Origin of the sequence: Streptomyces sp. NBC_00386, from assembly GCF_036063235.1 — a bacterium.
Lineage (GTDB): Bacteria > Actinomycetota > Actinomycetes > Streptomycetales > Streptomycetaceae > Streptomyces.
In genome coordinates this window covers 1,198,604-1,659,976 of the sequence record NZ_CP107950.1, presented here as the reverse complement: position 1 = coordinate 1,659,976, position 461,373 = coordinate 1,198,604, and the positions used below count along the sequence as shown (strand labels likewise).

The following is a 461,373-nucleotide window of genomic DNA, read 5'->3' as shown; positions in this document are numbered from 1 at the left end:
GTCAGCTGTGGGGCCGGCGGCACTTCATCCTCGCCTTCTCGCAGGCGAAGCTCACCTCCCAGTACAGCCAGGCCAAACTGGGCCAGCTCTGGCAGGTGGTGACGCCGCTGCTCAACGCGTTCGTGTACTACCTGATCTTCGGGCTGATCCTGAAGGCCGACCGCGGTATGTCGCACGACGTGTACATCCCGTTCCTGGTGACCGGCGTCTTCGTCTTCACCTTCACGCAGAGCTCGATCATGGCGGGTGTCCGGGCGATCTCGGGCAACCTGGGACTGGTGCGCGCGCTGCACTTCCCGCGTGCCTCGCTGCCGGTCTCGTTCGCCCTCCAGCAGCTCCAGCAGCTGCTCTTCTCGATGGTCGTGCTGTTCATCGTGGTGATCGGCTTCGGCAGCTACCCGGGCCTGTCCTGGCTGCTGATCGTCCCGGTACTGATCCTCCAATTCCTGTTCAACACCGGCCTCGCCCTGATCGTGGCGCGGATGGGCGCGAAGACCCCCGACCTCGCCCAGCTCATGCCGTTCCTCCTGCGCACCTGGATGTACGCCTCCGGTGTCATGTTCTCCATCAGCACCATGCTGGCCGGCCGCCCCGAATGGATCGCCCGCGCGCTCCAGGCGAACCCGGCCGCCGTCTACATGGACCTGATGCGCTTCGCGCTCATCGACGGCTACGGCTCCTCCAACCTGCCGCCGCACGTGTGGGCCATCGCCGTCTTCTGGGCCGTGGTCACCGCCGTCGGCGGGTTCGTCTACTTCTGGAAGGCTGAAGAGAGGTACGGCCGTGGCTGAGCTCGAAAAGAGGTCGCACATCCCGACCGTCATCGCGGACGAACTGCACATCGTCTACCGCGTGAACGGCGCCAAGACAGGCAAGGGCAGCGCCACGTCCGCCCTCAGCCGCATCATCAAGCGCGGCGAGGAGCGCGGTGTCCGCAAGGTGCACGCCGTCAAGGGTGTCTCCTTCACCGCGTACCGGGGCGAGGCCATCGGCCTGATCGGTTCGAACGGCTCCGGCAAGTCCACGCTGCTGCGGGCCATCGCCGGTCTGCTTCCCGCGGAGAAGGGCAAGGTCTTCACCGACGGCCAGCCCTCGCTGCTCGGCGTGAACGCGGCCCTGATGAACGACCTGACCGGCGAGCGGAACGTCATCCTGGGCGGTCTCGCCATGGGCATGTCCCGTGATGAGGTCAGGGAGCGTTACCAGGAGATCGTCGACTTCTCGGGCATCAACGAGAAGGGCGACTTCATCACCCTGCCGATGCGGACGTACTCCTCCGGCATGGCGGCCCGGCTGCGCTTCTCGATCGCGGCGGCCAAGGACCACGACGTGCTGATGATCGACGAGGCCCTCGCGACCGGTGACCGCTCCTTCCAGAAGCGGTCCGAGGCGCGCATCCGTGAGCTGCGCAAGAGCGCGGGCACGGTGTTCCTGGTCAGCCACAACAACAAGTCGATCCGCGACACCTGCGACCGCGTGCTGTGGCTGGAGCGCGGCGAGCTGCGCATGGACGGCCCGACCGCGGACGTCCTCAAGGAGTACGAGAAGTTCACGGGCAAGTAGCCCGATTCGCCCACGACAGGACCCGGGCCCCGCCGGAACTCTCCGGCGGGGCCCTGCGTCTGCAAAGGAAACGCCAACTCCCGTCGGCGCGAGGAATCTTGACGCCAATCGGTGTGTTGTTGTGATGTGCAGGACACCCCGGCGGAGTGTGCCGCGTTGTACAACGTAAGCTGTACCGGTGCTGAAACGCGTCAAGTAGGGCGATAATACGCGACACCTGGCACCGTCACGCCGAGCGGATCTTCGGGCGGCGTGTCCGAAATGGGCAGTGTTGGGTCGGCAGTGTAGAACGGGAGATGTGACGGCAATGGCTACGGTGACTCTCCAGCTCCGCGATGCGTGTGCCGTCCTCGCGCCGGGCGGCGAGCGGTGACCCAAGCCGGGACGGTCCGCACCGGCGATCCGGAGCGCGGCACCCTCGACAAAGCCGCGGACGAGAACTTCCCCGTGGCCCCGTTCTTCCTGCCCAGGGTCTGGCGCGACGACCTGATGGCCGTCTACGGCTTCGCCCGCCTCGTGGACGACATCGGTGACGGCGATCTCGCCCCCGGCGGCGCCGACGCCCGCCTCCTCGGCGTGCCGGCCGCGGACGCCGACGACCGTCTGGTCCTGCTCGACGCACTCGAAGCCGATCTTCACCGCGTGTTCGACTCGACCCCGAGCCACCCCCTGCTGCGCAGGCTGCAGCCCACGGTCCGCCGCGCGCGTCTGACCCCCGAGCCCTTCCTCGGCCTGATCGCGGCCAACCGCCAGGACCAGCTCGTCAAGCGGTACGAGACCTACGACGATCTGCTCGCCTACTGCGAACTGTCCGCGAACCCCGTCGGCCGTCTGGTCCTCTCCGTCACCGGAACGTCCACGCCCGAGCGGATCCGCCGCTCCGACGCGGTGTGCACGGCGCTCCAGATCGTCGAGCACCTCCAGGACGTGGCCGAGGACCTCGGCCGCGACCGCGTCTACCTGCCCGCCGAGGACATGAAGCGCTTTCACGTCGTCGAAGCGGATCTCGCCGTCCCCACAGCAGGCGCATCGGTGCGAGCACTGGTTGCATACGAAGCAGAACGCGCCTCGAACCTCCTGAATGAAGGCACCCCCCTCGTGGGTAGCGTCCACGGCAGGCTGAAACTGCTGCTCGCGGGGTTCGTCGCGGGGGGGAAGGCGGCGATCGGCGCGATCGCCGCCGCCGAATACGACGTACTTCCCGGCCCGCCCAAGCCCGGCAAGCTCCAGCTGCTGCGCGAGGTGGGAGTGACTCTGCGAGGAGAGGGGTGATCCGGACCGTGGAGTCGGAACAGCACGTGTCCGCACCGGTACTCGCCGCGTACAGCTACTGCGAGGCGGTGACCGGTCAGCAGGCCCGTAATTTCGCGTACGGCATCAGGCTTCTGCCGACGTCCAAGCGCCGCGCGATGTCGGCGCTCTACGCGTTCTCCCGGCGCGTCGACGACATCGGCGACGGCACGCTGGCGCTGGACGTGAAGGCTGCGCGCCTGGAGGAGACCCGGGCGCTGCTCGCCCGCGTCCGGGCGGGCGACGTCGCCGAGGACGACACCGACCCGGTCGCGGTCGCCCTCAGCCACACCGCCGGGTACTTCCCGGTGCCCCTCGGGGGCCTGGACGAGCTCATCGACGGCGTGCTGATGGACGTACGCGGTGAGACGTACGAGACCTGGGACGACCTGAAGGTCTACTGCCGGTGCGTGGCCGGAGCGATCGGGCGGCTCTCGCTCGGGGTCTTCGGCACCGAACCGGGGGCGCGTGGTGCGGAGCGCGCGCCGGAGTACGCCGACACGCTCGGGCTCGCGCTCCAGCTCACGAACATCCTGCGGGACGTCCGCGAGGACGCCGAGGGCGGGCGCACGTATCTGCCCGCCGACGACCTGGCCAAGTTCGGCTGCTCGGCCGGGTTCGCCGGGCCGACTCCACCGCCGGGCTCGGACTTCGCGGGTCTCGTGCACTTCGAGGTGCGGCGGGCCCGTGCCCTCTTCGCGGAGGGTTACCGGCTGCTGCCCATGCTGGACCGGCGCAGCGGCGCCTGCGTCGCGGCCATGGCGGGCATCTACCGGCGTCTTCTCGACCGCATCGAGCGCGAGCCGGAGGCCGTGCTGCGCGGCCGGGTGTCCCTGCCGGGACGCGAGAAGGCGTACGTCGCCGTGCGCGGCCTCTCCGGCCTCGACGCCCGGCACGTCTCCCGCCGTACGGTCCGGAGGCGTGTCTGATGGACACCATGGGCCGCGGTGACGCGGTCGGCGAAAAGCGGCAGGCAACCCTCCGGAGCCGGGTGGCGTCCCTGAGTGCAACGGCCTGCCGTGGAGCGTTCAACCACCCCGGCGCGGCCGCAGGGGAGGGTGCGTCATGAGCGAGGTCGAGGCCACGGACGACTCCGGCCGGACCGCTGCCGTGGTGATCGGCGGAGGACTCGCCGGGATCACCGCCGCGCTCGCGCTGGCCGACGCCGGGCTCCGGGTGACGCTGCTCGAAGGGCGGCCACGCCTCGGCGGTCTCGCGTTCTCCTTCCAGCGCGGCGAACTCACCGTGGACAACGGACAGCATGTCTTCCTGCGCTGCTGCACCGCCTACCGCTGGTTCCTCGACCGCGTCGACGGGACCGCGCTCGCGCCTGTGCAGGATCGTCTCGACGTGCCCGTTCTCGACGCGGAGGCACCGCCGGGACGACGGCTCGGCAGAATCGGCCGCGGCGCGCTGCCCGTACCGCTGCACCTCGCGCGCAGCCTCGCGACCTATCAGCACCTCTCGCTCGCCGAGCGTGCCAAGGTCGGCCGTGCCGCGCTCGCGCTCAAGGGGCTGGACCTCAAGGATCCGGCACTCGACGCGCAGAACTTCGGCGACTGGCTCGCCGGGCACGGTCAGTCGCGACGTGCCGTCGAAGCACTGTGGGACCTCGTGGGGGTCGCCACCCTCAACGCGGTGGCCCAGGACTCCTCGCTCGGGCTCGCCGCGATGGTGTTCAAGACGGGTCTGCTGTCCGACCCGGGCGCGGCCGACATCGGCTGGGCGCGCGTCCCGCTGGGCGAACTGCATGACACCCTGGCCCGCAAGGCGCTCGACTCCGCGGGCGTACGTACCGAGACCCGTACACGCGTCACCTCCGTCTCCCCTTACGAGAACGGCCGTTGGAGCGTTCAGGTTCCCGGCGAGCGCATCGAGGCCGACACCGTTGTCCTCGCCGTACCCCAGCGCGAGGCCCACGACCTTCTGCCCGAGGGAGCGCTCGACGCCCCCGAGCGGCTTCTGGACATCGGCACCGCGCCGATCCTCAACGTCCACGTCGTCTACGACCGCAAGGTCCTCACCGCGCCGTTCTTCGCGGCCCTGGGTTCCCCGGTGCAGTGGGTCTTCGACCGCACCGAGGCGTCCGGACTCCGGGAGGGGCAGTACCTGGCGCTGTCGCAGTCGGCCGCCCAGGACGAGATCGACGAGCCCGTCGCCGTGCTCCGGGAGCGGTATCTGCCGGAGCTGGAGCGGTTGCTGCCCGGTGCGCGCGGCGCCGGGGTGAAGGACTTCTTCGTGACCCGGGAGCGCACCGCGACGTTCGCTCCCGCCCCGGGCGTCGGGCGGCTGCGGCCCGGTGCCCGTACCAAGGCCCCCGGCCTGTACCTGGCCGGAGCGTGGACCGCCACAGGGTGGCCCGCGACCATGGAGAGTGCGGTTCGCAGTGGAGTCGGTGCGGCGGAGGCCGCGCTGGGCGCCCTGGGCCGGCCCCGCGACCACCTCCTCGGACTCTTCGAGGAGGCGGCATGACGCTCGACCGGAGCATGGCAGGCCCCCGCACCCCCGGTTCCGTAACAAGAGGAGAGATTGTGCCCACTGTGCCCCCGGCCGAAACGGCTGCCGACGCGGTGGACGTGACCGCGCTCCTGGAGCGCGGCCGGACCCTGGCCACACCGGTGCTCAAGGCGGCTGTCGACCGGCTGGCGCCGCCCATGGACACCGTCGCCGCCTACCACTTCGGCTGGATCGACGCCGAGGGCAATCCCGCGGACGGCGACGGCGGCAAGGCGGTGCGCCCCGCGCTCGCCGTGCTCTCCGCGCAGGCCGCCGGCGCGGACCCCGAGGTGGGCGTCCCCGGCGCGGTCGCCGTCGAGCTGGTCCACAACTTCTCGCTGCTGCACGACGACCTGATGGACGGCGACGAACAGCGCCGCCACCGCGACACGGTCTGGAAGGTGCACGGCCCCGCCCAGGCGATCCTGGTCGGCGACGCCCTGTTCGCGCTGGCCAACGAGGTCCTGCTGGAGCTCGGCACCGTCGAGGCCGGCCGGGCCACCCGGCGCCTGACCACCGCCACCCGGGCCCTGATCGACGGCCAGGCCCAGGACATCTCCTACGAGCACCGCGACCGCGTCAGCGTCGAGGAGTGCCTGGAGATGGAGGGCAACAAGACCGGTGCCCTGCTGGCCTGCGCCTGTTCCATCGGCGCGGTCCTCGGCGGCGCCGACGACCTCACCGCCGACACGCTGGAGCGCTACGGCTACCACCTCGGCCTGGCCTTCCAGGCCGTCGACGACCTCCTCGGCATCTGGGGCGACCCGGAGGCCACCGGAAAGCAGACCTGGAGCGATCTGCGCCAGCGCAAGAAGTCCCTGCCGGTCGTGGCCGCGCTCGCGGCGAGCGGCCCCGCCTCCGAGCGCCTCGGCGAGCTGCTCGCCGAGGACGCCAAGGCCAGCGACTTCGAGAACTTCTCCGAGGAGGAGTTCGCCGTGCGCGCCGCGCTCATCGAGGAGGCGGGCGGCCGCGAGTGGACCGCCCAGGAGGCGCGCCGCCAGCACGCCATCGCCATCGAGGCGCTGGACGCCGTACCGATGCCCGAGCATGTACGCGCCCAGCTCGTGGCGCTGGCCGACTTCGTCGTCGTGCGGAAGAGATGATCGTTATCGGTCGAATAAACCTCGCGTAGTCGCCGGCCGGTGCCTTCCCCAAGCTTCGAACCTCGTTCGAGCGGGGGGATATCCATCCGAACGAACGCACCGGCCGACGGCGGACCCACAGCAGAGACACACCACTGCACGAAGGGGAAGCCATGACAGCGACGACCGACGGAAGCACCGGGGCCCTGCCGCCCCGCGCTGCCTCGGCCAGCGAAACCCAGTATCAGACCACTCCCGAGGCGGCCGGGACAGTCGAGACCCGAGACGCCGCCACGCGTGCCGTGGAGCGCGCCACGGACTTCCTGCTCGCGCGGCAGGACGCCCAGGGCTGGTGGAAGGGCGACCTCGAGACGAACGTCACCATGGACGCCGAGGACCTGCTGCTCCGTCAGTTCCTGGGAATCCGCGACGAGCCGACCACCCGCGGCGCGGCGCTGTTCATCCGCGGCGAGCAGCGCGAGGACGGCACGTGGGCCTCGTTCTACGGCGGTCCGGGCGAGCTCTCCACCACCATCGAGGCGTACGTCGCCCTGCGGCTGGCCGGGGACGCCCCGGACGAGGCGCACATGGCGAAGGCGGCCGGGTGGATCCGCGAGCGCGGCGGCATCGCCGCGGCCCGTGTCTTCACCCGGATCTGGCTCGCCCTCTTCGGCTGGTGGAAGTGGGACGACCTGCCCGAACTCCCGCCGGAGCTCATCTACTTCCCGAAGTGGATGCCGCTGAACATCTACGACTTCGGGTGCTGGGCGCGGCAGACCATCGTGCCGCTCACCGTCGTCTCGGCGACGCGTCCGGTGCGGCCGGCGCCGTTCCCGCTGGACGAACTGCACACCGACGCGCGCAACCCCAACCCGGTCGGACCGCTCGCCCCCGTGACCAGTTGGGACGGCGCCTTCCAGCGTCTGGACAAGGCGCTGCACCAGTACCGCAGGGTCGCGCCGCGCGCCCTGCGCAGAGCGGCGATGAACGCGGCGGGCCGCTGGATCATCGAGCGCCAGGAGAACGACGGCTGCTGGGGAGGAATCCAGCCGCCCGCGGTCTACTCGGTCATCGCGCTGCATCTGCTCGGCTACGACCTCGAACACCCGGTGATGCGTGAGGGACTGGCCTCGCTAAACCGTTTCGCCGTGTGGCGCGACGACGGCGCGCGGATGATCGAGGCGTGTCAGTCGCCGGTGTGGGACACCTGTCTGGCCACCATCGCGCTGGCCGACGCGGGAGTGCCCGCCGACCACCCGCAGCTCGTCAAGGCCGTGGACTGGATGCTCGGGGAGGAGATCGTCCGGCCCGGCGACTGGTCGGTCAAGCGGCCCCAACTGCCGCCGGGCGGGTGGGCGTTCGAGTTCCACAACGACAACTACCCCGACATCGACGACACCGCGGAGGTCGTCCTCGCGCTGCGCCGCGTCCGGCATCACGACCCGGACCGCGTCGAGAACGCCATCGGACGCGGGGTCCGCTGGAATCTCGGCATGCAGTCCAAGGACGGCGGCTGGGGCGCGTTCGACGTCGACAACACCAGTGCCTTCCCCAACCGGCTGCCGTTCTGCGACTTCGGGGAGGTGATCGACCCGCCCTCCGCGGACGTGACGGCGCACGTGGTGGAGATGCTGGCGGTCGAGGGGCTCACCCATGACCCGCGTACCCGCCGGGGCATCGAGTGGCTGCTCTCCCATCAGGAGCCGAACGGCTCCTGGTTCGGGCGCTGGGGCGTCAACTACGTCTACGGAACAGGGTCCGTGGTCCCGGCGCTCGCGGCCGCCGGGCTGCCCGGCTCGCACCCGGCGATCCGCCGGGCGGTGGCCTGGCTGGAGTCCGTGCAGAACGAGGACGGAGGCTGGGGCGAGGACCTGCGCTCCTACGACGACATCGCCGGATGGAGCGGACGCGGCGCCTCGACCGCCTCGCAGACCGGCTGGGCCCTGCTCGCCCTGCTCGCCGCGGGGGAGCACGACTCCAAGGCCACCGAGCGCGGGGTGGTCTGGCTCGCGGAGACGCAGCTGCCCGACGGCACCTGGGACGAGCCGTACTTCACGGGGACCGGCTTCCCGTGGGACTTCTCGATCAACTACCACCTCTACCGCCACGTCTTCCCGCTCACCGCGCTCGGTCGCTACGTCCACGGAGAGCCCTTCTCCGCGGCCGAGGGGGGCTGATATGGACAGGACGCCCGCCCCGGCCCCGCTTCTGATCGCCTGCGCGCTCGGCATCGAGCACCTCGCCCTGCGCAGTGGCGACCGGAGCGGTGCCGGCGGGCCGGTCACCGTGCTGCGTACCGGCATGGGACCCAGGGCCGCCGACCGGTCGGTCACCCGGGTGCTGTCCGACCCGGTGCTGGCCACGGCGGCCGTGCTCGCCACCGGCTTCTGCGCGGGGCTCGCCCCGGGCATGCACCCCGGTGACCTGGTCGTCGCCGAGGAGACCCGCGACCCGGGCGGCACCACGCCGTGTGTGGGCACCGATCTGCTGGTCAAGGAACTCGCCCGCGCCGTGCCGGGCCGCACCGTCCACACGGGGCCGCTCACCGGCTCCGATCACGTGGTCCGCGGTCACGAGCGCTCCGGTCTGCTCGCGACCGGAGCCATCGCCGTCGACATGGAGTCGGCGGCCACGCTGCTCGGCGCGGTCCGCTCGGGAACCCGTCCCGTTGCGGCCGTCCGGGTGGTCGTGGATGCTCCAGAACATGAACTCGTCCGAATCGGCACGTTTCGCGGTGGAATATCAGCCTTCCGCGTTCTTCGTTCCGTTCTTCCCGCTTTTTTCGAATGGCACCGTTCTTTGTCGCTCCCTCGGAGGTGAGCCGTATGGCCATGCCGCTTCGGCAGTCCATGAAGGTCGCTGCATACCTGTTTGAACAGAAGCTAAGGAAGCGGGACAAGTTCGCCCTGCTCGTCGAGCTGGAACCGCTCTTCGCGTGCAACCTCGCGTGCGAGGGCTGCGGCAAGATCCAGCACCCCGCCGGTGTGCTCAAGCAGCGCATGCCGGTCGCCCAGGCGGTGGGCGCGGTCCTCGAATCCGGTGCGCCGATGGTGTCCATCGCCGGCGGTGAGCCGCTGATGCACCCTCAGATCGACGAGATCGTGCGGCAGTTGGTGGCGAAGAAGAAGTTCGTCTTCCTCTGCACCAACGCGATGCTGCTGCGCAAGAAGATGGACAAGTTCAAGCCCTCGCCGTACTTCGCCTGGGCCGTCCACATCGACGGGCTGCGCGAGCGGCACGACGAGTCCGTCGCGAAGGAAGGTGTCTTCGACGAGGCCGTCGAGGCGATCAAGGAGGCCAAGCGGCGCGGATTCCGCGTCACCACGAACTCGACCTTCTTCAACACCGACACCCCGCAGACCATCATCGAGGTGCTGAACTACCTCAACGACGACCTGAAGGTCGACGAGATGATGCTCTCGCCCGCCTACGCCTACGAGAAGGCCCCCGACCAGGAGCACTTCCTCGGCGTCCAGCAGACCCGGGAGCTGTTCAAGAAGGCCTTCGCGGGCGGCAACCGGCGCCGCTGGAGGCTCAACCAGAGCCCGCTCTTCCTGGACTTCCTGGAGGGCAAGGTCGATTTCCCGTGCACCGCGTGGGCGATCCCGAGCTACTCGCTCTTCGGCTGGCAGAAGCCCTGCTACCTGATGAGCGACGGCTACGTGCAGACGTACAAGCAGCTCCTGGAGGAGACCGACTGGGACTCCTACGGCCGCGGCAAGGACGACCGGTGCGCCAACTGCATGGCGCACTGCGGCTACGAGCCGACGGCGGTCCTGGCCACCATGGGCTCCCTCAAGGAATCCATCCGGGCCGCCCGCGAGACCTTCACGGAAAGCCGCGGGTGACGTCATGACCGCCGTTTCCCTGGGCCTCCCAGAGGTACCGCTCCGGCCGATCGCGGAGCGCCGTGCGACGCGGCGGATCCAGGTCGGACCGGTGGCGGTCGGCGGCGGGGCGCCCGTGTCCGTCCAGTCGATGACCACGACCCGTACCTCGGACATCGGCGCCACACTCCAGCAGATCGCCGAACTGACCGCGTCCGGCTGCCAGATCGTCCGTGTCGCCTGCCCCACGCAGGACGACGCGGACGCGCTCGCGACCATCGCCGAGAAGTCGCAGATCCCGGTGATCGCGGACATCCACTTCCAGCCGAAGTACGTGTTCGCGGCCATCGACGCCGGCTGCGCGGCGGTGCGGGTGAACCCCGGCAACATCAAGCAGTTCGACGACAAGGTGAAGGAGATCGCGCGGGCCGCGAAGGACGCCGGGATCCCGATCCGTATCGGGGTGAACGCCGGCTCCCTCGACCGGCGGCTGCTGGAGAAGTACGGCAAGGCGACGCCCGAGGCGCTCGTGGAGTCGGCGCTGTGGGAGGCGTCGCTCTTCGAGGAGCACGGGTTCCGGGACATCAAGATCTCGGTGAAGCACAACGACCCGGTGGTCATGGTCAACGCCTACCGGCAGCTGGCCGCCCAGTGCGACTACCCGCTGCACCTCGGGGTGACCGAGGCGGGTCCGGCGTTCCAGGGGACCATCAAGTCGGCCGTGGCGTTCGGGGCGCTGCTCTCCGAGGGCATCGGCGACACCATCCGGGTCTCGCTGAGCGCGCCGCCCGCCGAGGAGTGCAAGGTCGGCATCCAGATCCTGGAGTCGCTCGGACTGCGGCAGCGACGGCTGGAGATCGTCTCCTGCCCATCCTGCGGGCGGGCCCAGGTCGACGTGTACAAGCTGGCCGACGAGGTCACGGCCGGCCTGGAGGGCATGGAGGTCCCGCTGCGCGTCGCCGTCATGGGCTGCGTCGTCAACGGTCCCGGCGAGGCACGGGAGGCGGACCTGGGGGTCGCCTCCGGGAACGGCAAGGGGCAGATCTTCGTCAAGGGCGAGGTCATCAAGACCGTCCCCGAGTCGAAGATCGTCGAGACGCTCATCGACGAGGCGATGAAGATCGCCGAGCAGATGGAGAACGACGGCGTCGCGTCCGGGGAACCGGCCGTCACCGTGAGCTGATCAGCACGGACCGAGAGGGGGCCCGACGTGACGATTCTGGAGAACATCCGGGGACCACGCGACCTGAAGGCGCTGTCCGAGGCGGAAATCGGTGAACTGGCCGAAGAGGTGAGGGAGTTCCTGGTGCACGCGGTCGCCAGGACCGGCGGTCACCTCGGACCCAACCTGGGAGTGGTGGAGCTGTCCATCGCCCTCCACCGGGTCTTCGAGTCGCCCTTCGACCGCATCCTGTGGGACACCGGCCATCAGAGCTACGTACACAAACTGCTGACAGGGCGTCAGGACTTCTCCAAGTTGCGCAGCAAGGGCGGCCTGTCCGGCTATCCCTCGCGCGAGGAGTCCGAGCACGACGTCATCGAGAACAGCCACGCCTCGACCGCACTCGGCTGGGCCGACGGGCTCGCCAAGGCCCGCCAGGTGCAGGGCGAGAAGGGCCACGTCGTCGCGGTCATCGGCGACGGCGCGCTGACCGGCGGCATGGCGTGGGAGGCGCTGAACAACATCGCCGCTGCCAAGGACCGGCCGCTGATCATCGTCGTCAACGACAACGAACGCTCGTACGCGCCGACCATCGGCGGCCTCGCGAACCACCTCGCGACCCTGCGGACGACCGACAGCTACGAGCAGGTTCTCGCCTGGGGCAAGAGCGTCCTGCTGCGCACCCCCCTCGTCGGCAACACGATCTACGAGTCGCTGCACGGCGCCAAGAAGGGCTTCAAGGACGCCTTCGCGCCGCAGGGCATGTTCGAGGACCTCGGGCTCAAGTACGTCGGCCCGATCGACGGTCACGACGTGGGGGCCGTCGAGTCCGCGCTGCGCCGGGCCAAACGCTTCCACGGACCCGTCCTCGTCCACTGCCTGACGGAGAAGGGGCGCGGCTACGAACCCGCGCTCGCGCACGAGGAGGACCACTTCCACACGGTCGGCGTGATGGACCCGCTCACCTGCGAGCCCCTCGCCCCGTCCAACGGCCCCTCCTGGACCTCCGTGTTCGGCGAGGAGATCGTCAGGATCGGTGAGGAGCGGGCGGACGTCGTGGCCATCACGGCGGCCATGCTGCATCCGGTCGGGCTCGGGAAGTTCGCCGAGCGGTTCCCCGACCGGGTGTGGGACGTCGGCATCGCCGAGCAGCACGCCACGGTGTCCGCGGCCGGACTCGCGACCGGCGGTCTGCATCCCGTCGTCGCCGTGTACGCGACCTTCCTCAACCGGGCCTTCGATCAACTCCTCATGGACGTCGCGCTGCACCGCTGCGGTGTGACCTTCGTCCTCGACCGGGCCGGGGTCACCGGCGTCGACGGCGCCTCGCACAACGGCATGTGGGACATGTCGATCCTCCAGGTCGTGCCCGGCCTCAGGATCGCCGCTCCGCGCGACGCCGACCAGTTGAAGGCCCAGCTCCGGGAGGCGGTCGCCGTGGACGACGCGCCGACCCTGATCCGCTTCCCGAAGGAGTCCGTCGGTCCGGTGATCCCCGCGGTGGACCATGTGGGCGGGCTCGACGTCCTGCACCGGGGCGAGCGCCCGGAGGTCCTGCTCGTCGCGGTCGGCGTCATGGCCCAGGTCTGTCTCCAGACCGCCGACCTGCTTCAGGCCCGCGGCATCGGCTGCACCGTCGTCGACCCGCGCTGGGTCAAGCCCGTCGACCCGGCGCTGCCCCACCTCGCCGCCGAACACCGGCTCGTCGCCGTCGTCGAGGACAACAGCAGGGCCTCGGGAGTCGGCGCCGCCGTCTCGCTGGCCCTCGGGGACGCCGAAGTCGACGTGCCCGTAAGACGGTTCGGCATCCCCGAGCAGTTCCTCGCGCACGCCAAGCGGTCCGAGGTGCTCGCCGACATCGGGCTCACGCCCGTGGAGATCGCCGGACGGATCAGCGCCGGGCTGGCCATCAGGGACGAGCGGGCCAAGGCCGCGTACGAGCCGATCGAGCCCGCCGACCGGCCGGCCGAGGAAGAGTCGTCCAAGGAGAAACAGGAATGACCGACCCTGCCCAGAAGGGGGAGTTCGACCTCGGAGCGCTCCTCGCCGAGCGCGGAGCCGAGCGCTACGAACTGCACACGAAGTACCTGAACCACCAGCTCCCGCGCATGCTGCACACCATCGGCTTCGACAAGGTCTACGAGCGGGCCGAGGGCGCGCACTTCTGGGACGCCGACGGCAACGACTACCTGGACATGCTCGCCGGGTTCGGGGTGATGGGCCTCGGCCGCCATCACCCCGTCGTCCGGCAGGCGTTGCACGACGTCCTGGACGCCTCGCTCGCCGACCTCACCCGCTTCGACTGCCAGCCGCTGCCGGGCCTGCTCGCGGAGCGGCTGCTCACCCACAGCCCGCACCTGGACCGGGTGTTCTTCGGCAACAGCGGTACGGAGGCGGTCGAGACCGCGCTGAAGTTCGCCCGGTACGCCACCGGCCGACCGCGGATCCTGTACTGCGCGCACGCCTTCCACGGGCTGACCACCGGCTCCCTGTCCGTGAACGGCGAGGACGGCTTCCGCGACGGCTTCGCACCGCTGCTGCCCGACACGGCCGTCCCGCTCGGTGATCTGGACGCCCTGGCAAGGGAGTTGAAGAAGGGCGACGTCGCCGCGCTCATCGTGGAGCCGATCCAGGGGAAGGGCGTCCACGAGTCCCCGCCCGGATACCTGCGAGCCGCCCAGGAACTGCTGCACCGGCACAAGGCACTGCTCATCGCGGACGAGGTGCAGACCGGCCTCGGCCGGACCGGGGACTTCTACGCCTACCAGCAGGAGGAGGGCGTCGAACCGGACCTGGTGTGTGTCGCCAAGGCGCTCTCCGGCGGCTACGTGCCGGTCGGCGCGACCCTCGGAAAGGACTGGATCTTCAAGAAGGTCTACTCCTCCATGGACCGGGTCCTCGTGCACTCGGCGAGCTTCGGTTCCAACGCACAGGCCATGGCGGCGGGGCTCGCGGTGCTCTCCGTGATGGAGAACGAGCAGATCGTCGCCCACGCACGGATCACCGGGGAACTCCTGAAGTCCCGGCTGGCAGCCCTGGTCGACCGCTACGAGCTGCTCAGCGAGGTGCGCGGGCGGGGTCTGATGATCGGCATCGAGTTCGGCCGGCCCGCGTCGCTCAAGCTGCGCGGCCGCTGGAGCATGCTGCAGGCCGCGCGCAAGGGTCTGTTCGCGCAGATGGTCGTCGTGCCGCTGCTCCAGCGGCACCACATCCTCACCCAGGTCTCCGGCGACCACCTTGAGGTGATCAAGCTGATCCCGCCGCTGGTCATCGACGAGCGGGATGTCGACCGGTTCGTGGAGGCCTTCACCGCGGTGATGGAGGACGCGCACAACGGCGGCGGGCTGATGTGGGACTTCGGGAAGACGCTGGTGAAGCAGGCGGTGGCGAACCGCTGAGACCCGGCTGCACCGGCGGTCGCCGTGGAGGCGGTGTGGGTGCGGCCGGGCTCTTTGCCTCTGGGGCAAGAAAATTGCCCCAGAGGTAATTGTTTGGCTCAATGGTCCTATGAGCCCTGCCGACACAGGGGCGGCCGACGAGCCGTCCGCCGAGCTGCACGCCGTGGCGCCCCGGCTCCGCGCCCTGCGCCGCAGCGCCTCCCTCACGCTGGAGGCAGCCGCCCGCGCGGCCGGACTCTCGCCCGCCCATCTCTCCCGGCTGGAGACCGGGCAGCGCCAGCCCTCGTTGCCGATGCTGCTCACGCTGGCCCGTGTCTACGGTACGACGGTCTCGGAACTGCTCGGCGAGGCGGTCCCCGACCGTGACGCGATCGTACGGGCCGCCGACATGGAACCGGCCCCGGCCGGGGGCTGGACCTACTGGCAGGCGGGCTCCGCGGGCCGCGGCATGCAGGCACTGCGCGTGCACGTCCCCTACGGTTCGCAGGGCGACATCGTGCGCGTCCACCCGGGCGAGGAGTGGCTGTACGTGCTCCGGGGGCGGCTCAGTCTGCGCCTCGGGGACACCGCGTACGTCCTCGCGCCGGGGGACAGCGCCCACTTCGACTCGCTGACCCCGCACCGCATCGCCGCCGTCGAGCGCGACGGAGCCGAGCTCCTCTTCGTACACACCCTGCTGCAGAGCCCCGTCGCCGCGCTGTGCCTCGGCCCGGCGACGGGCCACCCCACCTCGGGAGAGACGTCATGACCGAACCCACAGAACGCCGCCGCTCCATGGAGGACAGGTTCCCGCGCGCCCTGTGGGTGCGGCTGATCATCTATGTCGCCGTCGGCCACCTGTTCGCGGCCTTCATCTACCTGCTCTTCACGCTGGGTGCGCAGAACCAGTAGGGAGCCCGGTCCCGGCGGGCGGCTCAGTCCAGGAGCCGCCCGCGCAGGCGCTCCCGCAGCTCCGGCGTCAGTCCCAGGCCCTGCTCCAGATAGACCTCGACGCTGCCCCAGGTCTCCTCGATCGTCTCGAAGGCGGCTGTCAGGTACGCGGCGCGCGCGTCGAACAGCGGGCTGAGCAGTTCCATCACCTCGGGGGAGTAGGCACCGGCCGAGGAGCCGTTGCGGTGCACCTTGTAACGGCGGTGCGTGGCGTTCGACTCCAGGTAGTCGGCCACGATCGCCTCGCGCTCGACACCGAGGGCGAGCAGGGTGACCGCGACGGACAGCCCGGCACGGTCCTTGCCCGCCGCGCAGTGCATCAGCGCGGGCACGCTGTCGTCGGCCAGGGCGTGCAGCACCTGGGAGTGCTCGGCCGTGCGCTCCTTGATGATCGTGCGGTAGGAGTTGATCATCCGGTTCTCGCCCTTGCCGTCGCCGAGGATCGCGCGCAGCTGGTCGAGATCGCCGTCGCGGACCATCTTCCAGAACTCGCTGCCGTCCGCCGGGTCGCTCAGCGGGAGGTTCACGTTCCGCACGCCCGGCAGTTCGACGTCCGGGCCCTCCAGTCTCTGGTCCGCGGCATTACGGAAGTCGAAGATCGTGTGGAGACCCAGAGAGGCGAGGAACGCGGCGTCCTCCTCCGTGGCGTGGGCGAGGTGGCCGCTGCGGAACAGGTGCCCATAACGCACTCGCCGGCCGTCCGCGGTGGGCAGTCCGCCCACGTCGCGGAAGTTGCGCACTCCGCCGAGCTCGGGCTCGGTCGACGGGACCTGCTGCGTCACGGGGGCTCCTCCCATTCGGCCGCCGGCGTCGCCGTGCTGGACTCGGCGCCGCTCGTCGGCAGTTGTACCGGCTCGCGCTCCCGACGATACGACATGGGTTCCTCGGGCAATGAGTTGTCCACAGCCGATGCCTTCCGGACGGAACGCCCTGGAAGCGGCACATCGCGACATCTGATGTCGAATATGCATTCGATTCTTGTGATGGATCGGCCGCGCGCCTCTGGCCGCATCGGCCCCGTGGGGCAATTGACGCGATACGAGGCATTCGCGAGCGTCGTTTTGTGTGCCATTCCGAGCGGGGGTCCGGATGTGCCGGATATCCGTCCGTGCAGCATCTGTCTGTTCTGTCCGAATAAGCACCTTCATGGCAACTGGCCCTGGAATAGGGCATCCTGGGGCGAGTCGCGTGAGGAGCGTCATATTCGTGACGATGCGTTGCCGTCCTCATTACTCAACCTGCCTGGATTTTCAGGTGGGTTGAGAGGTCGGGAAGATCGTCACTCCACGGAGGGTGACGGCGGTTTCCGCATGGATCAAGAACGGCGAGCGCACAGAAACCGCACATAGTTGTCGACGCGCTCTCATGTCGCTTACGTTCTGCCTCAATCCGGACGGACGCCCAATCCTGCCGCCGCCCGGAATCCGCACACTCACCCGTACACGGCAGGAGCGGGGGACCCACAGGTTCCGCGCCTGATCCGGTTCTTTTCCGGAACAGGCTAGGGGTACAGCCGCGCAGCAGCGTGGCCGGGCATCTCCAGCCCGCACCCGACAGCTCACCCCGCAGGCGCCGGAGAGGAATTCGTCATGCCCGCGAAGGGTAAGCACCGCCGTCCCAAGTCCTTGCGTTTCACCCGCTCGATCGCCGTGGCCGGAACCGGTGGCGCCGCACTCGCGCTGCCCCTGATGGGAGCCACCGGCGCCCACGCCGCGACCCCGGCCACCGCCGTCGCGCACCATGTCGAGAAGGCCGCGACCGCCGCTCCCGCGAAGAAGGCCGCCAAGGCCGCCGGGACGAAGACGTACGCGGTGAGGTCCGGCGACTACCTCTCGAAGATCGCCGACGAGCAGAACGTCAGCGGCGGCTGGAAGAAGATCTACGCCGACAACCGCTCCTCCATCGGCGGCGACCCGTCGCTGATCCACCCGGGTCTGAAGCTGTCGCTCGGCAAGAAGGCCGCCGCCCACTCGGCCACGCACTCGGCCACCCGGACGACCACCTCGGCGAAGCCCGCTCAGGCGACCCCGGCCGCCGACCCGGCCCCCTCCGACACCGCTTCCACCACCCCTTCCACCACCCCTTCCACCACCCCTTCCACCGGCACTTCTTCCGGCTACACCCTGCCGGTCGCGAGCAGCTCCGTCGGCACGGGTTACAAGGTGGCGGGCAGCATGTGGTCCAGCGGTTACCACACGGGCGTGGACTTCGTGATCCCGACCGGCACCACGCTCAAGTCCATCGCCGCGGGCACGGTCGTCTCCGCGGGCTGGGGCGGCGCCTACGGCAACCAGGTCGTCATCCAGCACGCCGACGGCAAGTACTCCCAGTACGCCCACATGTCGTCGCTGTCCGTCTCGGCGGGGCAGACCGTGACCGAGGGGCAGCAGATAGGTCTCTCCGGCGCCACGGGCAACGTGACCGGACCGCACCTGCACTTCGAGATCCGCACCACGCCGGACTACGGCTCCGACATCGACCCGGTCGCGTACCTGCGCTCGCACGGTGTCGCCGTGGGCTGACCCCCCCGCCTCCTGCTCCTGACGGCAGGAAGATCTCCGAAGGCCGGACCCCACGATCCCCTGGGTCCGGCCTTCGGTGTGCCCGCGGCAACGGCCTCTGGGCGATCGCTGCTTCAACATCCTTGACGCGAGCCCTATTCCAGAGTTGACCAATGCTTGGCGAGTGGCTTATCTCACCGGCCGTCAACCCTTCCCTACGGTCGCGTAGCTCACATCAAAAGGTGAATCATGCTCCATGTGGCAGACGATTCGAAGAGTGACAACAGATCAGTGATCGGGTCGTACGTGGCGGTGGGGGACAGCTTCACCGAGGGCGTCGGCGACCCTGGGCCCGACGGAGCGTTCGTCGGCTGGGCGGACCGGTTCGCGGTACTTCTCGCGGACCGCAGGCCCGAAGGCGATTTCGGCTACACCAACCTCGCCGTGCGCGGCAAACTGCTCGACCAGATCGTCGAGTCCCAGCTCCAGAGGGCCAAGGAACTCGGCCCGGACCTGGTGTCGTTCTGCGCCGGCGGCAACGACATCATCCGCCCCGGCACCGACCCCGACGAGGTCGCGGAACGCTTCGAGCGCGCGATCATCGACCTCACCTCCGCCGTCGGCACCGTCATGGTGACCACCGGCTTCGACACGCGTGGCGTCCCCGTGCTCAAGCACCTGCGCGGCAAGATCGCCACCTACAACGGACATGTGCGTGCCATCGCGGACCGCTACGGCTGTCCCGTCCTCGACCTCTGGTCCCTGAAGACGATCCAGGACCGCCGGGCCTGGGACGGCGACCGGCTGCACCTCTCTCCCGAGGGGCACACCCGGGTGGCGCTCCGTGCCGGACAGGTACTCGGCCTGGAGGTCCCGGCCGACCCGGACCAGCCCTGGCCGCCCCTCCCGCCGCGCGGCACGCTGGAGATGCGCCGCGACAACATCCAGTGGGCGCGCGAGTACCTCGTCCCGTGGATCGGACGGCGGCTGCGCGGGGAGTCCTCGGGCGATCACGTCGCGGCCAAGGGCGCCCTCTCCCCGGACGACATCAAGATGCGCATCGAGTCGGTCGCCTGAGACGGCACCGGCCCGGTCGGCAGGGCCGGCCGGGCCGGTCGGGACCGGTACACCGGCGCCCGACCGGCCCGGCCCGGTCCCGTTGGCCGCGGCGCCCCGGGCGGGGTGCGGATCAGGAGTACCGGTCGCTCCCGGCGGGATCCGGGACGACCGCCCGCACGGCGGTCCACGCCGGGGAGTGGGCGAAGCGCGGTACGGGGCCGGGACCGGGGACCAGGCCCTAGCGGACCGCCGCCATCAACGCCTCGCGTTCCAGGCCAAGTTCGCGGGCGAGTGCCTCGTCCGCCCATTCCTGGGTCCGCGCCCGTGACACCGCTCCGGAGTACGCCGTCATCTGGACCGCCAGTCCGTCCAGCAGCGCCGTGAGCCTGAGGGCCGCGCTCGTGGGGTCCGGGCAGTGGAACTCGCCGGCGGCCACGCCCTCCGCGATCACCTCGGTCATCGCGGCCTTCCACTGCCGGTCGAGATCACGGGTGACCTCGCGCAGCGCGGGCTCCCGCAGGGCGACCGCCCAGCCCTCGATCCACAGGCGCCAGCCCTTGGCCTGCCCCGTCGGGGCGTACCAGCGCACGGCGGCCCGAAGGCGTCGCAGCGCCGTCGTACGGCGGCCGAGCAGCTTGCGCAGATGGGCGAGGTCGTCCTCGGCGGCGTAGGTGAACGCGGCGGCGACCAGCTTCTCCTTCGTCGAGAAGTGGTACAGCACCAGCGCGTTGCTCACGCCGAGGGTCGAGGCCACGTCGGCGATCCGTACCGCCGCGACGCCTCGCGCCTCGATCTGTTCCACGGCGGCCCGCAACAACTCCTCACGCCGCTCCGCCACGCTCAACCGGACTCTCGCCACGCGGCAACCCTAATCCCTTGCTAACGGCAGTGCTGTAGGAGGTCTCTTCCTTCAGTCTGTTCGAGCAGGATCGCGATGCCTTCGGCAACCCTGGCTCGAGAAGGCCTCTGTGTAGACCGGCGGGCGGTCCTGGTGTTGTGGTGGTGGTGGCGGTCGCGTGGACGTCGGGCGGATGTCTCATGCCTGCCTGGCCTCTGATGCCTCAGCGCAGATCGATAACGCTCGGCGTCTTCGCGCCCGCCGCCACTGCCGACATCTCACTGATTGATCACTCGTTGGTGTTGGTGGTGCGAGCCCATTCCACGGTGACTTCTTGTGATGCCCGAGCCGCTTGAGCTCCTGCATAGACCGAGGCCCGCGGGGTGCGCTGGTGTCACGAACGGCTAGTGAGGTGGCGGACCAGCCTCTGTGCTGAGTCCTGGGATTAGGTCGCTGCGTGGCCCGCTTGCGCTCGTGACCAGCGCAAATGCCTACCTATCGGAAGGGGAGGACCCTTGATTTACTGTGGCATCGACTGGGCAGAACGGACTCACGACGTCGCCCTCGTCAACGAGACTGGCGAATTATTGGCCAAGCGGCACATCACCGACGACGCGGCCGGCTACCAGCTGCTGCTGGACCTGCTCGCCGAATACGGCGACACCGAGGAGAACCCGATCCCGGTGGCCATCGAGACGTCCCGGGGCCTGCTGGTGGCAGTGCTGCGGACGGGCAAGCGGAAAGTGTTCGCGATCAACCCGATGGCCGCCGCCCGCTACCGTGACCGGCACAGCGTCTCCCGCAAGAAGTCCGACCCCGGTGACGCTCTGGTCCTGGCGAACATCCTGCGCACCGACATACACGCCCACCGGCCGCTGCCCGACGACAGCGACCTGGGCCGCGCCATCGCAGTCCTCGCCCGAGCCCAGCAGGATGCGACCTGGAACCGGCAGCAGATCTCCAACCAGCTCCGCTCCCTGCTGCGCGAGTACTATCCGGCCGCCCTGGACGCCTTCGCCACCTGGACCAATGGTCTGTGCCGGCCCGAGGCACGCGAGGTCCTCAAGACCGCCCCGACGCCCACAAGGGCCGTCAAGCTAAGCCGCGCGCAGATCCAGGCTGCGCTCAAGCGGGCCGGCCGCAAACGCGGCATCGAGGCTGAGGCCGACCGCCTCCGCGAGATCTTCCGCGCCGACTGGGCCCACCAGCCGCTCCTGGTCGAGGACGCGCTCGGCAAGCAGATGCTCGCCCTCCTGGTCCAGCTGGAAGCCGCCTGCACCGCCGCCGACGACCTCGCCGCAGCGGTCGAAGAGGCGTTCCCCCGACACCCGGACGCCGAAGTGCTGCTGAGCTTCCCCGGGCTCGGCATTCAGTTGGCCGCCCGGATCCTGGCTGAGATCGGGGACGACCACACCCGCTTCGCCGACGCCCGAGGCTTGAAGGCATACGCCGGTGCCTCGCCCATCACCCGCGCGTCCGGCAAGAAGTCCAGCATCACCCGACGCTGGGTGAAGAACGACCGCCTCAACCACGCCGGCTACCTCTGGGCCTTCGCTTCCCTGCGGCCATCGGCCGGAGCCAACGCCCACTACCGGCGCCGTCGCGAGACCGGAGACTGGCACGCGGCCGCGCAGAGAAACCTCTTCAACCGCATGCTCGGCCAGCTCTACCACTGCCTCCAGGACCACGAGTTGTTCGATGAACAGACCGCCTTCCCCACGGAGCTGACCGCCGCGGCTTGACGGCATAGCAACGTGAGGTGTCTACACAGCCCTTTCGGCGGAAGCCCCGACAGGAGCGGAGGCGGCCCGGGCCGGCTCCGGCCGGCCCCGCCCGCCGTCGGCCGACGAGCTCTCCTCCCGGCAGGGAATCGCCGCCCCCGGCCCGGCGCCGCGTTCCTCAGCGGTACCAGCCGAACCGCTCCGCGATGACCGGCAGCCGGTCGGTGACGATGGCGTGGGCGGCGGCCCGCGGGGTCGTGCCGTCGGCCTCCGCGCGCGCGAGCGTCCGGTCGATCAGGGCGCGCATGGAGCGCCGGGTGTGGGCGAACGCCTCGTCCGCGTCGGCGCCGATGTCGCCGAACAGGGTCCACCACCACCATGCGTTCGTACCGGAGTTGACCACGACGTCGGGCAGGACGGTGATTCCGCGCGCGGCGAGCGACCGCTCCGCGTCCGCCAGGACGGGCATGTTGGCCGCCTCGACGATCCAACGGGCCTTGATCCTCCGCTGGTTCGCCGTGTCGATCGCGTACGAGACCGCGGCGGGCACCAGGACCTCGACATCGGCGGACAGCCAGGCGTCACCGGGGAGTTCGCGGTCGGCCGGGCGCAGTACCGCGCGGTCGACCGTTCCGTACGCGTCCCGTGCCGCGAGCAGTGCCTCGACGTCGAGGCCGTCCGGGTTGGCGATGGTTCCCTTGATGTCGGCGACGGCCACGATCCGGAGTCCCGCGCGCGCGAGGAAGCGCGCGGTGGCCCCGCCCATGGTGCCGAGCCCCTGCACGGCGACCCGTGTGCCCGCGTACGGTGTCCCGGCCCGGTCCAGCGCGGCGAGCACCGACTCGGCGACACCGCAGCCGCCGACCAGTTCGTCGAGACCGATGCCGTCCACCTCGACCGCGAAGGCGTCCGCGAGCCGCTTCCGGGCCGCCGCCTCGTCGTCGAGCAGCGGGTACACGGCCTGGATGGACGAGACGAGGCCGGCCTCCGCGGCGGCCCGGTCGACCAGGTCCTGGCTGAGCCCGAGATCCTCACCGGTGGTCCAGAAGGCCTCGATGTAGGGACGCATGGCGCGCAGATAGCGCACCAGCAGGCCGTACGCCGCCGGGTCCTGGGGATCGCAGTCGATCCCGCCCTTGGCGCCGCCCAGCGGGATGTACCGGCCCTCCGGGTTGTAGTGCAGGGCCTCTTTCATGGTCATGCCGCGGGCGAGCCCGGAGACCTCCTCCAGCGTGCAGCCGGGCCGCATCCGCAGACCGCCGCTGGAGACACCCCGCACGAGCCGGTCGACGACGAGGAATCCCTGACGGCCGGTGACATGGTCCGTCCAGGTGAGCATCATCAGGGGGGCGGCGGTCATGGGGTCTCCTCGGGGACGGCGATCAGGGTGGGGCCGGGGGTGCGCAGCGCCTCGGCGAGCGCGGTGCTCAGCTCGTCCGGGCCGTATGCGTGCGTGCCCTGCCCTCCGTAGGCGCGGGCCAGGGCGGGCAGGTCGACCGGAGCGAGGTCGACGGCCGTGGGGGTGTCGCCCCGGGCGGCCATCTCGTCGCGGATCTCCCCGTAGCCGCCGTTGTCGAACACCACGACGGGCAGCGGGAGGCTGAGCTGTACCGCGGTCGCCAGTTCCTGCACGGTGAACTGGAGGCCGCCGTCGCCGCTGAGTGCCACGACCTCGCGGCCGGGGCACGCCGCCTTGGCTCCGATCGCCGCGGGCAGAGCGTAGCCGAGCGTGCCGTAGCCGGTCGGGTGAAGATAGCGGCCCGCGGGGCCGAGCGGGAGGTGGGGGAGTGCTCCGTAGTAGCAGCACCGGGCGCTGTCCGAGGTGATCACGGCGTCGTCGGCGAGTACGGAACGGACGGCGCGCAGGTAGGGGATCCAGCGGGCGTCGCGTCCGGCGGTCTCGGCGTTCCGCGCGGCCCGCAGGGCCGCCGCCCGCCGGACGGGGTCCTCGACGGGCACGCGCGCGTGCCCGTCGTCGCCGCCGGATCGCTCGACTGCGGCGAGCAGGGCCGTCAGGGAGAGCCGCGCGTCGCCGACGACGGCGAAGTCCGCGGCGAGCCCCGCGTACATCTGGTCCGGGTCCAAATCCACGCGGATCAGCGCGCCGTTCAGGGCGGGCGGCGCGGACCAGAAGTCGGACTCGGCGAGCTCGGTGCCCACGGCGAGCACGGCGTCGCGTTCCGCGAGCCAGTTCCGGACCGCGGGGCTGTGCAGCGACACGCCGACGGCCAGCGGATGGGTCTCCGGGACGATCCCCTTGCCGTTGGCCGTGGTCAGGACGGGAGCGCCGAGCCTCTCGGCGAGGGCCAGGCCCGGGACGGCCGCCCCGCGCGCTCCGCCGCCGAGCACGAGCGCCGGACGGCGGGCCTCGCGCAGCGCCCCGGCGGCCCGCTCCACGGCGAGGGGCGCCGGGGCGAGCGGAACGACGGGAGGGGTGACGCGTACGGGGCCGGTCTCCTCGGCGGCCTCCAGCAGATCGAGGGGGATCTCGATGTGCGCGGGGCGCGGCCGGCCGGTACGGAACAGGGTGAAGGCGCGGGCCACCGCCGCGTCGATCTCGGCGACCGAGGACACGCGGTGGCTGAACGCGGCCACGCCCCGAAGGGCCTCCGTCTGACTGCGCGTCTCGTGCAGCAGGCCGGTCGCGAGCCGGGGGTGGCGCAGGGGCATCCCGGGGGAGACGACGAGCAGCGGCACGCTGTCCGAGTAGGCCTGGCCGACGGCCGCCGCCGCGTTCAGCAGGGCGGGTCCGCTCGTGGTGATCACGACACCGGGACGCCCGGTCGCGCGCGCGTAGCCGTCGGCGGCGTATCCGGCGCCCTGTTCGTGGCGCGTCAGGACGTGCCGGACGCCGTACGCGGACAGATGGCGGTAGATCTCCAGGTTGTGCGTGCCGGGAATGCCGAAGGCCCGGGTCACGGCGTGTGCGGACAGGGCCCGGACGAGGGCTTCGCCGCCGGTGAGCGTCTCACCCATCACAGGCTCCGTACGGCGTACGGGGCGCCCTCGGCCGTGGCCGCTTCGGCGGGGAGGTCGGACACGGTGTCTCCAGACGTGGACGGGTCGGCGTGGTCCTCGCGTCATGGGTACGAGGACCTGTCTACTGAATCGTGAGTCAGTATCGAAACGAGTGCCGGGTCATGTCAACGCACGGGGTCGACGGCGCCGGGAGACACCGCGACGACCGCGTGCGAGGGGCCGGGCCGGCACCGGGGGCACGGCGGCGCCGGGAAAGACCCCGCCGGAGCGGAAGAAGCGGGGGTGCGGCGGGGTTGAGCAGATACGGACCCGGGGTCACGGACGACGCGTTGTGACCGGGGTGACCCGGCGCTGTCAGAGGCGACGACCATAATGAAAGCCTGACCGACTCCATCTGGAGGTATCCGTGACCGGTTTCCGTACCCTGAGCTCCGGGCTCCGCGCGCTGCGGCCCGCCGCCTTCGGCGCGGATCCGGCTGGTGCGCGCATGCGCCGCATCCGCAATTCGCCGAACTTCGCCGACGGGGTCTTCCAGAACCCGGAGACCGCCCGAACCCGCCCCGACGGCTCGATGGTGGAGTTCGCGAAGGTCTACTTCCGCAGTGAGGAGCGCGCCCACCGCTCCCCGGTCGGGACCGTGCCGGTGCACGCGACGACGCTCGCCGACCTGGCCAGGCCCGCCGCGACCGGGCTGCGGCTCACCTGGATGGGGCACTCCAGCGTCCTCGCAGAGATCGACGGCCACCGCGTGCTGTTCGACCCGGTCTGGGGAGAGCGCTGTTCCCCGTTCGCCTTCGCCGGCCCCAAGCGGCTGCACCCGGTTCCCCTGCCGCTCGCCGCGCTCGGCCCGGTCGACGTCGTGGTGATCTCGCACGACCACTACGACCACCTGGACATGCCCACGATCAAGGCGCTGGGCGGCACGGACACGGTGTTCGCCGTGCCGCTCGGTGTCGGTGCCCATCTGGAGCACTGGGGCGTCCCGGCCGACCGGATCCGCGAGCTGGACTGGCACGAGTCGACCAGGGTCGGCGGGATCACCCTGACGGCGACGCCGGCGCGCCATTTCTGCGGGCGCGGCCTGCGCAACACCCAGCACACCCTCTGGGCCTCCTGGGTCGCCGAGGGCGACGAGCACCGGATCTACCACAGCGGCGACACCGGCTACTTCCAGGGCTTCAAGGACATCGGCGCCGCCCACGGCCCGTTCGACGCCACGATGATCCAAATCGGTGCATACAGTGACTTCTGGCCCGATATTCACATGACGCCCCAGGAGGGGATGCGCTCTCACCTGGACCTCCAGGGCGGACAGCCCTCCGGAGTGATGCTGCCGATCCACTGGGGGACGTTCAACCTCTCCACCCACGCCTGGAGCGACCCGGGCGAGGGCACGCTGGCCGCCGCACGTGCGGCCGGGGCGCGTGTCGCGCTGCCCCGTCCCGGAGAGCCCTTCGAGCCGACCGCCGAGACCGTCCCCTCCGAGCCGTGGTGGCGCGGTGTGGCGCGTGCGCCGAAGGGCGGCTGGCCGGTCGTCGAGGAGACCGTCGCCGATACACCGGGTGACATCGCCGACGGCTCGGCAGAAGGCACCGGAGAGCCCGAAACGGTGTCCGCGGGCTGATCCACCGATCTGCGGCGAGGGCCGGGGAGCGCCATGCTCCCCGGCCCTCGCTGTTTGCTTGCGACCGCTTCTGACCAGCTCTGATCGGATCAGGAGCCCGGCGCGAACGTGTGTCCGACGGGGTTATCGGTCAGCCGTGCGATGCCTCATACCAGAGCGGGACGCTACCCAGGGGACTTTGTCAACAGCCCACCGCACCTGATGTGTTGGCGACTACTGTCAGTTGCCGACGGGCGACGCAGGGCCGATTTTTGAGGCTCTCTCGACCGGCACCGCGATGGGGGCACGCCCGAGTCGCGGAACCGCGGGAGCTCCACGCCCCCGACGCATCCAGTACGAGGACGCCGATGTCTCACCTTCGCGCACCGGCCGCACGCGCAGACCGCCGTGAGGGCGGTCGGCACGGCCGACCGGCCGCCCGCGCCACCCTCGCGCCGCCCGAGACGCACCTGCGGCCCCAGCTGCTGCGCCTCGCGGTCCTGCCGCCGACCGCCGTGGCGTTGAGCGCGTGCGCCGCCGTCCTGTTCACCGTCCGCTCCACCGGCGCCCGCCCCGGCCCCGTCCTGTGGGCCGTCCTCGCCGGAGCGGCCGGTGTGGCCCTGGCCGGCATTCTGATCGCCGCCGTGGCCGCCGACCGCGCCGCCGCGTCCGTACGGGAGCGCATAGGAGCCCTGCGCCGCACGAGCGCCCGCACCGAGACCGAACTGCGCGACGTCGTCGAGGGACTGCGCCGCGGCGAGGACCCGCCCGCGCGCAGGAAGCGCCGCCGCCCGCCCGCGGACGCCGACGACTTCGAGCTGCTCGCCGCCGACCTCTCCCGTGCCCACGAGGGCGCCGTCGCGGCCGTCGTGCAGGCCGCGCAGCTCTCCAGCCGGACGGGCGACGACCAGAAGGTCGAGGTGTTCGTCAATCTGGCCCGGCGCCTTCAGTCCCTCGTGCACCGCGAGATCTCCATTCTCGACGAGCTGGAGAACGAGATCGAGGACCCGGACCTCCTCAAAGGGCTCTTCCACGTCGACCACCTGGCCACCCGCATCCGGCGTCACGCCGAGAACCTGGCCGTGCTCGGCGGTGCCGTCTCGCGTCGGCAGTGGAGCAACCCCGTCTCCATGACCGAGGTGCTGCGCTCCGCGATCGCCGAGGTCGAGCAGTACTCGCGGGTCAAGCTGGTGCCCCCGATCGACGGCACCCTGCGCGGCCACGCGGTCGCCGACGTCATCCACCTGCTCGCCGAACTCGTCGAGAACGCCACCCTGTTCTCCGCCCCGCACACCCAGGTGCTGCTGCGCGTCGACCTCGTCACCTCGGGACTGGCCATCGAGGTGGAGGACCGCGGACTCGGCATGCAGGCGGCCGAACAGGACCGGATGAACGCCCTGCTCGCCGACCCCGACCAGGTCAATGTCGCCGGCCTGCTCCAGGACGGGCGCATCGGCCTGTTCGTGGTCTCGCAGCTCGCCCGCCGGCACGGCATCCACGTACGGCTCCAGAACAACATCTACGGCGGTGTCCAGGCCGTACTCGTGGTCCCGCAGGGCTTGTTGGGCCCGGCGCCGGACGCCGTCGAGGACGCGGGCGCGGTACAGGCGCCGCCGAACGGGACGAACGGGGGGCACCGGCCGGCCCTCGGCCCGGGGTCCGCGCACACGCCGCCGGCACAGGTCCCGGTGCTTCCCGCCGGCCGCCCGGCGACCCCCGTGGCGCCACGGCAGTCGTCACGTGAGCCGTCACGTGAGTTGTCACGTGAGCCGTCACCCGGGTCCTTGCCCGAGCCCGTACGAGGGGACCGGACACCTCCGCGTGGCGCGGACGCGCCGGCCGGTGGGCGCGGTGCCAAGCCGCTCCCGGTGCGCGGCGCCCGTACGGAACGGCCCAATCCGGCCGAGGCCGTACCCGGCATCCGTCCCGAGGACAGGCTCACCGCCGCGGAGAGCGCGGCCGCGCCGCCCACACCGCGCACCGGCGTCGTCCGCGGCACCATGGGCAAGCCCAGCCTGCCCAAGCGGCGCGCCCAGGAGCACCTCGCTCCGCAACTGCGCGAAGGGCAGGCGCCCCGCCCGGACACGGACCACCTCGTCGGGCACGACCCGGGCCTCATGGCGGCGTTCCAGCGCGGGATCGGGCTCGCGGAGGCCGCCCACGTGGAGCCGGCGGGCCGGGAACGGCCGGAACCGTCCCGGATCCCGTCGCCGACGTGGCCGGCCGCCCCGGCCGTCTTCCCGGACCGGGCGCGCCTGGAGGAACCGGCCGGGGACAGCGCGGGCCGGGCCCGCGGGGACCTGCCCCCGGGCACCACCGCCGACGGCCGCGACCCCCTGGACGTACCCCTGGAGGACGGCACACCGGCGGCCCACCCGGGCAGGGCGCGCGCGACGCACGCGCCGGCACCGCAAGGAGCCCACGACCTCGCGTCCGGCCACGACCGCACCACCCGGCACGACGGGAGCGCACCGGCCGGATGACCACCCCCACAGCACCCACTCCCACCGCTCCCTCAGACCTTCGTACCTCAAGGAGTCGATCCCCCATGGCGAGCGATGCGCCGACCGGTCACGTATCCGATCTCGACTGGCTGATGAGCGGCCTTGTCCAGCGCGTACCCCACACCACGAGCGCGGTACTGCTCTCCAGCGACGGGCTCGTGAAGTCGGTCCACGGCCTCGACCCGGACAGCGCCGACCACATGGCGGCGCTCGCCTGCGGTCTTTACGCCCTCGGACGCAGTGCGGGTGTGCGGTTCGGGGACGGCGGCGAGGTGCGCCAGGTCGTGGTCGAACTCGACTCGACCCTGCTGTTCGTCTCCACGGCCGGCTCCGGCACCTGTCTCGCCGTGCTCGCGGGCCGCGAGGCCGACGCGGCCGTTCTCGGCTACGAGATGGCGATGCTCGTCAAGAGCGTCCGCCCCTATCTGGTCACCGCGCCCCGGCAGCACGCCGTGGAACCCTCCGCGATGAGGTCTTGAGCGTGGCCGCGGCCGGCGACGGGCCCTGGCTCGATGACGCGGCGGGACGCCTGGTGCGCCCCTACACCGTCAGCGACGGCCGGACCCGGCCGAGCACCGCGCTCGACCTCCTCTCCCAGGTCATGGCCACCGGAGCCACACCCCTCGGCTACCTCGGCCCCGAGCACTGCCAGGCGCTCGAACGCTGCCGGGCACCCGTCTCGGTCGCGGAGGTCGCCGCCCATCTGAAGCTGCCGGCGGCGGTCACCAAGGTGCTGCTGTCGGACCTCGTCGACTGCGGGGCGCTGACCACCAAGCCCCCTCAGTTCCACCACAACCCCACTGACCGGTCCCTTCTGGAGGCAGTGCTCGATGGATTACGACGGCAGCTCTGACCTGTTCCCCACCGCGCTGAAGATCTTGGTGGCGGGAGGGTTCGGGGTCGGCAAGACGACGTTCGTCGGCGCGGTGAGCGAGATCGCGCCGCTCAGTACGGAGGAGCTGCTGACCACGGTCAGCGCCTCGACCGACCGGCTCGACGGGATCGAGAACAAGGTCGAGACGACCGTCGCGATGGACTTCGGCCGCATAACCCTGGATCCGGAACATGTGCTCTATCTGTTCGGCACACCCGGGCAGGAGCGGTTCTGGTTCATGTGGGACGAGCTCTCCGACGGCGCGCTCGGGGCGGTGATCCTCGCCGACACCCGGCGCCTGGAGGACTGCTTCGCGGCCGTCGACTTCTTCGAACAGCGCGGTCTCGCGTTCATCGTCGCGGTCAACGAGTTCGACGGCTCGTACCGCTACGACCCGGCCGAGGTGCGCGCGGCCATCGACCTCGACCCCGAGATCCCCGTCGTCTGCTGCGACGCCCGGATCTCCAGCTCCGGGGTGCAGACCCTGCTCACCCTGGTCCGGCACCTCCTGGCCCACGCGCCCGCCCACACCCCGAGCCATGGAGCCCGTACATGAGTCACGACCCGCCCCGGCCGGCCGGTCGCCTGCTGCTGACACCGCAGGACAAGGACGCCCCGGCCCGGGTGCGACGGCTGCGCAGACTGGGCCTCGGGGAGCGCTCCGAGCCCGCCTTCGACGCCTTCGCGGACCATCTCGCGCGGGTCGCCGCGGCGCCGTACTCGATGGTCAACTTCATCGACGAGCGACAGCAGTTCTTCGCGGGCCTGCACACCCCGGACGGCGGCGCCAGGGGCGCCCGGCTCATGGCCGGTGTGGACGGGAACGAGCTCGAACTGGGCCGCTACATGGCCCGGGACCACGGCTTCTGCCCTCATGTGGTGGTGCGCCGCAAGGCGCTCGTCCTGGAGGACGTCTGCGACTACCCGCGCTTCGCCGGAAACCCGGTCGTCGACGAGTTCGGTGTCCGCTCCTACCTCGGAGCCCCGCTGCTCGACCGCAGCGGCATCGCCCTCGGCACCATCTGTGTCGTGGACATCGAGCCGCGCCCCTGGGGAAGGGCGGGCCTGGAGACGATCAAGGCGATGGCGGCCGAGCTGGCCGGGCAGCTCGAACGGCGGGACGAGGTTCACGGGATCTGACGACGCGCCGGGGCGCGGGTCCGGCCTTGTCGGCAGCCCGGGACCCATCCTGTGACGTATGCCGGGACCCATCCCTGATGTATGTGATGAGCCCCCATGGAACGGGGGTGACGCATGTCCACGTAGTCATGCCTGATGTCACCGTCCCCCACGACGCCTCCTCGCCGCACCGGTCCGCTCCGGCGGCCGGGCGACCGGCCCCGGGACGGGCCGGGAGAACGCGGGCGTGAAGGAAAGCTGGGGCCGCGCTTAAGAAATCCTCGATGGACCCAGGGTGCCGTCGTACGGCAGATTCCTGGGTGAATTCACCCCTCTCCCCGGTGCGGGTCCGCTTCGGCGTGCCCTTTCCCGGGACCTCACGCACAGGAGCCGCACGAGTGAAGGCGCTGGTCAAGGAGAAGGCGGAGCCCGGACTCTGGCTCAAGGACGTCCCGGAGCCGCAGGCGGGCCCCGGTGACGTACTGATCAAGGTTCTCAGGACCGGGATCTGCGGCACCGACCTGCACATCCGCAACTGGGACGGCTGGGCGCAGCAGACCATCAGCACGCCCCTCGTGCTCGGCCACGAGTTCGTCGGCGAGGTCGTCGAGACCGGCCGCGACGTCAGCGACATCAACGTCGGCGACCGCGTCAGCGGAGAGGGCCACCTGGTCTGCGGCAAGTGCCGCAATTGTCTCGCCGGACGCCGTCACCTCTGCCGTGCCACCGTCGGCCTGGGCGTCGGCCGTGACGGCGCGTTCGCCGAGTACGTCGTGCTGCCCGCCACCAACGTGTGGGTCCACCGTGTCCCGGTCGACCTCGACGTCGCCGCGATCTTCGACCCGTTCGGCAACGCCGTCCACACCGCGCTGTCCTTCCCGCTGGTCGGCGAGGACGTCCTGATCACCGGCGCCGGGCCGATCGGCCTGATGGCCGCCGCCGTGGCCCGCCACGCGGGCGCCCGCAACGTCGTCATCACCGACGTCAGCGAGGAGCGCCTGGAACTGGCCCGCAAGATCGGTGTCAGCCTCGCCCTCAACGTCGCGGGCTCGACCATCGCCGACGGACAGCGCACGCTCGGTCTGCGCGAGGGCTTCGACATCGGCCTGGAGATGTCCGGCCGCCCCGAGGCCATGCGCGAGATGATCGCCAACATGACCCACGGCGGTCGGATCGCGATGCTGGGCCTGCCGTCCGAGGAGTTCCCGGTCGACTGGTCCCGGATCGTCACCTCCATGATCACGATCAAGGGCATCTACGGCCGCGAGATGTTCGAGACGTGGTACTCGATGTCGGTCCTCCTGGAGAGCGGCCTCGACCTGATGCCCGTGATCACCGGCCGTTACGGATTCCGGGACTACGAGGAAGCGTTCGACGACGCGGCCGGCGGCCGTGGCGGCAAGGTCATTCTCGACTGGACCCTCTGAGGACTCTAAGGAACTGATGATGTTCGACTCCGTGCGCGACGACCTCCGCACCACCCTCGACGAGATCCGCGCCGCCGGGCTGCACAAGCCCGAGCGGGTCATCGGCACCCCGCAGTCCGCGACCGTCAGTGTCACCTCGGGCGGCCGCCCCGGTGAGGTCCTCAACTTCTGCGCGAACAACTACCTCGGCCTGGCCGACCACCCCGAGGTCGTCGCCGCCGCCCACGAAGCGCTCGACCGCTGGGGCTACGGCATGGCCTCCGTGCGCTTCATCTGCGGTACGCAGGAGGTGCACAAGGAGCTGGAGGCGCGGCTGTCCGCGTTCCTCGGCCAGGAGGACACGATCCTCTACTCCTCCTGCTTCGACGCCAACGGTGGTGTCTTCGAGACCCTCCTCGGCGCCGAGGACGCGGTCATCTCCGACGCCCTCAACCACGCCTCGATCATCGACGGCATCCGGCTGTCCAAGGCGCGCCGCTTCCGGTACGCCAACCGTGACATGGCCGACCTGGAGGCCCAGCTCAAGGAGGCCTCCGACGCGCGCCGCCGCCTGATCGTCACCGACGGCGTCTTCTCGATGGACGGCTATGTCGCCCCCCTGAAGGAGATCTGCGACCTCGCCGACCGCTACGACGCGATGGTCATGGTCGACGACTCGCACGCCGTGGGCTTCGTCGGCCCCGGCGGCCGCGGCACCCCCGAGCTGCACGGGGTCATGGACCGCGTCGACATCATCACCGGCACCCTGGGCAAGGCCCTCGGCGGTGCCTCGGGAGGTTATGTCGCCGCCCGCGCCGAGATCGTCGCCCTGCTGCGCCAGCGTTCCCGCCCGTACCTCTTCTCGAACACGCTCGCCCCGGTGATCGCCGCGGCCTCCCTGAAGGTCCTCGACCTGCTGGAGTCCGCCGACGACCTGCGCGTCCGGCTCGCGGAGAACACCGCGCTGTTCCGCTCCCGGATGACCGAGGAGGGCTTCGACATCCTCCCCGGCGACCACGCGATCGCCCCCGTCATGATCGGTGACGCCTCCGTCGCCGGCCGGATGGCGGAGCTGCTCCTGGAGCGTGGCGTGTACGTGATCGGCTTCTCTTACCCGGTCGTCCCGCAGGACAAGGCCCGTATCCGCGTACAGCTGTCCGCGGGGCACTCCACCGAGGACGTGAACCGGGCCGTGGACGCCTTCGTGGCGGCGCGGGCCGAACTCGACGCCTGACGGCGTCCGCGCCCCTCGCGTCCGGGGCGCACCCCGGTCCGATGGCCGGAAAAGGCGTGTGACCTGAGAGAATCGGTCGCATGATCGAAGCGCGGCGGCTCCACATCCTCCGTGCGGTGGCCGACCACCGCACGGTGACGGCGGCGGCCGCCGCGCTGTATCTCACGCCCTCGGCGGTCTCGCAGCAGCTGACCGCCCTGGAGCAGGAGACGGGCCACCGGCTCGTCGAGCGCGGCGCCAAGGGCGTACGGCTGACCCCCGCCGGCGAGATCCTGCTCGGCCACACCAACGCCGTGCTGGCTCAACTGGAGCGCGCCGAGGCCGAGTTGGCGGCGTACAGCTCGGGCTCCGCCGGCACGGTCACCGTGGCCTCCTTCGCGACCGGCATCGGCCTGGTCGTGGCCCCCGCCCTGGCCCGCCTAGCCGTCACCTCGCCCGGCATCCTCGTCCGTGTCCAGGACGCCGAGGGCGACGCCAGCCTGCCGATGGTGCTCGACCGGCAGGTCGACATCGCGGTGGCCGTCGAGTACCGCGGCGCCCCGGACGCCGACGACCCGCGCCTGACGCACGTCCCGCTCTACGCCGAACCCTTCGACGCGGTCGTCCCCGTCACCCACCGGCTGGCCGACGCCGAGGAGGTGCCCCTCGCCGAGCTGGCCAAGGACCCCTGGATAGGCCCGTACCCCGGCAATCCCTGCCACGACGTGGTCGTCCTGGCCTGCGAGAACGCCGGGTTCCAGCCGCGGCTCGAACACTCCTCCGACGACTTCCGCGCCGTCGTCGCCCTGGCCTCCGCCGACGCGGGCGTGGCCCTCGTCCCCCGCTCCGCCCTGCGCGGCATGGAGCTCACGGGCGTCGTCGTGCGCCCCGTGGACGGGGTCGCCCCCACCCGCCGCGTCTTCGCCGCCGTACGCCGTGGCGCCGAGGGCCATCCGCTGATCCGTCCCGTCCTGGAGGCGCTGGCGCGAGCCGCGACGGTCGACTGACCCTGTCGCCGATTCCCGAATATGGGATAGCATCCCGAATATGGGAAACGAGGACGATGTCGCCGTCGACGTCCGGCTCGGAGCGCGACTGGCCGAGCTGAGGGCCGAACGGGGCTGGACCCTGGGCGAGCTGGCGGAGCGCAGCGGGATCAGCAGATCGACCCTCTCCCGCGCGGAGCGTGCCGAGATCAGCCCCACGGCCTCCCTCCTGAACCGCCTCTGCCATGTGTACGGGCGGACCATGTCGCACCTGCTCAGCGAGGTCGAACGGGAATCGGCGCTCCTGGTCCGCGCCGCCGACCAGACGGTCTGGACGGACCAGGCCTCCGGATTCGTCCGGCGCTCGGTGTCGCCACCGCACTCGGGACTGCGCGGCGAACTGGTCGAGGGACGGCTCACGGCCGGCGCGGACATCGCGTACGACAGGCCTCCCGTGCCCGGCCTGGAGCAGCACATCTGGGTCCTCGACGGACGGCTCGACGTGACCGCGCAGGACACCGAGCACCGCCTCGGCGCCGGTGACTGCCTCCGGCTGCGTGTCTGGGGGCCGACGCGCTTTCGCTGCCCCGGCCCCGAGGACGTGCGGTACGCGCTGGCGGTGGTGCTGCCGTGATCACCGTCGCACGCCTCACCGCGGCCGAACTCCACGAGGAAGCCGATGAGTTGGCGGGCCTGCTCACCGACACCGTGGACGGCGGCGCCTCGGTCGGATTCCTCGCCCCGCTCGGCCGCGCGGAGGCCGTCGCCTGGTGGCGCGAGCGCGCGGACGCGGTCTCGGCCGGGCACCACGCGGTCTGGGTGGCCCACGTCGGCGGCCGGCTGCTCGGCACCGTCGCCCTCGCCTTCCCGGGCAAGCCCAACAGCCGCCATCGCGCCGAACTCGTCAAGCTGATGGTCCACCGGGACGGACGCGGACAGGGCGTGGGCCGGACGCTCCTGGCGACCGCGGAGACGGCGGCGGTGGCCGAGGGCATCACCCTGCTCCATCTCGACACCGAGACCGGAAGCCCCGCCGAGTCGCTGTACCTGTCGGCGGGCTGGACCCGGATCGGGGCGATACCCGACTACGCGGCGACGCCGTCGGGCGAACTCCACCCGACGACCATCTTCTACAAGCGGCTGGAGGCGCTCGCCGACGGCACCTGACGGGTTCTGAGCCGCGTCGGGGGGCACCGGCCCGTCACCTCGTGGAGCGGGACCACCGGTTCCCGGTGGCGCCGCCCGTTCCACCGCTGACGTCGTGCTTCACCGCGTCGATGTCAGTGGCATTGACTACCGTGCGTCTCATGCCGGATGCAGACGACGTACGCCGTATCGCCCTTTCCCTGCCGGACACGACGGAGAAGATCGCCTGGGGCATGCCCACGTTCCGGGTCGCGGGAAAGATGTTCGCCACCCTGCCCGAGGCGGAGACCTCCATCGCCGTGCGCTGTCCGAAGGAGGAGCGCGACGAACTGGTCCTGGCCGAGCCGGGGAAGTTCTGGGTCGCCGACCACGAGGCCGGCTTCGCCTGGGTCCGGGCCCGGCTCGCCGCCCTGGAGGACGACGGTGAACTCCACGCCATCCTCGCCGACTCGTGGCGTCAGGCGGCCCCGCCCCGACTCATCGACGCCCACCCCGAGTTGGGCCTGCCGTCCGCCGACTGAAACGGCCTCTGCGCCGGCGGTGCCCCGTGGCATGATCCGAATCGGGAGTGATCCGCCGACGGACGCGATCCGCAAGCGGCAACGAAGTGCGGGACGGGCGGCTTCGTGGGGGAGCCGTCGGGCCAGGGGGAGGGGCGCGAGCGGGATGGCCATGACGTCATCGGACGGGGAGCCACGGGACAGGGAGCCACAGGACGGGAAGCGGTCCGGAGCGTCGGGCTCGGTCCGGTCCGGGGCCGGCCTCCTCGACGACCGGCGGCCCCGGCCCGTCTGGTCGCGGGACTTCGCCCTGTTCTTCGTCGCGCGGGCCCTCGCCCGGCTCGGGGAGACCATGCTCCCGGTGGCGCTCGCCGCGGGACTGCTGCGGTACGGGTACGGAGTCGGCGCCGTCGGCCTCGCCATGGCAGCCTCCGCCGCACCCTTCGCCGCCCTGGTCGTGTTCGGCGGAGTGATCGCCGACCGGTTCAGCACCCGCAGACTGATGATCGGCGCCGACCTCGTACGGCTCGTCGCCCAGTCGATCGCCGCCGCCCTCTTCTTCGCCGGCCATGTGGTCCTCTGGCAGGTCTGTGTGATCGGCGCGGTCAACGGCGTGGCCGGCGCCGTCTTCCAGCCCGGCGTCGCCAGCACCGTTCCGCGGCTGGCCTCCGACATCCAGGGAGCCAACGGCGCCATCCGGATCGCCGAGTCCGCCGCCCAGCTCGCCGGCCCCGCCCTGGCGGGTCTGCTGGTCGCGTTCGCCTCCGCCGGAGGGGTCTTCGTGGCCCACGCCGGAACCTACGCGCTGAGCGCCCTGTGCCTGCTGCTGCTCCGCCTGCCCGCGGCCGCCCCCGCGAGCAGGACCCACGGCGGCGGCTTCAGGGCCGACCTCGCCGAAGGATGGCGGGAGTTCAGATCCCGTACGTGGATGTGGGCCGTCATCGTCATCTGGTGCGTCTACATGATTTCCGTCTGGGGCCCGACCGTCCCCCTGGTGGCCACCGAGATGGTGCGCGCGCACGGCCCGCGCGCCTACGGCCTGATCAACTCCGCCCTCGGCGCGGGCACGGTCGTCGGCGGGCTCGTCGCCCTGCGCCTGCGTCCGCGCCGCATGCTGCGCGCCGGTTCCCTCGCCCTCCTGGCCTTCGCCTGCTTCCCCGCGTCCGTAGGGGCGGGGTTCGGCGTGGCGGCCGTCTCGGCGTGCGCGATGATCGCCGGAGCGGGTACCTCGTTCTGGGGCGTGATGTGGGCGACCAGTGTGCAGACACAGGTCGCCCCCGACGTCCTCAACCGCATCCACGCCTACGACGTCGCGGGCTCCCTGGCGATGATGCCCGTCGGCCAGGCGCTCGCGGGGCCCGCCGCCGCGGCCCTCGGCGCAGACAACGTCCTGCTCGTGGCGGGCGTCATGTCCCTCGTCGTCTGCGCGGCCCTGCTCTCGGTGCCCGCGGTACGCGACCTGGTACGGGTCGACGGCCCCGTGTCCCGGTCACCGAACGGCACCCCGGTACCGCTCGAACACGCCGTTCGGCCGTCCGGCCCGCACAAAACGGGTGCGCGACCACCGGTGTGAGTGCGGTATTGTTTCCGTGCGCGTCCAGCCAGGGGAAATCCCAGGTCAGACGGGTATCGGGACGTGGCGCAGCTTGGTAGCGCACTTGACTGGGGGTCAAGGGGTCGCAGGTTCAAATCCTGTCGTCCCGACTGGAGACAGTCGTGAAAGAGGGCCGGTTTCGGAGATATCCGAGACCGGCCTTTGATCATTTTTGGGGACCGGTCGGGGACCGGCGTGCTTGACCGGGGTCGGCGGGTCACGACGATCGGGCTCGGCAGCGAGCGTGGTGCGCGGAGCACGCTGAAGTGTGCGGAAAACGCCGCTCCGACGGCCGTGATCTTGTGTGCGTCCGGGTGTAGGTAGCCCTGGGTGGTGATCAGTGGTGTGATGCGGGCAGGGGCGCGGACGCGTCGGCCCGGGTGCTGCGGTGCTCGTGCCGCGCTTCGGGCCGCTGCCGCCGCTCTCGCTGTCACGGCGGGTGCGGACCGGAGTGACGAACCGAGATCACCGAGCGGCCGTCGGTACACCACTCCGGCGGACATGACCCATGAGGCGGCTTCCGCCGCGGCAGAGGGTCTGGACGGTGGCATCGAGTCCTCGGCCTGCCTGGGCCGTCACCGTCGGATCATCGAACGCACGGTACTGGACGTGTGGATTCCCGTCAGCCCTCGACAGGCAGCGCGCCCACGAACGCTGCGAGGTCGGATGCTGTGGGTGGAGTCTGCCCGTGCAGAAACCGTCGGTAATGGTCGGCGACCAAGCGACGCAGGTCAGCCTCGGCCGGTTCGTCACTCGCGAGTTCGAGGGTGACCGTACGAGGCTCACCTGTCATGCGCAACGGCCTGGCCAGAGCGTCGAATCCGCAAGCGTACTCATCAGGCATCTCCCACCATGCCTCAGCGAACGCTCGGTCCTTGAGGACGTACATGTGGAACTCGTCATCGAAGATGATCACGGGACCGATCGGCGTAGTCACGCCTGGAGTATGGCGCACACGGTAAACCGGATCTACTTCGAGCGAGCAGGAACTCCACACTGGTCGCGCCAAATTGAGATGGCGTCATGGAGACGGCGGCCCCCTCATCACAGAGGAAGCGGCCTTGTCGTACCCGGCCACCGTCGTGCGAGGTCGTACGAGGTCGGACAAGGCCACACCCGGTTGCCCGCGTTCGCCGGCTCCCCTCCGGTCGAGGGCGTACGGCTGTCCGGGACGGGCCGGTGGCCGGGAAAAACCCTTGGACCGTGTGGCCATCGTCGCGGGATTATGTAACTTCTTGCCTGCCCATATCCGGACATCGACGCCTTGGGGAACCGGGGTGGAGTGAACCACGGACGGCGCGGCGGGCAGCCGTACGACGACACAGGGCTGTGATGGCATCTCCTGAATCGCGCAAGGCCTTACCGGGCAAGGGCCCGGTCCTCCTCGCACTTCGCTACTACGGAAGGGAGCTTCGCAGGCTCCGGCGGCTGACCGTGCCGGGCATGCTGCTGCCGGCGCTGGGCAACATCGGCATCAGCTACGTCGCGCCGCTCATCGTCGCGAAACTCGTCGGCCGTATCGCCGAGGGCGACAGCGGTGTCTCCGCCGGTGACGCCCTGCCGTACGTCCTCGCCTTCGGCGGCGTCCTGCTCCTCGCGGAAGCGTTCTGGCGCCTCGGTCTGCACTGCCTGAACCGGCTGGACGCTCTCGGCATCGAGCAGCTGTACGTGATCGGCATGGACGAACTGTTCGCCAAGGACGCCTCGTTCTTCCACGACAACTTCGCCGGCTCGCTGACCAAGCGGGTGCTGAGCTTCGCCTCCCGCTTCGAGGAGTTCGTCGACACGATGACGTTCCAGGTCGTGGGCAGCCTCGTGCCGCTCCTCTTCGGATCGGTGGTGCTGTGGCGCTACGAACCGCTGCTCGTCGTCGGACTTCTGGTGATGATCGCCGTGACCGGGGTGTGCGCGGTGCCGCTCATCCGCCGCCGTCAGGCACTCGTCGACGAGCGTGAGGAGGCGATCGCCCGGGTCTCGGGCCATGTCGCCGACAGTCTGATGAACATGGACACCGTGCGGGCCTTCGCCGCCGAGGAGCGCGAGGCGGCGGAGCACCGCTCCCGGGTCGCGCTGTCGCGGCGGCTGACCCTGCGGTCGTGGGACTACGGCAACCTGCGCATCGACACGTTCGTCGCGCCGATGTCCGTCCTGACCAACGCGCTCGGCCTGCTGCTCGCGATCACGCTCGGCGGGGGAGGGCACGGCGTGGAGGCGGTGGTCGTCGCCTTCACGTACTACGCGAACGCGACCCGGATCATGTTCGAGTTCAACCAGATCTACCGGCGTCTGGAGAGCTCGATGACGGAGGCCGCCCAGTTCACCGAACTGCTGATGTCACCGCCGACCGTGCTCGACCCGGTCGTTCCGGAGCCTCTGCGGGCCGGTGACGCCGATGTCCGCTTCGAACAGGTGACCTTCACCCACGGCGGCGCCGAGCCGCTGTTCACCGGCCTCGAACTGGCCGTTCCCAGCGGAGCGAAGATCGGTCTGGTCGGCAGGTCGGGCGGCGGCAAGACCACGCTCACCCGGCTGCTGCTGCGGATGACGGACATCGAGGGCGGCCGCATCCTGATCGGAGGCCAGGACATCAGCAAGCTGCGTCAGGCCGACCTGCGCAGCCTGATCGCGTACGTGCCGCAGGACCCGGCGATGTTCCACCGCTCGCTGCGGGACAACATCGCCTTCGCCCGTCCGGACGCGACCGAGGAGGAGATCCGCCGCGCGGCCGAGGCGGCACACGTCACGGAGTTCGCCGACGCGCTGCCGGACGGTTTCGCGACCATGGTCGGAGAGCGTGGCATCAAACTGTCGGGCGGCCAGCGCCAGCGGGTCGCCCTCGCCCGCGCGATCCTGCGTGACGCGCCGATCCTGCTGCTCGACGAGGCGACCAGCGCCCTGGACTCCGAGAGCGAGATCCTCGTCCAGTCGGCGCTGTGGCGGCTCATGGAGAGGCGGACGGCGCTGGTGGTGGCGCACCGGCTCAGCACGGTCGCCACCATGGACCGGCTCGTCGTCCTCGACCGAGGGAAGATCGTCGAACAGGGCACCCATCGGGAACTGCTCGCGTCGGAAGGCGCCTACGCGAAGCTGTGGCGCCATCAGTCCGGCGGCTTCATCGACGACAGCCCCGCCTCGGCCGACCAGCGCTGAACGCGGGCCGGACCGGGGCGACGCGGGTCAGGCGGGGGCGTCGTGGTGCAGCGGCACCGTCCACTCCAGGACGGTGCCGCTCGGCTCGTTGGCCGTCAGGGTGCAACGGCCGCCCAGCTGCTCGGCGCGGGTGCCGATGTTGCCGAGACCACTGCGGCGGGTGTCGCCGGGGCCGATGCCGCGGCCGTCGTCCGCCACCCGCAGCCGCAGTGTCGTGGCGGTGGCCTCGGCGGTGACCTCCACGGCGGTGGCCCGGGCGTGCCGGGCCACGTTGGACAGGGCCTCGCGCAGCACCGCGACCACGTGTTCCCGCTGCTCGTCGGGCACGTCGGTGTCGAGCAGACCGCTCATGCGCAGGGCGGGGGCGAAGCCCAGTGTCTCGGCCGCGCGGCCCACCTCGGTGACGAGCCGGGTGCGCAGACCGGCGGTGGCGCCGGACCGGTCGCTCTCCCGCAGGGCGTAGATCGTGGAGCGTACGACCTTGATCGTGTCGTCGAGATCGTCCACCACCCGCTGGACGCGTTCGGCCACGTCGGGCCGGTCGGCGAGGCGGTTGAGAACCGACTGGAGGCTGAGCCCGCCGGCGAAGAGCCGCTGGATGGCCAGGTCGTGCAGGTCGCGCGCGATGCGGTCACGGTCGTTGAGGACGAGGAGCTGTTCCGCGTCGCGGCGGTGCTCGGCGATCTCCAGGGCCAGCGCGGCGTGACCCGCGAACCCGGCGATCATCTCGATGGTGGCGTCGGGGAACACGGTGCCGCCCTGCCGGTTCGCGACCTGGAGAACGCCCCGCACCCGCTCCGGGGTGCCGAGCGGAATCACGAACGCCGGGCCGAGGTCGAGGACCGACGCGCTGCCCGTCCCGGTGCGCGGGTCCTCGCTGAGCGACGCACTGACGATTCGCTCGCCGGAGGCGAACACCTTGGCTGCCAGACTCGTCCCGTCCGGCAGGGCCAACCCCCGTACCAGTTCGGCGTCGTGTCCCTCGGCGGACTCGATGACCAGGTCCGTGGTGCCGGTCACCGGCACCGCCAGGGTCACCAGATCCGCGTCGGACAGCTCCCGGACCGTCGCGGTGAACGTGTGCAGGACCTCGACCGGATCGGCGCCCGACAGCAGGGTGCGGGTCAGATCGCTGCTCGCGGCCAGCCAGCGCTCACGGCGCCGGGCGTCGTCGTACAGCCGGGCGTTGTCGATGGCCACACCGGCCGCCGCACCGAGTGTGCGCAGCACCGCCTCGTCCTCGGCGTCGAACTCGGCCCCGCCGTGCTTCTCGGTGAGATACAGGTTGCCGAAGATCTTGTCGCGGACCTGCACGGGGGTGCCGAGGAACGTGGTCATCGGGGGGTGGCCGGGCGGGAAGCCGACGGAGTCCGGGTGGTCGCTCAGCACGGGCAGCCGCAGTGCGTGCGGCTCGCGGATCAGCAGGCCGAGGATGCCTTCTCCCCGGGGGTAGTGGCCGATGCGGGCGATGGTCTCCTCGTCGATGCCCACGGTGATGAACTGCTTGATGCCGCCCTCGTCACCGAGGACGCCGAGCGCCCCGTAGCGGCAGTCGACGAGCTGCACCGCGGATTCCACGATCTGCTGCAGGACCACGTCGAGATCGAGATCGCTGCCGATCGCGAGCACCGCTTCGAGCAGCGTGTGCACCCGGTTCTGGGTGCCGCGCACACGCTGCACCTGCTCCTGGAGGTCCTCCAGCAGGGCGTCCAACCGGAACTGCGGGGCCGGCGGCTCCTCCGGAAGGTGTGCGCTCTGGTCCATATGAGTTCCCCTCACTTACCACCCGTCGAAGCCATGATGCCCGACCGCCCGTGCCCGTGGTCGGGCACCTGTGCGGATCGCGTCGACGGCTTCGGGGGAGAAGGGGAGGAATAGCCGCGAAGGGTTCGCAAGACGGCGTGGGCGGCCCGCCGCGGTGATCAGGAGGACGGTCGCCGGATCCGGACGCACACGGGCTCGTGGTCCCCGGCCCTTGCCGCCCCGGACTCGACACCTGTTGTTCCCAAGGGGGTTCACCGGCAACGCCGACCGGGCGGGCGCCGCCGGTGACGAGCGGGTTCCCGGGGGGCCGTCCGTCCGCCGACCGCCCGCGCGTCCCTCAGCGCCCGGGCGGCCGCTCGTGGTCGATCCGCTGCGCGGGATGCCGCACGGCCGGGTGGGTGTCGTCGGCGCGGAAGGCCAGACGGTTCATGACCCCGACGACACCGTCGACCCGCCACGTCAGCCGGACGGCCTCGAAGATCTCGTCGCGGTGCTCCAGCCGCCCCTCCAGCGTCACCACTCCGTCGCCGACCGAGACGGCCACGGAGTGCGGCGGCAGCGACAGCGCGCGCCCCAGCACCTCGTCGGCGACCTCCCGGCGGATCTCCTCGTCCGTCCGCAGGAAGACCCGCAGCAGGTCGCGCCGGGTCGCGATCCCGATCAGCCGGTCCTCCTCGTCCACCACCGGAAGCCGCTCGACGTGATGACGCTCCATGACCCGGGCGGCATCGGCCACGCGCTGCTCCGGATGCACGGTGATCGCGGGCGTCGACATCAGCTGTTCCACGGTCGTGGCGCGGACGGGCCCGGCGCCGGCGGCCGGCACGTGGCGCGCGGTCCGCTCCGGACGGGGCGACCACGGCAGCGCGCGGCGCAGCGACGGCAGACGCCGGCGCCGCTCCCGGCCGGACCGGGCAGCCTGCAGGCGCAGCAGATCCGTCTCCGAGATCACGCCCACCACCTTGTCGTCGTCGTCCACGACCGGCAGCCCGCTGATCCGGTACCGGTCCAGCAGCCGGGCCACGTCCTTGAAGGACATCTTCCGATGCGCGCCGACGACCTCGCTGGTCATCACCTGCCCGACGATGAGGGTCATCTCGCCATCTCGCTTCCTGCTCGGACGGCTTCCCAGCCTGCCCTCCCGGCGCGCACGGGGGCAGGGGCCGACCGTCCCCGGCCGGGGGCCGGACCGCCCTGGCCGGCAGGTCCAAGGACCCGGCCCCGGACTCTTCGCCCCCGCGCTCCCTAGCGCTTCAGGCCGACCCCGCCGTACAGGGACACCGGCTCGTCGCCGATCGGGGTCTCGTCCTCCGCGAGCCCGGGACGCCAGTCCTTCACCGAGACGACACCGGGCTCGACCAGGTCCAGTCCCTCGAAGAAGCGGCTGACGCCGGCGTGCGAGCGGCCCACCAGGGTGACACCGCCGCGCGCGTACGCCTCGATGCCCTGCCGGACCTCCTCCGGCTCGAAGTCGGCGGTCATCGCGGACAGCGACAGGTAGCTTCCCGGCGCCAGCGCGTCGACCAGGGTCCCGACCAGCTCGTACGCGCCGCCGTCGTCGGCGATGAAGTGCATCAGCGCGATCAGCGACAGGGCCACGGGACGGTCGAGGTCGAGCACGCGTGCAGCCTCGTCGAGGATCTTCAGCGGCTCGCGCACGTCCGCCTGGACGTACTCCGTCATGCCCTCCGGAGTGCCGCGCAGCAGCGCCTCGGCGTGGGCTAGGACGATCGGGTCGTTGTCGACGTACACCACCCGTGCGTCCGGAGCGGAACTCTGGGCGATCTGGTGGAGGTTGGGCTCGGTGGGTATGCCGGTGCCGATGTCCAGGAACTGGCGGATTCCCGCCGTGCGGACGAGGTGCCGGGTGGCCCGTTGCATGAACCAGCGGTTGCTGCGCGCGGCCCGCTTGGCTCCGGGATCACGCGCCGTGATCTGCCGTCCGAGCCGCTCGTCGACCGGATAGTTGTCCTTGCCGCCCAGATACCAGTCGTACACCCGTGCCGGATGCGGCCTGCTGGTGTCGATCCCGTCCGCGGTGGACTCCGTCCCCGTCATACGACAACTCCCCGCTTTCCTGGGTCTGTTCACCCTCGCGGCCTGGGTTCGGCGGGGTGCGCGAGCAGTCTGCCATCCAGGCGAGGGGCGGAGCGGGCGGCCGTCGATCCCCGGCCACCGCCCTGGCCGCCACGACCGCGGAACGATCCCGCACGGGGTCGGGCGTTCGGGGCGGACGGGCGGATACCGGCGGCAGGGCGGATCTTCCCAAGGATCCGCCACGGGGATATAGTCCAAAACTAGCAGTGCTAATTAATGGTTGTGCTCATCAACGTCCGGTGCCCGTCCGCCGGTGTCCGTCAGGAGTCCTGTCGTGCGTCCCGTCCACTTCGCGGCCGCTCGCCGCACGCCCATCGGCAAGCTGCGCGGTGCCCTGTCCTCCGTACGGCCCGACGACCTCGCCGCGGGCGTCATCCGCGCTCTGGTCGCCGAGGTGCCCACACTGGATCCGGCCCGCGTCGACGACGTCTACTGGGGCGCCGCCAACCAGGCCGGCGAGGACAACCGCAATGTCGCCCGGATGGCCGCGCTGCTCGCCGGACTGCCCGACAGCGTGCCCGGCGCCACCGTCAACCGGCTCTGCGCCTCCGGCCTCGAAGCCGTCACGACGGCGGCCCGCGCCATCGCCTCCGGCGAGGCCGACATCGTGCTCGCCGGAGGCTCCGAGTCGATGAGCCGTGCCCCCTTCGTGCTGCCCCGCCCGGACGAGGCACTGCCGCACCGCATCGAGACCGTCGACACCCGGCTCGGCTGGCGGCTGGTCAATCCGGCGATGAAGGACCTGCACGGAGTCCTGTCCATGGGGGAGACCGCGGAGGAGGTCGCCGCGCGGTACGGCGTCTCGCGCGAGCGGCAGGACGCGTTCGCGCTCCGCAGCCACCAGCGTGCCGCGGACGCCCGCAAGAACGGGTACTTCGACGCCGAGCTGCTTACCGTCGAGCGACCCGACGGTGTGGTCGTCGACAGCGACGAATGCGTGCGGGAGGACACCTCGCTCGACAAACTGGCCCGACTCAAGCCGGTGTTCCGCGCCGGCGGCACGGTCACCGCGGGCAACGCCTCGCCGATGAACGACGGCGCCGCGGGTGTGCTGCTCGTCAGCGAGGAGGTCCTGAACGAGCTGGGACTCGAATCGCTCGGACGGTATGTCGCGGGAGCCTCGGCCGGCGTCGATCCCGACGTCATGGGCATCGGCCCGGTACCCGCGACCCGCAAGGCGCTCGGACGCGCCGGCTGGAGCGTCGCCGACATCCAGGAGGCCGAGTTCAATGAGGCGTTCGCCGCCCAGGCCCTCGCCTGCGTGGACGCCCTCGGCATCGACCAGGACCTCGTCAACCCGACCGGCGGCGCCATCGCCCTCGGCCACCCGCTCGGCGCCTCGGGAGCCCGCATCCTCACCACCCTGCTGCACCGCATGCGCCGCACGGGCGCCGAGCGTGGCCTGGCCACGATGTGCGTCGGCGTCGGGCAGGGCACCGCGGTCCTGGTGGAGCGCCACTGACGCCCCGCACCCGGCCGTAGGTTTTGTGCGCGAGGGGCGTCACGGGTCGCCGTACGTCCTCGCGCGCTTGCGCCCGGCCGGTTCCGGGGCGCCGGTACAGCGGCCGGCGGCCCCGGCACACCAGTGACCCGAAAAGAGCCCGGCGGGACCCCCGTCACCTGCACGAGCACCGTGGGCATAGCATCGATCCCCGCATGAACACGATGACGCTCTGGCACATATCCACGGGGGAGTTCGCCGCTCTCGCCGCCGCGGCTCTGCTCGTCGGCTTCTCCAAGACCGCTGTCAGCGGCGCCAACACGGTCAGCCTGGCGGTCTTCGCCGCCGTACTGCCCGCCCGCGCCTCGACGGGCGTCCTGCTGCCCCTGCTGATCGTCGGCGACGTGCTCGCCGTCGCCACCTACCGGCGCCACGCCCACTGGCCGACGCTGTGGCGGCTCTTCCCGGCGGTCGCCGCCGGTGTCGTCCTCGGCACGCTGTTCCTGGTGTGGGCCGACGACGGGGTCGTACGGGCCTCGATCGGCGCGACCCTTCTGCTGATGACCGGGATCACGCTGTGGCGCCGCCGGGCCGCCGTCCAGGACGAGGAACCCGACGCGGTCGTGACCCGCGCGGGCCGCGTCAAGGCGCGTTCCTACGGTGTCCTCGGCGGCTTCACCACCATGGTCGCGAACGCGGGCGGCCCGGTCATGTCGATGTACCTCCTCTCGGCGGGCTTCCGCAAGCTCGGCTTCCTCGGCACCTCCGCCTTCTTCTTCCTGATCGTCAACGTCTCCAAGCTGCCGTTCAGCGCGGGCCTCGGTCTGATCAACGGCCGTTCGCTGCTGCTGGACGCGGCCCTGGCCGTGTTCGTGGTGCCGGGGGCGTTCGTCGGGAAGTGGGCGGTGAAGCGCATCAACCAACTGCTCTTCGAACGCCTGGTGATCGGGGCGACGGTGGTGGGCGGAGTGCAGCTGCTGCTCCGCTGAGCCCGCCTCGCGGGTCCGGTCGGTCCGGTCAGCTTCTGGTGGCCGAGGTCAGTTCCGGTGTGCGGCCCGGCAGACCCTGCGTCAGGTCCTCGACCAGCAGACGCTTGGCGATGGTGTCGACGGCGGCGCGCAGTTCCGTGCCGGACGGGCGGCCGATGTCCTGCTCGACGCGCCCGGCGAGCCATCGGCCCCAGGCCTCGCTGATCACCCGCGCCTCGCGCTCGCCCGCCGCGGTGTGCGAGAACAGCGAGCCGTGCCGGGTCAGATAGCCCTCGTCGACCATGCGCTGGAAGACCGGGACGAGCACCTCGGGAGGCAGATGGCGCCGGGCGGCGATCAGCGCGAGGTTGGCGTGGCCCACCATCCGGGTGAACAGCTCCACCTGCATCACGGCCCAGGCACCCGCCACGTCCAGCCGGGTGTCGGACTCGAAGACGATCCGGCGCGCGGTGTCCATCTCCGTGGTGCCGATGATCTTCGCGACGGAGAACTCCAGCAGCCGCTGGGAGTCCGCGGTGGACGGTGACGCGAAACCCTCGCCCATGTCCGTCGACCCCATGCGCGCGCTGTCGCGCAGTTCCACCTGCTTGAGGAAGAGCGACACGACGAACCCGAGGAGTGCGACCGGGACCGTCCACAGGAACACCGTGTGGATGGTGTCGGCGTACGCGTCGACGATGGGCGCGGCTGCCTCGGGCGGAAGTCTGTGCAGTCCTTCCGGGCTCTGCGCCGCCCTGGCGATGACGGCCGGTCCGGCCGCGCCCGTCTCGGCGGCCGCCCTGACCCCGTCGGCCAGGTTGGGCTTGAGCGCGTTGGTGTAGATCGTGCCGAAGACGGCCGTCCCGAACGAACTCCCCAGCGTACGGAAGAAGGTGACCCCGGACGTCGCGGTGCCGAGGTCGGTGTACTCGACGGTGTTCTGCACGGCGATCGTCAGCACCTGCATGCACAGCCCGATGCCGGTGCCGAGCACGAACATGTACAGGGACTCCAGCCAGGCTCCGGTGCCCGGTCCCATCCGCGACATCAGATACAGCCCGACCGCCATCACCAGGGAGCCGACGATGGGGAAGATCCGGTACTGCCCGGTCTTGCTGACCACGTTGCCGCTGAAGACGGACGCGATGAGCAGCCCCAGGACCATCGGCAGGGTGCGCACGCCGGAGATCGTGGCCGAGTCCCCGTCGACGTACTGCAGATACGTCGGCAGGAACGTCATCGCGCCGAGCATCGCGAACCCCACGATGAAGCTGAGGATCGAGCAGACCGTGAAGACCGGGTTGGAGAACAGCCGCATCGGCAGCATGGGTTCGGGCGCACGCGTCTCCACCAGGCAGAACAGGCCGAGCGCGACCACGCCGCCGACGAAGAGGCCGATGATGGCCGGTGACGTCCAGGCGTACTCGTTGCCGCCCCAACTCGTCGCCAGGATCAGGGCGCTGGCGCCGACCGCGACCAGCGCGATGCCCAGATAGTCGATGACCGGCCGGGTCACCGACTTCACCACGGGGATGGTGCGGGCCGCCGCGATCACCACGACGATCGCGAGGGGCACGTTGATGTAGAACGCCCACCGCCACGACAGATGGTCCGTGAACAGTCCGCCGAGCAGCGGCCCGATGACCGTGGCCACACCGAACACGGCACCGATCGCGCCCTGGTACTTGCCCCGCTCGCGCAGCGGGATGACGTCCGCGATCAGCGCCATGGACGTCACCATCAGACCGCCCGCGCCGATGCCCTGCAACGCCCGCCAGGCGATCAGCAGCGTCATGTTCGTGGCGAGCCCGCACAGGAAGGAACCCGTGATGAAGATGATCGCCGACACCTGGAAGACCACCTTGCGGCCGAACAGGTCGCCGAACTTGCCGACCAGCACGGTCGCCACGGTCTCGGCCAGCAGATACGCGGTCACCACCCACGACATGTGCGCGGCGCCGCCCAGGTCCGACACGATCGTCGGCAGCGCGGTGCCCACGATCGTCTGGTCGAGCGCGGCGAGCAGCATGCCCAGCACGATCGTCGCGAAGACGATGTTGCGGCGGCGGTTGTCCAGCACCGGCGGTCCGGGCGCCCCCGCCGCGGGTGGCGCCGCATCCTCCGTGATCGTCACAATCGCCACCCTCACACCGGTGGGCTCCCCGTGCATGCGGGGCGACCCGCCCGGTGTACGGGCCGGCCGGACGCTCTACCCTCCCGGGTTCCTGCGCAGCAGATAGGTGTCCATGATCCATCCCTTGCGCTCCCGGGCCTCGGCGCGCAACCGCTCGATACGGGGAGCCGCCTCGGCGATCGGACCGGAGGCGAGGATCTCGTCGGGCGTGCCGATGTACGCGCCCCAGTAGATGTCGATGTCCTCGTCCGTGTACTGCCGGAACGTCTGATGGGCGTCGAGCATCACGACCACGTCGTCCACCCCCTCCGGGAAGCCCTCGGCGAGGCGCCGCCCGGTGGTGATCTGCACCGGCCGGGCGACCCGGTTCAGCCCCGTGCGGTGCCGGGCGACGAGCGCCGAGACACTGCTGATCCCGGGCACCACGTCGTACGAGAACGCCACCGCGCCCCGGTCCAGGATCTCCTCCAGGATGCCGAGCGTGCTGTCGTACAGAGCGGGATCGCCCCACACCAGGAACGCGCCGCTCTCGTCCTCGCCCAGTTCCTCGGCGATGAGCTGTTCGTAGATCGCGGCGCGGGCGCTGCGCCAGTCCCCGACGGCCGGCGAGTACGCCGAGCCGCCCGCCGTCCGGTCCCGGTCCGGGTCGCGGGCCTCGACCAGGCGGTACGCCCCCTCGGGTATGTGCGCGTCGAGGATGTCGCGGCGCAACTGGACGAGGTCCGACTTCACCTCGCCCTTGTCCAGGATGAAGAACACGTCCGTGCTCCTCAGCGCCTTGACCGCCTGAAGCGTGAGTTGATCGGGGTCGCCCGCTCCGATGCCGATGACATGAATCTTTCGCACACCGAGAGTCTGCCCCACGCCACTGACAGTGGACGCACCGGCCGGACCCCGGCACCCATGGGCGGGGCGCGCCTTCGTCAGGCGGCCCGGCCGCGCAGCCGTGGCGACACCCGTGCCGGGTCGACCGGTCGGCCGTCGCGTTCCACGACGGCCGCCAACTCCCTTGCCCAGCCGGTGATGTCCGCGAGGTCCAGGCCGTGGGGCCGCGGCCGTCCGGTCGCCGACGTCCACTCCTGGACCCCTCCGGCCCCGCGCCGCAGCAGCCGTGCGCCACCCGTCACGTTGCCTCTGGCCGCGTGGGTGAGCCCCACGGCGAGCTGGGCCAGTCCCCGCCAGAGCCCGCGCTCGTCCGCGGGCCCGGACTTCCAGGCGTCCTCGAAGACCTCGTGCGCGTGGAACGGCCTGCCCGCGTCCAGCAGCGCCTGCGCCTCGGTGACCGTGTCCTCGGGTCGGCGCACGACGCCCTCCGGCGCTCGTTCGACACCGGCCGCGCCGTACGGCAGCGGGCGCCCCAGTCCGTCACGGGGCCGGGCGTTCCGCGCCCGTCCCTCGGCGTCCCGGTCGCGTCCGCCGGCCCGCCGCGTCTCAGATGTCCCGGTCATACGCCGATTGTCGCGCGCCCGCTCCCCCTGCGGAGCAGCCCCCGGCGTGGGGTAAAGTTCTGTTCGCACGATCACGCGGGTCACCGCGGGTGAAGGCACCGGGACGTGGCGCAGCTTGGTAGCGCACTTGACTGGGGGTCAAGGGGTCGCAGGTTCAAATCCTGTCGTCCCGACTTGCTGAAACGCAGGTCGCAGGCCGTTTCCGCCGATGCGGGAACGGCCTTTCCGTTGTTCCGGGATACGGCTGTCCCCTGCTCCGGGGGGCGTGGCTGTCGCCGGATGCGGCCGGCTGCCGCCCATCGAGCCCGGGACTCGACCCCCAGGGTCATCGATGTGACGCAGGTCACTCTCCCGGTGCTTCGGGCCGGGTCTGCGCGATCATGACGCGATGGACGCTCGCTTCCTCGGCATCGCCGAACTGGCCGAAACCCCGTCCGTGGCGGTCGTGGTCGACGTCATGCGTGCCTGCACGGTGGCCGCCTGGGCCTTCGGCCGCGGGGCGGAAAAGATCGTTCTCGCGGAGTCGCTCGCCGAGGCCCTGGCGCTCAAGGCCCGTCACCCGGACTGGGTGGCGCTCAAGGACGGTCCGCCCGCCCCCGGCTTCGACCTCGTCAACTCGCCGGGTCTGCTGCGGTCCGTCGACCTCGGCGGACGGACCGTCGTGCAGAAGACCACGGCGGGGACGGTCGGCGCCCTCGCGGTCAAGGACGCGTCACTGGTGCTGTGCGCCGGCTTCGTGGTGGCGGAGGCGACCGCGCGGATCCTGCGGGCCCGCCGGTGCGACGGCGTCACGTTCGTGGTCACCGGCGAGGACGGCCGCGCCGATGAGGATCTGGCGTGCGCTCAGTACATCGCCGGCAGGGCGGCCGGGGCCGGTACCGACGCGGCCGGGTTCCTCCGCCGTGCCGGCGGGTCCCGCGCCGCCGAAGAGCTGGCGACGGGTGTGCGCCAGGGCGTCCATCCCGATGACGTCGCACTCTGCCTCGAGCTCGACCGGTTCCCGTTCGCCATGGTGGCGGCCTTGGAGGATCCGCTCATGGTCCTGCGGCCCTGCGCTGTGCCCTTCCCGGTCGGGGACGCGCGGATCTGAGCGCCGACGAGGTCCGGGTCCGGATCCCGTTGAGCCGTACCGGCCGATGAAGGGCGCGTCCGACTCCCGTTGAGCAGCCGTACCCGGCCGACGCGGGACGCGGGATGCCAGGCGCTGGGTGCCGTACGCCGGAAGCCCGGTACGCCAAGGGTCGGACGCCAGGCGCAGGGCGCGTCCGGACCGCGCCGGGCGCCGCCTGGACTCATTTCTGACGGTGTGCCGCCTCGGCTGCCCCGGTGCGCGGGATCCTCCCGTCCGGGTCCGCCGCCGTATGCCTCCGGTCCCCCCTTGCCCCCCGAGGCGGATCTCCTCCGTGCGGGCGCCGGTGTTCCCGGCCTTCGGCCCGCCGGTGGTCCCTGGCACCCCGATCCGGTGTCCAGCTCGCGAGATTGCACACAATCAGTCGTGTCTATTCGGGCGAGGTGCGGTTATGGTGCCTGCATAGAGGCAACGAGGCCTCGATCGGCAAACCGAAGTTGTGTACAAGTCGGCGACGGTTGCTCGATGTGCGTGATGTGGGCGAGAGGTGGACATCCCATGGCTGACGACCAGCAGAGCGACCGCCGGCAGGCGGCTGCCCAAGGGCCATTGGCGGGGGTACGGGTCGTCGAGACGGGCTCGCTCATCGCGGGACCGTTCTGCGGACAACTCCTCGGCGACTTCGGGGCCGAAGTGATCAAGGCCGAGGATCCCGGCAACGGCGACCCGATGCGCCAGTGGGGGAGCAACCTCCCGCAGGGCCTCTCCCTGACCTGGCCGATCATCGCCCGCAACAAGAAGTCGATCACCTGCGACCTCCGCAGGCCCGAAGGGCAGCAGTTGCTGCGGGACCTGCTCGCGACGGCCGACGTGTTCATCGAGAACTTCCGGCCGGGCACCCTGGAGCGATGGGGGCTCGGACCCGCGGAACTCGCCGAGCTCAACCCCCGGCTCGTGGTCACCCGGGTCACCGGGTACGGCCAGGACGGTCCCTACTCCCGGCGCGCCGGATTCGGTTCCATCGGCGAGGCGATGGGCGGCCTGCGCCACATCACAGGGGAGCCCGACCGCGCACCCAGCCGCACGGGCATCTCGATCGGCGACTCGCTCGCCGGCACGTTCGCCGCGCTCGGCACCGTGATGGCCCTGTTCTCCCGTGAGCACACCGGGCGGGGTCAGGTCGTCGATTCCGCGATCTACGAGGCCGTACTGGCGATGATGGAGTCGATCCTGCCGGAATGGGAGATCGGCGGATCGCGGCGCGAGCGCACCGGGTCGGTGCTGCCGGGCGTCTCGCCCAGCAACGTTTATCCGACCCGTGACGGCTCGGCCGTCCTCATCGCCGCCAACCGGGACACGGTGTTCAACCGGCTGGCCGAGCTGATGGGCAAGCCGCAGTGGCAGACCGACGAGCGGTTCGGGACGCACGCCGCCCGCGGTGAGCACCAGGCCGAGCTCGACAAGCTGGTGGCCGAGTGGACCCAGGAGCAGGACTCCGAAGCGCTGCTCGACCTGCTGCACGAGAGCGGAGTGCCGGCCGGACTGACCTACACCGCGCAGGACATGTTCGCCGACCCGCACTTCGAGGCCAGGAAGACGATCGTCCGGCTGATGCACGACAAGCTGGGCTCGTTCCCGATGCAGAACGTCGCCCCCAGGCTGTCGGGGACTCCCGGCGCGGTGCAGACGCTCGGCCCGGAACTGGGGCAGCACAACGACGAGGTGTACGGCGGAATCCTCGGCCTCGACACCGCGGCCCGCGCCCTCCTGCACGAGCAGGGCGTCATCTAGCGGTCCGGCCGCGGTTCCCGGGCAACGAGAGGAGACACCCCGTGAGCGTCAGAATCTGTGAAGTGGGTCCGCGTGACGGACTCCAGAACGAACCCGAACACCTGAGCCCGCGACAGCGCGCCGACTTCGTCGACCGGCTGTCCGCCACCGGCATCGGCCGCATCGAGATCGCCAGCTTCGTCAACCCCGCCCGCGTGCCGCAGATGGCCGGGGCGGAAGAGGTCTGCGCCGCGGTGGAACCCGCCGACGGCGTCGGTCTCGCGGCGCTGGTACTCAACAAGCGCGGGTACACGCGACTGGCGGAGACCCGGTGCGTGGAGGCCCGTATGGCCTTCTGCGTCACCGAGACCTTCAACGAGCGCAACCAGGGCCGCACCGTCGAGCAGTCGATCGCGGAGGCGGCCGACATCGTCGCGGCGGCCCACGCGGACGGCCGCCGGGCCAGCGTCACGCTGGCCGCGTCGTTCGGCTGCCCGTTCGAGGGAGCCGTCGATCCCGGCCGGGTGCTGGCCATCGCCGAACGGGTCGCCGCCACCGGCGCCGACGAACTCGTCTTCGCCGACACCATCGGCGTCGGGGTTCCCCGGCAGGTGACCCGGCTGCTCACCGGCGCGGCGGGGCTCGGCATCCCGCTCGGCCTGCATCTGCACAACACGCGCAACACCGGCTACGCCAACGCCTACGCGGGCGTGGAAGCCGGCGTGTCGGTCCTGGACAGTTCCGTAGCGGGCATCGGCGGCTGCCCCTTCGCGCCGAAGGCGACCGGTAACATCGCCACCGAGGACCTCGTCTACCTGCTCGAAGGGCAGGGCGTGGACACCGGCATCGATCTCGACGCGCTGTTGTCCACCGCAGCGTGGATCACGGAGGTCCTCGGCAGGCCGCTGCCGGGACAGCTGCTGCGTGCCGGACGGTTTCCCGCGCCCGCGCGATGACCCTGCGGGACGGTCGGGCGGCGGTGCCCGGTCGCGCCCTGGTTCATGGCGCCGTACCAGGAGCGGAAACGATGACGAAGCCGTCGGTGAGGGTCTACGAGGACCTGCGCAGGAGCATCCTGACCGGATCCCACCCGTCCGGCGCGTGGCTGCGTGAGGAGAACATCGCGACCACCTACGAGGTGAGCCGCACTCCCGTACGCGAGGCGCTGCGCCGGCTGGAGGCCGACGGGCTCATCACCCTGCACCCCAACCGCGGCGCGCAGGTCACCGGATTCGACGCCGCCGATCTCGACGACGTCTTCAGCCTGCGGGCGCTGCTGGAGGGTTACGCCGCGCGACGTGCGGCGGAGCGCGACGCCTCGGAGGCCGAGCGCGAGGAACTGCGCGCGCTGTGCGACGCCATGGACGAGGCGGCGCGCGTCGGGGGCGACGACGCCGACGACCGCATCACCGAGCTCAACATGCGCTTCCACCGCACGCTGCACCGGGCGGCCGGCAACGCGCTGCTCCCCGGGATCCTGTCCGGCGTCATCGAGATCTCCCTCGTGCGGCACACGTTCCACAACTACTCCCCGGAGGAGATGGAGCGCAGTCTGCGCCAGCACCGTGAGCTGGTCGACGCGCTCACCGCCCGGGACGGGATGTGGGCGCAGTCGGTCATGACGGCGCACGTGCTGTCCGCGCGGGCGTCCCTGAGCCGGCACAAGGCCGACCAGTAGTCCGAGGAGCGACCGGGAACGCGCGTCGTTCCCCGGGCCGGCGGGGCGCGCGGGAGCGGTACCCACCGGGCGCGACCGTCCGACGGTGGGCGGTCGCGTCCGGCGCGCCCCGGGAGAGCGCCGGGGCCTGCTCCGGTGTACCGCCCCCAGGGGTGCCGGGGCCTGCTCCGGCATGCCGTCCGAACGGGGGGGCGAGGGCCTGGTCCGACGCGCTGTCCGCAGCCGTTCCGATGTCCGTACGGGCCGTGGACCAGCGGATTCATCCGCCACGTCCCACTCGGGACGAAGCCGTGAGGCGCCTCCCGCGGCAGTAGTGATTCAGGTCTGTACGAACCGGAGGGCGCTGTGCTTACATGCCTGTACCGACCGGACGGTACAACGAGGTACGACGACTGGAGGTGGTCATGAGCGGGCCTCTCGACGGGGTTCGGGTGGTGGAGATCGCCGGGGTCGGCCCCGCTCCGTTCGCCGCGATGCTGCTGGCGGACATGGGCGCCGAGGTGATCCGGGTCGACCGGGTGGACGCCATTGAGCAGTCGCCCGGGATGGACGACCCACGGTTCCGGATCCCCGAGCGCAGCCGCCTCTCCGTGGCCGTGGACCTGAAGTCCCCCGAGGGCGCGGAGATCGTGCTCCGTCTCGCCGGGACCGCCGACGCGATGGTCGAAGGCTTCCGTCCGGGCGTCGCCGAACGGCTCGGCATCGGGCCGGACGAGTGCCGGGCCCGCAACCCGCGCCTGGTGTACGGGCGGATGACCGGCTGGGGGCAGCAGGGCCCGCTCTCGGGCCGTGCCGGCCACGACATCAACTTCATCTCGGTCGCGGGAGCGCTGCACCCCGTCGGTCTCGCCGGGCAGCCGCCGGTACCGCCGGTGAACCTGGTCGGCGAGGGCGGCGGCGGGATGCTGCTGGCCTACGGGATCGTCTGCGCGCTGCTGGAGGCCCGCCTGTCGGGCGCCGGGCAGGTCGTGGACGCGGGCATCGTCGACGGGGCGGCCGTGCTGCTGTCGACGATGCTCGGGATGCGGGCCGCCGGCACCTGGAACACGGAACGCGGCACCAACACGCTCGACTCGGGTGCGCCTTTCTACGGCACCTACCGCTGTGCCGACGGGGAGTACGTGGCCGTCGGAGCCGCCGAGCGGCACTTCTTCGACCGCCTCCTGGAGACGCTCGGCGTCGCCGACGACCCGAGGACGGCCGGAAGCCGGCTGGACCCCGGGCGCTGGGATGCGATGAAGGAGTGCATCGCGGAGGCGTTCGCCGCCAGGTCACGTGCCGAATGGATGGCGGTGTTCGAGGATGTCGACGCCTGCGTCACCCCGGTCCTCTCGCTCGACGAGGTCGCCGGCCACCCGCACAACCGTGCGCGCGGCACGTTCCTGGACATCGAGGGGGTGGTGCATCCCGCCGCCGCCCCCCGCTTCAGCCGCACCCGGACCGCGGCACCGCGTCCCCCCGCCGCCCCGGGCCGGGACTCCGCCGACGTGCTGCGCGCGGCGGGCTACACCCACCAGCAGATCACCGGATTCGTCGAGAGGCGCGTGGTCGTGTGCCAGGACCGCACCGCCGGCTCGGTCATCGACCGCACAGGAGGAAGAACGCCATGCTGATCAGTGACGTGCTGCGTCGCAACGCGATGCGGACACCGGACAAGAACGCGCTCGTCATGGCGGACGGTTCGGGCTCCCGCACCTATGCCGAGCTGTACGAGCGGGCGATGCGCCTCGCGAACGCGCTCCTCGGCATCGCCTCGCGGGGCGACCGGATCGCGATCCTGTCCGAGAACAACCCCGAGTACGTCGAGGCCTACTACGGCGTCCCCGCCGTGGGCATGACGCTGACCATGCTCAACTACCGTCTGCACCCGAAGGAATGGGTGTGGATCCTCAACAACTCCGGTGCCCGGGTCGTCCTGGTCGAGCAGCGCTACCTGGAGGCGCTCGAAGAGCACCGCGGTGATCTGGAGACGGTCGAGCACTTCATCGTGATCGGCGAGTCCCGGCCGGACGCGCGCAGTTACGAGGACCTCGTCGCCGAGGGGCGGCCGACCGAGCCCGAGGTGCGGGTCGACGACGACGAGGTCGCCTGGCTGCTCTACACCAGCGGCACCACCGGATTCCCCAAGGGCGCCCAGCTCACCCACCGCAACATCAACACCGCGCTGATCCAGTCGGTGCTCGCCTACGAGCCCACGCCGGACACCAGCTATCTGAACGCGATGCCGCTGTGCCACGTCGCCGGCTACCTCACGCCGATGCACCAGTTCAACGGCGGCTCCGTGCTGATGATGTCCGGATGGGACCCGGAGCAGTGGATGCGGCTCGTCCAGGAGCACCGGGTCACCAGTGGCGGCTTCGCCCCGACGATGATGTCGATGCTGCTCGCCCACCCCAAGATCGACGAGTACGACCTCAGCAGTCTGGAGTGGATGGGCTACGGCGCCTCCAAGATCCCCGTCGACGTGCTGCGGCGGACGATCGAGCGGTTCGGCCCGATCGTGTACGCGGGTATGGGCATGACCGAGCTGGCCGGGAACATGCTGACCCTCGACAAGGAGGCCCACATCCGGGCCGCCAACGGCGAGGAGCACCTGCTCGACGCGGTCGGCAAGCCGATGGCCCTGGTGGACGTGCGCGTCGTGCGGCCCGACGGCGAGGACTGCGAGGTCGGCGAGGTGGGCGAGATCGTCGTCCAGGGCGACCAGGTCACCGTCGGGTACCACGGCAGTCCCAAGGCGACCGAGGAAGCCTGGGCCGGCGGCTGGTTCCACACCGGTGACCTCGCCCGCAAGGACGAGGAGGGCTTCCTCTACATCGTCGACCGGGCCAAGGACATGATCATCTCCGGTGGCGAGAACGTCTACTCCAGCGAGGTCGAGAACGCCCTCTACGAGCACCCGGCGGTCGCCGAGGCCGCGGTGATCGGCCTTCCGGACCCGGTCTGGGGCGAGAAGGTGGCCGCCGTGGTGGTCCGCAGGGAGGGCCAGGAGGTCTCGGAGGACGACATCGTGGCGCAGTGCCGGAGCCGGCTCGCCTCGTACAAGCAGCCGCGCGCCGTGTTCTTCGCGGACAACCTGCCGAAGACGGTCAGCGGCAAGATCCGCAAGAACGACCTGCGGGACCGGTTCGCCACCGGGGAGTGACCTTCGTACCCCGTGCCGGGGGAGTCGCCTCCGCCGCGAGTGACCACTGGTCCGGGAGCGGCCCGGGGGAGCGCCCTCGGCCGGGCGGCGGAACCAGTGACACGTTCACCAGGAAATTCACCGAAAGGACGGCTGGCATGGAACGAACCGGAGAGTCCGCGGAGCCCGGTCAGGACATACCGCCGGCGCGCGGAGCCCTCTCGCGCCGGTCGCTGATCGGACGGATGACAGCGGTGACCGCGGGCGCCTCGGGCGCCGCGGTGCTCGGCCCGGCGGCCGTGGCGGCGGCCGCCGGCCGGCCGGCCCGACGGCGGAAGCCGAAGGTGACCGTCCTCGCGACCGGGCTGAGGTTCCCCGAGGGGCCCGTCGCGCTCCCGAACGGCGACGTGCTCGTCGTCGAGGTACTGCGCGGGACGCTGACCCGGGTCACCCCGGACGGCACCACCTCGGTGGTGGCCGAGCTGGGCGGCGGTCCCAACGGCGCGGCCCTGGGCCCCGACGGCCGGGTCTACGTCACCAACAACGGTGGCCTGAACGGCTTCGAGGTCGGCGGCTTCACCTTCGCCGGCGGCACACCCGCCGGTTACGTCACCGGCAGCATCCAGGTGGTCGACCTCGCCGACGGGTCGGTGCGCACGCTCTACACCGAGGCCGACGGGCAGCGGCTGCGCGGCCCGAACGACCTGGTCTTCGACGCCCACGGCGGCTTCTACTTCACCGACTACGGCAAGACCGGCACGACCACCGTCGACCGGGGGCGGCTCTTCTACGCCACCGCCGACGGCACGTCGATCCGCAAGGCGGCCGACGGGATGGACGGCCCCAACGGCATCGGGCTCTCGCCGGACGGCAAGCGGCTCTACGTCTCCGAGACCTACACCGCGCGGGTCTGGTGGTGGGAGGTCACGGCCCCCGGAGTCATCAAGGGCGGGCTGTCGCTGGCCGGTTCCGGCGGCGGCAACTTCCTGTACACGGCGCCGGACTACACGAACTTCGACTCGCTCGGCGTCGAGGCCGGGGGGAACGTCTGCGTGGCGTCGATGATCCACGCGGGCATCTCCGTGGTGAGCCCGAAGGGCCATCTCGTGGAATTCGTCGACATCAATGTCGGCGACGACCCCGGAATCACCAATATCTGCTGGGGAGGAAAGCATCTGAGCACCGCGTTCATCACCGCATCCAGCACCGGAAAACTGCTGAAGGTGGAATGGCCGCGGCCGGGCCTGGCACTGAGCTGAAGGCCCGACGGAAAAAAGAGACGACATCGGCTGGACAGAACATCCCGCGAAAGGGAAAGCAAATGAATGTCACCACTCTCGCCACCGGACTGAAGTTCCCCGAGGGGCCCGTCGCGCTCCCGAACGGTGACGTGCTCGTCGTCGAGGTCCTCGGCGGAAAGCTGACCCGGGTCACCCCGGACGGCACCACCTCGGTGGTGGCCGAGCTGGGCGGCGGCCCCAACGGCGCGGCCCTGGGCCCCGACGGCCGGGTCTACGTCACCAACAACGGCGGCATGATGGGCTTCGAGGTCGCCGGCTTCACCTGGGCCGTCGGCATAGCCCCGGACTACGTCACCGGCAGCGTCCAGGCGGTCGACCTCACGGACGGTTCCGTGGAGACGCTCTACACCGAGTGCGACGGGCAGCAGCTGCGCAGCGCCAGCGACCTGGTCTTCGACGCCCACGGCGGCTTCTACTTCACCGACTACGGCAAGAGCGACGGCGTCACGGGCGACAAGGGCCGGCTCTTCTACGCGACCGCCGACGGGACCTCGATCAAGCTGCTCACCGGAGGGATGGACGGCCCGAACGGCATCGGCCTCTCGCCCGACGGCACGCGGCTGTACGTCAACGAGACCTTCACCGCGCGTGTGTGGTGGTGGGAGATCACCGCTCCGGGCGAGATCAAGGGCGGTCTGTCCATGGGCGGCTCCGGCGGCGGCAACTTCCTCTACACCGCGCCCGACTACACCAACTTCGACGGGCTCGGCATCGAGGCCGACGGCAACCTCTGCGTGGCGTCGATGGTCCACACCGGCATCTCCGTGGTCAGCCCGGAGGGCGAACTGGTGGAGTTCGTCGACATCGACGTCGACAACGACCCGGGCCTGACCAACATCTGCTGGGGCGGCGAGGGCCTGCGGACCGCCTACATCACCATGGCCAGCACCGGACAGCTCGTCAAGGTGGACTGGCCGCGCCCCGGTCTGGCCCTCAACTACGGCCCCACCGGCGAGCCGGAGGGCGAGCAGGCATGAGCGCGGGCGTCTCCGCCCTCGCCGACCGGTTCTTCGCCGCGGTCTCCCGTGGGGACCTCGCGGAACTGGACGCGCTGTACAGCCCGGACGTGGCCGTCTGGCACAACTACGACGACGTCGAGCAGACGCGCGAGGAAAGCCTGCGGCTGCTCTCCTGGCTCGCCGCCAAGGCCGGCCCGCTGCGTTATGCGAACGTGCGGCGGACGGTTCTGGACGACGGATTCGTACAGCAGCACGTCGTCGAACTCGGCGGCCGGTGCGAGGGAATTCGTATGCCCGCCATGCTCCGGGTCTTCTGCGACGACCGGCACATTCGACGGATCGAGGAATATGTCGACCCGGGCCCGCTGAACGCGCGCCTGGCGGCCTCCGGCCATTGACGAAAAGCCGGTCCGTATCCGCCCGAGGCGCGGCCGGCGGTGACCCAGCACACCATTGACGGGAACACCTGACCAGATTACTGTACCGATCAGTCGGTACGGGAGATCGGTTCCGAGGCGCCGGATGCCAGAACATCCGGCGCCCCGGACCAAGACGGGAGCGGTAAGTGGAGTCATTCACCCACCTGCGGAAAGGCACGACGCCCCGCAGGATCCACGCGGACCTCGAAGGTCTCAAGGACGACGAGCTCGGCCGTGGCGGGTTCGAGGGCCGCACGGCGCACCTCTACCGACGTCATGACCCCACCCGGTACCGCAGCGTGGGACCGCTCACCGGCGTCGACATCGCCGCGAACGCGCTGACCCCCGCCGACAAGGACGACCCGAGCGGCGCACCGCTGCTGATGTTCAGCAACGCCGACTGCCGGATCTCGCTGAGCATGCGCGCCGAGCCCATGCCGTTCTACGTACGCAACGTCGACGGCGACGAACTGCACTTCGTGCACCAGGGCACCGGAACCTTCGTCACCGAGTTCGGCTCGCTCGCCTACCGGCCCGGCGACTACGTCTACCTCCCCAAGGCGACCACCTACCGCCAGGTCCCCGACGAGGGCGGCAGCTGTGTCCTGGTCGTCGAGGCGGTGGACGAGTTCCGCGTCCCGCCGGCGGGCGTCCTCGGCCGGCACTTCCCGTTCGACAGCGCGCTCGTCGTGGTCCCCGAGGCGGCCGTGGTCGAGGACGACGGACGCGACGAGTACGAGGTGCGGCTGTACCACTCCGGTCAGCAGACCTCGATCTTCTACCCGCACGACCCGTGCGACGCCGAAGGCTGGCGGGGCGACAACTTCCCCTTCACCTTCAACATCGACGACTACAACGTGATCACCTCCGAGAGCGTGCACCTGCCGCCCACCGTGCACCTGTTCATGCAGGCCACCGGCGTGTACGTGATGAACTTCCTGCCCAGGGCCGCCGAGAGCGTGCCGGGGACCGAGCGCTACCCGTGGTACCACCGCAACGTCGACTTCGACGAGATCGCCTTCTTCCACGGAGGCAACGTCTTCGGGGTCGACCTGCCGCCCGGACTCATCTCGCACGCCCCGCAGGGCACGCACCACGGGGCCCCGGAAAAGGCCCGTGAACGCTCCCGGCGCCGCTTCGACCGGGACACCCGGGTCGAATGGAAGATCATCGCCGTCGACACCCGGCGGCGGCTGGTGCCCAGCGAGGCGGTCCTCACCGCGGCGGCCGAAGCGGGCCCCGCAGACCCGGAGATCCAGATATGAGCACGGAAGCCAAGAAGCACGCCTACGACCGCATCCCCTACCTGGTGATGTTCGAGGACACCTCGGCCTACCGCGACACCTACGGCGGACCGAGCGAGATGGTCGCCCTGGAGAGCTACCTCCTGAAGCCGAAGGAGGTCGAGTCCGACACCGTCATCGTGTTCATGCACCCGATCGGCGGCGGCGCCTACCTCCCGATGATGAACGGCCTGGCCCGCGCCGGCCACCACGTCATCTACTGCGGCAGCCGCTACCGGGGCGTCGACAACGCCCTGATCATGGAGAAGGTGGTCCAGGACCTCGGCGCCTGTGTCCGCGACGCCCGCGAGCGCCTCGGCTACGCCAAGGTCGTGCTGGCCGGCTGGAGCGGTGGCGGCTCGCTGTCGCTGTACTACCAGCAGCAGGCGCAGAACCCGACCGTCACGGCCACCCCGGCCGGCGACGGCCCGGACCTGACCCGCTGCGACCTGACCCCGGCCGACGGCATCATGCTGCTCGCGGCCCACGTCAGCAGGCACGGCACCATGACGGAATGGCTGGACGCCTCCGTCCTGGACGAGACCGACCCCGACGTCCGCGACCCCGAACTCGACCTGTACGACCCGAAGAACCCGAACCAGCCGCCGTACACCGCGGAGTTCGTCGAGCGCTACCGGGCCGCGCAGATCGCCCGCAACCGCAGGATCACCGCCTGGGTCAAGACGCAGCTCGCCGAACTGCGTGAATCCGGACGCGAGTTGGAAGAGCGCGGCTTCGTGGTGCACGGCACGATGGCCGACCCGCGCTGGCTCGACCCCGCCGTCGACCCCAGCGACCGCGCCCCGGGCCGCTGCTACCTGGGCGACCCCGAGGTCGTCAACAACGGCCCGGTCGGCCTGGCGCGGTTCAACACGCTGCGCGGCTGGCTCTCCCAGTGGAGCTACGACGACGCCAACGGCGACGGCGTGAAGTGCGCCGCCGACCTGCGCATCCCGGCCCTGGTGATCGGCAACAGCGCCGACGACGCGTGCACCCCGAGCCACACCCGGCGTCTCTTCGACGCGGTCGGCCACCCGGACAAGACCCTGCACGTCGTCAAGGGCGCCACGCACTACTACGCCGGAGCGGACCAGCGTCCCCAGCTGGCCGAAGCCATCGGCGTCATCACCGGCTGGATGGCCGAGCGCGGCTTCGCCCCGTCCGCCTGACCCCCGTCACCCGTGACCGCCGCCATCAGCCCCGTCACCCGTGACCGCCGGCGCCGTCAGCCCCGTACCCCACCGACCGCACACCCCGCGTGTCCCGGTCGTCCCCGAAAAGGTCTCCCATGCCCGAAGCAGTAATCGTCGAGGCGGTCCGCACCGCCTCGGGCAAGCGTCACGGCTCCCTGTCCGGCTGGCACCCCGCGGAGCTCGCCGCGCAGACCCTGATCGCGCTCCAGGAGCGCAGCGGCATCGACCCCGCCGTCATCGATGACGTGATCATGGGCTGCGTCACCCAGAACGGTCCCCAGAGCACCAACGTCGGCCGGACCGCCGTCCTGGCCGCCGGCTGGCCCGAGACCGTGCCCGCCACGACCATCGACCGGCAGTGCGGCTCCTCCCAGCAGGCCGTCCACTTCGCCGCCCAGGCGATCATGGCCGGGACCTGCGACGTGGTCGTCGCGGCCGGCCTGGAGTGCATGTCCACCGTGCCGATGTTCTCCAACGCCCCCGGCGGCGACATCCGCGCCGTCTACGGCGAGGCCGCGCACCAGCGCTACGCCGACCGCGAGGCGTACGGAGCCAGCGGTCTCGTTCCGCAGGGCATCTCCGCGGAACTGGTCGTCGACCGCTGGAAGCTGACCCGCGAGGAACTGGACGCCTACGGTCTGCAGAGCCACCGGCGCGCCGCCGCCGCCCGCGACGAAGGCCGCTTCGACCGGGAGATCGTCCCGGTGCAGCGCAGGGTGCGCGACCGCGAGACCGGCGAGATCACCGAGCCCGGCGACACCCTGCTGGCCGACGAGTGCATCCGCGACACCTCGGCCGAGGCACTGGCCGGCCTCAAGCCCTCCTTCGTCCCCGAGGGGCGCGTGACCGCCGGCAACTCCTCACAGATCGTCGACGGCGCCGCCGCCGTCCTGATCATGAGTGCGGAGAAAGCCCGCGAGCTGGGTCTGCGCCCGCGCGCGGTCATCCGCCACATGGCCGTGACCGGCTCGGACCCGGTGGAGATGCTGACCGGCCCGATCCCGGCGACCCAGCGGGTCCTCGCGCGGTCCGGCATGAGCCTGGACGACATCGACCTCTTCGAGGTCAACGAGGCCTTCGCCTCGGTCGTCCTCGCCTGGCAGCGCGAACTGGGCGCCGACCCGGCCAAGGTCAACGTCAACGGCGGCGGCATCTCGCTGGGCCACCCCCTCGGTGCCTCCGGCGCCAAGCTGATGGTCACCATGCTGCACGAACTGGAGCGCACCGGCGGCCGGTTCGGCCTCCAGACCATGTGCGAGGGCGGCGGCATGGCCAACGCCACGGTCATCGAGAGGCTGTCGTGACCCCGGGGGCCCACGTCATCGACCTGAGCGGCAAGGTCGCCGTGGTGACCGGGGCCTCCAGCGGACTCGGACGCCGGTTCGCCCTGACCCTGGCCGCGGCCGGGGCGACCGTGGTCGCGGCGGCCCGCCGCACCGACCTCCTGGAGTCGCTGGCCGCCGAGGACGACCGGATCGTGGCCCACCGGTGCGACATCACCGACGAGGACGACTGCGCGGCCCTGATCGCCCGCGCCGAGCAGCTCGGCGGCGTGGACATCCTGGTCAACAACGCCGGATGGGCCGACGCGCTGCCCGCATTGGAGCAGCCGGTCGCCTCGTTCCGCAAGACCCTCGACATCGACGTGACCGCGCTGTTCCAGCTCAGCGTGCTCGCCGCGAAGTCCATGACGGAGCGCGGCGGCGGGGCGATCGTCAACATCGCCTCCGTCCTCGGGCTCGTCGCCTCGGCCCCCGTCCCCCAGTCGGCCTACGGCGCCGCCAAGGGGGCCGTCATCAGCCTCACCCGGCATCTGGCCGCCGAATGGGCCCCTTCCGGGGTACGCGTCAACGCCATCGCGCCGGGCTGGTTCCCCAGCGAACTGACCGCCGAGATGCTGGCCGACGAGTCGGCGAGCCGCTGGATCAGGCGCAACACCCCCATGGGCCGCCCCGGGCGGCCCGAAGAGCTCGACGGAGCACTGCTGCTTCTCGCCGGCCCCGGCGGAAGCTTCATCACCGGACAGACCCTCGCGGTCGACGGCGGATGGACCGCACGATGAGAGAGGAGGCACGCGATGGCTGTGCACCGTGATCTGTTCGACGACACCCACGAGGACTTCCGCAGCAGTTTCCGGGCCTTCGTCAAGGCCGAGATCGTCCCGAACCACGAGAAGTGGGAGGCGGCCGGCCGCGTCGACAAGTCCATGTTCCTGGCCGCCGGAGCCCAGGGCTTCCTGGGCATGGCCGTACCGGAGGAGTACGGCGGCCTGGGTGTCGACGACTTCCGCTACAACGTGATCATCTCCGAGGAGCTGCAACGGGCCAACGTCATCGGCTCGGGCATGTGCATCACGCTCCACAACGACATCGTGCTGCCCTACCTGCTCGGCGCGACCAACGAGGAGCAGCGGGCCCGCTGGCTGCCGGGCTTCGTCACCGGCGAGATCATGGGCGCGATCTCGATGACCGAGCCCGGCGCCGGATCCGACCTGGCCTCCGTCCGTACGACCGCGATCCGCGACGGTGACCACTACGTCGTCAACGGTTCCAAGACCTTCGTCACCAACGGCCTCAACTGCGACCTGGTCGTCCTGGCAGCCAAGACCGACCCCGAGGAGCGCCACCGCGGCCTCAGCCTGATCGTCGTGGAGAACGGCACCCCCGGCTTCACCCGGGGACGCCATCTGAAGAAGATCGGACTGCGCAGCCAGGACACCGCGGAGCTGTTCTTCGACGACGCCCGGGTGCCGGCCGCGAACCTGCTCGGCGAGCCGGGGACGGGCTTTCCCACCCTGATGGCGAACCTGGCCCAGGAGCGACTGGCGCTGTCGGTCTCCGCGATCACCGGCGCCCGTGCCGTCCTGGACTGGACGATGGACTACTGCCGGGAGCGGGAGGCCTTCGGACAGCGGCTTTCCTCCTTCCAGAACACCAAGTTCGAGCTGGCCGAGATGCTCACCGCCACCGAGGTCGCCCAGGTCTACGTGGACTACCTCGTCCGCCGTCATCTGGACGGGGTGCTGGACGCCGAGGACGCCGCCAAGGCCAAGTGGTGGACGACCGAACTCCAGCAGGACGTGGTCAACCGCTGTCTCCAACTGCACGGCGGCTACGGCTTCATGGAGGAGTACCCGGTCGCCAGGGCCTTCCTGGACGCACGGGTGCAGACCATCTACGCCGGGACCAACGAGATCATGAAGGAGATCATCGGCCGGTCCATCGACGCACCCGACAAGCGGGCCCGCCGATGAGCGTCGACTGCGTGACGCGGGACGGCGTCGCCACGATCACCCTGAACCGGCCCGGCAAGCTCAACGCCATGACCGACACGATGTGGAGCGCGCTGGAGGCGCTGCTCGCCGAGCTGTCGGCCGATCCCGCCACCCGCGCGGTGGTGGTCACCGGAGCCGAAGGGGCGTTCTGCGGCGGGTCGGACGTCGAGGGACTGCTCGACGACCTCGACGCACTGCCCGACCGGATCAGGGTCTCCAACCGCTGTGTCCTCGCCCTCCACGAAGCCCCGTTCCCCACGATCGCCATGGTCGACGGGATCGCCGCGGGCGCGGGCGTCAACCTCGCCCTGGCCTGCGACTTCGTGGTGGCCAGTGACCGGTCCCGCTTCCTCCAGCTGTTCATCCGGCGCGGACTGTCCCTGGACAGCGGCGGCAGCTGGCTGCTGCCCCGCCTCGTGGGGGAGCGCAGAGCACGCCAACTGGCCTTCCTCGGCGACTCGTTGGACGCGGCCACCGCACTGGACTGGGGAATGATCACCTCCGTGGCGCCGCCGGAGGAACTGACCGCAGAGGTGGACGCCCTCACCGGCCGCCTTCGCAAGCTGTCGCCCTCGGCGCTGGCCGGCACCAAGTCACTGCTCAACAACGCCTGGCGGACCACTCTCGCCGAGGCACTCGAAGCCGAGATCGACAACCAGGTCGCGGTGATCGCCTCTCCCGAGGCACAGGCGGCGATCGCCGCGTTCGTCCGCAAACCCTGACCGGACACCGGCCCGGCACGAGCCCGGCCGCACCCCGCACCGCACACGAACCAAGGAGTCAACGATGGAACTGGCAGGCAGCTCGGCGATCGTCACCGGCGGAGGCTCCGGCCTCGGAGAGGCCACCAGCCGCCTCCTCGCCGCCAAGGGCCTCAAGGTGACCGTCCTCGACCTCGACGAGGTCGGCGGCAAGCGGGTCGCCAACGACATCGGCGGCCGGTTCATCGCCGCGAACGTCACCGACCCCGAGCAGGTCATCGCCGCCGTCGACGCAGCCGTGACCGACGCCCCGCTGCGCGTCGTCGTCAACTGCGCGGGCATCCCGAGCCTCGCCCGCACCGTCGGCAAGGACGGCGAATACGGCTCGGCCCACGACCTCGACGCCTTCCGCAAGGTCGTCGAGGTCAACCTGATCGGCACCTTCAACGTCGTGCGCCTCGCCGCGACCGCGATGTCCCGCAACGAGCCCGACGCCGACGGGGCGCGCGGCTCGATCGTCAACACGACCTCGGTCGCCGCGTTCGACGGCCAGATCGGCCAGGTCGCCTACAGCGCCTCCAAGGGCGGCGTCGTCGGACTCACCCTCCCGCTCGCCCGTGACCTCGGTGTCGTCGGCGTCCGGGTCAACACCATCGCACCCGGACTCATCGAGACACCGATCTACGACACGGTCCCGAACCCAGCCGAGTTCAAGGCCAAGCTCGCCAAGGACGTCGTCTTCCCGCGCCGACTCGGCCAGGCCGACGAATTCGCCAGCCTCGCTTGGGAGTTGCTCTCCAACAGCTACATGAACGGTGAAGTGATCCGGATCGACGGAGGTGTCCGCCTCCCCCCCAAGTGAACGACGCACCGCCCTGCCCGTCCGCTGCTGTCAGGAATGAAGCCCATGAGTATGTCAGGATCACAACTTCGCGCCGCCATGCGGGAGTTCGTCGACGGTGAGGTCATCCCCGCCGAACGGGCCCTGGACGCCGGTGGCGACACCGCCGCCGTCGCGCTCAAGCGCCTGCAGGCGAGCGCCAAGGAAAAGGGCCTGTGGGCGCTGGGCCACCCCGCCGAGATCGGCGGCGGCGGTCTCCCGTTCTACGAGTTCGCGCTGGTCAACGAGATCATCGGCCGCTCCAAGTACGGACAGCTCGCGGCGGGCACGCTGTCGATGCAGGACGCGATCATGCTGCACCGCTTCGCGAGCGAGGAGCAGAAGCGGCGCTGGCTGCTTCCGCTGGTGGCCGGTGACATCACCCCGAGCACCGGAATGACCGAGCCGGAGGTCGCCGGATCGGACCCGACGCTCATCCAGGCCACCGCCCGGCTCGACGGCGACGAATGGGTCATCGACGCCCACAAGTGGTTCACCACCGGCGGCTCCGACGCGGCGTTCACCACGGTCTACGCCCGCACCGAGCCGGACGACGTCAAGGCCCACCAGGCCCTGTCCGCGATCGTCGTGCCCGCCGGCACGCCCGGCTTCGAGGTCGTCCGGGTACTCAAGACCATGGGCTCCACCAGGGGAGACCACTGCGAGATCCGCCTCACCGGGGTCCGCGTCCCCTACGAGAACCTGCTCGGCGAGCGCGGCGGCGGATTCGCCGTCGGCCAGATCCGCCTCGGCCCCGGCCGGATCTTCCACGCCATGCGCTGGCTCGGCCAGGCGCAGCGCGCCTTCGAGCTCATGGTCGAACGCGCCAACACGCGCTACGCCCACGGCTCGCTGCTCTCGCAGAAGGGCGAGATCCAGCGTTACGTCGCGGAGTCCGCGGCCGAGATCCACGCGGCGCGGCTGATGGTCCTGGACGCGGCGAAGCAGTTCGACCGCGACGGACAGGCCCGCATCCAGATCAGCATCGTCAAGTTCTGGGCCGCCCAGATGCTCCACAACGTCATCGACCGGGCGATCCAGGTCCACGGGGCACTCGGCGTCACCGACGACACACCGCTCGAAGGCATGTACCGCGAGGCGCGCTTCGCCCGTATCTACGACGGCCCGGACGAGGTCCACCGGATGGTCGTCGCACGACGACTGCTGGCCGACCCCTCCCGCGCCCCCTGGCTCCAGGGAGACCTCGATGACTGACCAGGAAGAGATCGAGGCACGCCTGAGCGCCGTCTGGGGCGCGCCGGTGACGGCCACCGTCCCCAGCGCCCTGCCCGGCGGCGCCAGCCGGCAGACCATGTGCTTCACCGCCGAGGTCGCGGGCAGTTCCCGCGACCTGGTCCTTCGGCGCGACCTGTCGGGCCAGGCCGGCGCCGAGACGATGGACCTGGAGGCCAAGGTCATGGCCGCGGCCGCCGCGGCCGGGGTACCGGTCCCGGAACTGGTGGACAGCGGGGCCTCGCTCGGCGGCAACCCCTACATCGTGATGAGCCACGTGGAGGGCGAGGTGATCCCCCGCCGCCTGCTGCGCGACGACGCGTACGCCGGGGCGAGGGAGACACTCGCGGCACAGTTCGGCGCCGTCGCCGCGCGCATCCACACGATGGCCCCCGACACCCTCGGCGGGCTCGCCCGGCAGGATCCGATCGCCGCGCTGCGCGCCCTGGCCGAACGCTGGGACACGCCCCGGCCGTCGGTCGAACTCGGTATCCGCTGGCTGGAGGACCACCCCGTGCCCTCCGTCGCCGACACCGTCGTCCACGGAGACCTGCGCAACGGCAACGCCATCGTCGGCCCCGAGGGCATCCGGGCCGTCCTCGACTGGGAACTCGTCCACCGCGGGGACCCGGTCGAGGATCTCGGCTGGCTGTGCGTGAAGGCCTGGCGCTTCGGTTCGGCGCTGCCGGTCGGCGGGTTCGGCACCCGCGCACAGCTCCTCGACGGGTACGAGGAGGTGGCGGGCTGGCGTCCGACCGACGCACAGCTGCACTGGTGGGAGGTCTACAGCACACTGCGCTGGGTGCTGATCTGCCGTCAGCAGGCCGCCGTACACCTCGAAGGCGAACAGGATTCGCTCGAACACGCCGTGATCGGCCGCAGGGTGTGCGAAGCGGAGTTCGACCTGCTGCTCGCGCTCGGGCTGACGCGGACCGAGAAGGCCGAGGACGTACTGACCGCTGTGGACGCGGCGGAGTCCGAAACGGTCGGCACGGGCGCCGCGCCCCACGACGCCCCGGACGCCGACCACCTGCTCGCCGTGGTCGAGCGCACCCTCGCGCGCGGTGAGCTCGGTTCGCAGGGCAGCGGCCGCTACCTCGCCAGGGTCGCGGCCAACGCCCTGCGGATCGCCCGCCGGGAGCTCCTGCTCTCGGCCGAGGTCACCGAGCGGCACCGCGGGCGGCTGGACGGCCTCGGGTTCGCGACGGAGCGGGACCTCGCCGAAGCCCTGCGCTCCGGCGCCGTGACACCTGTGAACCCCCGCGTCGTGGAAGCCGTCGTCGGGACGGTGCGGGACAAACTGCTCGTGGCCAACCCGGCGTATCTCGGCCGGCCGGACGCCCCGGAAGAGGGCTGACAGCGCGGGCCACCGGCGCGCGCGAGCGCGTGCGACGACCCTCGGTAGTCTCTACCTCCCCCGGCACCCTTCTCGAGAATGGCAGGTCAATGGCCCCCAAGTCACCTCAGAAAGCTCGGATCCTGCATGCCGCGGCGGAGCTGTTCGCCGAACACGGCTACCACGGCACCGGGATGGCCCAACTCGAGGCGGCGGTCGGGCTCCAGAGAGGTGCGCTGTACCACCACATCGGGAACAAGGAAGCCCTGCTCTTCGAGATCAGCGCCTCCCAGCTGCGTGTCATGGTCGAGATCGCGCTCGACATCGAGAAGCGCGTCGAGGACCCCGAGGAGCGCTTCAGGGAACTGGCCCGGACGCTGATGGAGAACATCGCCGACCACGTCCTCGAATGGACCGTGCACTACCGGGACTTCACCGCGCTCACGGGCCCGCTCATGGAGTCGGTGCTCGATCTGCGCAAGCAGTACGAGCAGGTGTGGCAGCGCACGCTCAACGCGGGCATCGACGCGGGGGACTTCAAGGCGATGCCCGAGTCCGTGGCGCTGAAGGGAATCCTCGGAATGTTCAACTACTCGTACGTGTGGCTGAAGAAGGACGCCGGACTCCCGCCGCGCGAGATCGCGGACCTCTTCTGCGACACATTCCTGGTCGGCATCCTGCGCTCCGCGCCGCCGACCGGCTGAACACCGCGTCGTCCGAGCGATCGAGCCGGTACGACCGCACCACAAGGAGAACGACATGTCGGACGAAGTCCTGGTCGAACGCCGTGACGGCGTGCAGATCATCACCATCAACCGGCCGCAGGCGAAGAACGCCCTGAACCTGGCCGTCGCCCGTGCCGTCGCGGACGCCGTCGACGAGCTGGACGCCTCCGACGACCTCCGGGTCGGCGTCCTGACCGGAGCCGGCGGGACGTTCTCGGCCGGGATGGACCTCAAGGCCTTCCTCAGGGGCGAGAGCCCGGCGATCGAGGGCCGGGGGCTGGCCGGCATCACCGTCACCCCGCCGAAGAAGCCGCTCATCGGCGCCGTCGAGGGCTGGGCGCTGGCCGGAGGGTTCGAGCTCGTGCTGGCCTGCGACCTGGTGGTCGCCGGCGACACGGCCAGGTTCGGCGTCCCGGAGGTGACCCGCTCCCTGGTGGCGGCCGCCGGCGGCGCACTGCTGCTGCCGCGCCGTATCCCGTACGCGATCGCCATGGAGATGCTGCTCACCGGCGATCCGATCACCGCGCAGCGTGGCGCGGAAATCGGCCTCGTCAACCGCCTGGTGCCCGAGGGCAAGGCGCTGGAGGGCGCGCTGGAGCTGGCCGCGCGGGTGGCGGCGGCCGGACCCCTGGCCGTCGCGGCCACGAAGCGGATCGCCCGCTCCAGCGCGGACTGGACGCTCGCCGAGGGCTGGGAGGAGCAGGAGCGGATCATCGCGCCGGTGTTCGTCTCCGAGGACGCGCGCGAGGGCGCCACCGCGTTCGCGGAGAAGCGCAGCCCGGTGTGGAGCGGCCGCTGAAGGGGCGGTGACCTGTCGCCCGCCCGGACCAGCCCCGGCGTGTCGTGGCCGGTCGCGGGCCGTCCGGCGGCGGGCAGGTCGACGGCCAGGCCGCCGCTCCAGACGGGATCACACCCGTCCCCGATGCCCGCGGGGCGCCGGCGCCCCGCGTCAGGCGATACGTCCGACGTACGCCAGCGCCTGCCGCAGCAGAACGCCGTGACCGCCCGGCATGTCGTCCGTGACCACGGGGGACGCGGCCTCCTCCGGACTGAACCAGACCAGGTCCAGCGCGTCCTGCCGGGGGCGGCAGTCGCCGGTGACCGGCACGATGTACGCCAGGGACACGGCGTGCTGGCGCGGGTCGTGGAACGGTGTGACGCCCAGGGTCGGGAAGTACTCCGCGACGGTGAAGGGCTGCAGGGAGGCCGGGATCCGGGGCAGGGCCACCGGGCCGAGGTCCTTCTCCAGATTGCGCAGCAGGGCGTCCCGGACCCGCTCGTGGTGCAGCACCCGGCCGGAGACGAGGGAGCGGGTGACCGTTCCGTCCGGACCGATGCCGAGCAGGAGCCCGATGTGGGTGACTTCGCCGTTGTCGTCGACGCGCACCGGTACAGCCTCGACGTACAGGATCGGCATGCGGGCGCGGGCCGATTCCAGTTCGTCACGGGACAGCCAGCCGGGCGTGGTTTCGGTCAAGTCAGACATTGCTTGATCATACTTTCCGTGCGTCCGGTGCGGGCGTGATCCTCCAGGTCAACGATGCCCCACGGAAAGGGTCATCGCGCGTACCTCGCCGTCGGTCACGGTGTTTCGGCCCGGTGGCCCGGTGGCCCGGTGGCCCGGTGGCCCGGTGGCCCGGTGGCCGCGGACACGGCGCCGAGGTTCGTCCGCCCGGGGCGGTGGTCTCGTAGCCTGGGCGCGCTCGGCAGGACGACGACCGGCTGGACCACGGGAGCGGCATGGCCAGGGAACGCACCACTTGGATCACCGACGCTGTCGTCGACAGTTTCGCGGGCACGGCCGATCCGAGGCTGCGTGAGCTGCTCGGCGCGCTCACCCGCCATCTGCACGCCTTCGTCCGCGAGAGCCGGCCGACGACCGCGGAATGGGAGAGCGCCATGGCCTTCCTCACGGCGACCGGACACATGTGCACGGACACCCGGCAGGAGTTCATCCTCCTGTCGGACGTGCTCGGCGTCTCCACGCTGGTGGAGACCCTGAACGGCCACGGCGACCCGGGTGCGACGGAGTCGACGGTGCTCGGACCCTTCCACATGACGCGCTCGCCCGCACGGGAACTCGGCGCGGCCATCGACCTGGTGGGCACCGGCGAGCCGTGCGTGGTCAGCGGCCGGGTGCGGTCCCGGGACGGCACGCCGCTGCCGGGCGCCGTCCTCGACGTGTGGCAGGCGGACGACCAGGGCTTCTACGACGTCCAGCGGCCGGACGTGCAGCCACCCGGCAACGGCCGCGGGCTCTTCACCACGGACGCCGAGGGCCGCTTCCGGTTCCGCACCTGTGTACCGAGTCCGTACCCGATCCCCACCGACGGCCCGGTCGGCGCCCTGCTCGGGGCCACCGGCCGTCACTCCTGGCGCCCCGCCCACATCCACTTCATCGCCTCGGCCGAGGGCCACGCCCCCGTCACCACGCACATCTTCGTGGCGGGCAGCCCCTATCTGGACTCGGACGCCGTCTTCGCCGTGAAGCGGAGTCTCGTCCAGGACTTCGCCGAGACCGACGACCCTTCCCTGGCACGGGAGTTCGGTGTCGCGAACCCCTTCCGCCACGCCCGCTTCGACCTCGTCCTGGAGCCGGATTGGCCTTCTTCCCCCGCTTAAGGGCGGGGGATTCCAACGGTCGCCCGCTGGATTTCCTGCTTCATCGACGACTGCCCCGTCCGGGAGGACTCCCGTTGAGGTCTTACACCGCCTCCACAGGCAGACACGGCCGACCCGGCCGCGAGAATGTTCTTCGCCGCGTTCGCGTCGCGGTCGTGCACCGTGCCGCACTCGCACGTCCACTCACGGACGTTCAGCGGCAGCTTCACCCGGATCGTGCCGCAGGCCCCACACAGTTTCGAGCTGGGGAACCAGCGGTCGATCGTAACGAGTTCGCGCCCGTACCAGGCGCACTTGTACTCCAGCATCGTCCTCAGCTCACGCCAGGCAGCGTCCGAGATTGCGCGGGCGAGCCCGTGGTTCTTGACCATGTTGCGGACGGTGAGGTCCTCGATCACGACCGTTTGGTTCTCACGGACGAGACGAGTGGTCAGCTTGTGCAGGTGGTCGCGGCGCCGGTCGGCGATCCGGGCGTGGACCTTGGCGACCTTGCGGCGCGCCTTCTCCCGGTTGGCGGAGTCCTTCGTCTTGCGGGACAGTTCCCGCTGGGCCTTGGCGAGGCGGGCGCGGTCACGGCGTTCGTGCCGGGGGTTGGTGATCTTCTCCCCGGTGGACAGGGTCACCAGGGAGGTTATCCCCGCGTCGATTCCGACCGCCCTGGTGGTAGCCGGTGCCGGGGGGATCGTGTCGTCGCAGAGCAGCGACACGAACCAGCGTCCGGCCGCGTCCTGGGACACGGTCACCGTGGACGGCGTCGCGCCGTCGGGGAGCGGCCTCGACCACACGATGTCCAGGGGCTCGCTCATCTTGGCGAGCGTGAGCCGGCCGTCACGGTAGCGAAATGCCGAGCTGGTGTATTCGGCGGAGCGGCGGGACTTCTTGCGCGACTTGAACCGGGGGTACTTCGCCCGTCCCTCGAAGAAGCTCGTGAACGCCGCTTGAAGGTGCCGCAGGCACTGTTGCAGGGGCACCGAGGAGACTTCGGTGAGGTAGGTGAGTTCTTCGGTCTTCTTCCACCGGGTGAGCATCGCCGAGGTCGCGTTGTAGTTGACCCTCTCCCGTCGCTGGTATCACGCGGCGGTACGGGCTTCGAGTGCCAGGTTGTAGACCTTGCGAACGCATCCGAAGGTGCGCGACAGCTCCGCCGCCTGCGCGTCCGTCGGATAGAAGCGGTACTTGAACGCACGCTTCGCGTGAGTGGTCACAGTCCACAAGCTACCGCAGCAGATTGTGACCGCGTGCGGACTTTGGGTGGTGAATGGCGATCCGTCCTGTCGGTGGATGATCCTTCCCCGCCTGGCTCCGCCGGGGTTCGATTTCTCCCTGGTCCGACGGCCGGGGTACTCGCGACGGAGGCCCGATGACCACACCGCTCGACTTCACCTACGAGACCCGGCCCGCCCGGGTCGTCTTCCGGCCCGGCGCCTCGGTGACCGCGACACCGAAAGAGGCCGCGCGGCTCGCGCTGCACCGGGTCCTCGTGGTGTGCGGCGGCCGGGGCGCCGACGCCGCGCACGCGGTGGCGGACGCGCTCGGCGACAGCTGCGCGGGGGTGCACGCCGGCGCCCGGATGCACGTACCCGTGGAGGTCGCCGACGAGGCCGTCGAGGTGGCGCGGGCGGCGGGCGCCGACGGGTGTGTCGCCGTCGGCGGCGGATCCGCGATCGGCCTCGGCAAGGCGATCGCGCTGCGTACCGGCCTGCCGCTGATCGCCGTGCCCTCCACCTACTCGGGCTCCGAGATGACGTCCGTGTGGGGCCTGACCGAGCAGGGGGTCAAACGCACCGGACGCGACCCCCGCGTACAGCCGCGCTGCGTCGTCTACGACCCCGATCTCACCCTCGGCCTCCCGGTCCCGCTCTCGGTGACCAGCGGTGTCAACGCCCTCGCGCACGCGGTCGAGGCGCTGTACGCCCCCGACGCCTCCCCGCTGGTCTCCCTGATGGCGGAGGAGGGCGTACGGGCGATGGCCGGCGCCCTTCCCGGCGTGGCCGCGGACCCCGCCGATCCACAGGCCCGCGCCCAGGCCCTCTACGGCGCCTGGCTCTGCGGTTCCTGCCTCGGCGCGACGACCATGGGGCTGCACCACAAGCTGGCCCACGTCCTCGGCGGCACCTTCGGCCTGCCGCACGCCGAGACCCACACCGTGCTCCTCCCGTACACCCTCGCCCACAACGCGGCCGCCGCGCCGGAAGCGGTCGCCGTCCTGGCGCGGGCCATGGACACCGACGACGTCCCCCGGGCCCTCCGGGACCTCGCGGGAGGCCTCGGCGCTCCCCGTACGCTGGCCGAAATCGGCCTGAGGGAAGCCGACTTGGCCCGCGCGGCGACCCAGGTCGCCGCGGAGTCGTACCCCAACCCCCGCGAGGTCACCGCGAGCGGAGTTCTGGGACTGCTGACGGCCGCGTACGAGGGGTGGGAGCCGCGGAGCGAGGACTCCTGAGGGCGACGGGGCCGGGTCCGTCGACTCGGCCCCGTCCGGGCGCCGTTCGCGAAGCGGCACGCCTGCCCGCCTCTTGGTCCGTCGCGCTGGACGCGGAAGCTCGCCAATGGACCACCGGGCAGACGATGCTCCTGTTCCCCGGTGGCAACCAGGCAGCGGATAAAGGAAGTTGAGGCCAAAAGGAGTCGGGTGACCTCCAACAGGCCGCCCCACCCTCCCCATTGGTAGATCCTTCATCGCTCTGACACCCGCGACCTCTGGTGTTTTTCGCGCCTGCCCGGAAGGCTGATCTGGGCATGCCAAGACGACCGCCTGGTCTGCCCTGCCCCCACGCCGCGGTCGATCTGGAGGAAGCAGTGACAAGAAGCTCGCGGACCCGCAGGGTCTCGTTCGTCCTCGGCAGTGCCGTCGCGCTGGTCGTCGCCTTCGCGGGCAGTGCCCTCGCCGACCCGCCCACGGCCTTGCCCGGGAACGCGGACGCGCTGGAGTCGACGTTCCAGCCGGCCTTCGACTACGACACCGACGGCTGCTACCCCACGCCCGCCATCGGCCCGGACGGCACGATCAACCCCGGCCTCAACCCCTCCGGGGCCCTGAACGGCCACTGTCGCGACTCCTGGGACCTGGACAACACCAACGGGTACTCCCGCGAGAAGTGCAACAACGGCTGGTGCGCCATCATCTACGGCCTCTACATGGAGAAGGACCAGGCCGTCGTCGGCAGCGGCCTCGGCGGGCACCGCAACGACTGGGAGCACGTCGTGGTGTGGGTCCAGGACAACGAGGCCAAGTACGTCTCCACGTCGGCCCACGGCAACTTCAACATCTACACCCGGGACCAGATCCGCTGGGACGGAACACACCCCAAGGTCGTCTACCACAAGGACGGCATCGGCACGCACTGCTTCCGGCCCGCGAACACCAACGACGAGCCGCCGGAGAACCACCACCACACCTGGCAGTTCCCGACCCTGGTCGGCTGGAACGGCTACCCCGCCGGACTGCGCGACAAGCTGAGCGCCTACGACTTCGGCAGCGCCTCGTTCGGCCTCAAGGACGGCAACTTCAACTCCCACCTGTCCAAGGCCAAGCCGGCCGGCATCGCGTTCGACCCCAACGCCTGACTGGTGGCCCGGTGGTGGGTGACGCGTTCCCGGCGTCGCCCACCACCGGCCGGTTCCCGCACGGTTCCTAGGAGTTGAGAAGCCTCTCCTGGTGGCGCGGCGGCCGGCCCGCGTGCCACGGCAGCACCTCCCCGAACCGCACCAGTTCGCCGTACTGCGCCGGATCGGCCTTCTCGCGCAGCAGCAGATCGAGGATCGCGACGGCGGCCTGCGCCGGGGTCTGTGCCTGGCTGAAGTCGGTGAACCACGGGCGTGACAGCGGGGTGTCCACGAGCCCCGGGCAGACGGCCGCGACCAGGGTGCCGCGCGCCAGGTCGGCGTCCCGGCGCTCGGCCGCGACCGCCCGCACGGCGGCGACCTGGGCCACCTTGGACGGTACGTTGATCCACTGGGGCCAGCCGAGTTCCCGCTCGGTGCCCGCGTGCACGGCGGCCCGCCAGGACTCGACCGCCGCCTCCACCTCGTCGAGCGAGGAGCCGTCGAACAGCGCATGCAGCCGGGAGTCGAGATGACCCAGCGTGCCCAGCGAACTGGCCACGACGACCAGCCGCCCACCGGGGCGCAGTACGGGGCCGAAGGAGCGCAGCACCGCGTGCGCGCCCCCGTTGGCGACATCGATGAAGGCGTCGGCCTGCTCGGACTGCGACCGGTCCGGCGTCAGCATGGCGCTCGCGTTGGACACCACGATGTCCACCCCGCCGTGGCGCGCGCCGAGTTCGGCCGCCAGTTCCCGAACGGCCCGCGCGTCGGTGACGTCGAGGACGCGGCCCTCGACCCGGCTCACGGTGGCCGCGGACGCGTCGACCCGCGCGACGGCGTCGGCGACCCGGTGGGCGTCGCGTCCGGTGAGCAGGACCAGGTCGTCGCGGGCCATCCGGGCGGCGAGCCCTTCGACGAGCGCGAAGCCGAGCCCCTGATTGGCTCCGGTGACAAGAGCGATGCGTGCGTTGGTCATGCCCACCACGCTAGGAACACCTCGGGCATGCGTCCAACGAAACCTGCTCAGGTCTGGTATGCGTCATCGTCATGGACTTCACCGACGTATCGCTGGTCGCCCTGCGCGTCTTCCGTGAGGTGGCCGAGCGGGGCACGCTCACCGCGGCGGCCGGCGCGCTCGGCTACACCCAGTCCGCCGTGTCCCGGCAGATCGCCTCGCTCGAACGGGCCGCACGGGCACCGCTGTTGGAGCGGCGCAGGGACGGCGTGCGGCTGACCGCGGCCGGACACGTCGTACTGCGCCGGGCCGTGACGGTTCTCGACCAGATCGACGCGACGGCACGGGAACTCGCCGGGCTGCCCGCCGAGGCCGGGACCGTCCGTCTCGGCTGGTTCGCGAGCGCGGGCGCCGTCCTGCTGCCCCGTGCCGTCGCCGCACTGCGCCGCAGCCACCCGGCGATCACCGTGACCACCCGGGAGGGCAGCACCCCCGCGCTGGTCCGTGCGCTGCGGGCCGGCACCCTGGACATGGCCCTGCTCGCCTCGGCGCCGCCCTTCCGCCCCCTGGACGGCGAGTCGCCCGCACTGACCGTGCGGACGCTCGGCGAACGCAGTCTGCGGCTCGCGGTGCCGGCCACCCATCCGCTCGCCGCCGCCGACTCCGTCGACATCGCCGAGTTGCGGGGGCAGCGCTGGATCGCCGGTTCGTCCGTCGGCGACGAGCGGCTGATGGGCGTCTGGCCGGGACTGGACGAGCGTCCTGTGATCACCCACACCGCCCGTGACTGGCTGGCCAAACTGCACCTGGTGGCCGCGGGCTGCGGTCTGACCACCGTTCCCGCCTCGCTGGCCCCCGCGGCGCCGGCCGGTGTACGGATCCTGTCCGTGCGGGGCGGCCCCGAGGAGCGGCGCCGCCTCGTCCTCGCCCGCCTTCCGCACCCCCTGCCGGAGCCCGCCGCCCGGCTGGCCGACGCACTCCGGGCGGCCGCGGCCGACTTGGACGATCCGGCCTGACGGCGATCCCTCCCGTCTCGCAGGGCGCCCCATCCCGCCCCCTACGGCGACTCCGCCCGCATACGGAGACCCCGCCTGCGCTGCGACGATGACAATGCGTGCGCGGTCATCCACCGACGTGCGGTAGGGTTCGGATGCGCGAACACGCGGGACACCGCGCGTAAGACGCATCGGGACGTGGCGCAGCTTGGTAGCGCACTTGACTGGGGGTCAAGGGGTCGCAGGTTCAAATCCTGTCGTCCCGACTGGAGACAGTCGCAGGTGAGGGCCGGTTTCGGAGGTATCCGAAACCGGCCCTTGACCATTTTTTGGGGACCGGTTGGGGACCGGCGTACTTGACCGGGGTCAGCGGGTCACGACGATCGGGATCGGTGGCGAGCGTGGTGCGCGCAGCACGCTGAAGTGTGCGGAGAGCGCCGCCCCGGCGGCCGTGATCTTGTGTACGCCTGGGTGTAGGTGGCGCTGGGTGGTGGTCGGTGACCCGTGGCCGGCGATCCTGCGGAGGACGTGTACTTGGACTCCGGCGTCGGCGAACCAGGTCAGTCCGGTGTGCCGGAGGTCGTGGCGGCGCAGGTGCTCGTGGCCGAGCTTGGTGACCACGTCGGCCCAGTGGGTGGCGTCGCGCAGGACGGCGGTGGAGATGCGTCCGCCGCGTGGGCCGGTGAACAGGCGGGCGTCGGAATCGGGGTCGGCGGACAGGGCGCCTGCCACCTCCGCGACCGGTTCCGGCAAGCCGTCGACGAAGGCGACCTGCCCCCAGACACCGATCCCGGACTGCTCGCTCGCTACATCATGACCGTAGAGAACAGCATCGCCGTCCAAGCAGTCGGCGGTACCACCTGTGACAACCCGCAGCAGGTGGCCGACACGGCTCTGCGGAACCGGCCGCCCGTCTGAGGGAGCGCGTGCAGTCGGACGGCCGCGCTGCTCCGCGACCAGGATGTGCGTCACCCGGCCCGCTCCCGGCCCGGTACCGCGGCCAGCAGGCCGCGCGTGTAGGGGTGGGCGGGCGCGCGGAACAGGTCGTCGGCCGGGGCGCTCTCCACCACCCGTCCGGCCCGCATGACCACCACATGGTGCGCGATCTGCCGTACGACGGCCAGGTCGTGCGAGACGAACAGGTACGCCACGCCGGTGTCGGCCTGCAGTTGCGCGAGCAGCCGCAGTATCTGTGCCTGGACCGAGACGTCGAGGGCCGAGACCGGCTCGTCGCACACCACCAGGTCCGGCGAGAGCGCCAGCGCGCGGGCGATCGCCACCCGCTGACGCTGGCCGCCGGACAGTTCGGCGGGCCTGCGCCGCAGCGCCGACGCGGGCAGCGCCACCCGGTCCAACAGCCCGGCCACGCGGGCCGCCCGACCGGCCCTGTCGCCCACCCGGAAGGCGCGCAGGGGTTCACCGACGATGTCACCGACCGTCAGACGCGGGTCCAGGGAGCCGTAGGGGTTCTGGTACACGAACTGGACGCGGCGGCGCAGCGTACGCAGCCGGGCGCCCCGGGCGTCGGTGAGGTCCTCGCCGTCCAGGAGGATCCGGCCCGCGGTCGGGGGCGTCAGACGCAGGATCAGCCGGGCCGTCGTGGACTTGCCGGAGCCTGACTCGCCGACCAGGGCGACCGTCTCGCCGCGATGCACGGTGATGCCGACGTCGTCGACCGCGCGCAGGGTGCGCTCGCCGCCCGCTGAGCGGGGGAGCGGGAAGTCCTTGGTGAGGTGCTCGGCCTCCAGGATCGGGGGTCGGTCGCGGGCTGGCGGCGGGGCGATCGGCGGGGCGTCCAACCGCGGTGCGCTGTGTAGGAGATGGCGCGTGTAGGGGGCGTTCGGGGCGTCGAACAGGCGGGCGACCGGTGCGCATTCGACGATCACGCCCTCGGACATGACGGCGATCCGGGCCGCCCGGTCGGCGGCGACGCCCAGATCGTGGGTGACGAGCAGGACGGCGGTGCCGGACGTGCGGGCGAGCGTCTGGAGGTGGTCGAGGATGCCTTTCTGCACGGTGACGTCCAGGGCGCTGGTGGGCTCGTCGGCGATGATCAGCCGTGGTTCACCCGCCAGGGCGACGGCGATCAGCGCGCGCTGCCGCATCCCACCGGACAGCTCGTGCGGGTAGCGGTCGGCCTGGGTGTGCGGGTCGGGCAGCCCGGCTCGGGCGAGCAGTTCCAGGGTCCGCTCGCGCGCGGCGCGCCGGGTGGCCAGGCGGTGGATGCGCAGGACCTCGGCGACCTGGGGGCCGATGCGCTGGACCGGGTTGAGGGAGACGGCCGGGTCCTGCGGGACCAGTCCGATGCGGGTTCCGCGGACGGCCCGCAGTTTCTTCTCGGACAGGGTGGCGAGATCCTGTCCCGAGAACAGGATCTGGCCGGCGTCGATCCTGCCGCCGGGAGGCAGCAGACCGGTGACCGCGTGCGCGGTGGTGCTCTTGCCGGACCCGGACTCCCCGACGAGGGCGACGATCTCGCCCGGCGCGATGTCGAGGTCGACGCCGCGTACGGCGTGCACGGGGCCGCTCCGGGTGGAGTAGGAGACGTGCAGGCCGCGCAGGGACAGCAGCGGGGTCGGTGTCATCGCTGGGCCGCCCATTCGCCGTCCAGCGCGCGGGAGATGCGGTTGACCGCGAGGACGAGGGCCGCGACGGTCAGGCCCGCGAGCGTCGCCACCCACCAGGCGTCGGCCAGGTAGTCGCGGCCGTCGGCGATCAGCGTGCCCCACTCGGGGACAGGGGGCGGTGCACCGAAGCCGAGGAAGCTCAGGGCCGACACCGACAGCACGGCTGTGCCCAGGTCGAGGGTCGCCAGGACCAGCACGGGTCCCACCGCGTTGGGCAGGACGTGCCGGCCCAGGACGGCGTACCAGCGGGAGCCGGACAGGCGGGCCGCCTCCACGTACGCGGTGTGCCGCACCCTCAGCACTTCGGCCCGCATGACCCGAGCGAAGCCCGCGATGCCGGCGAGACCGACGGCGAGTGCCACGTGGACCGTGCCCCGGCCGAGCGCGGTCAGCACCGCCAGCGACAGGAACAGGCCGGGGACGGCGAGGAGGACGTCCACGAGCCGCATCAAGGCGGCCTCGATCCAGCCGCCCGCGAAACCCGCCACGAGTCCGAGGCCGCCGCCCACCAGGAAGGCCACGGCCACGGCGATCAGGGTGGCCTTGAGCGACAGCGCCGCGCCGTGCACCACCCGCGCGTACATGTCGCGGCCCAGCTGGTCGGTGCCGAACCAGTGTCGCGCGCCCGGTGGTCGGAGGATCTCGGTGGCGGTGCCCCGCAGCGGGTCGCGGTCGGTGAACAGGCCGGGCCAGAACGCGGCGAGCAGGACGGCGGCCACGAGCAGCAGCGAGAGGACGAGACCGGGGCGGCGCAGCAGGAAGCGCAGCAGACGGCCACGGGTGCGGCGGGGGACCGCGGGCGATGCCGGGGTCGCGGGGCCCGGGAGATCCGTTCCGGCCTGCGGGTCGGTGGTCAGCGCCTCGGTCACGCGGGGCTCCTTCGGCCGGATGTCACGATGCGGTGGTCGAGCAGCGGATACGCCAGGTCGACCAGGAAGTTGATGAGGACGAAGACCAGCGCGCCGAACACCACCACGCCCTGCACCACCGGAATGTCCTGCACGGTCACCGCCTGCGTGGTGATCCGCCCGAGGCCGTTGCGGGAGAAGACGTTCTCCACGACGACGGCGTTGGCCGTCAGCTGCCCGGCGAGAAGGCCGACCACGGTGAGGGCGGGCAGCGAGGCGTTGCGCAGGGCGTGCCGCAGCTGCACCCGGGCACGGCCCGCTCCCTTGGCCCGCGCGGTCTGCACGTACGGCTCGTCGAGCACGGCGAGCAGGCTCTTGGACAGTACCTGTGCCACCAGCACCGAGGCCGGCAGCGCCAGCGTCACCGCGGGCAACACCAGCCCGGCGGCCGTGTCGTCGCCGAACGCCGGGAAGAGCCGCAGGCGGAAGGAGAACAGCTGGACGAGCATCAGACCGACCCAGAAGGCGGGCAGGGAGATGCCGACCGCCGGGAGCGACAGCAGCAGTTGCCGCAGCCAGCGCCGCCGGGTGGCGGTCGCCGCCAGCGCCAGTGTGCCGCCGAGCAGAACGGCCAGCGGCAGGGCGACGGCGGTCAGTTGCAGTGTCGCGGGCAGCGCGTCGGCGATGGTGTCGGCCACCGGACGCCCGGTGGCGACGGAATCGCCCAACTCTCCGTGCAGGGCCTGCCCGAGAGAGGCCGCGTACCGCACGAGGAGCGGCCGGTCGAAGCCGTACTCCGCGCGCAGCTCGGCCAGCCGCTCGGGGGTGACCTGGGTGGAGTTCAGCCCGGCGCCGGCCATCGCGGCGACCGGGTCGCCCGGCAGGAGGTCGAGCAGCAGGAAGGCCAGCGTGTAGGCCGCCCACAGCACACCGGCCGCCTGCACGAGCCGCCACAGCACATACCGTCGCATCATCGTCCCTCGCACTCGCCGCAGTCGGCCGTCAGCTCTTCCAGGTGTCGTGCAGCCGTACGCCGCCCGATGCCCCGGGAGTCAGGTCGTGGACGCGTTCGGAGACGCCGAACAGTGCCTCCTGATCCACGATGGGCAGGACGTATGCGTTTTGTACGACCAACTGCTGGGCACGGGCGACCAGTTCGTCTCGCCCGGCGGTGTCGGTGGTGGCCGCCTGCCGGTCGAGGACGGTGTCGAGTTCGCCCGCGGGCAGGCGGTAGGAGTTGACCTGGTGTGTCGAGTAGAGGGTCCGTAGCGCGTCGGGGTCGGCCCGGGTGAGGTCGCCGCCCCAGAGGGCGTCGTAGTCTCCGGTGTTCAGGGTCTGGGGGAACTGGGTGACCTGGAGCTGCTTGATCACCAGCTCGATGCCGACGTCCTTGAGCTGCTGCTGGACGAGCTCGAGCGCGGACTGGTAGGCGCCGGCGTTGCTGAAGGTCACCACGGTCAGGCTCAGTTTCGTCCCGCCCTTGCGGTGGATCCCGTCCTTGCCCTTGGTCCAACCGGCCTCGGCCAACAGGGACGTGGCCTTCTTCCGGTCGAAGGCGAGTTCCTCGGACAGGTCGGTGTAGCCGGGGGTGGTGCGGGACAGGACGCTGGCGGCGGGCCGGGTGCCGCCGGGGAAGACGGCCGAGGCGATCTCCGCGCGGTTGATCGCGGCCTGCGCCGCCTGCCGTACGCGGGCGTCGCGGGTGAGTGGACGCGCGTTGTTGAAGCCGAGGTTGAACACCACGCCGGGGTTGGCCCGCCGCACGACGCGGGCGTCTCCGCGGCGCAGCACGCCCTCGTCCTGGCGGCGCACCCCGCCGATCGCGTCGACCTGTCCGGAGCCGAGGCTGCCGGCCCGTACTCCGGACTCGGCGACCACGGTGAACTTCACGGCGTCGAGGTAGGCCTCGCCCTTCTTCTTCCAGGCGGTTGAGCCCCACCTGTACCCCTTGCGCTTCTTCAGCGTGAGGGACTCGTTCTGCCGGTACGCGGCGACGGTGAAGGGACCGGAGCCGTGCACGCCGTCGGCGCAGCGCTGTGCGGGGGTGCGTGCGATGTCGGCGGGGGAGACCAGGCCGAGCCCCGGAGTGGACGTGGCCTGGAGGAACTGGGCGTTGGGCTGGTCGAAGGTGACCTTGGCGGTCAGTTCGTCGACGACCTGCGTACCGCGGTAGCCGTTGAGGTAGCCCTGCGCCAGGATCGCGAGGCCGCCCAGCTTTCCGATCGCGTCGAAGTTCTTCTTGACCGCCTCGGCGTCGACGGGTTTGCCGTCGCTGAACGTCGTCCCGGAGCGCAGATGGAAGGTGAAGGACTTGGCGCCGTCTCCCACCTCCCAACTACGGGCCAGCCACGGCACGATGCGGCCCGAGGAGGGATCCTGGTCGGTGAGGGAGTCGACGGTCTGGCGCAGCGCGTAGAGGGTGTCGCTGCTGCCGACCTGCTGCGGGTCGAGGCATCCGGCGTCGGTGGCGACGGCGAAGGACAGCGTGCCGCCGGACACGGGTGAGCCGTTGTCCGCGTCCGAACTGCCCGAGGCGGCGCCCCCACAGGCGCTCGAGGTCGCGACGAGGGTGAGCATCAGGGCGAGCGACGAGGCCGAGCGGGACGGACTCGGGCGATCCTTGTTCACGGGTGGTGTCTCCTGCGGAAATCGAGCCGGGGAAGGGCGGGGAAGGCGCGCGGCGGGCGAGGGTCCTGGGAGCCGTGTGGGGGAGCGGCCCGCCGGGGGCGTTGTCGCGCCGACGCCGGACAGTTACGGAATTCAGGCGGTGGGACACACCGCGCTGTTCACACGCTGCAGATCGATGTGGCGGCGCGACGACAGCAAGGTCTCGGCCGGGGTGGGCACAGCGTCGAACGCGGTGGCACGAACGGAGGAAAGCGCGACGTGCATGGCTGCTTTCCTCCCCCTGTGCGGACCGGGCCGTGGTGAAACCCGATAACGGGCGTACCGTAACCAGGTGCGGCAAGGGCCGTCAATGGCCTGTTTCGGTGGGTGGGAAAGTCCGTGGCATCATGAACGGAAAACCGACCAGCGGCCGGAAAGGAAAGCCATGGCCTCCCCGAACGACGATATCCTGGCCACCATCGAGGCGGAGCGGGAGATCTACCGGACCTTTTACAAGTTCTTCCGGCTGGTGGACACGGGCCGGTACGAGCAGCTCGTGGACGTTTTCACCAAGGACGCGCTGATCGAGTACGACGTGATGCCCGGCCCGATCCAGCGCTTCCACGGGCGGGACGAGTTCGCGACCTTCATGTCCGCCGGTCGGGCCTTCCGGCGTGAGCCCACGGTCGCGCATGTCCTGGGGCAGACGCTGATCGAGTGGACCGACGGCATGCCTCACCTGCAGGCTTACGCCACGGTGTGGCACTGGAGCGCCACCCGCACGGCTGACGGGCGGCACCGTCCGGCGGACTGGACCGTGGTCGGGCTGGTGGAGGACGACTTCGAGCTGGAGGCCGGCCGCTGGCTGATCAGCCGCCGCCATGTGGCGCCGGTCGCGGGACTCGTCGCGGCTGGCACCGGGCCGGCGTGACGGAATACCGGCGGATTTGTTCGGGAACATCGGTGACGTTTGTTCCGGTACATCGGTGACATTGTTCGGAGACGTGAGTGACGTGTATTCAGATACATCGGTGACAGTTATTCGCGCACACCGGTGACGCTTATTCGGACACATCGGTGACATGCGTGCGAGTACGTCGACGACGGCTGTACGGCGACATCGGTGACGCTTTTACGGAGCGGTTCGCCCTTTCTTCTTGAGGTGCGGAATTAGGGCGTCCGTTTCCGGTCCCCCTGTGGCGACCTTCACGTTTCAACAGCTGGCGTCCGGGCCAAGGGCCGGGCATTCCGGCGCCCAGGATGACGGTCGAACATTCATTTGACATAGCAGCAATGTTCGCCGTGTACGGTCGAATCGGTCTTGCCGAGAGCCTGTCCTCTCCGATGCTGTGCCCTACCCGAGCCCACCCCGAGCCCGACCAGGTGCCCCGGACAACGCCGTCCGGACGTGAGCCCGGCGGGACCCCCCACGAGCCGGTGATCGCCCCGCGCGCCACTGTCCATCGCGACCCCGGCCCCGCCCGCACCCCGGCGAGGCCCGGGCGTCCCGGCCCCGTCGCATCAGCGCTCCATCAGCATTCCGATACGGACTGACACGGCCCCGGCGGACCTCCACCATGCCGAGCCGAGGGGAAGATGATGACCGAGACGGCACATGCGACCGGCCGGCCGGGGAGCGGTACGGGGCCCTTCCGGGAGGGTTCCGCCGTCCACATCCCCGGACGCCTGGACGCGGAAGACGACGAGCGGATACCGCCCGACGAGGTCTGCCTGTCGCTGCACAGCCTCGAACTGGCCAACCTGGGGGTACGCCGCGCCCTCGTCCACGAGCAGGTCGAGACGATCCTGGGCACCCGGGAAAAACGCGGCCACCCGTACTGCATGTGGCTGGCGATCCTGACCCTGCTGTACACCGGAGACCTGGTCTCCGCCCACTCCGAGTGCCGCCAGCTGGCCATGGACGCCCGTTGGCTGGGCTCCCCGCGGCACGAGCAACTGCTGACACTGATGCGGGCGCGCGTCAGCCTGCTGGCGGGCGACGGCGTCAAGTCCGCGGCCCTGCTCCGCGAGGCCCTGGCCCGGGGTCTGCCGAAGGCCCTTACCCGGCTCGCCGCCGCCTGGCTGGTCGAGGCCCACGTCCTCGAAGGTGACACGGGCGCTGCCCACAAGGTGCTCCTCGCGCACGAACTGGCAGGCCGGCTCGACCCGAACCTGCCCGACGTGGCGTACGTCCTGAACGCCCGCGGAGCGCTGCACATGGCGACCGGCCGGTTCCAGCCGGCGCTCGACGACTTCATCTACTGCGGACGCGTCCTGATCGCACAGAGCGTGTCCAACCCGGCCGTCGTTCCCTGGCGTTCACGGGCCGCCTTCGCCGCGCTCGCCACCCGGCGCCACGACCTGGCGCTCGCGCTGGCCACCGACGAGCTGACCGCGGCACGCACCTGGGGCGCCCCCCGCGGCATCGGTCTCGCCCTGCACGCCGTGGCCGTCGTCGGCCGGGACGACTCCTCGGTGGCCCTGCTGGAGGAGGCGGTGGAACTCCTGGGCCTGGCGCATGCGCGCGGTGAGCTCGTCCACGCCCTCCACGACCTCGCCGTCCTACAGGTCGAACGCGGCGATCCCACCGGGGCCCGCGCACGGCTGGAAGCGGCGTGCGCGGTCGCCCGGGACAGCCGCAACGGCCTGTGGCGCGACCGGTTGAGGGCCGCCCTGGAACGCCGCGACCTGCCCGACCTGACCGGTCAGGAACTGCGCATCAGCGAACTGGCCCGCGCCGGATACAGCAACCGTCAGATCGCGGAAACCCTCTTCCTCGCTGTGCGCACGGTGGAGTTCCACCTGTCGAGCGTCTACCGGAAACTCGGTGTCTCCGGCCGGCGGGAACTGCATTCCGCGCTCGGGGTCCCACCCTCGTAACCGTCGAACCGCACCATGACGCGCCGTCCTCCTGCCGGAGGGCGGCGCGTTCGCATTCCCGCGGGACCGCAATACCACCACAAGGAACCCTACGGTCCGACCGTAGGTTCCTCCGGCTCCCCTTGTACCGGAATACACGAAGCTGCCAAGGTCGAATGGCAGCACAGTCCAGCCGATTCCCCCTGACGGAAAGGGCCTCTTCGTCCATGCCGCAGCAGACGGAACTCGCGGATCTCGTGAAATCACTCGTCGAGCGAGTGCAGGCGCTCGAAGACGTACGAGAACTGCACAGCCTGCGCGCCGAGTTGCCGCGCCGCATCAACGACGGGCACTGGGACCGGGTCGGAGAATTGTTCTCCGCCGACGCGCACCTCGACTACCAGCACCTCGGCCAGGCCGCCGGACGGCCCGCGATCCAGGAGTACTTCTCCTCGCTGCCCGGCCTCATCCAGCAGGACAAGCCCGGCTCGCGACTGCTCGTCAAACAGTTCGTGCACGGCCATGACGTGCAGGTTTCCGGCGACGGGGCTACCGGGGTCAGCTTCTTCGAGGAGAGGGTCGTCTTCGACGACGAGAGTGCGATGGTGGCTGGCAAGTTCAGCGACACCTACGTGCGCGAGGAGGGCCGGTGGCTCTTCTCCCGTATTGAACTGAACCTGTACTGGGTCCTTCCGCACCACGAGGGTCTCGTCCGCAAAATACCGTCCGTGACGGGATGAGGTGAATCACCGTGCTGCAGAAGAACACGACGAAGCGTCTCGGCTACTGGCTCCTGCATCTGCACCGACTCTTCGACGAGGCGACCGGCCGGGCCCTCGCCGAGGAGAAACTTGACCGGCGGCAGTGGCAGGTGCTGCACGCCATCAGTATCGGCGTCGACAAAGTGACCGACATCGACGCCGCGTTCGCCCCATTTCTGGCGGTGGACGGCGGAACTTCCTATCAGCTCGTCGTCGATGAATTCGTGGAACGGGGCTGGGTCCTGGTGACCGGGGAAACCGTCACACTCACCGAACCGGGAAACGCGGCGCACGAACGCGCGGAAACACTCGTCAACGCGCACGCCGTACAGTCGCTCTCCGGAATTTCCGAGGATGAATTCCTGGCCGCCAATGACGTTCTGGTCCGCATCGCCGCCAATCTCGAAAGCGAATAGCGGGGCGTGCCGTGTCCCTGACCCGAAGCCGCCACCGCCGGAGGACCTGATGCCGCATCCCACCGCACCGACCCGCGACGAACTCGTCGACGCCGCCGCCAAGCTGGTACCCCTGCTGCGCTCACGGGCGTTGTGGATCGACGAGCACCGGCGGCTGCCGCAGGACGTCGTCACGGCGATCGAGGACTCCGGCCTGCTGCGCATGCAGGTCCCCGCGCAGTACGGCGGACACGAGTCGGACGCCCGCACCTTCGTGGACGTGCTCGCCGAGATCGGCAAAGGCAACAGCTCCGTCGCCTTCTGCCTCTCCGTCTACGCCGCGCTGGGCTGGATGACCGCCCTGTGGCCCGACGAGGCGCTCGACGAGGTGTTCGCCGACCCCCACGTCCGCGTCAGCGGCACCACCGCGGCCACCGGTACCGCCCGGCGAACCAAGGGCGGTTACGTCCTCAACGGCACCTGGCGGTTCAACAGCGGGGTCCTGCACAGCCAGTGGAAGATCAACGTGGCCCTGCCCGAGGACCCGGCCGCCGAGCCCGTTCCCCTCTTCTGCCTCACCCCGGTCGCCGATCTGCGGATCGAGGACGACTGGCACACCATCGGACTCCAGGGCTCCGGCAGCGTCACCACCGTCGCCGAGGACCTCTTCGTCCCCGAGCACCGCGTGATCACCGGCGTCGACTTCTACCAGAACGTCTCCAAGTCACGGATCAACGGCCCCAAGCCGCACTACCGGGTGCCTGTCCTCGTCACCACCAACGCGATCCAGAGCGGCCAGCTCATCGGCGCGGCGAGGTACGCGCTGGCGAGTTTCCTCGAACGGCTCCCGGGCCGCCCGTTGACGTACACCGACTACCCCAGCCAGCGCGAGGCACCGCTCACCCACCTCCAGGTCGGCGAGGCGGCACTGCTCATCGAGGACGCCGAACTGCGCGCCCGCCGCTTCACCGGCCTCATCGCCGCGAAGACCGGCCGGGACGAGCCGTGGACCACCGAGGAGCGGGTCTCCTCCCGGGTGCAGATCGGCTGGATCGCCCGCCAGTGCAAGGCCGCGGTCGACATCCTCGCGGCGGCGAGCGGCGGTTCGTCGATCCACCGGGACGTGCCGATCACCCGGATCCAGCGGGACCTCCACGCGGCCTCCCTGCACGCCATGATCACACCCGGCGTCAACGTCGAGCTGTACGGCAGGTCCCTGTGCGGCCTGGAGCCCAACACGGCCTACCTCTGAACCGGCCCGGTGACGCATCACCTCCGTGTCGCGCCCGGTGACGCGTCACCGCCAAGCGCACCCGGTGGCGCCCAGCCCGCACCCGGCACGGCCCACCTCCGATCGCCCGCCGCACCGCCCACCTCCGAGGGGAGACACGCATGGACGCCTCCGTCATCGTCGTCGGTGCCGGACCCGCCGGACTCATGCTGGCCGGAGAACTGCGCCTGGCCGGCGTCGACGTCCTCGTCCTCGACCGCCTGGCCCACCGCACCGGCGAGTCCCGCGGCATCGGGTTCACCATCCGCACGATGGAGCTCTTCGACCAGCGCGGCCTGCTGCCCCGCTTCGGAGACATCGAGACCAGCGCCGCCGGCCACTTCGGCGGACTGCCGCTCGACCTCACCGTCCTCGGCGCCGCGCACGGCGCCGCCCGCACCGTCCCGCAGTCCCGAACCGAGGCCGTGCTCGAGTCCTGGGCACGCGAGCTGGGCGCCGAGATCCGGCGCGGCCAGGAGGTCACCGGGCTCACCGAGGACGCCGACGGCGTGGACGTCGGCGTCGAGGGAGCCGAACACGCCCTGCGGGCACGGTACGTCGTCGGCGCCGACGGCGGCCGCAGCACGGTACGCGGGCTCGCCGGCTTCGACTTCCCCGGCACGCCCGCGACGACCGAGCTGTACCTCGCCGACGTGCGCGGGGTGGACCTCCCGCCCAAGATGACCGCCGACCCGTTCGCGGGAGGCCTGGTGATGGTCGCCCACCTGCCCGACGACATCACCCGCATCATCGCCGCCGAACGCGGCACACCCCCCGTCCGGCGCACCGCGCCACCGGAGTTCAGCGAGGTCGCGGACGTCTTCAAGCGGCTGACCGACACCGACATCTCCACCGCCGAACCGGTGTGGGTCAGCGCCTTCACCGACGCCGCCCGCCAGGTGACGCGCTACCGGCGCGGACGCGTCCTGCTCACGGGGGACGCCGCCCACGTCCACCTCCCGGCCGGCGGGCAGGGCATGAACACCTCCGTCCAGGACTCCGTCAACCTCGGCTGGAAACTGGCCGCCGTGGCGCGGGGCACGGCACCCGAAGGCCTGCTGGACACCTACCACGAGGAGCGCCACCCCGTCGGCCGCCGGCTGCTGGCCAACACCCGCGCGCAGAGCCTGCTCATCCTCGGCGGCGAGGAGGTGAGCCCCGTCCGGGAGATCCTCACCGAACTCCTGGACCACACCGAGGTGGCCCGCCACCTCGCCGGCCGGGTCAGCGGTCTCGACATCCGCTACGACGTCGGCGGCGGCCCGCACCCGCTGCTGGGCGCCCGACTGCCCGAACTGACCCTGGACCGCGGGGCCCGGCGTACCACCAGCACCGAACTGCTGCGCTTCGGACGGGGGGTGCTGCTGGACCTCGCCGGCAACGCCACGCTCCGCCGTCGTGCCGACGGCTGGAGGGACCGCGTCGACATCGTCACCGCCACCGCGCACGGGATCCCCGACGACAGCCCCCTGAGCACCACCTCGGCCGCGCTGGTGCGGCCCGACGGGCACCTCGCCTGGGCCGCGCCCGGCAGCCACCACGACCTGCGGACGGCGCTGGAGCGCTGGTTCGGTCCGGCCCGCTGAGCCGGCACCGCCACCAAGAGACAGAAGGAGAACGATGCATAGCACACTGATCGTGGCCAGGATGGCGCCCGCCTCGGCCGAACACGTCGCCGGGCTCTTCGACGCCTTCGACCGAACCGCCATGCCCGGCCGCATGGGCACCCGGCGCCGGCAGCTCTTCGCATACCGGGGGCTCTACTTCCACCTGCAGGACTTCGACGCCGACGACGGGGCCGGACGCATCGAGGGGGCCAAGTCCGACCCGCGGTTCGTCGCGATCAGCGAGGACCTCAAGCCGCACATCGAGGCCTACGATCCGGCGACCTGGCGCTCGCCCGCGGACGCCATGGCCCGTCGCTTCTACGAGTGGAGGGCCTGATGGCCGGCACGTCCCCCAGGCGCGTGGTCATCACCGGCGTCGGAGTCACCGCGCCGGGCGGGCAGGGCGCCAAGGCGTTCTGGGACCTGCTCACCGACGGCCGCACCGCCACCCGCCGTATCTCCTTCTTCGATCCCGCGCCGTTCCGCTCACAGGTGGCCGCCGAGGTCGACTTCGACCCCGAACTGTCCGGCCTCACCCCGCAGGAGATCCGGCGCATGGACCGGGCCGCGCAGTTCGCCGTCATCACCGCCCGCGAGGCCGTCGCGGACAGCGGCCTGGCCTTCGAGGCGATCGACCCCCGCCGCACCGGCGTCACCATCGGCAGCGCGGTCGGTGCCACCATGGGCCTGGACCAGGAATACCGCACGGTCTCCGACGGCGGTCGCCTGGACCTGGTGGACCACACCTACGCCGTACCGCATCTGTACAACTACATGGTGCCGAGCTCCTTCGCGACGGAGGTCGCGTGGGCGGTCGGCGCAGAGGGCCCGGCCACGGTCGTCTCGACCGGCTGCACCTCGGGCCTGGACGCCGTCGGCTACGCCGCCGATCTGGTGCGCGAGGGCACGGTGGACGTGATGGTCGCGGGCGCCACCGACGCGCCCATCTCACCCATCACCGTCGCCTGCTTCGACGCGATCAAGGCGACGACCCCGCGCAACGACGACCCCGAACACGCCTCGCGCCCCTTCGACGCCAGCCGCAACGGCTTCGTCCTGGGAGAGGGGTCCGCGGTGTTCGTCCTGGAGGAACTGGAGCGGGCCCGGGCGCGCGGCGCGCGGATCTATGCCGAGGTCGCCGGGTTCGCCACCCGCTCCAACGCCTTCCACATGACGGGCCTGCGCCCCGACGGCAAGGAGATGGCGGAGGCGATCCGGGTCGCGCTCGACGAGGCCCGGCTGAACCCGCAGGACATCGACTACATCAACGCGCACGGGTCCGGCACCAAGCAGAACGACCGGCACGAGACCGCCGCGTTCAAGCGCAGCCTCGGCGACCACGCCTACCGCACCCCGGTCAGCTCCATCAAGTCGATGGTCGGGCACTCGCTGGGCGCCATCGGTTCGATCGAGATCGCCGCCTCCGTTCTCGCCATGGTCCACGACGTCGTCCCGCCGACCGCGAACCTGCACGCGCGCGACCCCGAGTGCGACCTGGACTACGTCCCGCTGACCGCCCGGGACCAGCTCACGGACTCCGTCCTGTCGGTGGGCAGCGGCTTCGGCGGGTTCCAGAGCGCGATCGTGCTGACCGACCCCGAGCGGACGCACCGATGAGCCGGCGCACGCTCGTCACCGGCCTCGGCGTGATCGCGCCCACCGGACTCGGTGTCGAGGAGTACTGGGCGGCCACGCTCGCCGGACGGAGGGCGATCCGCCGGATCACCCGCTTCGACCCGACGCCGTACCCCTCCCGGCTGGCCGGCGAGATCACCGGCTTCGACGCCGCCGCACACCTGCCCGGCCGGCTGCTGCCGCAGACCGACCGCATGACCCGGCTCGCGCTGGTCGCCGCCGACTGGGCGTTCGCGGACGCCGGCGTCGTCCCGGCCGACCTGCCGGACTACGACGTCGGTGTGATCACCGCGAGCCACTCCGGCGGCTTCGAGTTCGGCCAGAACGAGCTGCGGGCGCTGTGGAGCAAGGGGGGCCAGCACGTCAGCGCCTACCAGTCGTTCGCCTGGTTCTATGCCGTCAACAGCGGACAGATCTCGATCCGCGGCGGACTGCGCGGCCCCAGCAGCGTCATCGTCAGCGACCAGGCAGGCGGCCTCGACGCCCTCGCCCAGGCGCGCCGGCAGATCCGCAAGGGCACCTCGGTGGTGGTGTCCGGCGCGGTCGACGCCTCGATCTGCCCCTGGGGCTGGGTGGCACAGCTGACCAGCGGCCGGCTCAGCACCGCCGCCGACCCCGAGCACGCCTATCTGCCCTTCGACGACCGTGCCGCGGGCCACGTACCCGGCGAGGGCGGTGCGCTGCTCGTCCTGGAGGCCGAGGAACACGCCCGCGCACGTGGTGCGACCCGGGTGTACGGCGAGATCGCCGGCCACGCCTCCACCGTCGACCCGCGCCCCGGCAGCGACCGCACCCCCACCCTCCAGCACGCCATCGAACTCGCCCTCGGCGACGCCCGGCTGGATCCCGGCGACATCGACGTGGTCTTCGCCGACGCCGCCGCCGTGCCCGAACTGGACCGGACCGAGGCCGAGGCCATCACCAAGGTGTTCGGTGTCCGCGGTGTGCCGGTCACCGCGCCGAAGACGACGACGGGCCGGCTCTACTCCGGTGCCGCCCCGCTCGACCTGGCCGCCGCGCTGCTGTCGATCCGCGACGGCGTGATCCCACCGACCACCGGCTCCGTTCCGTCGGCCGCCTACGACATCGACCTGGTGACCGGCGCCCCCCGCCCGGCCCGGCTGCGCGGCGCCCTCGTCCTCGCTCGCGGCCACGGCGGATTCAACTCCGCCCTCGTCGTACGGGCCGCCGACGCCCCCACTCCCTGACGAAAGGCCCGACATGGCCGACACGGAATTCACCCTGTCCGACCTTCGGACGATCCTCCTCGAGGCCGCCGGCGCCGACGACGGCGTCGACCTCGACGGCGACATCGCCGACTCCGACTTCCAGGACCTCGGCTACGAGTCGCTCGCCCTGCTGGAGACCGCCGGGCGCATCGAGCGCAGATACGGCATCAGCCTCGACGAGGAGGCCTTCGACAACGCCCGCACCCCGCGTGTGCTCATCGACCTCGTCAACACCCATCTGTCGGCCGCCGACGCCGTCCGGCCGTGACGCCGGCCGCTCCGAAAGGACGCGAACGCATGACCGAGAACAGCAGGGTCGCCCTGGTCACGGGCGCCACCAGTGGCATCGGCCTCGCCTCGGCGCGGCTGCTGGCCGAGCAGGGCCACCGGGTCTTCCTGTTCGCCCGGGACGCGACGGCGGTCACCGAGACCGTCAAGTCCCTCCAGAACGACGGCCTCGACGTCGACGGCACCACCGGCGACGTGCGCTCCCAGGAGCAGATCGCCGCAGTGGTACGGGCCGCGGTGACCCGGTACGGCCCGATCGACATCCTCGTCAACAACGCCGGCCGCAGCGGCGGCGGAGTCACCGCGGACATCGCCGACGACCTGTGGGACGACGTCCTCGCCACCAACCTCACCAGCGTGTTCCTGGTGACCCGCGAGGTCCTCAACTCCGGCGGCATGCGCCACAAGAAGCGCGGCCGGATCATCAACATCGCCTCCACCGCAGGCAAGCAGGGCGTCGTGCTGGGTGCCCCCTACTCGGCCTCCAAGCACGGCGTGGTCGGCTTCACCAAGGCCCTCGGCAACGAACTCGCCCCCACCGGCATCACCGTCAACGCCGTCTGCCCCGGCTACGTCGAGACACCGATGGCCCAGCGGGTGCGCGCCGGGTACGCCGCCGCCTACGACACCACAGAGGACGCCATCCGCGAGAAGTTCCAGGCCAAGATCCCGCTCGGCCGCTACTCCACCCCCGAGGAAGTGGCCGGACTCGTCGGCTACCTGGCCTCCGACACCGCCGCCTCCATCACCGCGCAGGCCCTCAACGTCTGCGGCGGCCTCGGGAACTTCTGACCGGCCCCACCACCCCTGCGACGAAAGAGAGTTCACGATGACCGTCCGCGAGGTCGAGCACGCGATCACCGTGCACGCCCCGGCCGCCGATGTCTACCGGCTGCTCGCCGAGGTGGAGAACTGGCCGCGCCTCTTCCCGCCCTCGGTGTACGTCGAGTACCTGGAGAGGGAGGGCGGCCAGGAGCGCATCCGGATCTGGGCGACCGCCAACGGCGAGGCCAAGAACTGGACCTCCCGGCGCGACCTGGACCCCGAGGCGCTGCGCATCACCTTCCGCCAGGAGGTCTCCGCCCCGCCGGTCGCCGAGATGAGCGGCACCTGGATCGCCGAACCGCGCGGCGAGCGGGAGACCCGTCTGCGGCTGCTGCACTCCTACCGGGCCGTCGACGACGACCCCGAGGGACTGGCCTGGATCGACGAGGCCGTGGACCGCAACAGCCGTGAGGAACTGCCCGGGGTGAAGGCCGGCCTGGAGGAGGCCACCCGCACCGCGGAGCTGACCCTTTCCTTCGAGGACTCCGTCCAGGTCGACGGCTCCGCCAAGGACCTCTACGACTTCGTCAACGAGGCCGACCGCTGGACCGAGCGGCTGCCGCACGTCAGCACGGTCGACCTCACCGAAGACACCCCGGGCCTTCAGGTGCTGCGCATGGACACTCGGGCCGTGGACGGATCCACGCACACCACGGAGTCCGTGCGGGTGTGCTTCCCGCACCACCGCATCGCCTACAAGCAGACCACGCTGCCCGCCCTGATGTCCCTGCACACCGGGTACTGGGAGTTCCGCACCGACGAGGACGGAACCGTCACCGCCACCTCCCAGCACACCGTCGTCCTCCAGCCGGACAACATCACCAAGGTCCTCGGACCCGACGCCGACGTCCCCGAGGCCCGCACGTTCGTCCGCGACGCGCTCGGTGCCAACAGCCGGGCCACCCTGGACCACGCCAAGCGGTACGCGGAAGCCCGCCGTTGACCAGGACCGTGGCCGTCGTCGGAGCGGGCCCCGTCGGACTGCTCCTCGCCGGCGACCTGCGGACGCGGGGTGTGCCGACCGTGGTGCTGGAGCAGCGCACCGAACCGATGACCGAGTCACGGGCCTCCACCCTGCACACCCGCACCATGGATCTGCTCGAAGAGCGCGGCATCCTCGACCGGCTCGGCGCGCTCCCGGACGGCGGCCCCGGCCACTTCGGCGGCCTGCGCCTGGACCTGCGTGCGGCCGATCCCGCACACCGCCACGCCGGCCAGTGGAAGTGCCCGCAGACCCGGCTCGAAGCGGTGCTGCGGGAACGGGCCGTGGCACTCGGCGCGGACCTGCGGCGCGGCAGGCGCCTGGTCGCCCTGCGCGACCGCGGCACCGACGTGCTCGTCGAGACCGTCGGCACCGACGGCGACCATGAGCAGCTGACCTGCGCCTATGTCGTCGGTTGCGACGGCGGCGACAGCACCGTCCGCCACCTGACACCCTTCGAATTCGCGGGCGGCGACGCCCGGCGCGAGATGCTGCGAGCGGATGTCCGCGGACTCGACATCCCCGACCGTCGCTTCGAACGCCACCCGCGCGGCCTTGCCACCGCGCACCGCTGGCCCGACGGCAGCACCCGCGTCATGGTGCACGTCTTCGGCACCGCCCCCGTACCGCGCGCGGAAGCACCGGGCTACGACGAGGTCGTCGCCGCCTGGGCGGAGGTGACCGGCGAGGACATCGGCCACGGCGAGCCGCTGTGGCTGAACGCCTTCGACGACACCCGGCGCCAGGCCACCCGCTATCGCCGGGGCCGGGTACTGCTCGCCGGCGACGCCGCCCACGTCCAGATGCCCGTGGGCGGACAGGCCCTCAACCTCGGCCTGCAGGACGCGGCCGAACTGGGTGCCCGGCTCGCCTCCCGTGACCTCGACACCTACGACCGGATCCGGCGTCCGGCCGGCACCCGCACCCTGACCGACATCCAGGCCCAGTCGTACCTGCTGCTCGGCGGGCTGGAGGTAGAGCCTTTGCGTCAACTCTTCGCCGATCTAGTTGAGTTGGGGCCGGTGCGCCGTCACCTGGCCCGACGGATCAGCGGCCTCGCCCCGCCGCCCCCGCTTCCCGCGCCCGAGACGACACCGAAGGACAGGAGTTCCACCATGAGCAGGCTCACGCACAGGACGGCGCTGGTGACCGGTTCCAGCCGGGGCATCGGCCGCGCCGTCGCCCGCCGTCTCGCCGAGGAGGGCGCGCTGGTCGCCGTCCACTACGCCACCGGTGAGGACGCGGCACGGGAGACGGTCGAGTCGATCGAGGGCGACGGCGGCCGCGCCTTCGCCGTCCGCGCCGAACTCGGCGTCCCCGGGGACGTGCACGAACTGTTCCTCGGCGTCGAGCAGGGGCTGAAGGAGCGCACCGGCGAGGCCGCGCTGGACATCGTGGTCAACAACGCGGGCGTCACCACCCCGGCCGGCGTGCAGCCGGAGGACGTCACCCCCGAGGAGTTCGACCGGCTCTTCGCGGTCAACGCCAAGGCACCCTTCTTCGTCGTGCAGCGCGCGCTGCCACTGCTGCGCGAAGGCGGCCGGATCATCAACATCTCCTCCGGCCTCACCCGGTTCGCCAGCCCCGACCAGGTCGCCTACGCCATGACCAAGGGCGCGATCGAGCAGCTCTCGCTGCACTTCGCCCGGCACCTCGCGCCGCGCGGCATCACCGTCAACAGCGTGGCGCCCGGCATCACCGACAACGGCAGCCCGCTGTTCGACATCCCCGAGGCGGTGGAGCAGATGGCGCAGCTGTCGGCGTTCAAGAGGGTCGGCGAGGCCGTGGACGTGGCGGACGTGGTGACGTTCCTGGCGTCCTCCGAGGCCCGCTGGATCACCGGCGCCTTCATCGACGCCAGCGGCGGCACGCTGCTCGGCTGACCGCCCGGCCCGCCCACGGAAGGATCCGACCACCGATGACGACCGCGCCGTACCCCCGCTCCCATGACCTGGTGGACGACCCGGGCGTGCCCGGCGATCTGCGCTCCCTCGTGGCCCGGGTGTTCACCACGCCTCTGGGCCGCCTGCCCGCCGCCGGACGCACCGAGCCCGTACGCCCGCCCCTGTTGCGAACGGAGACCTGACGATGGACGTCGGACTTCTCTTCGACCTGCGCAACCCCCAAGCGTGGCACCGGCCGTGGGCCGACCACTACGCCCGCTCGCTGGAGTACTGCGAGGAGGCCGACCGGCGGGGCGCGGGCGGCGTGTGGTTCACCGAGCACCATCTCTTCGAGGACGGCTATCTGTCGCAGCCCCTGACCTTCGCGGCGGCCGCGGCCGCCCGCACCCGGCGTGTCCGCATCGGTACCGCCGTCGTGCTGCCCAACCTGCACAAGCCGGCCCAGCTCGCCGAGGACGCCGCGCTCGTCGACCTCATCAGCGGCGGCCGCCTGGAGGTCGGCTTCGGCGCCGGCTACCGGATCCCCGAGTACCGCCTGTTCGACGCCGACTACGGCCGCCGCTTCCGCCAGGTCGAGACCAACATCCGCGAGGTGCGCCGGCTGTGGGAGGAGGGCGGGATCACCCCGGGACCGCTGCAGTCGCCGGTACCGCTGTGGGGCGGCTTCTACGGACCGCGCGGCGCCCGCATCGCGGGCCGGCTCGGCATCGGGCTGCTGCACATCAACCACCAGATGTACGGCCCCTACCGCGAGGGCCTGATCGAGGGCGGTCACGACCCGGAACTCGCCCGGGTGTCGGACCTGCTTCCCGTCATCCTGGCCGACGACCCCGAGGCCGCCTGGCCGCGCGTCGCCCCGCACCTCGCCCACCAGATGAACACCTACCAGCAGGGCTCGCTGGAGGGCACCGACCTGCCAGGCCCGCCGCTGCTCAAGGCCGAGGACTTCCCCCAGCCGCCGGCCGCGGACGGCTCCTGGTCCCTGCTGGAGATCCTCACACCGGAGGACGCCGCCACCCGCATCCACGAGCGGATCCGCGGTCTGCCCGTGCGGCACCTGATCTTCTGGGCGAGCATCGCGGGCATGCCGGACGATCTCGTGGTCCGCAACATCGAACTGATCAGCGAGCGGCTGCCCGTCCTGCTCGCCGAACGGGCCGCCGCCGAGGCCGCACCGGCCGGGGCGCCCGTCCATGGCTGAGCCGCTCCTCGCGTCCCCGCCCGTCGCCCCGGGCGACAAGCGGCTGCTGTTCGTGCTCTCCGGCAACATGGTCCTCGACGCGATCGAGGTGTCCGTGGTGCTCGTCGCCCTGCCGTCGATCGCCGCCGACCTGGAGTTGTCGATCTGGGCCGCGCAGTGGCTGCTGACCGGCTTCGCGGCCGGCTTCGCGGCAGTCCTGCTGCTCGGTCCGCGGCTCACGGCCCGCTGGGGGCTGCGCCGCTGCTATCTCGCCGCCCTGCTCGTCTTCGCCGCCGCCTCGGTGGTGGGCGGGCTGAGCGAGTCCTTGTGGGTCCTGATCGCCGCACGCCTGGTCAAGGGCGGCTGCGCCGCGCTCACCGCGCCCGCGGGCCTCGCACTGATCGCCGCCACCTTCCCCGACGGACCGCCGCTGCGCCGGGCGGTGTCGGTCTACTCGCTGTTCGGCGCCGCCGGCTTCACCCTCGGCCTCCTGCTGTCCGGCCTGCTCACCCCCGTGAGCTGGCACTGGACGTTCCTCTTCCCCGCCCCCGTCGCCCTCGGCCTGCTCGGCTGGGGCCTGAAGGTCGTCCCGCGCACCGAGCGCCGCGGCCCGCCCCGGTTCGACCCGCACGTCCTGCGCGACGGCGCCCTGGTCCGCTCCACGCTCGGCGCGGCGACGCTCAATGGCACCTACGTCGCCCTGCTGCTCCTGGTCACCTTCCACGCGGCGGACCGGTTCGGCTGGCGTCCCTGGCAACTGGCGCTGGCCCTGCTGCCCGCCTGCGTCCCGCTCGCGGTCGCCGTCCCGTTCGCCGGACGCCTGACCGCCCGGTTCGGCACCGCGGGCTCCATCGCCGCCGGGGCCGTCGCCGCCCTCGCCGGACAGCTGCTGCTCCTGCTGCGCCCGTTGCCGCGGTCGTACGCCGTGGGGGTGCTGCCGACGCTGCTGCTGGTGGGCGCCGCGTTCGTGCTGTCGTTCGCCGCGCTGAACCTCCAGGCCACTCACGGCCTCACCCCCGAGGCGCGCGCCGCGGCCGTGCCCGTCTACCAGACCGGCGTCCAACTCGGCGGTGTCCTGATGCTGCCGCTGGTCGCCGCCCTGCTCACCCACGCCACCGGCCACCGGCCCGCGCTGCTCGCCATCGCGCTCGCCGGAGCGGTGGGCGTGCTCGTCTCACTCACCGGCTTGCGCAGCCGATCCGCCAAGGGAGTCCCGTCATGAGTGAACAACCGTCCACCGCGCCGCCGTTGCACGTCGCCGTCATCATCGGCAGCGTCCGTGACGGCCGGTTCGGGCCCACTGTCGCCCGCTGGTTCGCCGGCCAGGCGGAGCAACGCGGCGACCTCACCGTGGAGTTGGTCGACCTCGTCGACTTCCCCCTGCCGCTGGAGAAGGCGACCCCCGGTGAGGCGCCCGACGAGGCGACCGCGATCCTGCGGCATCGGCTGGCCGACCGGCTCGGACGCGCCGACGCGTTCGTCGTCGTCACACCCGAGTACAACAACACCATTCCCGCCGCCCTGAAGAACGCCATCGACTGGATCTTCGACGAATGGGCGGCCAAACCGGTCGGCTTCGTCTCCTACGGCGGCATGAGCGGCGGCCTGTGGGCCGTCTCCCACCTGCGCCACGTCTTCACCGAGCTGCACGCCGTGCCGCTGCGCGAGCAGTTGATCTTCCACCAGGTGTGGAACCGGTTCGACGGGGACGCCCCCAGGGACGCCGAGGACAGCGAGGTGGCGGCCAAGACGCTGCTCAGCCGTCTGGTGTGGTGGGGCGAGGCCCTGCGCACCGCCCGCGCCGTCCGCCCCTACCAGCGCTGACCCGCGCCCATGGCTTTCGACAGAAGGGTTCACCCGTGACCAGCCCGCACAACCGGCCCCTGCGGTTCGGCCTCGTCGTGTTCACCCCCGCCACCCGGGCCGAGTGGGTGGCCAAGGCGCGCCGGGCGGAGAGCCTCGGCTACGACGTCGTCTCCGTCTCCGACCACCTCGGCATGCCCGCACCGCTGGCGACGCTCGCCCTGGTCGCCGAGGCCACCGAGCGCATCAGGATCGGCACCCTCGTGCTCAACACCGTCTTCTACCGGCCGACGGTCCTGGCCCGGGACATCGCGACCCTCGACCACTACGCGGGCGGCCGGGTCGAGATCGGCCTCGGAGCGGGCTACGACAAGGCGCAGTTCGACCGGGCGGGCCTGCCCTGGATTCCGGCCGGCGAACGCGTCGACCACCTCGAACGCACCGTGCGGGAACTGCGCAAGGTCCTCGCCGACCCGCAGACGGTTCCGCCGCCGGCCCAGCCGAAAGGTCCTCCGATCCTCATCGCCGGGCGCGGCCCGCGCGTGCTGCGCCTGGCCGCGGAGCATGCCGACATCGTCGGCTTCACCGGCACCGCGCCGGTACGCGACGGCGACGGACTGCGCCTGGGCGGCCCCGAGGAGATCACCCGGCGGATCGCGGACGTACATACCCTGCTCGGCGAACGTGCCCGGGACGTGGAGTTGAACGTTCCCATCCACCGCGTGTTGCCCTCGACGGCGTCCGGCGCGGTCACCGACGTGTGGCAGAACGAACTGGACCTCGACGCCGGCCGGCTCGCCGAGCTGCCCTCCTTCCTGATCGGCTCGCCCAAGGAGTGCGCCGAGCAGCTGCTGGAGCGGCGTGAGAGGTACGGGCTGAGCTACTTCAGCGTGCTGGAGCCGGAGATGGAGGCGTTCGCCGAGATCATCGAGGAGCTGCGATGAACGCGTCCCACGCGAGCGGCGGGCTGGAGATCGCGGTCGACGAGGACCGGTGCGTGGCCGCCGGGCACTGCGTCGTCGCCGCCCCGGAGATCTTCGACCAGCGGGAGGAGGACGGTGTCGTCGTCCTCCTCGACCCCAGGCCGTCCGCCGCGGCCCACGACATCGCCCACGAGGCGGCACTGCTGTGCCCCGCCGCGGTCATCCGCGTGGTGCGGACACCGTCGTGACCACGGACGTGGTGATCGTCGGCGCGTCGGCGGGCGGTCTCACGGTGGCGGAGGGCCTGCGCCGGCGCGGGTTCACCGGTTCGCTCGCCCTCGTCGACGCCGAACCGGAACTCCCCTACGACCGACCGTCGTTGTCCAAGCACATCCTCGACGGCCGCTGGCCGGCCGAGCGCGCTCGGCTGCGCACCCCGGCCGAGCTCGACGCGCTGGACGTCGACGCGCGTCTGGGCACTGCCGCAGTCGCCCTCGACGTACCGGGACACCGCGTCACCCTGCGCGACGGCCAGGTACTCGGCTACCGCACCCTCGTGGTGGCCACCGGCCTGCAGGCCAAGCATCTGCCGGGCGGTTCGGACCTTGCCGGGGTGCACACCCTGCGGACCCTCGGTGACAGCGAACGGCTGCGCGCCGACCTGCTGACCGCCCGCCAGGTCGTGGTCGTCGGCGCTGGGGTGCTGGGCTGCGAGATCGCGGCCACCGCCCGCGGCCTGGGGCGCGAGGTGACCGTGGTGGAGCCGGCCGCCGGGCCCATGCTGCGCCTGCTCGGCCCGCAACTCGGCGCGGAAATCGCCCGGTTGCACGTCGAGCACGGCGTGCGTCTGCTCACCTCGACCGTGGTGACCGGCCTGGTCGGAGATGCAGGCCGGGTCGTCGGCGTGCGCACCGGGCCCGGCACGGTGCTGAGCGCCGACGTCGTCGTGGTCGCGGTCGGCCAACGGCCCGCCACGGACTGGCTGGCCGACAGCGCGCTCGCCCTCGACGACGGCGTGGTCTGCGACGCCCGCTGCCGCGCGGCCACCGACGTGTACGCGGTCGGCGATGTCGCCCGCTTCGGCTCCGGCGGTGCGGGCGGCGCGCGCGGGGTGCGTCTGGAGAACCGTACGAACGCCACCGAACAGGGTCTGTTCGTGGCAGCCCAGATCCTCGGTGCCGTCGGCGACGCCTACCGGCCCATGCCGTACGTCTGGTCCGATCAGTTCGGGACACGGATCCAGGTCCACGGGTCGGTGCCTGTCGGGGCCGTGGTGCGGGTCGTCGAGGGCTCCGTCCCGGACCGCGCGTTCGTCGCCCATGTCAAGGCCGAGGGCCGGCTCGTCGGCGTCGTGGGATGGAACAGCCCCGGCCGCGTCCGCACCGCGCGAGCCCTGCTCACCGCTTTTGAAACCGTGCCTTCCCCTCGTTGACAGGAGAGTCATGACCGCCGCCGCGCCCATGCCCCACAACCGGCGTCCCGACCGCTGCCCGTTCCGTCCCCACCCGGTGCTCGAACGATTGCGCGACGACCCCGAACTGCCGCGGGTACGCACGTCCAACCCGCAACTGGGGGAGTTCGACGCCGTGCTGGTGACCCGGCCCGACGAGGTGCGTCAGGTGCTCGCCGACCCGCGCTACGAGGCCGGTTTCGCCTTCGACCGCACCGGCCCGCGCACCGTGATGAACCAGCCCGGCATCCTGCTCAACTACGACGGCGACGAGCACACCCACTACCGGCGCATGCTCTCCGGGGCGTTCACCGTCAAACGGGTGCGCTCCCTGGCACCCGCGATCCGGCGTGTCGTCGACGACCGCCTCGACGCCCTCGAACAGGCCGGTCCCGGCGCCGACCTGATCGAGAGGTTCGCGGGGCCGGTGCCGCTGCTCGTCATCTGCGAACTGCTCGGTGTCCCCGTCGAGGACCGTGACGGCATCCAGCGTCGCAGTGCCATCGGTACCGACGTCGCCAACTCGCTCCAGACCCAGTTGGAGAACTTCGCCGCGATGGCCGCCTACATGGGGGACCTGGTACGCCGTCAGCGCGCCGAGCCCGGTGACGACATCCTCGGTGACCTGATCCGCAGGCACGGCGGCGAGCTCAGCGACGACGAGCTGATCGGCATGGGCAACAGCATCCTGGTCGCCGGCCACGAGACCGTGTCCAGCATGATCGGGCTGAGCACGCTGGCGCTGCTGCGGGACCCCGATCAGCTCGCCGTCGTCCGCGACGACGAGAGCGCCGCGACCGGTGCCGTCGAGGAACTGCTGCGGCTGCTGGCGGTGGCCCCGCCCCTGGTCCGCCAGGCCGACAGCGACCTCGAACTCGGGGGGCGGCCGGTCAAGGCGGGGGAGCGGGTCCTGCTCTCGACACTCGCCGCCCACCACGACACCGGCTTGGTGGCCGACGAGCCCGGCCGGCTCGACGTGCGGCGCAAGACGGTGGCCCATCTGGCGTTCGGGTTCGGCGCCCACCAGTGCATCGGGCAGCAACTCGCCCGACTGGAACTGCAGATCGCGCTGCCGGCCCTGCTGCGCCGCCTGCCCGGACTGCGTCTCGCCGTGGACTTCGACGCCGTCGAGTACCGCGACGACGCTCTGGTCTTCGGGGTGGCCCGGCTGCCGGTGACCTGGTAGCGGACGACCGTACGACGGGGGGCGGGGCGTCCCTGGGGATGCCCCGCCCACCGTGTGTTCCTCAGCCGGTCACCTTCTCGGGCAGCCGCCCGCGCCGGCGCAGGATGGCGTGCACGGTGGACACGGCCGGTACACCGACCACGGCGCGCCGCACCAGTTCGTTGTGGATGCGGCGGGCTCCCCACCGCGGCTGCGCGTCGCGGATCTGCACGACGAGCGACTCGATCTCACCCGCCGTACGGGCCGGGGAGTTCTTGGGCCGCCGTGAGCGCGGTGCGAGCCCGTCGGCTCCCTCGGTGCGGAAACGGGCGAGGTAGACGTAGAACGTCTTGCGGGAGATGCCGTGGCGGCGACAGACCTCCGCCACGGTCAGCCGGTCGCGCTCCGGAGCCAGCAGGATGTCGATCCACTGCTCGGACAAGGCCATCACCTCTTTCACGACTTCCGTTCCTCCAAGATCAGTTGACGTTCTCCTGGGACCCGGCGCGCACGGCGGGCCGTTCCGCCTCCGCCTCCGGCTCCACGGCCGGCTGCTCCGCGGTCGCGACGACGCGTCCGGGGATGAACAGACTGGCGACGAGCATGACGAGCAGTCCCACCGCCACGGCGAGGTAGGCGAGGTGGAAACCGGACCGGGGATCGTCACCGGCGTTCTGCATCAGCAGCGCGACCACCGCGATGCCGATCGACGCGCCCAACTGGTTCAGCATGTAGAGCACGGAGCTGCCCTGCGGGACGAGATGTCCGGGCAGTGTCCGGTAGACCGATCCGATCACCGGCGCCCCGGCCGAACCGGTGCCGATGCCCAGGGTGAACGCGGCCAGCAGCGGCCAGAGTTCGCCGGTCTGCGCGTCGAAACGGCTGAACGCCAGCGAGCTGAGCAGCGCGACGGCCGCGCCGGTGAGGGCCAGGTTGCGCGAGCCCCACCGGTCGGACAGTCGCCCGGCGAGCGGCATTACCAGCGCGGAGCCCACGCCGAAGGGCGCCAGCCGCAGCCCGGACTCGAACACGCCGTAGCCGCGCACCTGTTGGTAGTAGAGCGGGATCACGAAGATGCTCGCGAAGGTGGCGAGCCCCAGCACGGCCGCCGCGACGACGCTCGCGGTGAAGCTGCGCCGGGTGAACAGCCGCAGGTCGATCAGCGGCGGCGTCCGGCGGGCGCGCAGCGCGTGAGCGGCGTACCCTGCGAGCAGGGCGACGGCGAGGGCCAGCGGCAGCAGCACCTGCCAGGTGGCGAAGGAGCCGCGCTGGGCCACCTCCGACAGCGCGAGCACACCGGAGGCGACGCCGGGGCCGATCAGCGCGACGCCCAGGATGTCGAGCCGGTCGACGGTACCGCGAGCCTCCGGCGATTCGGCCGGCAGGGTACGCCGGGCCAGGACGAAGGCGACGACCACGATCGGCACGTTGACGAAGAACATCCATCGCCAGTCGAGGCCTTGCAGGATGACCCCGCCGACGATCGGCCCGAGCACGGGCCCGGTGGAGCCGACGATGCCCATCACGCCCATCACTCGTCCGACCTGCGTGGGGCCGGCCGCACGGGCGAGCAGCGTGAGCATCAGCGGATCGAGGATCCCGGCGCCGACGCCCTGCACGACGCGGAAGAGGATCAGGCTGTCGATGTCCCAGGCGAGCCCCGAGGCGATCGAGCCGGCCATGAAGAGCACCAGGCCGGACAGCCACAGCCGCCTGCCGCCGACCCGCTCCACGGCCCACGCGGTGACGGGGATGGTGACGGTGAGCGCCAGCAGATAGCCGGTCGAGACCCAGCCGGTGGTGCTCAGTGAGGCGTCGAAGCGGGTGGAGAGAGTGTCTACGGCCACGGCGGTCATGGAGCCGTCGAGGATGCCCATGATCCCGCCGATGAGGATCACGCCGATCAACCGCCGTAAGGCCGGGTCGAGTTTGTCTTCCTGAGGGGTGGTCATCTCGTCTCCCGACGGAGTCGCTGCAACTGAACCTGCGGGTTCAATAATGAACCGGCGAGTTCAATTTACCAATCTCATCGGGATAGAAACATGCTGGTTCAGGAGACTGAAACAGTTGGTACAGTTCCGGCCCTCGCCGGATACGCTGGGCGCATGGCATCAGCAGCGGCAACGGCAGCACGGACGGCCCCGCGCGGGCGCATCGACAAGCGGCAGGCCATCCTCGACGCGGCCTTCGACGTCTTCGCCGAGCACGGCTATGTCCAGGCGCTGGTGCAGGAGATCGCCGAGCGGGCGGGTGTGGCCAAGCCGACGGTCTACAACCACTTCACCGACAAGGAGACCCTCTTCAGGGCCACCCTCACGGCCGCCGCGCACGCCGTCATGGACGGCAACATCGCCGTCCTGGACCGCATGCGCACACCCGGGGACGACCTGCGGGTGACGCTCGACGGCGTCGCCTACCAACTCGTCCGCTCCTGTTGCGACCGCCGCTCCCGCTCCTTGCGCTGGCTGACCTACGCCCAGGTGGCCCGTTTCCCCGACCTCATCACGGTGGTCCAGGGCTGTACGTCCGTGCGCATCGCCGAGGCGATGGCCGACCGGCTCGCCCGGCTCACCCTCTCCGGGCACCTGCGCCCCTGTGACCCCGCCCTGGCGGCCGAGCAACTGCTCGCCCTCATCACCGGCCCGCTCGAGACCCGCTCCCGGCTGGGCACCCGCAAAGTGACCATGGCCGAGATGCGCGCGCTGGCCGAGGCTGCCGTCGACACCTTCCTGCGGGCCTACGCCGCCGACTGACCCTCGGCGCCGGGCCAGGAACTCCTCGGTGAGCGCGTGCAGCCGGCGCGCGGCCGATGCATCGAAGTCCGCGGTACGCACGTCCGGATCCCGCCCACGCCGAACATGCGCCCGCTGATGCCGTTCCGTATCGACGACGTCAGTCCCGCCAGCGGCTGGCGAGTGGCACTCAGCACACAGTTCTGCGCCTACGCCGATAGTCAGGCAGCAGCACTGCTGGACGACCTCGCTGACGGCGGCACCGGAATCGTGCAGACAGCGTCGGTGCTGGCGGATAAACTCTTCCACGCGTTCGGAATCGCCGAAGCGACACCCATCACCCGGGACGTCCACGTCGCCGCCTTGGTGTCTGTGCTCTGGGGACCAGTTGGGGACCGCACGGTGTCCGCGCACTTGAACGGCACACACGTCAACGCACGTCATGCACCCTGACTTCGTGTTGCGTATGTGGGTAAAAGGGGTAAGCCGCATTTCTGGGGGTCAAGGGGTCGCAGGTTCAAATCCTGTCGTCCCGACTGTTGAAGTCGTGGCCGGAGGCCGTATCGGAATTCCGATACGGCCTCCGGCTGTTTTCCGTGCACCGTGGGGACGGCTGCCGGCCGACGCGCCGGGCGATGTCCCCGGACGGCCCGGAAGGGGCAGGTCAGACCTGGTCCAGCAGGGCCACCAGAGCCTTCCGCAGGGTCGTCCGGGGGTCCTTGGACGGTCCCTCGGACCGCCAGGCGACGAAGCCGTCGGGGCGGACCAGCACCGCGCCGTCCGCCCCGACACCGTGGGCCTCCGCCCAGGTGATGTCGCCCGCGGGGACCAGGTCCGCCTCGGGCCCGCCGCCGATCCGGTACGAGTCGAGGGGGACGGAGAGCTGCCGGGCCGTGTCCTTCGCCGCCGCGTGCCAGCCGCCGGCGCCCTCCGCCGAGCTCAGCAGCACCATGGAACGCTCGTACAGATCGAGCGTGGAGATCCGGGCGCCCGCGCGGGTCAGCCACATGTGCGGCGCCCTGCTCCCCGGCTCGCCCGTCAGCCGTACGCCCTCGGGCACGACGGGAGCTGCCGGATCGGCACCCAGGACCGCGCCCCTCGGGTAGCGGTAGGCGAGCGCCACATTGAGGATCCCGCCCTTCCTGCCGCCGGGGCCGCCCTGCCCGCCCTGCCCGCCCGCTCCGGGCTCGGGGGTGTAGCCGGGGTGGCTGTGCTCCACCGAACGCGACGAGGCGCGCGCGCTCGTCGCCTCCGCGACCGGCCGGCGCTCGGCGTCGTAGGACTTCAGCAGCCCCGGGCCGGCCCACCCGGCCAGCACGGCGGACAGCTTCCAGGCGAGGTTGTGGGCGTCCTGGATACCGGTGTTGGAGCCGAACGCCCCGGTCGGGGACATCTCGTGGGCCGAGTCACCGGCGAGGAACACCCGTCCCTGCGCGTACCGTTCGGCGACCCGCTCGGCCGCGTGCCAGGCCGCACGGCCGGTGATCTCCACGTCGAGATCCGGCACGCCGACGGCCCGCCGGATGTGCTCCACACAGCGCTCGTCGGTGAACTCCTCCAGCGTTTCCCCGTGTTCGGGGTGCCAGGGAGCGTGGAAGACCCAGTGCTCCTTGTTGTCGACGGGCAGCAGAGCACCGTCGGCCGCCGGATCGGTCAGATAGCAGACGATGAACCGGCGGTCGCCGACCACCTCCGCGAGGCCCCGCGAGGTGAACGTGAGGCTCACGTTGTGGAACAGGTCGCCCGGCCCGGTCCTGCCGATGCGCAGCGTGTCGCGGATGGGGCTGCGCGGACCGTCCGCCGCGACGAGATAGTCCGCGCGGATCGTCGTGTGCTCGCCGGTCTCCCGGCTCTTGACCTTCGCCGTCACTCCTTCGGAGTCCTGCTCGAACGACATCAGCTCCGTCGAGAACCGCAGGTCGCCGCCCAGTTCCCGGGCACTCTTCAGCAGCACCGGTTCGAGGTCGTTCTGGCTGCACAGGCACCACGCTCCCGGGCTGAAGCGGGCCAGCCCGCCGCCGGGGTCGATCTCCTTGAACAGCCACTCCCCGGCGTCGCCCACCAGGGTCGGAGTCTGGAGGATGCCGTGGTTGTCGGCGAGGACCGACGCCGCCTCCTCGATGCGCCGCTGCACCCCGGCCACCCGGAAGATCTCCATGGTGCGCACGTTGTTGCCGCGCCCCCGCGGGTGCATCGACGTACCCGCGTGACGCTCGACCAGGATGTGCGGCACCCCGAGGCGCCCCAGGAACAGCGAGGTCGAGAGGCCCACCAGCGAGCCGCCCACGATGAGGACGGGCGTATGGAGACCGTTCTCGCCGGCCTCTTCGAATCGGTTCATCGATTGCCTCCAGCGCCGCCTGGGACGCGAGTCAGGGATGGGATGCAGATTCCATGCCCGGTGCGGGCCGGTTCGCACGGCAGGGGCACCCGGATGGCGCGCGGTTCACTCGCCTGACCCGCGGGGCTCGCGGAGTACCGGACACGCGGCAACGATCAGCTCATGGCGGCCCCGGCGTTTCGGATACCGCGGTCGTTCCTGACTTCCGTGACGAAAAGGAGAGGTGTGCCGCAATGCCCAACTCGGCACGTATCGCGCAGTCGGCCTTCGACGGCTCGAAGCTTCGGGTGATCCTGCTGCTCGACCTGTACGAAGGCGCCCAGCAGCAGTTCCTCGACGCCTACGAACTCATGCGCAACCAGGTCGCCTCGGTCCCCGGTCACATCAGTGACCAGCTCTGCCAGTCGATCGAGAACCCCTCGCAGTGGCTCATCACCAGCGAGTGGGAGAGCGCCCCGCCCTTCCTCGCCTGGGTGAACAGCGAGGAGCACGTCGAAACCGTCCGGCCCATGCACAGCTGCGTCCGGGACACCCGGTCGATGCGCTACAGCATCCTCCGCGAGACCAGCCCCACAGAGCCGCTCGCCCCGGAGCCGGCCAGGTCGGCCCTGCAGGTCGAGGCCCGCGAGGGCAACGGAGTCGCGCGCCACGCCCTCACCTTCACCGTCAAGCCCGGATCCGAGTCGAAGGTCGCGGAGATCCTGGCCGGGTACGAGTCGCCCCAGGCCCAGGTAGACGACACCACCCGGCTGCGCCGCACCTCGCTGTTCATGCACGGCAACCGCGTCGTGCGGGCCGTGGAGGTAGAGGGCGACCTCCTCGCGGCACTGCGCCACGTGTCGCGCCAGCCCGAGGTGCGGGCGGTCGAGGAGGCCATCAATCCCTACCTGGAGCAGGACCGGGACCTGAGCGACCCCGACTCGGCGCGGGTCTTCTTCACCCGTGCGGCGCTCCCCGCCGTGCACCACGTGGTCTCCGGCCGCGAGGAACCCGCGAAGGTCACCCGGCACGCCCTGTTCTACCCGGCCCGCAAGGGCTGCGGAATGGAACTGGCCCGGCTGCTCGCCCACCAGGACGAGGCCGCGGCCGACGACCCGGCGAGCCCGGTGTACAGCAGCACCGTCTTCCAGCGCGACGACATCGTGGTGCGGCTCATCGACATCACCGGCGACCTCGACCTCGACCCCGTCGCCTCCCTGGGCCTCAAGGGCGCCAAGAAGGCCGCCGAACTGGAGCGCCTCCTCGACGGCCCCGCGATCGGCGTCGAAGGCTCCCTGGAGACGGAACGCAACATCAACCGCCTCCTGTCGCACGCCGACATGCTGCCCGTCACCGACCGGAGCTCGGGGCCCTCCTGACGGACCACCGCAGCCCGCGTACCCGGACGTCATCAGACGTCCTCGCCACACCCGGAGGTTCAAGCATGATCAAGCACCATCCACGCATCGTGGACCTGAGCGAGACGGAACCCAACCGCAGGCGCGGAGGAGACATCCGGGCCCTGCTCACGCCCGCCACGGCGGGGTCCACCAGCGGCTTCATGGGCCTGGCGATCATCCAGCCCGGCGAGCGCATCGGCGAGCACTACCACCCGTACTCCGAGGAGTTCGTGTACGTGGTCAGCGGCGCCCTCGAGGTGGACCTGGACGGTGAGGCGTTCGCGCTCAGGCCCGACCAGGGCCTGCTGATCCCGATCGACATGCGGCACCGCTTCCGCAACGTCGGCGACGAGGAGGCCCGCATGGTCTTCCACCTCGGCCCGCTCGCCCCGCGACCGAGCCTCGGCCATGTCGACACGGAGGCCACCGACGACACCGTGCCGAGCCCCGAGTTCATGACCGCCGTACCCAACCTGTCCGCGCCGGACCACGGACAGCCGTCCGAACGAAGCGGGGCCATAAAGTGACCCGCCGGGTGGCCGTCACCGGCATCGGTGTGGTCGCTCCGGGAGGCACCGGGACAAAGGCGTTCTGGGACCTCCTCGAAGGCGGCCGCACCGCGACCCGTGGCATAACGCTCTTCGACCCGGTGGGCCTGCGCTCGCGCATAGCCGCCGAATGCGACTTCGACCCGCTCGCGCACGGCCTGGACCCCGATCTGGTCGAACACACCGACCGGTACATCCAGTTCGCCGTGGTCGCGGCCGGAGAGGCCGTCCGCGACTCCGGCCTCGACACGGACCAGGAAGACCCCTGGCGCGTCGGAGTCTCCCTGGGCAGCGCCGTCGGCGGCACCACCCGCCTGGAACACGACTACGTCCAGGTCAGCGAGCGGGGCCGGCGGTGGGACGTGGACCACCGGGCGGCCGACCCGAAACTGCACCTCGCGTTCGCGCCCAGCACCCTCGCCTCGGTCGTCGCCGAACAGTTCGGGGCGCAGGGACCGGTGCAGACAGTCTCCACCGGCTGCACCTCCGGGCTCGACGCCGTCGGATACGCCTTCCACACCATCGAGGAAGGCCAGGCCGACGTCCTGATAGCCGGGGCGTCCGACTCGCCGATATCCCCGATCACGATGGCCTGCTTCGACGCCATCAAGGCCACGTCGCCCGACAACGACGACGCCGCGCACGCCTCCCGGCCCTTCGACGCCAACCGCAACGGCTTCGTCATGGGCGAGGGCGCGGCCGTACTGGTCCTGGAGGAGTACGAGCACGCCAGGGCGCGCGGCGCGCACATCTACTGCGAGATCGGCGGCTACGCCACCTACGGCAACGCCTACCACATGACCGGTCTGACCAGCGAGGGCCTGGAGATGTCCCGGGCCATCGACAGCACGCTCGACCAGGCCCGCCTCGACCCCACCCTCATCGACTATGTCAACGCGCACGGCTCCGGCACCCGGCAGAACGACCGGCACGAGACCGCCGCGGTCAAACGGTCCCTGGGCGAACACGCCCACCGGACACCGATGAGCTCCATCAAGTCCATGGTGGGCCACTCGCTGGGCGCGATCGGCGCGATCGAGGTCGTCGCCTGCGTCCTCGCCCTGAAGCACCAGGTGGTGCCGCCCACGGCGAACTACGAAACCCCCGACCCCGAGTGCGACCTGGACTACGTGCCGCGCACCGCACGCCCGCGGAAGCTCAGGAATGTGCTCTCCGTCGGCAGCGGGTTCGGCGGATTCCAGTCCGCGGTGCTCCTGACCGGGCCGGCTGGGAGGACACGATGAGCACTCAGCGCCCCGGGCACGCGGCCGTCACCGGCATCGGTGTCATCGCGCCCAACGGACTGCGCGCCGACGCCTACTGGAAGTCCGTCAGGGAAGGCCTCGGCTTCCTGGACCGGATCACCCGCGAGGGATGCGGACACCTGCCGCTGCGCGTCGCGGGTGAGGTCCGGGCCTTCGACGCCGCGGACCTCATCGAGGAGCGTTTCCTCGTCCAGACCGACCGCTTCAGCCACTTCGCGATGGCCGCGACCGTCCTCGCCATCGACGACGCGGGCCTCGGAGCGGTCGGCCCCGAGGACGCCTACGACATCGGCGTGGTCACCGCCGCCGGATCGGGCGGCGGCGAGTTCGGCCAGCGTGAACTGCAGAAACTGTGGGGCCAGGGCTCCAAGTTCGTCGGCCCCTACCAGTCCATCGCCTGGTTCTACGCGGCCAGCACCGGCCAGATCTCCATCCGCGGCGGATTCAAGGGGCCGTGCGGAGTCGTCGCGAGCGACGAGGCCGGGGGACTGGACGCCATCGCGCACGCCGCCCGTGGTGTACGGCGCGGCACGGGCGTGATGGTCGTCGGCGCCGCGGAGGCGCCGCTCGCCCCGTACTCGATGGTCTGCCAGCTCGGCTACCCCGAGCTCAGTACCGTCGAGGACCCCGCTCGCGCCTACCGTCCCTTCACCGAGGGAGCCTGCGGCTTCGTGCCCGCGGAAGGCGGCGCCATGCTCGTCGTGGAGGACGAGCGGCGTGCGCGCGAGCGGGGAGCGGAGGTCCGGGCCCTGGTGGCCGGGCACGCGGCCACGTTCACCGGGGCCTCCCAGTGGGAGCGGTCCCGCGAAGGACTCGCCCACGCGATCCGGGGCGCCCTCGCCGAGGCCGGCATCGCCCCGGAGGAGATCGACGTCGTCTTCGCCGACGCTCTCGGCGTCCCGGCCGCGGACCGCGCCGAAGCCCTGGCCATCGCCGACGCCCTGGGGGCGCACGGCACCCGGGTACCCGTCACGGCGCCCAAGACGGGAATCGGACGGGCCTACTGCGGGGCACCCCTGCTGGACACCGCGGCCGCGGTCCTCGCGATGGAGCACGGCCAGATCCCTCCCACCCCCAACGTGTTCGACATCTGCCACGACCTCGACCTGGTGACGTCGAACGCCCGACCCGCCGAACTGCGCACGGCCCTGGTCCTCAGCAGGGGACTCATGGGGTCCAACTCGGCCCTGGTCGTACGGCGCGGCGGCGACCACGCCCGGTAGCCCGGGCCGCACGTGAGGAGAACAACCACATGATCACCACCGAAGTGACCGTCGACGAACTGGCCGCCCTCATGAAGAAGGCCGCCGGGATCACCGTCGACCCCCACGAACTCGCGCAGTCCCTCGACGCGCCGTTCGGCACCCTCGGACTCGACTCGCTCGCCCTGCTCGGCATCGTCGGCGAACTGGAGAACCGGTACAGCCGGCCCCTGCCCCCCGACGCGGAGCGATGCAAGACCCCGCGGGCGTTCCTCGCTCTCATCAACGACACCCTCAAGGCTGGAGCCTGAAGTGGCTGGACACACCGACAACAGCGTCGTCATCGACGCCCCCCTCGACCTCGTGTGGGACATCACGAACGACATCGAGAACTGGCCGCGGCTCTTCAGCGAGTACGCGTCCCTCGAGATCCTGACCCGGGACGGCGACACGACCACCTTCCGCCTCACCATGCACCCGGACGACAACGGCAAGGTGTGGAGCTGGGTCTCGCAGAGAACCGTCGACCGTGCCGGGCGGACCGTCCGGGCGCGCCGCGTCGAGACGGGACCGTTCGCGCACATGAACATCCGGTGGGAGTACGAGGAGACCCCGGCCGGTACGCACATGCGCTGGGTGCAGGACTTCGCGATGAAGCCCGACGCCCCCGTCGACGACGCCTGGATGACGGACAACATCAACCGCAACTCCGTCACGCAGATGGCCCTCATCCGGGACCGGATCGAGCAGGTCGCCCGTGAGCGCCGCAGCCCCGCGGCCATGCCCCGCTGACCACCGAACCGGCACAGGAAGGACACCCGATGCACCACGCCCTGATCGTCGCCCGTATGGCGCCCGACTCGGCTCCGGCGATCTCCGACGTGTTCGCCGCCTCCGACCGGGGTGAGCTCCCGCACCTCATCGGGGTCAACCGGCGCAGCCTCTTCCAGTTCGGTGACGTGTACCTGCACCTCATCGAATCCGAACGGGACCCGGGGCCCGCCATCGCCAAGGTGGCCGGGCACCCCGAGTTCCGGAGCGTCAGCGAGGAACTGTCGGCGTACGTCAGCGCGTACGACCCGCAGACCTGGCGCAGCCCCAAGGACGCCATGGCGCGCTGCTTCTACCGCTGGGAGCGCGACACCGCCTCCTGATCGGCACCGTGACACAACCCGAGGCCGCCGGCTCCGCGACGAAGCGGAACCGGCGGCCTCGGGTTTTCCTCCGTGCGTCGCCCGGTCAGCCCGGGACGGTGCACTCGAAGGCGTGCAGATAGGGGTTCACCGGGCGGATCTCGCCGATGACCAGGCCCGCCGCCGTGAGCCGGTCGACCATGCTCTGCCGGGTGTGCTTGGCACCGCCGACGTTGAGGAGCAGCAGCAGGTCCATGGCCGTCGTGAACCGCATCGACGGGGTGTCGTCCACGAGGTTCTCGATGACGACGACGCGGGCGCCGGGCCGGGCGGCCGCACGGACGTTCGCGAGCGCCCTGCGGGTGCTCTCGTCGTCCCACTCCAGGATGTTCTTGATGATGTACACGTCCGCCTGGACCGGGATGGCCTCGCGGCAGTCCCCGGCCACGATCCGCACCCGGTCGGACAGCGCCCCGCCGTTCCGCAGGCGCGGGTCGGCGTTCTCCACCACGCCCGGCAGGTCGAGCAGGGTGCCGTGCATCCCGGGGTGCTTCTCCAGCAGACTGGCCACGACGTGACCCTGGCCGCCTCCGATGTCGGCGACCGACTTCACGCCCCGCAGGTCGAGCAGCTTCGCGACGTCCTGGGCGGACTGCGAACTGGACGTCGTCATGGCCCGGTTGAAGACGTGCGCGGACTCGGGGGCGTCTTCGTTGAGGTACTCGAAGAACTCCTTGTCGTACACCTCCTCGAAGACGTTGCGGCCGGAGCGGACCGCCTCGTCGAGCTTCGGCCAGACGTTCCACGTCCACGGCTCGGTGCACCACAGGGCGATGTAGCGCAGGCTGTCCGGGGCGTCCTCGCGCAGCAGCCGGGACATCCGCGTGTGCTCGAACGTGCCGTCCGGGCGCTCCGCGAAGACGCCCTGGCAGGACAGGGCGCGCAGCAGCCGGCGCAGGGTCCCCGGCTGGGTCTTCACCGCGGCGGCCAGGTCCTCCGCACTCATGGGCGTGTCGTCCAGGGCGTCCGCCACACCCAGCCGCGCCGCGGCGCGTACGGCGGCGGCGCGGGCCGCTCCGAAGACGAGTTCCCGCAGCTGCATGGACGGCGGGGGACTCTGATCCACAGTTGTCATTCGTGCCTCGTTTCTGTGTCGTGCCCCACTCAGCACATTCCGGCGGGCTCGGAGACCTTGCAGGTGTTGCTCCGGAACGTGTTGCCCTTGCCGGTGGTGTCGCGGTTGGCGAGGTCGGAGGGACCGTTGCGCAGGACCACGTTGTCGCGCACCTCGTTGCGCTCGCTGAGCGCGCCCACGAAGCTCTTGAACAGCACGATGCCGCCCGACAGCGGGGAGGTGCCCACGTTGTCCTCGACCCGGTTGTGCGTCACGCGGGTGTCCTCGGCGCCGGTGAGGACGATTCCCGAGCCCTGGAGGGCGGGCAGCCGCGGGGTCTTGGGGCAGGACTTGTTGTTGGCGTGGATGTAGTTCCCGCGGACGGACAGGTTCCCGACGCGCGGCTTGTTCTCGTCGCCCACGACGAACACCGCGGTGCAGTTGCCGGTGGCCTCGTTGCGGGCGACGGTCAGGTTCCGCAGCCGCCGCACCGTGATGCCGATCCGGTTGCCGCTCAGCAGGTTGTGGGCGACCACCGTTCCCTGCGTGTCGCGGGCTCCCTCCTCGGTGGTGACCGTGTTGGAGAGGAACAGGCCGGCGTCGCCGTTGTCCTTGGCGGTGTTGCGGACGAACCTGGTCCGGACGGACCTCTCCTCGGCGAGACCCCACTGGCCGTTCTTCTCGGCGGTCACCCCGCGCACCGTCAGCCCGTCGGTCCCGGAGGCCCACAGACCCTGCTTGGAGAAGCCCCTGACGGTCAATGAGGCGACGGTGACGTCGCGCAGGCGCTTGCTGTCGGTCCCGGTCACACAGATGCCGTTGCCCGCCTTGGCGCAGGCGTCGGTGGCGGCGGTGTTCGGCACGATGACGGTGGACCTGGCGCTAGCGCCGCGCAGGGTCACGTCCCGCACCGTGATGGTGACGCTCTCGTGATAGGTGCCGGGGGCGACGACGACGGTGTCGCCCGCTCGTGCCGAGTTCACGGCCTTCTGGATGGATTCACCCTGGCGTACCAGGTGCACTGAGGGGTGGTCGGCGGGCAGGGCTGCGCCCACTCCCGATGCCACGACCACAGCCGTGCACGCGAGGTAGGCCATCTGTTGTCTGGTCATGGGCCGAAGCTATGAACGGGCGTTCCGGCCCGCCACCGGTGATCGCCCAGGTGGCCTTCTCCGTCACCGTGACGCGCCGGGAGACCTCACGCCGCCGCCCCGGCCGGAGGATCCGGCCGGGGCGGCGGGTGCGGAGCCGAGCCCGCGAGGTGGTGCGTGGGTGACGCGTGGATCAGGCGAGGTTCGCCAGCGTCTCGTTCCAGGTGGCGGACGGGCGCATGATCTTCGCGGCCTTGGCGGGGTCGGGCTGGTAGTAGCCGCCGATGTCGGCCGGGTTGCCCTGGACCGCGTTCAGCTCGCCGACGATCGTCTGCTCCTGCGCGGCCAGCGTCTCGGCGAGCTGGGCGAACGCCTTGGCGAGGTCCGCGTCGTCGCTCTGGCGCGCCAGCTCCTGCGCCCAGTACAGGGACAGGTAGAAGTGGCTGCCGCGGTTGTCGATGCCGCCGACGCGACGGGTCGGGGACTTGTCCTCTTCGAGGAAGGTCGCCGTGGCGCGGTCGAGGGTGTCGGCGAGGACCTGGGCGCGGGCGTTGCCGGTGGTCTTCGCGAACTGCTCGAGGGACGGTACGAGGGCGAAGAACTCGCCGAGGGAGTCCCAGCGCAGGTAGTCCTCCTTGACGAGCTGCTGGACGTGCTTCGGCGCGGAGCCGCCGGCGCCCGTCTCGAACAGGCCGCCGCCCGCCATCAGCGGGACGACCGACAGCATCTTGGCGCTGGTGCCCAGCTCCAGGATCGGGAACAGGTCGGTCAGGTAGTCACGCAGCACGTTGCCGGTGACCGAGATGGTGTCCTCGCCGCGGCGGATGCGCTCCACCGACAGCTTGGTGGCCTCGACCGGGGCCAGGACGCGGATGTCCAGACCCTCGGTGTCGTGCTCCGTCAGGTACTCGTCGACCTTGGCGATCAGGTTGGCGTCGTGGGCGCGGGTCTCGTCCAGCCAGAACACGGCCGGGTCGCCGGTGGCGCGGGCGCGGGTGACGGCGAGCTTCACCCAGTCCCTGATCGGCGCGTCCTTGGTCTGGCAGGCGCGGAAGATGTCGCCGGCGGAGACCGCCTGCTCCAGCACCGCGTCGCCGGCCGCGTCGACGAGGCGGACCGTGCCGGTGACCGGGATCTCGAAGGTCTTGTCGTGGCTGCCGTACTCCTCGGCCTTCTGCGCCATGAGGCCGACGTTCGGGACGGAGCCCATGGTCGACGGGTCGTAGGCGCCGTTGGCGCGGCAGTCCTCGATCACGGCCTGGTAGACGCCGGAGTAGGAGGAGTCCGGCAGGACCGCGAGGGTGTCGGCCTCCTGGCCGTCCGGGCCCCACATGTGGCCGGAGGTACGAATCATGGCCGGCATCGAGGCGTCGACGATGACGTCGGACGGCACGTGCAGGTTGGTGATGCCCTTGTCGGAGTCGACCATCGCGAGGGTCGGGCCCTCGGCGAGCTCGGCGTCGAAGGACGCCTTGATCTCGGCACCCTCGGGGAGGGCCTCCAGGCCCTTGTAGATGCCGCCGAGACCGTCGTTCGGGGTCAGACCGGCGGCGGCGAGCGTCTCGCCGTGCGCCGCGAACGTCTTCGGGAAGAAGGCGCGCACGACGTGACCGAAGACGATCGGGTCGGAGACCTTCATCATCGTGGCCTTGAGGTGCACCGAGAACAGGACGCCCTCGGCCTTGGCGCGGGCGATCTGCTCGGTGAGGAACTCGCGCAGCGGCGCGACGTGCATGACGGACGCGTCCACGACCTCGCCGGCCTGCACGGGCACGGACTCGCGGAGCACGGTGGTGGAACCGTCGTCGCCGACCAGCTCGATGCGCAGCGCGCCGGCCTCGGAGATCACCACGGACTTCTCGGTGGAGCGGAAGTCGTCGACGCCCATGGTGGCGACGTTCGTCTTCGACTCGGGCGACCACGCGCCCATGCGGTGCGGGTGGGCCTTGGCGTAGTTCTTGACCGACGCGGGGGCGCGGCGGTCGGAGTTGCCCTCGCGCAGCACCGGGTTCACGGCGCTGCCCTTGACCTTGTCGTACCGGGCGCGGATGTCGCGCTCCTCGTCCGACTTCGGGTCGTCCGGGTAGTCCGGAAGCGCGTAGCCCTGAGCCTGAAGCTCGGCGACGGCGGCCTTGAGCTGGGGGATCGACGCCGAGATGTTCGGCAGCTTGATGATGTTCGCGCCGGGCGTCTTCGCCAGCTCACCGAGCTCGGACAGGGCGTCCGCGATGCGCTGGTCCTCCTGGAGGAACTCCGGGAAGAGGGCGATGATGCGCCCGGCAAGCGAGATGTCACGGGTCTCCACAGTGACACCCGCCTGAGAGGCGTACGCCTGGACCACCGGCAGGAACGAATACGTCGCCAGGGCCGGGGCCTCGTCAGTGTGCGTGTAAATGATGGTCGAGTCAGTCACCGGGTGCTCCGCTCCACGTCTGCAACATTGCTCGACATCAAGATATCTCGTGAGCGCCCCCGGCTCGACAGCGGTCCGTCCCGCGTCGGGCCGGGCGTGGTGGAAATCCGCCGTCCGCACCCGGCCGGGTCCGCCGGCACGACGACCACGGGCATCCACCCCCTCCCGCGTACCGCGACTGTGAACGCCCGGTGTGAAGTGAACGCGGGAATCGGCGTTCGAAGGCAACCGGACGGCCCGCCCGTGCGTACTGGTGTGTGATCGGTAATTGATCTTGCGGCGGACCTTTTGCCTTCTGCCGCCCGAACGAAAGCGAACCATGAGATATCGCACCAGAGTGACGGCCCCCGCGGCCGCGCTGCTCGGTACGGCGGCCGCGCTCGCCGCCGCCCCCACCGCCTCGGCGCGGCCCCAGGCCTTAAGGCCGGACCAGGGCACCCCGGGCGCGGAGACCCTCGGTGACTCCGTCTACCCGGCCCTCGGCAACGACGGCTACCGCGTCGAGGCGTACCACCTCGACTTCTCGTACGACGCCACGACCCGCCTGGTCGACGCCAAGGCGACCCTGAGGATCAAGGCGACCCAGGACCTCTCGCGCTTCTCGCTCGACGCGCTCGGCCTGGACGTGCGCGCGGTGAAGGTCGGAGGCGTGGCCGCCGGCTTCGAGCAGGTGGACGAGAAGCTGCGGATCACTCCGGTGCGGATCCTGCCGAAGTCCTGCGCCGTCGCGGTCTGTGTCGAGTACGGCGCCGACCCGGCCAGGACGCTGGCGTACACCGCCTGGGTTCCCACCCCCGACGGCTTCGCCATCTGCCCCCAGCCCAACGCGGCGCACACGGTCTTCCCGTGCAACGACCACCCGACGGACAAGGCGGACTTCAGCTTCCGCATCACCGTGCCGAACACCCTGCGCGGTGTCGCGAACGGCTCGCTGACCGGCACGGAGCAGCTCGACGGCGACCGGACCGCGTACACGTACCGTTCGGCCGACCCGATAGCCACCGAGCTGGTGCAGATCACCGTCGGCGACTACGTCGTCAAGGAACGGCAGGGCCCGCACGGGCTGGGGCTGCGGGACGTCGTCCCGACGGCGCGCGCCGCCGCGCTGGAGCCGGCGCTCGCGCTCACCCCGGGCCTCGTGGAATGGCTGGAACAGCGCCTCGGTGCCTACCCGTTCGAGACGTACGGGCTGCTGCCCTGCAACTCCGACGCCGCGAACGCCTTCGACTTCACGGGCCTGGAGACCCAGACCCTGACGCTCTACAAGCCGAACTTCCTGCTCCAGGAGGAGAAGAAGATCGGCTCGCACATGATGCACGAGCTGGTGCACTCCTACTTCGGCAACAGCGTCAGCCCCGCCAACTGGGCCGACCTGTGGCTGAACGAGGGCCACGCGGACTTCTACGGGCTGCTCTACCGCTACGAGCGCGGCTGGGCCGACTCGCTCGGTCTGATCACCATGGAAGCCCGGATGAAGGACACGTACGCCAGGGGCGACCAGTGGCGTCAGTCCTCGGGGCCCGTCGCCGCGCCGAACGCCGTCAACCTGTTCGACAACCAGCGCTACCTGGGCGGAGTCCTGGTCCTGTACGCGCTGCGCGAGCTCGTCGGCGAGGACGTCTTCAACCGCATCGAGCGCACGTTCCTCGATCGGTACCGCAACCGCGCGGCGACCACCGCCGACTACGTCGCGGTCGCCACCGAGATCTCCGGACAGGACCAGTCGGGCTTCCTGAACGACTGGCTGTACGGGACGAAGACACCGCGCATGCCGAACCACCCGGACTGGACGGTCACCCCGGTCGTGTCGAGCCTGGTCGCGCCGCGCAACCGCGTGCCCGGCCACTACCCGGACTCGACCGCCACGCTCTGACCGGGCGGGCGAACGGCCGGGGGCCGGGCGGAAGTCTCCGCCCGGCCCCCGGCCCCGTCTCAGGGCCGCTTCGAGGCAGCCTCGCGCTGATGCGGTATGGCGGTCTCCAGGAAGCCCGTCCCGCCGGACTGGAGCGCGACCGTGCGGGCGGGCGACGGAATCCGGATGCCCTCGTCCCGGTAGCGCTTGTGCAGGGCCTTGATGAACTCGTGCTTGATCCGGTACTGGTCACTGAACTCGCCCACGGCCAGGATCACGGTGAGACCGATGCGCGAGTCGCCGAAGGTGTGGAAACGCACGGCGGGTTCGTGTTCCGGGACGGCGCCGTCGATCCCGGTCATCACCTCGGCGACGACCTCGTTCGTGACCCGCTCGACGTGGTCGAGGTCGCTGTCGTAGCCGACGCCGACCTGCACCAGGAGTGTCATCTGCTGCTCGGGCCGGGTGAAGTTGGTCATGTTGGTGCCCGAGAGCTGGGCGTTGGGGATGATGACCAGGTTGTTGGAGAGCTGACGGACGGTGGTGTTGCGCCAGTTGATGTCGACGACGTACCCCTCCTCCCCGCTGCTCAGCCGGATGTAGTCGCCCGGCTGGATCGTCTTCGAGGCGAGGATGTGCACGCCCGCGAAGAGGTTGGCGAGGGTGTCCTGGAGCGCGAGGGCGACGGCCAGACCGCCCACGCCCAGGGCCGTCAGCAGGGGAGCGATCGAGATCCCCAGGGTCTGGAGGACGATCAGGAAGCCGATCGCCAGCACCACGACCCGGGTGATGTTGACGAAGATGGTGGCCGAACCGGCGACGCCCGAGCGGGACTGCGTCACCGACCGGACCAGGCCGGTGATCAGCCGGGCCGCGGTGACCGTCGTGACGAGGATGAGCAGCACGGTCAGCGACCGGTTGACGGTGCGGCCGACCGGCGCGGTCAGCGGAAGCACCGCGGCCGCGGCGGCGATGCCTCCGGCCACCGCCGACCACGGTACGACGGTGCGCAGGGCGTCGACCATGACGTCGTCGCCGCTCCAGCGGGTGCGCTCGGCGTGCTTGCCCAGCCAGCGCAGCAGCATCCGCAGCAGGAACGCCGTCAGCAGCCCGGCCGCCACGGCTATTCCGGCGATCATCAGGTCGTCCAGGGTGACGGAGCGCTTCATCGGTGACCTCCTCGGGGACCGTGACCGGGGTGAGGGCCCGCGGGCCGAATGTGCTGTGTAGTCACTTGCCACCTGCTCGAATCCGGGAACGCGCGATCATGCCCGGACGTCTGTTCGTCTTCGCCCGGGGAGACCGCTCATCCTGCCGCATCCGGCTGCCCCTCCGTCACCAGCCCTGCGAGGGGCCGCCCTTGACACCCTGCGGTCCCACCTCGGCCGACCGCCCGGCCGCCCACGACAGAGCAGGGCTCCGCCCCGGCTGCAGAGTCCGACGCACCGGCGCCCGCACCGGCGCCCCACCGGGTGTCACAGTTCGTCGAACGTGCCGTGCCGCCCCGCGCCGGACGCGAAACGGGCCGCGCCCTCCATGCTCTCCTCCAGTACGCCCATGCCGTGACGGAGTTCGGTCCGCATGGCCTCCTTCTCGATCAGGCCCTCCTGGTCGAGGACCGAGGCCCGGTCACTGCGCAGACAGGACTGCGGGAAGCCGGCGATCTCGGCGGCCAGCCGCTCGGCCTCGGCGCGGGCCCGGCCGGCCGGGACGAGACGGTTGGCGAGCCCCATCTCGTACGCCTCCCGGGCGCCGACCGGACGGCCGGTGAGGATCATGTCCATCGCACGGCTCATGCCGATGAGCCGCGGCAGCCGTACCGTGCCCCCGTCGATCAGCGGCACGCCCCAGCGGCGGCAGAACACCCCGAAGACGGCGTCCTCCTCGGCCACCCGCAGGTCGCACCAGAGCGCCAGCTCCAGACCGCCGGCCACGGCGTGCCCCGCGACCGCCGCGATCACCGGCTTGGTCAGGCGCAGCCGGGTGGGACCCATCGGCCCGTCACCGTCCTCGGCGACCTCGTTCCCCCGCTCGGTGCCGACGGCCTTGAGGTCCGCGCCCGCGCAGAACGTGCCGCCCTCGCCCCAGAGCACGGCGACGCGCGCCGTCTCGTCGGCCTCGAACTTGCGGAAGGCGTCCGCGAGTTCGGCGGCGGTCGGCCCGTCCACCGCGTTGCGGGCCGCGGGCCGGGAGAGGACGACGGTGGTGACGTGACCCTGACGTTCGCTACGGACCGGCATCGCGCCGTCCCCTTTCGGCGGCCGGCGCGCCACACCGCACGCCGTGGTTACTCCTCGGTATCACAGCACGCGGCGCACCGCACGGCCCAGGAGGCGGAAAGGCTCTCGTCCCCTGGCGTCAGATCACCTTCCAGCGGACCAGCGCCCCGAGCGTGAGCGCCCCCGGCAGCAGCGGCACCCACACCGTGATGATCCGGTACGCCAGCACCACCGCGGTCGCCACGGCCACCGGGCCGCCCGCCGCGACCAGGGTCACGACCAGCGCGGCCTCCACCGAACCGAGCCCCCCGGGTGTCGGCACCATCGCGACCGCGATCGTCGCCGCCAGGTAGGCGATCATCATGTGCGTGGGTGACACCGGGAGGCCCAGCGCCCGTCCCACCGAGGCCAGCCCGGCGGCCTGGAGCAGCGGGAACGCGAGCGAGCCGCCCCACAGGGCGAAGGCGCGCGAGGGCCGGGTGTGCACCGAGCGGGCCTCCCCGAAAGCGGTGCGCAGGAAGGAGAGGACGGCCGTGCGCAGCCGTCGTACGAGAACGAGCACCGCCAGCGCGGCGCACAGGGCCACGACGACGCCGAGCAGCAGCGGTCCGATCGCACCCTCCGGTATCAGACCGTCGACCCGGATCGCACCGGGGAACGCGATCAGCAGGCCGAGCAGCAGGGCCAGCCGGGCGACCGCCTCGGCCAGCAGATACAGCGCGAGCGCGGCCGAGGAGCGGGCGAGCGGCACCCCGCACACCGTCATGAACCGCAGATTGACCGCCCCGGCGCCCAGCCCCGTCGGCAGCAGGTGGTTCGCGGCGCCCGCGGCGAACTGCGTGGCGAGCAGCCGGCGGGCGGGCAGCCGTTCCATGACCGCGCCCTGCCGGGTCACGGCCGCGGCCACCCAGGTCAGACAGGTCGCGGCGGCCGCGGCGACGAGCCAGGGCCACTCGGCCGACCGCAGATGGCCGAAACCCTCGACGAGCACGGACCGGTGGCGCACGGCCACCACGAGGACCAGCGCGAGCGGGAGCAGGCACAGGACCGGCCGGACGGCAGGCCGCAGGGTGAGGCGGCGGGGGAGCCGGGGCAGCGCCCGGGGAAGTCGTACGGCTGTCACATCCGGAGAGGTTTTCCCTGCCGCACCAACGTGAGGTTGCGGGCGCGGGGACGGCGGCTGACGTGCCGGGCAAGCCGCGGGAGGGGTGGCCCCCGGGTGCCCGGTGCCGACCCTGGTGTTCACCTCGACGCCCACCGCGGCACCGATTCCGGTACCCCGCACGGCGCTCCGCACGGTGTCCACCGCGGTGTCCGCCCTGGTCCCGAGCGCGGTGCCGCCCTCGGCGTCCGCGGAGCCACCCTCGGCGTCCGCGGGGGCCCACCCGAGCGAGTGGGCCCGCCCGGATCCGTTGACCTCAACAAAGCTTGAGGTCCTACTGTCTCTCTTATGAGTATGGAGACCACAGCCTGGACACAGTTGCACAGTGTCATGAACGCCCAACAGGAGCGTCGTCCCTTCGACCGTGCGACCCTGCGCCGCATCGCCGCCTTCGCCCGCCCGCACCGCCGTCGTATCGCGCAGTTCGTCCTCCTCAGTGTGGTGACCGCGCTGCTGGCCGTCGCGACGCCGGTGCTCGCGGGGCACGTCGTGGACACCATCGTGGCCCACGGGGACGAGAGCACCGTCATCCGTCTTTCCGTGCTCATCGCCGTCATCGCGCTCGCCGAGGCGGCGTTCGGGATTCTGGGCCGCTGGCTCTCGTCGAGGCTCGGCGAGGGACTCATCCTCGATCTGCGGACGGCTGTCTTCGATCATGTGCAGCGCATGCCGGTCGCGTTCTTCACACGTACACGTACGGGCGCGCTCGTCAGTCGACTCAACAACGACGTGATCGGCGCCCAGCGCGCCTTCAGCAACACCTTGTCCGGCGTCGTCGGCAATCTGGTGACCCTGCTGCTCACCCTGGTCGTGATGCTCACCCTGTCCTGGCAGATCACCCTGCTCGCGCTGGTCCTGCTGCCGGTGTTCGTGCTCCCCGCCCGCCGGATGGGCAGCCGCATGGCCAAGCTCCAGCGGGAGGCAGCGGACCTCAACGCCGCCATGGGCACCCGGATGACCGAACGCTTCTCCGCGCCCGGCGCCACCCTCGTCAAGCTCTTCGGGCGGCCCGGGGAGGAGTCCGCCGAGTTCGCGGCGCGGGCCCGGCGGGTGCGGGACATCGGGGTGCGTACGGCGATGGCCCAGTCCGCCTTCATCACCGCCCTGACCCTGGTGTCCGCTCTGGCGCTCGCCCTCGTCTACGGGCTCGGCGGCTGGTTCGCCCTGCAGGGCACCCTGGAGCCGGGTGCCGTCGTCTCACTGGCACTGCTGCTCACCCGTCTGTACGCGCCGCTCACCTCGCTGGCCGGGGCGCGCGTCGAGGTCATGAGCGCCCTGGTCAGCTTCGAGCGCGTCTTCGAGGTGCTCGACCTGAAGCCGCTCATCGAGGAGAAGCCGGAGCCCCGCACGCTCCCGGACGAGCCCGCGGCCGTCGAGTTCGAGGACGTCCGCTTCGCCTACCCGTCCGCCGACAAGGTCTCCCTCGCCTCCCTGGAGGAGGTCGCCGCCCTCGACACCCGGGGCGGCGACGAGGTCCTGCACGGCATCTCCTTCCGCGCCGAACCCGGCCAGACCGTCGCGCTCGTCGGCTCCTCGGGCGCCGGCAAGTCGACCATCGCGCAACTGCTGCCGCGGCTGTACGACACCGACGCCGGCACCGTACGCATCGGCGGGGTCGACGTCCGCGAGCTCAGCGCCGCGTCGATGCGCGCGACCCTCGGCATGGTCACCCAGGACGGGCACCTCTTCCACGACTCGGTCCGCGAGAACCTGCTCCTCGCCCGGCCGGCCGCGACCGAGGACGAGCTGTGGGACGTGCTGCGCCGGGCCCGTCTCGAGGAGCTCGTACGGTCGCTGCCCGACGGCCTCGACACCGTGGTCGGCGAGCGCGGTTACCGGCTCTCCGGCGGCGAGCGCCAGCGCATGACCATCGCCCGGCTGCTGCTCGCCCGCCAGCGGGTCGTCATCCTGGACGAGGCCACCGCCCATCTCGACAACACCTCGGAGGCGGCCGTCCAGGAGGCGCTCACCGAGGCACTGGAGGGGCGCACCGCCGTCGTGATCGCGCACCGGCTGTCGACGGTACGGGCCGCCGACCTGATCCTGGTCGTCGAGGCTGGCCGGATCGTCGAGCGGGGCACCCATGAGGCCCTGCTCGCGGCGGACGGGCGCTACGCGGAGCTGTACCGGACACAGTTCAGGACCGGCAGGCACGACGAGCCGCGGATCCCGGCCACGGCGGACGCGACGCCCTAGGGACGAACGGGCGACGCGAACGCCGTGGCCACCTGATCCCCCGGCCCCCCGGGGCTCCGGTCAGGTGGTGAACCGGTGGCTGCCGGAGCCCACGCGGTACACCGAACAGCCGTCCTCCGTGCGCAGGAAGGCCGCGCCGGTGTGCGAGACCGTGTCCGGGCCGCTCGCGGGGATCCACACCTCGGCCGTGGTGTTGGCGGGCACGGCGCAGGTGAGGTCGAAGCCGTCGGAGCGCTGCCGCCACCGGGTGGAGACCGGGCCGTACAGGGAGGTGAACGTGGCCCGCGCGGAGGTGACGCCGCCGCCCGGACGGGGGCGGACGACGGTCTCCCGGTAGCCGGGCCGGCCCGGGGAGATGCCGGCGATGTTGGCGTACATCCACTCACCCACCGAGCCGTAGGCGTAGTGGTTGAAGGAGTTCATGTCCGGGGTCTGGAAGCTGCCGTCGGGCCGGACGGAGTCCCAGCGTTCCCACATCGTGGTGGAGCCCTTGTCGATCTGATAGCCCCAGCTCGGGAAGGAGCGCTGCAGGAGCAGCCGGTAGGCGACATCGGTGTGACCGGTGTCCGTGAGGACGGGCAGCAGCCGGGGTGTGCCGAGGAAGCCCGTCGACAGATGCCAGTCCTTCGCGCGGATCAGGTCGACGAGGCGCCCGGCCGCCGCCGTGCGCAGGGCGTCCGGAACCAGGTTCATCGACAGGGCGAGCACGTACGCCGTCTGCGTGTCGCCCCTCACCCTCCCGTCCGCGCCGACATAGGCGTTCCGGAACGCCTCGCGGACGCGCTCGAAGAGACCGGCCCAGGGCGCGGCGTCCTCGCCGAGCACCGTGGCCATCCGGGCCGCGAGGTCGGCGCTGTGCGCGAAGTACGCGGTGGCGACGACGTCCTTGGGCGTCTCGTCCGAGACGTTCAGCCAGTCGCCGTACCCGTCCGCGGGCCGCAGCAGGCCGTGGCTGTGGCGCTCCAGGTAGCCCAGCCACGCCTGGACGGACGGCCAGGCGTCGGCCAGGACCTGCCGGTCCCCGTAGGCCTCGTACAGCGACCAGGGGACGGTGACCCCCGCGTCGCCCCAGCCCGCGACTCCGTTGCCGACCGTCCCGACCATGGGCGCCACGTCCGTGAACGCGCCCTCGGCGGTCTGGCCGTCGCGCAGGTCCACGAGCCACTTGGCCAGGAAGCGCGCCGACTCCATCGTGTAGGCGGCCGTGGGGGCGAAGACGTTGATGTCACCGGTCCAGCCCAGCCGCTCGTCGCGGGCGGGCGTGTCCGTCGGGACGGAGAGGAAGTTGCCCCGCTGGCCCCAAGTGATGTTGCTGTGCAACTGGTTGAGCATCGGGACGTCGGTCTCGAAGTCGAGGGTGAAGGGTGCCGACGTATGCATGACGCGGCCCGTCACGGCCGCGGCGGAGGGAGTGCCGGGGAACCCGATGACCTCGACATAACGGAACCCGTGGAAGGTGAAGCGCGGTTCGTACGTCTCCTCGCCGCCGCCCTTGAGGGTGTACGTGTCGGTCGCCGCCGCCGAGCGCAGGTTCGCGGTGTAGAGGGTGCCGTCCGGGTTCAGGACCTCGGCGTGACGCATCCGCACGGTCGTCCCGGCCTCGCCCGAGACGCGCAGCCGGACCGAGCCGACCATGTTCTGGCCCAGGTCGAAGACGTACACGCCCGGGGCCGGTTCGGTCACCTTCTCGGCCGGCCGCTCACCGGCCACGCGCACCGGGCCGTCGAGCTGCGCGACGATCCGGCGGGGCGCGCCCTCGCCCGCGGCACGGACGGCGAGCCAGGTCCGGTCGTCGAAACCGGGTGAGGTCCAGCCGTCGGTCTCCCCGCGCGCGTCGTACGTCTCACCGCTCAGCAGGTCGGCCGCGACGATCGGTCCGGCCGCGGCCCGCCAGTCGGTGCCCGACGTGACACGCTCACTCGTCCCGTCCGCGTACTCGATCTCCAACTGCGCCAGCAGCGCGGGGCGTTCACCGTACTGGTGGGGTCCGAACATGCCGACGTTCCCGGCGTACCAGCCCGGTGCCACGAAGGCGCCGAGGGCATTGGCCCCGGGCCGCAGGAGGGAGGTGACGTCGTAGGTCTGGTACTGGACGCGTTCGCGGTAGTCGGTCCAGCCGGGGGCGAGCTGGTCGCGGCCCACCCGGTGGCCGTTGAGGTGGGTCTCGTACAGGCCGAGAGCCGTGGCGTACAGGCGCGCGCGGGCCACCCGCCTGCCGGGCAGCGTGAACTCGTGGCGCAGCTGGTTCGCGGCGAAGCGCGCCGGAACGACCCTGCCCCAGGGGCCCGCGCCCCACGCGGCGGCCACTCGCGCCGCGGGCCAGCCGCTGTCGTCGAAGCCGTCGCCGCGCCAGTCGCCGGAGGGCTTCGTGTCCGTGGTCCTCCAGGACGCGTCGGTGACGGTCCGCCGCTCACCGGAGGCGGTGCTCACGGCGAGAACGGCGACCAGACCGGCGGGCCCCACCGTCGCGTTGGCCGCCTCGACCGCGAGGACGTTCCGTCCGGGACGCAGCCGTCCGAGGACGTCGACGACGGCCGGACGGCGCCAGTCCTCGTACTCGGTCGCCAGGTCGGTGCGGGTCACCTCGGTGCCGTTGACCGAGAGCGAGAAAACGTTGTCAGCGCTGATGGCGATCCGCGCGGCCGTGACGTCGTCGGGGAGTTCGACGACCCGCCGGAACCACCGGGTGGCCGCCGGAGCGCTGCTCGCCGGATCCCCCTCGGGGAACCAGATCCAGGCGCTGCCTTCGAGGGAGGGCGCGTCCGTGAGGGCGGGGGGAGCCGAGACCCACTGCGCCGACCAGGGCGTGTCCATGAGACCGGTCTCCCACCAGGACGGCGCGCTCCAGCCGGAGGCCGCGCCGTCGGCGTCCCAGACCCGCACGGACCAGAAGTAGCGCGTGCGCGGGGCGAGCCGAGGACCGGCGTACGGGACGAGGACGGACTGTTCGGACGCCACCTTCCCGCTGTCCCAGACGTCGGGAGAGGACAGGCCCGCCACGCTGGAGGCGACCCGGATCCGGTATGCGCTCTGCCGGGTCCCCGGCTCGTCCGAGACCATCGGCCAGCTCAGCCGGGGGTGCTGTGTGTCGAGCCCCAGGGGGTGCTCGACGTACTCGACGGTCGGAGCGGTGACGCGCGGGGCTGCGCGCCGGGCGCGCGGTCCGCGCCGCGCGGGTGCCGACGAGGGCGCGGCCGAGGCCGGTCCCGCTCCGGCGGCCGTTGCCGCGACGACACCCGCCGCGCCGGCCGCGCCGGCCAGGATGTTCCTCCTGCTGATCAACTGGGGCCCCTCACCTAGGAGTTGTGAATCGTTTCACGGCGGTGAAGGTAGGGGCGGGGGAGGTGATGGTCAACAAGTGCGGCGGTATTTTCCGGAAATCGGCCATGCTTATTCGTGTCATCAGGCGAATCGGCTGGTTCGCGTGCTCGAACATTGAACGGTTTCAATTGATCGGAGGGGGGTGGCTGCCGCCGTGTGCGGCCGACTGGAGGGGGCGTGTCCCTGCGGCGGCCGGCGGCCGGCGGTCTGCTCCTCGCCCGCGTGCGCGCGGGTGCTGCCCCTGGGCCGGGCGCCGGGCCGGAAGGTCGCAGAATGCTCCGGCGCTGCCCGGCGCCGAGTGCCCACCGTGTGGTCGCGTGGTGATGGTCACGAACACATCGGAGCCTCGCCGCGCTGCTATAGTCATTTCCGATCGATCTCGATCGCAGGATTGTTACTCCCTACGGACGCCACCGGCGTCCGGTCCGAGGGAGGCAAGGCCTGGGTGGCGCCTCGTGCGCGACCCGGGCCTTTTTTGTTGCCACGGTCCGGGCGTGAGAGATCGCGGACCGATGCAGGATCGCGACAACCAGGGATGCAGTGACGCAGCATGAACACACCAACATCCGAAATGCTGGCGGAGAAGATCCTCCGCGGCGTCGGCGGCCCCGAGAACATCGAGAGCCTCACGCACTGCGCGACGCGGCTGCGCTTCCAGCTCCATGACGGTGGCAAGGCCGACCAGGCCGCGCTCGACGCCCTCGACGGCGTCATGGGCACCGTGCCGCAGTCCGGCGACCGCTTCCAGATCGTGATCGGCGGAGCCGTCGCGGGCGTCTACTCCGACATCATGAACCTGCCGTCGATGAGCGGCGGCGGCACGCCCCGCCCGCAGTCCGACGCCGAGGTCAAGGCCGAGATCCGCGCCAAGGGCCGCGGCCGCTTCGCCTGGCTCGACAACTTCTTCGAGTACCTCTCGGACTCGTTCCGCCCGCTCCTGGGCGTGCTGCTCGGCGCCTCGCTGATCATCGCGATCGCCTCCATGCTCGACGCCTTCGGCATCGTCGACTTCCGGTCCGCGGACAAGTCCGCGACCTGGGTCTTCGTCGACTCGATGTGGCGCTCGGTGCTGTACTTCCTGCCGATCATGGTCGCCTACAACGCGGCCAAGAAGCTGAAGATCGACCCGTGGGTGGGCGCCACGGTGATGGCCGCGGTGATGACCCCGAACTTCACGGGCATGATCGGGTCCAAGACCCCCGGCGTCACCACCACGACCAACGCGACCCTGGGCACCTCGGAGTCCGTGGCGCACGTCTTCGGGCTGCCGATGCAGCTCAACGACTACGGCGGCCAGGTGTTCGTACCGCTGCTGATGGTCGCCCTGCTCGCCCTGGTCTACAAGGGCCTGAAGCGCGTCTTCCCCGAGAACGTGCAGATGGTCTTCGTACCGTTCTTCAGCATGCTGATCATGATCCCGATGACCGCCTTCCTCATCGGTCCCATGGGGATCTGGGCCGGCAACGGCCTCGGCACGGGTCTGTCCTGGCTGAACGGCAACGCCCCGATCGTCTTCGCCATCGTCATCCCGCTGCTGTACCCCTTCCTGGTGCCGCTGGGTCTGCACTGGCCGCTGAACGCGCTCATGCTCGTGAACATCAACACCCTCGGGTACGACTTCATCCAGGGCCCCATGGGCGCGTGGAACTTCGCCTGCTTCGGCGCGACCGCCGGTGTCCTGCTGCTGTCGATCCGTCACCGTGAGAAGGACATGCGCCAGACCGCCACCGGCGCCCTGGCCGCGGGTCTGCTCGGCGGAATCTCCGAGCCGTCGCTGTACGGCATCCACCTGCGCTTCAAGAGGATCTACCCGCGCATGCTCGCCGGGTGCCTCGTGGGCGGCCTGATCGTGGGCATCCTGGGCGGCGTGGACACCAAGGCCTTCGCCTTCACCTCCCTGCTGACCATCCCGGTCTTCGACCCGATGATCAAGTACATCATCGCGATCTCGGCGGCCTTCTTCACCTCGATGGCGCTCGTGTACTTCTCCGACTACCGCACCAAGGAGGAGCGCGCCCAGGTCAACGACGAGCGCGACGCGGCCGAGGCCGCCGCCAAGGGCGAGGTCGCCGTCCCCGCCCAGACCGTGCCGGCCGAGGAGCGTGAGCTCGTCGCCGTCGGCGCCGCGCCCGCCGCCACCAGTGGTTCGGCTTCCGCGGGCTCCGTCGCGGCCGACGTTCCCGCCGCCCGCAAGGGCCTCGAACTCGCGGCGCCCGTCGCGGGCCGTGTGATCGGCCTCGGCGAGGTCGAGGACCCGGTCTTCGCCTCCCGCGCGCTCGGCGAGGGCGTGGGCATCGAACCGGCCGACGGCCACGTCGTCGCCCCGGTCGACGGCGAGCTGATCACCGTCGCCGGAACAGGACACGCCTTCGGCATCCGCACCACCGACGGCACCGAGGTGCTCGTCCACATCGGCATCGACACGGTGAAGATGAACGGGAAGGGCTTCGACGTACGCGTCGAGGCGGGCCGGAAGGTCTCCACAGGCGACCTGCTCGCCGAGGTCGACCTCGGCGCCGTGCGCGCCGCGGGGTATTCGACCGTCACCCTGATGACCGTCCTCAACACCGCGGACATGGCCTCGGTCGAGCCGCACACAGGGCAGGACGTCACCGCGGGCGCCCCTGTGGTGACCGTGCGGCGGTGATCATCCGCCACTGATCCGGTCCGGCGCGTGCACGCTCCCCGAGAGGGGACGCGTGCACGCGCCGGACCGGTTCGGGAGAGGATGGAAAACGGACGGAAAGGAGGGCCGACGGTGAAGGCTCTGCGTGTCCTGAACAACAACGTGGTCCTCGCGAGCGACGAGAAGGACCAGCCGGTCATCCTCACCGGGCGCGGCATCGGCTTCAGCTCCCACCAGGGCAAGCCCGTCGACCCCGCGCTGATCGAGCGTGTCTTCGTCCCGGCCGACGACCGCGGCTCCGGCCCCGCCGCCGATCCCCACCATCTGGCCGAGGCCCTCGCCCTCATCAGCGAGGAGGTCCTGGAGGCCGTCGTGACCGCCCTCGGCGATGTCGGCATCGAGGGGCGCGAGTCCACCCGCCCCACTCTCGCCATCGCCGTCGCCGACCACATCGCCGGCGCGCTGGACCGGGCCGCGCGGGGCATCGTCATCGAGTACCCGCTGCGCGCCGAGGTGCAGACCCTGTACGCCACCGAGTACGCCCAGGCGCAGCTTCTGCTCCAGGCCGTCAACGAGCACGTGAGCCCGCGACTGGATGCCTCCGAGGCGACCCCGCTCGCGCTGCACCTGGTCAACGCGGGCTTCGTCTCGGGCGACCTGTCCTTCACGTACACGATGACCGGGGTCATCCAGCAGATGCTCGCCGTCATACGGGAGCGGTACGGGATCGACGTCTCCCACGAGGCCATGAGCGTGGCGCGGTTCATCACCCACGTGCGCTACCTCTTCGTACGGATCCAGCAGCACCGGCAGCTCACGGGCCACGAGTCCACGATCGGGAAGGGCATTCGCCAGTACTACCCCGAGGCGACCCGCACCGCGCAGCAGCTGGCGACGATCGTCGAGCTGCGTCTGGGACGGCGTCTGAGCGAGGACGAGGTCTCCTACCTGGCGCTCCACGTGGCCCGCATGACGATGGAGGCCGACGCCACCGCCGCGTGAGACCACGAGACGGAGCGGACGTGCGGTCCCGCGCACCTCCGCCGCTCGGCGGGGGAGCCCCCGGCGCCCTCAGCGCCGCCCGCGCGGTCCCGTCGTCGATCCGGTGCCTCAGCCGGTCGAGGAGCGCGGCTCCGTGGCGCAGCGTGCGCGCTCGACCGGGCGACGCACGCCCGTGTCGGGTTTTCTGCGCGCGAGTCCTTCCCCCGGCCTGCCGCTCTCCGCCTCATCTTGTATCGCATGTTTGACACAAGATTTCTTCTACGGCATCTTGTACTCGCCGCTTGGTACAAGATGATCCGAGGAGATCTCTCCATGCTCGACGACGCCCCGCTCCAGAGTCGCTTCCTCGATCACGCGGACCACTACGCCCGCTGGTCCGGCCTGGCCATCGGCATCATCGCCGCACAGGGGCTGTCCACACTGGGGGACATCGAGTTCGAGCAGCGCGTCGTGTTCTGCATCACGGCCTTCGGCCTGTGCGCGGTGGCAGGCGTCCTTCTCGCCGATGCGCTGACCCTGGTCCCCCAGGATGCGGTACGCACCGCGAGTCTCGCCCCGCGCCTGGTCAGAGACCATGTGCCACCGCGCATGGGCCCCCTGATCGCCCTTCAGGGGCTCTCGCTCACCGTGCTACTGGCGATCGCGGCCGTCACGGCCTCCGTGGACTCCGACCGCATCTTCACCACGGGGAAGGTCGTCGCCGTCACCTGCAACGGGATGCGGGCGTCCCTGGGCCCCTGGCCCGGCCTGTACTACAGCCTTCCGATCTTCGGCGCACTCGCCATAGCCACTCCCACCTGCGTGTGGGCCCTGCGCCGCATCGCCCACGGACCGGGCATGGAGCAGCAGCGTCGCGACCGCGCGTGGGCGGTGACCGGGGCCTGGGGCCTGCTGGTGTCGAGCCAGCAGCTGTACGCCGTGCTGATGCTCTCCGTCTCGCTGACGGAGACGGGCTGCCCCGGTGCGATGGGCGCGCTCACCTTCTGGGTGTTCTACCCGCTGGCCCTGCTGAACCTGTTCACCGTCGTCTGGTCCCTGGTCACCTTGGTGGCACCCCGGGCCGTCAACGACCACGCGGCGGAGGAGTCACCCGACCATGCATGAGCCCGTCGTCCGCGTCGACACCACCAGCCAGGTGCCGCCGTACGCGCAGATCCGCGCCCAGCTCGGCGCGCTGATCCTCACCGGCCGGCTGGCCGAGGGCGACCGGCTGCCGACCGTGCGCCAGCTGGCCACGGACCTCGGCCTCGCACCGGGCACCGTGGCCCGCGCCTACCGTGAGCTGGAGGCCGCCGAGCTGATCCGCACCCGCCGCGGGGCGGGCTCCCGGGTCGCGGCACCCCCGGCCGGCCCGTCCCGCCCCGACGCCTCCCAACTCACGACCCTCGCACGCGACTTCATCTCCTCCGCCCGCGCGCTGGGAGCCGACACCGAGGCCATCCTGGCCGCAGTCCGCGACGCCTTGGGGCCGGACCGTCCCTGACGGTCTTGTGCGCGGTCGGCTGTGGGCACGCCGGGGTGTGGGTACGTCGAGGCGTGGACGCCGGCCGGCCTGTGCCCCGTCAGGCGCCCAGCGGTATTTCTATGTCCGCTCCCCGTCGGCGCCACCGGTGTTCTGCGTCTCGGCTCCGGCTCGGCGGGCGGCTTCGGTCAGTGTTTCCAGGGCGGTCAGGTGTGCGGTGAGCGCCGTGCGGCCGGTAGGGGTGAGGGCGAGCCAGGTGCGGGGCCGCTTGCCGAAGTAGCCCTTGCGGACGTTCACGTAGCCGGCCTTCTCCAGTGCGGCGACCGTCTTGCTCAGTGCGGAATCGGTGACCCCGCAGTAGTCGCGCACCGTGCTGAACTCGGCCTCGGCGCAACCGGAGAGGAACGCGGCCACCGTCAGCCGGGTGGGGTGGTGGATCTCCTTGTCCAGGCCGGGCGGACCCGCGCTGGTCACGACGCCTCCCGGGCGCCGGCACGCGCATGGTAGGCCTGCATCCAGGAGACCGCGCCGGCCACCACGCCGAATCCGGTGAACGCTCCGGCGCCACCGAAGAGGAGGGCCCCCGCCAGGCCCGCGGCGAAGGGGATCAAGGGCAGGACCCACGCGTGCCACGCGGTCCCGCGCTCGCGCCGGGCGAACCACGGCGCGACTCCCGAGGCGCGCTGCACCCTCCAGGTCACCACGAGGAAGGCGCCCGCGCAGAGCAGCGCGGCCGCGAGGATCCAGCCCTGCCACCGGGGCCACACCGACGCCAGGCCGAAGCCGCTCATGGCCGCGGCGAGCAGCAGGCCGTGGGCGGCGGGATACCAGGCCGGCACCGACCGCGCCGACTCCCGTGCCGCGTTCTCGGCGGCCCGCGCGGCGCGCAGTGCCGCGGCGGCGGACTCGGCGCCGGGCCCCGTCGCTCCTGAGGTGCTCATGGGTTCTCCAGCTTCCGTGCGACGGGTGCGCTTACACATGCCAGACTGGCATCTACTTTCCAATCTGGCAAGTAGTTTCCGTCTTGGCGTGTCCAGGCGTACGGGAGCCCCACCGGAACGGATCCGACGTGGCTCTCGTCAGCGCAAGTACGCAGGTGAACACCGCCCCGCCGGGTCGGCGACCGCGCGCCGACGGTCACAGTGGGGAGCCCGGGGACGGCTTGCTCAGCGGGTCCACGCCGGGTTCCGGGCGCGTGATGACCGACTCCCCGCCTGTCCGCCCACGGCTTTCGGAGCCGTACACGGGTCAGTCCCGGCGGGCCACCAGGCGGTAGGCGTTGGACACGCCGAGCCGGTGCGCGAGCGGGCGGACCGCGAACCGGTCCAGCAGCGTGGCCAGGACCAGGGCAGGGATCCCCGCGACGAGCAGGGCCGTACGTCCGGCCCGCCGCAGCGCGCCCGGCGGCCTCGGCAGCCAGGGCGCGTCCTCGCGCGGAACGGCGTGGTCCAGCGCCAGCCAGACGGCGGCGAGCAGGTCCACCGGATCGTGCGGCTCGGCATGCTGCTGCGCCACCACCGTGAACCCCAGATCCGCCAGTCGGTGGCGCAGATTGGCGACCGGCACGAAGTGCAGGTGCTGCGGCTGGAGCCAGGGCAGCCACCAGCGGCCCAGCAGTCGGGCGTAGCGGCTCTCGGGGTCAGGGACCTCGATGAGCAGATGGCCGCCGGGCCGCACCGCCTGCCACGCGGCCCTCAGTTCACGGTCGGGGTCGGTGCTGTGCTCCAGGTAGTGGAACATGCTCACCACGTCGTAGCGGGCGGCGAGTTCCGGTGCCAGGTCGGGGAATGCGCCGCGGTAGCCGTGCTCCACCCGGCCCTCGCGGGCGGCGAGTTCGACGCCGTCCGTGAAGTCGAGACCGTCGAACGCCGTGCCGGGCAGCACCTCTCGGGCGGTCGCGCAGAAGTGGCCGTGCCCGGTGCCCACGTCGAGCCAGGTCTTCGGGACGGAGTCGTACGGCAGTATCGACTCGGCGCGGTCGCGGTACATCCCGGCGCGGCCGCCGAAGGTGTCGCCGAGTCTCTTCTCGCCGAGCCCGTCGTAGAAGTCGCGGTAGTAGAACTCCAGCCCGGCCTCGCTCAGCCGGGGGTTCTGGAAGACGTGCCCGCAGGCGTCGCACCGGTCGAGGACGAACCGGCCCGGCTTGTGCTGGAGCAGGTCGGTGGTGCGCAGACGGGTGGTCAGCAGACCGGAGCCGCACCAGGGGCAGGTGGTGCGCGGCGGCTCGAAGAAGCGGCCCGTGCCCTCGGCCAGATCGGCCAGGTAGCCGGGGCGCAGCCCGGCCACCCGCTCGGCACGGCTGGGCTCCCTGACCGGTTCCCTGACGTCCTGACCGGCCGGCTGCTCGGGGGCCTGTCCGGCCGGTTCCCTGGAGTCCTGTCCCGCCGGTTCGCCGGCGGCGTCCTGCCCGGGCGGCTGCTTTGCGGCTTGCCCGGTCGGTCGATCCGTCTGATCACTCATCGGTACTCCCAGGCGAGTTGTTCGAGGCTGTCAGCCGCCGCCGTTGCACCGCCGGCGGCGCGGAACGCGGTACCGATCCGCTCGGCGGCCGCGCGGTGCCCGGGTTCGTGCAGTACGGCGTCGAGCGCGGCGCCCAGCTTGGCGGCGGTCACCCGGCCGAACCTGACCCGGACGCCCGCCCCCGCGTCCACCACCTGCCCGGCCACCACCGGCTGGTCGTCGCGGATGGGCGCCACCACGAGCGGAACCCCGTGCCACAGCGCCTCGCACACGGTGTTGTGACCGGCATGGCAGACCACGGCGTCGACCCTTTCGAGGAGGGCGAGTTGGGGTACAGCGGGCAGGACCAGCAGGTCCTTGTCGTGGTGGCCGGGCGAGGGTTGATCGTCGTACGGAGCCCTGGTGCCGTACGGAGCACCGCTGCCGTCCGGGGACGGGATGTCGCCCCGTGGCGAGGCGGCGTCCGCGCCCAGGGTGTTCCCCGGGTCGACGACGACCCCCTGCACCCGGTCGGCCCGTGCGCGCAGGGCCTCCCGGCAGACGGCGAGGAAGCGCCCGCCGGCGTCCGCGTTCGCGGTGCCCAGAGTCACCAGCACCGTGGCCCGGCCGGGGTCGAGCCAGTCCCAGGGGAAGCCGGCCGTGACCGGTCTGGCCGTGATCGAGGGGCCGACCCAGCGGATCGGGCCGCCCCGCGCGGCGGCCGGCGGACCGGCCAGCTCCACCGTGCTGAACGCCAGCACCAGATGCGGCGAGAACCGCGGATCGGTGTCGCCCGCCGGATCCCCGACGGACCCGCGCAGGCCCGCCAGGCGCTCCGCCAGCCACTCCGTGACCCTCGGCAGCCCGGCCAGCGGGTCGGCGAACTCGGCCGAGGTGGTCGCCGACGTGGCCCACGGCAGCCCCGCCCGCTCGGCGACCAGTCCACCCGAGAACGCCTGCTGGTCGGCGACGACCACGTCCGGACGGAACGTCTCGACCGCCGCCCGCACCCCCGGCGCCATGGCCTCGGCCAGCGGCAGCAGATACCGCTCCCACAGGAACTTCAGCGCCTCCGGCCCCCGCAGGTCGGGAGGCCGCCGCGCCTCGCCCACCCCCGGTACCGGCCCGGCGCACGGGAACACCGGGGCCCGGTCACCCGCGAGGCGTCCCACGAGACCGGGGTCGGCGCAGGCCCACGCCACCCGGTGCCCGCGCGCGAGCAGCAGGTCGGCGACCCCGACGGCCGGGTTGATGTGCCCGACCAACGGCGGTACCACGAACAGGAATCCGCTCACCGGGCCTCGGCCCCCACGCTCCGGGCCGCCGAAGTCCCCTGCATCAAGGCCGCCGAAGTCCCCTGGATCAGAGCCAGGATGTGACCGCCCACGGTCCCGGCCGCCTCCACCAGAACCGAGTGCTCGTGCCCCGGGATCACCACCGTCCGGCAGTCCGGCAGCAACGACCCCAACCAGGGCGCGAGTTCGGCGAGGTCGGAGTCACCCCCGTACACGCCGAGCACGGGACGGCGCATCGCGGCGATCTGATCGTCCGTCAGGACGCGGCTGGCCGGGATGTCCTGTCCGAGGGTGGTGTCCCGGGCGAGCCGGGCCGCGCCCCGGGCCAGCCGGGCCGTGTTGTGGCCACGGTTCGCCGTGATCCACGCGAGGGCATCGAGCTCGTTGTGCGCCAGTTGGGCCACCACCCGGTCGAGGATGCCGCCGAGCTTCGACGCCCAGGCGGCGGTGGCCGGTTCGGACTCGATCAGGGACACGCTGGCCACACGCTCCGGGTGGCGGGCCGCGAAGCCGAAGGCGATCGTCCCGCCGTAGGAGTTGCCGACCAGGTGCACCGGTCCGGTCACCGCCAGCCGGTCCAGCAGCGCCCGGAGGTCGTCGATGTTGTGGTCCAGGGTGTAGCCGTCGGGCGGGCGTTCGCTGCGGCCGTGGCCCCGCAGGTCGTACATGACGACGTCGAGGCCGGCCGCCGCGAAGGCGGGCGCCACGGTGAAGTAGTAGCTGGCCAGGCTGTCGGTGAGCAGACCGTGGACCAGTACCGCGGTCGCGGTGGCCGCCCGGCCGTCCCGGGGGCCGATCCGCTGTACGTGCAACCGGAGTCCACCGGTGTCGACCATCGCCATGCGTCAGCTCGCCTCCGCCGCCTTCAGGCTGGTCACGACGTAGGCGACGAGCTGCCCCACGGTGAGCCCGATGATCTCGTCGAACTCCATCCCGGCCAGGAACTCGGCGAAGTTGACCCGCCCGCCGTACCGCTCCTCCAGCAGCCCCGACAGCGTCACCAGGTCGATGCTCTCCAGTTCCAGATCGCGGTTGAACGTGGTCGCCATGCCGATCTCGACGTCGTCGAGGCCGTACTCGTCCTCCAGGAGCCGGGCGAGCAGTCCGGCGATGTCGGCGAGGACCAGGTCCGCGTCGGCGGGGCGTGGGGCGGCGTCCGCGGGGTGGGGGGTGGCTTTCATGGGGCGTACTCCTCCTCGTGGGGGTGTCCCGTCAGTCCGATCGGTTCTGTGGTCCAGGCCACGACATAGGTCCGTTCGGTCAGTCCGGGCGGGTTCGCGGCGGGCGCGCACCGCACCGCGTAGGCGCGTTCCAGGCGTCCGGAGACGATCAGCTCGTCCCCGGCCGGTGCCGCCTCCAGCACGGCGAAGTCGCGCGGCCGGCCGCCGAAGCCGGTGCCCTCCGCCTTGGCGACCGCCTCCTTGGCGGCCCAGAACCGGGTGAACCACAGTGCCTCGGTAGCGGTATGGGTAGCGGTACCGGTACCGCCGCCGGTGGCACACAGCGTGCGCAGCAGCCGCAGTTCGTCCGCGCCGAGCGCCGTCGCCATCGCCTGCGGGTCGCGGGCCGTGACCTCCTCGATGTCGATGCCAGGACCGGGAGCGGGCGTGTGCGGCCGTACGATCGCCACGCCCGCCTCGGCGCGGTGGGCGAGGGAGACGTCCAGCGGGGGCAGTTCCCGGCCGTGCACCCCGGTGACGTACGGGCGGCCCATGCTGTCGTTGCGCACCCGCAGCTCCGCGGGAAACACCGGGCCCTCGCCGTGGTCCCACAACCATTGCCGTACGGCGTCCTTGACCGCGATCCGGCCCAGCAACCACTGCCGCCGGCCGCGCGGCGCGTGCCCGGCGTACTCCGAACGCTCCTGTCCGCCCAGCGAGTTGCGCATGATCAGGTCGCGCGACGCCAGATCCGGCCACCGTTCGTGCACCAGTGACCAGCCGCCCGGACGGGCCTCGGACAGGGTGTTGCGCCCGGGGAAGCGCTCCACCGGCCGGGTGTGCGGATCGTTGTCGAACCTGCGGTCCTGCCAGCCGCGCAACTCCGCCCACACCGCACCCGCCACCGAGAGCTGTACGTCGGCCTCCAGCACGGTGTCGGTGAGCGAGGTGATCCGCACCAGACACGCCACCTTCGTCCCCGGGGCAGGGTGCGGGCCGTGGAAGCGCATCTCCCGCATCCCGACCGGGAACACGACGGTCCGCTCGGAGCGGGTCGCCATGATCCAGTAGCCGAGGATCTGGCCGACGTTGTCCAGCAGGGCGCCGGGCGCCGTCGGGGTGGTGATGATCCCGCGGATGTGCCGCTCGCCGAGCGCGGTGAGTTCGGTGACTCCCTGGAACGCCGGGCCGTGGAACATCCAGCGCTCGCCGTACAGTTGCGCCGCGGTGTGGAGGGGCGCGCGTTCGCTCGCGAGGTCGGTCCGCCAACGGGCGGGCGGCGGGGCCGGGTAGCCGGTGGCGAGTTCGACGGTGGCGCGGGCCCGGGGACCGAAGGACACGGCCAGGCGGTCCGGTGCCACCGGCTCGACCGTGACCTGTACGTCGACGGCGGGGGTGGCCGTCAGCCACTCCTCGAACCGGGCGCCGTGCACGGCGACCGGCACCTTGCCCGGCGCCGCCCGCCGGGCCGCGTCCATCAGGTGGTGCACGATCGTGGTCGCCGGGACGACCGGCCAGCGGTCGGCCATGTCCGGCCAGCCGGCCCGCTGGGGGAAGAAGCAGTGGTCGAGCAGGTACGGCATGGTCTCCGGGGAGACGCGGACGACGGAGGTTCGTACGAGGGTGCCCGTCGTCGCGTCGCCGACCGCCGTTCGCGTCTCGGCGAGGGGTCTGGAAGCCGGAACGGAGACGGGGGCAGAGACGGGCACGGGCACGGGGACAGCGGCGGGGTCGGGGGGAGGAGGCGTGGCGGTGGCGGCCGGCCGGCGGGCGGGCCGCGCGGTGATGAGCGCTGCCGCTGTGTCCGCGGTTTCCCGCAGCAGGGCGTCCAGTTCGGCGGCGCCGGGGAACCGGTCGGTGAGCCCACGCAGCGCACCCGGCGCGTACCGGGCGGGGGTGCCCGGAGCGGGGACGGCCGCTCCCAACTCGGCGCGCAGCTCAGCCAGTTCCGGGCCGTCCAGCGAGATCAGCGCGCCGTCCAGGTCGAGTCGCACGGGGGGCCGCGAAGACAGCGCGCCGCCGTCGGCGGATCCGGATCCGGCTCCTGAAGTGGTCTCCGTACGGGGCCCGGTGGGCAGGGCGGGGGCGACGGCTGCCCCCGCCGTCCACAGCGCGGCCGCCACCCGGCGCAACTGGGCGAGGCCGGTGTGTCGGGGGGAGTTGGCGGCCACGGTCAGATGGTCGCGGTCGCCGAGGGTGTCGCCCACGAGCGACCCGAGCTGCCCGGGGCCCACCTGGACGAAGGCCCGGTGCCCCGCCGCGTACAGGGCCTCGGTCAACTGCCGGAAGCGCACGGGTTCCAGCAGGTGCCGGACGAACAGATCGCGTACCTCCGCCTCCCGTTCGGGGAACGGCGCCGCGGTCGTCCCCGACCACACCGGGACGGTCGCCGGATGCAGCCGGAACCGCCGCGCCGCCTGTCTGATCGGCCCGAGGTAGGGCGCCAGCATCGGCGTGTGGAAGCCGGACCGGAACGGCAGTACCTGGCCGAGCACACCGCGGGCCCGGAACGACCGGACGAAGTCCTCGACTGCGCCGTCCGGCCCGCACACCATCGACTGGCCCGGCGCGTTGTCATGGGAGAGCACCAGGCCGGCGCCCGCGAACTCCTCTTCCAGGGCGGCCAGTACACGCTCCGCGGGCGCGCCGACGGCACCGAACGCGAGACCCGGCACCGTCACCGTGTCCGGATCGAAGCCCGCCATGAAGGCGTCGACCTCGTCCCCGGAGTACAGCCCGGCCACCGTCATCGCGGTCCACTCGCCGACGCTGTGCCCGGCGACCGCGTCCGGCACGACACCCAGGCGACGCAGCGCCGCGTCGAGCAGGCGTCCGACGGCCACCACACCGAGGCCGTGCCGGCCCACGTCGCCGACGGGGTCGCCCTCGTGCGCCGCCTGGGGCAGTCCGAAGTGCGCGGCCACGTCGTCGACGCGCGCGGAGAACTCGCTCTCCAGACCGGGGAAGACGAAGACGAGCTTGCCGTGCCCGGGACCGAGCAGGGGGCCGGGCCGGAACCAGACGTCGCCCCGGCCGTGCCAGGCGCGGCCCCGGCCGACCGCCCGGCGGGCCAGGGCCAGCCGTTTCGCGGTCGGGTCGACGATGCCCAGCCGGGCCCGGCCCGCGGCCGGATGGGGAAGAGCGGGGTCGAGTCCGGCGGCGCGTACCGCGGCGTCGTCGGTGTCCAGCAGGGCGGCGAGCGGTTCCGGACCGTCCGCGGCGAGCAGCAGGACCCGCTCGGGCTCGGCGACCCGCACGGCCGGGCGCCCGGTTGCCGGAGCGGGCGCCGTCGTGACGGGCGCCGGTGCCTCCTCCAGCACCACGTGGGCGTTGATCCCGCCGAAACCGAAGGCGTTCACGGCGGCCCGGCGCACCGGGTGGCCGGGCGAGATCTCCCAGGGGACGGCCTTCTCCAGCGTACGGAAGCGGGTCGCGGCCAGTGCCGGATGCGGGTCGTCGCAGTGCAGGGTCGGCAGCAGCGTCGCGTGGTGCACCGCGAGGGCGGCCTTGACCAGTCCGGCCACCCCGGCGGCGGGCATGGTGTGCCCGATCATCGACTTCACCGAGCCGATCACCGCGCGCTCTCCGCCGGATCTTTCGGCCGGGCCGAACACCGCTCTGAGCGTGGCCAGTTCGGCCGCGTCGCCGGCCGGGGTCGCGGTGCCGTGTGCCTCCAGCAGGCCGACCGAGCCGGGCGCGGCCGGGTCGAGTCCGGCGGCGAGCCATGCCTGCCGCACGGCATTCGCCTGACCGCCGGGATCGGGGTTGACCAGGCCGGCGGCCCGGCCGTCGCTCGCCACCCCGGTGCCCCGGATCACCGCGTAGATCCGGTCGCCGTCGCGCCGGGCGTCGGCCAGCCGCTTCAGTACGACGACCCCGGTGCCCTCGCCGACGAGGAGGCCGTCGGCGTCCCGGTGGAAGGGGCGGATGCGCTCGCTGGGGGAGAGGGCGCGCAGTTGGGAGAAGACGCTCCACAGGGTGATGTCGTGGCAGTGGTGGACGCCTCCGGCGAGCATCAGGTCGCAGCGCTCCGAGGAGAGTTCGCTCACCGCCTGGTCGACCGCGACCAGCGAGGAGGCGCAGGCGGCGTCCACGGTGTAGGCGGGGCCGCGCAGGTCGAGCCGGTTGGCCACCCGGGAGGCGGCCAGGTTGGGCACCAGGCCGATCGCCGACTCGGGGCTGTCGGGGCCGAGACGGTCGGTGAACGCCGTTCGTACACGGCGCAATTGACTGTCCGTCAGCTCCGGTAACAGCTCGCCCAGGGTGCGCACCAGTTGCCCGGCCGTGCGCACCCGCTGGTCGAGCCGGACCAGGCCCGGGGTGAGGTAGCCGCCCCGGCCGAGAACGACGCCGACGCGCCGCCGGTCGGGAAGCCGGTCCGGGCCGCCCGCGTCCGCGAGGGCCGCGGCGGCCACGTGCAGCGCGATGAGCTGGTCGGGCTCGGTGCCGGCCACCGAGTTCGGCATGATCCCGAACCGGGTCACCTCCACCTCGGCCAGCGCGTCCACGAACCCGCCCCGGCGGCAGTACACCTGGTCGGCGACGGCCGGTGCGGACGCGGTGCCGGGGCGGTAGTACCCGGCGTCCCAACGCCCTTGCGGCACCTCTCCGATCGCGTCCACGCCGTCCCGCAGGTTGAGCCAGTACGCCTCCAGATCCCGGGCCCCCGGCATCAGCACCGCCATGCCGACGATGGCGACCGGAACCTGTCGCCGCGTCACCGGCTCTCCCGCCGCACCCGCCGTCCGATCCTGCTCCTGGCCCGTCACGGAATCCTTCGCCCGGTGCGTCACCGGACTCGCCCCGGGATCCGTCACCGAACCCGCCGAGGGATCCGTCACCGGACCCCTCACCAGCCCGAGGCGGTGTAGACGACGGCGGTGACCGACGGGTCGCCCCAGGCGAGTTCACGCAGCAGGGCCGCGGTGCCCTCCTCGGGGTCGATCAGGCCGATGCCCCGGCGGCCGTAGGCGCGGGCCAGCTCCGGTCCGACCATGCCGCCGTGCCGGGCGGCGGGCGCCCAGGGTCCCCAGTGCACGGTCAGCGCCCGGTGCCCGGTGCGGGCGGCCCAGGCCGAGCCGAGGGTCTGGAGCGCGTCGTTGGCCGCCGCGTAGTCCGCCTGGCCCCGGTTGCCGAGGACGCCGGAGATGCTGCCGAACAGCACACTGAACGCCGGTCCGTCGGGCAGTTCCTCCAGTGCGGTGAGCAGGGCGTCGGCGCCGGTCGCCTTCGTGCCGTAGACCCGCTGGAAGGACTCGGGGGTCTTCTCGGCGATGATCCGGTCCTCGATCACCCCGGCCGCGTAGACGACCCCGTCGAGGCGGCCGTGCTCGGCGTGGATGTCCTTCACCGCCTGGAGCACCGCCTCCGGCTCCCGGAAGTCGACGCAGCGGTAGCGGACTTCGCTTCCGAGCGCCCTGAGCTCCGCCAGCGTCGCGGTGATCTCCCGCTGGGCGAGGAGGAGTTCGGCGGCCTGGTTGATCGCCGCCGGTCTCGTCCCGCCGCGGGCGGCGAGGGCCGTGCGCAGTTCGGCCGGGGTACGGGCGGCGGCCGTGTCCGGGTCCTCCGGGCCGTCCGGCGCGGGCGTCCTGCCGAGCAGTTCGAGCCGGCACCGGCCGGCGGCGGCGATGGCCGCGGCGCACTGCGCGGTGATGCCGCGTGCCCCGCCTGCCAGCAGGACCACCGCGTCCCGGTCCAGGCCGAGCGCGGCGGCTTCGGCCGCACCGGCACCGGCCGGGCCCGCGCCGGTGCCGCCGAGGATCCCCAGCGGTGACTCGACGAGCTCCAGGCCGAACCGGCCCTCCGGCCGGCGCAGGACGACCGGGGCGAGGTCGGACGCGCACAGCTCGTCGACCAGCGCGTCCGCGAGCAGCAGCGCGTCCGCGGCGGTCAGCGTGTCCGTGACGGCCGACGTGGTCACCACCTCCACCGTCCGCGCGACCGTCGCCGGGTACTCGCGCGCCACGGTGCGGAAGAGGCCGCGCAGCCCCGCGGCCGCCGTGTCCGGCGTGTCCCCGCCCACGGCCCGCAGGGCCAGCAGCCGGCGCGGTTCCAGGGCGAGGGCGGCCTTCAGGACGGGGAACGCGTCCGGAAGCACCGGCGCGCCACCCGTGACGAGGTAAAGGACCCCGTCCACCCGGCCGTCTTCCGGGGTGAGCAGATGCTCCCGGTCGCGTACGACGACGTCGGCGCCGTACGAGGTGAGCCGGGCGCCGATCTCGGGGGCGTCGCCGAGGACGGCCCACCGCGTCCCGGACAGTACGGCCGCCGGATCCGCGGCTCCATCCTCCTGCCCGAGGGGCACCGGCCGCAGCAGGTACCGCTTGGGCGCCTCGCCGCTCACCGTCGCGGCGTTCACCGCATCGCCGTTCACCGCTTGGCCGTTCACAGCTTCGCTGGTCGCCGCGCGCACGGTCTCGACCGTCCCGGACACCTCCGGTGCCTCGATTGTCCCGGACGCCTCAGCCGGCTCGGCAGCCGCAGAGGTCTCGGCCGTGTCGGCCGCCGGGATCGCCCCGGCGTCCTCGGCGGGAGGCGTGGTCGGCTCGGCGGGGCCGGAGAGCCGCGCGGTCAGCCAGTCGGTCACCGCGGCGGCCGTCCGTGCCTTCGCGAGATCCTCCAACTCGGCGTCGTCGAGACCGGTGAGGTCGGCGCCGTCCCCGGCGCCGAGGCGCCGGGCCAGTTCGCCGGCTATCTCGGCCCGCTTGATGGAGTCGATGCTGAGGTCGGCCTCCAGGTCGAGATCGGGCTCGATCATGTCGAGGGGATAGCCGGTCCGCTCGCTGATGATCTCCAGGACCACCTGCTGGACGTCGACGTCCTGAACCGGCGCCGACCCGGTGGGGGATGCCTGGTCGGCCGGCGACTCCGTGGCCCGGAGTGGTGGTGACATCGGCGGCTCCGCCTGGGGCGCGGCGGCCGTCGTGTCCCGCGGTGACGGCGGGGCGACGGGCGCGGGTGGCGCGGCCGTCCGTTCCCCGGCCACCGCTCCGAGGTAGGTCATCAGCACGTCACGCTGGGCGGCGACCATCTCGCGGCTGGTGCGCAGGAATTCGGTGATCAGCGCGTCCTGGGCGTCCTGGCGGTCCTGGTAGTACATGTCGTTGCTGTCGTTGCTGTCGTTGCTGCCGTGCATGCCGTGGCGGCCGTCCCGGTCGGACGGGACCGCGTGCGGGGGGTTCGTCGGCACAGTCGTCTCCACGACTCGTCGGGCCGGTGCGAGCGCACCGGGAAGGAGGTCTCCGGCGGCGGTGCGTACCAACTGTCCGTCGACCGTCCAGCCGGGCCGCTTCGGCACCGGCGTGCGCACCGCGTCGACGGCGTCGCGGCCCCGCAGCAGCCAGCCGGTGCGCACCGGCAGCCCGGCGACGGCCAGTCGGGCCAGGGCGTCCAGCCAGCCGCGCAGGCCGCTGTCCGGGCGCGGCTCACAGGCGGCCGTCCGGTGCGGCCGGTCGCCGAGGATCTGTCCGACCAGCCCGGTCAGCACGGATCCGGGGCCGGCCTCGACGAAGATCCGCGCGCCCGCCTCGTACATCGCCTCGATCTGCTCGACGAACCCGACCGGGGCGCCGATCTGCGCGGCGAGTCCGGCCCGTACCGCGTCGGGGTCGGCGGCGTACGGCGTCGCGGTGCGGTTGGCCCACACCGGGAACTCCGGCGCGCGCACCGGACGGGCCGCGAGCGCCTCGGCGAACCGGGCGCCCGCACCGGCCACCAGAGGGCTGTGGAAGGCGCAGGCCACGGGGATGCGCCGGGCGTCGTACCCGGCCTCGCGCAGCAGACGCACGGCGTCCGTGACGTCGTCGGCCGGGCCGGATATCACCGTCTGGCGGGGCGAGTTGCGGTTGGCGACGACCACGGCGGCCGGGGCCTCCACAGCCCGAAGGGCTCCCACGACCTCCGCCGCGCCGGCCGTGACCGCGGCCATGGTCCCCGGGTCCGCTCCGCGGTCCGCCCCGGCGGCCGCGAGGATGGCCGCCGCCCGTTCGGAGCTGAGCGCGAGCAGCGTCTCGGGGCTCAGGGCGCCCGCCGCGCTCAGGGCGACCAGTTCGCCGTAACTGTGCCCGGCGGCCATGTCGGGCCGCACCCCGGCCGTGGTGAGCAGGGCGTGGGCGGCGAGTCCGGTGATGCCGAGCGCGGGCTGTGCGGCCCGGGTGTCGGTGAGCGCCGCCCGCTGCCGCTCGCGTGCGCCGTCGTCGAAGGCGGCGGGCGGGTACAGCCGGCCGGCGTGGTCGGCGCCGAGTTCGAGATAGTGGCGCAGCTCGGGGAAGGCGACGAACAGGTCGGCGAGCATTCCGGGGCGCTGGCTGCCCTGACCGGGAAAGAGAAAGGCGACCTTGCCCTCGGCCGGGCCTTGGGCGAGATGGACGCCGTGCGCGGGATCGTGTTCCCCGGCCAGCGCCTGGCGCAGCCGCCCGGTCAGTTCGTCCACGTCCGCAGCCACGACCGCCACCCGCGCCGGATCCGGACAGACATCGGCCCGGCGGGCCGCGCTCAGGGCCAGGTCGCGCAGCCGCCACGGCCGGCCGTCGGCCTCGGCGGCCCCGAGCAACTCCTTGACGGCCCGGTGTGCCGCCGCCGTGTCCCGGCCCCGGAACACGAACAGTTCGGCGGGCCATTCGTCCAGCGCCTGCGCGGGTGCCGCGCCGTCCGCGTACGCGCCGAGCACCACATGGAAGTTGGTGCCACCGAAGCCGAACGCACTGACACCGGCGAGCCGTTGCGGGGCCGGAGCCGCCCAGGGCCGGGCCCGGGCATGGAAGACGAACGGGCTGCTCTCCTCGTCCCAGGCGGCGTTGGGGTGCTCCAGATGCAAGGTGGGCGGCCGGACGCCGGTGTACAGCGCCAGGGTCGCCTTGATCAACCCGGCCAGCCCGGCGGCACACTTGGTGTGTCCTATCTGCGACTTGACCGAACCGAGCACACAGCTCCCCGGCTTGGCCCCTGCCTTGCCGAACACCTCGCCCAGGACGGTCAGTTCGGTGCGGTCGCCGACCACGGTCCCGGTGCCGTGCGCCTCGACGAGACCGACGTCCGCCGGTGAGACACCCGCGTTGCGGTAGGCCCGCTCCAGCGCCGAGCGCTGCCCCTCGGGGCGGGGCGCGGTCAGGCCCAGGGAGCGGCCGTCGCTGGAACTGCCGAGGCCCTTGATCACTCCGTAGATCCGGTCGCCGTCCCGTTCGGCGTCCGCGAGCCGCTTCAGGACGACGCAGGCGACGCCCTCGCCGAGTGCGATGCCGTCCGCCGAGCCGTCGAAGGAGCGGGAGCGCCCGGTGGGGGAGAGCGCGTGCACCGAGGAGAACAGGACGTAGTCGTTGATGCCGTTGTGCAGGTCGGCGCCGCCGCACAGCACCACATCGCTGGTGCCGCCGGTGAGTTCCTTGCAGGCCACGTCCACCGCGGCCAACGAGGAGGCGCAGGCGGCGTCGACGGTGAAGTTGGCGCCGCCGAGGTCCAGCCGGTTGGCGATCCGGCCGGAGATCACATTGGCGAGCATGCCGGGGAAGGAGTCCTCGGTCAGCCGGGGCAACTGGCCGTCGAGGCCTTCGGGGACGCGCCCGTGGTACGACGGGAGCACGGCGCGCAGCGTGGCCGCGTTGGACAGGTCGCTGCCCGCCTCCGCGCCGAACACCACCGAGGTACGGGAACGGTCGAACTCCCGTCCTCCGTCGCCGTATCCGGCGTCCTCCAGGGCGCGCCGGGCGGCCTCCAGGGACAGCAGCTGGACCGGCTCGATGCTGCCGAGCGACGCCGGCGGGATGCCGTAGCGCAGCGGGTCGAAGGGGATACGGGGCAGGAAGCCGCCCCACTTGGAGGGGACGGCACCGCCGGAGGGGGCGGCTCCGTCGTCGCCCTGCCCGTAGTGCACGGCCGGGTCCCAGCGCTCGGGCGGGACCTCACCGACCGCGTCCCGGCCGCCGACGACGTTCGCCCAGAAGGTGGGGAGGTCGGGCGCCTGCGGGAACATACAGGCCATCCCGACGACCGCGATGTCCAACGGAGGGGGCACCACCGGCTCCCGGGTCCCGGACCCGCCCGGCCGCTCGCCCAGCCGGTCGCGCAGCCCCGCCGCCCGCCGCGTGAGGAAGCCGGCGGCCCCGGAGGTCACCGACTCGTGCAGCGCCGCGACGGTGGTGGTGGCCGAGCGCAGCACGGCCACCTCCCCGGCCATGAACATGCCGTCGGTGAGCTGGCGCGCCTCGCCGACAGACCTGAGCGCCCCGCTGCCGTCCCGTTCCACGCCCTTGCTCGCGAGGCGCAGCCGCCCGATGTTGAGCTGCTCCAGTTCCTCCCAGATCCGCCGGTCGGCCGCGCCCGCGGACCGCAGCCGACCCTCGTGCTCGCGGTACCCGTCGGTGAACGAGCTCGGCAGGCAGCGGGTGGCGTGGCCGGGGGCGGTCTCCAGGAGTGTGGTCCGCTCGGCGGCCCGCACCTGGCGCTGGAAGAGCGGCTGGATCGCGCCGCGCGCGACCGCCTCCTCGGTGAACAGGTACGCGGTGCCCATGAGGACCCCGACGGCGGCCCCGCGCGAGGTCAGCGGGGCCGCGAGCGCGGCGACCATCGCCGCCGAGCGCTCGTCGTGGACACCTCCGGCGAAGAACACCTCCAGCGCCTCCGCGGTGTTCCCGCCGTACCCGTCGCCCGCATCCTCGCCGCCGCCCTTACCGCCCGTGTCATTCCTGCCGTTCCTGCCGCTCTTGTCGGCCGCGTCGTCCAGGAAGTCCTCCAGGACCGCGAGTTGCGCCTCCCAGAGCGGGAAACTGCCGCGCGGACCGACGTGCCCGCCGCACTCGGAACCCTCGAACACGAACCGGCGGGCCCCGGCCTCCAGGAACTGCCGTAACAGCCCCGGCGAGGGCACGTGCAGGAAGGTGCGGATCCCGTCCCGCTCCAGCGCCTGTGCCTGGGAAGGCCGCCCGCCCGCGATGACGGCGTGCGTCGGCCGCAGCTCCCGTACCGCCTCCAACTGGGCGGCACGCACCTCCTCCGGCGCGAAGCCGAGCACGCCGACGCCCCAGGGCCGCCCGGCCATGGCGGCCCGGGTCTCGGTCAGCATCGCCCGGGTGCGCGCGCCGTCCGCCAGCGCCAGCGCCAGAAACGGCAGCGCGCCGTCCTCGGCGACCGCCGCCGCGAACTCGGCGCGGTCGCTGACCCGGGTCATCGGTCCCTGCGCGACGGGCAGCCGGGTGCCGAGTGCCCGGCTCATCGGGGAGCCCGTGCCCAGTGCCCCGGCGGCCGTGTCGTCGCGTACGACGTCGCGCACCGCGTCCGTCAGAGCGCGCACCGTCCCACGTACATCCCCCCAGCGCCGCGCGAACCGGGCGGCGAGGAAGCCGTCCTGACCCACCGGCAGCAACTGGGTACGAGGATCCTGTGCGCCCAGTGCCGCCGCCACCGTCTCCGGGTCGGTCCCGGCGATGCGCGGCGCGTCCGGGCCCCGCCGGAGCAGCACCCGGTGACCCGCCAGCACCGTCGTCTCCGAACCGTCCAGGGGCCGCAGTTGGGCCGCGGCAGCCTCCGGCAGGGAGGACTCGGCCAGCAGCGCGAGCTGGCTGTCCAGCACCACCCCGGCCGCCCCGCCGGCCATCGCTGCCGCCGCCGTCCGGGGGCCGATTCCGCCACAGGCCCAGACCGGGAGCGGCACGTCGGGCGCGGCGAGCAGCCGCTGGAGCAGGACGAAGGTGCTCAACTCCCCGACCCGGCCGCCGCATTCGCTGCCGCGGGCGATCAGCCCGTACGCCCCGGCGAGCACCGCGGCCCGCGCCCCGTCGAGGTCCGTGACCTCGACCAGCACACGGTGGTCGGCGGTCAGGTCGCCGGCCTGCCACGGCGCGTCGACCGCGAGGACCACCGTGTCCGGCCGACCGGCGTCACCGGTCCCCGGCGCGAGGTCGGCGGGGTCCAGCCGGCAGCGGGCGCCGATCCGCACCCCGAACGGGCCCGGTGCCAGGCGGTGCAGGCGTTCCAGCGCGTCACGGGATCTTCGGTCCCCGTCGCCCAGGTCGAGAACGCCGAGCCCGCCGGCCCGGCACACCGCCGCGGCGAGCCGGGCGTCGGGTTCGCCGAACGGGGTGATGCCGATGATCATGTCCTCGGAACGCACAGCAGACGTCATGATTCTCCGAATCAAGCTGAGACTGCATGGTGGGGGATGCGGTACGACAACGATGGCGGCGCGTCGGATTCCAGCGGGACCTGCGGAAACCCGGGAACATCGGTCTATTGAGCCTGCTCGAAACGCGTTGAAAGGTAGCCCTGTTGTTACTGGCTGGTCAATGTTGAACCAGTGGGACGGTGTACGGGCGCATTGATTCGGTCAACCGTGGACGCCGGAAGAGGTGCCGGGATTCGGGGCAATTCCTTGATGGTGGCGTCTCGTTCACTCCCCTCACACATCATCGAAACGCCAATAGGTGAATGAGGAACTTTCTCTGGTGCGGCATGTCCGAATCGAGGCGCACTTTCCCTTCGGGTGGTGGACACGGGAAATTCCATGTGTCGATCTTGAAGTGGCCGGGAAGGGTGCGTGCCGGGCGTCTTACGGGCCTCGTACGGCCACGGCACGCGGCGCAGCCGGCCATGGGCCAGAGCTCCGCACCGGAGCCTCGCTTTGTCGGCAGCCCGGCCCAGGACAGTGCGGCACCCGGGTGAGTTGCTCACTGGGAGCCACACCGCCCATGCATGATCAGTTGGAGCGGACGCTGTCACCCTCGGTGTGCACGTCGGGCCCTCCACCTCGTACGGGTTCCACGCCGGGCGGTGGGACGGGGCGGCACCAAATGGTCATCACCACATCGTGGTTCAGCGAGTCGTCGACGTTGCGATGCAGGGCGAGATCGACGATGCGATCGTCGGCGGGCCTGTAGGGGCGGCCCGGATCCGGTATGCCGAGCAGCGGCCCCAGAGCGTCGATCGCGGGCTTCCAGAGAGTCGACCAGTTGCGTCTGGCGGACAGACGGAAGCAGAGCACGAGGTGCAGCGGCCCGTCCGGATACGGCTCCGGCTGTGCCGCCCGGCATGCCTGATGGATGGTCTCCTTCCACGCGGGCGAGGTGGCGGACACGCTGGTGCGTACGGAAAGCAGGGGTGGCATGGCGGCGCGGCCGGGGTCCGCCGGCGCGGCCGGTCCGATGGCGATCGTGGAGGAGGCGGCATGGCGTTTGCGGGCGAAGACGGCGTCGAAGCGGCCGGCCCCGAATGTGCGCGCCAGGGGGAAGAGATAGTTGTCGAGGTCGTGACCGCCGCGGGTGAGCACGATGTGGTCGCCGAGACCCACGTCGAGCGCCAGGGCCAGGCGGGTGGCGTCCGCGGCGGCAGCGGGACCGACCAGGGCCGTGACGGAGTCCAGGTGGGCGCGCAGACGCTGTTGACTCGGGTGTCCGGTCGCGTCCCAGCTCTCCAGGACGGGCGGCCGCGCCAGCCGGACGGGCGTGACAGCGGGTGGCGAGAACAGTGTGGGCACGCGGTCCAGTGTTCCAGTGTCCCTGCGGCGGCTGGACGGGGACGGCGGCGGGGCCTCACCCGAGCCTGTCGCCTCGCCGCGGACTTCATTGCCCCGCCCGGACAGCGGCCGCCGTTCAGTGCTCGGCGCAGCAGCAGAACGAACCGCGGCACGTGTAGCACCGTGGACGCCCGATGCACCGGCACGACTGCCCGCAGTTCACGGACTCGGTGTGCCACTTCACCTCGTCCGGGTTGCTCAAGTCGTACGCGGCGCGGCAGTCCCGGCAGGCAACCCACCCGGGCTGGAGGTCTTCACCACCTGACTTCGGGGGCGGCGCCACGGCCGACTGCGACTCGAGGCCCCGCCCCGGGGCCGCGGTCTCGTCCTCGAAGAGCCGAAACGCCTCCGAGTCGCTCCACTGGTCGGACATGGCCACATCCTCCCAGACGGCCGCCGTCCCGACGCCGTGCCGTCGTCGATCCACCACCCATCGCTCGGACTTCGGACCCTAGGACAGGTGGAGGTCGATGCCCTCGACGGCGGAGATCGAGCCGCTTTCGTCGATCGTGACGCGGACGAACGGACGCTGGGTCAAGTCGTCGTCCCATCCCAAGCCGCCGTGGTCGTCGGCCCCCGCGAGGCCGGCCGGGGTGATGGACATCCGCTTGTCGGAGGGCTCCAGCCAGTACCAGGCGGAGAAGCCCTCGGCCAGGGGCCGCAGTTGCAATTTCTTCACTTCCGGGTCGTCCACCGGGTACAGGTAACCGGTTCCTTCCGGCGGCACGGTGCTCGTGCAGTCGGCATCGCTCGGCGGGCACAGAACGGCGCGGTGGTATGCCACCGTGTGCCCGCCCCTGGTCCCGGAGATCGAGTCGAGCAGCGCGAGTTCGGTGCGCGGCCGAGGCGCGTCGGCCGCGGCTGTTGCCTCGGCGGTGGCGCCGGCGGTTGCTGCGGTGGCGGTGGCTTCGGGTATCGAGGACGAGGGCGCCGACGCGGTCGGCCTCGCGCCGCCCTTCGCGTCCCCCGACGCCCCGCCTCCCATCGCGGGCCCACATGCAGAGGTCAGGAGGGCGATGACGGCGGCGGGTCCGGCCAGGAGAGTTCTACGCATGACGCTTTCCGGGAGTGAAGGGGCATCCGGCGACTGCCGACATAGCAGCAAGAGTAGGATTGCAAGATCAAATACACCATTCCTTCACCTTCGTGATGTGGATCACCACAAACTGCCGAACCTGGCCCCATCATGCGAGGTCATCGAGGCGAACGGCCGGGCCGGCGAGCGGGAGCGCCCGCCGTGCCGGGGCTCGACGCAGATCACCGGGTCGGCGCTGGGGTCGCAGTTCTCGGACTCCCTCGGTGGATCGGCGCACATGCGTCGCGTCCCAGGGGCGTCGACACGCGGCGTCCCAAGTCGCAGGTCACGTCGGTGAGATGACAGCGGGACGCTTCCCTGGCCCCTTTGTACACTGCTCGGCGCTGGCCGACTGCATACGGTTGCGTGGGGCGTCGACCGGAGTCGACGTCCGTGTTTCCGGATTCCGGGGGAGTCCAGAAACGCAATCGACCGAAAGGGAAAACAGGGGGAACAGGCATGCGTGTCAAGCGCATTGCTCAAACCGTAGGAGCGATGACGCTCGCACCGCTCCTCGTGCTGGCCACGAGCGTGGCGGCTCACGCCGACTCGGACGTTCACTGGACCCACAAGCCGGACAACAAGTGCCTGGAGCCGGGCTGCAACTGGGCAGGCGCGCCGGACGACGTCGCGGTCCATAGCTGTCACAACACCGTCGCCTTCTGGCGCGACGTGCACCAGAGAGACGGAAGCTCCGTCTACACGCACGAGCGCAACGACGGAAACGTCCACCGACTCTGGTCGTGACGGACTGAGGGTCTGACCGCCCGACATCCCGCGCGTCCCATGGGGTGAGACGGGCCCTGGTGACCAGAGCCCGTCCACGTCTTCGTCGGCGAGGACAGTCCCTCGCCGGGCGCCCACATGGGGTCCCAGGCGCCCGGGGTCGCGTACCGGCCCGCAAGGCTGATCCGCCGGCCGGCGCGGACCTGCTCAGCGCTGAAGCCCTCCACGCCGCAGGCTTCCGCGAACTTGTGCAGGTCGAAGTCGGGATCCTTGTGACCGAGCACCTGCGCGACGACGAGCATGGCGTTGGCACGGACCTTGTTCGCCTGCTCGCGGGTAGGACCTCGCTGGCGCCGATCGGTGCTCCGCCGGTGCCCGGCCCGGTCCGCCCGGTACGGGGTGTCCGACCAGTCGTGGTTGTTGATCTCGACCGCGAACTCCAGTGCCAGGCGGTCCAGAGCCATGGGGCTCCCCTTTCGTGAGCCGGCCGCCCGGTCGCGGCGACTACGTCGAGCTTGGCGCACGCTGCCTCGTCCGGGAGTCCTCCCGCCCGGCCGTGAGTGACGCGAATCTCGGTGCGGCTCGGGGCGCCGGTCCCTAGCCTGGTCACGCCTCTCGGCCGCGGACGAAGTCGACGACTCGTGCGGAGACCTCCGGACCCGACGGGCGAACCGTGAGCCGGCTCGGTGAGCGGTCGGCGCAAGTCCCTCGACGACGGACGCGCGTTGGCCGCAGAGAGAGCCGTTGTAGGCTGAGAACCGCCCTTGACCTGCACCAAGTGGGCAGGGAGCTGACCTTCCGGAGTTGCCTCATGCTGCGCACCATGGTCAAGTCCAAGATCTAGCGTCTGAGCGTTTCCCCAGGTCAGAGACCTGATTTCTGACCTCGGGTCAGCAAATGGTCAGCTTCAGGCCGGACGGTGTCCGGCTTGCTGAGCTGCATCGCGGCAGGGACCTGCTGCCGCGCCCTGCGCCCTGCCTGGAAGGGTTGATACGTGGCTCGACAGCTCGATCGTGGGATCGGGCCGCTCTTCAAGGAATGCGGATGTTCCAGGCCGACCCGCTGCCTGCACCCGTACACGATTCGGTTCAAGGACGCTCTCGGCAAGTAGCGTGAAGAGGCCAGTTACGGCATGCAGAATGGCGCGATCGAGCGCTTGGCGCAGGGCTACGGAGAGAGAAAGAAGACGGCGCCATCGATTGCCGAGGGCCGCGGCGAACGGCAGGCGGGTGGTTCGGGCGCGGATCTTCTCCTACGACGGTGGGGGCGGCAGTGCCGCCAGGTCGCGTACGACGGCCGGGTTGCGGTGGGTGAGGAAGGTGTCCAGCGCTCCTTCGGAGGCGGATCCGTCGAGGGCCAGGACCGGTTCGCGGCGCACCGTGGCGAGCAGGAACCCGAGCACCATCGTGGTCGTGGCGCGGCCGCTGTAGTGGTAGGCGCCGATCAGGGCCAGGCGTTTGCTGTGCGGCAGGGGTTCCCGCAGCCGCACCACCCGGGTTTCGGCTTCGCGGCGGGCGGCGCCGAAGCGCGGGAGGCGCAGTGCGGGGGGTGCTCCGCCGGTGACTGCGGGCGGTGGTGTGAGCGGCACGGGCTCAGCCGGGCTCTCCTGGACTGCCGGTGGCCGTGGGCCGCCCAGTTGGATACGGGTGCGGGCGACGTACCGGGCGAGCATCTCGGCGATCTCGCTCGCCGCGGGGCGCCGCTTCATCGGGACCGATACAGGAGTTCAGAGCCGAGGTGGCGTTCTCACGGCGGCCGGGGCCGGCATGCGCTGGATAACGCGGACGGCGACGCTCTCTACGGCGTGCCCGTCGTGTTGTTCTCGGTCTAATCGGCCTTTGAGGGTGTCGCTGACCGACTCGAACAGATGGCGGATGCTGAGCATCGGCTCGTCCGGCCGCAGGATCTCCTTCTTCCCCGACGGGCGCAGCAGCGTGATGCCCTGTTCGGACAGTGACAGCTTGAAGCCCTTTGAGGCAGAGCCCTTGTCGCTGATCAGCAGGAGGCCGGTCGCTCGCGCATCAGATCGGCATCGACCTCCAGCATCGCGGTGGGTACCTCGCGCTCACCGAGCTTCGCACCCGTCAGCACTCACAGCATCGGCATCCCGGCGCGTGCGGAGCATCGGACAGGACCGCCAGGAAGGGATTGCCGTCAGCGTCCGCGAGGGCGCCGGGAGATCACCTGGGGGAGGTCGCCGGCCTTCCAGTAGCCGTCGAGAATCTTGAGCAGGCGCTCGGGGTCGCGGAAGATCTCTGGGACGCGGTCGCCGTATTCGTCGAGGAGAGGGTCGCTCTCCACCATCTTGCGGCCGGCGCCGACGAAGGACGACGAGTAGGCGTGGCAGTTGCCGCACCAGAGGTAGGTGATCCACGCGGGTTCGGTCCGGCCCAGCTTCTCGCGGAAGTACAGGCGCATGGTGACATGGCCGCAGGTCGGACAGGTGCGCTCGGCCACGGGAAGGTGCAGTTGGGCGCCGAGCGCCTCACGATGCTGCTGGTCGTAGGGGCGGGGCATGGGACCGGGACCTCTCTGGAAAATTCGGGGCGGCCGTCGAGCGGGTCGGCCGCGGTGGGAGGTGATCCCACCGCGGCCGACCCGGCGGCGATTCAGCGCACTGACGCGGAGTCACGTGGCGGTCCGGCCAGGTGTCAGCCGCTGCCGGAGATCTCGCGCCACATCGTCCGACCGAAGTACCTCGGCGTCTCCTCGGTTCCCGTGTCGCCGAGAAACCGCGTGCGTTTCTGACGGCAGGTCTCGTGGAGCAGCTGCTGAGCCGGCCTCCGGTGGCACTACGCCATTTCCCGTCGGGCCAGCGCCTTCGGACCTCGGACCGCACGGCATCGATGAACTCGACAGGCGGTCCGTAGAGGTGGTCGACGATGTAGTGGATGATCAGGTTCGGGGCGACGTAGAGCGCTCCGTCGTCCGAGACGGCCCTGATCTCGGCGTGGCCGAGGCGGTAGTCGACATTCGCCCGCGCGGAGGTCACCGAGTGTTCGGTGTACTCCTGGCACAGCGTGCACGAGTGCCAGCCCTGGCTCCTGCGCTGTCGTAGTGAACCGAGATCGATGATGTCCGCGAGGTCTTCCTCGGAAACCTCGTCGATGTTGTAGTCGAAGCCGTCCTCCAGCCAGCCGATGGTGAGGCCCTCGGGCTCTTCGTATTCGATGAAGTCGTAGAGCGAGAAATCCGCGTAGTAGGTCATGTCGCTTCTCGGGTGAGGCGCCGGGCGCCGCGGCGAAGCCGCGTGGCCGCGTTCGGCGCGGCGCCCGTCCGGGTCACCTCGGTGCTGGACTGCTCGGCACATTGTCACGTCAGTTCTCGTCTTCGACGATGGACCAGCCCTTTGCCGTCATGCGGCTTCGCAGGTCCTCGATCCCTCGTCGTGAAGGCTTGTTGCCTGTGCGGGCATCGGCCGCCTCGTTTCGGGCGACATGTGGATCCAGGCCGAAGGCCGCGTGCACGGCCACTCCCAGATTCCTCTCCGACAGCACGTCGGAAAGGATCACCAGGAGGGGGTGGTAGTCATCGTCGTCCACCCCGTCGGGAAAGACCTCGACGAGTTCTCGCACGACCTCCGCCAACTCGGGGTTGTCCTCCAACATCATTACCCCTTCCGGGAACTCGGCGGATGGGCAATAACGTCGGGGACGACCCGGACCTGCCCCAGCAGGTTTGAAACCATGCCCGCTTCATCGGGACCGGTCCACCCGGAGCTCACGCACCGGTTTGGCATCGGCCTCCAGCATCGCGGCCGGCACCTCACGCTCGCCGAGCTTCGCTCCCGCCGGCACGCACAGCATGCGCGTCCCGGCGGGTGCGGAGCGTCGGGCAGCACCACCAGGAAAGGATCGCCGCCAGCCGTCAGCGTCCGCGGGGGCGCCGGGAGACCACTTGGGGGAGGCTGCCGGCTTTCCAGTAGCCGTCGAGGATCTTGAGGAGTCGTTCGGGGTCGTTGAAGACCTCAGAGATCCGGTCGCCGTATTCCGCGAGGAGAGGGTCGTTTTCGACCATCTCGCGGCGGGCGTTCGTGAACGACGACGAGTAGGCGTGGCAATTGCCGCACCACAGGTAGTTGATCCATGACGGATCGGTCCGGCCGTACTCCTCGTGGTGATAGTTGCGCAGCCCGACATGGCCGCAGACCGGGCAGGTCCGCTCCGTCACCGGAAGGTGCAGTTGCGCGAAGAGCGCCTCACGATGGTGTTCGTCGTAGGGGCGGAGCATTCAGGAGACCTTTCTGAGGTATACGGGGGACCCGGTCTGCCGCAGCGGGACAGCCTCCCACCGCGGCAGACGGACGATATGCCGGGACGACCGATATGGCGCCGGGCCGACCGGCTGGTCAAGGCATCATCGGCCTCTTGATATCTTGCGCCACATCATCTGGCCGAACGCCTCGGCATTTTTCTCGGTTCCGGTGTCCCCGAAGTTGGCCATGCGGTTCTGGTGGTAGGTCTCGTGGAAGAACGTCACCACGGCCTCCTTCATGTTTCGCAGGCCCAAGTTCGAGATCTCGATGATCGGCAGACCGTTCCGGCCAAGATGGGGGCGGTCGCTGTACTTGGGCGAGGGTCCCAAGGAGTGTGGGCTGTTTCCCTCGGCCAGACGACCGGTGTTGAGATCGATGATCTTCTCTTTGTGGACGACATCGTACTTGTCCCACTCGGAGCGGTAACCGGCCCGGGACAGATACTGCTTGAGCCTGCCGAGGCTCACCACCGTCCCCTGCGGGTAGTAGTCCGGCTTCTTGTCGGGCTTGCTGCGATAGGCGTTGCCTTGCTCGGGCTCCGGACTCGGCTCGTTCCCGCTCCGGGCGGGGGACTTGCCACTGCCTCCCGGTTCCTTGCCGCCCTTGCCCGTGCCCGCTTTCGGCGTTGACGGTGCGTCACTGTTCTTGGGCGTCGTGGGCGCGGGGTCGGCCGGAGTGGTGGTGGGAAGGTCTCCCGAGAGCAGCCTCTTGACCGCTCCGACGAGGTCCTCGCCGTCCGCCATCGCGAGCCTGACCGCCTTGACGGCCTTGACTCCACCACTGACCAGCTTGTAGGCGCCGTAGCCGTCGACGGCGAGCGTGCCGACCACGCCGGTCCACTGACCGGCGACATACGATTTCGACCCGGTGTCGACGCCGAAGAGGTTGGCCAGCGGGTGGTCGTCGACGTAACCGGTGTGGCCGAGCTGGATCGGGGTCTCGTTCGAGTAGCCCGTCCAGCTGTTGAACAACTGGTTGTCGCCGTTGGCGACGCCGGCGAACCCGTTCCAGCCGTCGGAGAGCTTGTTGACACTCCACTGCCACGGGTCTCCGACGAAACTGTCGCCCACACCGCAGAAGAAGCCGCCGATCGAGCTGCCCCAACCGGAGAACCAGGACAGGCCGTTGGGGTCGCTACCGGAAACGGGGTTGTCGGCCCCGTAGCCATAGCCGCCCATCTGGTTCGGGTCGCCGCTCTCGAAGAGCGGGTCGACCGACAGGAAGCGGCCGGTGACCGGGTCGTAGTTGCGTACTCCGAGGAGGTTCAGGCCGGAGGTGGCGTCGGCCGGCTTGCCCAGGTAGCCGTGGTTGTCGGCCCATCCGGTGGGCGCGGGACCGCGCGGGTTGCCGTAGGGGTCGAAGGCGCGCCGCGTGATGGCCAGGGTGCCGCCGTCCACCTGGAGTTGGGCGGTTCCCTGCGGGGTGGTCGGCTGGTAACTGATGCCGCCCTTGCTGGAGCGGACCGTCACCGTGCCGTCAGGGGCGCAGTAGTAGCGCAGTCCGGTGACGGCTTTGGTGGTGGTGTCGAGGCTGAGTTGTTCGATGCCGCCGAAGAGGTAGAGCGTGTTGTTGCCCGGCCCGCGCTGGATCAGCAACTGGCCGTCGGCGTCGTAGAGGTAGCCCGTCTTCTTGCCGTCGGTGGTGGTGGCGGAGGTCAGACCCTCCTCGTTGTACTCGATCCCCTGACTGCCCGGGCGGGCTCCGGTGGTGGTCCGGGTCTTCGTGTTGCCCGCGTCGTCGTACTCCGGGGTCAGCACGGAGGTGCCGGTGGCGGGGTTGCGGGTGGTGACGGTGGACACCGCGTTGGGCCGCTTGGCGGGAGCCGTGCCGGCGCCCGGGTAGGCGAGCGTCTGGGTGGTGTCCTTGGCCGCGTCGCCGGTCACATCGTGCGCGACCTGCTGGGTGCGGTCACCGAGCTGGTTGAACTGCCAGTCGGTCCAGTACGGGGCCGGTCCGCCGATGGTCGCTGAGGACGGGGACGAGGTGGCGCACCGGGCGAGCTGGCCCGCGATGGGCTTGGTGAGGCCCTTGGTGTCCGTCCAGGCCGTGGTCAGCCGGTCCTGTGCGTCGTAGGTGAAGCACTGGGTGTCGGCGGTCCGGTCCGCGCCGCCGCTTGAGTGGATGTCGGAGACCGCGGTGATGTTGCCGGCCTGGTCGTAGCCGTAGGTGGTGTCGGAGATCGGGTTGGCGGTGTTGGTCTGCAGGGTGACCCGGTTGGTGGCGAGCCTGCCCGTCGCCTGGTCGTAGGTCTGCGCGGTGCGCAGCTGCTTCGACGGGGTGCCGACGGTGGTCTGGAGTACCTCCCCGAGCGGGCTGTAGTTGACCGTGGCGACGTACGGTCGGCTGGGCGAGCCCATGCTGACCAGGCCGCCTTCGAGGTTGTAGCCGTAGCCGACGGTCTCGGCGGGAAGGCCTCCGTCGGCGCCGTACGTGGTCGCCGCCGTCAGACCGACGGTCTCGGTGTAGGAAGCCTTGGCGGTGTAGGTGCCCGCCAGCGCGCCCTCGGTGGCCGGGATCACGGTCGAGGTGCTGGCCGGCTGCCCGACCGCGTTGTACGAATCGATCTTCTGGACGTAGGCACTGCCGTTCTTGCCGCCGACGTAACGGGTGGACGTAACGGGCAGGCCTTTGCCGAGCTCGTCGTAGGTCCACTCAGCCAGCAGCTTGGACGGATCCGTCGTGCCGTCGCCCGAGTACTCGGCCTTCCGGCGGCCCAGCAGGTCGTGAGTGAACGACAAGGTTTGTTTGCGGGCGTCGGTCGTGCGGTCCAGCCGCCCGAGCGCGTCATAGTGCGAGGTGGACGTGCCGGTGCCCGGGTCGGTCCGGGAGACCACGCGGCCCTGCAGGTCGTAGTCGTAGGACCATGCGTTGCCCACCGAATCCTTGACGGTGTCGACCTGTCCCGCGGGCGTGTAGGTGTAGCGGGTGGTGATGTCCGCGGCCGCAGCCTTGTCGGCGGTCCCGGTCGACCAGAGCACGGTGTTCGACGCGTCGTACACCGCGACGTTGTCGTCGGACTGCACCTTCAGGTAGCCGCCGGTGTGGCCCGACGTCTTACTGGACCACAGGGCGGTCTTGCCGGTGGCGTCCATGACCGCGAAGTTGCCGTCGGTCTGCATGACGGCGTACGCGCCCGGCTTGCCGGCCGTGTCGGACGACCACAGCACCTTGTCGCCGGCCAACGCGGTCAGCACCAGGTTGCCGTCGGCCTGCATGGCCAGTCGGACACCGGCGGAGACCAGCGAGGTGCCCGAGGCCAGTTTGCCGCCACCGGCGAGCTTGCGGTCCGGTGTGGCGTCGCGCACCACCGTGGAGGTGGTCCGGCCGAGGGCGTCGGTGTAGGTCGAGGTGGCCTTGCCGCCCTGCGGCGGCGTGCTGTCGACCCGGTCGACGCCCCGGTAGTCCGTCGAGGACTGGAACAGGGTGCTGGCGAAGGAGACCATCGTGTTGGTGACCGGCCTGCCCTGCCCGTCGTACGACGTGCGTGTCACCGAAGGGCCGGTGCGGTTGGTCTCCGTCCACATCGTGCTGCCTGGGGCGTGATCCGCGTCGGAGTACGCCGCGATGGCGGAGACGGCCCAGCCGTGCGAGTCGTAGTAGGTCGAGGAGATGAGCCGTCCGGCCGAGTTGTCTGCCGGGGTCGACTGGGTCTGGCGGGGCTGCAGCGTGCCGTCGTAGATGGTGACGGAGGTGCTGTAGGAGCCGTCCTCACGCAGGCCCTTGGTGGTGACCGAGGACGGGGTGGGGTTGTCGCCCGCGCCATGGACGTCGTAGCTGTACGTCCGGTCCGGGCTCTCACTGTCCTTGTCCCGGCCGGGGGACCAGACCTTCTCCCGTCGCCCGAGCGCGTCGTAGGTCGCGTCGGTGACCTGCTTGTTGGCGTCCACCGCGTGGGTGACCGAGCCGCGGCCCGGTGAGACCGTGCTGGTGGACGTCCACTTCAGCGGGTTCGTCGTGGACAGGGTGGTCGGCAGGATGCCCGAGGTGGGCTCGTACGACGTGGTCGTCGTGTTGCCCGCCGCGTCGGTGCTGCTTGCGACCCGGCCGTACTTGTCGTACGACATGCCGCCGAGCGTCTGGTACTTCGGGTCACCGCTAGCGTCGTACGACGTGACCGACTGGGTCGCGGTCACCAGGCCGAGCGAGTCACCGTTCTGGCCGAGCTTGCCCAGGGTGCCGACCTTGTCGACCGAACCGTCCCCGTCGTAGAAGATCCGCTTGTCGGAGAGGGCCGTGTCCTTGCCGGGTGCGGTGCCGCAGGATCCGGCGACGCTGATGGTCTCCTTGGGGTAGACCAGCATCATCGGGTTGTCGGCGGGCGCGTCGGCGTAGGTCGTGGTGGTGCAGGTCTCCTGCTTGGGCTTGGAGACGTCGCCCTCGTCGTCGACCTTCCAGATCCGCCCCTTGTCGTCGAAGGTCGTGCTGGTGCGGGTGGTCCGCCAGGTGCCGTCGGAGAGCAGGCCCATCGTGCGGGACGAGGTCGCCGATATCTGACGTGCCGTCATGTCCGGCAGGGTGGAGAGCTTGTCAGGCTTGGGGTCCTCGGACGTCCATGCCGTGCGGTCCCGGGAGGCGGTGACCTTGGATGTGGGCGGGGTGGTGAGGGTGCGGCCCACGACGGTGCCACCGGCCTTGGTGTAGGCCAGAGCCTGGTAGGGGGTACCTGCCAGCCAGGGGCTGTCGGTGATCTCCTCGTCCAGGGCGTTCTTGACCTTGACGCTGCGCCTGGACCCGTCGGACTTGTAGTCGCCGTCCATACCCTGGAGGTAGGAGACGGTGTTCTGGGTGATGGGGTCCGGTGCCGCGCCGGTGGTGGTGGTGACGGTGCGGAAGCCCCGGAAGTCGTTCCACGTCCGGTGCTTGTCGTCGGTCAGGTCCGAGTCGTCCCGGTGCCAGGCCGCGCCACCGCTGTAGGTGTAGTTGGTGACCTTGGCCGAGGAGCCCGCCTTGGTGCGGTCGCTGTCGGTGACCTGCGCGACGAGCGTCTTGTGGAACCAGTCCTTGATGGGCTCCATGCCGCCCGGGGTGTTCCAGAACACCGGGAAGCAGGCCATCGTGTTGCTGTCGGCCGAGTCCGGCATGTCCTTCTTCTCCCGCGAGCACTCCGGCGCGCGGTAGGTGACCGCGACCGACTCGCCGGTCTCGGTCTGCACGCTGGAGATCCGCGGGTGGAACAGCGGCGGGGCGGCCGGGGTCAGTCCGTCCACTCGGTTGTCCATCTCGATGCCGGCGAAGGTGACCGGGTCGAGGGCGATGGGCTTGTCACCGCCGGCCGAGGTGTCCTTGCCGGTGTGGACGATGGACGACAGCCACATCACCGACTGCAGCGAGCCGGTGCTCTTGGGGTCCTGGGTGTTGCCGGTGACCGGGTCGTAGGTGCCGCCCGCGTCCGAGAACACGTGCTTGAGGTCGTAGCTGTCGACGTCCTGCCAGCCGGAGGCGGTGCGGACCGAGGTGTCGACACCCTTGAGCCGGTACGTGGACCAGAAGGTCGGGCCGCTGATCAGGCAGACGCCGTCGGTGTCGTCGTCCTTGACCTTGCTCTTCCAGTCGGACTCACAGTGCAGGTCGTACGGGGTGTCCGGCCAGTCCTTCGCGGTTTTGGAGGAGAGGTTGTCCGCCTTGCAGACCGTGTCGGAGGTGGTGCAGCGCTGCGCGGTGCGGAAGACCACCTTGGCGGCCGGATCTCGGCCCGCCCTGGCGTCGGCGAGCTGGTAGCCGTACGAGATCTGGGTGAGGTGACCGCCGCGGACGTACTTGGTGATCTTGCCGCCCTTGTCGTCCTCGGCGACCTGGCCGTAGCCCATGTTGTAGTAGTTGGACTCGGTCGCCCAGTCGTAGCGCTGCACGTTGCCGTGCGGGTCGACGACGAAGTCCAGGTTGAACCGGTAGCCGACCGGCTTGTCGCACTGCGAGTCGTCGCCCTTGTCCGCGTCGTGGCAGGGATCACCCGACTTGGGGTGGTAGACCGGCACGCCCCAGGCGCTGTCGGTGGCGCTGTCGTCGGTGGTGCCGGGGGCGTGGTTCAGGCCCAGGTAGTAGGCGGTGCCGTCGGTCGTGGTGACCTTGAAGTACTCGCCGTCCCAAAGGCCGTTGGTCGCTCCGGTGAGCCGCTGGATCCGGGTGCCGTCGTCGGCCTGGAGGTGGTACTCGCCGTCCGAGTCACGGACCAGCCGGCCGTTGTGGGTGCCCAGCTGGATGGTGGCGTTCCAGCCGCCCCAGCACTCGTCACCGGAGTCCTTGATGCCCTGGTCCTTGCAGCTCTTGTAGGAGCGTTCGATGAACCCGGGGCTGTAGGACCAGCCGTCGCCGACCCAGGAGGACTGGGAGTTGCGGGCCGAGGTCTCGCCGTCGACCGACTGGGAGTCGTAGGACAGGCCGACGTTGGGTGCCTCACCGCCGAGGGAGGGTGGCACTGTGATCGGGTAGTTGTACGTGAAGGCGCCCGAGGCCGAGGAGGACCAGGCGCCCGAGGCGGACAGCGAGGTGGCGCCGAAGTCGCCCTGCGAACCGCTGCCGCCCGCCACCGCCGCGACCGCCACGCCCGAGGAGGCCAGGGAGGTACGGGAGGTACGGGCGGAGGGAACGGCGAGATGGCCGTTCGGCTTGGTGGCGGTTCCAGTGGGCACGGCGACGGTGCCGGTGATCTTCCGCGCCCGCGGATCGTTGACCGACTCCAGTGGCGTGCGGCTACGGCAGGACGCGATCCGAGGAGTCGTCAGGGCGCAGGCCGGCATGGCCACCAGGCGCAGCCGGGACGCCCAGCCACCGCCGTACGCCTGCTCGACGGCGCCGTAGTCCACCGAGACGGAGACGCCGCCGGCGCCTGAGCGGTGGTCGGCGCGCGACAGGCCGACCAGTAGACCGTCGACACCGGCCTTCTTCGCCTTTCCCCGGTCAGCAAGTCGCACCCGGATCGCACGGGCCGGCTCCACCGGCGCGCTCCGGCCGACGAGTGCGCGGGCGCGTCCACCGATCGCCGACGGTGCGGCTGGCGACAACGAGACGGGCAGCGAGGCGGCCTTCACCTTGCCACCCGCTGCGGCCGCGACGCGGCTGCGTACCGGGGGCGCCTGGCCGAGGTCGACGGTCGTGGTGCCGCCGACGGGCCACTTCGGGGCCCTCACCTCGTGATGGGCGAGCTTGTGGGCGCCGGGCGGCGGGGTGGGTTCCTCGAGGCCTGAGCTGTCCGCGGGATGTCCCGGGACCTGCGGCTGCTCGGGCAGCGGATCAGCCGCCCAGACCTCGTCCTTGTACTGGTAGCCGCCGACCACGACGTCGGCGACGGCCGGCTGAACGGCCAGTGAGAAGGCGGCGGTCGTGGCGACCCAGAGGGTCGCCCGCCTCAACCAGGCCCGTTTTTGGGCACCTTGGATTCCGCGCGGTCTTGCGCGCATGTGTGATCCCCCATGAGAAGAAGTCCAGAAGCCGTATTGCAGTGGTCAACTGACGGCCTATCTGGTCAGATTGGAACCGTATTGCCATGCCATGCGTGCAGCAATACCCTTTCTCACCGGTCGCATTGATCACAGCCCTCACACAGGCCCCTCATGGGAGCTTCACAGCAGGGTGCGATGCGAAGAATCACCGCAATTCCGACACGCGACGGCCCTCGGGGGGACGCGCCCTGTGAGAAGGACCACAGCGGCGCGCCGGGGGGCGTCGCCCACGCTCCTCGAAAGGGCGATTCATGGGGGAGTTCATCCGCGTCCGGAGTCATCCGGCGCGTAATCTGACACGCCGTCTGGCGCTGTCAGCGGCCGTCACCGGCCTGCTGCTCGGCGCAGTCGGCCCGGTCTCGGCGGCAGGCCCGCCCCCGTCGGCGGCCGCCGACGGCACGGACAGTTCGCCGCTGGCGACCGCCAGCGCCGAGGCAGCCAGGACCGGACAGTCGCTCACCGTCGACCAGTTGACCACTGAGACCTCGGAGACCGTCGCCAACGCGGACGGCACTTTCACCCTCACCACCCACCTGCAACCTGCCCGCGTCCGCAAGGATGGTGAATGGGCAGACGTCGACGCCGGTCTGGCCCGGAACCCCGATGGCACGTTCTCCACCAAAGCCACCCCGTCGGCGCTGACCCTCTCCGGCGGCGGCGACGGGCCGCTGGCCACCCTCGTCGACGAGGCCGGGCACCGGTTGTCGTACACCCTCCCGTTCCGCCTGCCGGCCCCGGTCGTCAGCGGTGACAGTGCCCAGTACAGCGACGTGCTGCCGGGAGTGGACCTCAAGGTGAGAACCACCGACCAGGGTGGCTTCCACGAGGTCCTGATCATCCATGACGCCAAGGCCGCCGCCGACCCCGCTCTCGCCTCACTCCGGCTGACCACCGGGACGAGCGAGGGCATGGCCGTGAGCGCCGACCGGGACGGTCAGGTGACCGCCACCGCGTCGGACGGCGCCGCACTGTTCAGCTCACCCACCCCGATGATGTGGGACTCGTCCAGCGCACAGGTCCCCGCCGCGGCTCCGAAGAAGGGGGTCCGAGGCTCCGCCCGCGCTGGGGACGCCCCGGTGGCGGACGGTGCCACGGGTGAGACCGCCTCGACCGCGGAACAGCCGGGCAGCGGCGCACAGGTGAAGCCGATCGGCGTGACCAGCGAATCGGGCGCGCTCACCCTCACCCCGGATGCGAACCTGCTCGGCGGCAAGGACACGGTCTGGCCGCTCTACATCGACCCGTACACGAGCCCGATCACGAGCAAGAAGAGCCACTTCGTCACGGTCAAGGAGGGCTGCCCCTCCCAGAGCCCGTACGACGACGCACAGGACAATGGCGAGGGGGTCGGCTACGAGCACTGGCGGGAATGCTTCGGCCTCAACCGCGCGTACTACGAGCTCAATACCGGCAACCTCACCAAGTCGATGGTGATCTCCAAGTCCGTCGTACACCTCACATCGACCTACGGCGCCTCCTTCGACTGCGACAACGAGACGGGCGTGCGCCTCGCGACGGTGTCGGGAATCAGCAAGAACACCGACTGGGACCACCAGCCGAAGCTCGCCGGCGACGGCTACATCGGTGGTACGCAGAAGGTCAAGAGCTCCAACATGAGCCAGCACTGCGGCGACCACGACGTCAACTTCGACGTCACGGGCCAGATCAAGAAGCTGGCGGGCAAGGACGACAGCTGGACCTTCGGTCTGTGGGGCAACGAGTCCAAGTCATCCAGCAACTACGACTTCGTGCGGTTCGCGACCAACCCGTACCTGACCACGGTGTTCGACATCGCGCCCTCGGAGCCGGACCGTCTGGGCACCACACCGGCCACCATCAATCCCGCGAGCAACGGCTGCGACGGCGCGGCCGACGGCTGGATCGGCGAGTCCGGGCTCGCCGGCGACACCTCCGACATCACGCTGAACGCGCACCTGAACACCGACATGAGCGGGGTCAACCTGCGCGCCCGGTACGAGGTGTGGGACACCAAGACCGCGGACGACGACGGCAGCTCCACCGGCAAGAGCAAGCCGGTCAGCGGCTGGGTCAGCGACGGTGGCACCACCCGGGTCAACATCGGCTTCAAGGTGGCGGACGGGCACCAGTACGGCTGGCACGTCAGGGCCGACGACGACACGCTGATGAGCGGCTGGTCGCCGAACTGCTACTTCAAGATCGACCTCAGCGCGCCGAGCGTTCCCTCCTTCACCGACTCCACGGTCTTCCCGCCGCTCGGCGCCGACAAGGCGCCCACCGGTCACGCCGGCGACGAGGGCGTCAAGATCAAGGTGACCGCGAACGACCCCACGCCCACCGGCTGCACCCGGGGCAGCTGCGTCAGCAGCGGCATCGACCGGTTCGAGTACTCGTTGGACGCCAACATCCCCGGCAGCGGCGCCGCCAAGGTGGACGCCGTCGCCGGGAGTGGCGGCACCGCCACTGCGGAGGTCCCGCTCGTACTGAGCGCCGCCCAGTGGGGCGCGCACACGCTCTACGTCCGGGCGGTCGACAACGCGGGCAACACCCAGGGCACTGTGGGGCAGTACAGCTTCTTCGCCCCCTGGAACTCGAAGACCAAGGTCATCGCCGGTGACCTCGACGGCGACGCCGTCCCCGACCTGGCCGCACCCACCACCGACGGGGACCTGGTCCTGGTCCGCGGCAACGCCGATCCGGCCGCCCCGCCCACCACGGTGTCGACCGAGGCCCAGAGCCCTGACGGCACCGGATGGGACAACTACCTCGTCGCTCACCGTGGCACCGCGACCGGCACCAACGTGGACGACCTGTTCGCCTTCGACAAGACGACCCACGAGCTGTACCTCTACGCCAACGACGCGGTCACCCCCGGCGGAACAGCCGGGCACTTCACCCTGACCCAGAACGTCGTTCCGATCCGCAACTCCGACTCCTGCCCCGCGAAGGGCTCGGACGGCACCTGGAACAACGTCACGCAGATCCTGGCGCCCGGCAAACTGGCCCAGTTCGCGGACGTTCCCGACCTGATCACCGTGGACAAGGGCGAACTCTGGTACTACCCCGGCACCTTCCAGGCCGGCTGCAACCTCGGCCAGGGCGTGAAGATCGGCACGGGCGACTGGTCCGACACCACGCTGCTCGCCCCCGGCACCGTCGGCAGCGTCCCGACCCTGTGGGCCCGCGACAACACCACCGGCGCGATCAGCAGCTTCCCGCTGACCTTCGCCGCAGGCGTCCCGACCGCCAAGCTGACCGCTCCGCGGCACGCTCCGCTGGTCTCCGGCGTACTCGACACCAACAACAAGAACCTGTGCCTGGACATCGCCGGCTCCCGCACCGCCAACGGAACCCCGGCGCAGATGTACACCTGTAACGGCAGCGACGCCCAGAATTTTTCCCTCGGCACCGACCACACCGTGCACGCGCTGGGCAAGTGCCTGGACGTCGTGAAGGGCGACACCGACAACGGCACCCTGGTACAGCTCTACCAGTGCAACAACACCGGCTCCCAGGAATGGGTCCCCGGCCCCTACCCGGGCACGCTCAAGAACCCGCAGTCCGGCCGCTGCCTGGCTGACCCCTCCAGTAACCGCAACCCGCGTACCCAGGTCGTCATCTGGGACTGCAAGAACATCGCCGACCAGAAGTGGGCCGCAGCCAACGGCAATGTGCTGCCCGCCGCCCAGCCAGTGCTTCCGGTCGGCATCGGCGAGCAGGACTACCCGACCGCCGCCTCTCCGGGCGACGTGCAGGGCACCGGCTTCCCCGCGCTGTACGCCGCCTCCAGGTCGGGCCGGATGATCGAGTACCCGGGTGTCGCGGCCGAAGGCGGACTGGCACAGTTCACCGCCCCGGTGAGCATCGGGCACGTCCACCGGCCCGCCGACTGGTGGAAGCTGGACGGCGCGGCGGACAACGTCCGCCCGGCCAACGGCCTCACCTTCAACAGCGGCGCCACCGTGACCGCCGATGCCGCACGAGGCAGCGCGCTCGCTCTCAACGGCAGCACCGGCTACGCGGCCACCTCGGGCCCCGTGCTCGACACCAGCCGCAGCTACACCGTCTCGGCCTGGGCCAACCTGAGCAGCCTGACCGCGAACTCCACCTTCGTCTCGCAGTCCGGCACCAGCGCCAACGGCCTCCAGCTGTACTACTCCAGTGGCGCGCACGCCTTCGCCTTCGGTCACGCCCACGCGGACGACACCGGGGGCGAGTTCACCAGCGCTTACGGGCCGACCGCGGGGGCGCAGAGCCCGAAGATCAACGCATGGTTCCACCTGGTGGGCGTCTTCGACGCCGACACGCAGCAACTGCGCCTCTACGTGAATGGTGACCTGGCGGATACCGCCGCCTACGGCGGGACGGTCTGGAACGCGACGGGACCGTTGCAGATCGGGCGTCGCCTCTACAAGGGCACCTACGGGGAGTACACCGACGGCAAGGTTGCCGACGTTCAGCTCTTCACCGAGGCCCTCACCCCGGGCGGCGTCGCCTCACTCGATCGGAACCGCCCGGTTCCGACCCAGCTGGGCTGAGTCCCGGGCGCCGTACACGGCGGTCCGCCCACCCCGGTGAGGGGTGGGCGGACCGCCGGGCGTGTGCCCTGGTGGCTCGCCTTGACGACGAGTCCCAGGACGACACCCCAGTGGTCCCGCAGGCGAGGCTGCACCCACGCAGTGGCCAGGTGGCTGCTGCTCGCCCTGCGCCCGTGATCTCTGTCCCCTCTCCATGCCCCCTGATATGGCGCCTGCCGATTAGGGGGCTTCTGGCAGCGGCTCCTGGTCCTGCGGTGCTGAGAGGGCGCCGCGCACCGGCCACGCGGCGTCAGCCATGCCGCCGGGTCTGCATGATTTGTACCTCCTCACTCAAAGCGCCGCGCAAATCCCTGACGGCGGTGGCCACAAGACCCTGGACTCACAGCAGGCCCCAGCGCGCGCGGATGGCGGACCACGCACGTCCAGACCGATCCGCTCAGCGGCCGGTTCCGCGTCACCGATCCGGACACCGGCGAGGAGTGCGAGGTCGACGTCCTCAAGGAGGCGTTCTGGGACCCGCCTGCCCAGACCCCCTACGGCCCCGTTCTTTCCCTCGACGACGCGGACGACGCAGCACGTCGTAGGGGAGGAGCGGCCAGGGGCACTAGGCCTTGCTCCACCCGGTTGTGCTGGAATACGAGTCCAGCAGGTCCACCACGAAGACCAGGGTCGAGCCCGGCGGGATCAACGGCGAGGGCGACTGATTGCCGTATCCGAGACGCGGGGGCACGATGATCTCGCGCCGACCGCCGACCTTCATCCCCCTCACTCCCCGGTCCCAGCCCTTGATGACCTTGCCGCTGCCCAGGGTGAACTTGAACGGCTGGTCCCGGTCCCAGGAGGCATCGAACTCCTTCCCGGACTCGAAAGTCACCCCGACATAGTGGACCCTGACCACCATGCCCGGCTTGACCTCGACCCCGTCACCGACGACCAGGTCCCGGATGGCCAGCTCGGTAGGAGCGTCACCCTCTGGAACGTCGACCTCGGGCTTCGTCAGTTCACTCATTGCAGCCTCATCACTTTCCGTCGGAAGCCGTCGGACCAGCCAGACACATGGACACTCCATGCAGCAGATGGTCACGCTACCGAGAGTGCCGGTCCGCGCCTTCTCTTCTCGACCATGGCCCTGAGCCCAGGTGATACCGACGCTTGGGATGGCCCCAGCACGCCTGCTCACCGCGGCGACACCGAGTGAGTCCATCTCTCGGTCCCGCTCCAAGCTCGCACTCGTCTACGGGCAGGGGGCGAACCGACTCCGGGCGGACCGTGTGCTGCTGATCCCAACTCGCCTGACGAGATGTCAGGTAAGTCGGCATCCGCTCAGCATCAGTCCCGCACGGTTCTTCGTATATGGCCGAGTCGGTGGTCCCGCGGCAGCCGGGTCGGCCGAGGGAGCGGATCCTCTCTCGGCCGACTCCACGACCGTTGTACCCAGCCACCTCTGAAAGGCCGATCCATGATCCGCCGTTACGACCAACAACACCGCGAGACACTCGGCGCCCAATTGCACCTGCCCCTGACCGAACGGACCTGCCCGATCTGCGGCCAAGTCGCGATGCGGGACTACCACCACGAGAATTACGGCCGGACCGAACCGTCATGGTTCAACTACCTGTGGTGCGGCAACTGCCACGCGTACTCATCGTCCTTCACCGCGGCCGAACGCAAAATGGTCGAGAGCGACCCGCTCCTGGCGGAATTCGGCGACCGGGCCTCCGAGGTCTTCGACGACCCCGAACGACTCCTCACCATCCTCGACGGCTACTGGAAGGCCGGCAGTCTCCCCCAGGTGGTCTCCCGCCGCCCCCGCGCACGCTGATGGAACATCGCAAGGCAGGGGGAGGTCAGGCAGGTCCTTCTATCGCGCTCGGTGCGTGAGGTGATGGAGCGATACGAAGGAGGACGCGGAGCCATGAGAACGGCGGCCGAAACGGCCGGGTCGGAGGTCTGCCAGTAGCTGTAGATGTCGGCCATCAGGTCACGAGAGAACAGCCATCGGCGTGACGCGGCCAGCTTTGGGCTGCCGGGACACCGTCCGGCGAAGGCTTCCTGACGGTTGCGAGGGATCTGACCGGGCGCCGAGGGGCGCAGAGCTGCGTCCGCGGCCGAAGTCCGGCCAGGGACTATGCCGGCACTCCCTGCTCCAGGCCCACTGCAAGGCGGTCGGCCGTCCAAGTCGGAGCGTACGCGGGATGGCGTACAGGTATCTCCTCCGCGGTTGCGCCGGCTGACGGGTCCCACAGCCGCGCGGTGCGGTCGGTGCCTGCGGACGCCAGCAGCACGCGACCGCCAAAGCCCACGGCCGTCAGCGCGTTGGCCGCCGTTTCGTGCCCGGTCGTCCCGGCCACGACGGCCCCCGTCCGAGGGTCCCAGACCGTCACCGTGCCCTCCGCGGTGGCGTGCCCGTTCGCCGGGACGGCACACAGGGCGTACGCGTCGGTGGTGAAGCAGCCGGACGCAGCCTGCCAGGTCTCGTCTGTGCGAGGGTCCACAGCAAGGATCTTGCTCTCTTCTCTTGCCGCAACGGGACGTGATGGGGATCTCGGTGCAGTTCGGGGCGTCCGTCCGTACTCTGGTCGCGCTTGTGGGTCGTGGGTGAAGCGGAAGATCATGGAGGGGTATTCGTCATTCACTGGCGACCTGTCAGTCAACTCAGCAACCGGTCAGCGTCACTCCCATGATGAGTCGCGGGCGTCAGCCGTGGAGGGAGTCGCTGTAGGCTGAGTAAACAGCCCTTGACCTGCATAAAGCAGGCAGGGAGCCGAATTCTGGGAGCTCTGGATGCTGCGCACCATGTTCAAGTCCAAGATCCACCGTGCCACGGTCACCCAGGCCGACCTGCACTACGTCGGATCCGTCACCATCGACGCCGATCTGCTCGACGCCGCCGATCTGCTGCCCGGCGAGCTCGTCCACATCGTCGACATCACCAACGGCGCCCGCCTGGAGACGTACGTCATCGAGGGGGAGCGCGGGTCCGGTGTCGTCGGGATCAACGGAGCGGCTGCCCATCTCGTGCACCCCGGTGACCTGGTGATCATCATCAGTTACGCTCAGGTCACCGACGCCGAGGCGCGGGCGCTGCGGCCGAGCGTCGTGCACGTGGACCGCGACAACCGCATCGTGTCCCTCGGCGCCGACCCGTCCGAGCCGGTACCGGGCTCGGACCAGCAGCGCAGCCCGCAGGCCGTCACCGTCTGAGCGACGGCGCGGCGGTATCGCAGGACCCGAGGACCCAGGACCCGAGGAGTGCCCGTGAGCGACATCGAGATCCGCGACGACCGGCCGGCCGGCCGCCTTGAGGCGTTCGCCGACGGCCAAGTGGTCGGCCACATCGAGTACTTCGTCCTGGAGGAGCCCGCGCGGGCCCTCGTTCCGGTGCACACCATCGTGGAACCGGAGCACGAGGGTCAGGGCATCGCCGGCTCCCTCGCCCGCGAGCTGTACGGCATCGCCGCGCGCGAGGGCGTCGTCGTCGCGCCGCTCTGCCCTTACGTCGTGAAGTGGGCGGAGCGGCACCCCGAGGAGGCTCCGGCGGCCGCCCCGGAACTGCTGACGGCCGCGATGGAGTGGCTCGGGGCGCATCCGGGACGCTTCTGATGGTTCAGGCCCAGACCCAGACCCAGGCCCAGACCCAGGCCCAGACCCAGGCCCAGGCCCAGGCCCCGGACGGCACCCCCGTGCCGGCACCGTTCCCGCCCGGGTATGGGCCGCTCGCCCTGCTGCACACATCGGCGACGCACGTCCCCGTCTTCGACGCGCTGCGCGACGCGGACCATCCGGGCCTGGAACTGCGCCACCTCGTCGACGAGGAACTGCTCGCGAGGGCTCGGCGCGAAGGGCCCGAAGCGGTGGCCGACGACGTACGTGCGCTGTTGGCCGGCGCCGTCGCCGACGGTGCCCGGGTCGTCCTGTGCACCTGCTCGACCATCGGCGCGGTCGCCGAACGGACCGACGCCGGGGTGCCCGTGCTCCGCGTGGACCGCCCGATGGCCGCCGCCGCGGTCGCCACGGGCTCCCGGGTCGTCGTCCTGGCGACGGTGGCGAGCACCCTGGAGCCGACCGTCGCCCTGGTCGAGGAGGAGGCGCGCCGCGCCGGCCGTCCCGTCGAGGCCCGTACGGCCCTGGTCGACGACGCGTGGGCACTGTTCGAGGCCGGTGACACGGACGGCTGCGCCCGCGCGGTGGCGGTCGCCGCCGACGCGGTCACCGACGCCGACGTGATCGTCCTGGCCCAGGCGTCCATGACCACGGCCGAGGGACTCGCCACCACCTCGGTGCCGGTGCTGTCGAGCCCCCGCCCCGGACTCGCCGCCGCGGCGGACGCGGCCCGCCGGGTGCACGCGGCCGGGTAGGGAAGAGGGCGGCGCGGATCGAGGCGCCGGCATGCCGGGTGTCGACCGCGCGCTCGGGGAGGTTGGCCAGCGGCCGTCGTCCGGCGGGCGGCCTCGATCATCCCCCGGCGTTCGCTTCATCGGCGTGGGGCGGTCTTGGCCGCCCACCGGCGTTCACGTTGTCGGCGCGGGGCGGCCTCGGTCGTCCACCGACGTCCGTCCCCGTCGGCGCGCCCCGGCTTGAGCCGTCCAGGCGGCCTTCCCCGCGCGACGGGGTGAGTGGGGGCTCGGGCGCTGGGTACGCGGGAGACAAGTCCAGAGGGCCGACGTACCGACTGGCTGGAGGACCGCCATGACGCAGCCGTATCCCGACCCCGTGCCGCCGGCACCCACGCCCGGACCGAGCCCCGAGCCCCCGGGGCCGTCCCCCTTCCCGGACCCGGTGCCGATTCCGGGCGGCCCCGACCCCGCGCCGGGGCCGAAACCCGGACCGCCCCCCGTGCCGAAACCCGGCCCCACCCCGGTACCGAACCCGGATGGGCCCGATCCCGTACCCTCCCCGTCCCCGATCCCGAAGCCGCCGGGCCCCGATCCGGTACCGGAACCCCAGCCCCGGCCGGGACCGCTGACCTGACACCCCCAGCGGGCCGACCGGCCCCCCGGTCACCGGGGTCTTGAGTGATGTCAATACACTCCCGCGCGTGAACGACATACGGTGCACGCAGTGCGGTGTTGTGGGGCTGGAGCCGGGCTTCGTCGAGGATTCCGGGCAGGGCGCTCGCGGGTTCGCGCGGTGGGTGGAGGGCGCTCTTCAGCGGGGCCCACTGGGCGGCGCCAGACTGATGGGCCGACCGCGTTGGCAGATAGACGCCTTCCGCTGCCCCAACTGCGCGCACCTGGAACTCTTCGCCGCTCAGCGCAGCTAGCCGCACGCAGGCACGCAGGCACGCAGGCACGTTGAGTGCGCCGAAGCCGTCACGCATCCCGTTCCGGGAACGTGACGGCTTCGGCCAAGCGGCGTGTCCGGGGCGCCCGGTGACAGCCTGCGGGGCGACCGCTACGCCTCGACCTCCGACCGGTCGCCGCCCCACAGCGTGTGGAACGACCCCTCGCGGTCCGTCCGGCGGTAGGTGTGCGCTCCGAAGAAGTCCCGCTGCCCCTGGGTGAGAGCGGCCGGCAGGCGCTCGGCGCGCAGGGCGTCGTAGTACGCGAGGGCCGCCGAGAAGCCGGGCGTGGGCACGCCCTGGCGGGTCGCGGCGACGAGGACCTCGCGCCAGTCGTCCTGGGCCGCCGCGATCTCCTGGGCGAACGTCGCGTCCGACAACAGGCTCGGCAGGTCGGGGCGGGTGTCGTAGGCGGCGCGGATACGGTCGAGGAAGGCCGCCCGGATGATGCAGCCGCCGCGCCAGATCGAGGCGACGGAACCGAGGTCGATGTTCCAGTCGTACTCGTCGCTGCCCGCGGTGATCTCGTGGAACCCCTGCGTGTACGAGACGATCTTCGACGCGTACAGGGCCTGCTCGACCCGGTCCGCGAAGGCCGCCGCCTCGGACTCGTCGAGTCGCTGAGCCGTCGGACCGGCGAGTCCGCGCGAGGCCTCGCGCAGGCCGGCGTGCCCGGAGAGCGAGCGGGCGAAGACCGCCTCGGCGATACCCGACACCGGCACGCCCAGGTCCAGCGCGATCTGCACGGTCCAGCGGCCCGTGCCCTTCTGCTCGGCCCGGTCCTGGACCACGTCCACGAACGGCTTGCCCGTCGCCGCGTCCACGTGCGACAGCACCTCGGCGGTGATCTCGATCAGATACGAGTCGAGCCGGCCGGTGTTCCACGTGCGGAAGATGTCGGCGATCTGCGCGGGGGAGTACCCGGCGACGTCGCGGAGCAGTTGGTAGGCCTCGCCGATGAGCTGCATGTCGGCGTACTCGATGCCGTTGTGGACCATCTTCACGAAGTGCCCGGCGCCGTCCGGACCCACATGCGTGACGCACGGCGACCCGTCCGAGGCCTTCGCGGAGATCTTCTCCAGCATCGGGCCGAGCGAGGCGTACGACTCGACCGAGCCGCCCGGCATGATGCTCGGCCCGTTCAGCGCGCCCTCCTCGCCACCGGACACGCCCGTGCCGACGAAGTGGATGCCCTGCTCGCGCAGCGCGCGCTCACGGCGCCGGGTGTCCGCGAAATGCGCGTTGCCCCCATCGATGATCATGTCGCCGGGCTCCAGGAGCGGGGCGAACTCCTGGATCACCGCGTCCGTCGGCTCGCCCGCCTTCACCATGATCACCAGGCGTCGGGGCCGCTCCAGCGCCGCCACGAACTCCTTCGCTGTCTCGGCCGCCACGAACGTGCCCTCGTGGCCGAACTCCTCCACCAGCGCGTTCGTCTTCGCCACGGTGCGGTTGTGCACGGCGACCGCGTACCCGTTGCGCGCGAAGTTGCGGGCGAGGTTGCGCCCCATGACCGCGAGACCCGTGACGCCGATCTGGGCTGAAGTGCTCATTTGGTTGGCTCCTAAGAAGTGCGGTAAGTCCGTTGGCCGCTACGGGAAACATCCCGGCACCGGTGCTGGCGGGCGTGCTCGTCCGTGCTGCTGGCCAGTATTGCCCCAGGCCATCCTGACGTGTCGTAGGTGCCTCCGCAGGGGAACATCCCGGCATCGCGAGGGCGGATTTCGGACAGTACGCGCGGCATGGGCCGCGGGCGGCGGGCGTGTCCGGCCGCGCGGGCGCGGTGCCCGCTTCCGCGCGGCCAGGTCCGATGAACGGGCCGGACACCCGTCGCCGTACGCAGGAACCCGAGGTCGGCGGGCCGAGGAGCGGTGGGCAATGGACCCCCGTACGGCGTCGGCCAGATCACCCACCGTGCCGAGGGCGTCCTGTCCGACGACGGCCCGGGATCCGGTCAACCGCCTTCTCGGAGCGACCGGTTGCCGCCTTGTCCCGGCCTGTTCCCAGCGCTTACTTTTGCCGCTCCTGACGCATGTCTAGGGGGGCTCCCTCATGGCCGTACGCGGCCGGCACCGCCGGTATCAGCCGAACAGGATCAACCGCGCCTCACTCACCGTCACGGCGGGCGGTGCCGGGATCGCGCTCCCGCTGGTCGGGGCCGGAGTGGCCCACGCGGCCGACGTCGGGACCTGGAACAAGGTGGCCGCCTGCGAGTCCAGCGGCAACTGGAGCATCAACACCGGCAACGGCTATTTCGGCGGACTGCAGTTCACCCAGTCCACCTGGGAGGCGTACGGCGGCAAGGCATTCGCCCGGCGCGCGGACCGGGCCACGAAGGACCAGCAGATAGCCGTGGCCGAGAAGGTGCTGAAGGGGCAGGGGCCCGGCGCGTGGCCGGTGTGCTCGGTCCGTGCGGGGCTGACCCGAGGGGGCGCGGCCCCCGACATCAGCCCGGCGGGGACCGCGCCGCGGACGGCGAAGCAGCGGTCGGTGCGGGACGTGAAGCCGCAGACCACGCCGCAGTCGCAGGCGGGGACCGCCGAGATGTACACCGTCGTGCACGGCGACACGCTCTCGGGCATCGCCGGCTCCCGGCACGTCCAGGGCGGCTGGGAGGGGCTGTACGCCGCGAACCGTACGACCGTCGGCTCCGACCCGGACCTGATCCTGCCGGGCCAGCGGCTCACCCTGAGCGGCAGGACCCAGGCCCCCGCGCACACCCGGCCCGCTCCGGCGAAGAGCCCGTCGAAGACGCACACCGGGACACCCGCGAAGAAGGCGCCCGCGAAGAAGACCTCGGCCGACAGGACGTCCCCGCACACGACGACCCCCGTCAGGTCCGGGACGCACGGGCTCGTCGCCCCGGTGCACGCGGCGACCGGCACGGCCTACCACGCCACCGGTTCCCACTGGTCGAAGGGCTACCACACGGGCGTTGACTTCCCCGTGCCGACCGGCACCTCCGTCGCGGCGGTCGCCGCCGGGCATGTGGTCAGCTCGGGCTGGGGCGGATCGTTCGGCTACCAGGTGGTGATCCGGCACGCCGACGGCCGCTACACGCAGTACGGCCACCTCTCGGCGATCTCCGTGAAGAGCGGGCAGGGCGTGGTGGCCGGGCAGCGCATCGGCCGCTCGGGGTCCACGGGCAACAGCACGGGCCCGCATCTGCACTTCGAGGTGCGGACCGGGCCCGGCTTCGGTTCGGACATCGACCCGTTGGCGTATCTCCGGGCCGGAGGCGTCAGGATCTGACTCGGGTGCGGTGGTGGCTGACGAACGGGATCGGCACGTACGGCACACCGAACATGACGGTCAGGTAGGGCACCTCGTCCCGGGCCTCCGGGTGACCCGCCGCGACGACCTCCATCGTCGGCACGGCGGCCTTGCCCGGAGCCGGTACGAGCGCGCCCGCCCCCGCGGGCCGCAGAGCAGCAGGGAACACGCCGTCGCCGCCCGCCCCCGCAGCCTGCGGCACGCTTCCGGCATCCGCCCGCGCGGCGTGTGCGTGTGCCACGCTCCCGGCACCCGGCTGCCTTCCGGCACCCGGCTGCGCAGCCGGTACGAACCCGTCCGCGCCCTCGGGGGAATCGGTGGGTTCGGGCAGGCCGGCCAGCAGTTCCGCCACGGCCGCCTCGGCGGCCGTGAGAGCGCCGAGGCCGCCGACGGCCGGGACCGCGGGCTCCGCGAGGCGCGGCCGCGATACGGCCGGCCCGGGGAGCCGCGGCCCGGACGCGGCCGTGAGGGCCACCGGAGCCGGGACGGAGGTGGGCGCGTGCGGCGCGTCGGCCCGCTGCCCGGCGTCCGCGTCCGCCTCCGGCACGGCCGCGGGCTGCGGGACGGCTACGGGCTGCGGAACGGTCACGGACTCCATGACGGCCGCGCGTTCCATGACGGCTGCGGGTTCTGGGACAGTTGCGGGCTCCCGGACGGAGGGCGCGGTTCGCTCGCCGCTGCCGATCCGCTCGATGGTGAGCAGGATCAGACCGCCCGCCGCGACGACACCGCAGCCCAGGGCGAGCACGGTGCCGACGGTGCCGTACCGGAAGGTCTCGCCGAACATCGTGATGCCGACCGCGGCAGCCACGACCGGGTTCACCACCGTCAGCGTGGCCAGCGGCGCCTCCAGGCCCGCACCTCGGTAGGAGGCCTGCGAGATCAGCATGCCGGCCGTCGCGAAGGCACCGATGGCCGCGAGGCTCGACATGTCGGCGAGCGACACGTGCCGCGACCAGTCGACCGCGACGGTCTTGGTGAACACGGAGGACATGCTGAAGGCGATGCCCGCCGCGACCGCCAGCAGCACACTGCGCACGGCCGGGTGCCGGTGCGCCGCGCGCCCCGCCACCATCAGGGCCGCGACCGCGCCGCCCGACACCATGCCCAGCGCCAGGCGCTGGGCATGGCTCAGGGACTGCGCGTCGGACGCGCCGACCAGGGACAGCAGGCCCGCGAGACCCACGGTGGCCATGATCGCGCCGCGCCAGGCGGCGGCTCCCGCCCTGCGGCCGACGAACAGGGCCGCCATCGGAAGCGCGAAGACGATGGTCAGCGCGCCGAGCGGCTGTACGAGGCTCAGCGGGCCGAAGGCGAGGGCGACCACGTGCAGCAGCCCGCCCAGGCCGGTCAGCGCGACGGCCGCCCACCAGCCCGGCCTGCGCAACGGAGCGTAGGTCTGGCCGGGAGAGGTCACCGCGACCCGCTCCTGGATGATCGCGCCGCCCGCGTACGCGACGGCTGAGACGAACGAGAGCACCACGGACAAAGCGAGGGCACTCATGAGTCCCTCCTCTGCGAACGGCGCGGAGCTGCGGCCCGGCGCGACGAACGGTCGGCTTCCATGCAAACAACGATGCCGTGCGATTTAGTTCTCGTCGTCGTCCCTGAGCAGTCATTGGGTCCTACTGCCGATGGAGTACGAATCGCCCGGTGTCCTCCCCAGGGTGGGCGACACCACGGCCCGATCCACTGGTGGTTACCCCTAGGGGGCTTGGTACTACTGCTCTTCGTGGACCTCGACCCCGAACTCAAGGCGCTCGACGCGCTCGGCGGATTCTTCGTACTACGCACCGGCGTACCGCCGCGCGGCACCCTGCCCACCCTCGCGAGCGCCTGGACGGACCCGCGATCCGGAACGGGCGGGGAGGTTTACGGAGATCCGGTAACTTTTCGCGTCCGGAAAGTCGCGCAGAGTATCCGGGCGCCCGAACCGCGGGTCGCGGTCTCGGTGGCGCAGCAGGGTCTCGCGGCCCGCTTCTGGTCCATCGCCCTCGGCGCGGCCGCGCTCTGCGGCCGGGTGCCCGACCTCGATCCGGAACTGCTGAGCTGGGACCCGGACGCCAGTGCTCCCGACGACCTCTGGCTGCGCGAGGTCCGCTTCCGGCCCGTGGCCGATCTCGACGCGGTCGTGCGCGCCGGGCTCCTCGTACCGCTGAGCGCGGCCCTGCGCTCACGCCATCGCGTCTCACCGGCCCTGCTGTGGGGCAACGCGGGCTCGGCCCTGGCCGGGACCGTCCGCCAGCTGGACCGCTGGGCACGCGCACACGGACGCCCGGACGTGGGCGAGCGGGCGAGGACGCTGGCCGGCGGGCTCTTCGCGCACCCCGACCTCTCCGGCACCCTCGACCCGGAGAAGCTGCGCCGCCGCAGCTGCTGTCTGTACTACCGGGTGCCCGGCGGCGGAGTCTGCGGGGACTGCTGCTTCGAGCGCCCACCGCGCTCCGCGCCCGGCCGGACCTGACACGGGCCGGCAGGCCGGCTCCGGCGCGGGCGGCCCGGTCGGACCTGACGCGGGCGGCCCGGCGGGACCCGGCGCGGGCGTGCGTCTCGCGGTCTTCCGTATCGGCTTCAACTGAGTGACCATGAGGGGCACCAGCCGGCTAGGACGGGAGTTCTGTGTGCGCGTGGGACTGCTGACCCGGGAGTTTCCGCCGGACGTCTACGGCGGTGCGGGCGTCCATGTCGAGTTCCTCGCAAGGGAGTTACGCGCCCTCACCGAACTCGACGTGCACTGCTGGGGCGAGGGCGGCACCGGCGGAGTCGTCCGTCACCGGCCCTGGTCCGCGCTCGACGGCGCCAACGACGCCCTGCGCACCTTCTCCGTGGACCTCTCCATCGCCGCCGCGCTCGAAGGCCGCGATCTCGTCCACTCCCACACCTGGTACGCCAACCTCGCGGGACACTTCGGAAAGCTCCTGCACGGCATTCCGCACGTGATGACCGCCCACTCCCTCGAACCGCTGCGCCCCTGGAAGGCCGAGCAGCTCGGCGGCGGCTACGCCCTCTCCAGCTGGGCCGAGCGCACCGCCATCGAGGCCGCCGACGCCGTGATCGCGGTCTCCGGTGCCATGCGCGACGACATCCTCGGCTGTTACCCGGGCCTGGACCCGGCGAGGGTGCGCGTCGTGCACAACGGCATCGACACCGCCCTCTACCGGCCCGACCGCGGCACCGACGTCCTGGAGCGGATCGGCCTGGACACCGCTCGCCCGTACGTCCTGTTCGTCGGCCGTATCACCCGGCAGAAGGGTGTGCCCCATCTGCTGCGCGCGGTACGGGACATCGACCCGGCCGCCCAGGTGGTGCTGTGCGCGGGCGCCCCCGACACCCCGGAGATCGACCGTGAGTTCCGCGATCTGTACCGGGAGTTGAGCGCCGTGCGGGACGGCGTGCACTGGATCCCGCAGATGCTGCCGCGGCCCGATGTCATCCAACTCCTCACCCACGCGGCCGTGTTCGCGTGTCCTTCGGTGTACGAGCCGCTCGGCATCGTCAATCTGGAGGCGATGGCCTGCGGGACGGCGGTGGTGGCCTCGCGGGTCGGCGGCATTCCCGAGGTGGTCGAGCACGGCGAGACGGGCCTTCTCGTGCCGCTCCAGGACGACTTCGAGGCGGGACTCGCGGCGGCTCTGGACTCCGTGCTCGCCGACCCCGGCACGGCCCGGCGGATGGGTGAGGCCGGACGGCGGCGCGCGGTGGACGAGTTCGGCTGGGACGCGGTGGCCCGCAGGACCGTCCGGTTGTACGAGGAAGTCCTCAAAGCGGGGTAACCGTTCGGACAGGCGAACTTCAGGAACGCGGGGCGGGTCCGGACGGCCGGGCGCGGCCCGATCGGGCGTAAGCGTAGAGGGGCGGCGGCATGCGGCGCGGTGGGCCTTCGGTGCTGGGGATCGTACTGGCGGGCGGTGAGGGCAAGCGGCTGATGCCGCTCACCGCGGACCGGGCGAAACCGGCGGTGACCTTCGGCGGTACGTACCGCCTCGTGGACTTCGTCCTCTCCAATCTCGTCAACGCCGACATCCTGCGCATCTGCGTGCTCACGCAGTACAAGTCGCACTCGCTGGACCGGCACATCACCACCACCTGGCGGATGTCGAGCCTGCTCGGCAACTATGTGACCCCGGTACCGGCCCAGCAGCGGCTCGGGCCCCGCTGGTATCTCGGCAGCGCGGACGCGATCCTCCAGTCGCTCAACCTGATCCACGACGAACAGCCCGAGTACGTCGCGGTGTTCGGCGCCGACCACGTCTACCGGATGGATCCCCGGCAGATGCTCGCCCAGCACATCGAGGGCGGCGCGGGGGTGACGGTGGCCGGAATACGGGTGCCGCGCTCGGAGTCGTCGTCCTTCGGCGTCATCACCCCCGGTTCCGACGGCCAGAGCGTGCGGGGCTTCCTGGAGAAGCCCGCCGACCCGCCGGGCCTCGCGGACGACCCCGGGTGCGTCTTCGCCTCGATGGGCAACTACATCTTCACCACCAAGGCCTTGATCGAGGCGCTCCAGCGGGACGCCGAGGACGACAGCTCCGTGCACGACATGGGCGGTTCGATCCTGCCCGCGCTCACCGGCCGGGGCGAGGCACAGCTCTACGACTTCAGCGACAACCACGTACCCGGCGAGACCACCCGCGACCAGGGCTACTGGCGCGACGTGGGCACCCTCGACGCCTACTACGACGCCCACATGGACCTGATCGCCGAGCGTCCCGCGTTCAATCTGTTCAACCGGAGCTGGCCCCTCTACACCAGCTCGGGGCAGCTCTCGCCGGCGCGTTTCAACGCCGGCGGCATCGCCAGCGAGTCCATCATCAGCGCGGGGTGCCTGATCCGCGGGCAGGTGACGCGGTCGGTGCTGTCGCCGGGTGTGGTCGTCGATCCCGGAGCGGTGGTGCAGGGATCGGTCCTGCACGACAACGTCAAGGTCGGGCGGGGCGCCGTGGTGCGCGGCGCGGTGCTCGACAAGAACGTCGAGGTACCGCCGGGCGCGACGATCGGCGTCAACCCGGAGCGCGACTCCGACCTCTACACGGTCTCCAAGGCCGGCGTGATCGCCCTGGGCAAGGGCCAGCACGTGCCCTGACCGGCTTCACGGACCTCGCGAGAGGCCGCACGGGCCTCAGGAGCCCGAGCATGGCCCCCGCGAGGCCGCACGACGTCTCGGGGCCCTTGCGGGCGGACGGACGGACGGTCCCGGGACAGCGTGCGCCGCACCGCGCGCCCGGTCCACGGCGACTTCCGGCCGTTGTCGGACCCCGCTTGTCATGTCCCTGGACGGGCCGCGGAATCCCGTGCTGTCATGCCAACTGCCGTCGATGACAACGTTGTACAACCCTGACAACGATGTCATCGTGCGGGGCGGTCCAGGATGCGCCGCGCCCCGACGCGACGCGTCACGCCGGATCCCTCCGGTTGCCCGGAAAGCGGGTCCCCCGCCCCGACCATGCATGAGGACAACGATGTCGATCACCAACCGGAGGTCTCCCGCATGAGATGGACCCGGCGCCTGCGCCTGTGCACGGCGGGACTGGTGACAGCCTCCGCGCTGTTCGCCCTGCCCACCGCACAGGCCGCCGAGCCGCGCGACGGCCAACTCACCGACCTGGTCAATCCGTTCATCGGCACCCAGAACGAGGGCAACACCTATCCCGGCGCCGCCGTGCCCTTCGGCATGGTGCAGTTCTCCCCGGACACCGGCCACAACACCGGCTACGACCACTCCCAGAACCACATCCGCGGCTTCTCCCTCGTCCACCTCTCGGGTGTCGGCTGCGGCCTCGGCGGCGACCTGCCCGTCCTGCCCACGACGGGGGACATCACCCGGACGGACGACGCGCAGTACGCGGCGGAGTTCGGCCACGACACCGAGGAGGCGCACCCCGGCTTCTACCGGGCGGACCTGAAGTCCGGGATCGGGGCCGAGCTGACGGCCACCGCGCGCACCGGCGTGCAGCGCTACACCTTCCCGGCCACCGGCAAGGCCAACGTGCTGCTGAACGCGGGCCAGTCGCTGCACCGGACGGCCGCGACCAAGGTCGAGATCCTGGACGACCGGACCGTCCGCACGGCGATCACCGGCAGCGGCTTCTGCCAGGGGACCGGGCCGTACACGGTGTACACGATCACCCGCTTCGACCGGCCGTTCACCACCTCGGGCACCTGGAACGGCGACACCGTCACCGAGGGCTCCAAGGAGACGGCCGGCACGACCGGGCGCACCGGGGCCTTCGTGCGCTTCGACACCACCGGGGACCGCACGGTCGAGGCGACCACCGCGCTGTCGTACGTGGACGCCCGCGGTGCGGCCGTCAACCTCCGTTCGGAGGGCGGCCGTTCCTTCGACACGGTCCGCGCGGCCGCCCGCCGCGCCTGGGAGGAGCGGCTCGACGACGTCCGGGCCGAGGGCGGCGCCGACACCCTGCGCCGCACCTTCTACTCGTCGCTCTACCGTTCGTTCCTCGCGCCCAACATCGGCAGTGACGCCGACGGCCGCTACACCGGCTGGGACCAGCGGATCCACCGGGCCAAGGGTTTCACGTACTACCAGAACTGGTCGCTGTGGGACACCTACCGCACCCAGTCGCAGCTGCTCGCCCTGCTGGCGCCGCGCGAGGCGCGGGACATGGCGATCTCCGTCCTCAGGATCGACGAGGAGAGCGGCTGGCTGCCCAAGTGGGGCTACGGCACGGTCGAGACGAACATCATGACCGGCGACCCGGTCACCCCGTTCCTCACCAACGCCTACCAGCAGGGCCTGCTCAAGGGGTACGAGGAGCGGGTGTACCGCGCGCTGAAGAAGAACGCCGACGGTGTGCCGCCCGCCGACTCGCCGGCGGTGGGCCGCGAGGCCAACAGGGAGTACATCGCGAACGGCTTCGCCCCCTACGTCAAGGGCCGCCCGCACGCCAAGCCCGGCGACTCGGACTACGACCACGGCGCCTCCACGACCCTGGAGTACGCCCTGTCGGACGCGGTGCTCGGTGCGATGGCACGGGACCTGGGCCATGACGAGGACGCGGCGCGCTACCTGGCGCGCTCCCAGAACTACCGCGCGATCCACGATCCGTCGACCGGCTTCTTCCGCGCCAGGGACGCCTCCGGGGCCTTCACCGGACCCGCCGACCCGGCCCAGAGCGTCGGATTCCACGAGGGCACGTCCTGGCAGTATCAGTGGCTCGTGCCGCAGGACCTGCCGGGCATGGTCGACCTGATCGGCGGCAAGCAGGCCGCCAACGACCGGCTCGACGCGTTCTTCGCCTACGGGCAGTTGCTGAAGGACCCCGCGAAGACCGCCCGCGAGGTCTGGGTCAACGGCCCGTACGCCTACTACAACGCCGACAAGTACAACCCGCAGAACGAGCCCGACCTGATCGCCCCGTACACCTACCTGTCCACCGGGCAGCCCTGGAAGACGACCGACGTCGTGCACGCGGCGCTGACCCTGTTCACCGACGCGCCGACCGGCATGACAGGCAACGACGACCTCGGCACGATGTCCGCCTGGAACGTCCTGTCGTCCATCGGGATCTTCCCGGTGCAGCCCGGCTACGACACCTGGGGTCTGTCCACGCCCGTCTTCGAGCGGGTCGACCTCACCCTCGACCGGCGCTACTACCCGCGCGGCGCCCTGACGGTCACGGCGCCGGGCGCCTCGGACACCGACCGGTACATCCGGTCGGCCCGCCTCGACGGCTCGTCGTACGGTCGTACGTACCTGACGACCGGCACGCTGAAGAGCATCCGGTCCCTCGGCTTCACGGTCGGTCCGGAGCCGTCCGAGTGGGGAACGGCCGCCTCGGCGGCACCTCCGGTCCTGAAATGACGTCCCACCCGTCCTGAGGCGGGCCGGTCCCGCCCCTCGTCCGAGGGGCGGGACTTAATCCGCTGTTAACTGTGCGTAACTTGATCGTACTTGACCGTAATCACCAGTCCGGGTTTGACTGCAAGTTCACCCGTCGTCGACGCGAGAGCAAGCCCTTGATCTCCGACCTCCTCGCACCACTCGACCTGGCGTTCTGGAACATCGAGTCCGACCGGCACCCGATGCACCTCGGAGCCCTGGGTGTCTTCGCCGCGCACTCGCCCACCGCCGGCGCCCACGCGGCGGACCTGCTCGCGGCCCGCGCCGCCGCGGTCCCGGGGCTGCGCATGCGCATCCGCGACGTGTGGCAGCCCACCGCACCCCTCGCCTTCGGCGGCGCGGCCCGCGAGCCCGCGCCCGACTTCGAGCCGCTGGACCACGTCCTGCTGCACAAGCCGGCCGCCGACTTCCACTCCGAGGCCGGCCGGCTCATGGAACGTCCGCTGGAGCGCGGCCGTCCCCCCTGGGAGGCGCACGTGCTGCCCGGCGAGGACGGCACGTCCTTCGCGGTGCTCTTCAAATTCCATCACGCGCTCGCCGACGGGCTCAGGGCGCTGATGCTGGCCGCCGCCATCATGGACCCGATGGACCTGCCGGAACCCCGCCCGCGTCCCGCCGAGCCGCCCCGGGGGCTCTTCCCGGACGTCCGCAAGCTGCCGGGTCTGGTCCGCGGCACCCTCTCGGACGTGGGCCGCGCCCTCGACATCGGGACCTCGGTGGCCCGCGCCACACTCGGTGCGCAGTCCTCGCCCGCCCTCACCTCGTCGCCCACCGGCACCCGGCGCACCGCCGGGGTGGTCATCGACCTCGACGACGTGCACATCGTCCGCAAGACCGTCGGCGGCACCGTCAACGACGTCCTGATCGCCGTCGTCGCGGGCGCCCTGCGCCGCTGGCTCGACGAGCGCGGCGACGGCAGCGAGGGCGTCTCCCCGCGCGCCCTGATCCCCGTCTCCCGGCGCCGGCCGCGCACCGCGCAGCCGCAGGGCAACCGGCTCTCGGGCTATCTGATACGGCTTCCCGTCGACGACCCGGACCCGCTCGGCCGGCTGCGTGCCGTACGGACGGCGATGGACCGGAACAAGGACGCCGGACCCAACAGGGGCGCGGGAGCCGTCGCGCTGCTCGCCGACCACGTGCCCCCGCTCGGGCACCGGCTCGGCGGCCCGGTCGTGGGCCAGGCCGCACGCCTGCTGTTCGACATCCTCGTCACCAGCGTGCCGCTGCCCAGCCTCGGGCTGAAGCTCGGCGGCTGCCCGCTCACCGAGGTCTATCCGTTCGCCCCGTTGGCCCGTGGCCAGGCCCTCGCGGTGGCCGTCTCGACCTACCGGGGCAAGGTCCACTACGGGCTGGTGGCCGACGCCGAGGCCGTTCCCGACCTCGATCTGCTGGCCCGTTCCCTGGCCGAGGAGGTGCGCGTACTGATCACCGCCTGCACGCCATGATCACAACGGGTTTGGTGCCGCGCGCGATTGGTCCGTAAAATTCCGCCTTCGAAAGCGAGCGCGGTTTCGAACGCGGCGCACAACCCGAGGAACGGCAGCAGCGATGACGGTGACAGAGGACGGCCGGGCGACCCCCGCCGTGGACACGACAGATGTGGCGGACATCGCGTTCGGTCCCGGCATCGACCCCGAGCGGCTGGCCGTCTGTCTCGGCGTGCTCGACGAACTCGAGAAGATCGACGTCGACCACCCCGACGCCATCGCCGTGCGCCGCGCCACCGCCGGCGTCTACCGGACCGTGAAGCAGCGCCGCCGCCAGGAGCGCCGCGCCGCCAAGACGGCCCACGACAAGCAGGTCACCGAGTCCACCGCGACCGGCTCCGCCCAGCGCATCGACGACGAGACCGAGGGCATCCTGCCGTCGTCGGTGACGGAGGAGGGCAGGATCGCGGGGATACTCCAGCGCCCGCGCTCCTGCTACACCTGCAAGACGCGGTACATCGAGGTCGACTACTTCTACCACCAGCTCTGCCAGGACTGCGCCGCCCTGAACCGCTCCCGCCGCGACGCCCGCACCGACCTCACCGGCAAGCGGGCGCTGCTCACCGGCGGCCGTGCCAAGATCGGCATGTACATCGCGCTGCGCCTGCTGCGTGACGGCGCGCACACCACGATCACCACGCGCTTCCCGAACGACGCGGTCCGCCGCTTCAAGGCCATGGACGACTCGGCGGACTGGATCCACCGCCTGGAGGTCGTCGGCATCGACCTGCGCGACCCGGCCCAGGCCGTGGCCCTGGCCGAACGCGTCGCTGAGCAGGGCCCGCTCGACATCCTGATCAACAACGCCACGCAGACCGTGCGCCGGCTGCCGTCCGCCTACGCCGCGCTCGTCGAGGGCGAGAGCGCACCGCTGCCGGCCGGTGAACTGCCCGCCCGCGAGATCATCGGCGCCTTCAACTCCGGAGCGGTCGACGGACTGACCGCGCTGCCCGTCGGCGTCTCCGGTCTCGACGCGCAGAAGGTGGCCGACCTCGCCCTGGTCGCCGGCAACGCCAGTGTGGTCCGCCACCGCGAGGGCACCGCCATCGACGCGGGCGGTCTGCTCCCCGACGTCGTCGACAGCAACACCTGGGTGCAGACCATCGAGCAGATCTCCCCGGTCGAGCTGCTCGAGACCCAGCTCTGCAACTACACGGCGCCGTTCATCCTGATCAGCAAGCTGCGGCCGCAGATGGCCGAAGCCGCCCGCGCGGCCGCCGCGGGGCGCGCCTACGTCGTCAACGTCTCCGCGATGGAGGGCGTGTTCGGCCGCGGCTACAAGGGTGCGGGCCACCCGAACACGAACGCCGCGAAGGCCGCCATGAACATGGTGACCCGCACCAGCGCCCAGGAGATGTTCCAGACCGACGGCATCCTGATGACCTCGGTCGACACCGGCTGGATCACCGACGAGCGCCCGCACTACGACAAGCTGCGCCTGGCCGACGAGGGCTTCCACGCCCCGCTCGACCTCGTCGACGGCGCGGCCCGCGTGTACGACCCGATCGTCCGCGGCGAGCTGGGCGAGGACCTGTACGGCGTCTTCCTGAAGGACTACGCGCCCGGCAAGTGGTAGGACCGCCGGTTACGGCGCGGACCCTCGCCCGTCGGGGGTCCGCGCGCGCAGCCGTTCGTGGACGTCGTGGGCGGGGGAGCCCGGGTAGGCCGCTCTCACCCGCGTCCCCCCGTCGACCAGCAGATCGGCACCGGTGATCCACCCGGCCGCGTCGGAGGCCAGCCAGGTCACGGCGCGGGCGACGTCCTCGGGCTGTCCGATGCGGCCGAGCGGGAGCCCGGCGCCCAGTTCGTCCTCGGAGTCCTCCCAGACGAAGCGAGCCATCTGGGTACGGACGAGGCCGGGGGAGACCGAGTTGACCCGCACCTTCGGGGCCAGCTCGCCGGCCAGCTGCCCGGTCAGATGGAGCAGGGCGGCCTTGCTGGTGCCGTACGCGCCGACCTGGGGGCCGACGTGTCCGGCGCCCTCCGTGCAGACATTGACCACGGTCCCGCCGTGCTCGCCCATCCAGGCCCGCCAGGCGCACTGCACCAGTCGCAGCGGTGCCTCGACGTTCACGGCGAACGCGTCGCGCCAGCGATCGGGGTCGGCGTCCATGAGCGGGCCGTAGGGCTGGTTGGTCGCCGCGTTGTTGACCACGATGTCCAGGCGTCCGAAGGCTCGCAGGGTCACCGCGGTCAGTTCCGTCAGATGCGCTCCGTCGGTGACGGAACCGGCGAGCCCGATGCCGCCGACCTGTCCGGCCGCGCGCCGCACCGCGTCCGGGTCCCGCGCGCTCACGCACACGCGCACCCCCGACGCGGCGAGCGCCTCGGCGACGGCGAGACCGATGCCGCGTGAGGCGCCGGTGACGATGGCGGCCCTGCCCTCCAGACCGTACGGTGACGTCATCCGCGTACCGTCTCATGACGGGCCGTCAGCCGACAGGCCCCGGCGGCGGCCGCTGCCGACGGCCGGGCGCGGCGGGCGCGGGCCGCGCGCCGGCACACCTGTCAGTCCGTGGCTCCCAGCCGCGCGGAACGTTCCGCCACCAGCTCCAGCAGGGTGCGCCAGTCCTCCAGTTCCCCGGCGTACAGGCCGGGGACCTTGCCGGCGTCGTCCGCCTGCCGCAGGGTCACCGCGTCCTCGGCCAGCGGGTCGTGCTCGAACGCGGCCGCCTCGTGCCGGGGCATCGCGCCGCCCGCGGCGTCCGGGGCGAACGTGTTGCGCGGGGACGGCCCGGGGCCCGGCGAGGCGGCCGCCAGATAGCGTCCCGCCGCGACGTGCAGCCGGACGAGACCGGAGACGCGCTCGCCGAGGAGCGGCCGTACCGCGTCGGCGGCCAGGCCGGCGTGCCCGGCGTCGTCGCCCGGCCTGAGCAGATGCCCGATGTCGTGCACCAGGCCCGCGACCTGGAGTTCCTTGTCGCTGGGGTGGCCCCGGCGCAGCAGCGCGGCGGTCTGCAGGGCGTGGTCGTGCAGATCGACGGGGTCGCCCGCGGGTGTTCCCCCGCCCGGATGAAGCCGGGAGCGGGTGAGTTCGGGGATGTCGTGGACGCCCCGGCAGGCGTGCAGCAGGTTCATCAGCTCCTCGACGCTGCGCAGCTCCATGCGTCAGTCCTCCCGCGAGAAAGGCCGTTGCCGTGCGACAGCACAGCATGGCCTCCTTGCGAACCGGCCAACGGGAACTGAACTGCGTGGCGCCTTCGAGCCGGATGCGCGCGGCGTTCGTCGGCCGATGCTGACTCACGCGTGCCCGCGACGTGCCCCGACGCCCCCGTCCAGGGGCGATATTGAGCCGAATGGGTGGTCGCGAAGAGGGCATCATGCTTCAAATCGCCGCAGATCGTGGCCTGATGGGCTCTGGATGACGTGTGACAGTAACCTCACGTTTTCAGCCCCATAGAGCGGGGGCCCGCTCATTTGGTTAGGCTGTAGCCGACGGACAGACTTACTGGGGTCCACCCACACCCACGGTCCGTCCCGGGACAAGCCGGTCACCACGGCCTGCTCTCACACGAGTTACCGGCGCCACCGCGTCCCTAACTGCTTCGACTCATACCCGAGCGGCCGTCAGGCGACCCGAGAGCACCGGGCCCTAACGTCCCGAGGGTGACCCGACACATAAGGAGTGCGCGGTGACACCAGAGAAGACGAATCTCGATCAGGGCCCCAAGGAACGCAGGGAGCACCTCGGCGGTGGGTCCGACACCAAGCTCGGAAGCCTGGACGTGTGGGCCAGGTCCGCCCCGATCCGCCTCGCGGGCTACGAGGACGACCTCGCCGAGCCCCACATCCTGCCCAGCGTCGACTGACCGACGCCAGGAGCCGGCGCGACCGGGCACGGCACGGGAGTGCCGGACCCGCGCGCATGCCGAACAGGAGAAGCCGCGGCCGACGACCGGCCGCGGCTTCGGCATGTGACGCCACCTCCCGGCCAGACGCCAACGCCTCCGGGCCGGACGGCACCACCTTCCGGCCCGGCGACAACGGCCTCCGGCCGGACACCCCACTTCTAGCCGAGCGGAGCCGTACGCCGCCACGGGTGCAGCACCTCGAGCTGCCCGGCCACATCGAGCAGAGCCGCCTCGGAGCCGGGCAGGCCGACGAGCTGGACGGCACAGGGGGCGCCGCCCGGCAGCCTTCCGAACGGAACCGACATCGCGGGCCAGCCGGTGAGGTTCCACGGCGGGGTCATCGGCGAGTAGTTGGTGTTGGCCAGGACGTTGCGCAGCCAGCCCCGCTTGTGCCAGTCGACGGAGGAGGGACTGCGCCGGGCGAGCGCCGGGGTGAGCAGCACGTCGTACTCCGCGAAGAACGCCGCCAGGCGCCCGCGCAGCTGCTCGCGGCGTTCCCCCTTGCGCACACCCGTCACGAAGCGGCGGCCGACCGCGGCGTGCACGCGGGTGCGCCGGGCCAGCCTGCGCGGGTCGAGGTCCTCGGCGTCCACGGCGGTGCCCGCCGTCCAGTGCGCGAGCGAGGTCGTGCTCAGCCAGAGCGGGTACGGCGGGTTCGCGGTCCGCACCCGGTGACCCGCCTCGGCCAGCAGGGCGGCGGCCTCCCGGGCCGCGTTCGTATACGGCCGCGTGACGTGGATTCCGGCCAGCGGGCTGCGCACCGAGACGGCGATCCTGCGGGTGGCGGGCTCCGCGGGCGGGGCCGGCTCCATGTCCGCGAGCAGGGCGAACACCAGCCGCGCGTCCTCGACCGTCGTGGCCAGCGGGCCGTTCTCCGACATGCCGAACCAGTCGCCGTGACCGATCCCGGCGGGGATCACCCCGTGGCCCGGCTTCAGGGTGACCAGACCGCAGTTGGCGGCGGGGATGCGCAGCGAGCCCATGCCGTCGTTGCCGAGCGCGATCGGCACCATCGCGGCGGCGACCGCCGCGGCGCTGCCGCCCGAGGAGCCGCCCGCCGTGCGGGACAGGTCCCAGGGGTTGCGGGCATTGCCGTACACGCCCTCCGTGGTGCCGAAGACGCAGAGTTCGGGCACGTTCGTCAGGCCCACCACGACGGCGCCCGCCGCCCGCAGCCGGGCCACGGTGACGTGATCCTCGTCGGCGGGCGTGTCCGGGGTCGCGGCGGAACCGTTGCGGGTCTGCTCGCCGCGCACCGCGAGGTTGTCCTTCACCGCCACCGGCACACCCGCCAGGGGGAGCCGGCCCAGATCCCTGGTGGCCAGCTCGTCGGCCTCCGCGAGGGCGGCCCCGGCGCGGACCGTACGGAAGGCGCCGACGCGCCCGTCGAGGCGTTCGATCCGCGCGAGGTGTTCGGCCACCACCTCGCGGGGGGTGACCCTCTTCTCGCGTACGGCTGCGGCGATCTCGGTGGCCGTCCGGCCGGGCCAGGTGGTCACGGGTGCTCCTCACTCGTTTCGTACTGGTGAGTAGTTACGGGAGCACTCTGCCCGCAGTCCGGGCGCCGCGTCGAGGGTCCGGGCCCCCGGCCTTCGGGCCGAAGCGCGTCCGACGCTGTACGCGGACGGGTACCGGGGGAGATCCTCAGGACCGAGCATTCCTCCGCACCCGGCCATGGACCCCCGCCGCCGACGGAAAGGCCCGCCGTGCCCCCGACCTCCGCCCGCGTCGTCGCGGTCGACACCCACGACATCCGCTTCCCCACCTCGCGCGCGTTCGACGGCTCGGACGCGATGAACCCGGACCCCGACTACTCGGCCGCGTACGTCGTGCTGCGCACCGACGCCTCCGACGGAGCCGAGGGGCACGGCTTCGCCTTCACCATCGGGCGGGGCAACGACGTACAGGTCGCCGCGATCGACGCGCTGCGAGGACACGTCCTCGGACGGTCCCTCGACGAGCTGTGCGCCGATCCAGGCTCCCTCTCCCGGGACCTGGTCGGCGACAGCCAACTGCGCTGGCTCGGACCCGAGAAGGGCGTGATGCACATGGCGATCGGCGCCGTCGTCAACGCCGTGTGGGATCTGGCCGCACGACGCGCGCACCGGCCGCTGTGGCAACTGCTCGCGGAGGCCGATCCCGAATGGCTCGTCGGCCAGGTCGACTTCCGCTACATCACGGACGCGCTGACCCCCGAGGAAGCGCTGGAACTGCTGCGCCGGGGCAGGGAAGGCGCCGAGGAGCGCTCCGCGGCCCTGCGCGCACACGGTTTCCCCGCCTACACCACCTCACCCGGCTGGCTCGGCTACAGCGACGAGAAGCTGACCCGCCTGGCCGTCGAGGCCGTCGCCGGGGGCTTCCGGCAGATCAAGCTGAAGGTGGGCGCGGACCTGGAGGACGACCTGCGCCGCTGCCGCGCCGCCCGTGCCGCGGTGGGCCCGGACATCCGTATCGCCGTCGACGCCAACCAGCGCTGGAACGTGGACGAGGCGATCACCTGGACCAAGGCGCTCGCCGAGTGCGGGCCCTACTGGATAGAGGAGCCGACCAGTCCCGACGACATCCTCGGCCATGCCGCCGTGCGCGCGGCGGTGGCCCCCGTCAAGGTCGCCACCGGCGAACACGCCCACAACCGCGTCGTCTTCAAGCAGCTGCTCCAGGCGGGTTCCCTCGACATCCTCCAGATCGACGCCGCCCGGGTCGGTGGAGTCAACGAGAACCTCGCCATCCTGCTCCTCGCCGCCAAGTTCGGAGTCCCGGTCTGCCCGCACGCCGGAGGTGTGGGCCTGTGCGAACTCGTCCAGCACCTCGCGATGTTCGACTTCGTCGCCCTGTCCGGCACCACCGAGGACCGCGTCATCGAGTACGTCGGCCATCTGCACGAGCACTTCACCGAGCCGGTGGTGATCCGCGACGGTCACTACACCGCGCCCACCGCGCCGGGCTTCTCCGCCGCGATGCGGCCCGAGTCCGTCACGGAGTTCACCTATCCCGGCGGCACCTTCTGGACCGCCGACCTCGCCCGGCGGACCGCCGACGACCCGAAGGGAAAAGCCGTATGACGGACTCTCAGGACTTCGACGGACTCAAGGCACTGGTGACCGGGGGTGCTTCGGGGATCGGCCGGGCGGCCGCCGGTCTCCTCGCGGCCCGCGGCGCCCGGGTCGCCGTCCTGGACCTCGATCCGTCGGCCGTCGAGAAGCCCCTGACCGGCTACCGCGCCGACGTCACCGACGACGCCTCCCTGCGGGCAGCCGTCGCCGCCGCGGTCACGGACCTGGGCGGGCTCGACATCCTGGTCAACAACGCGGGCGTCGGCGCCCGCGGCACCGTCGAGGACAACGACGACGTGGAATGGCACCGGGTCCTGGACGTCAATCTCCTCGGCGTCGTGCGGACGACCCGCGCCGCACTTCCCCACCTGCGGGAGTCCGCGCACGCGGCCATCGTGAACACCTGCTCGGTCGCGGCCACGGCGGGACTGCCCCAGCGGGCGCTGTACTCGGCGTCCAAGGGTGCCGTCCTCGCTCTGACCCTGGCCATGGCGGCCGACCACGTCGACGAAGGCATCCGCGTCAACTGCGTCAACCCGGGCACGGTGGACACCCCTTGGGTCGGCCGGCTCCTGGACGCCGCTGCCGACCCGGCCGCCGAGCGCGCCGCGCTGGAGGCCCGCCAGCCCACCGGCCGTCTGGTGTCGGCACCGGAAGTCGCGGGCGCCATCGCCTACTTGGCGAGCCCGCTGTCCGGCTCCACCACCGGCACCGCCCTCGCGGTGGACGGCGGGATGCAGGGCCTGCGGCCGCGCCAGGCGGTCCGGTGAACTCCCTCGGCGCCGACGGCTTCCCCGTCAGCGCGCTGTCCTTCGGCGCCGCCGGTATCGGCAACCTGTACACCGAGGTCACCGACGAGCAGGCGTACGACGCGGTCGACGCCGCCTGGACGAGTGGCATCCGCTACTTCGACACCGCCCCGCACTACGGCCTCGGCCTCTCCGAACGGCGCCTGGGCGCGGCCTTGCGCGACCGGCCCCGCGCCGAGTACACCGTCTCGACCAAGGTGGGCCGCCTCCTGGAGCCCGTGGACGCGGGCGGCGACGATCTGGCCGACGGCTTCGCGGTGCCCGCCACACACCGCCGCGTATGGGACTTCAGCGCCGACGGCGTACGACGGAGCCTGGACGCCAGCCTCGAACGGCTCGGCCTGGACCGCGTGGATATCGTCTACCTCCACGACCCCGACGACCATGCCGAGCAGGCCTTCCGCGAGGGCTACCCCGCGCTGGAGGAACTGCGCTCGCAGGGTGTGGTCGGCGCGATCGGCGCGGGCATGAACCAGACGGAGATGCTCACCCGGTTCGTCCGCGAGACGGACGTCGACGTGGTGCTGTGCGCGGGCCGCTACACCCTCCTGGACCACGGCGCGCTCACCGGACTGCTGCCCGCCGCCCAGGACCGCGGCACCTCCGTCGTCATCGGCGGCACCTTCAACTCCGGCCTGCTGGCGGACCCGCGCCCGGGAGCGACGTACAACTACGCCGTGGCGCCCGACGAGTTGCTCGACCGTGCCCTGCGCCTGAAGGAGATCGCGGGACGCCACGGCACCAGCCTGCGCGCCGCCGCCCTGGCCTTCCCGACCGCCCACCCGGCGGTGGCGAGCGTCCTGGCCGGGGCCCGCTCGGCAGCCGAGGTCCGTGACTGCGCCGAGCGGTTCGCGGCGCCGGTACCCGCGGACTTCTGGCGCGAACTGCGCACGGAGGGCCTGCTCCCCGCCACCGCACCCGTGCCCGAACGGGAGACCCGCGTCCACCGCGCCTGATCCCGGTCCGTCGGCGGCGTCAGCCAAGGGCAGCGCCGCCGAGGTCGAGCACCAGCCGGTTCCCCCAGTCGTTGGTGAAGGCGGCGCTCATGCCCTCGTAGCGCACTTCGACGAACGGGTTGGAGAGGAACATCACGGCGATCCACCGCAACGAGCGGTCGGTGTCCAGACGGGCGAGATAACCGATGTTGCCCGTCCCGCCACCCCCACCGGACATCCACCCCGATCCGTTCGGCAGCGGGTTCTCGAAGCACGTGTCCACCCCGTCGACGCCGTGTTCCTGAAGAGCCCGGGCCACATCGATCGGTCCTCCGACACGGAAGGGAATCGGCTGCCCGGCATCCGGGTGGTAAGCCCCCGGACCCTCGACATGGAGCTCCACGCCCGTGTCGTCCGGCCGGTACAGCCCGTCGCGGAGCGGCATCTCCCCGGCCTTCCAAAGCCCTTCGACGATTCCCGCCACTCCCATGACCCACTCCATCGCTCACGCACAGTTCGGATCGCGGCCTCCGGCGCGCCGGCCACCGGCTCACTCACCGCCTATGATCACCGATCGCCGCGGAACCAGACGGCTAGTACGGAACCCGTCGCTCGGCGGCGCCCTCCAGTCGGGTCGGCGGGAGGAAGTCGCGCACGTAGGTGCGGTGCCAGCACGCGCCCGTCTCGCGGAGCTCGTGCCACGTCGTGTACCGGTAGCGGAAGAGGCGGGCGCGAATGTAGCGGGGCGGGGCGTCGGCGGGGAACGGGGAGCGGCGGAGGAGTCGCAGGGTGTCACGGTCGTTCTCCAGCAGCCGCTCCACGAGAGCCGAGAACCAGGTGCCGGCGTAGCCGGGAGAGAGCGCCACGAACCACATCAGCCAGTCGAGCCGCAGATGGTACGGAGCGAACTGGCGCGGCCAGTACCGCGGATCGCCGGGCTTGCCCTTGAACTCGTACTCCCGCCAGTCCGCGTCCTCGCGCGGCACCTCGTCCGCGGTGCCCTCGACGATCACCTCGTGACGCACCCGGCTGACGCTGCCGAACGCCCCGTAGGTGTTCACCAGGTGGAGCGGGTCGAAGGAGCGGTTCATGACCTGGCGCCGGGAGACCATATTGCGTGCCGGACGGTAGCCGAGGGCCAGCAGAGCGGCGGCCACCACCAGCACGACCACCTCGTACCAGAGCGGCGGGGCGGCGACATGCGGCGCGGTGGTGGGCAGTTCGGTCACGCTCAGGGCGAGCACGATCGTCGTCCAGTTCAGCCAGGCGAAGTTGCCGGAGAGGACCAGCCACAACTGGGTCAGGATCATCAGCGAGGCCGCCGCCGTCGCGACCGGCTGCGGAGTGAACAGCAGCACGGGGAGAACGAGTTGGGTGAAGTGGTTCGCGGCCACCTCGATCCGGTGGAACGGCCTGGGCAGATGGTGGAAGAACCAGCTCAGCGGACCCGGCATCGGCTGGGTCTCGTGGTGGTAGTAGAGGCAGGTCAGGTTCCGCCAGCAGGCGTCGCCCCGCATCTTGATCAGCCCCGCGCCGAACTCCACCCGGAACAGCACCCAGCGCATGAGGAACAGCACGACGACCGGTGGCGCCACCTCGTCGTTGCCGAGGAACACCGCGAGGAAGCCCACCTCCAGCAGCAGCGACTCCCAGCCGAACGAGTACCAGGTCTGGCCGACGTTGACGACCGACAGGTACAGGGCCCACGGGACGAGCCACAGCAGCATCGCCCCCCAGAGCGGCAGATACCCGTCGAGCCCGGCGGCCAGCGCCGCCGACACCGCGCAGCCCGTCCAGCACCAGGCGGCGAAGAAGCGGTCCGAGTAGCGCCAGTGGAAGACACTCGGCGCGTCCCGGAACGCGACGTGCCGCACGAAGCGGGGTACCGGCAGCATCCCGCGCTCCCCGGTCAGCGCACGGAACTGCAGGGCCGCGCCCAGGAACGCGACCAGATACAGCACGGCCAGCCCCCGCTGGAACACCAGCCGGCTCAGCCAGTAGTCGGGTGCGACGAACCACTCCATGGCGGGTGCTCCTCTCCCCTCCATTGTGACGCTGGGTGACCGATTTCCGCTTGCGTGCGCCAAGAGAGTGACGCAGACAATGAGGCACCAACTGCCCGGGACGGACGGGAGAGACGTGGTGCACATACCCACCAGGACCTTTGTCACGACCTGCGCGCTCGCGGCGGCACTCCTTGTCGTCGCGGGCTGTGGCGGCGGGGGCACGGCGCCGAACGGATCCACCGGCGGCGAGGTGCTCCTCCAGCCCCTCGCGGTCCAGGGGCCCGACCCCTTCACGGCGCCCACCGACACCGCCCCCGCGCCCCCGCCGCCCGTCACCCGAACGCCGCAACCGTCGCCCACCGGCACCCGGGGGGCGCGCACCGTCTCGGGCGCCACCCCGGGCCTGTACGGCGGCACCCGCAACGCCGGCAGCTGCGATGTCGCCCGGCAGATCAGGTTCCTCGCCGCCGACCGGGCCAGGGCCCGCGTCTTCGCCGAACTCTCCGGGATCTCCCCGGAGTCCGTCCCGGACTATCTGCGCCGGCTCACCCCGGTCGTGCTCCGCGCCGACACCGGCGTCACGGACCACGGATTCGCCGCGGGGCAGGCCACCGGCTTCCAGGCCGTCCTCCAGGCCGGCACGGCCGTCCTCGTCGACGACCGGGGCGTACCCCGGGTCCGCTGCGCCTGCGGCAACCCGCTGGGCCGGCCCACCGAGGCCGACGGGAACCCGGACACCCGGGGCAGGCCCTGGAGCGGGTACCGGCCCGCCCAGGTCGTGACGGTGACGCCGGCGCCCGCCGTCATCACCGACATCACGATCGTCGACGTCGCCGACCACACCTGGATCGAGCGGCCGGTCGGGTACGAGGGCCACCGGCATGACCACGCCGTACCGCCGCCCGAGAACCCGGACCCGCTGCCGCACGACTCCGCCACCGCGCACGAGCCCTCCGCCGGCACCTCGCCGGGCGGCCGGAGCCCGTCCCCCGACGCCTCCGCGTCCGACTGCCCCACGCCGACCGCGACGGTGACGGTGACGCCGACACCGGGGACCGGGGAGGGCACCCCGGACGAGAGCACCGGGCCGGGCACCGCGCCCACCGCGGTGCCGACGGACGGCGCCGCCATGGACGTGGCCGGGCCGGGCCGCTCCGCGCGCCCGAGCGCCGAGCCCTCGCGCTGCCCCTCGGCCACCGTCACTGCGGCGCCGACGACGGCGCCCGCGACCACCGCGGCCCCCTCGGACGACGCCACGGCTCCGCCGACCGGCCCGGCCGACCCCGGCCGCTCCGGCTCACCGGAGCCCCCGGCACCGCGGGAACCGTCCGACGAGCCGGGCACCCCCACCGAGGACACCGACCCGGACAGCCCCGAGGCACCCGACGGCGGGCTGATCCCCGACGGGCCGACCGGTCCGGACAGCGTCTTCGACGTCTCGGCCGACACTCCCGGCAGGTGAACACCCTCGCGTCCGGGGGGCCTGGAACCAGGCCCCCCAGAAGTCGAACAATCGGGCAAATACTGGCATGGTGGCCCCATGGTTGATCGGGGAGCGAGCGCCCTGTCACTCCCGGACGACTGGCCCGCCCACCCGGATCCGATCCTGGCGCTCAACCGCATGGGCAGCTTCGACTGGGACCTGGACACCGGTCTGATGCAGATGGACGCCCAGGCCCACGAGATCTTCGACATGCGCCCGGACGAATACGACGGGCAGCCCGCCACCCTGGGCATCCGTGTCCCGCCGGCCGAGTCGCGGCGGCTCGACACGATGGTCTCCCACGCCCTCAAGGACGGCAGCGAGAACTACGGCGCCTACTTCCGTATCCGCCGCCGCGACGGAGCCGTGCGCTGGACCCACACCCAGGGCTACATCCGCCGCGACGACAACGGCCGGCCGCGCCGCATCATCGGCATCGTCCGTGACGCCACGGCCGAGCTCGACGAGAGCGCGGCACGCCGTGAACAGGCCGCCCAGAACGAGGTACGGCGCCAGCAGACCAGCGTCGTCCAGCTCACCACGGCCGCGCTGGCCCACGCCGTCACCGTGCAGGACGTCATCGACGTGCTCCAGGACACCCACGGCCTCACCCACCTCGGGGCGGCCAGCCTGGTCATGGGCCTGGTGGAGTCCGGCCGCATCCGCATGGTCGCCACCGGCCCCGAGCACAGCTACGTCCCCGGCACCCGGGTCACGCGCCTGGACGCGCAGTACCCGATGAACGAGGTCGTACGGACCCTCGCGCCGCACTTCATCGAGTCGCCCGAGGAGTTCGCCGAGTCGTACCCGCTCCTGTGGCCGAACATCACCGGCCTGAAGATCACCTCGGCCGCCTATCTGCCGCTCATCGTGCAGGCCCGCCCCATCGGCGCGATCGGCCTGCTCTACAACGACCGGCACGGGTTCTCGGAGGACGAGCGCAACGTCCTCGTCGCGCTCGGCAGCAGCATCGCCCAGAGCCTCCAGCGGGCCATGTTCTTCGAGCAGGAGAAGGACCTCGCCCAGGGCCTCCAGCAGGCCATGCTGCCGCGCTCCATCCCCAGCGTGAGCGGCGCCGACATCGCCGTCCGCTACCGTTCCGCCTCGCTCGGCCGCGACATCGGCGGCGACTGGTACGACCTGATCCCGCTGCCCGGCGGACGCGTCGGCGCCGTCATCGGCGACGTCCAGGGCCACGACACGCACGCCGCCGCCGTCATGGGCCAGCTCCGCATCGTCCTGCGCGCCTACGCCGCCGAGGGCCACACCCCGGCCACCGTGATGGCCCGTGCCTCGGTCTTCCTCCACGAACTCGACACCGACCGCTTCGCGACCTGCCTGTACGCCGAGATCGACCTGTCCACCGGAGTGACCCAGCTCGTCCGGGCCGGCCACATCGACCCGCTCGTCCGCTCCACCGACCGGACCTGCCGGCGGCTGCCCCTCGAAGGCGGCCTGCCGCTCGGCCTGTCCGCCGAGTTCGGACGCCTCGAATACCCGGTCTCCACCATCGAGCTCGACCCCGGCCACACCCTGCTGCTGTGCACCGACGGACTCGTCGAGGAGCCGGGTGTCGACCTCGACGACGGCATGCGCATCCTCGGCGAACTCATCCGCAGCGGCCCGGAGGACGTCAGCGACCTCGCCGACCGGCTCATCGACATGGCCGAGGACCGCGGCGGCGACGACGACGTCGCACTGCTGCTCCTGCGCCGCCACGGTCTGATCGACCAGCGTTCGGGCGGACGCCTCCAGCAGCATGTGGCGCCCGGCGACCCGGAGGCACTCAGCGAGGCCCGCCACATGATCCGGGCCGCCGTCCGCGCGTGGGGAGCCCGGGACCGGGCCGACGAGATCGAGCTGGTCGCCGACGAACTGATCACCAACGCCCTCATGCACACCGAGGGCGCGGCCATCGTCACCCTGCGGGTCCTGGCCGGATCCGAACGAAGACTGCGCGTCGAGGTCGAGGACTCCTCCAGCGCGCTGCCGCGCCGCCGCGAGGCGGGCGAGTCCGGTGTCTCGGGCCGCGGACTGCTGCTCGTCGACCGCCTCACCGACGTGTGGGGTGTCGAGGCGCGCGGTGGCGGCAAGGTCGTGTGGTGCGAGTTCATGGTCCGGGAGCGCACCTGACGCCCGGCGTCGTCCGGTCCCTGGCGTCGTCGGCGCCGGATGGCACCCTGGACACATGCCGGAACTGCCCGAGGTCGAAGCGCTCAAGGGTTTCCTGGCCGAGCGTCTCGTCGGCCGCCGCGTCGTGCGCGTGCTGCCCGTCGCCGTCAGCGTCCTGAAGACGTACGACCCTCCCGTCTCCGCCCTGGAGGGGCGCGAGGTCACGGCCGTCCGCCGGTTCGGCAAGTTCCTGGACATCGGCACGGACGGCCCGCACCTCGTCACGCATCTGGCCCGTGCGGGCCGGCTGCACTGGAAGGACACGCTCCCCGACGGCCCGCCCCGGCCCGGCAAGGGGCCGCTCGCGCTGCGTGTCGCGCTGGAGACCGGCGAGGGCTTCGACCTCACCGAGGCGGGCACCCGGAAGCGGCTCGCCGTGTACGTCGTCGAGGACCCGGAGCGGATTCCCGGCGTGGCCCGGCTCGGCCCGGACCCGCTCGCCGACGACTTCGACGAGAAGCGGTTCGCCGGGCTGCTCCAGGGCGAGCGGCGCCGGCTCAAGGGCGCGCTCCGCGACCAGAGCCTGATCGCGGGCGTGGGCAACGCCTACAGCGACGAGATCCTGCACGCCGCCCGGATGTCCCCCTTCAAGATCGCCTCCTCCCTGACCCCCGAGGAGACGGGGCGGCTGTACGAGGCGCTGCGCGGCACGCTCGCCGAGGCGGTGGAGCGCTCCCACGGGCCGGCCGCCGGACGGTTGAAGCCGGAGAAGAAGAGCGGTCTGCGCGTGCACGGGCGGACGGGGGAGCACTGTCCTGTGTGCGGTGACACCGTCCGCGAGGTCTCCTTCAGCGATTCCTCGCTGCAGTACTGCCCGACCTGCCAGACGGGCGGCAAGCCGCTGGCGGACCGGCGGATGTCCCGGCTGCTCAAGTAGACGGACCGTGCGGGTGGTCCCTCGGTGTCCCGGGCGGTGAAACGGGTTTTGCTCAGGGGGAGTTGAGCGTCACGAGGTGGTCGCCGTCCGCCGTGCGCACCTCGAACTTGCGGATCTCGTCGGTCCGCATCGACGAGCCGCCCTGCATCGTGAGAGGGGCCTCGTGGTCCGCGGGCTCCATCCAACTCGTCACCGACTGCTCCGAGCCGTCCTTGCCGATGGCGACGAGCTCGCAGGAGCGGGGACCCTTGACGTCCTTGACCTGGACCTCGATGTCGCTGCCCCAGAGCCGCTCGCGGGTCGTCACCTGGGCCCAGACGCCGGTCTCGGCGTCGGTCCTGGCCATCCGGCTCGACGGGGGGCCGGCCGCGACGGGCGGGCCCGAGGGGGAGTCCTGGCCGACGACGAGCGCGAGCGCGGGTCCGCCCGTCGCGAGGACCACGGAGGCGGCCAGGGCGAACAGGAGGCGCCGGCGCCGGGCCCGGTTGCGGGTGGCCACCTCGCCGAGCAGCCGGTCCAGGAGCCGCGGCCCGGGGGCGGCGAAAGGGTGGACGCTGCGCGGCGTCGACCGCCGGTACAGCATCAACTGCCGTGTGGCGGGGCGGTACTCGCTGACGAACGCCGTGCACTGAGCGCACTCCACGAGGTGGTCCTCGAAGCGGAAGGCTTCCGCCTCGCCGAGCACGCCGAGCGCATAGGCGCCGACGTCGCGATGCCGTTCCAGGGACCTCATACCGAATACCGAATCCTCGTGGCGTTGGTGCGGACTGTGAGTGGTGTTGCTGTTGCCCACGGGTACGCATCAGACCGTCGAATCACTCAAGACTCGTCAGGAATCGGGGTCAAGACGTTCGGAGCCGGGGCGCTCGCGGATTGGTGCGAGCGCCGGAGAATTGTTCCCGGCGCGGTCGCGGCCGCCACCGGAAGTGATTCCGGTGCGGTCGCGACCGCCCTCAGAAGAGGTGGATGGCCAGATGCCCGAGCGGCAGCCCCAGCCGCCAGGCCGCCGTCCAGACCTTGGGACCGTCGTCCTCACCAGGCACGGAGCCGCCGCCGGGCACCGCGTCCAGGTCCGGAGCGAGCAGTTCCGTCTCCTCCAGCCACCGCCAGGCCGCGGACGCCAGCTCCAGATCGGGATCGGGCCCGGCGCATCCGGTGGACTCGGCCGCGCGCAGCGCCAGGTGCTCGCGCACCCAGGTGTGCCAGGGCTGGTCGTACGCCGTGAGCGAAAGCCAGGTCTCCAACTGGGTGATGACCCGGATCCCGGAGAGTTCGCCGCCGCTGTCGGACAGGAAGATCGTCAGCGCGAGGGCGTCGCGCCCGGCGCGGAACTCGAAGGAGGTGGGCGGCATCAGGTCGCCCGTCCGCAGCAGTTCGTCGGCGATGTACTCGGCGTACAACCAGGCCATGGGGACGGTGAGTTCGCCCCCACCGGTGCCGTCCGTGCTCTCTTGCCCTCTGTGCAGCATCCCTTCCTGCCTTCCTCCGGTGCGTGCGCGTCGCCCGACCCCGGGCCCCAGTCCGGAAAACGGATGAGGCAAGCTGATTGCTCAACCATGGTCCTCGGCAAGGCGCTTTACGGAGGTTTGACTAAGCCTTCGGTTTCACCGCAGGTCGGCCGCGTATCCCGGAAGAACCCGGCGCAGGGCGCGCAGCGCGTAGTACGCGCGGGACTTCACCGTACCGGGCGGAATCCCGAGCGCCGCGGCGGCCTCCGCCACACTGGCCCCCTGGAAGTACACCAGCACCAGGACTTCACGGTGTTCGGGAGTGAGTGTCTTCACAGCCTCTCGCACATCGAGTGTCGCCGCCGAGCGTTCGGCGTGATCGGCGCAGACCCGCGCGTTGTCGAGGATCGCGTCACCGACCTCCGGAGGCCGTGCCTGCCGGGCCCGCCGCGCGTCGATGGCCAGCCTCCGTCCCACGGTCAGCAGCCAGGGCCGTACGGAGTCGAAGTCGTCGGCGCGCAGGGCCTCGGGATGCTGCCAGGCCCGGACGAACGTCTCCTGCACCAGGTCCTCGGCGCGCTGGCGGTCGCCGTCGGACAGGCGCAGCAGCAGGGCGAAGAGGGGGCGGCCGTGCTCGCGTTGCAGCGCGGCCAGCTCGTGCTCGGCGGTCGTCCTGGGGGCGATGGTGGTGGTTCCGGCCGTCATGGCGTGTATGCCAGCGCCCCGGGCCCCGCGCGGACAGACCGGGGACACGGTTGTGCGGTGGGCGGTCGAAGCGGTCGGCGAACGGTGCGCCGAACGGTCGGCCGAGGTGGAGCCGTGGATTCCGGGACTGCCGCGTTCGTGCCGCCGTTCGCCCCGGGGGGGCATGCCCGGTGACGCCGAACGGGTGAGCCGCGGTGGTGTCTCCTTGACCGCGGGCGACCCGTATACGTGGATGCATATCCATTAGTAGGGAAATGCGACCGCATGGGGCCCGGCATGATCACACGCGCGCGACAGATCCAGCTGGCCCTCGCGGCCGCCCTCATCGCGGCCGCGGTGACCAGTCAGGCCCACGAAACGGCCGCGCGGCACCCCGGCGGGCGGCCCGGACCCCCCGCCGCCCGCGGCTTCACCCTCGTCGCCGCCGGCGACGTCCTGCCGGACAGCTCGGTCCTCGAACGGGCCGGCTCCGACGCGGGAGGCACCGGATACGACTTCCGGCCCATGCTCGCCGGCGTCCAACCCCTCGTCTCCCGGGCCGACCTGGCGATCTGTCACATGCGGACCGTGCACGACACCGAAGGCGACCCCGCCGGCTCGTACGTCTTCAAGACCCCTCCCCAGGTGGCCGGGGGGCTCGCCGCCACGGGGTACGACTCCTGTTCCACCGCCTCCAGCCACACGCTGGACGACGGCGCCGACGGCGTCCGGCGCACCCTGGACGCGCTGGACCGGGCGGGCGTGCGGCACGCGGGATCGGCCCGCGGAGAGCGGGAGGCGAGCGCCGTCACCCTGATGCGGGCGGGCGGCGCCCGCGTCGCGCATCTCGCGTACACCGACGACACCGACGGGCATCCGCTGCCGCAGGGACAGCCCTGGGCGGTCGGCCTGACCGACCCCGCCCGGATCGTCGCGGACGCCCGGGCCGCCCGGAGAGCCGGTGCCGACGTGGTCGTCGTCTCCCTCGACTGGGGAACCGAATGGCAGGACGGGCCGGACGAGCGCCAACTGCGGCTGAGCAGACAGCTCACCGCCTCCCGCACCGGCGGCCGGCCCGACATCGACCTGATCCTCGGCACCCGCTCCCACGTCCCGCAGGCGTACGAGAAGGTCAACGGCACCTGGGTCGTCTACGGCACGGGCGACCAGATCGCCGGCGAGATGTACAACGACCGGGGCGTCCAGGACCCGCGCGGCAACGAGAGCACCCTCGGCCGCTTCACCTTCTCCCCGCCCGCGCGGCGCTCACAGCGATGGGAGGTGACGAAGGCCGAGTTCGTCCCGCTGGCCTTCGACCTCGACGCCGGCCGGGTCGTCGACCTGGACGCGGCACTGGAGCGGGGCGCCACCGTCGGCGCCGTACGCGACCGGATCCGCGACGTCGTCCTCGGCAGGGGCGCGGGCCGGTCCGGCCTCGTCATGGCCGAATGACGCGGGACCGCACCGACCGGCACGGCACCTCCACGGCGACCGCCCCACGGCACTACCGCCGCACCGCCTACGGCACGACCGTGACCGGCCAGCGGCCCGCCTTCACCAGCCGGACCGCCACCGAACCGACGATCCGGTGCCCGGACTGCTCGGAGGCCCCGACCACCACGGCGTCCGCCTTCAGCTCGTCCGCGGCGGTGACCAGGCCGTTGTAGGGGTCGCCGCGGAACGTGTGGAACTCCCAGCGCACATCGAATATGTCCTTCACCCGCTCGGCGGCGTCGCGGATGTACTGCACCAGATCCTCGGCGATCTCGTCCGTCGTCTCCGCGACCGGCACCCCGAGCGCCGCTCCCGCCGCCATCACCGGCTTGACGTAGACCACCGCCAGCAGCGCCCGCTGCCGCCGCGCCAGACCACCGGCGTACGCCGCGGCGCGCAACGAGGAGTCGGAGCCGTCCACACCGACGACGATGACCTTGGGACCGTCCGTCCCGCGCTCGAACCGATGCGCGTGCTGCTCTTCCGTCACGGCTGCGAGGCTATCGGAACCCGCGGATCCGCCTGCCCCGGGGGCGCCGCCGAGATCCGCTCGACGGGCGGGGCGCCGCCGCTCTTCCTACAGTCGGATCCATGAGTGCCACCGTGGAGGCCCGCCCACCGAAGACCGCCAGCGGCCCGGCACGGCCGCCCGGGACCGGCTTCCTCAGCAAGGTGCCCGAGGGCTTCGCGGCCTTCTTCGTCGCCATCGGTCTGCTCTGCACCCTGCTCGCCTTCATACCCCCGCTGCGCGCACTGCTGCGCCCGGTCGTGCGCTTCCTCGACCTTCTGGTCATCCCGGTCAGCGCCAACCTCGCGTACGCCGTCTTCCTCTTCCTGCTCGCCGCCGCGACGGCCGCCCGCAAGAAGATCGCCTGGTGGCTCGTGGTCGTCTACCTCGGCCTGCTCGTCCTGACCGACATCCTCGGGATCGCCGCCGGCCTGTACGCCGCCTCGATCCCCTCGCTGATCGTCTGCGGACTCCTGCTCGCCCTGCTGATCGTGGCCCGCCGGGAGTTCTACGCCGACTCGCGGCGCGCCGCCGTACGACGGGCCCTGCTCGTCCTGGCCGCCGGGCTCGTCGTGGCGATCCTGCTCGGCTGGGGCCTGGTCGAACTGTTCCCCGGCACTCTGGCGGAGGGCCAGCGGCTGCTGTGGGCCGCGAACCGGGTCTGCGGCGGACTCGTCTCCGGGCGCTCGTTCGACGGCCGTCCGCCGCGCTGGCTGTTCTTCGTGCTCGGCCTGTTCGGCGCTCTGGCCCTGCTCAACGCGGCCGCCACGCTCTTCCGCTCCCAGCGCCTGGTCGCGGCCCTGCACGGCGACGAGGAGTCCCGGATCCGCGCCCTGCTCCAGGTGTACGGAGGCGGCGACTCCCTCGGCTACTTCGCCACCCGCCGCGACAAGGCCGTCGTCTTCTCGCCCAGCGGCAAGGCGGCCGTCACCTACCGCGTCGAGGCCGGAGTGTGCCTCGCCAGCGGTGACCCCGTCGGCGACCGGGAGGCCTGGCCGCACGCGATCGCCGCCTGGCTGGACATCGCCCGCCGCTACGCCTGGGCCCCCGCCGCGATGGGCGCGTCCGAGGAGGGCGCCAAGGCGTTCGCGCGCTCCGGGCTCGGTGCCCTCCAGCTCGGCGACGAGGCGATCCTGCACGTCGCCGGCTTCGACCTCTCCGGCCGCGACATGCGCGTCACCCGGCAGGCCGTCAACCGCGTCAAACGCACCGGCGCCACCTGCCGGGTCCGCCGGCACTCCACCCTGACCGACAGCGAGATGGAGGAGATCGTCAGCCGGGCGGACGCCTGGCGCGACACCGAGACCGAGCGCGGCTTCTCGATGGCCCTCGACCGGCTCGGCGACCCCGAGGACGGCGACTGTCTGCTCGTCGAGGCGATGGGGTCCGACGGCAAGCTCCTCGCGCTGCTCTCCTTCGTGCCCTGGGGCCGCGACGGCATCTCCCTCGACCTCATGCGCCGCGACCGCAGCGCGCCCAACGGCGTCATGGAGTTCATGGTCGCGGAGGTGTGCGCGGCCGCCGGCAAGTTCGGGGTCCGGCGCATCTCCCTCAACTTCGCCGTGTTCCGCTCCGTGTTCGAGGAGGGCGCCCGCATCGGCGCCGGCCCGGTGCTCAGACTCTGGCGCAGACTGCTGCTGTTCTTCTCCCGCTGGTGGCAGCTGGAAGCCCTGTACCGCTCCAACGCCAAGTACCACCCGGAGTGGTACCCGCGCTTCATCTGCTACGGCGACACCGGCGCCCTCGCCCGCATCGGCATGGCCTCCGCCATCGCCGAGGGCTTCGTCTCCGTGCCCTCGCTGCGCAGTCTGTGGGGCAAGGGGCATCCGAAGGGCGGACCCGCACCCGCGACGACCGCGGGACTGCCGTCGCTGGCGGCCCTCGGCCTCGACGCGGACGGCGGGGCCGCGAGCGAGGATCCCACCACCGGGCTGCCCGACCAGGTCCGCGTGCGGTACCGCAAACTCGACCGGCTGCGCGCCGAGGGCACCGACCCCTACCCGGTCGGCATCCCGCCGCGCACCCATGTCCTGGCCGACGTCCGCGGCGGCGAGGACGTGACCGTCGCCGGACGCGTGATGCTCGTACGCGACTTCGGCGGCCTCCTCTTCGCCGTGCTGCGCGACTGGTCGGGGGACCTCCAGATCGCCCTCACCCGCAAGGAGTCGGGCGCCGCGCTCGACCGCTTCCGGCGGGTGATCGACATCGGCGACCACATCAGCGCCGACGGTCTCGCGGGCGCCAGCGACTCCGGCGAGCCGACGGTCTTCGTCACCTCCTGGCGGCTCACCGCCAAATGCCTGCACCCGCTGCCCGACAAGCGCAAGGGCCTCGCCGACCCCGAGGCGAAGGTCCGCCGCCGCTATCTCGACCTGGTGTCCAGCCCCGCGGCCCGCGACGTCGTCCGCGCCCGCTCCACCGCCGTCCAGGCGCTGCGCCAGGGGCTGCTCGACCGCGGCTACCTGGAGGTCGAGACCCCGATGCTCCAGCAGATCCACGGCGGAGCCAACGCCCGGCCCTTCACCACCCACATCAACGCCTACGACCTGAACCTCTATCTGCGCATCGCGCCCGAGCTCTACCTCAAACGGCTGTGCGTCGGCGGCATGGAGAAGGTGTTCGAGATGGGCCGCACCTTCCGCAACGAGGGTGTCTCCTACAAGCACAACCCCGAGTTCACGATGCTGGAGGCGTACCAGGCCTTCGCCGACTACGACGTGATGCTCGACCTCGTCCGCGAGCTGATCCAGGGCGCCGCCACCGCCGCGTTCGGCACACCGGTCGCCCGCAAGGACGGTGTCGAGTACGACATCTCCGGGAACTGGCCCGTCAAGACGGTGTACGGAGCGGTCTCCGAGGCGCTGGGGGACGAGATCGACGCCGACACGAGCCTGGAGAGGCTGCTGCGGCTGTGCGACCGCGCGGGCGTGCCGTACACGGCGGACGACGGACGCGGTGACGTCGTCCTGGAGATGTACGAACGTCTCGTCGAGGAGAAGACCGGGCTCCCCACGTTCTACAAGGACTTCCCGACCGACGTCTCCCCCCTCACCCGGCAGCACCGCACCGACCCGCGGCTCGCGGAACGCTGGGACCTCGTCGCGTTCGGCACGGAACTGGGCACCGCCTACTCGGAGTTGACCGACCCTGTCGAGCAGCGCCGCCGGCTCACCGAGCAGTCCCTGCTGGCCGCCGGGGGAGACCCCGAGGCGATGGAGCTCGACGAGGACTTCCTGGACGCGCTGGAGTACGCCATGCCGCCCACCGGCGGGCTCGGCATCGGAGTCGACCGGCTGGTCATGTTCCTGACCGGCCTGACGATCCGTGAGACGCTGCCGTTCCCGCTGGTGCGCCGCCGCTGAATGCTCCAGGCGGGTGCATTCACGCGGCCCTACGGGTGTTGCCCGGCGTGGCGAGCCCTCCGCCGGGTGACTGATTGGTCATGAAAAAGGATCAGCTGATTACCCGGCGCCGGGCGTTGATCGCCGGCGCCGCCGTCCTGGGGGCGGCCGGAGCGGCGGGCACGGCCCGTGTCCTGACCGCCGGCCAGGCCGCGGAGCCGGCACGTGGTCTGCCGCTCTCCGGTCCGCAGGCGAACCGGGCCCTCAAGCCCTCCGCCTACCGCCTCCAGCCCCTCGCCGGGTACGGTGCCCCGCCGCACGGCACGCAGCTGCGGACCCTCGTCCGGCACGAGCCCTTCATCCGCGTGTCCGGGCGCGGCCGCTCCATGGTGCTGACCTTCGACGACGGCCCCGACCCGAAGTACACCCCCGAGATCCTGCGGACCCTGCGCGAGTACGACGTGCACGCCATGTTCTTCGTGTGCGGGCTGATGGCCGCCGACAACAAGGACCTGTTGGGCGAGATGGCCGACGACGGTCACCTCGTCGGCAATCACACGTGGAGCCATCCGCTGCTCACCAAGCTCTCGCGCTCCGCGATCCGCTCCGAGATGGAGCGCACCAGCGAGGTCATCGACGAGGCCTGTGGTGAGCCGCCGTCCTGGTTCCGCGCGCCGTACGGGGAGTGGAACCGGGCGGCCTACCAGATCGGGGCCGAACTCGGCATGGAGCCGATGTCCTGGACGATCGACACGAACGACTGGGCGAGGCCGGGGACCCGCGCGATCGTCGGCACGGTCCAGAAGGAGGCCGCCCCGGGTGTCGTCGTCCTCTCGCACGACGCGGGCGGCGACCGCTCACAGAGCGTGCAGGCGCTGCGCACCTACCTCCCGCGCCTGCTGGACGCCGGCTACCACATGACGGTGCCGCGCCGTAAGTACGCCTAGAACCGAAAAGGGCCCCGCGCACCGTGTGTCGCGGGGCTTTCGGCCGGGCCGGCCGGCGGGAGGCGGAACGCCTCGCCGACCGGCTTTTCGCACGCCCGGTCCGGGAACGCTCAGCGCACCTCGGAAAGGCGCGCGAAAACGACCACGTTCCCGTCGTATCCGTGCTGCTTGGAGAAGCCGCCGCCGCACGTGATGACGCGCAATTCGGGGGTTCCCTTGCTGTTGTACACACGGTCGCCGGGGAAATTGCTCTTCGCGAAGACCTCGATGCCGTAGATCTCGAACACCGCGGTCTTCCCGTCCTTGCGCAGGACCTCGACCTTGTTCCCCTTCTTGAGCGCCCCGAGCCCGTAGAAGACGGCGGGGCCACGCATGTTGTCGACATGGCCCACGATCACGGCCGTGCCCTTCTCTCCGGGCGAGACCGCTCCGGTGAACCATCCGGCGAGATTCGCGTCGTCGGGCGGTGGCGCGTCGACCCAGCCGTCCACGTCCAGGCCCACCGGCATCACCGGGGCGTCGACGCGGATGGCCGGGATCCGCACCCGGTCGGCCACGGAGTACGGCAGCGCGTCGGGCGCCTTCGAGAACGTGCCGCCCGGTGTGCGGCTGTCCGCCGCGGCCGCCGAGGCCGGTTGCGGGGGGCCCACGTCGAACTCGCCGGAACCGTTCCGAATGAGTGCGAGGCCGGTCAGCAGAACAAGCGCTATGACGCCCCAAGGAGCGCGCTTCCTCTGCCGCTCCTCCTCTTCGGCCAACTCGGACGCAGACATTCGCAATCCCCTCTCGACGCGGCCGTCGCCTCGTCATCCGCGCATATGAGCACGCTAATGGCAGCAAGGCCGCCCGGCGACGGGGCGCGGGCGAACGGGTGGCCGAAGGAAAGCCTCGTGCGCCATCCGAGTTGCCGTGACCAGGAATTTTCTGACAGTCCGTGACCTGCGGCAATATCCGATTGTGTGGAATTCCTTCGGCGTGTCCTCTCACCAGGACGGACCATTCCCGAAATGCGGCCGCGTGCACGGCATCTGAGGGTCTGACTGGGAGGCGCTTTCTCGCCGATCCACCGGGGACGGTTCCCGGGGCGCCCCCGCGGAGGATCACATGCGTACTACTCGTGCCCTGGCGGTGTCCGCCGCCGCGGTCGCCGCCGTGGGGCTCGCCGCCCCGATGGCCGCGGCGTGGAACACGCCCAGCAACATTGTCGCGATGCCCAGCGTCATCGCCCGTGGCGGCCAGCTCACCGTGACCGTCGACGGGTGCCCGAGGGGAGGCACGATGACCTCTCCCGCTTTCCGCCAGGCGAGACTCTCGCCGCTCCTGGGCAGCCGCAACGAGTCGTCCAGCGGTACGGCCACCATCAACCAGGACGCCGCTCCCGGCTCGTACGACATCACCGTCAACTGCGACGGGACGGGCCCGCTGACCCGCCCGGCCGCCTTCACCGTCATCGGCGGTGTGCGCGGCGGCCTCGGCGGCAGCAGCACCACCGGTGCCACGCCCACCGACATGGCGATCGGCGGCGGTCTGGTGGCCGCGACGGTCGTCGGCGGCGGGGTGTTCTGGATGCGGCGCAGGTCGGAGCGGCACATCTGACCGTTCCGCCGGCGAGCGGCCGGTCCCGCCCCCGGAGGCCGGCCGTCCGCCGCACATGACAGCCTTTCGCTCCGGACCCGCCCGACCGGGTCCGGGGTGAAGGGCTGTGCCGTTTCGTCAGGTCTCGTCGGAGGGGGTGCGCCGGCGGGACAGGTACCAGGCGGCGCCGACGGAACCGGCGATGAGCGCGGTGCCCATCCCGATCTGCTTCAGGTCGAAGCCGCCGACACTGCCGCCGACGCCGGCCCGGACGCCCCGCTGGAGGGGCACCGGGGTCGGAGTGACCGGCGACCGGCCGCCGGTGATCGTGAGACCGGTGCTGCCGCTCGCTCCGCCGCACGAGAACGTCACGTCGTACACGGCCCCGGGTCTGGCGTCCCAGTCGACCATGGCGGTGGCCGAGGACTGCCCCGGCGGGATGGTGACGGTGTCGAAGACCCCGGAGGTGACCGTGGCGGTTCCCCTGCACCCGCCGTCCCGCTTCAGGAGCAGCGACACCTGGCCACCGGCGGCGACGGTCGAGGGCTGCACGCTGAAGGCGAACGGGGTGATCGGGGTGAGTCCGTGGTCCCCGTCGCCGGCGGACGCGACGGGTGCGGCGAAGGTCAGAGCGGTCATGCCCAGCAGTGCGGCCGAAGCGACGCGTATCGCGCGCATGGTGAGCCTCCAGGTCCCCGAGGAGCCTTGCTGCGGACCTTTTCCGCCTGCGCCAGAAATGCACCTCGATGATCGGAACGGTAGGAAAGGGCGAACAGGGGCGCGATCCCAGTAGCGCGAACGGGGCAATTGCATGGGCCGTTCGAGGGATGGCGTGCGTGCGGACGGGGGACGCGCACGGCGTGGCGCCCGCCCCCCTTCCACGGAAGGTCCCCAGGGGGCGCGTCACCCGGGGAGTTGTGGGAACAGCGCCGTGAAGGGCTCCGTCGACGCCGTGATCCCGCGGCTGTAGGGCGCGTCGAAGTCCCAGATCAGGAACAGCAGGAACGCGATCAGGGCGGAGAACAGTCCGGCCAGGATCAGTTCCCGGGCGGTGCGCCGGATCTGGAGCGCGAAGATCATCCCGACCGTGACCACGGCGCCGGTGATCAGCCCGAACCACACCACCCCCGGCATGGTCGCCCCCGTGGAGTCGGCGCGGGCGCTGCGCGCGGTGTCGGCCGCCGTCACCTGGTCGAGGAGCGGCTGGTAGGCCTGCGCCTCGAAGTCCGACTTCGGCTGGTAGTCGGTGACGTCGTGCCGGACCCGGTCGAGGAGCCGGCCGCCCTCCGGGGTCACCCGGCCCTGCTCGGCCATGGCCTTCCACTCGGTGGTGACCACGTAGTGGACGTACGCGTCGACGTCACCGCGGATCCGGTCGCGGACGTCGGGCGGGTAGACCCGGACCCGTTCGGAGATCTCGTGCAGGGCCTGCGCCTCGCTCTGCACCTGGTTCTGGGCGCCGCCGCGGGCCTCCCAGACACCGGCGATGGCCAGTCCGAGGACGATGGCGTACACCACGCCGATCATCATCGTCATGTACTCGATGACGTCCGGAGTCTCGGTGGGGTCCTCGTCCTCACGGGCCCTGCGATGGCGTACGAGGGTCACGGCGAGGACCACCAGGCACGCGGCCGCCATCGCGAGGGTGAGAACAAGCCAATCCGACAAAGTGTGCCTCCAGGGGTCAGCGCGGGCGCAGCGCGGCGACGGCGAGCACCGCGGGCGCGGTGATGAGCAGGGTGAACGAGACCAGTGACGGACCGCCGCGGGGCGCGTGCTTGTGCGGCGGGGTGCGGTACGCCGGATAACCGACCGGCGCCGGAGCGGGACGCGCGCTCGGTGTCGGTGCGGGTTTCGGCGTGGGTCTCGGTGCCACGACCGGAGCGGGCCGCGGCGGCACGGGTTTCGGCCTCGGTGCCGGTGGAGGCGGCGGTGGGGGCGGAGGCGGTGGAGGTGCGGGCTTCGGAGCGTGGGTGGGCGGAGGCGGTGGGGCCGGCTTCGGTGTCGGCTTGGGCTTCGGCGGCGGAGGGGGCTCGGGGACCGGCGGGGTCGGCGTGGGCGTCGGCGGGCAGGGCGGGGTCGGGGCGGGGGTCGGGACCGGACACCTGACGGTGTGGCCGACGACGGCGACCGCCCCGTCGCCCGCCACGGCCACCGCGGTGATCCCGTCGCCGTCCGGGCCCGTCGAGGCGTACGCGCAGGCGTCGGCCGTGGCCGTTCCGCTCGGCGCGCCGACGAGGAGCCAGGTGAGCGCCGTCAGCGCCAGTACCCGTATGACGAGGGCGGATCGATTCCGCTGGGGTGCGTGCACGACCAAGATCATGGGGCGCGAGGGGCCGGGTCACGCCGAAGTGTCCTGGATTGGCCACGAATTGGGTACCTCCGGCCCCCGGTGCCTTGACGCGCATGGCCGGGAATCATGGGCATCTATCGAACGTGTGAGCTATCCACGTCGACCGCCGCACAGTCTTCCGAAAGAAATTTGAGGCCCGTTTGAACACTCCTGCACCTCCCGCCCGTACCTAGGGCCATGCGCGGCGCTGCAGGGCGCTGCAACACTTATGCGAACAGCGGGAGTTACCAATGAAGACCTCCTGGCGGAGCGCCTCACTCGTAGCGTCAGCTGCGGCCGTGCTGGCGCTCACGACGGCGTGTGGTCAGGAAAATGGCACTTCGACGGGTGCCCAGAACGTGGGTGCCACCTCGGCGGCGGGCGGTTACGGGACCAGCACCACCGCCGGTGCCGATGCCGGCAACGGCTACGGAGCCGATTCCAAGGAGAGCGCGGCCGCGAAGCCGGAGGCCGCGGGTGCGCTGGCCGTGGCCGAGAGCGTCAAGCTCGGCAAGGTGCTGACCGACGGCTCCGGATTCACCCTTTACCGCTTCGACAAGGACACCGCCGAGCCGCCGAAGTCGAGTTGTGACGGTGCCTGCGCGACCGCCTGGCCGCCCGTGCCCGCCGAGGGCGCCGAAGCCGCCACGGGTGTGGACAAGGCACTGCTCGGCGAGGTCACCCGGACCGACGGCACGAAGCAGCTGACCATAGGCGGCTGGCCCATGTACCGGTACGCCAAGGACACCAAGGCCGGTGACACCAACGGCCAGAACGTGGGCGGAACTTGGTTCGCCTCGGCGCCCGACGGCAAGAAGGCCACCCTGGCCTCCCTCCCCGGTCTGTCGGTCCGCAAGGACCCGAAGCTCGGCGACATCGTCGTCGACAAGAACGGTATGACCGTCTACCGCTTCATGAAGGACCAGGCCTGGCCCGTCTCGAAGTCGGCCTGTGCCGGCGCCTGCCTGGAGAAGTGGCCCGCGGTCGCCCCGGTCTCCGAGGACGACACCAAGGGCGTCAAGAAGAAGGGCCTGATGCCCTTCACGCGCCCCGACGGCGTGAAGCAGATGACGGTCAACTGCTGGCCGATCTACACCTTCTCCGGTGACAGTGCTCCCGGTGAAACCAACGGTCAGGGAGTGGGCGGCACCTGGTACGCCGTCTCGCCCGACGGAAAGCCGGTCGGCGCGGCCGAGTAGGGCGTCAACACCCCACGGTTGACCGGCTCGCCCGAACGAAACGCGCCGCCCAGGGTCCGCCCCCTCCACCGGAGGGGGCGGACCCTTGTGCTCCCCGGCGCGGGCGAAGCATTCCGGCCGTCGCCGGAACGTGAAAGATCCGGTCGGCGGCCCGGATGTGAAAGAACGCCGCGGCCCGGCAGGGGACTTGGCCACGCTTCGTGACCCCGCCGAGCTTTTTGGAATGCTTCGGAACGATTTCGCGGGGGCGGTGAGTGGCGTTCGCGGTATACGTTCGCAGATGCCAATTCGGCACGTGCCTGAGGCAGTGACCGGGAACGGACGGTCAATTTCCGGTTTGACTCGCTCCTTTGGCGGGCGATCAGTAGCCTCTGCTCGAACACCGGATCGTCCGTGCCGTCGCCTACGCCTTGGAGAGATAGATGGAGCGTCCCGCCTGGGCCCCTCGCAGCATTGACATCTCAGTGCCGAGCGTGTCCCGGATATACGACTACTACCTGGGCGGTTCGCACAACTTCGAGGTCGACCGGGAAGCGGCGCGCAAGGCGATGGAGTTCATGCCGGGCCTCCCCAAGGTCATGCAGGCGAACCGGGCGTTCATGCGCCGGGCGGTCCGCTACGCGGCCGGCGAGGGCATCGACCAGTTCCTCGACATCGGTTCCGGCATCCCCACGTTCGGCAACGTCCACGAGATCGCCCAGGCCGCCCGCCCCGGCGCGCGGGTCGTCTACGTCGACCACGACCCGGTTGCCGTCGCACACAGCCAGGCCGTGCTGCGGGACAACGAGGACGCGGACGTCGTCGCCGCGGACCTCCTCAAGCCCCAGGAAATCCTGGCGAGTCACCCGGTTCAGCGGCTGATCGACCTGAACCGGCCGGTCGCGCTGCTTCTCGTTGCCATACTTCACTTCGTGGAAGACGCGGACGACCCGTACCGGGCGGTGGCCGAACTGCGCGACGTCCTCGCGCCGGGAAGCATGCTCGTCGTCACGCATGCCTCGTTCGAGGGCATTCCGCTCTCACGGGAGCAGGCCGAGGGCACGGTCGACGTGTACAAGGACATCCGCAACCCGCTGATCATGCGCACGCGCGAGGAGATCGCGCGGTTCTTCGAGGGGTACGACATGGTGGAACCCGGACTGGTGCTGATGCCGGACTGGCGGCCCGACACGGCATCCGAGGACGAGGATCCCTATTCCTTCTCCGGGTTCGGCGGCGTGGGACGCACGGCGTGAGCGCCGAGCCGGACGGGCCGGAGGACAGACTGCGCCGTTTCGCGACGATCTGGAGCCGGGCGGTCTTCCCCGTCACCTCCACCTCGCTGACCCGGCCGGAGTTCGAGGAACAACTGCTGCCGCTCGCGAGGCGGCTGAGCGAGGCCCTGCGGGCCAGGACCTTCGAGGCGGCCGAGGGACGCGCCGTCGGCGCCGCACTCGTCGCCGCACACTGCACCGACCCCGAGGCTCTCAGCCGGGCCCTCGACTGCGTCGACGCCTACCTGGTGCTCTACTGCGGCGAGGACGGGCCCAAGGAAGCGCTGCGCACCCGCTCCGCACGGCTCCAGCACGCCATCGCCGCCGGGTACGCCGAGGCGCTTAGGGAGCGGACCCTCGCCGAACAACAGGCCATCTCACAGGCGGCGTTGACCGCGCGCAGTGCCGTCGCCGAGGCGCTGCACGACAGTGAGGCCCGCTTCCGCGCGGTGTTCGAGGGCGCGGCCATAGGCATCGGCATCGCCGACCTCGAAGGCAACATCCTCCAGGTCAACGGAGCCCTGCTGCGCATGTTCGGCGGCTCGGAGCAGACCATGCGGGGGCGCCGGGTCTTCGAATGGACGCACGCCGAGGACGGTCCTCAGGTGTGGCGGCTGTACGAGGAGCTGGTGCGCGGTGAACGCGAGCACTACCACGTCGAGAAGGCGTTCTACCGCCCCGACGGCACCGCCCTGTGGACCAACCTGACGGTCTCACTCCTGCGTGACGCGGACGGCGCACCCCAGTACCAGCTCGCGCTGATGGAGGACACCACCGAGCGGCGGCTGCTCAATCTGCGGCTGCGCTACGAGGCCACCCACGACGCGCTGACCGGACTGCCCAACCGGACCCTGTTCTTCGAGCGTCTGGAGAAGGCGCTGGCCGCGGGGGAGGGACAGCGCTTCGGGCTCTGCTACCTCGACCTCGACGGCTTCAAGACCATCAACGACAGCCTCGGGCACGCGGCCGGCGACCGGCTGCTCGTCGAGGTCGCCGACCGCCTCCAGTCCTGCGCGACGGCCCCCGGCGAGATGGTCGCCCGGCTGGGCGGCGACGAGTTCGTGGCCCTCACCACCGGCCCGGACACCGAGCGCGAGGTCGACGAACTGGCCGGACGCATCATGAACGCGCTCGTCACCCCGATCAGCGTCGACGGCCGTGACCTGACCGTGCGGGGCAGCGTCGGCGTCGTCGAGGGCCCCGCCGGGGAGCGCGGCGCCGCCGAGGTGCTGCGCAGCGCCGACATCACGATGTACCGGGCCAAGTCCGCGGGCGGCAACCGCTTCGAGCTGGCGGACCCCGAGGCCGACGCCCGCGCCATCACCCGCAACGGGCTCACCACCGCGCTCCCGGCCGCCCTGGACCGGGGCGAGTTCTTCATCGAGTACCAGCCGCTGGTGCACCTCGGCGACGGCAGTGTGCGGGGCGCGGAGGCGCTGGTGCGCTGGCTGCACCCGCAGCACGGCGTCCTCGGACCCGACCGCTTCATCCCCCTCGCCGAGCACACCGGACTGATCGTGCCGCTCGGCCGCTGGGTCCTGGAGCAGTCGGTGCGCCAGGCCCGCACCTGGCAGGAACGGCACTCCGCCGCCGGCCCGCTGCGTGTCAACGTCAATCTCTCGCCGTGCCAGCTGACCCATCCCGGCCTGGTCCAGGACACGGTCGACATCCTGGAGCGTGAGGGTCTCGACGCCCGGGCGCTGTGCCTGGAGGTCACCGAGTCCGCGCTGATCGGCGCGGACGACGATCTGCTCAAGCCGTTGCGCAGGCTCGCCGAGATGGGCGTCGACATCGCGCTCGACGACTTCGGCACCGGCTACTCGAACCTGGCCAACCTCCGTCGTCTGCCGGTCAGCATCCTCAAGCTGGACCGGTCCTTCACCCAGGGGATGCAGCAGTTCCCGGCGGATCCGGTCGACCTGAAGATCGTCGAGGGCATCGTCTCCCTCGCCCACAGTCTCGACCTGGCGGTCACGGTCGAGGGCGTGGAGACCGGCGCGCAGGCCGAACAGCTGCGGATACTGGGCTGTGACACGGCCCAGGGCTGGTACTACGCCCGTCCGGGGCCACCGGAGCGGCTGCACGAGCTGGCGCTGGTCGACGCGGTCGGCTGAGCGCCTCCGCGCGGCGCGGCCTCCGGGAACGGGGACGCGCCGCGCGGAGGCGCCGGAACACGGGACGGCACCGCGTCCCGGGTCCGTCGCCGTCCTCCGCCCTCACCGGGCCGCGGCGGCCCACGGGACGCCTCGCGCCTTCGGCCGTCCCTGTGCCTCACTGGCAGGAGGTACCTCTTACCGATGGAGCTGAGACGGATGAGCACCGAACTTCAGGGCAGGACGGCCGTCGTCACCGGAGCCAGCAAGGGCATCGGACTCGCGGTCACGGAGGCGCTTGCCGGCGCGGGCGCGACGGTGATCGCCGGCTCCCGCGGCACCTCGGCGGGCCTCGACGCCCTGGCCGGGAAGGGGAACGTGACCTGGGTGCCGGTCGACCTCGCCGAACCCGAGGCCGCCGGAAGGCTCGTCGAGGCGGCGGGCGGGCGCGTCGACGTCCTGGTCAACAACGTGGGTACGGCCCCCGCCCGCACCGGTGGCTTCCTGTCGGTCACCGAGGAGGACTGGCGGCGCACCGTCGACCTGAACCTGCTCGCGGCCGTACGGGTCACCCGTGCGGCCCTGCCGTCGATGCTGGCCGCCGGTGAGGGCTCGGTCGTGACGATCGCCTCGGTGAACGCCACGCTGCCCGACCCCCTGGTCATCGACTACAGCGCGGGCAAGGCCGCCCTGGTCGCGTTCTCCAAGGCACTGTCCAAGGAGGTCGGCCCGAAGGGCATCCGCGTCAACACGGTGAGCCCCGGTCCGGTGAAGACCGACCTGTGGCTCGGTGGCGGGGGAGTGGCCGCCACGGTCTCGGCCGCCGCCGGGCTCACCCCTGACGACGTGGTCGCCCAGGCTTCCGGCCAGAGCGTCACCGGCCGCTTCTCCGAGCCGTCGGAGGTGGCCGACCTCGTCCTCTTCCTCGCCGGGGACCGCGCGCGCAACATCACCGGCAGCGACTTCGTCATCGACGGCGGCCTCATCCCGACCTGGTGAGCCCGGGGCGGCCCGCCGTCAGCGTTCCAGCAGCATCCGCTGGAGTTCCCGGGCCGCCCGGGGCGGTGCCACATCGCTGCGGTGCGCCAGCGCGATGGTCCGCTCGAGTCCGGGCGGGGCCAACGGTGTCACCCGCAGCCCCGGCCCGGACCGCGCGGCCACCATGCGCGGTACGACGGCCACGCCGAGGCCCGCCCGGACGAAGCCGAGCACCGCGTCCATCTCGCCGCCCTCGACCGCGAAGTCGGGCTCGAAGCCCTCGGCGCGACAAGCGGCGACGGTCAGTTCCCGCAGGTCGTAGCCGTGCCGGAACATCACAAGACGCTCGCCTTCCAGATCGGCGACCCGCACCGTGCCCCGGCCGCCGCCACCGCCGGGCGCCGGGGCCTCCGGTGACGACACCACCACCAGGTCCTCGCGCAGCAGCTCCACCGTGGTCAGCGCGGGGGACGGGGTGGGCAGCGGCAGGACGACCAGGGCGAGGTCGAGGGCGCCGCGCGCGAGTTCCCGTACGAGATCGTGTGAGCCGCCCTCCTCGATCAGCAGCCGGATGCCCGGATAGCGGTCGTGGAAGGCGCGCAGCACGTCGGGAAGCAGACCGGTGCACAGACTCGGGGTCGCGCCGAGCCGCACCCGGCCGCTGCGCAGCTGCGCCAGCTCCTGCACCTCGTGCCGGGCCGTGTCCGCGTCGGCGAGGATGCGCCGGGCGAGCGGCAGCAGCGCCTCGCCCGCGTCGGTCAGCGTGATGTTCCCGCGCGCCCGCAGGAACAGATCGGCCCCCAACTCCCGCTCCAGCGACTTGATCTGCTGCGACAGCGAGGGCTGCGCGACATGCACCAGTTCGGCGGCCCGGGTGAAGTGCCGGGTCTCCGCGACGGCCACGAAGTACTGGAGCTGGTGGAACTGCACCCTTCGACGATAGCTCAGGTCTATGGAAACCAGCCGCTTCATGTCTTGGACCGATCGGTTCACCGCGGCCTACCGTCTCTTCCCATGGCTCTGGCAACGCGGACGGACCGACGGCCGTCCATGGCACGCACCGTGTGGGACAGCTCCGTCGGCAAGAAGACCGTGATGGCCGTCAGCGGCCTGATCATGCTGCTCTACCTGGTCGCCCACATGATCGGGAACCTGAAGATCTACTTCGGCGCGGGCGAGTTCAACCACTACGCCCACTGGCTGCGCACCGTCGGCGAACCCTTCATGCACTACGAGTGGACCCTGTGGCTCGTCCGCGTGGTGCTGGTCGTCGCCGTGGTCGCGCACGCCACGTCCGCGTACCAGCTCAGCCGCCGTGACATCCGGGCCCGGCCGAGCAAGTACGTGCACAGGAAGCGCGGCGCGAGCTACGCCACCCGCACGATGCGCTGGGGCGGGATCATCCTCGGCCTGTTCATCGTCTGGCACCTCCTCGACCTGACCACCGGCACCGTGCACTCCGGCGGATTCCAGGAGGGCCACCCCTACCAGAACGTCGTGGACACCTTCTCCACCTGGTACGGCAATGTCATCTACATCGTCGCGATGCTCGCGCTCGGCCTGCACATCCGGCACGGCTTCTGGAGCGCCGCCCAGACCCTCGGGGCAGGCAGCCGCACCCGCGACCGAGCCCTGAAGACCGTCGCCGACGTCCTCGCGCTGCTGCTCACGGCGGGCTTCATCGCCGTACCCGTGGGCGTCATGACCGGAGTGGTGAGCTGAAATGACCGCTGAATACGCCCACTTCACGACCGGGGAGCCGGTCGCCGACACCAAGGCGCCGGCCGGCCCGGTCGAAGAGCGCTGGGACAGGCGCCGGTTCGAGGCCAAGCTGGTCAACCCGGCCAACCGCCGCAAGCACACCGTGATCGTCGTCGGCACCGGCCTCGCGGGCGGCTCCGCGGGCGCCACCCTCGCCGAACAGGGCTACCACGTCGTCCAGTTCTGCTATCAGGACTCCCCGCGCCGGGCCCACTCGATCGCCGCGCAGGGCGGCATCAACGCCGCGAAGAACTACCGCAACGACGGCGACTCCGTGCACCGGCTCTTCTACGACACCGTCAAGGGTGGCGACTTCAGGGCGCGCGAGTCCAACGTCCGCCGCCTGGCGCAGATCTCGGTCGAGATCATCGACCAGTGCGTCGCCCAGGGGGTGCCGTTCGCGCGCGAGTACGGTGGCCTGCTCGACACCCGCTCCTTCGGCGGCGTCCAGGTCTCCCGCACCTTCTACGCCCGCGGCCAGACCGGCCAGCAGCTCCTGCTCGGCGCCTACCAGGCGCTGTCCCGGCAGATCGCCGCCGGCAACATCGAGATGCACCCGCGCACCGAGATGCTGGACCTGATCGTGGTCGACGGGAAGGCCCGTGGCATCGTCGCCCGCGACCTGGTCAGCGGCCGGATCGACACCTACTTCGCGGACGCCGTCGTCCTGGCGAGCGGCGGCTACGGCAACGTCTTCTACCTCTCGACGAACGCCATGAACTCCAACGCCACCGCGATCTGGCGGGCCCACCGGCGCGGCGCGTACTTCGCCAACCCGTGCTTCACCCAGATCCACCCCACCTGCATCCCGCGCACCGGCGACCACCAGTCCAAGCTCACGCTGATGAGCGAGTCGCTGCGCAACGACGGCCGTATCTGGGTCCCCAAGGCGCACGGCGACACCCGCCCGCCGAACGAGATCCCCGAGGACGAGCGCGACTACTACCTGGAGCGCATCTACCCCTCCTTCGGCAACCTCGTGCCCCGCGACATCGCCTCCCGCGCCGCCAAGAACGTCTGCGACGAGGGCAGGGGAGTGGGCCCCGGCGGCCAGGGCGTCTACCTCGACTTCGCGGACGCCGTCCGGCGGATGGGCCGAAAGGCGGTCGAGGAGAAGTACGGCAACCTCTTCGACATGTACGCCCGGATCACCGCCGAGGACCCGTACACCGTGCCCATGCGGATCTACCCCGCCGTGCACTACACGATGGGCGGACTGTGGGTCGACTACGACCTCCAGACCACCGTCCCCGGCCTGTTCGCCATCGGCGAGGCCAACTTCTCCGACCACGGCGCGAACCGGCTCGGCGCCTCCGCCCTCATGCAGGGACTCGCCGACGGCTACTTCGTCCTGCCGTCGACCATCAACGACTACCTCGCCCGCAACCCGCACCGCTCCACCGACGACGAGCTGAACGACGAACACCCCGCCGTCCAGGAGGTGCTGGCCGACACCGAGGACCGGCTGCGGCTCCTGCTCGCCGTCGACGGCGACCGCACCCCCGACTCCTTCCACCGCGAACTCGGCGAACTCATGTGGGAGTTCTGCGGGATGGCCCGCACGGAGAGCGGCCTGCGCAAGGCCCTGGAGCGCATCCCCCAGATCCGCGAGGAGTTCTGGCGGCGCATCAAGGTGCCCGGCACCGGCGAGGAGTTCAACCAGTCGCTGGAGAAGGCCAACCGGATCGTCGACTACCTGGAACTCGCCGAGCTGATGTGCCTCGACGCGCTGCACCGCGCCGAGTCCTGCGGCGGCCACTTCCGCGAGGAGTCCCAGACCCCCGACGGCGAGGCGGCCCGCCGGGACGAGGAGTTCTCGTACGCGGCCGCCTGGGAGTTCACCGAGACCGGCGCCGCGCCCGTCCTGCACAAGGAAGACCTGGTCTTCGAGTACGTCCACCCCACCCAGCGGAGCTACGCATGAAGCTCACCCTGCGCGTCTGGCGGCAGAAGAACGCCGACGCCGACGGAGCGATGTCCACGTACGAGGTGGACGGCATCTCGTCCGACATGTCCTTCCTGGAGATGCTCGACACCCTCAACGAGGACCTCATCCTCGCGGGCGACGACCCCGTCGCCTTCGACCACGACTGCCGCGAGGGCATCTGCGGCGCGTGCAGCCTGGTCATCAACGGCGACGCCCACGGACCCGAGCGCACCACCACCTGCCAGCTCCACATGCGCTCCTTCCGCGACGGCGACACGATCGACGTCGAGCCGTGGCGGGCCGCTGCCTTCCCGGTCGTCAAGGACCTCGTCGTCGACCGCTCCGCCTTCGACCGGATCATCCAGGCCGGCGGCTACATCACCGCCCCGACCGGCGCCGCGCCCGAGGCGCACGCCACTCCCGTCCCCAAGCCCGACGCCGACTTCGCCTTCGAGCACGCGGAGTGCATCGGCTGCGGTGCCTGCGTGGCGGCCTGCCCGAACGGCGCCGCGATGCTGTTCACCTCGGCCAAGATCAACCACCTGAACGTGCTGCCGCAGGGCGCCCCCGAGCGGGAGACCCGGGTGCTCGACATGGTGGGGCAGATGGACGAGGAGGGCTTCGGCGGGTGCACCCTCACCGGGGAGTGCGCCACCGCCTGCCCGAAGGGCATCCCGCTGTTCTCCATCACCGGCATGAACAAGGAGTGGCTGCGCGCCACCCGCAAGGCGGGCAAGCGTTAGGCACAAAGTCGTTCGCCGTACGGTGCGGACGGGCGGGACCGGGTGTGGTGCTCATACCCGGTCCCGTCTCGCTTTTCCGGGGCACCCCTGTCATTCAACATCCTCACATCCGCCCTCCTGGCAGTGGTCACGCGTACGCCAACCGGCGTCGGAAGAACAGGAGCGCGCAGACCGTTCGGATCCGGCCTGCCTCCCCCAAGCTCTCAATTCCGTTCGAGCAGGGGGTACCCCCTCCGCCGAACCGGCCCGTGACCAGGAGAGTGCCATGACCGGCGTTTCCACCCTCGACAGCCCGCCCCAGCCCGTCGCCCCCACCCGCTACACCGTCACCCTGGCCCGCGACGAGGCCGATGTCCGGGCCGCGCAGCGCCTGCGCCACGACGTCTTCGCCGGGGAGATGGGCGCCCTCCTGAACACCCCGCAGCCCGGCCTCGACATCGATGCCTTCGACGCGTACTGCGACCACCTGCTGGTCCGCGACACGGAGACGGACCAGGTCGTCGGCACCTACCGGCTGCTGCCGCCCGAGCGCGCCGCGATCGCCGGACGGCTCTACTCGGAGAGCGAGTTCGACCTCGGACCGCTGGCCGGAATCCGCTCCGGGCTGGTCGAGGTCGGCCGCTCCTGCGTCCACCCCGACCACCGCGACGGCGCGGTCATCGGCCTGATCTGGGCCGGGATAGCCCGCTACATGATCGACGGCGGCCACGAATGGCTCGCCGGCTGCTGCTCCATACCGCTCGCCGACGGTGGCGCCCTCGCCGCGGGCACCTGGGACCGGGTGGTGGCCAAGCACCTCGCGCCCGAGGAGTTCCGGGTCCGCCCGCTGCTGCCCTGGAGCGCGAAGGGCGTCACCCGGCCCGCGCGCACCGAACTGCCCCCGCTGCTGCGCGGCTATCTGCGCCTCGGTGCCTGGGTGTGCGGCGAGCCCGCGCACGACACGGACTTCGGGGTCGCCGACATGTACGTGCTGCTGTCGATGAGCCGGGTCAACCCGCGCTACCTCCGCCACTTCCTCTCGCTCGTCCCCGCCTGATGAACACGGCCCGCACCGGAGCGCCGCGTCTCACCGCCCTCCGCCGTCCCCGGTTCGGCGGAGGGCAGGGAGCGGCGCTGCTCCCCGGAACCGCCCCGGCGCCGCGGCCGGCCACCGGTACCGTCCCCGCGCCGCGGCCGGCCGTCGGTCCGGCACTCGCGCCGCCGCCGGCCACCGGTCCCGTCCCCGCGCCGCGGCGGCCGGCCGCCGGTCCCGTCCGGGCAGCCAGTGCCTGGCTGCCCACCGCACCCTGCTCGCCGCGCGACTGCGTGGAGTCCGCGCGGCCCTGGACGGGCGTGCCCCGCGCCGCCCTGCGGCTGGCCACGCTGCTGGCCGTGGTCGTCCTCGGGGTCGCCCTGATCCCGCTGATCGGCCTGTTGCGGGACCAGTCGCGCCAGAGGTGGATCCGCCGCTGGTGCCTGGCCGTGGTGCACACGGCCGGGGTCCGCACGCGGATCACCGGAACCGCCCGGCCCGTCGGCGGGACGCTGATCGTGTCCAACCACATCTCGTGGCTGGACATCCCGCTGCTGGCCGCCGTCCGCCCGGCACGGATGGTCGCCAAGACCGAGGTGCGCGACTGGCCCGTGGCGGGCGCGCTGGCGGCCCGCGGCGGCACGCTCTTCATCGACCGTGACCGGCTGCGCGCCCTGCCCGGCACGGTGGAGCGGATCGCCGCGACCCTGCGCGGCGGCTCGGCCGTCGCCGCGTTCCCCGAGGGCAGCACCTGGTGCGGCCGGGCCCACGGCCGCTACCGCAGGGCCCTGTTCCAGGCCGCGCTCGACGCCGGAGTGCCGGTCCAGCCGGTGCGGATCCGGTACCGGTTCGCCGACGGGGCGGCGAGCACCGCGCCCGCGTTCGTCGGCGAGGACTCGCTGCTCGCCTCGCTGTGGCGCGTGGTGTCGGCGCGCGGCCTGGTGGCCGAGGTGAGCCTGCGGCCCCCGTTCCCGGCGGGCAGCCACCCCGACCGCCGGTCCCTGGCCGAGGCGGCACAGGCCTCAGCGGGCGCTCCCGGCTCAGGCCCCGGGGCGCATCTCTGAGAGCGGGTTCGTGTTCCGGGGGCGGGCCCCTGAGATCCAGGGGTTCCGCCACCGGAGCCGCCCGAGCACACGGGCGGGGCGGAACGAGGCCACCGGAGGGCATCGGTGCCGCGCTGGGGAGCGCGTGGCTCAGCCGTCCCGCATCCGACGGCGGTACGTGGTGATCGCGGTCAGCGCGAAGACCAGCGGCAGGCCGAGCCCCAGCACCACGAGCGGCTGCAGCACCGACCCCAGCCAGCCGGGCATGTCCACGAAGAGCGGCAGCAGCATCAGCACCGTCAGCGGGACGAATGCCATCATCGAGATGGCGAAGCCGTTCAGCATCGCGCCGCGGCGGGCGTTGTGCCGGTCGACGCGGGCGGCGGCCTCGGGGACGGGCGCCCAGTCCTCGCCGCGGAGTTCCTCCCAGGCCTCCAGCAGTACCGCGACCTCGCGCTCCACGTTCACGTGCAGTTCGTCGAGGAAGGGCAGCAGCACCTTCTTGCCGTCCCGGCCGAAGGCATAGACCTGCACATCGGGTGCGTTCTCATGCAACGCCGCGCCAGGATTCAGCTCGGCCCTGATGTCCTGGATGTCCTCCCAGGCCAGCCGGCGCCGCCTGAACATGGCGCGTACATGGATCGCCTTGAGGTCCGCCGTGGTGGAACAGCGCAGGGTGGCGCGGAAGAGCCAGCCCATGAGCGCCACCCACGCGACGAGGAAGGGGTACGTGAAGGAGGTGGGCAGATCGTCCGCGTTCAGCAGGGTCAGCGCCACGCTCACCGTGCCCGTCGCGATCACCCAGAGGAGCAGACGCATCCGGGACCGCTTCAACCGGTACTCGCGAGGCAGTCTCTCGTACCCCATGCCCACTGCCCCGCTCCCCCCTGCCCAGCCCTTTTCCGACACCATGGTGTCGCCCCAACTCCCTTGTGTCGAGGGAAATTTGGGGCCTCGCGGTACGGGTCGATCAGGCCCTAGCGGCGCCCGCCGAGTGCTCGGGCGAGGTAGGGCGCCGTCCGGCCGGTCGCCGCGGCCACCCGCTCGGGTGGACCGGCGGCCACGATCCGGCCCCCCTCGTCACCCCCGCCCGGGCCCAGGTCGATGACCCAGTCGGCGCCCGCCACCACCGTCATGTCGTGCTCCACCACCACGACGGTGTGACCGGCGTCCACGAGCCCGTGCAACTGGCCCGTCAGCACCTCGACATCGGCAGGATGCAGTCCCGTCGTCGGCTCGTCGAGGAGATAGAAGGTGTGCCCCCGGCGGATCCGCTGCAACTCGCTCGCCAGCTTGATGCGCTGGGCCTCGCCGCCCGACAGCTCCGTGGCGGGCTGGCCGAGCCGCACGTAGCCGAGGCCCACGTCGAGCAGGGTGCCGAGGCTGCGCGTGACGGCCGGGGCGTCCGTGTCGGCGAAGAACCGCGCCGCCGCCTCGACCGTGAGATCCAGGACCTGCGCGATGTTCCGTCCCCGGTACGTCACTTCGAGGGTCTCGGGGTTGTAGCGCGCGCCGCCGCAGTCCGGGCACGGGGCGTAGGTGCTGGGCAGGAACAGCAGCTCCACACTGACGAAGCCCTCGCCCTGACAGGTCTCGCAGCGCCCTCCGGCCACGTTGAAGGAGAACCGTCCCGCGCCGTAGCCGCGCGCCGTGGCCTCCTTCGTCCCGGCGAACACCTTGCGCACGACGTCGAACAGCCCGGTGTAGGTGGCGAGATTGGAGCGGGGCGTACGGCCGATGGGTCTCTGGTCGACACCGACCAGCCGTCCGACGCCCGCCAGGTCCTCGGTCAACTCGCCGATCAGTGTGGACTTCCCGGAGCCGGAGACCCCGGTGACCGCGGTGAACACACCGAGCGGGAACTCGGCGGTGACCCCGCGCAGATTGTGCCGGGTCACCGGACCGACCGACACCCCTCCCCGGGGCGTGCGCACCGGGCGCGCCGGTGCGGGGGAGCGGTCGAAGAGGAAGCGTGCCGTCGCGGACTCCGGCACACCCTCCAGCGCGGCGACCGGTCCGCTGTGCAGGACCCGTCCGCCGTGCTCGCCGGCCCGCGGGCCCACGTCGACCAGCCAGTCCGCGCCGCGCACGACATCGAAGTGGTGCTCCACGACGAACACCGAGTTGCCCGCCGCCTTCAGCCGCTCCAGCACGGTGAGCAGAGCCTCCGTGTCCGCCGGGTGCAGCCCGGCGGACGGCTCGTCGAGGACGTACACCACACCGAACAGCCCGGAGCGCAACTGCGTCGCCAGGCGCAGCCGTTGCAGTTCCCCCGCCGAGAGGGTGGGGGTGGCCCGGTCGAGGCTGAGGTAGCCGAGTCCGAGCTCCATGACGGGCGCGATACGGGAGGCGAGGTCCTCGGTCAGGACGCGGGCGGTCTCGGAGTCGGCCGTGAGGGACTTCGCGAGATCGACCAGCGGCAGCGCGGCCAGCTCGGCGATGGTGCGCCCCGCGAACGTCACCGCCAGCGCCTCGGGCCGCAGCCTGCCGCCGCCGCACACCGGGCAGGGGGCGGCGGCGAGGAATCGCTCCGCCTTGGCCCGCAGGGTGGCGCTCTTCGTGTCGGAGAAGGTCTTCATGACATAGCGCCGGGCGCTCATGTACGTGCCCTGGTAGGGGCGTTGGATCCGTTCGGCCTCGCGCACCGGATGCACGGTGACCACCGGCTGCTCGTCCGTGAACAGGATCCACTCCCGCTCCTCGGCGGGCAGTTCGCGCCAGGGCCGGTCCACGTCGTGGCCGAGCGTGTCGAGGATGTCCCGCAGGTTCTTGCCCTGCCAGGCCCCCGGCCAGGCGGCGATCGCGCCCTCGCGGATCGACAGCTCCGGATCGGGGACCAGCAACTCCTCCGTCGTACGGTGGACCCGGCCGAGGCCATGGCACTCGGGGCACGCCCCCGCGGCCGTGTTCGGCGAGAACGCGTCCGAGTCGAGTCGCTCGGCGCCCGCCGGATACCGGCCCGCGCGCGAGAACAGCATCCGCAGCGAGTTGGACAGATTGGTGACCGTGCCCACGGAGGACCGGGAGGTCGGCGCCGACCTGCGCTGCTGGAGGGACACCGCCGGCGGCAGCCCCGTGATCTCCCCGACCTTCGGTGCCCCCACCTGATGGATCAGCCGCCGGGCGTAGGGGGCGACCGACTCGAAGTACCGCCGCTGCGCCTCCGCGTAGATCGTGCCGAAGGCCAGCGACGACTTCCCGGAGCCCGACACCCCGGTGAACACCACGAGGAGGTCCCGCGGGATGTCGACGTCGACACCCCGCAGATTGTGCTCCCGGGCGCCGCGGACGCGGACGTACGAGTCGTGGGGGCGGCCGTCGGGGCTGGGCATCGGCGGGACTCCTGGGGGCGGCCCGGGGCGCGGTCCGGTGGGCCGCGGCCCGGCCGTCGGGGCAGAGGGCAGGGGCAGGGGCAGGGCAAACCCCACGATTCTAGGCCGTGCCCGGTCCCGCTACCCGGGCGCGACGGGTGGGACCCGGAAGGCCGTCCGACCGGACGCCCGGCGGGGACCCGCCTACGCCGGTCATGACGGCGGGCACGGACGCGCCCGCGCCGGTCAGGACGGCACGTCCTCCAGGTCCAGGAGCTGTCGCTTGCGCTCCAGGCCCCCGGCGTAGCCGGTGAGCGCCCCGCTCGCGCCGATCACGCGGTGACAGGGGCGGACGATCAGCAGCGGGTTCGCCCCGATCGCCGTACCGACGGCACGGACCGCGGCCCTGGACGCGCCGATCCGCGCGGTGACCTCCCCGTAGCTGACCGTGGTGCCGTACGGGATGGTCTCCAGGGCCTTCCAGACGCGCCGCTGGAAGTCGCTGCCGCTCGTCACGTACTCGATGTCGAAGGCGGTCAGCCGGCCGTCGAAGTACGAGCTCAGCTGGGAGACGATCTCCCGGAAGGCGTCCGCGTCCTCCTGCCAGCCGGTCTGGACGACCGCGCCGTACTTCTGGTCCGGCACGGACAGCGCGGCGAGCGCGGTGCCGCCCTTGGCGGTGGCCGACTCCTCACCCACCAGCAGCAGTCGGCCGAGCGGGCTGTCCATGGTCGTGTAGACCGTCATCGGTCGGTCCTTTCCGAGTTCTCACGGCGTGTTCACCCTCAACAGTGCGCCCTGCGCGGCCTCGCGTCCGGCGGGATTCGGACAGAGCGCTGAGCGGGTGCTCCGGCGACGCCGTGCGGACGGGTTCTCCCGCCCGCTGGGGTCGCGCCGGGGCCGGTGCGGGCACACGATCGAAGTCGACCACTCCGCACGGCCCAGGAGTCCCCATGGTCTGGATCCCGCAGATCCCCGACCTCGTCGACCGGCTCGGCGCCGCCGAGCTCGCCGACGCCCTGCGCGACCCGGCGACGGCCACCGTACCCGTCGCCCTCGACGACCCGGAGGCCGGCCGGATCAGCGGTGTCGCCGTCCTGGCGGCCTGGCTGGCCGTGCAGGACACCTGGAGGGCGGAACGGAAGGCGGAGATCGAGGAGGTCGCCACCACGTTCGGCGAGCGGCGGGCCGTGGGGGAGTGGGTCGTCCATCTGGAGGGCGCGGAGGGCGAGCGCGTCGGGCTGCCCGTGGCCGCCGTGGTGGACCTCGCCTCCGCGCTGCCGGTGCGGGTCCACCACTCCCGGCTGCCGCTGCTCGGCCGGCACGTCGTGCGCCGCCCCATGACGCCGCCCGATCCGTCGGCGCGCGTCTCCGACGTGGTGGGCGCCTACCTGGCCGCCCTCGGCGCGGGGGACACCGCGGCCGTCGTCGCCGCGTTCGCGCCGGACGGGTCCTTCCGGGGGCCGGCCGCCGACGCGCGCCGGTACACGGGGACCAAGGAGCTGACCGAGCTCCATGACGCCTTCTTCTCCGCGTGCGGCGGCATCCCGCTCACCCTGTGCACCGTGACCGAGGACGGCACCCGCACCGCCTTCGAGTACGTCGTCGACCGCTGGGGCGGCGCCGCTCTGCCGCCGCAGCCGGGCCTCGCGGTCTGCACCCGGGGCGGCGATGGCCTGATCGCGTCGGCGCGGGTGTACGACGATGTGGAAGCACCCGTGGAGTAGGGCTGTCGGGCGTCCCCGGCGGGCAGGGATGTGTCCTCGGATCTCCCCGCCCCACCCCCACCGGCAGCGAGAGCAGGAGTGAGCATGCGGTACGTGAAGCTCGGTTCGACGGGTCTGGACGTCTCCCGGATCTGCCTTGGCTGCATGAGCTTCGGCCTGCCCGACCGGGGCGTCCACGAGTGGACCCTCGACGAGGAGGCCTCGCGCCCCTTGATCCGCCAGGCGCTGGAGGCCGGGATCACCTTCTTCGACACGGCGAACGTGTACTCGGACGGCACCAGTGAGGAGATCGTCGGACGGGCGCTCGGCGAGTTCGCGCGCCGCGACGAGATCGTCATCGCCAGCAAGGTCAACGGCGCGATGCACGAGGGCCCCAACGGCCGTGGCCTGTCCCGCAAGGCGATCATGACGGAGATCGACAACAGTCTGCGCCGCCTCGGCACCGACTACATCGACCTCTACCAGATCCACCGATTCGACCGCCACACCCCCGTCGAGGAGACGATGGAGGCGCTGCACGACGTGGTCAAGGCGGGCAAGGTCCGTTACCTCGGGGCGAGTTCGATGTACGCGTGGGAGTTCTCCAAGGCCCAGTACACGGCCACGCTGCACGGCTGGACCAGATTCGTGTCCATGCAGAACCACTACAACCTCCTCTACCGCGAGGAGGAGCGCGAGATGCTGCCGCTCTGCGCCGACCAGGGTGTCGGCGTCCTGCCGTGGAGCCCGCTGGCCCGAGGCCGCCTCACCCGTGACTGGGACACGTCCACCGAACGCAGCCGAGGCGACCGGTTCGGCCGGAACCTGTACCAGGACGGCGACCGCGGGATCGTCGACGCGGTCGCGCGCGTCGCCGCCGGGCGCGGGGTGCCGCGCGCCACGGTCGCGCTCGCCTGGCTGCTGACGCGCCCCACCGTGACCGCGCCCATCGTCGGCGCCGGCAGGGCGGCGCACATCGAGGACGCGGTCGCCGCGCTCGACCTGGAGCTCTCGGACAAGGAGACCGAGGAGCTGGAACAGCCGTACACACCCCGGGCGATCAGCGGTCACTGACGCGTACGAGCCGCCGCGGCGCCGACCGCCCCCGAGCCGGCGACGCCCCGGGCACCGCGACCGGGCCGGCCGTCGCAGGGCGCTCGTCGCCGTGGCCCGGCGTGCCCACGACGGCCGGCACCGGGCGGACCAGGAATTCCGTGCGGAAAGGTGCTCGGATGAGCGCATGAGAGCGCTCCCATTGTGGAGACTTCGGGACGGAAGGTCGGGCTGCCGGGTTTCCGAATTTCTTTTGGCGCGAGCTCGCTGACATTTGGTCAATATTCGCGGCCCTGCCGCATTAAGTGAAAATCCGGGATCGCTTGTTCCCGCTCGCCGCCCTGTGCAAAGGTGGGCGTTGTCGGCGTGCAGACAATATTGGGTTCGTTCTGCACGCGTGCGGCGCGCCCGCTTCCCCTCGCCCGAAAGGGCTGTCAGGGGCGGTCGTTCGCGACGTCACCCCCTGGGTAGGCCCTCCGGTTCCGACGGGCGGTCCACATACCCATTGGTATGGACAATTGCTGTGCTGCCTTTGGAAGGAAAGCGGACGTGAATGACGGAACGCTGTCTCATTCGTCTGACCCCGACCGCTTGTTCGAGGTGTCGGATGAACGGCTCGCTGCCGAGCTGAAGAGGCAGGGTGGCGCGCCCGGGAACTATCCCGTCGGGGAACTCCTGGACCGGCACTGGGAGGCGGTGTTCTCTTACGCGCGGCTGTGCACCGGCGGCGTACGGCCCGCGGGAATGCTCACCACCGCCTCATTCACGCGGATGTTCGGGGATTCGCTGCACCAGGCCGGGCCGAGCGCCGCATGGCGACCCCAACTGCTCGTCACCGTCCGCCGCATAGCGGCCGAGTGGCTCATGGACCAGCGGCGTGAACTGCTCGCTCCGGAACTTCTGGCCGAAGCGGACCGGGAGGACCGCGTGGACCGTGCGGCGGCCCGACTGCTTCCGCCGGAGGACAGGCGGCTCATCTCCCGCGCGTTCCAGCGGCTGCCCGAGCCGGCCCGCTGCCTGTTGTGGCACGGAGAGGTGGAGGCCGAACAACCGGAGGTACCCGCGGCCCTGTTGGGGATCTTCCCCGAGGACGCGGTCACCGAACTGGAGCGGGCCAGAGAACGCCTGCGCCAGGGCTGTCTGGAGATCCACCACGAACTCGCCCCCAGTCAGGAGTGCCGCCGCTACCACCGCATGCTCGACGTCTCCTTCCGCCGCGGCGGTAGCGACCTCGACCCCGACCTGCGGAACCACATGGACGAATGCGGCCACTGCCGGTACGCGGCCGACCAGTTGAGCCGGTTCAACGGCGAACTCGCCGTCCCGCTCGCCGAGGCGGTGCTCGGCTGGGGCGCGCGCGCCTATCTGGCCTCCCGGCAGGCGCGGGCCGCGGCGGCCACGGAGGCGGTCCAGGAACAGGAGGGCGACGGTACCGGCCAGTTCTACGCGGATGGAACGACCGGCGCCGGAAGCGGCCCGGCCTTCACCGGCGGAGCCACGGGTGCCACCGGCGGCCCGGCCGCCGGGACCGCCGAGATCGTCGAGTTCCAGCCCGACGCCGACGACGTACGCCCTCCGGGCCTTCCTCCGCGAACCCCGCCGGACGCCCTTCGGTACAGCGACACCCCGCCCACGGCCCACGAGAGGGCCACCCCGCGGTCGGCGACCCCGTCCGGACAGGACGCCCCCGGACCCGGCGAAGGCAGGCGCGCCTCCCGCCGCCGGGGCGCGACCCGTACCGGCGACGGAACCCGCGCCTCCCGCCGGGCCGCGGGGCGCAAGGCGGCCCGGCGCGCGCCCGGCCGCCGCAACGTCGCCGTCGCCGTGCTGACCCTCAGCGCACTCGTCGCGGTTCCGCTGGTCCTGTGGGCGTCCGACGCGGACCCGGACGGCCGGCACGACACGACCGACGGCGGCCGCACGTCGGCGGCACCGAGCCGGGAAACGAACCCGTCGTGGGCCCGGAACGGAGAGAAGAAGGACGGGACCGTGCGCGGCCGACTGCGCAACGCCGCGACCGACCGGTGCGTCGGTTTCGCCGGAACGACGCCCGCGAGCGGTGCCGAGGCCCGGCTCGTCCCGTGCTCCTCGGAGTCGGCGACGGAGTGGTCGTACGTGGCGGACGGGCTGCTGCGCGACGCGGCCCACCCGAACCTGTGTCTCGACTCCCACCTCGCCTACTCCGTCCAACTGGCCCCCTGTACAGGCGCGTCGCAGCCCGGCGGCAAGAACATCCGCTACGACTTCACCCTCCAGGGCATGCTCGTGCCGCGCTGGAACCAGGACCTGGCCCTCGTTCCCGCGTCGGCCGAGGGGGAGTCCGACCTCGTCCTCAAACTCCGCAAGGACGAACCGATCCAGCGCTGGACGCTCGACACCTCCTCGCCCTCGCTCCAGCTGGAGGTCGTCAACTGGGACTCCACGAAGGGTGACGCGAAGGGCTCCGCCACCGGCAGGCCCTCCACGTCCGCGACGGCACCCGTCAGTCCCCGGACGCCCACCGCGACGGCCGCGACCCCGTCACAGGCCACTCCGTCCGCGGAGCCGTCCGACAGCACCTGCGCCTCCGCGTCCGCCCTCTGCCCGGGGGACGGTCCGGGCGGCTCGCCCCGGGACGGCGGATACGGCACGGGCTCCGGTTCCGGGGGCTTCGGATCGTTCGGCGGCGGGGGTGAGGGCGGCCGCCGATGACGTGACGGGCTCCGGCGGCAGCCTGCCCTCGGGCCGTCAGGAGGACGCCGTGCCGGTCGCCTCGCCGGCGCAGATGCCGCCGCCGGCGAAGTCACCGGCCTCGGCACGGCCGTCGTGGGGCTACGGTCAGGGGGCGGTCCCGGGGCTGAGGACGGTCAGGCGGACCGATGACGCGTTGCCGGACACGGGCACCGTGCCCTGCGTCCACGCCACCGTGAGCGAGTCCAGCTCGTCGGGCGGCGTGACGATCAGCGAGGCGGGAGTCGCCGTGTCCGCCCCGCTGATCTCCGGGTTGGAGAAGGTCAGGCCCGACCACGCGCTGTGCCCGGGCGCGAGCGCGACCGTCGTCGGCGTGCCCGGGGACCGCTGGGGGTCGGGTCCGAGCTGCTTGCCGGAGGCGTCGACGAAGGCCGCGCCGGGGTAGCCGCGCACCGTGCAGGTGCGCCCGGACTTGTTCGTCAGGACGATCGGGAAGTTCTCCTGCCCCGCTCCGGGGTCGTTGCGGCCGACGGAGGCGCGCAGCTCCGAGGTGTGGCACCGCCCGCCGCCACCGGCGCTCCCCGAGGTGGCCGTGGCCGAGGCGGACCCGCTCCCCGTCCCGGTTCCCGCCTTCTTCGACGGGGAACTCGTGGCCGGGCTGGCCGCCGCGGTGGAACCCGCCTTCGTGCTCGTGTCGCCGGAAGCGGGTCCGGCCGTACCGGGAAGCGTCTTCGGGGAACTCTGCGGGGAGCCGTTGTTGCAGGCGGTCAGCAGGCTCAGCAGGGCGGCACCCGCGAGCAGCGCCACCCTCCGGGCTGTGGGTGAAACGCGGTGCGCGGACACCGTGCCGGGCCGGTCCGGGGCCGCCACCGTGCGCGGGAAGGTCGACATGTCACCACTCCTTGCGAATCTCCGTACGAGGCCATCGCACCTGTGCGGGGCGCGTCGCGCCCCTTCACTCCTCTTGGATGCGTCCGGGGACCGAAAAGTTCGCGGGATCGCCGACGGGTTCCGGCGGGACCGTCTGCCCATGATCAGGCCTTGAGGCGTACGGAGGCTATGACGCCGTCGGCCGTGTCGTCGTCGCCGCTCTCCTGGCGGATCTGGACGTACACCTGGGGCTGCCCGCCGCCCGGCGAGGTCAGCGCGGCCTCGGTGAGACGGCCGTCCTTGCCGGGACAGCCGTCCCAGGTCCGTATCAGCCCGTGCCAGCGCGCGCCGGAATAGGCGTGGCTTCCGGCGTAGTGGCATCCCGGGTGCGCGATGGCGCGGACCTCGCCGGTCACGTCGCCGCGTGCGCTGAGTCCGACGAAGGCTCCGTCGACGCCGGCGCGGAGGTCCGGCCAGCGCGCCAGGCGGTTCGCGACGACGAGGCCGGGTTCCGTGCCGTCCTCGAGACCCAGCGACCGCGGATTCCACCCGGAGTCGCGTACCTGCCCGCCCCAGCCTGCCGGCACCTCCACCGTGATCCGGCCCGTGCTGTCCTCGACCGCGAGGGTGCTCGCCGCGGACCCGTTCGTCAGCAGTACGGCGGTGACGCCGGCGGCGCAGGCCACGGCGGCACCGGCCAGCGCGAAGAGCGTGGTGCGCCGGCTTCGCCGGGACGCGGGGGCACCTCCGGCCGCGACCTCCCCGGCCAGCCGTTCGAGCTCCGCCGCGAAGACGGCGGCGCTCGGCCAGCGCCGCTCCCGGTCCGGTTCCATGGCGCGCAGCAGTGCCCGTCCGACGTCCGGACCGAGGCCCGTACGGAGCCGGTCGGGGCGTTCGACCTTGCCGGGCGGGCCCGGAACCGAACCGGTGACGAGGTGGTGGCCGAGGGCACCCAGGCTGTACACGTCGGCCCGCGCGTCGATCCCGGATCCGGGCCGGACCTGCTCGGGCGGGGTGTAGCCGGCCGAGCCCGCCGCGAGGGTGAGTCCGGAGGCCTGGGCCAGGCTCTTGGCGAGCCCGAGATCGGCCAGCAGCACCCGGTCGGCTCCGCCGGGCGTGGTGCGCAGCAGCACGTTGGAGGGCTTGATGTCGCGGTGCACGATCCCGGCCGCGTGCAGCGCGGCAGCGCCCCGCGCCGCGAGCGCCGTCAGGCGCAACGCCTCGGCGACCGGCAGCGGACCGGCCTCGATCCGCTCGGCGAGGGTGCCCCCGTCGGCGTACTCCATGACGAAGTAGGGCCTGCCGTCAGGGAGTTCACCGATGTCGTAGACCTGTACGACCCGGCTGGAGTCGGCCTTGCGCAACAGTCGCGCCTCGGTGAGGAAGCGCTCCCGGACGTCCAGGCGGTCGACCCAGTTCTCGGTGAGAACCTTGACCGCGACGGCCGCGTCGAGAACGTCGTCACGGGCGAGCCAGACCACGCCGAAACCACCGGCGCCCAGGCGCCGTTCGAGGCGGTAACGGCCGATCCGCTCCAGCGGGTGCATACGACTATCATGCCTGGCCTCTGACCGGCACCGAGGGGAGCGCCAGGTGGGCGAGGCGGCGGAGACCGAGGAGCTCGCGCTGCGGGCGGCGGCCGGGGACCGGGCGGCACTCGACGTCCTGTTGCGGCAGGTCCGGCCCGAGGTCGTGCGGCGCTGCGGGCGCTTTCTGCCCTGCCGCGAGGACGCCGAGGAGGCGGCCCAGGACGTCCTGCTCCAAGTCGCCCGGAACATCACGGCGTTCGAGGGGCGCAGCCGGTTCGGCACCTGGCTGCACACGGTCGTCGCCAACTGCGCCCGACAGAAGTACCGCGAGCTGAAGCGGCGTGCCGCCGAGCGGCCGGAGGCCATCGACGCGGCCCGGTACGTCGATCCGCGGACGACCAGTGTCATCGCGGGTTCCCGGGTCGACCTCCTGGAGGCGCTGGAGCGCCTGGAGCGCGAACACCCGCATCTGGTGGAGCCGTTGGTCTACCGGGACATCTGCCAACTCGAGTACGCGGAGGCAGCCGAGCGCGTCGGCGTTCCGCTCGGCACGCTCAAGTCCCGTCTGCACGAGGCACGCAGAAGGGTCAGGCCCTGGCTGTCGGACGCTTCCTGACCGGGTGACGGGGTGCCCGGGTGACGGCGTGACAGGGTGCCCGGGCGACGGGGTGATTCGGATGGCCGGCGGCCGGTGGCACCGGGTTCCCGCCGGGTCCGGGAACCCGGCGGGAACGATCTGGTGCCTGCCGTCCGGTCAGCGCTGGGTGTAGATGAAGCCGATCTTGTCGACCTCGTCCCCGGCGCGGCCGTGGAAGCCGGCGATCTGCCGGCCGCTCGGCGCGGTGCGGGTCACGCAGTCCGACGTCGTCGTGCCTCCGGACAGGGTGCGGCCGAGGCTGGTGGTGAACTTCACCGAGAATATGCGGGTATGACTGTCCTTCACTCCCTCGCAGAGCTGCACGGAAGTGACGTACTCGCCGCTGCCGAGGGTCAGCGAGGCGCTGGTACCGCCCGTGCCGCCGTGGGTGAGTGTGGTGCCGTCGCTCAGTGTCAGTCCCATCCGGTCGATCCGTGCGCCGCTGCCGAGGGACACGACGGACGCGCGGGCGCCGGCCGGCACCCGGGCGATGTCGTTGAAGTAGTCGCCGTGCGGCCCGCCGAACTGGTCGCTGAGCTGGAAGCCGCTGTTGCGTGACCAGGTGAACGACGCGGTGATCGGGTCGTGGTCGGAGAGCATCAGGCCGTCGGAGGTCAGGAAGCGTGTGTGCTCGTTGTGGTAGTTCGTGGCGTCGAGCGTGACGAGCTTGCTGCCACGGTAGAGGATCTTGTCGACGACCTCGCAGGTGTCGGGCACGGTGGTGCCGCTCTGGTCGCAGACGAGGGCGTCGCTTCCCTTGGCCGGCGGGGTGCCGCCGCGGACGAGCTGGACCCAGGCGTCCGCCAGCCCGTTGGCGGCGGCGAACTCCGCGATGGTGTCGCCGGAGCGGGTGTAGCGGGTGTTCGTGTCGCCCATGACGACGACGGCGTTGCCCGGGGAATGGGAGCCGATGAAGGCGGTGAGCTGGTTGAGATTGTCGGCGCGGGAGGCGAGATCGCCGTCATTGGTGCCCGCGTTGGTGTGCACGTTGTAGAAGTCGACGTAGACACCCTCGGCCAGGCGCTCCCGCATGAACGTGAAGCCCTTGGGCGTGAGGCAGTCGCCGGAGTCGATCTGACAGGAGTTCCAGCCGACCCGCTCGAAGTCGTCGGTGTCGTACGAGATCTTCGAGAGGGTGTTGAGACCGCTGCCGATGCCCGCGCCGCCGCTGGTGGGGGTGCGGTAGGCGTGCGCGGTGTCGGACGCGTACAGCGCCGCGTGGTAGTTGAAGTCCTCCTCGACGTGGACGATGTCGTAGGGGGCGACGAGTCCGCCGATCGCCGTGGTCGCGGCCTGGCGGGGTGTCGGCGCGCTGGAGATGCCTTCGGGCAGCCCGGCGACGTTGTAGCTGAGCACGCTGAAGGTGCCGGAGTCGGCGGCCGTGGCGGGGGACGCGGCCGCGGTGAGTCCGCCGAGCGCGGCGGCTGCCGCGGCGGCACCGGCGAGAAGTCTGCGGAGAGGGGACATCGGGGGTGTCTCCAGGGGACGAAGGGACGTCAAGAACCGACCGAGAAGGTGGCGTCGGCCTTGTCGGTGGAGGTGGAGATCGGATCGATGCGCAGCACATAGTTTGCGTGCCTGAGGTAACGGCTCGGGTTGTTGTGGGAGCGGAACGACGACCACGAGGTGTCGGCCAGGCCCGCGGTCCGGTGGAACGTGGCGTCCTGGGCGAACGTCGTGGTCCCGTCGTCGACGTCGAGCGTCATCTGGTAGTTGCTGTGGCGCAGGTAGCGCGTCGGGTAGTTGACCGAGCGGAACGAGACGCCCGCCGTGTCGGCGAGTCCGGGAACGAGCGTCCACTGCGAGTCCGTGTACGGGTCGAAGGGGTACTCGTCGATCCGGCCTACGTAGTTGGAGTGCCGGACGTAACGCGCCGGATAGTTGTAGGACTTGAGCCGGTTCCAGGCGGGGGCACCCCACTTGGCGAGGAGGCTGTCGTACTCCGTCGTGGTGATCGGCTGGATGCTCGCGTGCTTGGAGTTCAGCGGCTGTGTGTAGAGCCGCTGGTCGACCGCCGTCCAGGTGCCGCTCGCGAGGTCGGCCGACTGCCAGGCGTAGAAGACCCCGTTGGGCGTGTAGGTGTCTCCCCAGAGGAACCAAGTTCCGGTCGACTGGGACCTGACGAGGATCGGGGCCTCGGTGCCGCCGTGGGCGACCGGTGTGCTGAACACGGTGAAGCTGCCGGGGTTCAGGGACGTCGACCTGGCGCCCACCAGCGTCTGGTCCTTCTTGAAATAGAGGTAGTTCACTCCGCCGACGCCCACGGCCAGGTCACCGTCGATCACGTCGTAGCCGGGGTCGAAGAAGACCTGTGGGGCCGACGCCGTGACGAAGTCGGACGTGTAGTTGACCATGATGACGTTGTGGCCGCTGGAGTCGACCGCGGAGTAGATGATCCCGTACTGCCCCCGCCCCGCGTCCCAGTAGGCCTCGGGTGCCCAGCTGTGGGTGGCCATGTCGTGCAGTTTCAGGCGCCGGTAGCCGCTGAAGGACCGCAGATCGGCGGAGTCCCAGACATGGATGTACTGGCTCTGCAGACTCCAGTCGGTGCCCTTGAGGTCGGTGGCGAGCACCACGAACGTGTCGTCCTGTCTGCGCAGGACGAACGGATCGCGCAGACCGCCGGTGCCGCCGGACGGGGTGACGACGGGCTTGTTCTGGTTCAGCGGTGTCCACTGCAGCGAGTCGGCGCTGACGGCCAGATGCAGGCCGTAGTCCGCTCCGTCGCCGTTCGGGGACTCGGTGAAGTACCCCATCACGTAGGCGGTCCCGGCCGCGGCGCGGGCCGGGGCGCCGAGGGCGAAAGCGGCGGTGAGGCCGGCCATAGCCCCGAGGGCGACCCGCCGGGAGGGCTGAAGGGGCCTGTCGTTCATGCCGGTCTCCTCGGTGTTCGTGCGAGGCGCCGCGACACACCCGGGCCGAGGGCCCGGTGGCTCGGTGGTGTGTACGCGGACGCCGTCGGCAGGCGGAAGCCGGTCACGCCGTCCGGCTCGGGACGTCGACGGAACCGACTCGGTTCGAGATACCGAATGCTGTGCGACATGCTGTGCGAGGCATTACGGTAAGGGCTTGCCCGGTGGTGTGAACAGGGCTTGGAGAGACGGAAGTTGAGCGTGTTCACGCCGCTTCGCGCTCCCGGGGCGGGGTGTTGTGGCCGGCTCGTTGTCGGAGTCGCTGTCTAGGCTGGTCCGCGTGAAGGATCAGAGCAGCAGACCACTCGCCGTGTTCGACCTCGACGGCACCCTCGCGGACACCGCGCACCGGCAGCGGTTCCTGGAGCGCTCGCCGCGGGACTGGGCAGGGTTCTTCGCGGCGGCGTCCGAGGATCCGCCGCTCGCGGAGGGCGTCGAGCTCGCGCTGAGCAGCGCGCGGGAGTGCGAGGTGGTCTATCTGACCGGCCGTCCCGAGCGGTGCCGGCGGGCGACCGTGGAGTGGCTGGCGGAGCACGGCCTGCCGGAGGGGCGCATCTGGATGCGGCGCAACGACGACCGCAGGCCCGCCCGCCGCACCAAGCTGGAGATCCTTCGCCGGCTGGCCCGTGACCGGGAGGTCCGCGTCCTCGTCGACGACGACGAGTTCGTGTGCGAGGAGGCGGAGCGGGCCGGCTTCACGGTCGTACGGGCACGGTGGGCCGCCGCGTCGGCGGCACTGAAGGACGCGCAGGAGCGGGAGGGGCGGACCTGAGGGTCTCGGCGGGTCCGGTGGACCCGTGGGACGCGGGTCGGGTCAGTCGGCGTCCTCCAGCCGGAAACCGAGCTTCAGACCGACCTGGTAGTGCTCGATCCGCCCGTTCTCGATCTGGCCCCTGACCTGCGTTACCTCGAACCAGTCGAGGTTGCGCAGGGTCTGCGAGGCCCGGGTGACCCCATTGCGAATGGCCTGGTCGACGCCTTCGTGGGAGGTCCCGACGATCTCGGTGACCCGGTAGGTGTGCTCGGACATGCGGCTGCTCCTCTCCGCCGTGGCGGGAGTGCCAGGCGTGATTCCACGGTGCCCCACCGGGTGGCGCTCCGCGAGACGGCGGGGTGTCCCGGGTGATGCGGGGGCGTCCGGGACCGGCGGGGACCGTACGGCGTGGGCGGTGTCCGGGGTCGGCTCCGGGGGCCGGCCGGGCCCGTACGCCGTGACCGATCACGTCGGTCTCTCCCGCGTCCGCGCGACCACCGGGGGCGGATCCGGCCTCGGGCCGCGGTGTGCTTGGGTTGGGCCCTGCGACCGCCCCGCGGCCGCGCTGCCCACGCCTCACCCCGCGGAAGGGAACCGGACGTCGTGCACGTACTGATCCTGGGTGGTACGACCGAGGCCCGACGTCTCGCCGAGAGTCTGGCGCCGGGGACGCCTGCCGGCCTCAGGGTGACGAGCTCGCTGGCCGGACGCGTGGGAGCGCCCAGGCTGCCGCCCGGCGAGGTGCGCATCGGCGGCTTCGGCGGTGCGGAAGGGCTGGCGCGGTGGCTGGGCGAGCACGCGGTGGACGCGGTCGTCGACGCCACGCATCCGTTCGCCGGAACCATCAGTTCCAACGCGGCCGCGGCGGCGGCCGCCACCGGTGTTCCCCTGCTCGTCCTGCGGCGCCCCGGCTGGGTGCCGGTCGCGGGCGACGTCTGGCACGAGACAGGGTCCTTGGAGGAGGCCGCCGGACTCCTGCCCTCACTGGGCCGCAGGGTGTTCCTCACCACGGGCCGGCTGGGTCTTGCGGCCTTCGCGGCTCTGGAGGACCTGTGGTTCCTCGTACGCTCCGTGGACGCGCCGCAGGCTCCGGCTCCGGCCCGTATGGAGGTGCTGCTCGACCGGGGCCCCTTCACACTCGGGGGAGAACGGGAACTGCTCCGGCGCCACGCCATCGACGTCGTGGTGACGAAGGACAGCGGCGGACAGGCCACCGCGCCGAAACTGACCGCGGCCCGTGAGGCGGGACTGCCCGTGGTCGTGGTCCGCAGACCACCGGTGCCGCCCGGGGTCCCGATCGTGCCCGCCCCGGAGGCGGCCGCCGCCTGGATCACAGCACGGCTCCACCGAGGCGGCACGCTCCCGGATCCCGGCTGACCTCCACGGATCGCTGAGATCACCGCCCTGCGCCTGAGTCCGGTCAAGTCTTGTTCATGCGGTAATGGCTTCGCCGGTCAAGGAACTGAATGAAGTCGCCCCGTACACCCCGGGAGTGGAAAATCTCTGCACCCCCGGGAGATGACGGCCGGATGGCGCGGGGCGACGGACGACGTCCCGCGCTCGCTGCCGGTCCAGGATGCGCACGCCGCTCGGCGCATTGCGCTCGCACTGGTTCCAATCGAACTCGAGGTCCACGAGCCGGTTGAGTCGCAGCCGTCGGGAGGCGTGGGGACGAAGCGAACCGCCCCGGACGGACCGGAACATCCGGCTTGCCCAGGGCGGCTCAGTCAGCGGTCGGTCGTGGCAACTGCAGAGGTTCGCCGATGGAGAATCCCGTCAGCGGAGGAGCCTCTTGCGCGCCCGAAGAAACCCGATCACCCCGCCGACAACGACCAGGTACACGGTCAGTGGTCCGTCGTTCAGGATGAGTCCGGGCATGGCGATGACGGCCACGATCAGGAGCCATCCGCATCCGGCCATCCCGATGTCCGCTGAATCAGGACGGCGCCCTTCGTCGTCCACCCGTTCCCCATTCGCTGGCTGGTACCTGATCGGCACGTTATTTGGACAACTGGCCTGCGTAGCACCACTGTTTGAAACCGTACGCGGCCCTGCCGACCGGCCCAACCGGCCAACCCACATGCCGATTAGGCGTACTCCTCCCGCCGCAACCGCCGTTGCCTGCGCAGACGGCAGATCAAGCGCACCATCCCCGAGCCGAAGAACCAGCAGGCCAACCGCAAACGCCGCGGCAGCAAGGGCGGACGGCCCGCCGGCTTCGACAAGACGATCTGCAAGCGCAGGAACGAAGTCGAACGGACCGTCTTGGCGCTCAAAGAACTCCCGCGCCGTGGCCACCAGGTTCGACAAGCGCGCCTATGTGTTCCACGGCACCGTCACCCTCGCCTCGATCAGGCTCCGCTCGTGACCCGCACGACAGGTCTCAGACGCCGGTCCGCCCGTCGACGAGCTCACGCACGACGTCGAGGTGGCCGTTGTGGCGGGACGTCTCCTCGATGAGGTGGAGGATCACCCAGCGGAGATCGACGTGGCGGCCGTCGCTGATGGGACGCTTGGCCGTTGAGTTCAGCTCGTGGTCGGACACCAGGCGACGGTAGCGGGCACTCTGCTCCTCGTACTCGGCGAGAAGCTGGGGCAGCGGGATGTCGACTGCTGTCCGCATCTCAGGGTCGGGATCGTCGTCGGTCGCCTCGGTGAGCGGTCCCGCAGGTTCCTCGCCCAGGAACATCACTTGGAACCAGTGGTACTCGACCCACCGCAGATGGCTGATCAGGCCGCACAACGTCATCAGCGGTGAACTCGGGAGTGGGGCCTTGCGGGCGTCTTCGGCGGACACGCCCTCACACTTGGCTCGCGCGGTGTCACGGGCGTAGTCCAGGAAGGTGGCCAGCTGCGTACGCTCGTCCCACGAGGGAGGCGTGTCGGTTCGTTGAAGCATCAGGGGAGTTTCCCGCAGCTCGGAACGGGTGTCGACTCAATTGATCGGAAGCACCGTCAAGTGCCACAGCACCGGCTGTGTTCAGGGAGAGCCCGGCAAGATCCGCCGGCCAGGCCCTGAGCGGGGCTCTGGCGGCAAGAGGCCCTCAAGCCGGCAACGCGTTGAACGCCCGCCGGCCGTCTCGGGGTCGTCGGAGGGTGCTCGACGACGACCAACGCTGGCAACCGTCGCCAGTCAAGCCGCAGGTCGCAGCGTGGGTCGATCGCACGGCCGCAGGTCGGAGACCCGGCCCTTCACTTCTTCCTGTCCTGCGTCCCGGACCGGGCCGTCTCATTCATCCGGCCGGCTGCATCCACCCCAGCTGAAGCAAGAGCCCCGATGCCGTGTCCCAACCGTGCCCAATGGGACGGTGACATCGCTGCCACGACGGTCTTCGAGACCGCTCACGGGCCCCGCAGGGACTCCGGCACCGGCGGGGTATTCTCCCCGACGGAGGGGTGCCATGACTTCGTTGATCGTGCTGGCCTGCGGGTGCTTGATGGCGTTCCTGGGGGCGTTGACCTTGAACGGTCGGCTGGGAGCGCATCACAGCGATCCCCGGAAGGCCGGTTGGGGCTTCGTCCTGATGGGTTCCGCTTTTGTCCTGGACGGACTGCCGAGACTGGTCGGATGGTCCTACGCGGTGGGCTCGGACCTCGCCGGCGTAGCCATGATTCTCATCGTGCTCGGCGGCGTGCTTCAGGTCCTCGGCGGACCCAAGCTACGGGCAACCCGACTCCTGACACCACTGGCTGACACCAACAAGCCCGAACCGCACCGGGCAACAGCGAACGTCAGCGGTTGGCCGGCCGAGGAAGAGCAGGACCCGTCCCTTGGCGATGACGACCCACGACGGACCTGACAAGGCTGCGGCAGCGAGGTGAAGGCTGCTCGCCGGCCGCGATTCCTGTGCCGTGCAAGCGGCTGCCCCACCTGCGTATTCGGTTGTTCATGCAGGGCTGAACCTGCAACGGTCACCGACATGGACGTGGTTCTGGCGCCGAGGTCGGTGAGCTGGGCCCGCTGTGCTGTGCCGACTGCTGAGCCGCTGGAAAATGGCTGACCCGCGACGACAACACGGCTTACGTTTCGAGCGGGGAGACCAGCGCGTAGTGGCGAACGGCTGTGAACACCTTTGGCTCGGGAAGGTTCAGCGCCGCCATGGCGGCCGAGGCGGTTTCGTGGCGTTCCCCGTTGACCCGGATCTCGGTCTGCATCGCGCCGGGCCGGCCGCCGTAGAAGACCTTGACCCCGTTGAAGTACGGCGATTCCAGGTCTGCGGTGAAGGTGTCCGCGATGCGGTGCAGCACGTTCGCGTCAAGCAGCGCAGTCTGCAAGCGCCGGTTCTCGGCGCCGTCGAGCCCGAAGGCGACCGTGCCGGAGATGATCGAGTGCCGGCCCGGAACGCCGCGCTCGTGATCGGGTCCCGCGTGGCCCGCGAAGCGTGAGCGTGGGTCGAGGAGCTCGAGCATGCACGCGCCCGCCGTCTGCACCCACACGTCGGCCGCCTTGCGGAGATCGCCGGACATCGCCACGACACAGTCTGTGAAGCAAGGGACGTCCGGCTGGAGGCTTACGTCGGGCAGGGCGACGAGGTCGTAGTGGCGGCCGCCCCCGTGGTGGGGCGGAGCCACGCCCACCGCCCAGCCGTTCGGGCTGCTCAGCGAATTGCCCTTGAGTTCGGCGCCCCGCGTGACACCCGGCGCGTACTCCTCGAGGCTCGCCTTCACGAGGGCTAGGAACTCGAGGTCGGACAGGCGCTCTTCAGACTGCTGGGCTTTGCGCGCACGACGTCGTATCCAGGACATGCTGTGGATAGTAACTGCGTGACGACGCAGACGAACGGCAGCGGACGTGCTCGGACACCCATGAGCCGTCGCAGCAGGTGAGGACCGCAACAGCTCAGGGTCCTGGTCCTGTCCAAGTGCCTCCCGACGGAGCAGTTGCCCAGACCTCCAAGCCGTCAGTGGCAAGGTGACCTCGACGGCGCCTGGACCTCTCGGTCACTCCACCTCGCTCGCGATCGCGTTGATCGCGGCGGCTGCGATGGCGCTGCCGCCGCGGCGGCCCCGTACGACCAAGTGGTCGAGGCCGGAGGGGTGTTCGTTCAGAGCCTGCTTCGACTCGGCGGCGCCGACGAAGCCGACGGGCACGCCGATGACCGCGGCGGGGCGCGGCGCGCCCTCCTCGATCATCTCCAAGAGGCGGAACAGCGCGGTGGGAGCGTTGCCGACGGCCACCACGGCGCCGTCCAGGCGGTCGCGCCACAGCTCCAGGGCGGCCGCGCTGCGCGTGGTGCCCAGTTCCGCCGCCAGGTCCGGCACCGACGGGTCGGAGAGCGTACAGATCACGTCGTTGTCCGCGGGCAGCCGTTTGCGCGTGATCCCGCTCGCGACCATGGAGACGTCACACAGGACGGGCGCGCCCGAACGCAGGGCTTCGCGGGCGCGGGCCACCACGTGGGGCGTGTAGGCGAGGTCGCGGACGAGGTCCACCATGCCGCACGCGTGGATCATCCGGACCGCGACCTGGCTGACATCGGCGGGCAGGGCCGCGAGATCCGCTTCCGCGCGGATGGTGGCAAAGGACTCGCGGTAGATGGCCGCGCCGTCCTTCTCGTACTCGAACACTGTCTTCTCGCTCATCCGTCGACGTCGTTCCGGGCTTGTGCCCGGGCCCGGGCACGAGACCGGCCGGCCGGAGGACGCGGGCATGGGCGCGAGCATACCGATCACGACCCGAACAGCGATTCCGTCGAGGCTGGGCAGGTCGGAACGGGCGGCCGGTTCATGGTCGGAAGACGAGTTGTGGCCCGGGCCCGGGCCCGGGCCGGGGCCGGCGGCCCCGGCCCCGTTGTGCGGCCTGGGCCGGGCGGTCCCCCGGGACCTGCCGACCGGGGATCCGGGCCCGGCCGTGGTCGACGTGGGAGCCGGTTCCGTTCCGGGAAGGCGCGGCCTTACGGCGAGTTCTCCACCGCCTCGCTCAGCGACAGCGCGAACCGGCCCTCCGCGTCCGTCCACCAGTGGGACAGAGCGAAGCCCGCCGTGGCCAGTTCACCGCGGACACCGTCCTGGCGGAACTTCGCCGAGATCTCGGTGCGGATCTCCTCGTCTTCCGTGAGGTGGACCGCCAGATCCAGTGCCGGGACCTTCACGGTCTGCGTGACGCGCGACCGCAGCCGCATCTCGATCCACTCGTTCTCGGGGTCCCAGAGCGCCACGTGATCGAACGCGTCGAGGTCGAAGTCGGCACCGAGTTCGCGGTTGACGACGCTCAGCACGTTCTTGTTGAACGCCGCCGTGACCCCGGCCGCGTCGTCGTAGGCGGTGACGAGCACCGACGCGTCCTTGACCAGGTCGGTGCCGAGCAGCAGGGTGTCGCCGGGCGACAGCAGTGACCGTACGGACGCCAGGAACGTCGCGCGCTCGGCGGGGAGCAGATTGCCGATCGTGCCGCCGAGGAAGGCCACGAGCCGCGGCCCGGGGGTGTCCGGGAGCGTGAGGCCGCCGGTGAAGTCGGCGATCATCGCGTGGACGTTCAGGCCGGGCCGCTCGGCGATCAGCGCGTGACCGGCCTGGGTGAGCGCGCTCTCGCTGACGTCCACGGGCACGTACGTGTGCAGGTCCGGCATCGCGTCGAGCAGATGGCGGGTCTTCTCCGAAGATCCCGAACCCAGCTCGACGAGCGTGCGCGCACCGCTCGCCGCGGCGATCTCGGCGGCCCGCGTCAGCAGGATCTCGCGTTCCGCGCGCGTCGGGTAGTACTCGGGGAGTTCGGTGATCTTCTCGAACAACGCGCTGCCGTGGGCGTCGTAGAACCACTTCGGCGGCAGGGTCTTGGGCAGGTGACCGAGGCCGAGCAGGACATCGGCGCGCAGTGCCGCGTCCGTGGCGTCCTCGGGAAGGGTGCGGGTCAACAGGAACGGACTCACGTACGGGGCTCCTTGTGCTGTGCGGATGCCATGTCGTCGCTCATGTCCTTGAGCGGGGTGAGCAGCACCTCGGTGCGGTTCGCGGTGAGAAGGGTGTGGTCGGGGACCTCCCGCCACAGCGGGTCGTCGTCGTACGGCTCGGAGGCCACGACAGTGCGGCGGCCGGTCTCGGTCAGGTACCAGAGGGTGTCGCCCCAGGCGGTCGCGGTGATCGTCTCGCCGTTGGTGAGCAGCAGGTTGAGCCGGGACCCGGGGGCCGCCTCGGCGACCTCCAGGACGGTGTCGGCCAGCGCCTGGCCCTCCTCGTCGCCGGCGAGCAGCCGGCGCAGGACCAGGGCCCACACGAACGCCGAGTCGCACCGGGCCTCCAGCGACAGCAACTCGGCCGGAGGCAGGCCCGCCACGAGCGGGGCGAGCGTGTCGGGCCAGCCGCGGACGGCGCCGTTGTGGCTGAACAGCCAGGGGCCCGCGGTGTACGGCGCCGCCGCGGCCTCCCCGTCCGCGCCCGCCACGGTCGCGTCCCGCACCGCGGCGAGCAGCGCCCGCGTCCCGATCACCCGGGCCAGGTCCGCGAACGACTGGTCGCCCCAGATCGGACCGGCGCGCCGGTAGCGGGCCGGTGCCGGGTCCCCCTCGGCGTACCAACCCACCCCGAAACCATCGGCGTTGACGGTCCCATAGCGCTGGAGCCGGGGCGCCCACGACTGCCGGTACAGGCTGTGCTCCGGTGTCACGAGGAGCGCGCCGAGCCTCTCCTCGCCTCCCAGGAACGCCAGATGACGGCACATCAGACGTCCTCGTCGCGAGCCGTGCGGAACCCGCAGAAGATCTGCCGCCGGATCGGATAGTCCCAGTTGCGGAACGTGCCCCGGCAGGCCACCTTGTCCACCGCGAACGAACCGCCGCGCAGCACCTTGTACTCAGGGCCGAAGAACACCTCCGAGTACTCCCGGTAGGGGAACGCGACGAACCCGGGGTAGGGCTCCAGATCGCTCGACGTCCACTCCCACACATCGCCGATCAACTGCCGTACGCCGAGCGGCGAGGCGCCCGCCGGATAGCTGCCCGCCGGGGCCGGGCGCAGATGGCGCTGGCCCAGATTGGCGTGGACCGGCGAGGGGTCCTCGTCGCCCCACGGGTAGCGCCTGGAGCGGCCGGACACCGGGTCGTGACGGGCCGCCTTCTCCCACTCGGACTCGGTGGGCAGCCGCCGCCCCGCCCAGCGCGCGTACGCGTCGGCCTCGTACCAGCACACGTGCAGCACCGGCTCCTGTGGCGGCACGGCCTCCGTCACCCCGAAACGGCGCCGCAGCCACTGCCCGCCCTCGCGCCGCCAGAACAGCGGCGCCTCGATGCCGTGCGCGCGGATGTGGTCCCAGCCCGCGGGAGTCCACCAGCGCTCCTCGCCGTAGCCGCCGTCCTCGATGAAGGCCTGGTAGGCGGCGTTGGTGACCGGAGTGGTGTCGATGAAGAACGACGGGACCGTGCGCCGGTGCGCGGGGCGCTCGTTGTCGAGCGCCCACGGTTCGGTGGAGGTGCCCATCACGAACGGGCCCCCGGGCACCAGGACTTCGGCGGGCCCGTTGAACGGCGCGGCGGGCTCGGGGTCGGGTGCCGTGAGGGCGACGGGCCCCCGGCGGAGCTGATGGGTGATCAGCATGGTCTCGTCGTGCTGCTGTTCGTGCTGCGCGATCATGCCGAACGCGAAGCCCGACTCGGTCAGCCGGGTGCCCTCGAACGAGGCGCTCTCCAGGACGTCCAGAGCCCGGCCGCGCACCTCGGCCGCGTACGTACGGGCTTCGGCGGGCGGCAGCAGCGGCAGCGAGGGCCGTTCGGAGCGTGCGTGCTCGAACGCGTCGTAGAGCCCGTCTATCTCGGGCCGCATCGCCTCACGCCCGGCGACCGCCCGCAGCAGCCACAGTTCCTCCTGGTTGCCGATGTGCGCGAGGTCCCAGACGAGCGGGGACATCAACGGCGAGTGCTGCGCGGTCAGATCGGGGTCCTCCACGCAGGAGGTGAGCAGGGCGGTGCGGTCGCGGGCGGTGGTGAGCGCGTCCAGCGCGCGCTGCCGGAGCGAATCCGGATCCGTGCGCGGACCGGGAGCGGTCGTGTCGGAAGCGGTCGTGCCGGTCATGTGTTCATGTCCTTCCCGTCGGACAGACCCTGTGGGCGGGCGGCGGGGCGCCGCCCGGACCGGCCGTCGTGGTGTGAGGCGGCCGCGCCGACCAGGTCGTCGGCGGGGCAGCGGCCCCGGGCCACGTAGCGGTCGGTGAACTCGGCCACCGCGTCGAGCACTTCGGTGGTGGCACCGAGCCGGGGCAGTGCCTCGTACGCGGCCGCGAAGCAGACCGCCGCGGCCTCGCGCAGCTCCGGATCGGCGAGGCCGAACCGCGCCGCGTCCTGCCACAGCGGGTTGCGCGGCGCCGGTGCCGGACCGGCGCGCTCCGCGAGCGGCTTGACGGTCCGGTAGGCGACCTCGGCGGCGTCCGGGTCGTCGAACAGCGCCGCCGTCACCGCGAGCGGCACGATCCAGCCGTCCTCGCCCGGCTGCGCGTCGATCATGCGGAGCTCCAGATGACCGCGCGGCCGGACCGGTGGGAACAGCGTGGTCATGTGGTAGGCGAGGTCCGCCCGGTCCGGTGGCGCGGCGGACCGCGTCCAGTCCCGGAAACTGAGCGCCTCCGGGACCTCCCAGGGACCCTCGGGCGCCCGTACGCACATCACCGGCGCGTCCAGCACACGCCGTGCCCAGGCCGCACGGGGATCGCCGTCCAGGGGCGGTGCGTCGGTGCGTCCGGGGTCCATCGACGCCCACAGCGACTGGCGGGTGGACCGCCAGCCCGTGTGCCGTCCGCGGGCCATCGGCGAGTGGGCGAACGCGGCCACCAGGACCGCGCCGAGCTGATGGGCCAGCCACCAGCGGCGCCCGTGCCCGAGTGGGCCCGGCTCCTCGTACCCGGCGTCCACGCACACCTGGACCGATGCCGACGTGCACATCATGGCGCGGCCCTCGGGACCCGCGCGGTCGAGATACCGCTCCATGGCGTCGTACCTGGGCTCATGGAGATAGCGGCTCGGGGGGTTCCAGGGATCCTGGCCGAAACCGCTGAGGCCGAGGCCCGCCTCGCGCAAGGTGGCGCGTACGGCGTCCAGGTCGGCCGAGACGGATCCCACGCACTCCATCAGGGAGCCGGCGGGGGCGGAGCTGAGCTCCAGCTGTCCACCGGGTTCGACGGTGAGCGCCGAACGCAGGGGCAGGGTCCGCAGCGCCGCATAGGCCGCTTCGAGTCTTTCGGGTGCTACGCGGAGCCGGGGCCCGCGCAGCTCGTGGACGAGCCATTCCACCTCGACACCGAGGAGGCGGGGCGGACCGGTCTTGAAGCAGATGCCACGGACCAGTGCCTCCACCTCGGCCTCGGTGACATGGGAGCGTCGTCGCTCCGTACAGTCACTCACCGAATCGGACATGTCGGGATCCTCCTGAGATTCCACCATGCCGCCGGCCCGGAGTCTGGTGGGCCGGACCGACAATGACCGTTCCACCCAAGACCCTCTCGGCGGTTCGCACAAGGGTGCAAATCATTTCTTTGGGGACTGGGAAGCACTCTTGTGCGGGGCCGCGAAACTCTGTTGCGCCGCACGACCAGCATCGCTCACGATGCGTTCATGGGCACGACGGGGGAGCGTAAGCAGGCCGCGCCCGTGGCGCGTACGGGGGTGGCGCCATGAGCGCGCGCCTGCGTGCGATCGCCCGGGAGACCGAGGAGATCGTGGCGGCCGGCGGCTACCGCGGTCCCTCAGGGGACGCGGTGTCCGTCGCCGCCGCGGTCGAGGCGGCACGGGCCGGGACACTGCTGCACGGACCGGAACCGGTGGAGATACCGTCGGTGACGCCGGTCGTGACCTCGTTCGAGGTCACCGGCGAGAGCAGTCTGGAGGCGGCCCGCCGGCTGGTCTCCGGGGGTGGGGACCCGGTCGCCGTGCTGAACTTCTCCTCGGCGCGCAATCCCGGCGGCGGCTATCTGAACGGCGCGCAGGCCCAGGAAGAGGCCCTGTGCCGCGCCTCCGCGCTGTACACCTGTCTGCTGCGGGCCCGGGGTTTCTACGACCATCACCGCGCCCACCGTGACGCGTTCTACACGGACCGTGTCATTCACTCACCCGGCGTACCGGTGTTCCGGGACGACCGCGGCCGGCTCCTCGACGAGCCGTTCCCGGCCGGTTTCCTGACCGCGGCGGCCCCGAACGCCGGAGTCGTCCTGCGGACCGCCCCGGGGCGGGCGGCCGACCTGCCGGGCGCGCTGGCGATCCGTGCCGAGCGTGTCCTGGAGACGGCCGCCGCCCACGGCTACCGCCGCCTGGTCCTCGGAGCATGGGGCTGCGGGGTCTTCCGGAACGACCCCGAGCAGGTGGCGCGGGCCTTCCGCGGAGTGCTGACCGGAGGCCGCCTGGAGGGGTACTTCGACCAGGTGGTGTTCGGCATCCTGGACCGCACACCGGGCCGGACCACACGCCAGGCGTTCGACCGGGTGTTCGCATCCGAGCTCCTGGGAGCGTGAGGGCCCGCCTTCACCCCCGCCCCGGGGCCCCAGCCCCCAGGTTGAGGGCCTGAGCCCGGTGCCCGCGACGGCTGTGCGGCTGCCCCCTGCCCGGCACCCCGGCCCGAGGGCCCGAGCCTCGCCACCGCCCGGCGGCCCGTGCCGCCCGGTCGGCCGGGCCTGCTCGCTCGGCGTCCCCCGGAGTTCGCGGCCCGCGCCTCCGCGCCCCGCGGAGACGGAACCCCAGCATCCGGCGGAGGCGCCGCCCCGGCACCCGGCGGAACCCCGCATCCGGCGGAGTGGGAGCCCCGGCGCCCGGTGTCCCGTGTCGCCGGCAAGGGGCGGGGTTCAGCGCCAGCCGTACCGCTCCCGCAGCCGGTGGACCACGGAATTGAAACGCATCCGGTCCAGCGCGCACGCCTCCCGCCGCATCCCGTCCTCGTGCAGTCGCAGCACGCGGTCCACGTTCACCCAGGAGTCCCGCCCGGTCCGGTCCCACGGACCGCTGCCGATCGCCACCCACTCCCGGTCGCCGACGTGCGCCTTGCTGGAGAGCTGGACGGCGAGCAGCGTGCCCGCGGCCTCCCGGGCCACGACCAGCACCGGGCGGTCCTTGCCCCGGCCGTCGTTCTCCTCGAAGGGCACCCACGTCCAGACGATCTCACCGGGATCGGGGTCGCCGTCGTGGGCGGGGGAGTACTCGGTCTTCACGGGGCCGACCTCGCGGGGCTCGGCCTCGGCGGTCGCGGAGGGGCCGTAGCGGCCGGGGACGTCTTCTTCGGTGTCATCGGTAAAGGCAGTCACGCGGGCCACCGTAGAACGTGCGTGCCAGGTCGCGGCGGGCGGGTCCGGAGCCGGACGGCTCCGCGCACACCGGAGGGCGTGGGCCGACTCCCCGCACGTCTCCTGCCGTACGGCGCCCGGCGCGCCGGTGGAACGGCGCCGGGCGTACGGGGGCTGTGGCCCAACTCCCGTACGCCCGGACCCTACTGACCGGAACCGCTGGTGCCTGTGCGCCTCAGCGCGCCGGCCTCACCCCTCGTCCTTCTCCACGGGCACCTTCTCGCTGACCGGAGCCGCGACCCCGTTGAGTTCCGCCGTCGAGTGCTTGGCCGGGCTTCCCTCCGGGTTCATCGAGGCGAGCAACTGGCGTGCCAGGCCCAGGCCGGTACCGCCCATGGTGAGCGCCTTGGCGAACAGGTCCGACATGCCGTCGGCGCCGTTGAGCAGCACCATGTGATCCACGTTGCCGAACGCGCTCGCGCCCGCCTGGACGATCTCCGGCCAGTTTTCGGCGAGTTGCTGCGCGACGACCGCTTCCTGGTTCTCGGCGAGCGCGGCGGCGCGGGCCTGGATGGCCTCCGCCTCCGCCAGACCCTGGGCCCGGGTCGCCTCGGCCGCCGCGAGGCCCTTGGCCTGCGAGGCCGCGGCCTCGGCCTCACCGGTGGCACGGGTCGCCGTCGCGGCGGCCGCACCCCGAGCCTTGGTCGCCTCGGCCTCGGCGTTGGCGGCCGTCTTGACCCGGGTCGCCTCCGCCGCGGCGGCGAGTTCGGTCTCCCTGGCCTTGGCCTGCGCCGCCGAGATCCGCGCGTCACGCTCGGCCTCGGCCCGTGCCCGGATCTCGTACGCCCGGGCGTCCGCCGGCTTGCGGACGTCCGCCTGGAGCTGCTGCTCGCGGCGGTGCGCCTCCAGTTCGGCGACGCGTGTCTCCTGGACGACGACATCCTGCTGAGCGGCGGCCGCTGCGAGTGGGCCGGCCATCTGGGCCGTCGCCGCCGCCTTGTCCCGCTCGGCCTGGTAACCGGCCTGCTGGATCTCGCTGTCCCGGGTCGCCTCCGACATCCGGGCCGCGGCCTTCTGCTCGGCCTCGGTGGCGAGACGGTTCGCCTCCGCCTGCGCGATGCGCGCGTCCCGCTGCACGGCGGCGGCGTGCGGCATCGCGAGGTTCTTGATGTATCCGGTCGGGTCCTCGATCTCGTGGATCTGCAGCGAGTCGACGATCAGACCGAGCTTCTCCATCTCCGTGCCGCAAGCGGCCCGGGTCTGACCGGTCAGCTTCTCCCGGTCGCGGATCATGTCCTCGACGGTCAACCCGCCGACGATGGACCGCAGATGACCGGCGAACACGTTGTGCACCCGCTCGGCCATCATCTTCTGCTGGTCGAGGAAACGACGCCCCGCGTTGGCGATCGACACGAAGTCGTCGCCCACCTTGAAGATGACCACGCCCCGCACCTTCAGCGGAATGCCCTGGGTGGTCACGCAGTCCACGTGCAGCTCGGTCTCGTTGAGGTCGAGCGAGATCTTCCGCACCGCCTGCACACCGGGGAGTACCAGCGTGCCGCGCCCCGTCACGATGCGGAATCCCATGCCTTCCTCGAGACCTTCGGTCCGATGCTTCGAACCGGAGATGATCAGCGCTTCGTTGGGCTCCGCGACACGCCACATGAGCTTGAAGACCACAACGATGAAGACCAGTGCGAGGACAACCGCCCCCGCCACGACGCCGACAACCATCGGCATACGCCCCCTTTTGATGGTGCCCTTTCGGCACCGAACGAACGGGAGTGTGCTCCTCGCCGACACGGGAATACAGAGGTGCGCGAATCCTTGTTGCGTTCTTGACGCATACGGTTCTCACCTGGGACGAGAGCAGCTCAACTGTCGTACGGAAGAAGCGAGTTCGCTGACCGTTCGGGCGCCGTTCGACAGACTCCGCGGGGTCACCGGTGCCGCCGCGGGCCGCAGCGGAGCGCTCTCAGCCGTCGTACGCGGCCGAGACGTACACCGTGCGCGGCGGCAGGTACTCCACCACCATCACCACCGTGCCCCGCTCGATACGGTCCTGCGGCGCGGCCGGGTACGCGAGGAAGTGCTCGGCGCCGCCGCGCACCTTGACGATCACCTCGCCGACGAGCCCGGGTCCGACCGTGCCGGTGACCCGTCCCATCAAACCGACCATCGAGGCATCGTCCATGGGCACAGGGTAGAGCCGGAACTCGCCTATGCGGCCGGGGAGTCCGCGACGGCTTCGTACGGAGGCCACGATTCGTGCCAGCGCAGGTCCGCCTCCAGTTGCGCGGCCAGCGACACCAGCAGTGGCTCGCTGTCCGCCGGGCCGAGCAACTGCGCGCCGACCGGGAGGCCTTCGCCGACGAAGCCCGCGGGGACGTTGACGCCGGGCCAGCCGAGGATGTTCCACGGCCAGGCGTAGGGACAGGCCGCGATCATGGCGCGGTCGGTGCGCAGACCGCTCAGTCCGAGCATCGCGCCGACGGGCGGCGGGGGAGCGGCGGTCGTCGGCGCGAGCACCACGTCGTAGGTGTCGAACAGCGCGCCGACGCGCCGTTGCAGCGTGGCCTCGGCCCGGCGGGCCGCCCGCAGCGGCGCGCCGCCGAGCAGCCGGCCGAGGCGTGCCGCGCCGTGGGTGCGCCGGTCGAGCAGCTCGGGGAACGGCACGTCGCGCACGTGTTCCGCGATGCCGGCCGTGGCGCGCGGGATGAAGGTGAGCCCGATCTGCCCGTAGCGCGGATCGGCCTCCTCCACCGTGTGCCCGAGCGCGGCGAGCCGCTCCGCGAGGGCGAGGACCTTCGCCCGTACGGCGGGGTCGAGCCGCGCGGGCAGCGCGGTGAAGGGCGGTTTCAGGGACAGCGCGATACGCAGCCGGCCCGGGTCGCGGCCCACGGCGTCGTGGACGCGCAGCGCGGCGGGCCGGTGCAGATCGCCCGCGTGGCTGCCGCTCGCCGCGTCCAGCAGCAGGGCCGCGTCCGCGACCGTGCGGGCGAGCGTGCCGTTGACCGTGATGCCGTGGAAGGACTCCGGGCGCGGCCAGGTCGAGATCCGGCCGCGCTGCGGTTTGATGCCGACCAGATGGGTCCAGGCTGCCGGGATGCGCACGGAGCCCGCCCCGTCCGAGCCCAGCGCCGCGGGCACCAGGCCGGCGGCCACGGCGGCCGCGGAGCCCCCGGACGAGCCGCCCGGAGTGTGCCCGTGGTGCCAGGGATTGCGGGTCGCGCCGAAGGCGGGGCCCTCGGTGAACGGCCACTGGCCCAGCTCGCAGGTGTTGGTCTTGCCGACCACGACGGCCCCGGCCAGACGCAGCCGGCGGACCGCCTCGCCGTCCTCGGACACCGGCGGGAACTCCCCCGGGCAGCCGAACGCGGTCGGCTGGCCCGCCACGTCCATGTCGTCCTTGACCGCGACCGGCACTCCGAGCAGCGGCCTCCGCCCGCCCGCGGCGAGCTCCGCGTCCGCCGCGTCGGCCTCCGCGAGCGCGGTCTCGGCGCGCACCAGCCGGAAGGCGTTCACCGTGGACCGGGCCGCCTCGATCCGGGCGAGCGCCCGCTCGACCAGCTCGCGCGAACTCACCTCGCCCGCGGCCAGCGCACGTGCGCTCTCCGTCAGTCCTGGGGCACGGTCGGGAGTCATCCCGGTCACCTCCGAAGCGATCGTCTACCGAACGGTAACCTCTGGGTCGGCGCGGCGGTACTGGGCAGTCAACCTCCTTTACGGAGGCGGGAGTTCCGTAAAATGGGGGGGCGATCGGGTGCCCCGGCGCGAGGCGGTGTCCGGGCCCTCTGCAAGGATGCGTCGCGTCATGGTGCAGATACCGAAGCAGCCCGCCGTCCAGCCGGCGCCCGCACGACGACCCGTACCGACCAGTGCCGACGTGGCACGCCTCGCCGGTGTCTCGCGCGCGACCGTCTCGTACGTCCTGAACAACACCAGCGCCGTCCGGATCAGCGACCCCACCCGGCGCCGGGTCCGCGAGGCCGCGGAGGAACTCGGGTACGTTCCGCACGCGGCCGCCCGCAGTCTGCGCGCCGGACACAGCCGCATGGTCCTGATGCCCGCCCCGACCGCCCCCGTGGGCCCGCTCTACCACCAGTTCTTCGCCGAACTCCAGTCCGCGCTCGGCCGGCTCGACTACACCGTCGTGCAGTACGGCAGCGTCGGGCTGCACGGCGACGAGGCCGCCCGCGCCTGGGCCGAGCTGCGCCCGGTCGCCGTCCTGGTGCCCGGCAGCGGCCTGGGCCCGCCGGGTGTGGCGGTCCTCAAGCGGGCCGGAGCCCGCGCCGTGGTCACCCTGGGCCCCGAACGGGTCGAGGGAGCCCACGCCCTGCTCATGAACCACGACCGGGTCGGCCACTGTGCGGGTGTCCATCTGCTGTCCGGCGGCCGCCGCCGCATCGGCGTCGTGATGCCCGAGGAGAGCGGCCTGGAGATCTTCTCCAGGCCCCGCCTCGACGGTGTCCGGCGGGCCGTGAGCGGCACGGAGGCGACGGTCACCGAGCTGCCGCTGGCCTACGAGGAGGAGGCCGCTGCCCGCCTCGCGGCGCGCTGGCGTTCCCTCGGCCTCGACGCCGTCTTCGGGTACAACGACGAGTACGCGATGCTCCTCATGCGCGCCCTTCAGGACGAGGGCGTCGCCGTGCCGGACGAGACCGCCGTCGTCGGCGCCGACGACCTCATGCTCGGCCGGCTGCTCCGGCCCCGGCTGAGCACCGTGCACCTCGACCTGCCCTCCGGCCGCGACCTCGCCGAACTGGTCGACCGCGCGGTCCGCGAACCGGGCGCCGAACCGGAGACGCACGAGGTGCTGGGCGCACGAGTGGTGCACCGCGCGTCGAGCTGAGAGAGGCTGGTGCCGCAGCAGGCAGGTCCGCCGTCTCGTGGCACCGAGCCTGTTCGCCCGGGCCCGTGCGCGACGGGGCCGGTCCCCGCGCCGGAGCCCGGCCCCGGCGGCATCGGACACCGGAGGCGCGTCATGCGGACCACGGTCGGCGTCATCGGCGCGGGCCCGGCGGGACTTCTGCTGGCCCGGCTGCTGCACCGGACGGGGATCGACTGTGTCGTCCTGGAGAGCAGGACGCGCGCGTACGTCGAGCGGCGCCAGCGGGCCGGCATGCTGGAGCAGGGCACGGTCGACGCCCTGCGCGCGTGCGGAGCGGGCGAGCGGCTGGACGCCGAGGGTCTGGTCCACCACGGGATCGAGCTGCGCTTCGAGGGCGAGCGCCATCACCTCGACTTCCCCGGGCTCACGGGCGGCCGGACCGTCACGATCTACGCCCAGACGGAGATCGTGAAGGATCTTGTCGCTCTCCAGCTCGTGGACGGGCCACCCCTGTTGTTCGAGGCGGAGGCGCTCGCCGTGGAGGGGCCGGAGAGCGCCTCGCCCGTCGTGCGGTTCGTGCGGGAGGGGCGCGAGCGGACGCTGCGCTGCGACTGGGTGGTGGGCTGCGACGGCGGCCACGGCGTCGCGCGCGCCGCGTTCCCGGCCGGTACGGGCCGCACGTACGCGCACGACTACCCGTACTCCTGGCTCGGCATCCTCGCCGATGTGCCGCCCTCCTGCGAGGAGTTGGTCTACGCCCGGGGCGCCACCGGCTTCGCCCTGCACAGCATGCGCTCCCCGTCGGTGTCCCGGCTGTACCTCCAGGTCCCGAACGGGACCGACGCCGACGACTGGCCCGACGAGCGCGTCTGGGACGAACTGGCCGCGCGCTTCGCGGTCGACAGGGACTGGCGGCTCGAACGTGGTCCCGTCACCGCCAAGTCGGTCACTCCCATGCGCAGTTGGGTCCACGAGCCGATGCGCCACGGACGGCTGTTCCTGGCCGGGGACGCCGCCCACATCGTGCCGCCGACCGGCGCCAAGGGGCTCAACCTCGCGGTGGCGGACGTACGGGTCCTGGCGCGCGCGTTCGCCGCGCTGCACCGCACGGGATCGACGGAACTCCTGGACCGGTACTCGCAGATAGCTCTCGAACGTGTGTGGCAGGCCACGCGCTTCTCGTACGACATGACTACGATGTTGCACGCTCAACCAAATGGGGATGCCTTCGACGACCGGATGCAGCTCGCGCGACTGCGCCGGATCACGGCATCCCGTTCCGCCGCCGCCGAACTGGCCGCGAACTACACGGGACTTCCGCTCGGCCCGAGCCGTACGGGCCCGCCGAGTCCCGCCGGTGATCAGTGAACGATCGGAGAGCCGATATGCCCCTGCTCGACCCCACGACCTGGCAGTCCCGCCCGCTCTCGGGCGATGAGCACACCGTCACCGAACCCGCCACCGGCGAGAGCCTCGCCGCCGTCACGCTCGCCGGCGCCGAGGACGTCGCGACGGCCGCGCGGACCGCCCGCGCCGCCCAGACCGAGTGGGCCAGGGCCCCGCACTTCGTCCGCGCCGCCGTCCTGCGCCGTGCGGGCGACCTCTTCGCGGCGCACGCCGACGAGCTGCGCGACTGGATCGTGCGGGAGTCCGGCTCCATCCCGGGCAAGGCGGACTTCGAGCTGCACGTCGCCGCCCAGGAGTGCTACGAGGCGGCCGCACTCGCCTCGCGCCCGACGGGCCAGATCCTGCCCTCGGAGGCGCCGCGCCTGTCGTACACGCGCCGCGTCCCGGCAGGCGTCGTGGGCGTGATCGCGCCCTTCAACGCACCGCTGATCCTCTCGATCCGCTCGGTGGCTCCGGCGCTCGCGCTCGGCAACGGCGTCGTCCTGAAGCCGGACCCGCGCACGGCCGTGTGCGGCGGCCTCGCGCTCGGAGCCGTCTTCGCCGAGGCGGGGCTGCCGGACGGGCTGCTCCAGGTCCTTCCCGGCGGCCCCGAGACCGGCCGTGCCCTGGTCGCCGACCCCCTGGTCCCGGTCATCTCCTTCACCGGCTCGACCGCCGCGGGACGCGCGGTCGGTGAGGCGGCGGGACGTCATCTCAAGCGCGCGCACCTGGAGTTGGGCGGGAACTCCGCCCTGGTCGTCCTGGCGGACGCCGACATCGAAGCGGTCATCTCCACGGCGGCCTGGGGCTCGTTCTTCCACCAGGGCCAGATCTGCATGACGACCGGCCGCCACCTGGTCCACGCCTCGCTCTACGAGGAGTACGTCGAACGGCTCGCCGCGAAGGCCGACTCGCTGGCCGTCGGCGACCCGCACCGCGAACAGGTCCACCTCGGACCGATCATCGACGACGCCCAACTCGCCAAGATCCACGGCCTGGTGGAGTCCAGTACGGCGAACGGCGCGAAGCTCGCGGCGGGCGGCACGTACGACCGGCTCTTCTACCGGCCCACCGTGCTCGCCGGAGTCGACGACACGACCCCGGCATACGCGGAGGAGGTCTTCGGCCCGGTCGCGCCGGTCCGCTCCTTCACCACCCTCGACGAGGCGGCGGCCCTGGCCTCCGCCGGACCGTACGGCCTCTCCCTGGGCATCGTCACCCGGGACACCGCACGCGGCCTGGACCTCGCCGAGCGCATCCCGACGGGCATCGCCCACATCAACGACCAGACCGTCAACGACGAGGCCGTCGCGCCCTTCGGCGGAACCGCCGCCTCCGGCACCGGCGCCCGCTTCGGCGGCGAGGCCAACCTGGACGCCTTCACCGACCTGCGATGGACGACGGTGCGCGGGGACGTGGCGGGTTATCCCTTCTAGGGCCGAGGAGACCGAGGGGGCTGCGGCCGGGCGCACGCACCCGGTCCCGGCCATCGCACCCGGTCCCCGGCCCACCGGGGGCCTGCCTACTCGGTGTCCCCGGCCTGCCCGGCGTTCTCGGCCTGCTGGGCAGCGACCGACCTGCGCACCTCGTCCATGTCCATCTTCCGGGCCCACCCGATGGCGTCGTCCAGGGCCGGGGCGGGCAGCGCCCCGGGCCGGGCGAAGATGGCGACCTGGTCGCGCACGATCATCAGGGTCGGGATGGACTGGATGTCGAACGCGGCCGCGAGCTCCGGCTGCGCCTCCGTGTCGACCTTGGCGAAGACCAGGTCGGGGTTGGCCTCGGCGGCCTTCTCGTAGACCGGGGCGAACTGACGGCACGGCCCGCACCACTCGGCCCAGAAGTCGATCAGGACGAACCCGTTGTCCGTGACCGTCTGGTCGAAGTTCTCCTTGGTGAGCTCAACGGTGCTGCTCATTCCATTTCCCTCTTCCTCACGTCCGGGTCATGCCGGTCAGCACAACGCAACCCACCTGGGGCCTATTCCGGGGCCGTACCCGTGTGGCCACGGCGCACACCAGCAACCAGACTGGCCCCATGACGGAAACGGAATCCATCGCGTACGACGTCGTGGTGCTCGGTGCCGGACCCGTGGGGGAGAACGTCGCCGACCGCGCACGCGCAGCCGGCCTCTCCACCGCGGTCGTGGAGAGCGAACTGGTCGGCGGCGAGTGCTCGTACTGGGCGTGCATGCCCAGCAAGGCCCTCCTGCGCCCGGTGATCGCCCGCGCGGACGCCCGCCGCGTACCCGGCCTCGCCGCCGCCGTACAAGGCCCCCTCGACGCCTCCGCGGTGCTCGCCCACCGCGACTGGTTCACCTCCGACTGGAAGGACGACGGCCAGCTCTCCTGGCTGGACGGCATCGGAGCCGACTTCCACCGCGGACACGGCCGGCTCGCCGGACCGCGTACCGTGACGGTCGACGGACCCGACGGCGAACGCCGTGTGCTGACCGCCCGCCACGCGGTCGCGGTCTGCACCGGCACCCGCGCCCAGCTCCCCGACCTGCCGGGCCTAGCCCAGGTCAAACCATGGACGAGCCGCGAGGCCACCAGCGCGCACGCCGTGCCCGGACGGCTGATCGTGGTGGGCGGCGGTGTCGTCGCCGCCGAGATGGCCACGGCCTGGCAGGCGCTCGGCTCCCAGGTCACCCTTCTGGTCCGCGGCAAGGGCCTGCTGCCCCGCATGGAGCCCTTCGCCGGGGAACTGGTCGCCGAGGCACTGACCGAGGCGGGCGCGGACGTGCGCACCGGTACCTCGGTGACCGCCGTCTCGCGCGAGGGTTCGACGGTGGTCGCCCTCACGGACACCGGCGACCGCATCGAGGCCGACGAGATCCTCTTCGCGACCGGCCGCGCGCCCCGCACCGACGACATCGGCCTCGACACCGTCGGCCTGGAGCCGGGTGAATGGATCGAGGTCGACGACAGTCTCCGGGTCATCGGCAGCGCATGGCTGTACGCGGTCGGCGACGTCAACCACCGCGCGCTGCTCACCCATCAGGGCAAGTACCAGGCCCGGATCGCGGGTGCCGCCATCGCCGCCCGTGCCGCGGGAGTGCCCCTGCTGGAGACGGACCCCTGGGGCGCGCACTCCGCCACCGCCGACCACGCGTCCGTCCCGCAGTGCGTCTTCACCGACCCGGAGGCCGCGGCCGTGGGCCTCTCCCTGGCCGAGGCGGAGCAGGCCGGTCACCGGGTCCGGGCCGTGGACGTCGACATGGCCTCGGTGGCCGGTGCCGGACTGTACGCGGACGGCTACCGGGGCAGGGCCCGCATGGTCGTCGACCTCGACCGCGAGATCGTCCTCGGTCTCACCCTGGTCGGCCCCGGCGTCGGCGAACTCATCCACTCCGCGACCATCGCCGTCGTCGGCCAGGTCCCGGTCGAGCGCCTGTGGCACGCCGTCCCGTCCTACCCGACGGTCAGCGAGGTCTGGCTGAGGCTCCTGGAGGCGTACCGGGACGCGTGAGCCGGGCGTGGCACACGGGCGGCCGCGCCGTGCGGCGTGCCGCCCGTGTGCCGCCGTACGGCCGGCGCGTCAGGCCAGGGACACCAGTTCCCGGTACTCCTCGCTCCACAGGTCCTCGTTCGCGTCCGGGAGCAGCAGCACCCGGTCCGGGCGCAGGGCGTCGATGGCTCCCTCGTCGTGGGTGACCATGACGAGCGCGCCCGGACACGTGGCCACCGCCGCCAGGACCTCGGCGCGGGAGGCGGGGTCCAGGTTGTTGGTGGGCTCGTCCAGGAGGAGCACGTTCGCGCCCGAGTGGACGAGCCCCGCCAGGGCGAGCCTGGTCTTCTCTCCGCCGGAGAGGACACCGACCCGCTTGCCGGCGTCGTCGCCCGTGAACAGGAACGAGCCGAGCACCCCCCGTACCTCCCCGTCGCCGAGGTGCGGCGCGGCGGCGGCGAGATGGTCCCGGACCGTTCCGGCGGGGTCCAGCGTGTCGTGCTCCTGCGCGAAGTAGCCGAGACGCAGCCCGTGTCCGCGTACAACCCGTCCGCTGTCCGGGCTCTCGTGCCCGGCGAGCAGCCGCAGCAGTGTGGTCTTGCCCGAGCCGTTCGGGCCGAGGATCACCAGCCGGCTGCCCCGGTCGACGGCGAGGTCGACGCCGTCGAGGACGCGCAGATCGCCGTACGACTTGGTCAGCGCGACCGCGCCGAGTGGCACGCGTCCGCACGGGGCCGGTTCGGGCAGCCGGATCCTGGCGACCTTCTCCGCCCGCCGGACCGGTTCCAGTCCGGCGAGCAGGCGGTCGGCGCGGCGGTCCATGTTCCTGGCGGCCACGGCCGTCGCCACGTGCGCGCGCATCTTGTCGGCCTGCGCGTGCAGCGCCGCCGCCTTGCGTTCGGCGTTGGCGCGCTCCCGGGTCCGGCGTCGCTCGTCGGCGTCGCGCCGGGTGAGGTAGGTCGCCCAGCCGGTGTTGTGGACGTCGAGCGTGGCGCGGTGCGGGTCCAGGTGGAAGACGCGGTTGACCACGTCGGCCAGCAGGGAGGTGTCGTGACTGATGAGAACGAGCCCTGTCTGACGGCTCGCCAGGAACCCGCGCAGCCAGGCGATCGAGTCGGCGTCCAGATGGTTCGTCGGCTCGTCGAGGAGCAGGGTGCCGTCGTCCGCGAACAGGATGCGGGCGAGTTCGACCCGTCGTCGCTGCCCGCCGGACAGGGTGCCGATGGGCTGGTCCATCACCCGGGCCGGCAGACCGAGTCCGGCGGCGACCCGGGCCGCCTCGGCCTCGGCCGCGTACCCGCCGCGCGCCTGGAACTCGGCCTCGGCGCGCGCGTAGGCGTTCATCGCACGGTCGGATCCGTCGGCCATCGCGGTCTCGGCCGCCCGCAGGGCTCGTACGGCACGGTCGAGGCCCCGGGCCGACAGGATCCGCGCGGTCACCGTGACCGCGGGGTCCGCCGCGGCCGGGTCCTGGGCGAGGTGACCGACCGCCCCGGTACGGGAGACGGAACCGGCGGCGGGACGCCGCAGCCCCGCGAGGGTGCTCAGGAGGGTGGTCTTGCCGGAACCGTTACGGCCGACCAGGCCGATGCGGTCGCCGGGGGAGACGGTGAAGGAGATGCCGGAAAGCAGCAGACGCGCGCCGACGCGCACATCGACACCGCGAACGGTGATCATGGGAAAACGCTCCAGAAGTCAATCGGCTCAAGGACACACGGGTGGCGTGGAAGCGGGTCCTGGAGCTAAGAGACGCGGGGCGTAGACATGCCCGCAGGCTAGCCGAGCCGGAACCGGGGCGCCTGCGATTTTCCGCCGGGAGGCCCGGCGCGGCACCGATGGGGGCGGTGCGGTGCGGTGGCGAGCGTCTGGCGGGGGAATCCGGCCGTCAGCTCGGCAGATGAAGCGACGGTCTGATGGTGACGTCCGAAGCCGGACGTGGAGCCGATGGCTGGGCCCGGACCCCGCGGACCGGCCGTGATGCCCGGAGCCGCCGGGGCCGGGCCGGCATCAGTCCGGCAGGGTGAAGCCCAGAACGTCGGCCGCCCGCTCCGGCGTCGGCTGGGACCAGAGTTCCGCCGCCGCCTGGTTCGAGGACAGCGAGCGCAGCTCCGCGCGGTCGAGGTAGAGCGTGCCGTCCAAGTGGTCCGTCTCGTGCTGGACGATGCGTGCGGGCCAGCCGCCGAACACCTCGTCGACCGCTCGCCCGTGTTCGTCGAGCGCCGTCAGCCGCACCTCGGTGTGCCGGGCCACCACGGCCTGCCAGCCCGGCACGCTCAGACAGCCCTCGAAGAACGCCGCCCGGCCCGGACCGATCCCCTCGTACGTGGGATTGACCAGCACCCGGAACGGCTGCGGCTCCCGCCCGCGGACGAGGCGCACCTCGTCCGAGACCGGCGCCGGGTCCTCGATGACGGCGATCCGCAGCGGCACGCCGACCTGCGGCGCGGCGAGACCGACCCCCGGCGCCGCGTGCATCGTTGCGCGCAGGGCGGCCACGAACCGGGCCAGCAGCGCCGGGTCAAGCTGCCCGTCGAACGGCTCCGTGCCCCGGCGCAATACGGGGTCACCGGCCGCGACGATCGGCAACGGACCCTCGTGGCCGAGGAGTTCCTCGACCATGTCGCTCAGGGTGATGCGCGGGGCGCTGCGGTCTCGTTCGGATGCCATCGCGCCAGGATGCCAAGCCGGACCGAGGTGATCGAGGCGGCACGGGGGGAGCCCCGCGACTTTCCTCGTGTGGCTCCGGTCACGTGCCGGCCCGGCTGCTCGCCCGAGCGCTCGTCCGTCCTCCCGCGCGGCACGCGGAAGGGCGTGCCGTCCCGGCCGTCCGCCCGCACGGCACGCGGGAAGGCCGGTCACCGAGGCGACCGGCCTTCCCACGTGGAACCCCGCACCCGCGACCGCCGGGCCGGATCGGATCCGGATCCGATCCGGATCCGATCCGGATCAGGCTTGTCCGAAGTCGCCTCCGAGCGCGGACGCGATCCGCAGGTGCGACGCGGCCTCGTCGGGGCGGCCGAGGCGCTGGAGTGTGCGCCCCAGCATCAGCCGGGCGTAGTGCTCGACCGGATCGAGCTCCACGAGGGTGCGCAACTCGGCTTCGGCGCGGCGCAGTTGGGCCGAGTGGTAGTAGGAACGCGCCAGCAGCAGCCGGGGTCCTGTCTGCTCCGGCACCTCCTCGACCAGTCCGTCCAGCACGCGTGCCGCCGCGGAGTAGTCCTTGGCCTCGAAGAACATCCGCGCCCGCTCCCAGCGCTCCGCGGCCGTCCCGTGGTCGTAGTACGTCGTGTCCACCACTGACCTCCTTCGACGGGCCACAACCGTGCCAGTTGGTTGAATATTCCACGAGCTTGTGGGGGTCCGAGGTGGCGGCTCCGGGATTCCCGGCAGTGGTCCGGCCGTTACGCGTCGGCGAGTTCCGCGTTGGCCCGCTCCGTCACGAGGGCCAGTACACGCCCGGCGGTGGCCAGGTCCTCGGCCGGGATACCGGCGTACACCCGGGCCGCGATGGCGTCGCCCGCGCTGCGGATCGACGCGAACAGCTCCCGGCCGCCGTCCGTCAGGGACACCTGTCCGGGCGCCTGCTCCTCCAAGAGCCCCAGTGCCGTCAGTTCCTCGACGGTCCGCCGGGCCGCCGACTCCTCGATCTTCAGGCCGCCGGTGAGCCGGTCCACGACCCGCGCCCGCTCGACGGTCCCGCCGTTGTCGGACGCGGCCCGCAGGGCCACCGACTGCTCGAAGGTGGTGCCGCTGCGGGTCAGTACCCGCTCCAGGGCGGCCCGGCCCGCGTAGTGGGCGAGGCCGATGACCTGGCCGTTGACAGGGGGAACAGAGGTGGTCATGACTACTCCTCGGGTGAGAACTCTTCGGAGAACGGTGGAGCCACGCCGGAACGCGGCCCGGCTCCGGTGTGCGGATCGAGCGGTACGTCGAGCAGGGCGGCCAGCTCGCGGCTGAACGCCCGCGTGCGTTCGCCGCCGAGGCCGCCCAGTGGTTCGAGAAGCTGCTCCAGAAGGCCCTGGACCACGGTGATGGCGTGGAGGGCGATCTCGCGCCCGTCGTCGGTGAGGGTCAGCCGTACCGCCCGGGGGTCCGCCGGATCCCGGGTGCGGTCGAGTCGGCCGGCCGTCTCCAGGGCGCGGGCCAGCTTCGAGACGTAGAGCGGTTCGAGTCCGGTGTGGTCGGCGAGCTCGCGCTGACTGGGCCGCCGCCCGCCCCGGTTGAGGCTGTACAGCGACGCGATCAGCGAGTACTGCGCGTGCGTCAGGCCCAGCGGGCCCACCGCCCGGTCCACGGCGACGCGCCACTTCATCGACAGGCGCCAGACGAGGAAACCGGGGGTCGCGTTCTCGGAGACCGACTTCGCTGTACTCATGCAAGAAACAGTACATGGCTATTATGTCCATGGCTACTATATGTACGAACCTCGTCTTCGACCCCCGAACGGCCCGGTCGTGGCGTACGGACCCGGTGGCCGGACTCCCGGGGCGCCGCGCCGGTTCTGAGCCAAGTGCCCCTCGATGGGCGTATCGATGGCCTGACGAGCGGCCCCCGACGGGTCTAGGTTGTGGGCCATGAGCAATCTTGATCGGGAGGCGGTTCCCGCCGCCTGCGGCGGCCGCGGGTTTGTGGTGGCCGAGCCGGTGCGCGAACTCCTCAGCCCCCGCCGGGTCAAGCTCGGCGAGTCGACCGAGGTCCGCCGTCTGCTGCCCAATCTGGGTCGGCGCATGGTCGGCGCGTGGTGCTTCGTCGATCACTACGGGCCCGACGACATCGCCGACGAGCCCGGCATGCAGGTCCCGCCGCACCCGCACATGGGCCTGCAGACCGTCAGCTGGCTGCACGAGGGCGAGGTGCTGCACCGCGACTCCACGGGCAGCCTCCAGACGATCCGCCCGCGCGAACTCGGCCTCATGACCTCGGGCCGCGCCATCAGCCATTCCGAGGAGAGCCCCCGCGCGCACTCCCGTCTGCTGCACGGCGCGCAGCTCTGGGTCGCACTGCCGGACAGCCACCGCCACACCGACCCGCACTTCGAGCACCACGCCGAGCTGCCCGTCGTCACCGCCCCCGGCCTGCGGGCCACACTCCTGCTGGGCACGCTCGACGGCACGGCCTCGCCCGGTACGACGTACACGCCGATCGTCGGCGCCGACCTGGCCCTCGCGAGCGGCGCGGACGTCCGCCTGCCGCTGGAGCCCGACTTCGAGTACGCCGTCCTCGTGATGTCCGGCGAGGCCCGGGTCGACGGCGTGCCGGTGGTCCCGGGCTCCATGCTCTACCTCGGCTGCGGCCGTACGGAACTTCCGCTGCGCGCCACGACGGACGCGGGCCTCATGCTCCTGGGCGGCGAGCCGTTCGAGGAGGAGCTGATCATGTGGTGGAACTTCATCGGGCGCACCCAGGCCGACATCGAACAGGCCCGCGAGGACTGGGCCAAGGGTGCACGCTTCGGTGAGGTGAAGGGGTACGACGGCGCGCCGCTGTCCGCCCCGGAACTTCCCCCGGTCGCGCTGAAGCCACGGGGGCGCGTGCGCTGAGCCGCGATGGTACGACCACGGCGCGGATCGCCGACGCTCGCGGCACCTCTCATCTCGCCGATATCCTCCGCCCGCCCGGTCTCCGGGCGGGCGGAAGCGTTCGGCAGGTGCATGGATTCGTCAGATCCACGGAGTCGTCGGACTCGCGGAGCCGTCAGATCCGCGGATTCGTCAGTCCTTGATCTCGCAGATGGGGGCGCCGGAGGTGACGGAGGCGCCGACCTGTGCGCTGAGGCCCTTGACGGTGCCGGAGCGGTGCGCGTTCAGGGGCTGTTCCATCTTCATGGCTTCCAGGACGACGATCAGGTCGCCTTCCTTGACCTCCTGGCCCTCCTCGACGGCCACCTTGACGATGGTGCCCTGCATCGGGGAGGCGAGGGTGTCGCCGGAGGCGGCCGGGCCGGACTTCTTGGCGGCCCGGCGCTTGGGCTTGGCGCCGGCGGCCAGACCGGTGCGGGCCAGCGACATGCCCAGCGAGACGGGCAGCGAGACCTCCAGGCGCTTGCCGCCGACCTCGACGACCACCGTCTCGCGGCCGGGCTCGTCGTCGCTCTCGGTGTCGGCCGGGGCGGTGAACGGCTTGATCTCGTTGACGAACTCGGTCTCGATCCACCGGGTGTGGACGGTGAACGGGTCGCTGGAGCCGGTCAGCTCGGGGGCGAAGGCGGGGTCGGTGACCACCGCGCGGTGGAAGGGGATCGCGGTCGCCATGCCCTCGATCTGGAACTCGGCCAGCGCGCGGGCGGCCCGCTGCAGGGCCTGCTTGCGGGTGGCGCCGGTGACGATCAGCTTGGCGAGCAGTGAGTCCCAGGCCGGGCCGATCACGGAGCCGGACTCCACGCCCGCGTCCAGACGCACCCCGGGGCCGGACGGCGCGGCGAAGGCGGTGACGGTGCCGGGGGCGGGCAGGAAGCCCCGGCCCGGGTCCTCGCCGTTGATACGGAACTCGATGGAGTGCCCGCGCAGTTCGGGATCGCCGTAGCCCAGTTCCTCGCCGTCGGCGATGCGGAACATCTCCCGGACCAGGTCGATGCCGGCGACCTCCTCGGTGACCGGGTGCTCGACCTGCAGACGGGTGTTGACCTCCAGGAAGGAGATCGTGCCGTCCATGCCGACCAGGAACTCCACCGTGCCGGCGCCGACGTAGCCGGCCTCCTTCAGGATCGCCTTGGACGACGCGTACAGCTCGGCCACCTGCGCATCCGACAGGAACGGCGCGGGGGCCTCCTCGACCAGCTTCTGGTGGCGGCGCTGCAGCGAACAGTCACGGGTGGAGACCACGACCACGTTGCCGTGACTGTCGGCCAGACACTGCGTCTCCACATGGCGGGGCTTGTCGAGGTAGCGCTCCACGAAGCACTCACCGCGCCCGAAGGCCGCGACCGCCTCACGCACCGCCGACTCGTACAGCTCCGGCACCTCCTGCAGCGTCCGGGCCACCTTCAGACCACGCCCGCCACCACCGAAGGCGGCCTTGATCGCGATCGGCAGACCGTGCTCCTCGGCGAACGCCACCACCTCCTCCGCACCCGCCACCGGGTCCGGGGTACCGGCCACCAGCGGCGCGCCCGCGCGCTGCGCGATGTGCCGGGCGGCGACCTTGTCACCCAGGTCCCGGATCGCCTGCGGCGGCGGGCCGATCCAGATCAGCCCGGCGTCGAGGACGGCCTGGGCGAAGTCCGCGTTCTCCGAGAGAAAGCCGTAACCCGGATGGACGGCATCCGCGCCCGAGTCCTTGGCGGCCTGCAGCACCTTGGCGAAGTCCAGGTAACTGGAGGCCGGAGTGTCACCGCCCAGCGCGAACGCCTCGTCCGCCGCACGGACATGCAGAGCGTCCCGGTCCGGTTCCGCATACACGGCAACGCTCGCGATCCCGGCATCCCGACATGCTCGGGCCACGCGGACAGCGATTTCGCCACGGTTGGCGATGAGGATCTTCCTCAGCATGCGGGCTCCAGGGTGTTCTGGTCGTGCTGATGCGGGGTGTTCATGGTGTCTCCGTTCGGATGATCAGCGATGACGCGCCGAGGCTCGCCAGCCGTCGGGTCCGGGGGGATGCGGAGTGCGCAGTCGATGCTCCGGTGAGGCCCAGCCGTCGGGGCGGCGGGCGACGGGGGCGGCGGCCGCCGGGCGGCTGACCGCCAGGGCCGCGACCAGGGCGGCCAGCTCCTCGGGCGAGGGAGCGCCGGCCTTGATCACCAGCCGCGGGCTCGATCCGGGTGTGGCCGCCGTGGCGGGGGCGCCGTCCACGGCGGAACTCGTCGTGGCCGTCACAGCGGGATGTTTCCGTGCTTCTTGGGGGGCAGTGATGCGCGTTTGGTGTGGAGCTGGCGCAGGCCGCGGACGAGGTGGGCGCGGGTCTGGGAGGGCATGATGACGGCGTCGATGTAGCCGCGTTCGGCCGCGGTGTAGGGGTTGAGGAGGGTGTCCTCGTATTCCTGGATGAGGCGGGCGCGGGTGGTGTCCTGGTCCTCGGCGGCGGCGATGGTGCGGCGGTGCAGGATGTTGACGGCGCCCTGGGCGCCCATGACGGCGATCTGGGCGGTGGGCCAGGCGAGGTTGAGGTCGGCGCCCAGGTGTTTGGAGCCCATGACGTCGTAGGCGCCGCCGAAGGCCTTGCGGGTGATGATGGTGATCAGCGGGACGGTGGCCTCGGCGTAGGCGTAGATCAGTTTGGCGCCGCGGCGGATGATGCCGGTGTGTTCCTGGTCGACGCCGGGCAGGAAGCCGGGCACGTCCACGAAGGTCAGCACGGGCACGTTGAAGGCGTCGCAGGTGCGCACGAAGCGGGCGGCCTTCTCGCTGGCGTCGATGTCCAGGCAGCCGGCGAACTGCATCGGCTGGTTGGCGACGATGCCCACCGGGTGGCCCTCGACGCGGCCGAAGCCGGTGAGGATGTTGGGGGCGAACAGTGCCTGGGTCTCGAAGAACTCGGCGTCGTCCAGGACGTGTTCGATGACGGTGTGCATGTCGTAGGGCTGGTTCGCGCTGTCCGGCACGATGGCATCGAGCTCGCGGTCCTCGTCGGTGAGGGCGAGGTCGGCCTCCTCGGGGAACACCGGGGGTTCGCTGAGGTTGTTGGACGGCAGGTAGGACAGCAGCTGCTTGACGTACTCGATGGCGTCTTTTTCGTCGCCGGCCATGTGGTGGGCCACGCCGGAGACGGCGTTGTGGGTGCGGGCGCCGCCCAGTTCCTCGAAGCCGACGTCCTCGCCGGTGACCGTCTTGATGACGTCGGGGCCGGTGATGAACATGTGCGAGGTCTGGTCGACCATGACGGTGAAGTCGGTGATGGCCGGGGAGTAGACCGCGCCGCCCGCGCAGGGGCCGACGACCAGGCTGATCTGCGGGATGACGCCGGAGGCGTGGGTGTTGCGGCGGAAGATCTCGCCGTACATGCCCAGCGCGCTGACGCCCTCCTGGATCCGGGCGCCGCCGGAGTCGTTGATGCCGATGACCGGGCAGCCGGTCTTGAGCGCGAAGTCCATCACCTTCATGATCTTCTGGCCGAAGACCTCGCCGAGCGCGCCGCCGAACACGGTGAAGTCCTGGGAGAACACCGCGACCGGCCGGCCGTCGACGGTGCCGTAGCCGGTGACCACACCGTCGCCGTAGGGGCGGTTGTGCTCCAGGCCGAAGTCGGTCGAGCGGTGCCGCGCGAACTCGTCGAACTCGACGAAGGAAGCGTCGTCCATCAGCAGTTCGATGCGCTCACGAGCCGTCAACTTGCCCTTGGCGTGCTGCTTCTCGACGGCGCGCTCCGAGCCGGCGTGCGTCGCTTCCTGGATGCGGCGCTGCAGATCCGCGAGCTTGCCCGCGGTGGTGTGGATGTCGATGTCGTTCATGACGCGTGATGTTTCCCGTTCGTCAGAAGGTTTCGAGGGGGACGTGGACACCCCAGGTGTCGCGCGGGCCGTGGGAGACCTCGCCGCCCGTGGCGCGCGGTTTCAGCGCGTCACGCATCGGCGGCAGGACGTTGCCGGTGTCCGCTCCGTCGGCGCCGAGTCGCCGTGGAGCGGCTGTACCGGCAGGTCGCCCGGCACGGGCCACGGAACTCACACTGCACCTCCTCGGTACTCAATCTCTGATCGACGGTACGCAGTACCATTCAGGAAGGCAAGTGGCCTCCGAAGGCCGAGACGGGGAAAGATGGGCGATCATGAGCAAGCCATCCGCGCGGTCCCGACTCGCAGACTCCGCCTTCGCGCTCTTCGACGAGCGCGGATACGAGCAGACGACCGTCGACGACATCGCCGAACGCGCCGGACTGGGACGCACGACGTTCTTCCGGCACTACCGGTCCAAGGAAGACGTGATCTTCCCCGACCACGACCGGCTCCTCGACCTGATCAGGGACAGGCTGGCGACCTCGAGTCACAGCACCGCCCTGGTCGCCGTCTCCGACGCGGTCCGCCTGGTTCTGCTGCACTACCTCGACGAAGGCGATCTCGCGCGCCGGCGGTACGTGCTCACCAGCAAGGTGGCCGCCCTCCGCGACCGCGAGATCGCCAGTGTGGCGCGCTACCAGCGGCTGTTCCGTGAGTTCATCGGGGACTGGATGGGCGACGAGGCCAAGTCGGCGTCACTCAGGGCCGAACTCATGTCGGCCGCGGTGGTCGCGGCCCACAACCACGTGCTCCGCCGCTGGCTCCGCGGGGAGACCACGGATCCGGTCGGCGAGGTGGACGAGGCGATGCGTGACGTGCTCGCGCTCTTCCCGACGGGCGGCTCGCCGACGGGCGGAGCCGGCACCACGGTCGTCGCCTTCCGCACCGGGCAGGACATCGACGCCCTGCTTCCCTCGCTGAGGCGACTTGTCGAGGGCGGCGCCGAATACTGAGAGCCGCCCTGTCGGGGGAGACGCGATGAGTCGCCGCGTGCCAGGTGCCTTGCGGTGGGGTCTGTCGCACGATCGGGTGACATCTTGACCTGCCCCACCGTTTGGGCTCCAGTCTCGGTGACTACTGATTCCCAATGAGGTTGTCAAGCTGGGTTGGTGACTTGCTGTGAGTGTGTCAGCCCAGTGGGATGGGGCTCTGTGGTGCGGTGATTTCGAAGGTTCGGCCGTCGCGTATGAGTGCCCACAGGACGTTCAGGCGACGGCGTGCGAGCGCGATGATGGCCTGTTTGTGGTTCTTCCCCTCGGCCTTCTTGCGTTCGTAGAAGGCCTTCGAGGTGGGGCAGCATCGGGCAGCGACCATAGAGGACATGTAGAAGACCCGCAGCAGCCGCCGGCAGTAACGCCGTGGCCGCCGCATGTTGCCGCTGATCCGCCCCGAGTCCTTCGGGACGGGGGCCAGGCCTGCGACGCCGGCGAGCCGGTCGGAGGTGCCGTAGATGCTCATGTCGCCGCCGGTGTGGGCGATGAACTCGGCGCCGAGGACGGGGCCGATGCCGGGCATGCTCAGGATGACCCCGGCGTGTGGGTGGTCGCGAAACCGGCCCTCGATCAGGGCGTCGGTCTCAGCGATCTCCTCATCGAGGGCCATCACCTCCCTGGCCAGCTTGGCCACCACGGCGGCGGCCAGCTTCTCCCCGGGAACGGCAGTGTGCTGGGCTTCGGCGGCCTCGACCGCGGTGGCCGCGACGAGGGTGAAGTTGCGGACCTTGCGGTTTTTCAGCCAGACCGCGAGCCGGTTCCTGCCGATCCGGCGCAGAGCGCCGGGAGTCTGGTAGCCGGTCAGCAGCACCAGAGATCCCTTGGAAGTGCTGTAGTCGAAGGCCCGCTCCAAGGCCGGGAAGTACTCCAGCATCTGGGCCCGCAGCCGGTTGATCGCCCTCGTGCGGTCGGCGGCCAGGTCCAGGCGGCGCGACGTGAGGATGCGCAGGTCGACGGCGATGTCGTCACCACGGTGCATGCTCTGGAGGTCCCGGCGCATGCGGGCCTGGTCCGCGATGACGAAGGCGTCCTTCGCGTCCGTCTTCCCGTCGCCCCGGTAGGACCCGGAGGCGTGGTGGACGGTGCGGCCAGGGATGTAGAGGACTCTCTGCCCGTTGTCGGTGAGCAGGGCGATCATCAGCGCGGCCCCGCCGGCGTTGAGGTCGATCGCCCAGGTCACTGGCTCGCCCTCACTCAACGCGAGAACATCTGCGATCAGCTGGAGCAGTGCGTTCTCGTCGTTGGCGACCCGCCTCGAGAGCCTCCGCTTCCCGCTGGTGTCGATCACCGTGCAGTGATGCTCGGCTTTGCCCGCGTCCGTTCCGGCCCACAGTTCGGGCACGGCCACCTCCGAAGTCGTTCCTGTACTGGTCCCAACAGACGACCTCGCCAACGTGTCCTTACCAAGCGATCTTCGCGCGCATCCCAATCAGTGGCCGAGTCGTCGCGGGGCACCGGGCGGCCAATCAGTAGAAGCCACACGTGCGGCATGACCTTGACAGCCACACCCAGTGCCCCAGGGCCTTCCGATCCTACGAGTGAGCGGAATCGACCCAACAACAACGTAAGGACCTTCAAAGCGTGGTGTCGTAGGGGCTGAGGTCTCCTGATCCCTGCGGTATGCCGACTGCATGAGGTACGCACAAGGGGGCGGGCTGACCGACGAACGGCGGTCCTTTCGCGAGAAGTTGCGCTTGGAGGCGGCCGAGCGGTTCAGACAGGGTGACGAGAACAACGTCATCGCTCACGACCTGCGGGTCAGCGTCCGGTCGGTACAGCGTTGGCGCAAGACCTGGTCGCGGGACGGCCTCAAAGGGTCCGGCATCGTTGTCGCTGCTCAGCGATGAACTGTTCGCCGTGCTGGAGCGTGAGCTGGCCAAGGGACCGGTGGCACACGGCTGGCCGGACCAGACCTGGACCCTGTCACGGATCAAGACGCTGATCGGGCGCCGCTTCCACAAGAGCTACACCGTGCAGGGAGTAGCCGCCCTGCTCAAGCGGCACGGCTGGACCTGCCAGGTTCCTGCCCGGCGTGCGATCGAGCGGGACGAGGACCTGGTGGCCGGCTGGGTGAAGGAGACCTGGCCCCAGGTGGAAGGACCGTGGCGGTGCTCGACGCCTGGCTCGTCTTCGAGGACGAAGCCGGATTCTCGATGACGCCGCCGACCACCCGCACCTGGTCCCGCCGCGGCCACACCCCCGTGGTCCGCGTCCGGGGCCGCTCGCGCCGCCGCTTATCGGTGGCCGCCCTGGCCTGCTACAAACCCGGCGAACGGCCCCGGCTGATCTACCGGACCTGCCCGGACGCCCGGCCCGACGGGCGCAAGAGCTTCTCCTGGAAGGACTACCGCGACCTGATCCAGACCGCGCACCAGCAGCTCGGCGGCCCGATCGTGCTGGTCTGGGACAACTTGAACACCCACCTGGCGGCCGGGATGCGCCGCTGCATCGCCGACCGCGACTGGCTCACCGTCTACCAACTCCCGCCCTATGCACCCGACCTCAACCCGGTCGAGGGCATCTGGTCCGTCCTGCGACGCACCACCGTGGCCAACCGTGTCTTCGCCGACCCTGAGGACCTGATCACCGCTGTCCGGCGCGGCTTACGCCAGCTCCAGTACCGCCACGACGTGCTCGACGGCTGCCTCACCGGCACCGGACTCCGGCACCAGCCACCATGACGACATCACGCATTCAAGGTCAATAGGACCGACACGCTCAGCCAGTAGCCTGCGACCGGCAGCTCTTCGACCTTGGAGGCTTCGTGGCTCATACCGCTCTCACCGCACCGGATCGGCTGTGGTCGGCCCAGGAGGTCTTGTTGCGTCCCAGCCCGGTGCCGGCGGCGGCCGGGGTCTACGGGTGGTACTTCGAACAAGCTCCCTGTGCAGACCTCGATGCCGGGAGCCTGCTCTACGTCGGTATAGCTCCGCGATACATGGCGAACCGGACCAGCACGCAGAACCTGCGCAAGCGCGTGCGGTATCACTACCGAGGCAACGCGGCCGGATCCACGCTTCGCCTCACGCTCGGTTGCCTACTCGGGATCGAGCTGCGTCGAGTGGGCAGGAGCGGGACGCGCATGACCTTCGGCAAGGCCGGGGAAGCCGCACTCAGTCAGTGGATGGCGGAGAACGCTCGAGTGTGCTGGATCGAGCACGACGAACCGTGGACCTTGGAGTCGGAGCTCATCTCTCAACTCGACCTGCCGCTGAACCTCGACCAGAACCGCCACAACGCGTTCCATGGCCGCCTCAAGGAACTGAGATCTCAAGCGCGGCAACGAGCCCGAGAGTTGGCCGTCAGCGCATAGACCGTCCGTCCGTCGGTCTGACATCACCAACTGACATCAACGACGGCGAACGATGGCGCACGGCGGTGGCTGTAGCCGGATCCGCGAGCGACCAGCAGGCCCCGTTCCGGCACGCCGAACCGCACCGCGATCGAACTTACAAGGCGGTGCTCACCAGGCTCCGGCGCCAGCGTGCCAAGTAGGGTCCAGGCGTGACTACTTCTCCTGAGCACGTCGACAACAGAGAAGACCTGGCAGCCTTCGTTCGTTCCCTGCATCGCAGCCATGGCGAGGACGGAAGCTCATGGGAGAACCCCGACCTTCCGAGCTTCCTGAAGGCATTGGCGGCATGGATCGACGACGCGGGCGGCTGGTACAGCAACACCGGCCGCGAGTTGCCGGCCAGCGGTGACTGGAGGTTCTTCGCACGGGCTTTGCGAGCGGCGACCATCTACGAGTAGTCCGGGCCGTGTCGAATACGTGTCGAAGCCGGGTGGCAAGCCCTCGTCGGCGCGGGTAATTGCCCAGTTCAGGGCCCGATTGCGGACGTACGGGCAAAGCGCCTTCTAAACACCCGCCCTGCTGGCAGTCGTGGCTACTTGGCAGTCATAACCCCGCCCGCTGCGGCATCCTTCCCACCCGCTCCACAGGGCAAGCCGGTCAAGATGCCACCCGATCGTGCGGCAGACCCGGTCTCCAAACGCAGGTCCAGGTACCTGCGTGTCAGTTCCTCGAGCTCATCGCTGTCAAGACGCGCCCCCGCGCTCACGGCATCGCGCATCATTCGCACTGCCCGACTGCATTCCTCAGCCGGGCGAACAACGGAGCGCGGCGCGAGAATCTCCAACTCATGGCGTGATCCGTAGCAGTGGGTGTAGGCCGACCGCGTCAGCCGGTACCGCTCGCCCGCATCAAGGCCGGGAGTGGCGGCAATGAGCGTTTTCCAACCTCATACTGATGCGTGGTGAAGGACGAGGACGGCCTTCACCACGTTGGTGATGCGGTTGGTGCTGCAGCGGAGCTTCCGCAGGAGGCGCCAGCCCTTGAGGGTGGCCATGGCCCGCTCGCCGAGGCAGCGGATCTTGGCGTGGGTGGTGTTGTGGCGGCGTTTCCATCGCTTGAGGCGGCGGCCCCGGAACGGGACTCGGACGGTTCCGCCGGCGCCTTGATACGCCTTGTCTGCCCAGCACTTGAGTCCGGCATCGGCGAGGGCTTCGATGATGCCGTGCTGTCGTGCGGCGGTCAGGTCGTGAGTCGAGCCGGGCAGCGCCGGTGAGGCCCAGAGCAGCCGTCCGAACGGATCAGTGAGGACCTGGACGTTCATGCCGTGGCGTTTGTGTTTCCCGGAGTAGTACGGGTGTCGGCGGCGATGCGGTCGATCGGGAGCAGGGTGCCGTCGAGGATGGCGAACGCCTTCGCCCGGATCGTCCTCATCGCCTCGGCCAGGGACGGGGCGAGGGCGGACAGGGCCTCGACGGCTTCACGTATGTAGCGGTAGACGGTCGCGATCCCGATGCCGAACCCGGCGGCGAGCTGGGCGTAGGTGTCACCGCATCGCAAGTGGGCCAGGGCGAGCAGGGCCTGACGTGCCGCGGGAAGGCGCCGCCAGCGTGTCCCGATCTCCTGCCGCCTGGCTGCGAGTTGCCCGGTCAGGAACCGCAAGGTGCGGCTGGACAGATCAATCGAGGACGGGTAGACAAGCACGCGAAGCTCCTGGCAGACACGGGTGATCTTGGTCGAGAACCCGTCTACCAGGAGCTTCGTCGTTGCGCAGGACCGTCCAACTCCCGGTCAGCAACGCCAGCTTGGAAAAGGCTCAATACCCACGCCTCCCTTCATGGTGGTAGCACGAACCTCAGCCGACGACAGTCAGCCACGATGGTGGGTGCGCTGACCGACCCGGCGCGCGTGTGTCTCGCTGCACCCCCGCTGGCTCAGCCACGCTATCTGTCCCGGCGACGAGAGCAAGCCATGCCAGCCAGCACGTATCGGGTGCACCCCTTGGCTCCCCTGGTGCGGCCGGTTACCTGGTCGGAGCGGATGCCGACCTGGTCAGCGAAGAGCGCCTCGCCGCCCTCGGCCTTCGCTCGCGCGCGGATCGTCGGCCACGTCTCCTCCCGTCCTCCCGCCAGACGCGGACCGCTTCGGCATCCTGCTCGACGGCCCGCTTGTCCGGCCGCTGGAACGTCAGGTCCCAGCGGCGCTGCGACAACTGCCGTGCGTCCCCCAACAGTTCACTCACGCAGGGAACAATTACCCCTTGTGCCGTTGGCGGTCCCGCGCTACTCTCCAGCTGTCAATTGGATCAATAGGGGGAAACTCATGCGGATGCCTCGTTTCGCGAAGCGTGCAGTAATGGCGGCGATAGCGACTGGGGGGATGGTGGTGTTTGCCGCGACTCCGGCGCAAGCAAGTGCAGATCTTACCGTCCATATTAAGCCATGCGATGTCTGCGCCACTGACGGGTACGGGTGGTTTAAGGCGGATCCGGACGGGAGTCTGCCCGGTGACGCGCTGAAAGCCTGCGACCTGAACGCCGATGGGTATGCCATAACGGCGTGGCTGTACAATCGAGACACCGGAAATCTCATTCGCTCCGTCAGCACTGCCGGTCACGCTTCTAACTATTGTACGACTTGGAAAACCGGTAACATTACGGAGCAAACCCCGGTCTGGCTCAAGGTCTGCACGACCGTGGGCTCGAGGGAAGTCCAATGTAACTCTGACAATGGGTGGGCTTGACGGCATTTTCGCCGCTGCGATCCGCCCGGGCACGTATTCACCCATTCGTTTAGCCTCGAAGTTTCGTGACGGTCCGCCGCCGGAGTCGGTGGACCGTTTTCGTGCTGCGGGCTGAGGCTGAGCAGAACGAGGACCCGAGTGTCGTCTCGGGAGGGCGCCGGGTTCCATAGCTCCGGGTGTTGAGGTGCTGGTGTAGGGGCCACCTTTGCTGGCGATATCTACAGCATCGGCAGGGTGATCGCTTGGGCTCTCACTGGGCAAGAGTCGAGGGCCAATCTGCCGTTGCTTCCCCCGGACCCCGGTCCTTGGCGCAACATAGTAAAGCGAACGACCAATCAAGAACCCATGCTGCGGCCTCAGAGCATTCTTGATCTAATGTCCCTGATAGCGGGAGAGTTTGCCGAGGAGTCGGTGGATCCGATAACCCATGCTACCTCGTTGATCGAGGCTGCAAATAAGGGCGACAAGAATGCTACTGACACCCTTCTTGCTCACCTCACGGATCACACTGAGGACTATGCCCTGTACGTCGAGGTGTTGATTCAACTTGACGCGAGCCAAGCCGGTCGAGCCCTGGCGCGGGACGTGCCTTAAGCTCACGTTATCCTACGTGCATTGGCTAGCCACGTTGATGGAGATGGCATTCGAAGAGTGCAGTTCAGCGAAGCCGCAGCAGTAGTGATGTGGCTCTGTGAGGTCGCCTCCTATGCTTCGAAGCGACGTCATTGGGATCTTCTTGAGGATGCTACAGATACCATGTGTATTTGGGATGCCGCGTGGGACCAGTGGTCCGCACAAAAGAAGGTCAGATCGTGGTTGGAGTCGCTGAGTGGGGAATCAGCAGTCGCTGTCGCTTCTGTATTGCGCCAGCACGGGGAGTTCGCGCGCCATTTCAGTGAGCCTTTTCCAAGCTGGCGTTGCTGACCGGGAGTTGGACGGTCCTGCGCAACGACGAAGCTCCTGGTAGACGGGTTCTCGACCAAGATCACCCGTGTCTGCCAGGAGCTTCGCGTGCTTGTCTACCCGTCCTCGATTGATCTGTCCAGCCGCACCTTGCGGTTCCTGACCGGGCAACTCGCAGCCAGGCGGCAGGAGATCGGGACACGCTGGCGGCGCCTTCCCGCGGCACGTCAGGCCCTGCTCGCCCTGGCCCACTTGCGATGCGGTGACACCTACGCCCAGCTCGCCGCCGGGTTCGGCATCGGGATCGCGACCGTCTACCGCTACATACGTGAAGCCGTCGAGGCCCTGTCCGCCCTCGCCCCGTCCCTGGCCGAGGCGATGAGGACGATCCGGGCGAAGGCGTTCGTCATCCTCGACGGCACCCTGCTCCCGATCGACCGCATCGCCGCCGACACCCGTACTACTCCGGGAAACACAAACGCCACGGCATGAACGTCCAGGTCCTCACTGATCCGTTCGGACGGCTGCTCTGGGCCTCACCGGCGCTGCCCGGCTCGACTCACGACCTGACCGCCGCACGACAGCACGGCATCATCGAAGCCCTCGCCGATGCCGGACTCAAGTGCTGGGCAGACAAGGCGTATCAAGGCGCCGGCGGAACCGTCCGAGTCCCGTTCCGGGGCCGCCGCCTCAAGCGATGGAAACGCCGCCACAACACCACCCACGCCAAGATCCGCTGCCTCGGCGAGCGGGCCATGGCCACCCTCAAGGGCTGGCGCCTCCTGCGGAAGCTCCGCTGCAGCACCAACCGCATCACCAACGTGGTGAAGGCCGTCCTCGTCCTTCACCACGCATCAGTATGAGGTTGGAAAACGCTCCATTTCTCGTGGACATCGAGGGGTCCGGCAGGGCGTTGACCTGCTGTGGTGGGGGCTGTGGTCGGGGGTGGGAAACCGTGGTCGGGGAGGTACCGGAATGTGATGCACCTGGTGGTCGATTCCGTGGTCGGGGTGGTCGTGTCTACGATGTAGAGCGTGATGCGGACGTCTTCAGGTGAGGGCAATTGAGCCTCCCGTAGTTGCGGTGGATCTGGTACCACCGCAAGCACAGAACCAGCTGGTCTTGAACCTGGCGCCGTGCGGTCAGGAGCCTCTGCGTGGGTAAGTCGTTCTCCATGGCGCGCAGATGACGTCGAGCCGTGAACAGGATCAGACACCGCACTGCGCAGACCGTTGCGCAGTTGCAGCCGCCTTCTTGTTGCGCAGCGTGTTTGCGCAGCCTGCCTGCGCAGTGCGCACCGGGAAGGGAAAGCTGCGTAGTCGTTTGCGGATGTTGTCGACGTGCTGTGGTGGCATTCGTTCCAGCCTGCGGTTGGCTGTGCGGCAGAGTTGCGTAGTCGGGCTCGCGCGTGGAAGCGCAGAGATGAGCCGGCGGAGGGCTTGACCATGGGGGAGGACCATCCTGTGGTTCGTCCGCTTGACCATCGAGGGGCAGGACCGTGGCGGACGGCGCTGCGGTGGGACTGCGCAGCAAGGGATCTGTGGCCTACCGCCTGCGCAATCCGAGGAGCGCATGCGCTGGTCCGCGGGGAATGGAACGGCCGCACCCGCCGGCTTCCCCGACCGCGACTTGCTTGTGGGTGATCGGGTCCTGCATCGGATGTCGCGGGATGGGCACGGGACTCGGGCGGTGTCCGACTGGTGGCGTCGACCGTCCTGCACTCGTGAGCTTGAGTCGCGCCCCGGGACTGAGACACCGCCCGGAGCGCGGCCGCTCCAGTACGCGCGGGTGACAATCAGCGCCGCGCGTTCGCGCTGCCTCGACAGCAGTCGGGCGAGATCCGCCGCATCCTCGGGATCCCAGCCCGAGGGAGGAGCGGGATGACTTCCGCCAGGGGTTCTCGCGTATCTCCCCTCTATCCAGCGGTTCGGTCGATCACCGCACATGCGGGAAGAGCGTCCCCAGATCCGCGCGGACCTGGCTGAGTTCGTCCCGGACGTCGATCAGAGCAGTACACCGATGCCACGGCCCGGCGGAGTTGCCGTTCGAACCGCACCGCAGGTACGCCTCGCGGCACCATCTCTTGCCCCAACTCTTGCCACATCTCCTGCGAGATCTCTTACGACTTCTCTTGCGCGAGGATTGCCCACATCACGGAATCCGTGCAGGTCACCTCCTCCGTGAGGCCGTGGTCGGGGCTCTGACATCCCCATTGCGACCGCTTTGCCCCTGGCTGCGTGAAGGAGAAGGAAGGGCGGGAGAGCGGCGTGGACGCGGCCGGGGAACAGGCGTGCTCACGGGTGTTGCGGGCCGGGCGGATCCGTGGGCTCCGGCCGCCTGGTCATGTGACAAACGCGTGGTGAGGGTTGATGTGGGTGCGAGGTGCGGGAGGAAAGACCGAAGTCCAAGTGGTGGTCTGGAAGAAGGACAGCGACGGGTGAAGCTGACTCACTGTTGATCCGCGGGCGTGGTGGTTGGTGGCTGACTGAAGCCGTGGGAAGGCTCTCACGACTCTGCATCGGTCCAACTTGCCGATCTACTTGCCCGTGCTGCGGGAGCCATGGAGAAGCACAGCACAGACAACGCAGCAGAGGCTGGCGCAATGCTGCGTCCGATCATCCTGGCGCTGAGCGAACCGACTTCGCTCCCGCCCACCGACGATCGGGAATCTCTCCTCAGCGACGCCAGCAGGACGTTCTTCTCGAGGTACTCATGGGGCCACGGGTGGCTTCGTGGACGCTTCCGGTTCCGGGCGGGAGAGGTGACGCCATGGATGCGGCGGGCCCGGTCGCGCGACACCGTTCGGGTGCCGCGTATGCGACCGGGCTCGCGCGACGGGGAGGGAGGAGAGTGCGGCGCGCAGTCCTGTGTGTCTTGTCGGGTCAGACGGTCGGGACCGCGCCCACCGAGTCGTCCTGGACATCGCGCCGGGACAGGGCCAGGTAGGCGACGAGGCCGACGATCGCGACGGTCCAGGCGGCGGTGACCGGGCCGAGGCCGAGCGCGAGACCGCCGCGCGCGTGGCCGAGTGCCATCCAGTCGGCGACCGACGCCCCGAGCGGGCGCGTGATGACGTACGCGGTCCAGAAGGCGGCGACCGCGTTCAAGGAGCCCCGGCGGTGCGCGATCGCCGGGACCGCGATGGCGACCGCGTACAGGACGGCCGAGCCCAGGTAGCCGAGGCCGACGGTGGCGGAGAGGTCCCCGGCCGCGGTGCCGAGCGCGAAGGTGGCGAGAACGGTGGCCCAGTAGAAGACCTCGCGGCGGCGGGTGCGGATGCTGTGGATGGAGAGCGTGCGCTCGCTGCCGTACCAGACGGCGAACACGGCGCCCAGCGCGGCCAGGAAGAGCGGCGTGGAGATCACGTACGGAACGCCGAGGCCGACGTGGAGGACATCCGCGGCCATCGTGCCGAACACGCTGACCATGACGATCGCCGTCCAGTAGACCCAGGCCACGTAACGGCGTACGGCGAACTGGAGCGCCAGCGAGGCCGCGAGAGCCAGCCCGCCGAGCCCCACGGCGGGCACGGGCCCGAGCCGCTGGGCCAGGAAGTCGGAGGCGGTCTCACCCATTCCGGTGGTCAGCACCTTGATCACCCAGAAGTACAACGTGACTTCCGGGACCTTGCTCGCCAGGACGGCGGCGGGCGGGACGGCTGGAGAGGGGCGGGTGAGGTTGAGGTGCTCGGTGCTCATGCGCCGCACGATGACACGCCCGGCAGTCCCTGCCACAGGGGTCTTTGCCATGGCTTGGACGCTTCCGGAGCAGGACTTGCCAGGAGTCACGACGAGCCTGAACACAACCTGAACGGCCCGACGGAGTGCCTGGTCAGCCCCATGATCCCGGTGATACGAAAGGAGGTCGCGCGGGGTTCGCCGCCCCCCCGGCGCGGCTCGTCCGTCACGCTTCCCCGACCAGCACCACCTCCAGCGTGCGCGGACCGTGCACCCCCTCCACCCGGTCCAGTTCGATGTCACTGGTGGCGGACGGGCCCGAGATCCAGGTCAATGGGCGTGTCGGGTCCAGGCGTTCCATGGCCTGGGGGACGGAGGCCACCACCTGGTCGGGGACCCGGACGACACAGATGTGGTGGTCTGGGATCAGGGTGATCCGGCGGCGGCCCTGGTCCGCGCCGCCGTCGAGGACGATCGTGCCGGTCTCGGCGACGGCGAGGGCGCAGCCGGTCACCACGCTCTCCACCTCGTCGAGTTCACGGGGCGTGCTCACGGCACGGTCGTGGACCTGAGTCGGATCCGCCGCCGACATCCACGCGGGTGGGAGCCCGGGCGGCACGAGCACGGACCGGGATCCGCGTGCGGCGAGCAACCGCTTTACGACGTAGGGCAGTTCGTCCTCGGTGGCGCGGTGCACGATCGCCCGGTAGTCCGCGAGGTTCTCCGCGAGCAGGTCCACCGTCTCCGAGAGGCTCCGCGAACCGTGCTCGCGCAGATATCTCCGGTCGACGGCCTGCTCGTACCGGAGGTCCTTCCCAGGCTGTTCAGGTACGGGGGGAGTGTCGTCCCGGGGGACGTCCGCGAGGGCCCGCCGCACCCGGCCGAGGATCAGATCCCTGCTGCTCACTTCGTCGTGTCCTTTCCGCCGCGCGTACGCTGCCACCACTCGCGGAACGACTCCGCCGGGACCGCGGGCAGATCACGGGTCCCGCTCCACGCCCGGCCGGGGCCCGGCAGGGTCCGCGGGTGGAAGCGGCGGGTCCGGGACGCCAGCCGCTGCCCGGCGCCCAGCGCGCCGGGGTGACTGAACGCCCAGCGCGCCGCCCGCATCGCCGCCCGCTCGGCGGCGTGTCCCTTGGCCGGCTTCAGTACGACCGTGTTGCCGTCCCGGGTCGCCCGCCCGCCCTGCGCGATCCGTTCCCGCAGGTGGACGAGGACTTCCGGGATGTCGATCGCGACCGGACAGACGTCGTAGCAGGCGCCGCACAGCGAGGAGGCGTACGGCAGGGAGGCGTCGATCTCGCTCGCGGTGCCCCGGAGCTGCGGACTGAGGATCGCGCCGATCGGGCCGGGGTAGACCGAGCCGTAGGCGTGGCCGCCCGCCCGCTCGTACACCGGGCAGACGTTGAGACACGCCGAGCAGCGGATGCAGCGCAGCGCCTGGCGTCCGACCTCGTCGGCGAGCGTGTCGGTGCGGCCGTTGTCCAGCAGGACCAGATGGAAGGCCCGCGGGCCGTCCCCGTCCGTCGTGCCCGTCCACATCGAGGTGTACGGGTTCATGCGCTCGGCCGTCGAGGAGCGCGGCAGGGTCTGGAGGAACACCTCCAGGTCCCGCCAGGTCGGAACGATCTTCTCGATGCCGACGACCGAGATCAGGGTCTCGGGGAGCGTCAGGCACATCCGGCCGTTGCCCTCCGACTCCACGACGACCAGGGTGCCGGTCTCGGCGACCATGAAGTTGGCGCCGGAGACGCCGACTTTGGCGCGCAGGAACTTCTCGCGCAGATGCAGGCGCGCCGCCTCGGCCAGTTCGGCGGGCGTGTCGGTGAGTCCCTCGGGTGCCGCCCGGCCCCAGGCACCCATCTCGCGGACGAAGATGTCACGGATCTCGCCGCGGTTGCGGTGGATCGCCGGGACGAGGATGTGCGACGGCCGGTCCTTGCCCAACTGCACGATGAGTTCGGCGAGATCGGTCTCGTACGCGTGGATGCCCGCGGCCTCCAGCGCCTCGTTGAGCCCGATCTCCTGCGTGGCCATCGACTTGACCTTGACGACCTCGCGCTCGCCGGTCGCCTTCACCAGTTCCGTGACGATCCGGTTGGCCTCCTCGGCGTCGGCGGCCCAGTGCACGACTCCACCGGCCGCGGTCACCGACTCCTCCAACCGCACCAGATAGCCGTCGAGATGGCGGAGCGTGTGATCCTTGATCCGCTTGCCGGCCTCGCGCAGTTCCGCCCAGTCGGAGACCTCGGCGACGGCCTTGGCGCGCTTGGTGCGGATGGTGTGGGTGGCGTGGCGCAGATTGCCGCGCAGGGTCGGGTTGTTGACGGCCTCGTGCGCCGCCTTCGGGAAGGCCGGCATGCCCACGAACGTTCCGCTCATGCGCTCGGCTCCTCTGTCGTCCTCGTGTTCTCGCCGACTTCCGGGCCCGCGTCCTTGCCCGCGCCTTTGCCTGTTTCCGTGCCCGCTTCCGTGCTCGCCAGGATCTCCGCGATGTGCACGGGCCGCATCCCCGTCCTCAGGCGGCCCATCGTGCCGCCGATGTGCATCAGACACGAGTTGTCCGCGGCGCACAGCACCTCGGCGCCCGTCGACTCGGCGTTGCGCACCTTGTCGGCGCCCATCGCCGCGGAGACGTCGGAGTTCTTGAGGGCGAAGGTGCCGCCGAAGCCGCAGCACTCCTCGGCGCCGGGCAGCTCCCGCAGCTCAAGTCCCCTGACAGCCCTGAGCAGTCGGAGCGGCCGGTCGCCGAGCCCCAGACCGCGCAGCCCGTGACAGGTGGGGTGATAGGTCACGGTGTGCGGGTAGTACGCGCCGACGTCCGTCACACCGAGGACGTCGACCAGGAACTCGGTGAGCTCGTACGTCCTCGGCACGACCGGGGCCAGTGTCCTGGCCAGGGTGTCGCCGCGTCCTTCCGCGCGGGCCCGTTCGCCCATCCGCGGATACAGCTCCCGCACCATCGCCCCGCACGACCCGGACGGCGTCACGATCGCCTCGTACTCCCCGAACACCTCGGCGAAACGCCGGGCGAGCGGCTCGGCCTCATGGCGGTAGCCGGTGTTGTAGTGCGCCTGGCCGCAACAGGTCTGCCCCATCGGGAAATCGACGTCGACACCCAGCCGGGTCAGCAGGTCCACGACGGCGCGGCCGGTGTCCGGATACAGCGTGTCGTTGACACAGGTCAGGAACAGGGCGACGCGCATCGCGGCTCCTCGGGGTCGGTCGTGGACGGTTGCAGGGTACGCGGCGGTGTCCGCTTCATGGGCGTTTCACCCTCGGTGCCTCACGGTGTGCCGAGCCTCGCCTCGGCCGCGCGCCAGGCCGCCGTGTCGCCCCGTGGCTCGTAGCGGCGCAGCGGCTGGGTGCGCGCCACCAGCTCGCGCATCTCGGCACGGTCGCCGACCTGTCCGTGTGCCCGCGCCTGGACGAGGACGTTGCCGAGCGCGGCCGCCTCCGCCGGGCCCGCCACGACCGGCAGCCCGCAGGCGTCGGCGGTGAGCCGGCACAGCAGCTCGTTGCGGGTGCCGCCGCCGACGATGTGCACGACGTCGACCGGATGTCCGGCGAGGGACTGCGCCTGCTCGATCGCCCGGCGGTGCGCGAGCGCGAGGGAGTCGAGGATGCAGCGGGTGATCTCGGCGCGGGACTCGGGCACCGGCTGCCCCGAGGCCCGGCAGGCGTCCGCGATCCGCGACGGCATCCGGCCCGGCGCGAGGAACGCCGCGTCGCCCGCGTCCACGACGGACCGCAGCGGCGCCACCTGGGCGGCGGCCGCGAGGAGTTCACCCAGATCGGGGTCGCCCCACTCCCGTACGCACTCCTGGAGAAGCCACAGGCCCATGATGTTGCGCAGATAGCGGACCGTGCCGTCCAGGCCCAGTTCGTTGGTGAAGTTGGCGGCACGGCTCGCCTCGGTGAGGACGGGGGCGTCCAGCTCCAGGCCCGCCAGGGACCAGGTGCCGGTGCAGATGTAGGCGAACCGCTCCCCGGTCGCGGGAACGGCGGCCACCGCCGAGGCCGTGTCGTGCGAACCGACCGTCGTCACCGGCACCGGGCCGGCCGTTCCGGTCTCCTCCAGCACGCGCGGCAGCAGGGTCCCGGCCGGGTCGCCGGGACGGCGCAGCGGCGGGAACAGCCGCAGGTCGATGCCGAGTCGTTCCGCCAGGCCGTACGACCAGTCGCGGGTCCTCGGATCGATCAACTGTGTGGTGGAGGCGTTGGTGAGCTCGGTGCCCATCTCACCCGTGAGCCAGTACGCCAGCAGGTCGGGTACGAGCAACAGGTGCTTCGCCGAAGCGAGTTGGGCGGAGGAGCGGGCCGCCGTGAGCTGGTACAGGGTGTTGAAGGGCGCGTACTGGAGCCCCGTGGCCGCGTACAGTTCGGCGGCGGGCACGCTCGCCCACACCTTCTCCGCGACTCCCTCGGTGCGGGCGTCGCGGTAGTGCACCGGGTTGCCGAGCAGTGCTCCGTCGGCGTCCAGCAGGCCGTAGTCCACCGCCCAGCTGTCGATGCCGACGGAGTCGACCCGCCCGGCCGCGCGCAGTCCGTCGAGGACACCCGCGTACAGCCCGAGGATGTCCCAGCGCAGCCCCTCGGGGACGCGGACGGGCCGGTTCGGGAAGCGATGCGCCTCGGTCAGTTCGAGTGTGTCCGGGCCGACGCGGCCGACCATGACGCGCCCGCTGGACGCGCCGAGGTCGACGGCGGCGTAGGCACGCGCCGGGGCGGTGCGCGCGGCGGCGCGCGGTGCGGAGGTGTGCGGGGCGTTCATCGACGTCATCGCAGGAAAGCGGCGGCGACGCCGGCGTCGACCGGGATGTGGAGCCCCGTGGTGTGCGTCAGGTCCCCGCCCGTCAGGGCGAACACGGCGGCCGCGACATGCTCCGGCAGCACCTCCCGCTTGAGGATGGTCCGCTGGGCGTAGAACTCGCCGAGCTTCTCCTCCTCGATGCCGTACGTGGCCGCCCGCTGCGCACCCCAGCCGCCCGCGAAGATGCCCGAGCCGCGCACGACACCGTCCGGGTTGACACCGTTGACCCGGATGCCGTGCGCGCCCAACTCGGCTGCCAAGAGCCGTACTTGGTGGGCCTGGTCGGCCTTCGTCGCGGAGTAGGCGATGTTGTTCGGGCCGGCGAAGACCGCGTTCTTGGAGGCGATGTAGACGATGTCGCCGCCCAGCTTCTGCGCGATCATGACCCGGGCCGCCTCGCGCGAGACGAGGAAGGAGCCGCGCGCCATGATGTCGTGCTGGAGGTCCCAGTCCTTCGCGGTGGTCTCCAGGAGCGGCTTGGAGATGGAGATGCCCGCGTTGTTCACCACCAGGTCGACACCGCCGAAGGCCAGCACCGCGGCCTCGAAGGCCTCGGCGATCCGCTCCTCGGAGGTGACGTCCACGCCGACGGCGACGGCCCTGTCGGGACCGCCCAGTTCGGCGGCGACCCGCTCGGCGCCCTCGGCGTTCAGGTCGGCGACCACCACGCACGCCCCTTCGGCCACCAGCCGCTCGGCGATGGCCCTGCCGATGCCGCTGCCCGCGCCCGTCACCAGGGCGACGCGGGTGGCGAGCGGCTTGGGCTTCGGCATCCGCTGGAGCTTGGCCTCCTCAAGGGCCCAGTACTCGATGCGGAACTTCTCCGACTCCTCGATGGGCGCGTACGCCGAGACGGCCTCGGCACCGCGCATCACGTTGATCGCGTTGACGTAGAACTCGCCCGCCACCCGTGCCGTCTGCTTGTCCTTGCCGAAGGAGAACATGCCGACCCCGGGGACCAGCACGATCGCCGGGTCCGCGCCGCGCATCGCGGGGGAGTCGGGCAGCGCGTGCCGCTCGTAGTAGGCGGCGTACTCCACGCGGTACTCGGCGTGCAGCTCGGCGAGCCGGGAGACCGCTTCGTCGAGGGAGGCGCCCGGCGGAAGGTCGAGCACGAGCGGCCTGACCTTGGTGCGCAGGAAGTGGTCCGGGCACGAGGTCCCGAGGGCCGCGAGCCGTGGGTGCTCGGCGCGGGCGAGGAAGTCGAGCACCTCTTCGGAGTCCGTGAAGTGGCCGACCTGCGGGCGGTCCTGGGAAGCGATGGCCCGGATGTGCGGCGCGAGCGCGGCGGCCCGCTCACGGCGGTCCCGCGCGTCGAGCGCCTCGTACCCCTCGACGACGGGCCCGAACGGCTCCGCCTTTCCCCGGTCGGCGAGGAAGGCCTCGGCGGTGCGGATGATGTGCAGCGAGTTGCGCTCGCACTCCTCGGCGGTGGCACCCCACGCGGTGATGCCGTGGCCGCCCAGGACACAGCCGACGGCCCCCGGGTTGGCCTCCTTGACCGCCGCGATGTCCAGCCCGAGCTGGAAGCCGGGCCGGCGCCACGGAACCCACACCACACGGTCGCCGAAGCACTCGGCGGTCAGCTTCTCCCCGTCGGCCGCGCAGGCGAGCGCGATCCCCGAGTCGGGGTGCAGATGGTCGACGTGCGGGGCGTCGACGAGCCCGTGCATCGCTGTGTCGATCGATGGCGCGGCTCCGCCCTTGCCGTGCAGGCAGTAGTCGAACGCGGCCACCATCTCGTCCTCGCGGTCGACGCCCGGGTACACCTCGGTCATCGCGCGCAGCCGGTCGAGGCGCAGTACCGCGAGTCCGGACTCGGTGAGGGTGCCGAGGTCGCCGCCGGACCCCTTCACCCACATCAGCTCCACGTCACCGCCGGTCACGGGGTCGGTGTCGGTGCCCTTCGCGGAGGCGTTGCCGCCCGCGTAGTTGGTGTTGCGGGGATCGGCGCCGAGCCGGTGCGACCGGGCCAGCAGAGCGGCGGCTTCGGGATGGGGTGCCATGTTCCAGGTCCTTAAGGAGAGGGTGTGGGTGCAATGGGGACGAACCCGAGCAGGAGCGCCCCCTCAGGGGCGCGGGGAACTGCGCGATCAGCCCAGGACGACCCGCGGTCCGCGGAACCATTGCCGTGGGGCAGACGCGGCGCGGGCTCGTGCGGAAGAGGAGGGACGGGCAGTGCCCCGTCAGGGGCGCGGGGAACTGCGCGACCGGCCACGACGATTCCCGCGGCCCGCGGACCACCGAGTGGGGCAGACGCGGCGCGGCGGGCCGTCCCGCCGAGGAACCCGCCCTCGGGAAGCGGCCCCCTGCGCAAGGGGCTAGGTCGTGTCCGCAAAGTCGCGCCTGCCCGGCGACGCCTGGCACGCTCCCCCAAGCTCTTCGAGCAGGGGGCACCCCCACTCGCCGCACCGGGCGAAGACCCAAGTACGTCCAGTACGAGGGCCTTCGCCCGGCACGCCGAGAGCACGCTCCCCCGAGCTCTCGGCTTCGCTCGAGGAGGGGGGACCCCCATGACGCCGCCGGGCCCGCCCTCCGGGCGGACGACGCGACTTTGCGGACACGCCCTAGGCCCCCCACCCCGCCTGGGTCCCCCCGACCCGCTCGGCGGCTATCCGCTCCGCCCACCCGGAGCGGCGGTACGCGGCCACCGGGTCGGGGTCGAGCCCCAGCTCCGAGCGGACCTCGGCGAGCAGCGGACGTACGTCCGTGTTGTACGCGTCCATCAGCACCGCGTTCGCGGCCAGCACGTCACCGGTCCGCTGAGCCTCGGCGAGCGCGGCACCGTCGACGAGGAGCGCCTTGGCCGTGGCCTCCTGCACGTTCATCACGGACCGGATGATCGCCGGGATCTTCGCCTCGATGTTGTGGCACTGGTCGAGCATGAAGGCGACGTCCGGGGTGAAGCCGCCGCCGCGGATCACCTCGTACATGATCCGGAAGAGCTGGAAGGGGTCGGCGGCGCCCACCATCAGGTCGTCGTCGGCGTAGAAGCGGGAGTTGAAGTCGAAGGCGCCGAGCTTGTTCTCGCGCAGCAGCGTGGCGACGATGAACTCGATGTTGGTGCCGGGGGCGTGGTGCCCCGTGTCGACCACGACCTGCGCCTTGGGGCCGAGCTTGAGGCAGTGCGCGTACGCGGTGCCCCAGTCGGGGACGTCCGTCGCGTAGAAGGCGGGCTCGAAGAACTTGTACTCCAGCAGCATCCGCTGGTGGTCGCCGAGCCGCGCGTAGACCTGCGCCAGAGCCTCCGCCAGCCGGTCCTGGCGTGCGCGGAGGTCGTCCTGGCCCGGGTAGTTCGTCCCGTCGGCGAACCACAGCTTCAGGTCCTTCGAACCCGTGGCGTCCATGATGTCGACGCATTCGAGCAGGTGGCCGACGGCCTTGCGGCGCACCGCCGCGTCCGGGTGGCAGACGGAGCCGAGCCGGTAGTCGTCGTCCTGGAAGGTGTTGGAGTTGATCGCGCCGAGCTTCAGGCCGCGCTCCTCGGCGTGCTTGGCGAGCGCCGCGTAGTCGTCGGTCCTGTCCCAGGGGATGTGCAGGGCGACGGTCGGGGCCGCGCCGGTGAACTCGTGCACCTTGGCGGCGTCGTCCAGCTTCTCCTGGGGGGTCCGGGGCACGCCCGGTTGCGCGAACACCTTGAACCGGGTCCCCGAGTTCCCGTACGCCCACGACGGCGTCTCGACGGCCTGGGTCTTGAGAGCGGCCTTCACCGCGGCGAACTCGGTCACTTCGGGACTCCTACGACTTCGAAGGGGACGGCTTGTCCGACGGCTTCCTGAACCGTTCGAGGCGGTGTCCCGGGACGCTTCCCGAAGGACGCTCCGCGGGACGTCCGCCCGTGCTGTTCAGCGGACTTCTGAACGCATCCTCTGAAACGATTCAGAAGCTGAAGCTATGAGCACCCCGAAGGGCTGTCAACCCCTCCGGCGTGGAGCGATTGCCGTGACCCTGTTGTGACACAAGGCAGTCGAAGAATTTCGACACGAACCCATTGACGTGACCTGGGTCGCATGCCTAACGTCCCGGCAACCCAATTGAAACCTTTCACGACGCTGTGGGGGCCGTCCCGCCGGCGTCGTCGAGGAGCCCCTCATGACCCACCCGTCCGACACGGGACCGACCCCGGTGCTGGCGCTGAAGGACATCTCGAAGTCCTTCGGCGCCGTGCGCGCCCTGCGGGACGTGTCCCTGGAACTGTTCCCCGGCGAGGTGCACGCGCTCGCCGGAGAGAACGGCGCGGGCAAGTCGACCCTCATCAAGACGCTCGCCGGCGTGCACCGACCGGAGGCCGGCCAGGTACTGCTGGACGGCGAACCCACCGTCTTCCACGGCCCCGCCGACGCCCGCGACGCGGGCATCGCGGTGATCTACCAGGAGCCCACGCTCTTCCCCGACCTCTCCATCGCCGAGAACATCTTCATGGGCCGTCAGCCCCGACGGGCCCTCGGCCGCATCGACCACAAGGCCACCCGCGCGGCGACCGCGGCCCTCATGAAGCGCCTCGGCGTCGAACTCGACCCCGAGCGCCCGGCGCGCGGACTGTCCATCGCCGACCAGCAGATCGTCGAGATCGCCAAGGCGCTCTCCTTCGACGCCCGCGTCCTGATCATGGACGAGCCGACCGCCGCCCTCACCAGCAGCGAGGTGGCCCGCCTGTTCGGCGTGGTCCGGGCGCTGCGCGAGCAGGGCTCCGCGGTGCTGTTCATCTCGCACCGGCTGGAGGAGATCTTCCAGATCTGCGGGCGCGTCACGACCCTGCGCGACGGAGCCCTGATCTCCAGCGAGCCGCTGGAGGGCATGACGGAGGACGACCTGGTGCGCCGGATGGTCGGCCGTGACCTCGACGAGCTCTACCCCAAGCAGGACGTCGAGGCGGGCGAAGTCGCCCTGAGCGTCCGCCGATTGACCCGGGAAGGCGTCTTCACCGATGTCTCCTTCGACGTCCGGCGCGGCGAGATCGTCGGACTCGCCGGCCTCGTCGGCGCGGGCCGCACCGAGGTCGCGCGCTCCGTGTTCGGCGTGGACCGCTGGGACGCCGGGGAGGTGGAGGTCGACGGCCGCGCGCTGACGAACGGCGCCCCCTCCACCGCCATGGCCGCCGGACTCGCCCTCGTCCCCGAGGACCGGCGCGCCCAGGGCCTGGTGATGAACATGTCCATCGAGCGCAACATCGGCCTGACCGGGTTGCGCACGACGGTCAGGGCGGGCCTGATGGACCGCGGCGCCGAGCGCAGCCGCTCCCTCGACTGGGCGGTCAGGCTCCAGGTCAAGTACGCCCGGATCGCCGACACCGTCGCCACGCTCTCCGGCGGCAACCAGCAGAAGGTCGTCCTCGCCAAGTGGCTGGCCACCGGTCCCAAGGTGCTGATCGTCGACGAGCCCACCCGTGGCATCGACGTCGGCACCAAGGCCGAAGTGCACCGCCTGCTCAGCGAGTTGGCCGCCGACGGGGTGGCCGTCCTGATGATCTCCTCCGATCTGCCCGAGATCCTCGGCATGGCCGACCGCGTGCTCGTGATGCACGAGGGCCGGATCACCGCCGAGATCCCCCGCTCCGAAGCCACCGAGGAATCCGTGATGGCCGCCGCCACCGGGAGGGCCGCCGCATGACAGCCATCGAGAGGGCTGCCCGAATGACCCCGATCATCCCCCGGAGGGCCGCCGCATGACGGTGACCGCGCCCACGCCCGCCCCCGCCACCGAGGTGCCCAGGTCGAGCGGCGCCCGGCTGGTGGACCGCGTCTTCAAGATGCGCGAACTCGCCATCCTGGCCGTCTTCCTGGTGATGATCGCCATCACCCAGACGGGCAACAGCGAGTTCCTGTCCGAGCAGGGCGTCAAGGACCTGCTGCTGAACGCGACCATCCTCGTTCTGGTCGCCACCGGCCAGTCCCTGGTCGTCATCACCCGCAACGTCGACCTGTCGGTCGGCTCGACCCTCGGCATCAGCGCCTTCGCCGCCGGAACCTGTCTGCAGGGCGGCGGCAACCCCGTCGTCGCGGTGTCGCTCGCGGTGCTGCTCGGCGTCGGCTGCGGACTGGTCAACGGCCTGCTCGTCAGCCTCGGCCAGGTGCCCGCCCTCGTCGTCACCCTCGGCACCCTCTACATCATCCGCGGCATCGACTCCATCTGGGTCGGCTCCCGTCAGATCACGGCGGCCGATCTTCCCGGCGGCTTCGTCGACTTCGGCTCCGGCGGCATCTCGGCGGTCCCGTATCTCGCCCTGATCGCCCTGGCCGTCCTGGTGGTCGCCGCGTACTACCTCAAGCACTTCGGCAGCGGCCGCGAGCTCTACGCGCTCGGCTCGAACCCGGAGGCCGCGAGGCTCGCCGGCATCCCGGTCCGGGGGCGCATCCTCACCGCGTACGTCGTCTGCGGCGGACTCGCCGGACTCGCCGGCGCCCTCTATCTCGCCCGGTTCGGCAACGTCGACTCCGGCACGGGCAACGGCTACGAACTCACCGTCGTCAGCGCGGTCGTGGTCGGCGGTGTCGTCTTCACCGGGGGCTCCGGCAGCGTCTACGGAGCCGCGCTCGGCGCCCTGCTGCTCACCTCCATCAACAGCGTCCTGCCCGCCCTCGGCGTCAGCTCCGTCTGGGTGCTCGCCATCAACGGCGTCCTGCTCATCCTCGCCATCGCGGTCGACCGGATCGTCGCGCTGCGCGTGGCCTCCGCACTGAAGAAGAGGAACGCCCGCCATGGCTGACTCCGCTCTCGCGCGCGCCGTCCGCTGGGACACGGTCGTCGGCGCCCTCCTCATCGTCCTGCTGCTCTTCTCCTTCTCATTCGTGGACGGCTTCGGCAACGCCCTCAACCTGTCGTTCCTGATCGGCAACACCCTGCCGATCGCGCTGATCGCCCTGCCCATGACCCTGCTCGTGGTGGCCGGCGAGATCGACCTGTCCGTCGCCTCCACGGCCGGGCTCTCCGGCTCGGTGATGGGCGCCCTGTGGAACCAGGGCATGGCCATCGAGACGATCATCCCGCTCTGTCTGGTGCTCGGCGTGGTGTGCGGGCTCGTCAACGGCCTGCTCGTGACCCGGCTCGGACTGCCCTCGCTCGCCGTCACCATTGGCACGCTCGCCGCCTACCGGGGCATCGCGCAGATCGTCCTCGGCTCCGACGCGGTCACCGACTTCCCCACCCAGTACCAGGACTTCGCGGCCGGACGCATCGGGGACACCTTCGTCCCGCAGGCCCTCCCGCTGTTCCTGGTGCTGCTCGCCGTCGCCGTGGTCGTGCTGCACGCCACCCCCTTCGGCCGCTCCGCGTTCGCGATCGGCGCCAACGAGGAGGCCGCCCGGTTCGCCGGCATCCGGGTCAAGCGGCAGAAGCTGCTGCTGTTCGTCGCGACCGGCTTCCTGGCCTCCCTGACCGGCGTGTTCTGGGCCCTGCACTACGCCAGCGCCCGATACGACAACGCCACCGGGCTCGAACTGTCCGTCGTGGCCGCCGTCCTGCTCGGCGGTATCGACTTCGACGGCGGCAGGGGCACGCTCGGCGGCGCCGTAGCGGGAGTCTTCCTGCTCGGCTCGCTGCAGAACGTGATGAGCCTCCTCAACGTCTCCGCGCAGTCGCAGATCGTCGTCACCGGCGTTCTGCTCGTCGTCTCCGTGCTCGGCCCCCGGGTCGGGCGCCAGATCTCCGTGGCGAGGGCGGGCCGCAGAGCCGCCGCCCCGACTCCGATTCCGTAACCCCGCTCCGCTCACCCTCGTAAAGGAACCCTCACCCATGCGCAAGTCATCGATCCGCCGCACCTGCGCGGCGCTCGCCGCCGTCACCTCCCTCGCCCTGGCCGTCACCGCGTGCGGTGGCACCACCAAGAACGACGTCAAGGACTCGGGCGGCTCCAACGCCGCCGCGGGTGCCAAGGCCGACCCGAACGCGGCCACCAAGAAGGGGCTCACGGTCGGCTTCCTGCCCAAGGCGGTCAACAACCCGTACTTCACCTCCGCGGACAAGGGCGGCGAGAAGGCGCTGACCGAACTGGGCTCGAAGTACAAGGAGGTCGGCACCAACAGCGCCACCGACACCAGCGGCCAGGTGAGTTACGTCAACACGCTCACCCAGCAGCAGGTCGACGCGATGGCGGTCTCCGCGCAGGACCCGGGCGCCCTGTGCACCGCGCTCAAGCAGGCCATGACGAACAAGATCAAGGTCGTCACCTACGACTCCGACACCAAGGCCGACTGCCGCAACGCCTTCGTCTCGCAGGCGAGCGCCGAGGACCTGGGCCGCACCGAGGTGCAGCTGCTCGCGGAGCAGATCGGCTACAAGGGCGAGATCGCGATCCTGTCCGCCGGGCAGACCGCGACGAACCAGAACACCTGGATCGACTTCATGAAGGAGGAGCTGAAGGACCCCAAGTACAAGGACATGAAGCTGGTCAAGGTCGCCTACGGCAACGACGAGGCCCAGCAGTCCTTCCAGCAGACCCAGGGCCTGCTCCAGGAGCACCCCAAGCTCGCCGGGATCATCTCCCCGACCACCGTCGGCATCAAGGCGGCCGCCCAGTACCTGTCCGGCTCCAAGTACAAGGGCAAGGTCAAGCTGACCGGCCTCGGTACCCCCAACGACATGCGCAAGTACGTCAAGAACGGCACCGTCGAGGGCTTCGAGCTGTGGGACCCGGCCAAGCTCGGCGAGCTGGCCGCCCGTACGGCCGTGGCGCTGTCCTCGGGGCAGATCACCGGCAAGGAGGGCGAGACCTTCAAGGCCGGCGACATGGGCTCTTTCACCATCGGCAAGGACGGCGTGATCAGCCTCGGCAAGCCGACCGTCTTCGACGCGAAGAACATCGACCAGTTCAACTTCTGACGGTCCGACCGCCGGTCCGCCGACGTCCTCACGCTCCGGCGTCGTGACGGTCCGTCCGGTCCGGCTCGCAGGCCCCGGAGGGTCATCGATGCAACGTGTGTGCTTCCTGCTGAAGGTCCGTGCGGACCGCCTCGACGAGTACCGCGAGCGGCACGCCGCCGTGTGGCCCGAGATGCTCGACGCCCTCTCGGCCACCGGATGGCACAACTACTCGCTCTTCCTGCGCGAGGACGGCCTGCTGGTCGGCTACCTGGAGACCGAGGACTTCGCGGCCGCGCAGGCCGCCATGGAAGCCACCGACGTCAATGCCCGCTGGCAGACGGAGATGGCGCCGTTCTTCACCGCGCTGGACGGCGCCAGACCCGACGAGGCCATGAGACCCCTCACCGAGGTGTTCCACCTCGCGTGATCGGCCGAGGTGTTCCACCCCGCATGAAACGGGCGAGGTGTTCCCCCTCGCCCGGAACAGCCTGCCCGACTTGCTCGAACAGCCCCGATCCACCCGCCCGCAGTCCGATCGAGGAGCCCGTACATGAGACGACGCACCGTACTGACGACGGCCCTGCTGGGCGCCGTGGCAGGCCCCGTCCTCACCGCGCAGACGGCGCGAGCGGCCGTTCCCGGCCCCTCCGTCACCCAGTCCGGCACTTCCCGACTCGACTCCCAGGCCGTCTACTTCGTCTCCTACGACGGGCTGGTCAACAACAACTCGTTCCAGAAGAACGGCCTGTTGACCTACCGCGGCTACCAGTACGCGGCCTGGTACACCGCCGACCGCAGCGCGGTCGTCGCCCGCCGCGCGCTCGGCGCCACCACCTGGTCCAAGATCACGCTCGGCCACAAGCTCAAGAGCGACGACTCCCACAACGTCATCTCCATGGGAGTCTCCCGGACCGACGGCCGGCTGCACCTGAACATGGACTCGCACAGCGACGGCTTCTTCTACGTCAAATCGGTGGCCGGGCTGCTCGACAGTCCCGCCTCGACGGCCTGGACCTCGGCCGTCCTCGGGGCCGTCCAGACCTCCCTGGACGGCCTCGCGCTCACCACGCAGTTCACCTATCCGCAGTTCGTCGCGACACCGGAGGGCCGCCTCCAGCTCAGCTACCGCGTCGGCGTCTCCGGGAACGGACGCAACGCCCTCGCGGAGTACGACGGTTCGTCCTGGACCGCACTCGGCGAATGGTCCGCCTCCACCGGGACCTACGCCGGCGCGCACGGATCGAGCACCGCCCGCAACATGTACCTGCACGGGATCGACTACGACGTGAACGGCCGGCTGCACTCCTTCTTCACCTGGCGCGAGCAGAACGCCGCCGTGATGTGCAACGCCGGCGGCATCACCAACCACGACACCGGCTATGTCTATTCCACCGACCGGGGCCGCAGTTGGCGCAACGACGCGGGCACTCTCGTCGGCACCACCGGAACCTCGGGCACCGTCGCCGTCACCGACGCCGGACTCGTCGTCGACTCCCTCGACCCTGACCACTCCCTGATGAACCAGGAGAGCCAGGCCACCGACTCGGCAGGGCTGCCGCACGCGATCATCAGCTATGTGCCCGGACGCTTCGGCCAGTGCACCACCAACTACGTGACGGACCGCACCGCCAACGGCCGGGCCTTCCACCTGCGCAAGAACTCCTCGGGCGGCTGGACCAAGACCGAGATCCCGATCGCCCTGAACTCCAGCCAGCGCACCAGACTGGTCCTGGACCGGTACGACAACGCCTACGCGATCCTGCCGTTCGGGCGGATCGCGGCCGCCTCGAAGGCCTCCGGGCACACCGACTGGAAACTCCTGTTCGACGGCGCCGGCCTGAACGCCTTCGGCGAGGTCGTCATCGACGAGACACGCGTCCCACAGGACGGAACGCTGTCCGTGATGTACCAGGAGAAGTCCAGTGGGACCACGCCCTCGGCCCTGCACGTCATCGATTTCCGGCTGCCCTCATGACCGCTGTCCGCGGCCCGCTCGCGGGTAATGTGAGGGTCTGCCCGCCGCTACTCGCTCTTCTCCCGGAGGTTCCCGCCTGATGGCCCAGTCGGTGGGTATCAAGGACGTCGCCCGTGCCGCCGGAGTCTCCGTCGGCACGGTCTCGAACGTGATCAACCGCCCCGACTCGGTGGCCTCCGAGACGAGGGCACGCGTCCTGTCCGCCATCGACCGGCTCGGCTATGTACGCAGCGAGTCCGCTCGCCAGCTCCGGGCCGGGCGCAGCCGGATCATGGGGCTCCTCGTCCTCGACATGGGCAACCCGTTCTTCGTGGACGTCGCCCGGGGCGCCGAGCGCGCCGCGCGGGAGGCCGGACTCGGGGTGATGGTCTGCAACAGCGCCCAGTCCCCGAGCGAGGAGGCCGACTACCTGTCGCTCTTCGCCGAGCAGCGGGTGCGCGGGGTGCTGCTGACGCCGTCCGACGCGAGCGGACGCAACATCGAGGCCTTCCGCCGCAACGGCATCCCCTTCGTCCTGGTCGACCGGGTCGCCGAGGGCACCACCGAGTGCTCGGTCTCGGTCGACGACGTGGCGGGCGGCGCGCTGGCCGTCCGGCACCTCGTGGACGCCGGACACCGCTCGATCGCGTACGTCAGCGGACCGCCCGGACTCAGCCAGGTGAGGGACCGCCGTACGGGCGCTCTGCACGCCCTGCGCGAGGCGGGCCTCGGCCCGGAGAACCTGCGCGAGCTGCCCACCGAGCGCCTCGACGTGGCCGCGGGGCGCGACGCGGGCGCCCGGCTCCTCGGCCTCGCCGAGCGGCCCACCGCCGTCTTCTGCGCCAACGACCTGCTCGCCCTCGGTGTCCTGCAGGCCATGTACGCGGCCGGCGTCGGTGTGCCCGACGACCTCGCGATCGTCGGCTACGACGACATCGAGTTCGCGGCCGCCGCCGCCGTCCCGCTCACCTCCGTGCGCCAGCCGGCCGTGACCATGGGCGCCCTCGCGGCCGAGCTGCTCCTGGAGGAGATCGACGCGGAGGCCACGTCCGCGCCGCACGAGCACCGCCGGGTCGTGCTCCAGCCGGAACTGGTGGTGCGCCACTCCAGCCTGGCGGCGCGCTGATCAGCGGTTCAGTTCCCCGTCACCGGACTGCTGAGTCACTGTTCAGTTCATTTTCCCGATCCCCGGCCGCGGAGCCCGGGCGACATGTGCTCAACTGGGATGCAGCCTGGAATCCGTACGTCTCGGGAGACCTGTTGACCGTCAGCTACCGCCAGCCCGGTGTCGTCCTCACCGACCACCGCTTCACCGTGCCTCTCGACCACGACCGACCGGCGGGCGAGACCATCGAACTGTTCGCCCGCGAGGTCGTCGCGAGCGACAAGGCGCACCAGAATCTGCCGTGGATGGTCTACCTCCAGGGCGGCCCCGGTTTTGGGGCGAATCGTTTCGTCGGCCGTCAGGCCTGGCTCGACCGGGCCCTGAAGGACTTCCGTGTCCTGCTGCTCGACCAGCGCGGCACCGGGCACTCCACGCCCGCCAACCGGCAGACGCTGCCGCTGCGCGGCGGCCCCCGCGAGCAGGCCGATTACCTCGCGCTCTTCCGCGCCGACTCCATCGTCCGGGACTGCGAGGCCATCCGGCCCGGACTCACCGGCGGAGCGCCCTGGACGGTCCTCGGCCAGAGCTTCGGCGGCTTCTGCACCGTGCGCTACCTCTCCAGCGCCCCCGAGGGCCTGAGTGCGGCCGTGATCACCGGCGGCCTGCCCTCCCTCGACGGGCACGCCGACGACGTCTACCGCGCCGCCTACCCGCGTATCGAGCGCAAGGTCGCCGCGCACTACGCGCGCTACCCGCAGGACGTCGAGCGCGCCCGCCGCATCGCGGAGTACCTGCTCCAGCACGAGCCGGTGCTGAGCGGCGGCTACCGCCTGACCGCCGAGGCCTTCCAGTCGCTCGGCATCCTCCTCGGCGGCAGCGACGGCAGCCACCGCCTGCACTACCTCCTGGAGGACGCCTTCGTCCGCACCCCGCAGGGCCCCGCTCTCTCCGACGCCTTCCAGGAGGAGGTCCAGGCGCTTCTGTCGTACGCGGGCCACCCCCTGTACGCGCTCGTCCACGAGGCCTGCTACGCCCAGGGCGGCCGCCCCACCGCCTGGTCCGCCGAGCGGGTGCGCGCCGAGTTCCCCCAGTTCGACGCGGCCAAGACCCTCGCGGACGACGGGCCGCTGCTGTTCACCGGCGAGTCCGTGCACCCCTGGATGTTCGAGAACGACCCCGCGCTGCGCCCGCTGCGCGACACCGCCGAGGAACTGGCCGCCCGGACCGACTGGGCGCCGCTGTACGACCCGGCCCGCCTCGCCGTGAACGAGGTACCGGTCGCGGCGGCGGTCTACCACGACGACATGTACGTCGACACCGGCCACTCCCTGCGCACCGCCCGCGCCGTCCGGGGTCTGCGCACCTGGGTGACCGACGAGTTCGAGCACGACGGAGTACGGGCCGGCGGCCCGCGCGTCCTGGACCGGCTGCTGGCGCTCACGCGCGACGACGTCTGAGCCGCCCGACCTCCTCTAGGATTCTGACGGACTGTCAGAATCCTGAGGGGGTAGGCATGATCGACACCACCCGCACGGACATCCCGGTGGGCGAGGAACGGCTCCGCCTCGACGTCGAGGACGGGATCGGCGTCCTCACCCTGTGCAGGCCGGCGAAACTCAACGCGTGGAGCTGGGAGTCCACGCGCCAACTCGGCCTGGTCGCCGACCGGATCCGCTTCGACCCGTCGGTCCGGGCGGTGCTCCTGCGGGCCGAGGGGCGCGCCTTCTGCGCGGGGATCGACGTGAGTGCCCCCGGCGGCGCGATCACGGGCCGCTCGGGTGCCGAGCGCGCCCGCGCCTATTACGAGGGCATCCGCTGGGCCCATGAGCGCTTCGCGGCCTTCGCGCGGCTGCCGCAGCCCGTCGTCGCGGCCGTCCAGGGCTACTGCCTCGGCTTCGGGTTCGAGCTCGCGCTGATGGCGGACATCAGGATCGCCTCCCACGACGCCGTGTTCGCCCTGCCCGAGGCGCAGTTGGGGATCGCCGTGGACGCCGGCGGGGACCTGCGGATCGCCCGCGAGGCGGGCGCCGGGTGGGCGAAGTTCCTCGCACTGACCGGCAGACGGCTGGACGCGACGACGGCCGAACGCCTGCACCTCGTCCAACTCGTCACGGAAGAAGCCGCGTTGGACGAGACGGCCCGAGCCGTCGCCGCGGAGATCGCGGCGAACGCGCCGCTCGCCGTGCAGGCCGTCAAGCACGACATCGACGCCTACGCCGAGGCCCCGCTGACCGCCGCTCTCGACCGCACCGCCCTGTCGGCCGCGCTCACCCTCACCTCCGACGACGCGGGAGAGGGGTACGCGGCCAAGGGCGCCCACCGCGCGCCCCGCTTCGAGGGCAAGTGACCCACGTGTTTTGATCGGTCACTGTTGTGTACGACGAGACAGGCAGGGGGACCGATGCACGACAGTGAACTTCTCGCGGACAGGTTCGAGGAGCACCGGGGCCGGCTGCGGGCGGTGGCCTACCGGATGCTGGGATCGCTGAGCGAGGCGGAGGATGCCGTCCAGGAGACGTGGCTGAAGCTCGGCCGCACCGACCCGGACGAGATCAGGAACCTGGGCGGCTGGCTGACCACCGTGACCGGCCGGGTGTGCCTGGACATGCTGCGCTCCCGCGCCGCGCGCCGCGAGGACCCGCTCGAACCCTCCGGCACCTTCGTCCCCGACCCGGTCGTCAGCACCCTGGACCGGATCGACCCCGAACAGGAGGTGCTGCTGGCCGACTCGGTCGGGCTCGCCCTCCTGGTCGTCCTGGAGACCCTGGAGCCCGCCGAGCGGCTCGCGTTCGTGCTGCACGACATGTTCGCGGTGCCCTTCGACGACATCGCGCCCGTGGTGGGCCGGAACCCGGCCGCGACCCGTCAGCTCGCCAGCCGGGCACGCCGTCGCGTCAAGGGAGCCGCTCCCGAGCCCGAGCGGGACGTCATCCGGCAGCGGGAGGTCCTTGACGCCTTCCTCGCGGCGTCACGCGACGGGGACTTCGAGGCGCTCGTCGCCGTCCTCGATCCCGATGTCGTGCTGCGCGCCGACGCGGGCGCGCTGGTCGGCGGTGTGACCGTGTCCAAGCTGGTGCGCGGCGCCGAGGCGGTGGCGGGGCAGGCGCTGGCCTTCCGCCGGTTCGCGGCGAGTTCGCGGCTCGTCCGGGTCAACGGGGAGGCGGGTGTCGTCGCGATCGTGGACGGCCGGCCGCAGTCGGTCATGGGTGTCACCGTCGCCGACGGCAGGATCGTCGCGATGTACATCCTGGCCGACCCCGAACGGCTCGCCCGTCTCGATCTCGGTGGGGCGAAGCCGGGGGAGTGACGGTCAGCCGGTGAAGGGACCACGCCCCAGCTGGTCCCGCACCGGCGTGACCGGCGGGGTGACCAGATCCCTGCGCTGCCAGTTGGCGCCGTCGACCACCAGGGTGTGACCGGTGATGAAGCGGGCGTAGGGAGACGCGAGGAAGGTGGCGGCCCAGCCGAGTTCACGGGGTGCGCCGACACGGAGGGCCGGCTGCCGCCGGCCGAGCGCGTCGGACACCCCGTCCCGAGCGTGGCTGTCCCCGTCCCGGCCGTCACGGTCGCCCTCGGCGTCCGCGGCCCGGGCCAGGTTCTCGCGGATGTCCTCCGTCATGTCCTCGTGCGGCATCAGCCCCGGTACCAGACCGTTGACCTGGATGCCGTACGGTCCCCACTCGACGGCCAGGGTCCGCACGAGGCTCTCCACGCCGGCCTTGGCCGCCGCGCTGTGCGCGAAACCGGGGCCGCCGGTCCAGGCGTAGGACGCGCCGACGTCGATGACCGACCCGGGCGTGCCCGCGGCCAGATGCCGTCGCCCGAACTCACGGGTCATCAGAAACGTTCCCGTGAGGGTGATGTCGACGACCGCCTGCCAGGCGTTCGGAGACATGTCCTCGGTGGGGACGGGGAAGTTGGCGGCCGCGTTGTTGACCAGTACGTCGGGCAGCGCGCATCCGTCGAACACCTCGCAGACGCGCTTCGGATCCCGGATGTCACAGACCGCGGACCTGACCCGGGTGCCCAGCTTCGCCAACTCCGCACGGGCGGGGGCCAGATGCCGCTCACGGCGGCTGACGATCAGAAGATCGGCGCCCAGCCGGGCGAACTCCGCCGCGATCGCCCACCCGAGTCCGGTACCGCCACCGGTGACCAGCACCAGCGAGCCGTCGTACGTCCCGGCGGGCAGGGCGCTCGCGCCCATCGGGGGAGGGGCGGGGAGGCCGGGGAGCGCTGTGGAGTCCATGGCGGTCTCGATACCCGGTGCCGCCGCGGAACATCCGGACGGGGAGGGCGAGGAACACCCGGCGCGGGGTCGGGGACGTCAAGTCGGCTCGGTTCAGGGTACGTCCGGGCTGAGTAGGCTGGAGATCATGCACGAGTACGGCAGCACCTCCCCCGACCCACGATCCGAACTGCGAGCCGACTGCGACCGGTGTTTCGGGCTGTGCTGCGTCGCCCTGCCCTTCGCCCGCTCGGCCGACTTCGCGATCGACAAGGGCGCGGGCGAGCCCTGCCCGAATCTGCGGAGCGACTCCCGGTGCGGCATCCACACCCGGCTGCGGCGGACGGGCTTCACGGGCTGCACGGTCTACGACTGCTTCGGCGCCGGGCAGCACGTCTCCCAGGTGATCTTCGGCGGCGAGGACTGGCGCTCGGGGTCCGAGGAGCGCGCCCGGCAGATGTTCGACGTGTTCCCCGTCGTGCGCCACCTCCACGAACTGCTCCGGTACCTGGGCGAGGCCTTGACGCTCCCCGCGGCGCGTCCGGTGCACGACGACATCCGGCGCCTGATCTCCGCGACCGAGCGCCTCAGCCGGCAGACCCCGGAGGAACTGGCCGCGCTGGATGTGGGCCCGCACCGGCAGAAGGCCGGCGAACTGCTCCTGCGGGCCAGCGAACTCATGCGCGCGAGCGCCGGCGGGGCCAGGAAGAAGGACCGGCGCGGTGCGGATCTGATGGGCGCCCGCCTCAAGGGCGCCGACCTGCGCGGTGTGAGCCTGCGCGGGGCGCTGCTCATCGCCGCCGATCTGACCGGGGCGGATCTGCGCGGCGCCGATCTGATCGGCGCAGACCTCCGGGACGCCGACCTCACCGACGCCGATCTGACCGGTGTCCTCTTCCTCACCCAGCCGCAGCTCGACGCGGCCCGCGGCAGCGCCGGCACCCGGCTCCCGGAATCGGTCGGCCGCCCCGGCCACTGGACCGCTCACAGCTGAGGGGAGTTTCCGCGCAGGGGGACCTCCCCGGCCGGGAGCCCGGACGCACCCCCGGGCCGGGAGCTGGGACGCACCCCCCCCCGGGCCGGGAGTCGGGACGGACCCCCGGGCCGGGAGCGCGCGCCTCACTCGGCCGCGCCGGCCAGGGTCGCCGCCCGCCCCGGCACCACCGGCGCGCGCCGTTCGAGGTGCAGGCGCAGCCCCTCCGGCATCAGGGTCAGCCGCTCGGCCACCCGCAGCCGGTAGCCGGGGTCGGACCGCAGGTCGTAGCGGCGCAGCAGCAGTCCGAGGACCAGGGTCGCCTCGTGCAGCGCGAACTGGCGGCCGATACAGGCGCGCGCCCCGGTGCCGAACGGCTTGAAGGTGTGCGCGGGCCGGGCCCGTACCGCCTTCGCGTCGAAGCGGTCCGGGTCGAACTTCTCCGCGTCGGCGCCCCACACCTGCGGGTCGCGGTGCAGCATCGCGGTCAGGACCAGCGCCCACGCCCCCCGCCGCATCGGGTGGATACCGCCGAGCAGGGTGTCGTTGCGGGCCTCGCGCGCGAACGCCGGGGCCGTCGGCCACAGGCGCAGCGACTCGTCGAGGACCCGGCGGACGTAGCGGAGCTTGGCGACCTGCTCGTAGCCCGGCCGGTCCGTGCCGCCCCAGACGCGTTCGACCTCGGCACGCGCGCGGGCGGCGGCCTCCGGGTGCCGGGAGAGGTAGTGCAGGGCGAAGGACAGGGCGCCCGAGGTGGTCTCGTGCCCGGCGATCAGGAAGGTGATGACCTGGCGGCGGATGTTCTCGGGGGTGAGCCGCTCCCCGGTCTCGGGGTGTGCCGTGTCCAGCATGCGGTCGAGCAGGTCGCCCTCGCCGCCGGCCCGGCGGGAGGCGACCACGGCGTCGACCGTCCGGTTGAGGTAGGCCATGTCGGCCGCGTTGCGCCGGGAGGCGCCCCGCAACAGGAGCGGTGCCAGCGGCACCGGGACGACGTTGAGGCGCTGCGCGTAGGTCAGCGTGCCCACCATCGCGTTCACGAAGGGGTGCGGGCGGGAGCGCTCGAAGGAGGCGAAGTCATGGCCGAAGCCGGTCCTGGCGATCGTCTCCAGGGTCAGCTTCGTCATGTCGCCGGGCACGTCCACCGCGCGGCCCGCGGCCTGCTCCCGGTCCCAGTGGTCCGTCAGCCGCTCGGTCACGGCCAGCATCATCGGGTGGTAGCCCTCCATGGCCTCGCGGCTGAAACCGGGGGCGAGGACGTCGTGCGCGAGCTGCCAGTTGGGCTCGTGGTTGTAGGCGGTGAACAGTCCGTCGCCGGCGACGGGACGGAGGTTGGCGACTCCCAGGCCCACGTGTTTCGCGAACCGCGTCTCGTCGGCGAGTTCGGCGGCGAGGTCCGCGCCCCAGACGAAGACGATCTCGTTGCGGAAGGCCCGGCGCCGGAAGATCGGTCCGAGCCGCTTCCCGAACTTCATGGAGTCCTGGAGCGGGGAACGGACGCCGGCGCCGAGCACATCGCCGACCAGGGGGACGCGGCGCGGCGGGTGCGGGATGCGGTGCAGCTCCGGCCAGCCCAGTTCCGCGCTGCGGAACCCCCTGGGCCGTGCCGCCTCCTTCGTCTCCGCCATGACGCCATCTCCCTTGTGACTCGGGCAGGTTGAGTCTGTTGTACGCGAGTTCAATAGCGGTGTTCAGTCTGATCCCGTTGTTGAACCGGCGTCAAGTAAGGTGCGGGCATGACGGGGAAGCAGGGGGAGCGCGGGCGCCGCCGGCTCAGTACCGAGGAGCGCCGGGAACAGTTGCTGTCGGTCGGCGCCCGCCTGTTCTCGGAGAGCCCGTACGACGACGTCTGGATCGAGCAGGTCGCCGAGATCGCGGGAGTCTCGCGCGGACTCCTGTACCACTACTTCCCGACGAAGCGGGACTTCTTCGCCGCCGTGGTCGAGCGCGAGAGCGGGCGGATGCTGCGGATGACCGCGGCGGTGCCCGGTGTCCCGGTGCGTGAGCAGCTCGGCGCGGGTCTGGACACCTTCCTCGGGTACGTGGAGGAGCACGCGCACGGGTTCCGTGCCTTCCACCGTGCCGACGCGGCCGGTGACCAGGCGGTGCGCAGGGTCTACCAGCAGGCGCTGGCCGCGCAGGAGGCGCAGATCCTCTCGGCCCTCGCCGCGGATCCCGAGCTCTGCCGGTCCTGCGAGGACCGTCCCGAACTGCGGATCGCCGTCCGCGGGTGGCTGGCCTTCACCACGGCCGTGTGCCTCGAATGGCTCCGGGGCGCGGACCTGACGCGTGAGCAGGTGCGGGACCTGTGCGCGCGGGCGCTGCTCGGCGCGATCACGCCCTGAGACCCGGTCGGCCCGGTGACCGCGACGCCTCTTTCGGCGGGCGTGGATCCACGGCCGGCCGTTCGGCCGACGAGGCGTGGTTGGCGTACGCCCCGATCTTCGATAGGTTAGGCAAGCCTTACCTAAGGAGGAAGCTGATGGGTGACCGTGACACCTGGACGGCCGCGCCCGCCGCGGCGGAGCACGCCCGTTCGGTGCTCGCCGCGGCCTGGTCCTGCGCGGTGAGCGCCGAGGGCGGCCGGGAGGAGTTCTTCGGCTCGCACTCCGTCACCGCGGAGGGCCGGGTGCTCCTGCGGGTGCCCGAGGACAGCGCGCTGCTCGCCGCGGCCATCTGCTCCCCGCGCGGAGAACCGTCCGCCGTCCTGGAGTTCGCCGATGTCGCACCGGTTCCCGTACGGAACCGGGTCCGGGCCCGGCTCTGGCTCGCCGGCTGGTTCGTCCCCGAGGACGGACAGCTCTCCTTCCGCACCACCCGGGCCGTGCTGCGCCGGCCCGGCGGGACGGTGGTGATCGACCTGGACGAACTGGCCGAGGCCCGGCCCGATCCGCTGGCCCTCGCCGAGGCCCAGCTCCTCACCCATCTCGCCGACGCCCACCCGGACGCCGTCGAGCGGCTCACCCGCCTCGTCGAACCGGACAGTCTGCAGGGCGCCGTGCGCGTCCAGCCCCTCGCGGTCGACCGCCACGGACTCACTCTGCGCGTCGAACGCGCGCGCGGGAACGGCGATGTGCGCCTGCCGTTCCACGCACCCGCCGACGACGTCTCCCAGCTCACGGAGCGCATGCACGTCCTGCTCACCCAGGCGAGCCTCGCCTCCTGCCCCCGTCCCCTACAGCGGCAGCGCACAGACCGCGAGGGGTGAGGCGAACGGCTCACCCGCGCGCCGGAGTTCACCGCTCTCCTGGTCGACCCGGAACACCGTGACCGTGCTCGACCGCTGGTTCGCCGCGAACAGCAGCCGTCCGTCGGGCGAGAACGCGATGTGACGCGGGAAGTCGCCGTCCACGGGCACCGTGTCCAGCAGCCGCAGCCGGGCGCCGTCCGCCTCGATCGCGTACCGCGTCAGGCTGTTGTGGCCCCGGTTGGCGAGAAACGCGAACGAGCCGTTCGGCGTCACCAGGAGCTGGGCCGGGTAACTCGTCCCGCTTCCCGTGCCCGTGGACTGGGGTTCACCCACCGAGAGGCGGCCGGCCGCGGGGTCGTAGCCGCAGACCGTCACCGTGTTGTCGGCCTCGTTGGCGAGATAGGCGTATCCGCCGCCGGGGTGGAACGTGAGATGGCGCGGCCCCGCGCCCGGCCTCGTCCGCGCCCGGGAGACCTCGGTGAGCGTGCCCCGGGTGTCGTCGAGACGGTAGCTGTACACCGTGTCGGTGCCCAGGTCGACGGCGAGCAGGTGCCCGCCGTCCGGAGCCGTGATGAACTGGTGCGCGTGCGGGCCCTGTTGGCCGGGACCGGGAGCCGGGGACGTGTGCGTGACCAGATCGGTGCGCTCGCCGAGCGCGCCGGACGCCTCGATGGGATGCACCGCGACGCTGCCCGAGGCGTAGTTCGCGCTCAGCAGCCAGCGGCCGCTCGGATGCACCGACAGATGACAGGGGCCCGAGCCCCCGGTGGAGCGGCTGCCGAGCACCTCGTTCCCCGGGAGACGGACGGCCGTCACCGCGCCCGCCGTCTGCTCGTCGACCGCGTACAGCGTCCGGCCGTCCGGATGCGCCGCGAGGAAGGACGGGTTGTCGACGCCCGTCACCACGCCGCCGCCGGTGACCGCGCCGGTCGCCGCGTCGTACGCGGCGACACCGATCCCCTTTCCGCCGCCGTCGCCCGAGGTGTAGGTGCCCAGGAACAGCGGACGCGGGCCGGAGGAGGGAGCCGGGGACACGGGGGCGGATGCAGCCGCCGACGCCGAGGGACCGGGCGGCGGCGCCTTCGGGACCGGCGCCGTCTCGGCGGGGTCCGCCCGGGGCGCCGCGCATGCCGGGGCCGCCGCGATCGCGGCGGCCCCCGTCAGAGCGCCGACGAAACGCCGTCTGGTCCAGCCGCCGCCCGCGCCGTGCGACGGCCCTGCACCACTGCTCATGCCTGCACCTCGGGGTGTCGGTTGCCTCGGCCGGAACGGCCACCTTGGCGTGCGACACCCCGGACGTGCAAGAACGGCCCTGCGCGTTGCGCCCCGCGCAACGCCGCGAACTACCAGTCGCCGTCCTCCACGGGCTTGCCCGGCGCGTCACCGAGCGGCTGCACCTGATGGGGCGAGGGCTGCTGCCAGGGCTCGTGGTCGTCACCCAGCCAGTCGCCGACCGGCTGCACCGAACCGAGCTCGTCCGTGGGCGCCAGATCGGTGGCGTCCTGGTCGTAGTAGTCGAACCAGGGAAGCCCCGCGCGGGTGTACGCGGCCCGGTCCACCGGGGACGGCGGCGGCGCCTCGCCGGTGATGCGGCGCCACTCCGGCGGTGTCACGAGGTGGACGAACACGCGTCCGGCCGGCTCCTTCGCCCAGGCCTTCAGCGGCCGGTCGTCGCGGTAGACCTCCTGGCGCATCGAACCGCCGACGCCGAGACCCATCGCCGGGGCGCTGCGCGCACGCGGGGCACCCCCGGGACGCCCGGCTGCGGGAGCGGCGCCCGGCGCGGGCGGCGCGGCCATCATCGGCATGGCCGCGCCCAGCGTCCGGGGCATGCGCAGGCTCTCCTCCGCCCGGCGGCGCTCCGCCTCCCGCCACGCCGCCAGCTCCCCGGCTTCCAGCGGGAACGACTGGAGCTGGACACCGCCCCAGACCTCCTCGCCGGTGACCTGGCCCTCGACCGTCGCGCCCAGCCCCAGCGGCACGGCCACGAACTGGCGGACCGTCCCCTTGCCGGAGTTGATGCCGTCGAGCCACGGTTGCCGGGGGAGCACGACATAGTTCTGCGGGTCACGGGTGAGCCGGGAGGTCCACGGCTTGCCGGACACCGCGCACACCTTGCCGACACCCACCTGCAACGCCGCCGGCTCCGCCGTCCCGGCGAAACTCAGCCACATGGCCTCGCGCAGATATACGGGCAGCATCACGCCGCCGCGCGCCCGCCACTCGGCGGGTACCCGGTCCCCGTAGTCCTCGACGCGCCGGACGGGGAACTCGCCCAGCCCCGGCGGCAACGCGTGCGTGCCCGTCTCGGGCAGGCGCAGCGTCCGTATGAACCGCACCTGCACCCCGCCCGGCAGCCGCAGTGCGTTCCCGTCGATCCGCACGGTGTCCTCGGTCATCCGCCCGCCCCCTCGTTCTCCTGCCGCCGCCGTGCGGCCCACCGCCACGGCTTCGTGCCATTTCCTCTCACGCAACTCCTCACCTAGAACGCCCGGAGACTGAGGAACGGTTCCGGTTCCGACGCGGCAGACGCAGCCGGCGTCGCAGCCGGGTCAGGCGCGGCCGGCGCTCGCGCTGCTCGCGGGTGCAGCGGTCCAGCTCCTCGAACAGGCGGCGGGTGCGGTGCTCGGTGTCCAGCTCGTCGAGGATGCGGGTGACCTCGGTCAGCACGGAGCCGTGAAGCTGCCACTGGCTCGGGTCGCGCCGGACCTCTTCGAGGAACAACTGGGCCAGTTTGTCGCGGGTCGCGGCGGCGGTGGCGAGCTCCGCGCTGAGCCGCTCCTCGGCGGACGCGGCGTTCTGGGTGACGTCGCTGGTCACCAGGACCGCGAAACTGACGATCGCGTCGGCGACCTCGGACAGCAGCTCCCGCAGGACGGCTCCGGCCTGCGGTTCGAACAGGGGCCTGGGTTCGCGCTCCTTGGCCAGGTCGGTGAGGCTGCGCGCGATGACCCGCAGGACCACGGTGCAGATCTCCAGGGTGTCCAGGCCGGTACGCAGCACGACCCGGTGCAGCAGCCCCTCGCGCACCCGCGGGTTGAGCTTCAGGCTGTCCTCGGCCTGCCGCAGGGCCGCGTCCACCACGGCGATGTCGTTGTCGAGCCGGCGGGCCTCGTGCAGCCGCTCGGCCGCCACATGGAAGGGGGTGTGCGCCACGGCGCCCTCGCCGACCCGCAGCATGAGCTGCCGCATCCGGCGTGCCAGGTCCTCGATCTGCTCACCGGCCACGCCCACCCACACGGGGGGCGCGAGCACGAGGTTGCAGGCGAGACCCACCACCGCCCCGATCAGTGTCTCCAGCACGCGGGCCCACGCGGTGCTGCCCACCCGGGTGACACCGAGGACCAGCATGGCGCTGATCGCCACCTCGGGCACGAACTCGCTGACCCGGACCAGATGGCCCACCGCCAGCGAGGCGAGGATGATCAGGCCCAGACTCCACCAGGTCAGGCCCACCAGGCTGCTGAAGCCGATGGCGATGACGACGCCCACCACCACGGAGTTCACCCGCCGGATCGCGGTGGTGATCGTCGAGTACAGGGTGACCTGTACGACCAGCAGCGCGGTCAGGGGCGCGGTCAGCGGCGCGGGCTCGGGGCTGAGATGGATGGCCACCACGTACGCGATCGTCGCGGCGGCCGTCGAACGAAGTGTCTGGACGACCACCGGCTCCCGGCGCCGCTCCACGATCTTCGCGACGGATGTCGTCCACTCACCGCGTGCCTCTTGCATCCTTCGGGCCTTCCCGTTTAACACGGGTACCGAACGTGCCGATTGCGGACCGTACCTGTCCGCAAAGGGTCCTAGATTGAAGGCACCAACCGGGTCGGACCGCATCAGGAGGCACCGAATGAGCGCAATGAGCGACGTCGAGGGCATCGAACTGCTGACGCTGTCGTACGACCGGCTGCGCGCCGTGGTCGCCGGTGTGCCGGAGAGCGCCCGGTCGGCGCCGACGCCGTGCGGCGAGTGGACGGTGGCCCAGGTGCTCAACCACGCCCGGCTCGACCAGCAGGCGTACGGCGCGGCGGTCACCGGCACCGGGTGGCCCGAGCAGGACGCCTTCCATCCCGAGGACGCTCTGGAGGCCGACGTGACGGCGGAGCTCGACAAGGTCCTCGTGGGCGTCGCCGACGTCTACGCGGGGCTGTCCCCCGACGCGGAGGAGGTGGCGACGCCGCTCGGGCCGCTGCCGTTCCGTGTCGCGGCCGCCGCGGCCGCCATGGACGCGGGCGTGCACGCCTGGGACATCGCCGTGGCGACCGGCCAGGCGTCCCCCCTCGACGACGCCCTGGCCGGCGGCATCCGGCTCGCGGCGGACCGGCTGGCCGACCACCTGCGCGACGCGTTCGGCGTGTTCGCCGCCGCGCGCGAGGTCCCGGCGGAGGCCGGCCGGGCCGAGGCGCTGCTCGCCTTCCTGGGCCGGGACCCGCACTGGACGCCTGCCGCCGCCTGACGCGTCCGGGACGGCCCCCGCCCCCTCCGGCGGGACGGGGACGATCCCCGGGCACCCGCGGGAGCGAGGCCGGTGCGGCGGGATCAGCCGTGCAGCTTCGCCAGGAAGGCCGACAGATTGCCGACCGTCCTGGCGATCTGCTGCTCCGTCGTGAGGGTCTCCTCGAAGCGGCTGCCCGACTCCAGGGACTTCTTCCCGCGCACATAGAGCGAACAGGCCAGGTCGGCGCAGATGTAGACGCCCACCGAATTGCCCTCGCGGCCCGCCGCGCCCGCCTTGCGGGCCGTCATCAGCGAGACCCCGCTGCCCGGGTGCGTCGTCAGGCACAGCGAGCACATGCTGCGGTGCAGGAGCCCGCGCCGGGAGGAGGGAAGACGCAGGCAGACGCCGACGAGACCCCCTTCCCGCTCGGTGACGAGGTAGCCGCGATCCGGCGCGCCGGGATCTCGCCATCCGAGGAAGTCCAGGTCGTCCCAAGGGAGTTCGTCGAGACGGCGCGGCGTCGCGAGCCGTTCGGCCTCACCTCGGGAGCAGTTGACGAACGAGTCGCGGATGTTCCGCTCGGTGAGTGATCTCATGGGGGAGTCCTCCTGGGTGCCGACAGTCAAACCTAGGGGTACTAGGTTTTGACCGAAGATACCTAGCTCCATGAGGGGGAGCCAATGGATTTCGCGGAGGGCCGCACGGCACGGAACCGGTGCACGCCACAGGAACTGGCCCTGCGCCATGTCGCGGCACGGTCCTCCGGCCCAGCCCTGGATCCCACGGTGCGGCTGACCCTCAACTTCCATCCGGACCGGCTCGTGCGCGGGGTCCCGATCCTGGAGGCACTGGCCCGGGACGGCGTGTACCGCTCGCAGTTCGTCACGGGCACGAGCAACGGCGGCCTGACCGCGCACCCCGGCGGCGACCGGTGGCGCTGGGAGAGCCGGATCTTCGGCGGGGCCTACGACACCGCGCCCGCCGAGGAGCGCCCGGTCTACGGAGGGCTCGACTTCCGCCGCCAACTCGTCGGCGCGGCACCCCGGTTCGGCTCCTCGCACTTCCGCCTGACCGGCGAGACACTGCGCCGTACCACCTTCTGCTACCCCGACAGCGCGGCCGAACCGTCCGCGTTCGGCGTCGCCGCCGGGATGTCCCTCATCGCCTTGGCCGAGGCGGACGACCGGGACGCCCTCGACGACTACATCGAGGCGCAGGTGCACGGACAGGTCGTGCCGGCCCGGGACGTGGAGGCGCTGGTCCTCGACGCCTCGTACCGCGGCACGCCCGTCGAGACCGCGGCCCGCCGTCTGCCCTGCCCCCTGGCCTGGCACCCCGGATACCGGCTCGGAGTCGAGGAGTTGCGCCTGCACCCCGACTTCCGCGGACCCGAATACGTCGAACTGGGCGCCCGCATCGCCGAGGACGGCCGGCTCGACCCGCGCATCATCGGAGACGCCGCCCGCACCGGCCGCCACGACCTCCAGGACCTGAAGAAGGTCTGCCACTGCCTCGCCCGCTTCGGCGCTCCTCGGGGCGCCGGTACGGCGGAGGGCGACACCCTGGCGGCGAGGACGCCCGGCGCATAGGCGCCGGTCGCCGATTCGGCACGGGTGGCCGCGGCCCGCGTTCGGACGGATCGCGTGTGCGGCTCCGTGACCAGGTGGCAGAGTGGGTCGGCAGGAGAGACGGCCAGGGGGTAGGCATGGACGGCTGGGAGCGGGCGCGGCGGGCTCTCGACAGGGCGGGACTGCGGGCCGGGAGCCTGGCCGAGCGCCGGATTCTGTCCGGCGGCACGTACAACGCGGTCGAGGAGTTGCGGCTCACCGACGGCACCCGCTACGTCCTGAAGGTGCCTCCGCCGGACACCGCCCCCGCTCTGGCGTACGAGCGGCAACTCCTTGTCTCCGAAGCGGAGTTCTACCGTTGGGCTGCCACCGCCGGCGTACCTGCGCCCCGGGCGGTCGGAGATCACCACGACGGCCACCTGCTCATGACGCACTGTCCGGGCGAGCCCTGGGGAGACCTGACCGACGGCGAACGCAGGCCGTTGCGGCGGGAGTTGGGGGGCATGGTGGCCCGGCTGCACGGGGTGACCGGCCCGGGCTTCGGCTATCCCTCCGGTGCGCTCGGCCCGCTTGCCCCCGACTGGCGGACCGCCTTCACCGGGATGTACGAAGCGCTCCTGGACGACGCCCGCCGCTACCGTGCCTGGCTGCCGCGTCCCGCCGGCGAGGTGGCCCGTACCGCGCGGACCGCCTTCGACGCCCTGGGCGAGGTCACCGTCCCCCGCCTCGTCCACTTCGACCTGTGGCGAGGGAACATCCTGGTCGAACGGGCGGAGGCGGGCCCGCGCATCGGCGGTCTGATCGACGGCGAGCGCATGCTCTGGGGCGACCCGCTCGCCGACTTCGTCTCCCTGGCCCTGCTCGGGGACATCCGCCAGGACACCGATTTCCTGACGGGTTATCAAGAGGGCGGGGGAGTGGTCGAGTTCGACGGAGCGACGCGGCAGCGCCTGGCCCTGTACCGCAGTTACCTCTATCTGATCATGCTCATCGAGACCGTCCCCCGCGCCTCCGGCGACGAACGGGTCGCCTGGGTGCGCGCGACGGTGGCCCCGCAGTTCACGGCCGCCCTCGACGAGATCGGCCGGGGCGCGAACACCCCGGCCGATCACGGTTGCTAGCCCCTGCCGCTCGGATCACGCGGCGGGACCCCGGGGCCGGACGGCAGGCCCCGGAGCCGCCCGCGCGCTCGGCGGCCGGCCGTGGCTCAGGCCGCCTTGCTCGCGCCCCCGCGGTGCTCGCGGACGATCTCCGCGTAGCGGTGACCGCTGCCCTTCACCGTCCGTACCTGCGTCTTGTAGTCGACGTGTACCAGTCCGAACCGCTTGTCGTAGCCGTACGCCCACTCGAAGTTGTCCAGCAGCGACCAGGCGAAGTAGCCGGCCAGCGGAACGCCCTTGCGGGCCGCCGAGGCGCAGGCCGCCAGGTGCTGTTCGAGGTACGCGGTGCGCTCCGGGTCGTCGACGGTACCGTCGGGGCGCACGACGTCGGGATAGGCGGAGCCGTTCTCCGTGACGTACAGCTTGCGGGCGCCGTACTCGTTCGTCAGGCGCAGCAGCAGACTCTCGATACCGGCGGCCCCGACCTCCCAGTCCATGCCCGTGACGGGCACGCCGGGCCGACGGACCTGGCGGGCGTACGGGGCAGGCCCGGTCGGGTCGTCGACCACGCTGGACGGGAAGTAGTAGTTCAGCCCCAGCCAGTCCAGCGGCGCGGCCATCGTCTCCAGGTCGCCCGCGACCTCCGGGAGTTCGACCCCGTACACCTCGACCATGTCGGCGGGGAAGCCGCGGCCGTGCACCGGGTCGAGCCACCAGCGGTTGGTGTGCCCGTCCTGCCGCTTCGCCGCCGCGATGTCCTCCGGGCGGTCGGTGGCGGCCTCGATGCTGCCCAGGTTGTTGACGATGCCGATCTGCGCGCCGGGCACGGCCGCGCGGATCGCCTGCGTGGCGAGCCCGTGGCCGAGCAGGAGGTGGTACGAGGCGCGGACGGCGGCCGTGAGGTCGGTCAGGCCCGGGGCCATCCGCCCCTCCAGGTGGCCGATCCAGGCCGAGCACAGCGGCTCGTTGAGGGTGGTCCAGTGCTGGACGCGGTCGCCGAGCCGCTCCGCCACGGCCGACGCGTAGGCGGCGAGGTGGTGCGCGGTGTCCCGGGCCGGCCAGCCGCCCCGGTCCTGGAGCACCTGCGGCAGGTCCCAGTGGTAGAGCGTGACCGAGGGCGTGATGCCCGCCTCCAGCAGGCCGTCGATCAGCGCGTCGTAGTAGTCGAGCCCCTTGGCGTTGACCGCGCCGTCGCCGTCCGGCATCACGCGGGGCCAGGCGACGGACAGCCGGTAGGCGTTGGTGCCGAGCCCGCGCATGATGCCGATGTCCTCGCGCCAGCGGTGGTAGTGATCGCAGGCGACGTCCCCGTCGTCCCCGTTGTCGATCTTGCCGGGAGTGTGCGAGAACGTGTCCCAGATGGAGGCGGAGCGGCCGTCCTCGGCGACGGCACCCTCGATCTGATAGGCCGACGTGGCCGTGCCCCACAAGAAGTCCTCGGGGAGGGCGGCAAGGTCGATGGTCACTGAAGTCCCTTCGTCGTCAATGGTGTCGATGTCCTCGGCGGGGCCGGTCACTTGACGGCTCCCGCCGTGAGGCCGGCGACGAGATAGCGCTGGAGCAGCAGGAAGCCGGCCACCACGGGGACGCTGACGACCAGCGAGGCGGCCATGATCTGGTTCCAGTACACGTCGTTGAGCGTGGAGTAGCCCTGGAGGCCGACGGCGAGCGTGCGGGTGTCGTCGTTGGTCATCACCGACGCGAACAGCACCTCGCCCCAGGCGGTCATGAAGGCGTAGACGGCGACCGCGACGATGCCCGGGATCGCCGCGGGAACGACGACACGGAAGAGCGCCCCGAGCGGCCCGCAGCCGTCCACCAGCGCCGCCTCGTCGAGATCGCGGGGCACCGAGTCGAAGTACCCGATCAGCATCCAGATCGAGAACGGCAGCGAGAAGGTCAGATACGTGAGGATCAGACCCCCGCGCGAGCCGAACAGCGCGATCCCGGTGGCGTTGCCGATGTTGACGTAGAGCAGGAACAGCGGCAGCAGGAACAGGATGCCGGGGAACATCTGGGTGGACAGCACGGTGACCGTGAACACGCGCTTGCCGCGGAAGCTGTAACGGCTGACGGCGTAGGCGGAGAAGACGGCGATCACGACCGAGCAGCCCGTGGCCGCCCCGGCCACGATCAGCGAGTTCACGAAGTACTTCGCCAGCGGCACCGTCGACCAGATGTCGATGTACGGCCGTATCGTCAGTCCGCTCGGCAGCCAGCGGAACTTCCCCGAGACGTCCGCGAGCGGCTTCAGCGAGCTGGAGACCATGACGTAGACGGGCACCAGGACGAAGCCGGTGAGCAGGGTGAGGAAGATCCGCCGGGACCACAGGAAGGACCGCGGGGGAGCCATCGGCGAGCGGTGGGCGGTGGAGGTGCTAGACATCGGCCGTCTTCCTTCCCCGGGAGGTCAGCAGGAGGTAGACGCCTGTCACGACGAGCAGGAAGAGCAGCAGCAGCACGGACATCGCCGAGCCGGTGCCGAAGTTCCACGTCACGAAGGACGCCTGGTAGATGTGGACCGAGATGAGGTCCGCCGCCTCCGGGGCCGTCTTGCCGAACAGGACGAACGGCGTGTTGAAGTCGTTGAACGTCCACAGGAACAGCACCAGCACCAGCACCTGGTTGACCGGCCGCAGCGACGGCAGCGTGATGCGGCGAAGCTGCTGCCACAGACCGGCCCCGTCGAGAGCGGCGGCCTCGTACAGCTCGCCCGGGATGTTCTGCAGGCCCGCCATGACGATCAGGAAGGCGAACGGCCAGCCCTTCCACACGGACACGGTGAGCAGGGCGTAGAAGCTGTTGTCGCCGATCAGCCAGAACGAGGGCTTGTCGGTGAGGTGGAGCTGGTCGTGCAGGACGTGGTTCACCAGGCCGTTGTCGTGCTGGAACATGAACACCCAGGTGATCACGGCCGCGTAGACGGGCAGTGCGTACGGCACCAGGAACAGGGCCCGCAGAATGCCGCGCCCCCGGAAGGTGTCCTGCATGTAGATCGCGGCCGCCGTGCCGATCAGCCAGCACAGGCCGACCGAGAGCAGCGTGAAGCCGATGGTGACGAAGAAGGAGTGCAGCAGCGCCTCGCCGACGGGTTCGTCGAAGTGCACCGACACCGAGTAGTTGTCGAAGCCGGCCCAGGGCGCCGTACCCCAGTCGCGGATGTAGAACTGCGTGAGCTCCTTGAAGCTCATCACGATGCCGATCACCATCGGCACCAGGTGCACCAGGAGTTCGAGCACCAGCGCGGGCAGCAACAGAAGGTAGGGGAGTCCGATGCGCTTGATCCGCCCGGTGCGGCGCGGGCCTCGCGCCGCACCGGGGGAGCTCTTGCGCACCGTCCGCTCGCCGGGTTCGGCGGAAGCGGCGGTCGTGGTGGTCATGACGGTGTCCGCACTCACTTCTTCGGCATCTGCTGCTGGGCCTTCTCGAGCGCCGCCTTCACCGACGCGGTGGTCACCGCGCGGCCGCCGGCGGCGTCGGCGAACAGACCCTTGATGGCCGTACCGACCGCGGTCTCGAACTGGGACTCGTCGGCGACCTGCGGCAGCGCGGCGGCACTCTTGGCCAGGGTGTCCTTGAGAACCGCGTTCGAGGGGGAGTTGAACGCGGTGTCCGTCTGGGCGGTCTTGACCGGCGGGATCGAGGTGTAGGCGCCGTTGAGGATCTTCTGCTCGGCGTCGCTGGTCAGGAACTTCACGAACTTCGTGGCGCCGTCGAGGTTCTTGGTGTTCTTGAACACCGCGAGGTTGATGCCGGCGACCATCGAGTTGACGTTGGTGCCCGTGCCCGGGGTGCCGGACTGCACCGGTACCGGGGCGATGCCGTACGCGTCGTCGGCCATGCCCTGCGACTTGAGGTTGGCGGCCGCGGACTGCCACAGCAGCATCGCGTTCTTGCCCTTGGCGAAGTCGCTCACCGACTGGTTCTGGGCGTACTCGGCGTTGCCCGGGGCGATGATCTTGTCCTTCGCCATCAGGTCGACGTACTGCTTGACCGCGGCGACGACCCCGTCGTTGGTGAAGTCGGCCTTGCCGTCGGCGGTGAAGAAGTCCGCGCCGTGCTGCTTGGCGAAGACGAAGGCGTGGTGGATGTTCTCCGAGGCGTTCGACCCCTCGGCGCCGAGGCCCCACTTGCCGCCCTTGGAGATCTTCTTGCCGTCGGCGACCAGCTCGTCCCAGGTGGCCGGAGGGTTCGCGATCCCGGCGTCGGCGAACATCTGCTTGTTGTAGTAGAGCGCGTACGCCATCGAGTACAGCGGCACCGCGGCGGGGTCCTTGCCCTCGGCGCCCGTCGAGCCGAGCGCGGAGTCGACGAAGCGGTCCTTGCCGCCGATCTTGGCGAAGTTCTTCGCGTCCCAGGGCAGCAGCGCTCCGGTGGCCTGGAGCGAGGCGCTCCAGGTGTTGCCTATGTTGAGCACGTCCGGGCCCTGGCCCGAGGTGGTGGCGGTGAGGATCCGGTTCAGCAGGTCGGACCAGGGCACGACCTCCAGCTTCACCTTGATGCCGGTCTGCTTCTCGAACTTGGCCAGTTCGGGGGCGAGCGTCTTCTTGTCGATCTCGATGCTGGCGCCCTGGTTGGACGCCCAGTACGTGAGTGTCTTCGGCGAGGCGTTGGACCCGCCGCTCGACGAGCCGCCGCCACAGGCGGTCGCGGCGGTCAGCAGGGTGATGGTGACCGCACCGGCGGCCGCGGCTCGGATTCTGCGCATGGCTGCTTCTGTCCCTTTCCCGGAGGGAGCGCATGAGGGACGCCCGGGTTCACTTCCCGAACGATCCTCATGGCTTAATTTAGGACGTGAGTTAAGACCCGGAAGAAAGTCGCGTCAAGGGATCGCACAGGGGTATCTTGCAGTTCGGGCAGGCCGGAAGGGACTTCACATGGCGGGGCGGAACGGACGGACAGTGCGTGACCTGCGACGGGGCAATCGCACCGCCGTACTACAACGGTTGTATTTCGACGGGCCGATGAGCCGCTACGAGCTCGGTCCGGCGACCGGGCTGAGTTCCGGATCCATCAGCAACGTGGTCGCCGAACTCGTGGCCGACGGCCTCGTCGAGGAGGCCGGAAGCGTCGACTCCGACGGCGGCCGGCCCCGCACCCTGCTGCGCGTGGTGCCCGGAAGCGGTCACATGATCGGCGTCGACGTCGGTGAAACCCGCGTCCGCATCGAGCTGTTCGACCTGACTCTCACCGAACTCGCCCGCACCGAACGTCCGTTGCAACGCCAGGGCTACGAGGCCGACCGGCCGCTCAGGGGCCAGGAGTACGACGTCGACGTCATCGTCGGCCACATCCGCGACGGCATCGCCGAGGTCCTGGCCGAGGCGGACATCGCCCCCGAACAGCTCCTCGGCGTCGGCATAGGGGTGCCCGGCATCGTCGCCCGCACCCCCGAGCGTGGCGCGGTCGTGCACGGCCAGACCATCGGCTGGGACGCCGTCCCGCTGGAGTCCCTGCTCCGCTCCGCCTGCGAACTCCCCGACACCGTGCCGTACTTCGCGGACAACGGCGCCCGAACCCTGGGCCAGGCCGAGATGTGGTTCGGGGCCGGACGCGGAGCCCGCAACGCGGTGGTCGTGCTCTTCGGCTCCGGCGTGGGCGCCTCTCTCGTCACCGAGGACGTCGAGAACGGCCGGTCCGTCGAGTGGGGGCATCTGACCGTCCGGGTCAGGGGCCGCCGCTGCCGCTGCGGCGCCCTCGGCTGCCTGGAGGCGTACGCGGGCGCCGAAGCGCTGCTGGACCGCTGGCGCGAGGAGGGCGGGCGGCCCCCGGAGGGCACGGACGAGGAGACCGCGCTCACCGCGATGCTCGCCGCCGCCTACCCGCCCGAGGGCACCGAGCCCGACCGCATCGCACTCGCCGTCCTGGAGGAGACCGCCGAGTACCTGGGCGCCGGTCTCTCCGACCTGATCAACCTCTTCCAGCCCGAACGCATCCTCATCGGCGGCTGGGCCGGCCTCCAGCTCGGCTCCCGCTTCCTGCCCGCCGTCCGCCGGTACGCCTCGTCGTACGCCCTGCGTTATCCCGCTCAGCACGTCACCGTGGACCTCGGGCGCCTCGGCCCCGACGCCGTCACGGTCGGCGCCGCGATCCTCCCGCTGGCCGACTTCTTCGCCCGCGGCGGCCGGCGCGCGGAACCCGCGCCGGCCGGACCGTCCCCCGCCTGGCGCACGGCCCTGGAGGAACGGGCACCGCACTGATTCCCTCCGCAGGCGACCGCGTTCGCATGACCTCCGGGGTAATCGACCCCGTCGCCGCCTCCCGGAAGCATGAAGGGCACACCGACCGCCCTCGTACCACCGGATCCCGGGAGGACCCATGCCGTACTTCGCGAGCCCCGTCGACGGTGCCCGGCTGCACTTCGTCGACTACGGCCCCGCCACCGGCCAGGTGGCCGTCTTCGTCAACAGCTCCTACTTCGGTACGGAGATGTGGGAGTACCAGACGCTGCCGCTCGCGGACGCCGGCTACCGGTGCGTCGGGTTCGACCGGCGCGGGCACGGCCGGTCCGAGGACGTCTGGGGAGGATTCGACCTCGACAGCCTCGCCGACGACGTCGACGGGCTGCTCCGGCACCTCGATCTGCGGGAGGTCACCCTGGTCGGGCACTCCGTCGGGACCGCCGAGATCGTCCGCGCTCTGACCCGGCACGGGGCCGAGCGGGTGGCGGGAGTGGCGCTGGTCGCCGGTATGGCACCGGGCCCCGTGCGGTCCGTGAACCATCCCGAGGGGGTCGACCCGGCACTCGTCGAGGCGGGCAACAAGGTGTTCCGCCACGACCGGGCCGCGTTCTTCGAGGACGGCGCCCACGCGTTCTTCGCCCTCGGCCTCCCCGGCAACGACCTCTCCGAGGCCTACGTGCGATCCATGATCGACCGCTGCCACGGCGCGACCGCGCGGGCCGGGGCCGCCCTCGGCGACCTCGTCGTCACCCTGGACGTCGCACCCGAGCTCGCGAAGCTCGACCTGCCCGCCCTCGTCGTGCACGGGACGCACGACGCGTCGGCGCCGCTGGACCTGACCGGCCGCCGGGCCGCGGAACTGCTGCCCGACAGCACGTTCAAGGTCTACGAGAACGCCGGTCACGGCCTGTTCGCCACGCACCGCGAGCGACTCACCGCAGATCTCCGGGAGTTCATGTCAGGCTCCTGATGCGGCTGATGCCCGCGTGGCTCAGCCGAAGGCGTTCACCCCGGTCAGCTCGGCCGACAACTCCCACAGCCGGGCGGCCTGTTCGGGGTCCGTCGCGTAGGCGCTCACCCCGGTCCGGGTGCCGTCCGCCGGAGCCGGCTCGGCGATGTCGCAGTCCTCGCAGTACACCCCGCCCAGGCCGGCCAGCTGCGGTGAGGTCGCGGCCCACACCTGAGTGGCCGCTCCCTGCCGGGGCGTCTTGAAGCCCTCGGGGTTCAGCGGCGTGCCGTTCTCGTCGATCCAGCCGCGGTCGACCATCTCCTGTTTGGGCAGGTGCCGTTGGAGCGGGGTGAGGATGCCGCCGGGGTGCAGCGAGAAGGCCCGTACGCCGAAGTCCCGTCCTCGTCGGTCGAGTTCCACGGCGAACAGGACGTTCGCCGTCTTCGCCTGCCCGTAGGCCTCCCACTTGTCGTAGCCGGTCCGCCAGTGCACGTCGTCCCAGCGGATACCGGAGTAGTGGTGGCCCGCGGAGGACACGGAGACGACCCGCGCGCCGCCCGGCGCGATCGCCGGCCACAGCCGGTTGACCAGCGCGAAGTGACCGAGGTGATTGGTCGCGAACTGCGCCTCCCAGCCGGGGCCGACCCGCGTCTCCGGGCAGGCCATGATGCCGGCGCTGTCGATGACGATGTCGATGGCGCGGCCCGAGGCGAGGAACCGTTCGGCGAAGGCGCGCACGCTCTCCAGGTCGCCGAGATCCAGTTCGCCGGTCTCTGCGCCGTCGATGTCCGCCAGCGCCTCGCGCGCGGTCGCCGGGCGCCGTGCCGGGACCACGACGTGGGCGCCCGCCTCGGCCAGCGCCCGGGTCGTCTCCAGGCCGAGGCCCGAGTAGCCGCCCGTGACGATCGCGAGCTTGCCGGAAAGGTCGATGTCCCGCAGGACGTCGTCCGCGGTGCTCCGGGCACCGAATCCCGAACCGATCTTGTGCTGTGCAGTGCTCATGCCTCGCACGCTACGAATTCGAGCGGACTCGAAGTCAAGCGGACACGGCCGTTGCGGCGAACGGCCGGCGTCGGCGATGGAAAGACCCCGACCGGACGGGGGAATCTCGGTCGGGGTCGTCTGTGGGGGCACGGACGGCGGTCGCCTCGCGGCGAAAGGCTCCGCAGGGCTTCAGCCGGACGATCGTCCCTGCGGGCAGAGGTGAGGCCCGGGGACACTGTCCCATCCGCACCCACGGTTTGTTCAACGGGTGACTACCTGTGGGTGTTCCCCGGAACGGGGCCGTCAGCGGTGACCTGTGTCACGGTGTCTCACGGGTCCGGGCCCAGGTGAGCAGGTCCTCCAGCGTCCATGTGGTGACGACCCGCTCCGGCGGCACCCCGCACTCCTCGGCCCGCGCGCACCCGTAGATCTGCCAGTCCAGCTGTCCGGGAGCGTGCGCGTCGGTGTCCAGGGAGAACAGGACACCCGCCTCGACCGCCTGGCGCAGCAGCCGGCGCGGCGGATCGAGGCGTTCCGGACGGCTGTTGATCTCGACGGCCGTGCCGGTCTCCGCGCAGGCCGCGAAGACGGCTTCCGCGTCGAACCCGGACTCGGGGCGGCCGCGGCCCGCGATCAGCCGGCCCGTGCAGTGGCCGAGGATGTCCGCGTGCGGATTGCGCACGGCGGCGACCATACGGCGGGTCATCGGCCCCGCTTCCATCCGCAGCTTGGAGTGCACGGACACGACCACCACGTCCAGCAGCTCCAGCAACTCCGGCTCCTGGTCGAGCGATCCGTCGTCGAGGATGTCGCACTCGATGCCGGTGAGCAGCCGGAAGGGCGCCCAGCGTTCGTTGAGGGCGGCGACGACGGCCAGTTGCCCGCGCAGCCGCTCCGGCGACAGGCCGTTCGCCACGGTCAGCCGGGGCGAGTGGTCCGTGAGCACCGCCCACGCGTGGCCGAGCCGTGCCGCGGTGCGCCCCATCTCCTCGATCGGGCTGCCGCCGTCGGACCAGTCGGAGTGCAGATGGCAGTCCCCGCGCAGCAGTTCCCGCAGCCCCGCACCGCCCTCGGCGAGCGGCCCGGTGGCCTCCCGCTCCACCTTCTCCAGGTAGCCCGGCACCTCGCCGGCCAGTGCCTCCCGCACCACCTTCGCGGTCTTCGGGCCGATGCCCTTGAGCGATTCCAGTGTCCCGGTCGCCGCGCGCTCGCGGACCTCGTCGGCCGGCAGCCCGGCGAGCAGGCCCTGCGCGGTACGAAAGGCCCGTACGCGATAGGTGGGCGCCAGACTCCGCTCCAGCAGGAACGCGATCCGGTCCAGGGCCTCGACGGGGTCCATCGGCACTCCTCCCTGCGGTCGCGACGGCCGCCGCACGCTCTCCCCAGCGTTGCCCGGCCGTCGGCGGACCGCACGGCGGACGTCCGGTGCGCGGGTGGTGCCGGGTTTCCGGACGTGCGGGGCGGGATACGTCACCCGACCGGGCGAACGCGTCGATGTCCGCTGCCGCGCCCCTGCCGGGCGGCACGGGCCGGACGCTCCAGGGGCTCCACCGCTGACCAGCGGGAACAGCGGGAATCGCTTTACGCTCTAGTCATGACCGAAAGCGCGAGCCCTTACATCTCCCACCCGCGGATCTTGGTGCTCGGGGTGCAGCCGGGCACGCCGCCGTTCCGGATCATGGAGATCGACGGCGAGATGGTGGGAGAGGCGAAGGCGATCACGGACGTCCTGGAGTACGCGGCCGCGTACGGCATCACGGTCCACGATCTGGACGACCCCGACGTGGTCCGCTGGGTGGGCGGCGACAAACTCACCTGGCATCCCGGCTGACGCGGTTCGGGCCCCGAACCGCGGCGCGGTGCCGCGCCGGGCTCCGGCCCGGCGCGGGGTCACGCGGTCTTCTACGGTGTGGTCAGCCGCCGGTGGCGAAGCCGGGGAAGAGGGTCATCCCGCCGTCGACGAACAGGGTTGTGCCGACCACGTAGTCCATGAGGTCGGAGGTCAGGACCGTCACGGCGGCGGCGATGTCCTCGGGCTCGCCGACCCGTCGGTAGGGGATCAGCGTGAGCAGATCCGCCTCGGCCTCGGGGGTCTCCCAGGCGCTGCGGTTGATCGGGGTCTTGATGGCGCCGGGCGCGACGGCGTTGACCCGGATTCCGTGCGGGCCGAGTTCCTGGGCCAGCGTCTGCATGAGCATGAGGACGCCACCCTTGGACGCGGCGTAGTTCAGGTGACCGGACCACGGGATGATCTGGTGCACGGAACTCATGCAGATGATCTTTCCGGCGGAGCGGGAGATCTCCGGCACGACTCCGCGCCGCAGGAACTCCTTCGTCGCCTCCCTGGCACACAGGAACTGGCCGGTGAGGTTCACGTCGATGACCTTGTGCCACTGCGCGAGGGTCATCTCCGTCACGGACGCGTCCCGTTGCAGGCCGGCGTTGGCCACCAGGATGTCGATCGTGCCGAACTCCTCCAGCATGCGGGCGAACATGCCGACGACCTGACCCTCGTCGGACACGTCCGCCTCGTGGGCGAAGGCCCGCACGCCGAAACCCTGGATCTGCCGGACCACGTCCTCCGCGGCCTCCTGTCCGGCGACGTAGTTGACGACGACGTCGGCGCCCGCCCGGCCGAGCGCGACCGCCGTCGCCAGTCCGATACCGGAGTTGGCCCCGGTCACCAGGGCCTTCTGGCCCCGCAGCAACGGCAGCGCCGCGAGCTGCCCTTTGATGTCCACGCCTGAGGTCACTGCCTTCTCCCGTCGCCCGCCGAACTTCGGCACCGGGCACAACATTCCTCGGCCCTCGGTTCGTACGCGGGCCGAGGGGTCGCCCCACCCGCCCATTCGGGCGGAGATGCCCCTCCAACGGCCCAGCGCGGGCTCGGCCGGGCCTGACCCCGCCTCCTGGGCTCCCGTGGGCGCCCGGGGTCGCCGTCATCCTTCAGGTAGGGCCGTCGGCGCCGTGGCAGGCCCTCCGGCGGCGGGGAACCGGTCGGAGGAGATCCGCTGCCGGAAGACGTGGTAGGTCCAGCCCTGGTAGCAGAGGACGACGGGGAGCAGGACGAGGGCGACCACGGTCATGACCTTGAGCGCGTAGGGGCCGGAAGCGGTGTTGTGGACGGTCAGGTCGTAGGCGCTTCCCGTGCTGGAGACCATGACCCTGGGATAGAGCTCGGTGAAGAGCGACGCCACGGTTCCGGCGATCGCGAAAGCGGTGGCACAGAACGCCCAGCCGTCGTGGCCGCTGCTGATCAGCCAGGCCGCGGCGGCGACGGCCACGACGGTGGCGAGTTCGGCGAGGTTGAGGAGGACGCCGCCGCTCGCGAGGGAGCGCGTCCAGAAGACGTAGGCGAGGACCACCAGACCGGCGGGCAGGACGGTGAGCCGGGCCAGTCGGCGGGCCCTCTCGCGGATGTCCCCGCTGGTCTTCAGCGAGAGGAAGGTCGCGCCGTGCAGGAGGCAGAGCACGGTGAGAGTGATCCCGGTGAAGACGCCGTAGCCGGTGAACAGGTCGGCGAAGGTGCCCGTGTACTCCTGGTCGTGGCCGATGGGCACGCCGTGCAGCAGGCCACCGAGGGCGATGCCGAGCACCAGGGGCACGGTCACGCTGCTCGCGGTCAGCAGGACGGTCCAGTTCCGTCGCCATCGCGCGGTGTCGACGCGGCCGCGGTACTCGATGGCGATGCCGCGGACGATGAGCCCGGCCAGAAGGAGTACCAGCGCGAGGTAGAAGCCGGAGAACAGGGTGGCGTACCAGCCCGGGAAGGCGGCGAACATCGCGGCGCCGGCGGTGACCAGCCAGACCTCGTTGCCGTCCCATACCGGTCCGATGGTGTGCAGTACGGCCTGGCGGCGCGATTCGTCGCGGGAGAGCAGTCCGTGGAGCATGCCGACCCCGAGGTCGAAGCCCTCCAGAACGAAGAAACCCGTCCACAGTACGGTGACGAGGATGAACCAGAGGGTGGTGAATGCCATCGCGGGCCTTCCGGCGGCTCGGGACCTCAGTAGGTCATCTCGGGTGCGGGCTGGTCGTCCTGGTGCAGGGGGCCGGTGCCCTTGCGCGTGTGGCGTGTCATCAGCACGGCGGCGATCACGGCCATCGCGGCGTAGAGGAGGAAGAAGGCCACGATGCTGATGGCGACCTCGGTGGTGCCGACGGAGGAGGAGACCCCGTTCTTCGTCAACTGGATGCCTTGCACGATCCAGGGCTGGCGTCCGTTCTCGGTGAGGAGCCAGCCGGACGTGTTGATGAGGAACGGCAGCACCACGGCCCACACCGCCGCGGTCAGGAACCAGCGTGAGCGCGTGAGCTGTTCGCGCCACAGCAGCCACAGGCCCCACACTCCGAGGAGGAGGGCCAGCGAGGCGAGGTAGGCCATGACGCGCATCGCCCAGTACTGGATGAAGACGTTGGGTACGTAGTCGCCCGGACCGTAGGCCTGCTGGTACTGGCTGTTGACCTCGTTGAGGCCGAGGACCTTGCCGTTCCAGTGGTTGGTGGCCAGCAGGGAGAGCAGGTGCGGGATCTCCAGGATCTTCGTGGGGGTCTGGTCGTCGTTGCCCCCACCGATCTGGAAGAGGGAGAAGGAGCAGGGCTGGCAGGTCTCCCACTGCGCCTCGGCCGCCGCGATCTTCATCGGCTGGTACTTGCCCTCGGTCACGCCGAGTTCGCTGCCGACGAGCATGTTGAACATCAGGGCCGGCACGAGGATGAACAGCGACAGGCGCGCTGACAGCCGGAACCCCGAGACCGCCTCCTTCGCGGCGTCCGGGGCGCCCCCGTCCTGGACCTCGGCCCGGACCTGGGTGCCCTTGTCCTCGGCGCCGCCCTTGTCGCCGCCCTTGCCGTCGCGGAGGACCTTGCGCAGATGCCAGGCGGACACGGAGAGCATGACCATCGAGCCGGTGACCAGCGCGGCCAGCAGTACGTGCAGGTAGCCGCGGAGGAAGACGGGGTTGGTGAACAGGGCCCAGACGTCGTCGAGCTGCGGGCGGCCGGTGGACGGGTCGGTCTTGTAGCCGACCGGGTGCTGCATCCACGAGTTCGCGGCCATGATGAACAGCGCCGACAGCGCGCTGCCGGCCGCCACCGCCCAGATGGTCGCCAGGTGGACGCGCTTGGACAGTTTGTCCCAGCCGAAGATCCACAGGCCGAGGAACGTCGACTCCAGGAAGAACGCGGCGAGGCCTTCCATCGCCAGGGGCGCTCCGAACACGTCACCGACCGTGCGGGAGTAGCCCGACCAGTCCATACCGAACTGGAACTCCTGGACCAGACCGGTCACCACGCCGACGGCGACGTTGATCACCAGCAGGGTCCCGAAGAACCGTGTCAGCCGCAGGTACGCGACCTGCCCTCCTCGGTACCAGGCGGTCTGGAGCAGGGCCGTCAGCAGGCTCAGTCCGATGGTCACCGGGACGAACAGGAAGTGGTAGATCGACGTCATCGCGAACTGCAGCCGCGCCAAGTCCAGCTGGCTCATCTGTCCTCATCCATCGGATCGCACTGCGACGCAGCTGATGCGGCCGCCCAGACAAACACACTGGTTCCCTGGCAGTCGGCAAACCGTGCTCGTGAAAGACCGTGGCCATTCGTTCGGGTGATTCGCGTCGTCGTCACCGTCGTCACCGTCGTGGTCGGCGGCGGCGCCGTCGTCCTGGCCGTCGACGTGCCTGCCCGGCGACGGCGCGGACGTCCCGGGTCACCCGGACGGCTTCGCGGCGGTGCGTGCCGTACGCAGGTGTAGTGGATTGGACCTCGACGTGACTGCCTCATCCCTACGGCCGGTCCGGGTACGGCGTGCTCGGCGGATGCCTTGAAGGCAACCCTCGTCGGCGTCGAGTCGGGCGCCATCGGATTTCAAGAACCCCTGCAGGCGGGGCGCAGGGGCTTCTGGACATGCTTGAAATCCCGCGGCCCCGAGCGGTGGAAGGAGGACGACCGCCATGACCGACGAGGACATCCTCCTGGGCATCGCCCTGACCGTCGCCCTCGCCACGGGCTCGCAGATCCTGGCGAACAAGCTGCGCGTCCCCGCGCTGATCATCCTCCTGCCCGTCGGCTTCACGGCGGGCGCCCTGACCGACGTCATCCATCCCGGGCGCCTCATCGGCCCGGACTTCCCCGCGCTGGTCTCGCTGTCCGTCGCCGTGATCCTCTACGACGCGGGTCTCGGGCTGAACCTGCGCAACCTCACCGGCCGTACTCGCTCGACCGTCGTGCGGCTGCTTGTCATCGGCATCCTGGTCACTTTCCTCGCCGTCGCCGCCATCGGACCGGCCCTGTTCGGCATCCCGCTGCGGGGTGCCGCGATGATCGGCATGATCCTCGTCGTGTCCGGTCCCACCGTCGTCGGCCCGCTGCTCGAGTACGTCCGGCCGACGGACAGGCTGCGGCGCATCCTGATCTGGGAAGGAACGCTGACCGACCCGATCGGCGCCATCCTCGGAGCGGTCGTCTTCCACGCCGTCGCGACCTCCCACCGGGTCGACCTCGGCCGGGGCTACCAGATCGGACAGTTCCTGCTCAGCGTGGGAGTCGGTCTCGTGGGCGGTGCGGTGGGCACCGTCATCCTCTGGCTGACCCTGAACAAACTGCGGCTCGGTGAAACGCTCGGCACCCTCGCCCAGTTGGCGACGGTGATCCTCGTCTCCGCGGGCTGTGACATCGTCCGCGACGACACCGGCCTCATCGCCGCCATCTTCACCGGACTCGCCATCACCAACCTGCGGGGGATGGACATGCCGGCTCGCCGGCCCTTCCTCGAAACACTCGTCCAGATGATCATCGGCCTGCTGTTCATCTCCATCTCCTCCGCGGTCACCCCCGACTCCGTGGTGCCCGTGCTCGTCCCCTCGCTGATCCTGATCGCCGTGCTCGTCCTCCTGGTCCGGCCGCTCATCGCGTACGCCTCCGCCCGTGGTTCCGACCTGACGGTGGGCGAATGGGGCTTCATCGGGTGGATGGCACCGCGCGGCATCGTCGCGGCCTCGACCGCGTCCGCCTTCTCCGCCACCCTCGTGGCGAAGGGGTTGCCCGGCGCGTCCAAGATCCTTCCGATCACCTTCCTCGTGATCGTGGGGACGGTCCTGCTCTACGCCCTGACCGCCGCGCCCGTGGCCCGGAAGCTCGGCGTCGTCCGATCGGCGCGGACACGGCCGCTCCTGGTGGGCGGAGCCCCCTGGGTCATCGGCCTGGGGCAGGCTCTGGAGACTGCCGGACTCGACGTCCTGATGTGGGCCGGACTGGACGAGGAACGCGAGCGGATCGCCGCGGCCGGAATCGAGCTCGCGCACGGGGAGATGCTGGCGACCGCGACCAATCCCCGGGCCCGGCTGGAAGGCGTGACGGCGGTGTTCCTGCTCACCGACGACGACGATTTCAACGCCCTGGCCTCCGTCGTCATCAAGGACAACGTGCAAGGGCCCGTCTACCGGGTGGGGCCACCGAGGGACAGTCACGGCGTGGTCGCCCCGTACACCGGCGGCGACATCCTCTTCGGCCACCCGCTCGTCCGGCACCGCCTGGCGGCCCGCTACGAGCAGGGCGCCCGCTTCCTCGTCCAGCCCGGATCCCAGCCGGTCCCTTCGGACCACGACATCCTGTTCGTGGTCCGGGCCGACGGCCAGTTGGCCCCGGTCACCGGCGCGCAGACGATCACACCTCGGCCGGGCGACACCGCAGTACTGATGGGCTCCGTATGACCTCCTGGGCCACCCGCTTTCGGCTGCGGCAGTACGCCAAGGCGAGTCTGTGGATCGTCCCCCTCTTCGGGCTCGTGCTCGGCGTCGCCCTCGCCCAGGCGACGGCCGCCGTGGACGGCGCGTCCTGGCTGCCGAAGACCTGGGACTACTCCGCGTCGACGGCGAGCAGTGTCCTCAGCTCCGTGGTCGGCGCGATGATCGCGCTGCTCGGGTTCGTCGTCACCATCGGGGTCCTCGTCATCCAGCAGGCCACCGGCACCCTCTCACCGCGCTACATGCGGCTCTGGTACCGCGACCGGTTGCAGAAGGCCGTGCTGGCCACCTTCACCGGCACCTTCGCGTTCGCCTACACACTGCTGCGGAGCATCGAGACCAACTCCGTGCCCAACCTCGGTGTGACCCTGGCCGGTATCGCCGTGTCCGTGAGCCTCCTGCTCCTGCTGATCTACCTCAACCGCTTCACCCACAACCTGCGGCCGGTGGCCATCGCCGACATCGTGGGACGCCTGGGCGAACAGGTCCTCGACCGCATGGCGGCCCATGTACGGAGCACCGCGGCGTCCGACGGGGTCCCACCGGCGGCCGGCCCGGTGGCCCGCATCCGGTCGGAACGCGGCGGTGTCATCCAGGCGTTCGACGCACCCGGCATGGTCTCGCTCGCGGCGCGGCACGACTGCGTGTTCGTGCTGGCCGCGTCGGTCGGTGACTTCGTCCCGCCCAGCGGCACCGTCGTCGAGATCCACGGCGGTGCGCCCGCGCCCGACCCGCGCCTGGTGACCGGCCTCCTCGCCCTCGGTGCGGAGCGGACCATCGAGCAGGACCCGGCCTTCGCCCTGCGCATCCTGGTCGACATCGCCATCCGCGCCCTGTCGCCCGCGGTCAACGACCCCACCACGGCCATCCAGGTGCTGAACCACATCGAGGCGTTCCTGCACGCCGTCGGACGTGCCGGAACCCGCGGTCACTACGTGCTCGCCGACGAGCGCGGCCGGGCACGCGTCGTGGTGCCCGGCCGGCCCTGGGAGAACTACCTGGAGCTCGCCGTCACCGAGATCCGCGACTACGGCGCGACCTCCGTCCAGGTCTGCCGACGGCTCCGGGCCCTCCTCGAAGGTCTCCTCGCGGCGCTGCCGGACACTTGCGGGCCCGCTCTCCGCGCCGAACTCGGCCTCCTCGACGACGCGGTCGAGAGAGAGTTCGCCGACGCACCCCGCCGCGCCGACGCACGGACGGCCGACCCCCAGGGCATCGGGGGACGGAGCCGCCAGGACGCGCCCCCCGATCTCTCCCCGCCCGGCGAGCCCGGCCCGTAGGACGGCCCCGGGGCGTTCCTCGCTCAGCTCAGGCGTTCCGCGATGTGGTCGCCGACCCGAAGGGCGTTGGCGATGGCGGTCAGCGACGGGTTCACCGCGCCGATGCTCGGGAAGAAGCCGGTGTCGACGACGTAGAGGTTGTCGAGATCGTGGGCCTTGCAGTCGACATCGAGGGCCGAAGACCGCGGGTCCGTGCCGAAGCGTACGGTGCCCGCCTGGTGGGCGGTGGCGCCGATCGGCATGCCCTTGTGCAGGTAGAGGCTGTGCGGCAGCAGGTGGTGGGGGTGCATGCCCAGGTGGCCGAGCATCTTCTGGAGTTTGTGCTGAAGGCGCGCCAGCCCTTCGGTGTTGTTCTTCTCGTCCAGGGCGAGGTGGATGTCACCGTCGGCGTCGAGCGTGACCCGGTTGTCGGGGTGAGGAAGATCCTCACCGCAGAGCCAGAAGTCCACCGCGTGATGGGCCAGCACCTCGAAGGGAAGATCCGGCGAGGCCATGCCCGCCCACCGCGGTGCCTCGCCCCGGATCTGGTCGGAGTCCGACTTGCCGAGCATCTGGATTCCGCCCAGCGGATAGTCCCAGTCGTCCGCGCCCAGATACCAGTCGTTCAGGGCGAGGGTCTTCTGGAACTGGGTGTCGTTGGGCTCCTTCGACACCGCCATCAGCGCGAGGTTGTTGTGCCGCATGTAGTGGCGGCCCACCACGCCGGAGCTGTTGGCGAGACCGTCCGGATGGCTGTCGTTGGCCGAACGCAACAGCAGGGCTGCGGAGTTGACGGCGCCACAGGCCACCACCACGATGTCGGCGGAGTACTGCGCGACCGTCCCGTCGGCGAGTTCGGCGATCACCTTGTCGACGCTGCGGCCGGTCGGCCCGGTCTCCAGCTTGCGAACGTTCGCCCCGGTGACCATGGTGACGTTGTCGTGCTCCAGGGCCGGGTCGACACAGATGACCTGGGCGTCGGCCTTGCCCTGCACCAGGCACGGGAAACCGTCGACCCGGTTGCAGCGGATGCACACGCTTCCGTGGGCCGCGCCCCCGTGGTCGTCCTGGGTGAGGTTGACGCCGATCGGCAGGTGGAAGGGGTGCAGACCCTGCTTCTCCAGGTCGTCGCTGAGCTGCTGGATCCGTGGCTCGTGCTGCACGGGCGGATACGCGTACTGGGCACTGACCGGCCCCTCACCCGGGTCCTCGCCGTGCCGGCCGTGCACCAGGTACAGGTGTTCGGCCTGGGTGTAGTAGGGCTCCAGATCCTCGTAACGGAGCGGCCAGGCCGGGGAGATGCCGCCATGGTGACGCAACTCGCCGAAATCCTCGGGGCGCAGACGGAACAGCGCGGCGCCGTAGAACTTGGTGTTGCCGCCCACGTAGTAGTTCACCTCGGGCGGGAACTTCTCACCGTGCTTGTCGTACCAGAATTCCGGCGCGCGGTATTTGCCCTTGACGAAGACCGCGGTGGACTCCCAGTTGTCCCGCTCGCGCGGCAGGTATCCGCCGCGTTCGAGGATCAGGACACGCTTGCCGGAGGGAGCGAGGCGGTGGGCGAGAGTGCCGCCGCCTGCTCCGGTGCCGATGACGATGACGTCGTAGTGCTCGGTTCCTGTCATGGGGGGTGCCTCGGATCATGGGGGGATGGGTGCGGGCAGGCCGGGACCAGCCGGTTCGTGGGCCGTTCGCGGGTCGTTCGTGGTCATGCGTGGGTCAGAGGACGGCGATCGGGTTGACGGGTGAGCCGGTGGCCGCGGGGAGCCGCAGGGGTGCGACGACGCAGAGGAACGACCAGCGGTCGGCCTCCTCGCAGAGCGGCACCAGGTCCTCGAACCGCAGGTAGTCCATGAAGTGCAGCCCGAGGGCGTGGATGCCCAGGACGTGCACGGGGAAGTCCACGCCCTCGGTGAGGCTGGGAGCCGTGTCGTTGTTCCCGTCGCTGCCCAGTACGGCGACCCGGCGCTCAGCCAGGAATTCCATGGCGGCCGGGTGCAGGCCGGCCCGGCTGCGCGAGGCGTCCCATGGTCCTCCCTCCTCACGCCGGCGGCGGTGGCCGACCCGCACGAGGAGGATGTCCCCGGTCCCGACCCGCACGCCCTGGGCGGCCTCGGCGGCTGTGAGGTCGTCGGCGGTGACGTGGTCGCCGGGCTCCAGCCACGGCACGCCCCGCAGCCGCGGGATGTCGAGCAGGACACCACGGCCGACGATTCCGTTGCGAACCAGTTCGACGGACAGAGCCGTGGCGCCCTCCGCCGTCACGGTGCTCGCCGGGACGCCGCCGTACAGCGTGCCGTCGAAGACGACGTGACACAGAGCGTCGAGGTGGCTGTCCGCGTCGCCGTGAACGTTCATGGCGAAGTGGTCGGTGGCGAAGTGCAGCCCTCTGTCCGCGGGTTCGGTCTCGGGGCCGCTGGTGAGCCGGTGGCCGGCCGGGTGCGGATTGTCGGGAGCCACGCCGGTCTCGATCGGGGACGACAAGGAGACCGTCAGGCCGGAGAGGACCTCGGCCGCCGCGGCGAGGACCCGCGCCGGTGTGATGGTGGACAGCGCCCCGCGGCCGCCTGCGGAGGCCGGGGGTCCGGCGGTGTCCGCCTGCTGCCGCAGTCGCGCGTACAGGGCGTCGAAGGCGGCTCGGCTCTGCGGGCGGCCGTCAGGGTTCTGCGCGTCCGGACCCGGTTGCCCGAGTTCCGGCTCAGCCACGTTGCCGCTGCCGGTTGATGGCCTCGTCCAGGGTCGATGCCGCCATGATGAGCGACAGATGGGTGAACGCCTGCGGGAAGTTGCCGAGTTGCTCGCCACTCGGGCCGATCTCCTCGGCGAACAGGCCGACATGGTTGGCGTAGGTATGCATCTTCTCGAAGGTGTAGCGGGCCGGACTGATCCGCCCGGCGCGGGCGAGGGCGTCGACGTAGAGGTAGGTGCAGAGGCTGAAGGTCCCCTCCGAGCCGCGGAGACCGTCGGGGGAGGCGGCCGGGTCGTACCGGTACACGAGACTGTCCGAGACGAGCTTGCGCTCCATGGCGTCCAGGGTGGAGAGCCAGCCGGGGCTCTTCGCGGCGAGAAACCCGACACGCGGGATCAACAGGAGGGAGGCGTCCAGGACGTCTCCGCCGTAGTGCTGCACCAGGGCCTGCTCGGTCTGGCTCCAGCCCTTGTCCATCACCTGTTCGAGGATGCTGTCGCGGGCGTTGCGCCAGCGCGGGATGTCGGCGGGCCGGCTGAGTTCCGTGGCCAGGCGCAGGCCCCGGTCGAAGGCGACCCAGCACATCACCCGGCTGAACGTGAAGTCGCTGCGGCCTCCGCGCGTCTCCCAGACACCTTCGTCCGGACGGTCCCAGTTGTCGGACAGCCAGTCCAGCGTCCGGGCGAGCCCCTTCCAGCCGTGGAAGCCCAGTTCCTCGCTGACATCCATGCCCTCGGCCATCGCGTAGATGGCCTCACCGTAGATGTCGAGCTGCAGCTGGTCCGCGGCGGCGTTGCCGGCGCGTACGGGCCTTGATCCCCGGTACCCCTCCCAGTGGTCGAGGATCTCCTCGGTCAGGTGCGGGTCCCCGTCCACCCGGTACATGATCTGCAGCCGCTCGCCGGGAAGGTCCGCCCGGTCGCGCATCCGCTCGCCCAGCCACTTGGTGAACGCCGACGCCTCCTCGGCGAAGCCGAGGTCGAGCAGGGCGCGCACGGAGAGGGACCCGTCCCTCACCCACGAATACCGGTAGTCCCAGTTGCGCTCACCGCCGACCTGCTCCGGCAGACCCATGGTGGCGGCGGCGACCGGCGCACCCGTCGGGTGGTAGGTCAGAAGTTTGAGCGTGATGGCGGAGCGGTTCACCATCTCGGCCCAGCGCCCCCGGTAGTGGGAGGTGTGCAGCCACTTCTGCCAGAAGTCCACCTCACGCCACAGCGAATCCGTCACGCCGTCGACCGTGAGCGGAGGCGGCGCCTCGCCGTCGACGGCGCACGTCGTGAACACGGCGACGGCCGACTCCCCGACGCCGAGCGTGACCGCGCCTTTCACGTCGTGCCCGTCCCGTGCCAGCGGAAAGGACGTCTGCAGGTGTCCCGCGATCCCGGGCCCCCGGAACACCGCCTCCTGGGCCCGTAGATCCAGTTCGTGGTCGGCCCGGCCGTAGTCGAACCGCGGCCTGCACTCCAGCAGGAACCGCACGGTGCCGCGCACCACGCGAATCACCCGCGTCAGGCTGTGCCGGTCGGTGGGGGTCCGGCTGGTGTTCGCGGGCATCCAGTCGATGACCTCGCCGACGCCCTCCGGCGACATGAACCTCGTGACCAGCACACCGGTGTCCGGGTAGTAGAGCTGTTTGCACGTGACGTCCGAGTGCTCCGGCGCAAGCCGGAAATACCCGCCGCGGTCGTGATCGAGCAGCGAGGCGAAGACACTCGGCGAGTCGAACCTCGGCGAGCAGAACCAGTTCACCACGCCCTCGGAGGACACCAGGGCGGCGGTCTGCAGGTCGCCCACCAGACCGTGGTTGGCGATGGGGGGATAGCGGTCCATGAGCGTCCAATCAAGGAGGTTCCGGCGCGGTCCACTATCTGACAGGCCGTGCGCGGGCGCCTCTCGGCGTCACGGACGGGCGAATCAGGCCATGGACGACGGCCCGCAGTACCCACGAGCCCGGATGCTCCGCGCCGCCTGCCTCCATTTCCGCCGCTCCACGGTGAGGTGGCACTCCCAGTCGGGCCGTACGGGCTACCGGGCGTCAGCCCGTCCGGTCCCCGTCAGGGGCCGATCGGCCCAGGCCAGGGCCGATCGGCCCCTACCAGGGACCTGCGGCCCCTGCACAACGAGCCCATCGGACGCGACGCTTGGATCGGACCCCCGATTCAGGAGGTGGACGTCATGCCCCGCACTGTCGGCGCAGGCCTCGACGGCTCCCTGGAGAGCCTCGCCGCCGCCGAATGGGCCGCCCGTGAGGCGCGGCTGCGCGGACTGCGGTTGAAGCTGGTCCACGTACGGGAACCGGTCCCGGCCCACATGGCCCAGGCGCCGTTGCCGGGCGCCGGGACCCGTCGGCACCGGAGCGGGGGAAGCGAGACGGGGGTGCCCCCGGCCGAAGGCTCGGGGGCGATCCCGCGCGAAGCGGCCGAAGGCCTACGCGTACGTCACCCGGGTGTCGACGTCGTCACGGAGCAGCTCGACGGGCGGCCCGCCGAGGTGCTGCGCGAGGCCGCCGACGACGCCGAGGTCCTCGTACTCGGCAGCCGAGGACTCGACGGCACGGGCGGCTTCATGGTCGGCTCGGCCGGCCTGGCCGTCGTCGCGCACGCCGGACGGCCCGTCGTATGCGTACGCGCCGGAGAGCAGGCCGCGGACGAGCACCTGCCGGTTTCCCCGGGCGTCCCGTCCGCCGCGGCACCCTTCAAGCCTGTCGTCCTCGGCCTCGACAGCACCGGCCCCCACGACGCCCTGATCGGCTTCGCCTTCGAGGCCGCGTTCCTCCGCGCCGCGACCCTGCGCGTGGTGCACGCCTGGAACGAGCCGCCCTACATCGCGTACGGCCTGCCTTCGGACCTGGAGATGAACGCCGCGCTCGCCGCGCAGGAGGCCGACGCCGTGACGGAGGTCCTGCGCCCCTGGCGCGAGAAGTACCCGTCCGTGGAGATCATCGGGGACACCGTGTCCGGAAGGGCGGCCCAGCACCTGTTGGACGCTTCCCGTGAGGCCTCGCTCGTCGTCGTGGGCCGCCGAGTCCGCCGTGCCGTGCTCGGCGCTCACATCGGTCCTGTCACGCACGCCGTGCTGCACCACTCCGCCGCCCCCGTCGCTGTCGTCCCGCACGACTGATCACCATCCGGCACTTTCCGGCGGTGCTGCACCACTCCGCGGCACCGGCCGCGGTCGTCCCGCACGAATGAGTGCCCGGGCCGGGGAAGCGGGCTGGAGCGGTCTTCCTGACCTCCGTCATCGCGGGGTGGGCCGAACGGCCCCTCGGGCGGGGGCGTTCGGCGCCGAGGCCTGTGCTGTCCGGCCCTCGTCCCGGCCACCCCGAACGACAAGTATCGACAGTGCAGGACATTCCGAGCAGCGTGAGGGGAGACCGGCGATGACCACGACGGCGACGACTGGGGGCCGGACGGGTGCGGCATGGCAGGGCTTCGCCGGCACGGCGTGGCGCGAGCGCGTCGACGTGCGTGACTTCATCCAGGCCAACTACACGCCCTACGAGGGAGACGCGTCCTTCCTGACCGGCCCGACGGAGCGCACCCGTGCCGTCTGGGGCACGGTCAGCGCGCTGTTCCCGGAGGAGCGGCGCAGGGGAATCCTCGACGTCGACACCGCGACCCCGTCGACGATCACCTCGCACGCGCCCGGATACATCGACCGCGAGCGGGAGTTGATCGTCGGCCTGCAGACCGACGCGCCGCTGAAGCGCGCCATCATGCCCAACGGTGGTCTGCGGATGGTCGAGAGCGGACTGAAGGCGTACGGCTACGAGCCCGACGAGTTCGTCACCCGCGTCTTCGGGACCTACCGCAAGACCCACAACGACGGCGTCTTCGACGCGTACACCCCCGCGATGCGCGCCGCCCGCAAGGCCGGCATCATCACGGGTCTGCCCGACGCGTACGGCCGCGGCCGGATCATCGGCGACTACCGGCGCGTGGCGCTGTACGGAACGACCCGGCTCGTCGCCGCCAAGCGCGCGGAACGCGCCGGACTCGACGCCGCGCCGTCGACCGAGCACATCATCCGCGACCGCGAGGAACTCGCCGAGCAGATCAAGGCGTTGGATGAGCTGACCCGGATGGCCGCGACGTACGGCTGCGACGTCTCCCGCCCCGCCGCCACTGCCCACGAGGCCATGCAGTGGCTCTACCTGGGCTATCTCGCCGCCGTGAAGGAACAGAACGGCGCGGCGATGTCGCTGGGCCGCACCTCGACCTTCCTGGACGTCTACCTCCAGCGCGACCTGGCCGCGGGCGTCCTCGACGAGACCCTCGCCCAGGAACTGATCGACGACTTCGTGATCAAGCTGCGCATCGTACGGTTCCTGCGCACCCCCGAGTACGACGCCCTGTTCTCCGGTGACCCGACGTGGGTCACGGAATCCATCGGCGGCATCGGCGAGGACGGCCGCCCGCTCGTGACCCGCACCTCCTTCCGCTTCCTGCAGACCCTCTACAACCTGGGTCCGGCCCCCGAACCCAACCTCACCGTGCTGTGGTCGCCCCGACTCCCGTCCGGCTTCAAGGAGTTCTGCGCCAAGATCTCCATCGACACCAGTGCCGTCCAGTACGAGTCCGACGAACTGATGCGGCCCCGCACCGGCGACGACACCGCGATCGCCTGCTGTGTCTCGGCGATGGCCGTCGGCAGGCAGATGCAGTTCTTCGGAGCCCGCGTCAACCTCGCCAAGGCCCTGCTCTACGCGATCAACGGTGGCCGGGACGAGATCAGCGGCGAGCGGATCGCCCCCGAGACGCCGCCCCTGACCGGCGAGTATCTGGAGTACGAGGAGCTGTCGAAGGCGTACGACGGGATGCTGGACTGGCTGGCGGAGACCTACGTCAACGCGCTCAACGTCATCCACTACATGCACGACAAGTACGCCTACGAGCGCGTCGAGATGGCGCTCCACGACTATCCCGTGCATCGCTTCATGGCGTGCGGCATCGCCGGCCTCTCCGTCGCGACCGACAGCCTGTCCGCCGCCAAGTACGCCCGGGTCAAGGTGATCCGGGACGAGAACGGGCTCGCCGTGGACTACGAGATCGAGGGCGACTACCCGGCGTACGGGAACAACGACGACCGGGCGGACGCCATCGCCGTCGGCCTGGTGGACACCTTCATGACGAAGGTGCGCGAGCACCCCACCTACCGGGACGCCGAACACACCCAGTCGGTGCTGACGATCACCTCGAACGTCGTCTACGGGAAGCACACCGGCAACACACCCGACGGCCGCCGCGCGGGACAGCCCTTCGCCCCCGGTGCCAACCCGATGAACGGCCGCGACCGGCACGGGGTGGCCGCCTCCGCGCTCTCCGTCGCCAAACTGCCCTACGAGCACGCCCGCGACGGCATCTCGCTGACGACGACGATCACCCCGGAGGGCCTGGGACACGTGCCCGTCGAGCGCGTCGGCCATCTGGTCGGCATCCTCGACGCGTACACGGCCTCCGGCGGCTTCCACATGAACGTCAACGTCCTGGACCGGGCCACCCTGGAGGACGCGATGGAACACCCTGAGAAGTACCCGGAGTTGACCATCCGGGTGTCCGGCTACGCCGTCAACTTCGTCCGCCTGACCCGGGAACAGCAGCTCGACGTGATCAGCCGCACCTTCCACGGAACGCTGTGAGGACGATGACGACGGGCCGGATCCACTCCTGGGACCTGTCCACCGGCGTGGACGGTCCCGGGACCCGGTTCGTCCTCTTCGTCAACGGCTGCCCGCTGCGCTGCCTCTACTGTGCCAACCCCGACACCTGGCACATGCGGGACGGGCGGGAGGTCACCGTCGACGAGGTGATGGCGGAGATCGAGAAGTACCGGCCGTTCGTCACCACCGCCGGGGGAGGCGTGACCGTCACGGGTGGCGAGCCGCTCCTCCAGTCCGCCTTCACCGCAGCCCTGCTGCACCGCTGCAAGGAAGCCGGGCTGCACACCGCCCTGGACACCTCCGGCTTCCTCGGCGCCCGCGCCACCGACCAACTCCTCGCCGACACCGACCTGGTGCTGCTCGACATCAAGTCCTTCGACGTCACCGCCTACCGCCGGCTCACCGGTGGCGAACTCGCCCCCACGCTCAACTTCGCCACCCGGCTGGACCGTCTCGGCGTCCCGGTATGGATCCGCTACGTCCTCGTCCCCGGCCGGACCGACGATCCCGAGACCGTCGACGGACTCGCCCGCTTCCTCTCCGGCCTCGGGAACGTCGACCGCGTGGACGTCCTGCCCTTCCACAAACTGGGCGCCCCCAAGTACGAAGCGCTGGGCATCCCCTTCCCCTTGCGGGACAACCCCGTTCCCGACCCCGCCCTGACCGAACGCGTCCGGGGTCAGTTCAGGGCCCGCGGTCTGTCCGCCCACTGACAGCCGAGTGCCAGGTGCGGCCCCTGGCCGCACGAGGAACCGTTCGAAGACGACTCCGGAATCCGAACCCTCACCCGAACTCTCACCCCAGGAGGTGGAGATCATGCTCCGCACCATCACCGTAGGTCTCGACGGCTCGCAGGAGAGCCGTGCCGCCGCAGAATGGGCTGCTCGCGAGGCGGAGTTGCGCGGCCTGCCGCTGAAGATCGTGCACGTCTGGGAGCCGGTGCCGGAGCCCATGGCCCAGGCCCCGCTCCTGGGCGCCGAGACCCAGCAGCACTGGACCGAGCGGATTCCCCGGGAAGCGGCCGAGGGGGTCCGGCTGCGCCACCCCGGCGTCGAGGTGTGCACGGAGCAGCTCGCCGGTCACCCGGGTGACGCACTGGCCGGGGCTGCGAAGAGTGCCGAACTGCTGGTGCTGGGCTCGCGCGGCCTCGGCGGGATCGGCGGCTTCATGGTCGGCTCGGTCGGCCTGTCCGCCGTCGGGCACACGGACACCCCTGTCGTACTGGTCCGCGCGCTGGAGACGGCCGCCGACGAGCACGAGCTGGACCCGGCGGGTGTTCCGTCCGCCGCGACGCCGTTCCGGCCCGTGGTCCTCGGACTCGACGTCGAGCACCCGGACGAGACGCTGATCGCGTTCGCCTTCGCCGCCGCCGAGCTCCGTGCGACGTCCCTGCGGGTCGTCCACGGCTGGACCCCGCCGCCCTACTACGCGTACGGCACGCCCGCCAACCCGGCGCTGCACGAGGCACTCGCCCTGAGCGCGTCCCAGGCCGTGACCGAGGTGCTGCTCCCCTGGCGGAAGAAGTTCCCGGACGTGGAGGTCGTCGAGGTGTCGCGCTACGGCAGCGCGGCCGTCCACGTCGTGGGCGCTTCGCGCGAGGCCTCGCTCGTCGTCGTGGGCCGGCGCATCCGGCGCAGCCCCCTCGGCGCCCACATCGGACACGTCACCCACTCCGTCCTGCACCACTCCACGGCTCCCGTCGCCGTCGTCCCCCACGGCTGACCCACCCGAGGAGGAGAGACCCGTGAAGCTTCCGGTCGTCGTCGGTCGGCAAGGGTCGTTCGCCGAGCGAAAGGGTCGGATGGCCCAAGCGGGCCGGGCGATTATTAGGGCAAGATAGTCATATCGGGCGATTTCGGTACTCGAAACGGGACAGGCACACCTGCTCGGCGAGCCGTCGCACGAGGAGGTTGCCGTTCCGGCGGCCTGACGAGAGGACGTGACGAGTCGTGACCGAACAGACGCAGGTGAACGGGACGAAGGGCCTGCCCTCGGGTGACCTGGGCCGCCGACTCGCCGCACGCCGCTCCCGACTCGGACTGACGACGGAGGAGACGGCCGCCCGAGCGGGCATGGCCCCCAGCTATGTGACGCACCTGGAACGGCACCCTGACGCCGCGCCCGGCCGAGGCGCACTGCTCACGCTGGCGGCGGCACTGCAGACCACGGTCTCGGAGCTCACCGGCGGCGACACCGATGTGCCACCCGGTCGTGAACAGGCCGGGCGTGCTCCCGAATTCACCGAGCTGAGCAGGGCCGAGTGCAGGGAGCTGCTCTCGACGCATGGTGTAGGAAGGGTCGCGGTTTCCACAGAGCTCGGGCCGGCGATCGTGCCGGTCAACTACAGCGTCGTCGATGACACCATCGTCTTCAGAACCGCCCGCGGCGCCACACCGGCGCTGGCCTGCGGCTCCCTGGTCGCGTTCGAGATCGACCGTGTCGACGACGTCTTCAGTCAGGGCTGGAGCGTGCTGGCGCGCGGTTATGCGCGCGAGGTGACGGACAGCGATGAAGAGCGTCGGCTCGCGGAGCGGGCATACAGCGCGCCGTGGGCCGGTGGCAGGCGCGACATGTGGGTGCGCGTCGAACCGTATGCCCTCACAGGACGCCGTATCGTGACCTGATCCGGGCCTCTCTCGGGAAGCCGGGGTCCCATGGTCCCTGACGGCCGATGAGTTTTTCCGTGATCCGCAGTCAGACATCATGGTTGGTGCGCCTCAGCCGCGAGTGCGGCCGAAGCGTGCACCGACTGAATCTGCCGAGAACCGGACACGAGACACCGAGGAACCGTAGATGCGTACCCTGATCAGCACCGCTTTCATCTCGCTCGACGGCGTCGTGGAGGCCCCGGGCGGCGAGCCCGGCTACCGGAACTCCGGGTGGACCTTCAAGGACATCGAGTTCCTCCCCGAGGCATTCGAGATCAAGGGCCGGGAACAGCAGGAAGCCACCGCCATGCTGATGGGCCGGACCAGCTACGAGGCGTTCAGCCCGGTGTGGCCCGACATGGAGGACTTCGCCGGCTACAAGGTGATGCCGAAGTACGTCGTCTCCACCACCCTCACTGAGGACAACCTGGTGTCGAACTGGGGCGAGACGACGATCCTGCGCTCGCTCGACGACGTCGCCGCGCTGAAGGAGACCGACGGCGGCCCGATCATCGTCCACGGCAGCGCCTCCCTGAACCAGGCCCTCTCGGACGCCGGCCTGATCGACCGTTACCACCTGCTCGTCTTTCCGCTCCTGCTCGGAGCGGGCAAGCGGCTCTTCAGCGCCACGGACAAGGACACCCAGAAGCTGAAGCTCGTCGAGCACGAGGTCTACGCCAACGGTCTGCAGAAGAACGTCTTCGACGTCGTCCGCTGACAGGGCTCCCGCACGTGCATGGTCTCCAGAGTCGCCGCCAGCACGTGGGGGTCGTGGTGGACCTTGTTAGACCTGCGGCGGATGCTTGTCCAGCTCGCGTGTGCCGGTCCTGGGCCGCCACCGACGCCTCCTTCGGGCCCGGGCCTGCTCATGCCTTGCCTCCGAAGAAGACCTCCACCTCCTGGATGAGTCCGTCCCGAACGGTGATCGCCTCGACGTTTCGGTGCCTGTCGCCCGTACCGAGCTCGTACTCGTAGTACGCGAAGACGAGCTCCTCGTTCGCGGGGGTGACGTGAAGCAACCGCTGCTCCTTGAACCGGCCGGCAGTCGGGAAGCACCTCTCGAAGAAGGTCGCCTTGTCGATGTGGTCGTCCTGCGGACTGGTGAACGAGAAACCATCGGCGTAGAGAGGGAGGGCCGCGTCGCGGTCCTGCGACCTGTAGTACCGAAACGCCGCCTCGACGATGTGTGCCGGACTGTCGATCATTCGGTCTCCTCGGCCGGACGGTTGGACCTGTTCCGCCACGGTATAACCGCACACCGGCCCTGACGCGCGGGAGCGGCGGCGCCGGTCGACGCTCCCGCCCCCTTCCCGCCGCTCCTGGTAACCCTGTCGGCGTGCTGCTCAACGCGCCTGCGAGCGGTGGCTTCGGCCGGCCCTGCCGCAGGGCCGGCCGTCGCGGGCCCCGCCACCGGACTGCCGGTGGGGTCTCACGGGAACGGTGGGTGGGTGACTTACGAGTCCTGTCCCGATGCCGAGTTCGGTCGTCGACCACCCGCAAGCCCCTTTGGGCAGACGCCGGTCGGTTCGGTCGTCGGCGGAGCGCTGAGAGAATCCGCACGGGTCGACGAGCTTCGGGGAAGCGAATCGCCGTGACATGTTGCGCCGTCGAGGTCCAGGAACATCGGCGGCGAGCGGCGAGGAGCAGCAGGGACCTCCGGGCCGTAGCCGAGCCGAATGAGCATCTGGACGTGGTCGAACGGCGCTGTCGGGCTGCGCAGTTCGTCGCGCAGGTCCGGCCACTCCAGAGCCTGGTGGAGCAGCGAGGCCCGCACACCGTGCGCGGTCGCGACCAGCAGCACATGCTGGAGCGACTGCCCGGCGCGCAGCCAGTCGGAGCGCCGGTCGTGCCCCGTGGCCAACGCGACCAAGGCAGGAGTGCGCTCGAACGGTCGGGAGGGCAAACGCTCCATCGACCGCTGCGCGGAGAAGTCGCGCATGGGCAGTTGTCCGAAGGCGTCCTGCGGTCCGAGGGCGGCGGTCGGAATGCCGGTGTCAGCGGCTTCGTCCCGGGCTGTCCAGCGGCGGCTTTCGGCGCTGCGGTACGGGTCGGAGTGGTTGCGGTGCTCCGCCTCGGCGGTGATCCGCAGCAGTCGCTCCGCCTCGCGTGGTGCGGTCACGGTCATCGTGGAGCCCTCGAGTCGAGCGGCTTCCATCAGGTCGTTCATGACGCTGCCGGGCACTGCCTCGTCGCTGAAGGGGAACCGACTGCTGTGCCGGCGCCAGATCGCCTCGTACAGCTCAGCGGCGTGCAGCGCACGAGAGCCGGCCTGCTGCGTTATCCGGACGGAGGCGAGCAGCCCGGGGTCATGGGGGTCCGGGAGCAGTCGCGTGACCGGTTTCCAGCCGAGGTGCGTCACCGCCACCCGCAGATTGAACAGGGTGGCGCCCGGCGGCCAGGGCGGCCGTCCCCGATCGAGCGGCTGCCGTCCGGGGTGGACGTCACCACCCTCAGGGAATCGGAGGGAGCCGGGGGAGGCCGGGACCGGGGCCGACCGGCCCATGCGGTGCACCCGGTCAGCCCCTGGGACGCGACCCCGGATCGCTGGATGCTCGAAGTGCCGACAGGTTTCGAGGAGGCCCGTGATGACGGACGACGACCGCCCCCCGGTGCACGCGCTGCTTCAGGACGGCACCACGGTGTGCATACGCTCCGTGCTGCCGGGTGACCACGAGCAACTGCACGGTCTGTACGAGGAGATGTCCCCGGACAACCTCCGCCTCCGGTTCTTCTCCGCGAGCCATCGCTCCGCCGAGATGGCCGCCGACAGGGCCTGCGCCCCGCCGCGGCCCGGCTACCGGGCGCTGCTCGCCGAGACACTGGGTCAGGTCATCGGTCTCGCCGAGTACGAGACCGGTGACGGAGCGGGCACGGCCGAGATCTCCATCGCGGTCGCCGACGGGCTGCACCACCGGGGCGTCGGCACCCTGCTCGTCGAGCACCTGGTCTCCGCCGCCCGCGCGGAGGGCATCCGCGCCTTCACCGCCGACGCGCTGTCCGAGAACCACGAGGTGCTGCGGCTCTTCGCCGACCTCGGTCTGCGCACGTCCCGGCACTTCGAGGGCCCCGAAGTGCGCTGCACGATCGAGCTGGCCGAGGACGGCGCCTACCTCGGGGCCGTCGAGACACGCGGCCGGGGTGCCGACGTGGCGAGCCTGGAGCCGCTGCTGCGTCCCGACGTCGTGGCGGTGATCGGCGCGGGACGCCGGTCCGGATCGGTGGGCCGGGCCCTCCTGCACCACCTGCACGCGGGCGGCTTCAAACGTCGGCTGTTCGCCGTGAACCCCGGCGTGAACTCGATCCTCGGTGTGCCGTCCTACCCCTCGGTCAGCGCCCTGCCCCGCGTCCCCGACCTCGCGGTGCTCGCGATCCCGGCCTCCGCCGTGCCCGCCACCGCCGAGGAATGCGGCAAGGCCGGAGTACGGGCACTGCTGGTGGTGACGGCCGGGCTGGACGCGGACCAGGGCAAGGCACTGCTGGACGCGTGCCGCACGTACGGCATGCGGCTCGTCGGGCCGAACTGCCTCGGTGTCTCCAACACCGACCCGGAACTCGTCCTCGACGCCACCTTCGCCGCCGGCCACCCGCGCCCCGGGACGGCGGGGATCGCCGTGCAGTCGGGCGGTGTCGGCATCGCCCTGCTCGACGGACTGTCCCGGCTCGGCATCGGCGTCTCCTCCTTCGCCTCGCTGGGCGACAAGTACGACGTCAGCGGCAACGACATGCTCCAGTGGTGGGAGAGCGACGGGCGCACCGACCTCGCCCTGCTGCACCTGGAGTCGTTCGGCAACCCCCGCGCCTTCTCCCGCACCGCCCGCCGCGTGACCCGCCGTATGCCCGTCCTCACCGTCGACGCGGGCCGCACCGACGCGGGCCGCCGCGCCGCCGCCTCGCACACCGCGGCCGCCGCCACCCGCACCATGACCAGGCAGGCCCTGTTCACCCAGGCCGGCATCACCGCCACCCGTTCGGTAGGCGAACTCCTGGAAACCGCGGCCCTGTTGCACGCTCAGCCGTTGCCCTCCGGCAGCCGCGTCGCGATCGTCACCAACGCGGGCGGCGCGGGCGTCCTCGCCGCCGACGCCTGCGCGGAGGCCGGACTCTCCCTTCCGGTCCTGACACCCGAGCTGAGGGACGACCTGCTCGGTGTGCTTCCGGACGGCGCTGCCGTGGGCAACCCCGTCGATGCCACCGCCGCCGTCAGCGAGGAGCAGCTCAGGGAATGCGTGGAGCGGGTCGCCCGGCACGCCGGGATCGACGCGGTCCTGGTGGCCCTTGTCCCCACCGCCGTCGCCGCGGCGACCGGCGACGACCTGGTCCGGGCGCTCACCGCCGGGCCCGCACGACGGGAACGTCCTGTCGCCGTCGTACGACTGGAGCAGGCCCTGCCGGTCGAACTGCTGCCCACCGCGGACGGCGGCACCGTCCCGTCGTACTCCGAACCCGGCGCGGTGGCAAGGGCGTTGGCGCACGCCGCCCACCGTGCGGCCTGGCTGAGCCGGCCCGCCGGAACCGTCCCCGACCTCGCGGACATCGACACCGGACGCGCCCGGACGGTCGTCGCGGACTTCCTCGCGGAGCACCCGGACGGCGGCTGGCTCGACCCCCGTACCTGCGCCGAACTGCTCGCCTGCTACGGGGTTCCGCAACTGGACTGGGCCTGGGCCGAGACCGAGGACGACGCCGTCATCGCCGCCGAACGGCTGCGCGGACCCGACGGCCGTGTCGTCATGAAGGCCCACTGGCCCGGTCTGCTCCACAAGAGCGAACAGCACGCCGTGCACCTCGACCTCCAGGGCGACGCCCAAGTACGTGCCGCCTTCCGGGACTTCGAGACCCGGTTCGCCGGACTCATGACCGGAGCGGTCGTCCAGCCGCTCGCCGCGCGCGGCACCGAACTGTTCGCCGGGGTCGTCCAGGACGAGGTCTTCGGACCCCTCGTGCTGTTCGGTCTCGGCGGTACGGCGACGGAGGTGCTGGCCGACCACGCGGCCCGTCTCGCTCCTCTGACCGACCACGACGTCCACGACCTGATCACCTCGCCACGCTGCGCACCGCTGCTCTTCGGCACGCACGGCGGCGGACCGGTGGACCTCGAAGGTCTGGAACAGGTGCTCCTGCGCCTGTCCCGCATGGCGAGCGATCTCCCGCAGCTCGCGGAGGCCGACTTCAACCCCGTCCTCGCGACCCCCGGCGCGGTCAGTGTGCTCGACGCACGCGTCCGCCTGCTGCCGCGCCGCGCACAGGACCCCTACCTGCGCCGACTGCGCTGAGGAGGAACAACCATGAAGAACAACAAGGTCGGATCCGTAATGACGACGGACGTCGTCCGGGCACCGTACGGAGCCCCGTTCAAGGAGGTGGCACGGCTGCTCGCGGGCCACCGCATCAGCGGCCTGCCGGTCGTCGACGACGACGAGAAGGTCATCGGGGTGATCTCCGAGTCCGACCTCCTCGCGCGGCAGGCACAGACCCCCGACCCGTACGAGCCGAAGCCCCGCTTCCGGCTCGTCATGCGGACCCGCGCCGCCCGGCGACAGGCGGCCAAGGCGCGGGCCCGTACGGCCGGACAGCTGATGTCCGTACCGCCCGTGACCGTGTACGCGGAGAACACCATCGCCGAGGCCGCCCGGACCATGGCGCGGAACCGGGTGGAGCGGCTGCCGGTGGTGGACGAGGAGGACCGGCTCGTCGGCATCGTGACCCGCCGCGACCTGCTTCAGGTCTTCCTGCGTCCGGACCGGGAGATCCGCTCCGAGGTGATCGACGAGGTTCTGGTGCGGTCGCTGTGGCTGGCACCGCAGACCGTGGCGGTCACCGTCCACGAGGGGGTGATCACGCTCGACGGTCACGTGGAACGCCGGAGCGAGGCGGAGATCGCGGTCGCCATGAGCCGTCGCGTCGACGGGGCCGTCGGCGTCGTCGACCAACTCGCCTATCGCTTCGACGACGCACACCTGCGCCCCGGCGAGCCGGCCGTGCACGGAGTCGCCGATGACTGGCTGCGCAAACTGTGAGAGGAGGCGTACCACCATGCCGAGCAACGTTCTGGTCGCCTATGGGACGACCAACGGATCCACGGCGCGAATCGCGGAGAGAGTGGCCGAGATCCTGCGCAAGGAGGGGATGTCCGCCGAGGCTCTGCCCGCCGGCTCCGTGACGAGCCTCGAGCCGTACGACGCCGTTGTGGTCGGCGGCGGCCTGTACGCGGGGCGCTGGCACAAGGACGCCCGTCGCTTCGTGCGGCGGCACCGCCGCGCGCTGGTCGGGCTGCCGTTGTGGTTCTTCAGCAGCGGCCCGCTCGACGCGTCGGCCTCGGAACGGGACATCCCGCCCGTGCCCGCCGTGAAACGAGCGATGGACCGGCTCGACGTGACGGAACACGTCACGTTCGGAGGATGCCTCCAAGAGGGGGCGAGGGGATTCATCGCCCGGAAGATCGTCTCCTCCGGCAAGGGCGGCGACTTCCGTGACTTCGAGCGGATCGAGGCATGGGCGGCCGGCATCCGCGCTGTGCTGGCGACAAGCGTCCCGAAAAGCTGACTCCCAACCCGCGAACAACCCGCGAACAACCCGTGAATCGTCGTGGCCGGGCGAACTTCGACCGGTCACGACGTGGTTCTGCCCAACTCGTGGGTGGGGGACGTCCGGTGAGGGCCGTCGCCAGGCGGGGTGATGCGATGTGTTGATCGGACGGTTCGGGCGGCGGCGGGAGCCCCTGTCTCCTGTGCCGGCCGGAGGATCTGATGAGCAGGGATACGCGCGAACGCTCGGAGCAGCACCTTCCGAAGCTGCGACTCGATGAGCTGCTGGGCGAGCTGCAGGTGCGCATCGACGCGGTCAGGGGCACCAGAGACCGGCTGCACAGCTTGCTGGAGGCGGTACTGTCGGTCGGCCGGGAGCTGGATCTGCCCAGGTCCTGCGCAGCATCGTCGAGGCCGCCGGCGTGCTGGTGGACGCCGAGTACGGGGCGCTGGGAGTGATCGGTGCCGATCGGAAGCTCTCCGAATTCCTGACCGTGGGCATCGACGACGTACAGCGGGCACGGATCGGAGCGTTGCCCAGTGGTCACGGCCTGCTCGGCGAACTGATCAGGCACCCGGAGCCGCTGACGCCGATCATCACCTTTCGGCCCGGATGCACCAGGGCCGACCGGCCCCGTCCGAGCCTGGCCCGGACCGCGTCGATCCTTCGGGGGCTCAGCCGGCCCTGAGCGGGGTGCCGTCGCACGATGGCTGAGCGGGCCCCGGAAGGATCTACTCGGCACTGCACTCGTGGCCGTTTCACCGCTCCCGGCTGTGCTCCGGGCCTGTGAGGTCGAAGCCGACGTCCACCACTCCTTCGACGGCCCGCACCAGACGGGCGGCCACCGGCACCAGCGCAGTGTCGCGGACACGCCCGGTGAGGGTGACGACACCGCCGCGCACCTGGACGCGGACCGGGGAGGGTGACCCGTGGAAGAGGTAGGACACGATCTCCCGGCGCACCTCCTCGGCGATGTCCTCGTCACCGCGCAGGAACACCTTGAGGAGGTCGCCGCGGCTGACGACGCCCTCGAGGCCGCCGGTCTCGTCGACGACGGGCAGCCGCTTGACCTTCGCGTGCGCCATGATGCGGGCCGCCTGCGCCAGGGGCGCGTTCGCGCGCACGGTGATCGCCGGAGACGTCATCAGCTCCTCCGCGGTCAGTCCGCCGGCCTTGGCGAGATCCTTCAGCCGCCGCAGTTGCGTCTCGCGGTCGGGGTCGCCGTCGCGGAACTCCTCCTTGGGCAGCAGATCGGCCTCGGAGACGACTCCGATCACCCGGCTCTCGCCCTCGACGACGGGCAGGGCACTGACCTGCCACTGCTCCATCAGCTGCACGATCTCCTTGAAACCGGCCCCGCGGCCGATGGCGGCGACGGTGTGGGTCATCACGTCGCTCACGATGTGCGGACTGCCGTGCACGGTGACTCCTCGATCGGTTCCGGAAACGTCGGTCAGCGGGGGTCGCCGCTGCCGTAGGGGGCGTACAGGTCCAGCAGCCGCGTCCGGGTCGACTGGAGCCGGTGGGCGACGATCTCGCCGGTCCACCGGGTCACGGCGCTGCCGAACCCTGGATCGGCCCGGCACATCGCCCTGACGGCCTCCGCGTCGAACTCGTAGGCCCGCACCGGGCTGGCCGCCTTGGCGCCCAGATGCCAGGTGTGCGGGTGGAACAGCCAGGACCAGCCGACGAGTTCGTTGTGCCCGAGCATTTCGATGACGGCCGCCCGGCGGCCCGGCACTCGTAGGTCGAGGGCCACCGTGCCGGTCCGGATGATCCAGAACCGGTCCGCGAGCCGGCCTTCCTCGAACAGGCAGGCGCCTGCGGGGAACGACACCTCGCGGGCCACCTGCATCAGCCGTTCCCGGTGCTCGGTGGGCAGCGCCCGCAGCGTGGTGGATGTGGTGGTGGAAGTGTTCATGATCCTGCCTCTTCCTGGCACGGGACTCTTCCACCCCCAATCTCTGCCCGTGTCCCGCCCGCCGCCATGGGCCACCCGGCCCCCGCGGCGGGCCGCATGGCATCGGCCAGGGCCGATCGACCCAGAGGGAGGTACTGCCCGGCCCCTGCGCGCGGGTCCCGACCCGTACCAGGCTCGACGGCAGAAGGGATTCCGCAGGCGACGGCGACCACCGCGAGGCCTGTGGGCTCTCCGCCGAGCGCACGACGCCGGAGGTGCGGATCATGCTTCGACCGGTCGCAGCGGGGATCGACGGGTCCCCGGAGAGTCTGGCCGCCGCGCACTGGGCAGCCCGCGAAGCCCTGCGCCGGGGCACGGCACTCTGCCTGGTGCACGCGTGGCAGTGGCAACCGCGGCCGGCCCCGTCCGTGCCGGACGACGTGTCCCGGCGGTCCTGGGCCGAGAACCTGCTGACAGGGGTCTCGGACGGACTGCGTGCGGCGCACCCGGGTCTGCGGGTCCTCGGCCGGTCCGTCGCGGAGGCGCCGGTGACCGCTCTGCTCGCCGCGGCCGATGAGGCCGCGTTGTTGGTTCTCGGGTCCCGCGGGCTCAGTGGAGTGACTGGATACCTGCTGGGTTCGATCTCTCAGCGGGTCGTCTCCAGGTCACCGGTCCCTGTGGTCCTGGTGCGGGCCGGCGTCGGCACCTGTGACGAGCACTTCGCGGCACCCGACGGGATCTCCCCGGACGAGATACCGCAGGTCCCGTACCGTGACGTGCTGCTCGGCCTCGACACCGACCGGCCGTGCGAGGAGCTGATCGCGTTCGCCTTCGCCGCCGCCCGGCTCCGTGGTGCCGCGCTGCACGTCCTCCACGCCTTCAGCGCCCCGCATTCCTCTGCCACGGACCCGCTTGTACGAGTGAGCGGCCCGGAGCTGCTGGCCGAGCACGAGAACGCCGTCGTCGCCACCCTGCGCCCCTGGTGCGAGAAGTTCCCCGAGGTTCCCGTCGCCGAGACCGTGGTGGACGGCCGCGCGGCCGGTGAGCTCGTCCGAGCCTCCGTGGGCGCCGCCCTGATCGTGGTGGGACGCAGGGAGCGGGAGACCCGCTTCGGCACCTACCTCGGTCCGGTCGCCCACGCGGTGCTGCATCACGCCGACTGTTCCGTCGCCGTCGTCCCGCACGCTTGAACGCCCCGCACGTCTGAACACCCCGGACGGTGAAGGACCTGACGCGGTACCACTACGTGTGCGAACTCGTCTGTCGTGCCGTCGTTCGGTCGAGATGCCGGTACGGGCGATCGCCGAGGCCGCCGGCTTCTTCTCCTTCGGCACCGACGACCTGACCAGGACGGCCTGGACCCGTTCCGCGACGAGCCGACACATTCTTCTTCCCGTCCTGTCCGGCCCAGGGCGTCTTCGCCGCCTCGCCGTTCGAGACCCTCGACCGGGACGGCGTCGGACGTCTGGTGCGCATCGCCGTCGAGGAGGGCCGCGCCGCCCGTCCCGGCCTGAAGATCGGCGTCTGCGGCGAACACGGCGGCGACCCCGACTCCATCCACTTCTTCCACGACATCGGCCTCGACTACGTCTCCTGTTCGCCGTTCCGCGTCCCGGCCGCCCGTCTCGAAGCCGGCCGATCCGCCAACTGCCGATCGGCGGACACCGGCCGGTCCACCCACTGCCGGTCGGCGTACACCGCCCGACCGGGGCCGTGAAGTCCCTCTCCATGTAGGCCAGTTGGTCCCGTTCCGGGACCAGCGGCCCCTCCTCCCACAGCCGGGCGAACACAAAACTGATCACGTATCCATCAAGGAGGCCATCCCATGTCGCACAGCATCGTCGTCGGTCTGGACGGTTCGCCCGAGAGTCTCGCAGCGGCCGACTGGGCGGCTCGTGAAGCCCTGCGCACGGACGCGCACCTGCGTGTCGTGCACGCCTGGCAGTGGCACCCCTACATCTACGCCCCGCTGGCCGGCGTCGCCGTTCCGGCGCCGCAGGACGATCCGCAGCGCGAGTGGGCCGAACGTCTGCCGCACGAGACCGCGGACCGGCTGGCCGCGATTCATCCGGGCCTGTCGGTCAGCGCCGAGCGCGTCGCGGAGCAGCCTGTCCCCGTGCTGCTGGCCATGGCCGAGGAGGCCGAACTGCTGGTCCTCGGGTCCAGGGGGCTGAGCGGAGTCGCCGGTTTCCTGACGGGTTCCGTCGGGCAGGCCGTGGTGGCGAGGACCCGCACGCCGATCGTCTTCGTACGCGCGGCAGAAGGTTCCGGGGACGTGCCCGAAAGCCGGCACGTGGTCCTTGGCCTCGACCTGGAGCACGCGGACGCCTCCGTGATCGAATTCGCCTTCCAGGCGGCGGCTCGCAGGACGGCGGACCTGCGCGTCGTCCATGGCTGGAGTCTGCCGGCCTACTACGGCTACAGCGGAGCCACCGACGCGGTGGCCGAAGGGGAACTGCTCGCCGAGGCACAGCGGCGCCTGACCGACGTACTGCATCCCTGGCGTGAGAAGTTCCCCTGCGTTCAGGTCCACGAGCAGGCCGTGGTGGGCGGTGCGGGTCCCCACCTCGTGGACGCTTCACGGGACGCGGAACTGGTCGTGGTCGGTCGCCGTCACCGGCAGACTCCGGTCGGCACTCACATCGGACCGGTGACCCAGGCGGTGCTGCACCACTCCACCGCCCCGGTCGCGGTCGTCCCGCACGAATGAGTGCCCGGGCCGGGGAGGCCCATGAGGGCCCCGGGGGTCAGGTACCCCGGGCCCCTCATGGCAGGACGCGGTCCGTTTCCAAGAGCGCGGGTGGAGTGCGCCGGTCCTGGCGCAGTCGGCACACTCCCTCGCACCCTGTGCTCGGTGCATGGCACCGCACCTCCTCGATACGCCCCGACAGGGCAAGGGGGTCGCAGCGCGTGCGAGCCGGCAGGGGCCGCCCGGTCCCGCGGTGGGGACCGACCGGCCCATGCGCGCAGCATCCGCCCCGGTCAGGCTGGAGTTACCACGTCAAGTCTCGACTTGAAGGGGACTGTCATGAAGGCACTCGTGTTCCACGGCCCGGGAAAGTCCGCGTGGGAGAGCGTGGCGGATCCCGGTATCCAGGAAGCCACCGACGCCGTCGTCCGGGTCGACACCGTCACCATCTGCGGCACCGACCTGCACATCCTCAAGGGAGACGTGCCGGAAGTGACACCTGGCACGGTGCTCGGCCACGAGGCCGTCGGTGAGATCGTCGAGGTCGGCAGCGACGTGCGTACGGTCCGGCCGGGCGATCGGGTCCTGGTCTCCTGCATCACGGCGTGCGGCCGTTGCCGCTTCTGCCGGGAAGGCGCGTACGGTCAGTGCCGCGCCGACGGTGGCTGGATCCTCGGCCACCTGATCAACGGTACACAGGCCGAGTACGTCCGCGTCCCGCACGCCGACCTGTCCACACATCTCCTGCCAGGAACCGTGGACAGCAAGGACGCGGTCCTGCTGGCCGACATCTTCCCCACCGCCTACGAGGTCGGCGTGCTCAACGGGCGGGTACGACCCGGAGACACCGTCGTCGTCGTGGGAACGGGGCCCATCGGGCTCGCCGCGATCGCGACGGCGCGCCTCTTCTCGCCCGAGAAGATCATTGCCGTGGACCTCGCTCAGGCCCGTCTCGACGCCGCCAAGCGTCTCGGTGCCGACGCTGTCGCCACAGCGGGCGAGGAGGCCGAGCAGCTCGTCTCCGATCTCACCGACAGGCTCGGAGCCGACGCCGTCGTCGAGGCGGTCGGTGTCCCGGAGAGCTTCGAGATGTGCACGCGCATGGTGCGGCCCGGCGGGCACGTCGCCAACGTCGGCGTGCACGGCAAGCCCGCGACCCTGCACCTCGAAAGCCTGTGGATCAAGAACGTGACGATCACCACCGGCCTGGTCGACACCCGTTCCACCCCCATGCTGCTGCGCATGATGGCCGCGGGCCGGCTCCCTGCCGCCTCCCTCGTCACCCACACCTTCCCGCTCGACGACATGGAGGAGGCGTACGACGTCTTCGCACGGGCCGCCGACACGGGCGCCCTCAAGGTGGTCCTCGGCGAGCCGCAGCACGACGCACTGACGGTCAGGACGCCCTGACGGAAGGAAGCGAAGGCCATGTCCGAACAGACACGAAGGGGCACGCCAGGCGCGACGTCGCAGGACGAGGGCACGCCCTGGGCAACGCGGTACGCGACAGCGGACGCCAGCGAGACACGCCGGTGGACGGTCCGCACGGCGGCTTCGGCCGCGGCTGCACCGGGCGACATCGGACGGCGTATCGTCGCGCGACGCGAGGAACTCGGCCTGACCCGGGAAGACACGGCCGCCCTCGTGGGCACGGCCGCCGGCTACCTCCAGTACCTGGAGGAACAGTCCACGGCGAGACCCGGAACCAGCGTCCTGATCCGGCTCGCGGACGCCCTCGACACCAGCGTCGCCGCCCTGTACGGCGGCGAATCGGACCTGCCGCCCGGCCTCGGCCAGGCCGCCGGCCACTCCGAACTGATCGAACTCGGCCCGGAGGACTGCCTTGCGCGACTGTCGACGCACGGCGTCGGAAGGCTCGCCCTCGCTGCTGAGGGCGGCGGCCTTGTCATCCTTCCCGTCAACTACAGCGTCATCGATGGCGCGATCGCCTTCAGGACCGCACCGGGTTCGACGATCGCGGCAGCGATCGGATCGAACGTCGCTTTCCAGGTCGATCACGTCGACGAGGCCCTCAGCCAGGGCTGGAGCGTACTCGTCCAGGGCAGCGCCCGGGCCGTGACCGACCCGGACGTCAGGCGCCGGTTCGACGCCCTCGCCTACAGCCGTCCCTGGGCCGGCGGCGAAGCGCGCGACCTGTGGGTACGCGTCGAACAGGACCGGATCCACGGGCGCCGGATCGCGGTGCGGTGATCCAGGCACGCGCGCAGACCGCAGGAAGGAACGACCTTCTTCGTTCTCCGGAGACCGGCAAGGCCGATCAGCCTTGGCCTCGATTGTCCGTCCCGCCACAGGTGGAAGCGTTGCTTGTGGCCGAAGCGCTGTACCGCGTGAGAGTTGAGTCCGCTGATGAATCCCAACGACGGATTTCGTGAACTCGGCCGGCAGGAATGCCTGGCCCGGCTCGGTGACGCGCCCATCGGCAGGGTCGTCCACACCCGAGACGCCCTGCCCGCGGTCCTGCCGGTCAATTTCTGTCTCGACGCGGACTCCGCCGTCGTCCTGCGGACGTCGGCGGACTCGGAACTGGCCCTCACCATCGACGGCGTCGTGGTGGCGTTCGAAGCCGACGCGGTGGACGCGACCGCGCACTCGGGCTGGAGCGTCGTCGTGACGGGCCACGCCCTGGTGGTGAGCGATCCCGCCGAGCATGATCGCCTGACCCGGACAGGACCCCGTTCCTGGGTGCCCTCTCCCCGCGAGGTCTTCATCCGGATCGCGTCCGAACTGGTCACAGGCCGGGAGCTCGTCGGTGGCCGCACGCAGTACGGGGTGGAGCTGTCTTCCTGACCTCCGTCATCGCGGGGTGGGCCGAACGGCCCCTCGGACGAGGGTGTTCGGCGCCCCGGCCGGTGCTGTGACTTCATCCGGGCCGACTACACGCCCTACGAGGGAGACGCGTCCTTCCTGACCGGCCCGACGGAGCGCACCCGTGCCGTCTGGGGCACGGTCAGCGCGCTGTTCCCGGAGGAGCGGCGCAGGGGAATCCTCGACGTCGACACCGTGACCCCGTCGACGATCACCTCGCACGCGCCCGGATACATCGACCGCGAGCGTCACCCGGTCCGCCTCGGCCGGGCGCGGGACGGTCGCGTGGTGAGGGGTGGACGCACCGGAGGCCAGGGGCGTGATGGCTGCTCGGAACATGTGCTGGCCCACCATGGTGGCGGCCCCGACAGGGTCCTCGGCCACCATGGCGGGCCTGGTCACCTCGCCGAACCGGAGATGCGGGGCCCGGTCAGGGGCAGCCGCCGTCGGCGACGGTGTAGTAGCCGGTGGGTGATTCCTTCAGGGTGTGCGTGACGAAGGTGTTGTACAGACCCATGTTCTGGCCGGAGCCCTTGGCGTAGGTGTAGCCACCGCTCGTGGTGGCCCGTCCCGCCTGGACGTGGCTGTAGTTGCTGCCCGTCCAGCAGGCGGCGGTGCCGCCGGTGGTGTTCGCGGTGATCGTCCCCGACCCGGATCCCGCCGTGCCGCCGGAGTCCCGGGCGGCCACCGCGTACGTGTGCGAGGTGCCCGCCCGCAACCCGGTGTCCGTGTACGACGTGCCGCTCGGTGTTCCGACCGGGGTGCCGTCGCGATGGACGACGTAGTCCGTGGCGCCGCTGACGGCGTTCCAGCTCAGACTGATGCTCGTGTCGGTGGCTCCGGTCGCCGCCAGCCCGGTCGGCGCGGGCAGGGGACCCGTTCCCGTCCCGGAGCCGTCGAGGCCGAAGAACGCGGCGATCCAGTGGCTGGAGCAGATCGAACCCAGGAAGTACGGGGCGCCCGTGCTCCCGCACTGCTGGGCGCCGGTGCCCGGGTCGACCGGGGTACCGTGACCGACGCCGGGAACCCGGTCGACCTCGACGGCGACCGTGCCGTCCGCGGCCAGGTACTCGTCGTGCCGGGTGGAGTCGGGCCCGATGGTGGTGGTGCGGGTGGGGGTCTGGGACAGCCCGTGCAACGCCGTCCACTGGTCGCGCAGTTCACCGGCGTTGACCGGAGCGACGGTCGTGTCCTGGTCGCCGTACCAGATGGCCGTGCGAGGCCACGGGCCGGTGTACGACGGATGGGCGTCGCGCACCCGCTGGGCCCAGTCGCCCGGGCTGAGGTCGACCCCGGGGTTCATGCACCCGTAGGGGCTGTTGTCCTTCGTGCAGTTGTAGGGCAGCCCCGCGACGACGGCGCCGGCCGAGAAGACGTCGGGGTAGGTGGCGAGCATGACCGCGGTCATGGCGCCGCCCGCGGACAGGCCGGTGACGTAGACACGCCGTGAGTCGACTCCGTACGTGGAGACGACGTTGCTCACCATCTGCCGGATGGAGAGGGCTTCCCCCTGATCGCGCCGGTTGTCGCCCGGCTGGAACCAGTTGAAGCATTTGTTGGGGTTGTTCGAGGAGGTCGTCTCCGCGAGCACGAGCAGGAACTTGTCCCGGTCCGCGAGTTGGGGCAGACCGGAGTTGTCCGCGTAGACCTGGGCGCTCTGGGTGCACCCGTGCAGCGCGACGACCACGGGCGGGTTCGCGGGCAGGGTGGCCGGCCGGTACACGTACATGTTCAACGCGCCGGGATTGGAGCCGAAATCGCCGACGCGGGTGAGTACGACGGCTGCGTGGGCGGGGGCGGGACCGGTCAGCGCGGCGCCCAGGACAAGGGCGACGACGGTGAGGAGACGGGGCAGGGCGCGGCCCCATCGGCTCCAGAGGCGAACTTGGGCTGAGGAACGTGGCATCGGCGGCTCCTTCATCGAGTGTCCGGCGTGCTGTCGACCGTCGCGCATCACCGGGCGCCGGGCGTGCTGAGGCGTTGCGGCACCTTAGGAGCGGGGATGCGGCGCCGACATGGCATCAGGCACCACAACTGGTCCCGAGTCAGACGACCGCACACGGATTGCTCGCGTGCCGATGGGTCTGATACGGGCGTTGTGATCGCCGAGGACGTCGGGGCGGTCGATCCTCTGAGCACGTGGAAAGCTCCAGGCCGCCATGTGACCTGGAGCTTCGAAAGCCTTGCGTGTTCAGCCTGTTCTGTGACTCCATCGTGGTCCCACAAGGTCCCATTCGTCGTCCCATCCGTCGATACGACGCCTGTCCAATCGGTGCCGCACCGCAGCGCCGGCGCCGAAGACGATGCCTGCGAGGGCGAGGGCCGCGGTGGCACCCAGGAAGCCGGACTCGACGGCTGCCGCCGAGGAACTGGGCGGAGCGAGGGCGAGCCGGCCTTGTCGATCCTGCCAGACGGTGATCTCGGCTCCGGCCTTGAGGCCGGTGCTCACCTGGGTCAGGCCGGTGCGGGCGGAACCGCTGGGTGTCGTCCAGCGTACCGAGGCAAGCCGGTGGTCGGTGGTCGTGCCCAACGCGGTGACGGTGCGTGGTACGTCGTTCAGGAGCACGGCTCCGACGGGCTGTCGCTCGGCTCGCTGCCGAGCGAACATCTCATCCCCGGCGAGGGCCGTCACCAGCCCGGCAGCCGCGCCGCCCACCGCGACGATCCCCCACACGGCCAGCACGATCCAGGCTTCCACGATGTCGTCGCGTCGCCGCAGTGGATTCTTCTTCCACCGCCAGAGCCATTTCCTCGTGTGCTCTCCCCGGGCCATCGGTCCGCACCTCCTCGTCGTTGTGGTTACACGTTCGACGGTGACAGCCAGGAGGGCGCCGGGACATGGGCCGGCCAGGTACCACCGTAGGGCCGCCCGGCCACAACTCGACGTCAGACCAAGGTGGTTGAGTCCTGTGTCTGCACCAGCGGCGCCATGGACGGCGCCTGGTGGGTCGCGCGGCGGGCGGGCTCCGTCAGGGCTCCAGGTGGATGTCGATCGAGGGAGGCCGATGCAGGCTGTTGTGGACGGTGCAGTGCGAGGCGACGGCCAGGAGGGCGGCACGGCGCTGCTCGGTCAGTCCGGGCGGGGGCGACCGAGTCAGGTGTTGTGTGGGTCATGGCCACATCGCCTCGGTTCCATTTCCGGACCGAACGGCCCTTGAAACATGGGCTGTTCGGTGTCTCCTCAGGTTCTCCCGGCTGCTGCCCGAGGCGTTGGCCCGCGAGGAGCGTCGTTCCAGGAGGCCGGTGCGCTCGTCGAGCGTCGCTTCCGTCGAACGGTTGTTCAAGGAAGGGGCGGGTACGTCATGACCTCGCATCACATAGTCGTCGGAGTGGACGGTTCTCCGATCTCCGTAAGGGCGCTGGACCGGGCCGCGGCCGAGGCCGTACGGCACGGCACCGGCTTGCGCATGCTGTACGCGGTTTCCGATCGCGACGAGGCCGCACCGGTCCTGAGCTCTGCCGTGTCGCGCACCCACGCGCGGTACCCCGGACTGCTGGTGGAGACCGTCGCGGCGGAGGGAGGGGCTGTGCGCTCGCTGGCACGCGAGAGCGCAGCCGCGGCCCTTACCGTCGTGGGAACACGCGGCTTGGGAGCGTTGACCGGTTCTGCCTTGGGTTCCGTGAGTCTGAGGCTGGCCGCGCTCGCGCGAGGACCTCTCCTGGTCGTCCGCGGGGACCACCCGTGCGACGACGGGCAGGACGTGCTGCTCGGACTGGCGGACGACACGGACACGCGGGCAGCGGCGTACGCCTTCCAGGAGGCCGAGCGGCGCGGTGCGAGGCTCCGTGTCCTGCATTCCTGGAGCCGCCGGCACATCACTCCCGGACTTCGCTCACTCGTGCCGACGCGCAGTCCGGGCCAGGAACGGCCGGTCAGAGAGGCCCTGGAGGAGGCCGTACCCCGTTACGCCCTCACCGAGCTGCGGGACCGGCACTCCGACGTCACGGTGGAGACCCACACGGTCCGCGCCGCTCCCGCCGCCGAACTGCTGGCAGCGACCCGGGAGGCTGCCGTGGTCGTCATCGGCGCGCACCGCCGTACGAGCGTGCTCGGTCCGCGCCCGGGTCCGGTCGCCCACACGCTCTTGCGCCGGGCGCACTGCCCGGTGGTCGTCGTGCCCCAGGGATGACCGCCGCCCGCCGGCCGGCCCGCACCGTTCGCACAGGTGCCGGTGGTCCCCGTCGTGGGTCGAACAGCCCTCGGACCTCGGTGCCCTATCGGCGGTGCATGGTCTCCAGCGCCGCCGCCAGTACGTGGGGGTCGTGATGGCCCTTGTGGACCCGCGGCGGATGCTTGTCCAGCTTCAGGAGCTGCGCCACCGCCGTCCAGGCGGTGCGTACGGAGTACTCGACGGTGAAGACGACGTCGTCGGGCACCTCGGCGAACTGCCCGATGAAGGCGAGGTTGACCGCTCCGTCCGGGACCACTCGGGGCCGGTCGTCGCGGCGGCGGGCCAGGAACTGACTGGTGATGTACGGCATCACACAGGGCACGACGGTGGAGGTCTCCCGGATCCGGGCCGCCGTCCGCTCGTCGAACGGAAGGTGGTGCAGGACCTCTTCGAGGATCTCGCGGCCCGTGCACATGGTCATCGGCTTGGGCGTCTGGTTGCCCGCGCGGCCGGGGAACAGGCCGTAGCCCCACCAGACCCCGACGTCCTCCGGCTGGTCGCGGTAGACGGGCTGGCGGTTGGCGACGATGGTGAGCAGCCAGTTGGACCCGGTGAAGGTCATCAGTCCACCTTTGCCGGTCGGCCGGCCACTGAACTCCTCGAGTGCCTTCAGGAAGGCGGGGTCTTTGGTGGTGACCGTGAACGACTCCCAGCGGGACTCCTTGACGTGCTTGTCGAAGGCGTCGGGGTTGCCGAAGTCGTCGCGGCCGCGGGCCAGCCGGTGCCACAGCAGCCAGGCGTCCGAGCGGTGCGGAGCCGGCGGGGGCGCGGAGGTGTGGGAGCCGAGACTGGAGGCGTCGGTCATGGATCCGTTGGTGACGAGGACCAGGTCCTCGGGTGCGACGGTGACCTTTTCGTCGTGGCCGCGTCGGTTCAGGTGGATGGTCTCGACCGTGCCGCTCCTGATGCCCGGGATGAAGCCGAGGTCGGTGACGTGACAGCCGGTGTGCACGGTGACACCGCGCTCCTGGAGCCAGGCGGTCAGGGGCCGGACGATGGAGTCGTACTGGTTGTAGCGGGTCCGGTGGATGCCCGACATGGAGGCGAACTCGGAGAACAGGTGGACGAAACGCCTCAGATAGCGGCGGAACTCGATCGCGCTGTGCCAGGGCTGGAAGGCGAACGTGGTGCACCACATGAACCAGAAGGCGGTGGTGAAGAAGTGCTCGCCGAAGCAGTCGGTGATCCGCTTGCCGTCCAGGTGCGCTTCGGGGGTGGCCAGGCAGCGGACCAGCTCCAGCCGGTCACGTTCGGAGAATCCCATCGAGGTCGTGTCGACGATCTTGCCGTCCCCGTCGACGAGCCGGGCGATGTCGTCCCAGGCGAAGTCCTCGTGTCCGGCCAGGATCTCCTCGGTCACCGAGACGGCGGGGTCGTCGAGGCTGGGGATGCCGGACAGCAGGTCGTAGGTGCAGCGGAACTCGGCCTCGAACATGCGCCCGCCGCGCATGGTGTAGCCGGCCTCCGGAGTGCCGCCCGCGTCCAGGCTGCCGCCGAGCGACCGTTGTTCCTCGAAGAGGTGAATGTCGCAGCCTTCGAAACCGCCGTCGCGGATCAGGAACGTCGCCGCGGCCAGGGCCGCGATCCCGCTGCCCACCAGATATGCCTTCGCCATCACACAACTCCTCGTTCTCGCCGGCCGATCGGGATACCGCGCCTCCCACGGTTTCCTGCCGCCAGGTCTTGTGTCTGTGGGCCGTTGGTCACCTCGCCGGTCCGGACGGCCCTCGAAGCCGGCAGCGGCGAATCGTCCGCAGGCGGCGGACAGGCCCGGTCGGAGGACTGTGACCGACCGGGCCTGTCGTGACTGCGGGATCACGCCGTGGGGGAGTCCTCCGCCACGCTGCCGGGTCCCGCGGCGGCCGACGGTCGCTCCGTGGCACCGCGCCACGGCGGGGCCGTCGTCCGGTGCCCGTTGTCCCAGGCTTGGGCGGCCTTGTCGGTCTGGCGGCGCAGCCGGTCCTGGAGCCGGTCGACGACCTCCGTGCCGGTCGCCTCCTCGGCCGCCGCCACGACCTGACGGCCGCCGACGCGCAGGTCGGCCGTGGCCGACCACGGCCGGCCCGCGTGGTGGGCGGCCGCTCGCACGATGTGCACCTCGCCGGTGACGACGGGCAGGCCCGGCCTGCCCACGACCGCGTCGATCTTCGTACGGGCGTAGGCCAGGGTCTCCTCGTCCACGGCGCCGTCGGAGCGCAGCCGAACCAGGGGGGTCTCCTGGGTTGTGTCGGTGGTCATGGGGGTCCTTCCGTCGGGCGTCAGAAGATGTGACGGTTCAGGCCGTGGTGCCGGGCAGCCACAGGTCGGGTCCGAAGACCTCGTAGCGGATGCGTCGCGCGGGAACCCCGGCGCCGAGCAGCTGTCCGCGTACGTCTCGCATGAAGGGCAGCGGACCGCACAGGAACACCGTTGCGTTGTCGGGGAGTTCGGTGCTGCTCAGGTCCATGAGGCCGGTGCGGGCGTCCGGTTCCTCCGGTCCGGGGCGCTCGTACCAGAAGACGGCCCGGGCGCCCGGCAGTTGCCCGACGAGGTCGTGTGTCTCGGCCCGCAGGGGGTGGTCGGCGGGGGAGCGGTCGGCGTGCAGGACCAGTACCGGGCGGATCGAGCGGAGGGCGGCCAGATGGGCCAGGATGCCGGTCATGGGGGCGCAGCCGATTCCGGCCGAGACGAGCACGACGGGGGTGGTGGCATCCACCGGGTCGTCGAGGAAGACATCGCCGAACGGTGCGGACAGCAGCAGCTCGTCCCCCTCATGGACGCGGTCGTGCAGCAGGGCGGAGACCTCGCCGTCCGGCCCGTCGGCGTCACCCGTCACCCGCTTCACGGTGATCCGCCTCAGCTTTCCGCCCGGGTCCGAGGAGAGGCTGTACTGGCGCAGTTGGTGAACGCCGTCGGCCATGCGCACACGGACGCTCACGTACTGGCCGGCGCGGGCCCGCGGCGTGCGTCCGCCGTCGGCCGGGCGGAGCAGGAAGGACACGACGTCGGGGGTCTCGGCACGGCGTTCGACGACCGTCCAGGGCCGCCAGATGTCGCCTGGCCGTACGTCCACGTTCTGATAGAGGAGGGCTTCCCGGGCGATCAGGGCTCCGGCCATCAGCCAGTAGACCTCGTCCCAGGCGGCTGCCACCTCCGGGGTGACCGCGTCGCCGAGGACCTCCGCTATCGCGCCGAACAGGTACTTGTGCACGATCGTGTACTGGTCGTCGGTGACGCCGACAGCGGCGTGCTTGTGGGCGATCCGGGACAGCAGCGCGTCCGGCCGCGTGCCGGGGTTCTCCAACAGCGCGCCGGCGAATCCGGCGATCGAGCCGGCCAGGGCCCGGCGTTGGGCGCCGCTGGCCTGGTTGCCCCGGTTGAACATCCCGTCGACGAGTTCGGGCCGGTCGTGAAACATCGTGGCGTAGAAGCGGGCGGTGATCTCGTCGAGTGCTCCGGCCACGGCGGGCAGGGTGGCCCGTACGAGGGCGGCGGATTCCGCGGACAGCATGGATCCTCCTGGAAGGCGAGGTGACGGGCAGGAAGGGGCGGGTTCGGTCAGGCCGTCTCAGTTCGCCGGAACGGTGCCGCCGGTCTCCACGCCGTGGCCGTAATAGGCCGCACGCATCAGCTCCGCCATGTCGTCGAGCATCGGCATCCGGGGGTTGGCGGGCGCGCACTGGTCCTCGTAGGCGTTGAGGGCCTGCTGGGGCAGGGCGTCGAGAAAGGCGTGCTCGTCGACGCCGAGGGACTGGAAGGTCGGTTCGATGCCCACTGCCTCGCGCAGTCGCTCCACCGCCGAGGCGAGCGCTTCGACGCCCTCGGCCGGGGTGGCGGCGGGCAGCCCGAGGGTGCGGGCGATGTCCTGGAAGCGTTCGGGGGCGCGGTAGCTCTCGTACTTGGGCCAGCCGGTGAGCTTCGTGGGAATGGTCCCGTTGTAGCGGATGACGTGCGGCAGCAGTACGGCGTTGGTGCGGCCGTGCGCGACGTGGAAGGTGGCGCCGAGCGTGTGGGACATCGCGTGGACGATGCCGAGGAAGGCGTTGCCGAACGCCATACCGGCGATGGTCCCCGCGTTGTGCATCTTCTCCTGGGCCTCCGGCCGCGCCGCGCGGTCGTTCACCGCCGCCTCGATGTTGTCGAAGATCATCCGAATCGCGTGCAGGGCGAGGCCGTCGGTGAAGTCGTTGGCGTAGACGGAGACATACGACTCGATGGCGTGGGTGAGGGCGTCGAAACCGCTGTCGGCGGCCAGTGCCCGGGGCAGCGCGGTGGTGAGGAGCGGGTCGATGACGGCCACGCTGGGGGTGAGCGCGTAGTCGGCCAGCGGGTACTTCTTGCCGGTGACGGGGTCGGAGATAACGGCGAACGGGGTCACTTCGGCGCCGGTGCCGGAGGTGGTGGGGACGCACACCAGGCGGGCGAGCTTGCCGAGGACGGGGAAGCGGAAGGCGCGCTTGCGGATGTCGGAGAACTTGTGCCGCATGTCGGCGAAGTCGACGTCCCTGCCCTCGGCCTGCTGTTCGTACAGCAGCCACATCACCTTGGCCGCGTCCATGGGGGAGCCGCCGCCGAGGGCGATGATGGTGTCCGGGCGGAAGTCGCCCATGAGGCGGGCGCCGCGCCGGACGGAGTCGATGCTCGGCTCGGGTTCGACGTTGTCGATGACCTGGATGGTGACCGGCTCGCGGCGTCGCCGCAGCACGCGCTCGACCCGGTCGACGAGGCCGAGGCGGGTCATGGTCGCGTCGGTGACGACGGTGACGCGGTGGACGTCCGGCATGGAGGCGAGGTAGCGGATGGCCCCCGGCTCGAAGTAGATCTTCGGCGGGACCTTGAACCACTGCAGGTTGTTGCGACGCATGGAGACGCGCTTGATGTTCAGCAACTGGGCGGCGGAGACGTTGTTGGACACCGACGTACTGCCCCAGGAACCGCAGCCCAGCGTCAGCGACGGCAGCAGACTGTTGTAGATGCCGCCGATGGCACCTTGCGAGGACGGGGCGTTGACGATGATCCGCACGGTCTTCATGCGCTTTCCGTACGACTCCGCCAGCGCGAGGTCCTGGGTGTGGATGACGGCGCTGTGGCCCTGGCCGTGGAAGGCGACCATGTCGGCGGCCAGGTCGAATCCCTGCTGCTGGGAGCCGGCGCGCAGGACGGCGAGGACCGGGCAGAGCTTCTCGCGGGTGAGCGGCTCGTCCGGGCCGACCCGGGCCGCCTCGACCAGGATGAGAGAGGTGTCGGCGGGCACGGTGAAGCCCGCCTGCTCGGCGATCCACACCGGGCTCTGCCCGACGGCAGCGGAGTTCACCTTGGGCTCGCAGCCGGCGCCCGCGGCGCCGACCGGGAACAGGAAGGCCTCCAGCTTCGCCTTCTCCTCGGCGGTGGCCAAGTGGGCGTGCAGGACGCGGAATTCGTCCAGCACCGCGTCGTGGATCTCCTCGTCCAGGATGACGGCCTGTTCGGAGGCGCAGATCATGCCGTTGTCGAACGACTTGGACAGCACCAGGTCGTTGACGGCCCGGCGCAGATCCGCGCTCCGGTGGACATAGGCGGGGACATTGCCGGCGCCCACGCCGAGAGCGGGCTTGCCGGCCGAATAGGCGGCCTTGACCATGGCGTTGCCGCCGGTGGCGAGGATCAGCGACACACCCGGGTGCCGCATCAGGGCGCCGGTCGCCTCCACGGACGGGGTCTCGATCCACTGCACGCAGTCATCCGGCGCACCCGCGGCGATCGCCGCGTCGCGCACGATGCGGGCCGCCTCGGCGCTGCACCGCTGGGCGGAGGGATGGAAGGCGAACACGACCGGGTTGCGGGTCTTCAGAGCGATGAGCGCCTTGAAGACGGTGGTGGAGGTCGGGTTGGTGACAGGGGTGATCGCACACACGACGCCGACGGGCTCGGCCACCTCGGTCATGTCGTCGATGTCGTCGCGGGCGATGACGCCGACGGTCTTCATCGGGCCCATGCTGTGCGTGACGTACTCACAGGCGAACATGTTCTTGGCCGCCTTGTCCTCGAAGACGCCGCGCCCGGTCTCCTCCACTGCGAGCCGCGCGAGCTTCGTGTGCTGGTCCAGCGCGGCGACCGAGGCCTTCTTCACGATGTGGTCGACCTGTTCCTGATCGAGCGCCTCGTAGTCGGTGAGTGCCTTGAGCCCGTTCGTCACCAGGCGGTCCACCGCGATGGCGATGTCGGACGGCGCGGCGGCGGGGTCGGTGGTCGCGATGCGGTCGTGGTGGCGGGTCATGGGGGCGAGCCTCCGTCGTCGAAAAGGGGCGGCACCGCACGGTGGGCGGTGCGGGGAGGGAGCGGCACCGCGGGGACGGCGGCCGGTACCGCTCACACCGGCAGCGTCTCTCGTCAGCGGTGTTCCGCCCCAGGCCCCGATGGTCCCTTCGCGGGGCCGACCGGCCCCGAAAGGACGTGGACAGTAGCCCTGTTGACGATCCATCACACCGTCCGCCCGATGCGTTCCCCGGAACAGGAGCGGAAGGGCTCCGCCGTGTCGCAGGGCTCCTTTCCGCGTGGTCCTGCCGTCGCGGACCGAGATCCGCCACGCCGGGATCCGGCCGACGGCGGATGGGGGCCGGCACCTCGTCGCGGCCTGTCTGCGGATCTCGTCGTTCGTGCGCAGGAAGACCGGAAGCAGGTCGCGAGGAGATGCCGACCAGTCGATGCTCCTCGTCCACGACCGGAAGGTGTTCGACTCCGTGACACCCCGCCCGGCTGTGCGATCCGCTGCTCCGGATGCACGGTGATCGCGGGCGGCGACATCGGTTCCTCCGCTGTCCAGGCGTGGGCGACGGTGGCGGCGCGCCGGGACGAGCGGCCCAGTGGGGGTATCCGGAACCGTCGTACCGGGGATCCGCGGACCGGGCCGCCGTGCGCCGGATCAGGCGGGTCTGGGAGATCGCTCCGACGACCGACCGCCTTCAGGGCGCTCGCCGGTCACCTGCTGTCGCTTGCTCCCGGCTCGGGGAGCGCGGCTCGTCCGGCCTCCAGCCGCGCGACCGGGACGCGGAACGGCGAGCAGGAGACGTAGTCCAGGCCGGTCGTGTGGAAGAAGTGCACGGAGTCGGGGTCCCCGCCGTGCTCGCCGCACACGCCGATCTTCAGGTCGGGTCGCGCGGCGCGGCCCTCGTCGACGGCGATCCGGACCAGCCGGCCCACACCGTCGCGGTCGAGGGTCTCGAAGGGCGAGGCGGCGAAGATGCCCTTGTCGAGATAGGCGGAGAAGAAGGCCGCCTCGACGTCGTCGCGGGAGAAGCCCCAGGTGGTCTGGGTGAGGTCGTTGGTGCCGAAGGAGAAGAACTCGGCTTCCTCGGCGATCCGGCCGGCGGTGAGTGCGGCCCGGGGCAGTTCGATCATGGTGCCGACCGGGCAGTGCACGGGGATGCCCGACTCCTCGGAGACCTCGGCCAGGACGCGTTCCACCTCGGCCCGCTCGATGCGCAGTTCCTCGACCGCGCCGACCAGCGGGACCATGATCTCCGCCTGGGGGGAGTCCCCGGCCCTGGTCCGTTCCACGACCGCCTCGGCGATCGCCCGCACCTGCATGGCGACCAGTCCCGGGACGACCAGACCCAGACGGACACCGCGCAGCCCGAGCATCGGGTTCTCCTCGTGCATGCGGTTGACCGCGTCGAGGAGTTCGGTGTCGTGCCGGGCGGGTGTGGTGCCCTGGGCCTCGGCGGTGGCGATGCGCACGGCGAGGTCGGTGCGGTCGGGCAGGAACTCGTGGAGAGGCGGGTCGATGAGCCGGATGGTGACCGGCAGGCCGTCCATCGCCTTCAGGATGCCGATGAAGTCCTGCCGCTGGAGCGGCAGCAAGGCGCCCAGCGCCTTCTCACGCTCGTTCTCGTCGCGCGCCAGGATCATTGCCTCGACCAGCTTGCGGCGTTCGCCGAGGAACATGTGCTCGGTGCGGCACAGCCCGACACCCTGTGCGCCGAACCGGCGGGCGCGCGCGGCGTCCTCCGGGGTGTCGGCGTTCGCCCGCACCTCCAGCCGCCGGACCCCGTCTGCCCGTTCCATGGCCCGGGCCACGGCCTCGACCAGCCCGTCGGACCGCTCGCCCGTCTCGAAGTAGCGCATCACCACGGAGTCGACGAGAGGAGCGGCACCCAGGTACACGGCGCCCTCGGAGCCGTCGACGGACACGACCGTGCCCTCCTCGACGACGGTGTCGCCCACGGTGAAGCGACGTCCCGAGGAGTCGACGGTGAGTTCCTCGGCACCGCACACGCACACCGTGCCCATGCCACGGGCGACCACGGCGGCGTGGCTGGTCTTGCCGCCGCGGCTGGTCAGCACCGCCTGGGCGGCGATCATGCCCGGCAGGTCGTCCGGGGTGGTCTCCTGACGTACGAGGACGACCTTCTCGCCCGAGGCGGCTCGACGGACCGCTTCGGCCGAGTCGAACACCGCCGCGCCCACCGCCGCACCCGGTGAGGCGGGCAGTCCGTGCGCGAGTGCCTCGCCGACGGCCGAGATGTCGAACCGGGGGAACATCAGCCGGGCCAGGCCGTCCCCGTCGACCCGGGCCAGGCCCTCGTCAGGGGTGATCAGCTTCTCGTCGACCAGCTCGGCCGCGATGGCGAACGCGGCCTCGGCGGTGCGCTTGCCCACCCGGGTCTGCAACATCCACAGCCGGCCCCGCTCGATGGTGAACTCGATGTCGCACAGATCCCGGTAATGCGTTTCCAGAGTTTCCATGTGACCGCGCAGTTGCCCGTACGAGACCGGGTCCAGCTCCTCGAGAGCGGTCAGCGGAACGGTGTTGCGGATGCCGGCGACGACATCCTCGCCCTGCGCGTTCGCAAGGTAGTCGCCGTACAGTCCGGGCCGTCCTGTGGCCGGGTCGCGGGTGAAGGCGACGCCGCTGCCGGAGTCGGAACCGAGATTGCCGAAGACCATGGTCTGCACATTGACCGCAGTGCCCAGATCGTCGGGGATGTGCTCGCGGCGGCGGTACAGCCGGGCGCGCTCGCCTCTCCATGACTCGAAGACGGCGAGCACCGCGCGGCGCAACTGCTCGGCCGGTGACTGCGGGAAGTCCTCGCCGGTCTCCCTGCGGATCAGATCCTTGTACGTCCTGACCAGCTCGGCCAGGTCCGCAGCGTTCAGCCCCAGGTCGTTCGCCGCTCCGCGCGAGCGCTTGAGGTCGGCCATGGCGTTCTCGAACAGAGAGCTGTCGACGCACATGACGGTGCTGCCGAACATCTGCACCAGGCGGCGGTAGGAGTCCCAGGCGAAGCGTTCGTTCCCGGAGACCTTCGCCAAGCCGAGCACGGAGGCGTCGTTGAGGCCGACGTCGAGGATCGTCTCCATCATGCCGGGCATGGAAAAACGCCCCCCGGAGCGGACGGACAGCAGCAGCGGGTCGTCGGGCCGACCCAGCTGTCGTCCCGCGGCCTGTTCCAGGGTGGCGAGGTGTTCGGAGATCTCGTCGGCCAGGGTGTCCGGCGCGGTGCCGGCCGCGAGGAAAGCTCGGCAAGCCTCGGTGGTCACGGTGAAGCCCGGCGGGACCGGCAGCCTCAGCCGGGTCATCTCGGCCAGGTTCGCGCCCTTGCCGCCGAGCAGATCGGCGAGCTCACGGCCGCCCTCTGCGAAGTCGTACACGTAACGAACCATGACGCCGGTCTCCTTCGATGGGCGCGGGGCTGGGTACATCTCCAGGGTCCGACCGTGCGGAGCGGAGTGGCAGGTGCTGTCGGTCCCCTCCGCTGGGCCGATCGGCCCAGCGGAGGCCCGTGGGCGCGCCTGAAGCTGTCCGTCGTGAGGTGGTGCGGCGCGTGGGCAGCGAACCGGGCCGGCCGCGCCGGCCGATGGCCACGAGGCACCGAAGCGGAGTCCCGGGAACGCGGCTTCAGCCGCCACCGCACATCCAAGCCCGCCATCACCGCCGGCCTCGACGGCTCGCCCGAAAGCCTCGCCACCGATCAGCATCCGGCTGCCGGATCGAGCGGTATGCGTTCAACCCGGCCAGACGTGCCATCTCCCTCTTCCGGACCTGCGGCGCGCTTCACACAAAGGGGCCGGACGGCCCCCGGAGGGGCCCGGGCAGCCTCTGTCCCCGCATGGGCCGCGGCGCGACGCTGGTACCGGACGACAGACCGAGTTCTGGAGGTGCCGACATGCTTTCGCCCGTGGTCGTAGGAGTCGACGGATCCGCCGAGAGTCTGGCCGCCGCCGTATGGGCGGCCCGCGAGGCCGAGCGGCGGGACCGACCGCTGCACCTGGTGCACGCCTGGGACCGGCACCCCCGTCGGGAGGAAGGCGAGATCGTCGGCGCCGCCCAGCGGCATCTGGCCCGGAGTTCGCTGCGTCGGGCGGAGGAACGCGTCCGCGCCGAGTGCCCCGACGTCCGCCTGACCGACGAGCAGACGGAAGGCCCCGCCACCGCCGCTCTGCTGAAGGCGGCGGACCAGGCCGACCTGATGGTCCTGGGCTCACGAGGACTGAGCGGATTCACCGGGTTCCTCGTGGGTTCCGTGGCACTCGGCGTGGTCGCGAAGGCGACGCGCCCCGTCGTCCTCGTCCGGGCGGACGAGCAGGCGGCCGACGAACATGTGCCGGCACACGACGGAAGCCCCTCGACGGATACCGGCCACAGGGACGTCGTGCTGGCCGTGGACCTCGATGACGCCTGTGACGAGGTCGTCGAGTTCGCCTTCGAGGCCGCCCGGCTCCGGCACGCACGCCTTCGGGCCGTGCACGCCTGGCACGCCGCCGGCCCGGTCGGCCTGGGATCCGGTGACGTCGGCATGGCCGAGGAGTCCTGGCAGGGCGAGGAGTGGCTGGGTTTCCTGAAGGCCGTGCTCCAGGTGTGGCGCGACAAGTACCCCGACGTGGAGGTCCTGGAGACGGTGGTGGACGACAAGCCTTCGACGGCGCTCGTGAGGGCCGCGACCGGAGCGAGTCTTCTCGTCGTCGGCCACCGCCTCGCCGAACGCCCGCTCGGCCCCCGCACCGGCCCCGTCACCCATGCCGCGATCCACCACGTCGGCTGCCCCGTCGCCGTCGTACCCCATTTCTAGAGGAGCACCCGAGAGTGCGGGCCCGTTCTCGAAGGGCTCGCGACAGCGCCGACGGACGAAGGAGGCGACGGTCATGACAAGGCCAGTCGTAGCCGGCCTGGACGGTTCGGAGAAGAGCCTCGCCGCAGCCGACTGGGCGGCCAGGGAAGCCCTTCGCCGCGGACTGCCGCTCCGTCTGGTGCACGCCTGGGAGGGCCTGCCCGACGACGGCACCGCCGCGGACCTGCCCGAGATCCGGGCACCGCAGTACCACGCGCGGCGGATGCTGCGTGGGGCCGTCGACGTGCTGCACGAGCGCTATCCGGGGCTGTACATCGCCGCCGAGCAGGTGCGCAGCCGGCCAGGTCCCGCGCTCCTCGCCGAGGCGGAGAACGCTGAGCTGCTGGTCATCGGAAGCCAGGGGACGAGCGGTGTCGGGGGGTTCCTCTCGGGGTCGGTCGCCATGGCCACCGTGGCTCACGTCGACCGGCCCGTCGTCCTCGTACGGGCGGGCGGGACGGCGGCGGACGAACACCTCCCCGACGCTTCTGGAAAGGCGTCGACCGACACCCCCCACCGGGACGTGGCCGTCGCCGTCGATGTCGGCGCGCCCTGCGACGCCGTCCTCGACCACGCGTTCCGCGCGGCCGAACTCCGTGCGGCGCCGCTGCGCGCCGCGTACGCCTGGCACGTGCCGCTCACCAGAGGCGTCCCGGGCGTCGAGGAGCGTGCGCGGATCCGGGAGGCGGCGGAGCGCGCGCTCGCGGAACTGCTCGAACCCTGGCGCGCGAAGTACCCCGGCGTGGTCGTCCACGCGAACCTCCACGAGGGCCGCGCCGCCCACGTCCTCGTACGCGCGGCAGGCGGGGCCGGACTACTGGTGGTGGGCCGTCGTCGGCGGCGTACCGCCGTCGGCGCCCACACCGGTCCGGTGGCCCACGCGTTGCTCCACCACATGCCCCAGCCGGTCGTGCTGGTCCCGCACGACTGAAGTCGCGCCGCTCGGCCGCCACCCGCCCCCGGGACCGTATTCCGTCGCCGGGTCCGGGGCGGGTGAGGTGACGCCGGACGGCCCTGGCGGCCTCTCCGTCCGACGGGGGCCGCCACCAGGGCTCAGGAGAGGGCTCACTCGATGTCGAGTATCTCGTGCACGGGGCGGCGCGGTGTGCCAGGGCCTGCCGGGCCGTATCCGATCCTGAGCACCATCTGGATGAATCCCGTCGCCGACTGCGGGTCGCGCGCGGCCCAGCGGAGTTCGGGCCATTCGAGGGCCTGGGAGGTGAGCGAGGTGGCGAGCCCGTCAAGCGTGGCCTGGAGCAGAACGCGTTCCATGGCCTGGCCTGCCAGCAGCCAGTCCTTCGGCTCGTCGTCCGCGGTGCCCAGTACGGCGAGCTGGGGCGCGTTCTCGAACGCGGCGGCCGCGCGGCCGGGAACGGGGTGCCTGCCGGCGAAGTCACGCACGGGCGCCCTGCCAGAGCGTTCGCGAGGGCCGAAGGCGTTCTCCGGTACCCCGTCGCTCGCCGCTTCAGCCGCTCCCGTGCCTGTACGGGTCCATTGCCTCAGCTCCTCGGAGGCGGCGGAGTCCATGGCGTCGCGGCCCTCGGCGTCGTGCACCAGGTCCAGCAGTGTCTCCACGTGCCATGCGCCGGGGAAGACCAGATGTCCGCCCTCCAGGAGGGCGGCGGCGCACAGAGCGTCCTTGACGGCCTGCGGTATCGCCTCGTCGGTGAAAGGCTGACGGCTGGTGTGGCGACGGTGGACCGCCGGATACAGCGGCGCGAGGTCTTCCACGAAGTCATTGACCGCAAGGGCAGGGTCGGCGAGCCGTACCACCGCGAGCAGGCGTGTGTCGGCGGGGTCGGGCAGCAGCTCGGTGACCGGTGCCCAGCCCGCATGAGTGGCGGCGACGCGCAGGTTCAACAAGGCAGCGGCGCAACCCAGGTGAAGACAGCGGGTGGTGGGGTCCGCGTGCGGCATGGCGCGTTCGAGATCCGCGTACAACCGGAAGCTGCTGTCAGCGCGCCGAAACCGGAGTCTCCACGGCTGCGCGTTGTGCATGGAGGGGGCCGCTGCGGCGTCTTCGACCAGGGCTTTCACGGTCGTCGTGTCGAGTTCGCGTACGGACATCGGCCCCGCCTCCCTTCAGGCCGACCGGCCATTCCCGGAAGGGCGATTCCCGTCTCTCCACTATTCCACGGCCGTCCCGGACGTGCGGTGCCGGGCGTGCGGTGTCGGGCGGCACGACGAGAACTCGGCCGGGCCGTGCTGTCCCGCCTGCGCCGGCGGGCGCTGGAGTGCCTCTTCCCGGCCGACGCGTGCGGCAAAGAGCAGCGGCTGCCTGGAAGCGCCTCATGCGGCACGGAACGCATACACCCGGTCCCATGGCGGGAAGTCGGCCGGCGTCGTCCGCCACGCGAACGGCCGGAGCGCGCCTCGGCGCGTCGTGGGGGGCGGTCAGGCAGGGCAGAGAAGATCTGGTCATGACCGACGCGACAAAAGCAGTTCTTGAGGGGGGTCCTGACGATCTTCCTGAGCGGATCGTTTCGGTTCCGGTGTTCGACCTCGACATCAAAGTGCCGTTCCGTGGAGGGTACGAGCACTTCCGGGCCACGACGCGTCAGCAGGAGACCGAGCAGGGCCAGTTGCCCGTCTACGAGTGGTGGGAGCGCACGGAGCTCCCGGGGTAGCCGGCTGCACGGAGCATGCGACCGGACGGGCGTTGTCAGGCGGCGAAGTGCACGGGAGCATGGCCCGTCCCACAGCGCATGCCGTCCCGGCCCGCTGATTCCCGGGCCTGTGCCGTTGCCCGCAAGTCGCTGCTGCGCGTTCAGGCTGCCTGTTCCGCCCTCTGCGACGCAAGCGGATCAGCCGGTGACGTGGCAGGAGCCCGTACTGGCTGAAGGTGCCCATCGCGCCGCAGCCCGGGCACTGTCGCACACATCGCCGGTTCATTTAGATCGGCTACCGGCGGCGAGCCGGCCGGCTCGCCGCCGGGCAGATGCTCGCAGCGGTGCGGCGACGCCCGGAAGGGCGCCGCCGCAGGATGTGTCCGCCGGTACCGGTACTTCTCGCCCGTTCCATGGCCACGCGCATCCTTTGTTGAGATCATTCCGATATGGCGACTTGAAGAAGTCTTCATATCGTGGACACACGTAAGCCCAGGGCTCCGAGCGGCCTAGATCTCCAGCTGCTCCTCGACGCGCCTGAGGTGGTGGCGGGCCATCGCCAGGTTCGAACGCGCCCTGTCGAGCACGAGGTAGAGGAACAGGCCGTTGCCGCTGCGCCCGGCGGCCGGTCGAATGAGGTGGTACTGCTTTCCGAGGGTGATCAGGATGTCCTCGATCTGGCTCTTGAGACCCAGCTGCTCCATGGCGCGCACTTTCGCGCGGACGACATCCGTATTGCCGGCAGCGGCGATCGTCATGTCCAGATCCTTGCCCCCTCCCAGTGTTCCCAGCGCCATGCCACTGGTGTAGTCGACGACGGCCGCCCCCAGTGCTCCCTCGGCCTCGGTCATCATTTCCTTCAGCGACACTTCCACACTCGCCATAGCGCTCCCCTTGGTTGTCGGCTGGGCGACAAGACCGGAAATGACCGTCCTGCCACGTGACCGCACCGTAGGTGCACGCCCGAGCCGCCCGCGGAGGATCTCCGAGGCTGACATCCAGTGACCGGGAGTGAGCGCAGGAGCACCGCTTCTCGACTGCTCCTGCTGAAATCGAGCACCAGAGGCGTTCACCGAGTTCGTTCGGCGCGTACGCGCGTCAGCCTCGGGGCCGGCCGGCCCCGTCCTCTGTCCGAACCGTCGCCGTCTACCGATCGGCCGCGGTGATTCGGCGGCCCGTGAGGCTCGCGGGCCGGATCGACAGGACGTACACAGCCCTGCTCGACCGCGATGCTGTCTTCCGGGGAGTCCGTCGTCCTGGACGCCACCTGGACCGATGCCGCGCAGCGCGAAGCGGCTCTGCGCGTGGCCGAACGCACCAGCGCTGACCTGGTGGCCCTCCATTGCAAGGTGCCGGGCGACGTCTCGGCCGCCCGCCTGAGCACACGTACGGCCGGAGTGTCCGACGCCGGCCCGGACGTCGCCACCGCCATGGCGGCCGGCGAACCGCCGTGGAGCGAGGCCGTGCCGATCGACACCAGCGGCGCGCCGGAGTCCGCGGTCGCCCGGGCAGTCACCGCCGCGCGCCCGTGGGGCACCGGTCAGGCGCCGGTTTTCCGCCGCCCCTACATGGAGCCGGACTGAGGCGGGTGCTGACCGGGCGCCGCGGGCGCGCCGACCTCCGTCATCCCGTCGGATGCGCATCTCTGGCGGTCAGGGGACGGGGCCCGCAGCGTGGAGACCAGGGGCGGACCGGCCAGGTGGGCGACCACCTGCCAGGGAGAGGCGAGACACATGGACAGGGATGTCTCCGAGCGTCGAGTGGTGGTGGGTGTCGACGGGTCGCCGTCCTCGTACGAGGCCCTGCTCTGGGCCGTGCGCCACGCGGGCCTGGTCGGTGCCACCGTGGAAGCGGTCGCGGTGTGGGAGCTGCCGGGCCTGTACGGCTGGTCGGGGCCCGCTGTGGACATGGATGTCGACGAGGAGGAGGCCGGGCAGCGGATCCGGACCGAGATGGCCGAAGTCCTCGGCCCGGACGCGGCCGACTCGGTCCGGACCCGTGTGGTGCACGGCAATACCGCCGACGTGCTCCTGCGGGCCGCCGAAGGCGCCGAGGTTCTGGTCGTCGGCAGCCGGGGCAGGGGCGGGTTCGCGAGCGCCCTGCTCGGGTCCGTCAGCCAGCACGTGTCCCAGCACGCGACCTGCCCGGTCGTGATCGTTCGTAAGGAGAAGGAGTGACCCGAGGCCGGGTCGCTGTCGGACTCCTGCGGCTGAGCAAGGCGGGCGTCGGTCCACGCCGCCTTCCGGTAGCCGAGGAGGTCTCGCCGTTGCCGAAGGTGAGTTCGGTGGTGAGGCGACGGTGCAGCAATGTCCGGCGGATACGGCTGACGGCCCGACGGAGGCTGGAGACGGCCGGGATGCGCAGCTCATCCGGCCTGTGAAGGTGGCGCCGGAGGCTCTCGCAGGACGCTCCCGGCGAGCGGGCCGAGCAGGTCGCCGAGCCTGCGGAAGACGTCGAGAAACAGGTCGTCGATCGCCAGTACGCCCACCACCCGGTCCGCCTCGAGGACCGCGAGCCGGCGTACCCCCGTGCGACGGAACGTCCCGTAGGCCACCTGGAGGTCGTCGGCGGCTTCGACCGTGATGACGCGTGGCGACATGACCGCGTCCACCCGGGCCCCGGTGCCCAGGCCTCCACCCAGGCCGCGCAAGGCGAGGTCGCGGTCGGTGACGATGCCGTGCAGCACTCCGTCCTCGACCACGAGGACCGACCCGACGGCGTACTCGGCCATCTGTCCGATGACTTCGGCCAGGGAGACGTGAGGCGCCACGCACACCGGAGGAGCAGTCATCACCTCCGAGACTTTCATGCGATCTCTCCTTCCTGTCCGAGGTGTCCGGGGCAATGGACATCGAGCTCGGCCACCAGCCGCCGTGGGCTCGCCGGGCCCTCAGGGCCGTAGCCGAGCCGGATCACGGCGGAGGGCCGGGTCCTGACCGGTGCGTTCAACGGGCTTCAGTGTTCGGTGACAGATCCGGCGCGCAGTGCGTTCAGGCGGCGCTGGTAGTCGTCCTCGTCGATCTCCCCGCGGGCCAGCCGCTCGCGGAGGATGTCCTCGGCCGAGGGCGCGGGCGTGGCCGGGGCGTGGGTGTGTTCTTGGGGCCGGTTGAGGGTGCGGAAGAGCAACACGGCGACTGTGATGATCAGCGCCCAGAAAAGGATCATGCCGGTAGACATCGCGAACCAGCCCCAGCCGCTGACGTCGTGGTCGTACCAGAACATCATCGCCATTCACCTGCTTCGGCCTTGTTCCGTGGCGGATGCGGAGGGCACCCGGCGACTTCATGCCTTCACCTGCATTGTTCCGCTGCTGGGCGTGACGGTGCGGGGCCGAGTGGTCCAGGATCAGTGGGCCATTGCGCCCCCGGAGGCAGCCGGGCACAGGCCGGAGAGAACCGACAAGGGAAGTGAACAGCCCATAGATGCCCTCGGACGTCAGGCGAACTCTTGCGGGTCGGCGAGATCAGGCGGTTCTCCCGGACCCTCACGCCGGTCGGAAACCCCCGGTGGCCGGACGGCCGCCGGGGGCTGGTCAGCAACAGCAAGGACGGGAACTGCTCCGTCTCGACCGGTTGGCAGTCGGTTCGAGCGGTGTCAGCCCACCGTCCACTTCTGGTTGGCGCCACCCGTGCAGGTCCAGATCTGCAGGCGGGTGCTGTTGGCCGAGTTGTTGCCCGTGACATCCAGGCACTTGTTCGCCTGCGGGTTCACGATGTCGTGGGCCGCGGTGACCGTCCACTTCTGGTTGGGTCCGCCGGCGCAGTCCCAGAGCTGGACCGTCGAGCCGTCCGCCGTCCCGTTGCCGGTGACGTCCAGGCACTTGCCGAGCGCGCGGATCGTGCCGTCCGTGGACACCGTCCACTGCTGGGCGCCCGTCCCGTTGCAGTCGTAGAGCTGTACGGGCGTCCCGTTGGCCGAGTTGGCGGCCGCCACGTCCACGCACTTGCCCGCGAGGCCCTTGATCGGACCGCTGGTGCCGCCCGGGCTGTCGCTCGTGGTCACCTTCACCTCGTCGACGACGAGTTGCTGCGGGAAGGAGGTGGAGCCGTCGGGGTCCCCGGGCCAGTATCCGCCGACCGCGAGGTTCAGGATCAGGAAGAACGGCTTGTTGAACACCCAGGTGTTGCCGCCCAGATCGGCCGGTGTGCGCCGCTGGTATACGGTCCCGTCCACCGACCAGGTGATCGAGTCCGGCGCCCAGTCGACCGCGAAGGTGTGGAAGGCGTCCGCGAAGGCCTGGCCGTTCGGGAGGGTGTACCCGGCGCCGATGCCTGCGGATCCGGAGTACCCGGGGCCGTGGATCGTGCCGTGCACGGTGGACGGCTCGAAGCCGACGTTCTCCATGACGTCGATCTCACCGGAGTTCGGCCAGCCGACCTGCCCGATGTCGCTGCCGAGCATCCAGAACGCCGGCCACATGCCCTGCCCGCGCGGGATTTTCATCCGCGCCTCGACATGACCGTAGGCCGTGGTGAACTTCCCGGAGGTGTTCATCCGGGCCGACGTGTACTGGCATGTGCCGTACCAGCACTGGTAGTTGGCCGGATTCTCCTTGCGGGCGGTGATCACCAGATGGCCCTGGCCGTCCAGCGCGGCGTTCTTGTTGCCCGAGGTGTAGTACTGCCGCTCGTGGTTGTTGACGTTGTCGCCGGTCTCCAGCTGCCACTTGGAGGAGTCGACGGCCGAACCGGCCGCACCGTCGAACGTGTCCTGGAACGTGACCGTCGCGGTGGCCGCCGCCGGGCCCGCGTGCGCGGGGGCGACGACGGCCGAGGCGGAGGCGACGAGCGCGGCGGACAGCGCGGCGAAGAGGCATCTGCGGAGCAGACGTGGGGAGTCCATGACTCTCATTTCCGTACGGTCACCCGGGGGGGGGAGGGTGCGCCGACTGAGGTGGGGGGTCCATGCTTCGCCTCTTGATTTAAGGAGTGAGGTAACGGGGTGTCAATACTCTGGTCCGTACCAGTGGTTGAGGTGATGCCTCAGGCGCGAAGACGTTTCCTGGGGTGCACCGCCCGGCCGAGCCGTCGGCCCAGAAGGAGGTAACCCACCAGCGCCCCGGTCGTGTTGAGGATGACGTCGTCGATGTCGAAGGAGCGTCCGGTGATGAGGGCTCCCTGAACGAGCTCGACCAGGAGCATGACCGCCGCGGTGAGCGCGAGGACGCGCAGGATTCCGCGGGTCTTCGGGAACACCACCGGCAGCAGCACTCCGAAGGGCACCCCGAGCAAGAGGTTCCCGCCGATCTGCTTGACGGCGTCGCGCAGCTCCGGCTGGTCGAGATAGGCCCGCAGGGAGCGCCCGGGGTGAAGGTTGTCGTGGATCAGCGCCGTGGACGCCGGTGAGGGCTCCAGGGTCAGCCTGGCCAGCGCGACGGCGAACGCCACCATGGCCGCGAACGCGACCAGCATGGCCAGCAGCCGGAAGGGCAGCGCCAGAGCCCGGGTCTCCGGCGCGGGTGCGGGCGTCGGCCTCTTTCGGCCGAGCAGCCAGCGCGACCTCTCCGGCTTCCCCCGCTCGGCCTTCGATGCCTTGCCGCCGCGCTCGGCCTTGGACGCCGGCCTGCCCCCTCCGGCCTTCGACGCCGGCTTCCCCCGGTCCGATCCCGACTTTGGCGCCGGTTTCCGCCGGCCGGCCACGGCCTTGGCGGCACGAGCGCGCAACGCGGTGCGGACCATGAGACCCTCCCCTTTTCAACTGCCCTGTGGTGCAGCCCGCTTACCCCCGACAGGGCCGACAATGCCCGGGATCTCGGGGCAGGGGAGACTTTGCGACAAGCGAGCAGGATGGTGTCCGGTCGCCGCTACGGGGCAGCCCGGGGACTTCATGGGTGACGGACGCCGGGGCGCCGGGTGCGGCTGTGTGCTCGCCCCGGCGCCGACGGCACCGTCCGGACTCAGGCCCCGTAGGTGACCGTCACGTCCGTGAAGCCGAGAGAGCGCAGCAGGCCCTCCAGCATGCTGGTGGTGTTCTCCTCGGCCCGTGCGGTGAGGCGGCTGTCCTTCGCGGCCTTGCCGATGTGCTGGGCAGCGAGCCGCTGGACGGCCCGCTCGTCGTTCGGGTTGTCCGAGAAGACGTCACCGAGCCGGTCGAGGAGACCGCGCTGTTTCGAGACGGCGTAGGAGTGGTCGGGGTCGAGGGCGGGTTTGCCCAGTGCCGCGTGCGGCAGACGGAGCGTGGCCGACGTGCGGTCGTCGTTGACCGTCACGTCCTTCTGGTCGATGCGCCCGAGATCGACATAGGCGTCGACGGTGCCGGCTCCCACGTACAGCGTGCGGGTGCCTCGGATCGCGTCGGGCAGGTACTTCGCGTCCTTCTCCAGGTCCACGACCACCTGGAAGTTGCCCGACGCCGCGTCGTAACGGCTCATGTCCTGGATGGACTTGAGCAGCGTGGGGCCCGAATTGTCGTGGGTCTCCGTGCCGAACACATCGCGCAGTCCCGGCAGAACGGCCAGCCGCAGCCCGGCGAAGAGCACCACGAGCACCAGCACGAAGGCGGAGACCACCTTCGCCCAGCCGGGCATGCGTTTGATGGACGTCGTCATGTCGACGGTCCTCCTTTCAACAGTCCGGATACCCCCCAAGCCCCTTGGCAGACCGCCGGGTTGGCGTGCGAATTCCGCTGCCGTGAGCCCGCGGTGCCGTCCGGCGGAAGACGGGAGACGGAAGCGAGAAGTCGGAGGAGAGGGTGATGGGGCGGCCGGGGCGCCGGTCCCCGGCCGCCGTGCCCGACGCGCCGGGGTGTACGCCGTCCGGGGCGTGACGCTCCGGTACGGCCCGTCGCCCGGTACGCCCGTGACCGGCCCGGCGCCCCGCGGCCCCGCCCGCAACCGGAAATCCCCGGTCGTAGGCCCGAAAGACGCCCAGTAGCATGAGGTACGCACTCCGGGCCGATCTTGCGCCCGGCGACGCAACCCGGTTCGATCATGCGAGGAGCGGTCGTGCGTGACATCGCCGTGTTCAGCGGTAGTGCCCATCCAGAGCTCGCCGACGAGCTCTGCGCACACCTCGGTGTGCCCCTCAGCCCGACCCGCGTCAGCCGGTTCGCCAATGACTGCCTGGAGGTCCAGCTCCAGGCCAACTGCCGCGAGCGTGATGTCTTCCTGGTGCAGCCCCTCGTCACTCCGGTGCAGGAACACCTGGTCGAACTGCTGATGATGTGCGACGCCGCGCGCGGTGCCTCCGCCGGGCGGATCACCGTCGTCATGCCGCACTATTCGTACGCGCGTTCGGACAAGAAGGACATGCCCCGGATCTCCCTGGGCGGCCGGCTCGTGGCGGATCTGCTGGTGGCGGCCGGCGCGAGCCGCGTCCTCGCCATGACCCTGCACTCCCCGCAGGTGCACGGTTTCTTCTCGGTGCCGGTCGACCATCTGCACGCCCTGCGTGAGCTGGCGGCGCACTTCCGGGCCAACGACCTGTCGCGTACGACGGTGGTCTCGCCCGATCTCGGCAACGCGAAGGAGGCCGCCGCGTTCGCGCGGCTGATCGGCGCCCAGGTGGCCGCCGGCGCCAAGCAGCGGTTCGCCGACGACCGGGTGAGCATCAGCTCCGTCATCGGTGAGATCGCCGAGCGCGATGTCATCGTGCTGGACGACGAGATAGCCAAGGGCAGTACCGTCCTCGAACTCCTCGACAGGCTGCGCGAGTTGGGTCCGCGGTCGATCCGTGTCGCCTGTACCCACGGGCTGTTCGCGGCGGGGGCGCTCAAGCGGCTCAGTGAGCAGCCCGACGTGCTGGAGATCGTCTGCACGAACACGGTGCCGATACCGAGCGAGGAGTACACGGAGAAGCTGACCGTCCTGTCCATCGCCCCGGCGCTCGCCGAGGCGGTGCGGCGCATTCACAACGGTGAGTCCGTCAGCGCTCTGTTCGACGCGCCGCAGGACCGATAGGCGCGAGGCTCTCGGCGAAATTGTTCGCCGGTCCGCAGAAAAACCGCGGAGTCGTACAGCGTCATCTGAATTCGGTGACGATTCCTCGGAACGTCGGGTGCCCTGAATCCCGGATGCCACACATTCGTAGCGAAGAAACACCTCATCTGTATTCGCCACCGTGCACCCGGGCGGCGAAGCGCGGGTGGGCCCCGACGCCTTGACGTCGGGGCCCACCCGGATCCGTGGGTTGTGGCACGCATGCCTACCAGCGGTACCAGCGGCCTCGCTTGCCGCCGCTTGCCGCGGGGCGGATCACGAAGCCGAGGACCCACACGATCAGCACGATGACGGCGATCCACCACAGGGCCTTGAGTGCGAAACCGGCACCGAAGAGGATCAGGGCGAGCAGGAGAACGAGAAGAACAGGAACCATAGTTATCAACCTCCGATCCACCTTGTGCCCTGCCCGATGATCTGCATTCCTGCGGACCTTAGGTTTTTTTACGGAACTCGGATTGGCGGTAATTCTGTGGCCGAGTTCCGAGTTTGAGGGTGTTATCAGGGGGAACGCGGGGACGAATTACTTCAGCGACCGCCTCATGCCCTTCTCTGGCGATCGCGGGGCCGGGCACGGACGCTCGACTGGCCCACTCAAGGTGCGTCGAACCGGATACGGCCCAGACTTGAACTCATGGCAGAAGAGCGTCGGCCGCGCCCCAGGAAGTCCTCGACGACCACCGCTCGACGCACACCCTCCGTGCGTGGAGCGGAACATGCCGCGCGTGCTGCCTGCCGGGCCCTGGAGGGTCTGATCGGTCATCCCACGGAGGGTGTATCAGCGGTGGGGCGTGAGGACGACGGCTGGTGTGTCGTCGTGGACGTCCTTGAGCTGCCGCGGATTCCGGACACGACGAGCCTTCTCGCTTCGTACGAGGTGCGGATCGACCAGGACGGCGAACTCATGGGGTACCGCAGGGTCCGCCGTTATCGGCGGGGGTCCGCCGATGAGTGACCAGTGACTCAGGTTTGCCCGACGACCGGAAGGATCCCCCATGCCCGCGACCACCTACTCCGATGAGGTAGTGGCGTGCCCGCCGCGCGCCGGCACGTTGTACGACGTGCTCGAACTCATCCTCGACCGGGGCATGGTGATCGACGTGTTCGTCCGGGTGTCCCTGGTCGGCATCGAGATCCTCAAGATAGATGCGCGCATCGTGGTGGCGAGTGTCGACACGTACCTGCGCTTCGCGGAGGCGTGCAACCGGCTGGACCTGGAGCGGGACTCCGGCAGCACCACCATCCCCGAGCTGCTCAGCGGTGGCGCCGCCAAGTCCATCGGCAAACGCAAGGTTCGCAAGGCCGCGGAAACCGTGGGGGACACCGTTCGCAAGGTGATCGGCAGCGGTGACGACGACTCCGACGAGCACGACGAGGACGAGGAAGAGCGGCAGGAGCGGCCGAGGAAGCGGCGTGCTCCGGCCCGGGGCGGCAGCAGTCGACGACGACCTGTGGAGGCGTGAGCCGTGACCGGCGATGGTGTGTACGTCTACGCGATCATCCGGGCGGGCCGGCCGCTGCCGGTGGACGCAACGGGTGTGGGCGACCCGGCTGCCGAACTGCGGGTGATTCGGCAGGGGCGGGTCGCCGCTGTCGTCAGTGAGGCTCCTCCCAAGCTCCGCGCCCGACGGCGCGATCTGCTCGCTCACCAGGATCTGCTGTTGCGCCTGTCGGAGCAGGGGTCGGTGCTGCCGATGCGGTTCGGTGTGGTCGCATCCGACGAGGAAGCGGTGCGTGGTCAGTTGAAGGCCCGCGAGTCGGAGCACATGGCTGCCCTGGAACACCTCTCCGACGGGGTCGAGGTCAACGTCAAGGCGCTCCCGGCCAAGGACGCGCTGGCCAGCCTTCTGACGCAGGACATGAATGTTCGCCGGCTGCGGGACGAAGTGCGCCGACGGCCCGGATATGAAGCGAGCCTGCGCCTGGGGGAGGCCGTCTCGGCCGCTCTGGAGGGCAGGGCCGCCGAAGCCGGGCGGCGCATTCTGCGCGAACTGACGCCCAGGGCCCGTGCGGTGGTCTCGGGTCCCGAAGTCCAGGGATGCGTGCTCAACGCGTCGTTCCTCGTCGATCGCGGCGACAGTGACGCGTTCCGAAGCGTGGCAGAGCGTTTCGCCCACACACATCGCGACCGGGTGGAGCTGCGGCTTACGGGTCCGCTGCCCTGCTACAGCTTCGTCTCCGCCGAAGGCACTCCCGTCCGAACCGCTGGAGTCTGAGATGGGACTGATCACCGGACTGCTCACCCTCCCCATCGCGCCGGTCCGCGGCGTTGTCTGGGTGGCGGAGAAGCTCAACGACGCCGCCGAACGGGAGTTGCACGACCCAGGGGTGCTCCGTGCCCAACTGGCCCTGCTGAACCAGGAGCTTGAGGACGGAGACATCGGCCTGGAGGAGTTCGAACGAGAAGAGGAACGGCTGCTCGACCGGCTGCACGCCGCACAGACCTGTTCCACGCCGAGCGATCGAAGGTGACGAGATCATGGATGACAAGGACAAGGTGGCTCTCGCGGCTGCGGTAGTGGGCGGCTATGTGCTGGGCCGCACCAAGAAGGGCCGGATGGCCTTGTCCATTGCGACCTATATCGCGGGCCGGCGCTTCGGCCTTGAGCCTCGCCAGCTTGCCGCCGAAGGGATGCGGAGACTGGGGGAGATCCCACAGGTCGCCGAGTTGCAGGAGCAGTTGCGAGGGGAAGTGCTGGAGGCGGGCCGCAAGGCGATGACGGCCGCCGCCGACCGGGGCATGAGCACGCTTGCGGGCAGCCTCAGTGAGCGTACGGCCCGACTCCTGGAGAAGCCGGACGAAGGGGAGGAGTACGAGGAGGAGTACCCGCCGGAGGAGGACGCGGAGTACGAGGAGGACGAATACGAGGAAGAGGAGGAGCCCGAGGGCGAGTACGAAGAGGACCAGCCCGAGGAAGAGGAGGAAGAGGGAGAGCCGGAGGACGAATACGAGGAAGAGGAGGAAGAGGAGGAGGAAGAGGAAGAACCGGAGGAGGAACCGGAAGAAGAGCCGGAGGCGAAGCCGCGGAGGCGCCGCGCTTCCCGGCCGGATCGGTCCCGCAAGGCACCCGAGCCCGCCGCACGCAAGAAGGCCGCCCCCGCCGGCGGACAGAAGCCCCGGGCGGCGAAGAAGGCCGCGCCGGCGAAGAAGGCCACTTCCGGCAGGGCGGCGGCGAAGAAGACGGCTCCGACGAAGAAGACCGCGGCCAAGAAGACTGCTCCGGCCAAGAAGACCGCAGCCAAGAAGTCCGCGGCGAAGAAGACCGCTCCGGCCAAGAAGACCGCAGCGAAGAAGTCCGCGGCGAAGAAGACTGCTCCGGCCAAGAAGACCACAGCCAAGAAGACGGCTCCGGCCAAGAAGTCCGCTGCCTCGAAGACGACGTCATCGAAGCGGGCAGCGTCCAAGCGCGCCGGTCGTGGGAGGTAGGCGGCCATGGCCGAGAAGGAAACGGACGGGTCGGCAGAGGGTACGTCGGGCATGGACAAGCTCCGTGAGGAGCTGTCCAAGTTCGTGTCCGCGCAGGTGGAGAACCTTGCCGAGAAGGCCGGCGACAAACTGACGGACGTCGCCGGGCAGCTCAGTGATTCGGCCGAGAGTGGCTCGCTTCCTGCGATCGGGTCCCGCATCCTCCAGGGCGACTCACCGCTGAAGGCCTTCGTTTCGGAGAAGGCCAAGGGTGTCAAGGACAACGTCGTGGAGAAGGCCAAGAGCGCTTTCGGGGGCGGTAAAGGGAAGCGGAAGGCCAGCGGCGGCAAGGTCATGAACATCATCGAGGTTCTCGATGTCGGAGTGCCGCTCCGGGACACCTATGACTACTGGACGCAGTACGACAAATTCAGCAGCTTCGCCAAGGGTGTTCGCGACGTCTCCAAGGACGATGAGGGCGGGAGCGACTGGAAGGTCAAAGTCGGCCCTTCGTCGCGCAGCTTCAAGGCGACCGTCCAGGAACAGATTCCTGACGACCGCATCGTGTGGACCTCCGAAGGAGCGAAGGGCACCACCCGGGGCGCGGTCAGCTTCCACGAGCTGGCGCCTACCCTGACTCGCATCGTTCTGGTAGTGGAGTACTACCCGTCCGGGTTCTTCGAGAAGACGGGCAACCTCTGGCGGGCGCAAGGGCGCCGCATGCGACTGGACTTCAAGAACTTCCAGCGATACGTGACCCTCACCAACGAGGAACCCGAAGGCTGGCGCGGCGAAATCCGTGACGGAGAAGTCGTCGTGTCCCACGATGACGCCGTCGAACAGGAAGAGGCCGAGCAGGAGGAGCGGGAGGGCGAGGAGCCCGAGGACGGTGCCGAGGAAGGCGCCGACTCCGCAGGCGACGGCGAGGGAGAAGAGGGGGCGGAGGACGCGTACGAGGACGAAGACGAAGAGGACGCGTACGAAGACGAAGACGGGGCCGACGACGAGGCCGAGGACACATACGAGGACGAGGAGGGAACGGAGGGCGCGGAAGACGAAGACGAAGACGAGGCAGAGGAAGCAGAGGAAGAGGAAGAAGCTCCCAAGAAGAAGACTCCCAAGAAGAAGCGAGGACAGAGGCGAAGCCGTGAGTGACGTCGACGTCCGGCAGGGCTCGTACCCCGTCTCCGGCCCTCAGACCACCAACCTGGCCGACATCCTCGAACGCGTTCTGGACAAGGGCATCGTGATCGCCGGGGACATCAAGATCGATCTTCTCGACATCGAACTGCTCACCATTCGGCTCCGCTTGTTCGTGGCGTCCGTGGACACCGCGAAAAAGGCGGGCATCGACTGGTGGGAAAACGATCCCGCGCTCAGTTCGCGAGCTTCACGCGACGCCTTGCGGGACGAGAACCGTGAATTGCGCGAACGGCTGGAAGTACTCGAATCCAAGACGCCGGAGAAGTCGCTCGAATCCGAGGGCGCGGAGAAATAGCCCGAGAGAAGGCCCACGGCAACGTCCCGAGTCGGCGAGGAACAAGGAGAACCGAGGCACATGACGGAGCGCGGGCCCGAGCTTTCGGGCGACACCATCTACGTGTTCGCTGTCTGCCGGAAACCGGACCCCTCGGTCGTGGTCGGGCTGCCGGGTGTCACCGACGAGGCGCCCGTGAGTTCACTGCCTCTGGGGGCACTGACGGCCATCGTCCAGTCCGTCCGGGCAAGCGACTTCACGGACGAAGTCTGGCAGGCGCGCCTGTCCGACCAGCGGGAACTGGAACGGTACGCACGCGCCCACCACGACGTCGTCGCCGCCGTCGCGGCCTGCTGCCCGACGGTCCCCCTGCCGATGGCCACCCTGTACCACGGTGAGGACAGGGCGCGAGAGGCACTCGCCAAAGAGGCGGATCGGTTCGATGCCGCGCTCAAGCGCATCGCACGCCATGCCGAATGGGGTGTGAAGGTCTACGCGCCGCCCTGCCCGCGAGACGACACGGTGCAGACGGCGCCCCGGCGCGTGACGCCGACCGAGCGGTCACGCCCGGAGCCTGGGGCCGGCCTCGCCTACCTGAATCGAAAACGAGGCGCACAGGAGCGCCGCGAGCGGATCCAGGACGAGGCACTGAGGACCGCAGAAGAGGTGGACACCGAAGTCCGGGGCCTCGCCACCGCCTCCCGCACGTTGCGACCGCACGTCCAGCCCGCCGGGGAACGCCGGGTCCAGGTCCTCAACGCGACCTACCTGGTGGCCGAACACCGCGCCGGCGAACTGGCCCTGCTGACACAGACGCTGCGGGAACGCACCGGGGCGGAAATCGAGCTGTCCGGGCCATGGGTGCCCTATTCCTTTGTCGGCGAGGTGTAGACCGTGACGCACGACGTGGTGCCCTGGGACGCCCCCGGGCCCCTGAGCGGCCCTATCGGTGTTCCGCTCGTGGATCTGCTGGACCGCGTCCTGGCGACCGGCGTGGTGATCAGCGGGGATCTGGTCATCGCCATCGCCGACGTCCCCCTGGTGCGGCTGTCCCTCCATGCCCTGCTGTCGTCCGTCAACGAGCGTGTCCCGGCTCCCTGGGCGGACGGCGGCCCCCTGTGAGCGGCTCCCGGCTCGACCTGGACTCCGACCGGATGGGGCGCGACCTGGTCGCCCTGGTACTCACCGTGGTCGAGCTCCTCAGACAGTTGATGGAGCGCCAGGCGATCCGCCGTGTCGAGCAGGGTGACCTCAGTGACGAGCAGGTCGATGAGATCGGGACCACGCTCATGCTCCTCGACCAGCGGATGACGGAACTCTGCGAGCAGCACGGAGTGCGCCCGGAGGATCTCAATCTCGACCTCGGCCCGCTCGGGACCCTTCTGCCCAGGAGTTGACGCGGTTGATCCGACCGGTGGCGGAGGCGTGCTCGGTCTTTTCCGGCACCAGCCCGAATGCCTTGGGGCCCAGGCTCATCCTGGCCCAGGTTCTGAGTCGTCTCCCAGGGCGATGTGCGCCGTGACGCGTTTGCCGGACGGTTCTGCCTGGACCTGGAACTTCCGGGTGACGGCTCTGACGATCTCCAGGCCGTGCTGACCGATCCGGAGGGGATCGACGTCGAAGACGATCGGCTGGGCGCGGCCGCAGTCGCGCACGGTCACCTCAACCGTGGTCTCCTCGATGCGCAATTCCATGAGGATGGGGCCTGGCGCGTATTTACGGGCATTGGTGACCAGCTCGCTGACCACCAGCTGGGTCAGGTCCATCACACGGGCGGAGACGACGACGTTCTGATCTGCCTGGGCATGGGTGAGGAAGTCCGCCGCGCGATGGCGCGCTGCGGCGATGCAGGAGTTGCCTCCGTTCAAAGGGACAGCGGTGGCTATGGGGTGGGTGCTCGGCGGTCCCGAGTCCTTGCCGGACGAATCCATGTCTATTCACCTTCGTTCCCTATTGTCACGACATGTACCCCGGGTGGCGCGGAAGATGTTGTTCTCACGCACCTTCTTCGCTGTTCGGGCGCCGCACCGCGTTCATTCAGGACGAAGCCAGGGAGCGGTCTGCGGTGTCAGGTGCGCTGCGGCGGTCCAGGGCGCCGGCCGGCTCCGGCCACCGGGCCCGCCGGTGTGGTGCGGGTGCGGACGCCCGGTTCGTGGGTCACGTCTGCGCTTCACCGCTGTGCCGGGGCACGTTGAAGGCCAGGACCGCGGTGTCGTCGTCCACGCCGGTGCCGAAGGTGTCGAGCAGGTCCCGGATCGCGGCCACGGCGTCGCGGGCGGTGGTGGGTGCCAGCTCCTGGGCGAACTCCAGCAGCGCTTCGTCGCCGTAGCGGCCGTCGGCGGCGCCGGCGGAGTGGGCTTCGGTGAGACCGTCGGTGTACAGGAACAGCGTGTCGCCGGGGTCGAGGCGGATGGAGGTGGTGGCGATGTGGGCGTCGGGCAGGACGCCGACGAGTTGGCCGCCGGGGGTCGGCAGACAGTAGGCGTGGCCGTCGGAGCGCATCAGCAGGGCCGGCGGGTGGCCGCCGCTGGCCAGGGTGACCTGGAAGCCGCCCTCGTCCCCGTCCGGGGTGAGCAGGCCGAAGATGACGGTGCAAAAGCGTGGGTCGTCGCCGTTGTACTCGTGATTCAAGACAGTATTGAGATTGGCGAGCACCGCCGCGGGATCCGGGTCGTACACGGCGGCCGCCCGCAGTGTGTAGCGCGCCAGAGAGGTGACGGCCGCGGCGGCCGCGCCCTTGCCGCAGACGTCGCCCAGGAAGAATCCCCAGGTGCCGGAGTCCAGGGGGAACAAGTCGTAGAAGTCGCCGCCCACCTCGTCGGCGGAGGCGACATGGTAGTACGCGGCGACGTCCAGTCCGGGCACGTCCACCAGGGTGGGAGGCAGCAGCGTCTTCTGCAGGGTGGCGTTCAGTCGCTTCAGGCGTTCACGTTCCCGGTCCGATTCCTGACGGGCGCGCAAGAGTTCGGACTCGTACGTGCGCCGGTCCCGGGCGTCGAAGACTGTCGTGCGGATCAGCAGCGGCTGTCCGTCACTGCCGCTGCGGATGACAGAGGTCACCAGAACCGGGAGCCGGCCGCCCCCGGCGGTTTTGAGTTCCAGGGCGATGCCGCTGATCTCGCCCTGCATACGCAGCAGTGGGCCGAAATGGGTTTCGTGGTAGAGCCGGCCTCCGACGGTGAGCAGATCGGCGAAGTCCTTCCGGCCCACCAGGTCGCTGTTTTCGTATCCGAGCCAGTTCAGCAGAGTCTGGTTGATTTTCGCGATGCGGCCGTCGAGGGTCGTGGACAGGTACCCGCACGGTGCGTGCTCGTACAAATCCTCCGCGCTGTCCTCCAGTAACGCGGAGAACGTGGCCTGGTCGGCACCGGGCCGAGCGTCCGGGGCAGGACCCTCGCTCCTCCCGCCGTGGTCGGTTCTGCGCATCAGCGGTCGGCTCCGGCGAAGGCGGAGATCGCGGCAGCTGTCTCCTCCGGGGCGGCGAGCTGCGGACAGTGCCCGGTGGCGTTCAGCGTGATCAGCCTGCTGCCGGGAATCCGTGCCTGCACGAACGCCCCCACCTCCGGAGGGGCGAGCGCGTCCTTGGAGCACTGCGCCACGAGGGTCGGAACCCGCACATGGGCAAGGGAATCGCGGTGGTCGGACAAGAACGTGACCCGGGCGAAGACCCGGGCGATGTCCGGATCGGTGCGGCAGAAGCTGTTGGCCAGCTCCTCACCCAGTTCCGGACGCTCGGGATTGCCCGTGATCACCGGGGCCATGGCACGCGACCAGCCCAGATAGTTCGCGTCCAGCGACTCCAGAAGCTCCTCTATGTCTTCGGCGCTGAACCCGCCGCGATAGCCGGTTGCCGGGTCGTCGATGAAGCTGGGAGAGGGGGCGAGAAGCAGCAGACCGCTGAACGCATCGGGCTCCCGCGCGGAGGCCACGACACCCATCATGGCGCTCACCGAGTGTCCGACGAACGTCACGGGACCCAGCGCGAGCTCGTGACAGATCTCCAGTACGTCCTCGGCATAGCCGTGGATCGTGGAGTAGCGCCGCTCGTTCCATGATGCCAGGTCGGAGCGTCCTGCCCCCACGTGGTCGAAAAGCACCACCGTGAAATCGCGCTCCAGCAGCGGTACCACCAGTCGCCACATGTTCTGGTCGCACCCGAACCCGTGCGCGAGGACCACGACGGGGCCGCCCGTCCGGCCGGTCACCCATACGTGGTTCCTGCTCCGCACGTCCATGGAGCCATCCTCGCAGACCGCTCCTGGGTCCCGGCCGAAAGTCCCGGCCGGTCCGTGGACCACGCGCGATCGTGTCAGCGACGTGTGGATCACCACCTGGAGCACTCCCCGCTGCTGAGCTGCTGACCGGTCCGCCGGGCCCTCAGGACAGGTCCGATACGGCCTCCGGCCGGTTCAGTGCCTCCTCCAGCGAGGCCGCGGGCGGCAGGATCTTCGAGAGCCCCGTCAGCCGGAACATGCGGAGCGTCAGCGGATGGGCGCAGACCAGGTGCAGCCGGCCGCCCCGGTCGAGGACGCGGCGTCTGGCGCGGTACAGCAGCCGCAGCCCCGAGCAGTCGAAGAACTCGACGCACCGCAGGTCGATCACGACCTGCGGTGCGGGGTCCGAGGTTGCCGCGTCCAGGAGGGGGGTGATCTCCGTCGAGGCGAGCAGGTCGATCTCCCCGTGCAGTTCCAGCACCACATGACCGTGGGCATGGTGGATCCGCAGATGACTGGTGCACGGTGCGAAGTCGCTCGCCACGCGGACATCACCTCCAGCCGGCTGTGGGCCTGCTCCCGATGGCTCGAGAGCGGGCTCACCGGAGGCCGGGGGCGACGACTCGTCAAGCGATCACTGGACACGACCAGGGCGCCGGTTCGATGTAAAACCGTTTCCTGCTCTGCAAGTTACCCTCGTTGAGGTGAATTCCAGCATGTTCGATTGACATATGTCTTCGCTGTGCGCGGCGAGTTGACCGCTGCGCCCGGCCACCGCTGTCCCGCCCACCCGGTCGCGCGGCCGTCAGTCGACCACCAGGACCAGCTTCCCCGTGGTCCGGCCCGTGTCGCCCAGGGCGTGTGCCTTGGCGGCGTCGGCGAGCGGGAAGGTCTCGGCGACGGTGGCGCGCAGCGCGCCCTTCTCCACGAGATCCGCGACCGCCCTCATGCCCGTCTGGTCGGCGTCGACGAGCATCCGCACCGCCCGGACCCCGAGCCGCTCGGCCTCCTCGTAGAACGCGTCGGAGCCGACCGGCAGGATGGAGACGACCACGCCTCCGGGGCGCAGGACACGCAGCGAGCGCAGTCCCGTGTCGCCGCCGATGGTGTCCAGGACGACATCGACGTCGCGCACGGCCTCGGAGAAGTCGACGCTGGTGTAGTCGACCGACTCGTCCACGCCGATGGACCGCAGGAAGTCGTGCTTGCCCGCGCTCGCGGTGCCGATCACGTACGCGCCGAGGGACTTCGCGATCTGGACGGCCACATGGCCGACCCCTCCGGCCGCCGCGTGGATCAGCACCCGCTGGCCCGGCCGCACGCCGGCCCGCTCGGTCAGTGCCTGCCAGGCGGTCAGGGAGACCAGCGGGAGGGCCGCGGCCTGCGTGTGGTCGATCACCGACGGCTTGCGGGTGAAGGCGCGGGCCGGGCCGGTCACGTACTCGGCGTGCGAGCCGTGGCCGAAGGGGTAGGGCAGCATGCCGAAGACCTCGTCCCCGGGCTGGAAGAGGGCGACGCCGATCCCGGTCGCCTCGACCACGCCGGAGACGTCCCAGCCGAGGACGAAGGGCGGCTCGCCGAGGAACCCGCCGTTCTCGCGGTGCTTCCAGTCGGTCGGGTTGACGCCCGCGGCCCGTACCCGGACCAGGATCTCGTTCGGTCGCGGCGAGGGCCGCTCCAGGGTCACTTCCTCAAGAACTTCGGGACCGCCGAGGACGGTCTGGCTGATGGCTCGCATGGTGTTCACAGTGCTCATGGTGAACCAGCCTGCCCGGGGACGCCGCGACAGAAAATGGCATGATTGCCAACCTTCGATAAGATCGTGCCATGCGGAAGACGGAGCAAGCGGAACAAGCGGACCGGGCGTGGTGCCGGGAACGAGGGGAGCCGGGGCGGCGCGTGGAGCGCGTCGTGGTCCTGGCGCTCGACGGGGTCTATCCCTTCGAGCTGGGGATGCCCAGCCGTATCCTCGGCGCGGCGGACGGCCGCTACGAGGTGGTGACCTGCACCGTCGACGGAGGTCCGGTCCGTACCGACGCCGACTTCTCCATCACCGTCGAGCACGGTCCCGAGGTCCTGCGGACGGCGGACACGGTGGTGATCGCCGCCGTCACCCCGGCCGCCCTCCCCGTCGGCCGTTCCGACGAGGTCGCCGCCGCCCTCGCGTGCATCCGTCCGGGCACGCGCATCGTCTCCATCTGCACGGGCGCGTTCGTGCTGGCCGCCGCCGGTCTGCTGGACGGGCGTCCGGCGACCACGCACTGGCATGTGGCCGACGAGTTCCGGCGCCTGTTCCCGCGGGTCGACCTGGACCCGGACGTCCTCTTCGTGGACGACGGCGACATCCTCACCTCGGCCGGAGCGGCGTCCGGCATCGACATCTGCCTGCACATCGTCCGCCGCGACCACGGCAGCGAACTGGCCAACAGGGTGGCCCGGCGCTGTGTGGTCCCGCCGCTGCGCGAGGGCGGCCAGGCCCAGTTCATCGAACAGCCCGTCCCGGAACCCTCGACGGCGAGCACCGCCGCCACCCGCGACTGGGCACTCGCGCGCCTCGGCGACCCGCTGACCCTGACCGATCTCGCCGCCCACGCCGGAATGAGCCTGCGCACCTTCGCCCGCCGCTTCAACGACGAGGTGGGTCTCAGCCCCGGCCGCTGGCTCATCCAGCAGCGCCTCTCCCGGGCCCGCCATCTGCTGGAGGCCAGCGATCTGCCGGTGGACCGGATCGCGGGCGAGGTCGGCTTCGCGACGGGCGCCTCGCTGCGCCAGCACCTCCAGGCGACGATCGGCGTCTCGCCCCAGACCTACCGCCGGACCTTCCAGACCGCGCGCTGACCCCCGCGGGACCGTCCGCGTGAGGCCATGCGCCGTCCCCCGGGCGATCACCCGCGCCGGCCGGCGAACGAACGTCCGCACCCGTGCGTCGTAGGAGCACCGACGACGGGTGGAGGAACAGTGGTGAGGACGCGCAGCGGGATCGTGGCCGCGGTGGTGCTGGTGGGGCTCGCGGCGGCGGGGTGCGGCGGGGACGGGCACGACACGCTGGTGGTGACCGGCAGGGTCCCCGCCACCCCGTACACCGGGCCGCTGGACCTGCCGTACACGGTGGAGGACGACGGGGATGCGCAGGAGAGTTCGGGCGCGGCGGGCCGGGCGCTGGAGTGCGAGGGCGCGATCCGGGCGGGCGACGCGGGTGACGCGTGGAGCAAGGGCGACGGCGGTTCGACCCCCGAGGAGGGGCTGGAGGCGTACTTCGACATCTACCAGCCCGAACTGCCCGATCGGGGCTACCGGGTGGAGCGTACCGAAGGGGATCGCGTCCTGTTCTCGTACGACGTCGCGGGCCGCACCAAGGTCGCCGTCGTCGTCGCCAAGGACCAGCCGCGGCGCCCGGGTTGGGGCCCGGAGACCAGCGCGTCCTGCGACCCTTCCGAGTTCCCCGCGAGCTGGACGAAGGCGCACGGGTACGAGATCTGGACGGACCGGGACGGCCACCGCGTGCCGACCACCAAGGTGTCCAGCACGGCCGGTGCCGAGCACTGCGACTGGCAGAGCGCGCACTTCCTCGACCTGGGCCGGTACGGCCGTCAGTACGCGCGCGATCCGCGCGGGGTCCTCCCGCCCGAGGCCCTCACCGCCGCCTACGACCCGGACGTCCGCATGCCCGCCGACGCGCGTGACACCGGCTACCGCTACGGCGACCGGAGGCTCTGGCTGACGCCGGACCGGTCCACGGCGTACGTCAGGACCTCGCACGGGGTGGAGGCGTGGCCGGCGACGACCTCGCGCTTCGGCTGCCGGTGAGCTGCCGGGCGGTCCGCCGCCCGGCCCGGCGCGTCACCTGCTCGTGTGCAGGGCGACCAGGAGCTGCCAGACCTCGTCCGCGACGCTGTCCGGGGTGCCCTCCAGCAGGCCGTGCAGCCAGTCCCCGAGGACGCCCGCGAAGGTGGCGGCCACCGCGGAGGCGACGAGGGGGGCGTCCGGCGCGCCGGCGAGGGTGCGCTCGGCCAGGCTGCGGGCCCGCAGGTCGCGGTGGAGCACGAGGCCCAGCGGGCCGCCGCCGCCCGGACTCAGCAGCGCGCAGTAGAGACCGGCGTGCGGGGCGAGTCCGGTGAAGAAGGCCCGCAGCGCGGGGGGCGCGGACACCGGGTCGGGCCGGCCGCGCCAGGCGTGCAGCGCCTCCACGGCCTCCCGTACGACATCGGCGCACGCGTCGACCGCCAGGGCCTCCAGATCGGCGTAGTGCACATAGAAGGTCGCCCGGCCGACCCCGGCCCGCCGCACCAGCGCGGCGACACCGGTCTCCTCCAGCGGGTGTTCGGCGCACTCCTCCAGCAGCGCCTGCCGCAGCTTCGCGCGGGTCCGGGCGGCGCGCGGGTCGTCGGGCGTCATCCGGCGAGCAGGACGGCGGCCAGGGCGAGCGCCCCCGGCAGCGCCTGGGCGAAGAGGATGCGGCGGTTCGCGGTGACCGATCCGTACACACCCGCGACCACGACACAGCACAGGAAGAAGACCTGCGCGTCATGCCCGGTCGGGTCCGCCGCGATCAGCCCCCACACCAGACCCGCGGCCAGGAATCCGTTGTACAGGCCCTGGTTCGCGGCGAGCGGCGCGGTCGCCCGTGCCATCGGCGCGTCGAAGCCGTGGAGCCCCCGCCCCGGCTTCTTCTCCCACAGGAACATCTCCAGCACCAGGATGTACGCGTGCAGCGCGGCCACCAGGCCCACCAGCACGCTCGCGGCCGTTTCCATCGCGGGCGGACTCCGATCCGTCTCGTCACTTCTTGGACAGGTGTCCACTATAGCTGGACGACTGTCCAAGAAGTGACGGCGGCGGCAGAGAAGCCGGAAGGGCCGTGCGGCTCAGCGAAGCCGGAAGGCAGTGCGGCTCAGGCGTCCGGCGCGGTGTACACGCGCTTCCCTCCGACGTAGGTGAGCGCGACTCCGGTCTCCTTGAGCGCTTCCGGCGGTCCCGCGAACGGGTCGCGGTCCAGGACGACGAGATCCGCGAGGGCACCCGCCCGTACGCTCCCGGTGTCGTCGAGGTGGTTCACGTACGCCGTTCCCGCGGTGTACGCCGTCAACGCGGCGGTCAGATCGATGCGTTCGGCCGGCAGGAACACCGGACCCGGCTCGTCCGGGCTCACCCGGTTGACCGCGACATGGATGCCCTGGAGCGGGTCGGGGCTGCTGACCGGCCAGTCGCTGCCCGCCGCCAGCCGAGCGCCGGAGCGCAGCAGCGACCCGAACGGGTACTGCCAGGAGGCCCGTTCGGGCCCCAGGAAGGGGATCGTCAGCTCGTCCATCTGCGGTTCGTGGGCGGCCCACAACGGCTGGATGTTCGCGGTGGCGCCGAGCGCGGCGAAGCGCGGAACGTCGTCGGGGTGCACGACCTGGAGGTGCGCCAGGTGCGGACGGGTGTCGCTCGGCCCGTTCGCCCTGCGCGCCGCCTCCACGGCGTCCAGGGCATGGCGTACGGCGCCGTCGCCGAGCGCGTGGAAGTGGCACTGGAACCCGAGCGCGTCCAACTCGGCGACGTACGCGGGCAGACGGTCCGGGTCGATGAAGCTCTTGCCCCGGTTCGCCGTGGCGCAGCCGCACTTGTCGAGGTAGGGGTCGAGCAGCGCGGCGGTGCCGTTCTCGGCGACCCCGTCCAGCATCAGTTTGACGCTGCCGGCCCGGAACCTGCCGTGCCGCAACGCGGCCCGGCGCTCCACGAGTTCGGGGATCTGCTCGGCGCCGCGCTCCCGGTCCCACCACAGGGCACCGACCACCCGCGCGGTCAGCGAACCGTCACGGGCCGCCGCCATGTACGCCTCCGACGGATCCTCCATGCCGAGGAAGGTGCCGACGATCGCGTCCTGCCAGGCGGTGATGCCCAGGGAGTGCAGACGGCGCTGGGCGTGCAGCAGCGCGGCGAGCCGGTCCGCCGACGTGGCCGGAGGAGTCAGCCGGCCGACCGACTGCATGGCCCCTTCCTGAAGCATGCCGGTGGGCTCACCCGAGGCGTCCCGCTCGAAGCGTCCGTCGGCGGGGTCGGGCGTGTCCCGGGTGACGCCGGCGAGTTCGAGGGCGCGGCTGTTGACCCAGGCGCCGTGATGGTCCCGGTTCGGCAGATACACCGGCCGGTCGGGTACGACCGCGTCCAGGAGCTCCTTGGTGGGCGTACCGCCCGCGAAGGCCTCCATGGACCAGCCGCCGCCCGTGATCCACTCCCGTTCGGGGTGCGCGTCCGCGTACGCGCGGACGGCGGCGACGGTGTCCTCGGCCGTCTTCGCGCCGGTGAGATCGCACTGGGCGAGTTCCAGGCCCGCCGGGACCGGGTGGACGTGCGCGTCCTGGAACCCGGGCAGCAGCAGCCGCCCGGCCAGGTCGACGACCTCGGTGCCCGGTCCCGCCAGATCATGGACCTCGGCGTTCCCGACGGCGGTGATCCGCTCGCCGGTGACGGCCACCGCGGTCGCGGTGCGGCCCTCGGGGGTGAACACCGGGCCGCCGGTGAAGAGAAGGTCAGCGTGCATGATTCCGTTTCCTTGTTCCGTTTCCCTTTTCGGGTCGCCGGAAGGTCAGTTGGGGGTGGCCAGGAGCTGCGGCGCGTCGGCGTCGGTTCCCCGTCCGGTGGTGAAGTACGCGGACTTGCGGCCCCACTTGGCCCACGCCCCGACCACGAAGCCCGAGACGATCATCAGGGTCGGGGTGAGCAGCAGGAACCAGCCGTTGTCCGCGCTGACCTCGAAATGATCGGCCGAGTCGTAGAAGGACCAGGCGAGATAGCCGCCGAGGCAGAGCAGCGCCACGGCGCTCAGGGCGGGCAGGACGACCGCGCGTATCCCGTCCCACAGGTTCTCGCGCAGCAGCCCGCGGAACCGGGCGGCCGCCGCGAGGGCGATGAGCGCGTACGACAGCGCCACGACGATCCCTACGGCGTTGACCGTCGCCATGATCATGTCGGCGAGGCGGGGAATCACCAGCGAGAGCGTCGCCACCGCCACGGCCATCGCGCCGATGAGCAGCGTGCCGGTCGCCGGAGTCCCGTACCGGGCACTGACCCTGGACCACACGGGTCCGAGCGTACGGTCCCGGCTCATCGCGAACATCCCGCGCGCCGTCGGGATCACCCCGGCCTGCAGCGAGGCGACCGCGGAGAACATCAGCGCCACCAGGGGCAGCGCGGCCAGCGGCTGGTCGGCGAGCCGGTTCCCGAGGAAGGCCAGTCCCTCGGCGCCGTGCCCGGCCAGTTCGTCCTCGGACAGCACCCGCTGGAAGGCCACCGAACCGAGCAGGAACAGCCCCAGCATCGTCACCAGCGTGATGGTCCCGGCCCGCGAGGCGTCGCGCGGATCGCGCACCTCCTCGTTCACGGTGAACGCCGCCTCGAAGCCCCAGTAACAGAACACCGACAGCAGCAGGCCCTGCGCCAGCGCCGTCGCCGACGGGATCTGGAACGGGTCGAACCAGCTCAGGCTGAAGGGGTGCGGACCGCTCACGATGCCGTACCCGCAAAAGGCCAGCAGGACGACGTACTCGAAGACCAGCAGCCCGGTCTGGAGCCGCGCCGCGGTTCTGACACCGGTCACCGCGGTGAACGTGACGGCGACGAGGACGACGACGCCCACGGCCGTGGTCTGGGCGGTCGAGCCCGGATCGAGCGTCAGCCCCGCCACCGTGTGCAGGCCCGCCTGGCCGGCGAGCTGGATCATCGCCGAACCGGTCACCGCCGTGGTGTACGCGAGGAACGCCACCGTGGCCACGATGCTCACCCAGCCGACCAGGAAACCCAGCCAGGGACTGAGCGAACGGCCCACCCACACGTAGCCGTTGCCCGCGTTCGGCTCGACCCGGTTCAGCCGGGAGAAGGCACCCGCGATCCCGAGGATCGGCACGAAGGCCAGCAGCATGATCGCGGGCAGATGCAGCCCGACCACCCCCGCCGTCACTCCGAGGCCGATCCCGATGCTGGTGGTCGCCGCCGTGCTGGAGGCGGCGATGGCGACACCGTCCAGCAGGCCGAGGGTCTTGCGCAAGGACGGGGGATCCACACCGTACGGCTTCTGCGTCATGGCCTGCTCCGATCGCACCCGGGGCCTGATTCCGGCCCGATGACCGGAAATGAAACTGCCCGGGGCCTTAACAGGTCAACGGTGTTGTCATAAGGTGCCCGCACCGGAGGGAGACCCATGACGTCCACGAACGACCGCGTCGTCCCGCCCGCCGCCCGGCGGCGCAGACGCCCCACCAAGACCGGCGTCGTCCTCTCCGAGGAACTGATCGTCGAAACCGCCCTGCGGCTGCTCAAGGAGCACGGCGCCGACGCGCTCACCGTCCGCCGCCTCGGCCTCGCCCTCGGCGCCGACCCCAGCGCCCTGTACCGGTACTTCCGCGACACCGACGACCTGCTGCTCGCCATCGCCGACGAGCTCATCGGCCGCACCCTGCGCGTCTGGCACCCCACGGGGGAGTGGCGGGCCGACCTCAGGGAACTCGGCCTGCGGGTGCACGCCGGGTCCCTCGCCCATCCGCAGGCCGCCGTGCTCAGCTCCTACCGGGTGACCGGCCGCGCCCACGAGATCCAGGCGGTGGAGACGATCCTCGGGGTGCTCCGCGGCGCCGGATTCCCCGACCCCGAGGCCGTACGGATCTACCACGCCTTCGTCGACCAGGCCCTCGCGTTCGCGGCCCTGGACGCCGCGAGCCTCGCCCTTCCCCCGGCCACCCGCGAGGCCGAGGCCGCCGTGTGGCGGGCGACGTACGCCCGGCTGCCCGCCGACAGCCACCCGAACATCGCGGCGACGGCCCGCCATCTCGTGCACGACATGCGGCGCAGCGCCTATCCGACGGCGCTCGACCTGCTGCTCGGCGCCGCCGCGGCCCGGCTCGCGGAGATCACCGCGGGAGGGTCCGCCGCAGGACCCGCGCCGAACGGACCCGGCCCGTCACACTGAGGCCCGCTCCACCGTCATCCGTGCGGAGCGACCTGCCCGCCCCGGGCGGGTGCGCCGCCCGTACGCCGTCGACCAGGAGGCCGTCCGCAGATGAACCCGCCCGCCCACCCGCACCCGCAAGCAACGCAAGCAGGACACGCTCGACCGGCTGGAGACCGACGTCGACGTCTGGGTGTCCACCGCCGACAGCGCCGGGGGAGCGCCGTATCTGGTACCGCTGTCCTACCTCTTGGACGGGACGACCGTCCTGCTGGCCACCCCCGCCGCCAGTCCCACGGGCCGCAACCTGCGCGCGACCGGTACGGTACGGCTCGGCCTCGGGCCGACACGTGACGTGGTGATGATCGAAGGCACCGTCCGGACACTGGAGGCCGGCGAGCTGCCGGAGGGGACCGGCGACACGTTCGCGGCCCGCACCGGTTTCGACCCGCGCGGACTCAGCACCCACTATCAGTACTTCAGCGTCACCCCGGTGCGTGTGCAGGCCTGGCGCGAGGCCGACGAACTCTCCGGCCGCGACCTCATGCGCGACGGCGCGTGGCTGGTGACCGACTGAGATCGCCGGACGCTCGTGCCCCGTGCGTGCCGTTCAGTCGCGGCCGGACTTGGTGGGGGAGGGCCAGACGCCCGTGGACCGTTCGATGGCCTTGGCGCCCGAGCGGTCCACCGCGCTGCGGACGACGGCGAAGATCGCGCCCTGGAGGGCGGCGGCGAGCAGGACCTCGCCCCAGCTGCGGTCCCTGTCCAGGGCGTCGGGAGCGTCCTCCTCATGGCGTATCGCCATCCAGGTCTTCTGGAAGGCGAGTCCGGCGACAGCGCCTCCGGCCCAGCTCAGGACGAATCCGATCGGCTTGTACGCCAGGGGCAGTTTGAGCTTCTTGGGCTTCTTGGACACCGGGACTCCTTCTCCGTTTCCGAGGCCCGCCGACCTGCGCGGACCTACTCCCACCGGGTGCGAGTGCCCTATGCGCCGCCTCGTACCCCTCGGTCCGATTGTCCCCGCCGTCCCCGTGTGAGGTGGAGCCCCGGGGGAAACCGGCCGGTGTGAGTGGTGAAGAGACGACGGAACCGGCGGAGGGGGCGGATCGCGCCCCGGCGACACGGCAGCGGCGGAAGGAGGACGGTTCGGACGGCAGGACCAGGATCACCGTCATCGTGGCGCTGGGCGCCAACCTGGTGATCGCCGTGGCCAAGGCGGTGGGCGGCCTGGTCTCGGGATCGCCCGCGCTCCTCTCGGAGGCCGCGCACTCCGTGGCGGACAGCCTGAACGAGGTGTTCCTGCTGGCGGCGCTGCGCCGCAGCAGGCGGCCCGCCGACCGGAAGCATCCGTTCGGTTACGGCAAGGAGCGGTTCTTCTGGTCACTGCTCGCGGCCGTCGGCATCTTCGTCATGGGCGGCTGCTTCTCCTTCTTCCAGGGCTTCGAGGCGCTCCGCAACGGCGCCGAGGAGTCCTTCGGCGGTTATATGACCGGGATCGCGGTGCTCGTCGTGGCCCTGCTCGCGGAAGGCGCCTCGCTTCTGCGCGCCCTCTTCCAGATCCGCGGCAAGGGCGGCGACGGCATGCGCGACCCGGCCCTGCGGACGGTCGTCGCCGAGGACGGCACCGCGGTACTGGGGGTGAGCCTCGCGATCGTCGGCATGGTGCTCCACATGATCACGGGCCAGGTCGTGTGGGAGGCCTGCGCCTCCTTCGCCATCGGACTGCTGCTCGTGTGCATCGCCTTCTGGCTCGGCAGCGACGCCCGCGAGCAGCTCATCGGACGGGCGGTCGACGAGGAGCAGAGCGGCCGGATCCGTGAACTGCTGAAGGCACAGCCCGAGATCGACAGCGTCGAGGCGCTGCTGACCATGGAGCTCGGCCTCGACTCGACCCTGGTGGCCGCCAGGATCGACCTGGTCCCCGGGCTCGACAGCGAGGAGGTCGAGGAGGTCGCCGTCCGTATCAAGCGCTCGGTCGCCCACACCTTCCCCGAGGCCGACCAGATCTTCCTCGACGTGACCGACGCCGGAGCGGCGCGAGCGGCCGCGCGCCGCGGCGAGGGCGGGACGAGCGAGGGGGTCCCGACGCGAGACGTGCCGACGGGAGCCCCCGCCTCCGCACGCGACCCCGCCACGAGGAGAAGCCCCGCCGCGACGGGGGAGCGCGGCGGGGCCTGATGTTCGGGTGCCCGACGTCCTTCGGTTCATGCGCACCGGCACGCCGGAAAATCCGGGTGGCCCGTCGAGGGGTCCCGCGGTGTGCCGGCCGGTGCGTCAGCCGGCCCCTACGTGGTCCCGGCGGTGTGCCGGAGTCAGGCGGCCGGCTCCAGCACGAAGACGGGGATCACCCGGTCGGTCTTCTTCTGGTAGTCGGCGTACGGGGGATACGCGGCGATCGCGCGCTCCCACCAACGGTCCTTCTCCTCGCCGGTGATCTCCCGGGCCGTGAACTCCTTGCGCTCGGGTCCGTCCTGGAGCTCGACGCGGGGGTCGGATACGACGTTGTGGTACCAGACCGGGTGCTTGGGAGCACCGCCGAGCGAGGCGACCACGGCGTACCGTCCATCGTGCTCGACGCGCATCAGCGGGGTCTTGCGGATCTTGCCGCTCCTGGCACCGCGTGTCGTGAGGATGATGACGGGCAGGCCGGTGTCCATCAGGGTCGTTCCCTTGGTCCCACCGGAACTCTCGTACAACTCCACCTGGTCCCGGACCCACTGCGTGGGGCTGGGCTCGTACTCGCCCTCAAGTGGCATGACTTCCGTCCCATCGTCGCGTCGGACTGGTCGTGTCTCGGCACGATTCAACACCAGCGTGGACGCGAATCTTCCGTACTGCGGCCCGCGTCGCTCCCCGTGCCGGGCCGATCCCCCGGTGGGGTGTACCGGGGGCACACCGGCCGGGCCGCACACCGGCCGGGGCCCGGGCCCTCATGACGGGGCCACCAGTACACGCACGGCCAGCAGCATGATCACGCAGCTCGACGCGAGCCCCGTCACCAGCCGTCCCCGGTGGCCCGTCAGCGTCCGGCCGAGCAGGGCGCCGCCCCCGGCGATCAGGAGCTGCCAGCTCGCGGACGCGGCGAACGCGGCGAGTACGAACACCCCCTGCTCCAGCGGACTCACCGCCTCGGCCGTGCGGTTGGCGAGCACCAGCGCGGCGAAGTAGACGACCGTGGTGGGGTTCAGCAGGGTGATCCCCAGCAGGGACAGGTAGGCGCGGACGGGGTGCGGGGGGTCCTGCCCGGTCCGCTCGGCGAGCCGGCGCTCGCGGTAGCGGCGGACCGCGCCGATCGCGCCGTGGACCGCCAGCGCGGCGAGCACCAGCGCGGAGGCCCGGCCGAGCGGGAGCATCACCGGCTGGAGTCCGGCGGCGAGCGCCGTACCCCCGAGCGCGGCGACGAGGGCGTAGAGCCCGTCGGCCGTCGCGACGCCCAGCGCGGCCGAGGCGCCGATCCGCAGGGACGTACGAGCGGTGAGGGAGACGAGGTAGGTCGCGACCGCTCCGACGGGCATGGCGATGCCGTAGCCCGCGAGAAGCCCCGCGACGAGAGCGGCGGTCACGACCGGGGAAGCTCGGGCCTCCGCGGTCGGCCGGGCTGCTGCTGGACCCGCACCGGACGGACGGTGGCGGAGGTCGGCGGCAGGAAGGCTTCGTTCGTGGACATGGGCAGATGTTCGGGCCGCCGGACGCCGCCGCGCAACCGGTTTTCGGAAGGCTTCCGGAAGGGTGTCCTGGGCCGAGGTCTGCGTCGACGACGTGCCCCGGCGGAGCGGAAGGCGCCTCCCCGGCGGGGGAAGTCCCCGCGACGCTCCCTCTCCACCGGCAGGCCGGGATCTTCACTAGGGTGCGAACGTGAGCGAACCCAGCGAGAAACCCTTCCTCTACGTGGTCGTCTGCGCGGCGGGCGTCGCCGAGGGCGTCGGTACGTTGATCACCGCGGCGCGGGAGCGGGGCTGGGAGGTCGGTGTCATCGCCACGCCCCAGGGCCTCGGCTTCATCGACGCGGCGGCCGTCGAGGAACGGACCGGCCGTCCGATCCGTTCCGCCTGGCGGGCCCCGGGCGACCCGCGCCCCTTCCCCGCCCCGGACGCGGTGGCCCTCGCCCCGGCCACCTTCAACACCGTCAACAAGTGGGCGGCCGGCATTTCCGACACCCTCGCCCTCGGAACCCTGTGCGAGGCCTACGGACTCGGCGTCCCGATCGCCGTACTGCCCTGCGTGAACGAGGCGTTGGCGTCACACCCCGCCTACCGGGCCAGCGTCGAGCGACTGCGCGGAATGGGTGTCCGCTTCGGCGACCCGTACGCCGGCGACGGCCAACAGGGCGGCGGGCAAGGGGATTTCCCCTGGGAACGAGTGCTGGACCTGCTGGTGCCCGGGGCGTGAGCCCGCTCCGGGCCCGCTCCGGTTCCGAACCGGTTCCGAGCCGTGGCCGACGGAAACCGATGCTTTCACCGGGCCGCCCCGTCAGGCGTTTCCCTCGCAGTCGGCGGTGATCCGAAGTTCGTGCATGGGCTCGCCCTCGATGACGAGACCCGGTCCGCCGGTGCGGGTGACGAAGACCGCCCAGGTGCCACGGGTGAGCCGGCTTTCGTCGGTGCCCCCTGCCTGGACCTGCTTCCAGCCACGCGCCCGCAAAGCCGTGGTCACGTTCTCACGGGAACGGGGAGCGCTCTTCGTCGGCACGAAGTCGTCGAGAGAGATCATGCAGAGGTTGCCGGTCGCATTCTCCATTCCCTGACCTGCCATGGAACCGGGCACTTTCGCCTCCGCCACCGCCTGGAGCAGTTCCGTGCGCATGGCCGCGTACTCGGTGCGATGCTGCCCCGCCGAAGGGTCGGTGCTCGCCGTCGGACGATTCGGGACGGGCTGTGTTGTCTGTGTTGTCTGTGTTGTCTGGGGGGTCCCGCAGCTCGCGAGCACTCCGAGCAGCGGCAGAACGCAGGCGAGGCGGGGCAGGGCATGACGCATGCCCGAGATCATAAGCGCTGGTCAGCGGGTTGGTGCTCAGGGCCCTGCGGCCCGCTCGGTTCGCGGCGCTCCGCGCTGCGCACGGGCTGCGGAGGACTGGTGAAGTGCGCGGCCCGGAGAAGGAGTTGAACATGTTCAATTACGCTGGCAGGATGGCGGGCGCGTGATCGACACCCCGGTCGAACCGCAGTCGTTTGTGGCGCCGCCTCGGAGGACCGGATGGTGAGGACCGACCCGCTTGGCCCGGTGGTACGGCGCGTCGCGGTCCTCGTGGCCGGCCTGTTCGTCCTGGTGGGATGCAATCCGCACATGTACGACGACGTGCCCGCGGTGCATGACGCGAAGCGGGCGGAGATCGTGGATTCGTGGCGCTGCGTCGACAGCACGGAAGTCACCCTCCGTGCTGACGGAACTGCCGTCATCCGCCTCCTGGACGGGCAGGAGTTCGACTTCGACGACAGGTGGCGGGTGTCGGGGACGGGGGTGTGGGAGCTGACGGACGAGCGCAGCGGGTGGAACGACGGTCAGCATGTCCGGCTGACGCTCACCTCACGTACGGCATCGGCCACGCGCACCCCCGGTCCCGATGAGAGCCTCGGCGCGTCGGCCGGGCCCGAGCCGGCACCCGAGACCTATACCTGGACCTTCGAGTTGCGGCGGAACGACAAGAAGCGGTTGCTGTTGTACTTCTTCTTCGGCGACCCCGACTCCCGCAGCGCCTACGTCCTGGAGCGGGCGTAGGCAGGCTCGACGGCCGTCGAGCGTCCCGCGGAGGCGGCGCGCTGGTCGCCGGCCTGCCGCCCGCGAACGGCGGCGGGTCACGGCCTCCGGAACACGGTGATCGAGTGGCCGATCTCCTCGACCCGTCCGCTCGGGGCCAGCAGCACCTTCAGGCGGGCATCGGCCTTGTCGATCGCGGTGTCGGAGACGACGAGCAGTCCGTGCACCCGGGCCGCGGGCACCGTACGGGGGTCGGTCGCGTCGATGCCGTAGGCGGACGGCACCCCGGCGCCCTTGTAGACGAGCCACACCTTCTCGTGGGGGTAGTGCCCCTTCAGCCGGTCGGCGAGGCGGCCGAGGTCCTGGCCCCAGTCGACGTTCGAGTCGTGCAGGCGCAGATAGGTCTTCCCCGGGCCGCCGAACGCCTCGTTCGAGTACGGCAGGTAGTACGGGTACGTCAGCAGCGAACTGACGCCGACGAACAGGACCAGCGCCGCCGTCACCATCCCCGCCCGTCCCGGCCAGGGTCGTTGTCCGGTTCCGGCCGGTCCCGGCCGGCGCCTCCGCAGTGCGCCTGCCCACCCCGGCCAGGACCGCTGCTCGGCCCCCGCCCGTCCCGGCCCGCGCGGGACCACGGCGCAGCCCGCCGCGACCGCGAGGAACACCGGCATGAACAGGGCGTAGCGCACACCGAGATCGCGGGAGCCGGTCATCGCCGAGGCCAGCAGCAGTGCCGGGGGGACCAGGAGGTACGGGGCCGCGGGGCGCAGCCTGCGTACGGCCAGGAGGGTGAGCGAACCGGCCGTCCAGAGCGCCGTCATACCGAGCGGCGTCTTCACCAGCAGCGCCGCCGGCAGGTAGTACCAGAGGGAACCCCGGTAGAGCCGGCCGAAGAGGAAGCCCTGCCAGGTCGCGCTCTCGAAGCCGAACTGGACCCGCATACCGTCCCGGTACGGTCGCGGCACGGGCAGGTGGTCGACGAGCAGCGCGCGCAGTCCGTGCACGGCCGGGAGATCCGCGGGCGCCGTCCAGCGCAGCCGGGGATCGACGGCCAGATACGTCACCCACACCACGGCGACGGCCACCACGGCCATCCCGGCGGCGGCCGCGGCGGCGCGTCCGAGCAGCCGGGCCTTCGCCCGTGGGCCGCCGACCGGTGCCGTGCCGCGGCCGGTGGTGCCCGCGTGCCACACGGACACGACCGCGAGGAGCAGCACCAGCGGAACGGCCGGCAGCATGCTCATCTTGGTCGCCACCGTCGCGCCGAGCGCCACGGCCGAGAGCGGCAGGTACAGGAACGGCCGTCGCCTGGCCCGCCACACCAGCCACACCGAGGTCAGCAGGAAACCCGACGCCGGAACGTCGAGCGTGGCCAGCGAGCCGTGCGCGATCACGTCGGGCGAGAAGGCGTAGAGGGCGAGGGCCACCAACGCGCCTCTCCTGCCCGCGAGTTCACGGGCGAACGCGAGGACGACCAGACCGAACAGCAGCGTCAGGACGATCACCGGCAACCGCGCCCACAGCATCACCCGCCAGGGATCGTTGCCGGACTCGTACAGCACATGCCGCCCGAGCTCGGTCTGGTCACCCTTGAACGCGGGGTCGAGGTGCGGGTGCGCGAACAGCAGACCCGTTCCGATGATCAGCTTGCCCAGTGGCGGATGCTCGGGGTTGTACCGCAGGTCGTGCCGTTGGACGTAGACCGTCGCGGTGCCCACGTACACGGGCTCGTCGATCGTCGGGGTCTGCTCGACGGCCGTACTGACCATGGCGACGGCCATCTGGAGCAGCAACAGGGCCACGGCGACGACGAACACGGCCCGTCTGTGCCGCCGCAGCCGCCCGAGGAGTGCGCGCGGTGCCACCGCGCCGTTCACCGGCACGCGCTCGTCGTGCCTGCTGGCCAGAGATGTCGGCATGCCCTTTGTTACGTCCGCTCCGTACGAGCCTGCTCATCGGGCGGCCCACCGATTCGGGTACGCGTCGAGGCGCCGGCCGGGTGATCCGGCCGGCGCCCTGGCAGGGGAGCCACGAGTATGCCCGGCCTTCCGCACGACTCAAGGGATCGCGGGCGGCGGTGTGCGTACGGCCGGGCGTGCTCGGTCCTCCGTTCCGGCCTCTCCTCAGTACGGGGAGGCCGGGTCGCGCGGCCCGGCGGAGACCGCCCGGCGCAGCGCGGCCCGCCAGGCGAAGGCCACGGCCAGTTCGACCAGACCGATCAGCACCATCCACAGACCGAGCAGCCGGGTCAGGGCGCGGGCCGACTCGGTCGGCAGGGCCAGTACGACGATGCCCGCGATGATGCCGATCGCCGCCGCGCACAGGACGAAGCCACGGTGCGGCAGGTCCTTGGCCGCGAGGGCGGTGTACGCGGTCAGCACGCCGGACACGAGCCAGACGATGCCGAGGATCAGGGAGAGCGCGGCGATGGTCTGCAGCGGGTTCCGCAGGCACAGGACGCCGGCCAGTACGTAGAGCACCGAGATCAGCAGCGTGGCGAACCGGTTGCCCTGCTCCCGGTGGCCGAAGACGGACACGAACCGGAACAGGCCGATCACCAGCAGGTAGAGGCCCAGGAGAACCGCGAGGACGTGCAGGGTCTCGTCCGGCCAGACCAGGATCAGGACGCCGGGGATCAGCGTCGCGACGGCCGAGCCGAGGAGCCAGGTCCAGGAGGCGCCGACGCGGTCCAGCATGACCGCGGGGTCCCCCGGGGGCGCGTAGGCCTGGCCCCCGGGCCCGGGTTCGGGTCCGGTGTGCGGTGCCGGACCATGCGATTCCGTCATGGTTCCTCCTCACGCGGTCGAGCGGACCGGTTCCGGGCCGCCGACGGGACGGTGGGTGGATTCCCGGCATCCACGCTCCCGTGCGCCGGGTTTTGGCGGCTCACCCCCGGCGGGTGATCCTCGTGGTCACCCGGGCAGTTGGCGCATCTCCACGACCCGCAGGCCGAGCGACCGGCAGCGGGCCAGCAGTCCGTACAGGTGTGCCTCGTCGACGACCGGGCCGAACAGGATGGTCTGGCCGGAGATCAGCACGTGGTCCATCTCCGGGAACGCCTCGGAAAGCGTCTCCGACAGATGTCCCTCGACGCGGATCTCGTACTGCATACGGGGCTCCCCCCGGCGGGCGGCCTGGGGTGGGCGGACGGCACCCTTCCCCACGATCATCCGGCATCGAGCCCCGCCCGCCCTCACCCGCAGAAGGTGAATCGGGGCCGGGGAGCCGCCGTGCGCGCTCACGCCGGTTCACACGCCCCGGGTTCGCGCCGTTCGAGCGTCTCGGGTTCGCCGGTTCGAGCCTCGCGCGTTCACGCCGGTTCGACGGGGACGGTCGGGCTGCTCGTCCCGGGTTCCTTCCCCCGGCCCGCCCGTCCGGTCGGCAGGTGCGTCGTGACCAGGAAACTCGCGAGCGTGATGCCGCCGGCCGCGAGGATCGCCGCCTTCAGACCGTTGAGCTGCGCCGTCGCGTAGGAGTCCGTGACGGCATCGACCTCGGCCGGCGGCAGCCCCGCCTGTTCGGCCGCCGAACGCACCTGGTCGGTGGGGACGAAACTGATGCCGGCCTCCAGCGCGATGCTCGTCTGACTGCGTGCCTCCTGCGACACCGCCGGGTTCTTCGCCACCTGGTTGGTGAAGGCCTGCGCCAGGGCACCGACGAGGATCGATCCGATCAGCGCGGTACCGAGGGCGGAACCCAGATTCTGGGCGGTGAACTGGAGTCCGCCGACCTCGCTGCGCTCCTCCTCCCCGACGCTGGACTGCACCACGTTGCCGAGCTGCGAGGCGAGCAGGCCCATGCCGACGCCCAGCAGGGCCATGGCCCCGGCGAACTGGGCGTCGTCGATGTCCGGTTCGATGCTGGCCAGCAGCCACGTGATGGCTCCGAGCAGCGTCAGCAGGGCCAGTCTCACCACCCGGCGTGGCCCCATCACCCGCCCCAGTCTGGAGGCCAGTACGGACGCCAGCAGCATCGTGACGGACACCGGGAGCAGCCGCAGTCCCGTCTGGAACGCGTCGAATCCCTGCACCACCTGGAGATACAACGGGATGGCGAAGAACAGCCCCAGCAGGATGAGGTTCTGGCTGACCAGCGTCAGCAGGCCGGAGCGCAGGGGCAGCCGGTGCAGCAGCGACAGATGGATCAGCGGGTCGGTGCCGTGCGCCTCCCTGCGGCGCTCCCACTTGGCGAAGACGGCCAGGACGAGCACCCCGGCGGCGACGACGAACAGGGTCGGAGCGAAGCCGAGGACGGTGAAGGGCGGGTTGCGGGGCTGCACCCATCCCCAGGTGCCGCTCTGGAGAACACCCAGCACGCCCAGTCCCAGTCCGGCCGCCGACAGGAAGGCGCCCACGCCGTCCAGCCGGGGGCGGGGCTCGGGCCGGGGCCTGTCGGGGATCGCCCGGCGGAAGCAGAGCATCGCGACGACGACCACGACCTCGCCCGCGAAGACCAGACGCCAGGTGAGGTACGTCGTCACCCATCCGCCCAGCAGCGGTCCGACCGCGATGCCCGCACCGGCGAGCCCGCCGATGACACCGTAGGCGACGGCCCGGTCCTTTCCGCTGTAGGACTCCGCCACGAGGGCCGCCATGGCCGGCAGCACCAGGGCGGCTCCGAGCCCCTCGATGACCGACCAGCCGAGAGCGAGCATCCACAGGGTGGGAGCCACCGCGGTCAGGGCCGAGCCCACGCCGTAGACGACGAGTCCGACGAGGAAGAGCCGACGGCGTCCGAGGATGTCGCCGAGCCGCCCGCCGGTGGCCATGAACGCGGCCATGACCAGCGCGTAGAGCGTGATGACGGCCTGGATGGCGGTGACGTCGGTGTCGAAGTCCTCCACGAGCTGGCTGATGGACACGTTCATGACGGAGGTGTCCAGGACCATCAGGAACTGGGCCGTCCCGAGCACGGCAAGAGCGCGCCAGTGTTTCACCGGTGACCACCTCATCGATTCCGCCCGCGACGCCGCCGTGCCGGACAGGGCGTCCGGCCCGGCCGCACATCCACGGCACCTCCATGGCACCCGGACCTCGGCCTTCGCGCCATCCGGGGAATCCGCTCCCATGGCACCCGGGACGGACGCCCCGCACCTCACCCGCGGCGGGGGACCGGAGCCTGCCTTGCGACATTTGGGACAGCGGGTGACGATCAGTGTGCGGGGGTTACACCGGGGAGGGAGCCGTGGACCCGGACCACATCGGATCGGACGCGTCGCCGCTGCCGAGACATCGCGGAGGCAGGACCTCATGGCCGGGCTGCTGACCCCGGGCGGCGACCCTCTGCTCGCCGTCCGGTTCACCGTCCCCGACCTGACGGAGACCTTCGTCCGCAGGCCGCGGCTGGTCGGACGCCTCGCCGAGGGTGTGCGAGGCCCCCTCACCCTGGTCAACGGGCCCGCGGGAGCGGGGAAGACGCTCCTGGTCGCCCACTGGATCTCCACGATGGACCGTCCGGACGACGTGGCCTGGCTGACCGTGGAGCCCGAGGACACCGGCCCCGGCATCTTCTGGACGTACGTCCTGGAATCCCTGCGGCGGCACGGAGCGGACGTCCCGGACGACATCGGCAGCCCGTCGAGCCCCGGCGACGTCGACCACTCCCTGCTGACCCGGCTGGCTGCCTGGCTGAGCGAACGCGCGGATCCCGTGATCCTGGTGCTCGACGAGTTCGACCGGGTGGGCGCCTCGGCCGAGGTCGCCGACGAGCTCCAGTTCGTCCTGCGCCACGCGGGTGGTGGCCTGCGCCTGGTCGTCGTCAGCCGTACGGAGCCACAGCTTCCGCTGCACCGCTACCGTGCCGCCGGAGAGGTCGCCGAGGTCCGGGGCGCCGACCTGGCCTTCGTCCCGGGAGAGACGGCCGCGCTGCTGAACCGTCACGACATCCGGCTGTCGGAGGACGGCGCCCGATCGCTGACGGAGTGGACCGGAGGCTGGGCGGCCGGACTGCGCCTGTGCATCCTCGCGGCACAGCACGTCGACGACCCGGACACGTTCATCAAGAACTTCGAGGCGGGCCAGAGCACGCTCGCGGACTTCCTGCTGGCCGAGGTCCTCGAAGCGCAGACGGAGGAGACCCAGGACCTGCTCCTGCGTTCGAGCCTCCTCGATCAGATCCACCCGGATCTCGCCAACGCACTGACGGGCCGGGACGACGCGGATCCCATCCTGGCCGGCCTCCAGCACGCCAACGCCTTCGTCGAGGCCATCGGCCACTCGTGGTACCGGCTGCACCCCTTGTTCGCGGAGATCCTGCGGGTCCACCTGCGGGTCAGACTCCCGGGCATGGAGCCGGAGCTGCACCGGCGGGCCGCCCGCTGGCTGAGCGAGTCGGGCCTGCTGGCGGAGGCCCTGCCGCACGCGGCGGGGGCGGGTGAATGGGAGCTCGCGGCCGACCGGTTCGTCGACGAGCTGGCCATCGGCGAACTGCTGACGGGACTCGACGCCGAGCGCCTCGACGGACTGTTCGCCGCCATGCCCCCGGACGCGGCCGGCCCGGCCGCGTGTCTGGTGCGCGCCGCCCGTGAACTCGTCCGTCACGACGTCGACCGGGGCCTCGACTACCTGCGCCGGGCAGGGGAGAACCTGGCCGGCGACGAGGCCGGCACGGCGGCCCTGAGGCTGAGCCACGCGCTGCTGCGGGTGTTCGCCGCCCGGCTGACCGGCTCGGCCGAGGCGGCGCAGGCGGCGGCCGAGGACATGACGGCGGCGGAGCTGTCCCTTCCGGCCGAGCGGCTGGAACGGCACCCGGAACTGCCCGCCCTGATGCTCACCGACCTGGGCTCGGCGCAGCTCTGGGCGGGACGGCTCGACGCGGCCCGGCTCTCGCTGTCCGCCGCCGTGCAGGTCGATGACGGGCCGTCCACCGCGTACCCCCGGCACGAATCCCTCAGCCGGCTCGCCCTGATCGACCTCCTGTGCGGCCGGCCGAGCCGGGCGGAGTCGCACGCGCGGGCGGCGGTCGCCGAGGCGGAGCGCTCCGGGCTGCCGCCCGCCGACCGGACGGGCGTCGCCCAGCTCGTCCTCGCTGCGGTCGCCGAGGAGCGTGACGATCTGGCGGCGGCGCAGACCCATCTGGACCAGGCGACCGCATCCGGTACGGCCTCGCACGATCCCGTCGCGACGGCGGGCCTGGCGTTGCTGCGCTCCCGGATACTGCTGGCCAAGGGGCATCCGAAGGAGGCGTTGCGCGTCCTGGAGGAGCTCAAGCGCCCGCCGCACGGGGTCGAACCCTCACCGTGGGTCAGCGACCGGGCCGCGCTGGCCATGTCGACCGCGTACCTGGCGCTGGGCGAACCGCTCGCCGCGGCGGAGGTGCTCGTGGAGGAGCGGGCGACCGGGCCGGAGGCCACGGCGGCCGCCGCCCGTGCCCGGCTCGCCACCGGTGACCGGGAGGCGGCGCGCGCCCTGCTCGACGCACTCTCCGCCGAGGTGGACGAGGGGCCCGGCATCGCCGTCCGGGTGCTGCTCGCGCGGGCGCAGACCGCGGACGCGCTGGGCGACGACTCCACCGCCCAGCGACTGGTGGCGCGGGCCCTGCGGACGGCCAGACCGGAGCGTCTGAGACGGCCGTTCCTGGAGGCCGGCCCGTGGATACGGGCCTTCGTGCGGCACCGGCCCGCGCTGGCCCAGGGCCATGAGTGGCTCCCGGAGGCGGCCGCGGTCCGGGGTACCGGGCCGGGCCTGCGGACGGGTCAGGAATCCGTGATCGAACCGGTGATCGAACCGCTCAGTGAGCGCGAACAGGAGGTGCTGGAACGGCTGGCGCAGATGATGTCGAGGGACGAGATCGCGGCCGATCTGCATCTGTCGGTCAACACGGTCAAGACCCACCTCAAGAGCGTCTACCGCAAGCTCGCCGCGACCCGCCGGGGCGAGGCCGTACGACGGGCCCGCGACCTGCACATCCTGTGAGCCGCGGACCGTCGCACCGGGAGCCGGCCCGGCCCGGTCAGGTGGTCCGGGCCGGTTCCGGCGTCGCCGCCGCGTCTGCGCCGTGATCGACCGGACACGCCCTAGGTGTATTGATCACGAGCGTTGTTGACACTGGCGGGTCTTGAACATGGCGAAGACCTCCGATGTGGTGGAGCTGTCTAGGACTGCACCGCACGGAGGTCTTCGTGTCCCACCGTAATGCCCGGCTGACCGTTCATGGCAGGCGGCTGCTGGTCGAACGTGTCTGCGCGGGCCGCCCGGTCGCTCATGTGGCGGCCGAGATGGGCGTCTCCCGAGCCACGGCCCACAAGTGGGTCCGCCGCTGGCGGGACGAGGGCGAACCGGGCCTCGCCGACCGCTCCAGCCGGCCCCGGACGACACCGCATCGCACACCTGCGGCCCTGGAGGCCCGGGTCTGCCAACTGCGGCAGGCCCGCAAACTCGGTCCCGCACGGCTCGGCCCGATCCTGGGCCTGCCCGCCTCGACCATCCACCGGATCCTGACCCGCCACGGCCTGAACCGCCTGGCCCACCTGGACCGGCCCACCGGCCAGGTCATCCGCCGCTACGAACGCGACCGGCCCGGCGAACTGATCCACATCGACGTCAAGAAGCTCGGTCGGATCCCCGACGGCGGCGGCCACAAAGTCCTCGGACGCCAGGCCGGCCGCGCCACCCGCAGCAGCATGGGCTTCGACTACGTCCACTCCGCCGTCGACGACCACAGTCGCCTCGCCTACAGCGAGATCCACCCGGACGAGAAGGTCGCCACCTGCGCGGGCTTCCTCACCCGCGCGGCTGCGTTCTTCCACACGCACGGCATCACCCGCATCGAACGCGTGCTCACCGACAACGCCTGGGCCTACCGCAAGGGCCTGGCCTGGAAACAGGCCCTCGCCGAGATCGGCGCGACCGGAAAGCTGACGCGCGCCTACCGGCCGCAGACCAACGGCAAGGTCGAACGCTTCAACCGCACCCTGCTCGACGAATGGGCCTACCTGCGGCCCTACACCAGCAACGACGAACGCACGGCCGCCCTGGACGACTTCCTCCACGGCTACAACTACCATCGCTGCCACACCGCCCTCGGAGGCCAGCCACCCATCAGCCGTGTGAACAACGCTGCGGGTCAATACACCTAGACGGTGTCCGTGTCCGGGCGGGCCACGCAGAGCGCCCAGATGACGAATCCGTACAGGGCGATCAGCGTCAGCGACCAGACGGGGTAGTACGGGATGTCGAGGAAGTTGGCGATGATCAGCAGTGCGGCGATGCCGACGCCGATCACCCGGGCCCAGGTGGCCGCCGTGAACAGGCCGAGGCTCACGACCACGGCGATCGCGCCGAGCGCCAGGTGGATCCAGCCCCAGCTCGTCAGGTCGAACTTGAAGACGTAGTTCTGGCCGGTGACGAAGACGTCGTCCTCGGCGACGGCCATGACGCCCCGCAGGATGTCCAGGACGCCGGAGACGAACAGCATCACCGAGGCGAAGATCATCAGGCCGCTCGCGGTTGTCATCGTGGCCTTGGAGCGGGTGTGATGCTGGGTGGTTGCCATGGCGAGACCTCCGTTGCACGGGCTGCGACCGCAGCCACTCACCACCGAGCCTGCGGCACCCGGCCCCGCCCGGCCTCACCCCCTAAGGGTGACGGTGAACGGACATCGCCCCCCGCTCAGTGGCCCAGCAGCGCCCTCAGCCCGGGCTGGAGGAGATCACCGTGAGCCCGTACGAGGTCGTCGCACAGGTCCCAGATGCGCTCGACGGGGAGAGCGGCGGCCGTCGCGGGGTCGGCCATCGCGGCGTGCCGGATGTGCCGCGGCTCGTCGTCGGTGGCGGCGCGGACCACCAGGTCGGTGACGGAGACGTACGCGCTGTTCAGCGCGGCGCACTGCGGGGGCAGCGCGCCGACACGGGTCGGCTGCACCCCCAACGCGTCGGTCAGGCACGGGACTTCGACGACGCAGTCCGCCGGAAGGTTGTCGATCAGGCCGCGGTTGGGCACATTGCCGTAGATCGTGCGGGGGGTGCCGGTGAGTGTGCTGTGGATGATCTGCGGGGCGTACTCCAAGGTGCCCTCGACGGGGAGGGGCACTCCGCAGGCGAGGGCCTCACGGGTGCGCCGGTAGCTCGCGGCGTTCTCCTCGATGATGTCCAGATAGGCGCCCACCGGCAGCCTGAGCCGCTCGATCTCGCTGTCGTGGTGGAGGTACCACGGCACGTACTCCGAGGAGTGTTCGCTCGTCTCGGTGGGGTAGTGGCCGAGGCGGCGGTACATGTCCACGCGGACCCGGCGCAGCAGCCCGGGGTCCTTGGCGATGGCCTCGTCGAGGAGCGGGTAGAGGTCCTGGCCCGCGCGCTCGAAACGCAGTACCCACGCCTGGTGGTTGACCCCGGCGGCCAGGTGGGTGACCTCCTCGAAGGGGACCCCGACGAGCTGGGCGAGGTCGTGCATCGTCCAGTGCACCGAGTGGCACAGGCCGGTGACGCGCAGCTTCGGCGCGATGCGGCTCAGGTAGAGGACGTTCATGGCCATGGGGTTGGTGTAGTTCAACAGCAGGGCGTCCGGGCAGAGTTCGGCCATGTCGGAGGCGAGTGCGCGGAGCACCGGGAAGGTGCGCAGGGCCCGGAAGATGCCTCCGATGCCGAGGGTGTCGCCGATGGTCTGGCGCAGTCCGTAGCGGGCGGGCACGGTGAAGTCGGTGCGGGTCGCGCGGTCCATGCCGACCTGGATGATGTTGATGACGAAGTCGGCGTCCTCCAGGGCCGCCCGTCGGTCGGGGTGCGCGGTGATCGCGGGCTCGACGCCGCGTACGCCGGCGATGTACCGGGCGGCGCCCTCGGCGGTGTCGAGCCGCTCCGGGTCGATGTCGTGCAACGCGATGTGCGCGTGCGCGAGTTCGGGGAACCTGAACAGGTCGGCCAGCAGTCCCTGGGTGAACACCACGCTCCCGGCTCCGATGAAGGCGATCTTCGGGGCGGTGACGTCGTTCATGAACGGCTCCTGGTCTCGCGGGTGCGGGGATTCGGTGGGATGGCCGGGTGCCCGGCGGTATCGGGGGCGCCGGCGCTCAGCGGCCGGTTCGAGACGCCGAGGGGTCGGGGAGGGCTGGGAGGTCCCGGAGGTCCGGGAGGTGCGCGCGGGCCGCGGCGAGGGCCTCGTCCCAGGTGGGCTGTGCCGCGGTGCCACCGTGTGCTCGGGTCGACAGCGAACCGCAGGCCGCGGCCACGGTGAGCGCGGAGCGCAGGTCGAGGCCGTGCAGGGTCGCGGCGACGAACCCGGCGTCGAAGCTGTCGCCCGCGCCGACGGTGTCCACGGGGTCGACGGCCGTGGCCGGTGCGTGTGCCAGCCGCGTCCCGGTGTCGGCGAGGGCGCCGTTCGCGCCGTCCTTGACCACGACCGTCGGCCCCCGGCCGGCCAGGACGGCGGCAGCGGCGACCGGATCGGCTTCCCCGGACAGCGCCGACGCCTCGGCCGCGTTGGGCAACAGGAAATCGGTGAACTCCAGTACGGGATCGAGGAGTTGGTGGTCCCAGCGTCCGGCCGGGTCGTCGTTCGTGTCGAGCGACGTCGTCGCGCCGGTCTCCCGGGCCAGGCCGAACACCGAGGCCAGGGACCGGGCCAGACGGGGCATCAGGAAGAACGAGGCCGCGTGCACATGCCGGGAGGTCGCTATCAGGTCCCGCGGCACGTCCTCGGGACCGGTCTCGGTGAGACAGCCCGGCGCCGTCAGGATGGCCCGGTCCCCGTCCCCGGCCATGACGACGGCCGTGAGCGGCGTGGGCCGGACCGGGTCGGTGACCAGGAGGCCCACGTCGACACCGCGCCCGGCGAGCGCCTCACGCACGAAGGCACCCGCGGGATCGTCGCCCACCCGGCCCGCGAACGCGACCCGCAGCCCGAGCCGCGCCGCCCCGCACGCCATGATCGCGGCGGAGCCGCCGAGCACCAACCCGGCGTGCTCGACGAGCTGTTCGCGCTGTCCGAACTCCAGGGGGCCGCGCAACGGGCCGAGGACGACATCCGGATTGGCGTCGCCGACGACGAGGAGATCGAAGGATTTCATGGTGGCCTAGCCCTTCAGGCCGCTCGAAGTGAGCGACTGGACAAAGGTCTTCTGCGCGAGCAGGAACGCCACCAGGACGGGCAGCACGGTGATCACGTTGCCCGCCATCACCGCCGACCACCGCGTGTGGTGCTGTCCCTGGAACGTCGTCAGACCGAGCTGCAAGGTGTACCGCGTGTCGTGGTTGATCGCGATGAGCGGCCAGGACAAGTCGTTCCAGGTGCTCAGGAAGGTCAGCACCGCGACCGTGGCCAGCGCGGGCCGGGCCAGCGGCAGCACGATCGAGAACAGCACCCGCAGCCGCGAACACCCGTCGATCCAGGCCGCCTCCTCCATCTCCCTGGGCAGCGCGAGGAAGAACTGCCGGAACAGGAAGACCGCGAACGGGGTGACGAGCGAGGGCACGATCAGCGCGCCGAGCGTGTCGATGAGACCCAGCTCCTTCATCACCAGGAAGGTCGGGATCATCGTGAGCTGGAAGGGGATCACCATCGTCGCGAGCATCAGAGCGAGCAGGGTCCGTGATCCGGCGAACCGCATCCGCGCGAAGGCGTAGCCGCCGAGTGCTCCCAGCAGCAGGTTCGACAGGACGGCCGCGACCGCGACGATCAGCGAATTGGCGAACCAGCGCGGGAACATCGCGTTCCCGAGCACATACCGGTAGCCGCCCAGGTCGATCCCCTTCGGCCACAGCGCGGGCGGGAACCGGTTGATCTCGACGTCGGACATCACCGAGCTGAGCACCAGCCACACCAGCGGCAGCGCGAAGCACAGGGTCAGCGGCGCCAGCAGCAGATGCCACGTGCTCGGCCTGCGGGAGGTCGCGGGTGAACTCATCGGACCGCTCCTTCGGTACGTTCCTGCCGGCGTCGCAGAAGACGCAGTGCCCCGCCCGCCACCAGCAGGGCGACCGCGAGGACGTACGCCGCGGCGGCCCCGTAGCCCGCCGTGAACGTCTGGAACGCCTGCTGCCAGACGAAGTAGACGACCACGCCGGTCGAGCCGAGGGGGCCGCCCTTCGTCGTCACATAGATCAGGTCGAAGACCTGGAGTGCCGTGATCAGCTGCCACAGCAGCAGGAACACGGTGACCGGGGTCAGGGTCGGCAGGACGATGTGGCGCAGCACCCGCCCGCGGCCCGCCCCGTCGATCCGCGCGGCTTCCACGAGTTCGGGCGGCACGTCCTGCAGCGCGGCCAGATAGACGACGACGCAGAATCCGACACCGCTCCACAGCGAGATCAGCACCAGCAGATAGATCGCCTGGTCGGGGTCGGTGAGAAAGCCCTGCGGGGACAGCCCGAGCTTGTGCAGCAGGGAGTTCGCGACACCGAACTCGGGATCGAGGATGAACGAGAACAGCACGCCCTGCGCGGTCGCCGAGACCACGAACGGAACGAAGACGAGCGTGCGGTAGAGGCCGATGAACCGGATACGGCGGTTCAGCGCCAGGGCCAGCATCAGCCCGCCGAACAGGCTGAGCGGCACGTAGAGGGCGGCGTACAGCAGTGTATTGCCCACGGCCGTACGGAAGTTGGGGTCATGGGCCAGGGCCCGGTAGTTGTCGAGGCCGACCCAGCGGCCCGGGGTGACCAGGTCGTCGGCCCGGAAGGAGAGCAGCAGCGACCAGACGACGGGCACGATGCTCAGACCGAGGATCACGACGACCGCCGGGCTGATGAAGGCCCAGGCGGTGGCGGTCTCCCGACGGCCGCGGCGGCGGGCGGCGCGCCGTGCGGCGGCCGGGGTCACCGCGGGGCCCGGAACGACGGTGATGGCACGGGGAAGGGTGGACATGACGGCCTCCTTCAGCCGGAAGCCGGCTGGGAACGTCTGAAGTCGGGTTCACCGGGGGACGAGTCGAGGTCACCGGGGGATGAGCAGGGCCGCGTCGGCCGTGTCGGCGCACCGGCGGACGGCGTGGGCGGGGGAGTCCTTGCCGAGCAGGACCGAGACGATCGCCTCACCGAGGGCCTGGGAGATCTGCGGATAGGCGGCGTGCACGGGCCGGACCCGGGCGGAGTTCAGCGTGTCGGTGAACACGTCGAGCCCGGTGGTCGTCCGCGCGTGTTCGCGCCACTCCGGACGCCGGGCGGTGGCCGAGCCGAGCGGGAGACTGCCCGCCGCGATGTCCCAGCGCGCGTCCTGGCCCGGCCGGATCATCCAGCGCACGAACTCGACGGCCGCCCGGGAACGGGCGGAACCGTTGTCGAAGACGGTCCAGGTGTCCGGCCCGGAGATGGTGACGGGCCTGCCGCTGTACGTCGGGAGCGGGACGACGCCGTAGTCGACCTTGGCGGTGATGACGTCCGGAAGCTGCCAGGGTCCCGTCGCCACCATCGCCATCCGGCCGCTCAGGAACACCTGGTACATCTGCTCGCTGCCGGGCTTCGGGTCGACGTAGACGCTTTTGTCGTGGGCCAGTCGGGCGAGGGTCGACAGAGCCTGGGCGCCCTGCCCGGCGAAGCCGACCCTCCCGCCGTCGGCGGCGATCACCTCGCCGCCGAGGTCCCAGATCATCGGCCACAGCCGCCAGACCGTGTCCTCGTCGCCCGTGCCCGGCCAGCCCGTGCCGAATGTCCCGCGTCCGGAGTCGGTGAGTCTGCGCGCGGTGTCGGTGAACTCGTCCCAGCTCCACCCCGCCTTCGGGAAGGGGACCCCGGCCTCGCGGAACAGCTTCTTGTTGTAGACGACGGCCAGCGAGTCGAGCACCGCCGGGGCGGCGCGCACCCTGCCGTTGACGGTGACCGCGTCCCGTACCGGCGCCCAGAAGGACTTCCACGGCGGGGTGCCCCCGTGCAGCGCGGACGTGAGGTCGACGACCCGGGGACTGCGGGCGACGCTCGCCAGGTCCGAGCCGAAGATGTAGGCGATGTCGGGGTACGAGCCGGCGGCGAGCGCCGCCGTCACCTTCTGGAGCATGGCGTCGGCCACCACCCCGCCGCCCGAACTGTCCACGCGGATGCGTGGATGCGTGCGGTTGAACTCGGCCACCAGCGACTCCACGGCCTTCCTGGCCGTGTCGTTCTGGCCGTGCCACAGTTCGACGGTCACCCTGCCGTCGGTGCCGACGCCGTCCGAGGGGCCGCCGCAGCCTGCCAGTGCCCCGGCGGCGGCCGCGCCCAGGAGCAGCCGGCGCCGCGCGATCACGCGTGTCATCCCGGCCTCCCGTCAGCGCGTTTCGCGGACGTAGTCCGCGCTGCCGGGTGTCGAGACCTTCACGTCCCGGCGCACGATGCTCAGCCGGTCGCCGAAGGCCGAACGGGCCTTGCGCAGACCGCTGTCGGTGTACTCGACGACCACCACCCGGTCGTGGAAGGCCTTCGCGTACTCGCCGCACTCGTCGTACTCGCCGCACTCCTCCGCCACCGCGAAGTCGAGCCCGGTCCGCGATCTGACTCCCGCCAGTTCGGCGGTGTTCTTCTGCCCGATCGCCAGATGCCGGGCGTGCGCGTGCCGCGAGAGCAGGGTGATGAACGCGGTGGCGTCCTCCGCGCTCAGCAGTTTCCGCGAGCGGGTGTAGCTGTCGTAGTTGTCGGGCTCGACGGCGTCGAATCCCTTGTCGGCGCAGTCGTCGATCCACTTCTCGACCCGCGCGGCCACCCGTCGGCGCTTGTCCGGCGTCCGGATGTCCAGCAGCGCCTCGTTCCAGTCCTGGTCGACGACGACCTTGCCGTCCGCGTCGCGCAGCAGCAGGTCGGAGGGCCACTGCCCGCGCTCCTCGGGCTGGGCCTGGAAGGCGTTGACGTAGCAGATGTTGTACAGGCCCCCGGCGGGGGAGGACGAGCGGTCGCGGCTGACGATGCGGACGTCGGCGGCCGGGGGGTAGGCGCCGCCGATCTGGTAGTCGAACCCCGAGTGGAGCGGGGGGAGTTCGACGGAAGTCGCTGTCCGGCCGGGCCGGGGCGTCGGTTTGGCCGAGGCGCTCGTGTCCGTGCCCGCGTCGCAGCCCGCGAGCGTCAGAAGACCTGCGAGGACCGTGACCGGAACTCCGGCGCGGAGAACACGTTTGACGGGGGGCATGTCCGCTCCACCAATCGCGAATGCGTCCCCGCCTCGGACGCTTCGAGCGATCCTGGCGACTTTGGCCGGACTTGAACCTGGTCCGTTACCGGCTGGGCGCACCTCTGCGTACCGGGTCGCACCACGGCACTCAGAGGATCAAATCGCGCATGCCCGGCTTCGTCAAGTGGCCGCCTCGGCCGAGGGCGCCGCCGGTAGGCTGTTCCGGCGTTCAGTGCGGACCGGCCGCCGTCCAGCCCGTCCCGCACGGGCCCGCGCCCTCGTTCTCGGGCAGGGTCACGGCTTCACCGTCCATCGTCAGCGTGCGGTAGAAGCCGCCGATGCGCCGGGTGGAGCGGCCGACGTAGTGGCCGATGAAGGACCGGCGGAAACGGTCACGGCTGCGGTTGGGGCCGGAGCCGTGGACCAGGCTGCCGTTGAAGAACAGGACGTCCCCCGGTTCCATGTCGACGGGCACGGCGGTCAGACCGGCGGGCGGCGGTACGTACTCGCGGGCGAAGGACAGCGCCGGGTCCGCCTCGTGCGGGCAGAACAGGTTCATCCGATGCGTGCCCGGCACGACCTCCAGGCCGCCGTTCTCACGGTCGATGACATCGCAGGCGGTCCACGCGGCCACACAGGTGCCGGGCTCGACGCGCAGATAGAAGTTGTCCTGGTGCAACGCCTGGCCGCGGGCTCCGGGCGGCTTGAAGTAGAACATGCTCTGGGCGGCCAGCACCTCTTCCCCCAGCAGGATCTCGAGGACGTCCCGCACCCGCGGGTCGAGCAGCAGACGCAGCGACAGGGCGTTGACGCGGTGCGGGTGCATGAAGCGGGGGAAGACGTGCAGCGGGTCGGCCGGGGCGCCGGTTCCGACGCCGCCGAACTCCGTGCCGCCGGTCCTCGGGGACCGGGGTTCGAAGTGCCCGGGGACGGGGCCGGCCTCGTGCAGCGCCGCGAACTCCGCGCACAGCGTGTCGATCTCGTCCGGGGCGAACAGCCCGCGCCGCACCACGAAGCCGTCCTGCTCGAACCGGCCGAGCCCGCTCCTGTCCGTGACCGCCATACGACCGTCCCCTCTCGGCGTACCGCTCGTGTCCCACACCGGGCGGTTACCCCGTCCGGGGACTCGCCCACCACCGCGCGTGAGCGGTTCGTCCCGAGGCGGCACGCGACACGGCCGGGCGTCCGCCCGACGGGCGTCCTCAGTGCCTGCGTCACATCGTCTTTTCACAGGTCACGAGGTCTGGGAGCGGGTCTCCCGCGGGCAGGCGGAGGACGAAGCACGCCCCCGAACCCTTCGGCTGCACCGCCAGCACGAGCAGGCCGCCGTGCCGGGCCGCCAGGTCGCGGGCTATGGCGAGGCCGAGGCCGGTGCCGCCGTCCGTACGGGTGCGGGACTCGTCCAGGCGGGTGAACCGCTCAAATATCCGTTCGCTGTCGGCTTCCGCGACGCCGGGCCCGTCGTCGCGGACGGTGCACAGCACCGACCCGGGTGCGGCCGAGTCCCGGGCCACGGTCAGCAGCACGCGGTCGACGGCGTGGCGCAGGGCGTTGTCGAGCAGGTTCCGGAGGATCCGTTCGAGGTCACCGGGTGCCGCGAACACCGTCGTCGCCGTACCCGGCGCGGCGACGAGGAGATCCACCTTCGGGGAACCCCCGGCGCGTTCCGCGTACTCCTCCACGAGCCGGCCCATCAGCGCCGCCAGGCCGAACCGTTCGGCGGGGGCCGACGGAGCGCCTGCGTCCAGCCGGGCCAGCAGGAGCAGTTCCTCCGTCAGACCGCTCAGCCGCTGCGTCTGCCGGCCGGCCGCGGACACCACGGCGGGCCAGTCGGCCCTGTCGGGGTAGGCGGTGGCCACCTCCAGCCCCGCGAGCAGGGTGGCGAGCGGGCTGCGCAGTTCGTGCGCGGCGTCCGCCACGAACCGGCGCTGTGCCGTGGCCGCCTCCTCCAACCGCTGCAGGGTGGCGTTGATGGTCAGTGCCAGTTCCGCCACCTCGTCGGCGGTGTCGGGTACCTCCACCCGTTCGCGGGGGTCCGTCGCGGTCACCGAGGCGGTACGCGCCCTGATCGCCTCGACCGGCCGCAGCGCCCGCCGCGTGGCCAGCCAGGCCACCCCGGCCACCAGCGCGGTCGCGAGGGGAACGGCCACGACGAGTTCCCGGTCGAGTTCGCCGACCGCTCGCTCGGCATCGTCCGGGACGATCAGGACGTACACCCGGACCCGGGCGCCGGCCGCCACCCCGCGCCCCTGCGTCTCGCCGGGCAGATAGGAGGCGGGCACCGTCCCATCGACGGTGGTCAGGGTCTGTCCGGACAGCGAGCGGGCCGCCGGCTCGGCCACGGCGGGGAACGTGAACCGGCGTCTGGTGTACAGGGGCAGGCTCCCGCCCCGCCCCGGGCCCGGGAGGAACGCGTGGCCGTCCTTCTCGTACGGCTCCAGCTCGGGACTGGACGCCAGGAGCACGCCGTCGTCGGCGACGATTTCGTACGGCGCTCCCCAGGGGCCGCTGATGGACGAGTGGGCGGTAGCGCTGAGCAGGGTGTCGACCTGCTCCTGGGCCACCGACGAATTGGCACGCAGCCGCTCGTCGTACAGCTGATGCCGCATCAGCAGGGCCCCGGAGGTGAAGAGCACGGCCGCGGCGAAGGCGGCGGCGAACGCGGAACGCGCCCGCACCGAGCGTGGGAGAACCCGCAGCGAGCGGAGAACCCGTACCGAGCGTGGGAGCAGGCGGGCGCGCTGAAGCCGGCGGAGTGTGCCGGGCGGGAACACGGGTACCAGGGCGCGACGCCTGCTCGGATCCCGCCCGTTCGGGACGTCAGTCACCGGAGTTCCGCCCGGCCGGGGGCTCCTGAACGGCGCCTTCCCTCGTCTCTCCGCGGTCGTCGACCAACCGGTAGCCCACCCCGCGCACCGTCAGGAGGGACTGCCGTCCGAAGGCCGTGTCGATCTTCCGGCGCAGGGCGCTGACCCGGACCTCGACCAGGTTGAGGTCCTCGGCCTCGTCCGGCCAGGCGTGGTGCAGGATCTCCGACTTCGTGACCGCTTCGCCCGGCCGCCGCGCGAGCACCTCGGCGACTCCGAACTCCCGGGGCGTGAGCGGGACGGCGACGCCCGACCTGAGGCAGGTTCTGGCCGCCACGTCCAGCACCAGGTCGCCCACCGCCAGCAGCGGGGAGGCCGCTCCCCGCGCCCGGCGGATGAGCGCGCGCAGCCGTGCGACCAGGACCAGGTAGGTGAACGGCTTGGTGACGTAGTCGTCGGCGCCGGTGTCGAGGGCCTCGGCCTGGTCCCAGTCGCCGTCCTTCGCGGTGAGCACCAGCACGGGGGTGGTGATGCCCTCGCGGCGCAGCGCCGCGCAGACCCGGTAGCCGTTGAGCAGCGGCAGCATGAGGTCGAGCACGACGGCCGCGTAGTCACCCGTGCGGGCCTTCCACAGGCCCTCGCGGCCGTCATGGGCCACGTCCACGCGATAGCCCTCGGCCGTCAGCCCGAGGCGCAGCGTCTCCGCCAGTTCGCGCTCGTCCTCCACCACCAGAATCCTCACCCCACCAGCCTGGCACAGGCTTCCGGCGGCTCCCTGATCGCTTCGTCAGGTTCGGTCAGGCCCCGGTCAGCTGCTCTCCGGCACGGTGTCCGGGCCCCCACAAAGGTGCTCGCCGTGCGGCCCCACCCGCGCGGCGAGCACCGCATCGGTGATCCGCCGGACGAAAGGCCCCGACATGCCGACCCGCCTGCCCGCGCTCCTCTCCCCGTCCCGCCCGTCCCGCGACGACGCGGCCGGGCCCGTCGCCGGAACGGCCCGGCCGTCGGGGGGTGCCCCCGGCTGGGCGACCGCGCTGACTCTCGCCCTGGTGTGCTTCGTGACGTACACGGCGCTGTCCGTGCGGCTGCACCAGCGGATGCTGACCACCGGTTACGACCTGGGGATCTTCGAGCAGGCGGTACGGTCCTACGCGCACGGGCACCTGCCGGTGGCCGAGCTCAAAGGGCCGGGGTTCCCGCTGCTCGGCGACCACTTCTCGCCCGTGCTGGCCCTGCTGGCACCGCTGTACCGGGTCTGGCCGACGCCGGTGACTCTGCTGGTGGCGCAGGCCGCGTTGTTCGCGGTGGCGGTGATACCCCTGGCCAGGTGGGCCGAGGAGGTACGCGGCCGACGGGCGGCGCTGGTGGTCGGTCTCGGCCACGGCGCCTCCTGGGGTGTCGCACAGGCGGTCGGATTCGATTTCCACGAGGTGTGCTTCGCCGTGCCGCTGCTGGCGTTCTCCCTGACGGCGGTGGGCCGTGGCCGGGCGCGTGCCGCGGCCCTGTGGGCGCTTCCGCTGCTGCTGGTGAAGGAGGATCTCGGGCTGACCGTCGCAGTCGTGGGTCTGCTGATCGCGCGCACCGGCGATCACGACCACCGCCGGACGGGGGGTGCCCTGTTCCTGGCCGGAGTGCTCGGGTCCTTCCTGGAGATGCTGGTCGTGATACCGGAGTTCAACCCCGGTGGCACGTTCGCCTACACCTCCAGCGTGCCCGGCGCGGGGTCCGCCACGCCGGGCGTCGGCGAGTTGTTCCTCCACTACACGGTGGGACTGGTCACCCCGGACACCAAGGCGCTGACGGTGCTGGCCCTGCTGTCCGTGACCGGGTTCCTGGCCGTGCGCTCCCCGCTCCTGTGGGCGGCCGTGCCGACGCTCCTGTGGCGCTTCGCGTCGGACAACCAGGCCTACTGGGGAACCGGCTACCACTACAGCGCGGTCCTGATGCCGGTGCTGTTCGCCGCCTTCGTCGACGCGCTGACCCGGCCCGGCCCGGTGCGGTACGCGCTGGCGGCGAGCGCGGCCGTCACCGTGCTCCTGCTGCCCCAGTTCCCGCTGTGGCAGTTGACGCAGCCGGCCACCTGGCACACCGACCCCCGGCTCGCGACCGCCCGGCGGCTGATGGACCGCATCCCGGACGGCGCCACCGTCGCCGCCTCCAACCGGCTGGTCCCGCAGCTCACCAACCGCACCCTGGTCAGCGTGTTCGGCCTGGGGGTCAGCCGTCCCGACCCGGAGTGGATCATCGACGACAGCGCGCGACCGCAGGGCTGGCCGATCTCACCCGACGACGACCGCAGGCTGCTGTCCGAGGCCCGGAACAACGGCCGCTACCGGACCGTCGCGGACCAGGACGGCTACGTTCTCCTGCAGCGGCGGCCCTGACGGAGCCGCAGACCGGCGACGCCTGTCCGGTGGTGTCCGCCGGGAAGGTGCCGAGGGCGCCGGCGCTGAGGACGATCGCGGAGCGGCTCGGTAGCTCGCCGGGCTCATGACCCAGAGGCCACAGATTCAGCACCGGGCGCAGCTTCTCAGGGATGAGGGTGGTGCGGGTGATCGGGATGGCGCGGATGGTCCGGGTGGTGCGGCGGATGCGGGGGCGGAGGAGGCAACGTCGTGACGTCCGGGGCCGGTTCGGGCCACACGAGCAGCACCGGGCAGGGAGCGTGGTCGACGACGAAGCGTCCGGCCGGTCCCAGGCTGTGCGGGCCGAGCCGGCTGCGGTCGCCGTCGCGGGCCAGGACGAGCAGACCGGCGTCCTCGGCCGCCGCCACGACCTCCCGCTCCACCCGGCCGGTGCGCTCCAGACGTGTCGCCGGGCCCCCGAGCCGCCGGGCCGCCGCGTCGAGGAGCTCGGCCCCGGAGACCGTGCCGAGGGTCTCCAGGAGGTCGCCGGGATCGGGCTCGGCGCGTCCGCGTCCGAGAAGCCCCGCGAAGGCGCCGTGCGCGAGACCGGGCACGGCGGGGTCCGTGACATGCAGCAGCACCACGTCCGTGGCCCCGGGGGCGTGCGTGCGCACGGCGTCCACGCACGCGGGCCATGTTCCCTCGACCAGCCAGACGACCACCCGCATGCCCATCAGCCTCCGATGACGTGGAGCGAGCCCCACAGCGCCAGGACGGCGGGCACCAGCGCCGCGGGTACGGCGATCACGCCCAGCCGGGTGAACTCCTTGAGGTCGACGCCGTGTTCGTGCTGATGCACGATACGTCGCCACAGCAGCGTCGCGAGGGAACCCGCGTACGTCAGATTGGGCCCGATGTTGACGCCGAGCAGGACGGCCAGCACCGCGCCCGCGCCCGAGCCGGCGGCCAGTGGCAGCAGAACGAGGACCGCGGGCAGGTTGTTGATCAGGTTGGCCAGGACGGCGGCGATCGCGGCGGTGCCGAGCAGCGCCGCCAGTGATCCGCCCTCCGGGAGGAGGTCGTCGAGGGCGTCGGCCAGACCGTTGTCGACGACCGCGCGGACGACGATGCCGAGCGCGAGGACGAAGGCGAGGAAGGACGGCGCGGCGGCGCGCACCACGGTGAGCGGGGTGGTGCGGCGGCGGAGGAGAGCCCGCCCGGCCAGGACGAGCGCCCCCGCGGCGGCGGACCAGGCCGGGTCGACGCCGACGGCCGAGGCCAGGACGAAACCGGCCAGGGTGCAGCCGACGGTGATCAGGGCGAACAGCGGCAGGTCCGGTGACTCCTCCGCCGGCCGGGGGAACGCGCCCGCCGCGAGGTCACGGGCGAAGAAGCGCCGGAAGACCAGGTACTCGGCGCCGATCGCGACCAGCCAGGGCAGCACCATCAGGGCGGCGAACCGGGTGAAGCTCAGACCGCTGGCGGCGAACGCGAGGAGGTTGGTGAGGTTGGAGACCGGAAGGAGCAGCGAGGCGGTGTTCGACAGGTGGGTGCACGCGTACACATGCGGTTTCGGGCGGGCCCCCATCCGCGCCGCCGTCGCGAACACGACGGGGGTCAGCAGCACGATGGTGGCGTCCAGGCTGAGCACCGCCGTGATCGCCGAGGCGAGCGCGAACACCGCGGTCAGCAGCCGGCCCGGCTGCCCCGCGGCCCAGCGGGCCATCCAGGCGCCGCACGCCTGGAAGAGCCCCTCGTCGTCGCAGAACTTGGCCAGGACGAGGACCGCCGCGAGGAAGCCGATCACCGGACCCAGATGGGCGGCCTCGGCGCGGACGTGGTCCCAGGAGATCGCCCCGGTGGCCAGGACCAGCCCCGCGGCGGGCACGGCCACGACCGCCTCCGGCCAGTTGAAAGGCCGTACGACCGCGCAGACGAGGACGGCCGCGAGCAGGACGACGGACAGCGCCTCGGCGAGCGGGCTGCCGAGGGCGGCGGCCAGCGGTGCGGCGACAGGGATGGCGGTACCGCCGGCGTGCGGCGTGATGACGTGGGCGCCCCGACCGGCGGAGAAGGCCTCGGCGAGGGTGCCGGGACCGGCGGAGAACGCTCCGGCGAACCGGGTGCCGGCCGCGCCGGGGAGACCTTGGACGAGCGGGCTGTACAGGATGGTGTCCTCCGGGCGGTGATGGCGGCACCCTCATCACATCAGACACCGCGCCCCCGCCCCTGAACGCCCTCCCTCGTGCCGCGGTCCCGCTCCGGCTCCGTCCCGGTGGGGTACTCACTCCTCGCCGAGGAGGGACAGCTCCGCCCAGATGGTCTTGCCCTCCGGGGTGTGCCGGCTGCCCCAGCGCTGGGTGAGCTGGGCTACCAGGAGCAGCCCGCGTCCACCCTCGTCGAAGGTCTTCGCCCGGCGCAGATGCGGCGCGGTGTGGCTGCTGTCCGAGACCTCGCAGATCAGGGTCTCGGCGTCGTGGATGAGCCGCAGCCGAATGGGCGGTTCGCCGTAGCGGATGGCGTTGGTGACCAGTTCGCTGACCACCAGCTCGGCCGTGAAGGTGGCCACGGTCAGGCCCCAGATCTCCAGCTGATCGGCGACCTGCTTGCGGATCGGCGCGACGAGGGCGGGGTCGGCGGGGATGTCCCAGGTCGCCACGTCGGACGCGGCGAGGCCCTGGGTACGGGCGAGCAGCAGCGCCACGTCGTCCGGCGCGCCGCCCGCGGGAAGCAGCGCCCGGAGGATCGCGTGGGCCGCCCCCTCCAGATGCCGCGACGACTCCTCCAGGGCCCGGCAGAACAGCCGGAGGCCGGCGTCGACGTCCCGGTCGCGGCTCTCCAGCAGGCCGTCGGTGTACAGCGCGAGCACCGTGCCCTCGGGCAGTTCGAGCTCGACCGACTCGAAGGGCAGCCCGCCCAGGCCCAGCGCCGGACCGGGCGGCACGTCGATCTGCCGGGGCGGTCCGTCCGGCGGCAGGACGAGGGGCGGCGGATGGCCCGCGCTGGCGAGCGTGCAGCGCCGGGAGACCGGGTCGTACACCGCGTAGACGCAGGTGGCGCCCACCTCTCCGGTGGTCTCCTCGGCCCCGGCCTCGGCGGACAGCCGTACGACGAGGTCGTCGAGGTGCGTGAGCAGCTCGTCCGGGGCCAGATCGATGTCGGCGAGGGTGCGGACGGCGGTGCGCAGCCGGCCCATGGTCGCCGAGGCCTGGATGCCGTTGCCGATGACATCGCCGACGACCATGGCGACCCGCATCCCTGACAGCGGGATCACGTCGAACCAGTCGCCGCCGACCCCGGCACGCGCCGCGGGCAGATAGCGCGACGCCATCTCCAGGGCCGCCGTCCGGGGAAGGGACTGGGGCAGGAGGCTGCGCTGGAGGGCCAGCGCGGTCTGCCGCTCGCGGGAGAAGCGACGGGCGTTGTCGATGCAGACGGCGGCCCTGGCCGTGACCTCCTCGGCGAGCAGCACGTCGTCGGCGGTGAAGGGGTCGCGCCGCCGGAACCGGCTGAGGACGACGACCCCGAGGGTCCGGCCCCGGGCGCGGACGGGCACCGACATGGTGGCGTGGACGCCGTGCTCCCGGACGTGTCTGCCGCGCGGTCCGTCCGAGCTCAGCCACTCCTCCAGCGTGCCGCTCGTGTTCGGCGCGACGAGGGGCCGGCCCGCGATCAGAGAGTCGGCCTGCGGCGAGGACACGGGATAGACGTCGGCGTCACCGGGTTCGAGGACGGCCTCCGGGCTGCCCTCGTTCACCGACCGGTGGGCGGCGCGGCGGAGCGTGACCGGGGCGGCCGGCGGTTCGACGTCGTACTCGCCTCCGTTCTCCGGGGGGTCCAGCAGATCGACGCTGACGAAGTCGGCGAGGGCGGGTACGCAGACGTCGGCCAGCTCCTGGGCCGTCCGGGTGACGTCGAGGGTGGTGCCGATGCGCATGCTCGCCTCGTTGACCAGCTGGAGCCGCTCGCGGGCCTGGTACTGCTCGGTGAAGTCGTGCGCGGCCACGGACACGCCGATCACACGTCCATGGGTGTCGGTGAGCGGGGCGATCCGCGCGAGCCAGTGCTGCGGCCGGTCCTCGCCGTCTGCGCGCGCGTACGTCGCCACGGCACGCGGGCGGCCGGAGGCCAGGACCTCGGCCATCTCGCGCTCCAGCTGCTCGCCGGCCCGCCGGGAGCCGATCTCGGAGACCCGCAGGCCCCGGATGCGGTCCTCCGGCAGACCGACGACCTCGCACATCGCGTCGTTGAGGCCGTACAGCCGCAGCCGTTCGTCGTAGACGGCTATGGCGCAGGGAGCCTGCGCGAGGACGGCGCGGACGAGCGGGTCCTCCAGGGTGCGGGGCTCCTGGCCTTCCAGCGGGGTGAGCACCAGCCAGCCTCCGCCCCGCTCCAGGCGATGGGCAAGCAGCCACACGGGCAGGACCCGGCCGTCGTGGTGGCGCAGGGCGAGTACTCCGTAACGGCGGTCGTCGCCGGGCTCCGGGAGCGGACCCGTGCTCCCGGGGGCCAGGAGATCCGCCGCCGGGCGGCCCTCGACCTCCTCGGGGGAATAGCCGAGGAGTCGGCGGGCGCCCTCGCTCCAGTGGATCAGGGTGCCGTTCCCGTCGATGACCGCCTGTGCGGTGGCGGCCTCGTCGAGAGGGTGGACCGGGCTCATCGTCGCCACTTTCCCTTGTGCGCACACTCACAGTGAACAAGCGCGTCGTCCGGGTTCCAGACTAGTGGCTGGGCGACTCGAGCACCCTCGAACGCGGAGGGTCCGGAAAGCCATTCGCAGCGGACGGCCCGCGCGCCGCGCCCTCGCGGCCGGTGCGGCTCGCGGGACGGAAGTGAGCGCCGGGCCGGCATCGGCCGGATCCGTGAGTCCGTATCCCTCCGTCAGAATCCGCTTATTCATGGTTGTTTGCCGTAATGCGGCGCGAATGCAAGGTCCCCTGAAATGGCCCCGGGGCCGCCGACCGAGGGCGGGAGGAGCGGGGTCGGCGGCCGGTTTCGCGTGGGAACGCCCGCCGTCCCGCGCGGGGCCTTCGAGAAGGGCCGGTCCCAGTGGACCGCGGGGTCGTGTGCGCGGGGAGCGTGCGTGAGAAGCCGGTGTGTGCGCACGGTTCACACGGGGCGCATGAAATGCCGAAAGCCGGACGGCCCCCAAGTCGTCGATCGCTTTTGACATGTTTTCAATAAGGCTGATCTGGCTCGTGCGCCTTGTTGGTGACGAGTGTGTTGTGCGAGGGTGAGCCTCCCGCGCTTGGTCAAGGGCCGGGTCTGAATCGCTGTTCGCCATTCCCGGCTGTCGACGAGCTCGAGAAGCTCCCTGAACGACGGTCGCCGCACGGCCTTCGTCCCCGGCCGTTCTCCCGGCGCTCCGTCAAAAGGTCCACACCAATCGGGACTCCTTTTCGACGGGCAAGCACGACCTGTGTGCCCCTTGCACCTCGGAAGGAACCCGCTCCCGTGCGCACCCCCCACCCGCCGCTGCCCGACCGTCCGCCCGGCGGATATTTCGGCGAGTCCGACGAGGACCTCGCCGCCGTGCTGAGAGACGGGGAGGAGGCCGACACCACCCGTCCCGTCGCCCTGCTGACAGCCCGGCACTGGCGCCCGGCGTACGACTACGCGGTGATCTGCCTCGCCACGTCCTCGCAGGTCGCCTCCATGGTCACCGAGGCCTCCTTCCGTCACGTCCTCGACGGCCTCGGGGAGGGCGAGCAGGCTCTCGCGCTGCGGCCCCGACTCCTCGTCACGGTGCGGGACACGGTCCGGACCTGGGCCGCGGACGACCGGATGTCGGAAGCCCTGCCGGCCTTGAAAAAACCCGCGGGCGGACGCGGAATGCGCGCGGCGAAGTCCATGACGGCGGAGAACCGCAAACTCGCCGAACACGCTTTCCTCGGTCTTCCGGGCGTCGCCCGATGCCTGTTGTGGCACACCGAGGTGGAGGCCGAGTCGCTGTCCGTGCCGGCCGGTCTTCTGGGCATGGAGGAGCCCATCGCGGTCGCCGCCTGGGAGCAGGCCCGCGAGCAATTCCGCCAGGCCTGTCTGCGGGCACATCTGGAATTCGCCCCGACCAGGGAATGCGGTTTCCACAACCGGCTCCTCGACGCGCCGATCCGGCGCGGCGGAGCCCTGCTGCCGGATGTACAGGAGCATCTGTCGGAGTGCTCCTACTGCCGGTACGCGGCAGCACAACTCAGCCATTTCGAGGGCGGGTTGGGGCTTCTGATCGCCGAGTCCGTGCTCGGCTGGGGCGCCCGCCGCTACTACGACTCCCGCCGGGCACGCGGGCGGCAGGGACTGCGCCCGCGCAGCGTCTCCCGGTTCCGGGGCAGGCGGCAGCGCGGCGCTGAGAGCTCCGGGAAGGACGGACGTCTCCCGGACGACGGACGCCCGGCGGGAGCCGAGCGGACCGGGAAGGACACGCGCTCCGGAGACGACGCGCGTCGCGCGGAGAGCGACGAGATCCCGGCGGGCCGTGGTCGCGCGGAGAGCGGCGAGACCCCGGCGGTCCGAGGGCGAGCCGGCACGGGCGGACGCCGTGGAGGGGAGGGGCGCGCCGAAGGCGGTGCGAACCCGGCGGGCGGCGGGCGCCGTCGTCCGCAGCCCTTGTTCGCGTCGAAGGGGCGACGGGCCGCCAGGCCGGCCGAGGTGTCCCAGCAGGCCCTGGTCACCGGGGCCGGTCTGTCGGCCGCACTGGTGGCGACCGTCCTCGCGGTCAGTCTGTGGCCGAACGAGGAGGGCGGCACCGACTCCGCCGCCGCCATCGGAGCGAGCAGCAGCCGGACGCTGTCACCGGCCCAGGGTTCTCAGGTCCCGCCCGTGATGTCCACGCCGTCCACCGAGGCCGAAGTGGCGTCCAAGGGTGAGCGGACCCGGCTGCGCAACGTGGACGCCGACCTGTGCCTCGGCCTGCGGGACGCCAGGGCCGTGGAAGGCGCCGAGGCCACGCTGGACGTGTGCTCGTCCGCCTGGACCCAGCAATGGGTGTACGAGCGGGACGGACTGCTGCGCAGCGTCGCGAGCACCGGGCTCTGCCTCGACGCACGGGCCGACGACGGTGTCCTGCTCCTCGGCCGCTGTGCCGGCGAGGACGAGAAGCGGCGCGAGGACATGCGCTACGACCTCACCGACGAGGGCGAGTTGCTGTCACGCGGGCGCGACGGACTGGCCGTCGCACCCGCGTCCACGGACCCCGGAGCCGACATCGTGGTCAAGGTCCGCGACTACTCCGACATCCAGCGCTGGCGGACCGAGCGGCCCTGAGTACGGTCGGATGGCCGCTGCCGTAAAAACCCCGTGCCCGGCGGCGGTTGTGTGGCTACGGTAGACGCGTCCAGGTGCGAAGGTACCGGTTACTTCGACTGTAAATCGGGAGACGCGGGTTCGAATCCCGCCGCCGGCTTTGACCGGTGTAGCTCAGCGGCCAAGAGCGCTGTGTACCGGTACCGAACTTGATCTCTGGACACCAGACACGGGCCGCCCGCCACGGGGGAGTTGCGGGCGGCTCTGCTGTGTCAGATCCTCCGGGCGGCGCCCTCCGGCCAGACGACATCGACAGGCAGACCGGCCGCACGGGCCTCAAGGACGGTGTCTGCCGTACCTCCGCCCTTGCCGCTCGGCGGTTCGCCGCTCCAGACGGCAACGAGATGATCCGCGCGCCCGAGGAGCGTGCGGTTCGCGTCCTCGTACGCGGCCCTGTTGGCCGTGTCATGGTCGAGGACGTTGATCTGGTCGGCGGCCGCGGTGAGCCGGTCGAAGGTCTCGGCGTGGTCGGGCTTCACCTTGCTCTCGCGGTAGTCCGCGGACGGGACGACCACAGCCAGGCTGCCCCCGAGCTCCAGGACGACCTCGGCGAAGATTGAATCGGCGCCCTTTGCGATGCACGAGAGGCCGACCAGGTCGCCGGACGCCGCGTACGGCTTCAGCAGTTCTCGCAGGGCGTCCCGCACCAGAGGCACACTGTCCTCGGTGAGATCCATGTGCCCGGTCACGGCGATCGTGGCCACTGTGTTCCCTTCAGACGGAGAGGACTTCGCGGAGTCTGGCCCGCGCTTCGCTGACCGCACTTGAGGTCGATCGACCCACTGTGTACGGGTAGAGCTGGCCGAGTTGCGTGCGGACCCGGCCCGACTGGGTGTCTGCCGCCGCGTCGACGGCCCTGTGGGTCTGCTCGACCGCCCCAGTCACGTCGCCCACCAGGAAGTGGCACTCAGCCAGCCCGATGAGGTCCAGGGCGTGACTGCGGCCTGCTTCCGAGCCGCGGGTTGTGAGAGCGTTGCGGATGCTCGCGGCGGCAGCCTCAGCGTGCTCGTGGGGGTTGTGCCGGGCCATGTCGAGGAGCCTGCCGCCGGTGACCCCGGCGAGCTCCGCCTCGTTGAAGTAGGCGATCCAGTAGGGCTCTTCGGCGCCCGGCGAATCAGCGAGGACTTCGGCTGCCTCCTGGGTCGCCCGTTCGAAGGCGGCGGTCCGGCCCATGGCTGCGTAGGCCCAAGCCTCGCGGGTGTGCAGCATGGCCCGGACGCGGGGACAGGCCGAGGCGCGTGCGCCCTTCTGCGCCAGGCGGATGAGTTCGAGAGCGTCCTGTGGCCTGTCGGTGTACAGCATTTGCCGGGCCATTCCGGCCAGCACGTTGGCACCGAAGCATGCGTCACCGCCCGCGTGCGCGGCGCGGAGCGCGAGCAGATAGTAGTTCTGGGCCTGCTTGTGAAGTCCGGAATCCCAGGCCATGGTGGCCGCGACGCCGCCGAGTTGCGCCATCACCCGGAACAGGGCCTGCTCGACAGGGGGCGCCTGGTGCTCGTCGAGGTGGCCGGCCACCTCGTTCAGCTGGCCGACGACGGCCTTTCGGCGCAGGCCGCCACCGTATCTGTGGTCCCAGGCGCGGAACGCCTGCGCCGTGGCTTCGAGTTCCTGGACCTCCCGGCGTCCGATCCTGCCGCGCCTGACGGTTGGGTCCGCGGCTGGAGGGGGTTGGAGCCAGGCTTCCAGGGAGTCGAGGAGGGTGGCGCCGGAGATGGCGGTGCCGGCGACTGTGCGCGCTGCCGTGCGGCGGTCCATCACGAGGTCACTCCTGGTCAGGTCAGCGGCCTGGTGAACGGTCGCTGAGGGGCGCCAGGATGCGCCGTCGGAAGACCGTGAGGCCGGTGGAGGCGGGTCGGGTTGAGGACGGGTCTCCCACGGGCGGTCGGCCAAGCCGACCATGCGCCCGGGGATGCGTAATCCGTCGGCGATGCGGCAGATGACGTCGAAGCTGGTGACGTGCTGCTGTCCGCTGATGATCGTGGAGACCTTGCCGGGGGTGAGCTGGCAGGCGACGGCGATCCGGTTCTGAGACAGTCCGCCCCACTTCTTGATCAGGGCGAAGGCTGCTGCGAAGTCGTGTTCTGCCAGAGCTCGCCTGACGTCATCTCGATCGAGGAGGTCAGGGTCGAGCGGGCCGGGGGTGGTGGCATCCATCGGGCCGACTTCCGGGGTGATCGTATGCGCTGCGGTGACCTTTTCCGAACCGGGAACGAGTGTATTACCGCCTCGGTAACCCCCGCCGGTCATCCCGGAGCTAACCGCGGAAGACGACTCTCGATGCATAGACATCGCACCCCGGCGACCGAGCGACCGGTCCCGGGTGCGTGGCCAACGCTCAAACCTGTGAGGGAGCGTCGACATGACAGAGAGCAGAGCGTCGGAGGACGGACGCGAAGCCTTCGCGAAGATGACGCTCAGCGTCTGCACCGTCAGCCGTACAGGAGTTGTGACCCGGCCGCGCGCCGTGGTCGTCGTGCCGTACGACTACCAGCCCGACCCGGTGGCCCTGGGGACGCTGTTCCCGGACTGCGCCTGTCCTCTCCACCGCCGGACGGGAGTCGGCCGGTGAACACCGAGACCCGACGCGGTGCCGTCGTGGACGTGGCCGGGATGCGGCAGACGATCGCCGCGCTGCTGCCGCCCTCGGAGGACCTGCCCGCCGGACTCGAAGGGCCAGCGCTGACGGAGACCTTGCGCGGGTACATGACTGGGCTGATCCCGGAGGTCGAGGAGCTGGCAGGCCGACTGCATCGTGACGACATCCCCCGCTACTGCGCGCTCGCGTGCGTCGGTGAGGCCCGGGGCAAGCTCCGGGCCCGGCCCGCGATGGGCCTCGGCGGTGACGTGGCGTACGCGCGGAAGCTGGCGCGCTCCCTTATCGCGCTGTGCGACCACTTCGAGAGTCTGACGGGCCAGGTCATGTGCGTCGCCTGCGACCGTGCGATCCGTCGTCCCGACGACGCCGTACCGCTGGACCAGGTCAGCAACTCAGGTGGCGCGATCACCGCCCGCGTGCACGCCGGCTGCGTCGACGCGCCGCGCCCCCGCCGCTAGTTCGGCCGCCCGCCCCGGCGTACGGGGCCCTATGGCGGCCGTTCGGGTCAGGGCCGCACCCACATTCGCCCGGCCCGTCGGCGTCCCGGAAGACGCCGACGGGCCGGGTCTCGCCATCAACTCGCTTCAGACAGAGGAGCAACAGTGTTCGTCCACTCCGACCGCCTCCCGGCCTCGTCGCCGGTTCCGTCCGGCAGCGTCACTCCGACCCCGTGGGGCGTACAGCGCATGGCACCGTACCCGACGATGGCGCCGGCCTACGCGCACGCCGACCTGGACCCTGCCACCCAGACCGCCCGATTCTTCGACGGCAGCGGGCGGGTCATGGAGATGCCCGGCCACGGCACCAGCACGGGGACCTCCCCGTCCACGGGGACCAGCCCCGACGGCAACGGTTCGACGCAGGACAGCGACAGCGGGAGCGACTCCGACCAGTGACCGATCCGCGTCCGGTGCTGGTCGTCACCGCCCTGTACGACCCCACCGCCGACGTGGTGATCACCGAGCTGCACGACCGAGGTGTCCCGGTCGTGCGGCTCGACTCCGGGGACTTCCCCGGGGCACTGTCGGTGGAGGCTGAGATCACCGCTCACGGCATCCAGGGGACCATCAGCACCCCGTCCCGGACCGCCGACCTCGCAGGCATCCGATCCCTGTACTACCGGCGCCCCTCCGGGTTCGCCTTCCCGCATCTCGACGAGCAAGACGCCCGGTTCGCCGTCACCCAGGCGCGGTACGGACTCGGGGGAGTGCTGGCCTCCCTGCCCGGCTGTCTGTACGTCAACCACCCGCACCGCATCGGCGACGCGGAGTTCAAGTCCGCCGGGCTGGCCGCCGCCGTCGCGGCCGGCTTCGACGTACCGCCCACGCTCATCACTTCGAGCCCCGATGCCGCCCGGGCCTTCATCAAGCGGCACACGCCGGTCATCTACAAGCCGCTCCACAATCCGGTCTACCTCGTCGACGGGGCGTCGTCCGTCGTGAAGGTCGCCGAAGTCTCGGTCGACGAGGTCGACGACGACGTGGCAGGGACGGCTCACCTGTTCCAACAGCGCGTGCCCAAGACCGGCGACGTCCGGGTGACCGTCATCGGTGACCGCGTCTTCTGCGTGCGGATCGACTCCGATCTGCTCGACTGGCGCACTGACTACAGCCACCTCACCTACACCGTCGTCCAGCCGCCACCGGGCATCGAACAGGCGCTGCACAGCTATCTGCGCCACTTCGGGCTCGTCTTCGGCGCTTTCGACTTTGCCGTCGACCGCGAGCAGCGATGGTGGTTCCTGGAGTGCAACCCGTCCGGCCAGTGGTACTGGCTGGAGTCCGAGACGGGTCTGCCGATGCGCGCAGCCCTGGCAGACCTTTTGGAGAGGACGACGTGAGCGATCAGGCACTGCTCCAGCAGCTCGTCAGCACACTGACCGCGAACGGCAGTCTGCGCACCGCGCCGTGGAAGCAAGCCGCCGCGGCGGTCCCGCGGCACGAGTTCCTGCGGGGCGGATTCTTCCGCCGGGTCAGCGGCTCTCCCTCGGCCTGGGCGCCGATCCTGGAGGACGACCCCAGGTGGCTCGACGCCTGCTACGAAGACGAGTCGCTGGTCACCCAGATCGCCGGCACCATCGTTCCGGCCGACATCTGCGGCGAGATCATGCGCTCGCCCACCAGTTCCAGCACGTTGCCCTCCCTCGTGCTCCGCATGCTCGAAGAGCTCCAAGTCGAGGACGGGATGCGCGTGCTGGAGATCGGCACGGGGACCGGTTACTCCACCGGCGTGCTCTGCCGGCGTCTCGGCGAGGACTGCGTCACGTCGGTCGAGTACGACGAGGACGTGGCTGCCCATGCGCAAACGGCCCTCGGTCGACTCGGCTTGTACCCCACACTCGTCACGGGAGACGGTCTGCTGGGCCACGTTGCGAAGTCCCCGTACGACCGGGTGATCGCGACGTGCGGGGTCCGCACCGTTCCTCAGGCATGGATCGAGCAGACGCGACCCGGCGGGCTGATCCTGGCCACTGTCGGCGGATGGCTGGCGTCCTCCAGCCTGGCCCGGCTGACGGTGCACGACGACGGGACGGCGAGCGGGTCGCTGCTCAGCGGTCAGGTCAGCTTCATGCTCGCCCGGCCGCACCTGGCACCGCCGCTCGGGCTACTGCCTGATCTCAGCGTGGGCAAAGAGCGGGAGGCCGTCCTTGGCGTCGACGTCCTGAACGACTGGACGGCCCGGTTCGTCGTCCAGGACGCCGTTCCGTACGCGCAGAGCCTGACGCTGGAGCAGAACGGGCGCCACGAGCACGTCCTGGTCGACGTCGACACCGGTGCGTGGGCTGCTGTCTACGAAGAGGGCGACCGGTGGACCGTGCGGCAGGACGGCCCGGTCGCCCTGTGGGATGCCGCGGAGGAGGCCCTCGGGCGCTGGCTCTCCGCCGGCCGTCCTCCGCTGGAGGAGTTCACCCTCAGGGTCACCCCGGACGGCCATGCCTACACCTGGTAGACCCCATTGTCGGCCCCGCTCGTCTGCTTCCCCCCGTGGCGGATGGGCGGGGTCTCGTCGTGTCGTCAGTCGACGAGGACGGAGACCCGCTGATCCAGGACTGCGGCGATCCGCAGGAGGTCGCCGTAGCGAGGGTCGCTGGTGCCGGCCTCGATGCGCTGGAGGGTGCGGCGGTCGATGCCGGTGGCTGCGGCACCTGAAAGCCTCTGGCCCGCCGGCGTCCCGGAAGACGCCGACGGACCGTACGTCCTTGAGCGGGGCGCCGATCAGGCAGGGCTCCGATCCGCCGTCGCCCGTCGCCCGTCGCCCGTCGCCCGTCGCCCGTCGCCCGGGCTACGAGACGACGTCCTGGGGCGGTTTGCCCGTCACGAAGTCCGCGGCGTTCTGGACCGCGGCCAGTGCGATCCGTACGAGGGTCTCGCGGGTGACGCCGGCGACGTGCGGGGAGAGCACCACGTTCGGCGCCTTGAGCAACCGCAGGGCCGGGGTGGGCGGTTCGGGGTCGAAGACGTCGAGGCCCGCTCCGGCGAGGGTGCCCGCGTGCAGCGCGTCCGCGAGGGCGTCCTGGTCGATCAGGGCGCCACGCGAGGTGTTGACGACGAACGCGGTCGGCTTGAGCAGCGCGAGCCGTTCGGCGTTCAGGAGATGACGGGTCGCGTCGGTGAGCGGCGCGTGCAGGCTGACGTAGTCCGACACGCGCAGCAGTTCCTCCAGTTCGACATGGCGGGCGCCGAGCCGGGCCTCCGTCTCGGCGGACGCGCGCGTGGGCCCGGCGTACACGACGCTCATGTCGAACGCGACGGCCCGCCGCGCGACCTCCTCGCCGATGTGGCCGAGTCCCACGATCCCGAGCGTCTTGCCGGACAGCTCCGTGATCGACTGCTGGAGCCGGGGCAGTGCCCAGTCCGCCTCGGTCAACGCGGTGTGGGCGGGCACCAGTTGCTTGGCCAGGGCGAGCATGAGGGCGAAGGTCTGCTCGGCCACGTTCTGCTTCTCGGCGCCGCTGGAACCGATGTTGCACACGGGTATGCCCCGCTCGCGCGCCGCGTCCAGATCGACGTAGTCGAAGCCGTGGCTCGCGCACTGGATCAGCTCCAGGTCCGGTGCGGCGGCGATGTGTCCGGCGGTCACGGGGCCGAGGCCGGTGACGACGACATGCGCCTCGCGCAGCGCGGCGGGGTCCTCGTCCGTGGTCTCCACGACGGTGACACGGACCTGCCCCGGGAAGAGGGTGGCGAGCGCCGCTCCCGCCGTACGGCCGCCGACGTGCGCGGAGACGACGGCGAGCACGTTCTTGGTGACGGTCATGCGGTCTCCTCGATGAGGTCCTCGGGGCCGAGGGAGGCGGGACGGGCGTGTCCGGACAGGGCGAGGGTGAGATCGAACTCGGCGAGCAGACAGCGGACGACGTGTTCGACGCCCGGCTGCCCGTCGAGGCCGAGACCGTAGGCGTAGGGACGTCCGACGAGCACCGCCCGTGCCCCGAGGGCGAGTGCCTTGAAGATGTCGTCGCCGGTGCGGATGCCGCTGTCGAAGAGCACGGTGAGCCGGTCGCCCACCGCCGCCGCCACGCGGGGCAGCGCGTCGGCGGCCGCGACGGACCCCGCCACCTGCCGGCCGCCGTGGTTGGAGACCACCACGCCGTCCATCCCCGCCTCGGCGGCCTGCCGGGCGTCGTCCGGGTGCAGGATGCCCTTGAGGACGATCGGCCCGTCCCAGTTCTCCCGCAGGAAGGCCAGGTCCGGCCAGGTCTTGCCGGGGTCCGCGAACATGCTCACGAAGTGCATGACGGCCGCGTTCGGGTCCTCGTGCACCGGCTTGGCCAGACCCGCCCGGAACGCCGGGTCGGAGAAGTAGTTGGCGGTGCCCACGCCGTGCAGGAACGGCAGGTACGCCTGGTCGAGGTCGCGCGGGCGCCACGCCAGCAGCGGGGTGTCGAGCGTGACGAACAGCGCGGTGAACCCGGCCGCCTTCGCCCGGTCCAGGAAGCTGCGGGTGACCTCGCGGTCCTTCGCCCAGTAGAGCTGGAACCAGCGCTCGCCGTCGCCCATGGCCTCGGCGACCTGCTCCATCGGCGTGCTGGAGGCGGAGGACAGGATGTAGGGCACGCCCTGCGCGGCGGCGGCCCGTGCGGCGGCGCACTCGGCGTCCGGATGCATGATCGACAGCACGCCGATCGGCGCGAGCGCCAGCGGCGCGGGCAACGGGCGCCCCAGCACCTCGACGGACAGGTCGCGTTCGTGGACGTCACGCAGCATGCGCGGCACGATCCGGCGCCGGGCCAGCGCCGCACGATTGGCGCGCGCCGTGCTGCCGTCGCCCGCGCTGCCCGCCACATAGCCGACCGGACCGGGGCCGAGCCGCTGCTCGGTCAGCTCCTCCAGCCGCGTCAGATCGGTGGGCAGCCGCGGCACGGCGCCCGTCATCCCGTTCAGATAGATCTCGTACTGGAAGTCGGCCCAGTGCTTCGCCATCCGTACGTCCCGCCTCTCGTCCCCAAGACCGCGCTGTACGACGATGATCCTGGCGACTGTGACAAGTCCCGTCCACCGTGGTGCGCACAACGTGCGGCTGGGATCATCACCTTGTGACAAACAAGCCGTCCGAGGACCGGGAACGCGTCCGGCAGGAAATGGTCGCCGACCCGCGTGTCGTGGAGGCGATCGTCGCGGCGGTCCACGAACAGGTCCCGGTGTACGCGGCGCTCGACGACAGCCGGCTGCCCGAGGTACGGGCCATCGCGGCCTGGGGCCTGGAGCGGCTGCTCCACCTGTGGGCCACCGACGGCACGCTGGGACCGGCCGATCTCCGGCGTTTCCGGGGCATCGCCTCGGCCCGCGCGGCGGACGGGCGCCCGGTGCAGGCGGTGCTGCGCGCCTACCGGGTCGCGGGCACCGTCCTCACGGACGAGGTCGCCGCCCGCGCGCCCCGGCTCGCCGCCGCCGACGCCTTCGCGCTCGCCCGCATGCTGCTCGCCACCCTGGACACGCTCTCCGAGGAGATGGCCACCGCCTACGCCGCCACCAGCGAGGACCTGGCCGGCGACCGGAGCCGGGCGCTGCGGCTGCTGTTCGACGACCTCATCGCCGGACGGCACGCCTCGGTGGGCGCGCTCTCCGACCGCTCCGCCAGACTGGGCATCCAGCTCCCGGATCCGTACTGCCTGCTGGCGGCGGAGCCGGCCGCCGCGGACCGGCCGGATCTCGCCCACGAGACGGCGACGGCCCTGCTGGACGCGCTGGCCCCTCCCGGGGGCGAGGTGACGTCCCTGGCGACGGTACGGGGCTCACGCGCCGTCCTGCTGCTGCCGCTCGCGGCGTCCGAGCGGGTCGGGGAGGTGATGGGCGAACGGTCCTGGCGCGGGTGCGTCATCACCGGCGAGAGCCTGGACCGGATCGCCCTGGCGCACCGGCTCGCCGCCGACGCGCTCGACACCGCCCCGGCCCACGCCCATCGGTCCGGGCAGGTGCTCACCGACGCCGACGCGCAGGTGCTCGCCCTGCTCGCCGGGCGCCCGGCCGCCGCGCCCGACCACATCGCGCGCCTGGTGCTCGGGCCGCTCGCCGAGGCCGCCCGGCGGCATCTGCTGGACGCCCTCACGGCGTACATCGACTCGGGCTCGGCGAACGCCGCCGCGCGGGCCCTGCACCTTCATCCGCAGTCCCTGCGCTACCGCCTGCGCCGGGTGCACGAGCTGACCGACCGCGACCCCCGCGACCCCTGGCAGCGGCTCACCCTGGACATCGCCCGGACGATCCGCGACTGAGGCTCAGCGGCGGAGCCGGACGATTTGCGACCGAGGCTCCGGGCGGATCAGGACGGCCCTCGCCCTCACCGCGGGGTCAACCCCCGGAGCGGTGTCGCCGAGGTGCCGCCCGCCCGGTCACTCCTCGTCGCCGGGATCGTCCTCCGCCCCGGTGTCCGGGCCCTGTGAGCGGACCCGTTGCACCTGCTCCAGCGAGTCGCGCAGTTCGCCCAGCCAGTCGTCGGTGTGGCGCTGCACCAGGCGGACGCACCAGGCCAGGGCGTCACTGCGGCTGCGGGCGACCCCGGCCGCGACGAGCGTGTCGAGGACCTCGCGTTCGGGCTGGCGCAGCCGGGTCATGACGGGCGCGGCGACATGCGTGAACAGGGCGCGCTCGGTGCCGCACTCCACACCCCAGGAGACCTTCTTGCGGAAGCGGTGCTCCGCGTCACGGGCCACCTCCATGCGGTCCTCGCGGGTGCGCTCGCGGAATTCCTGGATACGGGCCCGGAGCGCCGACTCCTTCTCGGCGTCCGAGGCGCCTTCGGCGAGCCGCGGCTCGGGGATGCGGCCGACGACGGTGATCTCCTCACGGTCGGCCGTCACCTCCGTGAGGCTCTCGAAGAGATCGTCGGGCAGGCGGCCGGCGAACCAGCCGCGCAGCTTCTCGCGTTGCTCCGATGTAATCATGTAATCACGATTACTCTCTCGCGATCGAAGCGCAAGGGAAGCCGGAGAAGTCCGCCGACAGCAGAAGTCGAGGCGGCATGACGGTTCAAGTGGAATGTTTCAGGCCTATTGCTGAGCCGTGTCTTTCCGGCCAGGTGGCTGTCGGTGGTTGTCGTCGGGCGCTCAGTTCCGGGCTTCATCCGTTCGAATTCTGTAACTTCGCGCCACTGATTCAATACTCAAAGTTACTGAAACGTGTGGGGTCGATGTGTGTTTCCTGTGCGAACTCGGCAGACTCGCGCTCGCCGAACCGGCACCGACCGAGCCGGTATCGCATTCGATCGAGCGGAAGGATGCACACAATGCCGAACACCGCGCGTTGGGCAGCGACTCTCACCCTGACGGCCACCGCCGTCTGCGGCCCCCTCGTCGGGTCCGCCCACGCAGCCCCGTCCGGGCTCTACGCCCCCTCCGCCCTGGTGCTCACCACGGGCCATGGCCAGACCGCCTCCGTCGCGACGCCGGAGCGCGCGGTCACTTTGAACTGCGCCCCGACGGCCTCCGGGACCCATCCCGCCGCGGCCGACGCCTGCGCCGAACTACGGGGGGTCAAGGGTGATCTCGACGCGTTGACGCCGAGGAACGATGTCTTCTGTACCAGGCAGTACGACCCCGTGGTCGTCACGGTGGCCGGCGTCTGGCAGGGCAAGCGCGTCTCGTACGAGCACACCTTCGCCAACGAGTGCGTGAAGACCTCCTACGGGATGACGGTCTTCGCGTTCTGAGAGACCGGGATCGCGTGGCCGTCGTGGACATGGACCGGTATCCGTAGCTGGGGAGTGCGGGCACCGTCACGAGGCGCCATGTGATTTCGCACCGAGGGCCGGTCAGACGGAGTGGGGCCGTCGACCGGCCTTCGGCATGTCCGCGTGCGCCACCGCGTCACCACGGTACGGGCGTATCTCCCTGGAGGGCGCGAGGGTGCGTGGGTGCGAGGGTGCCGCGGCGGACGCCGGCCGTTCCCGCGCCCGTGCCGTACGCCCGTACCACGCCGGGGCGGTCCGTGCGCCCAACGGCCCATGCCCGTCACCGTTCCGGGTCACCCGGGATGCCGGCACGGCCGAGGCGGCGTAGCGGTGGAGCATGGGTGCACTCCTCGAATGGGACCAGCGGCTGTTCACGCGGGTGGCCACCGCGCGGGTGCCCGGGGCCGATCCGGCGCTGCGGCGGCTCAGCCACGCCGCCAACCACGGCCGCCTGTGGCTCGGCACGGCCGCCGGGATCGGCCTCGCCGGCGGGCCGGCCGGGCGCCGGGCGGCGCTGCGGGGCCTCGGCTCGCTGGCGCTGGCCTCGTTCACCGTCAACACGCTGGTGAAGTGGAGCGCCCGCCGCCCCCGCCCTCTGCTGGAGGGCGTCCCCGCGATCCGGCACCTGACCCGTCAGCCGCACACCACGTCCTTCCCCTCGGGGCACTCCGCCTCCGCCGCGGCCTTCGCCACCGCCGTCGCCCTGGAGTCCACGCGCTACGGCCTCCTGGTCGCGCCCGTGGCCGCAGCCGTCGCCTTCTCGCGTGTCTACGTAGGGGTCCACTACCCGGGAGACGTCCTCGCCGGCGTGGCCATCGGCGCGGGCGCGGCCGCCCTCACCTGCCGCTGGTGGCCGCCGCGCCCCGTCGTACCGGAGCGGGAACGGCCCGCCGCGCGGGCGCCCGCCCTGCCTCTGGGCAAGGGACTGGTCGTCATCGTCGACGACCAGGCCGGTGCCGGAGCGCCGCCGCCGCACGCCCGGCGGCTGCGCGCCCTGCTGCCCGGGGCCGAGGTGATCGAGCGAGGCCCCGGCGACGACCTCGCGGAGCTGCTCGCCGCGGCGGCCGACCGGGCGGCGGAGATCGGCGGCGCGCTCGGTGTCTGCGGGGGCGACGCCGTGGCGGGCGTCGCCGCCCGCGCGGCGGCCGAACGGGGGCTGGCGCTGGCCGTGTTCCCCGGTGGCACCGCCAACCGCTTCGCGCTGGACGTGGGTGTCCGGGACCTCGAGGACACCGCCGGCGCGGTGGCCCGTGGCGAGGGGGTGTCGGTGGACATCGGCGTCGCCCGCTCGGGGGCGGGAGAGGACACCTGGTTCCTCAACGAGTTCAGCATCGGCCCGTACCCCGAACTCGCGCGGCTGCGCGAGCGGTTGGAGCGCCGCCGGCCCACCGCGCCGACGACGGCGCTCGCCCTGGCCCGGGTGCTCGGCGCCGCCCGCCCGGTCGAACTGAACGTCAACGGCCGGCCCCGTCGCCTGTGGCTGCTCCTCGCGGGCAACGGCCGCTTCGTGCCGGAGGGACTCGTCCCCGCCTTCCGGCCGCGCCTGGACGACGATCTGCTCGATGTGCGCCTGGTCGACGCGGGACGCCGTCTCGCCCGCACCCGCACCGTCGCCGCCGCGGCCCTCGGGACCCTGGAGCACTCACGGGTCTACGAAGCCGAGCGGGTTCCCTGGCTGGAGCTGGACGGTATCGCCGGAGCGGACATCCTGGCCTTCGACGGTGAACCGCTTTCCGGCGCCACCGGGTTGAGGCTGGAGAAGGAGTACCGGGCCCTGGTCGTGTACCGGCCCGTCCGGGGGAGGGCGAGCCGGTCCGGGAGACACGCGGGGCCGCCGCGCCGGCCCGCCGTCGGCGACGGGTGAGGGGCCGCCGGCCCGCCGTCGGCGACGGGTGAGGGGCCGCCGTCTCCCCGCCGACGGCGGCCCCTCGGCCTGAGGAGTGACCGGGCCGGCACCCAGTCACACGTGGACGACGGGTGCAGACTGTGGAACGAGAGCCTGGACGCCCTCGGCCGCCGCCTGGACGACGTGGCGGGAGGGCCGTCGGACCAGCGAGAAGAGCCGTTCCCGCCCGGCCGACGGCAACCGAACGGCGTGGCACCCCCACAGGAAGCTTCCTCACCGAAGGACTGAGACACCATGTCCGCCGAAGCCACCGCACGCACCGGGACGTACCTCACCCTGGACGACGGCCGCCCTGCCGTCCGCTTCAGCCGCACCTATGACCACCCCGTCGACCGCGTCTGGCGGTTCGTGACCGACGCCGACGAACTGGCCGCGTGGTTCCCCTCCCGCGCCGAGATGGAACTGCGCCCCGGCGGCACGATCACCTTCAGCGGCGATCCGAACATGCCCGGGTCGACCGGCCGCGTCCTCGCCGTCGACCCGCCCCGTCACCTCTCCTTCGAGTGGGGCGGTGACGAACTGCGCTTCGGCCTCGAAGCCCTCGACGGCGGGCGCACCCGCTTCACGCTCACCGACGTGCTCGCCGAGCGGGACACGGCCGCCCGCAACGGAGCCGGCTGGGAGGTGTGCCTCGCCGCCCTCGACCGGGTGGCGCGCGGTGAACCGACCGAGGGCCCGCACGCCGGCGGGGTTCCGGCCTGGAAGGAGATCTACGAGGACTACGTCGAGGCGGGTGTCCCCTCCGGCGCCCCGGTGCCGGGGGCGGACTGACCGCTCAGGCCAGCTGCCGCCGCACCAGCTCGTGCAGCCGTCCGCCCGTGTCCGCCAGCAACTGCGCGGGCGGGCCCTGCTGGGCGACCCGGCCGTTCTCCATCACGATGACACGGTCCGCGTCCAGCACCGTCGACAGCCGGTGCGCGATCACCACCCGGGTCGCGTTGAGCGCCTTGGTGCTCTCGATCACCGTGCGCTGCGTCGCGTTGTCCAGCGCGCTGGTCGCCTCGTCGAAGTAGAGGATGCGAGGCCGCCGTATCAACGCCTGCGCGATCATGAGGCGTTGGCGCTGACCGCCCGAGATCGCGCCGCTGCCCGAGACGAGCGTGTGCAGCCCCATCGGCATCCGCGCGATGTCCTCGGCCAGGCCCGCCATCTCCGCCGCCTCCATCGCCTCCTCCGGCGTGTACGGCTCGGTGCCGCAGATGCAGTCCAGGATCGACCCGGTGAAGGGCTGCGCGTGCTGGAGCACGACACCGCACTGACGTCGTACGGCGGACTGGTCGAGGGCCCCCAGATCCTGGCCGTCGTACAGCACACTGCCCGACACCGGCCGGTCGAAGCCGATCAGCAGCCGCAGCAGAGTGGACTTGCCGCAGCCGCTCGGGCCGACGATCGCCACGAACTCGCCCGGCCGGACGGAGAACGACACGTCGTCCAGGACGAGCGGACCGTCGTCGGCGTACCGGAACGACAGCCGCCGCGCCTCGACCGAACCGGACAGCACACCGGGACGCGTGCTCGCCCCGCGCACCTCGGGCGTCGCGTCGAGCACCGGCCTGATCTCCTCGAACATCGGCAGCGCGGCCGCCGCGGAGACCAGCGCGCCGGTGATCTGGGTGACCGACGTCAGCAGCATCGTCACCGACGTGTTGAAGGTGAGGAAGGCCGCGGCCGACAGCGAGCCCCGCGCCGGGCCCGCCAGGAGCATGAACATCAGCAGGGAGCACAACGGCAGATACACCGCGCCCATCACCGTCGTCAGGTTCTTGACGCGGCCGACCCGCTGCTGGAGTTCACGGCTGCGCGCGAACTCGCCCGCCCAGGTCGCGTACGCGTAGTTCTCGGCCCCCGCGACCCGCAGCTTGGGCAGCCCGCGCAGGGTCTGGAACGCCTGGTTGTTGAGCTTGTTGCCCAGGACCACCAGCCGTCGCTGCCCGCGCACCTGCCACAGACCGAGACCCAGGAACACGGCCGCGACGACCACGAGCATGCCGATCGCGGCCAGCGCCATCGGCACGCTGTACCAGAGCAGCAGACCCAGGTTCATCGCGCCGACCGTGCCCGCCTGCGCGAGCGTGGGGCCCACACCGGCGAGCAGACGGCGGATCGCGCTCACGCCCAGCGCGGCACTCGCGAGCTCACCGGTCGAGCGGGCCGCGAAGAACGACGTGGGCAGCCTCAACAGCCGGTCCCACACGGCTGGTTGGAGACTCGCCTCGATCCGGCCCTCCATCCGCAGCAGCGTGAGGTTCTGCAACAGCGTGAACGCCGCCGAGACGACGCTCGTGACCATCAGCGCGAGACAGACCTGCACGATCAGGCCGTGCTCGGCCCTCGGGACGTACTCGCCGAGCACCCGGCCGGTCGCGATCGGCACCAGCGCGCCGATCGCCACGGTCACCAGAGCGCTGATCGCGAGGTTGCGCAGATCCCCGCCCGTGCCCGCCAGACAGAACCGCAGCAGCCGCAGCGGGCCGAGCCCGTGCTCGGGCAGCGGGCGGTAGAACATCACGGCCCGCGGCTCGAACTCCGAGGCGTTGGCCTTCTCGACCGGCGTCTCCCGCCCGGACGACGGCTGCACGGCGACATAGCCGCCGCGCCGCCACAGCAGCGCGACCGGCGCACCGGACACCGCCCGGCTGCCGACCAGGGGGCCGATGTCGTCACGCCACCAGCGCCCGTCCAGCCGCACGGAACGGGCGCGGAGCCGTGAGGCGAGCGCGATCCGTTCGACGGGGTCGAGCCGTTCGCTCTCCGCGCCGCCGCCCGTCCGCGCGGCCAGGGTGATCCCGGCTGCGCGGGCGACCAGTTCGCAGGCCGCGTAGGTGGCGTCCGCCTCGGCCGCGGTCGGGCGCTTCGCCGACGCTCTGCCGATCGAGGCGAGCAGCGCCCGGTCGGCCCGGTCACGGACGTCCTCACCGGCCTTGATGCCCGCCGCCGCACGGTCCTCGTGACCGGCCTCCAGCTCCTCGATCCAGCGGTCGAGCGTGGACAGCAGCCGGTACTGCTGGTCGACCATGCCCTGCCAGACACCGGAGTCCATCAGCAGATCGGCCGCCGCCTCGGCCCCGTACAGCGAGCCGTACTGCACGCTCCCCGGCGGGACCCGCATCCAGAACACGTCGTCGTCGGTGGGAGCGGCGGTGTACTCCCCGGCCGTCGACGCCTGGAAGAGGATGGAGAGACCGCGTCCCACGCCGAGCGCGAGGGCGTGCTCCAGCGGGCTCGACGCCGGGGGCACGAACTGCGGGTTGCCGTACGCGTCGTACGACCAGGTAGCCGTGTCGGCCGGCCGGTGCAGCTCGCGCAACCCGATCCGGCGCAGCTCGCAGCCGCGCAACGGCCGTCCCACCAGGGTGTGCTGAGGGCCCGTCACCGGACCGAGCAGCAGGGAGCCCGCTTCGAGCCGGCCGAGGTGATGCCAGTGACCCTGCTGCGCCGCGTCGACCGCGAACAGGTCCATGGCTCCCGCGGCCACCAGCCACAGGACCTGCGGACCCTCCAGATCGAGACGGCTCACTCCCGCGCAGCCGACATGGGTGCCCATGCCGCCGAGCGCGCCGAGCACCATGTCCTGCTCGTGGACGCCTTCGTGGACCGTGCTCATCTCAACGCTCCCTGACCAGACCGGCGTAAGGGCCTTCGGCCGCCACCAGTGCCTCGTGCCGCCCGCGTTCCACGATCGAGCCGTGTTCGAGCACGACGATCTCGTCGCTGTCCCGTACGGTGCTGAGGCGGTGGGCGATCACCACGCAGGCGCAGCCGCGCCGGCGCAGGTTGTCCATGACGGTCTGCTCCGTCTCCGCGTCCAGGGCGCTGGTCACCTCGTCGAGTACGAGGATGCTGGGCCTGCGCACCAACGCCCGCGCGATCTCCAGGCGTTGCCGCTGACCGCCGGAGAAGTTCCGCCCGTCCTGCTCGACGCGGCTGTGGATCCCGCCGGGACGGCGGGTGACGACGTCGTACAGCGCCGCGTCCTTCAGAGCCGCGGCCACGGCGTCGTCGGGGATCGACGGGTCCCACAGCGCCACGTTGTCGCGGACCGTCCCCTCGAAGAGGAACACGTCCTGGTCGACGAAGGACACGGACGACGCGAGCGCTTGGCGCGGGATGTCCTCCAGGCGCCGGCCGTCGATGCGGATCGTGCCCTCCCACGGCGTGTACAGGCCCGAGATGAGCCGGGACACCGTCGACTTGCCGCTGCCCGAGCCGCCGACCAGGGCGACCTGCTGACCCGGCCCGACCGTCAGCGAGAATCCGGTGAGCAGCGGTTCGTCGAGCGGGCTGTAGCCGAACGTGATGTTCTCCAGCTCCACATGGCCCCGCAGACGCCGGGTGGACCCGCCGGTGTCCGGGCGGGCGTAGAGCGGATCGGCGCGGAAGTCCTCCACGTCCTTGAGCCGGGCCACGTCGGCCGCGAAGTCCTGGATCCGGCCGGCGACACCGTTGAGCCGGGTGATCGGCGCGGTGAACCGGGTGACCAGCGCCTGGAAGGCGACCAGCAGACCCACGGAGACATGTCCCTCGACCGCCCGCAGGCCGCCGATCCACAGGATCAGCGCGCTGTTGATCATCGCCAGCGTCGGGGCGACCACCCCCAGCCAGGCGCTCGGCACACCGAGGCGCTGCTGCTCCTCCAGCGTGGTGGCGTGCTGTCCCGCCCACTTGCGGAAGTAGCCGTCCTCGCCGCCGGTGGCCTTCATCGTCTCGATCAACTGGAGCCCGGTGTAAGAGGTGTTGGTCAGCCGGGCGGTGTCGGCGCGGAGCTTGGCGGTGCGGGTCGCGCGCAGCCGGATCACCACTCGCATCGCCACCACGTTGAGCAGCGCGACACCGATGCCGACAGCCGTCAGCTGCGGGTCGTAGGTGTAGAGCAGCACGGCGTACAGGACGACGACGACCGCGTCCACACCCGCCGCGGCGAGATCGCGCGCGAGGGTCTCGGCCACCGCGTCGTTCGACTGGAGCCGCTGCACCAGATCGGCCGGGCTGCGCTGGGAGAAGAAGGTGACCGGCAGCCGCAGCAGATGACGCAGGAACCGTGCGCTGGAGAGCGTCGAGGAGATGATGCGGCCACGCAGCAGATTCGCCTGCTGCAGCCAGGTCAGCACCACCGTCAGCAGCACCGAGACACCCATCGCCGCGAACAGCACCCCGAGCAGCGAACTCTGACCGCCGATCAGATACTGGTCGATGAACGTCCGGCTGAGCGCGGGCACGGCCGCGCCGACCGCCACCAGCAGCAGACTCGCCAGCACCGCGGCGGGCATCGTGCCCGAAGTGCCGCGCAGCCGGGCCGGCATGGCACCCAGCACCCCCGGCCTGCGGCCGCCCCTGCGGAACCCGGGGCCCGGCTCCATGACCAGGACGACTCCGGTGAAGCTGGTGTCGAAGTCCTCCATCGGCACGAAACGACGGCCCTTGCCCGGGTCGTTGATGTGCACGCCCCGGCGTCCGAGACGGCGCCCCATGCCGTTGTAGACGACATAGTGGTTGAACTCCCAGAACAGGATCGCGGGCCCCCGCACCTCGGCGAGAGCGGCCGTGTCCATCTGCATGCCCTTGGCCGTCAGACCGTAACCGCGTGCCGCCTTCAGCAGGTTGCTCGCGCGCGAACCGTCCCGCGAGACACCGCAGGCGATACGCAGCTCTTCGAGCGGGACGTGCCGGCCGTGGTGGCCGAGCACCATGGCCAGGGACGCCGCACCGCACTCCACGGCCTCCATCTGGAGGACGGTGGGGGTGCGGACGCTCCTGACCCGGGTCCTGGGCACGCTGCGCCGGGGCGGGGCGGCGCGCCGCCTGCCGCGGGTGTCCGGTGCGGCGCTCACGGCAGGAGCCAGTCGACGGGGCGCTGACCGGCCAGCCGTACCGAGGCCGTGGCCAGGGTCATGGAAGTGAGCGCGTAGGGCGGCCCGTCCGCGGACGACCACTTCAGGCCGCTGCGGGTGGCGGACGACCGGTCGAGGCGGACCAGCACGGCGACCGGCCTGCCCTTCTCACTGAACTGCTCGCCCAGTTGGGCGTCGCCCAGGTAGGCGGCGATCTGCTGCCTGGTCTGCGCGCTGCGGCCCACCGCCTTCACATGGCCGCGCAGCACTCCGTACCGCTGGGCGGGCACCGACTGGACGGTGAGGTCGACGGCGGCGTCGGCGGGAACGGCGGCCGCGCTCGCGGCGGAGACGTACACCGTCGCGTACAGGGGGTCGTCGGCGTGGGCGGCCTTCTCCACGGCGGCGACGTTCGCGCCGGTCGAGATGATCGCGCCGATGGCGGCGGCCAGGGCGGTGACACGGCCCGAGGCGACCGTACGGACGACGGCCGTCTCCCCCTGCGCCGTACGCACCTTCAGTACGGGGGCGTTCGCGGGGAGCCGTTCACCCTCCTTCGCGAGGACCGCCGTGACCTGCCCGGCGACCGGGCTCTGCAGGATGTAACTGCCCTGCGCGTGGGTGAGGACGGCGGGCGCTGCGACGGTGGAGGTGACGGTGCCGGTCACGGCCCAGACGGAGGCCGCGGCCATGGCGAGGACCGTCACGGACAGGGCGAGCCGGCCCTGGGGGCGGGCGAAGCGCACCGGAAGGTCGAGCTCTTCGGGGGAGCGCAGCTTGGCGAGGGCCTGTTGGCGGAACTGCACGGGACTCTTCTCACCTGTTCGAGAGGCTCACGGCATCCGAGAGTCCCGGAACCGGTGGGGCGGTTCCGGGACTCGGCGGCGTGAAACGCGATCAGAGACCGGCGACCAGGCCGGTGACCGGGGCGGTGTTCAGGCCGGTCACACCCTCGACGGTGCCGATGGCCGTGCCGACGATGCCGGAAACCGGGGCAACGCCGTCCACCAGGCCGGTGACGGTGCCGACGGCGTTCAGCGCGAGGCCACCGGAGACGTTGTCGAGGTCGGCGTCGGAGATCTCGGCGGTCTCGACACGGGGGGTGGAGTTCATGATGGAACTTCCCTTCATATGGATATTCACAAGGGGGAGAGCGGCCCCCTCTGGGGGACAGACGACGGCCGCCACCGCAGGGGTGCGGCTCCCGTTGCCGGGAGCTGTGCTGCGACCTCCGCGGTGCAACGGATCAAAGCACGGCCGCGGGGCGC

General features: G+C 71.2%; 394 protein-coding genes, 3 tRNA genes, 13 pseudogenes and 1 riboswitch (1 of these 411 running past the window's edge). Of the genes and pseudogenes, 227 read left to right on the top strand and 183 right to left on the bottom strand.

Annotated features, from left to right (window positions below; all coding sequences use genetic code 11):
- The 15 genes from OG780_RS07145 to OG780_RS07080 all read left to right on the top strand — a co-directional run.
- On the top strand, positions 1–791 hold the 3' portion of the coding sequence (locus OG780_RS07145; protein ID WP_328445807.1) for an ABC transporter permease. Its footprint begins 139 nt before the window's first position; only the last 791 of its 930 coding nucleotides appear in the window; its start codon lies beyond the left edge, outside the window; its stop codon occupies positions 789–791.
- Entirely contained in the window at positions 784–1,563 is a 780-nt protein-coding gene (locus tag OG780_RS07140) for an ABC transporter ATP-binding protein (RefSeq protein WP_328445805.1), read from the top strand. The genes OG780_RS07145 and OG780_RS07140 overlap by 8 nt, the downstream gene beginning before the upstream one ends.
- 369 nt (positions 1,564–1,932) lie before the next feature.
- The gene (gene hpnC, locus OG780_RS07135) at positions 1,933–2,835 is read left to right on the top strand and encodes a squalene synthase HpnC (protein WP_328445803.1); all 903 of its coding nucleotides are present in this window, start codon (positions 1,933–1,935) and stop codon (positions 2,833–2,835) included.
- Positions 2,832–3,782 (top strand): presqualene diphosphate synthase HpnD, encoded by a 951-nt coding sequence (hpnD, locus tag OG780_RS07130; RefSeq protein ID WP_328445801.1) that lies wholly within the window; start codon positions 2,832–2,834, stop codon positions 3,780–3,782. The genes hpnC and hpnD overlap by 4 nt, the downstream gene beginning before the upstream one ends.
- Entirely contained in the window at positions 3,782–3,922 is a 141-nt protein-coding gene (locus tag OG780_RS44580; RefSeq protein ID WP_443062118.1) for a DUF6380 family protein, read from the top strand. The genes hpnD and OG780_RS44580 overlap by 1 nt, the downstream gene beginning before the upstream one ends.
- Positions 3,919–5,325: a hydroxysqualene dehydroxylase HpnE gene (hpnE, locus tag OG780_RS07125; protein WP_328445799.1), complete on the top strand. Its 1,407-nt coding sequence runs from the start codon at positions 3,919–3,921 to the stop codon at positions 5,323–5,325. The genes OG780_RS44580 and hpnE overlap by 4 nt, the downstream gene beginning before the upstream one ends.
- The gene (locus tag OG780_RS07120) at positions 5,322–6,452 is read left to right on the top strand and encodes a polyprenyl synthetase family protein (protein ID WP_328445798.1); all 1,131 of its coding nucleotides are present in this window, start codon (positions 5,322–5,324) and stop codon (positions 6,450–6,452) included. Before hpnE ends, OG780_RS07120 begins: the two co-directional genes overlap by 4 nt.
- Before the next feature lie 152 nt (positions 6,453–6,604).
- Complete coding sequence (gene shc / locus OG780_RS07115; protein WP_328445797.1) at positions 6,605–8,608, top strand: squalene--hopene cyclase; 2,004 nt, start codon at positions 6,605–6,607, stop codon at positions 8,606–8,608.
- Position 8,609: 1 nt separating this feature from the next.
- Positions 8,610–9,251 (top strand): phosphorylase family protein, encoded by a 642-nt coding sequence (locus OG780_RS07110; RefSeq protein ID WP_328445796.1) that lies wholly within the window; start codon positions 8,610–8,612, stop codon positions 9,249–9,251.
- 5 nt (positions 9,252–9,256) lie between these two features.
- Complete coding sequence (gene hpnH, locus OG780_RS07105) at positions 9,257–10,279, top strand: adenosyl-hopene transferase HpnH (RefSeq protein WP_326784308.1); 1,023 nt, start codon at positions 9,257–9,259, stop codon at positions 10,277–10,279.
- 4 nt (positions 10,280–10,283) lie between these two features.
- Positions 10,284–11,441, top strand: a complete 1,158-nt coding sequence (gene ispG, locus OG780_RS07100) for a flavodoxin-dependent (E)-4-hydroxy-3-methylbut-2-enyl-diphosphate synthase (RefSeq protein WP_328445793.1) — start codon at positions 10,284–10,286, stop codon at positions 11,439–11,441.
- A 27-nt stretch (positions 11,442–11,468) separates the two neighbouring features.
- Positions 11,469–13,421 carry a 1-deoxy-D-xylulose-5-phosphate synthase gene (dxs, locus tag OG780_RS07095; RefSeq protein WP_328445791.1) on the top strand — a complete coding sequence of 651 codons (1,953 nt, stop codon included), beginning with the start codon at positions 11,469–11,471 and terminating at the stop codon, positions 13,419–13,421.
- On the top strand, positions 13,418–14,818 hold the full coding sequence (locus tag OG780_RS07090) for an aspartate aminotransferase family protein (RefSeq protein WP_328445789.1): 1,401 nt from the start codon (positions 13,418–13,420) through the stop codon (positions 14,816–14,818). The genes dxs and OG780_RS07090 overlap by 4 nt, the downstream gene beginning before the upstream one ends.
- 109 nt (positions 14,819–14,927) lie before the next feature.
- Complete coding sequence (locus tag OG780_RS07085) at positions 14,928–15,566, top strand: helix-turn-helix domain-containing protein (protein ID WP_328445787.1); 639 nt, start codon at positions 14,928–14,930, stop codon at positions 15,564–15,566.
- Positions 15,567–15,592: 26 nt separating this feature from the next.
- Complete coding sequence (locus OG780_RS07080) at positions 15,593–15,709, top strand: DUF6126 family protein (RefSeq protein WP_037618597.1); 117 nt, start codon at positions 15,593–15,595, stop codon at positions 15,707–15,709.
- A gap of 23 nt (positions 15,710–15,732) precedes the next feature.
- On the opposite strand, the gene OG780_RS07075 is transcribed toward OG780_RS07080, so the two are convergent.
- The gene (locus OG780_RS07075; protein ID WP_328445784.1) at positions 15,733–16,530 is read right to left on the bottom strand and encodes a tyrosine-protein phosphatase; all 798 of its coding nucleotides are present in this window, start codon (positions 16,528–16,530) and stop codon (positions 15,733–15,735) included.
- A 641-nt stretch (positions 16,531–17,171) separates the two neighbouring features.
- A riboswitch (cyclic di-AMP (ydaO/yuaA leader) is annotated at positions 17,172–17,333 on the top strand.
- Positions 17,334–17,337: 4 nt separating this feature from the next.
- Between OG780_RS07075 and OG780_RS07070 the strand changes: the two genes are divergently transcribed.
- Both OG780_RS07070 and OG780_RS07065 read left to right on the top strand, forming a co-directional pair.
- Positions 17,338–18,270 (top strand): M23 family metallopeptidase, encoded by a 933-nt coding sequence (locus OG780_RS07070; RefSeq protein ID WP_328445782.1) that lies wholly within the window; start codon positions 17,338–17,340, stop codon positions 18,268–18,270.
- 270 nt (positions 18,271–18,540) lie between these two features.
- On the top strand, positions 18,541–19,326 hold the full coding sequence (locus OG780_RS07065; RefSeq protein ID WP_328457948.1) for an SGNH/GDSL hydrolase family protein: 786 nt from the start codon (positions 18,541–18,543) through the stop codon (positions 19,324–19,326).
- A 220-nt stretch (positions 19,327–19,546) separates the two neighbouring features.
- Here the strand turns inward: OG780_RS07065 and OG780_RS07060 are convergent, their stop codons facing one another.
- Positions 19,547–20,167: a TetR/AcrR family transcriptional regulator gene (locus tag OG780_RS07060; protein ID WP_328445780.1), complete on the bottom strand. Its 621-nt coding sequence runs from the start codon at positions 20,165–20,167 to the stop codon at positions 19,547–19,549.
- A 494-nt stretch (positions 20,168–20,661) separates the two neighbouring features.
- Here OG780_RS07060 and OG780_RS07055 point away from each other — a divergent pair, with 494 nt between their 5' ends.
- Positions 20,662–21,888 carry an IS110 family transposase gene (locus tag OG780_RS07055; protein WP_328445778.1) on the top strand — a complete coding sequence of 409 codons (1,227 nt, stop codon included), beginning with the start codon at positions 20,662–20,664 and terminating at the stop codon, positions 21,886–21,888.
- Between the two features lie 157 nt (positions 21,889–22,045).
- Here the strand turns inward: OG780_RS07055 and OG780_RS07050 are convergent, their stop codons facing one another.
- The gene (locus OG780_RS07050) at positions 22,046–23,227 is read right to left on the bottom strand and encodes a glutamate dehydrogenase (protein WP_328445776.1); all 1,182 of its coding nucleotides are present in this window, start codon (positions 23,225–23,227) and stop codon (positions 22,046–22,048) included.
- A complete protein-coding gene (locus OG780_RS07045; RefSeq protein WP_328445774.1) occupies positions 23,224–24,843 on the bottom strand; it encodes a 5-guanidino-2-oxopentanoate decarboxylase in 1,620 nt (539 codons plus the stop codon). The genes OG780_RS07050 and OG780_RS07045 overlap by 4 nt, the downstream gene beginning before the upstream one ends.
- A gap of 409 nt (positions 24,844–25,252) precedes the next feature.
- Here OG780_RS07045 and OG780_RS07040 point away from each other — a divergent pair, with 409 nt between their 5' ends.
- The 14 genes from OG780_RS07040 to OG780_RS06975 all read left to right on the top strand — a co-directional run bounded on the left by OG780_RS07040 (position 25,253) and on the right by OG780_RS06975 (position 37,901).
- Positions 25,253–26,470, top strand: a complete 1,218-nt coding sequence (locus OG780_RS07040) for an MBL fold metallo-hydrolase (RefSeq protein WP_328445771.1) — start codon at positions 25,253–25,255, stop codon at positions 26,468–26,470.
- Between the two features lie 347 nt (positions 26,471–26,817).
- Positions 26,818–28,932 (top strand): ATP-binding protein, encoded by a 2,115-nt coding sequence (locus OG780_RS07035; protein ID WP_328445769.1) that lies wholly within the window; start codon positions 26,818–26,820, stop codon positions 28,930–28,932.
- Between the two features lie 65 nt (positions 28,933–28,997).
- Positions 28,998–29,432, top strand: coding sequence for a roadblock/LC7 domain-containing protein (locus OG780_RS07030; protein ID WP_328445767.1), 435 nt, complete (start codon positions 28,998–29,000; stop codon positions 29,430–29,432).
- 2 nt (positions 29,433–29,434) lie between these two features.
- Positions 29,435–29,806: a DUF742 domain-containing protein gene (locus OG780_RS07025; protein ID WP_328445765.1), complete on the top strand. Its 372-nt coding sequence runs from the start codon at positions 29,435–29,437 to the stop codon at positions 29,804–29,806.
- Positions 29,784–30,383, top strand: coding sequence for a GTP-binding protein (locus OG780_RS07020; protein WP_328445764.1), 600 nt, complete (start codon positions 29,784–29,786; stop codon positions 30,381–30,383). Before OG780_RS07025 ends, OG780_RS07020 begins: the two co-directional genes overlap by 23 nt.
- Positions 30,380–30,967 carry a GAF domain-containing protein gene (locus OG780_RS07015; protein WP_328445763.1) on the top strand — a complete coding sequence of 196 codons (588 nt, stop codon included), beginning with the start codon at positions 30,380–30,382 and terminating at the stop codon, positions 30,965–30,967. The genes OG780_RS07020 and OG780_RS07015 overlap by 4 nt, the downstream gene beginning before the upstream one ends.
- A gap of 377 nt (positions 30,968–31,344) precedes the next feature.
- The gene (tdh, locus tag OG780_RS07010) at positions 31,345–32,373 is read left to right on the top strand and encodes an L-threonine 3-dehydrogenase (protein WP_328445761.1); all 1,029 of its coding nucleotides are present in this window, start codon (positions 31,345–31,347) and stop codon (positions 32,371–32,373) included.
- 19 nt (positions 32,374–32,392) lie between these two features.
- A complete protein-coding gene (locus OG780_RS07005; RefSeq protein ID WP_328457946.1) occupies positions 32,393–33,586 on the top strand; it encodes a glycine C-acetyltransferase in 1,194 nt (397 codons plus the stop codon).
- 80 nt (positions 33,587–33,666) lie between these two features.
- On the top strand, positions 33,667–34,572 hold the full coding sequence (locus tag OG780_RS07000; RefSeq protein WP_326784290.1) for a LysR family transcriptional regulator: 906 nt from the start codon (positions 33,667–33,669) through the stop codon (positions 34,570–34,572).
- A gap of 40 nt (positions 34,573–34,612) precedes the next feature.
- On the top strand, positions 34,613–35,185 hold the full coding sequence (locus OG780_RS06995) for a helix-turn-helix domain-containing protein (RefSeq protein ID WP_328445756.1): 573 nt from the start codon (positions 34,613–34,615) through the stop codon (positions 35,183–35,185).
- Positions 35,185–35,718, top strand: a complete 534-nt coding sequence (locus OG780_RS06990; protein ID WP_328457944.1) for a GNAT family N-acetyltransferase — start codon at positions 35,185–35,187, stop codon at positions 35,716–35,718. Before OG780_RS06995 ends, OG780_RS06990 begins: the two co-directional genes overlap by 1 nt.
- A gap of 140 nt (positions 35,719–35,858) precedes the next feature.
- Entirely contained in the window at positions 35,859–36,218 is a 360-nt protein-coding gene (locus tag OG780_RS06985) for an MmcQ/YjbR family DNA-binding protein (protein ID WP_328445754.1), read from the top strand.
- Between the two features lie 151 nt (positions 36,219–36,369).
- On the top strand, positions 36,370–37,770 hold the full coding sequence (locus OG780_RS06980; RefSeq protein ID WP_328445752.1) for an MFS transporter: 1,401 nt from the start codon (positions 36,370–36,372) through the stop codon (positions 37,768–37,770).
- A gap of 57 nt (positions 37,771–37,827) precedes the next feature.
- Positions 37,828–37,901: transfer RNA gene (locus tag OG780_RS06975), tRNA-Pro, on the top strand.
- Between the two features lie 512 nt (positions 37,902–38,413).
- Here OG780_RS06975 and OG780_RS06970 read toward each other — a convergent pair.
- Positions 38,414–38,728 carry a hypothetical protein gene (locus OG780_RS06970; RefSeq protein WP_328445750.1) on the bottom strand — a complete coding sequence of 105 codons (315 nt, stop codon included), beginning with the start codon at positions 38,726–38,728 and terminating at the stop codon, positions 38,414–38,416.
- Positions 38,729–39,123: 395 nt separating this feature from the next.
- Between OG780_RS06970 and OG780_RS06965 the strand changes: the two genes are divergently transcribed.
- Positions 39,124–40,941, top strand: a complete 1,818-nt coding sequence (locus tag OG780_RS06965; protein WP_328445748.1) for an ABC transporter ATP-binding protein — start codon at positions 39,124–39,126, stop codon at positions 40,939–40,941.
- Between the two features lie 27 nt (positions 40,942–40,968).
- Here the strand turns inward: OG780_RS06965 and OG780_RS06960 are convergent, their stop codons facing one another.
- The 3 genes from OG780_RS06960 to OG780_RS06950 form a co-directional block, all read right to left on the bottom strand.
- A complete protein-coding gene (locus OG780_RS06960; RefSeq protein ID WP_328445746.1) occupies positions 40,969–42,705 on the bottom strand; it encodes a GAF domain-containing sensor histidine kinase in 1,737 nt (578 codons plus the stop codon).
- A gap of 337 nt (positions 42,706–43,042) precedes the next feature.
- Entirely contained in the window at positions 43,043–43,801 is a 759-nt protein-coding gene (locus OG780_RS06955; RefSeq protein ID WP_328445744.1) for a CBS domain-containing protein, read from the bottom strand.
- A 149-nt stretch (positions 43,802–43,950) separates the two neighbouring features.
- Complete coding sequence (locus OG780_RS06950) at positions 43,951–44,763, bottom strand: SAM-dependent methyltransferase (RefSeq protein WP_328445742.1); 813 nt, start codon at positions 44,761–44,763, stop codon at positions 43,951–43,953.
- A gap of 313 nt (positions 44,764–45,076) precedes the next feature.
- On the opposite strand from OG780_RS06950, the gene OG780_RS06945 reads away from it, so the two are divergent.
- Entirely contained in the window at positions 45,077–46,264 is a 1,188-nt protein-coding gene (locus OG780_RS06945; protein WP_328445740.1) for a thiolase family protein, read from the top strand.
- 194 nt (positions 46,265–46,458) lie between these two features.
- Complete coding sequence (locus OG780_RS06940) at positions 46,459–47,232, top strand: sulfite exporter TauE/SafE family protein (RefSeq protein ID WP_328445738.1); 774 nt, start codon at positions 46,459–46,461, stop codon at positions 47,230–47,232.
- 28 nt (positions 47,233–47,260) lie between these two features.
- Here the strand turns inward: OG780_RS06940 and OG780_RS06935 are convergent, their stop codons facing one another.
- The 3 genes from OG780_RS06935 to OG780_RS06925 form a co-directional block, all read right to left on the bottom strand.
- A complete protein-coding gene (locus OG780_RS06935) occupies positions 47,261–49,345 on the bottom strand; it encodes an MDR family MFS transporter (protein WP_328445736.1) in 2,085 nt (694 codons plus the stop codon).
- A 75-nt stretch (positions 49,346–49,420) separates the two neighbouring features.
- Complete coding sequence (gene cobF / locus OG780_RS06930; RefSeq protein ID WP_328445734.1) at positions 49,421–50,191, bottom strand: precorrin-6A synthase (deacetylating); 771 nt, start codon at positions 50,189–50,191, stop codon at positions 49,421–49,423.
- Between the two features lie 77 nt (positions 50,192–50,268).
- Positions 50,269–50,793: a DUF309 domain-containing protein gene (locus OG780_RS06925; protein WP_328445732.1), complete on the bottom strand. Its 525-nt coding sequence runs from the start codon at positions 50,791–50,793 to the stop codon at positions 50,269–50,271.
- Positions 50,794–50,892: 99 nt separating this feature from the next.
- On the opposite strand from OG780_RS06925, the gene OG780_RS06920 reads away from it, so the two are divergent.
- From OG780_RS06920 to OG780_RS06820, 21 genes are all read left to right on the top strand, one after another.
- Positions 50,893–50,966, top strand: a tRNA-Pro gene (locus OG780_RS06920).
- Positions 50,967–51,181: 215 nt separating this feature from the next.
- Positions 51,182–51,883 (top strand): 2-phosphosulfolactate phosphatase, encoded by a 702-nt coding sequence (locus OG780_RS06915; protein ID WP_328445730.1) that lies wholly within the window; start codon positions 51,182–51,184, stop codon positions 51,881–51,883.
- A 537-nt stretch (positions 51,884–52,420) separates the two neighbouring features.
- A complete protein-coding gene (locus tag OG780_RS06910; protein ID WP_328445728.1) occupies positions 52,421–53,653 on the top strand; it encodes a CaiB/BaiF CoA transferase family protein in 1,233 nt (410 codons plus the stop codon).
- Between the two features lie 41 nt (positions 53,654–53,694).
- Positions 53,695–54,588: a hydroxymethylglutaryl-CoA lyase gene (locus OG780_RS06905; RefSeq protein ID WP_328445726.1), complete on the top strand. Its 894-nt coding sequence runs from the start codon at positions 53,695–53,697 to the stop codon at positions 54,586–54,588.
- 71 nt (positions 54,589–54,659) lie between these two features.
- Entirely contained in the window at positions 54,660–55,310 is a 651-nt protein-coding gene (locus tag OG780_RS06900) for a GntR family transcriptional regulator (protein WP_328445724.1), read from the top strand.
- A gap of 404 nt (positions 55,311–55,714) precedes the next feature.
- On the top strand, positions 55,715–56,923 hold the full coding sequence (locus tag OG780_RS06895; RefSeq protein ID WP_328445722.1) for a CaiB/BaiF CoA transferase family protein: 1,209 nt from the start codon (positions 55,715–55,717) through the stop codon (positions 56,921–56,923).
- Positions 56,917–58,455, top strand: a complete 1,539-nt coding sequence (locus tag OG780_RS06890; protein ID WP_328445720.1) for a class I adenylate-forming enzyme family protein — start codon at positions 56,917–56,919, stop codon at positions 58,453–58,455. Before OG780_RS06895 ends, OG780_RS06890 begins: the two co-directional genes overlap by 7 nt.
- A gap of 137 nt (positions 58,456–58,592) precedes the next feature.
- A complete protein-coding gene (locus OG780_RS06885; RefSeq protein WP_328445718.1) occupies positions 58,593–59,693 on the top strand; it encodes an SMP-30/gluconolactonase/LRE family protein in 1,101 nt (366 codons plus the stop codon).
- Positions 59,694–59,755: 62 nt separating this feature from the next.
- Positions 59,756–60,712, top strand: a complete 957-nt coding sequence (locus tag OG780_RS06880; RefSeq protein ID WP_328445716.1) for an SMP-30/gluconolactonase/LRE family protein — start codon at positions 59,756–59,758, stop codon at positions 60,710–60,712.
- Complete coding sequence (locus OG780_RS06875; RefSeq protein WP_328445714.1) at positions 60,709–61,092, top strand: nuclear transport factor 2 family protein; 384 nt, start codon at positions 60,709–60,711, stop codon at positions 61,090–61,092. The genes OG780_RS06880 and OG780_RS06875 overlap by 4 nt, the downstream gene beginning before the upstream one ends.
- 167 nt (positions 61,093–61,259) lie before the next feature.
- Positions 61,260–62,378, top strand: a complete 1,119-nt coding sequence (locus OG780_RS06870) for a homogentisate 1,2-dioxygenase (RefSeq protein ID WP_328445712.1) — start codon at positions 61,260–61,262, stop codon at positions 62,376–62,378.
- On the top strand, positions 62,375–63,565 hold the full coding sequence (locus tag OG780_RS06865) for an alpha/beta hydrolase family protein (protein ID WP_328445710.1): 1,191 nt from the start codon (positions 62,375–62,377) through the stop codon (positions 63,563–63,565). The genes OG780_RS06870 and OG780_RS06865 overlap by 4 nt, the downstream gene beginning before the upstream one ends.
- Before the next feature lie 119 nt (positions 63,566–63,684).
- Positions 63,685–64,893, top strand: coding sequence for a thiolase family protein (locus OG780_RS06860; protein ID WP_328445708.1), 1,209 nt, complete (start codon positions 63,685–63,687; stop codon positions 64,891–64,893).
- On the top strand, positions 64,890–65,651 hold the full coding sequence (locus OG780_RS06855) for an SDR family NAD(P)-dependent oxidoreductase (protein WP_328445706.1): 762 nt from the start codon (positions 64,890–64,892) through the stop codon (positions 65,649–65,651). The genes OG780_RS06860 and OG780_RS06855 overlap by 4 nt, the downstream gene beginning before the upstream one ends.
- Positions 65,652–65,672: 21 nt before the next feature.
- Entirely contained in the window at positions 65,673–66,842 is a 1,170-nt protein-coding gene (locus OG780_RS06850; protein WP_328457942.1) for an acyl-CoA dehydrogenase family protein, read from the top strand.
- Complete coding sequence (locus OG780_RS06845) at positions 66,839–67,585, top strand: enoyl-CoA hydratase/isomerase family protein (RefSeq protein WP_328445704.1); 747 nt, start codon at positions 66,839–66,841, stop codon at positions 67,583–67,585. The genes OG780_RS06850 and OG780_RS06845 overlap by 4 nt, the downstream gene beginning before the upstream one ends.
- A 64-nt stretch (positions 67,586–67,649) precedes the next feature.
- Positions 67,650–68,426 carry an SDR family oxidoreductase gene (locus OG780_RS06840; RefSeq protein WP_328445702.1) on the top strand — a complete coding sequence of 259 codons (777 nt, stop codon included), beginning with the start codon at positions 67,650–67,652 and terminating at the stop codon, positions 68,424–68,426.
- 45 nt (positions 68,427–68,471) lie between these two features.
- A complete protein-coding gene (locus OG780_RS06835) occupies positions 68,472–69,659 on the top strand; it encodes an acyl-CoA dehydrogenase family protein (protein ID WP_328445700.1) in 1,188 nt (395 codons plus the stop codon).
- Positions 69,652–71,034, top strand: a complete 1,383-nt coding sequence (locus tag OG780_RS06830) for a phosphotransferase family protein (RefSeq protein ID WP_328445698.1) — start codon at positions 69,652–69,654, stop codon at positions 71,032–71,034. The genes OG780_RS06835 and OG780_RS06830 overlap by 8 nt, the downstream gene beginning before the upstream one ends.
- Positions 71,035–71,123: 89 nt before the next feature.
- Entirely contained in the window at positions 71,124–71,717 is a 594-nt protein-coding gene (locus OG780_RS06825) for a TetR/AcrR family transcriptional regulator (protein ID WP_328445696.1), read from the top strand.
- Between the two features lie 55 nt (positions 71,718–71,772).
- Positions 71,773–72,537, top strand: coding sequence for a crotonase/enoyl-CoA hydratase family protein (locus OG780_RS06820; RefSeq protein WP_328445694.1), 765 nt, complete (start codon positions 71,773–71,775; stop codon positions 72,535–72,537).
- Positions 72,538–72,687: 150 nt separating this feature from the next.
- Here OG780_RS06820 and OG780_RS06815 read toward each other — a convergent pair whose 3' ends face one another.
- Positions 72,688–73,224 (bottom strand): NUDIX hydrolase family protein, encoded by a 537-nt coding sequence (locus tag OG780_RS06815; RefSeq protein ID WP_328445692.1) that lies wholly within the window; start codon positions 73,222–73,224, stop codon positions 72,688–72,690.
- A gap of 254 nt (positions 73,225–73,478) precedes the next feature.
- On the opposite strand from OG780_RS06815, the gene OG780_RS06810 reads away from it, so the two are divergent.
- The gene (locus tag OG780_RS06810; protein ID WP_328445690.1) at positions 73,479–74,360 is read left to right on the top strand and encodes a dioxygenase family protein; all 882 of its coding nucleotides are present in this window, start codon (positions 73,479–73,481) and stop codon (positions 74,358–74,360) included.
- Here OG780_RS06810 and OG780_RS06805 read toward each other — a convergent pair.
- Positions 74,357–75,565: pseudogene (locus tag OG780_RS06805) on the bottom strand (RNA-guided endonuclease InsQ/TnpB family protein). The gene OG780_RS06810 and the pseudogene OG780_RS06805 sit on opposite strands and share 4 nt — an antisense overlap.
- A gap of 155 nt (positions 75,566–75,720) precedes the next feature.
- Here OG780_RS06805 and OG780_RS06800 point away from each other — a divergent pair.
- Both OG780_RS06800 and OG780_RS06795 read left to right on the top strand, forming a co-directional pair.
- Positions 75,721–76,803, top strand: a complete 1,083-nt coding sequence (locus OG780_RS06800; protein WP_328445688.1) for a maleylacetate reductase — start codon at positions 75,721–75,723, stop codon at positions 76,801–76,803.
- A 356-nt stretch (positions 76,804–77,159) separates the two neighbouring features.
- A complete protein-coding gene (locus OG780_RS06795; RefSeq protein ID WP_328445686.1) occupies positions 77,160–77,927 on the top strand; it encodes an NPP1 family protein in 768 nt (255 codons plus the stop codon).
- Between the two features lie 67 nt (positions 77,928–77,994).
- Here the strand turns inward: OG780_RS06795 and OG780_RS06790 are convergent, their stop codons facing one another.
- Positions 77,995–78,882, bottom strand: a complete 888-nt coding sequence (locus OG780_RS06790) for an SDR family NAD(P)-dependent oxidoreductase (protein WP_328445684.1) — start codon at positions 78,880–78,882, stop codon at positions 77,995–77,997.
- Positions 78,883–78,953: 71 nt separating this feature from the next.
- Between OG780_RS06790 and OG780_RS06785 the strand changes: the two genes are divergently transcribed.
- Together OG780_RS06785 and OG780_RS06780 are read left to right on the top strand one after the other, a co-directional pair.
- Positions 78,954–79,877: a LysR family transcriptional regulator gene (locus OG780_RS06785; protein WP_328445682.1), complete on the top strand. Its 924-nt coding sequence runs from the start codon at positions 78,954–78,956 to the stop codon at positions 79,875–79,877.
- Positions 79,878–80,048: 171 nt separating this feature from the next.
- Positions 80,049–80,122, top strand: a tRNA-Pro gene (locus OG780_RS06780).
- 100 nt (positions 80,123–80,222) lie between these two features.
- On the opposite strand, the pseudogene OG780_RS06775 reads toward OG780_RS06780, so the two are convergent.
- Positions 80,223–80,576, bottom strand: a pseudogene (locus OG780_RS06775) (tyrosine-type recombinase/integrase); the annotation flags it as partial.
- Between OG780_RS06775 and OG780_RS06770 the strand changes: the two are divergent.
- Positions 80,577–80,774, top strand: a pseudogene (locus OG780_RS06770) (TetR/AcrR family transcriptional regulator); the annotation flags it as partial.
- Positions 80,775–80,824: 50 nt separating this feature from the next.
- On the opposite strand, the gene OG780_RS06765 reads toward OG780_RS06770, so the two are convergent.
- The 5 genes from OG780_RS06765 to OG780_RS06745 form a co-directional block, all read right to left on the bottom strand.
- Positions 80,825–82,441: an ABC transporter ATP-binding protein gene (locus OG780_RS06765; protein WP_328445680.1), complete on the bottom strand. Its 1,617-nt coding sequence runs from the start codon at positions 82,439–82,441 to the stop codon at positions 80,825–80,827.
- Positions 82,438–83,352, bottom strand: a complete 915-nt coding sequence (locus tag OG780_RS06760; RefSeq protein WP_443062117.1) for an ABC transporter permease — start codon at positions 83,350–83,352, stop codon at positions 82,438–82,440. The genes OG780_RS06765 and OG780_RS06760 overlap by 4 nt, the downstream gene beginning before the upstream one ends.
- Complete coding sequence (locus OG780_RS06755) at positions 83,349–84,302, bottom strand: ABC transporter permease (protein ID WP_328457938.1); 954 nt, start codon at positions 84,300–84,302, stop codon at positions 83,349–83,351. Before OG780_RS06755 ends, OG780_RS06760 begins: the two co-directional genes overlap by 4 nt.
- A gap of 31 nt (positions 84,303–84,333) precedes the next feature.
- Positions 84,334–85,959, bottom strand: a complete 1,626-nt coding sequence (locus OG780_RS06750) for an ABC transporter substrate-binding protein (protein WP_328445679.1) — start codon at positions 85,957–85,959, stop codon at positions 84,334–84,336.
- A 132-nt stretch (positions 85,960–86,091) separates the two neighbouring features.
- On the bottom strand, positions 86,092–86,223 hold the full coding sequence (locus OG780_RS06745) for a putative leader peptide (protein WP_328445677.1): 132 nt from the start codon (positions 86,221–86,223) through the stop codon (positions 86,092–86,094).
- Between the two features lie 160 nt (positions 86,224–86,383).
- Between OG780_RS06745 and OG780_RS06740 the strand changes: the two genes are divergently transcribed.
- From OG780_RS06740 to OG780_RS06640, 21 genes are all read left to right on the top strand, one after another.
- The gene (locus OG780_RS06740; protein ID WP_328445674.1) at positions 86,384–86,869 is read left to right on the top strand and encodes a nuclear transport factor 2 family protein; all 486 of its coding nucleotides are present in this window, start codon (positions 86,384–86,386) and stop codon (positions 86,867–86,869) included.
- 668 nt (positions 86,870–87,537) lie between these two features.
- The gene (locus tag OG780_RS06735; protein ID WP_328445672.1) at positions 87,538–88,818 is read left to right on the top strand and encodes a LuxR C-terminal-related transcriptional regulator; all 1,281 of its coding nucleotides are present in this window, start codon (positions 87,538–87,540) and stop codon (positions 88,816–88,818) included.
- Positions 88,819–89,024: 206 nt separating this feature from the next.
- The gene (locus OG780_RS06730; protein WP_328445670.1) at positions 89,025–89,537 is read left to right on the top strand and encodes a nuclear transport factor 2 family protein; all 513 of its coding nucleotides are present in this window, start codon (positions 89,025–89,027) and stop codon (positions 89,535–89,537) included.
- A gap of 11 nt (positions 89,538–89,548) precedes the next feature.
- Positions 89,549–89,974, top strand: coding sequence for a MarR family winged helix-turn-helix transcriptional regulator (locus OG780_RS06725; protein ID WP_328445668.1), 426 nt, complete (start codon positions 89,549–89,551; stop codon positions 89,972–89,974).
- A 49-nt stretch (positions 89,975–90,023) separates the two neighbouring features.
- Entirely contained in the window at positions 90,024–91,205 is a 1,182-nt protein-coding gene (locus OG780_RS06720; protein ID WP_328445666.1) for an acyl-CoA dehydrogenase family protein, read from the top strand.
- A gap of 140 nt (positions 91,206–91,345) precedes the next feature.
- Entirely contained in the window at positions 91,346–92,809 is a 1,464-nt protein-coding gene (locus OG780_RS06715) for an FAD-dependent monooxygenase (RefSeq protein ID WP_328445664.1), read from the top strand.
- Between the two features lie 34 nt (positions 92,810–92,843).
- Positions 92,844–93,167: a TcmI family type II polyketide cyclase gene (locus OG780_RS06710; RefSeq protein WP_328445662.1), complete on the top strand. Its 324-nt coding sequence runs from the start codon at positions 92,844–92,846 to the stop codon at positions 93,165–93,167.
- The gene (locus tag OG780_RS06705; RefSeq protein WP_328445660.1) at positions 93,167–94,447 is read left to right on the top strand and encodes a beta-ketoacyl-[acyl-carrier-protein] synthase family protein; all 1,281 of its coding nucleotides are present in this window, start codon (positions 93,167–93,169) and stop codon (positions 94,445–94,447) included. The genes OG780_RS06710 and OG780_RS06705 overlap by 1 nt, the downstream gene beginning before the upstream one ends.
- Positions 94,444–95,673, top strand: coding sequence for a ketosynthase chain-length factor (locus tag OG780_RS06700; protein ID WP_328445658.1), 1,230 nt, complete (start codon positions 94,444–94,446; stop codon positions 95,671–95,673). Before OG780_RS06705 ends, OG780_RS06700 begins: the two co-directional genes overlap by 4 nt.
- A gap of 13 nt (positions 95,674–95,686) precedes the next feature.
- Complete coding sequence (locus tag OG780_RS06695) at positions 95,687–95,962, top strand: acyl carrier protein (RefSeq protein WP_328445656.1); 276 nt, start codon at positions 95,687–95,689, stop codon at positions 95,960–95,962.
- 29 nt (positions 95,963–95,991) lie between these two features.
- Positions 95,992–96,774, top strand: coding sequence for a 3-oxoacyl-ACP reductase FabG (gene fabG, locus OG780_RS06690; RefSeq protein ID WP_328445654.1), 783 nt, complete (start codon positions 95,992–95,994; stop codon positions 96,772–96,774).
- A gap of 37 nt (positions 96,775–96,811) precedes the next feature.
- Positions 96,812–97,750, top strand: coding sequence for an aromatase/cyclase (locus OG780_RS06685; protein ID WP_328445652.1), 939 nt, complete (start codon positions 96,812–96,814; stop codon positions 97,748–97,750).
- Positions 97,747–99,672 (top strand): SDR family oxidoreductase, encoded by a 1,926-nt coding sequence (locus OG780_RS06680; protein WP_328445650.1) that lies wholly within the window; start codon positions 97,747–97,749, stop codon positions 99,670–99,672. Before OG780_RS06685 ends, OG780_RS06680 begins: the two co-directional genes overlap by 4 nt.
- 35 nt (positions 99,673–99,707) lie before the next feature.
- The gene (locus OG780_RS06675) at positions 99,708–99,875 is read left to right on the top strand and encodes a hypothetical protein (RefSeq protein ID WP_328445648.1); all 168 of its coding nucleotides are present in this window, start codon (positions 99,708–99,710) and stop codon (positions 99,873–99,875) included.
- A 2-nt stretch (positions 99,876–99,877) separates the two neighbouring features.
- Positions 99,878–100,894, top strand: a complete 1,017-nt coding sequence (locus OG780_RS06670; RefSeq protein WP_328445646.1) for an LLM class flavin-dependent oxidoreductase — start codon at positions 99,878–99,880, stop codon at positions 100,892–100,894.
- Positions 100,887–102,095 (top strand): MFS transporter, encoded by a 1,209-nt coding sequence (locus tag OG780_RS06665; RefSeq protein WP_328445644.1) that lies wholly within the window; start codon positions 100,887–100,889, stop codon positions 102,093–102,095. Before OG780_RS06670 ends, OG780_RS06665 begins: the two co-directional genes overlap by 8 nt.
- Entirely contained in the window at positions 102,092–102,697 is a 606-nt protein-coding gene (locus OG780_RS06660) for an NADPH-dependent FMN reductase (protein WP_328445642.1), read from the top strand. Before OG780_RS06665 ends, OG780_RS06660 begins: the two co-directional genes overlap by 4 nt.
- 35 nt (positions 102,698–102,732) lie before the next feature.
- Complete coding sequence (locus OG780_RS06655; protein ID WP_328445640.1) at positions 102,733–103,620, top strand: TIGR03621 family F420-dependent LLM class oxidoreductase; 888 nt, start codon at positions 102,733–102,735, stop codon at positions 103,618–103,620.
- A gap of 23 nt (positions 103,621–103,643) precedes the next feature.
- The gene (locus OG780_RS06650) at positions 103,644–103,847 is read left to right on the top strand and encodes a ferredoxin (RefSeq protein ID WP_328457936.1); all 204 of its coding nucleotides are present in this window, start codon (positions 103,644–103,646) and stop codon (positions 103,845–103,847) included.
- On the top strand, positions 103,844–105,031 hold the full coding sequence (locus tag OG780_RS06645; RefSeq protein WP_328445638.1) for an NAD(P)/FAD-dependent oxidoreductase: 1,188 nt from the start codon (positions 103,844–103,846) through the stop codon (positions 105,029–105,031). Before OG780_RS06650 ends, OG780_RS06645 begins: the two co-directional genes overlap by 4 nt.
- A 10-nt stretch (positions 105,032–105,041) precedes the next feature.
- Positions 105,042–106,235, top strand: coding sequence for a cytochrome P450 (locus OG780_RS06640; RefSeq protein WP_328445636.1), 1,194 nt, complete (start codon positions 105,042–105,044; stop codon positions 106,233–106,235).
- Positions 106,236–106,296: 61 nt separating this feature from the next.
- Here OG780_RS06640 and OG780_RS06635 read toward each other — a convergent pair whose 3' ends face one another.
- Together OG780_RS06635 and OG780_RS06630 are read right to left on the bottom strand one after the other, a co-directional pair.
- Positions 106,297–106,674 carry a helix-turn-helix domain-containing protein gene (locus tag OG780_RS06635; protein ID WP_328445634.1) on the bottom strand — a complete coding sequence of 126 codons (378 nt, stop codon included), beginning with the start codon at positions 106,672–106,674 and terminating at the stop codon, positions 106,297–106,299.
- 19 nt (positions 106,675–106,693) lie between these two features.
- A complete protein-coding gene (locus OG780_RS06630) occupies positions 106,694–108,166 on the bottom strand; it encodes an MDR family MFS transporter (protein ID WP_328445632.1) in 1,473 nt (490 codons plus the stop codon).
- 153 nt (positions 108,167–108,319) lie between these two features.
- On the opposite strand from OG780_RS06630, the gene OG780_RS06625 reads away from it, so the two are divergent.
- Complete coding sequence (locus tag OG780_RS06625; RefSeq protein WP_328445631.1) at positions 108,320–108,967, top strand: TetR/AcrR family transcriptional regulator; 648 nt, start codon at positions 108,320–108,322, stop codon at positions 108,965–108,967.
- Positions 108,968–109,084: 117 nt separating this feature from the next.
- Positions 109,085–109,399, top strand: a complete 315-nt coding sequence (locus OG780_RS06620; RefSeq protein ID WP_328445629.1) for a hypothetical protein — start codon at positions 109,085–109,087, stop codon at positions 109,397–109,399.
- A 211-nt stretch (positions 109,400–109,610) separates the two neighbouring features.
- Here the strand turns inward: OG780_RS06620 and OG780_RS06615 are convergent, their stop codons facing one another.
- Entirely contained in the window at positions 109,611–111,287 is a 1,677-nt protein-coding gene (locus OG780_RS06615; protein ID WP_328445627.1) for an FAD-dependent oxidoreductase, read from the bottom strand.
- 233 nt (positions 111,288–111,520) lie between these two features.
- Between OG780_RS06615 and OG780_RS06610 the strand changes: the two genes are divergently transcribed.
- The 7 genes from OG780_RS06610 (at position 111,521) to OG780_RS06580 (ending at position 116,835) form a co-directional block, all read left to right on the top strand.
- Entirely contained in the window at positions 111,521–112,645 is a 1,125-nt protein-coding gene (locus OG780_RS06610; protein WP_328445625.1) for a SchA/CurD-like domain-containing protein, read from the top strand.
- A gap of 65 nt (positions 112,646–112,710) precedes the next feature.
- Complete coding sequence (locus OG780_RS06605) at positions 112,711–113,193, top strand: cupin domain-containing protein (protein ID WP_326784249.1); 483 nt, start codon at positions 112,711–112,713, stop codon at positions 113,191–113,193.
- Positions 113,190–114,458: a beta-ketoacyl-[acyl-carrier-protein] synthase family protein gene (locus tag OG780_RS06600; RefSeq protein WP_328445623.1), complete on the top strand. Its 1,269-nt coding sequence runs from the start codon at positions 113,190–113,192 to the stop codon at positions 114,456–114,458. Before OG780_RS06605 ends, OG780_RS06600 begins: the two co-directional genes overlap by 4 nt.
- Positions 114,455–115,702 (top strand): ketosynthase chain-length factor, encoded by a 1,248-nt coding sequence (locus OG780_RS06595; protein WP_328445621.1) that lies wholly within the window; start codon positions 114,455–114,457, stop codon positions 115,700–115,702. Before OG780_RS06600 ends, OG780_RS06595 begins: the two co-directional genes overlap by 4 nt.
- A gap of 29 nt (positions 115,703–115,731) precedes the next feature.
- A complete protein-coding gene (locus OG780_RS06590) occupies positions 115,732–115,992 on the top strand; it encodes an acyl carrier protein (protein ID WP_326784246.1) in 261 nt (86 codons plus the stop codon).
- A gap of 1 nt (position 115,993) precedes the next feature.
- Positions 115,994–116,473 (top strand): SRPBCC family protein, encoded by a 480-nt coding sequence (locus tag OG780_RS06585; protein WP_326784245.1) that lies wholly within the window; start codon positions 115,994–115,996, stop codon positions 116,471–116,473.
- A 29-nt stretch (positions 116,474–116,502) separates the two neighbouring features.
- Positions 116,503–116,835 carry a TcmI family type II polyketide cyclase gene (locus OG780_RS06580; protein WP_328445616.1) on the top strand — a complete coding sequence of 111 codons (333 nt, stop codon included), beginning with the start codon at positions 116,503–116,505 and terminating at the stop codon, positions 116,833–116,835.
- An 85-nt stretch (positions 116,836–116,920) separates the two neighbouring features.
- Here OG780_RS06580 and OG780_RS06575 read toward each other — a convergent pair whose 3' ends face one another.
- From OG780_RS06575 to OG780_RS06565, 3 genes are all read right to left on the bottom strand, one after another.
- Positions 116,921–117,949 (bottom strand): methyltransferase, encoded by a 1,029-nt coding sequence (locus tag OG780_RS06575; protein WP_328445614.1) that lies wholly within the window; start codon positions 117,947–117,949, stop codon positions 116,921–116,923.
- Between the two features lie 29 nt (positions 117,950–117,978).
- Positions 117,979–119,040: a right-handed parallel beta-helix repeat-containing protein gene (locus OG780_RS06570; RefSeq protein WP_328445612.1), complete on the bottom strand. Its 1,062-nt coding sequence runs from the start codon at positions 119,038–119,040 to the stop codon at positions 117,979–117,981.
- Between the two features lie 172 nt (positions 119,041–119,212).
- Positions 119,213–121,432 (bottom strand): NADP-dependent isocitrate dehydrogenase, encoded by a 2,220-nt coding sequence (locus tag OG780_RS06565; RefSeq protein WP_328445610.1) that lies wholly within the window; start codon positions 121,430–121,432, stop codon positions 119,213–119,215.
- A gap of 319 nt (positions 121,433–121,751) precedes the next feature.
- On the opposite strand from OG780_RS06565, the gene OG780_RS06560 reads away from it, so the two are divergent.
- Complete coding sequence (locus OG780_RS06560; protein ID WP_328445608.1) at positions 121,752–123,305, top strand: M1 family metallopeptidase; 1,554 nt, start codon at positions 121,752–121,754, stop codon at positions 123,303–123,305.
- A gap of 59 nt (positions 123,306–123,364) precedes the next feature.
- Here OG780_RS06560 and OG780_RS06555 read toward each other — a convergent pair whose 3' ends face one another.
- The 3 genes from OG780_RS06555 to OG780_RS06545 form a co-directional block, all read right to left on the bottom strand.
- Positions 123,365–124,453, bottom strand: a complete 1,089-nt coding sequence (locus OG780_RS06555; protein ID WP_328445606.1) for a mechanosensitive ion channel family protein — start codon at positions 124,451–124,453, stop codon at positions 123,365–123,367.
- A gap of 306 nt (positions 124,454–124,759) precedes the next feature.
- Positions 124,760–125,524, bottom strand: a complete 765-nt coding sequence (locus OG780_RS06550; protein WP_328445604.1) for a crotonase/enoyl-CoA hydratase family protein — start codon at positions 125,522–125,524, stop codon at positions 124,760–124,762.
- A 118-nt stretch (positions 125,525–125,642) separates the two neighbouring features.
- Positions 125,643–126,626 carry a lysylphosphatidylglycerol synthase transmembrane domain-containing protein gene (locus OG780_RS06545; protein WP_443062116.1) on the bottom strand — a complete coding sequence of 328 codons (984 nt, stop codon included), beginning with the start codon at positions 126,624–126,626 and terminating at the stop codon, positions 125,643–125,645.
- Positions 126,627–126,959: 333 nt separating this feature from the next.
- Here OG780_RS06545 and OG780_RS06540 point away from each other — a divergent pair, with 333 nt between their 5' ends.
- Complete coding sequence (locus OG780_RS06540; RefSeq protein ID WP_328457932.1) at positions 126,960–128,861, top strand: ABC transporter ATP-binding protein; 1,902 nt, start codon at positions 126,960–126,962, stop codon at positions 128,859–128,861.
- A 60-nt stretch (positions 128,862–128,921) separates the two neighbouring features.
- Here OG780_RS06540 and OG780_RS06535 read toward each other — a convergent pair whose 3' ends face one another.
- Positions 128,922–132,143 (bottom strand): alpha-L-rhamnosidase, encoded by a 3,222-nt coding sequence (locus tag OG780_RS06535; protein ID WP_328445602.1) that lies wholly within the window; start codon positions 132,141–132,143, stop codon positions 128,922–128,924.
- Between the two features lie 589 nt (positions 132,144–132,732).
- On the opposite strand from OG780_RS06535, the gene OG780_RS06530 reads away from it, so the two are divergent.
- The 4 genes from OG780_RS06530 (at position 132,733) to OG780_RS06515 (ending at position 137,293) form a co-directional block, all read left to right on the top strand.
- The gene (locus tag OG780_RS06530) at positions 132,733–134,829 is read left to right on the top strand and encodes a glucose PTS transporter subunit IIA (protein ID WP_328445601.1); all 2,097 of its coding nucleotides are present in this window, start codon (positions 132,733–132,735) and stop codon (positions 134,827–134,829) included.
- A 111-nt stretch (positions 134,830–134,940) separates the two neighbouring features.
- Complete coding sequence (locus tag OG780_RS06525) at positions 134,941–135,810, top strand: PRD domain-containing protein (protein ID WP_328445599.1); 870 nt, start codon at positions 134,941–134,943, stop codon at positions 135,808–135,810.
- 312 nt (positions 135,811–136,122) lie between these two features.
- Positions 136,123–136,914, top strand: a complete 792-nt coding sequence (locus tag OG780_RS06520; RefSeq protein WP_328445597.1) for a hypothetical protein — start codon at positions 136,123–136,125, stop codon at positions 136,912–136,914.
- Positions 136,907–137,293 (top strand): GntR family transcriptional regulator, encoded by a 387-nt coding sequence (locus OG780_RS06515; RefSeq protein ID WP_328445595.1) that lies wholly within the window; start codon positions 136,907–136,909, stop codon positions 137,291–137,293. Before OG780_RS06520 ends, OG780_RS06515 begins: the two co-directional genes overlap by 8 nt.
- A gap of 99 nt (positions 137,294–137,392) precedes the next feature.
- Here the strand turns inward: OG780_RS06515 and OG780_RS06510 are convergent, their stop codons facing one another.
- The 10 genes from OG780_RS06510 to OG780_RS06465 form a co-directional block, all read right to left on the bottom strand.
- Positions 137,393–137,746, bottom strand: a complete 354-nt coding sequence (locus tag OG780_RS06510; RefSeq protein WP_328445593.1) for a transcriptional regulator — start codon at positions 137,744–137,746, stop codon at positions 137,393–137,395.
- The gene (locus OG780_RS06505; RefSeq protein ID WP_328445591.1) at positions 137,743–138,213 is read right to left on the bottom strand and encodes a hypothetical protein; all 471 of its coding nucleotides are present in this window, start codon (positions 138,211–138,213) and stop codon (positions 137,743–137,745) included. Before OG780_RS06505 ends, OG780_RS06510 begins: the two co-directional genes overlap by 4 nt.
- A 307-nt stretch (positions 138,214–138,520) precedes the next feature.
- Positions 138,521–139,558, bottom strand: a complete 1,038-nt coding sequence (locus OG780_RS06500; protein ID WP_328457930.1) for a class I SAM-dependent methyltransferase — start codon at positions 139,556–139,558, stop codon at positions 138,521–138,523.
- A gap of 170 nt (positions 139,559–139,728) precedes the next feature.
- On the bottom strand, positions 139,729–141,006 hold the full coding sequence (locus tag OG780_RS06495) for a glycosyltransferase (RefSeq protein WP_328445589.1): 1,278 nt from the start codon (positions 141,004–141,006) through the stop codon (positions 139,729–139,731).
- Positions 141,003–141,848 (bottom strand): alpha/beta fold hydrolase, encoded by an 846-nt coding sequence (locus OG780_RS06490; RefSeq protein WP_328445587.1) that lies wholly within the window; start codon positions 141,846–141,848, stop codon positions 141,003–141,005. Before OG780_RS06490 ends, OG780_RS06495 begins: the two co-directional genes overlap by 4 nt.
- Positions 141,849–141,851: 3 nt before the next feature.
- The gene (locus OG780_RS06485) at positions 141,852–142,187 is read right to left on the bottom strand and encodes an acyl carrier protein (protein ID WP_328445585.1); all 336 of its coding nucleotides are present in this window, start codon (positions 142,185–142,187) and stop codon (positions 141,852–141,854) included.
- The gene (locus tag OG780_RS06480; protein ID WP_443062301.1) at positions 142,184–146,851 is read right to left on the bottom strand and encodes a beta-ketoacyl synthase N-terminal-like domain-containing protein; all 4,668 of its coding nucleotides are present in this window, start codon (positions 146,849–146,851) and stop codon (positions 142,184–142,186) included. The genes OG780_RS06485 and OG780_RS06480 overlap by 4 nt, the downstream gene beginning before the upstream one ends.
- Positions 146,852–147,015: 164 nt before the next feature.
- Positions 147,016–154,281 carry an SDR family NAD(P)-dependent oxidoreductase gene (locus OG780_RS06475; RefSeq protein WP_328445581.1) on the bottom strand — a complete coding sequence of 2,422 codons (7,266 nt, stop codon included), beginning with the start codon at positions 154,279–154,281 and terminating at the stop codon, positions 147,016–147,018.
- Between the two features lie 570 nt (positions 154,282–154,851).
- Entirely contained in the window at positions 154,852–155,628 is a 777-nt protein-coding gene (locus OG780_RS06470; protein WP_328445580.1) for a hypothetical protein, read from the bottom strand.
- A 490-nt stretch (positions 155,629–156,118) separates the two neighbouring features.
- A complete protein-coding gene (locus OG780_RS06465) occupies positions 156,119–156,721 on the bottom strand; it encodes a hypothetical protein (RefSeq protein ID WP_328445579.1) in 603 nt (200 codons plus the stop codon).
- Positions 156,722–157,237: 516 nt separating this feature from the next.
- Between OG780_RS06465 and OG780_RS06460 the strand changes: the two genes are divergently transcribed.
- Positions 157,238–157,489 (top strand): hypothetical protein, encoded by a 252-nt coding sequence (locus OG780_RS06460; protein WP_328445578.1) that lies wholly within the window; start codon positions 157,238–157,240, stop codon positions 157,487–157,489.
- On the opposite strand, the gene OG780_RS06455 is transcribed toward OG780_RS06460, so the two are convergent.
- From OG780_RS06455 to OG780_RS06425, 8 genes and pseudogenes are all read right to left on the bottom strand, one after another.
- Positions 157,441–157,932: a hypothetical protein gene (locus OG780_RS06455; protein ID WP_328445577.1), complete on the bottom strand. Its 492-nt coding sequence runs from the start codon at positions 157,930–157,932 to the stop codon at positions 157,441–157,443. The two genes, OG780_RS06460 and OG780_RS06455, sit on opposite strands and share 49 nt — an antisense overlap.
- Before the next feature lie 788 nt (positions 157,933–158,720).
- The gene (locus OG780_RS06450) at positions 158,721–159,176 is read right to left on the bottom strand and encodes a hypothetical protein (protein ID WP_328445575.1); all 456 of its coding nucleotides are present in this window, start codon (positions 159,174–159,176) and stop codon (positions 158,721–158,723) included.
- A gap of 42 nt (positions 159,177–159,218) precedes the next feature.
- Positions 159,219–159,556, bottom strand: a pseudogene (locus OG780_RS44575) (IS982 family transposase); the annotation flags it as partial.
- A gap of 66 nt (positions 159,557–159,622) precedes the next feature.
- Entirely contained in the window at positions 159,623–159,985 is a 363-nt protein-coding gene (locus tag OG780_RS06445; RefSeq protein WP_328445573.1) for a hypothetical protein, read from the bottom strand.
- Positions 159,954–160,676, bottom strand: a complete 723-nt coding sequence (locus tag OG780_RS06440) for a DUF7919 family protein (RefSeq protein WP_328445571.1) — start codon at positions 160,674–160,676, stop codon at positions 159,954–159,956. The genes OG780_RS06445 and OG780_RS06440 overlap by 32 nt, the downstream gene beginning before the upstream one ends.
- A gap of 109 nt (positions 160,677–160,785) precedes the next feature.
- The gene (locus OG780_RS06435) at positions 160,786–161,076 is read right to left on the bottom strand and encodes a hypothetical protein (protein ID WP_328445569.1); all 291 of its coding nucleotides are present in this window, start codon (positions 161,074–161,076) and stop codon (positions 160,786–160,788) included.
- A 259-nt stretch (positions 161,077–161,335) separates the two neighbouring features.
- On the bottom strand, positions 161,336–161,698 hold the full coding sequence (locus OG780_RS06430; RefSeq protein WP_261706652.1) for a hypothetical protein: 363 nt from the start codon (positions 161,696–161,698) through the stop codon (positions 161,336–161,338).
- 126 nt (positions 161,699–161,824) lie between these two features.
- Positions 161,825–169,120 (bottom strand): RHS repeat domain-containing protein, encoded by a 7,296-nt coding sequence (locus OG780_RS06425; RefSeq protein WP_328445564.1) that lies wholly within the window; start codon positions 169,118–169,120, stop codon positions 161,825–161,827.
- Between the two features lie 293 nt (positions 169,121–169,413).
- Between OG780_RS06425 and OG780_RS06420 the strand changes: the two genes are divergently transcribed.
- Both OG780_RS06420 and OG780_RS06415 read left to right on the top strand, forming a co-directional pair.
- On the top strand, positions 169,414–173,679 hold the full coding sequence (locus tag OG780_RS06420) for a LamG-like jellyroll fold domain-containing protein (protein WP_328445562.1): 4,266 nt from the start codon (positions 169,414–169,416) through the stop codon (positions 173,677–173,679).
- A 378-nt stretch (positions 173,680–174,057) separates the two neighbouring features.
- Positions 174,058–174,240 (top strand): annotated as a pseudogene (locus tag OG780_RS06415) (nucleotidyl transferase AbiEii/AbiGii toxin family protein); the annotation flags it as partial.
- A 43-nt stretch (positions 174,241–174,283) separates the two neighbouring features.
- On the opposite strand, the gene OG780_RS06410 reads toward OG780_RS06415, so the two are convergent.
- On the bottom strand, positions 174,284–174,688 hold the full coding sequence (locus OG780_RS06410) for an FKBP-type peptidyl-prolyl cis-trans isomerase (RefSeq protein ID WP_328445560.1): 405 nt from the start codon (positions 174,686–174,688) through the stop codon (positions 174,284–174,286).
- A 450-nt stretch (positions 174,689–175,138) separates the two neighbouring features.
- On the opposite strand from OG780_RS06410, the gene OG780_RS06405 reads away from it, so the two are divergent.
- Entirely contained in the window at positions 175,139–175,501 is a 363-nt protein-coding gene (locus OG780_RS06405) for a hypothetical protein (RefSeq protein ID WP_328445558.1), read from the top strand.
- Between the two features lie 304 nt (positions 175,502–175,805).
- Here the strand turns inward: OG780_RS06405 and OG780_RS06400 are convergent, their stop codons facing one another.
- Positions 175,806–176,174, bottom strand: coding sequence for a hypothetical protein (locus tag OG780_RS06400; RefSeq protein ID WP_328445556.1), 369 nt, complete (start codon positions 176,172–176,174; stop codon positions 175,806–175,808).
- A 289-nt stretch (positions 176,175–176,463) separates the two neighbouring features.
- On the opposite strand from OG780_RS06400, the gene panD reads away from it, so the two are divergent.
- From panD to OG780_RS06380, 4 genes are all read left to right on the top strand, one after another.
- On the top strand, positions 176,464–176,883 hold the full coding sequence (gene panD / locus OG780_RS06395; RefSeq protein ID WP_266764177.1) for an aspartate 1-decarboxylase: 420 nt from the start codon (positions 176,464–176,466) through the stop codon (positions 176,881–176,883).
- A gap of 54 nt (positions 176,884–176,937) precedes the next feature.
- Positions 176,938–177,282: a GNAT family N-acetyltransferase gene (locus OG780_RS06390; RefSeq protein WP_328445550.1), complete on the top strand. Its 345-nt coding sequence runs from the start codon at positions 176,938–176,940 to the stop codon at positions 177,280–177,282.
- Positions 177,282–178,037 (top strand): aspartate/glutamate racemase family protein, encoded by a 756-nt coding sequence (locus OG780_RS06385; protein ID WP_328445548.1) that lies wholly within the window; start codon positions 177,282–177,284, stop codon positions 178,035–178,037. Before OG780_RS06390 ends, OG780_RS06385 begins: the two co-directional genes overlap by 1 nt.
- Before the next feature lie 680 nt (positions 178,038–178,717).
- Positions 178,718–178,942: a hypothetical protein gene (locus tag OG780_RS06380; protein WP_328445546.1), complete on the top strand. Its 225-nt coding sequence runs from the start codon at positions 178,718–178,720 to the stop codon at positions 178,940–178,942.
- 131 nt (positions 178,943–179,073) lie between these two features.
- Here the strand turns inward: OG780_RS06380 and gndA are convergent, their stop codons facing one another.
- Positions 179,074–180,513 carry an NADP-dependent phosphogluconate dehydrogenase gene (gene gndA, locus OG780_RS06375; RefSeq protein ID WP_328445544.1) on the bottom strand — a complete coding sequence of 480 codons (1,440 nt, stop codon included), beginning with the start codon at positions 180,511–180,513 and terminating at the stop codon, positions 179,074–179,076.
- A 499-nt stretch (positions 180,514–181,012) separates the two neighbouring features.
- Here gndA and OG780_RS06370 point away from each other — a divergent pair, with 499 nt between their 5' ends.
- Positions 181,013–182,212 carry a transglycosylase family protein gene (locus OG780_RS06370; protein ID WP_328445542.1) on the top strand — a complete coding sequence of 400 codons (1,200 nt, stop codon included), beginning with the start codon at positions 181,013–181,015 and terminating at the stop codon, positions 182,210–182,212.
- On the opposite strand, the gene OG780_RS06365 is transcribed toward OG780_RS06370, so the two are convergent.
- Positions 182,202–183,737, bottom strand: a complete 1,536-nt coding sequence (locus tag OG780_RS06365; protein ID WP_328445541.1) for a DMT family transporter — start codon at positions 183,735–183,737, stop codon at positions 182,202–182,204. The two genes, OG780_RS06370 and OG780_RS06365, sit on opposite strands and share 11 nt — an antisense overlap.
- 210 nt (positions 183,738–183,947) lie before the next feature.
- Between OG780_RS06365 and OG780_RS06360 the strand changes: the two genes are divergently transcribed.
- The 6 genes from OG780_RS06360 (at position 183,948) to OG780_RS06335 (ending at position 193,157) form a co-directional block, all read left to right on the top strand.
- The gene (locus tag OG780_RS06360) at positions 183,948–184,697 is read left to right on the top strand and encodes a (2Fe-2S)-binding protein (RefSeq protein WP_328445539.1); all 750 of its coding nucleotides are present in this window, start codon (positions 183,948–183,950) and stop codon (positions 184,695–184,697) included.
- A 157-nt stretch (positions 184,698–184,854) separates the two neighbouring features.
- Positions 184,855–186,006: a glycogen synthase gene (glgA, locus tag OG780_RS06355; RefSeq protein WP_328457928.1), complete on the top strand. Its 1,152-nt coding sequence runs from the start codon at positions 184,855–184,857 to the stop codon at positions 186,004–186,006.
- Positions 186,007–186,095: 89 nt separating this feature from the next.
- A complete protein-coding gene (gene glgC / locus OG780_RS06350; RefSeq protein ID WP_328445537.1) occupies positions 186,096–187,316 on the top strand; it encodes a glucose-1-phosphate adenylyltransferase in 1,221 nt (406 codons plus the stop codon).
- Positions 187,317–187,721: 405 nt separating this feature from the next.
- Entirely contained in the window at positions 187,722–190,055 is a 2,334-nt protein-coding gene (locus OG780_RS06345) for a GH92 family glycosyl hydrolase (protein ID WP_328445536.1), read from the top strand.
- A gap of 155 nt (positions 190,056–190,210) precedes the next feature.
- Complete coding sequence (locus OG780_RS06340; protein WP_328445535.1) at positions 190,211–191,539, top strand: wax ester/triacylglycerol synthase family O-acyltransferase; 1,329 nt, start codon at positions 190,211–190,213, stop codon at positions 191,537–191,539.
- A gap of 103 nt (positions 191,540–191,642) precedes the next feature.
- On the top strand, positions 191,643–193,157 hold the full coding sequence (locus tag OG780_RS06335) for an SDR family NAD(P)-dependent oxidoreductase (protein WP_328445534.1): 1,515 nt from the start codon (positions 191,643–191,645) through the stop codon (positions 193,155–193,157).
- A gap of 9 nt (positions 193,158–193,166) precedes the next feature.
- Here OG780_RS06335 and OG780_RS06330 read toward each other — a convergent pair whose 3' ends face one another.
- Together OG780_RS06330 and OG780_RS06325 are read right to left on the bottom strand one after the other, a co-directional pair.
- Entirely contained in the window at positions 193,167–193,988 is an 822-nt protein-coding gene (locus OG780_RS06330) for an SDR family oxidoreductase (protein ID WP_328445533.1), read from the bottom strand.
- A 101-nt stretch (positions 193,989–194,089) separates the two neighbouring features.
- The gene (locus tag OG780_RS06325; protein WP_328445531.1) at positions 194,090–194,686 is read right to left on the bottom strand and encodes a metal-dependent phosphohydrolase; all 597 of its coding nucleotides are present in this window, start codon (positions 194,684–194,686) and stop codon (positions 194,090–194,092) included.
- A 527-nt stretch (positions 194,687–195,213) separates the two neighbouring features.
- Here OG780_RS06325 and OG780_RS06320 point away from each other — a divergent pair.
- Complete coding sequence (locus OG780_RS06320) at positions 195,214–195,390, top strand: hypothetical protein (RefSeq protein WP_328445530.1); 177 nt, start codon at positions 195,214–195,216, stop codon at positions 195,388–195,390.
- A gap of 200 nt (positions 195,391–195,590) precedes the next feature.
- Here OG780_RS06320 and OG780_RS06315 read toward each other — a convergent pair whose 3' ends face one another.
- Positions 195,591–196,931 carry an amidase gene (locus OG780_RS06315; RefSeq protein WP_328445529.1) on the bottom strand — a complete coding sequence of 447 codons (1,341 nt, stop codon included), beginning with the start codon at positions 196,929–196,931 and terminating at the stop codon, positions 195,591–195,593.
- A 207-nt stretch (positions 196,932–197,138) separates the two neighbouring features.
- Between OG780_RS06315 and OG780_RS06310 the strand changes: the two genes are divergently transcribed.
- Genes OG780_RS06310 through OG780_RS06300 form a run of 3 tightly spaced genes read left to right on the top strand, consistent with a single transcriptional unit; the run spans position 197,139 to position 200,250 of the window.
- Complete coding sequence (locus OG780_RS06310; RefSeq protein WP_328445527.1) at positions 197,139–198,494, top strand: enolase C-terminal domain-like protein; 1,356 nt, start codon at positions 197,139–197,141, stop codon at positions 198,492–198,494.
- On the top strand, positions 198,491–199,255 hold the full coding sequence (locus tag OG780_RS06305) for an SDR family NAD(P)-dependent oxidoreductase (protein ID WP_328445525.1): 765 nt from the start codon (positions 198,491–198,493) through the stop codon (positions 199,253–199,255). Before OG780_RS06310 ends, OG780_RS06305 begins: the two co-directional genes overlap by 4 nt.
- Positions 199,252–200,250, top strand: coding sequence for an aldo/keto reductase (locus OG780_RS06300; protein ID WP_328445523.1), 999 nt, complete (start codon positions 199,252–199,254; stop codon positions 200,248–200,250). The genes OG780_RS06305 and OG780_RS06300 overlap by 4 nt, the downstream gene beginning before the upstream one ends.
- Positions 200,251–200,269: 19 nt before the next feature.
- Here OG780_RS06300 and OG780_RS06295 read toward each other — a convergent pair whose 3' ends face one another.
- A complete protein-coding gene (locus OG780_RS06295; RefSeq protein ID WP_328445522.1) occupies positions 200,270–200,719 on the bottom strand; it encodes a hypothetical protein in 450 nt (149 codons plus the stop codon).
- A gap of 103 nt (positions 200,720–200,822) precedes the next feature.
- Positions 200,823–202,253, bottom strand: coding sequence for a lipase maturation factor family protein (locus tag OG780_RS06290; RefSeq protein ID WP_328445521.1), 1,431 nt, complete (start codon positions 202,251–202,253; stop codon positions 200,823–200,825).
- A 115-nt stretch (positions 202,254–202,368) separates the two neighbouring features.
- Between OG780_RS06290 and OG780_RS06285 the strand changes: the two genes are divergently transcribed.
- The 3 genes from OG780_RS06285 to OG780_RS06275 all read left to right on the top strand — a co-directional run bounded on the left by OG780_RS06285 (position 202,369) and on the right by OG780_RS06275 (position 206,767).
- Complete coding sequence (locus OG780_RS06285; protein WP_328445520.1) at positions 202,369–203,697, top strand: DUF6777 domain-containing protein; 1,329 nt, start codon at positions 202,369–202,371, stop codon at positions 203,695–203,697.
- Between the two features lie 78 nt (positions 203,698–203,775).
- Positions 203,776–205,851: a SpoIIE family protein phosphatase gene (locus OG780_RS06280; protein ID WP_328445518.1), complete on the top strand. Its 2,076-nt coding sequence runs from the start codon at positions 203,776–203,778 to the stop codon at positions 205,849–205,851.
- 55 nt (positions 205,852–205,906) lie between these two features.
- Complete coding sequence (locus tag OG780_RS06275; RefSeq protein WP_328445516.1) at positions 205,907–206,767, top strand: Fpg/Nei family DNA glycosylase; 861 nt, start codon at positions 205,907–205,909, stop codon at positions 206,765–206,767.
- A gap of 52 nt (positions 206,768–206,819) precedes the next feature.
- Here the strand turns inward: OG780_RS06275 and OG780_RS06270 are convergent, their stop codons facing one another.
- The 3 genes from OG780_RS06270 to OG780_RS06260 form a co-directional block, all read right to left on the bottom strand.
- Positions 206,820–207,500: an anti-sigma factor family protein gene (locus tag OG780_RS06270; protein ID WP_328445514.1), complete on the bottom strand. Its 681-nt coding sequence runs from the start codon at positions 207,498–207,500 to the stop codon at positions 206,820–206,822.
- A gap of 220 nt (positions 207,501–207,720) precedes the next feature.
- A complete protein-coding gene (locus tag OG780_RS06265; RefSeq protein ID WP_326784192.1) occupies positions 207,721–208,236 on the bottom strand; it encodes a hypothetical protein in 516 nt (171 codons plus the stop codon).
- A gap of 135 nt (positions 208,237–208,371) precedes the next feature.
- On the bottom strand, positions 208,372–208,920 hold the full coding sequence (locus OG780_RS06260) for a sigma-70 family RNA polymerase sigma factor (protein ID WP_328445510.1): 549 nt from the start codon (positions 208,918–208,920) through the stop codon (positions 208,372–208,374).
- A gap of 276 nt (positions 208,921–209,196) precedes the next feature.
- On the opposite strand from OG780_RS06260, the gene OG780_RS06255 reads away from it, so the two are divergent.
- On the top strand, positions 209,197–210,351 hold the full coding sequence (locus tag OG780_RS06255) for a CapA family protein (protein WP_328445508.1): 1,155 nt from the start codon (positions 209,197–209,199) through the stop codon (positions 210,349–210,351).
- Positions 210,352–210,418: 67 nt separating this feature from the next.
- Here OG780_RS06255 and OG780_RS06250 read toward each other — a convergent pair whose 3' ends face one another.
- Positions 210,419–210,883 (bottom strand): universal stress protein, encoded by a 465-nt coding sequence (locus tag OG780_RS06250; protein ID WP_328445506.1) that lies wholly within the window; start codon positions 210,881–210,883, stop codon positions 210,419–210,421.
- Positions 210,884–210,984: 101 nt separating this feature from the next.
- Here OG780_RS06250 and lysX point away from each other — a divergent pair, with 101 nt between their 5' ends.
- Both lysX and OG780_RS06240 read left to right on the top strand, forming a co-directional pair.
- The gene (gene lysX, locus OG780_RS06245) at positions 210,985–214,263 is read left to right on the top strand and encodes a bifunctional lysylphosphatidylglycerol synthetase/lysine--tRNA ligase LysX (RefSeq protein WP_328445504.1); all 3,279 of its coding nucleotides are present in this window, start codon (positions 210,985–210,987) and stop codon (positions 214,261–214,263) included.
- Between the two features lie 80 nt (positions 214,264–214,343).
- Positions 214,344–215,189, top strand: coding sequence for a polysaccharide deacetylase family protein (locus OG780_RS06240; protein ID WP_328445502.1), 846 nt, complete (start codon positions 214,344–214,346; stop codon positions 215,187–215,189).
- Between the two features lie 110 nt (positions 215,190–215,299).
- On the opposite strand, the gene OG780_RS06235 is transcribed toward OG780_RS06240, so the two are convergent.
- On the bottom strand, positions 215,300–215,962 hold the full coding sequence (locus OG780_RS06235; RefSeq protein WP_326784186.1) for a class F sortase: 663 nt from the start codon (positions 215,960–215,962) through the stop codon (positions 215,300–215,302).
- A 331-nt stretch (positions 215,963–216,293) separates the two neighbouring features.
- Between OG780_RS06235 and OG780_RS06230 the strand changes: the two genes are divergently transcribed.
- A complete protein-coding gene (locus OG780_RS06230) occupies positions 216,294–216,785 on the top strand; it encodes a hypothetical protein (RefSeq protein ID WP_328445498.1) in 492 nt (163 codons plus the stop codon).
- Between the two features lie 117 nt (positions 216,786–216,902).
- Here OG780_RS06230 and OG780_RS06225 read toward each other — a convergent pair whose 3' ends face one another.
- From OG780_RS06225 to OG780_RS06215, 3 genes are all read right to left on the bottom strand, one after another.
- Complete coding sequence (locus OG780_RS06225) at positions 216,903–217,442, bottom strand: hypothetical protein (protein ID WP_328445497.1); 540 nt, start codon at positions 217,440–217,442, stop codon at positions 216,903–216,905.
- A 225-nt stretch (positions 217,443–217,667) separates the two neighbouring features.
- Entirely contained in the window at positions 217,668–218,432 is a 765-nt protein-coding gene (locus tag OG780_RS06220) for a bestrophin-like domain (RefSeq protein ID WP_328445496.1), read from the bottom strand.
- A 16-nt stretch (positions 218,433–218,448) separates the two neighbouring features.
- On the bottom strand, positions 218,449–219,075 hold the full coding sequence (locus OG780_RS06215; protein WP_328445495.1) for a hypothetical protein: 627 nt from the start codon (positions 219,073–219,075) through the stop codon (positions 218,449–218,451).
- A 272-nt stretch (positions 219,076–219,347) separates the two neighbouring features.
- Between OG780_RS06215 and OG780_RS06210 the strand changes: the two genes are divergently transcribed.
- The 4 genes from OG780_RS06210 to OG780_RS06195 all read left to right on the top strand — a co-directional run bounded on the left by OG780_RS06210 (position 219,348) and on the right by OG780_RS06195 (position 224,640).
- Positions 219,348–220,295, top strand: a complete 948-nt coding sequence (locus OG780_RS06210; protein WP_328445494.1) for an SCO0930 family lipoprotein — start codon at positions 219,348–219,350, stop codon at positions 220,293–220,295.
- Positions 220,296–220,717: 422 nt separating this feature from the next.
- Positions 220,718–221,530 (top strand): SAM-dependent methyltransferase, encoded by an 813-nt coding sequence (locus OG780_RS06205; protein WP_328445493.1) that lies wholly within the window; start codon positions 220,718–220,720, stop codon positions 221,528–221,530.
- Positions 221,527–223,662, top strand: coding sequence for a putative bifunctional diguanylate cyclase/phosphodiesterase (locus OG780_RS06200; RefSeq protein ID WP_328445492.1), 2,136 nt, complete (start codon positions 221,527–221,529; stop codon positions 223,660–223,662). The genes OG780_RS06205 and OG780_RS06200 overlap by 4 nt, the downstream gene beginning before the upstream one ends.
- 198 nt (positions 223,663–223,860) lie before the next feature.
- Positions 223,861–224,640, top strand: coding sequence for an oxidoreductase (locus tag OG780_RS06195; RefSeq protein ID WP_328445491.1), 780 nt, complete (start codon positions 223,861–223,863; stop codon positions 224,638–224,640).
- Between the two features lie 18 nt (positions 224,641–224,658).
- Here OG780_RS06195 and OG780_RS06190 read toward each other — a convergent pair whose 3' ends face one another.
- Entirely contained in the window at positions 224,659–225,549 is an 891-nt protein-coding gene (locus OG780_RS06190) for a LysR family transcriptional regulator (protein ID WP_328445488.1), read from the bottom strand.
- A gap of 120 nt (positions 225,550–225,669) precedes the next feature.
- Here OG780_RS06190 and OG780_RS06185 point away from each other — a divergent pair, with 120 nt between their 5' ends.
- The 5 genes from OG780_RS06185 to OG780_RS06165 all read left to right on the top strand — a co-directional run bounded on the left by OG780_RS06185 (position 225,670) and on the right by OG780_RS06165 (position 231,126).
- Positions 225,670–226,341 carry a succinate dehydrogenase gene (locus OG780_RS06185; RefSeq protein WP_328457926.1) on the top strand — a complete coding sequence of 224 codons (672 nt, stop codon included), beginning with the start codon at positions 225,670–225,672 and terminating at the stop codon, positions 226,339–226,341.
- Position 226,342: 1 nt separating this feature from the next.
- A complete protein-coding gene (locus tag OG780_RS06180; RefSeq protein WP_328445486.1) occupies positions 226,343–228,304 on the top strand; it encodes a fumarate reductase/succinate dehydrogenase flavoprotein subunit in 1,962 nt (653 codons plus the stop codon).
- Complete coding sequence (locus tag OG780_RS06175; protein WP_328445484.1) at positions 228,301–229,050, top strand: succinate dehydrogenase/fumarate reductase iron-sulfur subunit; 750 nt, start codon at positions 228,301–228,303, stop codon at positions 229,048–229,050. Before OG780_RS06180 ends, OG780_RS06175 begins: the two co-directional genes overlap by 4 nt.
- 265 nt (positions 229,051–229,315) lie before the next feature.
- On the top strand, positions 229,316–230,086 hold the full coding sequence (locus tag OG780_RS06170; protein WP_328445482.1) for a GNAT family N-acetyltransferase: 771 nt from the start codon (positions 229,316–229,318) through the stop codon (positions 230,084–230,086).
- A gap of 236 nt (positions 230,087–230,322) precedes the next feature.
- On the top strand, positions 230,323–231,126 hold the full coding sequence (locus tag OG780_RS06165; protein WP_328457924.1) for a lysophospholipid acyltransferase family protein: 804 nt from the start codon (positions 230,323–230,325) through the stop codon (positions 231,124–231,126).
- 129 nt (positions 231,127–231,255) lie between these two features.
- Here the strand turns inward: OG780_RS06165 and OG780_RS06160 are convergent, their stop codons facing one another.
- The 3 genes from OG780_RS06160 to OG780_RS06150 all read right to left on the bottom strand — a co-directional run bounded on the left by OG780_RS06160 (position 231,256) and on the right by OG780_RS06150 (position 235,163).
- Complete coding sequence (locus OG780_RS06160) at positions 231,256–231,972, bottom strand: PH domain-containing protein (RefSeq protein ID WP_328445480.1); 717 nt, start codon at positions 231,970–231,972, stop codon at positions 231,256–231,258.
- A gap of 110 nt (positions 231,973–232,082) precedes the next feature.
- Positions 232,083–234,437, bottom strand: coding sequence for an excinuclease ABC subunit UvrA (locus OG780_RS06155; RefSeq protein ID WP_328445478.1), 2,355 nt, complete (start codon positions 234,435–234,437; stop codon positions 232,083–232,085).
- A 225-nt stretch (positions 234,438–234,662) separates the two neighbouring features.
- A complete protein-coding gene (locus tag OG780_RS06150) occupies positions 234,663–235,163 on the bottom strand; it encodes a methylated-DNA--[protein]-cysteine S-methyltransferase (RefSeq protein ID WP_328445475.1) in 501 nt (166 codons plus the stop codon).
- A 206-nt stretch (positions 235,164–235,369) separates the two neighbouring features.
- On the opposite strand from OG780_RS06150, the gene OG780_RS06145 reads away from it, so the two are divergent.
- The 3 genes from OG780_RS06145 to OG780_RS06135 all read left to right on the top strand — a co-directional run bounded on the left by OG780_RS06145 (position 235,370) and on the right by OG780_RS06135 (position 239,866).
- Entirely contained in the window at positions 235,370–236,143 is a 774-nt protein-coding gene (locus tag OG780_RS06145) for a nuclear transport factor 2 family protein (protein ID WP_328445473.1), read from the top strand.
- Between the two features lie 84 nt (positions 236,144–236,227).
- Positions 236,228–237,196: an aldo/keto reductase gene (locus tag OG780_RS06140; protein ID WP_328445471.1), complete on the top strand. Its 969-nt coding sequence runs from the start codon at positions 236,228–236,230 to the stop codon at positions 237,194–237,196.
- 579 nt (positions 237,197–237,775) lie between these two features.
- Positions 237,776–239,866, top strand: a complete 2,091-nt coding sequence (locus OG780_RS06135) for a ricin-type beta-trefoil lectin domain protein (protein ID WP_443062300.1) — start codon at positions 237,776–237,778, stop codon at positions 239,864–239,866.
- 126 nt (positions 239,867–239,992) lie between these two features.
- Here OG780_RS06135 and OG780_RS06130 read toward each other — a convergent pair whose 3' ends face one another.
- Positions 239,993–240,736, bottom strand: a complete 744-nt coding sequence (locus tag OG780_RS06130) for a DUF4232 domain-containing protein (RefSeq protein WP_328445466.1) — start codon at positions 240,734–240,736, stop codon at positions 239,993–239,995.
- 143 nt (positions 240,737–240,879) lie between these two features.
- Positions 240,880–242,262 carry a serine/threonine-protein kinase gene (locus tag OG780_RS06125; RefSeq protein WP_328445464.1) on the bottom strand — a complete coding sequence of 461 codons (1,383 nt, stop codon included), beginning with the start codon at positions 242,260–242,262 and terminating at the stop codon, positions 240,880–240,882.
- Positions 242,263–242,308: 46 nt separating this feature from the next.
- On the opposite strand from OG780_RS06125, the gene OG780_RS06120 reads away from it, so the two are divergent.
- Complete coding sequence (locus OG780_RS06120; RefSeq protein WP_328445462.1) at positions 242,309–242,860, top strand: RNA polymerase sigma factor; 552 nt, start codon at positions 242,309–242,311, stop codon at positions 242,858–242,860.
- Between the two features lie 138 nt (positions 242,861–242,998).
- On the opposite strand, the gene OG780_RS06115 is transcribed toward OG780_RS06120, so the two are convergent.
- Together OG780_RS06115 and OG780_RS06110 are read right to left on the bottom strand one after the other, a co-directional pair.
- On the bottom strand, positions 242,999–244,348 hold the full coding sequence (locus OG780_RS06115; protein WP_328445460.1) for a jacalin-like lectin: 1,350 nt from the start codon (positions 244,346–244,348) through the stop codon (positions 242,999–243,001).
- A gap of 29 nt (positions 244,349–244,377) precedes the next feature.
- Positions 244,378–245,754, bottom strand: a complete 1,377-nt coding sequence (locus tag OG780_RS06110; RefSeq protein ID WP_328445458.1) for a glycoside hydrolase family 43 protein — start codon at positions 245,752–245,754, stop codon at positions 244,378–244,380.
- Between the two features lie 319 nt (positions 245,755–246,073).
- On the opposite strand from OG780_RS06110, the gene OG780_RS06105 reads away from it, so the two are divergent.
- Positions 246,074–246,565: a phosphatase domain-containing protein gene (locus tag OG780_RS06105; RefSeq protein ID WP_328445456.1), complete on the top strand. Its 492-nt coding sequence runs from the start codon at positions 246,074–246,076 to the stop codon at positions 246,563–246,565.
- Between the two features lie 42 nt (positions 246,566–246,607).
- Here the strand turns inward: OG780_RS06105 and OG780_RS06100 are convergent, their stop codons facing one another.
- Positions 246,608–246,823 carry a dodecin gene (locus OG780_RS06100; RefSeq protein WP_103547697.1) on the bottom strand — a complete coding sequence of 72 codons (216 nt, stop codon included), beginning with the start codon at positions 246,821–246,823 and terminating at the stop codon, positions 246,608–246,610.
- Positions 246,824–247,150: 327 nt separating this feature from the next.
- Here OG780_RS06100 and OG780_RS06095 point away from each other — a divergent pair, with 327 nt between their 5' ends.
- Positions 247,151–247,924, top strand: coding sequence for a cobalt-precorrin-6A reductase (locus tag OG780_RS06095; protein ID WP_328445449.1), 774 nt, complete (start codon positions 247,151–247,153; stop codon positions 247,922–247,924).
- Between the two features lie 399 nt (positions 247,925–248,323).
- Here OG780_RS06095 and OG780_RS06090 read toward each other — a convergent pair whose 3' ends face one another.
- Positions 248,324–248,509, bottom strand: coding sequence for a hypothetical protein (locus OG780_RS06090; RefSeq protein ID WP_328445447.1), 186 nt, complete (start codon positions 248,507–248,509; stop codon positions 248,324–248,326).
- A 129-nt stretch (positions 248,510–248,638) separates the two neighbouring features.
- Between OG780_RS06090 and OG780_RS06085 the strand changes: the two are divergent.
- Positions 248,639–248,915: pseudogene (locus tag OG780_RS06085) on the top strand (IS5/IS1182 family transposase); the annotation flags it as partial.
- 15 nt (positions 248,916–248,930) lie between these two features.
- Here the strand turns inward: OG780_RS06085 and OG780_RS06080 are convergent.
- Complete coding sequence (locus tag OG780_RS06080; protein ID WP_328445445.1) at positions 248,931–249,446, bottom strand: DinB family protein; 516 nt, start codon at positions 249,444–249,446, stop codon at positions 248,931–248,933.
- A 502-nt stretch (positions 249,447–249,948) separates the two neighbouring features.
- Between OG780_RS06080 and OG780_RS06075 the strand changes: the two genes are divergently transcribed.
- On the top strand, positions 249,949–250,347 hold the full coding sequence (locus OG780_RS06075) for a hypothetical protein (RefSeq protein ID WP_328445443.1): 399 nt from the start codon (positions 249,949–249,951) through the stop codon (positions 250,345–250,347).
- 220 nt (positions 250,348–250,567) lie between these two features.
- Here the strand turns inward: OG780_RS06075 and OG780_RS06070 are convergent, their stop codons facing one another.
- From OG780_RS06070 to egtA, 6 genes are all read right to left on the bottom strand, one after another.
- On the bottom strand, positions 250,568–251,293 hold the full coding sequence (locus OG780_RS06070; RefSeq protein WP_328445441.1) for a DUF6348 family protein: 726 nt from the start codon (positions 251,291–251,293) through the stop codon (positions 250,568–250,570).
- 195 nt (positions 251,294–251,488) lie between these two features.
- Complete coding sequence (locus OG780_RS06065; RefSeq protein WP_328457922.1) at positions 251,489–252,115, bottom strand: precorrin-8X methylmutase; 627 nt, start codon at positions 252,113–252,115, stop codon at positions 251,489–251,491.
- Positions 252,116–252,441: 326 nt separating this feature from the next.
- Positions 252,442–253,416: an L-histidine N(alpha)-methyltransferase gene (egtD, locus tag OG780_RS06060; protein WP_328445439.1), complete on the bottom strand. Its 975-nt coding sequence runs from the start codon at positions 253,414–253,416 to the stop codon at positions 252,442–252,444.
- Positions 253,413–254,204: an ergothioneine biosynthesis protein EgtC gene (egtC, locus tag OG780_RS06055; protein ID WP_328445437.1), complete on the bottom strand. Its 792-nt coding sequence runs from the start codon at positions 254,202–254,204 to the stop codon at positions 253,413–253,415. The genes egtD and egtC overlap by 4 nt, the downstream gene beginning before the upstream one ends.
- On the bottom strand, positions 254,204–255,550 hold the full coding sequence (egtB, locus tag OG780_RS06050) for an ergothioneine biosynthesis protein EgtB (protein WP_328445435.1): 1,347 nt from the start codon (positions 255,548–255,550) through the stop codon (positions 254,204–254,206). Before egtB ends, egtC begins: the two co-directional genes overlap by 1 nt.
- On the bottom strand, positions 255,547–256,884 hold the full coding sequence (gene egtA / locus OG780_RS06045; protein WP_328445433.1) for an ergothioneine biosynthesis glutamate--cysteine ligase EgtA: 1,338 nt from the start codon (positions 256,882–256,884) through the stop codon (positions 255,547–255,549). The genes egtB and egtA overlap by 4 nt, the downstream gene beginning before the upstream one ends.
- A 257-nt stretch (positions 256,885–257,141) precedes the next feature.
- Between egtA and OG780_RS06040 the strand changes: the two genes are divergently transcribed.
- On the top strand, positions 257,142–257,975 hold the full coding sequence (locus OG780_RS06040; RefSeq protein ID WP_328445431.1) for a TIGR02452 family protein: 834 nt from the start codon (positions 257,142–257,144) through the stop codon (positions 257,973–257,975).
- A gap of 327 nt (positions 257,976–258,302) precedes the next feature.
- Here OG780_RS06040 and OG780_RS06035 read toward each other — a convergent pair whose 3' ends face one another.
- The 4 genes from OG780_RS06035 to OG780_RS06020 all read right to left on the bottom strand — a co-directional run bounded on the left by OG780_RS06035 (position 258,303) and on the right by OG780_RS06020 (position 262,382).
- Positions 258,303–258,758 carry a type II toxin-antitoxin system PemK/MazF family toxin gene (locus tag OG780_RS06035; RefSeq protein ID WP_328445429.1) on the bottom strand — a complete coding sequence of 152 codons (456 nt, stop codon included), beginning with the start codon at positions 258,756–258,758 and terminating at the stop codon, positions 258,303–258,305.
- 228 nt (positions 258,759–258,986) lie between these two features.
- Positions 258,987–260,477 (bottom strand): SPFH domain-containing protein, encoded by a 1,491-nt coding sequence (locus tag OG780_RS06030; RefSeq protein ID WP_328445427.1) that lies wholly within the window; start codon positions 260,475–260,477, stop codon positions 258,987–258,989.
- Positions 260,478–260,712: 235 nt separating this feature from the next.
- Positions 260,713–260,931, bottom strand: coding sequence for a hypothetical protein (locus OG780_RS06025; protein ID WP_326784142.1), 219 nt, complete (start codon positions 260,929–260,931; stop codon positions 260,713–260,715).
- Positions 260,932–260,957: 26 nt separating this feature from the next.
- Positions 260,958–262,382 (bottom strand): amidase, encoded by a 1,425-nt coding sequence (locus OG780_RS06020; protein WP_328445422.1) that lies wholly within the window; start codon positions 262,380–262,382, stop codon positions 260,958–260,960.
- Positions 262,383–262,551: 169 nt separating this feature from the next.
- Between OG780_RS06020 and OG780_RS06015 the strand changes: the two genes are divergently transcribed.
- The 3 genes from OG780_RS06015 (at position 262,552) to OG780_RS06005 (ending at position 266,390) form a co-directional block, all read left to right on the top strand.
- A complete protein-coding gene (locus OG780_RS06015) occupies positions 262,552–263,589 on the top strand; it encodes a LacI family DNA-binding transcriptional regulator (RefSeq protein ID WP_328445421.1) in 1,038 nt (345 codons plus the stop codon).
- A gap of 132 nt (positions 263,590–263,721) precedes the next feature.
- Positions 263,722–264,936 carry a 4-hydroxybenzoate 3-monooxygenase gene (locus OG780_RS06010; protein WP_328445420.1) on the top strand — a complete coding sequence of 405 codons (1,215 nt, stop codon included), beginning with the start codon at positions 263,722–263,724 and terminating at the stop codon, positions 264,934–264,936.
- Between the two features lie 17 nt (positions 264,937–264,953).
- Entirely contained in the window at positions 264,954–266,390 is a 1,437-nt protein-coding gene (locus OG780_RS06005) for a benzaldehyde dehydrogenase (protein ID WP_328445419.1), read from the top strand.
- Between the two features lie 86 nt (positions 266,391–266,476).
- On the opposite strand, the gene OG780_RS06000 is transcribed toward OG780_RS06005, so the two are convergent.
- Positions 266,477–266,872: a thioredoxin family protein gene (locus OG780_RS06000; protein ID WP_328445418.1), complete on the bottom strand. Its 396-nt coding sequence runs from the start codon at positions 266,870–266,872 to the stop codon at positions 266,477–266,479.
- 119 nt (positions 266,873–266,991) lie between these two features.
- Between OG780_RS06000 and OG780_RS05995 the strand changes: the two genes are divergently transcribed.
- Positions 266,992–268,425: a dihydrolipoyl dehydrogenase family protein gene (locus OG780_RS05995; RefSeq protein ID WP_328445416.1), complete on the top strand. Its 1,434-nt coding sequence runs from the start codon at positions 266,992–266,994 to the stop codon at positions 268,423–268,425.
- Positions 268,426–268,494: 69 nt separating this feature from the next.
- Here OG780_RS05995 and OG780_RS05990 read toward each other — a convergent pair whose 3' ends face one another.
- The 5 genes from OG780_RS05990 to OG780_RS05970 form a co-directional block, all read right to left on the bottom strand.
- Positions 268,495–270,081, bottom strand: coding sequence for an ABC-F family ATP-binding cassette domain-containing protein (locus OG780_RS05990; protein WP_328445414.1), 1,587 nt, complete (start codon positions 270,079–270,081; stop codon positions 268,495–268,497).
- 330 nt (positions 270,082–270,411) lie between these two features.
- Positions 270,412–271,071 (bottom strand): peptide deformylase, encoded by a 660-nt coding sequence (locus OG780_RS05985; protein WP_328445412.1) that lies wholly within the window; start codon positions 271,069–271,071, stop codon positions 270,412–270,414.
- A 279-nt stretch (positions 271,072–271,350) separates the two neighbouring features.
- Positions 271,351–271,698, bottom strand: coding sequence for a tetratricopeptide repeat protein (locus OG780_RS05980; protein ID WP_328445410.1), 348 nt, complete (start codon positions 271,696–271,698; stop codon positions 271,351–271,353).
- A 107-nt stretch (positions 271,699–271,805) separates the two neighbouring features.
- Positions 271,806–272,246: a MarR family transcriptional regulator gene (locus tag OG780_RS05975; RefSeq protein ID WP_328445408.1), complete on the bottom strand. Its 441-nt coding sequence runs from the start codon at positions 272,244–272,246 to the stop codon at positions 271,806–271,808.
- Between the two features lie 2 nt (positions 272,247–272,248).
- Positions 272,249–272,779, bottom strand: coding sequence for a MarR family winged helix-turn-helix transcriptional regulator (locus tag OG780_RS05970; RefSeq protein WP_328445406.1), 531 nt, complete (start codon positions 272,777–272,779; stop codon positions 272,249–272,251).
- Between the two features lie 199 nt (positions 272,780–272,978).
- On the opposite strand from OG780_RS05970, the gene OG780_RS05965 reads away from it, so the two are divergent.
- Positions 272,979–273,944 (top strand): pirin family protein, encoded by a 966-nt coding sequence (locus tag OG780_RS05965; protein ID WP_328445404.1) that lies wholly within the window; start codon positions 272,979–272,981, stop codon positions 273,942–273,944.
- 171 nt (positions 273,945–274,115) lie between these two features.
- Here OG780_RS05965 and OG780_RS05960 read toward each other — a convergent pair whose 3' ends face one another.
- From OG780_RS05960 to OG780_RS05945, 4 genes are all read right to left on the bottom strand, one after another.
- A complete protein-coding gene (locus OG780_RS05960) occupies positions 274,116–275,888 on the bottom strand; it encodes an acetyl/propionyl/methylcrotonyl-CoA carboxylase subunit alpha (protein WP_328457920.1) in 1,773 nt (590 codons plus the stop codon).
- 66 nt (positions 275,889–275,954) lie between these two features.
- Positions 275,955–276,218, bottom strand: a complete 264-nt coding sequence (locus tag OG780_RS05955; protein ID WP_328445402.1) for an acyl-CoA carboxylase epsilon subunit — start codon at positions 276,216–276,218, stop codon at positions 275,955–275,957.
- Positions 276,215–277,789, bottom strand: a complete 1,575-nt coding sequence (locus OG780_RS05950; protein WP_328445400.1) for an acyl-CoA carboxylase subunit beta — start codon at positions 277,787–277,789, stop codon at positions 276,215–276,217. The genes OG780_RS05955 and OG780_RS05950 overlap by 4 nt, the downstream gene beginning before the upstream one ends.
- Positions 277,790–277,811: 22 nt before the next feature.
- Complete coding sequence (locus tag OG780_RS05945; protein WP_328445398.1) at positions 277,812–278,003, bottom strand: hypothetical protein; 192 nt, start codon at positions 278,001–278,003, stop codon at positions 277,812–277,814.
- A gap of 100 nt (positions 278,004–278,103) precedes the next feature.
- Here OG780_RS05945 and OG780_RS05940 point away from each other — a divergent pair, with 100 nt between their 5' ends.
- On the top strand, positions 278,104–278,784 hold the full coding sequence (locus tag OG780_RS05940; protein ID WP_328445396.1) for a TetR/AcrR family transcriptional regulator: 681 nt from the start codon (positions 278,104–278,106) through the stop codon (positions 278,782–278,784).
- 175 nt (positions 278,785–278,959) lie between these two features.
- Here OG780_RS05940 and OG780_RS05935 read toward each other — a convergent pair whose 3' ends face one another.
- Positions 278,960–280,171: an IS110 family transposase gene (locus OG780_RS05935; protein WP_328445394.1), complete on the bottom strand. Its 1,212-nt coding sequence runs from the start codon at positions 280,169–280,171 to the stop codon at positions 278,960–278,962.
- Between the two features lie 283 nt (positions 280,172–280,454).
- Between OG780_RS05935 and OG780_RS44570 the strand changes: the two are divergent.
- From OG780_RS44570 to OG780_RS05915, 3 genes and pseudogenes are all read left to right on the top strand, one after another.
- Positions 280,455–281,504: pseudogene (locus OG780_RS44570) on the top strand (IS630 family transposase).
- A 257-nt stretch (positions 281,505–281,761) separates the two neighbouring features.
- The gene (locus tag OG780_RS05920) at positions 281,762–282,136 is read left to right on the top strand and encodes a GIY-YIG nuclease family protein (RefSeq protein ID WP_443062115.1); all 375 of its coding nucleotides are present in this window, start codon (positions 281,762–281,764) and stop codon (positions 282,134–282,136) included.
- A 191-nt stretch (positions 282,137–282,327) separates the two neighbouring features.
- On the top strand, positions 282,328–282,576 hold the full coding sequence (locus OG780_RS05915) for a DUF7660 family protein (RefSeq protein WP_328445390.1): 249 nt from the start codon (positions 282,328–282,330) through the stop codon (positions 282,574–282,576).
- Positions 282,577–283,064: 488 nt separating this feature from the next.
- Here OG780_RS05915 and OG780_RS05910 read toward each other — a convergent pair.
- Positions 283,065–283,819 (bottom strand): annotated as a pseudogene (locus tag OG780_RS05910) (transposase family protein).
- Positions 283,820–284,138: 319 nt separating this feature from the next.
- Entirely contained in the window at positions 284,139–284,357 is a 219-nt protein-coding gene (locus OG780_RS05905) for a winged helix-turn-helix domain-containing protein (protein ID WP_443062114.1), read from the bottom strand.
- A 1,511-nt stretch (positions 284,358–285,868) separates the two neighbouring features.
- Between OG780_RS05905 and OG780_RS05900 the strand changes: the two are divergent.
- Positions 285,869–286,623: pseudogene (locus OG780_RS05900) on the top strand (transposase family protein).
- 2,019 nt (positions 286,624–288,642) lie between these two features.
- On the opposite strand, the gene OG780_RS05895 reads toward OG780_RS05900, so the two are convergent.
- From OG780_RS05895 to rhaI, 7 genes are all read right to left on the bottom strand, one after another.
- Entirely contained in the window at positions 288,643–289,458 is an 816-nt protein-coding gene (locus OG780_RS05895) for a COG4705 family protein (protein WP_328445388.1), read from the bottom strand.
- A gap of 205 nt (positions 289,459–289,663) precedes the next feature.
- Positions 289,664–290,344, bottom strand: a complete 681-nt coding sequence (locus OG780_RS05890; protein WP_328445385.1) for a LutC/YkgG family protein — start codon at positions 290,342–290,344, stop codon at positions 289,664–289,666.
- On the bottom strand, positions 290,341–291,819 hold the full coding sequence (locus OG780_RS05885; protein WP_328445383.1) for a LutB/LldF family L-lactate oxidation iron-sulfur protein: 1,479 nt from the start codon (positions 291,817–291,819) through the stop codon (positions 290,341–290,343). The genes OG780_RS05890 and OG780_RS05885 overlap by 4 nt, the downstream gene beginning before the upstream one ends.
- Positions 291,816–292,643: a (Fe-S)-binding protein gene (locus OG780_RS05880; protein ID WP_328445380.1), complete on the bottom strand. Its 828-nt coding sequence runs from the start codon at positions 292,641–292,643 to the stop codon at positions 291,816–291,818. The genes OG780_RS05885 and OG780_RS05880 overlap by 4 nt, the downstream gene beginning before the upstream one ends.
- An 80-nt stretch (positions 292,644–292,723) precedes the next feature.
- The gene (locus tag OG780_RS05875; protein ID WP_328445378.1) at positions 292,724–294,211 is read right to left on the bottom strand and encodes a rhamnulokinase; all 1,488 of its coding nucleotides are present in this window, start codon (positions 294,209–294,211) and stop codon (positions 292,724–292,726) included.
- 5 nt (positions 294,212–294,216) lie between these two features.
- The gene (locus tag OG780_RS05870) at positions 294,217–296,256 is read right to left on the bottom strand and encodes a bifunctional aldolase/short-chain dehydrogenase (RefSeq protein ID WP_328445375.1); all 2,040 of its coding nucleotides are present in this window, start codon (positions 296,254–296,256) and stop codon (positions 294,217–294,219) included.
- A gap of 561 nt (positions 296,257–296,817) precedes the next feature.
- Entirely contained in the window at positions 296,818–297,978 is a 1,161-nt protein-coding gene (gene rhaI, locus OG780_RS05865) for an L-rhamnose isomerase (protein ID WP_328445373.1), read from the bottom strand.
- 364 nt (positions 297,979–298,342) lie between these two features.
- On the opposite strand from rhaI, the gene OG780_RS05860 reads away from it, so the two are divergent.
- The 10 genes from OG780_RS05860 (at position 298,343) to sigJ (ending at position 309,415) form a co-directional block, all read left to right on the top strand.
- Positions 298,343–299,860, top strand: a complete 1,518-nt coding sequence (locus OG780_RS05860; RefSeq protein WP_328445371.1) for a sugar ABC transporter ATP-binding protein — start codon at positions 298,343–298,345, stop codon at positions 299,858–299,860.
- 55 nt (positions 299,861–299,915) lie between these two features.
- Positions 299,916–300,956, top strand: a complete 1,041-nt coding sequence (locus tag OG780_RS05855; RefSeq protein WP_328445369.1) for an ABC transporter permease — start codon at positions 299,916–299,918, stop codon at positions 300,954–300,956.
- Positions 300,949–301,944 (top strand): ABC transporter permease, encoded by a 996-nt coding sequence (locus OG780_RS05850; RefSeq protein WP_328445367.1) that lies wholly within the window; start codon positions 300,949–300,951, stop codon positions 301,942–301,944. The genes OG780_RS05855 and OG780_RS05850 overlap by 8 nt, the downstream gene beginning before the upstream one ends.
- A 37-nt stretch (positions 301,945–301,981) precedes the next feature.
- The gene (rhaS, locus tag OG780_RS05845; RefSeq protein ID WP_328445365.1) at positions 301,982–303,067 is read left to right on the top strand and encodes a rhamnose ABC transporter substrate-binding protein; all 1,086 of its coding nucleotides are present in this window, start codon (positions 301,982–301,984) and stop codon (positions 303,065–303,067) included.
- Between the two features lie 88 nt (positions 303,068–303,155).
- Positions 303,156–303,476: an L-rhamnose mutarotase gene (locus tag OG780_RS05840; protein WP_326784076.1), complete on the top strand. Its 321-nt coding sequence runs from the start codon at positions 303,156–303,158 to the stop codon at positions 303,474–303,476.
- Between the two features lie 123 nt (positions 303,477–303,599).
- Positions 303,600–305,024: a BNR repeat-containing protein gene (locus tag OG780_RS05835; RefSeq protein ID WP_328445364.1), complete on the top strand. Its 1,425-nt coding sequence runs from the start codon at positions 303,600–303,602 to the stop codon at positions 305,022–305,024.
- A gap of 79 nt (positions 305,025–305,103) precedes the next feature.
- Complete coding sequence (locus OG780_RS05830; RefSeq protein WP_326784074.1) at positions 305,104–306,129, top strand: LacI family DNA-binding transcriptional regulator; 1,026 nt, start codon at positions 305,104–305,106, stop codon at positions 306,127–306,129.
- 134 nt (positions 306,130–306,263) lie between these two features.
- Complete coding sequence (locus tag OG780_RS05825) at positions 306,264–307,565, top strand: alpha/beta fold hydrolase (RefSeq protein WP_328445361.1); 1,302 nt, start codon at positions 306,264–306,266, stop codon at positions 307,563–307,565.
- 56 nt (positions 307,566–307,621) lie between these two features.
- Entirely contained in the window at positions 307,622–308,455 is an 834-nt protein-coding gene (locus tag OG780_RS05820; RefSeq protein WP_328445359.1) for an enoyl-CoA hydratase/isomerase family protein, read from the top strand.
- 54 nt (positions 308,456–308,509) lie between these two features.
- A complete protein-coding gene (sigJ, locus tag OG780_RS05815) occupies positions 308,510–309,415 on the top strand; it encodes an RNA polymerase sigma factor SigJ (protein WP_328445357.1) in 906 nt (301 codons plus the stop codon).
- Between the two features lie 3 nt (positions 309,416–309,418).
- On the opposite strand, the gene OG780_RS05810 is transcribed toward sigJ, so the two are convergent.
- Positions 309,419–310,357, bottom strand: a complete 939-nt coding sequence (locus OG780_RS05810) for an SDR family oxidoreductase (protein WP_328445355.1) — start codon at positions 310,355–310,357, stop codon at positions 309,419–309,421.
- 127 nt (positions 310,358–310,484) lie between these two features.
- On the opposite strand from OG780_RS05810, the gene OG780_RS05805 reads away from it, so the two are divergent.
- Positions 310,485–311,330 carry a pentapeptide repeat-containing protein gene (locus OG780_RS05805; protein WP_328445354.1) on the top strand — a complete coding sequence of 282 codons (846 nt, stop codon included), beginning with the start codon at positions 310,485–310,487 and terminating at the stop codon, positions 311,328–311,330.
- A 125-nt stretch (positions 311,331–311,455) separates the two neighbouring features.
- Here OG780_RS05805 and OG780_RS05800 read toward each other — a convergent pair whose 3' ends face one another.
- A complete protein-coding gene (locus OG780_RS05800) occupies positions 311,456–312,934 on the bottom strand; it encodes a cytochrome P450 (protein ID WP_328445353.1) in 1,479 nt (492 codons plus the stop codon).
- Between the two features lie 108 nt (positions 312,935–313,042).
- On the opposite strand from OG780_RS05800, the gene OG780_RS05795 reads away from it, so the two are divergent.
- Both OG780_RS05795 and OG780_RS05790 read left to right on the top strand, forming a co-directional pair.
- On the top strand, positions 313,043–313,651 hold the full coding sequence (locus OG780_RS05795; RefSeq protein WP_328445352.1) for a TetR/AcrR family transcriptional regulator: 609 nt from the start codon (positions 313,043–313,045) through the stop codon (positions 313,649–313,651).
- Positions 313,652–313,788: 137 nt separating this feature from the next.
- Positions 313,789–314,514, top strand: a complete 726-nt coding sequence (locus tag OG780_RS05790; protein ID WP_328445350.1) for a DUF2470 domain-containing protein — start codon at positions 313,789–313,791, stop codon at positions 314,512–314,514.
- Here the strand turns inward: OG780_RS05790 and OG780_RS05785 are convergent.
- From OG780_RS05785 to OG780_RS05775, 3 genes are all read right to left on the bottom strand, one after another.
- Entirely contained in the window at positions 314,482–315,729 is a 1,248-nt protein-coding gene (locus tag OG780_RS05785) for a lactonase family protein (protein ID WP_328445348.1), read from the bottom strand. The two genes, OG780_RS05790 and OG780_RS05785, sit on opposite strands and share 33 nt — an antisense overlap.
- Positions 315,730–315,839: 110 nt before the next feature.
- Positions 315,840–316,895 (bottom strand): hypothetical protein, encoded by a 1,056-nt coding sequence (locus tag OG780_RS05780; RefSeq protein ID WP_328445345.1) that lies wholly within the window; start codon positions 316,893–316,895, stop codon positions 315,840–315,842.
- 79 nt (positions 316,896–316,974) lie between these two features.
- Positions 316,975–318,228: an FUSC family protein gene (locus OG780_RS05775; RefSeq protein ID WP_328445343.1), complete on the bottom strand. Its 1,254-nt coding sequence runs from the start codon at positions 318,226–318,228 to the stop codon at positions 316,975–316,977.
- Positions 318,229–318,346: 118 nt separating this feature from the next.
- On the opposite strand from OG780_RS05775, the gene OG780_RS05770 reads away from it, so the two are divergent.
- Positions 318,347–318,952, top strand: coding sequence for a TIGR03086 family metal-binding protein (locus OG780_RS05770; RefSeq protein ID WP_328445341.1), 606 nt, complete (start codon positions 318,347–318,349; stop codon positions 318,950–318,952).
- Positions 318,953–319,035: 83 nt separating this feature from the next.
- On the opposite strand, the gene OG780_RS05765 is transcribed toward OG780_RS05770, so the two are convergent.
- On the bottom strand, positions 319,036–319,530 hold the full coding sequence (locus OG780_RS05765; protein WP_328445339.1) for an FBP domain-containing protein: 495 nt from the start codon (positions 319,528–319,530) through the stop codon (positions 319,036–319,038).
- Positions 319,531–319,614: 84 nt separating this feature from the next.
- On the opposite strand from OG780_RS05765, the gene OG780_RS05760 reads away from it, so the two are divergent.
- Complete coding sequence (locus OG780_RS05760) at positions 319,615–320,523, top strand: DUF3626 domain-containing protein (RefSeq protein ID WP_328445337.1); 909 nt, start codon at positions 319,615–319,617, stop codon at positions 320,521–320,523.
- Between the two features lie 116 nt (positions 320,524–320,639).
- A complete protein-coding gene (locus tag OG780_RS05755; RefSeq protein ID WP_328445335.1) occupies positions 320,640–321,623 on the top strand; it encodes a phosphotransferase family protein in 984 nt (327 codons plus the stop codon).
- 86 nt (positions 321,624–321,709) lie between these two features.
- Here OG780_RS05755 and OG780_RS05750 read toward each other — a convergent pair whose 3' ends face one another.
- From OG780_RS05750 to OG780_RS05735, 4 genes are read right to left on the bottom strand one after another with little or no spacing between them, the layout of a single operon-like run.
- Positions 321,710–323,068 (bottom strand): GH1 family beta-glucosidase, encoded by a 1,359-nt coding sequence (locus OG780_RS05750; protein WP_328457916.1) that lies wholly within the window; start codon positions 323,066–323,068, stop codon positions 321,710–321,712.
- Positions 323,069–323,115: 47 nt separating this feature from the next.
- The gene (locus OG780_RS05745; protein WP_328445333.1) at positions 323,116–323,988 is read right to left on the bottom strand and encodes a carbohydrate ABC transporter permease; all 873 of its coding nucleotides are present in this window, start codon (positions 323,986–323,988) and stop codon (positions 323,116–323,118) included.
- Positions 323,981–324,982, bottom strand: a complete 1,002-nt coding sequence (locus OG780_RS05740; protein ID WP_326784058.1) for a carbohydrate ABC transporter permease — start codon at positions 324,980–324,982, stop codon at positions 323,981–323,983. Before OG780_RS05740 ends, OG780_RS05745 begins: the two co-directional genes overlap by 8 nt.
- Positions 324,983–324,996: 14 nt before the next feature.
- Positions 324,997–326,310, bottom strand: a complete 1,314-nt coding sequence (locus OG780_RS05735) for an ABC transporter substrate-binding protein (RefSeq protein WP_326784057.1) — start codon at positions 326,308–326,310, stop codon at positions 324,997–324,999.
- A 169-nt stretch (positions 326,311–326,479) separates the two neighbouring features.
- Between OG780_RS05735 and OG780_RS05730 the strand changes: the two genes are divergently transcribed.
- Positions 326,480–327,802 (top strand): ROK family transcriptional regulator, encoded by a 1,323-nt coding sequence (locus OG780_RS05730; protein WP_328445328.1) that lies wholly within the window; start codon positions 326,480–326,482, stop codon positions 327,800–327,802.
- Between the two features lie 118 nt (positions 327,803–327,920).
- Positions 327,921–328,754, top strand: a complete 834-nt coding sequence (locus tag OG780_RS05725) for an alpha/beta fold hydrolase (protein WP_328445326.1) — start codon at positions 327,921–327,923, stop codon at positions 328,752–328,754.
- Positions 328,755–328,775: 21 nt separating this feature from the next.
- On the opposite strand, the gene OG780_RS05720 is transcribed toward OG780_RS05725, so the two are convergent.
- Together OG780_RS05720 and OG780_RS05715 are read right to left on the bottom strand one after the other, a co-directional pair.
- Positions 328,776–329,735, bottom strand: a complete 960-nt coding sequence (locus OG780_RS05720; protein WP_328445323.1) for an SDR family NAD(P)-dependent oxidoreductase — start codon at positions 329,733–329,735, stop codon at positions 328,776–328,778.
- Between the two features lie 301 nt (positions 329,736–330,036).
- On the bottom strand, positions 330,037–331,056 hold the full coding sequence (locus OG780_RS05715; RefSeq protein ID WP_328445321.1) for a PHP domain-containing protein: 1,020 nt from the start codon (positions 331,054–331,056) through the stop codon (positions 330,037–330,039).
- Between the two features lie 255 nt (positions 331,057–331,311).
- Here OG780_RS05715 and OG780_RS05710 point away from each other — a divergent pair, with 255 nt between their 5' ends.
- Complete coding sequence (locus tag OG780_RS05710) at positions 331,312–331,548, top strand: hypothetical protein (RefSeq protein ID WP_328445319.1); 237 nt, start codon at positions 331,312–331,314, stop codon at positions 331,546–331,548.
- Positions 331,549–331,630: 82 nt separating this feature from the next.
- Here the strand turns inward: OG780_RS05710 and OG780_RS05705 are convergent, their stop codons facing one another.
- The 3 genes from OG780_RS05705 to OG780_RS05695 form a co-directional block, all read right to left on the bottom strand.
- Positions 331,631–332,425, bottom strand: coding sequence for an SDR family oxidoreductase (locus OG780_RS05705; protein WP_328457914.1), 795 nt, complete (start codon positions 332,423–332,425; stop codon positions 331,631–331,633).
- Positions 332,426–332,656: 231 nt separating this feature from the next.
- Complete coding sequence (cydB, locus tag OG780_RS05700) at positions 332,657–333,697, bottom strand: cytochrome d ubiquinol oxidase subunit II (protein WP_328445317.1); 1,041 nt, start codon at positions 333,695–333,697, stop codon at positions 332,657–332,659.
- A gap of 26 nt (positions 333,698–333,723) precedes the next feature.
- The gene (locus OG780_RS05695; protein WP_328445315.1) at positions 333,724–335,205 is read right to left on the bottom strand and encodes a cytochrome ubiquinol oxidase subunit I; all 1,482 of its coding nucleotides are present in this window, start codon (positions 335,203–335,205) and stop codon (positions 333,724–333,726) included.
- Positions 335,206–335,668: 463 nt separating this feature from the next.
- Here OG780_RS05695 and OG780_RS05690 point away from each other — a divergent pair, with 463 nt between their 5' ends.
- Together OG780_RS05690 and OG780_RS05685 are read left to right on the top strand one after the other, a co-directional pair.
- Complete coding sequence (locus tag OG780_RS05690; protein ID WP_328445313.1) at positions 335,669–337,426, top strand: cation:proton antiporter; 1,758 nt, start codon at positions 335,669–335,671, stop codon at positions 337,424–337,426.
- A complete protein-coding gene (locus tag OG780_RS05685; protein WP_328445311.1) occupies positions 337,423–338,739 on the top strand; it encodes a DUF2254 domain-containing protein in 1,317 nt (438 codons plus the stop codon). Before OG780_RS05690 ends, OG780_RS05685 begins: the two co-directional genes overlap by 4 nt.
- A 23-nt stretch (positions 338,740–338,762) precedes the next feature.
- On the opposite strand, the gene OG780_RS05680 is transcribed toward OG780_RS05685, so the two are convergent.
- From OG780_RS05680 to OG780_RS05670, 3 genes are all read right to left on the bottom strand, one after another.
- The gene (locus OG780_RS05680; RefSeq protein WP_328445309.1) at positions 338,763–340,343 is read right to left on the bottom strand and encodes a GMC family oxidoreductase; all 1,581 of its coding nucleotides are present in this window, start codon (positions 340,341–340,343) and stop codon (positions 338,763–338,765) included.
- Between the two features lie 94 nt (positions 340,344–340,437).
- Entirely contained in the window at positions 340,438–341,424 is a 987-nt protein-coding gene (locus OG780_RS05675) for a cyclase family protein (protein ID WP_443062113.1), read from the bottom strand.
- On the bottom strand, positions 341,417–343,240 hold the full coding sequence (locus OG780_RS05670) for a glycoside hydrolase family 15 protein (RefSeq protein WP_328445307.1): 1,824 nt from the start codon (positions 343,238–343,240) through the stop codon (positions 341,417–341,419). The genes OG780_RS05675 and OG780_RS05670 overlap by 8 nt, the downstream gene beginning before the upstream one ends.
- Positions 343,241–343,585: 345 nt before the next feature.
- Between OG780_RS05670 and OG780_RS05665 the strand changes: the two genes are divergently transcribed.
- The 6 genes from OG780_RS05665 (at position 343,586) to OG780_RS05640 (ending at position 350,435) form a co-directional block, all read left to right on the top strand.
- Positions 343,586–344,530, top strand: a complete 945-nt coding sequence (locus tag OG780_RS05665) for a universal stress protein (RefSeq protein WP_328445305.1) — start codon at positions 343,586–343,588, stop codon at positions 344,528–344,530.
- A gap of 259 nt (positions 344,531–344,789) precedes the next feature.
- A complete protein-coding gene (gene pflB, locus OG780_RS05660; protein WP_328445303.1) occupies positions 344,790–347,048 on the top strand; it encodes a formate C-acetyltransferase in 2,259 nt (752 codons plus the stop codon).
- Between the two features lie 5 nt (positions 347,049–347,053).
- Positions 347,054–347,782 (top strand): pyruvate formate-lyase-activating protein, encoded by a 729-nt coding sequence (gene pflA, locus OG780_RS05655; RefSeq protein ID WP_328445301.1) that lies wholly within the window; start codon positions 347,054–347,056, stop codon positions 347,780–347,782.
- A 103-nt stretch (positions 347,783–347,885) separates the two neighbouring features.
- Positions 347,886–348,791 (top strand): universal stress protein, encoded by a 906-nt coding sequence (locus tag OG780_RS05650; RefSeq protein ID WP_328445299.1) that lies wholly within the window; start codon positions 347,886–347,888, stop codon positions 348,789–348,791.
- A gap of 227 nt (positions 348,792–349,018) precedes the next feature.
- Positions 349,019–349,693: a pyridoxamine 5'-phosphate oxidase family protein gene (locus OG780_RS05645; RefSeq protein ID WP_328445297.1), complete on the top strand. Its 675-nt coding sequence runs from the start codon at positions 349,019–349,021 to the stop codon at positions 349,691–349,693.
- 169 nt (positions 349,694–349,862) lie between these two features.
- The gene (locus OG780_RS05640; RefSeq protein ID WP_328445295.1) at positions 349,863–350,435 is read left to right on the top strand and encodes a dihydrofolate reductase family protein; all 573 of its coding nucleotides are present in this window, start codon (positions 349,863–349,865) and stop codon (positions 350,433–350,435) included.
- A 148-nt stretch (positions 350,436–350,583) separates the two neighbouring features.
- On the opposite strand, the gene OG780_RS05635 is transcribed toward OG780_RS05640, so the two are convergent.
- Positions 350,584–350,922, bottom strand: coding sequence for a nuclear transport factor 2 family protein (locus OG780_RS05635; protein WP_328445293.1), 339 nt, complete (start codon positions 350,920–350,922; stop codon positions 350,584–350,586).
- A 248-nt stretch (positions 350,923–351,170) separates the two neighbouring features.
- A complete protein-coding gene (locus OG780_RS05630; protein WP_443062112.1) occupies positions 351,171–352,220 on the bottom strand; it encodes an Acg family FMN-binding oxidoreductase in 1,050 nt (349 codons plus the stop codon).
- Positions 352,221–352,302: 82 nt separating this feature from the next.
- Here OG780_RS05630 and OG780_RS05625 point away from each other — a divergent pair, with 82 nt between their 5' ends.
- The 4 genes and pseudogenes from OG780_RS05625 to OG780_RS05610 all read left to right on the top strand — a co-directional run.
- On the top strand, positions 352,303–354,990 hold the full coding sequence (locus OG780_RS05625; RefSeq protein ID WP_328445289.1) for a bifunctional acetate--CoA ligase family protein/GNAT family N-acetyltransferase: 2,688 nt from the start codon (positions 352,303–352,305) through the stop codon (positions 354,988–354,990).
- Positions 354,991–355,002: 12 nt separating this feature from the next.
- Positions 355,003–355,734 (top strand): CBS domain-containing protein, encoded by a 732-nt coding sequence (locus tag OG780_RS05620; RefSeq protein ID WP_328445287.1) that lies wholly within the window; start codon positions 355,003–355,005, stop codon positions 355,732–355,734.
- Positions 355,735–355,750: 16 nt separating this feature from the next.
- Positions 355,751–356,260 (top strand): flavodoxin domain-containing protein, encoded by a 510-nt coding sequence (locus OG780_RS05615; protein ID WP_328445285.1) that lies wholly within the window; start codon positions 355,751–355,753, stop codon positions 356,258–356,260.
- A gap of 203 nt (positions 356,261–356,463) precedes the next feature.
- Positions 356,464–356,828 (top strand): annotated as a pseudogene (locus tag OG780_RS05610) (histidine kinase); the annotation flags it as partial.
- Positions 356,829–357,000: 172 nt separating this feature from the next.
- On the opposite strand, the gene OG780_RS05605 reads toward OG780_RS05610, so the two are convergent.
- Entirely contained in the window at positions 357,001–357,663 is a 663-nt protein-coding gene (locus OG780_RS05605) for a CBS domain-containing protein (RefSeq protein WP_328445283.1), read from the bottom strand.
- A gap of 32 nt (positions 357,664–357,695) precedes the next feature.
- Positions 357,696–358,163 carry a Crp/Fnr family transcriptional regulator gene (locus OG780_RS05600; RefSeq protein ID WP_328445281.1) on the bottom strand — a complete coding sequence of 156 codons (468 nt, stop codon included), beginning with the start codon at positions 358,161–358,163 and terminating at the stop codon, positions 357,696–357,698.
- 263 nt (positions 358,164–358,426) lie between these two features.
- Between OG780_RS05600 and OG780_RS05595 the strand changes: the two genes are divergently transcribed.
- The 7 genes and pseudogenes from OG780_RS05595 to OG780_RS05565 form a co-directional block, all read left to right on the top strand.
- Positions 358,427–359,332 (top strand): universal stress protein, encoded by a 906-nt coding sequence (locus tag OG780_RS05595; RefSeq protein WP_328445279.1) that lies wholly within the window; start codon positions 358,427–358,429, stop codon positions 359,330–359,332.
- Positions 359,333–359,420: 88 nt separating this feature from the next.
- Positions 359,421–359,859, top strand: a pseudogene (locus OG780_RS05590) (putative PEP-binding protein); the annotation flags it as partial.
- Between the two features lie 108 nt (positions 359,860–359,967).
- Positions 359,968–360,852 carry a universal stress protein gene (locus OG780_RS05585; protein ID WP_328445277.1) on the top strand — a complete coding sequence of 295 codons (885 nt, stop codon included), beginning with the start codon at positions 359,968–359,970 and terminating at the stop codon, positions 360,850–360,852.
- A 318-nt stretch (positions 360,853–361,170) separates the two neighbouring features.
- On the top strand, positions 361,171–362,241 hold the full coding sequence (locus OG780_RS05580) for a zinc-dependent alcohol dehydrogenase family protein (protein WP_328445275.1): 1,071 nt from the start codon (positions 361,171–361,173) through the stop codon (positions 362,239–362,241).
- Between the two features lie 18 nt (positions 362,242–362,259).
- Positions 362,260–363,042 carry a helix-turn-helix domain-containing protein gene (locus OG780_RS05575; RefSeq protein WP_328445273.1) on the top strand — a complete coding sequence of 261 codons (783 nt, stop codon included), beginning with the start codon at positions 362,260–362,262 and terminating at the stop codon, positions 363,040–363,042.
- Positions 363,043–363,198: 156 nt separating this feature from the next.
- On the top strand, positions 363,199–363,639 hold the full coding sequence (locus OG780_RS05570; RefSeq protein ID WP_328445271.1) for a pyridoxamine 5'-phosphate oxidase family protein: 441 nt from the start codon (positions 363,199–363,201) through the stop codon (positions 363,637–363,639).
- Between the two features lie 69 nt (positions 363,640–363,708).
- Positions 363,709–363,910 (top strand): annotated as a pseudogene (locus OG780_RS05565) (hypothetical protein); the annotation flags it as partial.
- A gap of 177 nt (positions 363,911–364,087) precedes the next feature.
- On the opposite strand, the gene OG780_RS05560 reads toward OG780_RS05565, so the two are convergent.
- Both OG780_RS05560 and OG780_RS05555 read right to left on the bottom strand, forming a co-directional pair.
- Positions 364,088–365,563, bottom strand: coding sequence for an extracellular catalytic domain type 1 short-chain-length polyhydroxyalkanoate depolymerase (locus OG780_RS05560; protein ID WP_328445269.1), 1,476 nt, complete (start codon positions 365,561–365,563; stop codon positions 364,088–364,090).
- Positions 365,564–365,848: 285 nt separating this feature from the next.
- Positions 365,849–366,430, bottom strand: a complete 582-nt coding sequence (locus OG780_RS05555) for an Rv1733c family protein (protein WP_328445267.1) — start codon at positions 366,428–366,430, stop codon at positions 365,849–365,851.
- Between the two features lie 529 nt (positions 366,431–366,959).
- Between OG780_RS05555 and OG780_RS05550 the strand changes: the two genes are divergently transcribed.
- Complete coding sequence (locus OG780_RS05550; RefSeq protein ID WP_328445265.1) at positions 366,960–367,787, top strand: universal stress protein; 828 nt, start codon at positions 366,960–366,962, stop codon at positions 367,785–367,787.
- 85 nt (positions 367,788–367,872) lie between these two features.
- On the opposite strand, the pseudogene OG780_RS05545 reads toward OG780_RS05550, so the two are convergent.
- The 5 genes and pseudogenes from OG780_RS05545 to ppdK form a co-directional block, all read right to left on the bottom strand.
- A pseudogene (locus tag OG780_RS05545) lies at positions 367,873–369,459 on the bottom strand (oleate hydratase); the annotation flags it as partial.
- Between the two features lie 185 nt (positions 369,460–369,644).
- Complete coding sequence (locus OG780_RS05540; RefSeq protein ID WP_328445263.1) at positions 369,645–370,067, bottom strand: hypothetical protein; 423 nt, start codon at positions 370,065–370,067, stop codon at positions 369,645–369,647.
- A gap of 37 nt (positions 370,068–370,104) precedes the next feature.
- Complete coding sequence (locus OG780_RS05535; RefSeq protein WP_328445262.1) at positions 370,105–371,319, bottom strand: globin domain-containing protein; 1,215 nt, start codon at positions 371,317–371,319, stop codon at positions 370,105–370,107.
- 57 nt (positions 371,320–371,376) lie between these two features.
- A complete protein-coding gene (gene adhE / locus OG780_RS05530) occupies positions 371,377–374,064 on the bottom strand; it encodes a bifunctional acetaldehyde-CoA/alcohol dehydrogenase (protein ID WP_328445261.1) in 2,688 nt (895 codons plus the stop codon).
- Positions 374,065–374,765: 701 nt separating this feature from the next.
- Positions 374,766–377,450, bottom strand: coding sequence for a pyruvate, phosphate dikinase (gene ppdK, locus OG780_RS05525; protein WP_328445260.1), 2,685 nt, complete (start codon positions 377,448–377,450; stop codon positions 374,766–374,768).
- 503 nt (positions 377,451–377,953) lie between these two features.
- On the opposite strand from ppdK, the gene OG780_RS05520 reads away from it, so the two are divergent.
- Positions 377,954–378,856 (top strand): universal stress protein, encoded by a 903-nt coding sequence (locus OG780_RS05520; RefSeq protein ID WP_328445259.1) that lies wholly within the window; start codon positions 377,954–377,956, stop codon positions 378,854–378,856.
- A gap of 73 nt (positions 378,857–378,929) precedes the next feature.
- Positions 378,930–379,826 (top strand): universal stress protein, encoded by an 897-nt coding sequence (locus tag OG780_RS05515; RefSeq protein WP_328445258.1) that lies wholly within the window; start codon positions 378,930–378,932, stop codon positions 379,824–379,826.
- 134 nt (positions 379,827–379,960) lie between these two features.
- Here OG780_RS05515 and OG780_RS05510 read toward each other — a convergent pair whose 3' ends face one another.
- A complete protein-coding gene (locus OG780_RS05510; RefSeq protein ID WP_328445257.1) occupies positions 379,961–380,962 on the bottom strand; it encodes an Acg family FMN-binding oxidoreductase in 1,002 nt (333 codons plus the stop codon).
- Between the two features lie 353 nt (positions 380,963–381,315).
- Here OG780_RS05510 and OG780_RS05505 point away from each other — a divergent pair, with 353 nt between their 5' ends.
- Positions 381,316–381,522, top strand: coding sequence for a DUF5988 family protein (locus tag OG780_RS05505; protein ID WP_328445256.1), 207 nt, complete (start codon positions 381,316–381,318; stop codon positions 381,520–381,522).
- A 488-nt stretch (positions 381,523–382,010) separates the two neighbouring features.
- Here the strand turns inward: OG780_RS05505 and OG780_RS05500 are convergent, their stop codons facing one another.
- Complete coding sequence (locus OG780_RS05500; RefSeq protein WP_328445251.1) at positions 382,011–382,385, bottom strand: hypothetical protein; 375 nt, start codon at positions 382,383–382,385, stop codon at positions 382,011–382,013.
- A gap of 345 nt (positions 382,386–382,730) precedes the next feature.
- Here OG780_RS05500 and OG780_RS05495 point away from each other — a divergent pair, with 345 nt between their 5' ends.
- The gene (locus tag OG780_RS05495; protein WP_443062111.1) at positions 382,731–383,084 is read left to right on the top strand and encodes an AAA family ATPase; all 354 of its coding nucleotides are present in this window, start codon (positions 382,731–382,733) and stop codon (positions 383,082–383,084) included.
- 150 nt (positions 383,085–383,234) lie between these two features.
- Complete coding sequence (locus OG780_RS05490; RefSeq protein ID WP_328445250.1) at positions 383,235–383,678, top strand: universal stress protein; 444 nt, start codon at positions 383,235–383,237, stop codon at positions 383,676–383,678.
- A gap of 188 nt (positions 383,679–383,866) precedes the next feature.
- On the opposite strand, the gene OG780_RS05485 is transcribed toward OG780_RS05490, so the two are convergent.
- The 5 genes from OG780_RS05485 to OG780_RS05465 all read right to left on the bottom strand — a co-directional run bounded on the left by OG780_RS05485 (position 383,867) and on the right by OG780_RS05465 (position 388,048).
- Positions 383,867–384,310, bottom strand: coding sequence for a CBS domain-containing protein (locus OG780_RS05485; protein ID WP_328445249.1), 444 nt, complete (start codon positions 384,308–384,310; stop codon positions 383,867–383,869).
- Between the two features lie 146 nt (positions 384,311–384,456).
- Entirely contained in the window at positions 384,457–384,726 is a 270-nt protein-coding gene (locus OG780_RS05480; protein WP_328445248.1) for an SHOCT domain-containing protein, read from the bottom strand.
- Positions 384,727–385,095: 369 nt separating this feature from the next.
- Positions 385,096–386,343, bottom strand: a complete 1,248-nt coding sequence (locus OG780_RS05475; RefSeq protein WP_328445247.1) for a ricin-type beta-trefoil lectin domain protein — start codon at positions 386,341–386,343, stop codon at positions 385,096–385,098.
- 140 nt (positions 386,344–386,483) lie between these two features.
- Positions 386,484–387,179 carry a VanZ family protein gene (locus tag OG780_RS05470; protein ID WP_328445245.1) on the bottom strand — a complete coding sequence of 232 codons (696 nt, stop codon included), beginning with the start codon at positions 387,177–387,179 and terminating at the stop codon, positions 386,484–386,486.
- Positions 387,180–387,397: 218 nt separating this feature from the next.
- Positions 387,398–388,048, bottom strand: coding sequence for a DUF4230 domain-containing protein (locus OG780_RS05465; RefSeq protein WP_326784001.1), 651 nt, complete (start codon positions 388,046–388,048; stop codon positions 387,398–387,400).
- Between the two features lie 396 nt (positions 388,049–388,444).
- Here OG780_RS05465 and OG780_RS05460 point away from each other — a divergent pair, with 396 nt between their 5' ends.
- Entirely contained in the window at positions 388,445–389,398 is a 954-nt protein-coding gene (locus tag OG780_RS05460) for a ribose-phosphate diphosphokinase (protein WP_326784000.1), read from the top strand.
- A gap of 244 nt (positions 389,399–389,642) precedes the next feature.
- On the opposite strand, the gene OG780_RS05455 is transcribed toward OG780_RS05460, so the two are convergent.
- On the bottom strand, positions 389,643–389,813 hold the full coding sequence (locus OG780_RS05455; protein ID WP_054240969.1) for a hypothetical protein: 171 nt from the start codon (positions 389,811–389,813) through the stop codon (positions 389,643–389,645).
- Between the two features lie 258 nt (positions 389,814–390,071).
- On the opposite strand from OG780_RS05455, the gene OG780_RS05450 reads away from it, so the two are divergent.
- Genes OG780_RS05450 through OG780_RS05405 form a run of 10 tightly spaced genes read left to right on the top strand, consistent with a single transcriptional unit; the run spans position 390,072 to position 395,717 of the window.
- On the top strand, positions 390,072–390,392 hold the full coding sequence (locus tag OG780_RS05450) for a gas vesicle protein GvpO (RefSeq protein ID WP_328445241.1): 321 nt from the start codon (positions 390,072–390,074) through the stop codon (positions 390,390–390,392).
- Between the two features lie 40 nt (positions 390,393–390,432).
- Positions 390,433–390,900, top strand: coding sequence for a gas vesicle protein GvpJ (gene gvpJ, locus OG780_RS05445; RefSeq protein WP_328445239.1), 468 nt, complete (start codon positions 390,433–390,435; stop codon positions 390,898–390,900).
- A 3-nt stretch (positions 390,901–390,903) separates the two neighbouring features.
- A complete protein-coding gene (locus OG780_RS05440) occupies positions 390,904–391,653 on the top strand; it encodes a GvpL/GvpF family gas vesicle protein (RefSeq protein ID WP_328445237.1) in 750 nt (249 codons plus the stop codon).
- A gap of 1 nt (position 391,654) precedes the next feature.
- The gene (locus tag OG780_RS05435) at positions 391,655–391,909 is read left to right on the top strand and encodes a gas vesicle protein GvpG (RefSeq protein WP_328445235.1); all 255 of its coding nucleotides are present in this window, start codon (positions 391,655–391,657) and stop codon (positions 391,907–391,909) included.
- Between the two features lie 7 nt (positions 391,910–391,916).
- Positions 391,917–392,864: a histone protein gene (locus OG780_RS05430; RefSeq protein WP_328445233.1), complete on the top strand. Its 948-nt coding sequence runs from the start codon at positions 391,917–391,919 to the stop codon at positions 392,862–392,864.
- Positions 392,865–392,870: 6 nt separating this feature from the next.
- The gene (locus tag OG780_RS05425; protein WP_328445231.1) at positions 392,871–393,998 is read left to right on the top strand and encodes an SRPBCC family protein; all 1,128 of its coding nucleotides are present in this window, start codon (positions 392,871–392,873) and stop codon (positions 393,996–393,998) included.
- The gene (locus tag OG780_RS05420; protein WP_328445229.1) at positions 393,991–394,341 is read left to right on the top strand and encodes a gas vesicle protein; all 351 of its coding nucleotides are present in this window, start codon (positions 393,991–393,993) and stop codon (positions 394,339–394,341) included. Before OG780_RS05425 ends, OG780_RS05420 begins: the two co-directional genes overlap by 8 nt.
- Before the next feature lie 60 nt (positions 394,342–394,401).
- Entirely contained in the window at positions 394,402–395,211 is an 810-nt protein-coding gene (locus OG780_RS05415) for a GvpL/GvpF family gas vesicle protein (RefSeq protein ID WP_328445227.1), read from the top strand.
- 3 nt (positions 395,212–395,214) lie between these two features.
- A complete protein-coding gene (locus tag OG780_RS05410) occupies positions 395,215–395,442 on the top strand; it encodes a gas vesicle protein (protein ID WP_261707551.1) in 228 nt (75 codons plus the stop codon).
- The gene (locus OG780_RS05405; RefSeq protein ID WP_328445222.1) at positions 395,439–395,717 is read left to right on the top strand and encodes a gas vesicle protein K; all 279 of its coding nucleotides are present in this window, start codon (positions 395,439–395,441) and stop codon (positions 395,715–395,717) included. Before OG780_RS05410 ends, OG780_RS05405 begins: the two co-directional genes overlap by 4 nt.
- Before the next feature lie 75 nt (positions 395,718–395,792).
- Here OG780_RS05405 and OG780_RS05400 read toward each other — a convergent pair whose 3' ends face one another.
- The 5 genes from OG780_RS05400 to OG780_RS05380 all read right to left on the bottom strand — a co-directional run bounded on the left by OG780_RS05400 (position 395,793) and on the right by OG780_RS05380 (position 400,290).
- Positions 395,793–396,251, bottom strand: a complete 459-nt coding sequence (locus OG780_RS05400; protein WP_328445220.1) for an ATP-binding protein — start codon at positions 396,249–396,251, stop codon at positions 395,793–395,795.
- Positions 396,252–396,477: 226 nt separating this feature from the next.
- A complete protein-coding gene (locus tag OG780_RS05395; protein ID WP_328445218.1) occupies positions 396,478–397,746 on the bottom strand; it encodes a PP2C family protein-serine/threonine phosphatase in 1,269 nt (422 codons plus the stop codon).
- Positions 397,746–398,555, bottom strand: a complete 810-nt coding sequence (locus OG780_RS05390; RefSeq protein ID WP_328445216.1) for an alpha/beta fold hydrolase — start codon at positions 398,553–398,555, stop codon at positions 397,746–397,748. Before OG780_RS05390 ends, OG780_RS05395 begins: the two co-directional genes overlap by 1 nt.
- A 142-nt stretch (positions 398,556–398,697) precedes the next feature.
- On the bottom strand, positions 398,698–399,078 hold the full coding sequence (locus OG780_RS05385) for an anti-sigma factor antagonist (protein WP_328445214.1): 381 nt from the start codon (positions 399,076–399,078) through the stop codon (positions 398,698–398,700).
- Between the two features lie 261 nt (positions 399,079–399,339).
- Entirely contained in the window at positions 399,340–400,290 is a 951-nt protein-coding gene (locus OG780_RS05380; RefSeq protein WP_328445212.1) for an NADP-dependent oxidoreductase, read from the bottom strand.
- A gap of 71 nt (positions 400,291–400,361) precedes the next feature.
- Between OG780_RS05380 and OG780_RS05375 the strand changes: the two genes are divergently transcribed.
- Together OG780_RS05375 and OG780_RS05370 are read left to right on the top strand one after the other, a co-directional pair.
- A complete protein-coding gene (locus OG780_RS05375) occupies positions 400,362–401,372 on the top strand; it encodes a GlxA family transcriptional regulator (RefSeq protein WP_328445210.1) in 1,011 nt (336 codons plus the stop codon).
- Between the two features lie 123 nt (positions 401,373–401,495).
- The gene (locus tag OG780_RS05370; protein ID WP_328445208.1) at positions 401,496–402,341 is read left to right on the top strand and encodes a hypothetical protein; all 846 of its coding nucleotides are present in this window, start codon (positions 401,496–401,498) and stop codon (positions 402,339–402,341) included.
- 33 nt (positions 402,342–402,374) lie between these two features.
- Here the strand turns inward: OG780_RS05370 and OG780_RS05365 are convergent, their stop codons facing one another.
- From OG780_RS05365 to OG780_RS05350, 4 genes are all read right to left on the bottom strand, one after another.
- On the bottom strand, positions 402,375–402,929 hold the full coding sequence (locus OG780_RS05365) for a TetR/AcrR family transcriptional regulator (RefSeq protein ID WP_328445206.1): 555 nt from the start codon (positions 402,927–402,929) through the stop codon (positions 402,375–402,377).
- Entirely contained in the window at positions 402,926–403,288 is a 363-nt protein-coding gene (locus OG780_RS05360; protein ID WP_328445204.1) for a DUF1304 domain-containing protein, read from the bottom strand. The genes OG780_RS05365 and OG780_RS05360 overlap by 4 nt, the downstream gene beginning before the upstream one ends.
- 137 nt (positions 403,289–403,425) lie before the next feature.
- Positions 403,426–405,057, bottom strand: coding sequence for an amidohydrolase (locus OG780_RS05355; RefSeq protein WP_328445201.1), 1,632 nt, complete (start codon positions 405,055–405,057; stop codon positions 403,426–403,428).
- Positions 405,058–405,102: 45 nt separating this feature from the next.
- Positions 405,103–406,596: an APC family permease gene (locus tag OG780_RS05350; protein ID WP_328445199.1), complete on the bottom strand. Its 1,494-nt coding sequence runs from the start codon at positions 406,594–406,596 to the stop codon at positions 405,103–405,105.
- Between the two features lie 117 nt (positions 406,597–406,713).
- Here OG780_RS05350 and OG780_RS05345 point away from each other — a divergent pair, with 117 nt between their 5' ends.
- Both OG780_RS05345 and OG780_RS05340 read left to right on the top strand, forming a co-directional pair.
- Positions 406,714–407,478 carry a TetR/AcrR family transcriptional regulator gene (locus OG780_RS05345; protein WP_328445197.1) on the top strand — a complete coding sequence of 255 codons (765 nt, stop codon included), beginning with the start codon at positions 406,714–406,716 and terminating at the stop codon, positions 407,476–407,478.
- A 148-nt stretch (positions 407,479–407,626) separates the two neighbouring features.
- Entirely contained in the window at positions 407,627–408,034 is a 408-nt protein-coding gene (locus OG780_RS05340) for a pyridoxamine 5'-phosphate oxidase family protein (RefSeq protein WP_328457910.1), read from the top strand.
- A gap of 33 nt (positions 408,035–408,067) precedes the next feature.
- Here the strand turns inward: OG780_RS05340 and OG780_RS05335 are convergent, their stop codons facing one another.
- Positions 408,068–408,373, bottom strand: coding sequence for a DUF4235 domain-containing protein (locus tag OG780_RS05335; RefSeq protein ID WP_328445195.1), 306 nt, complete (start codon positions 408,371–408,373; stop codon positions 408,068–408,070).
- Between the two features lie 149 nt (positions 408,374–408,522).
- Here OG780_RS05335 and OG780_RS05330 point away from each other — a divergent pair, with 149 nt between their 5' ends.
- Positions 408,523–409,635, top strand: coding sequence for a cation diffusion facilitator family transporter (locus OG780_RS05330; protein ID WP_328445194.1), 1,113 nt, complete (start codon positions 408,523–408,525; stop codon positions 409,633–409,635).
- A gap of 134 nt (positions 409,636–409,769) precedes the next feature.
- On the opposite strand, the gene OG780_RS05325 is transcribed toward OG780_RS05330, so the two are convergent.
- A complete protein-coding gene (locus tag OG780_RS05325; protein ID WP_328445192.1) occupies positions 409,770–410,213 on the bottom strand; it encodes a nitroreductase family deazaflavin-dependent oxidoreductase in 444 nt (147 codons plus the stop codon).
- Positions 410,214–410,387: 174 nt separating this feature from the next.
- Positions 410,388–411,020 carry a LysE family transporter gene (locus OG780_RS05320; protein ID WP_328445190.1) on the bottom strand — a complete coding sequence of 211 codons (633 nt, stop codon included), beginning with the start codon at positions 411,018–411,020 and terminating at the stop codon, positions 410,388–410,390.
- A gap of 292 nt (positions 411,021–411,312) precedes the next feature.
- On the opposite strand from OG780_RS05320, the gene OG780_RS05315 reads away from it, so the two are divergent.
- Positions 411,313–411,846 (top strand): flavoprotein, encoded by a 534-nt coding sequence (locus tag OG780_RS05315; protein WP_328445188.1) that lies wholly within the window; start codon positions 411,313–411,315, stop codon positions 411,844–411,846.
- A gap of 81 nt (positions 411,847–411,927) precedes the next feature.
- Here the strand turns inward: OG780_RS05315 and OG780_RS05310 are convergent, their stop codons facing one another.
- Entirely contained in the window at positions 411,928–412,431 is a 504-nt protein-coding gene (locus OG780_RS05310; RefSeq protein WP_328445186.1) for a hypothetical protein, read from the bottom strand.
- A 219-nt stretch (positions 412,432–412,650) separates the two neighbouring features.
- Between OG780_RS05310 and OG780_RS05305 the strand changes: the two genes are divergently transcribed.
- Positions 412,651–413,172, top strand: a complete 522-nt coding sequence (locus OG780_RS05305) for a hypothetical protein (RefSeq protein ID WP_328445184.1) — start codon at positions 412,651–412,653, stop codon at positions 413,170–413,172.
- Between the two features lie 77 nt (positions 413,173–413,249).
- On the opposite strand, the gene OG780_RS05300 is transcribed toward OG780_RS05305, so the two are convergent.
- The 4 genes from OG780_RS05300 to OG780_RS05285 form a co-directional block, all read right to left on the bottom strand.
- Positions 413,250–415,070, bottom strand: coding sequence for an ArnT family glycosyltransferase (locus OG780_RS05300; protein WP_443062110.1), 1,821 nt, complete (start codon positions 415,068–415,070; stop codon positions 413,250–413,252).
- Between the two features lie 204 nt (positions 415,071–415,274).
- On the bottom strand, positions 415,275–415,937 hold the full coding sequence (locus OG780_RS05295; protein ID WP_328445183.1) for an HdeD family acid-resistance protein: 663 nt from the start codon (positions 415,935–415,937) through the stop codon (positions 415,275–415,277).
- Positions 415,938–416,063: 126 nt separating this feature from the next.
- On the bottom strand, positions 416,064–416,261 hold the full coding sequence (locus tag OG780_RS05290; RefSeq protein ID WP_151467062.1) for a hypothetical protein: 198 nt from the start codon (positions 416,259–416,261) through the stop codon (positions 416,064–416,066).
- A 200-nt stretch (positions 416,262–416,461) separates the two neighbouring features.
- On the bottom strand, positions 416,462–418,087 hold the full coding sequence (locus OG780_RS05285) for an MFS transporter (RefSeq protein WP_328445178.1): 1,626 nt from the start codon (positions 418,085–418,087) through the stop codon (positions 416,462–416,464).
- A gap of 313 nt (positions 418,088–418,400) precedes the next feature.
- Between OG780_RS05285 and OG780_RS05280 the strand changes: the two genes are divergently transcribed.
- Entirely contained in the window at positions 418,401–421,064 is a 2,664-nt protein-coding gene (locus tag OG780_RS05280) for a LuxR C-terminal-related transcriptional regulator (RefSeq protein ID WP_328445176.1), read from the top strand.
- A 206-nt stretch (positions 421,065–421,270) separates the two neighbouring features.
- Positions 421,271–422,227, top strand: a complete 957-nt coding sequence (locus OG780_RS05275) for an IS481 family transposase (RefSeq protein WP_328444966.1) — start codon at positions 421,271–421,273, stop codon at positions 422,225–422,227.
- Here the strand turns inward: OG780_RS05275 and OG780_RS05270 are convergent.
- The 10 genes from OG780_RS05270 to OG780_RS05225 all read right to left on the bottom strand — a co-directional run bounded on the left by OG780_RS05270 (position 422,224) and on the right by OG780_RS05225 (position 432,704).
- Entirely contained in the window at positions 422,224–422,643 is a 420-nt protein-coding gene (locus OG780_RS05270) for a DUF7144 family membrane protein (protein ID WP_326783966.1), read from the bottom strand. The genes OG780_RS05275 and OG780_RS05270 overlap by 4 nt on opposite strands.
- A gap of 116 nt (positions 422,644–422,759) precedes the next feature.
- Complete coding sequence (locus OG780_RS05265) at positions 422,760–424,079, bottom strand: alpha-glucosidase/alpha-galactosidase (RefSeq protein ID WP_328445171.1); 1,320 nt, start codon at positions 424,077–424,079, stop codon at positions 422,760–422,762.
- 76 nt (positions 424,080–424,155) lie between these two features.
- Positions 424,156–425,151, bottom strand: a complete 996-nt coding sequence (locus OG780_RS05260) for a carbohydrate kinase family protein (protein ID WP_328445169.1) — start codon at positions 425,149–425,151, stop codon at positions 424,156–424,158.
- A 6-nt stretch (positions 425,152–425,157) separates the two neighbouring features.
- Entirely contained in the window at positions 425,158–425,988 is an 831-nt protein-coding gene (locus OG780_RS05255; protein ID WP_328445167.1) for a carbohydrate ABC transporter permease, read from the bottom strand.
- Positions 425,985–426,947, bottom strand: a complete 963-nt coding sequence (locus OG780_RS05250) for a carbohydrate ABC transporter permease (RefSeq protein WP_328445165.1) — start codon at positions 426,945–426,947, stop codon at positions 425,985–425,987. Before OG780_RS05250 ends, OG780_RS05255 begins: the two co-directional genes overlap by 4 nt.
- A 69-nt stretch (positions 426,948–427,016) precedes the next feature.
- Complete coding sequence (locus tag OG780_RS05245; RefSeq protein WP_328445163.1) at positions 427,017–428,309, bottom strand: ABC transporter substrate-binding protein; 1,293 nt, start codon at positions 428,307–428,309, stop codon at positions 427,017–427,019.
- Between the two features lie 12 nt (positions 428,310–428,321).
- Entirely contained in the window at positions 428,322–429,173 is an 852-nt protein-coding gene (locus OG780_RS05240; protein ID WP_328445161.1) for an endo alpha-1,4 polygalactosaminidase, read from the bottom strand.
- 211 nt (positions 429,174–429,384) lie between these two features.
- A complete protein-coding gene (locus OG780_RS05235) occupies positions 429,385–430,218 on the bottom strand; it encodes a phytanoyl-CoA dioxygenase family protein (protein ID WP_328445159.1) in 834 nt (277 codons plus the stop codon).
- A 151-nt stretch (positions 430,219–430,369) separates the two neighbouring features.
- The gene (locus OG780_RS05230) at positions 430,370–431,983 is read right to left on the bottom strand and encodes a sensor histidine kinase (protein ID WP_328445157.1); all 1,614 of its coding nucleotides are present in this window, start codon (positions 431,981–431,983) and stop codon (positions 430,370–430,372) included.
- A complete protein-coding gene (locus OG780_RS05225; protein ID WP_328445155.1) occupies positions 431,976–432,704 on the bottom strand; it encodes a response regulator transcription factor in 729 nt (242 codons plus the stop codon). The genes OG780_RS05230 and OG780_RS05225 overlap by 8 nt, the downstream gene beginning before the upstream one ends.
- Before the next feature lie 175 nt (positions 432,705–432,879).
- Between OG780_RS05225 and OG780_RS05220 the strand changes: the two genes are divergently transcribed.
- On the top strand, positions 432,880–434,346 hold the full coding sequence (locus OG780_RS05220; protein ID WP_328445153.1) for a DUF2079 domain-containing protein: 1,467 nt from the start codon (positions 432,880–432,882) through the stop codon (positions 434,344–434,346).
- Positions 434,347–434,492: 146 nt separating this feature from the next.
- On the opposite strand, the gene OG780_RS05215 is transcribed toward OG780_RS05220, so the two are convergent.
- The 3 genes from OG780_RS05215 to OG780_RS05205 form a co-directional block, all read right to left on the bottom strand.
- Positions 434,493–435,035, bottom strand: a complete 543-nt coding sequence (locus tag OG780_RS05215) for a universal stress protein (RefSeq protein WP_328445151.1) — start codon at positions 435,033–435,035, stop codon at positions 434,493–434,495.
- Positions 435,036–435,040: 5 nt separating this feature from the next.
- Positions 435,041–436,327: an arsenic transporter gene (locus tag OG780_RS05210; RefSeq protein ID WP_328457906.1), complete on the bottom strand. Its 1,287-nt coding sequence runs from the start codon at positions 436,325–436,327 to the stop codon at positions 435,041–435,043.
- A gap of 264 nt (positions 436,328–436,591) precedes the next feature.
- Positions 436,592–438,967 carry a SpoIIE family protein phosphatase gene (locus tag OG780_RS05205; RefSeq protein WP_328445149.1) on the bottom strand — a complete coding sequence of 792 codons (2,376 nt, stop codon included), beginning with the start codon at positions 438,965–438,967 and terminating at the stop codon, positions 436,592–436,594.
- A 794-nt stretch (positions 438,968–439,761) separates the two neighbouring features.
- Here OG780_RS05205 and OG780_RS05200 point away from each other — a divergent pair.
- Positions 439,762–441,567, top strand: a complete 1,806-nt coding sequence (locus tag OG780_RS05200) for an RICIN domain-containing protein (RefSeq protein ID WP_328445147.1) — start codon at positions 439,762–439,764, stop codon at positions 441,565–441,567.
- 251 nt (positions 441,568–441,818) lie between these two features.
- Here the strand turns inward: OG780_RS05200 and OG780_RS05195 are convergent, their stop codons facing one another.
- A complete protein-coding gene (locus OG780_RS05195; protein ID WP_328445145.1) occupies positions 441,819–442,310 on the bottom strand; it encodes a hypothetical protein in 492 nt (163 codons plus the stop codon).
- 10 nt (positions 442,311–442,320) lie between these two features.
- On the bottom strand, positions 442,321–443,760 hold the full coding sequence (locus OG780_RS05190) for a helix-turn-helix domain-containing protein (protein ID WP_328445143.1): 1,440 nt from the start codon (positions 443,758–443,760) through the stop codon (positions 442,321–442,323).
- 205 nt (positions 443,761–443,965) lie between these two features.
- On the opposite strand from OG780_RS05190, the gene OG780_RS05185 reads away from it, so the two are divergent.
- The 5 genes from OG780_RS05185 to tgmC all read left to right on the top strand — a co-directional run bounded on the left by OG780_RS05185 (position 443,966) and on the right by tgmC (position 447,151).
- On the top strand, positions 443,966–444,175 hold the full coding sequence (locus OG780_RS05185) for a hypothetical protein (RefSeq protein ID WP_328445141.1): 210 nt from the start codon (positions 443,966–443,968) through the stop codon (positions 444,173–444,175).
- Positions 444,172–444,660, top strand: coding sequence for a DUF6415 family natural product biosynthesis protein (locus OG780_RS05180; protein ID WP_328445139.1), 489 nt, complete (start codon positions 444,172–444,174; stop codon positions 444,658–444,660). Before OG780_RS05185 ends, OG780_RS05180 begins: the two co-directional genes overlap by 4 nt.
- Positions 444,661–444,804: 144 nt before the next feature.
- Complete coding sequence (gene tgmA / locus OG780_RS05175; protein ID WP_328445137.1) at positions 444,805–445,098, top strand: putative ATP-grasp-modified RiPP; 294 nt, start codon at positions 444,805–444,807, stop codon at positions 445,096–445,098.
- Positions 445,095–446,042, top strand: a complete 948-nt coding sequence (gene tgmB, locus OG780_RS05170; RefSeq protein WP_328445135.1) for an ATP-grasp ribosomal peptide maturase — start codon at positions 445,095–445,097, stop codon at positions 446,040–446,042. Before tgmA ends, tgmB begins: the two co-directional genes overlap by 4 nt.
- Positions 446,039–447,151, top strand: a complete 1,113-nt coding sequence (tgmC, locus tag OG780_RS05165; RefSeq protein WP_328445133.1) for an ATP-grasp peptide maturase system methyltransferase — start codon at positions 446,039–446,041, stop codon at positions 447,149–447,151. Before tgmB ends, tgmC begins: the two co-directional genes overlap by 4 nt.
- Before the next feature lie 65 nt (positions 447,152–447,216).
- On the opposite strand, the gene OG780_RS44565 is transcribed toward tgmC, so the two are convergent.
- From OG780_RS44565 to OG780_RS05150, 3 genes are all read right to left on the bottom strand, one after another.
- Positions 447,217–447,306, bottom strand: a complete 90-nt coding sequence (locus tag OG780_RS44565) for a hypothetical protein (RefSeq protein ID WP_443062299.1) — start codon at positions 447,304–447,306, stop codon at positions 447,217–447,219.
- Between the two features lie 178 nt (positions 447,307–447,484).
- Complete coding sequence (locus OG780_RS05155; protein ID WP_328445129.1) at positions 447,485–448,459, bottom strand: 2-hydroxyacid dehydrogenase; 975 nt, start codon at positions 448,457–448,459, stop codon at positions 447,485–447,487.
- Positions 448,456–449,625, bottom strand: coding sequence for a lactate 2-monooxygenase (locus OG780_RS05150; RefSeq protein ID WP_328445127.1), 1,170 nt, complete (start codon positions 449,623–449,625; stop codon positions 448,456–448,458). The genes OG780_RS05155 and OG780_RS05150 overlap by 4 nt, the downstream gene beginning before the upstream one ends.
- A 113-nt stretch (positions 449,626–449,738) precedes the next feature.
- Between OG780_RS05150 and OG780_RS05145 the strand changes: the two genes are divergently transcribed.
- Positions 449,739–450,917, top strand: a complete 1,179-nt coding sequence (locus tag OG780_RS05145; RefSeq protein WP_328445125.1) for a PucR family transcriptional regulator — start codon at positions 449,739–449,741, stop codon at positions 450,915–450,917.
- Between the two features lie 117 nt (positions 450,918–451,034).
- Here the strand turns inward: OG780_RS05145 and OG780_RS05140 are convergent, their stop codons facing one another.
- Positions 451,035–451,586, bottom strand: coding sequence for a hypothetical protein (locus tag OG780_RS05140; RefSeq protein WP_328445123.1), 552 nt, complete (start codon positions 451,584–451,586; stop codon positions 451,035–451,037).
- 341 nt (positions 451,587–451,927) lie between these two features.
- Here OG780_RS05140 and OG780_RS05135 point away from each other — a divergent pair, with 341 nt between their 5' ends.
- The 3 genes from OG780_RS05135 to OG780_RS05125 all read left to right on the top strand — a co-directional run bounded on the left by OG780_RS05135 (position 451,928) and on the right by OG780_RS05125 (position 455,048).
- A complete protein-coding gene (locus OG780_RS05135; protein ID WP_326783946.1) occupies positions 451,928–452,350 on the top strand; it encodes a subtilase-type protease inhibitor in 423 nt (140 codons plus the stop codon).
- 358 nt (positions 452,351–452,708) lie between these two features.
- Positions 452,709–454,235: a phosphatase PAP2 family protein gene (locus OG780_RS05130; RefSeq protein ID WP_328445120.1), complete on the top strand. Its 1,527-nt coding sequence runs from the start codon at positions 452,709–452,711 to the stop codon at positions 454,233–454,235.
- 276 nt (positions 454,236–454,511) lie between these two features.
- Entirely contained in the window at positions 454,512–455,048 is a 537-nt protein-coding gene (locus OG780_RS05125) for an SRPBCC family protein (protein ID WP_328445118.1), read from the top strand.
- A gap of 4 nt (positions 455,049–455,052) precedes the next feature.
- Here OG780_RS05125 and OG780_RS05120 read toward each other — a convergent pair whose 3' ends face one another.
- The 4 genes from OG780_RS05120 to OG780_RS05105 form a co-directional block, all read right to left on the bottom strand.
- The gene (locus tag OG780_RS05120) at positions 455,053–457,881 is read right to left on the bottom strand and encodes an NHLP bacteriocin export ABC transporter permease/ATPase subunit (protein WP_328445116.1); all 2,829 of its coding nucleotides are present in this window, start codon (positions 457,879–457,881) and stop codon (positions 455,053–455,055) included.
- Between the two features lies 1 nt (position 457,882).
- Positions 457,883–460,105 carry an NHLP family bacteriocin export ABC transporter peptidase/permease/ATPase subunit gene (locus tag OG780_RS05115; protein ID WP_328445114.1) on the bottom strand — a complete coding sequence of 741 codons (2,223 nt, stop codon included), beginning with the start codon at positions 460,103–460,105 and terminating at the stop codon, positions 457,883–457,885.
- On the bottom strand, positions 460,102–460,911 hold the full coding sequence (locus OG780_RS05110) for an HlyD family efflux transporter periplasmic adaptor subunit (protein WP_328445112.1): 810 nt from the start codon (positions 460,909–460,911) through the stop codon (positions 460,102–460,104). Before OG780_RS05110 ends, OG780_RS05115 begins: the two co-directional genes overlap by 4 nt.
- Positions 460,912–461,002: 91 nt before the next feature.
- Positions 461,003–461,218, bottom strand: coding sequence for a type A2 lantipeptide (locus tag OG780_RS05105; protein ID WP_326783939.1), 216 nt, complete (start codon positions 461,216–461,218; stop codon positions 461,003–461,005).
- Positions 461,219–461,373 lie beyond the last annotated feature (155 nt).

Excerpts from the sequence above, each read along its gene's own strand:
- OG780_RS44580 (WP_443062118.1), top strand. The coding sequence starts at position 3,782 with ATGGACACCATGGGCCGCGGTGACGCGGTCGGCGAAAAGCGGCAGGCA.
- hpnE (WP_328445799.1), top strand. The coding sequence starts at position 3,919 with ATGAGCGAGGTCGAGGCCACGGACGACTCCGGCCGGACCGCTGCCGTG.
- OG780_RS07120 (WP_328445798.1), top strand. The coding sequence starts at position 5,322 with ATGACGCTCGACCGGAGCATGGCAGGCCCCCGCACCCCCGGTTCCGTA.
- shc (WP_328445797.1), top strand. The coding sequence starts at position 6,605 with ATGACAGCGACGACCGACGGAAGCACCGGGGCCCTGCCGCCCCGCGCT.
- OG780_RS07110 (WP_328445796.1), top strand. The coding sequence starts at position 8,610 with ATGGACAGGACGCCCGCCCCGGCCCCGCTTCTGATCGCCTGCGCGCTC.
- hpnH (WP_326784308.1), top strand. The coding sequence starts at position 9,257 with ATGGCCATGCCGCTTCGGCAGTCCATGAAGGTCGCTGCATACCTGTTT.
- ispG (WP_328445793.1), top strand. The coding sequence starts at position 10,284 with ATGACCGCCGTTTCCCTGGGCCTCCCAGAGGTACCGCTCCGGCCGATC.
- OG780_RS07090 (WP_328445789.1), top strand. The coding sequence starts at position 13,418 with ATGACCGACCCTGCCCAGAAGGGGGAGTTCGACCTCGGAGCGCTCCTC.
- OG780_RS07085 (WP_328445787.1), top strand. The coding sequence starts at position 14,928 with ATGAGCCCTGCCGACACAGGGGCGGCCGACGAGCCGTCCGCCGAGCTG.
- OG780_RS07080 (WP_037618597.1), top strand. The coding sequence starts at position 15,593 with ATGGAGGACAGGTTCCCGCGCGCCCTGTGGGTGCGGCTGATCATCTAT.
- OG780_RS07070 (WP_328445782.1), top strand. The coding sequence starts at position 17,338 with ATGCCCGCGAAGGGTAAGCACCGCCGTCCCAAGTCCTTGCGTTTCACC.
- OG780_RS07050 (WP_328445776.1), bottom strand. The coding sequence starts at position 23,227 with ATGACCGCCGCCCCCCTGATGATGCTCACCTGGACGGACCATGTCACC.
- OG780_RS07045 (WP_328445774.1), bottom strand. The coding sequence starts at position 24,843 with ATGGGTGAGACGCTCACCGGCGGCGAAGCCCTCGTCCGGGCCCTGTCC.
- OG780_RS07035 (WP_328445769.1), top strand. The coding sequence starts at position 26,818 with ATGTCTCACCTTCGCGCACCGGCCGCACGCGCAGACCGCCGTGAGGGC.
- OG780_RS07030 (WP_328445767.1), top strand. The coding sequence starts at position 28,998 with ATGGCGAGCGATGCGCCGACCGGTCACGTATCCGATCTCGACTGGCTG.
- OG780_RS07020 (WP_328445764.1), top strand. The coding sequence starts at position 29,784 with ATGGATTACGACGGCAGCTCTGACCTGTTCCCCACCGCGCTGAAGATC.
- OG780_RS07015 (WP_328445763.1), top strand. The coding sequence starts at position 30,380 with ATGAGTCACGACCCGCCCCGGCCGGCCGGTCGCCTGCTGCTGACACCG.
- OG780_RS07005 (WP_328457946.1), top strand. The coding sequence starts at position 32,393 with ATGTTCGACTCCGTGCGCGACGACCTCCGCACCACCCTCGACGAGATC.
- OG780_RS07000 (WP_326784290.1), top strand. The coding sequence starts at position 33,667 with ATGATCGAAGCGCGGCGGCTCCACATCCTCCGTGCGGTGGCCGACCAC.
- OG780_RS06995 (WP_328445756.1), top strand. The coding sequence starts at position 34,613 with ATGGGAAACGAGGACGATGTCGCCGTCGACGTCCGGCTCGGAGCGCGA.
- OG780_RS06985 (WP_328445754.1), top strand. The coding sequence starts at position 35,859 with ATGCCGGATGCAGACGACGTACGCCGTATCGCCCTTTCCCTGCCGGAC.
- OG780_RS06980 (WP_328445752.1), top strand. The coding sequence starts at position 36,370 with ATGACGTCATCGGACGGGGAGCCACGGGACAGGGAGCCACAGGACGGG.
- OG780_RS06965 (WP_328445748.1), top strand. The coding sequence starts at position 39,124 with ATGGCATCTCCTGAATCGCGCAAGGCCTTACCGGGCAAGGGCCCGGTC.
- OG780_RS06960 (WP_328445746.1), bottom strand. The coding sequence starts at position 42,705 with ATGGACCAGAGCGCACACCTTCCGGAGGAGCCGCCGGCCCCGCAGTTC.
- OG780_RS06955 (WP_328445744.1), bottom strand. The coding sequence starts at position 43,801 with ATGACCCTCATCGTCGGGCAGGTGATGACCAGCGAGGTCGTCGGCGCG.
- OG780_RS06950 (WP_328445742.1), bottom strand. The coding sequence starts at position 44,763 with ATGACGGGGACGGAGTCCACCGCGGACGGGATCGACACCAGCAGGCCG.
- OG780_RS06940 (WP_328445738.1), top strand. The coding sequence starts at position 46,459 with ATGAACACGATGACGCTCTGGCACATATCCACGGGGGAGTTCGCCGCT.
- OG780_RS06925 (WP_328445732.1), bottom strand. The coding sequence starts at position 50,793 with ATGACCGGGACATCTGAGACGCGGCGGGCCGGCGGACGCGACCGGGAC.
- OG780_RS06915 (WP_328445730.1), top strand. The coding sequence starts at position 51,182 with ATGGACGCTCGCTTCCTCGGCATCGCCGAACTGGCCGAAACCCCGTCC.
- OG780_RS06910 (WP_328445728.1), top strand. The coding sequence starts at position 52,421 with ATGGCTGACGACCAGCAGAGCGACCGCCGGCAGGCGGCTGCCCAAGGG.
- OG780_RS06900 (WP_328445724.1), top strand. The coding sequence starts at position 54,660 with ATGACGAAGCCGTCGGTGAGGGTCTACGAGGACCTGCGCAGGAGCATC.
- OG780_RS06895 (WP_328445722.1), top strand. The coding sequence starts at position 55,715 with ATGAGCGGGCCTCTCGACGGGGTTCGGGTGGTGGAGATCGCCGGGGTC.
- OG780_RS06890 (WP_328445720.1), top strand. The coding sequence starts at position 56,917 with ATGCTGATCAGTGACGTGCTGCGTCGCAACGCGATGCGGACACCGGAC.
- OG780_RS06885 (WP_328445718.1), top strand. The coding sequence starts at position 58,593 with ATGGAACGAACCGGAGAGTCCGCGGAGCCCGGTCAGGACATACCGCCG.
- OG780_RS06880 (WP_328445716.1), top strand. The coding sequence starts at position 59,756 with ATGAATGTCACCACTCTCGCCACCGGACTGAAGTTCCCCGAGGGGCCC.
- OG780_RS06875 (WP_328445714.1), top strand. The coding sequence starts at position 60,709 with ATGAGCGCGGGCGTCTCCGCCCTCGCCGACCGGTTCTTCGCCGCGGTC.
- OG780_RS06865 (WP_328445710.1), top strand. The coding sequence starts at position 62,375 with ATGAGCACGGAAGCCAAGAAGCACGCCTACGACCGCATCCCCTACCTG.
- OG780_RS06860 (WP_328445708.1), top strand. The coding sequence starts at position 63,685 with ATGCCCGAAGCAGTAATCGTCGAGGCGGTCCGCACCGCCTCGGGCAAG.
- OG780_RS06845 (WP_328445704.1), top strand. The coding sequence starts at position 66,839 with ATGAGCGTCGACTGCGTGACGCGGGACGGCGTCGCCACGATCACCCTG.
- OG780_RS06840 (WP_328445702.1), top strand. The coding sequence starts at position 67,650 with ATGGAACTGGCAGGCAGCTCGGCGATCGTCACCGGCGGAGGCTCCGGC.
- OG780_RS06835 (WP_328445700.1), top strand. The coding sequence starts at position 68,472 with ATGAGTATGTCAGGATCACAACTTCGCGCCGCCATGCGGGAGTTCGTC.
- OG780_RS06830 (WP_328445698.1), top strand. The coding sequence starts at position 69,652 with ATGACTGACCAGGAAGAGATCGAGGCACGCCTGAGCGCCGTCTGGGGC.
- OG780_RS06825 (WP_328445696.1), top strand. The coding sequence starts at position 71,124 with ATGGCCCCCAAGTCACCTCAGAAAGCTCGGATCCTGCATGCCGCGGCG.
- OG780_RS06820 (WP_328445694.1), top strand. The coding sequence starts at position 71,773 with ATGTCGGACGAAGTCCTGGTCGAACGCCGTGACGGCGTGCAGATCATC.
- OG780_RS06815 (WP_328445692.1), bottom strand. The coding sequence starts at position 73,224 with ATGTCTGACTTGACCGAAACCACGCCCGGCTGGCTGTCCCGTGACGAA.
- OG780_RS06810 (WP_328445690.1), top strand. The coding sequence starts at position 73,479 with ATGGCCAGGGAACGCACCACTTGGATCACCGACGCTGTCGTCGACAGT.
- OG780_RS06800 (WP_328445688.1), top strand. The coding sequence starts at position 75,721 with ATGACCACACCGCTCGACTTCACCTACGAGACCCGGCCCGCCCGGGTC.
- OG780_RS06790 (WP_328445684.1), bottom strand. The coding sequence starts at position 78,882 with ATGACCAACGCACGCATCGCTCTTGTCACCGGAGCCAATCAGGGGCTC.
- OG780_RS06785 (WP_328445682.1), top strand. The coding sequence starts at position 78,954 with ATGGACTTCACCGACGTATCGCTGGTCGCCCTGCGCGTCTTCCGTGAG.
- OG780_RS06765 (WP_328445680.1), bottom strand. The coding sequence starts at position 82,441 with ATGACACCGACCCCGCTGCTGTCCCTGCGCGGCCTGCACGTCTCCTAC.
- OG780_RS06755 (WP_328457938.1), bottom strand. The coding sequence starts at position 84,302 with ATGCGACGGTATGTGCTGTGGCGGCTCGTGCAGGCGGCCGGTGTGCTG.
- OG780_RS06745 (WP_328445677.1), bottom strand. The coding sequence starts at position 86,223 with ATGCACGTCGCGCTTTCCTCCGTTCGTGCCACCGCGTTCGACGCTGTG.
- OG780_RS06740 (WP_328445674.1), top strand. The coding sequence starts at position 86,384 with ATGGCCTCCCCGAACGACGATATCCTGGCCACCATCGAGGCGGAGCGG.
- OG780_RS06735 (WP_328445672.1), top strand. The coding sequence starts at position 87,538 with ATGACCGAGACGGCACATGCGACCGGCCGGCCGGGGAGCGGTACGGGG.
- OG780_RS06730 (WP_328445670.1), top strand. The coding sequence starts at position 89,025 with ATGCCGCAGCAGACGGAACTCGCGGATCTCGTGAAATCACTCGTCGAG.
- OG780_RS06720 (WP_328445666.1), top strand. The coding sequence starts at position 90,024 with ATGCCGCATCCCACCGCACCGACCCGCGACGAACTCGTCGACGCCGCC.
- OG780_RS06715 (WP_328445664.1), top strand. The coding sequence starts at position 91,346 with ATGGACGCCTCCGTCATCGTCGTCGGTGCCGGACCCGCCGGACTCATG.
- OG780_RS06710 (WP_328445662.1), top strand. The coding sequence starts at position 92,844 with ATGCATAGCACACTGATCGTGGCCAGGATGGCGCCCGCCTCGGCCGAA.
- OG780_RS06705 (WP_328445660.1), top strand. The coding sequence starts at position 93,167 with ATGGCCGGCACGTCCCCCAGGCGCGTGGTCATCACCGGCGTCGGAGTC.
- OG780_RS06700 (WP_328445658.1), top strand. The coding sequence starts at position 94,444 with ATGAGCCGGCGCACGCTCGTCACCGGCCTCGGCGTGATCGCGCCCACC.
- OG780_RS06695 (WP_328445656.1), top strand. The coding sequence starts at position 95,687 with ATGGCCGACACGGAATTCACCCTGTCCGACCTTCGGACGATCCTCCTC.
- fabG (WP_328445654.1), top strand. The coding sequence starts at position 95,992 with ATGACCGAGAACAGCAGGGTCGCCCTGGTCACGGGCGCCACCAGTGGC.
- OG780_RS06685 (WP_328445652.1), top strand. The coding sequence starts at position 96,812 with ATGACCGTCCGCGAGGTCGAGCACGCGATCACCGTGCACGCCCCGGCC.
- OG780_RS06675 (WP_328445648.1), top strand. The coding sequence starts at position 99,708 with ATGACGACCGCGCCGTACCCCCGCTCCCATGACCTGGTGGACGACCCG.
- OG780_RS06670 (WP_328445646.1), top strand. The coding sequence starts at position 99,878 with ATGGACGTCGGACTTCTCTTCGACCTGCGCAACCCCCAAGCGTGGCAC.
- OG780_RS06665 (WP_328445644.1), top strand. The coding sequence starts at position 100,887 with ATGGCTGAGCCGCTCCTCGCGTCCCCGCCCGTCGCCCCGGGCGACAAG.
- OG780_RS06660 (WP_328445642.1), top strand. The coding sequence starts at position 102,092 with ATGAGTGAACAACCGTCCACCGCGCCGCCGTTGCACGTCGCCGTCATC.
- OG780_RS06640 (WP_328445636.1), top strand. The coding sequence starts at position 105,042 with ATGACCGCCGCCGCGCCCATGCCCCACAACCGGCGTCCCGACCGCTGC.
- OG780_RS06630 (WP_328445632.1), bottom strand. The coding sequence starts at position 108,166 with ATGACCACCCCTCAGGAAGACAAACTCGACCCGGCCTTACGGCGGTTG.
- OG780_RS06625 (WP_328445631.1), top strand. The coding sequence starts at position 108,320 with ATGGCATCAGCAGCGGCAACGGCAGCACGGACGGCCCCGCGCGGGCGC.
- OG780_RS06620 (WP_328445629.1), top strand. The coding sequence starts at position 109,085 with ATGCCGTTCCGTATCGACGACGTCAGTCCCGCCAGCGGCTGGCGAGTG.
- OG780_RS06615 (WP_328445627.1), bottom strand. The coding sequence starts at position 111,287 with ATGAACCGATTCGAAGAGGCCGGCGAGAACGGTCTCCATACGCCCGTC.
- OG780_RS06610 (WP_328445625.1), top strand. The coding sequence starts at position 111,521 with ATGCCCAACTCGGCACGTATCGCGCAGTCGGCCTTCGACGGCTCGAAG.
- OG780_RS06605 (WP_326784249.1), top strand. The coding sequence starts at position 112,711 with ATGATCAAGCACCATCCACGCATCGTGGACCTGAGCGAGACGGAACCC.
- OG780_RS06595 (WP_328445621.1), top strand. The coding sequence starts at position 114,455 with ATGAGCACTCAGCGCCCCGGGCACGCGGCCGTCACCGGCATCGGTGTC.
- OG780_RS06590 (WP_326784246.1), top strand. The coding sequence starts at position 115,732 with ATGATCACCACCGAAGTGACCGTCGACGAACTGGCCGCCCTCATGAAG.
- OG780_RS06580 (WP_328445616.1), top strand. The coding sequence starts at position 116,503 with ATGCACCACGCCCTGATCGTCGCCCGTATGGCGCCCGACTCGGCTCCG.
- OG780_RS06575 (WP_328445614.1), bottom strand. The coding sequence starts at position 117,949 with ATGACAACTGTGGATCAGAGTCCCCCGCCGTCCATGCAGCTGCGGGAA.
- OG780_RS06570 (WP_328445612.1), bottom strand. The coding sequence starts at position 119,040 with ATGACCAGACAACAGATGGCCTACCTCGCGTGCACGGCTGTGGTCGTG.
- OG780_RS06560 (WP_328445608.1), top strand. The coding sequence starts at position 121,752 with ATGAGATATCGCACCAGAGTGACGGCCCCCGCGGCCGCGCTGCTCGGT.
- OG780_RS06555 (WP_328445606.1), bottom strand. The coding sequence starts at position 124,453 with ATGAAGCGCTCCGTCACCCTGGACGACCTGATGATCGCCGGAATAGCC.
- OG780_RS06550 (WP_328445604.1), bottom strand. The coding sequence starts at position 125,524 with ATGCCGGTCCGTAGCGAACGTCAGGGTCACGTCACCACCGTCGTCCTC.
- OG780_RS06540 (WP_328457932.1), top strand. The coding sequence starts at position 126,960 with ATGGAGACCACAGCCTGGACACAGTTGCACAGTGTCATGAACGCCCAA.
- OG780_RS06530 (WP_328445601.1), top strand. The coding sequence starts at position 132,733 with ATGAACACACCAACATCCGAAATGCTGGCGGAGAAGATCCTCCGCGGC.
- OG780_RS06520 (WP_328445597.1), top strand. The coding sequence starts at position 136,123 with ATGCTCGACGACGCCCCGCTCCAGAGTCGCTTCCTCGATCACGCGGAC.
- OG780_RS06515 (WP_328445595.1), top strand. The coding sequence starts at position 136,907 with ATGCATGAGCCCGTCGTCCGCGTCGACACCACCAGCCAGGTGCCGCCG.
- OG780_RS06505 (WP_328445591.1), bottom strand. The coding sequence starts at position 138,213 with ATGAGCACCTCAGGAGCGACGGGGCCCGGCGCCGAGTCCGCCGCCGCG.
- OG780_RS06490 (WP_328445587.1), bottom strand. The coding sequence starts at position 141,848 with ATGGCGATGGTCGACACCGGTGGACTCCGGTTGCACGTACAGCGGATC.
- OG780_RS06485 (WP_328445585.1), bottom strand. The coding sequence starts at position 142,187 with ATGAAAGCCACCCCCCACCCCGCGGACGCCGCCCCACGCCCCGCCGAC.
- OG780_RS06480 (WP_443062301.1), bottom strand. The coding sequence starts at position 146,851 with ATGGCGGTGCTGATGCCGGGGGCCCGGGATCTGGAGGCGTACTGGCTC.
- OG780_RS06475 (WP_328445581.1), bottom strand. The coding sequence starts at position 154,281 with ATGACGTCTGCTGTGCGTTCCGAGGACATGATCATCGGCATCACCCCG.
- OG780_RS06465 (WP_328445579.1), bottom strand. The coding sequence starts at position 156,721 with ATGCGTAGAACTCTCCTGGCCGGACCCGCCGCCGTCATCGCCCTCCTG.
- OG780_RS06460 (WP_328445578.1), top strand. The coding sequence starts at position 157,238 with ATGACGCTCGCACCGCTCCTCGTGCTGGCCACGAGCGTGGCGGCTCAC.
- OG780_RS06455 (WP_328445577.1), bottom strand. The coding sequence starts at position 157,932 with ATGGCTCTGGACCGCCTGGCACTGGAGTTCGCGGTCGAGATCAACAAC.
- OG780_RS06450 (WP_328445575.1), bottom strand. The coding sequence starts at position 159,176 with ATGAAGCGGCGCCCCGCGGCGAGCGAGATCGCCGAGATGCTCGCCCGG.
- OG780_RS06445 (WP_328445573.1), bottom strand. The coding sequence starts at position 159,985 with ATGCCCCGCCCCTACGACCAGCAGCATCGTGAGGCGCTCGGCGCCCAA.
- OG780_RS06440 (WP_328445571.1), bottom strand. The coding sequence starts at position 160,676 with ATGACCTACTACGCGGATTTCTCGCTCTACGACTTCATCGAATACGAA.
- OG780_RS06435 (WP_328445569.1), bottom strand. The coding sequence starts at position 161,076 with ATGTTGGAGGACAACCCCGAGTTGGCGGAGGTCGTGCGAGAACTCGTC.
- OG780_RS06430 (WP_261706652.1), bottom strand. The coding sequence starts at position 161,698 with ATGCTCCGCCCCTACGACGAACACCATCGTGAGGCGCTCTTCGCGCAA.
- OG780_RS06425 (WP_328445564.1), bottom strand. The coding sequence starts at position 169,120 with ATGCGCGCAAGACCGCGCGGAATCCAAGGTGCCCAAAAACGGGCCTGG.
- OG780_RS06420 (WP_328445562.1), top strand. The coding sequence starts at position 169,414 with ATGGGGGAGTTCATCCGCGTCCGGAGTCATCCGGCGCGTAATCTGACA.
- OG780_RS06410 (WP_328445560.1), bottom strand. The coding sequence starts at position 174,688 with ATGAGTGAACTGACGAAGCCCGAGGTCGACGTTCCAGAGGGTGACGCT.
- OG780_RS06405 (WP_328445558.1), top strand. The coding sequence starts at position 175,139 with ATGATCCGCCGTTACGACCAACAACACCGCGAGACACTCGGCGCCCAA.
- panD (WP_266764177.1), top strand. The coding sequence starts at position 176,464 with ATGCTGCGCACCATGTTCAAGTCCAAGATCCACCGTGCCACGGTCACC.
- OG780_RS06385 (WP_328445548.1), top strand. The coding sequence starts at position 177,282 with ATGGTTCAGGCCCAGACCCAGACCCAGGCCCAGACCCAGGCCCAGACC.
- gndA (WP_328445544.1), bottom strand. The coding sequence starts at position 180,513 with ATGAGCACTTCAGCCCAGATCGGCGTCACGGGTCTCGCGGTCATGGGG.
- OG780_RS06370 (WP_328445542.1), top strand. The coding sequence starts at position 181,013 with ATGGCCGTACGCGGCCGGCACCGCCGGTATCAGCCGAACAGGATCAAC.
- OG780_RS06365 (WP_328445541.1), bottom strand. The coding sequence starts at position 183,737 with ATGAGTGCCCTCGCTTTGTCCGTGGTGCTCTCGTTCGTCTCAGCCGTC.
- glgC (WP_328445537.1), top strand. The coding sequence starts at position 186,096 with ATGCGGCGCGGTGGGCCTTCGGTGCTGGGGATCGTACTGGCGGGCGGT.
- OG780_RS06345 (WP_328445536.1), top strand. The coding sequence starts at position 187,722 with ATGAGATGGACCCGGCGCCTGCGCCTGTGCACGGCGGGACTGGTGACA.
- OG780_RS06335 (WP_328445534.1), top strand. The coding sequence starts at position 191,643 with ATGACGGTGACAGAGGACGGCCGGGCGACCCCCGCCGTGGACACGACA.
- OG780_RS06330 (WP_328445533.1), bottom strand. The coding sequence starts at position 193,988 with ATGACGTCACCGTACGGTCTGGAGGGCAGGGCCGCCATCGTCACCGGC.
- OG780_RS06325 (WP_328445531.1), bottom strand. The coding sequence starts at position 194,686 with ATGGAGCTGCGCAGCGTCGAGGAGCTGATGAACCTGCTGCACGCCTGC.
- OG780_RS06305 (WP_328445525.1), top strand. The coding sequence starts at position 198,491 with ATGACGGACTCTCAGGACTTCGACGGACTCAAGGCACTGGTGACCGGG.
- OG780_RS06295 (WP_328445522.1), bottom strand. The coding sequence starts at position 200,719 with ATGGGAGTGGCGGGAATCGTCGAAGGGCTTTGGAAGGCCGGGGAGATG.
- OG780_RS06290 (WP_328445521.1), bottom strand. The coding sequence starts at position 202,253 with ATGGAGTGGTTCGTCGCACCCGACTACTGGCTGAGCCGGCTGGTGTTC.
- OG780_RS06280 (WP_328445518.1), top strand. The coding sequence starts at position 203,776 with ATGGTTGATCGGGGAGCGAGCGCCCTGTCACTCCCGGACGACTGGCCC.
- OG780_RS06275 (WP_328445516.1), top strand. The coding sequence starts at position 205,907 with ATGCCGGAACTGCCCGAGGTCGAAGCGCTCAAGGGTTTCCTGGCCGAG.
- OG780_RS06270 (WP_328445514.1), bottom strand. The coding sequence starts at position 207,500 with ATGAGGTCCCTGGAACGGCATCGCGACGTCGGCGCCTATGCGCTCGGC.
- OG780_RS06265 (WP_326784192.1), bottom strand. The coding sequence starts at position 208,236 with ATGCTGCACAGAGGGCAAGAGAGCACGGACGGCACCGGTGGGGGCGAA.
- OG780_RS06260 (WP_328445510.1), bottom strand. The coding sequence starts at position 208,920 with ATGACGGCCGGAACCACCACCATCGCCCCCAGGACGACCGCCGAGCAC.
- OG780_RS06255 (WP_328445508.1), top strand. The coding sequence starts at position 209,197 with ATGATCACACGCGCGCGACAGATCCAGCTGGCCCTCGCGGCCGCCCTC.
- lysX (WP_328445504.1), top strand. The coding sequence starts at position 210,985 with ATGAGTGCCACCGTGGAGGCCCGCCCACCGAAGACCGCCAGCGGCCCG.
- OG780_RS06240 (WP_328445502.1), top strand. The coding sequence starts at position 214,344 with ATGAAAAAGGATCAGCTGATTACCCGGCGCCGGGCGTTGATCGCCGGC.
- OG780_RS06235 (WP_326784186.1), bottom strand. The coding sequence starts at position 215,962 with ATGTCTGCGTCCGAGTTGGCCGAAGAGGAGGAGCGGCAGAGGAAGCGC.
- OG780_RS06230 (WP_328445498.1), top strand. The coding sequence starts at position 216,294 with ATGCGTACTACTCGTGCCCTGGCGGTGTCCGCCGCCGCGGTCGCCGCC.
- OG780_RS06225 (WP_328445497.1), bottom strand. The coding sequence starts at position 217,442 with ATGCGCGCGATACGCGTCGCTTCGGCCGCACTGCTGGGCATGACCGCT.
- OG780_RS06210 (WP_328445494.1), top strand. The coding sequence starts at position 219,348 with ATGAAGACCTCCTGGCGGAGCGCCTCACTCGTAGCGTCAGCTGCGGCC.
- OG780_RS06205 (WP_328445493.1), top strand. The coding sequence starts at position 220,718 with ATGGAGCGTCCCGCCTGGGCCCCTCGCAGCATTGACATCTCAGTGCCG.
- OG780_RS06195 (WP_328445491.1), top strand. The coding sequence starts at position 223,861 with ATGAGCACCGAACTTCAGGGCAGGACGGCCGTCGTCACCGGAGCCAGC.
- OG780_RS06185 (WP_328457926.1), top strand. The coding sequence starts at position 225,670 with ATGGCACGCACCGTGTGGGACAGCTCCGTCGGCAAGAAGACCGTGATG.
- OG780_RS06180 (WP_328445486.1), top strand. The coding sequence starts at position 226,343 with ATGACCGCTGAATACGCCCACTTCACGACCGGGGAGCCGGTCGCCGAC.
- OG780_RS06175 (WP_328445484.1), top strand. The coding sequence starts at position 228,301 with ATGAAGCTCACCCTGCGCGTCTGGCGGCAGAAGAACGCCGACGCCGAC.
- OG780_RS06170 (WP_328445482.1), top strand. The coding sequence starts at position 229,316 with ATGACCGGCGTTTCCACCCTCGACAGCCCGCCCCAGCCCGTCGCCCCC.
- OG780_RS06160 (WP_328445480.1), bottom strand. The coding sequence starts at position 231,972 with ATGGGGTACGAGAGACTGCCTCGCGAGTACCGGTTGAAGCGGTCCCGG.
- OG780_RS06155 (WP_328445478.1), bottom strand. The coding sequence starts at position 234,437 with ATGCCCAGCCCCGACGGCCGCCCCCACGACTCGTACGTCCGCGTCCGC.
- OG780_RS06150 (WP_328445475.1), bottom strand. The coding sequence starts at position 235,163 with ATGACGGTCTACACGACCATGGACAGCCCGCTCGGCCGACTGCTGCTG.
- OG780_RS06145 (WP_328445473.1), top strand. The coding sequence starts at position 235,370 with ATGGTCTGGATCCCGCAGATCCCCGACCTCGTCGACCGGCTCGGCGCC.
- OG780_RS06140 (WP_328445471.1), top strand. The coding sequence starts at position 236,228 with ATGCGGTACGTGAAGCTCGGTTCGACGGGTCTGGACGTCTCCCGGATC.
- OG780_RS06130 (WP_328445466.1), bottom strand. The coding sequence starts at position 240,736 with ATGTCGACCTTCCCGCGCACGGTGGCGGCCCCGGACCGGCCCGGCACG.
- OG780_RS06125 (WP_328445464.1), bottom strand. The coding sequence starts at position 242,262 with ATGCACCCGCTGGAGCGGATCGGCCGTTACCGCCTCGAACGGCGCCTG.
- OG780_RS06115 (WP_328445460.1), bottom strand. The coding sequence starts at position 244,348 with ATGTCCCCTCTCCGCAGACTTCTCGCCGGTGCCGCCGCGGCAGCCGCC.
- OG780_RS06110 (WP_328445458.1), bottom strand. The coding sequence starts at position 245,754 with ATGAACGACAGGCCCCTTCAGCCCTCCCGGCGGGTCGCCCTCGGGGCT.
- OG780_RS06100 (WP_103547697.1), bottom strand. The coding sequence starts at position 246,823 with ATGTCCGAGCACACCTACCGGGTCACCGAGATCGTCGGGACCTCCCAC.
- OG780_RS06080 (WP_328445445.1), bottom strand. The coding sequence starts at position 249,446 with ATGCTTCAACGAACCGACACGCCTCCCTCGTGGGACGAGCGTACGCAG.
- OG780_RS06075 (WP_328445443.1), top strand. The coding sequence starts at position 249,949 with ATGACTTCGTTGATCGTGCTGGCCTGCGGGTGCTTGATGGCGTTCCTG.
- OG780_RS06070 (WP_328445441.1), bottom strand. The coding sequence starts at position 251,293 with ATGTCCTGGATACGACGTCGTGCGCGCAAAGCCCAGCAGTCTGAAGAG.
- egtC (WP_328445437.1), bottom strand. The coding sequence starts at position 254,204 with ATGTGCCGTCATCTGGCGTTCCTGGGAGGCGAGGAGAGGCTCGGCGCG.
- egtB (WP_328445435.1), bottom strand. The coding sequence starts at position 255,550 with ATGACCGGCACGACCGCTTCCGACACGACCGCTCCCGGTCCGCGCACG.
- egtA (WP_328445433.1), bottom strand. The coding sequence starts at position 256,884 with ATGTCCGATTCGGTGAGTGACTGTACGGAGCGACGACGCTCCCATGTC.
- OG780_RS06040 (WP_328445431.1), top strand. The coding sequence starts at position 257,142 with ATGAGCGCGCGCCTGCGTGCGATCGCCCGGGAGACCGAGGAGATCGTG.
- OG780_RS06030 (WP_328445427.1), bottom strand. The coding sequence starts at position 260,477 with ATGCCGATGGTTGTCGGCGTCGTGGCGGGGGCGGTTGTCCTCGCACTG.
- OG780_RS06025 (WP_326784142.1), bottom strand. The coding sequence starts at position 260,931 with ATGGACGATGCCTCGATGGTCGGTTTGATGGGACGGGTCACCGGCACG.
- OG780_RS06020 (WP_328445422.1), bottom strand. The coding sequence starts at position 262,382 with ATGACTCCCGACCGTGCCCCAGGACTGACGGAGAGCGCACGTGCGCTG.
- OG780_RS06015 (WP_328445421.1), top strand. The coding sequence starts at position 262,552 with ATGGTGCAGATACCGAAGCAGCCCGCCGTCCAGCCGGCGCCCGCACGA.
- OG780_RS06010 (WP_328445420.1), top strand. The coding sequence starts at position 263,722 with ATGCGGACCACGGTCGGCGTCATCGGCGCGGGCCCGGCGGGACTTCTG.
- OG780_RS06005 (WP_328445419.1), top strand. The coding sequence starts at position 264,954 with ATGCCCCTGCTCGACCCCACGACCTGGCAGTCCCGCCCGCTCTCGGGC.
- OG780_RS06000 (WP_328445418.1), bottom strand. The coding sequence starts at position 266,872 with ATGAGCAGCACCGTTGAGCTCACCAAGGAGAACTTCGACCAGACGGTC.
- OG780_RS05995 (WP_328445416.1), top strand. The coding sequence starts at position 266,992 with ATGACGGAAACGGAATCCATCGCGTACGACGTCGTGGTGCTCGGTGCC.
- OG780_RS05990 (WP_328445414.1), bottom strand. The coding sequence starts at position 270,081 with ATGATCACCGTTCGCGGTGTCGATGTGCGCGTCGGCGCGCGTCTGCTG.
- OG780_RS05985 (WP_328445412.1), bottom strand. The coding sequence starts at position 271,071 with ATGGCATCCGAACGAGACCGCAGCGCCCCGCGCATCACCCTGAGCGAC.
- OG780_RS05975 (WP_328445408.1), bottom strand. The coding sequence starts at position 272,246 with ATGACCACCTCTGTTCCCCCTGTCAACGGCCAGGTCATCGGCCTCGCC.
- OG780_RS05970 (WP_328445406.1), bottom strand. The coding sequence starts at position 272,779 with ATGAGTACAGCGAAGTCGGTCTCCGAGAACGCGACCCCCGGTTTCCTC.
- OG780_RS05965 (WP_328445404.1), top strand. The coding sequence starts at position 272,979 with ATGAGCAATCTTGATCGGGAGGCGGTTCCCGCCGCCTGCGGCGGCCGC.
- OG780_RS05950 (WP_328445400.1), bottom strand. The coding sequence starts at position 277,789 with ATGAACGACATCGACATCCACACCACCGCGGGCAAGCTCGCGGATCTG.
- OG780_RS05940 (WP_328445396.1), top strand. The coding sequence starts at position 278,104 with ATGAGCAAGCCATCCGCGCGGTCCCGACTCGCAGACTCCGCCTTCGCG.
- OG780_RS05920 (WP_443062115.1), top strand. The coding sequence starts at position 281,762 with ATGGCGAACCGGACCAGCACGCAGAACCTGCGCAAGCGCGTGCGGTAT.
- OG780_RS05895 (WP_328445388.1), bottom strand. The coding sequence starts at position 289,458 with ATGAGCACCGAGCACCTCAACCTCACCCGCCCCTCTCCAGCCGTCCCG.
- OG780_RS05885 (WP_328445383.1), bottom strand. The coding sequence starts at position 291,819 with ATGAGCGGAACGTTCGTGGGCATGCCGGCCTTCCCGAAGGCGGCGCAC.
- OG780_RS05880 (WP_328445380.1), bottom strand. The coding sequence starts at position 292,643 with ATGCGCGTCGCCCTGTTCCTGACCTGTGTCAACGACACGCTGTATCCG.
- OG780_RS05875 (WP_328445378.1), bottom strand. The coding sequence starts at position 294,211 with ATGAACGCCCCGCACACCTCCGCACCGCGCGCCGCCGCGCGCACCGCC.
- OG780_RS05870 (WP_328445375.1), bottom strand. The coding sequence starts at position 296,256 with ATGGCACCCCATCCCGAAGCCGCCGCTCTGCTGGCCCGGTCGCACCGG.
- OG780_RS05860 (WP_328445371.1), top strand. The coding sequence starts at position 298,343 with ATGACCCACCCGTCCGACACGGGACCGACCCCGGTGCTGGCGCTGAAG.
- OG780_RS05855 (WP_328445369.1), top strand. The coding sequence starts at position 299,916 with ATGACGGTGACCGCGCCCACGCCCGCCCCCGCCACCGAGGTGCCCAGG.
- OG780_RS05850 (WP_328445367.1), top strand. The coding sequence starts at position 300,949 with ATGGCTGACTCCGCTCTCGCGCGCGCCGTCCGCTGGGACACGGTCGTC.
- rhaS (WP_328445365.1), top strand. The coding sequence starts at position 301,982 with ATGCGCAAGTCATCGATCCGCCGCACCTGCGCGGCGCTCGCCGCCGTC.
- OG780_RS05840 (WP_326784076.1), top strand. The coding sequence starts at position 303,156 with ATGCAACGTGTGTGCTTCCTGCTGAAGGTCCGTGCGGACCGCCTCGAC.
- OG780_RS05835 (WP_328445364.1), top strand. The coding sequence starts at position 303,600 with ATGAGACGACGCACCGTACTGACGACGGCCCTGCTGGGCGCCGTGGCA.
- OG780_RS05830 (WP_326784074.1), top strand. The coding sequence starts at position 305,104 with ATGGCCCAGTCGGTGGGTATCAAGGACGTCGCCCGTGCCGCCGGAGTC.
- OG780_RS05820 (WP_328445359.1), top strand. The coding sequence starts at position 307,622 with ATGATCGACACCACCCGCACGGACATCCCGGTGGGCGAGGAACGGCTC.
- sigJ (WP_328445357.1), top strand. The coding sequence starts at position 308,510 with ATGCACGACAGTGAACTTCTCGCGGACAGGTTCGAGGAGCACCGGGGC.
- OG780_RS05810 (WP_328445355.1), bottom strand. The coding sequence starts at position 310,357 with ATGGACTCCACAGCGCTCCCCGGCCTCCCCGCCCCTCCCCCGATGGGC.
- OG780_RS05805 (WP_328445354.1), top strand. The coding sequence starts at position 310,485 with ATGCACGAGTACGGCAGCACCTCCCCCGACCCACGATCCGAACTGCGA.
- OG780_RS05800 (WP_328445353.1), bottom strand. The coding sequence starts at position 312,934 with ATGGCGGAGACGAAGGAGGCGGCACGGCCCAGGGGGTTCCGCAGCGCG.
- OG780_RS05795 (WP_328445352.1), top strand. The coding sequence starts at position 313,043 with ATGACGGGGAAGCAGGGGGAGCGCGGGCGCCGCCGGCTCAGTACCGAG.
- OG780_RS05790 (WP_328445350.1), top strand. The coding sequence starts at position 313,789 with ATGGGTGACCGTGACACCTGGACGGCCGCGCCCGCCGCGGCGGAGCAC.
- OG780_RS05785 (WP_328445348.1), bottom strand. The coding sequence starts at position 315,729 with ATGAGCAGTGGTGCAGGGCCGTCGCACGGCGCGGGCGGCGGCTGGACC.
- OG780_RS05780 (WP_328445345.1), bottom strand. The coding sequence starts at position 316,895 with ATGACCGAGGACACCGTGCGGATCGACGGGAACGCACTGCGGCTGCCG.
- OG780_RS05775 (WP_328445343.1), bottom strand. The coding sequence starts at position 318,228 with ATGCAAGAGGCACGCGGTGAGTGGACGACATCCGTCGCGAAGATCGTG.
- OG780_RS05770 (WP_328445341.1), top strand. The coding sequence starts at position 318,347 with ATGAGCGCAATGAGCGACGTCGAGGGCATCGAACTGCTGACGCTGTCG.
- OG780_RS05765 (WP_328445339.1), bottom strand. The coding sequence starts at position 319,530 with ATGAGATCACTCACCGAGCGGAACATCCGCGACTCGTTCGTCAACTGC.
- OG780_RS05760 (WP_328445337.1), top strand. The coding sequence starts at position 319,615 with ATGGATTTCGCGGAGGGCCGCACGGCACGGAACCGGTGCACGCCACAG.
- OG780_RS05755 (WP_328445335.1), top strand. The coding sequence starts at position 320,640 with ATGGACGGCTGGGAGCGGGCGCGGCGGGCTCTCGACAGGGCGGGACTG.
- OG780_RS05745 (WP_328445333.1), bottom strand. The coding sequence starts at position 323,988 with ATGTCTAGCACCTCCACCGCCCACCGCTCGCCGATGGCTCCCCCGCGG.
- OG780_RS05740 (WP_326784058.1), bottom strand. The coding sequence starts at position 324,982 with ATGACCACCACGACCGCCGCTTCCGCCGAACCCGGCGAGCGGACGGTG.
- OG780_RS05735 (WP_326784057.1), bottom strand. The coding sequence starts at position 326,310 with ATGCGCAGAATCCGAGCCGCGGCCGCCGGTGCGGTCACCATCACCCTG.
- OG780_RS05730 (WP_328445328.1), top strand. The coding sequence starts at position 326,480 with ATGGCGGGGCGGAACGGACGGACAGTGCGTGACCTGCGACGGGGCAAT.
- OG780_RS05725 (WP_328445326.1), top strand. The coding sequence starts at position 327,921 with ATGCCGTACTTCGCGAGCCCCGTCGACGGTGCCCGGCTGCACTTCGTC.
- OG780_RS05720 (WP_328445323.1), bottom strand. The coding sequence starts at position 329,735 with ATGAGCACTGCACAGCACAAGATCGGTTCGGGATTCGGTGCCCGGAGC.
- OG780_RS05715 (WP_328445321.1), bottom strand. The coding sequence starts at position 331,056 with ATGGACCCCGTCGAGGCCCTGGACCGGATCGCGTTCCTGCTGGAGCGG.
- OG780_RS05710 (WP_328445319.1), top strand. The coding sequence starts at position 331,312 with ATGACCGAAAGCGCGAGCCCTTACATCTCCCACCCGCGGATCTTGGTG.
- cydB (WP_328445317.1), bottom strand. The coding sequence starts at position 333,697 with ATGGCATTCACCACCCTCTGGTTCATCCTCGTCACCGTACTGTGGACG.
- OG780_RS05695 (WP_328445315.1), bottom strand. The coding sequence starts at position 335,205 with ATGAGCCAGCTGGACTTGGCGCGGCTGCAGTTCGCGATGACGTCGATC.
- OG780_RS05690 (WP_328445313.1), top strand. The coding sequence starts at position 335,669 with ATGACCGACGAGGACATCCTCCTGGGCATCGCCCTGACCGTCGCCCTC.
- OG780_RS05685 (WP_328445311.1), top strand. The coding sequence starts at position 337,423 with ATGACCTCCTGGGCCACCCGCTTTCGGCTGCGGCAGTACGCCAAGGCG.
- OG780_RS05680 (WP_328445309.1), bottom strand. The coding sequence starts at position 340,343 with ATGACAGGAACCGAGCACTACGACGTCATCGTCATCGGCACCGGAGCA.
- OG780_RS05670 (WP_328445307.1), bottom strand. The coding sequence starts at position 343,240 with ATGGACCGCTATCCCCCCATCGCCAACCACGGTCTGGTGGGCGACCTG.
- OG780_RS05665 (WP_328445305.1), top strand. The coding sequence starts at position 343,586 with ATGCCCCGCACTGTCGGCGCAGGCCTCGACGGCTCCCTGGAGAGCCTC.
- pflB (WP_328445303.1), top strand. The coding sequence starts at position 344,790 with ATGACCACGACGGCGACGACTGGGGGCCGGACGGGTGCGGCATGGCAG.
- pflA (WP_328445301.1), top strand. The coding sequence starts at position 347,054 with ATGACGACGGGCCGGATCCACTCCTGGGACCTGTCCACCGGCGTGGAC.
- OG780_RS05650 (WP_328445299.1), top strand. The coding sequence starts at position 347,886 with ATGCTCCGCACCATCACCGTAGGTCTCGACGGCTCGCAGGAGAGCCGT.
- OG780_RS05640 (WP_328445295.1), top strand. The coding sequence starts at position 349,863 with ATGCGTACCCTGATCAGCACCGCTTTCATCTCGCTCGACGGCGTCGTG.
- OG780_RS05635 (WP_328445293.1), bottom strand. The coding sequence starts at position 350,922 with ATGATCGACAGTCCGGCACACATCGTCGAGGCGGCGTTTCGGTACTAC.
- OG780_RS05630 (WP_443062112.1), bottom strand. The coding sequence starts at position 352,220 with ATGGGCCGGTCGGCCCCGGTCCCGGCCTCCCCCGGCTCCCTCCGATTC.
- OG780_RS05625 (WP_328445289.1), top strand. The coding sequence starts at position 352,303 with ATGACGGACGACGACCGCCCCCCGGTGCACGCGCTGCTTCAGGACGGC.
- OG780_RS05620 (WP_328445287.1), top strand. The coding sequence starts at position 355,003 with ATGAAGAACAACAAGGTCGGATCCGTAATGACGACGGACGTCGTCCGG.
- OG780_RS05615 (WP_328445285.1), top strand. The coding sequence starts at position 355,751 with ATGCCGAGCAACGTTCTGGTCGCCTATGGGACGACCAACGGATCCACG.
- OG780_RS05600 (WP_328445281.1), bottom strand. The coding sequence starts at position 358,163 with ATGAACACTTCCACCACCACATCCACCACGCTGCGGGCGCTGCCCACC.
- OG780_RS05595 (WP_328445279.1), top strand. The coding sequence starts at position 358,427 with ATGCTTCGACCGGTCGCAGCGGGGATCGACGGGTCCCCGGAGAGTCTG.
- OG780_RS05585 (WP_328445277.1), top strand. The coding sequence starts at position 359,968 with ATGTCGCACAGCATCGTCGTCGGTCTGGACGGTTCGCCCGAGAGTCTC.
- OG780_RS05580 (WP_328445275.1), top strand. The coding sequence starts at position 361,171 with ATGAAGGCACTCGTGTTCCACGGCCCGGGAAAGTCCGCGTGGGAGAGC.
- OG780_RS05575 (WP_328445273.1), top strand. The coding sequence starts at position 362,260 with ATGTCCGAACAGACACGAAGGGGCACGCCAGGCGCGACGTCGCAGGAC.
- OG780_RS05570 (WP_328445271.1), top strand. The coding sequence starts at position 363,199 with ATGAATCCCAACGACGGATTTCGTGAACTCGGCCGGCAGGAATGCCTG.
- OG780_RS05560 (WP_328445269.1), bottom strand. The coding sequence starts at position 365,563 with ATGCCACGTTCCTCAGCCCAAGTTCGCCTCTGGAGCCGATGGGGCCGC.
- OG780_RS05555 (WP_328445267.1), bottom strand. The coding sequence starts at position 366,430 with ATGGCCCGGGGAGAGCACACGAGGAAATGGCTCTGGCGGTGGAAGAAG.
- OG780_RS05550 (WP_328445265.1), top strand. The coding sequence starts at position 366,960 with ATGACCTCGCATCACATAGTCGTCGGAGTGGACGGTTCTCCGATCTCC.
- OG780_RS05540 (WP_328445263.1), bottom strand. The coding sequence starts at position 370,067 with ATGACCACCGACACAACCCAGGAGACCCCCCTGGTTCGGCTGCGCTCC.
- OG780_RS05535 (WP_328445262.1), bottom strand. The coding sequence starts at position 371,319 with ATGCTGTCCGCGGAATCCGCCGCCCTCGTACGGGCCACCCTGCCCGCC.
- adhE (WP_328445261.1), bottom strand. The coding sequence starts at position 374,064 with ATGACCCGCCACCACGACCGCATCGCGACCACCGACCCCGCCGCCGCG.
- ppdK (WP_328445260.1), bottom strand. The coding sequence starts at position 377,450 with ATGGTTCGTTACGTGTACGACTTCGCAGAGGGCGGCCGTGAGCTCGCC.
- OG780_RS05520 (WP_328445259.1), top strand. The coding sequence starts at position 377,954 with ATGCTTTCGCCCGTGGTCGTAGGAGTCGACGGATCCGCCGAGAGTCTG.
- OG780_RS05515 (WP_328445258.1), top strand. The coding sequence starts at position 378,930 with ATGACAAGGCCAGTCGTAGCCGGCCTGGACGGTTCGGAGAAGAGCCTC.
- OG780_RS05510 (WP_328445257.1), bottom strand. The coding sequence starts at position 380,962 with ATGTCCGTACGCGAACTCGACACGACGACCGTGAAAGCCCTGGTCGAA.
- OG780_RS05505 (WP_328445256.1), top strand. The coding sequence starts at position 381,316 with ATGACCGACGCGACAAAAGCAGTTCTTGAGGGGGGTCCTGACGATCTT.
- OG780_RS05500 (WP_328445251.1), bottom strand. The coding sequence starts at position 382,385 with ATGGCGAGTGTGGAAGTGTCGCTGAAGGAAATGATGACCGAGGCCGAG.
- OG780_RS05495 (WP_443062111.1), top strand. The coding sequence starts at position 382,731 with ATGCTGTCTTCCGGGGAGTCCGTCGTCCTGGACGCCACCTGGACCGAT.
- OG780_RS05490 (WP_328445250.1), top strand. The coding sequence starts at position 383,235 with ATGGACAGGGATGTCTCCGAGCGTCGAGTGGTGGTGGGTGTCGACGGG.
- OG780_RS05485 (WP_328445249.1), bottom strand. The coding sequence starts at position 384,310 with ATGAAAGTCTCGGAGGTGATGACTGCTCCTCCGGTGTGCGTGGCGCCT.
- OG780_RS05480 (WP_328445248.1), bottom strand. The coding sequence starts at position 384,726 with ATGATGTTCTGGTACGACCACGACGTCAGCGGCTGGGGCTGGTTCGCG.
- OG780_RS05475 (WP_328445247.1), bottom strand. The coding sequence starts at position 386,343 with ATGGACTCCCCACGTCTGCTCCGCAGATGCCTCTTCGCCGCGCTGTCC.
- OG780_RS05470 (WP_328445245.1), bottom strand. The coding sequence starts at position 387,179 with ATGGTCCGCACCGCGTTGCGCGCTCGTGCCGCCAAGGCCGTGGCCGGC.
- OG780_RS05465 (WP_326784001.1), bottom strand. The coding sequence starts at position 388,048 with ATGACGACGTCCATCAAACGCATGCCCGGCTGGGCGAAGGTGGTCTCC.
- OG780_RS05455 (WP_054240969.1), bottom strand. The coding sequence starts at position 389,813 with ATGGTTCCTGTTCTTCTCGTTCTCCTGCTCGCCCTGATCCTCTTCGGT.
- OG780_RS05450 (WP_328445241.1), top strand. The coding sequence starts at position 390,072 with ATGGCAGAAGAGCGTCGGCCGCGCCCCAGGAAGTCCTCGACGACCACC.
- gvpJ (WP_328445239.1), top strand. The coding sequence starts at position 390,433 with ATGCCCGCGACCACCTACTCCGATGAGGTAGTGGCGTGCCCGCCGCGC.
- OG780_RS05435 (WP_328445235.1), top strand. The coding sequence starts at position 391,655 with ATGGGACTGATCACCGGACTGCTCACCCTCCCCATCGCGCCGGTCCGC.
- OG780_RS05430 (WP_328445233.1), top strand. The coding sequence starts at position 391,917 with ATGGATGACAAGGACAAGGTGGCTCTCGCGGCTGCGGTAGTGGGCGGC.
- OG780_RS05425 (WP_328445231.1), top strand. The coding sequence starts at position 392,871 with ATGGCCGAGAAGGAAACGGACGGGTCGGCAGAGGGTACGTCGGGCATG.
- OG780_RS05415 (WP_328445227.1), top strand. The coding sequence starts at position 394,402 with ATGACGGAGCGCGGGCCCGAGCTTTCGGGCGACACCATCTACGTGTTC.
- OG780_RS05400 (WP_328445220.1), bottom strand. The coding sequence starts at position 396,251 with ATGGATTCGTCCGGCAAGGACTCGGGACCGCCGAGCACCCACCCCATA.
- OG780_RS05395 (WP_328445218.1), bottom strand. The coding sequence starts at position 397,746 with ATGCGCAGAACCGACCACGGCGGGAGGAGCGAGGGTCCTGCCCCGGAC.
- OG780_RS05390 (WP_328445216.1), bottom strand. The coding sequence starts at position 398,555 with ATGGACGTGCGGAGCAGGAACCACGTATGGGTGACCGGCCGGACGGGC.
- OG780_RS05380 (WP_328445212.1), bottom strand. The coding sequence starts at position 400,290 with ATGAGCACTGTGAACACCATGCGAGCCATCAGCCAGACCGTCCTCGGC.
- OG780_RS05375 (WP_328445210.1), top strand. The coding sequence starts at position 400,362 with ATGCGGAAGACGGAGCAAGCGGAACAAGCGGACCGGGCGTGGTGCCGG.
- OG780_RS05365 (WP_328445206.1), bottom strand. The coding sequence starts at position 402,929 with ATGACGCCCGACGACCCGCGCGCCGCCCGGACCCGCGCGAAGCTGCGG.
- OG780_RS05360 (WP_328445204.1), bottom strand. The coding sequence starts at position 403,288 with ATGGAAACGGCCGCGAGCGTGCTGGTGGGCCTGGTGGCCGCGCTGCAC.
- OG780_RS05355 (WP_328445201.1), bottom strand. The coding sequence starts at position 405,057 with ATGCACGCTGACCTTCTCTTCACCGGCGGCCCGGTGTTCACCCCCGAG.
- OG780_RS05350 (WP_328445199.1), bottom strand. The coding sequence starts at position 406,596 with ATGACGCAGAAGCCGTACGGTGTGGATCCCCCGTCCTTGCGCAAGACC.
- OG780_RS05345 (WP_328445197.1), top strand. The coding sequence starts at position 406,714 with ATGACGTCCACGAACGACCGCGTCGTCCCGCCCGCCGCCCGGCGGCGC.
- OG780_RS05325 (WP_328445192.1), bottom strand. The coding sequence starts at position 410,213 with ATGCCACTTGAGGGCGAGTACGAGCCCAGCCCCACGCAGTGGGTCCGG.
- OG780_RS05310 (WP_328445186.1), bottom strand. The coding sequence starts at position 412,431 with ATGCGTCATGCCCTGCCCCGCCTCGCCTGCGTTCTGCCGCTGCTCGGA.
- OG780_RS05305 (WP_328445184.1), top strand. The coding sequence starts at position 412,651 with ATGGTGAGGACCGACCCGCTTGGCCCGGTGGTACGGCGCGTCGCGGTC.
- OG780_RS05300 (WP_443062110.1), bottom strand. The coding sequence starts at position 415,070 with ATGCCGACATCTCTGGCCAGCAGGCACGACGAGCGCGTGCCGGTGAAC.
- OG780_RS05295 (WP_328445183.1), bottom strand. The coding sequence starts at position 415,937 with ATGACGGAATCGCATGGTCCGGCACCGCACACCGGACCCGAACCCGGG.
- OG780_RS05290 (WP_151467062.1), bottom strand. The coding sequence starts at position 416,261 with ATGCAGTACGAGATCCGCGTCGAGGGACATCTGTCGGAGACGCTTTCC.
- OG780_RS05280 (WP_328445176.1), top strand. The coding sequence starts at position 418,401 with ATGGCCGGGCTGCTGACCCCGGGCGGCGACCCTCTGCTCGCCGTCCGG.
- OG780_RS05270 (WP_326783966.1), bottom strand. The coding sequence starts at position 422,643 with ATGGCAACCACCCAGCATCACACCCGCTCCAAGGCCACGATGACAACC.
- OG780_RS05265 (WP_328445171.1), bottom strand. The coding sequence starts at position 424,079 with ATGAACGACGTCACCGCCCCGAAGATCGCCTTCATCGGAGCCGGGAGC.
- OG780_RS05260 (WP_328445169.1), bottom strand. The coding sequence starts at position 425,151 with ATGAAATCCTTCGATCTCCTCGTCGTCGGCGACGCCAATCCGGATGTC.
- OG780_RS05255 (WP_328445167.1), bottom strand. The coding sequence starts at position 425,988 with ATGAGTTCACCCGCGACCTCCCGCAGGCCGAGCACGTGGCATCTGCTG.
- OG780_RS05250 (WP_328445165.1), bottom strand. The coding sequence starts at position 426,947 with ATGTCCACCCTTCCCCGTGCCATCACCGTCGTTCCGGGCCCCGCGGTG.
- OG780_RS05245 (WP_328445163.1), bottom strand. The coding sequence starts at position 428,309 with ATGACACGCGTGATCGCGCGGCGCCGGCTGCTCCTGGGCGCGGCCGCC.
- OG780_RS05240 (WP_328445161.1), bottom strand. The coding sequence starts at position 429,173 with ATGCCCCCCGTCAAACGTGTTCTCCGCGCCGGAGTTCCGGTCACGGTC.
- OG780_RS05235 (WP_328445159.1), bottom strand. The coding sequence starts at position 430,218 with ATGGCGGTCACGGACAGGAGCGGGCTCGGCCGGTTCGAGCAGGACGGC.
- OG780_RS05220 (WP_328445153.1), top strand. The coding sequence starts at position 432,880 with ATGCCGACCCGCCTGCCCGCGCTCCTCTCCCCGTCCCGCCCGTCCCGC.
- OG780_RS05215 (WP_328445151.1), bottom strand. The coding sequence starts at position 435,035 with ATGCGGGTGGTCGTCTGGCTGGTCGAGGGAACATGGCCCGCGTGCGTG.
- OG780_RS05205 (WP_328445149.1), bottom strand. The coding sequence starts at position 438,967 with ATGAGCCCGGTCCACCCTCTCGACGAGGCCGCCACCGCACAGGCGGTC.
- OG780_RS05190 (WP_328445143.1), bottom strand. The coding sequence starts at position 443,760 with ATGGATGCCACCACCCCCGGCCCGCTCGACCCTGACCTCCTCGATCGA.
- OG780_RS05185 (WP_328445141.1), top strand. The coding sequence starts at position 443,966 with ATGACAGAGAGCAGAGCGTCGGAGGACGGACGCGAAGCCTTCGCGAAG.
- OG780_RS05155 (WP_328445129.1), bottom strand. The coding sequence starts at position 448,459 with ATGACCGTCACCAAGAACGTGCTCGCCGTCGTCTCCGCGCACGTCGGC.
- OG780_RS05150 (WP_328445127.1), bottom strand. The coding sequence starts at position 449,625 with ATGGCGAAGCACTGGGCCGACTTCCAGTACGAGATCTATCTGAACGGG.
- OG780_RS05140 (WP_328445123.1), bottom strand. The coding sequence starts at position 451,586 with ATGATTACATCGGAGCAACGCGAGAAGCTGCGCGGCTGGTTCGCCGGC.
- OG780_RS05135 (WP_326783946.1), top strand. The coding sequence starts at position 451,928 with ATGCCGAACACCGCGCGTTGGGCAGCGACTCTCACCCTGACGGCCACC.
- OG780_RS05130 (WP_328445120.1), top strand. The coding sequence starts at position 452,709 with ATGGGTGCACTCCTCGAATGGGACCAGCGGCTGTTCACGCGGGTGGCC.
- OG780_RS05125 (WP_328445118.1), top strand. The coding sequence starts at position 454,512 with ATGTCCGCCGAAGCCACCGCACGCACCGGGACGTACCTCACCCTGGAC.
- OG780_RS05120 (WP_328445116.1), bottom strand. The coding sequence starts at position 457,881 with ATGAGCACGGTCCACGAAGGCGTCCACGAGCAGGACATGGTGCTCGGC.
- OG780_RS05105 (WP_326783939.1), bottom strand. The coding sequence starts at position 461,218 with ATGAACTCCACCCCCCGTGTCGAGACCGCCGAGATCTCCGACGCCGAC.